The 461,373-nt window shown below is 42.7% G+C and carries 414 protein-coding genes, 38 tRNA genes, 21 rRNA genes, 1 other RNA gene, 3 pseudogenes, 5 riboswitches and 6 other annotated features (1 of these 488 only partly in view); of the genes and pseudogenes, 408 read left to right on the forward strand and 69 right to left on the reverse strand.

Going from position 1 to position 461,373, the window contains the following annotated elements; genetic code table 11:
* The 14 genes from dnaA (at position 1) to ACYH0O_RS00070 (ending at position 17,296) form a co-directional block, all read left to right on the forward strand.
* Positions 1-1,347 (forward strand): chromosomal replication initiator protein DnaA, encoded by a 1,347-nt coding sequence (gene dnaA, locus ACYH0O_RS00005; protein WP_149154954.1) that lies wholly within the window; start codon positions 1-3, stop codon positions 1,345-1,347.
* Positions 1,348-1,553: 206 nt separating this feature from the next.
* Positions 1,554-2,690, forward strand: coding sequence for a DNA polymerase III subunit beta (gene dnaN, locus ACYH0O_RS00010; RefSeq protein ID WP_482630724.1), 1,137 nt, complete (start codon positions 1,554-1,556; stop codon positions 2,688-2,690).
* Positions 2,691-3,100: 410 nt separating this feature from the next.
* The gene (gene yaaA / locus ACYH0O_RS00015) at positions 3,101-3,319 is read left to right on the forward strand and encodes a S4 domain-containing protein YaaA (RefSeq protein ID WP_149154956.1); all 219 of its coding nucleotides are present in this window, start codon (positions 3,101-3,103) and stop codon (positions 3,317-3,319) included.
* A 17-nt stretch (positions 3,320-3,336) separates the two neighbouring features.
* On the forward strand, positions 3,337-4,455 hold the full coding sequence (gene recF, locus ACYH0O_RS00020) for a DNA replication/repair protein RecF (RefSeq protein ID WP_149154957.1): 1,119 nt from the start codon (positions 3,337-3,339) through the stop codon (positions 4,453-4,455).
* Between the two features lie 9 nt (positions 4,456-4,464).
* Positions 4,465-4,719, forward strand: coding sequence for an extracellular matrix regulator RemB (gene remB, locus ACYH0O_RS00025; RefSeq protein WP_113969423.1), 255 nt, complete (start codon positions 4,465-4,467; stop codon positions 4,717-4,719).
* A gap of 48 nt (positions 4,720-4,767) precedes the next feature.
* A complete protein-coding gene (gene gyrB / locus ACYH0O_RS00030; protein WP_148970677.1) occupies positions 4,768-6,684 on the forward strand; it encodes a DNA topoisomerase (ATP-hydrolyzing) subunit B in 1,917 nt (638 codons plus the stop codon).
* A gap of 108 nt (positions 6,685-6,792) precedes the next feature.
* Positions 6,793-9,327 carry a DNA gyrase subunit A gene (gyrA, locus tag ACYH0O_RS00035; RefSeq protein ID WP_482630725.1) on the forward strand — a complete coding sequence of 845 codons (2,535 nt, stop codon included), beginning with the start codon at positions 6,793-6,795 and terminating at the stop codon, positions 9,325-9,327.
* A 135-nt stretch (positions 9,328-9,462) separates the two neighbouring features.
* Entirely contained in the window at positions 9,463-10,548 is a 1,086-nt protein-coding gene (locus tag ACYH0O_RS00040) for an HD-GYP domain-containing protein (RefSeq protein WP_482630726.1), read from the forward strand.
* A gap of 352 nt (positions 10,549-10,900) precedes the next feature.
* Positions 10,901-12,452 (forward strand): 16S ribosomal RNA (locus ACYH0O_RS00045).
* Between the two features lie 142 nt (positions 12,453-12,594).
* Positions 12,595-12,671: transfer RNA gene (locus ACYH0O_RS00050), tRNA-Ile, on the forward strand.
* Between the two features lie 14 nt (positions 12,672-12,685).
* Positions 12,686-12,761 (forward strand) — tRNA-Ala (locus tag ACYH0O_RS00055).
* Between the two features lie 159 nt (positions 12,762-12,920).
* Positions 12,921-15,856: ribosomal RNA gene (locus ACYH0O_RS00060) — 23S ribosomal RNA — on the forward strand.
* 103 nt (positions 15,857-15,959) lie between these two features.
* A 5S ribosomal RNA gene (rrf, locus tag ACYH0O_RS00065) occupies positions 15,960-16,076 on the forward strand.
* The 16S, 23S and 5S rRNA genes sit together here with 2 tRNA genes alongside, the layout of an rRNA operon.
* A gap of 734 nt (positions 16,077-16,810) precedes the next feature.
* A complete protein-coding gene (locus ACYH0O_RS00070) occupies positions 16,811-17,296 on the forward strand; it encodes a glutathione peroxidase (protein WP_482630727.1) in 486 nt (161 codons plus the stop codon).
* Between the two features lie 39 nt (positions 17,297-17,335).
* Here the strand turns inward: ACYH0O_RS00070 and ACYH0O_RS00075 are convergent, their stop codons facing one another.
* A complete protein-coding gene (locus ACYH0O_RS00075; RefSeq protein ID WP_482630728.1) occupies positions 17,336-18,271 on the reverse strand; it encodes a YaaC family protein in 936 nt (311 codons plus the stop codon).
* 112 nt (positions 18,272-18,383) lie between these two features.
* Here ACYH0O_RS00075 and guaB point away from each other — a divergent pair, with 112 nt between their 5' ends.
* The 6 genes from guaB to ACYH0O_RS00105 all read left to right on the forward strand — a co-directional run bounded on the left by guaB (position 18,384) and on the right by ACYH0O_RS00105 (position 24,990).
* On the forward strand, positions 18,384-19,847 hold the full coding sequence (gene guaB, locus ACYH0O_RS00080) for an IMP dehydrogenase (RefSeq protein ID WP_149158244.1): 1,464 nt from the start codon (positions 18,384-18,386) through the stop codon (positions 19,845-19,847).
* 196 nt (positions 19,848-20,043) lie between these two features.
* Entirely contained in the window at positions 20,044-21,399 is a 1,356-nt protein-coding gene (locus tag ACYH0O_RS00085) for a serine hydrolase (protein ID WP_482630729.1), read from the forward strand.
* A 300-nt stretch (positions 21,400-21,699) separates the two neighbouring features.
* Positions 21,700-22,581 (forward strand): pyridoxal 5'-phosphate synthase lyase subunit PdxS, encoded by an 882-nt coding sequence (gene pdxS, locus ACYH0O_RS00090; protein WP_149158246.1) that lies wholly within the window; start codon positions 21,700-21,702, stop codon positions 22,579-22,581.
* Between the two features lie 11 nt (positions 22,582-22,592).
* Positions 22,593-23,183 carry a pyridoxal 5'-phosphate synthase glutaminase subunit PdxT gene (gene pdxT / locus ACYH0O_RS00095; protein ID WP_149158247.1) on the forward strand — a complete coding sequence of 197 codons (591 nt, stop codon included), beginning with the start codon at positions 22,593-22,595 and terminating at the stop codon, positions 23,181-23,183.
* Positions 23,184-23,235: 52 nt separating this feature from the next.
* Positions 23,236-23,444, forward strand: a binding site (T-box leader).
* A 48-nt stretch (positions 23,445-23,492) separates the two neighbouring features.
* Positions 23,493-24,767 carry a serine--tRNA ligase gene (gene serS, locus ACYH0O_RS00100; protein ID WP_149158248.1) on the forward strand — a complete coding sequence of 425 codons (1,275 nt, stop codon included), beginning with the start codon at positions 23,493-23,495 and terminating at the stop codon, positions 24,765-24,767.
* Between the two features lie 130 nt (positions 24,768-24,897).
* Positions 24,898-24,990, forward strand: a tRNA-Ser gene (locus ACYH0O_RS00105).
* Positions 24,991-25,096: 106 nt separating this feature from the next.
* Here ACYH0O_RS00105 and ACYH0O_RS00110 read toward each other — a convergent pair.
* From ACYH0O_RS00110 to ACYH0O_RS00130, 5 genes are all read right to left on the reverse strand, one after another.
* Positions 25,097-25,456, reverse strand: coding sequence for a hydrolase (locus ACYH0O_RS00110; RefSeq protein ID WP_149158249.1), 360 nt, complete (start codon positions 25,454-25,456; stop codon positions 25,097-25,099).
* 277 nt (positions 25,457-25,733) lie between these two features.
* Entirely contained in the window at positions 25,734-26,402 is a 669-nt protein-coding gene (locus ACYH0O_RS00115) for a deoxynucleoside kinase (RefSeq protein WP_482630730.1), read from the reverse strand.
* Entirely contained in the window at positions 26,386-27,042 is a 657-nt protein-coding gene (locus ACYH0O_RS00120) for a deoxynucleoside kinase (protein WP_482630731.1), read from the reverse strand. The genes ACYH0O_RS00115 and ACYH0O_RS00120 overlap by 17 nt, the downstream gene beginning before the upstream one ends.
* A gap of 236 nt (positions 27,043-27,278) precedes the next feature.
* Entirely contained in the window at positions 27,279-28,565 is a 1,287-nt protein-coding gene (locus ACYH0O_RS00125) for a glycoside hydrolase family 18 protein (protein ID WP_426893094.1), read from the reverse strand.
* Between the two features lie 78 nt (positions 28,566-28,643).
* Positions 28,644-29,183 (reverse strand): cysteine hydrolase family protein, encoded by a 540-nt coding sequence (locus ACYH0O_RS00130; protein ID WP_149158252.1) that lies wholly within the window; start codon positions 29,181-29,183, stop codon positions 28,644-28,646.
* A gap of 83 nt (positions 29,184-29,266) precedes the next feature.
* Between ACYH0O_RS00130 and tadA the strand changes: the two genes are divergently transcribed.
* The 7 genes from tadA to ACYH0O_RS00165 all read left to right on the forward strand — a co-directional run bounded on the left by tadA (position 29,267) and on the right by ACYH0O_RS00165 (position 33,498).
* Complete coding sequence (gene tadA, locus ACYH0O_RS00135; RefSeq protein ID WP_482630732.1) at positions 29,267-29,761, forward strand: tRNA adenosine(34) deaminase TadA; 495 nt, start codon at positions 29,267-29,269, stop codon at positions 29,759-29,761.
* A gap of 98 nt (positions 29,762-29,859) precedes the next feature.
* Positions 29,860-30,123, forward strand: an RNA gene (gene ffs / locus ACYH0O_RS00140) — signal recognition particle sRNA large type.
* Positions 30,124-30,286: 163 nt separating this feature from the next.
* Positions 30,287-31,975 (forward strand): DNA polymerase III subunit gamma/tau, encoded by a 1,689-nt coding sequence (gene dnaX / locus ACYH0O_RS00145; RefSeq protein ID WP_149158254.1) that lies wholly within the window; start codon positions 30,287-30,289, stop codon positions 31,973-31,975.
* Between the two features lie 29 nt (positions 31,976-32,004).
* Positions 32,005-32,328 carry a YbaB/EbfC family nucleoid-associated protein gene (locus tag ACYH0O_RS00150; protein ID WP_172655813.1) on the forward strand — a complete coding sequence of 108 codons (324 nt, stop codon included), beginning with the start codon at positions 32,005-32,007 and terminating at the stop codon, positions 32,326-32,328.
* Between the two features lie 11 nt (positions 32,329-32,339).
* On the forward strand, positions 32,340-32,936 hold the full coding sequence (recR, locus tag ACYH0O_RS00155; protein ID WP_044340678.1) for a recombination mediator RecR: 597 nt from the start codon (positions 32,340-32,342) through the stop codon (positions 32,934-32,936).
* Positions 32,937-32,953: 17 nt separating this feature from the next.
* Positions 32,954-33,172: a YaaL family protein gene (locus ACYH0O_RS00160; protein WP_044340677.1), complete on the forward strand. Its 219-nt coding sequence runs from the start codon at positions 32,954-32,956 to the stop codon at positions 33,170-33,172.
* 62 nt (positions 33,173-33,234) lie between these two features.
* Complete coding sequence (locus ACYH0O_RS00165; protein WP_044340676.1) at positions 33,235-33,498, forward strand: pro-sigmaK processing inhibitor BofA family protein; 264 nt, start codon at positions 33,235-33,237, stop codon at positions 33,496-33,498.
* 298 nt (positions 33,499-33,796) lie between these two features.
* Here ACYH0O_RS00165 and ACYH0O_RS00170 read toward each other — a convergent pair whose 3' ends face one another.
* Positions 33,797-34,276, reverse strand: coding sequence for a PaaI family thioesterase (locus tag ACYH0O_RS00170; protein ID WP_149158255.1), 480 nt, complete (start codon positions 34,274-34,276; stop codon positions 33,797-33,799).
* Between the two features lie 561 nt (positions 34,277-34,837).
* Between ACYH0O_RS00170 and ACYH0O_RS00175 the strand changes: the two genes are divergently transcribed.
* The 15 genes from ACYH0O_RS00175 (at position 34,838) to rsmI (ending at position 47,944) form a co-directional block, all read left to right on the forward strand.
* Positions 34,838-36,389 (forward strand): 16S ribosomal RNA (locus ACYH0O_RS00175).
* A gap of 142 nt (positions 36,390-36,531) precedes the next feature.
* Positions 36,532-36,608: transfer RNA gene (locus ACYH0O_RS00180), tRNA-Ile, on the forward strand.
* A 14-nt stretch (positions 36,609-36,622) separates the two neighbouring features.
* Positions 36,623-36,698: transfer RNA gene (locus ACYH0O_RS00185), tRNA-Ala, on the forward strand.
* A 159-nt stretch (positions 36,699-36,857) separates the two neighbouring features.
* Positions 36,858-39,793, forward strand: a 23S ribosomal RNA gene (locus tag ACYH0O_RS00190).
* Positions 39,794-39,896: 103 nt separating this feature from the next.
* A 5S ribosomal RNA gene (gene rrf, locus ACYH0O_RS00195) occupies positions 39,897-40,013 on the forward strand.
* Between the two features lie 580 nt (positions 40,014-40,593).
* Positions 40,594-40,794 carry a sigma factor G inhibitor Gin gene (locus ACYH0O_RS00200; RefSeq protein ID WP_262481870.1) on the forward strand — a complete coding sequence of 67 codons (201 nt, stop codon included), beginning with the start codon at positions 40,594-40,596 and terminating at the stop codon, positions 40,792-40,794.
* A gap of 130 nt (positions 40,795-40,924) precedes the next feature.
* Positions 40,925-42,340, forward strand: a complete 1,416-nt coding sequence (locus tag ACYH0O_RS00205; RefSeq protein ID WP_482630733.1) for an aminotransferase class I/II-fold pyridoxal phosphate-dependent enzyme — start codon at positions 40,925-40,927, stop codon at positions 42,338-42,340.
* An 18-nt stretch (positions 42,341-42,358) separates the two neighbouring features.
* Positions 42,359-42,991: a dTMP kinase gene (tmk, locus tag ACYH0O_RS00210; RefSeq protein ID WP_482630734.1), complete on the forward strand. Its 633-nt coding sequence runs from the start codon at positions 42,359-42,361 to the stop codon at positions 42,989-42,991.
* 144 nt (positions 42,992-43,135) lie between these two features.
* Positions 43,136-43,465, forward strand: a complete 330-nt coding sequence (locus tag ACYH0O_RS00215; protein ID WP_044340646.1) for a cyclic-di-AMP receptor — start codon at positions 43,136-43,138, stop codon at positions 43,463-43,465.
* Positions 43,466-43,480: 15 nt separating this feature from the next.
* Complete coding sequence (locus ACYH0O_RS00220) at positions 43,481-43,921, forward strand: YaaR family protein (RefSeq protein ID WP_482630735.1); 441 nt, start codon at positions 43,481-43,483, stop codon at positions 43,919-43,921.
* Between the two features lie 17 nt (positions 43,922-43,938).
* Positions 43,939-44,922, forward strand: a complete 984-nt coding sequence (holB, locus tag ACYH0O_RS00225; protein WP_482630736.1) for a DNA polymerase III subunit delta' — start codon at positions 43,939-43,941, stop codon at positions 44,920-44,922.
* A gap of 7 nt (positions 44,923-44,929) precedes the next feature.
* Positions 44,930-45,757: a PSP1 domain-containing protein gene (locus ACYH0O_RS00230; protein WP_149158170.1), complete on the forward strand. Its 828-nt coding sequence runs from the start codon at positions 44,930-44,932 to the stop codon at positions 45,755-45,757.
* Positions 45,758-45,771: 14 nt separating this feature from the next.
* The gene (gene yabA / locus ACYH0O_RS00235; protein ID WP_149158171.1) at positions 45,772-46,146 is read left to right on the forward strand and encodes a DNA replication initiation control protein YabA; all 375 of its coding nucleotides are present in this window, start codon (positions 45,772-45,774) and stop codon (positions 46,144-46,146) included.
* 145 nt (positions 46,147-46,291) lie between these two features.
* Complete coding sequence (locus ACYH0O_RS00240) at positions 46,292-47,047, forward strand: tRNA1(Val) (adenine(37)-N6)-methyltransferase (RefSeq protein ID WP_427601172.1); 756 nt, start codon at positions 46,292-46,294, stop codon at positions 47,045-47,047.
* A gap of 24 nt (positions 47,048-47,071) precedes the next feature.
* Positions 47,072-47,944, forward strand: coding sequence for a 16S rRNA (cytidine(1402)-2'-O)-methyltransferase (rsmI, locus tag ACYH0O_RS00245; RefSeq protein ID WP_482630737.1), 873 nt, complete (start codon positions 47,072-47,074; stop codon positions 47,942-47,944).
* Positions 47,945-48,023: 79 nt separating this feature from the next.
* On the opposite strand, the gene ACYH0O_RS00250 is transcribed toward rsmI, so the two are convergent.
* Positions 48,024-48,305, reverse strand: coding sequence for an AbrB/MazE/SpoVT family DNA-binding domain-containing protein (locus tag ACYH0O_RS00250; protein WP_044340639.1), 282 nt, complete (start codon positions 48,303-48,305; stop codon positions 48,024-48,026).
* A gap of 489 nt (positions 48,306-48,794) precedes the next feature.
* On the opposite strand from ACYH0O_RS00250, the gene metG reads away from it, so the two are divergent.
* The 27 genes from metG (at position 48,795) to ACYH0O_RS00385 (ending at position 75,498) form a co-directional block, all read left to right on the forward strand.
* On the forward strand, positions 48,795-50,753 hold the full coding sequence (metG, locus tag ACYH0O_RS00255) for a methionine--tRNA ligase (protein WP_482630738.1): 1,959 nt from the start codon (positions 48,795-48,797) through the stop codon (positions 50,751-50,753).
* Positions 50,754-51,078: 325 nt separating this feature from the next.
* On the forward strand, positions 51,079-51,846 hold the full coding sequence (locus tag ACYH0O_RS00260) for a TatD family hydrolase (protein ID WP_482630739.1): 768 nt from the start codon (positions 51,079-51,081) through the stop codon (positions 51,844-51,846).
* Between the two features lie 250 nt (positions 51,847-52,096).
* Positions 52,097-53,329, forward strand: coding sequence for a ubiquitin-like domain-containing protein (locus ACYH0O_RS00265; RefSeq protein WP_482630740.1), 1,233 nt, complete (start codon positions 52,097-52,099; stop codon positions 53,327-53,329).
* 118 nt (positions 53,330-53,447) lie between these two features.
* A complete protein-coding gene (rnmV, locus tag ACYH0O_RS00270; protein WP_149158176.1) occupies positions 53,448-54,008 on the forward strand; it encodes a ribonuclease M5 in 561 nt (186 codons plus the stop codon).
* Positions 54,001-54,879: a 16S rRNA (adenine(1518)-N(6)/adenine(1519)-N(6))-dimethyltransferase RsmA gene (gene rsmA, locus ACYH0O_RS00275; RefSeq protein WP_482630741.1), complete on the forward strand. Its 879-nt coding sequence runs from the start codon at positions 54,001-54,003 to the stop codon at positions 54,877-54,879. Before rnmV ends, rsmA begins: the two co-directional genes overlap by 8 nt.
* 243 nt (positions 54,880-55,122) lie before the next feature.
* On the forward strand, positions 55,123-56,001 hold the full coding sequence (yabG, locus tag ACYH0O_RS00280; RefSeq protein ID WP_482630742.1) for a sporulation peptidase YabG: 879 nt from the start codon (positions 55,123-55,125) through the stop codon (positions 55,999-56,001).
* A 566-nt stretch (positions 56,002-56,567) separates the two neighbouring features.
* Positions 56,568-56,837, forward strand: coding sequence for a biofilm formation stimulator Veg (gene veg / locus ACYH0O_RS00285; protein ID WP_032085220.1), 270 nt, complete (start codon positions 56,568-56,570; stop codon positions 56,835-56,837).
* A gap of 125 nt (positions 56,838-56,962) precedes the next feature.
* Positions 56,963-57,145, forward strand: a complete 183-nt coding sequence (locus tag ACYH0O_RS00290; protein ID WP_149158179.1) for an alpha/beta-type small acid-soluble spore protein — start codon at positions 56,963-56,965, stop codon at positions 57,143-57,145.
* Between the two features lie 230 nt (positions 57,146-57,375).
* Positions 57,376-58,230: a 4-(cytidine 5'-diphospho)-2-C-methyl-D-erythritol kinase gene (ispE, locus tag ACYH0O_RS00295; protein WP_482630743.1), complete on the forward strand. Its 855-nt coding sequence runs from the start codon at positions 57,376-57,378 to the stop codon at positions 58,228-58,230.
* A gap of 71 nt (positions 58,231-58,301) precedes the next feature.
* The gene (gene purR, locus ACYH0O_RS00300) at positions 58,302-59,138 is read left to right on the forward strand and encodes a pur operon repressor (RefSeq protein ID WP_149158181.1); all 837 of its coding nucleotides are present in this window, start codon (positions 58,302-58,304) and stop codon (positions 59,136-59,138) included.
* A gap of 15 nt (positions 59,139-59,153) precedes the next feature.
* Complete coding sequence (locus tag ACYH0O_RS00305; RefSeq protein ID WP_426893052.1) at positions 59,154-59,528, forward strand: RidA family protein; 375 nt, start codon at positions 59,154-59,156, stop codon at positions 59,526-59,528.
* A 170-nt stretch (positions 59,529-59,698) separates the two neighbouring features.
* Positions 59,699-59,992 carry a septation regulator SpoVG gene (spoVG, locus tag ACYH0O_RS00310; RefSeq protein ID WP_032085215.1) on the forward strand — a complete coding sequence of 98 codons (294 nt, stop codon included), beginning with the start codon at positions 59,699-59,701 and terminating at the stop codon, positions 59,990-59,992.
* Between the two features lie 347 nt (positions 59,993-60,339).
* On the forward strand, positions 60,340-61,713 hold the full coding sequence (gene glmU / locus ACYH0O_RS00315; protein WP_482630744.1) for a bifunctional UDP-N-acetylglucosamine diphosphorylase/glucosamine-1-phosphate N-acetyltransferase GlmU: 1,374 nt from the start codon (positions 60,340-60,342) through the stop codon (positions 61,711-61,713).
* 13 nt (positions 61,714-61,726) lie between these two features.
* Positions 61,727-62,686 (forward strand): ribose-phosphate diphosphokinase, encoded by a 960-nt coding sequence (locus tag ACYH0O_RS00320; protein ID WP_149158184.1) that lies wholly within the window; start codon positions 61,727-61,729, stop codon positions 62,684-62,686.
* Positions 62,687-63,208: 522 nt separating this feature from the next.
* Positions 63,209-63,862, forward strand: coding sequence for a 50S ribosomal protein L25/general stress protein Ctc (locus tag ACYH0O_RS00325; RefSeq protein ID WP_482630745.1), 654 nt, complete (start codon positions 63,209-63,211; stop codon positions 63,860-63,862).
* 84 nt (positions 63,863-63,946) lie between these two features.
* Positions 63,947-64,504 carry an aminoacyl-tRNA hydrolase gene (gene pth, locus ACYH0O_RS00330; protein WP_148971312.1) on the forward strand — a complete coding sequence of 186 codons (558 nt, stop codon included), beginning with the start codon at positions 63,947-63,949 and terminating at the stop codon, positions 64,502-64,504.
* Between the two features lie 128 nt (positions 64,505-64,632).
* Complete coding sequence (gene fin, locus ACYH0O_RS00335) at positions 64,633-64,863, forward strand: anti-sigma-F factor Fin (RefSeq protein ID WP_148971311.1); 231 nt, start codon at positions 64,633-64,635, stop codon at positions 64,861-64,863.
* An 82-nt stretch (positions 64,864-64,945) separates the two neighbouring features.
* On the forward strand, positions 64,946-68,476 hold the full coding sequence (gene mfd, locus ACYH0O_RS00340; RefSeq protein ID WP_482630746.1) for a transcription-repair coupling factor: 3,531 nt from the start codon (positions 64,946-64,948) through the stop codon (positions 68,474-68,476).
* A 310-nt stretch (positions 68,477-68,786) separates the two neighbouring features.
* Positions 68,787-69,323 (forward strand): stage V sporulation protein T, encoded by a 537-nt coding sequence (spoVT, locus tag ACYH0O_RS00345; protein ID WP_149158188.1) that lies wholly within the window; start codon positions 68,787-68,789, stop codon positions 69,321-69,323.
* A gap of 179 nt (positions 69,324-69,502) precedes the next feature.
* Positions 69,503-71,122, forward strand: a complete 1,620-nt coding sequence (locus ACYH0O_RS00350; RefSeq protein ID WP_482630747.1) for a putative polysaccharide biosynthesis protein — start codon at positions 69,503-69,505, stop codon at positions 71,120-71,122.
* Positions 71,123-71,135: 13 nt separating this feature from the next.
* A complete protein-coding gene (gene yabN / locus ACYH0O_RS00355) occupies positions 71,136-72,596 on the forward strand; it encodes a bifunctional methyltransferase/pyrophosphohydrolase YabN (RefSeq protein WP_482630748.1) in 1,461 nt (486 codons plus the stop codon).
* Between the two features lie 22 nt (positions 72,597-72,618).
* A complete protein-coding gene (locus ACYH0O_RS00360; RefSeq protein ID WP_044340650.1) occupies positions 72,619-72,888 on the forward strand; it encodes an RNA-binding S4 domain-containing protein in 270 nt (89 codons plus the stop codon).
* Between the two features lie 97 nt (positions 72,889-72,985).
* Positions 72,986-73,288, forward strand: a complete 303-nt coding sequence (yabP, locus tag ACYH0O_RS00365) for a sporulation protein YabP (protein ID WP_482630749.1) — start codon at positions 72,986-72,988, stop codon at positions 73,286-73,288.
* Positions 73,285-73,938 (forward strand): spore cortex biosynthesis protein YabQ, encoded by a 654-nt coding sequence (gene yabQ / locus ACYH0O_RS00370; RefSeq protein ID WP_482630750.1) that lies wholly within the window; start codon positions 73,285-73,287, stop codon positions 73,936-73,938. Before yabP ends, yabQ begins: the two co-directional genes overlap by 4 nt.
* 43 nt (positions 73,939-73,981) lie before the next feature.
* Complete coding sequence (locus ACYH0O_RS00375) at positions 73,982-74,371, forward strand: FtsB family cell division protein (RefSeq protein WP_482630751.1); 390 nt, start codon at positions 73,982-73,984, stop codon at positions 74,369-74,371.
* Between the two features lie 74 nt (positions 74,372-74,445).
* Entirely contained in the window at positions 74,446-74,874 is a 429-nt protein-coding gene (locus ACYH0O_RS00380) for a S1 domain-containing RNA-binding protein (protein ID WP_149158191.1), read from the forward strand.
* Between the two features lie 153 nt (positions 74,875-75,027).
* Positions 75,028-75,498: a DinB family protein gene (locus ACYH0O_RS00385; protein WP_482630752.1), complete on the forward strand. Its 471-nt coding sequence runs from the start codon at positions 75,028-75,030 to the stop codon at positions 75,496-75,498.
* A 71-nt stretch (positions 75,499-75,569) separates the two neighbouring features.
* Here the strand turns inward: ACYH0O_RS00385 and ACYH0O_RS00390 are convergent.
* Positions 75,570-75,641, reverse strand: a tRNA-Glu gene (locus ACYH0O_RS00390).
* 8 nt (positions 75,642-75,649) lie between these two features.
* Positions 75,650-75,726 (reverse strand) — tRNA-Met (locus ACYH0O_RS00395).
* A 287-nt stretch (positions 75,727-76,013) separates the two neighbouring features.
* Between ACYH0O_RS00395 and spoIIE the strand changes: the two genes are divergently transcribed.
* The 6 genes from spoIIE to ftsH all read left to right on the forward strand — a co-directional run bounded on the left by spoIIE (position 76,014) and on the right by ftsH (position 84,410).
* Positions 76,014-78,506 (forward strand): stage II sporulation protein E, encoded by a 2,493-nt coding sequence (gene spoIIE / locus ACYH0O_RS00400; RefSeq protein WP_149158193.1) that lies wholly within the window; start codon positions 76,014-76,016, stop codon positions 78,504-78,506.
* 96 nt (positions 78,507-78,602) lie between these two features.
* Positions 78,603-79,343: a VWA domain-containing protein gene (locus ACYH0O_RS00405; protein ID WP_482630753.1), complete on the forward strand. Its 741-nt coding sequence runs from the start codon at positions 78,603-78,605 to the stop codon at positions 79,341-79,343.
* Entirely contained in the window at positions 79,312-80,319 is a 1,008-nt protein-coding gene (locus ACYH0O_RS00410) for a protein kinase domain-containing protein (protein ID WP_482632469.1), read from the forward strand. The genes ACYH0O_RS00405 and ACYH0O_RS00410 overlap by 32 nt, the downstream gene beginning before the upstream one ends.
* Positions 80,320-80,387: 68 nt before the next feature.
* Positions 80,388-81,794, forward strand: a complete 1,407-nt coding sequence (tilS, locus tag ACYH0O_RS00415; RefSeq protein ID WP_482630754.1) for a tRNA lysidine(34) synthetase TilS — start codon at positions 80,388-80,390, stop codon at positions 81,792-81,794.
* Between the two features lie 3 nt (positions 81,795-81,797).
* Positions 81,798-82,346 carry a hypoxanthine phosphoribosyltransferase gene (gene hpt, locus ACYH0O_RS00420; RefSeq protein WP_482630755.1) on the forward strand — a complete coding sequence of 183 codons (549 nt, stop codon included), beginning with the start codon at positions 81,798-81,800 and terminating at the stop codon, positions 82,344-82,346.
* A 102-nt stretch (positions 82,347-82,448) separates the two neighbouring features.
* Positions 82,449-84,410 (forward strand): ATP-dependent zinc metalloprotease FtsH, encoded by a 1,962-nt coding sequence (gene ftsH, locus ACYH0O_RS00425; protein ID WP_149158196.1) that lies wholly within the window; start codon positions 82,449-82,451, stop codon positions 84,408-84,410.
* A gap of 703 nt (positions 84,411-85,113) precedes the next feature.
* Here ftsH and ACYH0O_RS00430 read toward each other — a convergent pair.
* The gene (locus ACYH0O_RS00430) at positions 85,114-86,394 is read right to left on the reverse strand and encodes an IS110 family RNA-guided transposase (protein ID WP_482629260.1); all 1,281 of its coding nucleotides are present in this window, start codon (positions 86,392-86,394) and stop codon (positions 85,114-85,116) included.
* A gap of 364 nt (positions 86,395-86,758) precedes the next feature.
* Here ACYH0O_RS00430 and ACYH0O_RS00435 point away from each other — a divergent pair, with 364 nt between their 5' ends.
* From ACYH0O_RS00435 to ACYH0O_RS00920, 98 genes are all read left to right on the forward strand, one after another.
* A complete protein-coding gene (locus ACYH0O_RS00435; protein WP_172655809.1) occupies positions 86,759-87,526 on the forward strand; it encodes a type III pantothenate kinase in 768 nt (255 codons plus the stop codon).
* Between the two features lie 19 nt (positions 87,527-87,545).
* On the forward strand, positions 87,546-88,427 hold the full coding sequence (gene hslO / locus ACYH0O_RS00440; protein ID WP_482630756.1) for an Hsp33 family molecular chaperone HslO: 882 nt from the start codon (positions 87,546-87,548) through the stop codon (positions 88,425-88,427).
* Positions 88,428-88,452: 25 nt separating this feature from the next.
* Complete coding sequence (locus ACYH0O_RS00445) at positions 88,453-89,334, forward strand: peptidyl-prolyl cis-trans isomerase (protein WP_482630757.1); 882 nt, start codon at positions 88,453-88,455, stop codon at positions 89,332-89,334.
* A 274-nt stretch (positions 89,335-89,608) separates the two neighbouring features.
* Positions 89,609-90,538, forward strand: coding sequence for a cysteine synthase A (gene cysK / locus ACYH0O_RS00450; protein ID WP_149158199.1), 930 nt, complete (start codon positions 89,609-89,611; stop codon positions 90,536-90,538).
* A gap of 204 nt (positions 90,539-90,742) precedes the next feature.
* On the forward strand, positions 90,743-92,146 hold the full coding sequence (gene pabB, locus ACYH0O_RS00455; RefSeq protein WP_482630758.1) for an aminodeoxychorismate synthase, component I: 1,404 nt from the start codon (positions 90,743-90,745) through the stop codon (positions 92,144-92,146).
* Positions 92,143-92,730 (forward strand): aminodeoxychorismate/anthranilate synthase component II, encoded by a 588-nt coding sequence (pabA, locus tag ACYH0O_RS00460; RefSeq protein ID WP_426893086.1) that lies wholly within the window; start codon positions 92,143-92,145, stop codon positions 92,728-92,730. Before pabB ends, pabA begins: the two co-directional genes overlap by 4 nt.
* Entirely contained in the window at positions 92,731-93,618 is an 888-nt protein-coding gene (gene pabC / locus ACYH0O_RS00465; RefSeq protein WP_482630759.1) for an aminodeoxychorismate lyase, read from the forward strand.
* On the forward strand, positions 93,605-94,426 hold the full coding sequence (gene folP / locus ACYH0O_RS00470) for a dihydropteroate synthase (protein WP_482630760.1): 822 nt from the start codon (positions 93,605-93,607) through the stop codon (positions 94,424-94,426). The genes pabC and folP overlap by 14 nt, the downstream gene beginning before the upstream one ends.
* The gene (folB, locus tag ACYH0O_RS00475; protein ID WP_149158204.1) at positions 94,419-94,778 is read left to right on the forward strand and encodes a dihydroneopterin aldolase; all 360 of its coding nucleotides are present in this window, start codon (positions 94,419-94,421) and stop codon (positions 94,776-94,778) included. Before folP ends, folB begins: the two co-directional genes overlap by 8 nt.
* A 1-nt stretch (position 94,779) precedes the next feature.
* Complete coding sequence (gene folK / locus ACYH0O_RS00480) at positions 94,780-95,304, forward strand: 2-amino-4-hydroxy-6-hydroxymethyldihydropteridine diphosphokinase (protein WP_482630761.1); 525 nt, start codon at positions 94,780-94,782, stop codon at positions 95,302-95,304.
* On the forward strand, positions 95,256-95,480 hold the full coding sequence (locus ACYH0O_RS00485; RefSeq protein ID WP_149158206.1) for a helix-turn-helix domain-containing protein: 225 nt from the start codon (positions 95,256-95,258) through the stop codon (positions 95,478-95,480). Before folK ends, ACYH0O_RS00485 begins: the two co-directional genes overlap by 49 nt.
* A gap of 238 nt (positions 95,481-95,718) precedes the next feature.
* Complete coding sequence (gene lysS / locus ACYH0O_RS00490; protein WP_482630762.1) at positions 95,719-97,215, forward strand: lysine--tRNA ligase; 1,497 nt, start codon at positions 95,719-95,721, stop codon at positions 97,213-97,215.
* 449 nt (positions 97,216-97,664) lie between these two features.
* A 16S ribosomal RNA gene (locus ACYH0O_RS00495) occupies positions 97,665-99,216 on the forward strand.
* Between the two features lie 198 nt (positions 99,217-99,414).
* Positions 99,415-102,350 (forward strand): 23S ribosomal RNA (locus tag ACYH0O_RS00500).
* A gap of 103 nt (positions 102,351-102,453) precedes the next feature.
* Positions 102,454-102,570 (forward strand): 5S ribosomal RNA (gene rrf, locus ACYH0O_RS00505).
* A gap of 14 nt (positions 102,571-102,584) precedes the next feature.
* Positions 102,585-102,660 (forward strand) — tRNA-Val (locus ACYH0O_RS00510).
* 116 nt (positions 102,661-102,776) lie between these two features.
* Positions 102,777-102,852 (forward strand) — tRNA-Thr (locus tag ACYH0O_RS00515).
* A gap of 31 nt (positions 102,853-102,883) precedes the next feature.
* Positions 102,884-102,959: transfer RNA gene (locus ACYH0O_RS00520), tRNA-Lys, on the forward strand.
* Positions 102,960-103,013: 54 nt separating this feature from the next.
* Positions 103,014-103,098, forward strand: a tRNA-Leu gene (locus tag ACYH0O_RS00525).
* 8 nt (positions 103,099-103,106) lie between these two features.
* Positions 103,107-103,181, forward strand: a tRNA-Gly gene (locus ACYH0O_RS00530).
* Between the two features lie 5 nt (positions 103,182-103,186).
* Positions 103,187-103,275, forward strand: a tRNA-Leu gene (locus tag ACYH0O_RS00535).
* A 24-nt stretch (positions 103,276-103,299) separates the two neighbouring features.
* A tRNA-Arg gene (locus ACYH0O_RS00540) sits at positions 103,300-103,376 on the forward strand.
* 7 nt (positions 103,377-103,383) lie between these two features.
* A tRNA-Pro gene (locus ACYH0O_RS00545) sits at positions 103,384-103,460 on the forward strand.
* Positions 103,461-103,468: 8 nt separating this feature from the next.
* Positions 103,469-103,544, forward strand: a tRNA-Ala gene (locus ACYH0O_RS00550).
* A gap of 163 nt (positions 103,545-103,707) precedes the next feature.
* Positions 103,708-105,259 (forward strand): 16S ribosomal RNA (locus tag ACYH0O_RS00555).
* 224 nt (positions 105,260-105,483) lie between these two features.
* Positions 105,484-108,419: ribosomal RNA gene (locus ACYH0O_RS00560) — 23S ribosomal RNA — on the forward strand.
* A gap of 103 nt (positions 108,420-108,522) precedes the next feature.
* A 5S ribosomal RNA gene (gene rrf, locus ACYH0O_RS00565) occupies positions 108,523-108,639 on the forward strand.
* A gap of 640 nt (positions 108,640-109,279) precedes the next feature.
* Positions 109,280-109,741 carry a CtsR family transcriptional regulator gene (locus ACYH0O_RS00570; RefSeq protein WP_149158163.1) on the forward strand — a complete coding sequence of 154 codons (462 nt, stop codon included), beginning with the start codon at positions 109,280-109,282 and terminating at the stop codon, positions 109,739-109,741.
* A 19-nt stretch (positions 109,742-109,760) separates the two neighbouring features.
* Complete coding sequence (gene mcsA / locus ACYH0O_RS00575; RefSeq protein WP_482630763.1) at positions 109,761-110,309, forward strand: protein-arginine kinase activator protein McsA; 549 nt, start codon at positions 109,761-109,763, stop codon at positions 110,307-110,309.
* Positions 110,306-111,388 carry a protein-arginine kinase McsB gene (gene mcsB / locus ACYH0O_RS00580; RefSeq protein ID WP_482630764.1) on the forward strand — a complete coding sequence of 361 codons (1,083 nt, stop codon included), beginning with the start codon at positions 110,306-110,308 and terminating at the stop codon, positions 111,386-111,388. Before mcsA ends, mcsB begins: the two co-directional genes overlap by 4 nt.
* Before the next feature lies 1 nt (position 111,389).
* The gene (gene clpC / locus ACYH0O_RS00585) at positions 111,390-113,849 is read left to right on the forward strand and encodes an ATP-dependent protease ATP-binding subunit ClpC (protein WP_482630765.1); all 2,460 of its coding nucleotides are present in this window, start codon (positions 111,390-111,392) and stop codon (positions 113,847-113,849) included.
* 326 nt (positions 113,850-114,175) lie between these two features.
* Complete coding sequence (radA, locus tag ACYH0O_RS00590) at positions 114,176-115,552, forward strand: DNA repair protein RadA (protein WP_482630766.1); 1,377 nt, start codon at positions 114,176-114,178, stop codon at positions 115,550-115,552.
* 3 nt (positions 115,553-115,555) lie between these two features.
* Positions 115,556-116,629 (forward strand): DNA integrity scanning diadenylate cyclase DisA, encoded by a 1,074-nt coding sequence (disA, locus tag ACYH0O_RS00595; RefSeq protein WP_149158159.1) that lies wholly within the window; start codon positions 115,556-115,558, stop codon positions 116,627-116,629.
* Between the two features lie 215 nt (positions 116,630-116,844).
* Positions 116,845-117,936: a PIN/TRAM domain-containing protein gene (locus ACYH0O_RS00600; RefSeq protein WP_482630767.1), complete on the forward strand. Its 1,092-nt coding sequence runs from the start codon at positions 116,845-116,847 to the stop codon at positions 117,934-117,936.
* A 73-nt stretch (positions 117,937-118,009) separates the two neighbouring features.
* On the forward strand, positions 118,010-118,714 hold the full coding sequence (gene ispD, locus ACYH0O_RS00605; RefSeq protein WP_482630768.1) for a 2-C-methyl-D-erythritol 4-phosphate cytidylyltransferase: 705 nt from the start codon (positions 118,010-118,012) through the stop codon (positions 118,712-118,714).
* The gene (gene ispF / locus ACYH0O_RS00610; protein WP_482630769.1) at positions 118,707-119,183 is read left to right on the forward strand and encodes a 2-C-methyl-D-erythritol 2,4-cyclodiphosphate synthase; all 477 of its coding nucleotides are present in this window, start codon (positions 118,707-118,709) and stop codon (positions 119,181-119,183) included. The genes ispD and ispF overlap by 8 nt, the downstream gene beginning before the upstream one ends.
* A gap of 87 nt (positions 119,184-119,270) precedes the next feature.
* The gene (gltX, locus tag ACYH0O_RS00615) at positions 119,271-120,728 is read left to right on the forward strand and encodes a glutamate--tRNA ligase (RefSeq protein ID WP_482630770.1); all 1,458 of its coding nucleotides are present in this window, start codon (positions 119,271-119,273) and stop codon (positions 120,726-120,728) included.
* Positions 120,729-120,771: 43 nt separating this feature from the next.
* Positions 120,772-120,993, forward strand: a binding site (T-box leader).
* An 80-nt stretch (positions 120,994-121,073) separates the two neighbouring features.
* Positions 121,074-121,733: a serine O-acetyltransferase gene (gene cysE, locus ACYH0O_RS00620; protein ID WP_482630771.1), complete on the forward strand. Its 660-nt coding sequence runs from the start codon at positions 121,074-121,076 to the stop codon at positions 121,731-121,733.
* Positions 121,730-123,130, forward strand: coding sequence for a cysteine--tRNA ligase (cysS, locus tag ACYH0O_RS00625; RefSeq protein ID WP_482630772.1), 1,401 nt, complete (start codon positions 121,730-121,732; stop codon positions 123,128-123,130). The genes cysE and cysS overlap by 4 nt, the downstream gene beginning before the upstream one ends.
* The gene (locus tag ACYH0O_RS00630; RefSeq protein WP_482630773.1) at positions 123,130-123,549 is read left to right on the forward strand and encodes a Mini-ribonuclease 3; all 420 of its coding nucleotides are present in this window, start codon (positions 123,130-123,132) and stop codon (positions 123,547-123,549) included. Before cysS ends, ACYH0O_RS00630 begins: the two co-directional genes overlap by 1 nt.
* Before the next feature lie 2 nt (positions 123,550-123,551).
* Positions 123,552-124,295, forward strand: coding sequence for a 23S rRNA (guanosine(2251)-2'-O)-methyltransferase RlmB (rlmB, locus tag ACYH0O_RS00635; protein WP_482630774.1), 744 nt, complete (start codon positions 123,552-123,554; stop codon positions 124,293-124,295).
* 6 nt (positions 124,296-124,301) lie between these two features.
* The gene (locus ACYH0O_RS00640; RefSeq protein WP_482630775.1) at positions 124,302-124,811 is read left to right on the forward strand and encodes an NYN domain-containing protein; all 510 of its coding nucleotides are present in this window, start codon (positions 124,302-124,304) and stop codon (positions 124,809-124,811) included.
* Between the two features lie 77 nt (positions 124,812-124,888).
* Complete coding sequence (sigH, locus tag ACYH0O_RS00645) at positions 124,889-125,533, forward strand: RNA polymerase sporulation sigma factor SigH (protein WP_374056919.1); 645 nt, start codon at positions 124,889-124,891, stop codon at positions 125,531-125,533.
* 72 nt (positions 125,534-125,605) lie between these two features.
* Positions 125,606-125,752: a 50S ribosomal protein L33 gene (gene rpmG, locus ACYH0O_RS00650; protein WP_079534455.1), complete on the forward strand. Its 147-nt coding sequence runs from the start codon at positions 125,606-125,608 to the stop codon at positions 125,750-125,752.
* A 48-nt stretch (positions 125,753-125,800) separates the two neighbouring features.
* The gene (secE, locus tag ACYH0O_RS00655) at positions 125,801-125,980 is read left to right on the forward strand and encodes a preprotein translocase subunit SecE (RefSeq protein ID WP_044340513.1); all 180 of its coding nucleotides are present in this window, start codon (positions 125,801-125,803) and stop codon (positions 125,978-125,980) included.
* A gap of 169 nt (positions 125,981-126,149) precedes the next feature.
* A complete protein-coding gene (gene nusG / locus ACYH0O_RS00660) occupies positions 126,150-126,683 on the forward strand; it encodes a transcription termination/antitermination protein NusG (protein ID WP_098353402.1) in 534 nt (177 codons plus the stop codon).
* A 175-nt stretch (positions 126,684-126,858) separates the two neighbouring features.
* A complete protein-coding gene (rplK, locus tag ACYH0O_RS00665; RefSeq protein WP_032085258.1) occupies positions 126,859-127,284 on the forward strand; it encodes a 50S ribosomal protein L11 in 426 nt (141 codons plus the stop codon).
* Between the two features lie 74 nt (positions 127,285-127,358).
* Positions 127,359-128,105, forward strand: a complete 747-nt coding sequence (gene rplA / locus ACYH0O_RS00670) for a 50S ribosomal protein L1 (RefSeq protein ID WP_282139298.1) — start codon at positions 127,359-127,361, stop codon at positions 128,103-128,105.
* Between the two features lie 51 nt (positions 128,106-128,156).
* Positions 128,157-128,301, forward strand: a sequence feature (ribosomal protein L10 leader region).
* 42 nt (positions 128,302-128,343) lie between these two features.
* Positions 128,344-128,844 carry a 50S ribosomal protein L10 gene (gene rplJ, locus ACYH0O_RS00675; RefSeq protein ID WP_148971232.1) on the forward strand — a complete coding sequence of 167 codons (501 nt, stop codon included), beginning with the start codon at positions 128,344-128,346 and terminating at the stop codon, positions 128,842-128,844.
* A gap of 57 nt (positions 128,845-128,901) precedes the next feature.
* Positions 128,902-129,261: a 50S ribosomal protein L7/L12 gene (gene rplL, locus ACYH0O_RS00680; protein ID WP_148971233.1), complete on the forward strand. Its 360-nt coding sequence runs from the start codon at positions 128,902-128,904 to the stop codon at positions 129,259-129,261.
* Between the two features lie 156 nt (positions 129,262-129,417).
* Complete coding sequence (locus tag ACYH0O_RS00685; RefSeq protein WP_482630776.1) at positions 129,418-130,026, forward strand: class I SAM-dependent methyltransferase; 609 nt, start codon at positions 129,418-129,420, stop codon at positions 130,024-130,026.
* A gap of 232 nt (positions 130,027-130,258) precedes the next feature.
* Entirely contained in the window at positions 130,259-133,816 is a 3,558-nt protein-coding gene (rpoB, locus tag ACYH0O_RS00690; protein WP_148971235.1) for a DNA-directed RNA polymerase subunit beta, read from the forward strand.
* Between the two features lie 51 nt (positions 133,817-133,867).
* Positions 133,868-137,467, forward strand: a complete 3,600-nt coding sequence (rpoC, locus tag ACYH0O_RS00695; protein WP_148971236.1) for a DNA-directed RNA polymerase subunit beta' — start codon at positions 133,868-133,870, stop codon at positions 137,465-137,467.
* A gap of 160 nt (positions 137,468-137,627) precedes the next feature.
* Entirely contained in the window at positions 137,628-137,876 is a 249-nt protein-coding gene (locus ACYH0O_RS00700; protein ID WP_044340520.1) for a 50S ribosomal protein L7ae-like protein, read from the forward strand.
* A 99-nt stretch (positions 137,877-137,975) separates the two neighbouring features.
* Positions 137,976-138,398, forward strand: a complete 423-nt coding sequence (gene rpsL, locus ACYH0O_RS00705) for a 30S ribosomal protein S12 (protein WP_032085266.1) — start codon at positions 137,976-137,978, stop codon at positions 138,396-138,398.
* 44 nt (positions 138,399-138,442) lie between these two features.
* Positions 138,443-138,913 (forward strand): 30S ribosomal protein S7, encoded by a 471-nt coding sequence (gene rpsG, locus ACYH0O_RS00710; protein ID WP_034765993.1) that lies wholly within the window; start codon positions 138,443-138,445, stop codon positions 138,911-138,913.
* Positions 138,914-138,964: 51 nt separating this feature from the next.
* Positions 138,965-141,043 carry an elongation factor G gene (fusA, locus tag ACYH0O_RS00715; RefSeq protein ID WP_148971238.1) on the forward strand — a complete coding sequence of 693 codons (2,079 nt, stop codon included), beginning with the start codon at positions 138,965-138,967 and terminating at the stop codon, positions 141,041-141,043.
* A 129-nt stretch (positions 141,044-141,172) separates the two neighbouring features.
* The gene (gene tuf, locus ACYH0O_RS00720; RefSeq protein WP_113970887.1) at positions 141,173-142,363 is read left to right on the forward strand and encodes an elongation factor Tu; all 1,191 of its coding nucleotides are present in this window, start codon (positions 141,173-141,175) and stop codon (positions 142,361-142,363) included.
* A gap of 698 nt (positions 142,364-143,061) precedes the next feature.
* Entirely contained in the window at positions 143,062-143,370 is a 309-nt protein-coding gene (rpsJ, locus tag ACYH0O_RS00725) for a 30S ribosomal protein S10 (RefSeq protein WP_007085291.1), read from the forward strand.
* A gap of 35 nt (positions 143,371-143,405) precedes the next feature.
* Complete coding sequence (gene rplC / locus ACYH0O_RS00730) at positions 143,406-144,035, forward strand: 50S ribosomal protein L3 (RefSeq protein ID WP_148971239.1); 630 nt, start codon at positions 143,406-143,408, stop codon at positions 144,033-144,035.
* A gap of 30 nt (positions 144,036-144,065) precedes the next feature.
* Entirely contained in the window at positions 144,066-144,689 is a 624-nt protein-coding gene (gene rplD, locus ACYH0O_RS00735) for a 50S ribosomal protein L4 (protein ID WP_149158146.1), read from the forward strand.
* Complete coding sequence (gene rplW, locus ACYH0O_RS00740; protein WP_482630777.1) at positions 144,689-144,973, forward strand: 50S ribosomal protein L23; 285 nt, start codon at positions 144,689-144,691, stop codon at positions 144,971-144,973. The genes rplD and rplW overlap by 1 nt, the downstream gene beginning before the upstream one ends.
* Before the next feature lie 31 nt (positions 144,974-145,004).
* A complete protein-coding gene (gene rplB, locus ACYH0O_RS00745; protein WP_044340525.1) occupies positions 145,005-145,835 on the forward strand; it encodes a 50S ribosomal protein L2 in 831 nt (276 codons plus the stop codon).
* Positions 145,836-145,895: 60 nt separating this feature from the next.
* Positions 145,896-146,174, forward strand: a complete 279-nt coding sequence (gene rpsS / locus ACYH0O_RS00750; protein WP_148971241.1) for a 30S ribosomal protein S19 — start codon at positions 145,896-145,898, stop codon at positions 146,172-146,174.
* Between the two features lie 19 nt (positions 146,175-146,193).
* Positions 146,194-146,535, forward strand: a complete 342-nt coding sequence (rplV, locus tag ACYH0O_RS00755; RefSeq protein ID WP_034765976.1) for a 50S ribosomal protein L22 — start codon at positions 146,194-146,196, stop codon at positions 146,533-146,535.
* A 3-nt stretch (positions 146,536-146,538) separates the two neighbouring features.
* A complete protein-coding gene (gene rpsC / locus ACYH0O_RS00760) occupies positions 146,539-147,195 on the forward strand; it encodes a 30S ribosomal protein S3 (RefSeq protein ID WP_034765973.1) in 657 nt (218 codons plus the stop codon).
* Positions 147,196-147,197: 2 nt separating this feature from the next.
* On the forward strand, positions 147,198-147,632 hold the full coding sequence (gene rplP, locus ACYH0O_RS00765) for a 50S ribosomal protein L16 (RefSeq protein ID WP_044340527.1): 435 nt from the start codon (positions 147,198-147,200) through the stop codon (positions 147,630-147,632).
* Positions 147,622-147,825 carry a 50S ribosomal protein L29 gene (rpmC, locus tag ACYH0O_RS00770; RefSeq protein WP_032085278.1) on the forward strand — a complete coding sequence of 68 codons (204 nt, stop codon included), beginning with the start codon at positions 147,622-147,624 and terminating at the stop codon, positions 147,823-147,825. The genes rplP and rpmC overlap by 11 nt, the downstream gene beginning before the upstream one ends.
* A 20-nt stretch (positions 147,826-147,845) precedes the next feature.
* Complete coding sequence (gene rpsQ, locus ACYH0O_RS00775; protein ID WP_032085279.1) at positions 147,846-148,109, forward strand: 30S ribosomal protein S17; 264 nt, start codon at positions 147,846-147,848, stop codon at positions 148,107-148,109.
* Positions 148,110-148,153: 44 nt separating this feature from the next.
* Positions 148,154-148,522, forward strand: a complete 369-nt coding sequence (gene rplN, locus ACYH0O_RS00780; RefSeq protein WP_032085280.1) for a 50S ribosomal protein L14 — start codon at positions 148,154-148,156, stop codon at positions 148,520-148,522.
* 40 nt (positions 148,523-148,562) lie between these two features.
* Positions 148,563-148,874, forward strand: coding sequence for a 50S ribosomal protein L24 (gene rplX, locus ACYH0O_RS00785; protein ID WP_034765969.1), 312 nt, complete (start codon positions 148,563-148,565; stop codon positions 148,872-148,874).
* Positions 148,875-148,900: 26 nt separating this feature from the next.
* On the forward strand, positions 148,901-149,440 hold the full coding sequence (rplE, locus tag ACYH0O_RS00790) for a 50S ribosomal protein L5 (protein ID WP_148971242.1): 540 nt from the start codon (positions 148,901-148,903) through the stop codon (positions 149,438-149,440).
* A gap of 24 nt (positions 149,441-149,464) precedes the next feature.
* Positions 149,465-149,650, forward strand: a complete 186-nt coding sequence (locus ACYH0O_RS00795) for a type Z 30S ribosomal protein S14 (RefSeq protein WP_010191505.1) — start codon at positions 149,465-149,467, stop codon at positions 149,648-149,650.
* 30 nt (positions 149,651-149,680) lie between these two features.
* Positions 149,681-150,079: a 30S ribosomal protein S8 gene (rpsH, locus tag ACYH0O_RS00800; RefSeq protein ID WP_060674108.1), complete on the forward strand. Its 399-nt coding sequence runs from the start codon at positions 149,681-149,683 to the stop codon at positions 150,077-150,079.
* A gap of 30 nt (positions 150,080-150,109) precedes the next feature.
* On the forward strand, positions 150,110-150,649 hold the full coding sequence (gene rplF / locus ACYH0O_RS00805; protein WP_148971243.1) for a 50S ribosomal protein L6: 540 nt from the start codon (positions 150,110-150,112) through the stop codon (positions 150,647-150,649).
* 33 nt (positions 150,650-150,682) lie between these two features.
* Complete coding sequence (gene rplR / locus ACYH0O_RS00810; RefSeq protein ID WP_149158145.1) at positions 150,683-151,045, forward strand: 50S ribosomal protein L18; 363 nt, start codon at positions 150,683-150,685, stop codon at positions 151,043-151,045.
* 23 nt (positions 151,046-151,068) lie between these two features.
* Positions 151,069-151,569 carry a 30S ribosomal protein S5 gene (gene rpsE, locus ACYH0O_RS00815; protein WP_113970896.1) on the forward strand — a complete coding sequence of 167 codons (501 nt, stop codon included), beginning with the start codon at positions 151,069-151,071 and terminating at the stop codon, positions 151,567-151,569.
* Positions 151,570-151,582: 13 nt separating this feature from the next.
* On the forward strand, positions 151,583-151,765 hold the full coding sequence (rpmD, locus tag ACYH0O_RS00820) for a 50S ribosomal protein L30 (RefSeq protein ID WP_044340532.1): 183 nt from the start codon (positions 151,583-151,585) through the stop codon (positions 151,763-151,765).
* Positions 151,766-151,797: 32 nt separating this feature from the next.
* Positions 151,798-152,238: a 50S ribosomal protein L15 gene (rplO, locus tag ACYH0O_RS00825; RefSeq protein WP_113970897.1), complete on the forward strand. Its 441-nt coding sequence runs from the start codon at positions 151,798-151,800 to the stop codon at positions 152,236-152,238.
* Complete coding sequence (gene secY / locus ACYH0O_RS00830; RefSeq protein WP_482630778.1) at positions 152,238-153,530, forward strand: preprotein translocase subunit SecY; 1,293 nt, start codon at positions 152,238-152,240, stop codon at positions 153,528-153,530. Before rplO ends, secY begins: the two co-directional genes overlap by 1 nt.
* Positions 153,531-153,593: 63 nt before the next feature.
* The gene (locus ACYH0O_RS00835) at positions 153,594-154,244 is read left to right on the forward strand and encodes an adenylate kinase (RefSeq protein ID WP_034765951.1); all 651 of its coding nucleotides are present in this window, start codon (positions 153,594-153,596) and stop codon (positions 154,242-154,244) included.
* A complete protein-coding gene (gene map, locus ACYH0O_RS00840) occupies positions 154,244-154,990 on the forward strand; it encodes a type I methionyl aminopeptidase (RefSeq protein WP_148971245.1) in 747 nt (248 codons plus the stop codon). The genes ACYH0O_RS00835 and map overlap by 1 nt, the downstream gene beginning before the upstream one ends.
* Before the next feature lie 15 nt (positions 154,991-155,005).
* On the forward strand, positions 155,006-155,329 hold the full coding sequence (locus ACYH0O_RS00845) for a KOW domain-containing RNA-binding protein (RefSeq protein WP_148971246.1): 324 nt from the start codon (positions 155,006-155,008) through the stop codon (positions 155,327-155,329).
* Positions 155,322-155,540 carry a translation initiation factor IF-1 gene (infA, locus tag ACYH0O_RS00850; protein WP_034765945.1) on the forward strand — a complete coding sequence of 73 codons (219 nt, stop codon included), beginning with the start codon at positions 155,322-155,324 and terminating at the stop codon, positions 155,538-155,540. Before ACYH0O_RS00845 ends, infA begins: the two co-directional genes overlap by 8 nt.
* 38 nt (positions 155,541-155,578) lie before the next feature.
* On the forward strand, positions 155,579-155,692 hold the full coding sequence (gene rpmJ / locus ACYH0O_RS00855; protein ID WP_003156543.1) for a 50S ribosomal protein L36: 114 nt from the start codon (positions 155,579-155,581) through the stop codon (positions 155,690-155,692).
* Positions 155,693-155,716: 24 nt separating this feature from the next.
* Positions 155,717-156,082 carry a 30S ribosomal protein S13 gene (gene rpsM, locus ACYH0O_RS00860; RefSeq protein WP_034765943.1) on the forward strand — a complete coding sequence of 122 codons (366 nt, stop codon included), beginning with the start codon at positions 155,717-155,719 and terminating at the stop codon, positions 156,080-156,082.
* A gap of 25 nt (positions 156,083-156,107) precedes the next feature.
* Positions 156,108-156,497, forward strand: a complete 390-nt coding sequence (gene rpsK, locus ACYH0O_RS00865) for a 30S ribosomal protein S11 (RefSeq protein WP_032085294.1) — start codon at positions 156,108-156,110, stop codon at positions 156,495-156,497.
* Positions 156,498-156,668: 171 nt separating this feature from the next.
* Positions 156,669-157,613 (forward strand): DNA-directed RNA polymerase subunit alpha, encoded by a 945-nt coding sequence (locus ACYH0O_RS00870; protein WP_034765941.1) that lies wholly within the window; start codon positions 156,669-156,671, stop codon positions 157,611-157,613.
* A 46-nt stretch (positions 157,614-157,659) separates the two neighbouring features.
* A complete protein-coding gene (gene rplQ, locus ACYH0O_RS00875; protein ID WP_034765940.1) occupies positions 157,660-158,022 on the forward strand; it encodes a 50S ribosomal protein L17 in 363 nt (120 codons plus the stop codon).
* Positions 158,023-158,305: 283 nt separating this feature from the next.
* On the forward strand, positions 158,306-159,142 hold the full coding sequence (locus ACYH0O_RS00880) for an energy-coupling factor ABC transporter ATP-binding protein (protein ID WP_482630779.1): 837 nt from the start codon (positions 158,306-158,308) through the stop codon (positions 159,140-159,142).
* Positions 159,118-159,987: an energy-coupling factor ABC transporter ATP-binding protein gene (locus tag ACYH0O_RS00885; RefSeq protein ID WP_482630780.1), complete on the forward strand. Its 870-nt coding sequence runs from the start codon at positions 159,118-159,120 to the stop codon at positions 159,985-159,987. The genes ACYH0O_RS00880 and ACYH0O_RS00885 overlap by 25 nt, the downstream gene beginning before the upstream one ends.
* The gene (locus ACYH0O_RS00890; RefSeq protein ID WP_482630781.1) at positions 159,984-160,781 is read left to right on the forward strand and encodes an energy-coupling factor transporter transmembrane component T family protein; all 798 of its coding nucleotides are present in this window, start codon (positions 159,984-159,986) and stop codon (positions 160,779-160,781) included. The genes ACYH0O_RS00885 and ACYH0O_RS00890 overlap by 4 nt, the downstream gene beginning before the upstream one ends.
* 13 nt (positions 160,782-160,794) lie before the next feature.
* On the forward strand, positions 160,795-161,547 hold the full coding sequence (gene truA, locus ACYH0O_RS00895; protein WP_482630782.1) for a tRNA pseudouridine(38-40) synthase TruA: 753 nt from the start codon (positions 160,795-160,797) through the stop codon (positions 161,545-161,547).
* A gap of 413 nt (positions 161,548-161,960) precedes the next feature.
* Entirely contained in the window at positions 161,961-162,398 is a 438-nt protein-coding gene (gene rplM, locus ACYH0O_RS00900) for a 50S ribosomal protein L13 (RefSeq protein WP_044340542.1), read from the forward strand.
* 22 nt (positions 162,399-162,420) lie between these two features.
* Positions 162,421-162,813, forward strand: a complete 393-nt coding sequence (rpsI, locus tag ACYH0O_RS00905; RefSeq protein ID WP_482630783.1) for a 30S ribosomal protein S9 — start codon at positions 162,421-162,423, stop codon at positions 162,811-162,813.
* A gap of 127 nt (positions 162,814-162,940) precedes the next feature.
* On the forward strand, positions 162,941-163,387 hold the full coding sequence (locus ACYH0O_RS00910) for a DUF2521 family protein (protein WP_149158140.1): 447 nt from the start codon (positions 162,941-162,943) through the stop codon (positions 163,385-163,387).
* A gap of 105 nt (positions 163,388-163,492) precedes the next feature.
* Complete coding sequence (gene cwlD / locus ACYH0O_RS00915) at positions 163,493-164,221, forward strand: N-acetylmuramoyl-L-alanine amidase CwlD (protein WP_482630784.1); 729 nt, start codon at positions 163,493-163,495, stop codon at positions 164,219-164,221.
* A gap of 145 nt (positions 164,222-164,366) precedes the next feature.
* Positions 164,367-165,416: a P-loop NTPase gene (locus ACYH0O_RS00920; RefSeq protein ID WP_482630785.1), complete on the forward strand. Its 1,050-nt coding sequence runs from the start codon at positions 164,367-164,369 to the stop codon at positions 165,414-165,416.
* A 57-nt stretch (positions 165,417-165,473) separates the two neighbouring features.
* Here ACYH0O_RS00920 and gerD read toward each other — a convergent pair whose 3' ends face one another.
* On the reverse strand, positions 165,474-166,115 hold the full coding sequence (gene gerD, locus ACYH0O_RS00925) for a spore germination lipoprotein GerD (RefSeq protein WP_482630786.1): 642 nt from the start codon (positions 166,113-166,115) through the stop codon (positions 165,474-165,476).
* Positions 166,116-166,264: 149 nt separating this feature from the next.
* Here gerD and ACYH0O_RS00930 point away from each other — a divergent pair, with 149 nt between their 5' ends.
* Entirely contained in the window at positions 166,265-166,900 is a 636-nt protein-coding gene (locus tag ACYH0O_RS00930; protein WP_482630787.1) for a KinB-signaling pathway activation protein, read from the forward strand.
* A gap of 46 nt (positions 166,901-166,946) precedes the next feature.
* Here the strand turns inward: ACYH0O_RS00930 and pdaB are convergent, their stop codons facing one another.
* Positions 166,947-167,696, reverse strand: coding sequence for a polysaccharide deacetylase family sporulation protein PdaB (gene pdaB / locus ACYH0O_RS00935; protein ID WP_482630788.1), 750 nt, complete (start codon positions 167,694-167,696; stop codon positions 166,947-166,949).
* A 140-nt stretch (positions 167,697-167,836) separates the two neighbouring features.
* Between pdaB and ACYH0O_RS00940 the strand changes: the two genes are divergently transcribed.
* From ACYH0O_RS00940 to rocF, 14 genes are all read left to right on the forward strand, one after another.
* Positions 167,837-168,064 (forward strand): hypothetical protein, encoded by a 228-nt coding sequence (locus ACYH0O_RS00940; protein WP_113970914.1) that lies wholly within the window; start codon positions 167,837-167,839, stop codon positions 168,062-168,064.
* Between the two features lie 376 nt (positions 168,065-168,440).
* Positions 168,441-169,992: ribosomal RNA gene (locus tag ACYH0O_RS00945) — 16S ribosomal RNA — on the forward strand.
* A gap of 224 nt (positions 169,993-170,216) precedes the next feature.
* Positions 170,217-173,152 (forward strand): 23S ribosomal RNA (locus ACYH0O_RS00950).
* Between the two features lie 151 nt (positions 173,153-173,303).
* Positions 173,304-173,420, forward strand: a 5S ribosomal RNA gene (rrf, locus tag ACYH0O_RS00955).
* Positions 173,421-173,428: 8 nt separating this feature from the next.
* A tRNA-Asn gene (locus ACYH0O_RS00960) sits at positions 173,429-173,503 on the forward strand.
* A gap of 2 nt (positions 173,504-173,505) precedes the next feature.
* Positions 173,506-173,578: transfer RNA gene (locus ACYH0O_RS00965), tRNA-Thr, on the forward strand.
* A gap of 20 nt (positions 173,579-173,598) precedes the next feature.
* Positions 173,599-173,673, forward strand: a tRNA-Glu gene (locus ACYH0O_RS00970).
* 41 nt (positions 173,674-173,714) lie between these two features.
* Positions 173,715-173,790 (forward strand) — tRNA-Val (locus ACYH0O_RS00975).
* Between the two features lie 98 nt (positions 173,791-173,888).
* Positions 173,889-173,964, forward strand: a tRNA-Thr gene (locus ACYH0O_RS00980).
* Between the two features lie 11 nt (positions 173,965-173,975).
* A tRNA-Tyr gene (locus tag ACYH0O_RS00985) sits at positions 173,976-174,059 on the forward strand.
* Positions 174,060-174,127: 68 nt separating this feature from the next.
* A tRNA-Gln gene (locus ACYH0O_RS00990) sits at positions 174,128-174,202 on the forward strand.
* A gap of 5 nt (positions 174,203-174,207) precedes the next feature.
* Positions 174,208-174,280: transfer RNA gene (locus ACYH0O_RS00995), tRNA-Lys, on the forward strand.
* Between the two features lie 60 nt (positions 174,281-174,340).
* Positions 174,341-174,416, forward strand: a tRNA-Ala gene (locus tag ACYH0O_RS01000).
* 448 nt (positions 174,417-174,864) lie between these two features.
* Positions 174,865-175,767: an arginase gene (gene rocF, locus ACYH0O_RS01005; protein ID WP_149157934.1), complete on the forward strand. Its 903-nt coding sequence runs from the start codon at positions 174,865-174,867 to the stop codon at positions 175,765-175,767.
* A 61-nt stretch (positions 175,768-175,828) separates the two neighbouring features.
* Here rocF and ACYH0O_RS01010 read toward each other — a convergent pair whose 3' ends face one another.
* On the reverse strand, positions 175,829-175,990 hold the full coding sequence (locus ACYH0O_RS01010) for an aspartyl-phosphate phosphatase Spo0E family protein (RefSeq protein WP_098351124.1): 162 nt from the start codon (positions 175,988-175,990) through the stop codon (positions 175,829-175,831).
* Between the two features lie 166 nt (positions 175,991-176,156).
* Here ACYH0O_RS01010 and sigW point away from each other — a divergent pair, with 166 nt between their 5' ends.
* From sigW to glmS, 6 genes are all read left to right on the forward strand, one after another.
* Positions 176,157-176,720, forward strand: a complete 564-nt coding sequence (gene sigW / locus ACYH0O_RS01015; protein ID WP_113970158.1) for an RNA polymerase sigma factor SigW — start codon at positions 176,157-176,159, stop codon at positions 176,718-176,720.
* 15 nt (positions 176,721-176,735) lie between these two features.
* Positions 176,736-177,389 (forward strand): zf-HC2 domain-containing protein, encoded by a 654-nt coding sequence (locus tag ACYH0O_RS01020; protein ID WP_482630789.1) that lies wholly within the window; start codon positions 176,736-176,738, stop codon positions 177,387-177,389.
* A 235-nt stretch (positions 177,390-177,624) separates the two neighbouring features.
* The gene (gene cdaA, locus ACYH0O_RS01025; RefSeq protein WP_148971376.1) at positions 177,625-178,461 is read left to right on the forward strand and encodes a diadenylate cyclase CdaA; all 837 of its coding nucleotides are present in this window, start codon (positions 177,625-177,627) and stop codon (positions 178,459-178,461) included.
* Positions 178,454-179,698, forward strand: coding sequence for a CdaR family protein (locus ACYH0O_RS01030; RefSeq protein WP_482630790.1), 1,245 nt, complete (start codon positions 178,454-178,456; stop codon positions 179,696-179,698). Before cdaA ends, ACYH0O_RS01030 begins: the two co-directional genes overlap by 8 nt.
* A gap of 25 nt (positions 179,699-179,723) precedes the next feature.
* Positions 179,724-181,073: a phosphoglucosamine mutase gene (gene glmM / locus ACYH0O_RS01035; protein WP_482630791.1), complete on the forward strand. Its 1,350-nt coding sequence runs from the start codon at positions 179,724-179,726 to the stop codon at positions 181,071-181,073.
* 548 nt (positions 181,074-181,621) lie between these two features.
* The gene (glmS, locus tag ACYH0O_RS01040; protein WP_482630792.1) at positions 181,622-183,424 is read left to right on the forward strand and encodes a glutamine--fructose-6-phosphate transaminase (isomerizing); all 1,803 of its coding nucleotides are present in this window, start codon (positions 181,622-181,624) and stop codon (positions 183,422-183,424) included.
* Positions 183,425-183,752: 328 nt separating this feature from the next.
* Here glmS and ACYH0O_RS01045 read toward each other — a convergent pair whose 3' ends face one another.
* The 3 genes from ACYH0O_RS01045 to ACYH0O_RS01055 are packed head-to-tail and all read right to left on the reverse strand — an operon-like array spanning position 183,753 to position 187,409.
* Positions 183,753-184,865 (reverse strand): Ger(x)C family spore germination protein, encoded by a 1,113-nt coding sequence (locus ACYH0O_RS01045; RefSeq protein ID WP_482630793.1) that lies wholly within the window; start codon positions 184,863-184,865, stop codon positions 183,753-183,755.
* Positions 184,862-186,337: a spore germination protein gene (locus ACYH0O_RS01050; RefSeq protein WP_482630794.1), complete on the reverse strand. Its 1,476-nt coding sequence runs from the start codon at positions 186,335-186,337 to the stop codon at positions 184,862-184,864. Before ACYH0O_RS01050 ends, ACYH0O_RS01045 begins: the two co-directional genes overlap by 4 nt.
* Positions 186,318-187,409, reverse strand: a complete 1,092-nt coding sequence (locus tag ACYH0O_RS01055) for a GerAB/ArcD/ProY family transporter (RefSeq protein ID WP_482630795.1) — start codon at positions 187,407-187,409, stop codon at positions 186,318-186,320. Before ACYH0O_RS01055 ends, ACYH0O_RS01050 begins: the two co-directional genes overlap by 20 nt.
* A 570-nt stretch (positions 187,410-187,979) precedes the next feature.
* Here ACYH0O_RS01055 and ACYH0O_RS01060 point away from each other — a divergent pair.
* Positions 187,980-190,178: an FUSC family protein gene (locus ACYH0O_RS01060; RefSeq protein ID WP_482630796.1), complete on the forward strand. Its 2,199-nt coding sequence runs from the start codon at positions 187,980-187,982 to the stop codon at positions 190,176-190,178.
* 163 nt (positions 190,179-190,341) lie between these two features.
* Positions 190,342-191,073 carry a YqcI/YcgG family protein gene (locus tag ACYH0O_RS01065; protein ID WP_482630797.1) on the forward strand — a complete coding sequence of 244 codons (732 nt, stop codon included), beginning with the start codon at positions 190,342-190,344 and terminating at the stop codon, positions 191,071-191,073.
* 37 nt (positions 191,074-191,110) lie between these two features.
* Here ACYH0O_RS01065 and liaG read toward each other — a convergent pair whose 3' ends face one another.
* Both liaG and ACYH0O_RS01075 read right to left on the reverse strand, forming a co-directional pair.
* A complete protein-coding gene (liaG, locus tag ACYH0O_RS01070; RefSeq protein WP_482630798.1) occupies positions 191,111-191,974 on the reverse strand; it encodes a LiaG family protein in 864 nt (287 codons plus the stop codon).
* Between the two features lie 165 nt (positions 191,975-192,139).
* Positions 192,140-192,901 (reverse strand): CAP domain-containing protein, encoded by a 762-nt coding sequence (locus ACYH0O_RS01075; protein WP_482630799.1) that lies wholly within the window; start codon positions 192,899-192,901, stop codon positions 192,140-192,142.
* A 175-nt stretch (positions 192,902-193,076) separates the two neighbouring features.
* Here ACYH0O_RS01075 and ACYH0O_RS01080 point away from each other — a divergent pair, with 175 nt between their 5' ends.
* From ACYH0O_RS01080 to ACYH0O_RS01110, 7 genes are all read left to right on the forward strand, one after another.
* Positions 193,077-194,129: a DmpA family aminopeptidase gene (locus ACYH0O_RS01080; protein WP_482630800.1), complete on the forward strand. Its 1,053-nt coding sequence runs from the start codon at positions 193,077-193,079 to the stop codon at positions 194,127-194,129.
* A 123-nt stretch (positions 194,130-194,252) separates the two neighbouring features.
* Entirely contained in the window at positions 194,253-194,837 is a 585-nt protein-coding gene (locus ACYH0O_RS01085) for a DNA-3-methyladenine glycosylase (protein ID WP_482630801.1), read from the forward strand.
* A gap of 99 nt (positions 194,838-194,936) precedes the next feature.
* Positions 194,937-195,017: riboswitch (cyclic di-GMP riboswitch) on the forward strand.
* A gap of 57 nt (positions 195,018-195,074) precedes the next feature.
* Positions 195,075-195,785, forward strand: coding sequence for an EAL domain-containing protein (locus ACYH0O_RS01090; RefSeq protein ID WP_482630802.1), 711 nt, complete (start codon positions 195,075-195,077; stop codon positions 195,783-195,785).
* 139 nt (positions 195,786-195,924) lie between these two features.
* A complete protein-coding gene (locus tag ACYH0O_RS01095; protein WP_482630803.1) occupies positions 195,925-197,904 on the forward strand; it encodes an ABC transporter permease subunit in 1,980 nt (659 codons plus the stop codon).
* Positions 197,905-197,918: 14 nt separating this feature from the next.
* Positions 197,919-198,392, forward strand: a complete 474-nt coding sequence (locus ACYH0O_RS01100; RefSeq protein ID WP_482630804.1) for a helix-hairpin-helix domain-containing protein — start codon at positions 197,919-197,921, stop codon at positions 198,390-198,392.
* A 112-nt stretch (positions 198,393-198,504) separates the two neighbouring features.
* Positions 198,505-199,296: a divergent polysaccharide deacetylase family protein gene (locus ACYH0O_RS01105; RefSeq protein WP_482630805.1), complete on the forward strand. Its 792-nt coding sequence runs from the start codon at positions 198,505-198,507 to the stop codon at positions 199,294-199,296.
* Between the two features lie 104 nt (positions 199,297-199,400).
* Entirely contained in the window at positions 199,401-200,156 is a 756-nt protein-coding gene (locus ACYH0O_RS01110; RefSeq protein ID WP_482630806.1) for a (S)-benzoin forming benzil reductase, read from the forward strand.
* 84 nt (positions 200,157-200,240) lie between these two features.
* Here the strand turns inward: ACYH0O_RS01110 and ACYH0O_RS01115 are convergent, their stop codons facing one another.
* A complete protein-coding gene (locus ACYH0O_RS01115) occupies positions 200,241-201,557 on the reverse strand; it encodes a Na+/H+ antiporter NhaC family protein (protein WP_482630807.1) in 1,317 nt (438 codons plus the stop codon).
* Between the two features lie 86 nt (positions 201,558-201,643).
* Positions 201,644-201,747, reverse strand: a riboswitch (SAM riboswitch).
* Between the two features lie 227 nt (positions 201,748-201,974).
* Between ACYH0O_RS01115 and ACYH0O_RS01120 the strand changes: the two genes are divergently transcribed.
* Entirely contained in the window at positions 201,975-203,147 is a 1,173-nt protein-coding gene (locus ACYH0O_RS01120; protein ID WP_482630808.1) for an MFS transporter, read from the forward strand.
* A 284-nt stretch (positions 203,148-203,431) separates the two neighbouring features.
* Positions 203,432-203,704 carry a DUF2187 family protein gene (locus ACYH0O_RS01125; RefSeq protein WP_149157951.1) on the forward strand — a complete coding sequence of 91 codons (273 nt, stop codon included), beginning with the start codon at positions 203,432-203,434 and terminating at the stop codon, positions 203,702-203,704.
* A gap of 105 nt (positions 203,705-203,809) precedes the next feature.
* Here ACYH0O_RS01125 and ACYH0O_RS01130 read toward each other — a convergent pair whose 3' ends face one another.
* From ACYH0O_RS01130 to ACYH0O_RS01150, 5 genes are all read right to left on the reverse strand, one after another.
* Positions 203,810-204,067, reverse strand: coding sequence for a YpbS family protein (locus tag ACYH0O_RS01130; RefSeq protein WP_149157952.1), 258 nt, complete (start codon positions 204,065-204,067; stop codon positions 203,810-203,812).
* Positions 204,068-204,154: 87 nt separating this feature from the next.
* The gene (gene cls, locus ACYH0O_RS01135; RefSeq protein WP_482630809.1) at positions 204,155-205,603 is read right to left on the reverse strand and encodes a cardiolipin synthase; all 1,449 of its coding nucleotides are present in this window, start codon (positions 205,601-205,603) and stop codon (positions 204,155-204,157) included.
* 196 nt (positions 205,604-205,799) lie between these two features.
* A complete protein-coding gene (locus ACYH0O_RS01140) occupies positions 205,800-207,002 on the reverse strand; it encodes a DUF819 family protein (protein ID WP_482630810.1) in 1,203 nt (400 codons plus the stop codon).
* 254 nt (positions 207,003-207,256) lie between these two features.
* Positions 207,257-207,424, reverse strand: a complete 168-nt coding sequence (locus ACYH0O_RS01145; RefSeq protein ID WP_188048662.1) for a hypothetical protein — start codon at positions 207,422-207,424, stop codon at positions 207,257-207,259.
* Between the two features lie 217 nt (positions 207,425-207,641).
* Positions 207,642-208,055 (reverse strand): CBS domain-containing protein, encoded by a 414-nt coding sequence (locus tag ACYH0O_RS01150; protein WP_113970217.1) that lies wholly within the window; start codon positions 208,053-208,055, stop codon positions 207,642-207,644.
* A gap of 384 nt (positions 208,056-208,439) precedes the next feature.
* Between ACYH0O_RS01150 and ACYH0O_RS01155 the strand changes: the two genes are divergently transcribed.
* From ACYH0O_RS01155 to ACYH0O_RS01165, 3 genes are all read left to right on the forward strand, one after another.
* Positions 208,440-208,589 (forward strand): Lmo0850 family protein, encoded by a 150-nt coding sequence (locus tag ACYH0O_RS01155; RefSeq protein ID WP_181778163.1) that lies wholly within the window; start codon positions 208,440-208,442, stop codon positions 208,587-208,589.
* A gap of 83 nt (positions 208,590-208,672) precedes the next feature.
* Entirely contained in the window at positions 208,673-208,954 is a 282-nt protein-coding gene (locus ACYH0O_RS01160) for a hypothetical protein (protein ID WP_426892691.1), read from the forward strand.
* Between the two features lie 168 nt (positions 208,955-209,122).
* Positions 209,123-210,022: a diacylglycerol/lipid kinase family protein gene (locus tag ACYH0O_RS01165; RefSeq protein ID WP_482630811.1), complete on the forward strand. Its 900-nt coding sequence runs from the start codon at positions 209,123-209,125 to the stop codon at positions 210,020-210,022.
* A 48-nt stretch (positions 210,023-210,070) separates the two neighbouring features.
* Here the strand turns inward: ACYH0O_RS01165 and ACYH0O_RS01170 are convergent, their stop codons facing one another.
* From ACYH0O_RS01170 to ACYH0O_RS01180, 3 genes are all read right to left on the reverse strand, one after another.
* Positions 210,071-210,652 (reverse strand): YqaA family protein, encoded by a 582-nt coding sequence (locus ACYH0O_RS01170; protein ID WP_482630812.1) that lies wholly within the window; start codon positions 210,650-210,652, stop codon positions 210,071-210,073.
* A 220-nt stretch (positions 210,653-210,872) separates the two neighbouring features.
* Positions 210,873-212,555 carry an arginine--tRNA ligase gene (gene argS / locus ACYH0O_RS01175; RefSeq protein WP_482632470.1) on the reverse strand — a complete coding sequence of 561 codons (1,683 nt, stop codon included), beginning with the start codon at positions 212,553-212,555 and terminating at the stop codon, positions 210,873-210,875.
* A gap of 51 nt (positions 212,556-212,606) precedes the next feature.
* Positions 212,607-212,811, reverse strand: a binding site (T-box leader).
* 50 nt (positions 212,812-212,861) lie between these two features.
* Positions 212,862-214,037 carry an FtsW/RodA/SpoVE family cell cycle protein gene (locus ACYH0O_RS01180; RefSeq protein ID WP_149157959.1) on the reverse strand — a complete coding sequence of 392 codons (1,176 nt, stop codon included), beginning with the start codon at positions 214,035-214,037 and terminating at the stop codon, positions 212,862-212,864.
* 458 nt (positions 214,038-214,495) lie between these two features.
* Between ACYH0O_RS01180 and ACYH0O_RS01185 the strand changes: the two genes are divergently transcribed.
* Together ACYH0O_RS01185 and sfsA are read left to right on the forward strand one after the other, a co-directional pair.
* On the forward strand, positions 214,496-215,275 hold the full coding sequence (locus tag ACYH0O_RS01185) for a hypothetical protein (RefSeq protein WP_148996520.1): 780 nt from the start codon (positions 214,496-214,498) through the stop codon (positions 215,273-215,275).
* Between the two features lie 24 nt (positions 215,276-215,299).
* Positions 215,300-216,025: a DNA/RNA nuclease SfsA gene (gene sfsA, locus ACYH0O_RS01190; protein ID WP_482630813.1), complete on the forward strand. Its 726-nt coding sequence runs from the start codon at positions 215,300-215,302 to the stop codon at positions 216,023-216,025.
* Positions 216,026-216,073: 48 nt separating this feature from the next.
* Here the strand turns inward: sfsA and ACYH0O_RS01195 are convergent, their stop codons facing one another.
* Positions 216,074-216,562, reverse strand: a complete 489-nt coding sequence (locus ACYH0O_RS01195; protein ID WP_482630814.1) for a BsuPI-related putative proteinase inhibitor — start codon at positions 216,560-216,562, stop codon at positions 216,074-216,076.
* 214 nt (positions 216,563-216,776) lie between these two features.
* Between ACYH0O_RS01195 and ACYH0O_RS01200 the strand changes: the two genes are divergently transcribed.
* From ACYH0O_RS01200 to ACYH0O_RS01235, 8 genes are all read left to right on the forward strand, one after another.
* Positions 216,777-218,009 (forward strand): ABC transporter substrate-binding protein, encoded by a 1,233-nt coding sequence (locus ACYH0O_RS01200; protein ID WP_482630815.1) that lies wholly within the window; start codon positions 216,777-216,779, stop codon positions 218,007-218,009.
* The gene (locus ACYH0O_RS01205) at positions 217,987-218,850 is read left to right on the forward strand and encodes an ABC transporter permease (RefSeq protein WP_482630816.1); all 864 of its coding nucleotides are present in this window, start codon (positions 217,987-217,989) and stop codon (positions 218,848-218,850) included. The genes ACYH0O_RS01200 and ACYH0O_RS01205 overlap by 23 nt, the downstream gene beginning before the upstream one ends.
* A gap of 172 nt (positions 218,851-219,022) precedes the next feature.
* Positions 219,023-219,658, forward strand: a complete 636-nt coding sequence (locus tag ACYH0O_RS01210; RefSeq protein ID WP_482630817.1) for an ABC transporter permease — start codon at positions 219,023-219,025, stop codon at positions 219,656-219,658.
* Entirely contained in the window at positions 219,655-220,623 is a 969-nt protein-coding gene (locus ACYH0O_RS01215; RefSeq protein ID WP_482630818.1) for an ABC transporter ATP-binding protein, read from the forward strand. Before ACYH0O_RS01210 ends, ACYH0O_RS01215 begins: the two co-directional genes overlap by 4 nt.
* Before the next feature lie 12 nt (positions 220,624-220,635).
* Entirely contained in the window at positions 220,636-221,295 is a 660-nt protein-coding gene (locus tag ACYH0O_RS01220) for a TVP38/TMEM64 family protein (protein WP_482630819.1), read from the forward strand.
* Between the two features lie 14 nt (positions 221,296-221,309).
* A complete protein-coding gene (locus ACYH0O_RS01225; RefSeq protein WP_482630820.1) occupies positions 221,310-221,891 on the forward strand; it encodes a CDP-alcohol phosphatidyltransferase family protein in 582 nt (193 codons plus the stop codon).
* A 12-nt stretch (positions 221,892-221,903) separates the two neighbouring features.
* Positions 221,904-223,328 (forward strand): dihydrolipoyl dehydrogenase family protein, encoded by a 1,425-nt coding sequence (locus ACYH0O_RS01230; RefSeq protein WP_482630821.1) that lies wholly within the window; start codon positions 221,904-221,906, stop codon positions 223,326-223,328.
* A gap of 263 nt (positions 223,329-223,591) precedes the next feature.
* Positions 223,592-224,617, forward strand: coding sequence for a nuclease-related domain-containing protein (locus ACYH0O_RS01235; protein WP_482630822.1), 1,026 nt, complete (start codon positions 223,592-223,594; stop codon positions 224,615-224,617).
* Here ACYH0O_RS01235 and ACYH0O_RS01240 read toward each other — a convergent pair.
* The 3 genes from ACYH0O_RS01240 to ACYH0O_RS01250 all read right to left on the reverse strand — a co-directional run bounded on the left by ACYH0O_RS01240 (position 224,543) and on the right by ACYH0O_RS01250 (position 227,885).
* Positions 224,543-225,631, reverse strand: a complete 1,089-nt coding sequence (locus ACYH0O_RS01240) for an FAD-dependent oxidoreductase (RefSeq protein ID WP_482630823.1) — start codon at positions 225,629-225,631, stop codon at positions 224,543-224,545. The genes ACYH0O_RS01235 and ACYH0O_RS01240 overlap by 75 nt on opposite strands.
* Before the next feature lie 12 nt (positions 225,632-225,643).
* Positions 225,644-226,195 carry a GNAT family N-acetyltransferase gene (locus ACYH0O_RS01245; RefSeq protein ID WP_482630824.1) on the reverse strand — a complete coding sequence of 184 codons (552 nt, stop codon included), beginning with the start codon at positions 226,193-226,195 and terminating at the stop codon, positions 225,644-225,646.
* Positions 226,196-226,697: 502 nt separating this feature from the next.
* Complete coding sequence (locus ACYH0O_RS01250; RefSeq protein WP_482630825.1) at positions 226,698-227,885, reverse strand: dicarboxylate/amino acid:cation symporter; 1,188 nt, start codon at positions 227,883-227,885, stop codon at positions 226,698-226,700.
* A 299-nt stretch (positions 227,886-228,184) separates the two neighbouring features.
* Between ACYH0O_RS01250 and ACYH0O_RS01255 the strand changes: the two genes are divergently transcribed.
* From ACYH0O_RS01255 to ACYH0O_RS01290, 8 genes are all read left to right on the forward strand, one after another.
* Complete coding sequence (locus ACYH0O_RS01255; RefSeq protein ID WP_482630826.1) at positions 228,185-229,255, forward strand: D-alanine--D-alanine ligase; 1,071 nt, start codon at positions 228,185-228,187, stop codon at positions 229,253-229,255.
* Positions 229,256-229,344: 89 nt separating this feature from the next.
* Positions 229,345-230,721, forward strand: a complete 1,377-nt coding sequence (locus tag ACYH0O_RS01260; protein WP_482630827.1) for a UDP-N-acetylmuramoyl-tripeptide--D-alanyl-D-alanine ligase — start codon at positions 229,345-229,347, stop codon at positions 230,719-230,721.
* A 109-nt stretch (positions 230,722-230,830) separates the two neighbouring features.
* On the forward strand, positions 230,831-231,520 hold the full coding sequence (locus ACYH0O_RS01265) for an alpha/beta hydrolase (RefSeq protein WP_482630828.1): 690 nt from the start codon (positions 230,831-230,833) through the stop codon (positions 231,518-231,520).
* Positions 231,521-231,780: 260 nt separating this feature from the next.
* Positions 231,781-233,307 (forward strand): degradosome RNA helicase CshA, encoded by a 1,527-nt coding sequence (gene cshA, locus ACYH0O_RS01270; protein WP_148971285.1) that lies wholly within the window; start codon positions 231,781-231,783, stop codon positions 233,305-233,307.
* Between the two features lie 322 nt (positions 233,308-233,629).
* Positions 233,630-234,601, forward strand: coding sequence for a nuclease-related domain-containing protein (locus tag ACYH0O_RS01275; protein ID WP_482630829.1), 972 nt, complete (start codon positions 233,630-233,632; stop codon positions 234,599-234,601).
* Positions 234,602-234,648: 47 nt separating this feature from the next.
* Complete coding sequence (gene uvsE, locus ACYH0O_RS01280) at positions 234,649-235,611, forward strand: UV DNA damage repair endonuclease UvsE (RefSeq protein ID WP_482630830.1); 963 nt, start codon at positions 234,649-234,651, stop codon at positions 235,609-235,611.
* Positions 235,612-235,711: 100 nt separating this feature from the next.
* Positions 235,712-236,191 carry a PH domain-containing protein gene (locus ACYH0O_RS01285; protein ID WP_482630831.1) on the forward strand — a complete coding sequence of 160 codons (480 nt, stop codon included), beginning with the start codon at positions 235,712-235,714 and terminating at the stop codon, positions 236,189-236,191.
* A complete protein-coding gene (locus ACYH0O_RS01290; RefSeq protein ID WP_482630832.1) occupies positions 236,181-237,641 on the forward strand; it encodes a PH domain-containing protein in 1,461 nt (486 codons plus the stop codon). The genes ACYH0O_RS01285 and ACYH0O_RS01290 overlap by 11 nt, the downstream gene beginning before the upstream one ends.
* A gap of 44 nt (positions 237,642-237,685) precedes the next feature.
* On the opposite strand, the gene ACYH0O_RS01295 is transcribed toward ACYH0O_RS01290, so the two are convergent.
* Complete coding sequence (locus ACYH0O_RS01295) at positions 237,686-238,270, reverse strand: rhomboid family intramembrane serine protease (RefSeq protein ID WP_482630833.1); 585 nt, start codon at positions 238,268-238,270, stop codon at positions 237,686-237,688.
* Between the two features lie 157 nt (positions 238,271-238,427).
* On the opposite strand from ACYH0O_RS01295, the gene acpS reads away from it, so the two are divergent.
* From acpS to ACYH0O_RS01365, 14 genes are all read left to right on the forward strand, one after another.
* Complete coding sequence (gene acpS / locus ACYH0O_RS01300; RefSeq protein ID WP_482630834.1) at positions 238,428-238,778, forward strand: holo-ACP synthase; 351 nt, start codon at positions 238,428-238,430, stop codon at positions 238,776-238,778.
* Positions 238,779-239,003: 225 nt separating this feature from the next.
* The gene (locus ACYH0O_RS01305) at positions 239,004-240,017 is read left to right on the forward strand and encodes a LolA family protein (RefSeq protein ID WP_482630835.1); all 1,014 of its coding nucleotides are present in this window, start codon (positions 239,004-239,006) and stop codon (positions 240,015-240,017) included.
* 308 nt (positions 240,018-240,325) lie between these two features.
* Positions 240,326-241,531, forward strand: a complete 1,206-nt coding sequence (gene alr, locus ACYH0O_RS01310; protein WP_482630836.1) for an alanine racemase — start codon at positions 240,326-240,328, stop codon at positions 241,529-241,531.
* A gap of 126 nt (positions 241,532-241,657) precedes the next feature.
* Positions 241,658-241,939 carry a CopG family ribbon-helix-helix protein gene (locus ACYH0O_RS01315; protein WP_032085355.1) on the forward strand — a complete coding sequence of 94 codons (282 nt, stop codon included), beginning with the start codon at positions 241,658-241,660 and terminating at the stop codon, positions 241,937-241,939.
* A 4-nt stretch (positions 241,940-241,943) separates the two neighbouring features.
* Positions 241,944-242,294 (forward strand): type II toxin-antitoxin system endoribonuclease NdoA, encoded by a 351-nt coding sequence (ndoA, locus tag ACYH0O_RS01320; protein ID WP_034763063.1) that lies wholly within the window; start codon positions 241,944-241,946, stop codon positions 242,292-242,294.
* Between the two features lie 414 nt (positions 242,295-242,708).
* Positions 242,709-243,539 (forward strand): RsbT co-antagonist protein RsbRA, encoded by an 831-nt coding sequence (locus tag ACYH0O_RS01325; protein ID WP_482630837.1) that lies wholly within the window; start codon positions 242,709-242,711, stop codon positions 243,537-243,539.
* Positions 243,536-243,892, forward strand: a complete 357-nt coding sequence (locus tag ACYH0O_RS01330; protein WP_044340427.1) for an STAS domain-containing protein — start codon at positions 243,536-243,538, stop codon at positions 243,890-243,892. The genes ACYH0O_RS01325 and ACYH0O_RS01330 overlap by 4 nt, the downstream gene beginning before the upstream one ends.
* A gap of 2 nt (positions 243,893-243,894) precedes the next feature.
* A complete protein-coding gene (locus ACYH0O_RS01335; protein WP_149157987.1) occupies positions 243,895-244,296 on the forward strand; it encodes an anti-sigma regulatory factor in 402 nt (133 codons plus the stop codon).
* A gap of 10 nt (positions 244,297-244,306) precedes the next feature.
* Complete coding sequence (locus ACYH0O_RS01340) at positions 244,307-245,317, forward strand: SpoIIE family protein phosphatase (protein ID WP_482630838.1); 1,011 nt, start codon at positions 244,307-244,309, stop codon at positions 245,315-245,317.
* 77 nt (positions 245,318-245,394) lie between these two features.
* Entirely contained in the window at positions 245,395-245,727 is a 333-nt protein-coding gene (locus ACYH0O_RS01345; protein ID WP_148996541.1) for an anti-sigma factor antagonist, read from the forward strand.
* Positions 245,727-246,194 (forward strand): anti-sigma B factor RsbW, encoded by a 468-nt coding sequence (gene rsbW, locus ACYH0O_RS01350; protein WP_482632471.1) that lies wholly within the window; start codon positions 245,727-245,729, stop codon positions 246,192-246,194. The genes ACYH0O_RS01345 and rsbW overlap by 1 nt, the downstream gene beginning before the upstream one ends.
* A complete protein-coding gene (gene sigB, locus ACYH0O_RS01355) occupies positions 246,172-246,969 on the forward strand; it encodes an RNA polymerase sigma factor SigB (protein WP_426892708.1) in 798 nt (265 codons plus the stop codon). The genes rsbW and sigB overlap by 23 nt, the downstream gene beginning before the upstream one ends.
* Positions 246,969-247,565, forward strand: coding sequence for a PP2C family serine/threonine-protein phosphatase (locus ACYH0O_RS01360; RefSeq protein WP_482630839.1), 597 nt, complete (start codon positions 246,969-246,971; stop codon positions 247,563-247,565). Before sigB ends, ACYH0O_RS01360 begins: the two co-directional genes overlap by 1 nt.
* Before the next feature lie 412 nt (positions 247,566-247,977).
* Complete coding sequence (locus ACYH0O_RS01365; RefSeq protein WP_482630840.1) at positions 247,978-250,146, forward strand: Tex family protein; 2,169 nt, start codon at positions 247,978-247,980, stop codon at positions 250,144-250,146.
* Between the two features lie 88 nt (positions 250,147-250,234).
* Here the strand turns inward: ACYH0O_RS01365 and cmpA are convergent, their stop codons facing one another.
* Positions 250,235-250,348 carry a cortex morphogenetic protein CmpA gene (gene cmpA / locus ACYH0O_RS01370; RefSeq protein WP_113970254.1) on the reverse strand — a complete coding sequence of 38 codons (114 nt, stop codon included), beginning with the start codon at positions 250,346-250,348 and terminating at the stop codon, positions 250,235-250,237.
* Between the two features lie 149 nt (positions 250,349-250,497).
* Between cmpA and ACYH0O_RS01375 the strand changes: the two genes are divergently transcribed.
* The 21 genes from ACYH0O_RS01375 to tsaD all read left to right on the forward strand — a co-directional run bounded on the left by ACYH0O_RS01375 (position 250,498) and on the right by tsaD (position 260,539).
* Positions 250,498-250,974: a SprT family protein gene (locus ACYH0O_RS01375; protein ID WP_482630841.1), complete on the forward strand. Its 477-nt coding sequence runs from the start codon at positions 250,498-250,500 to the stop codon at positions 250,972-250,974.
* Between the two features lie 128 nt (positions 250,975-251,102).
* Positions 251,103-251,177, forward strand: a tRNA-Asn gene (locus tag ACYH0O_RS01380).
* Between the two features lie 7 nt (positions 251,178-251,184).
* Positions 251,185-251,275 (forward strand) — tRNA-Ser (locus tag ACYH0O_RS01385).
* A gap of 14 nt (positions 251,276-251,289) precedes the next feature.
* Positions 251,290-251,361, forward strand: a tRNA-Glu gene (locus ACYH0O_RS01390).
* Positions 251,362-251,492: 131 nt separating this feature from the next.
* A tRNA-Asp gene (locus ACYH0O_RS01395) sits at positions 251,493-251,569 on the forward strand.
* A gap of 81 nt (positions 251,570-251,650) precedes the next feature.
* Positions 251,651-251,725: transfer RNA gene (locus ACYH0O_RS01400), tRNA-Gln, on the forward strand.
* 5 nt (positions 251,726-251,730) lie between these two features.
* Positions 251,731-251,806 (forward strand) — tRNA-Lys (locus ACYH0O_RS01405).
* A 29-nt stretch (positions 251,807-251,835) separates the two neighbouring features.
* Positions 251,836-251,917: transfer RNA gene (locus tag ACYH0O_RS01410), tRNA-Leu, on the forward strand.
* Between the two features lie 83 nt (positions 251,918-252,000).
* Positions 252,001-252,086: transfer RNA gene (locus tag ACYH0O_RS01415), tRNA-Leu, on the forward strand.
* Positions 252,087-252,104: 18 nt separating this feature from the next.
* A tRNA-Arg gene (locus ACYH0O_RS01420) sits at positions 252,105-252,181 on the forward strand.
* Positions 252,182-252,236: 55 nt separating this feature from the next.
* Positions 252,237-252,313: transfer RNA gene (locus tag ACYH0O_RS01425), tRNA-Pro, on the forward strand.
* Positions 252,314-252,327: 14 nt separating this feature from the next.
* A tRNA-Gly gene (locus ACYH0O_RS01430) sits at positions 252,328-252,401 on the forward strand.
* A 95-nt stretch (positions 252,402-252,496) separates the two neighbouring features.
* Positions 252,497-254,048 (forward strand): 16S ribosomal RNA (locus tag ACYH0O_RS01435).
* Positions 254,049-254,272: 224 nt separating this feature from the next.
* Positions 254,273-257,208 (forward strand): 23S ribosomal RNA (locus ACYH0O_RS01440).
* 103 nt (positions 257,209-257,311) lie between these two features.
* Positions 257,312-257,428, forward strand: a 5S ribosomal RNA gene (gene rrf, locus ACYH0O_RS01445).
* Positions 257,429-257,520: 92 nt separating this feature from the next.
* Positions 257,521-257,594: transfer RNA gene (locus ACYH0O_RS01450), tRNA-Met, on the forward strand.
* A gap of 78 nt (positions 257,595-257,672) precedes the next feature.
* Positions 257,673-257,749 (forward strand) — tRNA-Asp (locus tag ACYH0O_RS01455).
* Positions 257,750-257,916: 167 nt separating this feature from the next.
* A complete protein-coding gene (gene tsaE / locus ACYH0O_RS01460) occupies positions 257,917-258,372 on the forward strand; it encodes a tRNA (adenosine(37)-N6)-threonylcarbamoyltransferase complex ATPase subunit type 1 TsaE (RefSeq protein ID WP_482630842.1) in 456 nt (151 codons plus the stop codon).
* Entirely contained in the window at positions 258,369-259,067 is a 699-nt protein-coding gene (gene tsaB / locus ACYH0O_RS01465) for a tRNA (adenosine(37)-N6)-threonylcarbamoyltransferase complex dimerization subunit type 1 TsaB (protein WP_482630843.1), read from the forward strand. Before tsaE ends, tsaB begins: the two co-directional genes overlap by 4 nt.
* A gap of 21 nt (positions 259,068-259,088) precedes the next feature.
* On the forward strand, positions 259,089-259,526 hold the full coding sequence (gene rimI, locus ACYH0O_RS01470) for a ribosomal protein S18-alanine N-acetyltransferase (protein WP_149157839.1): 438 nt from the start codon (positions 259,089-259,091) through the stop codon (positions 259,524-259,526).
* Positions 259,523-260,539, forward strand: a complete 1,017-nt coding sequence (gene tsaD, locus ACYH0O_RS01475; protein WP_482630844.1) for a tRNA (adenosine(37)-N6)-threonylcarbamoyltransferase complex transferase subunit TsaD — start codon at positions 259,523-259,525, stop codon at positions 260,537-260,539. The genes rimI and tsaD overlap by 4 nt, the downstream gene beginning before the upstream one ends.
* A 348-nt stretch (positions 260,540-260,887) precedes the next feature.
* On the opposite strand, the gene ACYH0O_RS01480 is transcribed toward tsaD, so the two are convergent.
* On the reverse strand, positions 260,888-262,834 hold the full coding sequence (locus tag ACYH0O_RS01480) for an ABC-F family ATP-binding cassette domain-containing protein (protein WP_482630845.1): 1,947 nt from the start codon (positions 262,832-262,834) through the stop codon (positions 260,888-260,890).
* Positions 262,835-263,023: 189 nt separating this feature from the next.
* Between ACYH0O_RS01480 and ACYH0O_RS01485 the strand changes: the two genes are divergently transcribed.
* From ACYH0O_RS01485 to tatC, 3 genes are read left to right on the forward strand one after another with little or no spacing between them, the layout of a single operon-like run.
* The gene (locus ACYH0O_RS01485) at positions 263,024-263,701 is read left to right on the forward strand and encodes a redox-sensing transcriptional repressor Rex (protein WP_426892678.1); all 678 of its coding nucleotides are present in this window, start codon (positions 263,024-263,026) and stop codon (positions 263,699-263,701) included.
* 54 nt (positions 263,702-263,755) lie between these two features.
* Entirely contained in the window at positions 263,756-263,926 is a 171-nt protein-coding gene (locus ACYH0O_RS01490; RefSeq protein ID WP_149157835.1) for a twin-arginine translocase TatA/TatE family subunit, read from the forward strand.
* Positions 263,927-263,941: 15 nt separating this feature from the next.
* On the forward strand, positions 263,942-264,715 hold the full coding sequence (gene tatC / locus ACYH0O_RS01495) for a twin-arginine translocase subunit TatC (RefSeq protein WP_482630846.1): 774 nt from the start codon (positions 263,942-263,944) through the stop codon (positions 264,713-264,715).
* Positions 264,716-264,730: 15 nt separating this feature from the next.
* On the opposite strand, the gene ACYH0O_RS01500 is transcribed toward tatC, so the two are convergent.
* Both ACYH0O_RS01500 and ACYH0O_RS01505 read right to left on the reverse strand, forming a co-directional pair.
* Positions 264,731-264,937, reverse strand: coding sequence for a YdiK family protein (locus tag ACYH0O_RS01500; RefSeq protein WP_113971435.1), 207 nt, complete (start codon positions 264,935-264,937; stop codon positions 264,731-264,733).
* A complete protein-coding gene (locus tag ACYH0O_RS01505) occupies positions 264,934-265,677 on the reverse strand; it encodes a CPBP family intramembrane glutamic endopeptidase (RefSeq protein WP_482630847.1) in 744 nt (247 codons plus the stop codon). The genes ACYH0O_RS01500 and ACYH0O_RS01505 overlap by 4 nt, the downstream gene beginning before the upstream one ends.
* A 325-nt stretch (positions 265,678-266,002) precedes the next feature.
* On the opposite strand from ACYH0O_RS01505, the gene groES reads away from it, so the two are divergent.
* On the forward strand, positions 266,003-266,290 hold the full coding sequence (gene groES, locus ACYH0O_RS01510; protein WP_034766060.1) for a co-chaperone GroES: 288 nt from the start codon (positions 266,003-266,005) through the stop codon (positions 266,288-266,290).
* A 59-nt stretch (positions 266,291-266,349) separates the two neighbouring features.
* Positions 266,350-267,987: a chaperonin GroEL gene (gene groL / locus ACYH0O_RS01515; RefSeq protein WP_149157832.1), complete on the forward strand. Its 1,638-nt coding sequence runs from the start codon at positions 266,350-266,352 to the stop codon at positions 267,985-267,987.
* A gap of 562 nt (positions 267,988-268,549) precedes the next feature.
* On the opposite strand, the pseudogene ACYH0O_RS01520 reads toward groL, so the two are convergent.
* The 3 genes and pseudogenes from ACYH0O_RS01520 to ACYH0O_RS01530 form a co-directional block, all read right to left on the reverse strand.
* A pseudogene (locus ACYH0O_RS01520) lies at positions 268,550-268,693 on the reverse strand (cytoplasmic protein); the annotation flags it as partial.
* 281 nt (positions 268,694-268,974) lie between these two features.
* Complete coding sequence (locus ACYH0O_RS01525) at positions 268,975-269,907, reverse strand: response regulator (protein WP_482630848.1); 933 nt, start codon at positions 269,905-269,907, stop codon at positions 268,975-268,977.
* Positions 269,907-271,223, reverse strand: a complete 1,317-nt coding sequence (locus ACYH0O_RS01530) for an ATP-binding protein (RefSeq protein WP_482630849.1) — start codon at positions 271,221-271,223, stop codon at positions 269,907-269,909. Before ACYH0O_RS01530 ends, ACYH0O_RS01525 begins: the two co-directional genes overlap by 1 nt.
* 345 nt (positions 271,224-271,568) lie before the next feature.
* Here ACYH0O_RS01530 and ACYH0O_RS01535 point away from each other — a divergent pair, with 345 nt between their 5' ends.
* From ACYH0O_RS01535 to purD, 37 genes are all read left to right on the forward strand, one after another.
* Positions 271,569-272,546: a glutaminase gene (locus tag ACYH0O_RS01535; protein ID WP_482632472.1), complete on the forward strand. Its 978-nt coding sequence runs from the start codon at positions 271,569-271,571 to the stop codon at positions 272,544-272,546.
* Between the two features lie 237 nt (positions 272,547-272,783).
* Positions 272,784-273,827, forward strand: coding sequence for an asparaginase (locus ACYH0O_RS01540; protein ID WP_482630850.1), 1,044 nt, complete (start codon positions 272,784-272,786; stop codon positions 273,825-273,827).
* Positions 273,799-275,226: an aspartate ammonia-lyase gene (gene aspA, locus ACYH0O_RS01545; RefSeq protein ID WP_482630851.1), complete on the forward strand. Its 1,428-nt coding sequence runs from the start codon at positions 273,799-273,801 to the stop codon at positions 275,224-275,226. The genes ACYH0O_RS01540 and aspA overlap by 29 nt, the downstream gene beginning before the upstream one ends.
* 202 nt (positions 275,227-275,428) lie before the next feature.
* Positions 275,429-276,838 carry a Na+/H+ antiporter NhaC gene (nhaC, locus tag ACYH0O_RS01550; protein WP_482630852.1) on the forward strand — a complete coding sequence of 470 codons (1,410 nt, stop codon included), beginning with the start codon at positions 275,429-275,431 and terminating at the stop codon, positions 276,836-276,838.
* 663 nt (positions 276,839-277,501) lie between these two features.
* Entirely contained in the window at positions 277,502-277,693 is a 192-nt protein-coding gene (locus tag ACYH0O_RS01555; RefSeq protein WP_482630853.1) for a CAT RNA binding domain-containing protein, read from the forward strand.
* A gap of 890 nt (positions 277,694-278,583) precedes the next feature.
* Complete coding sequence (locus ACYH0O_RS01560; RefSeq protein ID WP_482630854.1) at positions 278,584-278,988, forward strand: hypothetical protein; 405 nt, start codon at positions 278,584-278,586, stop codon at positions 278,986-278,988.
* A gap of 282 nt (positions 278,989-279,270) precedes the next feature.
* Positions 279,271-279,462: a hypothetical protein gene (locus ACYH0O_RS01565; RefSeq protein WP_482630855.1), complete on the forward strand. Its 192-nt coding sequence runs from the start codon at positions 279,271-279,273 to the stop codon at positions 279,460-279,462.
* 24 nt (positions 279,463-279,486) lie between these two features.
* Complete coding sequence (locus ACYH0O_RS01570) at positions 279,487-280,680, forward strand: alanyl-tRNA editing protein (RefSeq protein ID WP_482630856.1); 1,194 nt, start codon at positions 279,487-279,489, stop codon at positions 280,678-280,680.
* Positions 280,681-281,002: 322 nt separating this feature from the next.
* On the forward strand, positions 281,003-281,221 hold the full coding sequence (locus ACYH0O_RS01575) for a hypothetical protein (protein ID WP_482630857.1): 219 nt from the start codon (positions 281,003-281,005) through the stop codon (positions 281,219-281,221).
* A 620-nt stretch (positions 281,222-281,841) separates the two neighbouring features.
* Positions 281,842-283,311: a nicotinate phosphoribosyltransferase gene (locus ACYH0O_RS01580; RefSeq protein WP_482630858.1), complete on the forward strand. Its 1,470-nt coding sequence runs from the start codon at positions 281,842-281,844 to the stop codon at positions 283,309-283,311.
* A 70-nt stretch (positions 283,312-283,381) separates the two neighbouring features.
* A complete protein-coding gene (gene nadE, locus ACYH0O_RS01585) occupies positions 283,382-284,209 on the forward strand; it encodes an ammonia-dependent NAD(+) synthetase (protein WP_482630859.1) in 828 nt (275 codons plus the stop codon).
* A gap of 225 nt (positions 284,210-284,434) precedes the next feature.
* Positions 284,435-285,391, forward strand: coding sequence for an AAA family ATPase (locus ACYH0O_RS01590; RefSeq protein ID WP_482630860.1), 957 nt, complete (start codon positions 284,435-284,437; stop codon positions 285,389-285,391).
* A 1-nt stretch (position 285,392) separates the two neighbouring features.
* The gene (locus ACYH0O_RS01595; RefSeq protein ID WP_482630861.1) at positions 285,393-286,610 is read left to right on the forward strand and encodes a DUF58 domain-containing protein; all 1,218 of its coding nucleotides are present in this window, start codon (positions 285,393-285,395) and stop codon (positions 286,608-286,610) included.
* Entirely contained in the window at positions 286,607-288,817 is a 2,211-nt protein-coding gene (locus ACYH0O_RS01600; protein ID WP_482630862.1) for a transglutaminase TgpA family protein, read from the forward strand. The genes ACYH0O_RS01595 and ACYH0O_RS01600 overlap by 4 nt, the downstream gene beginning before the upstream one ends.
* Before the next feature lie 40 nt (positions 288,818-288,857).
* Positions 288,858-288,959: riboswitch (purine riboswitch) on the forward strand.
* 147 nt (positions 288,960-289,106) lie between these two features.
* Positions 289,107-290,660: a glutamine-hydrolyzing GMP synthase gene (guaA, locus tag ACYH0O_RS01605; RefSeq protein WP_482630863.1), complete on the forward strand. Its 1,554-nt coding sequence runs from the start codon at positions 289,107-289,109 to the stop codon at positions 290,658-290,660.
* 196 nt (positions 290,661-290,856) lie between these two features.
* A riboswitch (purine riboswitch) is annotated at positions 290,857-290,958 on the forward strand.
* A gap of 127 nt (positions 290,959-291,085) precedes the next feature.
* On the forward strand, positions 291,086-292,420 hold the full coding sequence (locus ACYH0O_RS01610) for an NCS2 family permease (protein ID WP_482630864.1): 1,335 nt from the start codon (positions 291,086-291,088) through the stop codon (positions 292,418-292,420).
* 207 nt (positions 292,421-292,627) lie between these two features.
* A complete protein-coding gene (gene glcT / locus ACYH0O_RS01615) occupies positions 292,628-293,470 on the forward strand; it encodes a glucose PTS transporter transcription antiterminator GlcT (RefSeq protein ID WP_482630865.1) in 843 nt (280 codons plus the stop codon).
* Positions 293,471-293,651: 181 nt separating this feature from the next.
* A complete protein-coding gene (gene ptsG, locus ACYH0O_RS01620; RefSeq protein WP_482630866.1) occupies positions 293,652-295,727 on the forward strand; it encodes a glucose-specific PTS transporter subunit IIBC in 2,076 nt (691 codons plus the stop codon).
* A 473-nt stretch (positions 295,728-296,200) separates the two neighbouring features.
* A 16S ribosomal RNA gene (locus ACYH0O_RS01625) occupies positions 296,201-297,752 on the forward strand.
* A gap of 224 nt (positions 297,753-297,976) precedes the next feature.
* A 23S ribosomal RNA gene (locus ACYH0O_RS01630) occupies positions 297,977-300,912 on the forward strand.
* A gap of 104 nt (positions 300,913-301,016) precedes the next feature.
* Positions 301,017-301,133: ribosomal RNA gene (rrf, locus tag ACYH0O_RS01635) — 5S ribosomal RNA — on the forward strand.
* A 529-nt stretch (positions 301,134-301,662) separates the two neighbouring features.
* Complete coding sequence (locus ACYH0O_RS01640) at positions 301,663-301,797, forward strand: hypothetical protein (protein ID WP_482630867.1); 135 nt, start codon at positions 301,663-301,665, stop codon at positions 301,795-301,797.
* A gap of 53 nt (positions 301,798-301,850) precedes the next feature.
* A complete protein-coding gene (locus tag ACYH0O_RS01645; RefSeq protein ID WP_482630868.1) occupies positions 301,851-302,306 on the forward strand; it encodes a peroxiredoxin-like family protein in 456 nt (151 codons plus the stop codon).
* Positions 302,307-302,544: 238 nt separating this feature from the next.
* A complete protein-coding gene (locus ACYH0O_RS01650; protein ID WP_098438401.1) occupies positions 302,545-303,096 on the forward strand; it encodes a DUF2179 domain-containing protein in 552 nt (183 codons plus the stop codon).
* On the forward strand, positions 303,093-303,293 hold the full coding sequence (locus ACYH0O_RS01655; RefSeq protein ID WP_482630869.1) for an NETI motif-containing protein: 201 nt from the start codon (positions 303,093-303,095) through the stop codon (positions 303,291-303,293). Before ACYH0O_RS01650 ends, ACYH0O_RS01655 begins: the two co-directional genes overlap by 4 nt.
* Positions 303,294-303,379: 86 nt before the next feature.
* Positions 303,380-303,481: riboswitch (purine riboswitch) on the forward strand.
* Between the two features lie 159 nt (positions 303,482-303,640).
* Positions 303,641-304,120 carry a 5-(carboxyamino)imidazole ribonucleotide mutase gene (gene purE, locus ACYH0O_RS01660; RefSeq protein WP_149154569.1) on the forward strand — a complete coding sequence of 160 codons (480 nt, stop codon included), beginning with the start codon at positions 303,641-303,643 and terminating at the stop codon, positions 304,118-304,120.
* Positions 304,107-305,267, forward strand: coding sequence for a 5-(carboxyamino)imidazole ribonucleotide synthase (purK, locus tag ACYH0O_RS01665; RefSeq protein ID WP_482632473.1), 1,161 nt, complete (start codon positions 304,107-304,109; stop codon positions 305,265-305,267). The genes purE and purK overlap by 14 nt, the downstream gene beginning before the upstream one ends.
* The gene (purB, locus tag ACYH0O_RS01670) at positions 305,264-306,562 is read left to right on the forward strand and encodes an adenylosuccinate lyase (protein WP_482630870.1); all 1,299 of its coding nucleotides are present in this window, start codon (positions 305,264-305,266) and stop codon (positions 306,560-306,562) included. Before purK ends, purB begins: the two co-directional genes overlap by 4 nt.
* A gap of 107 nt (positions 306,563-306,669) precedes the next feature.
* Positions 306,670-307,395 carry a phosphoribosylaminoimidazolesuccinocarboxamide synthase gene (gene purC / locus ACYH0O_RS01675; RefSeq protein WP_482630871.1) on the forward strand — a complete coding sequence of 242 codons (726 nt, stop codon included), beginning with the start codon at positions 306,670-306,672 and terminating at the stop codon, positions 307,393-307,395.
* On the forward strand, positions 307,383-307,637 hold the full coding sequence (gene purS / locus ACYH0O_RS01680; protein ID WP_482630872.1) for a phosphoribosylformylglycinamidine synthase subunit PurS: 255 nt from the start codon (positions 307,383-307,385) through the stop codon (positions 307,635-307,637). Before purC ends, purS begins: the two co-directional genes overlap by 13 nt.
* On the forward strand, positions 307,634-308,320 hold the full coding sequence (purQ, locus tag ACYH0O_RS01685; protein WP_482630873.1) for a phosphoribosylformylglycinamidine synthase subunit PurQ: 687 nt from the start codon (positions 307,634-307,636) through the stop codon (positions 308,318-308,320). Before purS ends, purQ begins: the two co-directional genes overlap by 4 nt.
* A complete protein-coding gene (gene purL, locus ACYH0O_RS01690) occupies positions 308,304-310,538 on the forward strand; it encodes a phosphoribosylformylglycinamidine synthase subunit PurL (protein ID WP_482630874.1) in 2,235 nt (744 codons plus the stop codon). Before purQ ends, purL begins: the two co-directional genes overlap by 17 nt.
* The gene (gene purF, locus ACYH0O_RS01695) at positions 310,514-311,935 is read left to right on the forward strand and encodes an amidophosphoribosyltransferase (protein ID WP_149154563.1); all 1,422 of its coding nucleotides are present in this window, start codon (positions 310,514-310,516) and stop codon (positions 311,933-311,935) included. Before purL ends, purF begins: the two co-directional genes overlap by 25 nt.
* 11 nt (positions 311,936-311,946) lie before the next feature.
* Positions 311,947-312,975 carry a phosphoribosylformylglycinamidine cyclo-ligase gene (purM, locus tag ACYH0O_RS01700; RefSeq protein ID WP_482632474.1) on the forward strand — a complete coding sequence of 343 codons (1,029 nt, stop codon included), beginning with the start codon at positions 311,947-311,949 and terminating at the stop codon, positions 312,973-312,975.
* 36 nt (positions 312,976-313,011) lie between these two features.
* Positions 313,012-313,587, forward strand: coding sequence for a phosphoribosylglycinamide formyltransferase (gene purN / locus ACYH0O_RS01705; protein WP_149154561.1), 576 nt, complete (start codon positions 313,012-313,014; stop codon positions 313,585-313,587).
* 359 nt (positions 313,588-313,946) lie between these two features.
* Entirely contained in the window at positions 313,947-315,482 is a 1,536-nt protein-coding gene (gene purH / locus ACYH0O_RS01710; protein WP_482630875.1) for a bifunctional phosphoribosylaminoimidazolecarboxamide formyltransferase/IMP cyclohydrolase, read from the forward strand.
* A gap of 245 nt (positions 315,483-315,727) precedes the next feature.
* Positions 315,728-317,002 (forward strand): phosphoribosylamine--glycine ligase, encoded by a 1,275-nt coding sequence (gene purD, locus ACYH0O_RS01715; protein WP_482630876.1) that lies wholly within the window; start codon positions 315,728-315,730, stop codon positions 317,000-317,002.
* On the opposite strand, the gene ACYH0O_RS01720 is transcribed toward purD, so the two are convergent.
* On the reverse strand, positions 316,980-317,093 hold the full coding sequence (locus ACYH0O_RS01720; protein ID WP_324746437.1) for an EYxxD motif small membrane protein: 114 nt from the start codon (positions 317,091-317,093) through the stop codon (positions 316,980-316,982). The genes purD and ACYH0O_RS01720 overlap by 23 nt on opposite strands.
* Positions 317,094-317,264: 171 nt before the next feature.
* Positions 317,265-317,714: a YgaP family membrane protein gene (locus tag ACYH0O_RS01725; protein ID WP_482630877.1), complete on the reverse strand. Its 450-nt coding sequence runs from the start codon at positions 317,712-317,714 to the stop codon at positions 317,265-317,267.
* Positions 317,715-317,839: 125 nt separating this feature from the next.
* On the opposite strand from ACYH0O_RS01725, the gene ACYH0O_RS01730 reads away from it, so the two are divergent.
* The 18 genes from ACYH0O_RS01730 to ACYH0O_RS01815 all read left to right on the forward strand — a co-directional run bounded on the left by ACYH0O_RS01730 (position 317,840) and on the right by ACYH0O_RS01815 (position 343,410).
* The gene (locus tag ACYH0O_RS01730; protein ID WP_482630878.1) at positions 317,840-319,579 is read left to right on the forward strand and encodes an adenine deaminase C-terminal domain-containing protein; all 1,740 of its coding nucleotides are present in this window, start codon (positions 317,840-317,842) and stop codon (positions 319,577-319,579) included.
* A 52-nt stretch (positions 319,580-319,631) separates the two neighbouring features.
* Positions 319,632-320,672 carry a DUF3048 domain-containing protein gene (locus ACYH0O_RS01735; protein WP_482630879.1) on the forward strand — a complete coding sequence of 347 codons (1,041 nt, stop codon included), beginning with the start codon at positions 319,632-319,634 and terminating at the stop codon, positions 320,670-320,672.
* A 20-nt stretch (positions 320,673-320,692) separates the two neighbouring features.
* Entirely contained in the window at positions 320,693-320,992 is a 300-nt protein-coding gene (locus ACYH0O_RS01740; protein WP_113968493.1) for a YerC/YecD family TrpR-related protein, read from the forward strand.
* A 167-nt stretch (positions 320,993-321,159) separates the two neighbouring features.
* Positions 321,160-321,846 (forward strand): heptaprenylglyceryl phosphate synthase, encoded by a 687-nt coding sequence (gene pcrB, locus ACYH0O_RS01745; RefSeq protein ID WP_482630880.1) that lies wholly within the window; start codon positions 321,160-321,162, stop codon positions 321,844-321,846.
* 83 nt (positions 321,847-321,929) lie between these two features.
* Positions 321,930-324,155, forward strand: coding sequence for a DNA helicase PcrA (gene pcrA / locus ACYH0O_RS01750; protein ID WP_482630881.1), 2,226 nt, complete (start codon positions 321,930-321,932; stop codon positions 324,153-324,155).
* Between the two features lie 80 nt (positions 324,156-324,235).
* The gene (gene ligA, locus ACYH0O_RS01755; protein ID WP_482630882.1) at positions 324,236-326,242 is read left to right on the forward strand and encodes an NAD-dependent DNA ligase LigA; all 2,007 of its coding nucleotides are present in this window, start codon (positions 324,236-324,238) and stop codon (positions 326,240-326,242) included.
* Positions 326,243-326,257: 15 nt separating this feature from the next.
* Positions 326,258-327,409: a CamS family sex pheromone protein gene (locus tag ACYH0O_RS01760; RefSeq protein ID WP_482630883.1), complete on the forward strand. Its 1,152-nt coding sequence runs from the start codon at positions 326,258-326,260 to the stop codon at positions 327,407-327,409.
* Positions 327,410-328,372: 963 nt separating this feature from the next.
* Positions 328,373-329,881, forward strand: a complete 1,509-nt coding sequence (gene putP / locus ACYH0O_RS01765) for a sodium/proline symporter PutP (RefSeq protein ID WP_426891091.1) — start codon at positions 328,373-328,375, stop codon at positions 329,879-329,881.
* Positions 329,882-330,147: 266 nt separating this feature from the next.
* Positions 330,148-331,740, forward strand: a complete 1,593-nt coding sequence (aceB, locus tag ACYH0O_RS01770) for a malate synthase A (protein WP_482630884.1) — start codon at positions 330,148-330,150, stop codon at positions 331,738-331,740.
* A 201-nt stretch (positions 331,741-331,941) separates the two neighbouring features.
* Positions 331,942-333,222 (forward strand): isocitrate lyase, encoded by a 1,281-nt coding sequence (aceA, locus tag ACYH0O_RS01775; RefSeq protein WP_482630885.1) that lies wholly within the window; start codon positions 331,942-331,944, stop codon positions 333,220-333,222.
* Between the two features lie 223 nt (positions 333,223-333,445).
* Positions 333,446-334,480, forward strand: coding sequence for an N-acetyl-gamma-glutamyl-phosphate reductase (argC, locus tag ACYH0O_RS01780; RefSeq protein ID WP_482630886.1), 1,035 nt, complete (start codon positions 333,446-333,448; stop codon positions 334,478-334,480).
* 14 nt (positions 334,481-334,494) lie between these two features.
* Positions 334,495-335,724: a bifunctional ornithine acetyltransferase/N-acetylglutamate synthase gene (argJ, locus tag ACYH0O_RS01785; protein ID WP_482630887.1), complete on the forward strand. Its 1,230-nt coding sequence runs from the start codon at positions 334,495-334,497 to the stop codon at positions 335,722-335,724.
* Positions 335,687-336,496, forward strand: a complete 810-nt coding sequence (gene argB, locus ACYH0O_RS01790; RefSeq protein ID WP_482630888.1) for an acetylglutamate kinase — start codon at positions 335,687-335,689, stop codon at positions 336,494-336,496. Before argJ ends, argB begins: the two co-directional genes overlap by 38 nt.
* Positions 336,493-337,653 (forward strand): acetylornithine transaminase, encoded by a 1,161-nt coding sequence (locus ACYH0O_RS01795; protein WP_482630889.1) that lies wholly within the window; start codon positions 336,493-336,495, stop codon positions 337,651-337,653. Before argB ends, ACYH0O_RS01795 begins: the two co-directional genes overlap by 4 nt.
* A 72-nt stretch (positions 337,654-337,725) precedes the next feature.
* Positions 337,726-338,790: a carbamoyl phosphate synthase small subunit gene (locus ACYH0O_RS01800; protein ID WP_482630890.1), complete on the forward strand. Its 1,065-nt coding sequence runs from the start codon at positions 337,726-337,728 to the stop codon at positions 338,788-338,790.
* Positions 338,783-341,860 (forward strand): carbamoyl phosphate synthase large subunit, encoded by a 3,078-nt coding sequence (locus ACYH0O_RS01805; protein ID WP_482630891.1) that lies wholly within the window; start codon positions 338,783-338,785, stop codon positions 341,858-341,860. Before ACYH0O_RS01800 ends, ACYH0O_RS01805 begins: the two co-directional genes overlap by 8 nt.
* The gene (argF, locus tag ACYH0O_RS01810) at positions 341,860-342,810 is read left to right on the forward strand and encodes an ornithine carbamoyltransferase (RefSeq protein WP_482632475.1); all 951 of its coding nucleotides are present in this window, start codon (positions 341,860-341,862) and stop codon (positions 342,808-342,810) included. The genes ACYH0O_RS01805 and argF overlap by 1 nt, the downstream gene beginning before the upstream one ends.
* A gap of 150 nt (positions 342,811-342,960) precedes the next feature.
* The gene (locus ACYH0O_RS01815) at positions 342,961-343,410 is read left to right on the forward strand and encodes a YueI family protein (protein WP_482630892.1); all 450 of its coding nucleotides are present in this window, start codon (positions 342,961-342,963) and stop codon (positions 343,408-343,410) included.
* Here ACYH0O_RS01815 and ACYH0O_RS01820 read toward each other — a convergent pair.
* The gene (locus tag ACYH0O_RS01820; protein ID WP_482630893.1) at positions 343,407-344,474 is read right to left on the reverse strand and encodes an AbrB family transcriptional regulator; all 1,068 of its coding nucleotides are present in this window, start codon (positions 344,472-344,474) and stop codon (positions 343,407-343,409) included. The genes ACYH0O_RS01815 and ACYH0O_RS01820 overlap by 4 nt on opposite strands.
* A 289-nt stretch (positions 344,475-344,763) precedes the next feature.
* Here ACYH0O_RS01820 and gatC point away from each other — a divergent pair, with 289 nt between their 5' ends.
* The 4 genes from gatC to ACYH0O_RS01840 all read left to right on the forward strand — a co-directional run bounded on the left by gatC (position 344,764) and on the right by ACYH0O_RS01840 (position 349,920).
* A complete protein-coding gene (gene gatC / locus ACYH0O_RS01825) occupies positions 344,764-345,054 on the forward strand; it encodes an Asp-tRNA(Asn)/Glu-tRNA(Gln) amidotransferase subunit GatC (protein ID WP_475141409.1) in 291 nt (96 codons plus the stop codon).
* A 12-nt stretch (positions 345,055-345,066) separates the two neighbouring features.
* Positions 345,067-346,527 carry an Asp-tRNA(Asn)/Glu-tRNA(Gln) amidotransferase subunit GatA gene (gene gatA, locus ACYH0O_RS01830; protein WP_482630894.1) on the forward strand — a complete coding sequence of 487 codons (1,461 nt, stop codon included), beginning with the start codon at positions 345,067-345,069 and terminating at the stop codon, positions 346,525-346,527.
* Positions 346,528-346,539: 12 nt separating this feature from the next.
* A complete protein-coding gene (gene gatB / locus ACYH0O_RS01835) occupies positions 346,540-347,970 on the forward strand; it encodes an Asp-tRNA(Asn)/Glu-tRNA(Gln) amidotransferase subunit GatB (protein ID WP_482630895.1) in 1,431 nt (476 codons plus the stop codon).
* A 318-nt stretch (positions 347,971-348,288) separates the two neighbouring features.
* Positions 348,289-349,920: a M4 family metallopeptidase gene (locus ACYH0O_RS01840; RefSeq protein WP_482632476.1), complete on the forward strand. Its 1,632-nt coding sequence runs from the start codon at positions 348,289-348,291 to the stop codon at positions 349,918-349,920.
* 132 nt (positions 349,921-350,052) lie between these two features.
* Here ACYH0O_RS01840 and ACYH0O_RS01845 read toward each other — a convergent pair whose 3' ends face one another.
* Positions 350,053-350,208 carry a hypothetical protein gene (locus ACYH0O_RS01845; protein WP_482630896.1) on the reverse strand — a complete coding sequence of 52 codons (156 nt, stop codon included), beginning with the start codon at positions 350,206-350,208 and terminating at the stop codon, positions 350,053-350,055.
* 101 nt (positions 350,209-350,309) lie between these two features.
* Between ACYH0O_RS01845 and ACYH0O_RS01850 the strand changes: the two genes are divergently transcribed.
* The 6 genes from ACYH0O_RS01850 (at position 350,310) to ACYH0O_RS01875 (ending at position 354,373) form a co-directional block, all read left to right on the forward strand.
* Positions 350,310-350,738, forward strand: coding sequence for a DUF4257 domain-containing protein (locus ACYH0O_RS01850; protein ID WP_148967220.1), 429 nt, complete (start codon positions 350,310-350,312; stop codon positions 350,736-350,738).
* On the forward strand, positions 350,704-350,868 hold the full coding sequence (locus ACYH0O_RS01855) for a hypothetical protein (protein ID WP_188048373.1): 165 nt from the start codon (positions 350,704-350,706) through the stop codon (positions 350,866-350,868). The genes ACYH0O_RS01850 and ACYH0O_RS01855 overlap by 35 nt, the downstream gene beginning before the upstream one ends.
* A 422-nt stretch (positions 350,869-351,290) precedes the next feature.
* The gene (locus ACYH0O_RS01860; RefSeq protein WP_482630897.1) at positions 351,291-351,857 is read left to right on the forward strand and encodes a thioredoxin family protein; all 567 of its coding nucleotides are present in this window, start codon (positions 351,291-351,293) and stop codon (positions 351,855-351,857) included.
* A gap of 183 nt (positions 351,858-352,040) precedes the next feature.
* Positions 352,041-352,421, forward strand: a complete 381-nt coding sequence (locus ACYH0O_RS01865) for a helix-turn-helix domain-containing protein (RefSeq protein WP_148967222.1) — start codon at positions 352,041-352,043, stop codon at positions 352,419-352,421.
* A gap of 360 nt (positions 352,422-352,781) precedes the next feature.
* The gene (locus tag ACYH0O_RS01870; protein WP_482630898.1) at positions 352,782-353,561 is read left to right on the forward strand and encodes a class I SAM-dependent methyltransferase; all 780 of its coding nucleotides are present in this window, start codon (positions 352,782-352,784) and stop codon (positions 353,559-353,561) included.
* 14 nt (positions 353,562-353,575) lie between these two features.
* Positions 353,576-354,373: an arylamine N-acetyltransferase gene (locus ACYH0O_RS01875; RefSeq protein WP_482630899.1), complete on the forward strand. Its 798-nt coding sequence runs from the start codon at positions 353,576-353,578 to the stop codon at positions 354,371-354,373.
* A 78-nt stretch (positions 354,374-354,451) separates the two neighbouring features.
* Here the strand turns inward: ACYH0O_RS01875 and ACYH0O_RS01880 are convergent, their stop codons facing one another.
* Positions 354,452-354,907, reverse strand: a complete 456-nt coding sequence (locus ACYH0O_RS01880; RefSeq protein ID WP_482630900.1) for a DUF2269 family protein — start codon at positions 354,905-354,907, stop codon at positions 354,452-354,454.
* A gap of 275 nt (positions 354,908-355,182) precedes the next feature.
* Between ACYH0O_RS01880 and ACYH0O_RS01885 the strand changes: the two genes are divergently transcribed.
* Complete coding sequence (locus tag ACYH0O_RS01885; protein WP_482630901.1) at positions 355,183-356,097, forward strand: diacylglycerol kinase; 915 nt, start codon at positions 355,183-355,185, stop codon at positions 356,095-356,097.
* Between the two features lie 189 nt (positions 356,098-356,286).
* Here the strand turns inward: ACYH0O_RS01885 and ACYH0O_RS01890 are convergent, their stop codons facing one another.
* A complete protein-coding gene (locus ACYH0O_RS01890; protein ID WP_149154534.1) occupies positions 356,287-356,637 on the reverse strand; it encodes a hypothetical protein in 351 nt (116 codons plus the stop codon).
* A 220-nt stretch (positions 356,638-356,857) separates the two neighbouring features.
* Here ACYH0O_RS01890 and ACYH0O_RS01895 point away from each other — a divergent pair.
* The 5 genes and pseudogenes from ACYH0O_RS01895 to ACYH0O_RS01915 all read left to right on the forward strand — a co-directional run bounded on the left by ACYH0O_RS01895 (position 356,858) and on the right by ACYH0O_RS01915 (position 359,522).
* Positions 356,858-357,161 (forward strand): annotated as a pseudogene (locus ACYH0O_RS01895) (antibiotic biosynthesis monooxygenase family protein).
* Positions 357,161-357,436, forward strand: a complete 276-nt coding sequence (locus ACYH0O_RS01900; protein ID WP_482630902.1) for a globin family protein — start codon at positions 357,161-357,163, stop codon at positions 357,434-357,436. Before ACYH0O_RS01895 ends, ACYH0O_RS01900 begins: the two are co-directional and overlap by 1 nt.
* A gap of 231 nt (positions 357,437-357,667) precedes the next feature.
* Positions 357,668-359,044, forward strand: a complete 1,377-nt coding sequence (rlmD, locus tag ACYH0O_RS01905; RefSeq protein WP_482630903.1) for a 23S rRNA (uracil(1939)-C(5))-methyltransferase RlmD — start codon at positions 357,668-357,670, stop codon at positions 359,042-359,044.
* Between the two features lie 16 nt (positions 359,045-359,060).
* On the forward strand, positions 359,061-359,291 hold the full coding sequence (locus tag ACYH0O_RS01910; RefSeq protein WP_482630904.1) for an excisionase family DNA-binding protein: 231 nt from the start codon (positions 359,061-359,063) through the stop codon (positions 359,289-359,291).
* Between the two features lie 36 nt (positions 359,292-359,327).
* Positions 359,328-359,522 carry a YwbE family protein gene (locus ACYH0O_RS01915; protein ID WP_482630905.1) on the forward strand — a complete coding sequence of 65 codons (195 nt, stop codon included), beginning with the start codon at positions 359,328-359,330 and terminating at the stop codon, positions 359,520-359,522.
* A gap of 135 nt (positions 359,523-359,657) precedes the next feature.
* Here ACYH0O_RS01915 and ACYH0O_RS01920 read toward each other — a convergent pair whose 3' ends face one another.
* The 3 genes from ACYH0O_RS01920 to pxpB are packed head-to-tail and all read right to left on the reverse strand — an operon-like array spanning position 359,658 to position 362,601.
* Positions 359,658-360,848: an NRAMP family divalent metal transporter gene (locus tag ACYH0O_RS01920; protein WP_482630906.1), complete on the reverse strand. Its 1,191-nt coding sequence runs from the start codon at positions 360,846-360,848 to the stop codon at positions 359,658-359,660.
* A 35-nt stretch (positions 360,849-360,883) separates the two neighbouring features.
* Positions 360,884-361,885: a 5-oxoprolinase subunit C family protein gene (locus ACYH0O_RS01925; RefSeq protein WP_482630907.1), complete on the reverse strand. Its 1,002-nt coding sequence runs from the start codon at positions 361,883-361,885 to the stop codon at positions 360,884-360,886.
* Positions 361,882-362,601, reverse strand: a complete 720-nt coding sequence (gene pxpB / locus ACYH0O_RS01930; RefSeq protein WP_482630908.1) for a 5-oxoprolinase subunit PxpB — start codon at positions 362,599-362,601, stop codon at positions 361,882-361,884. Before pxpB ends, ACYH0O_RS01925 begins: the two co-directional genes overlap by 4 nt.
* Positions 362,602-363,095: 494 nt before the next feature.
* Here pxpB and ACYH0O_RS01935 point away from each other — a divergent pair, with 494 nt between their 5' ends.
* The gene (locus ACYH0O_RS01935) at positions 363,096-364,289 is read left to right on the forward strand and encodes an MFS transporter (protein WP_262481609.1); all 1,194 of its coding nucleotides are present in this window, start codon (positions 363,096-363,098) and stop codon (positions 364,287-364,289) included.
* 247 nt (positions 364,290-364,536) lie between these two features.
* Complete coding sequence (locus ACYH0O_RS01940; RefSeq protein WP_482630909.1) at positions 364,537-367,281, forward strand: GTP-binding protein; 2,745 nt, start codon at positions 364,537-364,539, stop codon at positions 367,279-367,281.
* 73 nt (positions 367,282-367,354) lie between these two features.
* Here the strand turns inward: ACYH0O_RS01940 and ACYH0O_RS01945 are convergent, their stop codons facing one another.
* Positions 367,355-368,218, reverse strand: a complete 864-nt coding sequence (locus ACYH0O_RS01945) for an STAS domain-containing protein (RefSeq protein WP_482630910.1) — start codon at positions 368,216-368,218, stop codon at positions 367,355-367,357.
* A 258-nt stretch (positions 368,219-368,476) separates the two neighbouring features.
* Here ACYH0O_RS01945 and ACYH0O_RS01950 point away from each other — a divergent pair, with 258 nt between their 5' ends.
* The 3 genes from ACYH0O_RS01950 (at position 368,477) to ACYH0O_RS01960 (ending at position 370,817) form a co-directional block, all read left to right on the forward strand.
* A complete protein-coding gene (locus ACYH0O_RS01950; protein WP_482632477.1) occupies positions 368,477-369,286 on the forward strand; it encodes a basic amino acid ABC transporter substrate-binding protein in 810 nt (269 codons plus the stop codon).
* 155 nt (positions 369,287-369,441) lie between these two features.
* A complete protein-coding gene (locus ACYH0O_RS01955) occupies positions 369,442-370,098 on the forward strand; it encodes an amino acid ABC transporter permease (RefSeq protein WP_188048384.1) in 657 nt (218 codons plus the stop codon).
* Entirely contained in the window at positions 370,095-370,817 is a 723-nt protein-coding gene (locus ACYH0O_RS01960) for an amino acid ABC transporter ATP-binding protein (RefSeq protein ID WP_149154520.1), read from the forward strand. Before ACYH0O_RS01955 ends, ACYH0O_RS01960 begins: the two co-directional genes overlap by 4 nt.
* A 108-nt stretch (positions 370,818-370,925) precedes the next feature.
* Here ACYH0O_RS01960 and ACYH0O_RS01965 read toward each other — a convergent pair whose 3' ends face one another.
* From ACYH0O_RS01965 to ACYH0O_RS01980, 4 genes are read right to left on the reverse strand one after another with little or no spacing between them, the layout of a single operon-like run.
* Positions 370,926-371,456 (reverse strand): RNA polymerase sigma factor, encoded by a 531-nt coding sequence (locus ACYH0O_RS01965; protein WP_482630911.1) that lies wholly within the window; start codon positions 371,454-371,456, stop codon positions 370,926-370,928.
* Positions 371,457-371,480: 24 nt separating this feature from the next.
* Complete coding sequence (locus ACYH0O_RS01970) at positions 371,481-373,448, reverse strand: DUF6449 domain-containing protein (protein WP_482630912.1); 1,968 nt, start codon at positions 373,446-373,448, stop codon at positions 371,481-371,483.
* Positions 373,420-374,322: an ABC transporter ATP-binding protein gene (locus tag ACYH0O_RS01975; protein WP_482630913.1), complete on the reverse strand. Its 903-nt coding sequence runs from the start codon at positions 374,320-374,322 to the stop codon at positions 373,420-373,422. Before ACYH0O_RS01975 ends, ACYH0O_RS01970 begins: the two co-directional genes overlap by 29 nt.
* Positions 374,309-374,704, reverse strand: a complete 396-nt coding sequence (locus ACYH0O_RS01980) for a GntR family transcriptional regulator (protein WP_149154517.1) — start codon at positions 374,702-374,704, stop codon at positions 374,309-374,311. Before ACYH0O_RS01980 ends, ACYH0O_RS01975 begins: the two co-directional genes overlap by 14 nt.
* Positions 374,705-374,924: 220 nt before the next feature.
* Between ACYH0O_RS01980 and ACYH0O_RS01985 the strand changes: the two genes are divergently transcribed.
* The 4 genes from ACYH0O_RS01985 to ACYH0O_RS02000 all read left to right on the forward strand — a co-directional run bounded on the left by ACYH0O_RS01985 (position 374,925) and on the right by ACYH0O_RS02000 (position 379,428).
* A complete protein-coding gene (locus ACYH0O_RS01985; protein WP_482630914.1) occupies positions 374,925-375,710 on the forward strand; it encodes an ABC transporter ATP-binding protein in 786 nt (261 codons plus the stop codon).
* Positions 375,711-375,712: 2 nt separating this feature from the next.
* Positions 375,713-377,335, forward strand: a complete 1,623-nt coding sequence (locus ACYH0O_RS01990) for a hypothetical protein (RefSeq protein WP_482630915.1) — start codon at positions 375,713-375,715, stop codon at positions 377,333-377,335.
* A gap of 655 nt (positions 377,336-377,990) precedes the next feature.
* Positions 377,991-378,806, forward strand: coding sequence for a ZIP family metal transporter (locus tag ACYH0O_RS01995; RefSeq protein WP_149154515.1), 816 nt, complete (start codon positions 377,991-377,993; stop codon positions 378,804-378,806).
* A 79-nt stretch (positions 378,807-378,885) separates the two neighbouring features.
* The gene (locus ACYH0O_RS02000; RefSeq protein WP_482630916.1) at positions 378,886-379,428 is read left to right on the forward strand and encodes a histidine phosphatase family protein; all 543 of its coding nucleotides are present in this window, start codon (positions 378,886-378,888) and stop codon (positions 379,426-379,428) included.
* 36 nt (positions 379,429-379,464) lie between these two features.
* Here ACYH0O_RS02000 and ACYH0O_RS02005 read toward each other — a convergent pair whose 3' ends face one another.
* Entirely contained in the window at positions 379,465-379,788 is a 324-nt protein-coding gene (locus ACYH0O_RS02005) for a YflT domain-containing protein (protein ID WP_482630917.1), read from the reverse strand.
* 127 nt (positions 379,789-379,915) lie between these two features.
* Between ACYH0O_RS02005 and ACYH0O_RS02010 the strand changes: the two genes are divergently transcribed.
* The 8 genes from ACYH0O_RS02010 to ACYH0O_RS02045 all read left to right on the forward strand — a co-directional run bounded on the left by ACYH0O_RS02010 (position 379,916) and on the right by ACYH0O_RS02045 (position 389,307).
* On the forward strand, positions 379,916-380,242 hold the full coding sequence (locus ACYH0O_RS02010) for a thioredoxin family protein (protein ID WP_482630918.1): 327 nt from the start codon (positions 379,916-379,918) through the stop codon (positions 380,240-380,242).
* 318 nt (positions 380,243-380,560) lie between these two features.
* Complete coding sequence (locus ACYH0O_RS02015) at positions 380,561-380,860, forward strand: hypothetical protein (protein WP_149154511.1); 300 nt, start codon at positions 380,561-380,563, stop codon at positions 380,858-380,860.
* 257 nt (positions 380,861-381,117) lie between these two features.
* Positions 381,118-381,708 (forward strand): DedA family protein, encoded by a 591-nt coding sequence (locus ACYH0O_RS02020; RefSeq protein ID WP_482630919.1) that lies wholly within the window; start codon positions 381,118-381,120, stop codon positions 381,706-381,708.
* A gap of 169 nt (positions 381,709-381,877) precedes the next feature.
* Positions 381,878-382,639: a threonine/serine exporter family protein gene (locus ACYH0O_RS02025; protein WP_482630920.1), complete on the forward strand. Its 762-nt coding sequence runs from the start codon at positions 381,878-381,880 to the stop codon at positions 382,637-382,639.
* Positions 382,640-382,685: 46 nt separating this feature from the next.
* Positions 382,686-383,141 (forward strand): threonine/serine exporter family protein, encoded by a 456-nt coding sequence (locus ACYH0O_RS02030; RefSeq protein WP_044339076.1) that lies wholly within the window; start codon positions 382,686-382,688, stop codon positions 383,139-383,141.
* 161 nt (positions 383,142-383,302) lie between these two features.
* On the forward strand, positions 383,303-385,492 hold the full coding sequence (locus ACYH0O_RS02035) for a beta-propeller domain-containing protein (protein ID WP_482630921.1): 2,190 nt from the start codon (positions 383,303-383,305) through the stop codon (positions 385,490-385,492).
* 352 nt (positions 385,493-385,844) lie between these two features.
* The gene (locus ACYH0O_RS02040) at positions 385,845-387,533 is read left to right on the forward strand and encodes an ABC transporter ATP-binding protein (protein WP_482632478.1); all 1,689 of its coding nucleotides are present in this window, start codon (positions 385,845-385,847) and stop codon (positions 387,531-387,533) included.
* On the forward strand, positions 387,526-389,307 hold the full coding sequence (locus tag ACYH0O_RS02045; RefSeq protein ID WP_482630922.1) for an ABC transporter ATP-binding protein: 1,782 nt from the start codon (positions 387,526-387,528) through the stop codon (positions 389,305-389,307). The genes ACYH0O_RS02040 and ACYH0O_RS02045 overlap by 8 nt, the downstream gene beginning before the upstream one ends.
* Positions 389,308-389,813: 506 nt before the next feature.
* Here ACYH0O_RS02045 and ACYH0O_RS02050 read toward each other — a convergent pair.
* Positions 389,814-390,236 (reverse strand): pyridoxamine 5'-phosphate oxidase family protein, encoded by a 423-nt coding sequence (locus ACYH0O_RS02050; protein ID WP_482630923.1) that lies wholly within the window; start codon positions 390,234-390,236, stop codon positions 389,814-389,816.
* Between the two features lie 126 nt (positions 390,237-390,362).
* Here ACYH0O_RS02050 and ACYH0O_RS02055 point away from each other — a divergent pair, with 126 nt between their 5' ends.
* The gene (locus ACYH0O_RS02055; protein ID WP_482632479.1) at positions 390,363-391,007 is read left to right on the forward strand and encodes a uracil-DNA glycosylase; all 645 of its coding nucleotides are present in this window, start codon (positions 390,363-390,365) and stop codon (positions 391,005-391,007) included.
* Positions 391,008-391,050: 43 nt separating this feature from the next.
* Here ACYH0O_RS02055 and ACYH0O_RS02060 read toward each other — a convergent pair.
* A pseudogene (locus ACYH0O_RS02060) lies at positions 391,051-391,288 on the reverse strand (alpha/beta-type small acid-soluble spore protein).
* 227 nt (positions 391,289-391,515) lie between these two features.
* Between ACYH0O_RS02060 and ACYH0O_RS02065 the strand changes: the two are divergent.
* A complete protein-coding gene (locus ACYH0O_RS02065; protein WP_482632480.1) occupies positions 391,516-392,925 on the forward strand; it encodes an alanine/glycine:cation symporter family protein in 1,410 nt (469 codons plus the stop codon).
* A gap of 1,438 nt (positions 392,926-394,363) precedes the next feature.
* Positions 394,364-395,530, forward strand: coding sequence for an acyl-CoA dehydrogenase family protein (locus ACYH0O_RS02070; RefSeq protein ID WP_482630924.1), 1,167 nt, complete (start codon positions 394,364-394,366; stop codon positions 395,528-395,530).
* A 338-nt stretch (positions 395,531-395,868) separates the two neighbouring features.
* Here ACYH0O_RS02070 and ACYH0O_RS02075 read toward each other — a convergent pair whose 3' ends face one another.
* Together ACYH0O_RS02075 and ACYH0O_RS02080 are read right to left on the reverse strand one after the other, a co-directional pair.
* Positions 395,869-396,939, reverse strand: coding sequence for an aromatic acid exporter family protein (locus ACYH0O_RS02075; protein WP_482630925.1), 1,071 nt, complete (start codon positions 396,937-396,939; stop codon positions 395,869-395,871).
* Positions 396,940-397,056: 117 nt separating this feature from the next.
* Positions 397,057-397,383 carry a cyclic-phosphate processing receiver domain-containing protein gene (locus ACYH0O_RS02080; protein WP_148995071.1) on the reverse strand — a complete coding sequence of 109 codons (327 nt, stop codon included), beginning with the start codon at positions 397,381-397,383 and terminating at the stop codon, positions 397,057-397,059.
* A 265-nt stretch (positions 397,384-397,648) separates the two neighbouring features.
* On the opposite strand from ACYH0O_RS02080, the gene ACYH0O_RS02085 reads away from it, so the two are divergent.
* The gene (locus ACYH0O_RS02085) at positions 397,649-398,698 is read left to right on the forward strand and encodes an ATP synthase beta subunit C-terminal domain-containing protein (RefSeq protein WP_482630926.1); all 1,050 of its coding nucleotides are present in this window, start codon (positions 397,649-397,651) and stop codon (positions 398,696-398,698) included.
* Between the two features lie 207 nt (positions 398,699-398,905).
* A complete protein-coding gene (locus ACYH0O_RS02090) occupies positions 398,906-400,162 on the forward strand; it encodes an ATP-binding protein (RefSeq protein WP_482632481.1) in 1,257 nt (418 codons plus the stop codon).
* 49 nt (positions 400,163-400,211) lie between these two features.
* On the opposite strand, the gene ACYH0O_RS02095 is transcribed toward ACYH0O_RS02090, so the two are convergent.
* On the reverse strand, positions 400,212-400,811 hold the full coding sequence (locus ACYH0O_RS02095; RefSeq protein WP_482630927.1) for a YczE/YyaS/YitT family protein: 600 nt from the start codon (positions 400,809-400,811) through the stop codon (positions 400,212-400,214).
* A 100-nt stretch (positions 400,812-400,911) separates the two neighbouring features.
* Between ACYH0O_RS02095 and ACYH0O_RS02100 the strand changes: the two genes are divergently transcribed.
* On the forward strand, positions 400,912-403,173 hold the full coding sequence (locus tag ACYH0O_RS02100) for a helicase C-terminal domain-containing protein (RefSeq protein ID WP_482630928.1): 2,262 nt from the start codon (positions 400,912-400,914) through the stop codon (positions 403,171-403,173).
* Positions 403,174-403,208: 35 nt separating this feature from the next.
* Here the strand turns inward: ACYH0O_RS02100 and ACYH0O_RS02105 are convergent, their stop codons facing one another.
* The gene (locus tag ACYH0O_RS02105; RefSeq protein ID WP_149154496.1) at positions 403,209-403,646 is read right to left on the reverse strand and encodes a ferritin-like domain-containing protein; all 438 of its coding nucleotides are present in this window, start codon (positions 403,644-403,646) and stop codon (positions 403,209-403,211) included.
* Between the two features lie 147 nt (positions 403,647-403,793).
* Between ACYH0O_RS02105 and ACYH0O_RS02110 the strand changes: the two genes are divergently transcribed.
* On the forward strand, positions 403,794-403,949 hold the full coding sequence (locus ACYH0O_RS02110) for a hypothetical protein (RefSeq protein ID WP_187443187.1): 156 nt from the start codon (positions 403,794-403,796) through the stop codon (positions 403,947-403,949).
* A gap of 61 nt (positions 403,950-404,010) precedes the next feature.
* A complete protein-coding gene (locus ACYH0O_RS02115; RefSeq protein WP_113968558.1) occupies positions 404,011-404,250 on the forward strand; it encodes a YkuS family protein in 240 nt (79 codons plus the stop codon).
* Between the two features lie 225 nt (positions 404,251-404,475).
* Here the strand turns inward: ACYH0O_RS02115 and ACYH0O_RS02120 are convergent, their stop codons facing one another.
* The gene (locus tag ACYH0O_RS02120; protein WP_482630929.1) at positions 404,476-405,438 is read right to left on the reverse strand and encodes a S8 family peptidase; all 963 of its coding nucleotides are present in this window, start codon (positions 405,436-405,438) and stop codon (positions 404,476-404,478) included.
* A gap of 375 nt (positions 405,439-405,813) precedes the next feature.
* Between ACYH0O_RS02120 and ACYH0O_RS02125 the strand changes: the two genes are divergently transcribed.
* A complete protein-coding gene (locus ACYH0O_RS02125) occupies positions 405,814-406,335 on the forward strand; it encodes a superoxide dismutase family protein (RefSeq protein ID WP_482630930.1) in 522 nt (173 codons plus the stop codon).
* A gap of 47 nt (positions 406,336-406,382) precedes the next feature.
* Here the strand turns inward: ACYH0O_RS02125 and ACYH0O_RS02130 are convergent, their stop codons facing one another.
* Positions 406,383-407,726, reverse strand: a complete 1,344-nt coding sequence (locus ACYH0O_RS02130; RefSeq protein WP_482630931.1) for a sodium-dependent transporter — start codon at positions 407,724-407,726, stop codon at positions 406,383-406,385.
* 84 nt (positions 407,727-407,810) lie between these two features.
* Positions 407,811-408,021, reverse strand: a binding site (T-box leader).
* Between the two features lie 246 nt (positions 408,022-408,267).
* Here ACYH0O_RS02130 and ACYH0O_RS02135 point away from each other — a divergent pair.
* Both ACYH0O_RS02135 and ACYH0O_RS02140 read left to right on the forward strand, forming a co-directional pair.
* Positions 408,268-409,383 carry an NAD(P)/FAD-dependent oxidoreductase gene (locus ACYH0O_RS02135; protein ID WP_482630932.1) on the forward strand — a complete coding sequence of 372 codons (1,116 nt, stop codon included), beginning with the start codon at positions 408,268-408,270 and terminating at the stop codon, positions 409,381-409,383.
* Positions 409,384-409,486: 103 nt separating this feature from the next.
* Positions 409,487-411,043: an ABC-F family ATP-binding cassette domain-containing protein gene (locus tag ACYH0O_RS02140; RefSeq protein ID WP_482630933.1), complete on the forward strand. Its 1,557-nt coding sequence runs from the start codon at positions 409,487-409,489 to the stop codon at positions 411,041-411,043.
* A gap of 54 nt (positions 411,044-411,097) precedes the next feature.
* Here the strand turns inward: ACYH0O_RS02140 and ACYH0O_RS02145 are convergent, their stop codons facing one another.
* Together ACYH0O_RS02145 and ACYH0O_RS02150 are read right to left on the reverse strand one after the other, a co-directional pair.
* Positions 411,098-411,781, reverse strand: coding sequence for a GntR family transcriptional regulator (locus ACYH0O_RS02145; RefSeq protein ID WP_482630934.1), 684 nt, complete (start codon positions 411,779-411,781; stop codon positions 411,098-411,100).
* A 114-nt stretch (positions 411,782-411,895) separates the two neighbouring features.
* Entirely contained in the window at positions 411,896-412,738 is an 843-nt protein-coding gene (locus tag ACYH0O_RS02150; RefSeq protein WP_482630935.1) for a YitT family protein, read from the reverse strand.
* A 247-nt stretch (positions 412,739-412,985) separates the two neighbouring features.
* Here ACYH0O_RS02150 and ACYH0O_RS02155 point away from each other — a divergent pair, with 247 nt between their 5' ends.
* Both ACYH0O_RS02155 and ACYH0O_RS02160 read left to right on the forward strand, forming a co-directional pair.
* Positions 412,986-413,444, forward strand: coding sequence for a MarR family winged helix-turn-helix transcriptional regulator (locus ACYH0O_RS02155; RefSeq protein WP_482630936.1), 459 nt, complete (start codon positions 412,986-412,988; stop codon positions 413,442-413,444).
* 15 nt (positions 413,445-413,459) lie between these two features.
* Positions 413,460-415,058: an MDR family MFS transporter gene (locus ACYH0O_RS02160; protein WP_482630937.1), complete on the forward strand. Its 1,599-nt coding sequence runs from the start codon at positions 413,460-413,462 to the stop codon at positions 415,056-415,058.
* Positions 415,059-415,097: 39 nt separating this feature from the next.
* On the opposite strand, the gene ACYH0O_RS02165 is transcribed toward ACYH0O_RS02160, so the two are convergent.
* Positions 415,098-415,757 (reverse strand): VOC family protein, encoded by a 660-nt coding sequence (locus ACYH0O_RS02165; RefSeq protein WP_482630938.1) that lies wholly within the window; start codon positions 415,755-415,757, stop codon positions 415,098-415,100.
* Complete coding sequence (locus ACYH0O_RS02170) at positions 415,739-415,957, reverse strand: hypothetical protein (RefSeq protein WP_482630939.1); 219 nt, start codon at positions 415,955-415,957, stop codon at positions 415,739-415,741. The genes ACYH0O_RS02165 and ACYH0O_RS02170 overlap by 19 nt, the downstream gene beginning before the upstream one ends.
* 657 nt (positions 415,958-416,614) lie before the next feature.
* On the opposite strand from ACYH0O_RS02170, the gene ACYH0O_RS02175 reads away from it, so the two are divergent.
* The 13 genes from ACYH0O_RS02175 (at position 416,615) to paaX (ending at position 427,861) form a co-directional block, all read left to right on the forward strand.
* Positions 416,615-417,940, forward strand: a complete 1,326-nt coding sequence (locus tag ACYH0O_RS02175) for a phenylacetate--CoA ligase family protein (protein WP_482630940.1) — start codon at positions 416,615-416,617, stop codon at positions 417,938-417,940.
* Positions 417,941-418,058: 118 nt separating this feature from the next.
* Positions 418,059-418,982, forward strand: coding sequence for a 1,2-phenylacetyl-CoA epoxidase subunit PaaA (paaA, locus tag ACYH0O_RS02180; protein ID WP_482632482.1), 924 nt, complete (start codon positions 418,059-418,061; stop codon positions 418,980-418,982).
* Positions 418,983-418,997: 15 nt separating this feature from the next.
* Positions 418,998-419,354 (forward strand): 1,2-phenylacetyl-CoA epoxidase subunit PaaB, encoded by a 357-nt coding sequence (gene paaB, locus ACYH0O_RS02185; protein ID WP_113968566.1) that lies wholly within the window; start codon positions 418,998-419,000, stop codon positions 419,352-419,354.
* Positions 419,327-420,169: a 1,2-phenylacetyl-CoA epoxidase subunit PaaC gene (gene paaC, locus ACYH0O_RS02190; RefSeq protein WP_482630941.1), complete on the forward strand. Its 843-nt coding sequence runs from the start codon at positions 419,327-419,329 to the stop codon at positions 420,167-420,169. The genes paaB and paaC overlap by 28 nt, the downstream gene beginning before the upstream one ends.
* A 13-nt stretch (positions 420,170-420,182) precedes the next feature.
* Entirely contained in the window at positions 420,183-420,662 is a 480-nt protein-coding gene (gene paaD / locus ACYH0O_RS02195; RefSeq protein WP_482630942.1) for a 1,2-phenylacetyl-CoA epoxidase subunit PaaD, read from the forward strand.
* Positions 420,663-420,958: 296 nt separating this feature from the next.
* Entirely contained in the window at positions 420,959-421,267 is a 309-nt protein-coding gene (locus tag ACYH0O_RS02200) for an EthD family reductase (protein WP_149154481.1), read from the forward strand.
* Positions 421,260-422,039, forward strand: a complete 780-nt coding sequence (locus ACYH0O_RS02205) for an enoyl-CoA hydratase/isomerase family protein (RefSeq protein ID WP_482630943.1) — start codon at positions 421,260-421,262, stop codon at positions 422,037-422,039. Before ACYH0O_RS02200 ends, ACYH0O_RS02205 begins: the two co-directional genes overlap by 8 nt.
* Before the next feature lie 12 nt (positions 422,040-422,051).
* A complete protein-coding gene (locus tag ACYH0O_RS02210; RefSeq protein ID WP_482630944.1) occupies positions 422,052-422,825 on the forward strand; it encodes an enoyl-CoA hydratase-related protein in 774 nt (257 codons plus the stop codon).
* Positions 422,826-422,849: 24 nt separating this feature from the next.
* On the forward strand, positions 422,850-424,367 hold the full coding sequence (locus ACYH0O_RS02215) for an aldehyde dehydrogenase family protein (protein WP_482630945.1): 1,518 nt from the start codon (positions 422,850-422,852) through the stop codon (positions 424,365-424,367).
* A 70-nt stretch (positions 424,368-424,437) separates the two neighbouring features.
* Positions 424,438-425,313, forward strand: a complete 876-nt coding sequence (locus ACYH0O_RS02220; protein WP_482630946.1) for a 3-hydroxyacyl-CoA dehydrogenase — start codon at positions 424,438-424,440, stop codon at positions 425,311-425,313.
* A complete protein-coding gene (locus ACYH0O_RS02225) occupies positions 425,310-426,515 on the forward strand; it encodes a thiolase family protein (RefSeq protein WP_482630947.1) in 1,206 nt (401 codons plus the stop codon). The genes ACYH0O_RS02220 and ACYH0O_RS02225 overlap by 4 nt, the downstream gene beginning before the upstream one ends.
* Positions 426,516-426,597: 82 nt before the next feature.
* Positions 426,598-426,819, forward strand: coding sequence for a hypothetical protein (locus ACYH0O_RS02230; RefSeq protein ID WP_482630948.1), 222 nt, complete (start codon positions 426,598-426,600; stop codon positions 426,817-426,819).
* A 166-nt stretch (positions 426,820-426,985) separates the two neighbouring features.
* Complete coding sequence (gene paaX, locus ACYH0O_RS02235) at positions 426,986-427,861, forward strand: phenylacetic acid degradation operon negative regulatory protein PaaX (RefSeq protein WP_482630949.1); 876 nt, start codon at positions 426,986-426,988, stop codon at positions 427,859-427,861.
* Positions 427,862-427,909: 48 nt separating this feature from the next.
* On the opposite strand, the gene ACYH0O_RS02240 is transcribed toward paaX, so the two are convergent.
* Positions 427,910-428,578: a DUF1129 family protein gene (locus tag ACYH0O_RS02240; protein WP_482630950.1), complete on the reverse strand. Its 669-nt coding sequence runs from the start codon at positions 428,576-428,578 to the stop codon at positions 427,910-427,912.
* Complete coding sequence (locus tag ACYH0O_RS02245; RefSeq protein ID WP_482630951.1) at positions 428,568-428,903, reverse strand: PadR family transcriptional regulator; 336 nt, start codon at positions 428,901-428,903, stop codon at positions 428,568-428,570. Before ACYH0O_RS02245 ends, ACYH0O_RS02240 begins: the two co-directional genes overlap by 11 nt.
* A 200-nt stretch (positions 428,904-429,103) precedes the next feature.
* Here ACYH0O_RS02245 and ACYH0O_RS02250 point away from each other — a divergent pair, with 200 nt between their 5' ends.
* The 28 genes from ACYH0O_RS02250 to thrB all read left to right on the forward strand — a co-directional run.
* Positions 429,104-430,060 carry an NAD(P)H-dependent flavin oxidoreductase gene (locus tag ACYH0O_RS02250; protein WP_482630952.1) on the forward strand — a complete coding sequence of 319 codons (957 nt, stop codon included), beginning with the start codon at positions 429,104-429,106 and terminating at the stop codon, positions 430,058-430,060.
* Between the two features lie 600 nt (positions 430,061-430,660).
* Positions 430,661-431,632: an ABC transporter substrate-binding protein gene (locus ACYH0O_RS02255; protein ID WP_482632483.1), complete on the forward strand. Its 972-nt coding sequence runs from the start codon at positions 430,661-430,663 to the stop codon at positions 431,630-431,632.
* 16 nt (positions 431,633-431,648) lie between these two features.
* Positions 431,649-432,668: an ABC transporter permease gene (locus tag ACYH0O_RS02260; RefSeq protein WP_482630953.1), complete on the forward strand. Its 1,020-nt coding sequence runs from the start codon at positions 431,649-431,651 to the stop codon at positions 432,666-432,668.
* Positions 432,652-433,446 carry an ABC transporter ATP-binding protein gene (locus ACYH0O_RS02265; RefSeq protein ID WP_482630954.1) on the forward strand — a complete coding sequence of 265 codons (795 nt, stop codon included), beginning with the start codon at positions 432,652-432,654 and terminating at the stop codon, positions 433,444-433,446. The genes ACYH0O_RS02260 and ACYH0O_RS02265 overlap by 17 nt, the downstream gene beginning before the upstream one ends.
* A gap of 525 nt (positions 433,447-433,971) precedes the next feature.
* Entirely contained in the window at positions 433,972-434,367 is a 396-nt protein-coding gene (locus ACYH0O_RS02270; protein ID WP_482630955.1) for a thioesterase family protein, read from the forward strand.
* A gap of 108 nt (positions 434,368-434,475) precedes the next feature.
* The gene (locus tag ACYH0O_RS02275; RefSeq protein WP_426891193.1) at positions 434,476-435,582 is read left to right on the forward strand and encodes a Leu/Phe/Val dehydrogenase; all 1,107 of its coding nucleotides are present in this window, start codon (positions 434,476-434,478) and stop codon (positions 435,580-435,582) included.
* A gap of 55 nt (positions 435,583-435,637) precedes the next feature.
* The gene (pdhA, locus tag ACYH0O_RS02280) at positions 435,638-436,702 is read left to right on the forward strand and encodes a pyruvate dehydrogenase (acetyl-transferring) E1 component subunit alpha (RefSeq protein ID WP_482630956.1); all 1,065 of its coding nucleotides are present in this window, start codon (positions 435,638-435,640) and stop codon (positions 436,700-436,702) included.
* A 1-nt stretch (position 436,703) separates the two neighbouring features.
* Entirely contained in the window at positions 436,704-437,699 is a 996-nt protein-coding gene (locus ACYH0O_RS02285; protein ID WP_149154467.1) for an alpha-ketoacid dehydrogenase subunit beta, read from the forward strand.
* 15 nt (positions 437,700-437,714) lie between these two features.
* Positions 437,715-438,899, forward strand: coding sequence for a dihydrolipoamide acetyltransferase family protein (locus ACYH0O_RS02290; protein ID WP_482630957.1), 1,185 nt, complete (start codon positions 437,715-437,717; stop codon positions 438,897-438,899).
* Entirely contained in the window at positions 438,900-440,327 is a 1,428-nt protein-coding gene (gene lpdA, locus ACYH0O_RS02295; protein WP_482630958.1) for a dihydrolipoyl dehydrogenase, read from the forward strand.
* Between the two features lie 120 nt (positions 440,328-440,447).
* Positions 440,448-441,563, forward strand: coding sequence for a 4-hydroxyphenylpyruvate dioxygenase (hppD, locus tag ACYH0O_RS02300; protein ID WP_482630959.1), 1,116 nt, complete (start codon positions 440,448-440,450; stop codon positions 441,561-441,563).
* A 65-nt stretch (positions 441,564-441,628) separates the two neighbouring features.
* Positions 441,629-442,861: a histidinol-phosphate transaminase gene (gene hisC / locus ACYH0O_RS02305; RefSeq protein WP_482630960.1), complete on the forward strand. Its 1,233-nt coding sequence runs from the start codon at positions 441,629-441,631 to the stop codon at positions 442,859-442,861.
* The gene (locus tag ACYH0O_RS02310) at positions 442,862-443,473 is read left to right on the forward strand and encodes a flavin reductase family protein (RefSeq protein ID WP_482630961.1); all 612 of its coding nucleotides are present in this window, start codon (positions 442,862-442,864) and stop codon (positions 443,471-443,473) included. It abuts the gene before it with no gap.
* Between the two features lie 6 nt (positions 443,474-443,479).
* A complete protein-coding gene (locus tag ACYH0O_RS02315; protein WP_482630962.1) occupies positions 443,480-444,463 on the forward strand; it encodes a fumarylacetoacetate hydrolase family protein in 984 nt (327 codons plus the stop codon).
* Positions 444,411-445,556 (forward strand): homogentisate 1,2-dioxygenase, encoded by a 1,146-nt coding sequence (locus ACYH0O_RS02320; RefSeq protein ID WP_482630963.1) that lies wholly within the window; start codon positions 444,411-444,413, stop codon positions 445,554-445,556. Before ACYH0O_RS02315 ends, ACYH0O_RS02320 begins: the two co-directional genes overlap by 53 nt.
* Before the next feature lie 706 nt (positions 445,557-446,262).
* Positions 446,263-447,162 carry a branched-chain-amino-acid transaminase gene (ilvE, locus tag ACYH0O_RS02325; RefSeq protein ID WP_482630964.1) on the forward strand — a complete coding sequence of 300 codons (900 nt, stop codon included), beginning with the start codon at positions 446,263-446,265 and terminating at the stop codon, positions 447,160-447,162.
* 15 nt (positions 447,163-447,177) lie between these two features.
* Positions 447,178-448,845: a dihydroxy-acid dehydratase gene (ilvD, locus tag ACYH0O_RS02330; RefSeq protein ID WP_482630965.1), complete on the forward strand. Its 1,668-nt coding sequence runs from the start codon at positions 447,178-447,180 to the stop codon at positions 448,843-448,845.
* Positions 448,846-449,105, forward strand: a binding site (T-box leader). It abuts the gene before it with no gap.
* 238 nt (positions 449,106-449,343) lie between these two features.
* A complete protein-coding gene (gene ilvB / locus ACYH0O_RS02335) occupies positions 449,344-451,065 on the forward strand; it encodes an acetolactate synthase large subunit (protein WP_482630966.1) in 1,722 nt (573 codons plus the stop codon).
* Positions 451,062-451,586, forward strand: coding sequence for an acetolactate synthase small subunit (ilvN, locus tag ACYH0O_RS02340; protein ID WP_044339131.1), 525 nt, complete (start codon positions 451,062-451,064; stop codon positions 451,584-451,586). The genes ilvB and ilvN overlap by 4 nt, the downstream gene beginning before the upstream one ends.
* 49 nt (positions 451,587-451,635) lie before the next feature.
* Positions 451,636-452,685 (forward strand): ketol-acid reductoisomerase, encoded by a 1,050-nt coding sequence (gene ilvC / locus ACYH0O_RS02345; RefSeq protein ID WP_482630967.1) that lies wholly within the window; start codon positions 451,636-451,638, stop codon positions 452,683-452,685.
* Positions 452,672-454,225 carry a 2-isopropylmalate synthase gene (locus ACYH0O_RS02350; protein ID WP_426891147.1) on the forward strand — a complete coding sequence of 518 codons (1,554 nt, stop codon included), beginning with the start codon at positions 452,672-452,674 and terminating at the stop codon, positions 454,223-454,225. Before ilvC ends, ACYH0O_RS02350 begins: the two co-directional genes overlap by 14 nt.
* 62 nt (positions 454,226-454,287) lie before the next feature.
* Positions 454,288-455,400 carry a 3-isopropylmalate dehydrogenase gene (leuB, locus tag ACYH0O_RS02355; protein ID WP_482630968.1) on the forward strand — a complete coding sequence of 371 codons (1,113 nt, stop codon included), beginning with the start codon at positions 454,288-454,290 and terminating at the stop codon, positions 455,398-455,400.
* 111 nt (positions 455,401-455,511) lie between these two features.
* Positions 455,512-456,927, forward strand: a complete 1,416-nt coding sequence (gene leuC, locus ACYH0O_RS02360; protein ID WP_482630969.1) for a 3-isopropylmalate dehydratase large subunit — start codon at positions 455,512-455,514, stop codon at positions 456,925-456,927.
* An 11-nt stretch (positions 456,928-456,938) separates the two neighbouring features.
* Entirely contained in the window at positions 456,939-457,544 is a 606-nt protein-coding gene (leuD, locus tag ACYH0O_RS02365; RefSeq protein WP_482630970.1) for a 3-isopropylmalate dehydratase small subunit, read from the forward strand.
* Positions 457,544-458,527: a threonine ammonia-lyase gene (ilvA, locus tag ACYH0O_RS02370; protein WP_482630971.1), complete on the forward strand. Its 984-nt coding sequence runs from the start codon at positions 457,544-457,546 to the stop codon at positions 458,525-458,527. Before leuD ends, ilvA begins: the two co-directional genes overlap by 1 nt.
* A 432-nt stretch (positions 458,528-458,959) precedes the next feature.
* Positions 458,960-460,258 carry a homoserine dehydrogenase gene (locus tag ACYH0O_RS02375; RefSeq protein WP_482630972.1) on the forward strand — a complete coding sequence of 433 codons (1,299 nt, stop codon included), beginning with the start codon at positions 458,960-458,962 and terminating at the stop codon, positions 460,256-460,258.
* Complete coding sequence (gene thrC, locus ACYH0O_RS02380; protein WP_482630973.1) at positions 460,255-461,316, forward strand: threonine synthase; 1,062 nt, start codon at positions 460,255-460,257, stop codon at positions 461,314-461,316. The genes ACYH0O_RS02375 and thrC overlap by 4 nt, the downstream gene beginning before the upstream one ends.
* Positions 461,313-461,373, forward strand: the 5' portion of a protein-coding gene (gene thrB / locus ACYH0O_RS02385; RefSeq protein ID WP_482630974.1) for a homoserine kinase. The gene runs 875 nt beyond the window's last position; 61 of the gene's 936 nt are visible here — the first part of the coding sequence; it begins with the start codon at positions 461,313-461,315; the stop codon falls past the right edge of the window. The genes thrC and thrB overlap by 4 nt, the downstream gene beginning before the upstream one ends.

Here is a 461,373-nt window from a genome sequence, read left to right on the forward strand (position 1 = left end):
TTGGAGAATATCGGGGATCTTTGGAGCAAAGCCTTAGAAAGCATCGAAAAAAAGATAAGTAAACCGAGCTTTGATACTTGGTTAAAATCGACTAAGGCGCATTCCATTCAAGGTGACACACTTGTCATTACAGCTCCAAATGAATTTGCACGAGATTGGCTGGAAGGACGCTACTCTCAATTAATCTCCGGGGTTTTGTATGATATTACGGGCGAAGAATTGGTCGTGAAATTTATCATTCCACAAAATCAGGAGCCGGAAGAATTTGATATTCAATTACCGCCAAAGAAGTCGATGAAAAACGACGAGCAACAGGATATCAATCAAAATATGCTGAATGCAAAATACACATTCGACACCTTTGTTATCGGTTCGGGCAACCGTTTCGCCCATGCCGCATCTTTAGCTGTGGCTGAAGCACCTGCAAAAGCCTATAATCCCTTGTTTATTTATGGTGGAGTAGGACTTGGAAAAACTCACTTAATGCATGCTATCGGACATTATGTACTGGAGCATAATCCTGCTGCTAAAGTAGTTTATCTATCCTCTGAGAAATTCACAAACGAATTCATTAACTCCATTCGTGACAATAAAGCAGTCGATTTCCGCAATAAGTATCGAAATGTTGATGTTTTATTAATAGATGACATTCAATTTTTAGCAGGAAAAGAACAAACGCAAGAGGAATTTTTCCATACTTTTAATACCTTACATGAAGAAAGTAAGCAGATTGTCATTTCCAGTGATCGGCCTCCGAAAGAAATTCCGACACTCGAAGACAGACTTCGCTCTCGATTTGAATGGGGTCTTATTACAGACATAACACCGCCAGATCTCGAGACGAGAATTGCCATTTTAAGAAAAAAAGCCAAGGCTGAAGGATTGGACATTCCAAATGAAGCCATGCTTTATATAGCTAATCAAATCGATTCAAACATTCGTGAGTTAGAGGGCGCTTTAATCCGTGTTGTTGCGTACTCTTCTCTTATAAATAAAGATATTAATGCTGATCTGGCGGCAGAAGCTTTGAAAGATATCATTCCAAGCTCAAAACCACGGGTTATTACCATCCAGGAAATTCAACGTGTCGTTGGTGAGCACTTCAATGTGAAGCTGGAAGACTTTAAAGCGAAGAAACGAACAAAGTCCATCGCGTTTCCTCGACAGATCGCTATGTATCTATCCAGGGAAATGACGGATTCTTCACTCCCGAAGATCGGGGAAGAGTTCGGCGGCCGCGATCACACCACCGTCATTCATGCTCATGAGAAGATCAGTACATTACTGGGAGCAGATGCTCTTCTTCAGCAGCAATTGAAAGAAATTCGTGAGTCTTTAAAGAGTTAATCTTACACACAAAAAAACTGGATAATGTGAATAACTAAGACAAACTAGCACACAGTCTGTCCACATGTGGATAGGCTGTGTTTACGTTGAGTTCACACACTTATCCACATATCAACAGGCCCTACTACTTCTATTACTATTTTTTAAATAAATTATTAGTATATGATTCAGTCCATAAAATTATGTGCAAATTGGAGGAATAAATCATGAAATTTGTTATTCAAAGGGACTATCTTGTCCAAAGTGTCCAGGATGTCATGAAAGCTGTAACGTCAAGAACAACGATTCCCATTCTTACAGGGATAAAGATCATCGCTACGGAAGATGGCGTAACATTAACAGGAAGTGATTCTGATATTTCAATTGAGTCCTTTATTCCGAATGAAGAAGAAGGTTCAGAAATTGTTGACATCATGGAAACTGGAGGGATTGTTCTTCAGGCTAAGTTCTTCAGTGAAATCGTTAAGAAATTACCTAAAGATACGGTGGAAATTGAAGTGCAAAATCATTTCCAAACCGTTATTCGTTCAGGACAGGCAGAATTTAATTTAAACGGATTAGATCCAGAAGAGTACCCGCATCTTCCTCAGATTGAAGAAGGGAATGGGATCAAAGTTTCGACTGATCTCCTGAAAACAATGATCAGACAAACCGTATTCGCAGTGTCCACCTCAGAAACACGCCCCATCTTGACAGGTGTAAACTGTCAGATTGAAAACGGGGAGCTAAGCTGTATTGCAACAGATAGTCACAGACTTGCGATGAGAAAGGCACCGATTGAAACCAATCATGATGCTTCTTACAATATTGTGATTCCAGGGAAAAGCTTAAACGAACTGAATAAAATCCTTGATGATACAGAAGAACCTGTTGAAATCGTGATCACTGAAAATCAAGTGCTGTTCAAAGCGAAACACCTATTATTCTTCTCAAGATTATTAGAAGGGAATTATCCTGATACCAGTCGATTGATACCTTCTGATACAAAGACAGAACTAACGCTGAATACAAAAGAATTTTTACAAGCGATAGACCGTGCGTCACTACTTGCCAGAGAAGGAAGAAACAACGTAGTGAAACTATCAACTCTGGATGGCGGCATGATTGAGATTTCGTCTAATACACCGGAGATCGGAAAAGTAATCGAACAGGTGCAAAGTCAATCCATTGAAGGAGAAGAACTTAAGATTTCCTTTAGTGCAAAATATATGATGGACGCATTAAAAGCCATTGAAGGAACAGAAATTTATGTGAACTTCACCGGGGCCATGAGACCGTTCGTATTGAAACCACTTCACGATGATTCCATTCTTCAATTGATTCTTCCAGTAAGAACGTACTAATAAACCAAAAAGCCAACACCTTGGAAATCAGGTGTTGGCTTTTTTGATTGGTTGTTTTCACTTTAGATTTTATTAGAAGGCTATTTCTGCAAAGATTATTGATTTTTAACATATGCTCTGCTTAGACTCTGTCAATAAGTGTGTGCTGGATGGTGAGGTGGAAAGCGAGCATCTGTAGCGGAAATCAACTACTGCTCACTCGTAGAAAATAGCCCCAATAGTGATTTGGTAATTATAGGGATATCCATGATTGTAACCTGCCTGAAAATTAGGTCACCACAATAAAAATTTTAGTAATTAATACTTTTGGATGCCCTTGAAGAACTTGTCCATTTTTCATGAGTTGTGACTTAACTCCATTTAGAGTAAAATAAGATATTAGAGACTTTATACGGAAAGTAGTGATTTTAGTGGCGAAAGAGATCACCATTGAAACGGAAATCATCACATTGGGACAATTCCTGAAGTTAGCTGAAGTAATTCAGTCCGGCGGGATGGCGAAGTGGTTCTTAAGTGAATATGAAGTATATATAAACGGCGAACAAGACCAAAGAAGAGGCAGAAAACTCACAATTGGTGACACAATTGAAATTCCCGAAATAGGAGTATTTGTGGTTGCTGGAGAATAATAAAGGGTGTTATTTCCATGTACATTGAACAATTAGAATTAAGAAACTATCGAAATTACGAGTCAATCGACGTGAGTTTCGAAAATAAGGTGAACGTAATTCTTGGAGAGAATGCTCAAGGAAAGACGAATATTATGGAGTCTATCTATGTACTGGCAATGGCTAAATCCCACCGGACCTCAAATGATAAAGATTTAATCCGTTGGGACGAGGAATATGCTAAAATAAAAGGTAGGATTCAGAAATATAACGGTGCGTTACCATTAGAGCTTATCCTCTCGAAAAAGGGAAAAAAAGCGAAAAGTAATCACCTTGAGCAATCTAAATTAAGTCAATATGTCGGCAATATGAATGTTGTCATGTTTGCGCCTGAAGATCTCCATTTAGTAAAAGGGAGCCCTCAAGTAAGGCGTCGTTTTATTGATATGGAAATCGGTCAGGTTTCTCCTGTTTATTTACATGATATCAGCCTTTATCAAAAAATATTACAGCAACGTAACCATTATCTGAAACAATTACAAACGAGAAAACAAAAAGACCAGACCATGCTGGATGTCTTGACGGAACAGTTCATAGAGATGGCTGTGAAAATCACGAAGAAGCGGTTTGAGTTCGTTCAGCTGTTAGAAAGTTGGGCAAAACCAATTCATTCCGGGATTTCAAGGAACTTAGAAACCTTAGAAATCGTATATAAACCGTCTTTGGATGTATCAGATAATCAAGAATGGTCAAAAATGGTAGATATATATGAGCAGAAATTTGATGGTATCCGCGAGCGGGAAATTGATCGTGGTGTGACCCTGGTCGGGCCACATCGGGACGATCTTCAATTTATTGTGAATGGACGAGATGTTCAAACATTCGGATCGCAGGGGCAGCAACGGACAACAGCCCTCTCTGTGAAGCTCGCAGAAATTGAGCTGATTCATTCTGAAATTAAAGAATATCCCATCTTACTTCTTGATGATGTCTTGTCAGAATTAGATGATTATCGACAGTCACATTTATTAAATACCATCCAGGGAAAAGTTCAAACCTTTGTCACGACGACAAACGTGGATGGGATTGATCATCAAACTTTAAACGAAGCGACTACTTTTGAAGTGGAAGCCGGATCAATGAAAAGATTGAAATGAGGTGTTACCTTGTACATACATGTTGGAGAAGATGTCATGGTACGTACAGATGAAATCATCGCTATTATTGATCGAGACACCGTTCAATTTTCAGAAGAAATTCAACACTTTTTAAAAACGAAAGATAAAAACCTTTGTAATCTTGCAAAGGGTTCATATAAATCTCTTGTAATCACGTCTAATCAGTTGTATCTTTCACCACTTGCATCAAGTACGTTAAAGAAACGATCAAAGAAATACTCAAACTATGAGAATTTATTATAGAAATATAAAGCCCTGAAGGTTAGAAAGTGTAGGTGAATCAGTATGGCTATGGAACAAAAGCAAGGTCAATCCTATGATGAAAATCAGATTCAGGTTTTAGAAGGATTAGAGGCCGTTCGTAAAAGACCTGGTATGTATATTGGATCAACAAGCGGAAGAGGTTTGCATCATTTGGTGTGGGAAATTGTTGATAACAGTATCGATGAAGCGTTAGCCGGTTACTGTAATGAAATCGAAGTCATCATCGAAGAGGATAACAGTATTACTGTTACAGATAATGGACGTGGTATCCCTGTAGGTATTCATGAGAAAATGGGTCGTCCTGCCGTTGAGGTAATCATGACGGTCCTTCACGCCGGCGGTAAGTTCGGCGGCGGTGGATATAAAGTATCCGGAGGTCTCCACGGAGTTGGGGCATCAGTAGTAAATGCTCTTTCCACAGAACTTGAAGTCCATGTTCATCGTGATGGAAACATCTATTATCAAAAATTCGAAAAAGGTGTTCCAAGCTTCGATCTTAAGGTGATCGGAGAAACGGATAAAACGGGAACGATCATTCACTTCACTCCAGATCCTGAAATCTTTACTGAAACGACGGAATACGAATATGACACACTTGCAAATCGTATTCGCGAACTGGCTTTCTTAAACAGAGGAATCCAAATCAGCATTGAAGATAAGCGTGGAGAAGGGAAACGAAGAGACTACCATTATGAAGGTGGAATTAAGTCCTACGTTGAACATCTTAATCGTTCAAAAGAAGTCATCCATGAAGAACCGATTTACATTGAAGGCGAGAAAGACGAGATTACGATTGAAATCGCCCTACAATATAATGATGGCTTCGCAAGCAATCTTTATTCCTTCGCCAATAACATCCATACTCATGAAGGTGGAACCCATGAGTCCGGATTTAAAACGGCTTTAACGAGGGTCATTAACGACTATGCCCGAAAAAATAATGTGTTTAAAGAGAGCGATGCGAATCTTTCAGGGGAAGATGTTCGTGAAGGCTTAACAGCCATCATCTCGATCAAACATCCTGATCCTCAGTTCGAAGGTCAGACAAAAACAAAACTAGGGAACTCAGAAGCAAGAACCATCACCGATTCTCTTTTCTCCGAGCATCTGGAAACGTTCTTACTTGAAAACCCGGTTGTCGCTCGAAAAGTGGTAGAAAAAGGACTAATGGCTGCACGGGCCCGACTGGCTGCGAAAAAGGCAAGAGAGCTTACCCGTCGTAAGAGTGCCCTTGAAATCTCCAGTTTACCTGGTAAATTAGCAGACTGTTCTTCTAAAGACCCAAGCATCAGTGAGATCTATGTGGTTGAGGGTGACTCAGCCGGCGGATCTGCTAAACAAGGCCGTGATCGTCACTTCCAAGCCATCCTTCCCCTACGTGGTAAAATCATTAACGTAGAGAAGGCACGTCTGGATAAAATCCTTTCAAATAACGAGGTTCGTGCGATTATTACAGCTCTTGGGACAGGGATTGGTGAAGACTTCAACCTGGCTAAAGCGAGATACCATAAAATCGTGATCATGACCGATGCCGACGTCGATGGCGCCCATATTCGTACGCTATTGTTGACGTTCTTCTATCGCTACATGAGAAACATCATTGAAGCAGGCTACATCTACATCGCTCAACCACCTTTGTACAAAATACAACAAGGGAAGAAAATCGAGTATGCCTACAATGATAAAGAACTGGATCGCATACTTGCAGAAATCTCACCGACGCCTAAACCTGGAATCCAGCGTTACAAAGGTCTTGGAGAGATGAACCCTGAGCAACTTTGGGAAACAACAATGGATCCGGAATCAAGAACCCTGCTGCAAGTAAGTCTCCAAGATGCGATCGAGGCAGACGAAACCTTTGATATCCTGATGGGTGACAAAGTAGAGCCAAGACGTAACTTCATCGAAGAAAATGCAGCTTACGTTAAGAATTTGGATATCTAAAATAAAATAGTACAGGATAGACCATGTGCTATCCTGTCTTTTACATAGCGGACAAGGTAAAGAATGAGAAAGGTATAAATCTTTCTTTAAAAGGAGGTCCCTTTTACTATGGCAGAAACACCAAGATCGAATGTTAAAGAGATTAATATTAGTAGTGAAATGCGCTCGTCTTTCCTGGATTATGCGATGAGTGTTATCGTTTCCCGTGCACTACCGGATGCCCGTGATGGCCTGAAACCTGTCCATCGCCGTATTTTATATGCGATGAATGACCTGGGGATGACAGCTGACAAAGCATATAAGAAATCAGCACGTATCGTCGGTGAAGTAATCGGTAAGTATCATCCCCACGGTGACTCAGCTGTTTATGACACAATGGTACGTATGGCACAGGATTTCAACTATCGTTATATGCTTGTGGACGGCCATGGTAACTTCGGTTCCGTTGATGGAGACGCAGCGGCGGCCATGCGTTACACAGAAGCACGTATGTCCAAAATCTCTATGGAACTTATTCGTGATATTAATAAAGATACAATTGATTATAAAGATAACTATGATGGTACTGAGAGAGAGCCGGAAGTGTTACCTGCCCGTTTCCCTAACCTGTTAGTAAACGGTTCTTCAGGTATAGCTGTAGGGATGGCAACGAACATTCCACCTCATAATCTTGGAGAAGTCATCGATGGAATCCTTGCGTTAAGTAAAGATCCCGACATTACGATTCAAGAGCTGATGGAATTCATCTTTGGACCTGATTTCCCTACTGCCGGACTAATTGTAGGAAGAAGCGGCATCCGTCGTGCCTATGAAACAGGTAAAGGTTCCATCACGATGCGTGCCCGTGTGGAAATTGAACAAAAAAGCAACGGAAAAGAAACGATTATCGTTCATCAAATTCCTTATCAAGTAAATAAAGCGAGACTGATCGAGAAAATTGCCGATCTTGTTCGTGATAAGAAGATTGATGGCATCACAGATTTACGTGATGAATCGGACCGTAATGGTATGCGAATCGTGATTGAAGTAAGAAAAGATGCGAATGCGAACGTCTTGCTTAATAATCTCTACAAGCAAACGGCTCTTCAAACAAGCTTCGGTATCAACCTATTGGCGCTTGTTGATGGCCAGCCAAAGGTATTGAATTTAAAAGAGTGCCTGTATCATTACTTACAACATCAACGCGTCGTCATTCGTCGTAGAACGGAATTCGAATTACGAAAAGCTGAAGCAAGAGCTCATATTTTAGAAGGTCTGCGTATCGCTTTAGATCATATTGATGAAATTATTAAACTTATCCGTGGCTCTCAAACTACGGAACTTGCGAAACAAGGCTTGATGGAGAACTTCTCCCTTTCTGACAAACAAGCCCAAGCGATCCTGGATATGCGTCTTCAACGTTTAACAGGTTTAGAACGAGAGAAAATTGAAGATGAGTATCAAGAATTATTGAAGCAGATTGCAGAATTGAAAGCGATCTTGGCAGATGATGAAAAAGTTCTCGAAATCATTCGTGAAGAGCTTATCGAAATCAAAGAACGCTTCAATGATGAAAGAAGATCAGAAATCGTAGCGGGTGGAATTGAGAATATTGAAGATGAAGACTTAATTCCAAGAGAAAACATTGTCGTATCTCTTACTCATAACGGATACATCAAGCGTCTGCCTGTCTCAACCTACCGCAGTCAAAAGCGTGGAGGAAGAGGAATCCAGGGAATGGGTACCAATGATGAAGACTTTGTTGAACACTTACTGACAACGTCAACTCATGATACGATTCTATTCTTTACAAACAAAGGAAAAGCATACCGTGCGAAAGGATATGAAATTCCTGAGTTCAGCCGTACTGCTAAAGGACTTCCGATCATCAACCTGCTTGGTGTAGAAAAAGATGAGTGGATCAATGCCATGATTCGAGTGGAAGAATTCGTGGACGACTGGTACTTATTCTTTACTACGAAGCAAGGAATCTCAAAACGTACGCCAGTATCAGATTTCGCCAACATCCGTACGAACGGTCTGATCGCCATTAACCTTCGAGAAAACGATGAGCTCATTTCCGTCAAACTGACCGATGGAGAGAAAGATATGATCATCGGAACGAAGAAAGGTATGCTCATTCGTTTCCCTGAAACGGATGTTCGTTCCATGGGGAGAACAGCTACCGGGGTAAAAGGAATTAACCTGAGTGATGATGACATTGTTGTAGGAATGGAAATTCTGGAAGAGAAGAGCGATGTCTTAGTTGTAACGGTAAATGGTTACGGTAAACGTACTCCTGCCAGTGAATATAGAGTGCAAACACGTGGCGGTAAAGGCTTAAAAACATGTAATGTAACAGAACGTAACGGAGAGCTGGTCTCTGTTAAAGCCGTTACAGGTGAGGAAGACTTAATGATCATCACGGCACATGGTGTCCTAATCCGTATGGATGTGAATGATATTTCCACTACAGGCCGTAACACTCAAGGAGTTAAACTGATCCGTCTTCAAGAAAGCGAATTTGTTTCAACCGTTGCCAAGGTTGAAAAAGAAGATGAAGAAGAAACGGAAGCACCAGTTGAAACTTCTGAAGGAATGGAACAACCAGATAGCGAAGATCAAACTTCTTCTGAAGATGTAAGTGAAGATACAGAAGAATAAATGAACGGCTAAGCTGTTTTCAGTAATGAAACTCTCATACTGGAAACAGCTTATTTTTTTGTGAAAAAATAACTATAACCTGTTAAATTTGGTAAAATAAACTAGAAGAAAAGGTGATAAGTGAGGTGTTCATAGTTGAAGGTACATCGTGGAGAGATACAATTGGGATGCATCGTAGCAGAAGATATAATGGGAATGACAGCCAATCCCATTATTCCAAAGAATACAGTAATAGAAGAAGAACATTTAACTATACTTCAAGCATTCAATATAACAGAGCTAATAATAGAGAAAACAAAAGCGGATGGACGTCCCTTTAGATCACCCGTCTCTATTGATAAGGGAATGGTAGAGGAAGAAATAATCAATGAGCAGGTGGGATTCATCGATCTCTATTTAATGACGATCAAGGAATTTAAGAAAGAATTCATAAACTGGCAATCAGGAACGTCTGTAAATGTGGCAAGGGTGAGGGAGTTAATGCTACCAATGATCCAAACGGTTCAAGAGAACCATACATATGTGTATTCCCTTCATCAATATTGCACGAAAGAAGATTATGTTTTTCACCATGCGATTTCAGTGGGTATCATAAGTGCCATGATAGGAAAGAAGTTAGGCTTGAACCCTGGTCAGGTGAACCAGCTGGCTTTAGCGGGTATCCTGGCAGACTGTGGAATGGCCAAGGTCAGTCCACACATATTAACGAAAGAACAGCCTTTAACAGACAGTGAATTTAAAGAAGTAAAGCTCCATACAGCCAACGGATATAAAATGGTTAAAGACACTCCATTGTTAAAAACGGAAACAAAACTGGCAATCTTTCAACATCATGAACGATTTGATGGTACCGGCTACCCGTCATCCGAGAAAAATAATCGTATTCATCTTTACTCTCAGATAGTTGGAATCGCCGATGTCTTTCATGCCATGACATCAGAAAGAATATATAGAAGCAAGCAGCCTTTTTTTAAGGTACTGGAAATGATCAGTGAAGATTTATTTGGTAAATTCGATATTAAAGTCGTTAATGGTCTTCTTCAATTATTGGGAGATCTAAGGACAGGAACTTCAGTAAGGCTATCAACCGGCCAGTACGGAGAAGTCCTGTATACCAAGCCAAACGCATATACAAAGCCCATCGTAAAAATAAACAAAACGGAAGAACTCGTAGACCTATCTCAGGAAAAAGAGATTTATATATCAGAAGTTTTTGCTTAGAAATCAAGTATGGTTTATTATGAATGAAACTTCTTAAGATCAGTTATAGCAGCGTATTAAGTAAACCTCAGGTTAGATAACTAATCTTTGGTTTATTTAATTAGATTTACCTCTTGCCAACTTGTCTAATAGTATGTATAATATTATTTGTTGTCCGAAAGGCATTACATAACTTTTTCAGAAAAAACTTTTCTAAAATAATAAAAATACCTTGACGGTAACGACAGCAAATGATATATTATAAAGGTCGCTTCAAACGAAGCACTCACACATTGAACCTTGAAAACTGAACAAAACAAGACAATACGTCAACGTTAATTCTAGATTTATTTTTAAAGAGCTATTCAAACTTTTATCGGAGAGTTTGATCCTGGCTCAGGACGAACGCTGGCGGCGTGCCTAATACATGCAAGTCGAGCGGATTGATGGGAGCTTGCTCCCATCAGTCAGCGGCGGACGGGTGAGTAACACGTGGGTAACCTGCCTGTAAGACTGGGATAACTCCGGGAAACCGGGGCTAATACCGGATAACTCATTTCCTCGCATGAGGAAATGTTGAAAGGTGGCTTTTAGCTATCACTTACAGATGGACCCGCGGCGCATTAGCTAGTTGGTGAGGTAACGGCTCACCAAGGCGACGATGCGTAGCCGACCTGAGAGGGTGATCGGCCACACTGGGACTGAGACACGGCCCAGACTCCTACGGGAGGCAGCAGTAGGGAATCTTCCGCAATGGACGAAAGTCTGACGGAGCAACGCCGCGTGAGTGATGAAGGTTTTCGGATCGTAAAACTCTGTTGTTAGGGAAGAACAAGTACCGTTCGAATAGGGCGGTACCTTGACGGTACCTAACCAGAAAGCCACGGCTAACTACGTGCCAGCAGCCGCGGTAATACGTAGGTGGCAAGCGTTGTCCGGAATTATTGGGCGTAAAGCGCGCGCAGGTGGTTTCTTAAGTCTGATGTGAAAGCCCACGGCTCAACCGTGGAGGGTCATTGGAAACTGGGGAACTTGAGTGCAGAAGAGGAAAGTGGAATTCCAAGTGTAGCGGTGAAATGCGTAGATATTTGGAGGAACACCAGTGGCGAAGGCGACTTTCTGGTCTGTAACTGACACTGAGGCGCGAAAGCGTGGGGAGCAAACAGGATTAGATACCCTGGTAGTCCACGCCGTAAACGATGAGTGCTAAGTGTTAGGGGGTTTCCGCCCCTTAGTGCTGCAGCTAACGCATTAAGCACTCCGCCTGGGGAGTACGGTCGCAAGACTGAAACTCAAAGGAATTGACGGGGGCCCGCACAAGCGGTGGAGCATGTGGTTTAATTCGAAGCAACGCGAAGAACCTTACCAGGTCTTGACATCCTCTGACAACCCTAGAGATAGGGCTTTCCCCTTCGGGGGACAGAGTGACAGGTGGTGCATGGTTGTCGTCAGCTCGTGTCGTGAGATGTTGGGTTAAGTCCCGCAACGAGCGCAACCCTTGATCTTAGTTGCCAGCATTCAGTTGGGCACTCTAAGATGACTGCCGGTGACAAACCGGAGGAAGGTGGGGATGACGTCAAATCATCATGCCCCTTATGACCTGGGCTACACACGTGCTACAATGGACGGTACAAAGGGCAGCAAGACCGCGAGGTTTAGCCAATCCCATAAAACCGTTCTCAGTTCGGATTGTAGGCTGCAACTCGCCTACATGAAGCTGGAATCGCTAGTAATCGCGGATCAGCATGCCGCGGTGAATACGTTCCCGGGCCTTGTACACACCGCCCGTCACACCACGAGAGTTTGTAACACCCGAAGTCGGTGAGGTAACCTTTTGGAGCCAGCCGCCTAAGGTGGGACAGATGATTGGGGTGAAGTCGTAACAAGGTAGCCGTATCGGAAGGTGCGGCTGGATCACCTCCTTTCTAAGGAAGATTTAACTAAACGTTTGACACGTCGAAGTTTTGTTCAGTTTTGATGGTTTAACAAAGTTTTTTGCGAAAGCAAAGTAACTCTCCATCTACAAACAATGGTAAGCATTGCTTATCATTCATTTTTATGGAATATGGGCCTATAGCTCAGCTGGTTAGAGCGCACGCCTGATAAGCGTGAGGTCGGTGGTTCGAGTCCACTTAGGCCCACCATATCCTCATATTCCGGGGCCTTAGCTCAGCTGGGAGAGCGCCTGCTTTGCACGCAGGAGGTCAGCGGTTCGATCCCGCTAGGCTCCACCAAGGTTTTTTACGAAGCGTCAGCGGAGTGAAATAACCATCCATATTGTCTCTTACGAGATGATAGATTGTTCTTTGAAAACTAGATAAAGATAAATTGATAGTCAAGAAATTACCGAGTATCGCCATTTTAGGTTTTAAACCTGATGTAACAACCAATTCGGTTAAGTTATGAAGGGCGCACGGTGGATGCCTTGGCACTAGGAGCCGACGAAGGACGGGACTAACACCGATATGCTTTGGGGAGCTGTAAGTGAGCTTTGATCCAGAGATTTCCGAATGGGGGAACCCATTGTTCGTAATGGAACAATATCCTTACTTGAATACATAGAGTATGGAAGGCAGACCCAGGGAACTGAAACATCTAAGTACCTGGAGGAAGAGAAAGCAATTGCGATTCCCTGAGTAGCGGCGAGCGAAACGGGATGTAGCCCAAACCAAGAGGCTTGCCTCTTGGGGTTGTAGGACACTCTATACGGAGTTACAAAGGAATGAAGTAGACGAAGAAGTCTGGAAAGGCTCGTCAAAGAAGGTAACAACCCTGTAGTTGAAACTTCATTCTCTCTTGAGTGGATCCTGAGTACGGCGGGACACGTGAAATCCCGTCGGAAGCTGGGAGGACCATCTCCCAAGGCTAAATACTCCCTAGTGACCGATAGTGAACCAGTACCGTGAGGGAAAGGTGAAAAGCACCCCGGAAGGGGAGTGAAATAGAACCTGAAACCGTGTGCCTACAAGTAGTCAGAGCCCGTTAACGGGTGATGGCGTGCCTTTTGTAGAATGAACCGGCGAGTTACGATCCCATGCAAGGTTAAGTCGATGAGACGGAGCCGCAGCGAAAGCGAGTCTGAATAGGGCGAATTGAGTATGTGGTCGTAGACCCGAAACCAGGTGATCTACCCATGTCCAGGATGAAGTTCAGGTAACACTGAATGGAGGTCCGAACCCACGCACGTTGAAAAGTGCGGGGATGAGGTGTGGGTAGCGGAGAAATTCCAATCGAACTTGGAGATAGCTGGTTCTCTCCGAAATAGCTTTAGGGCTAGCCTCATGTGTAAGAGTCTTGGAGGTAGAGCACTGTTTGGACTAGGGGCCCTCATCGGGTTACCGAATTCAGACAAACTCCGAATGCCAAAGACTTATCCATGGGAGTCAGACTGCGAGTGATAAGATCCGTAGTCGAAAGGGAAACAGCCCAGACCACCAGCTAAGGTCCCAAAGTATACGTTAAGTGGAAAAGGATGTGGAGTTGCTTAGACAACCAGGATGTTGGCTTAGAAGCAGCCACCATTTAAAGAGTGCGTAATAGCTCACTGGTCGAGTGACTCTGCGCCGAAAATGTACCGGGGCTAAACGTATCACCGAAGCTGTGGATTGACACCTTTAGGTGTCAGTGGTAGGAGAGCGTTCTAAGGACTGCGAAGCTAGACCGTAAGGACTGGTGGAGTGCTTAGAAGTGAGAATGCCGGTATGAGTAGCGAAAGATGGGTGAGAATCCCATCCACCGAATGCCTAAGGTTTCCTGAGGAAGGCTCGTCCGCTCAGGGTTAGTCGGGACCTAAGTCGAGGCCGATAGGCGTAGACGATGGACAACAGGTTGATATTCCTGTACCACCTCTTTTCCGTTTGAGCAATGGGGGGACGCAGGAGGATAGGGTAAGCGCACTGCTGGATATGTGCGTCTAAGCAGTTAGGCTGATGATGAGGCAAATCCCATCATCGTGAAGGCTGAGCTGTGATAGCGAGCGAATTATAGTAGCGAAGTTCCTGATTCCACACTGCCAAGAAAAGCCTCTAGCGAGGAAAAAGGTGCCCGTACCGCAAACCGACACAGGTAGGCGAGGAGAGAATCCTAAGGTGAGCGAGAGAACTCTCGTTAAGGAACTCGGCAAAATGACCCCGTAACTTCGGGAGAAGGGGTGCTCTGGTAGGGTGCAAGCCCGAGAGAGCCGCAGTGAATAGGCCCAGGCGACTGTTTAGCAAAAACACAGGTCTCTGCGAAGCCGTAAGGCGAAGTATAGGGGCTGACGCCTGCCCGGTGCTGGAAGGTTAAGAGGAGTGCTTAGCGCAAGCGAAGGTGCGAATCGAAGCCCCAGTAAACGGCGGCCGTAACTATAACGGTCCTAAGGTAGCGAAATTCCTTGTCGGGTAAGTTCCGACCCGCACGAAAGGCGTAACGATCTGGGCACTGTCTCAACGAGAGACTCGGTGAAATTATAGTACCTGTGAAGATGCAGGTTACCCGCGACAGGACGGAAAGACCCCGTGGAGCTTTACTGTAGCCTGATATTGAATTTTGGTACAGCTTGTACAGGATAGGTAGGAGCCTTGGAAGCCGGAGCGCCAGCTTCGGTGGAGGCATCGGTGGGATACTACCCTGGCTGTATTGAAATTCTAACCCGCGCCCCTTATCGGGGTGGGAGACAGTGTCAGGTGGGCAGTTTGACTGGGGCGGTCGCCTCCTAAAGAGTAACGGAGGCGCCCAAAGGTTCCCTCAGAATGGTTGGAAATCATTCGCAGAGTGTAAAGGCACAAGGGAGCTTGACTGCGAGACCTACAAGTCGAGCAGGGACGAAAGTCGGGCTTAGTGATCCGGTGGTTCCGCATGGAAGGGCCATCGCTCAACGGATAAAAGCTACCCCGGGGATAACAGGCTTATCTCCCCCAAGAGTCCACATCGACGGGGAGGTTTGGCACCTCGATGTCGGCTCATCGCATCCTGGGGCTGTAGTCGGTCCCAAGGGTTGGGCTGTTCGCCCATTAAAGCGGTACGCGAGCTGGGTTCAGAACGTCGTGAGACAGTTCGGTCCCTATCCGTCGTGGGCGCAGGAAATTTGAGAGGAGCTGTCCTTAGTACGAGAGGACCGGGATGGACGCACCGCTGGTGTACCAGTTGTCTTGCCAAAGGCATCGCTGGGTAGCTATGTGCGGAAGGGATAAGTGCTGAAAGCATCTAAGCATGAAGCCCCCCTCGAGATGAGATTTCCCATCACGTATGTGAGTAAGATCCCTAGAAGATGACTAGGTAGATAGGTCAGAGATGGAAGCATGGCGACATGTGGAGTTGACTGATACTAATCGATCGAGGACTTAACCACAAAGAGTCATTTTTAAATGAACAACAATGGGTCGATATTCGGCTTTCTTGACATCAATTCTTTATCTAGTTTTGAAGGAACAATCCTTCAATTGAATAATTCGTCTGGTGACAATGGCGAAGAGGTCACACCCGTTCCCATGCCGAACACGGAAGTTAAGCTCTTCAGCGCCGATGGTAGTTGGGGGATCTCCCCCTGTGAGAGTAGGACGTCGCCAGGCAAATGTGAAAAGAGTAGCTCTTAGGGGCTGCTTTTTTTGTGGTTATATTTTTGAGAAGAATTGTGGAAGAGGAATTCACTTCAATCATAAAAACATTATCTTGGTGAAAAGTTAATCTGAGTCAATTGGAAATCGTTATGTGATTTTAGGTAATAATTGGTAATAGACGTATAAACAGTTAAAAATGACGCATAAAATGAAAAATCGACGCAATAACGGGTCAAAATAACGCAATAAAGATAAAAACGACGCAATTAGCATACATCTTCAAGCTTGACCGCCTCTATATCTATGAAAATATTGATATCTACCTCCCTAAAATAGTCTTCGTTAACACAAAGAAAAATTTTGAGAGAGACAGGAACATTTATTAGTGCTTATTACATATAAATCTTCATTCTGAGGGACACAATATCCTCGAAATCTTCCCTGTTGGCCAGCAAATGTAATGTTACTCTTAAAATCATCCTGAACTATTTGTATCTAAATCCTATTTTCTATCAACTAATCAATTATATATGTCTATATGATATCCGACGTCCAACAACTCATCCTATTCACCCACTGCACCTCAAGCAACCACAAACACCACTCCTCAACTCAACTCATCTCTTCTCATCTCAGTTCCTTCCACAAACACGCCTGCAAACTGCCATCATCACATGCTCAAAATTGCTATCCACCGACTCTCTAAAGTATTATTTTAATAAAAGTATATACAAGGAGAGAAGAACATGACGACAATATATGATTTCACCGTAAAAAGAGCGAATGGATCTGTAACGTCTCTAGAAGGGTACCAGGGGAAAGTGATGCTTATCGTGAACACAGCCAGTAAGTGTGGCTTTACACCTCAATTTGAGGAGCTGCAGGGCCTGTATGAAGAGTATAAGGATGAAGGGCTTGTTGTACTAGGATTTCCATGTGATCAGTTCATGAACCAGGAATTTGATGATCAGAATGAAATCATGGAGTTTTGTCAGGTGAACTATGGGGTATCTTTTCCGATGTTTGCGAAAGTCGATGTGAAGGGAAAGAAAGCTCATCCACTGTTCACGTTTTTAACGAAAGAGAAAAAGGGTGTCCTTCTTTCGAATATTAAGTGGAACTTCACTAAATTTTTAGTTGGGAAAAATGGAGAGGTATTTGATCGTTATTCTCCGCAAACAAATCCCCGAAAAATTGAGGACGATATTAAAAGGTTACTTCAAGCAGAATAGGGAGGGATGAGAGGGAGTCCGTCATCCTTCCTCTTTCTCCTACATTTTATCCTGAAGTAATTTTAGTAAAAGATATGGTGCTTTTGCTGTTGTTACATTGATGAACGTATGGATGATGGGATAGTCTTCATTGGTTCGGTTTTTTAATAGTTCCACCCACCATTCAGTTTCGTACCGGGCAATCATGCTCAGGTTATATAATATTGCATAATGGATGAGTACCTCAGGTATTGTGGTGGCTTCATTCCGAATGCCGGGAAGGGCTAATCTGTTTTTGTCCAAGTGCCATCTAACGGGAAGTTGCTCCCGAACATGTAGTGATTGTAACGTATTGTCCGAAATCCAAATGAAATTCTCTGTTACCTTTTCATTCAGATATTGTTTGAACAAACTTTCTGACATATGAAAATGGGAAAGTATTGACTCATCAATGATCAGCTCATGTTGATGGTTAAACCAGAACATTGTTTTCTTATTGAGCAAAATTTGAAATGCATCTTCAAGCTCAGGTATTTGTATGAGTAAATCTTCCATCTTGTATTTTTCCCCCACGATATGTTTCACGTGAAACACAAGGTTGGAGAAATGTGAAAATAGACCATTTTTCTGTACCTTTACTTCATCTTGTAAAAAGCGGTACTGCTGCTTTTTTCTTTTCCTGGAGGTAATCCCATGTGCCAGGACCGTAGTTGTTTCTGGATATAGGGGGTCCACCGTTAACACAATGGCTTTGATAAAGTGAATAAATCCATAGAAAAGCAAAATGGGCTTGAGTGATATAGGAGATTGCATGGCTTGTCTGTAATAAAGCTCTCCTTGCTCCAAGTAGTACATGAATGGATAACAGTTATCATAGCTTTTCATTTCTGCCTGAGAAAATCCCAATTTTTCATAGCATTTTTTTAGAAACTTCTGGGAGTATTCTGCAGACTGAAAATAGTGGATGAAGTCCCATTGTTGATGTATTTCGCTCAAATGATCACCTTCTAATTATTCTGAAAAATTAAATTAATCCTATTCTTCTTGACAGTATTTTAACCAATTGATAACCTACTAATAATATTTTGGGACTAGGGAGGCCGAAAACATGTGGGATTCTAAATTTGCTAAAGAAGGTTTAACGTTTGATGATGTACTATTATTACCAGCCAAATCAGAGGTATTACCAAAGGATGTAAATATCTCTGTTGAATTAACAGATTCAATTAAATTGAATGTTCCTGTGATCAGTGCAGGAATGGATACTGTAACAGAAGCTGAAATGGCAATTTCAATGGCTCGACAAGGTGGGCTGGGTATCATCCACAAGAATATGAGTATCGAACAGCAGGCTGAGCAGGTTGATAAAGTAAAACGTTCCGAAAGTGGAGTTATCTCTGATCCATTCTTTTTAACTCCGGATCATCAAGTCTTTTCTGCAGAACACTTGATGGGCAAATATAGAATTTCCGGTGTTCCGATTGTGAACAACGAACAAGAGCAAAAGCTGGTAGGGATTTTAACGAACCGTGACCTTCGTTTCATCCAAGACTACTCCATTCAGATCTCGGATGTCATGACGAAGGAAAACCTCGTGACAGCTCCTGTTGGCACTACCCTAGAAGAAGCGGAAAAAATTCTTCAGCAGTACAAAATTGAGAAGCTTCCTCTGATTGATCAAGAAGGAACGCTTAAGGGACTTATTACGATTAAAGATATCGAAAAAGTCATTGAGTTTCCTAACTCTGCCAAAGACGATCAAGGACGTTTATTGGTTGGAGCAGCTGTTGGTATCTCGAAAGATACATTGACTCGTGTTGAACATTTAGTGAAATCACAGGTGGATGTGATTGTAATTGATACAGCTCACGGCCATTCAGCTGGAGTTCTTTCTATTGTTCGTGAAATCCGTGAAGCTTATCCAACGTTAAATATTGTAGCAGGAAATGTGGCAACGGCAGATGCGACAAGAGAATTGATTGAAGCGGGTGCTGATGTAGTCAAAGTGGGGATTGGACCTGGTTCAATCTGTACGACTCGTGTTGTTGCAGGTGTCGGCGTTCCACAAATTACCGCTGTGTATGATTGTGCGACAGAAGCAAGAAAGCACGGAAAGAGCATCATTGCTGATGGCGGCATCAAGTATTCTGGTGATATCGTAAAAGCATTAGCAGCTGGTGGACATGCTGTTATGTTAGGAAGTTTACTTGCCGGTACATCTGAAAGCCCTGGAGAAACGGAAATCTTCCAGGGACGCCGTTTCAAAGTATATAGAGGAATGGGATCCGTCAGCTCCATGGAAAAAGGATCGAAGGACCGCTATTTCCAAGAAGAGAATAAAAAGTTTGTTCCAGAAGGAATCGAAGGCCGTATTCCTTACAAAGGTCCTTTAGCCGATACATTGTATCAGCTAATCGGAGGCTTACGTTCAGGCATGGGATACTGCGGAACGAAGGATCTATACGCATTAAGAGAGCAGGCTCAGTTTATTAAAATGACTGGTGCCGGACTTCGTGAAAGTCATCCTCATGATGTGCAAATCACGAAAGAAGCTCCAAACTATTCATTATAAGAAAATAATTCCAAATGCTGATCAGATACTACTGATCAGCATTTTTTTATTTGAATTTAAGTCATATTTACCGCCTTTTATCAGAGGTCGCAAGTCCCTTGACCCATGCCAAAACTAGTCATATTCTCTGTCTATTCTTACCTTTCGAACTATGATAAAATAACGAAGGTGTACATAAAATCTTGGAGGGCTAACAGTGAAAAGAAGTTGGATTCAAAAATCTTTTGTTTGTATGATGGTTTTTATGATGGCAATGGGTATCGTAGGGAGACCTGCAAATGCTCAGGGAGACTTGGACGTTAACGCAAAAGCTGCGATTCTAGTAGAAGCAAGCACGGGTAAAATTCTTTATGAAAAGAACTCAGAAAATGCTCAAGGCATTGCAAGTATGACGAAAATGATGACAGAGTACCTGTTATTGGAAGCAGTTGAAGAAGGTAAAGTGAAATGGGACCAGAAGTTTACGGTACCTACTAATCTTTCTCAAATGTCACATAATGGTGAACTGAGTAATGTTGACCTTCGAGAAGAAGGTACCTACACGATCAAAGAATTGTATGAAGCAATGGCGATTTATTCTGCTAATGCAGCGACAATAGCTATTTCAGAAACAATTGCCGGTTCAGAAGCAAATTTCGTTAAAATGATGAATGCAAAAGCTAAAGAACTTGGCTTGGAAAAATATAAATTTGTTAATTCTACAGGTTTAAATAACCGGGACCTGCAACCATATGTAGATAGTGTTGTTGGGGGTCCAGAAGAAGAAAATGTCATGTCTGCAAAGGACGTTGCCACACTGGCGTACCGTTTGCTTCATGATTATCCTGAAGTACTCGAGACTTCCAGTATTGCGAAAAAGGTATTTGCTGAAGGAACAGAAGATGCGACTCAAATGGACAACTGGAACTGGATGTTACCTGGATTGATCCGTGAGTACGAGGGAATGGACGGTTTAAAAACCGGTACTACAGATTTTGCAGGAGCTAACTTCACTGGCACAGCAGAAAGAGACGGAATGAGATTCATTACCGTGGTAATGGACGTTGATGTACCAGCTGGTGAAAACTCCTACGATGCCCGCTTTAGTGAAACAAGAAAAATGATGGATTATGCATTCAACAATTTTACAATAGAGGAAGTACTCCCTGCTGACTATCAAGTGAAAGGTCAAAAGACACTTCCAGTTGAAAAAGGTAAGGAAAAAGAAGTTCAAATCAAAACCGATGCCGCGTTAAGCATGGTGATTAAGAACGGTGAAGAAGATCAATACAAACCTAAATTTGTGTTAGATAAGAAAAAGCTGAACGATGACAGTGAACTGACAGCACCTGTTAAAAAAGGAGAAAAAGTTGGGTACGTCACATTGGAATCAAAGGATAAGAAAGATTTAGGTTACCTTACAGACAAAGGGACAAATGCCTCGAAAGCATCTGTTGTAGCTGTGGATGGTGTTGAAAAAGCAAACTGGTTTGTGCTTTCTATGAGAGCTGTAGGAGGTTTCTTCGGGGACATCTGGAACTCGGTTACATCAACGGTTAAAGGCTGGTTCTAATAAGCCCGTAGGTTTAATGATTAAATCAACACCAAGACTTTAATTTTAGGACAAGTCTTGGTGTTTTTTTATAGCCAGGGCGAAAAAGAGGTATCATACTAGGAGCACCTTGAGAAATTCCCAAGAAATACATGTCGTGCCCAACCAAGTCGCTTCCGCTTTTCGTCTTGACATAAGTCTTTTTTTATTGTTTATTTAGCAGTAGGGTTACATAATCATTCCGATTGTTTTAGTCGCGTTTTCTTCCTTTTTTGGATGGAAATGGGACGGGCATGGGATAAATATAAGGGGGATATAGATATGAATACTGGTACAGATCGTGTTAAAAGAGGTATGGCTGAAATGCAAAAAGGCGGCGTTATCATGGACGTTGTCAATGCAGAGCAGGCAAAAGTTGCTGAAGCTGCGGGCGCAGTGGCAGTAATGGCTTTAGAACGAGTTCCAGCAGACATCCGTGCTGCAGGTGGGGTAGCAAGAATGGCAGATCCCCGTATTATTGAAGAAGTTATGGGGGCTGTGTCGATTCCTGTCATGGCAAAAGCTCGTATCGGTCATATTGTAGAGGCAAGAGTCCTTGAATCAATGGGTGTTGATTACCTTGATGAGAGTGAAGTATTAACGCCTGCTGATGAAGAGTACCATTTAAATAAAAGAGATTTCACTGTACCATTCGTATGTGGTTGCCGTGATTTAGGTGAAGCTGCCCGCCGTATTGGTGAAGGTGCATCCATGTTACGTACAAAAGGTGAGCCGGGAACAGGTAACATCGTTGAAGCGGTTCGTCATATGCGTAAGGTAAATGCCCAGGTTCGCAAGCTTGTGAGCATGAACGAAGATGAAATCATGACAGAAGCTAAACTTTTGGGAGCTCCATATGAATTATTGTTGGAAATTAAAGAAAACGGACGTTTACCTGTTGTAAACTTTGCTGCAGGCGGAATTGCAACACCAGCTGATGCGGCTCTTATGATGGAATTAGGGGCTGACGGAGTATTCGTAGGTTCTGGTATCTTCAAATCAGAAAACCCTGAGAAATTTGCAAGAGCTATCGTAGAAGCGACAACTCACTATCAGGATTACAAGTTGATCGCAGAGCTATCTAAAGAGCTTGGTGTAGCAATGAAGGGAGTAGAGATTTCTTCTATCTTACCTGAAAACCGTATGCAAGATCGTGGATGGTAAGGTGTGATTCTATGTTGAACATCGGTGTATTAGGACTTCAAGGTGCCGTCAGGGAGCATGTGCGTTCAATCGAAGCCTCTGGTGCCAAGGCCATCGTCATTAAGCGTGTGGAGCAGCTGGAAGAGATTCAAGGCCTGATCATGCCAGGTGGGGAAAGTACCACCATGAGAAGGCTGATCGATCGATATGGCTTTATGGAGCCGTTAAGACAATTCGCGGCAGCCGGGAAGCCGATCTTTGGAACATGTGCAGGATTGATTCTCTTAGCGAAGCACATTGTCGGATACGACGAACCTCATCTTGGTGTGATGGACGTAACAGTTGAACGTAATTCCTTTGGGCGTCAGAAAGAAAGTTTTGAAGCGGATCTTTCGATTGCTCATATTGGAGAAGGGTTCAATGCCGTCTTCATCCGTGCTCCCCACATCGTGGAAGCTGGAGAAGATGTTGAAATCCTGGCTAAGCATAATGAACGGATTGTTCTTGCACGCCACGGACAATTCCTCGGTTGCTCTTTCCATCCTGAGTTAACGGATGATCACCGCTTGACTTCATTCTTCGTTGAGATGGTGAAAGAAAGCATGGAAAAAACAATCGCATAATTCTATTGCAAAATGGAAAACATTGTAGTAGATTATGAAATAACCAATAAAAACAAAATCGTTGACAGGAAATAGTAGTAAAGAAGGCTTGCTTAAGAGAGTCGATGGCTGGTGAGAATCGACGCAAGAGCTTTATGAATCCATCCTTGAGTGAAGTACTGAATGAAGTAGGTATTTTCGGTGATTCCGTTACCATCTCTTAAGAGGAAGATGCATAGTGTCTTCAATTAGGGTGGCAACGCGGAAACCTCCGTCCCTTTTACCAGGGATGGGGGTTTTTTATTTTTTTATAAAAAAGGAGAGAATCCCATGTTAGACATTAAGTATTTACGTAATAATCTTGAAGATGTGAAGGCGCGTCTACAGCACCGTGGTGAGAATCTTGAGGATTTCGGCAAATTTGAAGAGCTTGATAAGAGAAGAAGAGAGCTGCTTGTGGAAAGTGAAGAATTAAAGAGCAAGCGTAATGACGTATCCCAGCAGATAGCAGAGCTGAAGAAAGAGAAAAAGGATGCACAGGACCTGATCGTTGAAATGCGTGAAGTTGGGGCCATGGTGAAAAAACTAGATGATGAATTACGAGGGATTGAAGAGGAGTTAGAGCGCATCCTGCTTTCCATTCCTAACATTCCACATGAAACGGTACCGGTTGGTGAAACGGAGGATGATAATATAGAAGCACGCAAATGGGGGGAGATTCGTGAGTTTGATTTCGAGGCTCAGCCTCACTGGGACATTGCAACAGGCCTTGGGATCCTGGATTTCGAACGTGCCGGCAAAGTAACCGGAAGCCGTTTTGTTTTCTATAAAGGGTTAGGAGCAAGACTAGAAAGAGCCCTGATTAACTTCATGATGGATCTGCACATGGATGAGCATGGGTATACAGAAATGATCCCTCCATTCCTGGTGAATAGAGCGAGTATGACGGGAACAGGTCAACTTCCTAAGTTTGAGGAAGATGCGTTCAGAATCGAAAGCGAGGATTATTTCCTGGTTCCTACAGCAGAGGTACCTGTAACGAACTATCACCGTGATGAGATCATGAAGGGTGAAGAATTACCTGTAAGTTATGTGGCGTACAGTGCTAACTTCCGTTCTGAAGCTGGATCTGCCGGCCGTGATACACGTGGTCTGATCCGTCAGCATCAATTTAACAAAGTAGAGCTTGTTCGCTTTGTGAAACCTGAAGATTCTTATGATGAGCTTGAGAAACTGACTGGCCATGCTGAGAAAGTCCTTCAGTTACTGGGCTTACCATACCGTGTGTTATCTATGTGTACAGCGGATTTAGGCTTCACAGCTGCCAAGAAATATGACATCGAAGTCTGGATTCCAAGCTACGGAACATACCGTGAGATTTCTTCTTGCAGTAACTTTGAAGGCTTCCAGGCAAGACGTGCGAACATTCGTTTCAGAAGGGAAGCTAAGGGAAAACCTGAACATGTGCATACGCTGAATGGATCTGGTTTAGCAATCGGACGTACTGTTGCCGCCATCTTGGAAAACTACCAGCAAGAAGATGGATCTGTCATCGTTCCGGAAGCTCTTCGTCCGTATATGGGTGGAGCGGAAGTCATTAAATAATATCAGCAAACGATTCCGTTGGACGACAATAAAAGGTGCCTCACGAATTTAACGAGTGGCACCTTTTATTTTTTTTAGAAATATGCTTGACTCCATTTATACACCATGTTATTATAATTCTTGTCGATACGGAGGAATACCCAAGTCCGGCTGAAGGGATCGGTCTTGAAAACCGACAGGGGTGTAACAGCCCGCGGGGGTTCGAATCCCCCTTCCTCCTCCATTGATTTTTTTATAACCATAGCGCATAAACATTGGAGATAGAATTCGTTACATTTTATGTAACGAATTTTTTTATTTTATGGATATACCGATCGACTCAGTCCAATTTACTTAAGGTTTTTGATGTCTTCTCTTAAATGGTCGTCTGATGTATGTTCCAGTACACCTATCTTAGTGATATGAAGGCGTGCTTCTTCATCTCCGAGCAAATAAATCTTCGAATAGATATTCCTCATGGATTGATCATATTGATCGTCTTCCGGTGAATTGTGATATTGACGGAAAGGTACCTGAGCCCGTCTCATAGTCGACATGTCATCATCGTAGTTATCATTGAACAACATTTTCAGTTCGTTTACTTCTGTTGGAGTAGCAAATATGCGAAAGCTTGGACTGGCATTTTGATTAGGGTCTTGCAGAATGTCCCCGCTGCTTATATCTACAAAATACGTTTGTTTCGATTCCATGTTTAATCCAACTCCTTATATTTCTGTTTTTTTGTACATATACCTCTTTTAGGTTGGAAATAAACGGATGGATGTTTTCCGACAACCTTTATATATAAAAAAAGACTCCTCCTGCCGCAAAGCACAGAGTAGTCTTTTTCATCTATTATACTGATCTAGCTCCGGCGCCTAGTCCCTCGAGGTCATAAGACAAGCCATCCAAAAAGGCAAAAAGCCGCCTTTCCGGATGGCTCGTCTTATGCTTGTCGGGCCTGACCAAGGCGCCTCCGCTTTTCGTTTAGCTTTTCAACATTCTCGTCTGTTCAATGAAATACCCGATTCTTTCAACGATTGGTTCGATTGAGTTTTGATCGTTCACCAAGTCGTATTCACTGATGTCGAGTCTCAGTACGGGACAAGCGTTAAAGGAGTTGATCCAGTTTTCATAACGCTCGTGCATTTCTTCCCAGTAGGCAACAGGTGTTTGTTGTTCCATTGGGCGGCCGCGCTCACGGATGCGATCAACGACATTATCAATGGTTCCTTCAAGGTAAATCAGAAGATCAGGGTGTGGAAAGTATGGTGTCATAACCATAGCATCGAAAAGACTTGTATACGTTTCATAATCGATTTCGCTCATATTCCCTTTCTCATAATGCATGCGGGCGAAGATGCCTGTATCTTCATAGATAGAACGGTCTTGAATGAAGCCGCCGCCGTATTCAAAGATTTTCTTTTGTTCTTTGAAGCGTTCCGCCAAGAAGTATACTTGAAGATGGAAGCTCCAGCTCTTAAAGTCCTGATAAAATTTATCGAGATACGGATTGGTATCAACTTTTTCAAATGACGTTCGGAAGCCGAGTGCCGTCGCTAAGCCGTTTGTCATAGTGGATTTCCCGACACCGACTGTTCCGGCAATGGTGATCACGGCATTGTTCGGGATCCCGTATTTAGTGCGAAGATTCATGATGGTGAACTCCTTTTTTAAGTGTAGTCTCTAACTGTGTAAGAATGTATTTCAGGTCTTCTTTATTTTGAACGAAGTCTACGTGGTCGCCATTGTAGCGAAGAACAGGGATGTCAGGGTGAGTTTTTTCAAATGTGTTCATATATTCTTCATAGTCAAGTGATAGCTGCTTAAGGTAAAGAGGGCTGATTTTCTTTTCGAAGTCTCTTCCTCTTTTTTCAATGCGCTTTAATAGCGTATCGAGGCTTGCGTTCAAGTAAATCACGACATTAGGCCTCGGCATGTCCGAAGTGAGGATGTCATAGATATTAAGATACTTTTTGAACTGTTGTTCATCTTTCAATGTACGTTTAGCGAAGATGATGTTTTTAAGAATATGATAATCTGCTACAACAGATTTATTTTGAGATAGATAGTGCTTTTCAATATCCTCTAGCTGTTTATAACGATTGCATAAGAAAAACATCTCTGTTTGAAAGCTCCACTCTTCAATGTCATCATAAAATTTGTCTAAGAACGGGTTTTCATCCACGATTTCTTTCAGTAAGTGAAAATGGAAATGCTCTGAAATCGCTTTTGCCAGAGAGGTTTTTCCTATTCCAATCGGGCCTTCAACGGTAATGAAAGGAATGCGCCCCATTAATTGTCCTCCTCATATTACGGCAATCTTTTTCTCTTATAAAAATGTAAAACTAAAAAATTACGACAGGAATTATTGTAACACAATATATGGATGGTTGTTCAGGTTATTTCCCAGGTTCAGAAAATACGCTACGTTCACTATATCGACTTTAAACGATCGACTCTTAAGGGGAAGCAAATAAAAAGCTGATGGATAGGTGTTTATCGATTTACCTATCCATCAGCTTCTATTTATTATCTTTTTACGACAGTGAAATTGTCAGAAAGTAACAGCCAATTTTGTGGGAAGGGAAGACCCAGTTTCCAGTAGCTCATCCCTCTTAGTTTCAGCTCTTTCATTAGGTCGAATTTTGCCTGGATGCTTCGGGCGTCTTCGAACCACACTTCATGATCCTTACCTGTACTAGCATCACGGTATTTGAAGAATGGGGCCTGTGCTTTTTGATCATACTGAATCGATACGTTGTTATCCGCGGCTATCTTGATTGCCTGTTGAGGACTGATGGCTTTTGCTGTACTCCCTTGGACAAATGGGAGCGTCCAGTCATATCCATATAAATTTTGCCCCATGAGAATCTTGGATGGAGGCATTTCTGAAATGGCGTATTCAAGGACTTCACGAACAGGTCCGATAGGGGAAACGGCCATGGCGGGACCTCCACTATATCCCCACTCATAGGTCATGATCACGACAAAGTCGACAATTTCTCCGTGAGCCTTATAATCATGGGCCTCATACCATTTGCCTTTTTGGTCGGCACTTGTCTTAGGAGCAAGGGCGGTTGAAAGTAGCCATCCTTCTTGATTAAAACGCTGTTTTGCTTTTCGTAAAAATTGGTTGTAGGCTTCTTTGTCCTGTGGACGTAAATATTCAAAGTCGAAGTGAATGTCTCTGAACCCGTATTTTTTCGCTGTTTGGACAACGTTATTGAGGAATTTATCCTGGATCACCTGGTCGGTCAGCAGGATTCGTCCTAGTTCATCGCTGAATGTTCCTTCCTCTTGATTGGTGATGGCCATCATCATGACATTATTATTGTCTTTCCCAGTTTGAATCAGATTTCCGAGAGGTGGTTCTTGCAGGGTGCCATCACGTTTTGCTTGAAAGCTGAATGGAGCCAGATAGGTAAGATAAGGAGCTGCTTCCTTGGCACTATCTTCAAGGTTTTGGGCCACTTCATTTCCGTAAGGCTCTACATATGCGTTAAACTCCGCATTTCCTTTTGGCTTCTGTGGAACGTATAAACGAAACCCCACCTGTAAAGGCTGATTGGGAGATATTCCGTTCACCCTTGCCAATTCCTGATAGGGGACTCCTGTTTTCTGACTGATCGCCCAAAGGCTATCTCCAGGTTGAACAAAATAAAAGCTTCCTATAATAGGGATGACCAATGATTGGCCAACCACCAGGTTATCAGGGTTTGGCAGTTCATTGGCATCTACTATATCCTTAACTGTTGATCCATACGCTTGTGCGATACCAAATAACGATTGGTTCGGTTGGACCACATGAATTTGCATACACAGACCCTCCTAAATTTCATTCACTATAATCAACTTATGAAATGGAAGGCCTCGATATGTTTTGCAGAACAAATTTTATACTATCTCACCAGTGGATTCTATCTTCGCTTTTAATACATTTTTCATCATCGTCAACGCATAGTGATTATCTTCGTCACTGACAGATGCAATGGCGTTATTGGGCACAATAAGGTTAAATTCTCTCATATAAGCATCGTTTGCTGTAAAAAGTACACAGATGTTGCCGGCGATACCCGTGATGATAAGATTTTTTACAGACAAATGGTGTAAGAGTGTATTTAACGCGGTGCCGTAAAAAGCGGAATGCTTTGGTTTAATAAGAAAAAAATCTTTATCCGTCGGTTGGAGCGGAGTCATGATACTATCACTCACATCATTATGACATTTCTGGTAAATCTCTTTGTAATCTGCTTTCCATAACTCATAATGGTCATTAATATAAATGACAGGATGCTGATGTTTGGTACAATAGTGACGTAATGTGTTTATAGGTTCAACAATTTGGCGGGTATGGCGAGCTAATGTATTTCCATGCTCAAAGTCGAACGGATTCATAATGTCAATAATAAGAAGAGCTGTTTCGTTAGGTATCATATTGTATGCCCCTTTCTCTTATAGTTTGGAGTCAATGGGGATATTTTATAAAGAAAAGAGAAATAAATTTGTGGGAGTACATAATGGGTATAAGAGAAGAACGATTTATGATGGAAGCATTAAAGGAAGCAAAAAAAGCGGCAGCGATTCAAGAAGTTCCGATCGGAGCGGTCATTGTAGTAGGGGATGAAATCATTGCCCGTGCTCATAATCTGAGAGAAACGAGTCAAAATGCCATCACCCATGCCGAGACATTAGCCATTCAAGAGGCATGTGAGAAGCTTGGCACATGGCGGCTTGAGGGGGCGGAGCTTTATGTCACACTTGAACCATGTCCGATGTGCAGTGGAGCGATTATCCTTTCGAGAATAGAGAAAGTTATATATGGAGCAAAGGATCCTAAAGCGGGTTGTGCGGGAACGTTAATGAATCTACTGGAAGATGATCGATTTAATCACCAATGTGAAGTAGTGCCTGGAGTACTTTCAGAAGAGTGTGGTGGAATCCTTTCCCGTTTTTTTAAAGACTTGCGAGAGCGGAAGAAGTTCGAGAAGAAAAACAGGACTTTCGGTCTGTAAATAAATTACAGTATTCCATCATTGCTTTTTACCGTAAATCCTAGTATACTTAATCTTGCGTCGCACTTATGACGCAACTAAATATGGTATCAATTTTGCCGTGCTAGGTGGGGAGGTAGCGGTGCCCTGTACTCGCAATCCGCTCTAGCGAGACCGAATTCCTTTCCGAGGCTGGCACTCTGTAGGGCTGCCTCAAGTAAGTGGTGTTGACGCCTGGGTCCTGCGCAATGGGAATCCATGAACCATGTCAGGTCCGGAAGGAAGCAGCATTAAGTGGAAGCTCCCATGTGCCGCAGGGTTGCCTGGGCCGAGCTAACTGCTTGAGTAACGCCTATGGATGCTTGTCGACGAAAGGTGCACGGCAGTTTAATTTAAATACAACAACTCATCCTTCATTGGGTGAGTTTTTTGTTTATATAAAGGTTTGAGGTTTAACCTAAATTGATCTCCGGTTTTCTTTGTAAAAGGGATTTAGATTACGTTATAATAGACACTATAGTACATAAACAAGAGGGGGGGAGTATTTTGGCATATCAAGCTTTATATCGTGTGTGGCGTCCTCAGTCATTTATTGATGTAGTTGGACAGCAGCATGTAACGAAAACGTTGCAAAATGCCCTCCTTCATCAGAAGATTTCACATGCCTATTTATTCTCGGGACCAAGGGGAACAGGGAAAACGAGCGCAGCGAAGATCTTGGCGAAAGCGGTTAACTGTGAGCGGTCTCCGATAGCGGAACCCTGTAATGAGTGTGATGCATGCATAGGGATTACTGATGGTTCGATTCCAGATGTCATCGAAATCGATGCTGCTTCCAATAACGGAGTGGAAGAGATCCGGGACATCCGGGATAAAGTCAAATATTCTCCAAACGTAGTCGAGTATAAAGTCTACATCATAGATGAAGTTCATATGCTGTCTATCGGAGCCTTTAATGCTTTACTGAAAACGTTAGAAGAACCACCTAAGCACGTCATCTTTATCCTTGCGACTACAGAGCCTCACAAGATCCCCCTTACGATCATCTCACGCTGTCAGCGATTTGACTTCAAACGGATTACAGCAAGGGATATTGTGGGACGGATGAGTCATATTGCCACAGAATCAGGTGTGAACTTTGAAGAAAATGCCCTTACGATAATTGCACGGGCTGCTGAAGGCGGGATGCGTGATGCCCTTAGCCTTCTTGATCAGGCCATCTCTTTTAGTCAGGACCGGGTAACCGTAGACGATGCTTTGACTGTAACAGGGGCTGTTTCTCAAGGATATTTAAATACACTGGCGAAAGCGATTTTGGAAAGAGATGTCACAAGTGGATTAGGTGCCCTGGAAGAATTGCTATTCCAAGGGAAGGACCCGGCGAGGTTCGCAGAGGACTTTATTCTTTATTTCAGGGATATGCTGTTATACCAGACGGCTCCAAATCTTGAAGAATCACTGGAACGCGTCATGCTCGACGATGATTTTAAAGAACTGGCGGGTCAAACTCAGCCTCAGCAGATTTACCAATATATCGATGTCTTGAATCAGGCCGGTCAGGAAATGAAGTTCACGAATCATGCCCGGATCTACCTGGAGGTTTCCATTGTGAAGCTTTGTCAAATGGAAGCACCTGCATCTGCTTCTTCTCCGGAAGTGAGCGAGATGATGAAAAAGATCAAATTTCTTGAAAAAGAGATCGAACAGCTGAAGGCGAATGGAGTCAAGGTTCAAGCAGAGCCGGCTTCACAACCGGCGAAAAAACCGATCAGGGCAAAGAAAGGCTTCCGGGCTCCTACCGGAAAAATTCAGGAAGTACTCCGGACGGCGACGAAAGAAGATCTTAATCTGATCAAGAGCCGATGGGGAGATATGGTCGAAACATTGAACCAGCGTCAAATGCGCTCACAATCAGCATTGTTAAATGATGCTGAACCTGTAGCAGCTACAAACGGCTCATTTGTGTTAAAATTTAAATACGATATTCATTGTCAGATGGCAATGGAGAATCAAGCTTTCACTTCAGCGATTGCTTCCATACTGGAAGAGCTTACAGGAAACAGCTATGCAGCGATTGGAATTCCTGAAGATCAGTGGGTGTCCATAAGAGAAGACTTTATCCGAAACTCGAAAACAGAAGATGGAGAAGCATCAGGCGAGGATCAAGGTGAAGACTCACTCTTGAAGGAAGCTGAAAAGCTTGTCGGTATGGATTTAATAGAATTAAACGATTAATCTAGAAAAAATTAACTGGAGGTAATAATATGATGCGTGGAAATGGTAATATGCAAAATATGATGAAGCAAATGCAAAAGATGCAAAAGAAAATGGCGGAAGCTCAAGAAGAATTAGGAGAAAAGCAAATCGAAGGAACAGCTGGCGGCGGAATGGTGACTGTTATCGTTTCCGGTCACAAACAAGTTATTGATGTAAAGATCAACGAAGAAGCTGTTGATCCGGATGATGTAGAAATGCTCCAAGATTTAGTCCTTGCAGCGACAAACGATGCACTGAAGAAAGCAGACGAATTAACGAACTCAACTATGGGTCAATTCACTAAAGGAATGAACCTACCGGGAATGTTCTAGGAGGCAATACGATGCATTATCCTGAGCCTATATCGAAGCTGATCGACAGCTTTATGAAACTGCCGGGGATAGGGCCGAAAACTGCGGCCCGACTGGCTTTTTTTGTTCTTAGCATGAAAGAAGATACTGTATTGGATTTTGCGAAAGCATTGGTCAATGCAAAACGTAATTTAAGTTACTGTTCTGTCTGCGGCCATATTACAGATCAGGATCCATGCTATATTTGTGAGGATCAAAGACGGGACCGCAGCATCATCTGTGTAGTTCAAGACCCCAAAGATGTCATTGCCATGGAGAAGATGAAAGAATATAACGGACAATACCATGTGCTCCACGGTGCCATCTCTCCTATGGACGGGATTGGACCCGAGGACATCAATGTTCCGGATCTGATAAAGCGTCTTCACGGTGACGAGGTCCAGGAAGTCATCCTCGCGACCAACCCGAACATAGAAGGGGAAGCGACAGCGATGTACATCTCACGGCTAGTCAAACCATCAGGGATCCGAATCACAAGGATTGCTCATGGGCTTCCTGTCGGTGGAGATCTTGAGTATGCAGATGAAGTAACGTTATCGAAAGCCCTTGAGGGAAGAAGAGACGTTTAACGAAGGAGAGGATACCTATGTTTTTCCGGAAAAAAGGAAAGCTGAAAAAAGAGTATGACCAATCCTTACTTCACGTTTTAGACGAAACCAAGGATCATTGGAATCAGCAACGTTCCATCGATGAGATGAGTGTGGATTATAATCTGAACATCCACTGTCACTCGAAAATAGCAGAAGCTAAATATTTTTTTCTCTTTAGAGAAGCAAAACATAGAAAGATCGTCATAAAAAGGTAGACAACCCTCATATCCTTTCAATAAGAGACTATTTATGTTCTATGTTGAGAGGAGAGAAGGATATGAGCCCAGTTATCGTCATTGCTGTGATCAGCGGACTGATTGTACTTCTATTGGCCACCGGCACACCCATAAAGCCACTTCGGTTTGTGGGACAAGTTGCCATGAAGGTCATGATCGGAGCACTCTTTTTATTTTTCCTGAACGCCTTTGGCAGTCAGTACGGAATCCACGTTCCTATTAATCTGGCAACCTCATCTATTTCTGGAATATTAGGTATTCCGGGAGTGGTGGGTTTGACCGTCATCCAGATGTGGATCCTATAACCATACTTTAGCAAGAAAAAGGCAGTCTAAGCATCAGGTGGGATTTTTTCTTACTTGGATCTTGGCTGCTTTTTTACATAGAAAGAGAACAGGGGAAGAACAATGGAATCGTCATTGCACACGGTTCTTTTAAAAGTTCCATGACAAACGGAAATGCTTTGTTGGAAGAGGCGGCTTCGAGGATAATGAGGACATATGAGTTATTTGGCGAGGTGAGAAATAAACCAGTTTAATTTTGTATCATCGTAGTGACCTTCCTTCCGGGATGCAGGGAGGAAGGTCACTTTCTGATCGTCTACTATTCACTTATAAACGTTTTTGGCATTACCACCGCTATTACTTCACCCCGTGCACACAGTTTTCCTTCTGCAAACACTTCTGTTTCCACTCTGAATTTCTTAGGATGAACTTCATGAACTGTGCCCACCGCTTTTAACGGAACATGGTGAGGTGTAGGTTTCATAAAGTCCACTTGTAAGGAAGCAGTGACAAAACGTGGAGGCTCTTGACCACCACCAATTACTCCCCCGTTCTTTCTATGAAGAGCAATTGCAGCTGAACCAGTGCCGTGGCAATCGATTAAGGAAGCAATTAACCCGCCATACACGAAGCCTGGCAAAGCAGTGTGTTCCGGTTTAGGTGTGTAAATCGTGACCATGTGACCGCCTTCCACTCCGGTACGAAAATGATGCCCATCCTTATTGAGTCGGCCGCAGCCATAACACCACGCAAAATCATCTGGGTAATCATCCTGAATGGCGCGAGTGACTTTGTTCATTTAATATTCTCCCTTCATCACAAACTCTTTCTCTAGTACACTTCTATTAACGTTCTGAAATTCCTTTAGTGGTTTGATTTATGTACTATATTTTCACAAATATTAAGTTAAACTTATGGAAACTGGCTTTCATTGACGGCATTTATCCTAAAAGAGCGTTCAACTATATACAATTTACAATTGTCAGAGTAACATCTGTGTAGACAGTACCTGTTTCATAAGTATGCGAAAGGTACTGTTTCTTTCTATTCTATGTGTATTATAGTAAGCACCTTTCAAAAACAGAAAAATGGATGAAGCAGAAAATCCTTCTGAAATTAAATTGTAAAAGATGAAAAATAGTATTGACTCTTAATAGTAGAAGGTGCTATTATATTCCTTGTCGCCAAAACGACGCGAAAAACAAATTTCAAAAAAAGCTTGACGCTTTATGACGAAAAATGTTATATTTAAGAGGTGCTCAAGAGAGCCCAACGTTATATTGAACCTTGAAAACTGAACAAAACAAGACAATACGTCAACGTTAATTCTAGATTTATTTTTTAAGAGCTATTCAAACTTTTATCGGAGAGTTTGATCCTGGCTCAGGACGAACGCTGGCGGCGTGCCTAATACATGCAAGTCGAGCGGACTGATGGGAGCTTGCTCCCATCAGTCAGCGGCGGACGGGTGAGTAACACGTGGGTAACCTGCCTGTAAGACTGGGATAACTCCGGGAAACCGGGGCTAATACCGGATAACTCATTTCCTCGCATGAGGAAATGTTGAAAGGTGGCTTTTAGCTATCACTTACAGATGGACCCGCGGCGCATTAGCTAGTTGGTGAGGTAACGGCTCACCAAGGCGACGATGCGTAGCCGACCTGAGAGGGTGATCGGCCACACTGGGACTGAGACACGGCCCAGACTCCTACGGGAGGCAGCAGTAGGGAATCTTCCGCAATGGACGAAAGTCTGACGGAGCAACGCCGCGTGAGTGATGAAGGTTTTCGGATCGTAAAACTCTGTTGTTAGGGAAGAACAAGTACCGTTCGAATAGGGCGGTACCTTGACGGTACCTAACCAGAAAGCCACGGCTAACTACGTGCCAGCAGCCGCGGTAATACGTAGGTGGCAAGCGTTGTCCGGAATTATTGGGCGTAAAGCGCGCGCAGGTGGTTTCTTAAGTCTGATGTGAAAGCCCACGGCTCAACCGTGGAGGGTCATTGGAAACTGGGGAACTTGAGTGCAGAAGAGGAAAGTGGAATTCCAAGTGTAGCGGTGAAATGCGTAGATATTTGGAGGAACACCAGTGGCGAAGGCGACTTTCTGGTCTGTAACTGACACTGAGGCGCGAAAGCGTGGGGAGCAAACAGGATTAGATACCCTGGTAGTCCACGCCGTAAACGATGAGTGCTAAGTGTTAGGGGGTTTCCGCCCCTTAGTGCTGCAGCTAACGCATTAAGCACTCCGCCTGGGGAGTACGGTCGCAAGACTGAAACTCAAAGGAATTGACGGGGGCCCGCACAAGCGGTGGAGCATGTGGTTTAATTCGAAGCAACGCGAAGAACCTTACCAGGTCTTGACATCCTCTGACAACCCTAGAGATAGGGCTTTCCCCTTCGGGGGACAGAGTGACAGGTGGTGCATGGTTGTCGTCAGCTCGTGTCGTGAGATGTTGGGTTAAGTCCCGCAACGAGCGCAACCCTTGATCTTAGTTGCCAGCATTCAGTTGGGCACTCTAAGATGACTGCCGGTGACAAACCGGAGGAAGGTGGGGATGACGTCAAATCATCATGCCCCTTATGACCTGGGCTACACACGTGCTACAATGGACGGTACAAAGGGCAGCAAGACCGCGAGGTTTAGCCAATCCCATAAAACCGTTCTCAGTTCGGATTGTAGGCTGCAACTCGCCTACATGAAGCTGGAATCGCTAGTAATCGCGGATCAGCATGCCGCGGTGAATACGTTCCCGGGCCTTGTACACACCGCCCGTCACACCACGAGAGTTTGTAACACCCGAAGTCGGTGAGGTAACCTTTTGGAGCCAGCCGCCTAAGGTGGGACAGATGATTGGGGTGAAGTCGTAACAAGGTAGCCGTATCGGAAGGTGCGGCTGGATCACCTCCTTTCTAAGGAAGATTTAACTAAACGTTTGACACGTCGAAGTTTTGTTCAGTTTTGATGGTTTAACAAAGTTTTTTGCGAAAGCAAAGTAACTCTCCATCTACAAACAATGGTAAGCATTGCTTATCATTCATTTTTATGGAATATGGGCCTATAGCTCAGCTGGTTAGAGCGCACGCCTGATAAGCGTGAGGTCGGTGGTTCGAGTCCACTTAGGCCCACCATATCCTCATATTCCGGGGCCTTAGCTCAGCTGGGAGAGCGCCTGCTTTGCACGCAGGAGGTCAGCGGTTCGATCCCGCTAGGCTCCACCAAGGTTTTTTACGAAGCGTCAGCGGAGTGAAATAACCATCCATATTGTCTCTTACGAGATGATAGATTGTTCTTTGAAAACTAGATAAAGATAAATTGATAGTCAAGAAATTACCGAGTATCGCCATTTTAGGTTTTAAACCTGATGTAACAACCAATTCGGTTAAGTTATGAAGGGCGCACGGTGGATGCCTTGGCACTAGGAGCCGACGAAGGACGGGACTAACACCGATATGCTTTGGGGAGCTGTAAGTGAGCTTTGATCCAGAGATTTCCGAATGGGGGAACCCATTGTTCGTAATGGAACAATATCCTTACTTGAATACATAGAGTATGGAAGGCAGACCCAGGGAACTGAAACATCTAAGTACCTGGAGGAAGAGAAAGCAATTGCGATTCCCTGAGTAGCGGCGAGCGAAACGGGATGTAGCCCAAACCAAGAGGCTTGCCTCTTGGGGTTGTAGGACACTCTATACGGAGTTACAAAGGAATGAAGTAGACGAAGAAGTCTGGAAAGGCTCGTCAAAGAAGGTAACAACCCTGTAGTTGAAACTTCATTCTCTCTTGAGTGGATCCTGAGTACGGCGGGACACGTGAAATCCCGTCGGAAGCTGGGAGGACCATCTCCCAAGGCTAAATACTCCCTAGTGACCGATAGTGAACCAGTACCGTGAGGGAAAGGTGAAAAGCACCCCGGAAGGGGAGTGAAATAGAACCTGAAACCGTGTGCCTACAAGTAGTCAGAGCCCGTTAACGGGTGATGGCGTGCCTTTTGTAGAATGAACCGGCGAGTTACGATCCCATGCAAGGTTAAGTCGATGAGACGGAGCCGCAGCGAAAGCGAGTCTGAATAGGGCGAATTGAGTATGTGGTCGTAGACCCGAAACCAGGTGATCTACCCATGTCCAGGATGAAGTTCAGGTAACACTGAATGGAGGTCCGAACCCACGCACGTTGAAAAGTGCGGGGATGAGGTGTGGGTAGCGGAGAAATTCCAATCGAACTTGGAGATAGCTGGTTCTCTCCGAAATAGCTTTAGGGCTAGCCTCATGTGTAAGAGTCTTGGAGGTAGAGCACTGTTTGGACTAGGGGCCCTCATCGGGTTACCGAATTCAGACAAACTCCGAATGCCAAAGACTTATCCATGGGAGTCAGACTGCGAGTGATAAGATCCGTAGTCGAAAGGGAAACAGCCCAGACCACCAGCTAAGGTCCCAAAGTATACGTTAAGTGGAAAAGGATGTGGAGTTGCTTAGACAACCAGGATGTTGGCTTAGAAGCAGCCACCATTTAAAGAGTGCGTAATAGCTCACTGGTCGAGTGACTCTGCGCCGAAAATGTACCGGGGCTAAACGTATCACCGAAGCTGTGGATTGACACCTTTAGGTGTCAGTGGTAGGAGAGCGTTCTAAGGACTGCGAAGCTAGACCGTAAGGACTGGTGGAGTGCTTAGAAGTGAGAATGCCGGTATGAGTAGCGAAAGATGGGTGAGAATCCCATCCACCGAATGCCTAAGGTTTCCTGAGGAAGGCTCGTCCGCTCAGGGTTAGTCGGGACCTAAGTCGAGGCCGATAGGCGTAGACGATGGACAACAGGTTGATATTCCTGTACCACCTCTTTTCCGTTTGAGCAATGGGGGGACGCAGGAGGATAGGGTAAGCGCACTGCTGGATATGTGCGTCTAAGCAGTTAGGCTGATGATGAGGCAAATCCCATCATCGTGAAGGCTGAGCTGTGATAGCGAGCGAATTATAGTAGCGAAGTTCCTGATTCCACACTGCCAAGAAAAGCCTCTAGCGAGGAAAAAGGTGCCCGTACCGCAAACCGACACAGGTAGGCGAGGAGAGAATCCTAAGGTGAGCGAGAGAACTCTCGTTAAGGAACTCGGCAAAATGACCCCGTAACTTCGGGAGAAGGGGTGCTCTGGTAGGGTGCAAGCCCGAGAGAGCCGCAGTGAATAGGCCCAGGCGACTGTTTAGCAAAAACACAGGTCTCTGCGAAGCCGTAAGGCGAAGTATAGGGGCTGACGCCTGCCCGGTGCTGGAAGGTTAAGAGGAGTGCTTAGCGCAAGCGAAGGTGCGAATCGAAGCCCCAGTAAACGGCGGCCGTAACTATAACGGTCCTAAGGTAGCGAAATTCCTTGTCGGGTAAGTTCCGACCCGCACGAAAGGCGTAACGATCTGGGCACTGTCTCAACGAGAGACTCGGTGAAATTATAGTACCTGTGAAGATGCAGGTTACCCGCGACAGGACGGAAAGACCCCGTGGAGCTTTACTGTAGCCTGATATTGAATTTTGGTACAGCTTGTACAGGATAGGTAGGAGCCTTGGAAGCCGGAGCGCCAGCTTCGGTGGAGGCATCGGTGGGATACTACCCTGGCTGTATTGAAATTCTAACCCGCGCCCCTTATCGGGGTGGGAGACAGTGTCAGGTGGGCAGTTTGACTGGGGCGGTCGCCTCCTAAAGAGTAACGGAGGCGCCCAAAGGTTCCCTCAGAATGGTTGGAAATCATTCGCAGAGTGTAAAGGCACAAGGGAGCTTGACTGCGAGACCTACAAGTCGAGCAGGGACGAAAGTCGGGCTTAGTGATCCGGTGGTTCCGCATGGAAGGGCCATCGCTCAACGGATAAAAGCTACCCCGGGGATAACAGGCTTATCTCCCCCAAGAGTCCACATCGACGGGGAGGTTTGGCACCTCGATGTCGGCTCATCGCATCCTGGGGCTGTAGTCGGTCCCAAGGGTTGGGCTGTTCGCCCATTAAAGCGGTACGCGAGCTGGGTTCAGAACGTCGTGAGACAGTTCGGTCCCTATCCGTCGTGGGCGCAGGAAATTTGAGAGGAGCTGTCCTTAGTACGAGAGGACCGGGATGGACGCACCGCTGGTGTACCAGTTGTCTTGCCAAAGGCATCGCTGGGTAGCTATGTGCGGAAGGGATAAGTGCTGAAAGCATCTAAGCATGAAGCCCCCCTCGAGATGAGATTTCCCATCACGTATGTGAGTAAGATCCCTAGAAGATGACTAGGTAGATAGGTCAGAGATGGAAGCATGGCGACATGTGGAGTTGACTGATACTAATCGATCGAGGACTTAACCACAAAGAGTCATTTTTAAATGAACAACAATTGGTCGATATTCGGCTTTCTTGACATCAATTCTTTATCTAGTTTTGAAGGAACAATCCTTCAATTGAATAATTCGTCTGGTGACAATGGCGAAGAGGTCACACCCGTTCCCATGCCGAACACGGAAGTTAAGCTCTTCAGCGCCGATGGTAGTTGGGGGATCTCCCCCTGTGAGAGTAGGACGTCGCCAGGCAAATGTGAAAAGAGTAGCTCATTGAGTTACTCTTTTGGTTTTTTCATCAGAAATGAAGTTCCGTTTTTGTATGCAATCCTGACAGAGTCTAATGTGATAATATGCCAAAAGACGCATAAAATAAAAAATGACACAATAATCACCTATCAAGACAAATCAATACCCAAACAAACGGTACCTAGCCCCGATAAAACAGGTAAACATTCATGTTTGGTCACATTTTCACACAAAAACAACCTATTTTGTACGATTTTTCAAGCTTCATAGTTTTCTATCCGCACATACCACATCCATTACCTAACCACATATAATGATTAACTTTCCATATCCCCAAAATGATCATTACTCGTCCATAGCCCAACAATATTTACTCTTCCTTTAAATGAACTCAGACCCACTTCCCCCTAAATCTTAACCATTATCTTTTTTCCATAATCTTTTTTATAGAGACATACACAGACGGGGCGATTGTAACATAAGATAAATTACACTTGATTATTCTGTCAGTTTAAAAGTTTGAAATAATGTATACAATTGTTGGTTTTGAGGCAGAATAGGTTGTATGGAGGTGGAGAGCCCTATGTTAAATCCGGAGCGTAAGGCGGCTTTAGAAGAGTGTATCGTTTGTCACGTTGAAAAGAAGGTTGGAATCCATCTATACACATCGTTTATCTGCACAGAATGTGAGAAAGAAATGGTTCAGACAGAAACAAATGATCCTTTGTATAAAACATTCGTTCAACGATTAAAAAAAGTGAATACTCCTCAAATCTATTCATAACCAGGAAGTACAATTGGTTATGATTTTTTTTGATATTAGTAGGTAAAAAGTTTTCATTGTTCCCTGGAGCATCGAACAGCTTGGTTATGATACGATATGAGTGGATATTTATTTTGAGGAGATTTAGAGTATGAAACGAGATCAGAGGAGAACCCCTCTTATTGAGGCGATAGAGAATCATCGGTCGGCCAAGCCTATCTCTTTTCATGTGCCGGGTCATAAAAACGGGTTATTGATGGATGATCAATCTTTTTATCAATCCGATGTTACAGAATTAAGCGGATTGGATGACTTACATGATCCCCATGAGGCGATTCGTGAAGCGGAGGACTTGCTGACGGATGTATATGGGTCGATGAAGAGTTATTTTTTAGTGAACGGAAGTACAGTAGGGAACATTGCTGCCATTCTTGCTGCATGCTCACCGGGAGATCCCATTTTCGTTCAAAGGAATTGTCATAAGTCTGTTTTAAATGGAATCAAGCTTGCTATGGCTGTTCCTATATTAATAGAAACAGAGTGGAACGACGGGGGGACGGCCGTTGGTATGCGCCTCGATGCTATAAAGGAAGCATTGAAGGTATTTCCCCAGGTGAAGGCGTGTGTCCTGACTTATCCGACTTATTATGGGTTCACGTACAATATCGAACAAATTATAGAAGAATTACATACACATGATGTAACGTGTATCGTCGATGAGGCACATGGAGCTCATTTTACATTGGGCAGCCCTTTTCCGGAGTCTGCAATTGAATGGGGAGCGGATATTGTCGTCCATTCGGCTCACAAGATGCTCCCGGCCATGACGATGGGGTCGTATTTACACATCACAAGCTCCAGAGTGAGTGAGCGTAAGGTGAAAGAGTATTTAACTATGCTACAATCAAGTAGTCCATCGTATCCTATTATGGCATCCCTTGACTATGCCAGATCTTATATTGGGACTTTTACACAAGAAGAAAAGGATCAAAACCTGAAAGAGATCAATACGTTTGTACAAGCATTAGAGGGGGTTCATCCTCAACTCATTGTAAAGCGGACGAATGATCCACTAAAGCTTGTCATTAAGCTTGCGGGAAGGTCAGGGTATACTCTTCAACAGTTATTGGAGTCAGAGGGAATTTACCCGGAGCTTGCTGACCCCGATTATGTACTACTGATCCTCCCATTACTGAAGAAAGATCATTCTTTTCCTTATAATGAAGCGATCAGCCGAATATATAAGGCTTTAGGGAATGAACCGATAATAGAAAATATAAAGAATCATGAAACAAATCGATCAAATAGCCAAGAGTTTTTTACTACTTTGGCATTAAGCTTTGAGGAGATGGAAGAGAAAGAGGAAGCACTCATTTCCATTGATGAAGCAGAAGGAGAAATTTCAGCGGGAATGGTCACACCTTATCCTCCGGGAATTCCTCTTTTGATTCCAGGAGAACGAATTACCTCTCACGCCATTGAGCGTTTAACAGAGTATGTAAAGAATAAGGCAAATATTCAAGGTCATCACCATTTAGATGAAAATCGTGTGTTTGTGTACCGATAAGCAAGTGGAGGGAAAGAGATGTCAAAAGGATTGTTTATTACAGTTGAAGGTCCTGAGGGAGCCGGAAAATCAACGATACTAACGAAAATTTTTAACCGATTATTACAAGAAGGCTTCGATGTCATTCAGACGAGGGAGCCTGGAGGCATTTCGATTGCTGAACAGATTAGAGAAGTGATATTAAATACAAAGAACACGGAAATGGATAAACGGACGGAAGCCCTCTTATATGCTGCAGCGAGACGACAGCATTTGGTGGAAAAAGTAATTCCCGCTCTTGCAGAAGGGAAGATTGTAATTTGTGATCGTTTTATTGACAGTTCCCTTGCTTATCAAGGGAATGCCCGTGGAATCGGTATGGAAGAGGTCATGAATATCAATCAATTTGCGATTGAGGATAAGATGCCGGATCTAACGCTATATTTTGATATCGACCCCGAAGAAGGGTTAAAGAGAATTGCGAAACATAATGGAAGAGAAGTGAACCGGTTAGATCTGGAGTCGGTTGATTTCCATACGCGCGTCAGGGAAGGGTATCAGAAGTTAATGAAACAATATCCTGATCGTATTCAAGTCATCGATGCCAGCCGTAGCAAAGAAGCTGTATTTGCTGACGCATATGGTGTCGTGAACGATTACTTAAACAAGTAAGTTTAGTGAAAATAAAAAGGCGGACTTCTGAGCAAAAATTGGTGCTAAGAAGTCCGTCTCTTTTTTAGATGAAACATGTATGTAGATCCTGTTCAATGATATAATAGAAGGAAGTAAATGGCTTTAAAACGGAGGAATTGATTAATGAAGGTAATTATGGCAGTTGTACAGGATAAAGATAGTAATCGTTTGTCTAATGCCCTGATGGAACATAATTTTCGTTCAACAAAATTAGCGAGTACAGGCGGGTTTTTGAAGTCCGGGAATACCACGTTCATTATTGGTACAGAAGATATTCGTGTAGATAAAGCCTTACAGGTTATTAAAGAAAACTGTCAGTCACGGGATCAGATGGTGGCTCCTGTTTCGCCCATGGGTGGGAATGCCGATTCATATGTGCCTTACCCTGTTGAAGTAGCCGTTGGCGGAGCGACCGTATTCGTTCTTCCTGTAGAGCAATTCCATCAGTTTTAAAGTGAGGTTTAACCTATGAAAATTAACCAGGAGCATCGGGTTTCCTTAGATAAAGTAACGAAAGACCAGAAATCTATTGGAACAGGTCAAGTTAAATTCGGACAGCTTGTTCATAAGCACGATCAGAAAATGCAGATGGAACAGCTCAGTAAACTGCTCGTTACAATAGAGGATGCTGGTAGTCGTTTAGCCAAATCAAGATCATTTAAAGATCTTGCAAAATATAAAACATTGGTCAAAAAATTTGTGCGTGAGGCCGTAGATTTCGGGATGGATTTGAAGCAATCCCATACGTGGAATCAGTATGGTGAAGGCAAAAAGCTCAATATAGTAGAAACTATCGATCGACAGCTTATTGAACTGGCGGAAGATGTATTGGATAAAGAAAAGAAGTCCATTGATATATTAGGAAAAATTGGAGAAATAAAAGGATTGCTTATTAATCTTTATATGTAAGAGAGTGATGTTAAGACATGTTGTTTGAAGAGATACAACCATTTCAGCCCGTCGTCCTTCAGATGCTTCAGAATAGTATTGTGAAGGATCGTGTCGCTCATGCTTATTTATTCGAGGGTGAAAAAGGGACACGAAAGAAAGAAATGAGCATCCTGTTTGCAAAAGCATTGCTCTGTGTAAACCGTGTAGATGGAAAGGCATGTGAAAGCTGCTCCAACTGCAAAAGGATCAATCATGGAAATCACCCGGACCTGCATTTGGTAGAGCCGGATGGTCTTTCGATCAAGAAGGATCAGATTAAAAGTTTGCAAGAAGAATTTTCGAAAACAGGTGTAGAATCCAAGAAGAAGATTTACATTATCGTTCATGGAGATAAGATGACAGCGAATGCGGCTAATAGCCTGCTTAAGTTTCTTGAAGAACCGTTAGCTGATACAACAGCGATTCTGATTACAGAAAATATTCATCGCATATTGCCTACTATTCTTTCACGGTGCCAGACGATTTCCTTTAAGCCGTTACCGAAAGAACAGCTGACAAAACAGTTATTGGATGAGGGGATCCCACCCCATTTTGCAACGCTGGCAGCCAATTTGACGAACCATTATGAGGAAGCTGTAGAAATATGTCAAAATGAGTGGTTTGCACAAGCAAGAATAATAGTGTTAAAATTGTATGAAGTCCTCCAGAAAAGTCCCTTCCAAGCAATGGTCAAAATACAAGAGGATTTTGTACAGCACTTCAAAGAAAAAGATCAAGTCGATCGAGCATTAGATCTTTTACTTCTAATATATAAAGACTTACTTCATATCCAGTTAGGAAAAGAAGAACAGCTCGTGTACCCGGACCAAAAGGAAAACTGGAAATCAAACGCACTTCAAGTATCTACCAATCGTCTTTCTACTAATATGACGGCGATACTTGAAGCAAAACGCAAGTTAAACGCCAATATGAATTCGCAGCTGCTAGTAGAACAGCTTATGCTAAAACTGCAGGGGTGATGGTCCTTTGTACGATGTTGTAGGTGTACGCTTTAAAAAAGCGGGTAAAATCTATTATTTCGATCCGGGTGAATTGGATATTCAGAAAGATTGTTATGTAATCGTTGAAACCGTTCGCGGAGTCGAATTTGGAAAAGTAGTCGTAGAGAGAAAGCAAGTCGGAGAAAATGATGTAGTGCTTCCATTGAAAAAAGTGATTCGTATCGCTGATCAAAAAGATCGGTTAATCGTAGATGAGAACAAATCATCTGCGACGGAAGCCTACAATGTATGTTGTGATAAAATTAATCAGCATCAATTAGATATGAAACTGGTAGATGTAGAGTATACATTTGATCGTAACAAAGTCATATTCTATTTTACGGCTGATGGACGAGTTGATTTCCGAGAGCTAGTAAAAGATCTAGCTTCCATTTTCCGTACGCGCATAGAACTTCGTCAGATTGGCGTTCGAGACGAAGCGAAAATGCTGGGTGGTATTGGTCCTTGTGGCCGCATGCTATGTTGTTCTACCTTTTTAGGTGATTTTGAGCCTGTATCCATCAAGATGGCGAAGGATCAAAATCTATCCCTTAATCCAACGAAGATTTCAGGTTTATGCGGACGTTTAATGTGCTGTCTGAAATACGAGAACGACGAGTATGAAACAGCGAAAGCAGAATTACCTGATATTGGAGAAGTGATTAAGACACCTCATGGAAAAGGTAAAGTGGTAGGTCTTAATATTCTGGAACGTATTCTTCAAGTGGAAATTAAAGAAGAAGAGCGAGTTCTGGAATTTACATTAGATGAAATCATGAACGTGGGTGCCGTATCATTCCAAGCCACAGAGTAACGGGGTGTAGTGTCGTGGATAAAAAAGAGTTCTTTGATTCAGTCAGTAATATGGAACAACAAATTGGTCATTTATATCATCAATTAGGTGAGCTCAAACAATGTCTAGCTGAAATGTTAGAAGAGAATAATTCTCTAAAGCTTGAAAATGAGCATTTGCGCCGCAGACTGGAACAAACAGAGAACTCACCAAAAAAGGTAAAAACAAACAGCGATGCGGGTACAACGGGTGAGTCAGACTTAGAAGATAAAACACTGGATATAGGAGAAGGGTATGACAACCTTGCTCGATTATACCAGGAAGGATTTCATATTTGTAATATACATTTTGGAAGTCCACGGAAGGATGAAGATTGTTTATTCTGCCTTTCTTTCTTAAACAAGAAATAAGGAAAGAATAAATATCCCTGGTTATCCTACACTCTATAGAATAGAATACAGATTAAAAAGGGCTGATCCATACATAATGGGATTGGTCCTTTTTAGTGATTAATATCGAAACAATATATAATAGAAGGAAAAGTGGAGGAAAGGCATGGTCGAGTTAAAAGAAGATGAACGTTTAGATTATTTATTGGCTGAGAATATGAGGATCATTCAAAGTCCATCTGTTTTCTCCTTTTCAACAGATGCTGTCCTATTGGCTCATTTCAGCTATTTACCGATTCACAAAGGGAAAGTGGTTGATCTGTGTTCTGGTAACGGCATCATCCCCTTATTACTAAGTGCGAGAACCAACGTAGAAATTACGGGGGTGGAGATTCAAGAAAGATTATTTGATATGGCACAGAGAAGTGTCCAGTATAATGGTCGTCAAAATCAAATATCCATGAAGCTTGGGGATGTAAAGGAAATCGATCAGCTCCTTCATCATTCACACTATGATGTCGTAACCTGTAATCCTCCATACTTTAATACACCACCCGGGGATAAAAGAAACGTAAACGAGCACTATGCAATCGCCCGTCATGAAATCCTTTGTTCCCTTGAGGATACCATCAAAGCTTCAAGCTATCTCCTGAAGCAAGGAGGAAAGGCTTCCTTCGTCCATCGTCCAGGTCGTTTGATGGATATCCTCTCATTGATGAGGAAGCATCGTCTCGAGCCGAAACGATTGCGCTTTGTATATCCGAAGCCAGGAAGAGAAGCCAACACTATCTTAATAGAAGGAATAAAAGATGGGAAACCTGACCTAAAAATTCTTCCACCCCTTTATGTGTACGATGAACAGAACAAATATTCAAAGGAAGTATATGATATGCTGTTTGGAAAGAATGAAGATAAGGACTAAAGAAATGAGGAGGTGAGCTATTCAATGAACCAGCAGAAAAGCTTTCACGATAGTGAAAAAGGAAGCTTGTATCTTGTCCCTACACCGATCGGGAATTTAGAGGATATGACGTTTCGCGCAATCCGCATGATGAAGGAAGCGGCAGTGATTGCTGCCGAAGATACAAGAAATACAAAAAAATTATGTAATTACTTTGAAATTGATACGCCGATCATCAGCTATCATGAGCACAATAAAGAAACGAGCGGACAGAAGCTGATTGAACGTATGGAAAGAGGCGAGCTCGTGGCCCTTGTTAGTGATGCAGGAATGCCTTCCATTTCGGATCCGGGTTACGAACTGGTGAAAGAAGCAATCAATCACGAAATTGCTGTCATTCCACTACCGGGAGCTAATGCAGCTCTTACTGCTTTGATCGCTTCAGGATTGGCTCCGCAGCCATTTTATTTCTATGGGTTTTTACATAGAGGGAAGAAAGACAAAAGAGCGGAACTGGATACACTAAAAACGCTGGAAGATACATTTATCCTGTATGAATCTCCACACAGACTAAAAGAAACATTAAAAGAGCTATATGGAGCTCTGGGAAATAGACAAATCGTTGTTTGTCGTGAGCTCACAAAGAAGTTCGAGGAATTCATCCGTGGATCCCTGGAAGAAATAATGGAGTGGGCAAACGATGGGGAAGTACGAGGCGAATTCTGCTTATTAATTGAAGGAGCGGGTCCGCTGGAAAAAGAAGAGGAAGACGTCTGGTGGAGCAACTACTCCCTTTTGGACCATGTGCAGCATTACATGAACGAAAAAAACATGACCTCCAAAGAAGCCATCAAACAAGTCTCAAAAGAACGCTCCCTTCCAAAACGGGAAGTTTATCAAGCTTATCATGTTGAATAGAAAGTGCAGAGATGCAAAATCGATAAATAAAAAAAGACCTGAGTCTAGTCACTCAGGCCTTTGATATATTAACAACAAATTATTTTGTTTGTAGTGAATCCTGGATTTCTTTTAGTAATTGATCTGCACCTTCACGGCTAAGAACCAATTTTCCGTTAGCAAGCTTGATGTTATCATCAGAAACTTCTCCAGTGATTTGGCAAGTCATGCTTGGCTTATATTTCTTCAAGATGATTCTTTCGTCATCTACATAGATTTCTAAAGCATCTTTCTCAGCGATACCTAATGTACGACGTAATTCGATTGGGATTACGACACGACCTAATTCATCAACTTTTCTTACAATACCTGTAGACTTCATTTGAAAATCTCCTCCAAATAAATATTATTTATATCTCTCTAGTTCGTCAATATTCGACAAATTTCTTTTGTTGTTTCTATCATACCAACGATTAGGAATATCGTCAATAATTATATCTGTAAATTTTTAAGAAAAAATGGATGAGAAAGTGTTGTTTTAATAAGCTTTACGCTTTATTGTAAAAAAATGTATTACCAATTAAATATTATTGTAATGAAAGTAATAAGTAAAAGTTATGTCGAATTATCTTTATGAAATACACTTATTCGACAAAATTAGACAAAAATCCTCACTTGTTTCGACAATTTAAAGATTCAACATTGTTTAGTTGCAGAAACCCTATATTTTAGGTATATTTTGATGAGATAAGAGGTTAAGATGATAGGTAAGGCGCAGATAATGGATGTACGTAACATTTATGCCACTATAAACCATACGGAGGCCCATATGGCTTTATGGGGGTAGATAAAAAAAGAGGAGGAACGGAAAGTGGAAGAAAAGTTGAACACCTTCTATATTACAACACCGATTTATTATCCAAGTGGAAATTTACATATTGGACATGCTTACACCACGGTTGCTGGTGATGCAATGGCCCGTTATAAGAGAATGCGTGGATTTGATGTCATGTACCTGACTGGAACGGACGAACATGGACAGAAAATTCAACGGAAAGCTCAGGAAGAGGGAATTACTCCTCAAGCATATGTAGACGAAATTGTTAGTGGAATTAAAGATTTATGGGGAAAACTGGACATTTCATATGATGACTTTATCCGGACGACAGAGAAGCGTCATAAGGATATCGTGGAAAAGATTTTCCATCAGCTTGTTGAACAAGGTGATATTTACTTGGACCAGTATGAAGGCTGGTATTGTACACCATGTGAATCCTTCTTTACTGAGCGTCAATTAGAAAACGGAAACTGTCCTGATTGCGGCAGACCTGTTGAAAAAGTAAAGGAAGAGTCGTACTTCTTCAAAATGAGCAAATACGCTGACCGCCTTCTTGCTTACTATGAAGAAAACCCTGATTTCATTCAGCCTGAGTCCCGAAAGAATGAAATGGTGAATAACTTCATCAAGCCTGGTTTAGAAGACTTGGCTGTTTCAAGAACAACCTTTGACTGGGGAGTGAAAGTACCGGGAGATCCCAAGCATGTCATTTACGTGTGGATCGATGCTCTTTCCAACTATATTACAGCTCTGGGCTACGGCAGTGAAAAAGATACAAATTACTTAAAGTACTGGCCCGCGGATGTTCACTTGGTCGGGAAAGAAATTGTTCGTTTCCATACGATTTATTGGCCAATCATGTTAATGGCTTTAGATCTTCCGCTTCCTAAGAAGGTTTTTGCTCATGGATGGCTTCTGATGAAAGACGGGAAAATGTCAAAATCAAAAGGGAATGTAGTCGATCCTGTTACCCTTATTGATCGTTACGGCCTTGATTCTCTTCGATACTATCTATTAAGAGAAGTGCCATTCGGTTCTGATGGAGTCTTTACGCCGGAAGGCTTTGTTGAGCGCATCAACTTCGACTTAGCGAATGACCTAGGAAACCTGTTAAATCGTACAGTGGCCATGATCAATAAGTATTTTGATGGAGTCATTCCAACCTATGTTGATTCTAACGGAGAATTTGATCAAGCCCTCCTGGATATGAACAAAGAAACAGTGAATAAATATGAAGAAGCAATGGAAAACATGGAGTTTTCTGTAGCCTTGTCCAGTATTTGGCAGTTAATCAGCCGCACGAATAAATATATTGATGAAACTCAGCCTTGGGCCCTTGCTAAAGACGAAGGCAAAAAAGAAGAGCTGGGCAGTGTGATGAGTCATTTGGCTGAATCATTACGAAGAGTCGCTGTTCTTTTACAACCGTTCTTAACAAGGACTCCTAAGAAGATTTTTGAACAATTGAACCTTCATGATGAAAAAATGCACACATGGGAAAGCTTGGAGAGTTTCGGAGCAATTCCGGCAGGAACGGAAGTGGTGAAAAAAGGAGAACCGATTTTCCCACGACTTGAACTTCAGGAAGAGGTAAACTTCATCAAAGAGAAAATGCGAGGGTCTGCTCCTGCTGTTGAAGAAAAGCAAGAGCCTGCTAAAGAAGAATCAGAGGAAATCGGAATCGATGATTTCATGAAAGTTGAGCTTCGCGTAGCGGAGGTCATTGGAGCTGAGCCGGTTAAAAAAGCAGACAAACTTCTAAAGCTGCAATTGGATCTAGGCTTTGAAAAACGACAAGTGGTATCAGGAATTGCTAAATTCTATCAGCCGGACGAACTGGTTGGGAAAAAAGTGATCTGTGTGACAAACTTGAAACCGGTAAAACTTCGTGGAGAACTTTCACAAGGAATGATTCTGGCTGGTGAAGATAATGGAACGCTATCTCTTGCTTCTATCGACCAGTCTTTACCAAATGGAACAAAAGTGAAATAAGTAAGGTTTTTGCTTTTGTCGATAAAGGGATGTTCCACGTGGAACATCCCTTTATTATATTAAAATAATGAATATATAGGATAAACTTTATGATGTTAGGGGTTTCTTAAACTCATTATTATATTTAGAAAACAGTAATATAGAAAGAAACAGATTGTTTTTGTTCTGTGACTAAAGTAGATAGAATGAAGAGTAACTGCGAATGAAACAGAATTAATAAAAAATACCCACAGGAACCATAATATGTAATATTAATGTTACATGAATGTGATGCTTGTCATGTTTTTTTATATTAAACTTATCTTTATTACAAGGAGTGTCTTAGATGCTATTTGATACACATGTTCATTTGAATGCTGAACAATTTGACGAAGATCTGGAGGAGGTAATTTCAAGAGCAAGAGAAGCTGGAGTTGAAAAGATGGTGGTCGTCGGCTTTGATCGTCCAACGATTAACCGGGCGATGGAGCTCATTGAGCAATATGAATTTTTATATGCCAGCATCGGTTGGCACCCAGTGGATGCAATTGATATGAAGGATGAAGATTTAGCTTGGATAGAAGAGCTCTCAAACCACCCTAAAGTAGTTGCCATAGGGGAAATGGGACTCGATTATCACTGGGATAAATCACCGAAAGATGTTCAAAAAGAAGTGTTTCGAAAACAAATTCATTTAGCTAAAAAGGTAAAACTCCCAATTATTATACACAACCGTGATGCTACACAAGATATAGTGAATATCCTCAGGGAAGAAGGAGCAGAGGAAGTTGGAGGGATCATGCATTGCTTTAGCGGAAGTCCTGAAATTGCTCAAGAATGTGTGGATATGAATTTCTACATTTCTCTGGGAGGACCCGTAACTTTTAAAAATGCGAAAAAGCCAAAGGAAGTAGCAAAAGAAATTCCATTGGAAAAGCTTCTGATCGAAACAGACTGTCCTTATTTAGCACCTCACCCGAACAGAGGGAAGCGAAATGAACCTGCATACGTGAAGCTGGTAGCAGAACAGATTGCGGAGCTTAAGGAAGTATCTTTAGAGGAAGTAGAGAACATAACAACCGAAAATGCAAAAAAGTTATTCAACATAAACTGACATCAGATATTGTCGAAAATTGAGAGAGCTTGTCCAAATAGTTAATAAAAACAAAAAGTTCTACATAGGATTCTTGTTTCATACGATAATCATGTCGATAACTCTCTCTTTTCTTTTTCTCTTCTTTTATGCATAATATGTTTTATGTTCCCTGGGTTTCAATATTTTGCTAGATTAAGTTAAAAGAAGTAAGGGTTGACAGTCACTGGATTACTCTATATAATCACTCCGAGAAAAGGAGGCGTTTTTCATGAAGTTTAAAACCATGAAAAGCCTGTTTTCCAAGTCTTTGAGTCGAAGGAAATGGATTGTTACAATCGGAACATTAGTAACATCTGCAGCTGTATTTGGAATTCTTTTTTATGAAGGATCTAAAAACACTGTGGCATTGACCTTGGACGGCGAGCAAAAAGAGATTAGGACGCATGCGAATACAATTCAAGATATATTAAAAGAATTAGAGATTTCAACCCGCTCACAAGACTATTTGTACCCTTCGGGGAATACGAAGGTCTCAAATAACATGAACATTGTTTGGGAACCGGCAAAACAGGTAGAAGTAGTAGTAGGGGGTCAGACGAAAAAGGTCTGGACGACTGCTGATACTGTAGAAGAGTTACTCTCTGAAAATGAAATTAAAGTAGGAGAACATGATAAGGTGAAACCCGGCTTGTCAGAAAAAGTAACAGGGGACATGAACGTAAAGATTGATACCGCATTTTCACTTAAGCTTGTGAACGGCGGAAAAGAGCAAAAGGTATGGTCTACTTCGACTACGGTCGCTGACTTTTTAAAGCAGCAAGGAATTACACTAAAGAAATCAGATCGTGTTGAACCAAGTTTAGACAAAGTTGTTAAAGCAAATGATGTCGTAAATGTCGTTCGAGTTGAAAAAGTCACCGATGTAGTGGAAGAGACAAAGGATTTCACCGTTATTTCCAAGAAGGATTCCGACCTCTCAAAAGGGAATGAGAAGGTCGTTCAAGAAGGTAAAAACGGCTTGGTTGAAAAGAAATTTGAAGTTGTGAAAGAAAACGGCAAAGAGGTTTCCAGAAAATTAGTTAGTGAAAAAGTAGTGAAAGAAAGCCAGGATAAAATCATTAATGTCGGAACAAAGGTTTTAGTGGCTCAAGTTTCACGTGGTAGTTCATCATCTAATTCATCTGCAACAGCCTCAGCTGCTCCAAGTGGAGGAAGAGAGTTTTATGTGAGCTCTACAGCTTACACTGCATCATGTAATGGGTGCTCAGGCTATACAGCTACAGGAATCAACCTGAAATCAAATCCGAATGTTAAAGTGATTGCAGTAGACCCTTCTGTCATTCCTTTAGGAACAAAGGTATATGTAGAAGGCTATGGCTATGCAGTAGCTGCAGATACGGGTGGAGCAATCAAAGGGAACAAAATTGATGTATTCTTCCCGTCTAAATCAGATGCCTATCGTTGGGGTAGAAAAACAATAAAAGTAAAAATATTAAACTAAGAGCAGGGGTGTTCTCCTGCTTTTTTTATTTATCGGTGAAAACCGTTATAATAGCTTTAGGTCTTCAATGATTAGACGAAAATGAAAGCAGAAAAGTTTCAATTCTTTTGGAGGAATTATGAAAATTAAAGAAATCATCGTAGTGGAAGGCAAGGATGATACGGTAGCCATTCAACGTGCTGTCAATGCAGATACGATTGAAACGAATGGTTCTGCTGTGTCTTCGTCTACTTTAGAAAAAATAAAACACGCCCAAGAAAAAAGAGGTGTAATCATCTTTACCGACCCGGACTACCCGGGTGAACGTATCCGGAAGATTGTAAGTGAAGCGGTACCGGGTTGTAAGCACGCCTTTGTACATAAGAAGGATGCACTGCCAAAGTCAGGTAGAGGGATAGGTGTAGAGCATGCTTCGCCAGATATCATAAGAGAGTCTTTAAGAGAGGCTCATGTGCTGGATGTTGAGCAGGAAGAAGTCATTTCGAAAGAAGATCTAATTGATGCTGGATTAATTGGCAGTTCCCAAGCGAAAGATCGAAGAATTGCTCTTGGTGAGAAGCTTAGAATCGGATACACTAATGGAAAACAGCTGCACAAACGATTAAGGATGTTCAATATTCAAAAAGAAGAGTTTAAAAAAGCTTTAATGGAAATTATTCAGGAGGAAGAAAATGCATAAAGATATTGCCACCCCGATACGCACAAAAGAGATATTAAGCAAGTATGGTTTCTCGTTTAAAAAGAGCCTAGGTCAAAACTTTTTGATCGACCCCAATATCCTCAGGAACATAACAGAATACGCAGGTTTATCTGAGAAAACTGCAGCCATCGAGATCGGTCCTGGAATCGGTGCATTAACAGAACATCTGGCGCGTACATCAGGAAAGGTCGTCGCATTTGAAATCGATCAGCGACTGATTCCTATTCTTGACGATACATTATCCCCTTACAAAAACGTTAAAATAATCAATGAAGATATATTAGAGGCGGATGTAGAAGCCATTATTAATAAAGAATTTGAAGGGTTCGAAGACATTATGGTAGTGGCCAATCTCCCTTATTACGTCACTACACCTATCATTCTTAAGCTGTTGATGGAGCGTCTTCCAATCCGAGGTATCTGTGTCATGCTTCAAAAAGAAGTAGGGGACCGTATTTCAGCTCAACCCGGAACAAAAGCGTACGGATCTCTTTCGATTGCCATACAGTACTATACAGAGGCCGAGATGGTCATGACTGTCCCGAAAACGGTCTTTATGCCGCAGCCGAATGTGGACTCAGCCGTCATCCGTTTAACGAAGCGTGAGAAGCCTCCTGTCGAGGTGATCAGTGAAGATTTCTTCTTTACCGTTACACGCTCGTCTTTTGCTCAAAGAAGAAAGACCATCCTGAACAATTTAAGCAGTCAGCTGCCTCAAGGAAAGGAAAAGAAAGACATGATCCTTGAGGCTTTATCTGCAGCCGGGATTGAACCCACACGCCGTGGAGAGACACTGTCGATACAGGAATTCGGCCGGTTGAGTGATGCGTTATACCCGGACTTTAATTAAAGCTTGGATAGATGGCTAAACGTGAAAGTGCGTTTAGCCATTTTTTTGTTACCGTGTATTGAGCAGGGGACACCCACTTTATTGACACCGAATATTAGAGGGTTGCATAGGTTATCACAAGGAATATTTACTTAATTAAGGATAAGGAACGTGTTGAGAAGGATATGACAAAAGTTGATCCTCCTCGGCTTATTTATTTCCTTTTTTGATTTAACGAATGTTTAGCCCACGGGAGTGACTGATGTGAATATCGAGATCAATGATGTCGTAGGTCGCCTTTCCTATAAATGTGATATTTTATTCAGGGTGATAGATATACGCATGATAGATGGCCAAAAAACGGCAGTACTGTATGGTGAAGATTTTCGATTAATAGCGGATGCTCCTTTTCATGATTTGAAGAAGATGGACCCTAGAGAGCAGGAACGTATTACGCAGGAGTTTCGTTCAAAGGAGGAACAATCTCTTGACCTATTTCGTCAGGATATAGAGCTTCTGAAGTATAAGCAGGAATATAAGGTAACAAATGCTTATCGAGACGATTATAACTATTTCCAGGTTCCAGGGAAAGTGCTTCATCTTGATGGAGATCCCAGCTATTTAAGAAAGTGTCTAGATCTTTATGAAAAAATTGGTGTCCCGGTAAAAGGAGTTCACTGTAGTGAGACAGAGATGCCTGAACAGATTGGGGCGCTTATCGATAAATATAGACCGAATATTATTGTTTTGACCGGTCACGATGCGTATTCCAAGGCGAAAGGGACCAAAGCTGATATTAACGCTTATCGACATTCTAAATATTTTGTTCAGGCCGTGCGGGAAGCACGCAGCAAATCTCCACATCTGGATCAGTTAGTGATCTTTGCTGGTGCTTGTCAATCCCACTTTGAATCATTGATCCACGCTGGAGCCAATTTTGCCAGCTCCCCGTCCAGAGTCAATATTCATGCATTGGATCCCGTGTATATCGTTGCAAAGATTTGTTTTACGGGGTTTAAGGATTCGGTAAATGTGTGGGACGTCATCCGCAATACATTAACAGGGGACAAAGGGCTTGGCGGAATCGAGACGAAGGGTGTCCTTCGTACAGGGATGCCATATAAAATTATAGACGAAAATTAGGGAGTGTTCGACAAAAATCAAATAGACCTCACAATTTACTGCGTGAATTGTAAGGTCTATTTGGTGTTTAGATGTATAGATTAGTAAGGTGGGTTTTTTAGCGGGTTTTATGTTTTTCGTCTTTGGGCAAGGCCTCTCGCTTTTCTATGTGTCCAGCTCCAGGGGCTTGAGGCTCGAGGTCATGAGCCAAGTAACCCCAAAATGCAAAGAACGCCTTTCCGGGTTACTCGTCTTATGCTTGTCGCCCCAGGGTGATCCCCTTCCGCTTTTCTACTTATCCAGCTCCGGCGGCTAGTCCCTCGAGGTCATAAGCCAAGTTCATCAAAAAGGAAAAAACGCCTTTCAGATGAACTCGTCATATGCTTGTCGGGCCTGACCAAGCCGCCTCCGCTTTTAGTGTTTACATAATTTTTCAAGGGTTGGGGAATGTTAGGTGTGTAGAAAAAACGTAATTTTTGTTGAATAAAATATATTGACAGGTGTTCCTTATTCTTGTTAAAATAATAAATTTATTTGACTGAAATTACATAATGTGTTATATTTGATTATAGTGAGGTGGAAGCGAAATGCCAAAAACATTAGCCGACATTAAAAGATCCCTTGATTCTAATCTTGGGAAACGTTTAATGCTTAAAGCAAACGGTGGACGTCGAAAAACAATTGAGCGTTCAGGTGTTCTAGCCGAAACGTATCCTTCTGTATTCGTGGTTCAACTGGATCAAGAAGAGAATGCGTTCGAACGGGTTTCTTACAGCTATGCAGATGTTCTCACTGAGACAGTTCAATTAACATTTTATGATGAAGCAACAGGAAATATCATCTTTAGCCAGCAGTAGACAATAGTTTGCTGCTTTTTTATTTGTCCAATTTCCAGGAAGTGCATAGATTAGGCTTCTCCTTTGTTATGTTTTATCCTTTTGTACACATACTAAACGTGTGGTACATCTAAAGGAGGTAGACGATGAGCAGAAGAAGAGGAATCATGTCTGATCAATTAAAAGAAGAAATCGCGCAGGAATTGGGGTTCTATGATGTTGTTCAGAAGGATGGTTGGGGTGGAATCACGTCACGGGACGCAGGTAACATGGTGAAGCGCGCAGTTGAGCGCGCAAGTCAGCAATTATCTGAAAATCGTCCTCACTAACTCTCTTCACGCATACAGGATTACATCTTTTAGTACCATATACAGAGGGTCGCCTTAAAAGTGTAGTGCTTTTCAGGTGGCCCTTGTTTTAATAAAGTCAAGACAATCTTTCCTATCAGTACTTTACGTGATAAAATAACATACTTGTATGAGTATGTTTAGAAGTTAACACTCTCAATAATAAGTGTATGATACAATATAACAAAGAGTATTGGTAAGAAGGTGATGATATGAGGTTATTAGTGAAGGCGCCGGCAAAAATTAACCTATCACTTGATGTTTTACATAAACGTTCAGATGGTTACCATGAAGTTGAGATGGTTATGACTACAATTGATTTAGCGGATAGAATTGAGCTTACGAATCTTTCTGATGATACGATTAGGATTCTCTCGCATAATCGATTTGTGCCGGATGATGGAAGAAATCTTGCCTATCAGGCTGCACAGCTTTTAAAGACGAGGTTGAATATCAAAAAAGGGGTAGCAATCTCCATTGATAAAGTGATACCTGTAGCAGCAGGGTTAGCAGGCGGGAGCAGTGACGCAGCAGCAACCTTAAAAGGGTTAAATCGGTTATGGGATTTAGGCCTTAGTATGGATGAACTGGCAGAGCTTGGTTCCGAAATTGGTTCAGATGTATCTTTCTGTGTTTACGGGGGTACAGCTTTAGCATCAGGGAGAGGCGAGAAGATCAAACACCTTCCAGCCCCACCTAATTGTTGGGTCATATTAGCAAAACCAACAATAGGGGTTTCGACAGCAGATGTTTATAAAAATTTGGATTTGAAAAACATTACACATCCGAATACAAACGCCATGGTTTCGGCTTTAGAACATGGTAATTATCATAATATATGCTCCAATCTTGGGAATGTACTTGAATCGGTCACATTGAATATGCACCCTGAAGTGGCTCAAATCAAGGACCAAATGGAGCGTTTTGGTGCCGATGCTGTTCTAATGAGCGGAAGCGGACCGACGGTATATGGATTAGTGCAATATGAATCAAGACTTCATCGAATCTATAATGGTTTAAGAGGTTTTTGTGATCAAGTGTTCGCTGTGCGCATGCTGGGAGATTAAGAGCTCTTGCCGAAATCCGTATATTAATGATATATTTACAATATAATATTCGGATTTAGGAGGTTTCTTTCGTGAAGTTTAAGCGTAGTGAACGATTAATTGATATGACGCATTATTTATTGGAACGCCCCCACCAACTTGTCCCTTTAACTTTTTTCTCTGAACGGTATGGTTCTGCAAAGTCTTCCATCAGTGAGGACTTGACAATAGTAAAGGAAACATTTGAAGGACGGGGCGTGGGGACTGTTCAAACAGTTCCCGGGGCAGCCGGTGGAGTGAAATATGTTCCAAAGGTGAACAGTCAGGAAGCGAAAGAAATGATAGATGAGCTTTGTGTTCATCTGGAAAGCTCAGATCGTTTATTACCAGGCGGATACCTTTACATGACTGACCTGCTGGGTAACCCTCAGCTTATGAAGAGTGTCGGGAAGTTACTGGCGTCTGCTTTTGCTGAGAAAGATATCGATGTCATCATGACAGTAGCGACAAAAGGAATACCGATTGCAAATGCTATTGCCTCATACTTAAATGTTCCAGTGGTCATTGTTAGACGGGATAGCCGTGTAACAGAGGGATCGACTGTGAGCATTAATTATGTCTCCGGCTCATCGAAGAGAATCCAATCCATGGTTCTTTCCAAGAGAAGTTTGAAGGAAGGGTCTAAGGTATTGGTTGTCGATGACTTCATGAAGGCAGGAGGAACCATCAACGGCATGAAGAACTTACTGGAAGAGTTCTCGGCTACTTTATCCGGAATAGGTGTTTTAGTTGAATCCAATAGTCTCGATGGTCGACTAGTGGATGATTATGTTTCATTGTTAAAATTGTCTGATGTAAATGAAAAAGATAAACAGATTTCATTGACGGAAGGAAATTATTTTCAATCAAATTTAACATTTCTACCATAAGGGGAGGCATTTAATATGCGTGTAGTTTCTACTAAGCAAGCACCAGCAGCAATTGGTCCATACTCTCAGGGGATTGTCGTAAATAATTTATTTTACAGTTCAGGTCAAATCCCTCTGACGGCAGAAGGTACTATGGTGGAAGGGGATGTAGCGGAACAGACGCATCAGGTGTTCCGTAATCTTCAAGCCGTACTATCGGAAGCAGGAGCATCTTTAGAAACAGTGGTAAAAGCTACTGTATTCATTAAGGATATGAATGACTTTGGTACGATTAATGAAGTGTATGGGGAATATTTTAATAACCACAAGCCGGCTCGTTCTTGCGTAGAGGTAGCCCGCTTACCTAAAGATGCCTTAGTTGAGATCGAAGTAATCGCACTCGTGAAGTAAAATTCACGGGTGTTTTTTTGTGTCAAAAAAGAAGTGTAGTTCAAATGAAATAGATGACAAATATAAAAAATAAAACTTTTCAAAAAATTTTACAATTTAAGAAGGAATATCTAAATAATTCGTTGAATACATAGAGTAGATTTCATCTAGGGAAAAAGGTGGTGAACAGAATGGAAGTAACAGACGTAAGATTACGCCGAGTAAACACCGATGGTCGCATGAGAGCTATCGCATCTATTACGCTGGATAATGAATTTGTTGTTCATGACATTCGCGTTATTGATGGGAACAATGGCTTATTTGTAGCGATGCCAAGCAAGCGAACTCCAGATGGGGAATTTCGTGATATTGCTCACCCAATTAATTCAGGTACTCGCGGCAAGATCCAAGATGCCGTCTTAGCTGAGTATCACCGTCTAGGTGAGCTGGAAGAAGTTGAGTTAGAAGAAGCCGGGGCTTCCTAATTAGATCTATAGCATCAAGAGCCTACTTTTGTAAGGCTCTTTTTTTTGTCTTCAGAGCCCTTCATTAAAAAGTGGTAGTTCTTACATTGTTTGTATACCCCGATGTTTAAAGGGATGAAACCTATAGTTTATATTTTTTTGCATTCTAAGGTAAAGAAAATTGGGCAGAGATGTTTGACTAAGGCTAAGAGCGCCTTTTGTGCGGATTCGCCTTATGCTTGTCGCCTCTAAACAAGCCGCCTCCGCTTTTCTAATGACAAATATATGTACTTTTATTTGAATCCTTGAAATGATAACGTTTTTAGGATATATTCGTTATGGATAAAAAGGTTATTGGAGGACCAAAAATGACAAATCGATATGCCGTTATATTAGCTGCCGGGCAAGGTACGAGAATGAAGTCGAAGCTTTACAAAGTTCTTCATCCTGTGTGTGGCAAGCCGATGGTGGAACATGTGGTCGACCAAATTTCAACTCTTCATATAGAAAAGACTGTCACAATCATCGGTCACGGTGCTGAGCTTGTGAAGTCGCATTTAGAAGGCAAGAGTGATTTTGCCCTTCAGGCTGAGCAATTAGGTACCGCACATGCTGTTATGCAGTCTGAAGATGTATTAGGTGATTTAGAAGGTACTACTTTAGTTGTATGTGGCGATACACCGCTCATTAAAGGAGAAACGATGGAAGCGTTAGTGAGGCATCATGAAGGACAGGGTGCTAAAGCGACTATCTTGACTGGTCACACTGAATCTCCTGATGGATACGGACGCATTATCCGTAACCAAGAAGGCTTAGTGAAACGCATTGTTGAACATAAGGATGCAACTGATGAAGAGCTAAGCGTGAAAGAAATCAATACCGGAACATATTGTTTCGATAATAAAGCGTTATTCGATGCCCTGAAAAAGGTTTCGAATGATAACGTACAAGGCGAGTATTATTTACCGGATGTGATTGAGATTCTTCAGTCTGAAGGTGAAATCGTAAGTGCGTACCAAACAAGTGACTTTGCTGAGACCTTGGGTGTGAACGACCGTGTCGCACTTTCTCAAGCAGAGATCACGATGAAAAAGCGCATCAATGAATACCATATGCGCAATGGTGTAACGATAAAGGATCCAAACAATACGTATATTGATGCTGAGGTAACGATTGGCAGAGATACGGTTATCCTTCCAGGTACGGTTCTTAAAGGCGACACTTCGATTGGTGAAGATGCTATGATCGGGCCAAATTCTGAGGTGAAGGATTGTGAAATCGGTGACCGAACAGTGGTGAAGCAATCTGTTGCTCATGACAGCTCGATCGGTTCGGATGTTCATATCGGGCCATTTGCTCACATTCGTCCAGCTTCTACTATTGAAGATGAAGTGAAGATTGGTAACTTCGTTGAAATTAAGAAGGCTTCGTTCGGTAAAGCAAGTAAAGCATCCCATTTAAGCTACATTGGAGACGCAGAGGTTGGAAGTGACGTCAACATTGGATGTGGATCGATCACGGTGAACTATGATGGAAAGAATAAGCACCTGACAAAGATTGAAGATGGTGTATTTGTAGGCTGTAATTCAAATCTCGTCGCACCTGTTAAAGTTGGAAAGGGTGCATACATTGCTGCTGGTTCTACGATTACTGAGGATGTTCCAGGAGAGTCTCTTTCGATTGCAAGAGCTCGCCAGGTAAATAAAGAAAACTACGTTCAAAATCTAAATCATAAGAAATAATTGGAGGTCCACAATGCCAAACTCTTATATTAATTCCAAATTAAAAATTTTCTCCCTTAATTCAAACTACCATCTTGCAAAGGAAATTGCAGATGAAGTCGGAGTTGAATTAGGGAAATCTTCTGTTAAGCGTTTTAGTGACGGTGAAATCCAGATTAACATTGAAGAAAGTATCCGTGGTTGTGATGTATTCGTCATTCAGTCTACTTGTCAGCCTGTAAACGAAAACCTGATGGAGCTACTTATTATGGTAGATGCGTTGAAACGTGCATCTGCTAAAACGATTAACATTGTAATGCCTTATTATGGTTATGCCCGTCAGGACCGTAAAGCTAGAGCACGTGAGCCTATCACGGCTAAATTAGTGGCAAACCTGTTGGAAACAGCCGGTGCTACCCGCGTAATCACACTGGACCTGCATGCTCCTCAAATTCAAGGCTTCTTTGATATCCTGATCGATCACCTGATGGGTGTTCCTATCTTAGCGGATTACTTTGAAGATAGAGGATTCAATAACGAAGACCTTGTAATTGTATCTCCAGACCACGGAGGAGTGACAAGAGCCCGTAAGCTTGCGGAACGCCTGAAAGCGCCGATTGCCATCATTGATAAACGTCGTCCGAAACCGAATGTTGCAGAGGTCATGAATATCGTTGGTAATATTGATGGCAAAATCGCCATCTTAATCGATGATATCATTGATACTGCTGGTACGATCACGCTGGCTGCCAATGCGTTGGTGGAAAACGGTGCGAAAGAAGTATTCGCTTGCTGTACGCATCCTGTTCTTTCAGGTCCGGCCATTGAGCGAATCGAGAATTCAAATATTAAAGAGCTTGTTGTGACGAACTCTATTCCATTAGGCGAAGAGAAAATGATCGGTAAAGTGAAGTCGCTGTCAGTGGCTCCACTAATTAGTGAAGCCATCATCCGTGTCTACGAACAACAATCTGTCAGCACGCTTTTTGATTAAGAATTAATATTTGTAGTTTGTGCATATGAAGAAGAGCCTGTCCTTGTTTAGGACAGGCTCTTCTTTTTGTTTGTTTTTTAACATATGCTCTGTCAATGCTCGACTCCTGCGGGAATTGCTGGACAGTACGAAAAGCGGAGGGACTTTGCCCAGGGGCGAAAAGCATAAGACGAGTCTGCTGGAAAGACGGACTTTGCCTTTTTGGCAGACTTGGCTTATGACCTCGAGCCCCTTAGCCCCGTAGCTGGACAGGTGAGACCCCGGAGACGTATCCGATGAGGCTCACCGCCAGCCCCGCGGAAAGCGAGCATCCTGGAGCGGAAATCAACTACTGCTTTCTTTTCTAAATCAACAAACTTTACGAAAATAGCTTTTCTTAAAACGCCGATCTGACAACATTCCTTTAGCACCCTCCCTATCATAAATTGATTTTTCTATGTTTATTTCAAATCACATTAGGGTAATTACTATATATAGAACTTTAACTAACATAAAAGATTAGGGAAAGGTGTTGGATTAGACATGGCAACTGAATTAAAAGCAAATACGAGAAAAGATTTTAAACGTTCTTCATTAACAAAGCTGAGACACGAGGGGAATATCCCTGGAGTCGTGTACGGCTACAAAGCAGATAATACACCGATTATGGTAGATGCCATTACGTTTATCAAAACGATTCGTGATGTAGGAAGAAACGGTATTATTTCCTTAAATGTAGATGGTAATAAACAAAATGTCATTTTAAGTGACTATCAGCAGGACCACTTGAAGGATACCGTTACCCACGTTGATTTCCTTGCCGTTAATATGTCACAGGAAATCGATGCAGATGTTCGTATCGAGCTTGTAGGAGAAGCGGCAGGAGTGAAGGACGGCGGCGTACTACAGCAGCCGCTTCATGAGGTCTCTGTAACAGCCAAACCTAACGATATACCGGAATCAATTGAAGTCGATATTGCAGATCTTCAAGTAGGGGAAACGGTAACGATCGGTGATATTCGAGACAAATACAGTGTCGCTCTTAATGAAGAAGACGACCGTACAATTGCTTCCATTCTTGCTCCACGACAAGAAGAAGAAATTGACAGCGGTGAAGAGCAGGAAGCTGGTACTCCTGAGAATGAAGAAGGAAGAGAATCAGAGGCCAGTGAAGAAAGTGAATCCAAGAAAGAATAAAAATCAATATTTTTTGGCGTAACCTTTTGCAGGTTGCGCTTTTTACGTTATTCTAGAAGTATAAGGTCAGAAGAGGTGTTAGACATGAAATTAATCGTTGGATTAGGAAACCCGGGATCACAATATGAGAAAACACGTCATAATATCGGGTTTGTTATTATAGATGCTTTAGCAGATCGACTGGGGGTTTCATTGAATCAGTCAAAGTTCAAAGGGGTATATGGGACCTACCATTATAAAGGGGAAAAAATCGTTTTATTAAAGCCGCTTACCTATATGAATTTGTCTGGGGAAAGCATTGTTCCGCTAATGGATTATTTTAATATTGAAGACGAAGATTTGCTGGTCATTTATGATGATTTGGATTTACCTGTAGGAAAGATAAGGTTGAGACAGAAGGGGAGTGCCGGCGGACATAATGGCATAAAATCAACCATCGCTCATTTGGGCTCTCAAAACTTCAATCGCCTTAGAATAGGAATTGATCGCCCTGTAAACGGTATGAGTGTCCCGGATTATGTTCTTGGAAGGTTCAGTAAGGAAGATCAAGGAGAGTTGGATAAAGTCATCTCTGCTAGTGTGGAAGCATGTGAAACATGGTTTGATAAACCTTTCCTCGAAGTGATGAATAAATTCAACTAACGAATTCATCTATTGCATTTCCAGGACTAAAAAGTTTGGATAACCTTCCTTCATTCCTGTGGAGAGTTGAATAACTCCCCCCTAACAGGTTCATACTAATTGTATAAATGTGTATGGAGGGAAATGGTATGGCGATCCATTATCAGTGTCGACATTGTGGTACGAATGTTGGAACACTTTCAAACGTATCTGTCCATTCAGAGCAGCTCGGGATTCATACGCTGTCAGATGAAGAGCGGTTACACATGGTTCAGTATCAGGACAACGGAGATATCCAAGTGAAGACCATCTGTGAAGATTGTCAGGAGAGTCTGGAGAGAAACCCTGACTATCATCAATTAGATCATATCATTCAGTAAGAACGCTTTGGTGGAGAACCAAAGCATTTTTCTGTTTACAGTTGAGATTATATAGAAAGATCCAAAGGGGAGGAGCGTACACTTGAAAGGTATTTTAAAACAGGTTCACCAAAGTGAAGAAATTCAGTCCATCATCGCTGGAGTGGAGGATCAATTATCAGAACAACTTGTCGCAGGATTGTCTGGCTCATCCCGAACAGCCTATATAGCGGATGTATACTTACAAACGAATAAATCCACCATAGTGGTTACCCATAATTTGTTTCAAGCCCAGAAAGTCTATGACGATCTCATTCAGTTTCTATCTGAGGATGAAGTATATTTATATTCTGCTAATGAGTTAATCGCAGCGGAATTAAGTGTGGCTAGTCCGGAACTGAGAGCTCAACGGATCGAAGTGTTGAATAAGATTTCTCAGAATCAATCGGGTGTATATATTGTTCCTGTCGCAGGATTAAGAAAGATCCTTCCTCCTAAATCCATGTGGGAAATGAATCAAATCCGTTTTAAAACGGGTGAAGATATCGATTTGGACGAAGTATTGAATCAATTGGTTCAAATGGGCTATCAGAGGACGGGAATGGTCAACACACCTGGTGAATTCAGCCTTCGCGGGGGAATCGTTGATGTATTTCCATTAACGTCCCAGAATCCTGTCCGAATCGAATTATTTGATACCGAAATTGATTCGATTCGTATCTTTTCTGTTGAGGACCAGCGTTCGATTGATAAACTTAACTCTATGGAAATAGGTCCTGCCACAGAAGTCTTATTGAATTATGAGAACATCGAAAGGCTCATCCGCGAAATGGAAGCTGGACTTTCCGCCAGCTTAAAGAAGGTGAAAGCGGCAGCGGTAAAGGAAAAGATGACAGAGTACATAGGGCATGAAGTGGATCAGCTTGAAAATGGACAAGTTCCCGAGCAAATATTCAAGTACTTGTCCCTGGCGTATGATCACCCTAGTAGTTTGCTAGATTATTTACCTGACGACGGGGTCATTTTCTTTGACGAATTCAGTCGTGTACAGGAGATGAGTGAGTCCCTTGAGAAAGAGGAAGCAGAGTGGTATACCTCGTTGTTGCAAGATGGACAGATCATCCATGACGTACCTGTATCCCATGCGTTTTCCAAGTTGATTAGTGAAACGAAGCTGCCAAAGGTTTATTTTTCACTTTTCCTACGTCATATTCCCAATACAAGCCCGCAGAATATCTTTAATGTTTCCACAAAGCCCATGCAGAATTTCCATGGGCAGATGAATGTTTTAAAGGCAGAATTGGATCGCTGGAAAAAAGGGAAATATACGGTTATCTTACTGGGACCGGATGAAGAACGGGTCAAGAAACTTCAAAGGGTACTGGACGACTATAAAATTGAAATCGCCTTTGTAGAAGATGGAGATAAGCTGCTACCGGGCACGATCCAAATGATCAACGGCAGCCTTACGAACGGATTTGAGCTTCCCCTTCAGAAACTGGCCGTTATTACAGAAGAGGAACTATTCAATAAGAAAACCCAAAAGAAACCCAGAAGGCAAAAGCTTTCAAATGCTGAGAGAATCAAAAGCTATTCTGAGCTAAAAGTGGGGGACCATGTGGTTCATGTGAATCACGGGATCGGAAAATTCCTTGGGATTGAGACCTTGGAGATCAATGGTGTTCACAAAGACTATCTCCATGTGAAATATCAGGGAAATGACAAGCTCTATGTTCCAGTAGATCAAATTGAACTTGTCCAAAAATACGTTGCTTCAGAAAACAAGGATCCAAAGCTTTACAAGCTGGGCGGAAGTGAATGGAAGAAGGTCAAGTCGAAGGTTCAGTCTTCTGTTCAGGATATAGCAGATGATCTTATTAAGCTCTATGCTGAACGGGAAGCGGCAAAAGGCTATGCATTTTCCCCCGATGGTGACATGCAAAGAGAATTTGAAATGGTGTTTCCATACGAAGAAACCGATGACCAGCTGCGATCTGTAAGTGAAATTAAGCACGATATGGAAAGAGAACGGCCGATGGACCGCTTATTATGTGGAGACGTAGGTTATGGAAAAACAGAAGTGGCCATTCGGGCAGCCTTTAAAGCCATTGCCGATGGAAAGCAGGTCGCTATTCTCGTACCAACCACCATCCTTGCTCAGCAACATTATGAAACGATAAAGGAACGTTTTCAGGACTTCCCGGTTGAAATCGGATTATTAAGTCGTTTCAGAACACGAAAGCAGCAGCAGGAAACGACAAAGGGTCTTAAGAACGGAACAGTGGATATCGTAGTGGGTACTCACCGTCTTCTTTCTAAAGACATTCAATACAGGGATATAGGATTATTGATCATCGATGAAGAACAACGATTTGGAGTTACTCACAAAGAAAAAATCAAACAATTAAAAACGAATATTGATGTGTTGACCCTAACGGCTACACCGATTCCACGAACTCTCCATATGTCGATGCTTGGAGTAAGGGATCTATCTGTCATTGAAACACCGCCGGAGAATCGGTTCCCTGTTCAGACATATGTAATGGAATACAATGGTGCTTTGATCAAGGAAGCTATTGAAAGAGAAATGGCCAGAAACGGTCAGGTGTATTTCCTATACAACCGAGTAGAGGATATTGAAAGAAAAGCAGACGAAATTTCCATGCTTGTGCCAGATGCGAGAATAGCCTACGCACACGGACAAATGAGTGAAAATGAGCTCGAAGCCGTGATTTTAAGCTTCCTTGCTGGTGAGTATGATGTACTGGTCACTACGACGATTATTGAAACAGGTGTGGATATCCCGAATGTGAACACATTGATTGTCTTTGATGCCGATCGGATGGGCTTATCTCAACTCTATCAATTAAGAGGAAGGGTAGGACGTTCGAACAGGGTGGCCTATGCCTATTTCACCTACCGTAAAGATAAGGTGTTGACGGAAGTCGCCGAAAAACGATTGCAAGCGATAAAAGAATTTACTGAGCTCGGTTCAGGATTCAAGATTGCCATGCGTGACCTGACGATCCGTGGAGCAGGAAATCTTCTGGGGGCACAGCAGCACGGCTTTATTGATTCTGTAGGATTTGACTTGTACTCTCAAATGCTGAAAGAAGCCATCGAAGAGCGAAAAGGAGATCTTCCGAAACAGCCGGAGTCGAGCTTTGAAGTGGATATCGAAATCGATGCCTATATTCCGGATGATTATATTAAAGATGGTCATCAAAAGATCGAAATGTATAAACGATTCCGCTCCCTCTCTTCGCTTCCTGAAATCGAAGAACTGGAAGAAGAAATCCTTGACCGTTTCGGGGAGTATCCAGAGGAAGTCGGCTATCTATTCTTAATCTCTGAAATGAAAATATACGCCAAAAATACAAAGCTAGAGTCCATTAAGCAGGATAAGAAATCAGTGAACATCTTTATGTCGCCAGACGGAACGGCGCAGATTGATGGATCCAAGGTCTTTACCTTATGCAATAAACACGGCCGGGCTGTAGGCCTCGGAATGGAAGGATCTAAGCTTAAAATATCCATCAATACCTCACGTTTGGAATCATCGAAGTGGTTTAATATGGCTTATGACATCATTAAGCATTTAGATGAAGCGTTAAAAGTAGAAGAAAACGCTTAATATCGATAAGAACTCCAACACTTTCATCAGATGAAATACGGAAATTCTTACCTTCGTTATAATACTGTAACCAAAATGTAAACGCGCTGATTGTTTTACTTTACTATGATAAGGGTATTAGTATTTATGCAGCTGCCAACAATGGAAAAAGATACCTGCATTAGAATTTTAGTGAAATTACAGAAAAAATAACTGAATGTGTATAGAACTTCTAAGTTGTAAGATACTAAACTCAACAATGGTAAAGTATTCAATAACAAGTTGGTACATTGCCAAATAAAATCATCTGATGAAAGTGAGGCAACTATAGATGAAAGCAACTGGTATTGTTCGTCGTATTGATGATTTAGGGCGTGTCGTCATTCCGAAAGAAATTCGTAGAACATTAAGGATTCGCGAGGGAGATCCCCTTGAAATCTTCGTCGATCGTGACGGAGAAGTCATCTTAAAGAAATACTCCCCAATCAGTGAACTTGGTGACTTTGCTAAGGAATACGGCGAAGCATTATACGACAGCCTTGGAAGCGCAGTGTTAATTTGTGATCGAGATGCTGTAATCGCCATCTCAGGCGCTTCAAAGAAAGAATATTTAAATAAGAACATCAGTGAACTGGTTGAGAAAGTCATGGATGACCGTACGTCTCTGTTACACACTCAACAAGGACAAGCTGAGCTTGTCGATGGACACGGTGAAGATCTGGCTTCCTATACGATCGCCCCGATAGTCGCAAATGGTGACCCGATTGGTGCCGTTGCGATCTTCTCGAAGGAGCGTACAGTAGGCGAAGTGGAACAAAAGGCAGTAGAAACGGCAGCTGGCTTTTTAGCAAGACAAATGGAGCAATAATCTAAAAGAGCGGCATTTAGCCGCTCTTCTTTTTTTATCTTTGGCCTGATAAACGATGCCGTTCAGAGAAAACAGAAAGCTCTTTATGGTAAAATGACCAGTACATAAACGATTTTTTCTCTGCCTGAGCAGATTGAAAGAGTATTGAAAAAAGTGGTACAGAAAGGCAGGGAAACTGGTTGAGTAAGAAGTACTCTTCCAATCAATTTTTGAAAGGGGCAATGGTATTAACGGTTGCTGCACTAGTGACGAAGATATTAAGTGCAGTTTATCGGGTGCCGTTTCAAAATATTGTTGGGGATATTGGTTTTTATATCTATCAGCAGGTGTATCCTTTTTATGGAATTGCTATTGCGTTATCCACCTATGGATTCCCTGTGATCATCTCGAAGTTAGTAGCCGAGAAAATAGAAAATGAAGATGTAGAAGGAGCGAAGAATGTAGTCGTCACCTCTTTCATGTTCCTATGTATCGTTGGATTAAGCTGGTTTCTTATCGTGTACTTTGGAGCAGGGGTGATTGCCGGTTGGATGGGGGATCCACTCCTAAAACCGTTGATTCAAGTCATTTCATTATCCTTCCTGTTGTTAGCTCCCCTTTCTGTTCTGAGAGGTTACTATCAAGGAAAGGAAGATATGGTGCCCACCGCTGTTTCACAGGTGACAGAGCAAACGATAAGAGTGGCGACGATTCTTGTATTTTCAACTATTTTGGTGTCTCAGGGATATTCCCTGTATATTGCGGGGAACGGAGCGCTATTCGGTTCGATAACCGGTGGACTGGGAGGTTTGTTGGTTTTACTTTTCATAGTGACTGCACGCAGGGAAAGGCTGTTTTCACGCAAGTCCCTGAGGTTGTCCCCAGATTATTTACACATTTGGTCACGGTTATTAATGAACGGAACAGCCATTTGTGTAAGTGCCATGCTGCTGGTCCTTCTTCAGTTTGTTGATTCCTTAAATGTATATTCTCTCCTGGCCACATCAGGTATGGACAAGGAGTCAGGGAAAACGTGGAAGGGGATTTATGACCGGGGTCAGCCCTTTGTCCAGCTCGGGACAGTAGTGGCCACCTCCATTTCCCTCACTATCGTACCGTTGGTGACAAGTGCCTACTTGAAAAAGAAAGAGAATTTGATAAGGGAGTACAGTCAGTTATCCCTTAAAATCAGTATTACCATCGGATTTGCAGCTACATTGGGAATCATCAATATCATGGTTCCTACCAATACGATGTTTTTCGAAAATGCATTGGGCTCTAAGGTGATCGCCGTTTTCTGTCTTTCCATATTCTTTAGCTGTCTTATTCTTACGTTTGCAGGTATTTTCCAAGGGATCGGTAAGATTTATTACCCGGCATTCTGTATTTTGATAGGTATTCTCTTAAAATATATCGGCAACGCCTATCTTATCCCCGTCATGGGCATTATGGGAGCGTCCATCGCGACGGTCGTTTCTTTAGCCGTTATTACCTGCATGATGATCTTGAAGCTAAGGAGATTATTCCCTATCCGGTTTTTCCCACTTTCATTCTATAAAACCTTATTGCTGAGCGGCGCAGCCATGACCATCGTGTTACAGGTTTTCCTGCAGATTTATGATACACTTTTAGACAAAGGAATACCTGAACGAGAGCTTTCTGTCCTTTTTTCTTTAGGAGGAGCGTGTATTGGTGCTATCATTTTTCTGATTGTATTTTTAAGAGGAAATGTCCTCTCCAGAGAAGAAATGGGTTTCTTGCCGTTTGGTAGTAAATGGGTAAGGCTGATGAATATCATGCAACCAATGAATAAAAAGTAGCGAGGAGATCAATATGCATACAATAACAATTGTGGGTTTAGGTGCAGGAGACATCGAACAGCTCCCATTAGGAGTGTATCGATTAATTAAGAATAGCTCACATCTATACTTACGTACGAAGGAGCATCCAGTCGTAAAGGATTTAATTGCAGAAGATATAGAGTTTCAATCCTTTGATGCTGTATATGAAAAGTATGATCAGTTCGACCGTGTATATGAAGAAATTGTATATGAACTGGTTAGGGAATCTGAAAAGCATTCAATCGTCTACGCAGTTCCAGGTCATCCACTAGTGGCTGAAAAGGCTGTTCAAATGCTTTTGGAACTTCATGAAGCAGGAAAGATACAAGTGTCGATAGGCGGGGGTCAAAGCTTCATTGATGCTCTGTTTGCTTCTGTCGGAGCGGACCCGATCGATGGCTTTCAGCTGCTGGATGGTACGAGCTTAAAGCTTCACGACATTCATATGAATCAGCAGCTCATCATCGGTCAGGTGTATGATGCTTTTATCGCTTCTGAGGTGAAGATTACCCTGATGGAACTCTATCCATATGATTATGAAGTCATGCTTGTCACAGCGGCTGGCAGCAAGGAAGAGAAGGTGGATAGAATCCCCCTGGTAGAACTTGATCGTGTGGCCAACCTCAGCAATTTAACGAGCTTGTACGTCCCGGCTGTGAAAGAAAGGGCATCCACGTATAAACAATATGCAACATTGAGAGAGATCATCTCGACATTGAGGGGACCAAATGGGTGTCCATGGGATAAAGAGCAAACGCATCACTCCCTAAAGAAATATTTACTCGAAGAAACGTACGAATTATTGGAAGCCATTGAGGAAGATGATATTGATCATGTGATTGAAGAATTGGGGGATGTCCTGCTCCAGGTCATGCTTCATGCCCAAATTGGGGAGGATGAAGGAATGTTCACCATGGAGGAAGTGATTGAAAGTCTTGCTTCCAAAATGGTCCGAAGACACCCTCATGTATTCGGTTCGGTTCAAGTAGAAAATACGGTACAAGTGAAAGCGAACTGGGATGAAATCAAGAAGCAAGAAAAGCCGGATGATCATGAACCGATGCTTAAGAACGTTGCCAAAGGAATGCCGGCTCTCATGAAGGCATACGAATACCAGAAGAAAGCCGCAAAAGTAGGATTTGATTGGCCAGACCCACTAGGTGCCTGGGAAAAAGTATGGGAAGAATTAAAGGAGTTTGAAAACGAGGTCGAGAATAATAGTGAAAACCATATCAAAAAAGAATTTGGAGATATTTTATTCGCGCTTATCAATGTGGCCAGATTCTATAAGATATATCCAGAAGAAGCCCTGTCTATGACCAATACAAAATTTTACCACCGCTTTTCTTATGTGGAGGAACAGGTTTTGAAAACGGGGAAGAGCTTTGAGGATTTCACTTTAGAAGAATTAGACCAATTTTGGAACGAAGCCAAGAAGATGAATATCGAATAAGGGGAAATGAATAATGGTATCCATGAGATTAGATAAATTTTTAAAAGTATCAAGACTGATTAAAAGAAGAACGATGGCTAAAGAAATTGCCGACCAGGGCCGTATTACAGTGAATGGACTGCAAGCAAAAGCGAGCTCTAACGTGAAGGTTGGAGACGAATTAAGCGTGAGGTTTGGTCAAAAGATTATGAGGGTAAAGATAGAAAGGCTTCTTGAAACAACCAAAAAAGAAGAAGCGAGTGGGCTTTATTCCGTACTTTCAGAAGAAAGAGTTCAAGAAGAAACGGAATAAGGATTACATAGTAAGAGGCTCTATTTTGGTTCTATTTTTCTCCCGAAAACATAAACATAGTTACAAAGCTTGTACTATTGGAATGTGAGGGATGGGTATGAATCAATATTATGATGGAAACAAAGATAAAACGACTTTTCAAGAACATGACGTCATGATGAGGGGCCGCAAGCTTCTTGATATCACGGGTGTCAAACAGGTTGAAAGCTTCGATAATGAAGAGTTTCTACTCGAAACCGTTATGGGCTTCTTGTCTGTCAGAGGTCAAAATCTACAAATGAAAAATCTGGACGTGGACAAAGGCGTCGTCTCCATTAAAGGAAAGGTGTTTGATCTCGTTTACCTGGATGAACAAAATGGGGAGAAGGCTAAAGGCTTCTTTAGCAAGCTATTTCGATGACACTCTCAACCCAGTTCTACACCATGCTCTCCATGATCGGAATGGGAGCTTTATTTGGTGCGACACTAGACACGTACAATCGGTTCTTAAACCGGTCTGAAAGAAAACGGTGGCTTGTATTCTTAAACGATATTATGTTTTGGGTATTACAAGCCCTATCGATTTTTTATATTTTATTTGTCGTCAATTTTGGTGAGATCCGTATTTATATTTTCGTTGCTTTGCTGTGTGGCTTTGCTGGTTATCAGGCCCTCATCAAGCAGCTTTATCTTGCCTTTTTGGAACGGGTGATCTTATTTTTTATCTCCCTTTATAAATTTGGTGTAAAAATGGTGAAAAAATTAATTTATTCACCGATAAAATGGATAATTGTGCTTCTCGTTACCATGGTTTTATCTGTAGGAAAAGGGCTCATATCCGTCATAATCTTCCTTTTAAAGGTGATTTTGAAGGTGTTACAGTGGGCGATTAAGCTCGTAACGGCTCCAATATGGTGGATATTAAAGGGTATTTGGAATTTATTGCCGAAAAATCTTACAAAAAGAGTCGAGAAGTTATATAATAAAGTGGCAGGAATTTTTAAAGAATATATCAAAAAAGTATATAGAGTGGTAGAAAAGTTCAAAAAGAAACCTAAAGACAAGAAATAGGGCTTAAGGCTTTGCCACTCCATATTGTAAAGGAGGTTTGGGAATGAGAAAAAACGTGACACCAATGGAAAATGAATATGTTCGTCATCAGGAGCATATGCATCATTCGTCTTCTAAGAGAAAAAAGCGTTTGGTCCGTCGATTAGCAGTATTTTTAGTTTTAGTATTGGCAATTAGTGGATTTTTAATTTCGACTCTCATTTCCAGAGCCCATGTTTTAGAAGATAAACGTACTGAAAAAGCACAATTAGAAAAAAAGTTAGAACATCTAAAAGATAAGCAAACCGCGTTGGAAGAAGAGATTGTGAAGCTTAACGACGACGAATATATAGCCAAACTGGCGCGCCGGGATTACTTTTTATCAGATGAAGGTGAGATTATTTTCAACATACCTGAACCAGATAAAGAGAAAGAAGAAGAGGTGTCTTATTGACACTCTTTTTTTTAATTGGCTATAATATATAGTAAGGTTTATCTTTTATCATTTTAAGGAGGAGCATTTCTTTTATGTCAATCGAAGTAGGCAGCAAGTTACAGGGTAAGGTAACAGGTATTACAAATTTTGGAGCGTTCGTGGAATTATCGGAAGGTTCAACAGGTTTAGTTCACATTAGTGAAGTTGCAGACAACTATGTTAAGGATATTAACGAACACCTTAAAGTTGGCGACGAAGTAACAGTTAAGGTTATTAATGTTGAGAAAGATGGAAAGATCGGTTTGTCCATCCGAAAAGCGAAAGAGCAACCACAACGCCCGCAGCGCCCTCAGCGTCCTCAACGCCCGCGTAATAATAATAACAAACAGAACGACACACGTACTAAAGAGAGTTTCGAACAAAAGATGGCACGTTTCTTGAAAGACAGTGAGGATCGTTTATCATCTTTAAAGAAAAATACTGAGTCTCGTCGTGGTGGAAGAGGGGCGAAAAAAGGTTAACTTGCTGTCTATTAACTCATATAGCAGGTTGTGAACGGAAAACAGGCATACTCATAAGGATGAGTGTGCCTGTTTTTTTTATAGTGTAGAGAGGAAAACGACCTGCCCCCATCGAATAAAATAGTCTTAACTAATTTTATGGAGGCCGCCATTATGAAAAAAGAACAGATAATCGATCATTATGAATCGTTTAAGTTGTGGCTTAATGAATTGAAAAGGATCAATGATAAAGTGTGGTTTCAGCCAATGGAGGAAAGCAAGTGGTCGATTGCTGCAAATGTTTCTCACATGATCAAATGGGACCAATATTCATTAGTAGAGATTCTTCCAAATGTTTCAGAAGGAGCGCAGTTGTCTCCTTTTCCAGATTTTCAACGTTTTAATGGAGAAGCTGCAGAATATGCGCATGACGTGGTTAATAAGGAAGCTTTGATTGAAGAGGGTATCAAAACACGCGAATCGATTATAGCTTATGTAAGTAGCTTATCTGATGATGATTTACAACATTCGTTCTTAGTAGGAGATCAAAGCTTTACTCTTGAAGAGTTTTTTGAAGACTTTATCGGTCATGATAAACATCACCAGGAGCAAATTGAAGAAGTTGTGTCTGCAGAAATAACGTGATGTTCCTCTCTTCATTCGAAAAGATCTGAATACAAAAAAAGACTATCATAAATGATAGTCTTTTTTTACTATGACCCGTACGGGATTCGAACCCGTGTTACCGCCGTGAAAGGGCGGTGTCTTAACCGCTTGACCAACGGGCCATGAAATATGGTAGCGGCGGAGGGGATCGAACCCCCGACCTCACGGGTATGAACCGTACGCTCTAGCCAGCTGAGCTACACCGCCATATTTATACACCTTTTAGGCACAAAAACTATGATACATAGAAAGAATTATCTTGTCAATATAATCTAGTAAAGAATTTGTCAAAATTCCCTTAAGCATAGTCGCATAAGCGTTTAAGAGGGAAAAAGAAGAAAAGAAGAATAGGTATAACGAGAATATTCTGAATATTTTACCGGAATCTATAGAAAGTCGTCGAAACTTTCTTGGTATGTATTCCCTCATTTTGACAAAGTTTTAATCTTGTACCATTTATACTTAACAAAAAAGAAATGGGGAGTGTTTCATACATGGGGAAAGCCGATCAGTCAATCATAGAACCTGTTCAGAACGTGGACATTGAACACACTAGGGTGGAACTATCCAAAAGAGTCAAGTCTATTTATTCGAAACTGGAGTGGCTGTTCGTAGAAAAGGGGATCGCTTTATTCGTCATCGGATTTTTATTGGGTAGAGCGTTAATCCTTTCACATTTAACGCCGTTTGCACTGCCGTTCTTTGCCTCTGTTTACATTATTCGAAGAGAGAAATCTCCCATTGCACTAATCGGTTTGCTTGCAGGAGCTCTCACCTTATCTCTTCCTAGTATCAGTTATACGTTTGTCAGTGCGGTAATATTCCTATTAGCATTTCGATTGACTCAGAAATATCACAAGAATAATTTGAAAGTCGTCGCTTTTTATGTCTTCTTCACAGTAATAGTAGCAAAGCTTTCATTCGATTATATCCAGCAAGGACAAGCACTGACGGTGTACAACGGAGTAATGGCGTTAATAGAAGCATGCCTTGCCTTTCTTTTAACGTATATCTTCATTCAAAGTGTACCCCTTGTAACCGTACAGCGTAGAAGGAAATCGTTGAAAACAGAAGAAGTGGTCAGTCTGATCATTCTTTTAGCATCCATCCTGACAGGTACAATCGGATGGTCTGTATACAACCTGTCTGTAGAACATGTGTTATCAAGATACTTAGTGCTGCTGTTTTCCTTCATAGCAGGGGCTACCGTGGGCTCCACAGTAGGGGTTGTTACCGGGCTTGTTTTCAGTTTAGCCAATGTTTCCAGCTTTTATCAAATGAGCTTGCTTGCTTTCTCGGGGCTTCTGGGCGGCCTTATGAAAGAAGGAAAGAAATTCGGAGCAGCAATCGGTTTGTTAATCGCTACTTTATTAATGGGGATGTACGGAGAAACAGATACGGTCATAACGAAAACCTTATATGAATCGGGAGTTGCGATTTTACTCCTATTTTTAACCCCTCAAAGTTTAACATCTAAAATTGCCAAACATATTCCGGGAACAACAGAATATCAACAGGAACAACAGGGATATATGCGGAGAGTGAGAGATGTGACCGCTAATAGGGTCACACAGTTTTCCTCGGTGTTTCAAGCTTTGTCCAATAGTTTTCAACAAATAGAAGACCGATTTGAAGAGGAGGAAGATAAAGAGTTCGATTATTTCTTAAGCAATGTGACAGAGAAAACGTGTCAAACCTGTTTTAAGAAAGATCAGTGCTGGGCCCGAAATTTTGATAAAACCTATAATCTAATGAAAGATGTCATGACCGAGTATGATCAGGGCCGTGTTCCCCTGTCTCCAAAAATTGCTAGAGAGGTAGAGAAGCATTGTACGAGAGAGAAAAAACTGAAAGAAACAATATATCAGGAGTTGACCTTCTATCAAGCGAATCTGAAATTAAAGAAGCAGGTCCAGGAAAGCAGGAAGCTGGTCGCCGACCAATTACTTGGAGTATCAGAGGTGATGGGGAACTTCGCGAAAGAAATTCAAAGAGAAAGGGAGAATCATCATATTCAGGAAGAACAAATCTTATCGAGTATCGGAGAGTTTGGAATCGAGATTGAAAACATTGAAATCTATAACCTGGAACAGGGGAATGTTGATATAGATATGACCATGCCTTATTGCGGGGGACATGGACAGGGTGAAAAGCTGATTGCCCCGATGCTATCGGATATATTAGGTGAAAATATCATTGTTCAAAAGGAGGAGTGTGCTCAATTTCCGAACGGTCAATGTCATGTGACCTTCCAATCTGCCAAGAAATTTGTAGTGGATACCGGAGCTTCTCATGCAGCGAAAGGGGGAGGGCTGGTATCAGGAGACAGCTACTCGATGATTGAATTAGGAAGGGGAAAATATGCTGTTGCGATCAGTGACGGAATGGGGAACGGAGAACGTGCTCACTACGAAAGCAATGAAACACTGAGGCTTTTGAAAAAGATACTGGAATCCGGGATTGAAGAACAGGTAGCGATCAAATCCATCAACTCGATTTTATCTCTCAGAACGAATGATGAAATTTTCTCCACATTGGATTTAGCCATGATCGATCTGCAGAATGCGTCATCGAGATTCTTGAAAATTGGTTCAACCCCGAGTTTCATTAAGCGGGGAGATAAAATCATAAAGGTAGAGGCAAGCAATTTACCCATGGGCATGCTTCAGCAGGATTTCGATGTGGACGTCGTGTCTGAGCAATTAAAAGCAGGAGACCTTCTCATTATGATGAGTGATGGCGCTTTTGAAGGCCCGAAACATGTAGAAAATTATGACCTCTGGATGAAGAGGAAAATAAAGGAGCTGGAAACGGAAGAACCACAAGAAGTGGCCGATATTCTAATGGAGGAAGTGATCAGGTCGAGCTCCGGCTTAATAGAAGATGATATGACCATTGTGGTTTCAAAAATCAAACATAATATACCGAAATGGTCGTCTATCCCTGTGCAAAAATCGAAAGCGAAGGATAAAAAGAAAATTTCCTAGGACGAATATTCACCCTATAAAAATAGTTAACTAGAGTATAAATCCCTCCTTATTCGGCGAAGATGGTAACAACTTTAGAATGAGGAGGGGAGTCTGATGAAGCCAGGTACACTTCGTCAAATTCTATTAATTACGGATGGTTGCTCAAATCAAGGTGAAGACCCAATTGCGATGGCGGCTCTTGCGAAGGAGCAGGGAATCTCAGTGAACGTTATTGGGGTCATGGATAATGATGTGATAGATGATAATGGAATGAAGGAAATTGAAGGAATTGCTCTATCGGGGGGTGGAGTAAGTCAGATTGTATATGCTCAACAGCTTTCTCAAACTGTACAAATGGTCACGCGTAAAGCGATGACACAAACCTTACAGGGGGTTGTAAATAAAGAGCTGAAGCAAATCCTTGGTAAATCCGCATCTATGGAGGAGCTTCCTCCCGAAGAACGCGGGGAGGTCATGGAGGTTGTCGATGAACTGGGAGAATCCGTTGATATGGAAGTGTTGATTCTTGTTGATACGTCTGCGAGCATGAAGCATAAGCTTCCCACAGTTAAGGAAGCCTTATTAGACCTGTCATTGAGTCTGAATGCCAGAATGGGAGACAATAAATTTTCCGTCTTTGTATTTCCCGGGAAACGACAAGATGTCGAAAAATTGCTGGATTGGACACCGAAACTCGAAACATTAACGAGTATATTCTCTAAATTGTCTCCGGGTGGCATTACACCAACAGGTCCTGCGATCTCAGAAGCTATCACTCACTTTAAGAAAAAACGTTCATTAAGGGGATTGCTCTCTCGTGGCGATGATGAACAATACTTCGAAGAAACCATTTAATTTCCCACCTGGAACAGTTATAAGAGGAAAATGGTATAAGCAAATCTACACCATTGTAAAAGAATTAGGATATGGTGCGAACGGCATCGTTTACCTGGTACAAGGTTCGTCTGGATATCAGGCGTTAAAGATGGGTGAAAGCAATGTATCCATTACCTCGGAAGTGAATGTATTAAAATCTTTTTCTAAGGTCCAAGGTGCTCCCCTTGGGCCAAAGCTTCTTGATGTGGATGATTGGGAGTATCGGGGACAGAAAATACATTTTTACGTGATGGAATATATTCAAGGTACTGACTTGCTGTCATTTGTTCAATCAAAAGGATTTTCGTGGACAGGAGTACTCATTGCTCAGCTCCTGACAGACCTGGAGCGAATTCATAAGGAAGGATGGGTCTTTGGGGATTTAAAACCTGAAAACTTGATCGTCACCGGACCTCCTTACCGAATTCGCTGTATTGATGTTGGGGGAACCACCATCAATGGCCGTGCAATCAAAGAGTTTACGGAGTTTTTTGATAGAGGATACTGGGTGGGGGGGTCGCGAAGAGCCGAACCTTCTTATGATCTTTTCTCTGTGGGGATGATCCTCATTAATTTAGCCTATCCAGGGCGTTTCACTAAGGCAGGAAACGGGAATATGCAACAATTAAAGCAGGCGATCGGTTCCAAGGACCAACTGAAGAAGTTTGAAGGATCAATCCTTGATGCCCTGGAAGGGAAATTTCAATCTGCCAGTGATATGAGGGTCAGCCTCCTGAATGGACTTTCTCACTCTCAGCCAGTAAAGCAGCCAAAATCGAAACCTAAAGTCAGTAGACCTGTTTCAATGAGCTCTCATGTAAATTCATCCGCTTCACATACAAGTAGATATCAAAATCACCGAAATAAAAAATCAAGTCACTTTCTTGAGACTGTGCTCGTGGTGATGATTGTGTCGTTATTATATGTTTTGTATATCTATGGAGAATTGATGTAGTGTAAGAGTGTGAGAATTCAGCAGGTATTGGTACAATGGGGAAAATGGTTTTAGGAAGAGGAAGCGTTATGTTAGAGCAAACGATTAAAAGATTTATTCAAGACCATAGTTTGATTGAAAAAGGAGATCGTATTATGGTGGCAGTGTCGGGAGGCCCCGATTCCTTAGCGCTTCTCCATTTTCTTGATTCGAACAAAGCTGAGTGGGAAGTAGAAGTCATGGCGGCTCATCTTGATCATATGTTCAGAGGAGACGAATCCTATCAGGAACTCTTGTTCGTCAAAGAATACTGTAATAAGCGAAACGTCCCCTTTTACGGTGAAAGTGTGGATGTATCAATGGAGATCGAGCGGACGAATGGAAGTTTGCAGGAAACGGCCCGTCAAATTCGCTATGCATTTTTGATGGAGGTCATGGAAGAGGCATCTGCTACGAAATTAGCTCTTGGCCATCACGGGGATGATCAAGTAGAAACTATCCTGATGAAGATGACAAGAGGAGCATCCGGGGTTAGCAGGGCCGGGATTCCCTTGAAACGATCCATTGATGCAGGTGAGATCATACGGCCGTTTCTTTCTGTTACAAAAGAGCATATAGAGAAGTATTGTGAAAGGCACGATCTAAACCCGAGGAGAGACCCCAGTAATCTGAAGGAAGATTATACTAGGAACCGGTTCAGAAAAAAGGTTCTTCCTTTTTTGAAAAAAGAGAATCCTCATGTTCATCTCCAATTTCAACGATTTAGTGAAGAATTGGCAGAAGATGAGGTATATTTAGAGGAATTAACAAGGGATAGGTTGAATAAGGTATGGAATAACACTGAGGATTTCTCCTCTTTACATATCGATGGTTTTCTTGAAATGCCTCAGCCTTTACAAAGAAGAGGTATTAATCTAATATTAAACTATCTTTACAAACTTAGACCATCTTCCTTATCGTCTATACATATTTACGATGTATTGGGTATATTAAAAGGAAAAACGCCTAATGCCAGCTTGGATTTACCAAATGGGCTTAAGGTAACAAGGGCGTATCATACATGTTATTTTCATTTTGGGGAATTAGCGTTAACCGAAGCTCCTTATTGTCACGAGATACAGGTTAATGAAACGCTTGAACTTCAAGGTGGATATCAGTTCCTTCTTTATTTTTCTTCCTCGTTAGCAGAGGATTGTACCGGTGATAGGATCTACATTGATCCGGACAAGGTTACCCTGCCTTTATATGTGCGTACGAGAAAGAGCGGAGATCGAATGAAAGTGAAGGGGTTGAAAGGCTCAAAGAAGCTTAAGACACTCTTTATTGACGAAAAAGTTCCTGTTCACCTCCGTGACGAGTGGCCGATTGTAGTGGACGCAGATAACCACATCCTTTGGGTTCCGGGAATGAAAAAGTCTAATTACGATTTGGGAGAAGAGCAAGAAAATAGTTTAGTACTACAATTTAAGAGCAATCATCTTCTAGGAGGCAGTTGAACATTGTTAAACCAAGATATTGAAAAAGTGTTAATTTCAGAAGAAGAACTTCAAGAAAAGATTAAAGCATTAGGTGCACAATTAACAGAGGAATATCAAGACCGTTTTCCTTTGGCAATTGGAGTTTTAAAGGGCGCGATGCCATTCATGGCCGACCTTTGTAAACGTATGGATACGCATATGGAAATGGATTTCATGGATGTATCCAGCTACGGGAACTCTACTGTCTCTTCAGGAGAAGTAAAGATTGTGAAAGATTTAGATACGAAAGTGGAAGGTCGGGATATCCTGATCATTGAAGATATCATCGACAGTGGCTTAACATTAAGCTACCTGGTGGAGCTATTCCGTTATCGTAAAGCGAAATCCATCAGCATTGTCACGCTGCTTGACAAGCCGACTGGACGTAAAGCTGATATCAAAGCGGACTATGTGGGCTTTATTGTCCCTGACGAGTTCGTCGTCGGCTATGGTCTTGATTTCGCTGAAAGATACCGTAATTTGCCGTATATCGGAGTTTTAAAACCAAGAGTGTATACAACAGGAGAATAAGTATAATCTAAAGAGGAATCTTGTAAGTGCAATTTGTTGTAATGCCATGATTTTCTATGATACTATTTTACTTAGTTTGTTTACCGTGGGAGGAGGTAAGGGATGAACCGGATCTTTCGAAACACCATATTCTATTTACTGGTCTTTTTAGTGATTATAGGTGTGGTGAGTTATTTCAGTAACAACAACGAGCCAACCAAAAATATCGAGTACAGTACGTTTATTAATAACCTTGAAGACGGAGACGTTTCTTCTTTTTCAATTCAGCCTGGCAGGGGCGTTTATGAAGTAAAAGGACAGATGGAAGGGGCTAAAGAAGGAGAGTACTTCTTAACCTATGTCCTTACTACAGATGGAAAGTTAATGGAGAAGATCAATACGGCAGCATCAGAGCAAGGAATTGATGTGGAAGTATTACAAGCCAAAGAAACAAGCGGCTGGGTATCTTTCTTTACAACGATCATTCCATTTGTCATTATCTTTATTCTGTTCTTCTTCTTACTTAACCAAGCTCAAGGCGGCGGAAGCCGTGTCATGAACTTTGGGAAAAGTAAAGCAAAGCTATATAGTGAAGAGAAGAAGAAAGTTCGCTTTAAAGATGTAGCGGGAGCAGATGAAGAGAAACAAGAACTTGTAGAGGTAGTGGAATTCTTAAAGGATCCACGCAAATTCTCTGAAGTGGGTGCCCGTATTCCAAAGGGTGTCCTTTTAGTAGGACCTCCAGGTACAGGTAAAACCTTACTTGCACGAGCAGTGGCTGGAGAAGCAGGAGTTCCTTTCTTCTCAATCAGTGGTTCCGACTTCGTTGAAATGTTTGTCGGTGTCGGTGCATCTCGTGTACGTGATTTATTCGAAAATGCGAAGAAGAATGCACCTTGTATCATTTTCATTGATGAAATTGATGCAGTCGGTCGTCAACGTGGAGCAGGTCTGGGTGGAGGTCACGATGAGCGTGAACAAACCCTTAACCAGTTACTAGTCGAAATGGACGGTTTTGGTGCTAACGAAGGTATTATCATCGTCGCCGCAACAAACCGACCAGATATTCTGGATCCCGCATTGTTACGTCCAGGACGTTTCGACCGTCAAATTACAGTGGATCGTCCTGACCTTAGAGGACGTGAAGCGGTTCTTAAAGTTCATTCGCATAATAAACCGCTTGATGATTCAGTGGATTTAAAAGCGATTGCGATGAGAACACCAGGATTCTCTGGAGCCGACTTAGAAAACCTTCTGAACGAAGCAGCTCTTGTAGCAGCCCGTGAGGATAAGAAGAAAATCGATATGCGCGATATTGATGAAGCAACAGACCGTGTCATTGCAGGTCCTGCTAAGAAGAGCCGCGTCATATCTGAAAAAGAACGTAAAATCGTGGCTTTCCATGAAGCGGGTCACACCGTTATCGGATTAGTCCTTGATGAAGCAGATATGGTACATAAGGTGACCATCGTCCCTCGTGGGCAAGCAGGCGGATATGCCGTTATGCTTCCGAAAGAAGATCGTTACTTTATGACGAAGCCTGAGCTTCTTGATAAGATTACCGGTTTACTTGGTGGTCGTGTAGCAGAGGAAATCATCTTCGGTGATGTATCAACCGGTGCTCACAATGACTTCCAACGTGCAACTGGAATCGCACGTAAAATGGTCACTGAATATGGTATGAGTGATAAGCTTGGACCACTTCAGTTCGGTCAATCACAAGGTGGTCAAGTGTTCTTGGGACGCGACATCAATAGTGAGCAAAACTATTCAGATGCCATCGCATATGAAATTGACCTAGAAATGCAGCGTCTAATCAAAGAAAGTTATGAGAGAGCGAAGCGAATTCTTACTGAGAATCGAGACAAGCTTGAACTCATTGCGAAAACATTATTAGACATCGAAACATTAGATGCGGCGCAAATCAAGCATTTAATGGATCACGGTAAACTACCTGAGCGTATCTATGAATCCGACCAGGAAAATAGTGACGTGAAAGTAAATATCCAAAAGAAAAATGAAGAAAACGTGATCGAAGAAGATACGGCTTCAAAAGAAGACGACTCTAACTCAGATCGCACCTAATATTGAGGGATGCATCCATTTATGGGTGCATCCTTTTTTTGATTACTGAATCTTATGCTTGTCACCTCTGGGCAAAGCCCTTGCGCTTTTATTCTCGTCCAGCTCTGGCATGATAAAAATTAAAGTCATATGCAAAATAGTCCCAAAAGGTAAGTGAATGAGATAAGCTGAATCAGTCCTTATTAACTTTAAACATTGACAACAAATTGATTTTTGAGAATAAACGCCCACCATATTTAAAATAGGGGCTTCTTTTGTTTATCTATAATTAGGAAGTCATAATGACAAGCACAGAGTGGATTGTAGCGGAAGGCACTTGACTCCCTCGGGAAAAGTTATTATGTCAGGGCTTTGAACCGTATTATTCTCTTTATAAAATTTTTTTTGCGTGACGTTAACCAGTTTTATTCCCTTCATTTTTCATTTGTTCAAAATAAAGGGAAATATACTTACGCGTTGCGTTAAGAGACTGGAAGGATCTCCCTTAAATTCATTATGGGCACTTTTGATCTCTGCTTATTAGGTGGACTCACCCTCCCATATCTCCTGGCATCTTGTGCCTACATTCCTTCGTTGGGTCTTTCCCTAACGCAGAGGCCGGCGTATGCTCCTGCATGGACTGATCAATAGATCGTCGAAAGTCGTGTATGGGCCGGCTTCTCAGTGTCTGGGTTGTAGAAGAACTACGTTTTATATCAGTAGTTTATGCTGCTTTATAAGGAGCGAGAAAAGGCATATCTTGTATCATTCGTTCGGCATCAAATTTCGTTTCATACTGGCTAAGACCGTGACAGATTTGAAGGAGTTTGCGACAAAGAATCACAAGTGCTTCTTTTTTCGTTACCGGCTTCTCTCGGTTTTCACTGTAATACTCATAAAGTGTCTTAAAGGCCGGATTGGCGTGAAGTAATGGCAACATCGCTTTGTATAATAGGGACCGAAGCCTTCTCCTCCCTCGCTTAGAGATTCTTTTTCTGCCTTTTGATTCACCGGATGAGTTGGTTACGAGTGTAAGTCCCGCGAGTTTGAATAGTTGGCGTGGATCTTTATAACGTTTCAATGAACCGGTTTCGGAAAGTAGCTCTAAAACGGTCGATTCGCTGATACCAGGAATGGACAAAAGGTAATCAAAATCAGTCAGCTCACGGGCAAGAGCGATAAGATTTTCAGTTAACGAGTTTATCTGTGATTCATACATGGACATTTGATCAAGTAACATCCTGATTTCCATGCGCGCCATCTCCGGACTGTCTTGAAGTCCAATTGAATACTCCGCTACTTGGAGTAGTCGTTCTACTTTCCTTTTCGACAGATAGCGAATCCCCTTTTCCTGAAGAAAACCAATCAGTTCTTCGGGAGAGAAAATCAAGAGATCTTCCGGTAAAGGCGCATATTTCAAGATAGCCTGAGCCTGTTTACCAAGCCCTTTGATTGCGGAGGTAAACTCAGGGAAGTAAAGATCGAGCCAGCGTCGGATGCGGTTTTGAATGGAGGCCGATTGGTCTTTTAAACGGGCTCGAAAGGCCGTCCCCCGGCGGAGTTCTGAATCGATTTTCGTCATTTCCCTTGGCAAACTATAATACCCTTGAGGCATCATCTTAGCGATGACACGGGCATCCTTTAAATCATTTTTACTCTGCAGGTTATCGTCCAACTCTTTGGATTGTTTTACGTGCAGAGGATTAACAAGGACGAATGGGATGCCTTGATTCGTTAGAAAAGCTGCGAGGTTCATCCAGTAATGACCGGTAGGTTCAAAGCCTATGATGACCTCTTTCTTACCATGTGTCTCCATTAACTTCATGAGAGTCGCGTAAAAGGTTTCAAAGCCGTTAAGCGATTGACGAATGACAAAGCTTTTCCTAAGTTCACGTCCGCGTTCATCTACGGCGCACGCATAGTGGTTGCGCTTGGCGATGTCGATGCCAATAACTAGTGTCGTTTCAGAAATTTGATTAATACGTCGATTTCGATTATCATGCATGTGAAGATCCTCCTTAGTTATGAGCGATTGGTTAGCACCTGCATCATAACGGAGGGTCTTTTTTTATGCAATAGTGACATTCTTATCTCACAGGAATAGCTCCTGCGGGAAATAGAGGAAAGGTCGAGACCCCGCAGGGCGAAGCTCGAGGAGGCTCGACTTCCTCCCCGCGGAAAGAAAGTGCCTGGAGCGGAAAGGAACGGTCAAAGTTTTCGCGTTATCACTTATGGTAAATGAATTTTTTGGAAGTTACGCAAAACAAATGGACCTCCTAACCAAGCCGGTTCCGCTTTTGTACCTATTCTAAATAAATTATGGTATGATGTTGGCAGTGTGAAAACAATTGGCTTAGTAGGTGAGGATATTGATTTTTGTAATGGATGTAGGGAATACCAATATTGTGTTTGGTGTATATGAAAATGACCATTTAAAATATCATTGGAGAGCTGAAACGAATCGACATAAAACGGAAGATGAGTTCGGAATGCTTGTGAAGAATCTGTTCGAGCATGTGAAGCTGACGTTTGACGAGATTGACGGAATCATCATTTCCTCCGTTGTCCCTCCAATTATGTTTAGTTTGGAACGTATGTGTGAGAAGTATTTTAATATTACTCCGCTCGTCGTTGGCCCTGGTATAAAGACCGGCTTAAATATCAAGTATGAAAACCCAAGGGAAGTCGGAGCGGATCGAATCGTTAATGCTGTTGCTGGTATTCACGAATACGGTGGTCCTCTCATTATTGTCGACTTCGGTACAGCGACGACCTATTGCTATATCAATGAGGAAAGACAATATATGGGTGGAGCGATCGCACCTGGAATCGGCATTTCAACAGAAGCCCTGTACTCGAAGGCTGCTAAATTGCCAAGGATTGAAATTGCCCGTCCTGAGCACATCATTGGCAAGAATACCGTAACGGCTATGCAAGCGGGTATTCTCTATGGATATGTTGGACAAGTAGAAGGTATCGTTCAAAGAATGAAAGCACAAAGTAAGAAGGAACCAACTGTCATTGCAACGGGAGGATTAGCGACATTGATTTCGAAAGAATCCAACAGCATCGACGTCGTAGATCCTTTCCTGACATTAAAAGGATTAAAATTAATCTACAAGAGAAACATGAACTAAAGTGAAAGGAGCTTCAACCATGAGCGACTATTTAGTAAAAGCGTTGGCCTATAATGGCCAGGTACGTGCTTATGCAGTGAAAAGCACGGATACAGTAGGAGAAGCACAAAGAAGACACGGAACATGGCCGACTGCATCAGCAGCATTAGGTAGAAGCATTAGTGCCGGAGTGATGATGGGGGCAATGCTAAAAGGGGAAAATAAATTAACGATCAAAGTAGAGGGTGGTGGCCCGATCGGTGCCATTCTTGTAGATAGTAATGCAAAAGGAGAGGTCAGGGGTTATGTGACCAACCCACATGTACACTTCGATTTAAACGAGCAAGGGAAGCTTGATGTCCGTCGTGCAGTTGGTACAACCGGAACGTTATCCATTGTAAAAGATATCGGAATGAGGGATCATTTCTCCGGTCAGGTTCCGATTGTTTCAGGAGAACTTGGAGAAGACTTTACGTATTATTTCGTCACTTCAGAACAAGTGCCCTCTTCTGTAGGTGTAGGTGTACTGGTGAACCCTGACAATTCAATTCTTGCAGCAGGCGGATTTATCCTGCAGCTAATGCCGGGAACGGATGATGAAACGATTACGAAGATTGAGGAACGCCTGGCTAAAATCCCTCCGATCTCAAAACTAATCGAAAAGGGACTCACGCCTGAAGAGGTATTAGAAGAAGTACTTGGAAAAGGGGAAGTCAAAGTACTTGAAACGCTTCCGGTGGCATTTAAGTGTCAGTGTAATAAAGAACGTTTTTCAAATGCCATCATCAGCCTAGGTGAGCAGGAAATTCAAGAAATGATTGATGAAGATGGAAGTGCAGAAGCAAGCTGTCACTTCTGTAATGAAACGTATGTGTTTTCTAAAGAAGAATTGGAAGAACTGAAAGCAAACGCGAAGCAGTAAATCAGATTCAGGGAGAATGGGAGAAATGAGAATTAAACGGTCTGTACTCATGGTTATGGTTGGGGTACTTCTTGTCACTAACATCATTACACTCTTGTGGAATCGCTCTTCGGGGGTAAGTGGAACTCCCGAAGTAGTGGCAACGGTGGGCGGAGAGTCAATTACCCGGGAGGACTGGTTGTATTCCCTTGAGCAAAAACATGGCAAAGAAGAGTTGAAGGCATTGATCAATCAACAAGTGATCGACCATTTAGCGAAGAAATATGATATCTCCGTTTCAGATAAAGAAGTAGAGCAGGAATATTATTTCATCCAATCTGTTTTTAATGAGCACGATAAAGAAAATCTTGAAGATGAAGATTCACTAAAGACTCGAATCAGATCTGAATTGTTATTAGAGGAGCTCCTCACGAAGGATGTCCAAGTACCTGAAAAAGAGTTGAAAAGCTTCTATAATCAAAACGAGCATCTCTACTCTATTTCTAAAATGTATAAGCTGAAGCAGTTGAAGGTGGATGATCAATCAGAAGCAGCTCAAGCATTGGAAGAACTTGAAGATGGATCTGACTTTGAAGCATTGGCAATGGAGCGTTCAAGTGATGAGCAAAGTGCTAATTTAGGGGGAGACATTGGATATGTTACTCTGGATGGAGATTTCCTATCTTCAGAAGCGTCAGAAGAAATAGAGTCTCTCTCCCCTGGTGAATGGACAAAACCGATCCGAGAGGATTCAGAGTACGTTATTTATTATGTAGACGATGTTTTGAAAGAAAGACATTTTTCATTCAAAGATGTAAAATCTCAAATTCGCAGACAAATTGCTTTAGAGCAAGTAGAGACGTCTCTTCAGCCCGAGTCCTTTTGGAAAGAGGTTGAAGTGGAATGGTTTTACGGAAAACAGAACTAGAAGGGGCTGACCTATTAAAGGTCAGCTTCTTTTACATAGAGAGACACTTTTTAACGAAACATAGGATAAATGAAATATGCATACATATAACCTAGAGGAGAGACAACTTGGTTTCATAAACAAGCATAAAGTGAGCATGAAAGAAGGATGATACACCTCCAACCAAGATGGTCGGGGTGAACATTGTTTATGCTTTTTAATTGACAAATTTATTGAATATTGTTACATTTTTATAAAACCAACAAATTTACTTGGAATTAGGAGTGATGAATGAATGGTGAGAGTAGCCAATTCAATTTCGGAATTAATAGGTCAGACTCCAGTGGTAAAACTGAATCGATTAGTAGATGAAAATAGTGCAGATGTTTACTTGAAATTAGAATATATGAACCCGGGAAGCTCTGTAAAAGATCGTATCGCATTAGCTATGATTGAAGCTGGGGAAGAAGAAGGTACGATTAATCCCGGAGATACGATTGTTGAGCCAACGAGTGGAAATACGGGTATCGGTTTAGCGATGGTAGCTGCCGCAAAAGGATACCGTGCGTTACTGGTCATGCCTGACACAATGAGTATGGAGAGACGCAACCTGTTACGTGCATACGGCGCAGAATTAGTATTAACACCAGGAGCAGAAGGTATGGGAGGGGCCATTCGCAAAGCAGAAGAGTTAGCGAAAGAAAAAGGCTACTTCATGCCTCAGCAATTCAAAAATGAAGCCAACCCTAAAGTTCATCGAGAAACAACCGGACCTGAGATCGTCGAGCAAATGGGCGATCAACTGGATGCCTTCATTGCAGGGATCGGAACAGGCGGTACGATTACTGGTGCGGGAGAAGTGCTGAAGAAGCATTACCCATCAATCGAGCTGTATGCCGTGGAACCGTCAGATTCACCAGTATTATCAGGAGGAAAGCCTGGTCCTCATAAAATCCAAGGAATCGGTGCCGGGTTTATCCCTGATATTTTAGATACAGAGGTATATAACCATGTCATTCAAGTTGAAAAAGATTCGGCCTTCGACTATGCAAGAAGAGCAGCTAAAGAAGAGGGGATACTGGGCGGGATTTCTTCAGGAGCGGCCATTTATGCAGCTATAGAAGTAGCGAAGAAGTTAGGGAAGGGTAAGAAAGTTCTTGCTATCATCCCTAGTAACGGAGAACGCTATTTAAGTACTCCTCTTTACCAATTTGATGAAGAATAATAATAAGTGGCGGATCCTGCAGAATGAACTCTTCAGGATCCTTTTTTTTGTGTTCATCTGTTGAAACTTTTATTGTAAAAGTCCCCTTCAATACCGATCCATTCTCCACCATCCCCCTCACATAATTTCAAGTTTTTAACGATGAAACCTTCCCGAAGTTCATGTATCATGAAAGTAGATAAAGAATAGGAGTGTGAAGGGTCAGTGCAGCACCTATATTTTCATAAAAACCATTCAACTAAAGAACAATTTTTTGCAGCTTACGAACAACTAAGTCAACATCAATCACATCATATATTGTTAGAAAGTGGACGGGGTGGACGATATAGCGTTGCTGGACTACAACCTGACGTCATTTTACAAAGTGCTTCGGAAGGGTTGCGCATACAAAACTCTTCCGGGGTTGAAACGATAAATGGAGACCCGTTGATTCAAATGGAGAAATGGATGATGCCGCTTCGTAAGGAAAGAAGAGAGGATCTCCCTGATTTCCAAGGGGGGGTAATCGGGTTTCTTAGTTATGATTATGCGAGAAAGATTGAGAAACTTCCCGCTTTGGGGCGAGATGATCTGGAGATTCCGGACCTTTATTTCTATTACCTGGAGGAATGGGTGGTCTTCGATCATCAGGAAAACACCTTATGGACGATGATTCTTTCTGATGGAGAAACGGAGTCAGCCGAGAATAAGCTATCAATATGGACTTCCTCTTGGACAAATGCCTTGTCTTCAATAAAAAAATGTGAAGAGGATCCTGTGAAACACGAGACAGAAGACATCGAAGTATCGATGGATGAAGAAGAATTCTCAGTGGCCGTAAAACAAATCCAATCCTATATCTCTCAGGGTGATGTGTTTCAGGTGAATTTATCTGTCCGACAATCTCAAGAATTGAAGGCTGAGCCATACGCGGTTTATAAAAAGCTTCGAGAATTAAATCCCTCACCTTACATGAGCTATATTCATAGCCCGGATTTTCAAATTGTTTCCGGGTCACCGGAATTACTGGTGAAGAAAAAAGGAACCGAAGTAAGTACAAGACCGATCGCAGGTACACGCTCCCGGGGGAAAGATGCTGAAGAGGATGAGAAACTTGCTCTTGAGCTGATCAATAATGAAAAAGAAAGAGCAGAGCACGTGATGCTTGTGGATTTGGAACGAAATGACCTGGGCAGGGTTTGTCAATACGGGACAGTTGACGTGAATGAGTTTATGGTCATTGAAAAATACTCCCACGTCATGCACATTGTTTCGAATGTAAGAGGAACACTAGATGAAACCAAAACGGGAGCGGATCTAATTCGATCTGTCTTTCCTGGTGGAACCATTACGGGAGCCCCTAAGGTGAGAACGATGGAAATCATTGAAGAACTCGAGCCGGTTAGAAGAGGGATTTACACAGGGTCCATTGGCTGGATTGGCGTCAATGGAGATATGGAATTGAATATCGTCATTCGGACGATGCTTGTGAAAGAAGGAAAAGCCCATATTCAAGCGGGAGCGGGAGTGGTGATTGATTCCAATCCTAAGTACGAATACAAAGAATCCTTGAAGAAAGCGAAAGCCCTTTGGGTAGCAAAAGCCAGGGCGGAAGGAGAAACCCTATGATTCTCATGATTGATAACTACGATTCATTCACCTATAATCTTGTGCAATTTTTAGGAGAGCTTGGAGAAGAGCTGGTCGTGAAACGAAATGACGAGATTACTATAGATGAAATTGAGACATTGTCTCCCGATTACCTGATGATCTCCCCGGGACCTTGCAGCCCCAACGAAGCGGGTGTAAGCCTCGAGGCGATCCGAACCTTTGCCGGAAAGATTCCGATTTTCGGCGTTTGCCTGGGTCACCAATCGATTGCCCAGGTTTTCGGAGGGGAAGTTGTTCGTGCTGAACGGTTAATGCACGGAAAAGTCTCACCCATGATCCATGATGATAAAACGGTTTTCAAAGACATGCCCAATCCTTTCAAGGCAACAAGGTACCACTCCCTGATCGTCAAAAGAGAAACCCTTCCTGAATGCTTTGACATTACAGCCGAAACGAAAGAAGGGGAGATCATGGCGATCCGACATAAACAGCTGCCGATCGAAGGGGTGCAGTTCCATCCTGAATCAATCATGACCGAACAAGGGAAACAACTGCTCCTTAACTTTTTAACGATTTATAAAAAAATCGAGATGGTTTTATAAATGTACCTATATCTTAACGGAGAAATCGTTCATTCAGCAGAGGCGGTCATTTCCCCATTCGATCACGGATATTTATATGGATTGGGCGTGTTTGAAACCTTTCGAACGTATGATGGTCATCCGTTTTTGCTAAAAGATCACTTGAAGAGGCTTTCTCATGGATTAAAGGAATTGAATATTGCAGCAGACCTGGATGAAGAAAAGATTAGGAACGCTATAACAACACTTTTAGATAAAAATGGCTTAAAGGATGCATATTGCCGGTTCAATGTCTCGGGTGGGGCAGGGGAGATAGGTTTACAAACGACCCCCTATGAGGATGCGACGGTGATACTTTTTCAAAAAGAATTGCCTCCTTCTCTGCCATTAAAAGAAAAAGAAGGTGTGCTGCTTCAATTAAGAAGAAACACACCGGAGACCGGGGAACGATTGAAATCCCATCATTACCTGAACAATATGGCGGCTAAACGGGAAATTGGCCCATCTCCCCGCCGGGAAGGAATATTCCTTACAAAGGAAGGCCATCTCTGTGAAGGAATAACGTCCAATCTATTCTGGATAAAAGACGCAGAATTGTATACACCAGCTATAGAGACGGGGCTCTTAAACGGGATAACCCGTCAGTTCATCCTTGCCCTGGCAGAACGAATGCAAATGCAGGTTTGGGTAGGGTTGTTCGAGCAGGAGCGATTACTAGGAGCGGATGAAGTGTTTTTTACAAACTCGGTGCAAGAAATCATACCGGTAAACAGAATTGACTCTATGAGTTTTCCGGGTCGCAACGGAGAGTATACCGGGCTGTTACATGAAAAATACAGCAAATATACAAGACAGTTGAATTCAATAGATGAATTACAGCAGGGGGAGTCGTGCAATGAAGTGCGGTAAATACGAACTAGATTTTTCAACTAAAACCCTTATTATGGGGATTTTAAATATCACACCTGATTCATTCTCGGACGGTGGTTCGTTCAATGAGTTGGACCGGGCTGTAGAGCGTGCGAAAGAAATGGTTGAGATGGGGGCGGACATCATTGATATCGGCGGAGAGTCTACCAGACCTGGACACGAGGTTGTGCCTGCTGATGAAGAAATTTCACGAGTCGTGCCCATCATAAAAGCGATATCACAGGAAGTGAACGTTCCGATCTCCATCGACACGTATAAGGCAGAGACGGCACGAAAAGCCCTGGAGGCAGGAGCTAGCATCATTAATGATGTATGGGGTGCGAAAAAAGATCATGAGATGGCACAAGTAGCAGCGGAAACGGGTGCCCCAATTATTCTCATGCATAACCGGGACAAGCAGGAATACAGCCAATTCGTACGGGATTCGATACAAGACCTGCAGGAAAGTATCTTCCTAGTAAAAGAAGCTGGCGTGCAAGATGAACAAATCATCCTCGATCCTGGAATCGGGTTTGCCAAAACAGTACAATTAAACATAGACATGATGAGACACCTGGATGTCATTGTTTCTCTCGGATATCCGGTACTCCTGGGAACGTCCCGGAAGTCTATCATTGGACATGTACTCGATCTTCCCGTAGAGGAACGAATGGAAGGAACGGGTGCCACGGTATGCTACGGGATTCAAAAAGGGTGTCACATCGTACGTGTTCATGATGTAAAGGAAATGGCACGTATGGCAAAAATGATGGATGTCTTAGTTGGAAAGGAGAAATTGTATGGATAAGATTCTATTGAACGAAATGGAGTTTTACGGGTATCATGGTGTATTTCAGGAAGAAAACAAACTTGGACAACGTTTTCGTGTTAGTGTAGAGTTGCATTTAGATTTAAAGAAGTCCGGCCAGAGTGATCAGCTTGAGGACTCCGTAAACTATGCGGAGATCTATTCCATCACCAAATCTGTTGTCTGTGGAGAATCGAAGAATTTAGTGGAAGCAGTCGCTGAAGACATCTCTTCCCGGATCTTAGAAACATTCCAAGTCGTAGAGAGCTGTAAAATTACACTAATCAAGCCTGATCCACCTATTCCTGGACATTACCAATCGGTGGCGGTGGAGATTAATAGGAGTCGATAGGATGAATACTGCATACATTTCCCTTGGTTCCAATATGGGAGACAGGGCGGGTTATTTAGAAAAAGCCATAAACATCTTAGGCAGTCATGGTAAGATAGAGGTAACGAAACGATCCTCTATGTATGAAACAGATCCAGTAGGATTTACAGAACAAGGTAAATTTTTGAATATGGTCATCGAAATTCGTACCAGTCTAAGTCCAGAAATTCTATTACATCAGTGCTTGCAGGTGGAAATCGACCTTGGAAGAGAAAGGGAGTTCAAATGGGGTCCGAGAATTATAGACCTTGACATCTTACTCTATAATCACAAAAATATTGAATCAGAGAATCTTCTCATTCCTCACCCAAGGATGCAAGAGAGAGCATTTGTGTTAATCCCATTATTAGAGGTTGCTCCACATATAGAGCATCCGTCGTTTAATGCCCCGTTCGTTGAATTTCTGGATGAAATACCTGACAAAGAAGGAGTTCGGTTATGGAAACAGATAAATGGGGAAGACGCATTCGTGCATTCAGAAAGCTAAAAGGATATACTCAGGAAGGTTTGGCCAAGGAACTTTCCATCTCTGTTTCGGTCCTTGGAGAAGTGGAAAGAGGAAGTCGGATACCGAAAGAAGATTTCTTAGTGAACGTTGCAGAAGTGCTGAACATACCACTGCATGATCTGATCCCTCATGAAGAATCTGAACGTAGTGAGTGAATGCCGGTTAATTCACCTGTATATCCTTTTATGTTATCCTAGAAAAGGCTGGAACCAATACGTGACATTGTCACCATGTTGGATCGGCCTTTTTTAGATTTTTTTCAATATCTTTTCACGCACCAAAGTACGTTTCTGAAATAACTCATACTTTAGGGGTGTTACAAACATAGATATTGTGTAAAATAGTATGGTATATAATCGTATTAGTCTAGTAAAGCAAGAAGATAGAATAGGAGTGAAACACATGAGTCACGAAGAAATCAATGACCAGCTTCGAGTCAGACGCGAAAAAATGGAGGCTATCCGTGATAAAGGACTGGATCCATTCGGCAAACGCTATGATCGTACACACAGTTCATCCGAGATCAAATCTCAATTCGATGAATTTTCTAAAGAAGAACTAGAAGAGAAAGACATCGCTGTAACCATCGCAGGTCGTATCATGACAAAGCGTGGAAAAGGGAAAGCAGGATTCGCACACCTGCAGGACCTGGCTGGACAAGTCCAAATCTATGTTCGTAAAGATGCGATCGGTGAAGAAGCATACGAACTATTCAATACAGCAGACCTCGGAGATATCGTAGGGGTTACAGGTACAATATTCAAAACAAAGGTAGGAGAGCTTTCAGTAAAAGCGAAAGAATTCCACCTTCTAACGAAAGCATTGCGCCCATTGCCTGAGAAGTTCCATGGTTTAAAAGATGTTGAGCAACGCTACCGTCAACGTTACCTGGATTTAATCACGAGCCAGGAAAGCAAAGAGACGTTCATCGCCCGCAGCCGTATCATCCAATCCATGAGAAGATACCTGGATAACAACGGTTACTTAGAAGTAGAAACACCAATGATGCATGCCATCGCAGGGGGAGCATCTGCCCGTCCATTCAATACACATCACAACGCTCTCGATATGCCATTATTCATGCGTATCGCAATCGAGTTACACTTAAAGCGCCTGATTGTTGGTGGACTTGAAAAAGTATACGAAATTGGCCGTGTATTCCGTAATGAAGGTGTGTCTACAAGACATAACCCTGAGTTCACGATGATCGAGCTTTACGAAGCATACGCAGATTACCGAGATATCATGGCTCTTACTGAAAATCTTGTAGCTCATATTGCGAAGGAAGTATTCGGCTCTACTATCGTTCAGTATGCAGACTACGAAATTAACCTGGAGCCACAGTGGACCCGCCTTCACATGGTGGACGCGGTTAAAGAACAAACTGGTGTGGATTTCTGGAGAGAAATGTCTGATGAAGAAGCACGTGCCCTTGCAAAAGAGCACGGCATTGAAATCAAAGACAATATGCAATACGGCCATGTGGTAAATGAATTCTTCGAACAAAAAGTGGAAGACAAGCTTATCCAGCCTACATTCATCTATGGGCACCCGGTGGAAATTTCTCCACTTGCGAAGAAAAACGATGAAGACCCACGATTCACAGATCGCTTTGAGTTATTCATCGTAGGTCGTGAACACGCGAATGCCTTCACGGAGCTTAATGATCCAATCGATCAAAGAGAACGTTTTGAAGCGCAATTGAAAGAAAGAGAAGAAGGAAACGACGAAGCCCATATGATGGATAATGATTTCATCGAGGCTCTTGAATATGGTATGCCGCCAACAGGGGGTCTTGGTATCGGTATCGACAGACTTGTTATGCTGTTAACCAACTCACCATCCATTCGAGACGTATTACTATTCCCATTAATGCGTCATCGTGATTAATCAATCGTGTGCTAAAGAACAGCAGGACCTTATGCTCCTGCTGTTCTTTTTTGAATTTAAATTAAATAATAGTAGATAATAATTTGGAGAAATAATGATGTGAATTCGCCAATTAGGGCTAAAGGCATCTTATTCAAACTATAAAATTACGGTAAAAAGAATGAAATGAATGTCTTTTGTCTTATAATTAAAAGCTGGTGAAAAAAGATTTAAAAAATCTATTGCGCCCATATTTAGAAGGTGGTATAGTATTATCTGTTGCCGCAAAAACGCGACAAACTTAATGAAAACTTTTTAAAAAAAGTTATTGACTTTAGTGGGTCGGTAATGTAATATTTAAAGGGTCGCTTCAAACGAAGCGCTTGCACATTGAACCTTGAAAACTGAACAAAACAAGACAATACGTCAACGTTAATTCTAGATTTATTTTTAAAGAGCTATTCAAACTTTTATCGGAGAGTTTGATCCTGGCTCAGGACGAACGCTGGCGGCGTGCCTAATACATGCAAGTCGAGCGGATTGATGGGAGCTTGCTCCCATCAATCAGCGGCGGACGGGTGAGTAACACGTGGGTAACCTGCCTGTAAGACTGGGATAACTCCGGGAAACCGGGGCTAATACCGGATAACTCATTTCCTCGCATGAGGAAATGTTGAAAGGTGGCTTTTAGCTATCACTTACAGATGGACCCGCGGCGCATTAGCTAGTTGGTGAGGTAACGGCTCACCAAGGCGACGATGCGTAGCCGACCTGAGAGGGTGATCGGCCACACTGGGACTGAGACACGGCCCAGACTCCTACGGGAGGCAGCAGTAGGGAATCTTCCGCAATGGACGAAAGTCTGACGGAGCAACGCCGCGTGAGTGATGAAGGTTTTCGGATCGTAAAACTCTGTTGTTAGGGAAGAACAAGTACCGTTCGAATAGGGCGGTACCTTGACGGTACCTAACCAGAAAGCCACGGCTAACTACGTGCCAGCAGCCGCGGTAATACGTAGGTGGCAAGCGTTGTCCGGAATTATTGGGCGTAAAGCGCGCGCAGGTGGTTTCTTAAGTCTGATGTGAAAGCCCACGGCTCAACCGTGGAGGGTCATTGGAAACTGGGGAACTTGAGTGCAGAAGAGGAAAGTGGAATTCCAAGTGTAGCGGTGAAATGCGTAGATATTTGGAGGAACACCAGTGGCGAAGGCGACTTTCTGGTCTGTAACTGACACTGAGGCGCGAAAGCGTGGGGAGCAAACAGGATTAGATACCCTGGTAGTCCACGCCGTAAACGATGAGTGCTAAGTGTTAGGGGGTTTCCGCCCCTTAGTGCTGCAGCTAACGCATTAAGCACTCCGCCTGGGGAGTACGGTCGCAAGACTGAAACTCAAAGGAATTGACGGGGGCCCGCACAAGCGGTGGAGCATGTGGTTTAATTCGAAGCAACGCGAAGAACCTTACCAGGTCTTGACATCCTCTGACAACCCTAGAGATAGGGCTTTCCCCTTCGGGGGACAGAGTGACAGGTGGTGCATGGTTGTCGTCAGCTCGTGTCGTGAGATGTTGGGTTAAGTCCCGCAACGAGCGCAACCCTTGATCTTAGTTGCCAGCATTCAGTTGGGCACTCTAAGATGACTGCCGGTGACAAACCGGAGGAAGGTGGGGATGACGTCAAATCATCATGCCCCTTATGACCTGGGCTACACACGTGCTACAATGGACGGTACAAAGGGCAGCAAGACCGCGAGGTTTAGCCAATCCCATAAAACCGTTCTCAGTTCGGATTGTAGGCTGCAACTCGCCTACATGAAGCTGGAATCGCTAGTAATCGCGGATCAGCATGCCGCGGTGAATACGTTCCCGGGCCTTGTACACACCGCCCGTCACACCACGAGAGTTTGTAACACCCGAAGTCGGTGAGGTAACCTTTTGGAGCCAGCCGCCTAAGGTGGGACAGATGATTGGGGTGAAGTCGTAACAAGGTAGCCGTATCGGAAGGTGCGGCTGGATCACCTCCTTTCTAAGGAAGATTTACTAAAACGTTTGACACGTCGAAGTTTTGTTCAGTTTTGATGGTTTGATATCCATCAAAACTTTTTGTCTCTTACGAGATCAAAAAGTGTTTGTTCTTTGAAAACTAGATAAAGATAAAATTGATAGTCAAGAAATTACCGAGTATCGCCATTTTAGGTTTTAAACCTGATGTAACAACCAATTCGGTTAAGTTATGAAGGGCGCACGGTGGATGCCTTGGCACTAGGAGCCGACGAAGGACGGGACTAACACCGATATGCTTTGGGGAGCTGTAAGTGAGCTTTGATCCAGAGATTTCCGAATGGGGGAACCCATTGTTCGTAATGGAACAATATCCTTACTTGAATACATAGAGTATGGAAGGCAGACCCAGGGAACTGAAACATCTAAGTACCTGGAGGAAGAGAAAGCAATTGCGATTCCCTGAGTAGCGGCGAGCGAAACGGGATGTAGCCCAAACCAAGAGGCTTGCCTCTTGGGGTTGTAGGACACTCTATACGGAGTTACAAAGGAATGAAGTAGACGAAGAAGTCTGGAAAGGCTCGTCAAAGAAGGTAACAACCCTGTAGTTGAAACTTCATTCTCTCTTGAGTGGATCCTGAGTACGGCGGGACACGTGAAATCCCGTCGGAAGCTGGGAGGACCATCTCCCAAGGCTAAATACTCCCTAGTGACCGATAGTGAACCAGTACCGTGAGGGAAAGGTGAAAAGCACCCCGGAAGGGGAGTGAAATAGAACCTGAAACCGTGTGCCTACAAGTAGTCAGAGCCCGTTAACGGGTGATGGCGTGCCTTTTGTAGAATGAACCGGCGAGTTACGATCCCATGCAAGGTTAAGTCGATGAGACGGAGCCGCAGCGAAAGCGAGTCTGAATAGGGCGAATTGAGTATGTGGTCGTAGACCCGAAACCAGGTGATCTACCCATGTCCAGGATGAAGTTCAGGTAACACTGAATGGAGGTCCGAACCCACGCACGTTGAAAAGTGCGGGGATGAGGTGTGGGTAGCGGAGAAATTCCAATCGAACTTGGAGATAGCTGGTTCTCTCCGAAATAGCTTTAGGGCTAGCCTCATGTGTAAGAGTCTTGGAGGTAGAGCACTGTTTGGACTAGGGGCCCTCATCGGGTTACCGAATTCAGACAAACTCCGAATGCCAAAGACTTATCCATGGGAGTCAGACTGCGAGTGATAAGATCCGTAGTCGAAAGGGAAACAGCCCAGACCACCAGCTAAGGTCCCAAAGTATACGTTAAGTGGAAAAGGATGTGGAGTTGCTTAGACAACCAGGATGTTGGCTTAGAAGCAGCCACCATTTAAAGAGTGCGTAATAGCTCACTGGTCGAGTGACTCTGCGCCGAAAATGTACCGGGGCTAAACGTATCACCGAAGCTGTGGATTGACACCTTTAGGTGTCAGTGGTAGGAGAGCGTTCTAAGGACTGCGAAGCTAGACCGTAAGGACTGGTGGAGTGCTTAGAAGTGAGAATGCCGGTATGAGTAGCGAAAGATGGGTGAGAATCCCATCCACCGAATGCCTAAGGTTTCCTGAGGAAGGCTCGTCCGCTCAGGGTTAGTCGGGACCTAAGTCGAGGCCGATAGGCGTAGACGATGGACAACAGGTTGATATTCCTGTACCACCTCTTTTCCGTTTGAGCAATGGGGGGACGCAGGAGGATAGGGTAAGCGCACTGCTGGATATGTGCGTCTAAGCAGTTAGGCTGATGATGAGGCAAATCCCATCATCGTGAAGGCTGAGCTGTGATAGCGAGCGAATTATAGTAGCGAAGTTCCTGATTCCACACTGCCAAGAAAAGCCTCTAGCGAGGAAAAAGGTGCCCGTACCGCAAACCGACACAGGTAGGCGAGGAGAGAATCCTAAGGTGAGCGAGAGAACTCTCGTTAAGGAACTCGGCAAAATGACCCCGTAACTTCGGGAGAAGGGGTGCTCTGGTAGGGTGCAAGCCCGAGAGAGCCGCAGTGAATAGGCCCAGGCGACTGTTTAGCAAAAACACAGGTCTCTGCGAAGCCGTAAGGCGAAGTATAGGGGCTGACGCCTGCCCGGTGCTGGAAGGTTAAGAGGAGTGCTTAGCGCAAGCGAAGGTGCGAATCGAAGCCCCAGTAAACGGCGGCCGTAACTATAACGGTCCTAAGGTAGCGAAATTCCTTGTCGGGTAAGTTCCGACCCGCACGAAAGGCGTAACGATCTGGGCACTGTCTCAACGAGAGACTCGGTGAAATTATAGTACCTGTGAAGATGCAGGTTACCCGCGACAGGACGGAAAGACCCCGTGGAGCTTTACTGTAGCCTGATATTGAATTTTGGTACAGCTTGTACAGGATAGGTAGGAGCCTTGGAAGCCGGAGCGCCAGCTTCGGTGGAGGCATCGGTGGGATACTACCCTGGCTGTATTGAAATTCTAACCCGCGCCCCTTATCGGGGTGGGAGACAGTGTCAGGTGGGCAGTTTGACTGGGGCGGTCGCCTCCTAAAGAGTAACGGAGGCGCCCAAAGGTTCCCTCAGAATGGTTGGAAATCATTCGCAGAGTGTAAAGGCACAAGGGAGCTTGACTGCGAGACCTACAAGTCGAGCAGGGACGAAAGTCGGGCTTAGTGATCCGGTGGTTCCGCATGGAAGGGCCATCGCTCAACGGATAAAAGCTACCCCGGGGATAACAGGCTTATCTCCCCCAAGAGTCCACATCGACGGGGAGGTTTGGCACCTCGATGTCGGCTCATCGCATCCTGGGGCTGTAGTCGGTCCCAAGGGTTGGGCTGTTCGCCCATTAAAGCGGTACGCGAGCTGGGTTCAGAACGTCGTGAGACAGTTCGGTCCCTATCCGTCGTGGGCGCAGGAAATTTGAGAGGAGCTGTCCTTAGTACGAGAGGACCGGGATGGACGCACCGCTGGTGTACCAGTTGTCTTGCCAAAGGCATCGCTGGGTAGCTATGTGCGGAAGGGATAAGTGCTGAAAGCATCTAAGCATGAAGCCCCCCTCGAGATGAGATTTCCCATCACGTATGTGAGTAAGATCCCTAGAAGATGACTAGGTAGATAGGTCAGAGATGGAAGCATGGCGACATGTGGAGTTGACTGATACTAATCGATCGAGGACTTAACCACAAAGAGTCATTTTTAAATGAACAACAATGGGTCGATATTCGGCTTTCTTGACATCAATTCTTTATCTAGTTTTGAAGGAACAATCCTTCAATTGAATAATTCGTCTGGTGACAATGGCGAAGAGGTCACACCCGTTCCCATGCCGAACACGGAAGTTAAGCTCTTCAGCGCCGATGGTAGTTGGGGGATCTCCCCCTGTGAGAGTAGGACGTCGCCAGGCGATATATATATTACGGAGGATTAGCTCAGCTGGGAGAGCATCTGCCTTACAAGCAGAGGGTCGGCGGTTCGATCCCGTCATCCTCCACCAAGTTTTTTTACGAAAGTAAAATAAACTTCATTTTATTTTTGCGCCAGCAAAATATCTTTCCTTGAACTGCTTCTGTGAAGTAACTTTCCATTAAGACTTCATATGAAAGTGAATATGCCGGTGTAGCTCAACTGGTAGAGCAACTGACTTGTAATCAGTAGGTTGGGGGTTCAAGTCCTCTTGCCGGCACCATTGGTTTTTTTATTTTGTCTCATTTTATTGAGAGCCATTAGCTCAGTTGGTAGAGCATCTGACTTTTAATCAGAGGGTCGAAGGTTCGAATCCTTCATGGCTCACCATAAATTTTTGTTTACGCAAAGTATTTTATCGTTTTTGCGACAGCAAAACACCATGCGGGTGTGGCGGAATTGGCAGACGCACCAGACTTAGGATCTGGCGCCGCAAGGCGTGGGGGTTCAAGTCCCTTCACCCGCACCATTTATTTCGCGGAAGTAGTTCAGTGGTAGAACACCACCTTGCCAAGGTGGGGGTCGCGGGTTCGAATCCCGTCTTCCGCTCCAGACTTGCCGGGGTGGCGGAACTGGCAGACGCACAGGACTTAAAATCCTGCGGTAGGTGACTACCGTACCGGTTCGATTCCGGTCCTCGGCACCATTGTTTCTTATAAAAAATCATTTAGCGCCCGTAGCTCAATTGGATAGAGCGTTTGACTACGGATCAAAAGGTTAGGGGTTCGACTCCTCTCGGGCGCGCCATATAGATCGGGAAGTAGCTCAGCTTGGTAGAGCACTTGGTTTGGGACCAAGGGGTCGCAGGTTCGAATCCTGTCTTCCCGACCACCTTATTTGGGGCCTTAGCTCAGCTGGGAGAGCGCCTGCTTTGCACGCAGGAGGTCAGCGGTTCGATCCCGCTAGGCTCCACCAAAAAGTTTTTTAAAAAAACATTGACACTCACTGGGTGAAAATGATATGATAATCAAGTCGCTTCAAACAGAAGCACTTACACATTGAACCTTGAAAACTGAACAAAACAAGACAATACGTCAACGTTAATTCTAGATTTATTTTTAAAGAGCTATTCAAACTTTTATCGGAGAGTTTGATCCTGGCTCAGGACGAACGCTGGCGGCGTGCCTAATACATGCAAGTCGAGCGGATTGATGGGAGCTTGCTCCCATCAATCAGCGGCGGACGGGTGAGTAACACGTGGGTAACCTGCCTGTAAGACTGGGATAACTCCGGGAAACCGGGGCTAATACCGGATAACTCATTTCCTCGCATGAGGAAATGTTGAAAGGTGGCTTTTAGCTATCACTTACAGATGGACCCGCGGCGCATTAGCTAGTTGGTGAGGTAACGGCTCACCAAGGCGACGATGCGTAGCCGACCTGAGAGGGTGATCGGCCACACTGGGACTGAGACACGGCCCAGACTCCTACGGGAGGCAGCAGTAGGGAATCTTCCGCAATGGACGAAAGTCTGACGGAGCAACGCCGCGTGAGTGATGAAGGTTTTCGGATCGTAAAACTCTGTTGTTAGGGAAGAACAAGTACCGTTCGAATAGGGCGGTACCTTGACGGTACCTAACCAGAAAGCCACGGCTAACTACGTGCCAGCAGCCGCGGTAATACGTAGGTGGCAAGCGTTGTCCGGAATTATTGGGCGTAAAGCGCGCGCAGGTGGTTTCTTAAGTCTGATGTGAAAGCCCACGGCTCAACCGTGGAGGGTCATTGGAAACTGGGGAACTTGAGTGCAGAAGAGGAAAGTGGAATTCCAAGTGTAGCGGTGAAATGCGTAGATATTTGGAGGAACACCAGTGGCGAAGGCGACTTTCTGGTCTGTAACTGACACTGAGGCGCGAAAGCGTGGGGAGCAAACAGGATTAGATACCCTGGTAGTCCACGCCGTAAACGATGAGTGCTAAGTGTTAGGGGGTTTCCGCCCCTTAGTGCTGCAGCTAACGCATTAAGCACTCCGCCTGGGGAGTACGGTCGCAAGACTGAAACTCAAAGGAATTGACGGGGGCCCGCACAAGCGGTGGAGCATGTGGTTTAATTCGAAGCAACGCGAAGAACCTTACCAGGTCTTGACATCCTCTGACAACCCTAGAGATAGGGCTTTCCCCTTCGGGGGACAGAGTGACAGGTGGTGCATGGTTGTCGTCAGCTCGTGTCGTGAGATGTTGGGTTAAGTCCCGCAACGAGCGCAACCCTTGATCTTAGTTGCCAGCATTCAGTTGGGCACTCTAAGATGACTGCCGGTGACAAACCGGAGGAAGGTGGGGATGACGTCAAATCATCATGCCCCTTATGACCTGGGCTACACACGTGCTACAATGGACGGTACAAAGGGCAGCAAGACCGCGAGGTTTAGCCAATCCCATAAAACCGTTCTCAGTTCGGATTGTAGGCTGCAACTCGCCTACATGAAGCTGGAATCGCTAGTAATCGCGGATCAGCATGCCGCGGTGAATACGTTCCCGGGCCTTGTACACACCGCCCGTCACACCACGAGAGTTTGTAACACCCGAAGTCGGTGAGGTAACCTTTTGGAGCCAGCCGCCTAAGGTGGGACAGATGATTGGGGTGAAGTCGTAACAAGGTAGCCGTATCGGAAGGTGCGGCTGGATCACCTCCTTTCTAAGGAAGATTTACTAAAACGTTTGACACGTCGAAGTTTTGTTCAGTTTTGATGGTTTAATAAGGTTTTTTGCGAAAGCAAAATAACCATCCATCAAAACTTTTTGTCTCTTACGAGATCAAAATGTGTTTGTTCTTTGAAAACTAGATAAAGATAAATTGATAGTCAAGAAATTACCGAGTATCGCCATTTTAGGTTTTAAACCTGATGTAACAACCAATTCGGTTAAGTTATGAAGGGCGCACGGTGGATGCCTTGGCACTAGGAGCCGACGAAGGACGGGACTAACACCGATATGCTTTGGGGAGCTGTAAGTGAGCTTTGATCCAGAGATTTCCGAATGGGGGAACCCATTGTTCGTAATGGAACAATATCCTTACTTGAATACATAGAGTATGGAAGGCAGACCCAGGGAACTGAAACATCTAAGTACCTGGAGGAAGAGAAAGCAATTGCGATTCCCTGAGTAGCGGCGAGCGAAACGGGATGTAGCCCAAACCAAGAGGCTTGCCTCTTGGGGTTGTAGGACACTCTATACGGAGTTACAAAGGAATGAAGTAGACGAAGAAGTCTGGAAAGGCTCGTCAAAGAAGGTAACAACCCTGTAGTTGAAACTTCATTCTCTCTTGAGTGGATCCTGAGTACGGCGGGACACGTGAAATCCCGTCGGAAGCTGGGAGGACCATCTCCCAAGGCTAAATACTCCCTAGTGACCGATAGTGAACCAGTACCGTGAGGGAAAGGTGAAAAGCACCCCGGAAGGGGAGTGAAATAGAACCTGAAACCGTGTGCCTACAAGTAGTCAGAGCCCGTTAACGGGTGATGGCGTGCCTTTTGTAGAATGAACCGGCGAGTTACGATCCCATGCAAGGTTAAGTCGATGAGACGGAGCCGCAGCGAAAGCGAGTCTGAATAGGGCGAATTGAGTATGTGGTCGTAGACCCGAAACCAGGTGATCTACCCATGTCCAGGATGAAGTTCAGGTAACACTGAATGGAGGTCCGAACCCACGCACGTTGAAAAGTGCGGGGATGAGGTGTGGGTAGCGGAGAAATTCCAATCGAACTTGGAGATAGCTGGTTCTCTCCGAAATAGCTTTAGGGCTAGCCTCATGTGTAAGAGTCTTGGAGGTAGAGCACTGTTTGGACTAGGGGCCCTCATCGGGTTACCGAATTCAGACAAACTCCGAATGCCAAAGACTTATCCATGGGAGTCAGACTGCGAGTGATAAGATCCGTAGTCGAAAGGGAAACAGCCCAGACCACCAGCTAAGGTCCCAAAGTATACGTTAAGTGGAAAAGGATGTGGAGTTGCTTAGACAACCAGGATGTTGGCTTAGAAGCAGCCACCATTTAAAGAGTGCGTAATAGCTCACTGGTCGAGTGACTCTGCGCCGAAAATGTACCGGGGCTAAACGTATCACCGAAGCTGTGGATTGACACCTTTAGGTGTCAGTGGTAGGAGAGCGTTCTAAGGACTGCGAAGCTAGACCGTAAGGACTGGTGGAGTGCTTAGAAGTGAGAATGCCGGTATGAGTAGCGAAAGATGGGTGAGAATCCCATCCACCGAATGCCTAAGGTTTCCTGAGGAAGGCTCGTCCGCTCAGGGTTAGTCGGGACCTAAGTCGAGGCCGATAGGCGTAGACGATGGACAACAGGTTGATATTCCTGTACCACCTCTTTTCCGTTTGAGCAATGGGGGGACGCAGGAGGATAGGGTAAGCGCACTGCTGGATATGTGCGTCTAAGCAGTTAGGCTGATGATGAGGCAAATCCCATCATCGTGAAGGCTGAGCTGTGATAGCGAGCGAATTATAGTAGCGAAGTTCCTGATTCCACACTGCCAAGAAAAGCCTCTAGCGAGGAAAAAGGTGCCCGTACCGCAAACCGACACAGGTAGGCGAGGAGAGAATCCTAAGGTGAGCGAGAGAACTCTCGTTAAGGAACTCGGCAAAATGACCCCGTAACTTCGGGAGAAGGGGTGCTCTGGTAGGGTGCAAGCCCGAGAGAGCCGCAGTGAATAGGCCCAGGCGACTGTTTAGCAAAAACACAGGTCTCTGCGAAGCCGTAAGGCGAAGTATAGGGGCTGACGCCTGCCCGGTGCTGGAAGGTTAAGAGGAGTGCTTAGCGCAAGCGAAGGTGCGAATCGAAGCCCCAGTAAACGGCGGCCGTAACTATAACGGTCCTAAGGTAGCGAAATTCCTTGTCGGGTAAGTTCCGACCCGCACGAAAGGCGTAACGATCTGGGCACTGTCTCAACGAGAGACTCGGTGAAATTATAGTACCTGTGAAGATGCAGGTTACCCGCGACAGGACGGAAAGACCCCGTGGAGCTTTACTGTAGCCTGATATTGAATTTTGGTACAGCTTGTACAGGATAGGTAGGAGCCTTGGAAGCCGGAGCGCCAGCTTCGGTGGAGGCATCGGTGGGATACTACCCTGGCTGTATTGAAATTCTAACCCGCGCCCCTTATCGGGGTGGGAGACAGTGTCAGGTGGGCAGTTTGACTGGGGCGGTCGCCTCCTAAAGAGTAACGGAGGCGCCCAAAGGTTCCCTCAGAATGGTTGGAAATCATTCGCAGAGTGTAAAGGCACAAGGGAGCTTGACTGCGAGACCTACAAGTCGAGCAGGGACGAAAGTCGGGCTTAGTGATCCGGTGGTTCCGCATGGAAGGGCCATCGCTCAACGGATAAAAGCTACCCCGGGGATAACAGGCTTATCTCCCCCAAGAGTCCACATCGACGGGGAGGTTTGGCACCTCGATGTCGGCTCATCGCATCCTGGGGCTGTAGTCGGTCCCAAGGGTTGGGCTGTTCGCCCATTAAAGCGGTACGCGAGCTGGGTTCAGAACGTCGTGAGACAGTTCGGTCCCTATCCGTCGTGGGCGCAGGAAATTTGAGAGGAGCTGTCCTTAGTACGAGAGGACCGGGATGGACGCACCGCTGGTGTACCAGTTGTCTTGCCAAAGGCATCGCTGGGTAGCTATGTGCGGAAGGGATAAGTGCTGAAAGCATCTAAGCATGAAGCCCCCCTCGAGATGAGATTTCCCATCACGTATGTGAGTAAGATCCCTAGAAGATGACTAGGTAGATAGGTCAGAGATGGAAGCATGGCGACATGTGGAGTTGACTGATACTAATCGATCGAGGACTTAACCACAAAGAGTCATTTTTAAATGAACAACAATTGGTCGATATTCGGCTTTCTTGACATCAATTCTTTATCTAGTTTTGAAGGAACAATCCTTCAATTGAATAATTCGTCTGGTGACAATGGCGAAGAGGTCACACCCGTTCCCATGCCGAACACGGAAGTTAAGCTCTTCAGCGCCGATGGTAGTTGGGGGATCTCCCCCTGTGAGAGTAGGACGTCGCCAGGCAAATGTGAAAAGAGTAGCTCATTGAGTTACTCTTTTTTGTGGTTTGAATTTATAAGATTGTAGATTGAACATCAATCCCCTATTCAGCTAAGCTTTGGAAAAGATAATTTAATTAGTTGATAATCATACTAGAGGTTAGGTGATGATTGGTAAAAGACGCATAACACGAAAAACTGACGCAATAATATCCGAAAACGACGCAATTACCACGAATCCACGACTATAAACACTCAGTTCACCTCTGAAAAAAACCAGCTTTGATACAAAAAAAGCATTTTCTATATTCCCCACAGACTAGCCACAACTTTTAAGAAAAGATCCATCCAAATTAATATATTTTTACTCTTTCTTTATCATACACCACCACAATATCCTCTACACTCATCCATCACACTTCAAATCGGCACTCCCTCCAAACATCCCATCCCTAAAAACAACCCCCAGCCCTTACCACCACACTTCCCAACAAAATCTCAATGCCCCATTTCCCTATTTCTATCCAACAATCTCACATTTTCACGTTTAAAACCTTCCTAAAACAGGAAAACTTCTAAGGTCATACTTCATAATTGCAAAGTTTAAAACACGGTTGTATAATTATAGTCAAATATAGTCAAAGTCAAAATGAGGAGGAGGTTTGATGAGGAACATATCCGACATCATTGAACGTTATTTAAAGAATGTTTTAGAACTGAATGAAAGTGAGATAGTCGAGATTAAAAGAAGTGAGATCGCTGATAAGTTTCAATGTGTTCCTTCTCAAATTAATTATGTGATCAATACCCGGTTTACGATAGAACGAGGGTATGTAGTAGAAAGTAAACGAGGTGGCGGAGGCTACATCCGAATCATGAAGGTGAAGGCCCACGATCAAGTTCATCTTATTGACCAGCTAGTAGCTTTAATAACACAGACCATCAGTCAGAATACGGCGGCAGATATTGTGTTTCGATTGGTGGAAGAGGATATTATTTCTGAACGGGAAGCGAAGATTATGCTGAGCGTAATGGACCGTTCGGTGATCATGGTGGATTTACCTGAACGGGATGTATTGAGGGGAAGAATGCTCAGAGCCATGCTGGATACATTGAAGTATGAGTAAGTTTTGAGAGGTGAGTAGGATGGTTTGTCAAGAGTGTAATGAAAGACCTGCAACCCTTCATTTTACCAAGGTGATAAATGGGGAAAAGACAGAGGTTCATTTATGTGAACAATGCGCTCAGGATAAGGGTGAAATGTTTATGTTTGATTCTTCTTCCGGGTTCTCTGTGAACAACCTATTGGCAGGTCTTCTTAATATAGCCCCTGCATTTAAGCAGGCAAAAGAAACAGAAATTCCAAAGACAGAGGTATTACAATGTGAAAAGTGTAAAATGACTTTTCAGCAATTCATTAATGTAGGACGCTTTGGCTGTGCTCATTGCTATGAAACGTTTAAAGATGAACTTACTCCTCTTTTAAAGCGTGTTCATAGTGGCAATGTGGAGCACCACGGAAAGGTTCCGGAACGCATGGGTGGAGCCATTCACATCAAGAAAAAGATTCAGCAGTTGAAATCGGATCTGCAAAGGATGATTGCGGATGAAGAGTTCGAAAAAGCAGCAGAGATACGAGACGAAATTCGCTCCCTGGAGAAAGATGTTCATAAAGAGGGAGGAGATAAAGGATGAGTCTGGAGAAATTTTTACAAAATGCTGTTAGCTCCTGGATGAATGAAGAAGGTCCGAATTCAGATATTGTCCTTAGTTCACGGGTCCGGCTCGCAAGAAACATGACGGCCTTTCGTTTTTCCACTTTATATTCTTCTGAAGAAGCTGAAGAGATCGTGGATCGCGTGAAGGATAAGCTCTCTTTATACCCAAAGAATTTAGGAGAATTAGAATTTTTAGCTACAAGTGAGATTCAGCCTCTCCAAAAGAGGGTATTGATGGAGAAACACCTTATTAGTCCTAACTTAGCTGAAGACACGAATTATGGGGCCGTCCTTCTATCCAGTGAAGAAGATATTAGCATAATGGTAAACGAAGAGGACCATATTCGAATACAGTGTTTATATCCAGGGTTGCAATTGAAGGAAGCTTTACAGAGAGCGAATCAGATTGATGATTGGTTTGAAAGTGAATTTGATTTTGCTTTTGATGAGAAACATGGGTATTTAACGACTTGTCCCACTAATGTGGGGACAGGACTTAGAGCTTCTGTGATGATGCATTTGCCTGGTCTGGTTCTGACCCAGCAATTAAATCGTATCATTCCTGCCATTAACCAATTAGGTCTGGTGGTAAGAGGGATATATGGAGAAGGCAGCGAGGCGTTAGGGAATATCTTTCAGATTTCGAATCAAACGACACTTGGTAAATCAGAGGAAGATATTGTGGAAGATTTATTGAGTGTTGTGAAGCAGATCATTGACAAAGAACACTCTGCACGGGACGCATTAGTTAAAACGTCTAACATACAATTAGAAGATAGGATCTTTCGTTCACTTGGCGTGCTGGAGTACAGTAGAATTATCGAGTCCAAGGAAGCAGCGAAGTGTTTATCGGATGTCAGACTTGGTATAGATTTAGGATACATCAAAGCCATATCTAAGAATATATTGAATGAACTAATGATTTTAACCCAACCTGGATTTTTACAACAATATTCTGGAGGTCCATTGAGACCAAATGAAAGAGATATAAGAAGGTCTTCTTTGATTCGAGAGCGAATTAAGTTAGATAAGGATACATGTGAGGAGGAAAAATAATATGATGTTTGGTCGATTTACAGAAAGAGCACAAAAGGTATTAGCGTTAGCTCAGGAAGAAGCTATTCGTCTGTCGCACAGTAATATTGGTACTGAACATATTTTATTGGGACTTGTCCGCGAAGGTGAAGGGATTGCCGCTAAAGCACTTACGGCGTTGGGACTGAGCCCTGAAAAGATTCAGAAAGAAGTGGAAGGATTGATCGGAAAAGGTACCGAGAAATCTCAAACGATCCATTATACACCCCGAGCGAAGAAAGTGATTGAGCTTTCTATGGATGAGGCTCGTAAACTGGGTCACTCATATGTAGGAACGGAACATATTTTATTAGGGTTGATTCGTGAAGGTGAAGGAGTAGCCGCTCGTGTACTTGGTAATCTTGGAGTCAGCTTAAATAAAGCAAGACAGCAGGTATTGCAGTTACTTGGCAGCAATGATTCAAGTAACCACCAGGGTGGAGGCAATGCAAATGCCAATACGCCTACCCTTGATAGCTTAGCCCGTGACTTGACGTCGATTGCCCGTGAAGGCAGTTTGGATCCGGTAATAGGACGAAGCAAAGAAATTCAGCGTGTCATTGAAGTGCTAAGTCGACGTACGAAGAATAACCCGGTGCTGATCGGTGAGCCTGGTGTAGGTAAGACCGCAATTGCTGAGGGTCTTGCACAGCAGATCATTGCCAATGAGGTTCCTGAGATTCTTCGGGACAAACGCGTCATGACCCTGGATATGGGTACAGTAGTAGCCGGTACGAAATATCGTGGGGAATTCGAGGATCGATTAAAGAAAGTAATGGATGAAATCCGTCAAGCAGGAAACATCATCCTGTTTATCGATGAGCTTCACACATTAATCGGAGCAGGTGGGGCTGAAGGTGCGATTGATGCGTCAAACATCTTAAAACCATCTCTTGCTCGGGGTGAATTACAGTGTATCGGTGCAACGACATTAGATGAGTACCGTAAATATATTGAAAAGGATGCTGCGTTAGAGCGCCGTTTCCAACCAATCCAAGTCAATGAGCCAACGGCAGAAGAGTCCGTTCAGATTCTTAAAGGATTACGCGATCGTTATGAAGCTCATCACCGCGTGTCGATTACAGATGAAGCGATTGATGCGGCAGTGAAACTTTCTGATCGTTACATTTCAGACCGCTTCTTACCGGATAAGGCGATTGATTTAATTGATGAGGCTGGTTCTAAGGTGCGTTTACGTTCTTATACAACGCCGCCAAACTTGAAAGAACTTGAAGCCAAGCTGGAAGAAATCCGCAAAGAGAAGGATGCAGCGGTTCAAAGCCAGGAGTTTGAAAAAGCAGCTTCTCTAAGAGATTCAGAACAAAAGCTTCGTGAAGAGCTGGATGAAACGAAGAACACATGGAAAGAAAAACAAGGCCAGGAAAATACAGAAGTGACCGTTGAAGATATTGCAAAAGTTGTATCGAACTGGACGGGAGTACCGGTATCTAAGCTTGCTCAAACGGAAACGGATCGCTTACTTAAATTAGAGGAAATCCTCCATTCCAGAGTCATCGGTCAATCTGAAGCAGTCGTAGCGGTGTCGAAAGCAGTCCGTCGTGCAAGAGCGGGGCTGAAAGATCCGAAGCGTCCGATTGGTTCCTTTATCTTCTTAGGACCGACAGGAGTGGGGAAAACAGAGCTTGCCCGTGCATTGGCGGAATCTATGTTCGGTGACGAGGATGCCATGATTCGTATTGATATGTCCGAGTACATGGAGAAACATTCGACTTCCCGTTTAGTAGGGTCTCCTCCAGGGTATGTAGGGTATGAAGAAGGCGGCCAGTTAACGGAGAAAGTTCGTCGTAAACCGTATTCCGTCGTTCTATTGGATGAAATTGAAAAAGCACACCCGGATGTATTTAACATTCTTCTGCAAGTCTTGGAAGATGGTCGATTGACGGATTCTAAAGGAAGAACGGTAGACTTTAGAAACACGGTGTTAATTATGACATCTAACGTTGGTGCCCAGTCCCTTAAGAGCAATAAATATGTTGGGTTCAATATTCAAGATGGAAAACAGGATTATAAGGATATGAAAGGCAAGGTAATGGAGGAGCTGAAACGAGCGTTCCGACCAGAGTTCCTTAACCGTATCGATGAAATCATTGTGTTCCATTCCCTTGAAAAAGACCATTTAAAAGAGATTGTGACCTTGATGTCCAACCAATTGACAAACCGCTTGAAAGAGCAGGATATTCATTTAGAGCTTTCAGTTGCTGCTAAAGAAAAAATTGCAGATGAAGGATTCGATCCTGAATACGGTGCGCGTCCACTGCGTCGTGCCATTCAAAAACATGTAGAAGATAGACTGTCTGAAGAGCTATTAAGAGGCAAGGTACTGACAGGACAGAATATATTAATCGATGTAGAAGATAGTGAGTTTGTTGTGAAGGTAAAAGAAGCAGAAGCAGAAGCAGAAGCAGCTAATACTACTACTTAATACAAGAGGTAGAAAAGAGGTACACGTATATGTTTTTCGTGTACCTCTTTTATAATAATAGAGCTTTTCCTGGGCAAATTGTCGGGCCTGAGCGCTGCGCTTTTCTGATTGTCTAGCTCCGGTGGCTAGTCCCTCGAGGTCATAAGTCAATCTCACCAAAAAGGCAAAGACCGCCTTTTCAGCGAGCTCGCCTTATGCTTGTCGGGCCTGAGCAAGCCACCTGCGCTTTTCTTGTAACCATTACATAAAACCGTTACAATCATTCCGAAAGGGTATTTATATGGAATGGTTAGAGTACAAATAGAGTAAAAGAGGAGAAGAATAGATTGGCAAAGAAAAAGACAAAGTTTGTATGTTCATCATGTGGATATGAGTCTGCTAAATGGATGGGGAAATGTCCAGGATGTAACGAGTGGAACACGATGGTGGAAGAGGTTGAGATGACTGGAAAGAAGCCTCGTGGGTCGTTTATGCATTCTGAAAATAGCGGGCCAACTAAAGCAGAGAAGCTTATCTCAATCGAAACAAAGCAAGAACCAAGAGTATTGACCGAGTCAAAAGAGCTGAATCGGGTGTTGGGTGGAGGAGTCGTTCCGGGATCACTTGTGTTGATCGGTGGAGATCCGGGAATCGGTAAATCTACTTTATTGCTCCAGGTTTCTGCCCAGCTGGCTGATCAAAAGCAGAAGGTTTTATATATATCCGGAGAAGAATCCATCAAGCAAACAAAACTTCGGGCAGATCGATTACATGTGAAATCCGATGATCTATATATATATGCAGAAACAAATCTTGAGTTGATTCATCAGACGATTGAACAGATTTCACCTGATTTTGTCATCATCGACTCGATTCAAACGATTTTTCACCCTGAAGTGACGTCTGCTCCAGGCAGTGTTTCTCAGGTAAGGGAATGTACAGCGGAATTAATGAGAATAGGGAAAACAAAAGGCATCGCCATCTTTATTGTAGGGCATGTTACAAAAGAAGGATCAATTGCAGGGCCACGTTTATTGGAGCATATGGTTGATACCGTGCTTTATTTTGAAGGGGAGCGTCATCATTCGTATCGTATTTTAAGGGCAGTAAAGAATCGCTTTGGATCGACGAACGAGATGGGGATTTTTGAAATGAAAGAGCTTGGCTTGGAGGAAGTCGCAAATCCTTCTGAGATATTCCTGGAGGAGCGCTCCCAAGGCGCGGCAGGCTCAACGGTCGTTGCTTCCATGGAAGGTACAAGACCTGTTCTTGTGGAGATACAAGCCCTTGTCACTCCAACCAGTTTCAACAACCCGCGACGGATGGCAACAGGGATTGATCATAGTCGTGTTTCACTCATTATGGCCGTATTGGAGAAACGGGCAGGAATGCTATTGCAGCAGCAGGATGCCTATCTGAAAGTGGCAGGTGGAGTTAAATTGGATGAACCGGCGATTGATTTGGCGGTAGCAGCGAGTATTGCGTCGAGTTTTCGTGATAAAGCGTCAAGTGCCCACGATTGTATCATTGGAGAAGTCGGTTTGACAGGTGAAATAAGAAGGGTTTCGAGGATTGAGCAACGTGTTCAAGAGGCGGCTAAACTAGGTTTTAAACGTGTGATTATTCCCCAAAATAACTTAAGTGGGTGGCAGCCGACTTCTGATATAGAGGTCACAGGAGTATCAAATATAAATGAAGCGCTGGCTATTATTTTAGGAGGATAGGAAATGGAAGATAAGAAGGCAAGAGAGAAGTCCATGTCGGATATTTTACAATTCGTTGCTCCTGGTGCCCCGATCAGGGATGGCATTGATAATGTGCTGAGAGCCAATACAGGGGGACTCATTGTTGTTGGCTACAATGATAAGGTGAAATCTGTACTGGACGGCGGATTTCATATCAATTGCGCTTTTTCTCCTAGCTATCTATATGAGCTGGCCAAGATGGATGGGGCCATCATCCTGAATGAAGCGGGTACGAAGATTATTTTGGCCAATGCACAGCTGGCTCCCGATGTGTACGTTCCTTCCACTGAAACCGGAATGAGACACCGTACGGCTGAGCGGGTTGCAAGACAGACCAATGCCCTTGTTATCGCCATCTCTCAACGGAGGAACGTCATCACCCTGTATCAAGGTAACTTTCGATATGCATTAAAGGACATCTCTGTCATCTTGACGAAGGCCAACCAGGCGATTCAAACATTGGAGAAGTATAAGGTGGTTTTGGATCAGAGCATTTCTAATTTATCAGTGCTGGAGTTTGAGGAGCTTGTGACACAAAGCGACTTGCTGCAAGTTCTTCATCGATTCGAGATGGTTTTAAGGATTAAAAACGAGTTATTGACCTATTTAAGCGAGTTGGGTGTTGAAGGCAGGTTGATCCGCCTTCAGATGAATGAGCTATTGGCGGATATTGAAGATGAGGCGATGCTCATTATAAGGGATTATTCCCAGGAAAGAAATATAAAGCCGTTCGAACTCCTCTATAAATTTCAGGAGCTTGTTCATTCAGAGGTATTAGAGGATAACGTCCTATTAAAACTATTAGGCTATCATGGGTATGTTCATCACGATGATGCCATCTACCCAAGAGGATATCGCGTGTTGAATAAAATTCCCCGGTTACCGATTGTGATCATAGAAAATCTAATAACAAGGTTCGAAACCCTCCCTCATGTAGTGAGTGCTTCAGTGGATGATTTGGATGACGTGGAAGGAATCGGAGAGGTCAGGGCACGGAAAATCAAAGAGGGATTAAAACTGATCAAAGAACAAACGTTTGCCGATCGACAGTTATAGGTATGTGGTCCTGTATGTGCCATATATGGTATAATTGAAGCATTTTCAAAAAATTGACAGTCTCTATAAGACATGTTAGCCTTCACTTAAGGAAGCTAGTTAAGATGGGATAAGTATATCAAAATGGTTTCCATTTTATTAAATTTGAAATTTTCAAGGGCTAAGACGTTTCAAAAATAGTAAATTGTTTATAATGAATAGGAGGAGGTGAGGGAATGTTAAAAAGAATCGTTCAAGCGTGCTTCCTTATCGTCGGGGGAACACTAGGGATTTTTCTTCTTCCCGAATTATTTACCGTCATAAATTTATCAGACATTCCTTTAATAAATAACCCTTATATGACTGCTATATTTGGTGCCATAATCTTTTATATTCTTACGTTTTGGGCAGTCGAGTATGTCGTCAATTTCGTCAAGTGGTTTGAAGATAGTTTAGTAAAAGCTCCAGTAACGGATCTGTTATTTGGCAGTTTAGGACTTATTATAGGTCTTTTTGTTGCGTATCTGTTTGGGATCCCTTTCAATCAAATGGAGATTCCGATTGTCAACACAGTAGTTCCGATTCTATTAACATTGCTTCTTGGATATTTAGGATTTCAAGTTGGCTTTAAGAAAAGGGATGAGCTGGTCGGTTTGTTTGGTACTTCAAATAGGGGTAAGAAAAAAGGGACTGACGAAGATTCTGATGAATCGGGTGTGAAAACCCTGAAGATACTGGATACGAGTGTGATTATCGATGGGCGTATCGCAGATATCTGTCAAACTGGATTCTTAGAAGGAATTGTTGTGATTCCACAGTTCGTGCTGGAAGAACTTCAGCATATTGCGGATTCTTCAGACGTGTTAAAACGAAACCGTGGACGACGCGGGCTTGATATCCTGAATCGAATTCAAAAGGAGCTTCCTGTAGAGGTTCAGATTTATGAAGGTGACTTTGAGGAAATTCAGGAAGTTGATTCGAAGCTGGTGAAATTAGCGAAGCTTACGAATGGGATCGTTGTAACGAATGATTTCAACTTGAACAAAGTATGCGATCTTCAAGGTGTACAAGTATTGAATATCAATGATTTAGCTAACGCCGTTAAACCTGTTGTATTACCTGGAGAAGAATTGAAGGTTCAGGTAATCAAAGACGGGAAAGAACATAACCAAGGGATCGCCTATCTCGATGATGGAACGATGATCGTTGTTGAAGAAGGACGCAATTATATCGGTAAGTACATCGATGTACTCGTAACATCTGTTCTTCAAACCTCTGCAGGCCGGATGATCTTTGCCAAGCCCAAACAATTAGAAAAAGCTTTATAAGTAATCATTGCCCTGACTCTATTTGGGTAAGGTATAATAAATAGTATTACTCGAGTGTTAAAGGAGTTATCGTATGGAATATGAAGTTGTCATTCCGGCTGCAGGGCAAGGGAAACGAATGAAAGCGGGCAAGAACAAACTGCTCCTCGAGCTGAATAGCTGTCCAGTCATTATTCATACACTGCGCGTTTTTGAACATGACTCCCATTGTCAGGGAATCTATTTAGCGATTCATCCATCTGAGCGGAATGCGTTCAAGAGTTTATTAGACCGTTTTGGTATTACAAAGGTCGTTAAGCTTGTAGATGGTGGGGAAGAAAGACAGCATAGTGTATACAATGCATTGCTTGAGGTTGATCATGAAATTGTTCTTGTACATGACGGAGCAAGACCGTTTATTAAAGAATCCACGATTCACCAATTAGTAGAAAAAACTCAATCAACAGGAGCCGCCATTGCTGCTGTTCCTGTTAAAGATACGATTAAAAAAGTACTGGATGGGGAAGTCGAGGAAACGATTGAACGCTCAAGCTTGTGGATGGTTCAAACTCCACAAGCTTTTCGTGTTTCATTGTTGAAAAGAGCGCATGGGGAAGCGGAGCAAGATGGTTTTCTTGGAACAGACGATGCTTCTCTAGTGGAACGAATGGATGTTGAGGTTGCTGTTGTTGAGAGTGATTATGACAATATTAAACTGACGACACCTGAGGACTTATATTTCGCTGAGGCTATTTTGAAGAAGCAAGAGGAAATGAGTGGAGGAGACAACCATGTTTAGGATCGGACAAGGTTTTGATGTTCATCAATTAGTAGAAGAGAGACCCCTTATTATGGGAGGTATAACGATACCATATGAAAAGGGATTATTAGGTCATTCAGACGCAGATGTATTATTACATGCTGTAGCGGATGCATGTTTGGGGGCTGTTGCTGCAGGGGATATCGGCAAGCATTTCCCAGACACAGATCCTGAGTTCAAGGATGCAGATTCAGCAAAGCTTCTTGAGCATGTATGGGCTCTTGTGAAAGAGGAAGGGTATGAATTAGGGAATATTGATTGCACGATCATTGCGCAGAAACCGAAGATGGCTCCTTATATTGATGCAATGAGACAAAGCATCGCAACGTTATTAGAAGCAGATATAGCTCAAGTGAACGTAAAAGCCACCACCTCTGAGCAGCTTGGTTTTACCGGGAGAGGCGAAGGGATCGCAGCGCAAACAACAGTGTTGATCAAAAAGAAGTAAGGGGACAAATTTGCTTTATTCCCTTTCATAACGGTGTTAAAATAGGTCAGAGACTTTAATGCAGGAATACAAAGAGGAGGAAACCAAATGACAAAAGAAGTACGCGTCCGTTATGCTCCAAGTCCAACGGGTCATTTACATATTGGTAATGCAAGAACAGCTTTATTTAACTATCTATACGCTCGAAGTGTAGGTGGAAAGTTCATCATCCGTATTGAAGACACGGATAAGAAACGTAATATCGAAGGCGGAGAAGAAAGTCAGCTTAAATATCTTCAATGGCTTGGAATCGATTGGGACGAAAGCGTAGATAAGCCTGGTGACTATGGCCCTTATCGCCAATCAGAGCGTAACCATATTTATGAGCAGTATCTAAACGAGCTTCTGGAAACAGGACAAGCGTATAAGTGCTACTGTACGGAAGAAGAGCTTGAAGCGGAACGAGAAGCGCAATCAGCATCAGGTCAAATGCCCCGCTACTCCGGGAAATGTCGCAACCTGACGAAAGAAGAGCAAGAACGATTAGCAGCAGAGGGCCGTCAACCGAGCATTCGTTTCCGTGTTCCTGCAGGAAAGATCTATTCTTTCAATGATATCGTGAAAGAAGATGTAGCCTTCGAGTCAGACGGGATCGGTGATTTTGTCATTGCAAAAAAAGACGGAACGCCAACGTATAACTTTGCCGTTGCAGTAGATGATTATCTAATGAAAATTTCACACGTTCTACGTGGGGAAGATCATATTTCCAATACGCCAAAACAATTAATGATTTTTGAAGCTCTTGGATGGGAAGCCCCCGTCTATGGACATATGACATTAATCGTTAATGAAAGCCGTAAAAAGCTAAGTAAGCGTGATGAAAGTATCATTCAGTTCATCGAGCAATACGAAGCATTAGGTTATTTACCGGAAGCTTTATTCAACTTCATTGCGTTACTAGGCTGGTCTCCAAAAGGAGAAGAAGAGCTATTTTCTAAAGATGAGTTTATAGAAATCTTTGACCCTGAGCGTCTATCGACTTCTTCTGCTCTGTTTGATAATCAGAAGCTTACATGGATGAACAATCAGTACATGAAGAATCTTGACTTAAGTCAAGTTGTGGAGCTATCTCTTCCCCACTTAATCAGTGCGGGTAAACTGGATGAGAATATGTCAGACGATCAGCGTGAATGGGCGAGTCGTGTCATCTCTTTATACCAGGAACAAATGAGCTTCGGTGCTGAAATCGTAGAGCTGTCTGAAATGTTCTTCAAGGTAGATCTTGAATATGATGAGGATGCCAAAGCGGTCTTGGAAGAAGAGCAGGTTCCTGAAGTTCTTCAAGCCTTCTTGAATGAAATTGAAGCACTTGAAAGTTATGAAGCAGCAGAAATTAAATCGTCTATCAAGGCGGTGCAAAAATCGACTGGTCATAAAGGGAAAAAGCTGTTTATGCCGATTCGTGTAGCCGTAACAGGTCAGACTCACGGTCCTGAATTGCCGAATGCGATTGAGCTTTTAGGGAAAGATACCGTTAAACATCGTCTGCAAATTCTTTTAGGTTAACATTTTGGATGTTATGTAATATAGTAAGAGTATCACAATAAATGATATCGCGTTGATGAGGAGAAGTAAGAATAGGATGCTTAATAGAGAGAACCATCACCGGCTGAAAGTGGTTTAAGCCCCTCCGATTCTGAAATGCACCTCTGAGCCCGTTACTGAAATATAGTAGGTAAAGGCGGTTTCCTACCGTTAACAGGATTTGAGTTGGAGAAGGTTGTTTTTCTTTTCAATCAGAGTGGAACCGCGCTACCTAAGCGTCTCTGTCATTTTATTGACAGGGGCGTTTTTTTAAATTTTCTGACCAACCCGCCAGCGCTTTTATTTTTTCGAAGAGAGGGGATCCGAATGTTTAAGTCATTTAAGGAAGATATAGAAGTAGTGTTTGATCAGGATCCGGCTGCGAGGAATTATCTCGAGGTCATCCTTACGTATTCGGGTCTTCATGCCATTTGGGCCCACCGCATTGCCCATGCTTTTTTCAAAAGGAAATTCTTTTTTATCGCTCGCGTTATTTCACAGGTAAGCCGCTTTTTCACCGGTGTTGAGATTCACCCAGGGGCAAAGATCGGCCGCCGATTCTTTATTGATCATGGGATGGGAGTCGTGATTGGTGAAACGTGTGACATCGGAGATAATGTTACGCTCTTTCAAGGGGTGACCCTTGGTGGAACAGGCAAAGAAAAAGGGAAGCGGCATCCTACGATTCAGGATAACGCCCTTATCGCCACGGGAGCGAAAGTATTAGGATCGATTGTAGTTGGGGAAAATTCTAAGGTAGGGGCTGGATCGGTCGTGCTAAAAGATGTTCCTCCCAACTCAACCGTCGTCGGTATTCCGGGGAAGGTCGTCATTCAGGATGGCGTAAAAATACAGAAGGATCTGAATCACTGTGATCTCCCGGATCCGATAAATGATCGTATGAAACAACTGGAAAGGGAATTGAACGAGGTAAAATCATTATTAAGGGAATATGAAGGATATGAAGGAAGGAGTCGATCATATTGACGATTCGTTTATATAACACATTGACAAGAAAAAAAGAGGAATTCAAACCCCTGGAAGAGGGTAAAGTCAAAATGTATGTGTGTGGGCCGACGGTTTATAACTATATTCATATAGGAAATGCACGCCCTGCCATTGTCTTCGATACGGTGAGACGCTATTTGGAATACAGAGGCTATGATGTTCAATTTGTCTCTAACTTCACTGATGTGGATGATAAATTGATTCGGGCGGCAAAGGAGCTGGGAGTGGATGTTCCGACGGTTGCCCAGCGCTTTATCCAGGCGTACTTTGAAGATACCGGAGCACTTGGATGCAAGAAAGCGGATGTTCATCCGACTGTAACAGACAATATTGATACCATCATCGATTTTATCTCTGCTCTTGTTGAAAAAGGTTTTGCTTACGAATCACAAGGCGACGTTTATTATCGTACAAGAAAGTTTGATGGCTACGGTAAGCTTTCTCATCAGCCGATCGATGAGCTTAAAGCAGGTGCCCGCATAGACGTAGGGGATAAAAAAGAAGATGCTCTTGATTTCGTATTATGGAAAGCAGCGAAAGAAGGGGAAATTTCTTGGGAAAGCCCTTGGGGTGAAGGCCGTCCCGGCTGGCATATTGAGTGCTCTGCCATGGCAAAGCGCTACTTGGGGGATACCATCGATATTCACGCCGGGGGCCAGGATTTAACCTTCCCTCATCACGAGAATGAAATCGCACAATCAGAAGCACTTACAGGTAAGCCATTTGCAAAGTACTGGATGCACAATGGATATATAAATATTGATAATGAGAAAATGTCTAAATCACTTGGGAATTTTGTATTGGTTCATGACATCATTAAAGAACAGGATCCACAAGTCCTTCGTTTCTTTATGCTATCTGTTCATTACCGTCACCCTATTAACTACAATTTAGAGCTTCTTCAAAATGCAGAGTCCGCTTTAGATAGAATTAAGACTGCTTATGAGAACTTGAAGCACCGTAAGGAATCAAGTACAGACTTAACGGATGACAACCGGGAATGGCTGGACAAAATCACTGGGTTGAAAGTGCAGTTCATCTCTGAGATGGATGATGATTTTAACACAGCTAACGGAATTTCCGTATTATTCGAATTATCCAGGCAAGCCAATTATTATTTGATGGAGAAGAATACAGCTACAGAAGTCATTGATGCGTTCTTGAGCCAATTCGAAGATTTCTTCTCTGTCCTGGGACTAAGCCTTCAGGAAGCAGAACTGTTGGATGAAGAAGTGGAAGAACTGATCGAAAAACGCATTCAGGCACGTAAAGATCGTAACTTCCAATTAGCAGATGAAATTCGTGACACGTTAAAAGAGATGAATATCATCCTGGAAGATACTCCTCAAGGCATTCGCTGGAAAAGGGGATCTTAATGCTTCACGAGATAAATGAACAAATCGATACGAAACAAATCAATGCACTTGCGCTGGCTTATATGGGGGATGCTGTATATGAAACGTATGTACGACAGCTCCTATTAACAAAAGGAAAGATCAAACCGAATCAGCTTCACAGAGCGGCGACGAAGTATGTGTCTGCTAAAGCTCAAGCGGCTATTCTCAGAACGTTGTTCGATCAGGACGTCTTAACGGAAGAAGAGATTTTGATTGTCAAGCGTGGCCGGAATGCAAAATCCGGGACAACGCCAAAAAACACAGATGTACAAACGTATAAACACAGCACTGCTTTTGAGGCGCTTATTGGATATTTGTTTTTACTTAATCGGACAGAACGATTAGAGGAACTGTTGAAGATGATATTTGAACAAGCCCAGGCAGGAAAGGAGGAGTAGAAATGAGTAAAGATTTTATCGGAGGAAGAAATCCGGTTATAGAAGCATTGAAGTCCGGAAGGGATATCAATAAGATTTGGATTGCAGAAGGTTCTCAGAAAGGCTCCATCCAGCAAATTGTTGGACTTGCTAAAGAATCGAATGTGATGGTTCAATACGTACCTAAGAAGAAGATTGAACAAATGGTATCGGAAAACCATCAAGGGGTCGTGGCCTCTGTAGCTGCTTATCAGTATGCGGAAATCGATGATTTGTTTCATAGAGCCGAACAAAAAGGGGAAGATCCATTCATACTGATCCTGGATGAATTAGAGGATCCTCATAATCTGGGTTCGATCATGAGAACAGCGGATGCTGCAGGTGTCCATGGAATCATCATCCCGAAGAGGAGAGCGGTAGGGCTTACGTCAACGGTAGCGAAAGCATCCACGGGCGCCATTGAGCACATTCCGGTTGCACGTGTAACCAACCTGTCGAGAGCGGTTGATGAACTGAAAGAACGTGGTGTATGGGTGGCAGGAACGGATGCGCAAGGAAAGCAGGATTTCCGCCAGTTGGATGGTACGCTGCCTATCGGCTTAATTATCGGAAGCGAAGGTAAGGGGATGAGCCGAATACTCAGAGATAAATGTGATTTCCTTGTTCAGTTGCCAATGATCGGTCATGTAACATCATTAAACGCTTCGGTGGCAGCTAGTATTTTAATGTATGAGGTCTATCGTAAACGCCACCCGTTGGGAGAATAGAGAGAGATGGATATTCTCCTAGTGGATGGCTATAACATAATCGGTGCCTGGTCAGAGCTGAATGAGTTGAAACATAAAGATTTGGCCGCAGCAAGAGATCGCCTTGTAGAACTAATGGCAGAATATCAAGGATATACGGGCTACCGGGTCATTGTCGTGTTTGATGCTTATTACGTTCAGGGGATTGCCCGTAAATATAGAAATTATAAGGTGGAAGTCATTTTCACGAAAGAAAATGAAACAGCGGATGAACGCATTGAAAAATTAGCCATAGAGTTAAGTAATATCAAAACTCAAATTCATGTAGCAACTTCTGATTTCACGGAGCAATGGGCGATCTTTGGTCAGGGAGCCCTCCGTAAATCAGCAAGGGAGCTTCATACGGAAGTAAAAGTCATCGAAAAAAAGATCGAAAGAAAAGTACGGAATTCAAGTGATAAAAGGCCCGCTTCCAAGATCCAATTATCAGATGAAATTGCTGAAATTTTCGAAAAATGGCGCCGCGGGGAACAATGAGAGGTTGACGATTGAATTTTCTGTAATGTATAATATTTCTATCTATTGTTTTGCGCGGGGGGATGTGTGTGAGCAATATCACCAGGACAGAAGCATTTGATAATCGATTAGAAGGCATGGATGATGAAGAGATAATAGAAGCCGTCCATCAGGGTCACAGCGAAGCGTTAGATTTTTTAATCAGGAAATATCGTAATTTTGTAAGAGCGAAAGCCCGCTCGTATTTTTTAATTGGGGCAGATAAGGAAGATATCGTCCAAGAGGGTATGATTGGATTATACAAAGCAATCCGTGATTATAAAGAGGACAAGCTGACTTCTTTTAAAGCGTTTGCGGAACTTTGTATCACAAGACAAATCATTACAGCCATTAAGACAGCCACGCGACAGAAGCATATACCGTTGAATTCTTATGTTTCATTGGATAAGCCCATTTATGATGACGAGTCAGACCGAACGCTCTTAGATGTTATTTCAGGTGCGAAAGTAATGGATCCGGAAGCGCTAATTATCAACCGTGAAGAATTCGATAATATGGAAGACAAGATGGCTCAGTTATTAAGTGACCTTGAGAGGAAAGTCCTAGCTCTTTATTTAGACGGGCAATCCTATCAGGAGATTTCTGAAGAACTGAACCGCCATGTAAAATCCATTGACAATGCCTTGCAGCGAGTGAAGAGAAAGCTTGAACGATACTTGGAAGTTCGCGAAATAACGATGTAAAGTCATATTGACACAAATTGGTGGTCGTGTTATTTTTGATAGGACTTACTATGGATAGTATAGGTGGAATATATGACTACTAAATTAATACTTGCTTGTACGGTGTGTGGTTCAAGGAATTATAGTGTACCGGGTAATCGTAATCAAGCAGTTCGATTAGAATTAAAGAAATTCTGTAATACATGTAATGCTCACACCCTACACAAAGAAACAAAATAGTGGAGCACCAAGTCTTGCGTATTGATATTAGTTGGAGGTTACAAACGGATGTTTAAATTCTTTCGCAATGTTGCATCAGAAATGAGAAAGGTCAGCTGGCCTAAACGTAAAGAGTTAACACGCTATACGATTACCGTTATTACAACAGTTGTATTTGTTGCCCTTTTCTTTGCTGTCATTGACCTGGGCATCTCAGAACTTATGCGATTGATCATTGGTTCTAAGTAAGAGAAACATAGAATTAGTTGTATATATACCGTGAAAGCATGGTATAATGAATGTTAATAGAGTACATGACCTTAGAGCCCGTTATCTTTTTACGGGTTTTTTCATTTGGAGAAAAAGGCAAAAGAGTATTCTTAAATAGCGAGGAGGGACGGACGTTTAGTCCTATTAAATGGAGAAGAATTGGTATGTAGTTCATACTTATTCAGGATACGAGAATAAGGTTAAAGCAAACCTTGAGAAACGTGTAGAAACGATGGGGATGCAAGACAAAATCTTCCGCGTGATCGTACCTGAAGAAGAAGAAACAGATTTTAAGAACGGTAAGAAGAAAGTCGTTAAGAAGAAGGTATTCCCTGGTTACGTGATTGTTGAAATCGTCATGACGGATGATTCCTGGTATGTTGTACGTAATACACCTGGAGTTACCGGATTTGTCGGTTCATCGGGATCCGGATCAAAGCCTACTCCGTTACTGCCGGAAGAAGTAACAAACCTTCTGAAGCAAATGGGCATGACAGAGAAAAAGGTAGAGATCGACTTCGAATTAGGAGAAACAGTAAAAGTAAACGAAGGTCCGTTTGCAAACTTCACTGGCTCAATCGAAGAGATAGATAATGCGAAAGCAAAAGTGAAAGTCCATGTTAATATGTTTGGCAGAGATACACCGGTAGAACTGGATTTCTCCCAAATAGATAAATTATAATGGAAAAGAACTTGAAATCATTCTGAAAAAATGGTACTATTTCATAAGTCAGTGCGTCTCCACAAAGAGATACTGAAACTAATAGACGTTCTTTATGTTGATAAAGACATTTTTTACATGAGTGGGAGGGTGAAAAACCCAATAACCACATCACGGACTTAAGGAGGTGTGTCTCGTGGCTAAAAAAGTTATCAAAATGGTTAAATTGCAGATTCCTGCCGGTAAAGCTAATCCAGCTCCACCAGTTGGTCCTGCACTAGGTCAAGCAGGTGTTAACATCATGGGATTCTGTAAGGAATTCAATGCTCGTACAGCAGATCAAGCTGGCTTAATCATTCCTGTTGAAATTACGGTATTTGAAGACCGTTCATTTACATTCATCACAAAAACTCCACCCGCTGCAGTTTTACTTAAAAAAGCAGCTGGTATTGAGTCTGGTTCAGGCGAACCAAACAGCAAGAAAGTGGCAACACTTAAACGCGACAAAGTACGTGAAATTGCTGAAACAAAAATGCCTGACTTAAATGCAGCTAGTGTTGAATCAGCTATGCGCATGGTAGAAGGAACTGCGCGCAGCATGGGTATCGTCATCGAAGACTAATCCCTGCTTCGTTAAAGGTCCTGTTGAACGAGGTTGCGATGATGAAATGTACGTTTCACTCGCAACCTTATTTCGTGGGAGGTTATTCCGCTAAAACCACATATAGGAGGAAATATAAAATGGCAAAAAAAGGTAAAAAGTTTCTTGAAGCTCAAAAGCTTGTAGATCGTACTACAGCTTACTCAGTTGAAGAAGCAATCGAACTAGTTAAGAAAACAAATTTCGCTAAGTTTGACGCGACGATCGAAGTAGCGTTCCGCTTAGGTGTAGATACTCGTAAAAACGACCAGCAAATCCGTGGAGCAGTTGTGCTTCCGCACGGAACTGGTAAAACTCAAAAAGTTCTTGTATTCGCTAAAGGCGATAAAGCAAAAGAAGCAGAAGCTGCTGGCGCTGATTTCGTAGGTGACGCAGAACTTATCAACAAAATCAACCAAGGTTGGTTCGAGTTCGACGTAATCGTAGCAACTCCGGACATGATGGGTGAAGTTGGTAAACTTGGTCGTGTATTAGGACCTAAAGGATTAATGCCAAACCCTAAAACTGGAACAGTTACTTTCGATGTAACAAAAGCTGTAAATGAAATCAAAGCAGGTAAAGTTGAATACCGTGCTGACAAATCAGGTAACGTTCACGTTCCTGTTGGGAAGATCTCATTCGACAACGACAAGCTTGTTGAAAACTTTGCTACAATGTATGAAACAATGCTTAAAGTTAAACCTGCTGCTGCAAAAGGAACTTACATGAAAAACGTTTCTGTAACTTCCACTATGGGACCTGGCGTTAAAGTCGATCCTTCATCTTTCGCAGTTAAGGCATAATTTGGTATTGACTTACTAGGGGCTAGTGATTATAATTAGTTCTGTTGTTAAAAAACGAATACATTTGTACCGTAGACAGTAGGTGCTCGTTAAGAGCTTAATGCCCTGCCGAGGTAATTGCGATAAAATAACCGCTTATAGCGTGTTTGCAATGCCCTTATGTCTACCTTGATATAAGGGCATTTTTTATTGGATGACGGTATAAATGTTCATCAGTCAATCTACAGGAGGTGTAATGATGAGCAGCATTCTAGAACAAAAGAAACATATCGTTGGAGAAATCTCTGACAAGCTAAAAAACAGCGTATCTACAATCGTTGTAGATTACCGTGGTCTTGATGTTTCCGAAGTAACTGAGCTTCGTAAACAACTTCGTGAAGCTGGCATCGACTTCAAAGTGTACAAAAACACTATGGTGCGTCGTGCGGCAGAAGAAGCTGGTCTTGAAGGGTTAAACGAATTCTTAACTGGTCCTAACGCAATCGCGTTCAGCAGTGAAGAAGTAGTTGCACCTGCAAAGATTCTTAACAGCTTTGCTAAAGAACACGAAGCGCTTGAAATCAAAGCGGGTGTCATCGAAGGAACAATCACTTCAGTTGAGGATGTTAAAGCAATCGCTGAACTTCCAAGTCGCGAAGGACTTCTTTCTATGCTACTCAGCGTGCTTCAAGCACCAATGCGCAACTTTGCATTGGCAACAAAAGCCGTTGCAGATCAAAAAGAAGAGCAAGGCGCGTAAGTTAAAGCAAGTCGTTTAAATAAAAATTAAGCACACATTACAAGGAGGAAATTTAAAATGAGTAAAGAGCAAATCATTGACGCGATTAAAGAAATGTCAGTTCTTGAATTAAATGATCTAGTTAAAGCAATCGAAGAAGAATTCGGAGTAACTGCTGCTGCACCTGTAGCTGTAGCTGCTGGTGGCGGAGAAGCTGCTGCAGAAAAAACTGAATTCGACGTAATCCTTGAGAGCGCTGGATCTCAAAAAATCAAAGTTATCAAAGTTGTTCGTGAAATCACAGGTCTTGGCCTTAAAGAAGCGAAAGAAGTTGTTGATAACACTCCAAAAGCTCTTAAAGAAGGTATTTCTAAAGAGGAAGCTGAAGAACTTAAAGCTAAACTTGAAGAAGTTGGAGCTGGCGTAGAAGTTAAGTAATGATTGTATAGATGAAAAGCTCGCTATATTTGGCGGGCTTTTTTCTTGTCTGGCTTCTAACGGAATTTAAACATGGATGTTTATCGTCTGTTATCTTCAGTCCATTTGGGCATGATGGTTAATAGACGTGATGTAAGAATGGATGGAGATGATATAATGACCAATCACTATTATTCTCATAACCCTGATGTAGAGAGTAACCCCCAAACGATCACCTTTGAGTTGAGAGGAAATGCGTTCCGTTTCAAAACGGATCAAGGTGTTTTCTCGAAGAAGGAAGTTGACTTTGGTTCTAGAGCTTTGATTGAAACGTTTGAATTAACTGGCGTAACGGGTCCGTTACTGGATGTCGGTTGTGGGTATGGTCCGATCGGTTTGTCTTTAGCAAAAGAAAACGATGATCGTATGGTTCATATGATTGATGTAAATGAGAGAGCGTTATCTTTAGCGAAGGAAAATGCTAGAGGGAATAAAGTGCAAAACGTGTGCATCTATCATAGTGACCGATATACGAATGTCGTTGAAACGGAATTTGCGGCCATTTTAACGAACCCGCCGATAAGAGCAGGGAAAGAAACGGTTCATTCGATTCTTGAAACTAGTTATGACTACCTGAAGGAGAATGGTGAATTGTGGGTCGTTATTCAGAAGAAACAAGGTGCTCCGTCTGCCATGGATAAAATGGAAGAATTGTTTTCAAATGTAGAAATAATCGCTAGAAAAAAGGGATACTACATCTTGAAATCGGTAAAAGAAATCCGTTGACGTAGCATTACTGCTATGATAACATTATAAAATGCAAAAATATTATTTTCCGGTATTATGTCCATATGTATATATATTGGATGAATTGGAAAAGATTATAAAATAATAGTTCGTCATTTGAAAATGAGGTTTTATCATTAAAACCCTTTTTCTTTTTGTCTTGTGTAGAGTAGCATTCCTACTTGAAGGCATATAGACACAACCAAAACGCTTGATTTGAGGGGTGAATCAGTTGACAGGTCAACTAGTTCAGTATGGACGACACCGCCAACGCAGAAGTTTTGCGCGTATCAGTGAAGTTTTAGAATTACCGAATTTAATCGAAATTCAAACTTCCTCGTATCAATGGTTTCTTGATGAGGGGTTAAGAGAAATGTTCCGTGACATTTCTCCGATTGAGGACTTCACTGGTAATCTCTCTTTGGAATTCATTGACTATAGTCTGGGAGAGCCAAAGTACTCGGTGGAAGAATCAAAGGAAAGAGATGTTACTTACTCTGCACCGCTTAGAGTGAAAGTCCGTCTTGTGAACAAGGAAACAGGAGAAGTTAAAGATCAAGACGTATTTATGGGTGACTTCCCATTAATGACAGACACAGGTACTTTTGTCATTAATGGTGCTGAGCGCGTTATCGTATCTCAGCTAGTACGTTCACCTAGTGTTTACTTTAGCGGAAAAGTAGATAAGAACGGAAAGAAAGGGTTTACTGCTACCGTTATACCAAACCGCGGAGCTTGGCTTGAGTATGAAACAGATGCGAAAGATGTTGTATATGTGCGAATTGATCGAACTCGCAAACTACCGGTAACGGTTCTTTTACGTGCCCTTGGGTTTGGCTCTGATCAAGAAATCATCGATTTGATCGGTGATAATGAGTACATTCGTAACACGCTCGAGAAAGACAACACGGAAGGTATCGACAAGGCATTGCTCGAGATTTACGAGCGTCTGCGTCCAGGAGAGCCTCCTACAGTAGAAAATGCTAAAAGTTTACTCGTTTCTCGTTTCTTTGATCCTAAGCGTTATGACTTAGCAAACGTTGGACGTTACAAAATGAACAAAAAGCTTCACATTAAGAACCGTTTATTCGGTCAAACTCTAGCAGAAACTCTAGCAGATCCGGAAACGGGTGAGATTCTGGCGGAGAAAGGCACGGTTCTTGATCGTCGCGCTCTAGATAAGGTTATTCCTTATTTAGAAAATGGCATCGGGTTTAAAAACTACCAACAGTCTGGTGGCGTGTTAGAAGAAGACGTTGTTCTTCAATCTATCAAAATCTATTCTCCTAACGAAGAGGGAGAATTTGAGATTAATGTCATCAGCAATGCGTATGTTGAAGAAGAGGTTAAGTACATTACACCTGCAGATATCATCTCTTCTATTTCTTATTTCTTTAACTTATTACATGGAGTAGGACTAACGGATGATATTGACCATTTAGGTAACCGTCGTTTACGTTCTGTAGGTGAATTGCTTCAAAACCAATTCCGTATCGGTTTATCACGTATGGAGCGTGTAGTTCGTGAAAGAATGTCCATTCAGGACACGAACACGATCACACCTCAGCAACTGATCAACATCCGTCCGGTAATCGCATCAATTAAAGAGTTCTTTGGAAGCTCTCAATTGTCTCAATTCATGGATCAAACGAATCCTCTTGCAGAATTAACGCACAAACGTCGTCTTTCTGCTTTAGGACCTGGTGGATTAACGCGTGAACGTGCAGGATTCGAAGTACGTGACGTACATTACTCCCACTATGGTCGTATGTGTCCGATTGAAACGCCTGAGGGACCAAACATCGGACTGATCAACTCACTTTCTTCATTTGCGAAAGTGAATAAATTCGGCTTTATCGAAACGCCGTATCGTCGTGTTGACCCTGATTCAGGGAAAGTAACCGATCGTATCGATTACTTGACGGCAGACGAAGAAGATAACTATGTAGTGGCACAAGCAAACGCGCGTCTTGGTGATGACGGAGCATTCCTTGATGAAGAAGTCATCGCTCGCTTCCGTGGTGAAAACACGGTTATCAAACGTGAACGTCTGGACTACATGGATGTATCTCCTAAACAAGTAGTATCAGCTGCGACAGCATGTATTCCTTTCTTGGAGAACGATGACTCTAACCGTGCTCTTATGGGAGCGAACATGCAGCGTCAAGCAGTACCTTTAATGAATCCGGAATCACCGATTGTCGGAACGGGTATGGAACACGTATCTGCGAAAGACTCTGGTGCAGCTGTGATTTGTAAATATGAAGGTATTGTAGAAAAGGTTGAAGCGAAACAAGTTTGGGTACGTCGTGTGAAAGAAATCGACGGTCAAGAAGTAAAAGGTGACCTCGATAAATATCGTATGCAAAAATTCATCCGTTCTAACCAGGGTACATGTTACAACCAGCGTCCGATCGTAAGTGAAGGTGACCGGGTAGTTAAAGGAGAAATCCTTGCTGATGGTCCTTCAATGGAAAAAGGAGAACTCGCCTTAGGACGTAACGTTATGGTTGGATTCATGACTTGGGACGGTTACAACTATGAAGATGCGATCATCATGAGTGAACGTCTTGTAAAAGACGATGTATATACTTCAATTCATATTGAAGAATATGAGTCTGAATCTCGTGATACGAAATTAGGACCTGAAGAAATCACTCGTGATATTCCAAACGTTGGTGAAGATGCACTTCGCAATCTTGATGAGCGTGGAATCATCCGCATCGGTGCTGAAGTAAAAGATGGCGACTTACTTGTCGGTAAAGTAACGCCTAAGGGTGTAACGGAGTTGACTGCTGAAGAACGCCTGTTACATGCAATCTTCGGTGAGAAAGCTCGTGAAGTCCGGGATACATCACTTCGTGTACCACATGGTGGGGGAGGAATCATCCTCGATGTCAAAGTCTTCAATCGTGAAGACGGCGATGAATTACCACCAGGTGTAAACCAGCTTGTACGTGTATACATCGTTCAGAAGCGTAAGATTTCTGAAGGTGACAAAATGGCTGGTCGTCACGGTAACAAAGGTGTTATCTCAAGGATCCTTCCTGAAGAAGACATGCCGTTCTTACCGGACGGTACACCGATCGATATCATGTTGAACCCATTAGGGGTACCATCACGTATGAATATCGGACAGGTGCTTGAACTTCACTTAGGTATGGCAGCAAGATATCTCGGTGTACATGTCGCTTCACCAGTATTTGATGGAGCGCGTGAAGAAGACGTATGGGCAACCATCGAAGAAGCCGGTATGGCACGTGATGCGAAAACCGTTCTTTATGATGGTAGAACAGGTGAACCGTTTGATAACCGTGTATCAGTGGGAATCATGTATATGATCAAGCTTGCTCACATGGTCGATGACAAACTTCACGCACGTTCAACAGGTCCTTATTCACTTGTTACGCAGCAACCGTTGGGTGGTAAAGCTCAATTCGGTGGACAGCGTTTCGGTGAGATGGAGGTATGGGCACTTGAAGCTTATGGTGCTGCTTACACTCTGCAAGAAATTCTGACGGTTAAGTCTGATGATGTTGTGGGTCGTGTGAAAACATACGAAGCCATTGTCAAAGGTGAAAACGTTCCTGAACCGGGAGTTCCGGAATCATTCAAGGTTCTGATCAAAGAGCTTCAAAGTTTAGGTATGGATGTTAAGATCCTCTCTAGTAACGAAGAAGAAATTGAAATGCGTGACTTAGAGGATGAAGAAGAAGTACAACAAGCAGACACGCTAAATATCTCTGAATCTAATGCACAAGAATCCGAGACAGTAGGGTCAAAAGAATAAATTTAGAGCAATTAGGGTTAGAGCCTGTAGATTAAAAGGGAGGTAGGCCCCTTGCTAGATGTAAATAATTTTGAGTATATGAAAATTGGTTTAGCTTCCCCCGATAAGATCCGTTCGTGGTCTTTCGGGGAGGTTAAAAAACCTGAAACGATTAACTATCGTACATTAAAACCTGAAAAAGACGGTTTGTTCTGTGAACGTATCTTCGGTCCTACGAAGGACTGGGAATGTCACTGTGGAAAATATAAACGCGTCCGTTATAAAGGCGTCGTTTGTGACCGCTGTGGTGTTGAAGTAACAAAGGCTAAAGTTCGTCGTGAACGTATGGGTCACATTGAGCTGGCTGCCCCTGTATCCCACATCTGGTACTTCAAAGGAATTCCAAGCCGTATGGGACTTGTTTTAGACATGTCTCCCCGCGCTTTGGAAGAAGTTATCTACTTTGCTTCCTATGTTGTAACAGAACCGGGTGACACGGCTCTGGAAAGAAAGCAACTTCTTTCTGAGAAAGAGTACCGTGCGTATCGTGAGAAATACGGAGTTAAATTCCAAGCTGCAATGGGAGCTGAAGCGATTAAAAAGCTTCTTCAAGACATTGACCTGGATAAAGAAGCTGATTTCCTTAAAGAAGAACTGAAAACAGCTCAAGGTCAACGCCGTACCCGTGCAATCAAACGTTTAGAAGTAGTGGAATCTTTCAGAAACTCAGGAAATGATCCGGATTGGATGATTCTTGATGTACTACCTGTCATTCCTCCAGAGCTTCGCCCGATGGTTCAGCTTGACGGTGGACGCTTTGCAACTTCTGACTTAAATGATTTATATCGTCGTGTTATTAACCGTAATAACCGTTTGAAACGTTTATTGGACCTTGGTGCTCCAAGTATCATCGTTCAAAACGAGAAGCGTATGCTTCAAGAAGCGGTCGACGCTTTAATTGATAATGGCCGTCGCGGACGTCCAGTTACTGGACCAGGTAACCGTCCATTAAAATCTCTTTCACACATGCTTAAAGGGAAGCAAGGTCGTTTCCGTCAGAACCTTCTTGGTAAACGTGTTGACTATTCAGGTCGTTCTGTAATCGTCGTTGGACCTAACCTTAAAATGTATCAATGTGGTCTTCCTAAAGAAATGGCTCTTGAGTTATTCAAACCATTTGTTATGAAAGAACTTGTTGAAAAAGGATTGGCTCACAACATTAAGAGTGCAAAACGCAAGATCGAACGCGTACAACCGGAAGTATGGGATGTATTAGAAGGGGTTATTAAAGAACATCCAGTTCTCTTAAACCGTGCACCTACTCTTCACAGACTTGGTATTCAAGCATTCGAACCAACTCTTGTCGAAGGTAGAGCGATCCGTCTTCACCCACTTGTATGTACTGCATACAACGCGGATTTTGATGGTGACCAAATGGCGGTTCACGTACCTCTATCTTCTGAAGCACAAGCTGAAGCACGCATGCTGATGCTTGCTGCCCAAAACATTCTTAATCCGAAAGACGGTAAGCCAGTTGTTACTCCGTCCCAGGATATGGTATTAGGTAACTATTACCTTACACTTGAGCGTGAAAATGCTGTTGGTGAAGGTATGATCTTCAATGATGCAAATGAAGTAATCCTTGCTTATCAAAATGGTTATGTACACTTGCATACCCGTATTGCGATCCATGCCAGCACAATCAACAACAAAACGTTCACTGAGAAGCAAAATAAACAATTATTATTAACAACGGTAGGTAAAGTAATCTTTAACGAGATCTTGCCTGATACATTCCCGTTCATTAACGAACCAACAAGAACGAACTTGGAAGTAGCTACTCCTGAGAACTACTTTGTTGATCCGTCAACGGACGTTAAAGAAGTATTCCAAAACCGTGAGTTAATCAACCCGTTCAAAAAAGGATTCTTAGGGAATATCATTGCGGAAGTATTCAAGAAGTTTGCTATCACTGAAACGTCTCGTATGCTTGATAAGATGAAAGACTTAGGATTCAAATACTCTACCAAAGCCGGTATTACGGTTGGTATCGCAGATATCGTCGTACTAGCGGAAAAAGAAGAAATCTTAATCGAAGCACAAAGTAAAGTAGACAACGTATTAAAACAATTTAAACGTGGTCTTATTACAGAAGATGAAAGATACGATCGTGTTATCTCAATCTGGAGTGCTGCAAAAGATACGATTCAAGGTAAATTAATGGCGACTCTTGATAAACGCAACCCGATCTTCATGATGAGTGATTCAGGTGCCCGTGGTAACGCATCTAACTTTACTCAGCTTGCTGGTATGCGTGGACTGATGGCCAACCCGGCTGGACGTATCATTGAGTTACCGATCAAATCAAGTTTCCGTGAAGGTTTAACGGTTCTTGAGTACTTTATCTCTACACATGGTGCCCGTAAAGGTCTTGCCGATACAGCACTGAAAACAGCTGACTCAGGTTACCTGACACGTCGTCTTGTTGATGTGGCCCAGGATGTAATCGTTCGTGAAGAAGACTGTGGGACGGACAGAGGCCTACTTGTAGGATCCATTAAAGAGGGTACAGAAATCATCGAGCCTCTTGAAGAACGTTTGCTTGGTCGTTACTCACGTAAAACATTACGTCACCCTGAGACAGATGAAATCATCATCACAGAAAATCAGCTGATCACAGAAGACTTAGCTAAGACGATCATTGATGCTGGTGTCGAACATGTTTCGATCCGTTCTGCTTTCACATGTAACACTAGACATGGTGTTTGTGAGAAATGTTATGGAACGAACTTGGCAACAGGACAAAAAGTCGAAGTAGGGGAAGCTGTTGGGATCATCGCTGCTCAATCCATCGGGGAACCGGGTACACAGTTAACGATGCGTACGTTCCATACTGGTGGGGTTGCAGGAGACGATATCACTCAAGGTTTACCGCGTATCCAAGAGATCTTCGAAGCGCGTAATCCTAAAGGTCAAGCCGTTATTTCTGAAATTGATGGTGTAATTACTTCCATCAGTGAAGGAAAAGATCGTCAGTACGAAATTACCGTTCAAGGTGATGTGGAAACGAGAAGTTACACAGCACCTTACACAGCCCGATTGAAATTCGCTGTGAATGATAAAGTAGTACGCGGTCAGGAAATCACTGAAGGTTCAATCGATCCAAAAGAACTTCTTAAAGTGCGTGATGTGTCAGCTGTACAAGAATACTTGCTGCGTGAGGTACAAAAAGTATACCGTATGCAAGGGGTTGAAATCGGCGACAAACACGTTGAGGTTATGGTTCGTCAAATGTTACGCAAGGTTCGTGTTATTGATGCGGGTGAATCTGAGGTACTACCAGGTACTCTTATGGACATCCATCAATTCAGAGATGCGAACGAAAAAGCTCTATTTGGCGGAAAGCTTCCAGCAACAGGACGTCCTGTACTGCTCGGAATCACCAAAGCTTCACTTGAAACGGACTCCTTCTTATCAGCAGCATCGTTCCAGGAAACAACTCGTGTGTTAACGGACGCTGCCATTAAAGGAAAACGTGATGAGTTACTTGGATTGAAAGAAAATGTTATCATCGGTAAATTGGTTCCTGCCGGTACAGGTATGCAACGTTACCGCAAGGCAGAGCCGGTATTAGCAGAAGATACTAGTGAAGAAACAGTAACAGTCGAGTAATCTATTTAGGCTAACTCTTAGGCGCGTTTGATTGCTCAAACGTAAGCTCTAAGAGTTAGCTTTTATAAATCTTTTAAATCTATGTTGACACAGAGATTTTAAGATGATAATATATTCAAGGTTGCTCCTATTAATAACCTGTTACTTTGGAGGATATGGAATGTCTTATGAAAAAGTAGCGCAGGCTAAAGAAATTATTGTAGGAACAAAGCAAGCAGTGAAAGCTCTAAAAATAGGTCATGTACTAGAAGTTGTTATTGCGGAGGATGCTGATCCCAAAGTTACAGCGAAAGTAGTTCAGGCCGCTATTGATCTTAAAGTACCGGTTAACAAAGTCGATTCTATGAAGAAACTTGGTAAATCGTGCGGAATAGATGTTGGAGCAGCAGCTGTTGCGATTATACAGTAAAATAGTTTTTGTAGAAGCTATCTGCAAAAACTTTACTTTTACCCAAAAAAGAACCACCTGGATGTGTGGGCTTACCAAATAAGAAGGGAGGAAAACAAAATGCCAACTATTAACCAATTAGTTCGCAAGCCTCGTCAGTCTAAATCAACTAAATCAAAGTCACCTGCACTTAACAAAGGTTATAACAGCTTTAAGAAAGTGCACACGAACTTGTCTTCTCCACAAAAACGTGGTGTATGTACTCGTGTTGGTACAATGACTCCAAAGAAACCGAACTCGGCGTTACGTAAATATGCTCGTGTTCGTTTAACAAATGGAATCGAGGTTACTGCTTACATTCCTGGTATCGGACATAACCTTCAAGAGCACAGTGTTGTTCTTATCCGTGGAGGACGTGTAAAGGATTTACCGGGGGTACGTTATCACATCGTACGTGGTGCGCTTGATACAGCTGGAGTTGAAGGCCGTATGCAAGGACGTTCTAAATACGGAACTAAGCGCCCTAAAGCAGCTAAAAAATAATAAAAAAATCATAAATTCATTTCTCGTTGAAAGGAGGAAATCACATGCCACGTAAAGGTCCTGTAGCAAAAAGAGACGTTTTACCTGATCCAATGTACAATTCAAAATTAGTTACTCGTTTAATCAACAAAATCATGATTGACGGTAAAAGAGGTAAAGCTCAAAAGAAACTATACGCTGCGTTTGATATCATTAGCGAGCGTTCAGGTAAAGATGCAATGGAAGTATTCGATGCAGCTCTTAAAAATATCATGCCGGTATTAGAAGTTAAAGCTCGTCGTGTTGGTGGTTCAAACTATCAAGTACCTGTAGAGGTGCGTCCAGAGCGTCGTACTACACTAGGTCTTCGTTGGTTAGTAAACTACTCTCGTCTTCGCGGTGAGAAGACAATGGAAGAGCGTTTAGCTAACGAAATCCTTGATGCAGCTAATAACACTGGAGCTTCTGTTAAGAAGCGTGAAGATACACACAAGATGGCTGAAGCGAACAAAGCGTTTGCTCACTATCGTTGGTAATCTGATCTTAAACAAACAAATCATTCTCATATAAGGAAGGAGAAAGACCGCATGCCTAGAGAGTTCTCCTTAGAAAACACTCGTAATATCGGTATCATGGCTCACATCGATGCTGGTAAAACAACTGCAACTGAGCGTATCCTATTTTATACAGGTCGTATCCATAAAATTGGAGAAACTCACGAAGGTGCTTCTCAAATGGACTGGATGGAGCAAGAGCAAGAACGTGGTATCACAATCACTTCTGCTGCGACAACAGCTCAATGGAAAGGCCATCGTATTAACATCATCGATACACCGGGACACGTAGACTTCACTGTTGAAGTTGAGCGTTCATTGCGTGTACTTGATGGTGCAGTTGCAGTACTTGATGCTCAATCTGGTGTTGAGCCTCAAACTGAAACTGTTTGGCGCCAAGCAACAACTTACGGGGTTCCCCGTGTTGTGTTCGTTAACAAAATGGACAAAATCGGTGCTGACTTCCTTTACTCTGTTGGGACACTTCATGAACGTTTACAAGCGAATGCGCATCCTATTCAGCTTCCAATCGGTGCTGAGGATGATTTCGAAGGTATCATCGACTTAGTAGAAATGAAAGCTTACTTCTATGAAGATGACCTTGGAACGCGTGCAGAAGCTCGTGACATTCCTGAAGAGTACAAAGATCAAGCTGATGAATACCGCGGAAAGTTAATTGAAGCAGTTTCTGAACTTGATGAAGAGCTTATGATGAAGTACTTAGAAGGTGAAGAGCTTTCTAACGAAGAAATCAAAGCTGCTATCCGTGCGGCTACACTGACTGTTGAGTTCTACCCGGTAGTTTGTGGATCTGCATTTAAAAACAAAGGGGTTCAATTATTAATTGACTCAGTTATTGACTATCTTCCAGCGCCAACAGATGTTGAAGATATCAAAGGTTTTGTTCCTGATACAGAAGAAGAAGTAACTCGTCCATCAGCTGACGATGCGCCATTCTCTGCTTTAGCGTTCAAAGTTGCAACTGACCCTTATGTTGGTAAATTAACATTCTTCCGTGTGTACTCAGGAACATTAGATTCTGGTTCATACGTAAGAAACTCTTCTAAAGGTAAACGTGAGCGCGTAGGACGTATCCTGCAAATGCACGCTAACTCCCGTGAAGAAATCTCTACTGTTTACGCTGGAGACATTGCAGCAGCAGTTGGTCTGAAAGATACAAGTACTGGAGATACACTATGTGATGAAAAGAGTCTTGTGATTCTAGAATCAATGGTATTCCCAGAGCCGGTTATCTCTCTATCTGTTGAGCCTAAATCAAAGGCTGACCAAGATAAAATGACTACAGCTCTACAAAAACTTCAAGAGGAAGATCCAACATTCCGTGCGCATACTGACCAGGAAACTGGACAGGTTATCATCGCAGGTATGGGTGAGCTTCACTTAGATATCATCGTTGACCGTATGAAACGTGAATTCAAAGTAGAAGCAAACGTAGGTGCTCCTCAAGTATCTTACCGTGAGACTTTCCGTGATACGGCTAAAGTTGAAGGTAAGTTCGCCCGTCAATCTGGTGGACGTGGACAATTCGGACACGTTTGGATCGAATTCTCACCTAACGAAGAAGGTAAAGGATTCGAATTCGAGAACGGTATCGTCGGTGGTGTAGTTCCTCGTGAATACATCCCTGCAGTACAAGCCGGTCTATCTGACGCTTTAGAAAATGGTGTCTTAGCTGGTTTCCCACTTGTTGATGTTAAAGCAAGATTATTCGATGGTTCATACCATGACGTTGACTCCTCTGAGATGGCGTTCAAAATCGCTGCTTCAATGGCACTTAAGAATGCTGCTTCTAAATGTAAACCGGTAATCTTAGAGCCAATGATGAAGGTTGAGGTTGTTATCCCTGAGGAATACCTTGGAGATATCATGGGTGATGTAACTTCTCGTCGTGGACGTGTAGAAGGTATGGAAGCACGCGGTAACGCACAAGTCGTTAAAGCGTTCGTACCTCTATCAGAAATGTTTGGATATGCAACATCCCTTCGTTCTAACACACAAGGACGTGGAACATACTCCATGCACTTCGATCACTATGAAGAAGTACCTAAATCGATTTCTGAAGAAATCATCAAAAAAAATAAAGGTGAATAATTGATTTATTCCCTTTTATAAAGTATAAATACTAATGTAAGCAATTGTTGTGTCAGAGATGGTAATTTAGCTATCTCTGAGGCATCCAAAATATACTTATTTTCTTTAAAATCAAAGGAGGATTTTCAAATGGGTAAGGAAAAATTTGATCGTTCCAAGCAACATGCGAATATCGGTACAATCGGTCACGTTGACCATGGTAAAACAACTCTAACAGCTGCAATCACAACTACACTTCACAAGAAGTATGGTCGTGGAACTGCAATGGCATATGACCAAATTGACGGTGCTCCAGAAGAAAGAGAGCGTGGAATCACAATCTCTACTGCGCACGTTGAGTATGAAACTGATACTCGTCACTATGCACACGTTGACTGCCCAGGACATGCTGACTATGTTAAAAACATGATCACTGGTGCAGCACAAATGGATGGTGGGATCCTAGTAGTTTCTGCTGCTGATGGCCCAATGCCACAAACTCGTGAGCACATCCTTCTTTCTCGTCAAGTAGGTGTTCCATACCTAGTTGTATTCATGAACAAATGTGACATGGTAGACGACGAAGAGCTACTTGAATTAGTAGAAATGGAAGTACGTGACCTTCTTTCTGAGTACGATTTCCCTGGCGATGACGTACCAGTAATCAAAGGTTCTGCTCTTAAAGCTCTTGAAGGAGAAGCTGAGTGGGAAGAAAAAATCTACGAACTTATGGAAGCTGTAGATAGCTACATCCCAACTCCAGAGCGTGACACTGAAAAGCCATTCATGATGCCTGTTGAGGATGTATTCTCAATCACAGGTCGTGGTACAGTTGCTACTGGTCGTGTTGAGCGTGGACAAGTTAAAGTTGGAGACACTATCGACATCATCGGTCTTTCTGAAGAGCCAAAATCTACAACTGTAACAGGTGTAGAAATGTTCCGTAAGCTTCTTGACTATGCTGAAGCTGGAGACAACATCGGTGCACTACTTCGTGGTGTAGCTCGTGAAGATATCCAACGTGGACAAGTACTTGCTAAGCCAGGTACAATCACTCCACACACAAAGTTCAAAGCAGAAGTTTATGTTCTTTCTAAAGAAGAAGGTGGACGTCATACTCCATTCTTCACTAACTACCGCCCACAGTTCTACTTCCGTACAACTGACGTAACTGGTATCTGTAACCTTCCTGAAGGTGTAGAAATGGTTATGCCTGGCGATAACATCGAAATGACTGTTGAGCTTATCGCTCCAATCGCTATCGAAGAAGGTACTAAGTTCTCTATCCGTGAGGGTGGACGTACTGTAGGTGCTGGAGTAGTAGCTACAATCACTGAGTAATCATTGATATCAAAAACAGATGGACATCATGTCCATCTGTTTTTTTGTGTTTAAATCGCTATATACTGGTAGAGTGTTTTAACTAACAAGATAGAAGTTTGACGAGTTTCTTCTATAGAGTATATATTCTGCGATAATGAAATATCACTTATATTAATGGTACTAACTTGTGTAATATGTTCAGGATCGAAGAGCAATTGTAAAAACTAAGTTGATTGGAGCGCAGGGATGCTCGACTCCTGCGGGAATAGCGGGAAAGTTGAGACCCCACAGGGAAAGGCCCGAGGAGGCTCAACTCACGCCCCGTGGAAAGCGAGCATCCTGGAGCGGAAATCAGCAAGCACTCACTCTTGAGGAAATAGAATATCAAAGAGCTATTTAAGAATGATTAATATTTTTCTCTGGATTAAAAAGTACTTTGATCCATTAATACTGTTATATTAAATATTGTGAAAATACCACATAACCTTGAAAATACCACGGTTCGTTTGTATAATAGAGAAAGTGTGCAAAACATAAAGAATTTGCAAGAAACAGTTGCATCTTCTAGGTGTTTTAGTTATAATAGACAATGTTGGTCTTTGACTGCGATGAAACAGAAGGTTGCTGACACACACGGCCGCTTTGCCATGGCGAGTGTGTGGGAAATTTCTGTGGAGAATGTCTATTCAAAAATAGGCGATAAAGGAGGGAAAATAATGGCAAAACAAAAGATTCGTATCCGTTTAAAGGCTTATGATCACAGAATTCTTGATCAATCAGCTGAGAAAATTGTTGAAACAGCAAAACGTTCTGGTGCGGCGGTTTCTGGACCGATCCCACTACCGACTGAAAAGTCTGTTTACACAATCTTACGTGCTGTGCACAAATACAAAGATTCTCGTGAGCAATTCGAAATGCGTACTCATAAACGCTTAATCGACATTGTAAACCCAACACCTCAAACTGTTGATGCGCTTATGCGTTTAGACTTACCATCAGGTGTAGATATCGAAATCAAACTTTAATTCATAAAAACCATAATTATTAGGAGGTGTGACTTATGACCAAAGGAATCTTAGGAAGAAAGATTGGTATGACTCAAGTTTTTGCTGAAAACGGTGATCTTATCCCTGTAACTGTTATCGAAGCTGCTCAAAACGTGGTACTTCAAAAGAAATCTATCGATGTTGATGGCTACGAAGCTATCCAAGTAGGTTTTGAAGACAAACGTGAAAAGCTTTCTAACAAACCAGAGAGAGGCCACGTTGCTAAAGCTGAAACTGCTCCTAAGCGCTTCATCCGTGAAATCCGCGGTGTAAACGTAGAAGAGTACGAAGTTGGTCAAGAAGTCAAAGTTGATATTTTCGCGGCAGGCGAAATCGTAGATGTAACAGGAGTTTCAAAAGGTAAAGGATTCCAAGGTGCTATCAAGCGTCATAACCAATCTCGCGGACCTATGTCCCATGGTTCTCGTTATCACCGTCGTCCTGGTTCAATGGGTCCTGTTGATCCAAACCGTGTATTCAAAGGTAAATTACTACCTGGACGTATGGGCGGAGAGCAAATTACAATTCAAAACCTTGAAATTGTAAAAGTTGATGCTGATCGTAACCTTATCTTAGTTAAAGGTAATGTACCTGGACCTAAGAAACAACTGATCAAAGTAAAGTCAGCTATTAAAGCAAACTAATAGAACTTTTCAAGAAAGGAGGAAACAAGAATGCCGAAAGTAGCATTATTTAACCAAAGCGGTTCTAAAGTTGGTGATATCGAACTTAATGACACTGTTTTTGGTATCGAACCAAACAAACATGTAATGTTTGAAGCAGTATTGATGCAAAGAGCTTCTTTACGTCAAGGGAATCACAAAGTAAAAAATCGTTCTGAAGTACGTGGCGGTGGGCGTAAGCCTTGGCGTCAAAAAGGAACTGGCCGTGCTCGTCAAGGGTCAATCCGTTCTCCACAATGGCGCGGTGGTGGTACTGTATTTGGACCAGTTCCACGCAGCTACAGCTACAAACTTCCTAAGAAAGTTCGTCGCTTAGCGATCAAATCTGCACTTTCTTCTAAAGTAGTAGAAGAAAACATCCTAGTATTAGAAGCATTATCATTCGATGCTCCTAAAACAAAAGAATTTGCTAGCGTTCTTAAAGGTCTTTCTGTTGATTCTAAAACATTAGTAATCACTGATGGCATCGACGAAAACGTAGCACTTTCAGCTCGTAACATCCCTGGTGTAACTGTTGTTCCTGCTGATGGAATTAGCGTTCTGGATGTATTAGGACACGACAAACTAGTGATCACTAAATCAGCTGTTGAAAAAGTAGAGGAGGTGCTTGCATAATGGATGTACGTGAAATCATTAAGCGCCCCGTAATTACAGAGGCTTCAACTGATCTTATGTCTGAGAAAAAGTATACTTTCGAAGTTGATACTAGAGCTAACAAAACTCAAGTAAAAGACGCTGTTGAAGAAATCTTTGACGTGAAAGTAGATAAAGTTAACATCATGAACTACAAAGGTAAGTTCAAACGTATGGGTAAACACGCTGGTTACACTAACAAGCGTCGTAAAGCAATCGTTAAGCTTACTGCTGATAGTAATGAAATCGAATTCTTTGAAGTATAAAATTCTTTAATTAAGAAGAGGAGGGAAAAACATGGCGATTAAAAAGTATAAACCTACCTCTAATGGTCGTCGCGGCATGACTAGTTCTGATTTCGCTGAAATCACTACAGATTCTCCGGAAAAGTCACTTTTAGCACCCCTGCACAAAAAGGGTGGCCGTAACAACCAAGGTAAGTTAACAGTTCGTCATCAAGGTGGCGGTCATAAGCGCCAATACCGTATCATCGATTTCAAACGTGAAAAAGATGGTATACCTGGACGCGTTGCTACGATCGAATACGATCCAAACCGCTCAGCAAACATTGCACTAATTAACTACGCTGATGGGGAAAAACGTTACATTCTTGCACCGAAAACAATCGAAGTAGGTATGGAAGTAATGTCTGGACCTGAAGCAGATATTAAAGTGGGTAACGCATTACCACTTATCAACATCCCAGTTGGTACAATTGTACACAATATCGAACTTAAACCAGGTAAGGGTGGCCAGTTAGTACGTTCTGCTGGAACATCTGCTCAAGTACTTGGTAAAGAAGGTAAATATGTACTTGTACGTCTTAACTCTGGTGAAACTCGTATGATTCTTTCTGCTTGTCGTGCTACTGTAGGTCAAGTTGGAAATGAACAACACGAACTTATCAACATTGGTAAAGCCGGACGTTCTCGTTGGTTAGGTAAACGCCCAACAGTTCGTGGTTCTGTAATGAACCCTAACGATCACCCACACGGTGGTGGTGAAGGACGTGCTCCAATCGGACGTAAATCACCAATGTCTCCATGGGGTAAACCTACTCTTGGATACAAGACACGTAAGAAAAACAACAAATCTGATAAATTTATTGTGCGTCGTCGCAAAAAATAACGGGATTGTACTACGGTTCCTGAAAAGAGCCGTAGATCAATCACGAAGGGAGGTTCAAACATGGGTCGTAGCTTAAAAAAAGGACCTTTTGTTGATGATCATTTAATGAGTAAGGTTGAGAAATTGAACGAAACTGAAGGCAAACAAGTTGTTAAAACTTGGTCTCGTCGCTCAACGATCTTCCCAGCATTCATCGGTCACACTATCGCAGTTTACGATGGTCGTAAACATGTACCTGTATACGTCACTGAAGACATGGTAGGACACAAGCTTGGTGAATTCGCACCATCTCGTACTTACAAAGGTCATGCAAGTGATGATAAGAAAACAAGACGCTAATTGAGAGGAGGGTATCCTAATGCAAGCAAAAGCTGTTGCAAGAACAGTACGTATTGCTCCTCGTAAAGTACGTTTAGTCGTTGATCTAATCCGAGGTAAGCAAGTTGGAGAAGCGGTTGCTATCTTAAAGCATACACCTAAAGCTGCTTCACCAGTAATCGAAAAAGTACTTAAGTCTGCTATTGCGAACGCAGAGCACAACTTTGACATGGATATTAATAGCCTAGTGGTAACTGAGGCTTATGTAAATGAAGGACCAACACTTAAACGTTTCCGTCCTCGTGCGATGGGACGTGCAAGTCAAATTAACAAACGTACAAGTCACATTACACTTGTCGTATCAGAAAAGAAGGAGGGATAAGCTGTGGGTCAAAAAGTACATCCGGTCGGACTTCGTGTCGGTATAATCCGTGATTGGGAATCTAAATGGTACGCAGATAAAGATTACGCTAATCTATTACACGAAGACATTAAAGTACGTGAATATATTGCAAAACGTTTAGTAGACGCTTCTGTTTCTAAAGTAGAAATCGAGCGCGCTGCAAATCGTATTAACATTACTGTTCATACAGCTAAGCCTGGTATGGTTATCGGTAAAGGTGGTACAGAAGTTGAAGCTCTTCGTAAAGCACTTAACGAACTTACTTCAAAACGTGTACACATCAACATCGTTGAAATTAAAAGAGCTGACGTTGATGCTAAATTAGTAGCAGAAAACATTGCTCGTCAATTAGAAAACCGTGTTTCTTTCCGTCGTGCTCAAAAGCAATCAATCCAACGTGCTATGCGTGCTGGAGCAAAAGGAATCAAAACACAAGTATCTGGTCGTTTAGGCGGAGCAGATATCGCTCGTGCAGAACATTACAGTGAAGGTACTGTTCCACTCCATACACTACGCGCTGACATTGACTATGCTCATGCAGAAGCTGACACAACTTATGGTAAGCTTGGCGTTAAAGTATGGATCTACCGTGGAGAAGTTCTTCCTACAAGAAAGAAATCTGAGGAAGGAGGCAAATAATTATGTTATTACCTAAACGCGTTAAACATCGTCGCGAACACCGCGGAAAAATGCGTGGACGTGCTAAAGGCGGTCAAGAGGTAGCGTTCGGTGAATACGGTTTACAAGCAGTTGAAGCTTCTTGGATCACAAACCGTCAAATCGAGGCAGCTCGTATCGCTATGACTCGTTACATGAAACGTGGCGGTAAAGTATGGATTAAAATCTTCCCTCATAAACCTTACACTGCAAAACCTTTAGAAGTACGTATGGGTTCAGGTAAAGGTGCTCCAGAAGGTTGGGTAGCAGTAGTTAAGCCTGGAAAAATCATGTTTGAAATCGCTGGTGTGTCTGAAGAGGTAGCTCGTGAAGCACTTCGACTAGCATCACACAAACTTCCAATTAAAACGAAGTTTGTAAAACGTGAGGAAATTGGTGGTGAATCAAATGAAAACTAATGAAATTCGTGACCTAACCACTGCTGAAATTGAACAAAAAGTAAAAACTTTAAAAGAAGAGTTATTTAACCTTCGCTTCCAACTTGCGACTGGGCAATTAGAAAATACAGCTCGCATCCGTGAAGTCCGCAAAGGGATCGCTCGTATGAAAACTGTAATCCGTGAAAGAGAGATCGGGGTTAACAATCGATAAATGAGAGGAGGTTTGCTTAAATGAGTGACCGCAACCAACGTAAGGTATACACTGGCCGTGTTGTTTCCGACAAAATGGATAAAACAGTAACGGTTATGGTAGAAACTTATAAAAAGCATTCTCTATACGGCAAGCGCGTTAAGTACTCTAAGAAGTTTAAAACTCATGATGAGAACAACGAAGCAAAAGTAGGCGATATCGTACGTATCATGGAGACTCGTCCACTATCTGCTACAAAACGTTTCCGTTTAGTAGAAGTTGTTGAAAAAGCAGTTATTATCTAATATATTTGTTCGGATATTTTATATTCCGAAGGGAGGTTACCTACATGATTCAACAAGAATCACGTTTAAAAGTTGCTGACAACTCTGGTGCTCGTGAAGTATTAACTATCAAAGTGCTTGGTGGTTCTGGACGCAAAACAGCTAACATCGGTGATGTTATCGTGTGTACAGTAAAACAAGCAACACCAGGTGGCGTTGTTAAAAAAGGTGACGTAGTAAAAGCGGTTGTTGTACGTACTAAATCTGGTGTACGTCGTCAAGACGGTACTTACATTAAGTTCGACGAGAACGCTTGTGTAATTATCCGTGACGATAAGGGACCACGTGGAACTCGTATCTTCGGACCTGTTGCTCGCGAACTACGTGACAGCAACTTTATGAAAATTGTATCTTTAGCTCCAGAAGTTCTTTAATAGATATTTAGCATTGGGCCATTCAAGGAGGTGCGATGAAATGCATGTAAAAAAAGGCGATAAAGTAATGGTCATTACTGGGAAAGATAAAGGCAAAACAGGTGTTGTTCTTGCTTCATTCCCTAAGAAAGACCGAGTGCTAGTTGAAGGAATCAACGTTGTGAAAAAACACGCTAAGCCTTCACAGATGAACCCGCAAGGCGGAATCATCAGCCAAGAAGCATCTATCCATGTATCAAATGTTATGCTTCTAGATCCGAAATCTAACGAGCCAACTCGTGTAGGTTATAAGACAGAAGACGGCAAAAAAGTACGTGTAGCAAAAAAATCAGGTGAAGTTCTAGATAAATAGTACGATTAAGAAGGGAGGTATTCTGAATGAACCGCCTAAAAGAAAAATTTCAACAAGAAATCAGTCCAGCTCTAGTGAGCAAATTCAATTACAAATCAGTAATGGAAGTACCTAAAGTTGAAAAGATCGTTGTCAACATGGGTATCGGTGAAGCTGTTCAAAACTCAAAAGCTCTTGATGTAGCTGTTGATGAGTTGACTCAAATCACTGGTCAAAAGCCAGTTGTAACGAAAGCTAAAAAATCTATCGCAGGCTTCCGTCTTCGTGAAGGCATGCCTATCGGTGCAAAAGTTACTCTTCGCGGAGAGCGTATGTACCAATTCTTAGATAAATTAATTTCTGTTTCACTTCCACGTGTACGTGACTTCCGCGGTGTTTCTAAAAAAGCATTCGACGGTCGCGGTAACTACACATTAGGAGTTAAAGAGCAATTGATTTTCCCTGAGATTGACTATGATAAAGTGTCTAAAGTACGTGGTATGGATATCGTAATCGTAACAACTGCGAACACAGACGAAGAGGCTCGTGAATTATTGACACAAATCGGAATGCCATTCCAAAAGTAATCGCTATATAAGGGAGGCGAAAATGTGGCTAAAAAATCTATGATTGCGAAACAAAAACGCACGCCAAAGCATAATGTTCAAGCGTACACACGTTGCGAACGTTGCGGACGTCCTCATTCAGTTATCCGTAAATTCAAGCTTTGCCGTATTTGTTTCCGTGAACTTGCATACAAGGGTCAGATTCCTGGCGTTAAGAAAGCTAGTTGGTAATACCCTATATTGGGAAGGAGGTAAATTATTATGACAATGACAGATCCAATTGCAGATTTGCTTACTCGCATCCGTAATGCGAACATGGTTCGTCACGAAAGATTAGAAGTTCCTGCTTCTAACATCAAGAAAGAAATTGCAGAAATCCTTAAACGTGAAGGTTTCGTACGTGACGTAGAATATGTAGAAGATAACAAGCAAGGTGTTATCCGCATTTTCTTAAAATATGGAGCAAACAACGAACGTGTAATTACTGGATTAAAGCGTATCTCTAAACCTGGTTTACGTGTATATGCGAAATCTACAGAAGTACCTAGAGTATTAAACGGTTTAGGTATCGCACTTGTTTCTACTTCTACAGGTGTTTTAACTGATAAAGAAGCTCGTGCTCAACAAGTAGGCGGAGAAGTACTAGCTTACGTTTGGTAATATTTTTTATATGAATGGAGGTGCAACAGGATGTCACGTGTAGGAAAACTACCAATCGAAATTCCATCTGACGTTACTCTAACAGTAGGTGAAGATAACACTGTAACTGTAAAAGGACCTAAAGGGGAACTTTCTCGTACATTCAATTCTGATATTAAAGTAGAATTAGAAGGAAACGTAGCAACAGTTACTCGCCCTTCTGATGCAAAAGAACACCGCGCGTTACACGGTACAACTCGTGCCCTAATCGCGAACATGGTTGAAGGTGTATCTAAAGGATTCCAAAGAAATCTTGAGCTTGTCGGTGTAGGTTACCGTGCTCAAAAACAAGGTACTAAGCTTGTCCTTAACGTTGGTTACTCTCACCCAGTTGAGATCGAACCAGAACAAGGTATCGAGATCGAAGTACCGGCAAACACAAAGATATCTATCAAAGGTATCGATAAAGAACGTGTTGGAGCATTAGCTGCAAACATTCGTGCTGTACGCTCTCCTGAGCCTTACAAAGGAAAAGGTATTCGCTACGAAGGTGAATATGTTCGTCGTAAAGAAGGTAAAACAGGTAAATAATGCCGCCTAGGCAAAAGAAAGGAGTGACCGTAGGTGATTACTAAGCCAGATAAGAACAAAACACGTAAGAAGAGACATGCTCGTGTCCGTTCAAAAATTACTGGAACTGAAACTCGTCCTCGTTTGAACGTTTTCCGTTCTAACAAAAATATCTACGCTCAACTTATCGATGACGTGAACGGTGTTACTCTAGCAAGTGCATCTTCTCAAGATAAAGATTTCGATCTAGACTCAGCTGCTACTATCGATGCAGCAGCAAAAGTTGGAGAACTAGTAGCGAAACGTGCAGTAGATAAAGGAATGAAATCCGTGGTATTTGACCGTGGAGGATATTTATATCATGGCCGTATCAAAGCTTTAGCTGAAGCAGCTCGTGAAAACGGCTTAGAATTTTAATAAAAAAAGGAGGGACAATCCAGATGCGTCGTATTGATCCAAGTAAACTAGAATTTGAAGAACGCGTAGTTACAATCAATCGTGTTGCGAAAGTTGTTAAAGGTGGACGTCGTTTCCGTTTCGCTGCTCTTGTAGTAGTAGGCGACAAAAACGGTCACGTTGGTTTCGGAACTGGTAAAGCTCAGGAAGTACCTGATGCAATCCGTAAAGCGATTGAAGATGCGAAGAAAAATCTAATTGAAGTTCCTATGGTTGATGGTACAACACCTCACCTAGTAACTGGACGATTTGGTGCTGGTCAAATTCTGATCAAACCTGCTTCTGCGGGTACAGGAATTATTGCCGGTGGACCTGTTCGTGCCGTACTTGAATTAGCTGGTGTTCAAGATATCCTATCTAAATCTTTAGGATCTAACACTCCAATTAACATGGTTCGCGCTACTATCGAAGGTTTAAAACAATTAAAGCGTGCTGAAGACGTTGCAAAATTACGTGGTAAATCAGTAGAAGAGATATTAGGATAAGGGAGGGATAACGATGGCTAACAAACTAGAAATTACCCTCACTCGCAGTACAATTGGTCGTCCACAAGATCAACGTAAAACTGTTGAAGCTTTAGGACTTCGCAAAATGCATCAAACAGTTGAACAACAAGATAATGCTGCTATCCGCGGTATGATCAACAAAGTTGCTCACCTTGTAACGGTTACAGAAAAATAATCGATTTCTTTCGAAAAAAAGGAGGTGCCGACATGAAATTACATGAGTTAAAACCTACAGAAGGTTCACGTAAGGTCCGCAATCGTGTAGGACGTGGTATTGGTTCAGGTAATGGAAAGACTTCTGGTAAAGGTCATAAAGGACAAAACGCTCGTTCAGGTGGCGGAACTCGTCCTGGCTTTGAGGGTGGTCAAACACCATTATTCCAACGTCTACCTAAACGTGGATTCACGAACATCAATCGTAAAGAATATGCAATCGTCAACCTTGACGCATTGAATCGCTTCGAAGATGGTACAGAAGTTACTCCAGCTCTACTTGTAGAAACTGGCGTAGTGAGTAACGAAAAAGCGGGAATTAAGATTCTTGGTAAAGGTTCAATCGAGAAAAAGCTTACAGTAAAAGCACAAAAATTCTCAACCACTGCTAAAGAAGCTATCGAAGCTGCTGGCGGTACATCCGAGGTGATCTAATGTTTCGAACTATCTCCAATTTTATGCGCGTGGGTGATATAAGAAATAAAATTATTTTCACCCTTCTAATGTTAATAGTCTTCCGTCTTGGTACCTTCATTCCGGTGCCAAACGTAGACGCTAATGTATTGAAAATGCAAGACCAGGCAGGGATTCTCGGATTCCTGAATACATTTGGTGGCGGTGCACTGCAAAACTTCTCCATCTTTGCGATGGGAATTATGCCTTACATTACCGCTTCTATCATCGTACAACTCCTGCAAATGGATGTTGTTCCGAAGTTTACAGAGTGGTCTAAGCAAGGTGAAGTCGGACGCCGAAAATTAGCTCAGTTCACACGTTATTTCACCATCGTTCTCGGATTTATCCAAGCTTTAGGTATGTCCTATGGTTTCAATAGAATATATGGTGGAATGCTTATCCAAAGCCCAGGAGTTAGTACGTACCTACTAATAGCGTTAGTTCTAACAGCTGGTACGGCTTTTCTTATGTGGTTAGGTGAACAAATCACAGCTAAAGGTGTAGGGAATGGTATTTCGATCCTGATCTTTGCAGGTATCGTTGCTGCTATCCCTAACACAGTAAACCAAATCTATGCTCAACAAATTGAAGGGGCAGGCGAACAGCTCTTCCTTCGAATTGTGGTTCTTGCACTTCTTGTTTTAGCAGTTATTGCAATCGTTGTTGGTGTCGTGTTTATTCAACAAGCACTTCGTAAAATTCCGATTCAATATGCAAAACGTTTAGTGGGGCGTAGTCCGGTTGGTGGACAATCAACACATCTACCGTTAAAGGTAAATGCTGCAGGTGTTATTCCAGTTATCTTTGCGATATCTTTCATAATCACACCACAGACCATTTCATCTTTCTTCGGAGAAAATGATGTGACAAGTACTATTCAGTACATCTTTGATTACACTAAACCAGTTGGTATGATCATCTATGTAGCTCTGATCGTTGCCTTTACGTATTTCTATGCTTTCATTCAAGTGAATCCAGAACAAATGGCTGAAAACTTGAAGAAGCAAGGTGGATATATCCCTGGTATTCGTCCAGGTAAAACCACACAAGAGTATCTCACTCGCGTTCTGTATCGTCTAACATTTGTTGGGGCAATCTTCTTAGCTGTCATCTCTATTCTTCCTGTTTTCTTCATTAACTTTGCGGGATTACCTCCTGCAGCTCAAATCGGTGGAACAAGCTTACTCATCGTAGTAGGGGTTGCACTTGAGACAATGAAGCAACTGGAAGCGCAGTTAGTGAAACGTCACTACAAAGGATTTATTAAATAAGAGGGTTTTCGGGAACGTTTTGTTCCTGAAGCCATTTTATAGACAATTAGGGGGAGTTCGAGAGTGAATATAGTTCTTATGGGCTTACCAGGCGCAGGAAAAGGCACTCAAGCTGAAAAGATCGTAGATAAATATGGTATCCCCCATATATCTACTGGCGATATGTTCCGTGCAGCTATTAAAGAGGGTACCGAACTAGGCTTGAAGGCTAAATCATTCATGGATAATGGCGACCTTGTTCCTGATGAAGTAACAATCGGTATCGTTCGTGAACGTTTAAGCAAAGAGGACTGTGAAAAAGGCTTCTTACTGGATGGGTTTCCAAGAACGGTTGCTCAGGCAGAAGCACTTGAAAACATCCTGGCTGATCTTGGTAAAAAAATGAATTACGTCATTAATATAAATGTAGATAAGGACATCCTGATGGAGCGCTTGACAGGTCGCAGGATCTGTAAAGAGTGCGGCGCTACTTATCATCTTGTCTTTAATCCGCCAACAGAAGAGGGCGTTTGTGATCGCTGCGGCGGCGAGTTATATCAACGCGCAGATGATAACGAAGAAACGGTTCAAAACCGTTTAGACGTAAACATCAAACAAACCCAACCACTATTGGCTTACTACGAAGATAAAGGCTATCTGAAAAACATTGACGGTCAACAAGACATCCATAGAGTGTTTGATGACATTGATGAACTACTTGGAGGCCTTTCATAATGATCATTTCTAAAACTCCGAGAGAGATTGAGATTATGCGGCAAGCTGGAAAGATTGTGGCATTAACTCATGCGGAATTGCAAAAGCATATTTCTCCGGGAATATCGACGAAGGAATTGGATGCAATTGCTGAAAAATTCATTCGTAAACATGATGCAATTCCATCTTTTAAAGGGTATAATGGGTTTCGTGGCAGCATCTGTGCTTCCGTCAACAATGAGTTGGTTCATGGAATTCCGGGCGATCGGGTTTTAAAGGATGGCGATATAATCAGCATCGATATCGGTGCTAAGTATAACGGTTATCACGGTGACTCAGCTTGGACATATCCAGTTGGAACAATAGATGATGAAACCCAGAAGCTTCTGGATGTTACGGAAGAATCGTTATTTCTGGGACTTAAGGAAGCTAAACCAGGCGAGCGTCTGTCGAATATCTCTCATAGTATACAAACATTTGTTGAGGCTAATGGCTTTTCTATCGTTCGAGAGTATGTGGGGCACGGAGTTGGTCAAGACTTACATGAGGATCCGCAAATCCCTCATTATGGACCACCCAACAAAGGTCCTCGTTTAAAGCCTGGCATGGTACTGGCTATTGAACCAATGGTTAATGCAGGAAGTCGATATGTTAGAACGTTATCAGATAACTGGACAGTCGTCACAGTAGATGATAAAATGTGTGCTCACTTTGAACACACCATTGCAATTACTGAAGACGGCTATGAGATATTGACGAAAGCCTAAGTGAAGGTGATTGGATTGATCGAGTCAGATTCGACGATTCCGAGGATAGGCCAGATTGTTCAAACCCTTAAAGGGAGAGAAACAGGAAGCTACTCGGTCGTTGTTCAGCAATTGGATGAACGTTTTGTACTCATAGCAGATGGAGATCGAAGAAAGTTTGATCGCGCCAAGCGAAAGAACATCGCTCATCTTCACTTGTGTGACTATGTTTCTCCAGAAGTTCAAAACAGTATTATAGAAACAGGAAGAGTTACGAACGGTAAACTGCGTTATGCTGTTTCAAAGTTTGTTAACGAAGTTTTAAATGATGAGAAGAAGGGAGACATGTTCGATGGCTAAGGATGATGTAATTGAAGTTGAAGGTAAGGTCGCGGAGACTTTGCCCAATGCGATGTTTAAGGTAGAATTAGAAAATGGTCATACAGTACTGGCACATGTTTCAGGAAAGATCCGTATGCATTTCATTCGTATCCTACCTGGTGACAAGGTAACAGTAGAATTATCACCGTATGACTTAACTCGTGGTAGAATCACTTATCGTTATAAATAATCTATTGCACTCCGTACTATTAAGGAGGTTAGAATAAGATGAAAGTTAGACCATCTGTTAAACCAATCTGCGAAAAATGTAAAGTTATTCGTAGAAAAGGTAAAGTCATGGTTATCTGTGAAAACCCTAAACACAAACAAAAACAAGGCTAATCTTAAAGGAGGTGCGCTATCACTATGGCACGTATTGCTGGTGTAGACATTCCACGTGACAAACGTGTTGTCATTTCATTAACATACATCTACGGTATTGGTAAAAATACTGCAGCGAAAATCTTATCTGAAGCTGGTGTATCTGAGGATACTCGCGTTCGCGATCTAACTGACGACGAACTAGGAAAGATTCGTGATATCGTTGATAAATTAAAAGTAGAAGGTGATCTTCGTCGTGAAGTATCACTAAACATCAAACGTCTTATGGAAATCGGTTCATACCGCGGTCTTCGTCACCGTCGTGGACTACCTGTTCGTGGACAACATACGAAGAACAATGCTCGTACACGTAAAGGTCCTCGTAAGACTGTAGCTAACAAGAAAAAATAATAGGTAAAGGAGGTTACTTCTTAGTATGGCACGTAAAACAAACACTCGTAAACGTCGTGTGAAAAAGAATATCGAAGCTGGTATTGCACACATTCGTTCTACATTCAATAACACAATCGTAACTATTACTGATGTTCACGGAAATGCTGTTGCTTGGTCAAGTGCAGGTTCACTAGGATTCAGAGGTTCTCGTAAATCCACTCCATTCGCAGCGCAAATGGCAGCTGAAACTGCAGCGAAAGCTTCTCAAGAACATGGTTTAAAAACTCTTGAAGTAACAGTTAAAGGTCCTGGTGCTGGTCGTGAAGCAGCTATCCGTGCTCTTCAAGCAGCAGGTCTAGAAGTTACTGCAATCAGAGACGTTACTCCAGTTCCTCATAATGGATGCCGTCCACCAAAACGTCGCCGCGTTTAATTTTTCTGTATAAATTTTGTATCGTTGTCTATAATGGGATATGATACAAGATACGTTCATTCAGAAAAGTAACCAGTTGTTGGTGCACAATAGGGAACGTAAACATGGGGAATTTCGGACTTTAACTTATTTAGCCCGGAGTTTCGACGTTTTGAAGGAGGGTAAATATTAATGATCGAAATTGAAAAGCCAAAAATTGAAACGGTTGAGATCAGCGATGATGCCACATATGGAAAGTTCGTCGTAGAACCACTTGAGCGTGGATATGGTACAACTTTGGGTAACTCCTTACGTCGTATCCTACTATCGTCACTCCCAGGTGCTGCTGTCACATCTATTCAAATAGATGGAGTACTGCATGAGTTTTCAACAATTGAAGGCGTCGTAGAGGATGTCACATCCATCATTTTGAATATCAAGAAGTTAGCGTTAAAGATCTACTCTGATGAAGAAAAAACGCTAGAAATTGATGTACAGGGCGAAGGAGTTGTAACGGCTGCTGATATTACTCATGATAGTGATGTAGAAGTGTTAAATCCTGATTTACACATTGCAACATTATCTAAGAGTGGACACTTCCGTGTGCGTTTAAGCGCATCACGTGGACGTGGATACAGACCAGCAGACCAGAACAAACGTGAGGATCTTCCTATTGGCGTGATCCCAATCGATTCTATTTACACTCCAGTTTCACGCGTTAACTATCAAATAGAAAATACTCGTGTTGGTCAAATGACTAACTACGATAAACTTTCTCTTGATGTATGGACTGATGGAAGTATTGGACCAAAAGAAGCGATTTCTTTAGGTGCTAAGATTCTAACAGAACACTTAAATATTTTCGTTGGCCTTACAGATGAAGCGCAGAATGCTGAAATCATGGTAGAAAAAGAAGAAGACCAAAAAGAGAAAGTTCTTGAGATGACGATCGAAGAATTGGATCTTTCTGTTCGTTCTTATAACTGCCTGAAGCGTGCTGGAATCAATACTGTTCAAGAGCTTGCTAACAAGACAGAAGAAGATATGATGAAAGTGCGTAACTTAGGACGTAAATCACTTGAAGAGGTTAAAGTTAAACTTGAAGACCTTGGACTTGGTTTACGTAAAGACGACTGATAACATCTTCTTTCATATATAGATTCAACAAAGGAGGGAACCCTTAATGGCTTACAGAAAGTTAGGACGTACCAGTGCTCAACGTAAAGCGATGCTACGTGATTTAGCTACAGACCTAATCATTAACGAGCGCATCGAAACAACTGAAACTCGTGCGAAAGAGCTTCGTTCAGTTGTGGAAAAAATGATCACTTTAGGTAAACGTGGTGACATTCACGCGCGTCGTCAAGCTGGTGCATTCATTCGTAAAGAAGTTGCAAACGCTGAAAACAACCAAGATGCTCTACAAAAGTTATTCTCTGACATCGCTCCTCGTTACACAGAGCGTCAAGGCGGATATACTCGCATTATGAAGGTTGGTCCTCGCCGTGGTGACGGTGCTCCAATGGCAATCATCGAATTAGTTTAATAATTCGTGACTTCTAACATTAAGGGCAGGACAGTTAATCCTTAACTGCTTCTTTGCCCTTTTTGTATAAGTGCATGTTGATGAAAAGCAGAGCGTTACGATGAGCAGCTCCGGCTGACTCGTCTAGCTCGTGCACCCCTTCCAACTTCTATTTTCATAGAAGCTGTTCAATGGTTGAACAAGAAAAGTTCTCTTTTCTTTGGTCGGGGTGCAGGCTTTTTTTTATATGCAGAGAATTTTTTAGCAGAGCTGAGTATGAAGAGCGTAGAGGAGGTTGCAAAAATTGAAAGAAATCATTCAAGTAGACGGTGTACATTTCAGATACCCTGATCAGAATACCTACGCCCTCAAAGGCATTAGCCTGACTGTCAATCAAGGTGAATGGTTAGCGATTGTCGGTCATAACGGGTCCGGTAAGTCGACTCTTGCCAAAATGTTGAATGGGCTTCATTTTCCTGAAAAGGGGAAGGTAACGGTGGACGGTATCGTTCTTGAGGAGAGCTCTATTTGGGACATCCGTTCAAAGCTGGGTATGGTCTTTCAGAATCCCGATAATCAATTTGTTGGTGCTACAGTAGAAGATGATGTGGCTTTTGGGTTAGAAAACCATGGGGTACCTTATGAATCAATGGTACAGCGAGTCAATGATGCTTTAAAAAGTGTCCATATGGAGAATTTTCTTAATCAAGAGCCGCACCATTTATCAGGTGGTCAAAAGCAGCGTGTAGCAATTGCCGGGGTCGTAGCTCTTCAGCCATCGATCATCATCTTAGATGAAGCGACATCGATGCTTGATCCCAAAGGAAGAATAGAAGTTCTTGAAACAGTACGCAAGTTGAAAGAGGAAGAAAACCTGACAGTGATCTCCATTACCCATGATTTGGAAGAAGCAACAAGAGCAGATCGAATTATTGTATTAAATCAAGGAATGGTCTTTAAGGAAGGTACCCCGGAAGAAATCTTCTTATTAGAGGACGAGTTAATCAAGCTGGGCCTGGATTCTCCTTTTACAATAAAGCTAACTGGGGCCCTTAAAGAAGCAGGTATACCCTTGTCAAAAACATATTTTACAGAAGAAGAGTTGGTGGATGAATTATGCAAATCACATTTCAACAGGTAGAATACCGATATTCATTCAACACTCCATTCGAAAAACTCGCCATTCAAGATATCAATCTTTCCATCCCAACAGGTCAATTTCTCGCGGTGATCGGTCACACCGGTTCAGGGAAATCAACACTCCTGCAGCATTTAAACGGACTGTTAAAGCCTACAGAGGGCCTTGTCCAAGTAGGAGAGCATCAAATAAAAGCCAAACAAAAGGCAAAAAGCTTAAAGCCGGTCAGACAGAAGGTAGGCATCGTCTTTCAATTTCCTGAGCATCAGTTGTTTGAAGAAACCGTACTTAAAGATATCTGTTACGGACCAATGAACTTTGGCGTATCAGAAGAAGAAGCGATAAGAAGAGCGAAGAATCTGATCGTAAAGGTTGGACTATCAGAGGAAGTACTTAATAAATCCCCTTTTGATTTATCAGGAGGGCAAATGAGACGTGTAGCCATTGCAGGTGTACTTGCTATGAACCCTGATGTCATTGTACTCGATGAACCTACTGCTGGACTCGATCCAAGGGGTCAGCGTGAAATCATGGACATGTTCTATGAGCTTCATAAAGAAAAAGGACTGACGACCATTCTCGTCACCCATAGCATGGAAGACGCTGCTCATTATGCAGAAGAGATTGTGATCATGCAGAATGGCCGTCTTAAGAGAAAAGGAAGTCCTGAAGAGATATTCTCTTCGGCGGATGAACTGTTTGAGATGGGTTTGGACGTGCCCGACGTCGTTCGGTTTCAATATCAATTTGAACACAAATCAGGGAAGAAGCTACCGAAGACCTGTTTAACGATAGAGGAATTAGCTTCAGCCATCCGTAGAGTCAGGGACGGAGGTGAAGCCCTATGATGGAGAAGATGATCTTTGGTCGCTACGTACCCGCTAAATCCATCCTTCATCAGATGGATCCGAGGGCAAAACTATTATTTATCTTCGGATTTATATGTGTCGTCTTTCTGGCAAATAATTTTGTTACGTATGCATTGCTCGGTCTTTTTACGTTTAGCGCACTCATTCTTTCTAATCTTTCCTTGCGTTTTATTATCGGTGGATTGAAGCCTATCCTATGGTTAATTCTGTTTACGTTCTTTTTACACGTGTTTTTCACCAAGGAAGGCCCCGTCATTCTGGACTTAGGCTTATTATCTGTTCATGAAGAGGGGTTAAGGCAGGGAATATTTATTTCTTTACGATTCTTTTATCTGATTCTCGTCACGTCTTTATTAACGCTGACGACCTCCCCCATCACAATTACGGATGGCCTCGAGACGCTTTTGAACCCATTGAAAAAAGTGAAATTTCCCGTTCATGAGCTGGCCCTTATGATGTCGATCTCCTTAAGGTTCATTCCGACTCTGATGGAGGAAACGGATAAAATCATGAAGGCCCAAATTGCTAGGGGGGCTGAGTTTTCTTCCGGTCCCATTAAAGATCGGATCAAAGCCATCATCCCTTTACTGATCCCTCTTTTCGTCAGTGCTTTTAAACGTGCAGAGGACTTGGCAACAGCCATGGAAGCAAGAGGGTATCAAGGTGGAGAGGGCAGGACGAAATACCGGCTGTTATCCTGGCATAAGAAGGATACGGGAGCGTTAATCTTACTTGCCCTCCTGACAGCGGTATTAATTATTTTCAGAGGATAACGGAGTGTCGTGTATGCAGAGAGTGAAGTGTACCATCGCATATGATGGAACGTATTTTCATGGTTATCAAGTACAACCCAATCAACGTACCGTCCAGGGCGTCATAGAGGACATCTTGTCCACTATCCATAAAGGCGAGCGGATTCGGATCAGCGGGTCTGGCCGGACCGACGCTGGTGTTCATGCGAACGGTCAGGTTTTTCATTTTGATACACCCTTATCTATCCCTGAAGAGAAATGGCCGGTTGTGCTGAACACACGCTTACCGGATGAAGTAACCGTTAATGAAGCTGAGTTTGTTCCAACTGAATTTCACTCAAGGTTCTCTGTCGTACAGAAGGAATATCGTTACCGTGTTTATAAGGGAAAGTCGAGAAGTCCGTTTAACCGTCACTTCGCCCTTCATTATCCGTATGATCTTTCCGTGACGGATATGGAGCTTGGTGCAAGGCATCTCATCGGGAAGCATGACTTCACGAGTTTTTGTTCAGCTAAGACGGAAGTAGAAGACAAAGTAAGAACCATTCACCATATTGACATTCAAGAGCATGAAGAAGAAATTAATTTTTCTTTTGTGGGAAATGGATTTTTATACAATATGGTCAGGATATTGGTTGGTACCTTATTAGAAGTAGGCTCCGGGGATTTACCGGTAGAGGAGATCCCTGAAATACTGGAAGCACGGGATCGCAATAGAGCTGGAAAGACAGCACCTCCTCATGGGTTATATCTGTGGAAGGTTGATTATGATTGTAATCAGAATTAGTGGGTGTTTAACATCCTGAAGGATAGTCTATATCAGCACCCATGAAGTTGATTGGAGCGTAAAGTGCTCGACTCCTGCGGGAATAGCGGGACAGGTGAGACCTCGCAGGCGAAGCCAAGGAGGCTCACCGCCCGCCCCCGCGGAAAGCGAGCACCTGGAGCGGAAATCAACCACTACTATCTGGGTATAGACATACCTTATCGCAACTATAAAATGAATTGGTTAATTAAAGATGATAATCAAGTTTCAAAAAAAATTCTAAAACAACTAATCCTGGTGTAACATTCTCTTGACAATAGACTGGGAACAAGATAATATAGCATATGGTATGTTATTAACCCCACGATAAGCCCCGGAAACTTATTGTGATTAGAAAATAAATACTACGGATTCATTAAATAGGAGGTTAAATCATGCGTACAACGTATATGGCAAAAGCCAACGAAATCGATCGTAAATGGTTCGTTGTAGATGCTGAAGGCAAAACTCTAGGACGTTTAGCTAGTGAAGTTGCTTCTATTCTACGCGGAAAACACAAACCAACATTCACACCACATGTAGACACTGGTGATCATGTTATCATTCTTAATGCTTCAAAAATCGAACTAACTGGTAAAAAGTTAACGGACAAGATTTACTACCGTCACACTAATCACCCAGGTGGTTTAAAGCAACGTACAGCATTAGAAATGCGTACAAACTACTCAGAGAAAATGTTAGAGCTTACTATTAAAGGTATGCTTCCAAAAGGTTCTCTAGGTCGTCAAATGTTCAAGAAATTACATGTATATGCTGGAGCAGAGCATCCGCATCAAGCACAACAACCTGAAGTTTACGAACTTCGTGGATAATTAATAAGAGGAGGTTATTATCTTGGCTCAAGTTCAATATTACGGAACTGGTCGTCGTAAGAGCTCAGTAGCTCGTGTACGTTTAGTACCAGGTAACGGAAACATTGTTATCAATGATCGTGAAGTAGAAGTATATATCCCATTCGCAGCACTAAGAGAAGTAATTAAGCAACCATTAGTTGCAACAGAAACTCTTGGTAACTATGACGTTTTAGTAAACGTTCATGGTGGAGGCTATTCTGGTCAAGCTGGTGCGATCCGTCACGGAATCGCTCGTGCTTTACTACAAGCAGACCCTGAGTACCGTGGAACTCTAAAACGCGCTGGATTATTAACTCGTGACTCTCGTATGAAAGAGCGTAAAAAATACGGTCTTAAAGGTGCACGTCGCGCGCCACAATTCTCTAAGCGTTAATTATTATTTCAAACAAAAGCTCAACCGATTCTTATCGGTTGGGCTTTTTTGTTGTAAAATTGGTAACAGTTACTCGAATGAAGTGTTGTGTTAAGTAGGAAAATACGTTCAAAGGGGTGGATGATCTTTGAACGTTATTACAACTTTCAATACAAAGAGAAGAGAAAAGCAAATTAAGACGGAAAGAACATTGTTGAAAGAAATTTCGATTAAAATGCTTCAGGAGAGTGTCCGAAAGCATTTTGGATATATAAAGGTTCAAGGCGGTGTATTTATGCAGCAAGGTTTTGATGAGGCATGCTTTGATGTGGCCATTGAAGCCTATCTGCTCGGTGGAAAGGTCAGCAAGTTTGGTTATACTGGTGAACCTACAGACCTCGTGAAAAAGCGGTGCGAGGAAGAATTAAAACACTTTATTGATACACTTTATAATTTCTGGTTGTATTGGTCAGAGATGGGCGTCTCGAATCAAGTGGATGAATCCTTTTATTTCTGCTGCGAGCATTTTGTGGAAACATGGTGGTCAGAAGGGTATGAAAAGGGGATCAAGCGTCATAAACTGCGTTTGAATTAATCATTTCAGTTCTAAAAATCACTCTCGTCCCATATTTTTTAGTAAGGACAGCGGAGCTATAAAGAGGTTATACTCCGGGTTGAAACTGGAAATGGGAGGACTGGAATGATTCAGAAACTTAAGGTTATCGGGATGATTACTGCACTGGCGATATTATTATTCATTATTCAATATAAGATTCTGGACAAGGATACGTGGGATTCCTGGAATCTCCCCTTATCAGGTAAAATCATCTATATAGATCCCGGACATGGCGGGCCGGACGGTGGAGCTGGTGATCAGGATGCCCTGGAAAAGGACATCGCTTTAAATGTGTCTCTGATGATAAGGGATTATCTCCAGGAACAAGGGGCTCTTGTAATCCTGACCCGTGAAAAAGACGAAGACCTTGCCGATGAAGGAACTAAAGGATACAGCCGCCGGAAAGTGGAGGATTTAAAGAAGAGGCTAAGCCTAATCAATGAATCTGAAGCAGACTTATTTTTAAGTATCCATCTGAACTCCATTCCATCTGCTAAGTGGAGCGGAGCCCAAACATTCTATAATCCAAAGTATAAAGAAAATAAAGCCCTTGCAAAAGCCATTCAGGGAGAGCTTATACGCAATTTAGAAAACACCAAACGTGAAGCGAAGGGCATTCAAAATGTGTATATCTTAAAGCACGCCAAAAAGTCAGGAGCCTTAGTGGAAATCGGATTCTTATCCAATCCGGGAGAGCGGGCTAACTTACTTAAAGAAGACTACCAGCAAAAAATTGCTGCCTCTGTATACCAGGGGGTTCTCAATTATTTAACGATGGAAGATGAAGATAAAGAAAAAGCTGATGAGGAATAACCTCTCAGCTTTTATTATTTATCAATAAATCATTTCATTATTCAACAAAAGCATTCAAAACCTTTTGATCATTCATTCAACTAAGAATATGTTATACTGAAAGCAGATTGATTGAAAACGAATACATAGAAAAGGGTGGTTATTCATGTTAACTGAACAACAGACACGCGAACTTTTATTTGGATTAAAAGATCCTTTTTTAAATAAAACGTTAGAAGAAACAAACGGTATCGCTGAAATTTCAATTAAGGAAGAAAAGAAGCATGTAAGCGTGAAGATCGCCATTGCCAAGACAGGTACTGGTGAACAAATGCAATTCCAGCAAAAGATCGTGCAAGTCTTAAAGGATAATGGGGCTGAATCTGTCGGGATCCGCTTCACCGAGCTTTCACAGGAAGAGCTTGAAAAGCATAGAGGATCCGGTGGACAAGGAACGGATTTATTATCACCTGCAAGTAATACAACGTTTATTGCGATTGCCAGTGGAAAAGGCGGAGTAGGGAAGTCGACAGTTTCTGTTAACTTAGCTGTGTCCTTGGCCCGTCAAGGCAAAAAAGTAGGGCTCGTGGATGCTGATATTTACGGGTTCAGTGTGCCGGATATGATGGGAATCGTGAAACGACCAGTGGTTCGTGGAGAAAGAATTATTCCAGTTGAACGTTTTGGTGTAAAAGTCATTTCAATGGGCTTCTTTGTTGAAGACAATGCTCCCGTTATTTGGAGAGGTCCTATGCTCGGGAAAATGCTGAATAATTTCTTCTCGGAAGTGGAGTGGGGAGAACTGGACTATTTACTGCTGGACCTGCCGCCGGGAACAGGAGACGTTGCCCTTGATTTGCATACAATGCTTCCACATTGTAAGGAAATCATCGTCACGACACCGCATCCAACAGCAGCGTTTGTAGCGGCTCGAGCAGGCGCAATGGCCCTGCAAACCGACCATGACATTCTGGGTGTGGTTGAGAACATGTCCTATTTCGAAAGTAAACTAACAGGCGAAAAAGAATTCGTATTCGGTCAAGGCGGAGGAGAGAAGCTTACGGAAGAACTCCGTACTGACTTATTAGGTAAGCTTCCACTTCAACAACCTGACTGGAACGAAGAGGATTTTGCTCCTTCCATTTACGCAGAGGACCACCGTTTAGGGCAGATCTATGGTGACATTGCTCATAAAGTGATTGAAAAACTATCTTAATGAAACTTAAAAAGGACAAATGCTGAGGCTTACCTCGCATTTGTCCTTTATTAAAATTTATTGGCCACCGCTACCGGAACCTCCAGAATCTCCAGATTCTCCGCCACCGCCGGATTCTCCGCCGCCTTGTTCACCACCGCCAGTTTTGCCGCCTTCTTTCATTTCACCGGCAGCCTTCAATAATACATCCTGAATCTTAGCCTTAAATAGAGGGCTTTCAAATGTTTCCGTAATGACTTTTTGCAGATGTTCCCTATATTCTTGGCTTTTTAATGTCTCGGTTAGTTCTTTTTGGAATTCTGGATCCTTAAAGAGGTCCATCATCATTTTTTGATACTCAGGATCCTTCATGAGGTCTTTGAGTAATTTTTCATTTCCATCCTTCATGCTTTTAGCCATAGCCTCGGCAAATTTAGGGTCTTCGAATGACTTTTTCCAGAATTCAGTTCCTTTTTCTGACGTTAACGTCTTCGTGATTGTCTCAGTGACAACCCCTTGGTCCATAATAAGTTCTGATTTCATTTTTTCATCAGACATGATTTCTTGAATCGCTTTTTTACCATCATCGGTCTTTAATATATCGACAACCATTTTCTTGGTTTCTTCATAATCCGTTTTCCCACCGCCTGTTTCTCCACCACCGCCGCAAGCGGACAGGAGAAGAATCGACAGTAGAAAAAGAAAGGAATATCTTTTCATGGGTAGGCTCCTTCCATACAAATTCCTTTACACTTAATATGAGAAATAACGAAAAAAATATGCACAATAAAAACTGGAACCTGGATTTTTTATAGTAGCGTTGGTACAATCAAATGAGTGTATATTTTTATATTTGGAGGAAAATAGAAGTGACCATCCGCAATTGGATTCGTTTTTTTATTCATACGTTAGTGATCGGTGGAACTGTAACTGCCATCGCCGCACTTCTCATTAGATGGGATCAGTTCGGACCATACATTCAAGACGGTAACGTGATTGGCATATTATCCAGTCTACTTTGGTTTATATTTGTAGGTTTCACCTTTAGTGTAATCAGTCAGATGGGCTATTTCGCATATTTAACCATCCATCAATTCGGGATGGGAATGTTTAAGAGCTTATGGAATCCTGTTCAAGTGGTGCTGATTGCCCTCGTCCTGTTTGATTTAATCTACTTCCGATTCAGAGCTTTCGCTGAGGAAGGCGAGTCGTATACGCCTTATATTTTTCTTGGGATCGGAATATTGGTCGTTGGCTTAGTCGTAGCTTATATGAAGAATCAGCAATCAGAAGCCAAGACGAACACATTTGTGTCTGCCCTATTCTTTATGATTGTTGTAACGACATTGGAGTGGCTGCCGGTTTTACTGGTGAATTCCGTTAAATGGCTGTACCTTATGCTGCTGGCTTTATTGGCATGTAATGCATTTCAGCTTCTGCGCCTTCCTAAATATATCGAGAAGTCCCAAATGGAAAGGCAACGCAAGCAGCCAACTAAGAGTTAAACATATAAAAGCCCGCTGGTGAATTCCCTTCATCAGCGGGCTTTTATTACTGTATGAGGGAGGACTCGGCATCCCCGTTTGAAATCATGTCGGAAACTGTAATGAAGTTACCTTTTCCTTTCAACTCTATCACGATGGTCGGCAAAGCGGATTTCGTTTGTTTGGCTGAATCCGATGCGTGAAGGAGAATGATGTCCCCTTTTTTGGCTTTCTTCACATTATTGATAATTTCATCTACACCAGGATTCGTCCAATCTTTAGAGTCTACACTCCAGTGAACCACAGTAAGTCCAAGAGAGTCAGCTACCTTTAATGTTTCTTTATTAAAGTGTCCCGTTGGTACGCGTAATAATTTCACATCTTTTACATTCAGCTTCTTAAAAACGGTGTCGGCTTTCAAAATGTCCTGCTTGATCTTATTTGGTTCCATATCCGTATAATCGGAATAGGCATAGCCAAGATTTCCGATTTCATGTCCCTGCTTCACAATTTGCTCCACTAAATCAGGGTGTCTCTCAGCCCAGGCTCCGGAAAGAAAGAAGGTAGCTGACTGGACATTCATCTTCTTTAATTCTTCAAGGATCGGCCCCGCTTTTTCATCTCCCCAACCAATATTGAATGTAATCGCGACTCCCTTTTCCCCTCTGTAGATTGCTTTCGGTCCATCCTTCGTACTAAAAACAGAAAGAGTCGAAAGGTTACTGCTATATACAAACAAGGCAGTAAAAAATGAAATCACGATAATCAGACTGATTTGCTTTAACTTCTTAGCATTAACTGTGTGAAACGTATTCAATATTTCATCCCTCCGTTCAACCGTCTATCTCTACTAAAGATATGCATGTCCCCGGAAAAAATATCTAACTTATAAAAAAATGATTATAAATTTCTTTTAATGGAAAAAACTACAAATACAAACATTAAGGGGTGACATACTTGCTGGGGTTAATGATTAATGACAGAGAGAAACAAGAAATAGAGTATTTGTTAAAAAGAGAGATGGATGAAATACTGTTCGACCTAAAAGATTCTCGAATTGATCATATCGTTAAGAGAGCAATGGATGAACGGTACAAAATCTTATTTTCACTCTTTAAAAGGTTTGCCAGTCATAAGGAATGTCTTAAGTATATGAAGACGGCAGCGAAGAAAGAAACATATTGATGAAAATCAGCTTCCGTAAGTATCCGAACGGGAGCTTTATTATTTGTGAATGATGGGAGCGGCTAGCTGAATTAAGAGGCGGGAGTGTAAAAGCGGTAATGTGTTTAAAATATTTTTTGAAAAAATTCATGAAATGTATTGACCCCTCCCGATAAACTTGGTATATTAATAAACGTCGCTGAAACGCAATGAATTATTTAGAAGAAACACCAATAAATAATCTTTAAAAAACAGTTGACATCACATGAGGATATGTGATAAATTAATAAAGTCGCTTCAAACAGAAACGGCAAGCATTGAACTTTGAAAACTGAACAAAACAAGACAATACGTCAACGTTAATTCTAGATTTATTTTTAAAGAGCTATTCAAACTTTTATCGGAGAGTTTGATCCTGGCTCAGGACGAACGCTGGCGGCGTGCCTAATACATGCAAGTCGAGCGGATTGATGGGAGCTTGCTCCCATCAATCAGCGGCGGACGGGTGAGTAACACGTGGGTAACCTGCCTGTAAGACTGGGATAACTCCGGGAAACCGGGGCTAATACCGGATAACTCATTTCCTCGCATGAGGAAATGTTGAAAGGTGGCTTTTAGCTATCACTTACAGATGGACCCGCGGCGCATTAGCTAGTTGGTGAGGTAACGGCTCACCAAGGCGACGATGCGTAGCCGACCTGAGAGGGTGATCGGCCACACTGGGACTGAGACACGGCCCAGACTCCTACGGGAGGCAGCAGTAGGGAATCTTCCGCAATGGACGAAAGTCTGACGGAGCAACGCCGCGTGAGTGATGAAGGTTTTCGGATCGTAAAACTCTGTTGTTAGGGAAGAACAAGTACCGTTCGAATAGGGCGGTACCTTGACGGTACCTAACCAGAAAGCCACGGCTAACTACGTGCCAGCAGCCGCGGTAATACGTAGGTGGCAAGCGTTGTCCGGAATTATTGGGCGTAAAGCGCGCGCAGGTGGTTTCTTAAGTCTGATGTGAAAGCCCACGGCTCAACCGTGGAGGGTCATTGGAAACTGGGGAACTTGAGTGCAGAAGAGGAAAGTGGAATTCCAAGTGTAGCGGTGAAATGCGTAGATATTTGGAGGAACACCAGTGGCGAAGGCGACTTTCTGGTCTGTAACTGACACTGAGGCGCGAAAGCGTGGGGAGCAAACAGGATTAGATACCCTGGTAGTCCACGCCGTAAACGATGAGTGCTAAGTGTTAGGGGGTTTCCGCCCCTTAGTGCTGCAGCTAACGCATTAAGCACTCCGCCTGGGGAGTACGGTCGCAAGACTGAAACTCAAAGGAATTGACGGGGGCCCGCACAAGCGGTGGAGCATGTGGTTTAATTCGAAGCAACGCGAAGAACCTTACCAGGTCTTGACATCCTCTGACAACCCTAGAGATAGGGCTTTCCCCTTCGGGGGACAGAGTGACAGGTGGTGCATGGTTGTCGTCAGCTCGTGTCGTGAGATGTTGGGTTAAGTCCCGCAACGAGCGCAACCCTTGATCTTAGTTGCCAGCATTCAGTTGGGCACTCTAAGATGACTGCCGGTGACAAACCGGAGGAAGGTGGGGATGACGTCAAATCATCATGCCCCTTATGACCTGGGCTACACACGTGCTACAATGGACGGTACAAAGGGCAGCAAGACCGCGAGGTTTAGCCAATCCCATAAAACCGTTCTCAGTTCGGATTGTAGGCTGCAACTCGCCTACATGAAGCTGGAATCGCTAGTAATCGCGGATCAGCATGCCGCGGTGAATACGTTCCCGGGCCTTGTACACACCGCCCGTCACACCACGAGAGTTTGTAACACCCGAAGTCGGTGAGGTAACCTTTTGGAGCCAGCCGCCTAAGGTGGGACAGATGATTGGGGTGAAGTCGTAACAAGGTAGCCGTATCGGAAGGTGCGGCTGGATCACCTCCTTTCTAAGGAAGATTTAACTAAACGTTTGACACGTCGAAGTTTTGTTCAGTTTTGATGGTTTAATAAGGTTTTTTGCGAAAGCAAAATAACCATCCATCAAAACTTTTTGTCTCTTACGAGATCAAAATGTGTTTGTTCTTTGAAAACTAGATAAAGATAAATTGATAGTCAAGAAATTACCGAGTATCGCCATTTTAGGTTTTAAACCTGATGTAACAACCAATTCGGTTAAGTTATGAAGGGCGCACGGTGGATGCCTTGGCACTAGGAGCCGACGAAGGACGGGACTAACACCGATATGCTTTGGGGAGCTGTAAGTGAGCTTTGATCCAGAGATTTCCGAATGGGGGAACCCATTGTTCGTAATGGAACAATATCCTTACTTGAATACATAGAGTATGGAAGGCAGACCCAGGGAACTGAAACATCTAAGTACCTGGAGGAAGAGAAAGCAATTGCGATTCCCTGAGTAGCGGCGAGCGAAACGGGATGTAGCCCAAACCAAGAGGCTTGCCTCTTGGGGTTGTAGGACACTCTATACGGAGTTACAAAGGAATGAAGTAGACGAAGAAGTCTGGAAAGGCTCGTCAAAGAAGGTAACAACCCTGTAGTTGAAACTTCATTCTCTCTTGAGTGGATCCTGAGTACGGCGGGACACGTGAAATCCCGTCGGAAGCTGGGAGGACCATCTCCCAAGGCTAAATACTCCCTAGTGACCGATAGTGAACCAGTACCGTGAGGGAAAGGTGAAAAGCACCCCGGAAGGGGAGTGAAATAGAACCTGAAACCGTGTGCCTACAAGTAGTCAGAGCCCGTTAACGGGTGATGGCGTGCCTTTTGTAGAATGAACCGGCGAGTTACGATCCCATGCAAGGTTAAGTCGATGAGACGGAGCCGCAGCGAAAGCGAGTCTGAATAGGGCGAATTGAGTATGTGGTCGTAGACCCGAAACCAGGTGATCTACCCATGTCCAGGATGAAGTTCAGGTAACACTGAATGGAGGTCCGAACCCACGCACGTTGAAAAGTGCGGGGATGAGGTGTGGGTAGCGGAGAAATTCCAATCGAACTTGGAGATAGCTGGTTCTCTCCGAAATAGCTTTAGGGCTAGCCTCATGTGTAAGAGTCTTGGAGGTAGAGCACTGTTTGGACTAGGGGCCCTCATCGGGTTACCGAATTCAGACAAACTCCGAATGCCAAAGACTTATCCATGGGAGTCAGACTGCGAGTGATAAGATCCGTAGTCGAAAGGGAAACAGCCCAGACCACCAGCTAAGGTCCCAAAGTATACGTTAAGTGGAAAAGGATGTGGAGTTGCTTAGACAACCAGGATGTTGGCTTAGAAGCAGCCACCATTTAAAGAGTGCGTAATAGCTCACTGGTCGAGTGACTCTGCGCCGAAAATGTACCGGGGCTAAACGTATCACCGAAGCTGTGGATTGACACCTTTAGGTGTCAGTGGTAGGAGAGCGTTCTAAGGACTGCGAAGCTAGACCGTAAGGACTGGTGGAGTGCTTAGAAGTGAGAATGCCGGTATGAGTAGCGAAAGATGGGTGAGAATCCCATCCACCGAATGCCTAAGGTTTCCTGAGGAAGGCTCGTCCGCTCAGGGTTAGTCGGGACCTAAGTCGAGGCCGATAGGCGTAGACGATGGACAACAGGTTGATATTCCTGTACCACCTCTTTTCCGTTTGAGCAATGGGGGGACGCAGGAGGATAGGGTAAGCGCACTGCTGGATATGTGCGTCTAAGCAGTTAGGCTGATGATGAGGCAAATCCCATCATCGTGAAGGCTGAGCTGTGATAGCGAGCGAATTATAGTAGCGAAGTTCCTGATTCCACACTGCCAAGAAAAGCCTCTAGCGAGGAAAAAGGTGCCCGTACCGCAAACCGACACAGGTAGGCGAGGAGAGAATCCTAAGGTGAGCGAGAGAACTCTCGTTAAGGAACTCGGCAAAATGACCCCGTAACTTCGGGAGAAGGGGTGCTCTGGTAGGGTGCAAGCCCGAGAGAGCCGCAGTGAATAGGCCCAGGCGACTGTTTAGCAAAAACACAGGTCTCTGCGAAGCCGTAAGGCGAAGTATAGGGGCTGACGCCTGCCCGGTGCTGGAAGGTTAAGAGGAGTGCTTAGCGCAAGCGAAGGTGCGAATCGAAGCCCCAGTAAACGGCGGCCGTAACTATAACGGTCCTAAGGTAGCGAAATTCCTTGTCGGGTAAGTTCCGACCCGCACGAAAGGCGTAACGATCTGGGCACTGTCTCAACGAGAGACTCGGTGAAATTATAGTACCTGTGAAGATGCAGGTTACCCGCGACAGGACGGAAAGACCCCGTGGAGCTTTACTGTAGCCTGATATTGAATTTTGGTACAGCTTGTACAGGATAGGTAGGAGCCTTGGAAGCCGGAGCGCCAGCTTCGGTGGAGGCATCGGTGGGATACTACCCTGGCTGTATTGAAATTCTAACCCGCGCCCCTTATCGGGGTGGGAGACAGTGTCAGGTGGGCAGTTTGACTGGGGCGGTCGCCTCCTAAAGAGTAACGGAGGCGCCCAAAGGTTCCCTCAGAATGGTTGGAAATCATTCGCAGAGTGTAAAGGCACAAGGGAGCTTGACTGCGAGACCTACAAGTCGAGCAGGGACGAAAGTCGGGCTTAGTGATCCGGTGGTTCCGCATGGAAGGGCCATCGCTCAACGGATAAAAGCTACCCCGGGGATAACAGGCTTATCTCCCCCAAGAGTCCACATCGACGGGGAGGTTTGGCACCTCGATGTCGGCTCATCGCATCCTGGGGCTGTAGTCGGTCCCAAGGGTTGGGCTGTTCGCCCATTAAAGCGGTACGCGAGCTGGGTTCAGAACGTCGTGAGACAGTTCGGTCCCTATCCGTCGTGGGCGCAGGAAATTTGAGAGGAGCTGTCCTTAGTACGAGAGGACCGGGATGGACGCACCGCTGGTGTACCAGTTGTCTTGCCAAAGGCATCGCTGGGTAGCTATGTGCGGAAGGGATAAGTGCTGAAAGCATCTAAGCATGAAGCCCCCCTCGAGATGAGATTTCCCATCACGTATGTGAGTAAGATCCCTAGAAGATGACTAGGTAGATAGGTCAGAGATGGAAGCATGGCGACATGTGGAGTTGACTGATACTAATCGATCGAGGACTTAACCACAAAGAGTCATTTTTAAATGAACAACAATTGGTCGGTATTCGGCTTTCTTGACATCAATTCTTTATCTAGTTTTCAGGGAATAAATTTTAATTTACCCCTTGAAAAATCTCGAAAATATTATATAATAATATTTGTCATTGTAAGCAATATGTCTGGTGATAATGGCGAAGAGGTCACACCCGTTCCCATGCCGAACACGGAAGTTAAGCTCTTCAGCGCCGATGGTAGTTGGGGGATCTCCCCCTGTGAGAGTAGGACATCGCCAGGCTATATCATTCCGCAGTAGCTCAGTGGTAGAGCTATCGGCTGTTAACCGATCGGTCGCAAGTTCGAATCTTGCCTGCGGAGCCATTGCTTCCATAGCTCAGCAGGTAGAGTGCTTCCATGGTAAGGAAGAGGTCACCGGTTCGAGCCCGGTTGGAAGCTTTTATATTTTTATTCAGAATGGCCCATTGGTCAAGCGGTTAAGACACCGCCCTTTCACGGCGGTAACACGGGTTCGAATCCCGTATGGGTCACCAAAGTTTTTTGCGTAAGCAAAATAACCCACCAATTACATAGTGGAGGATTAGCTCAGCTGGGAGAGCATCTGCCTTACAAGCAGAGGGTCGGCGGTTCGATCCCGTCATCCTCCACCAAAGATTTTTGCGTCAGCAAAATATCTATCCTTAAAATACCTATATGAAAACTATTTTTCATTAATTAGTCTTCATATGAAAGTAAACCAATCATATATGCCGGTGTAGCTCAACTGGTAGAGCAACTGACTTGTAATCAGTAGGTTGGGGGTTCAAGTCCTCTTGCCGGCACCATTTATTTAGCTGGAGGGGTAGCGAAGTGGCTAAACGCGGCGGACTGTAAATCCGCTCCTTCGGGTTCGGCAGTTCGAATCTGCCCCCCTCCACCATTTTGTATATTTAAGTGTAAAATGGACATCCTATAAATGTCCCTTTTTTATGCCATTAAAGTAATTATTGGGCTATAGCCAAGCGGTAAGGCATCGCACTTTGACTGCGACATGCGTTGGTTCGAATCCAGCTAGCCCAGCCAATTAAGAGCCATTAGCTCAGTTGGTAGAGCATCTGACTTTTAATCAGAGGGTCGAAGGTTCGAGTCCTTCATGGCTCATCACACATTTTCTCACATGCTACGTAAGGTGTGAGAATTTCTCTATAATCCATAACATATGGGGCCTTAGCTCAGCTGGGAGAGCGCCTGCTTTGCACGCAGGAGGTCAGCGGTTCGATCCCGCTAGGCTCCACCAAAGATTTTTGCTAGAAGCAAAATTTCTATCCGCTTACGAAGCATTAGCGGAGTAAAATAACCATACATACGACATGATTGAACCTTGAATCTTTTAGGAGATTCGAGGTTTTTTTGTATTGGACAAGTATACGAAAATCATTCAATCCCCTTAAAAAATATTTCAATTAAAAGGATATTTTTAACTTTCCAACATTTATTTTCAATTCTGGACCAGTTATTTTCAAATTCTGGATATTATGCCAAAATGATCATTACCACGCTCCTCAAACCAAAATCGATCCCACACTTGCATCTTCGCCTAAAAACCCGTCTACATAATCTTACATCAATCTACCTTATATCCCTCTACACACGCATATATATACACAATCCTGTCCAGTTGAACCATGGCTCATAATATGGATAGAATAGAGGTGTAAATAAATTTCGAATTGGGGGAATTTTTCATGAAGAAAAATATTTCTATTATTGGTGTACCAATGGATTTAGGTCAAATGCGCAGAGGCGTGGATATGGGACCGAGTGCGATTCGTTACGCCGGTATTGTTGAGCGTCTTGAGAACCTTGGATATGACATTAAAGACTTGGGTGATATTGAGATTGGCCAGGCTGAGCGTGTACATAATAATCCTGATACGAACCTGCGTAATTTGAAAGCGGTTGCTGAAGCTAGCGAGACGTTGGCTGGTAAGGTGAATGATGTAATCGGGAGTGGAGATTTCCCATTAATCTTTGGTGGAGACCACAGTATTGCCATAGGAACATTGGCTGGTGTTTCGTCTCACTATGAAAACTTAGGTGTGATTTGGTATGACGCTCACGGTGATTTGAATACGGGGGATACGTCTCCGTCAGGTAACATCCATGGAATGCCTCTTGCGGTAAGCCTGGGCATCGGCCATGAAGATTTGACGGGTATCGGGCAGAGCTCACCAAAGATCAAGCCTGAGAATATAGTCATTATTGGAGCACGTTCATTAGATGAAGGTGAAAGAGAGTTAATTAAAGAAAAAGGCATTAAAGTTTACACGATGCACGAAATCGATCGCCTTGGCATGACAAAGGTAATGGAAGAGTCCATTGACTATTTGAAGGGTAGAACGGATGGTGTCCATTTATCACTTGATTTAGACGGATTAGACCCGAGCGACGCACCTGGTGTAGGTACTCCTGTTCTTGGAGGAATCAGCTACCGAGAAAGTCACTTAGCGATGGAGATGCTGGAAGAGTCAGGAATGATTACTTCTGCAGAATTTGTAGAGGTAAATCCTATCCTGGATGAGAAGAATAAAACCGCTACTGTTGCTGTTGCGTTGATGGGGTCACTATTTGGAGAGAAATTACTATAATCAAAAGGAAAAAAATAAGGCTGAGAACCCTTCGAGGTTCTCAGCCTTCATCTATTTCGCTTCAATGGTGCTTGACCACTTGATATTGATTTAACAGATCATCAAGACGAGTACTCAAATCAACTACTTGCTCGTCGGCAAAGGATGACTTTAATGCTAGTTCAACCATTTGGCGACGGCAGTCTTCAATTTGAAATAATAAATCATTCATTCTTCCCCTCATTTCGAGATCCTCCCACAAAGAAATAATTAGTTCCTTTATACCCTTTTTCTAATAATTGTAAACATTTTTCCCGGAAAATTTGTTAGGATAGTAATATAAAAAAATTGAAACCTTATGATAGGAAGTTACGTATATAAATATAGCCGCATAGAGCGGAGGTTGTGAAATGGAAGCGTTAGTGAAAAAGCGGATTAAGCAAGTATTGAAAGGTGATCAGAACGCCTTTGCCGAATTAGTCGAGCTTTATAAGGATAAAGTGTTCCAAATCTGCTACCGGATGCTTGGAAATCGTCATGAAGCAGAGGATATTGCCCAAGAAGCTTTTATCAGGGCATATGTCAATATTGAAACCTTTAATCAGAAGAGAAAGTTTTCGACCTGGCTATTTAGGATAGCGACAAATCTTTGTATCGACAGGATCCGTAAGAAGAAACCGGATTATTTCTTAGATGCAGAGGTAGCAGGGACTGAGGGCTTGACGATGTACTCACAAGTGGCTGCGGATGTTCAGCTCCCAGAAGAAGAAGTAGAGAATATGGAGCTTCAGGAAACTATTCAGAAGGAAATTTCCAAGTTGCCTGAGAAGTATCGATCGGTGATTGTTTTAAAATATATCGAGGAGCTTCCTCTTCAAGAAATCAGCGAGATATTGGATTTACCCCTGGGAACGGTTAAAACGAGAGTACATAGGGGGCGTGAAGCTCTCCGTAAACAATTAAGATCACTGTAGAGAGGGTGAGTGAATATGAAACCTTGTCCTGAAGAAATCATCGAGTATATGCACGATTATTTAGATGGAGATTTAAATAGAGAAAAAGAAGAAATGCTGAAGCATCATTTACAGGAATGCAGTGAGTGTCAGCATCACTTTCATGAGCTGAAAAAAGCGATTGCGTTTGTACAGAGTACCTCTCATATTAGTGCTTCTGCAGACTTTACAGATAAAGTTATGTCAAGATTGCCGAAAGAGAAGAAGAAAGTGGGGGTCGAGAGGTGGTTCCGCCACCATCCGCTACTCACGGCTGCTGCCCTATTCCTTTTCTTTATGACCGGCAGCTTCTTAACTTCATGGAATGACGATCAGGATTTTTCATTTACGAAGAATGCGAAGTTAGTGGTTCAGGATCATACGGTCGTGGTGCCTGAGGGTGAAGTCGTGAATGGAGATCTGACGGTCCGGAATGGTGATGTGAAAATTGAAGGAAAAGTAACGGGGAATGTGACGGTCATTAATGGAAATGTGACGGTCAATAACGGAAAGCAGTACTTGGCTTCTGCAGGGAGCGTGACAGGAGAAATCCATGAAATCGATGCAGCATTTGAGTGGCTTTGGTACCAGATCAAAAAAGGGGCTAAAGACACGATGGATTGGGGAAATTCGCAACTTGAAGAAAAGTAGGATAAAATAGAGGGGATGGAAGTAAGGTCCGTCCCTAAAAAGGACTGACATATATGAATCTATGTCAGTTTTTTTATGCAAAAACGTGAGTTCATGAATAGAAAAGAAAGAATCATGAAGCCGTGGGTGTCTTTCATTTGACAGTGATAAAATATGCTATAATAGGAACGTTACGAAAATGGAGAAGCCACACATGGCGGCTTACGCTTTCGATTAAGCTATTGGAGGATGTAATATGCCGTTTATCGATATTTTTTCGGATTACTCCGCGCTGGATTATGTCTCGGATATAGTAGATATACTCGTAGTATGGTTTGTAATCTATAAACTGATCATGCTGATAAAAGGAACGAAAGCAGTACAATTATTAAAAGGTATTTTTGTCATTATCATTGTGAGAGGTCTTAGTAGTATCTTTGGATTGGATACACTGGGATGGATGATGGAGCAAGCCCTCACATGGGGGTTCCTGGCGATTATTATCATTTTCCAGCCTGAACTCCGCAGAGCCCTTGAACAATTGGGAAGGGGCCGTTTATTCTCAAGGACTGGACTTCAGGAAGAAGAAGAGCAGGAGCAGATGATTGAATCAATGACGAAAGCCGTAAGCTACATGGCAAAACGTCGAATTGGTGCCCTCCTTACTCTTGAACGGGAAACAGGGATGAGTGATTATATTGAAACAGGTATACCACTCAATGCCAAGATTACTTCCCAATTGCTGATTAATATCTTTATTCCCAATACACCTCTTCATGATGGAGCTGTTATCATTCAAAAAAATCAAATTGCTGCAGCGGCTTGTTATCTTCCATTATCGGAAAGCCCATTCATTTCGAAAGAACTTGGAACAAGACACCGGGCAGCACTTGGCGTCAGTGAGGTAACAGATAGTATTACGATTGTTGTATCAGAAGAAACGGGAGCTATCTCCATTACGAAAAATGGAGAGTTACATCGCGACCTCTCTTTGGAGCGCTTCACAGAAATTCTTATGGTAGAGCTCATAGGCGATAAGACAAATGCTTCCTCGACGAAATGGAGTTTTAGGGGGAAGAAAGAAAATGGATAAATTCATGGAAAGTCGTTGGTTCATGCGTATTGTGGGATTGATGTTAGCATTCATTCTCTATCTCTCCGTCAACTTTGATGATATTCAGAAGACGGCTAACAACAACAACAACGGTAACTCTCAAAATGCGATTGAAACGATCCAGGACGTCCCGCTTGAAGTTTTCTATGATCGTGAGAATTTAGAAGTAAGCGGCTTGCCAGATACGGTGAATGTGACTGTAGAAGGATCTAAGGCAATTGTTCAACAAGCCAAACAAGTGAAGGATTTCCGGGTTTATGTAGACTTAAATGATATCGGTATCGGAGAGCATCAGGTTGATATTAATATAGATAATATTTCTGAAAAACTCAAAGTGAAACTCGATCCGGAATTCGTCAATATATCGGTTCAAGAAAAGGTAACCGAAGAATTTACGATTGAACCTCAATTCAATGAGAGTATTTTATCCAATGGATATGAAGCAGAAGGACTGGCTGTTGATCCGAAATCGGTGAAAGTGACAGGCTCGAAGGATGAAGTGGAGAGAATTGCATATGTCATTGCGACACTTGATCTTGATGAGGAAATCAATGAAAATGTCACAAGGGAAGCCAGGGTGCAAGTGCTTGACCGTGAGTATAATAAATTAGATGTTCAAATTGATCCGGAAGTGGTCGATGTGACCGTATCGGTTGTAAACAAAAGTAAGAGTGTACCGGTCACGATTAAACAAAAAGGTAGTCTTCCAGAAGGGACGACGCTGGAGTCGATTTCAGTTGAGCCTAAAGAGGCAACCATCTTCGGCAGACAGGATGTACTTGATACAGTGGAAGAGCTGCTTGCAGAAATAGACCTTTCTAAGATTACGAAGGATTCAACCATTACGGTACCGCTCGCCCTGCAAGATGGCTTAAATAAAGTGGCTCCTGAAGAAGTTAAGGTGAAGGTTGATGTCAACACAACCGAGGAAAAGAGCCTATCAGGACTTGAAATCACCCCACAAGGATTAGCTGAAGAATATGAATATACAATCATGTCACCTGAAAAAGGTGTCGTCAATGTAGCGCTGAAAGGTCAGAATGCACAGGTGAGCAAAGTGACGAAAGAAGACTTCTCGCTTGCTCTGGATCTTTCAGGGCTCGAGCCCGGTGAACATGAGGTGGAAATAGAGGCAGAAGGACCGGAGGATGTTGAATGGACCTTGTCTCAGCGAACAGTAAAAGTAGAAATTAAAGAAAAGAACACATCAGCATAAGAGCTGTAAAAAGGAGAGAATGACAATGGGTAAGTATTTTGGAACTGATGGAGTAAGAGGTGTAGCGAACACAGAATTAACACCGGAATTAGCATTTAAGCTTGGACGTTTCGGTGGATATGTTCTAACAAAGGATGCTACGCGTCCCAAAATATTGATTGGAAGAGATACTCGAATTTCCGGACATATGCTGGAAGGAGCTCTTGTAGCCGGACTTCTATCAATTGGTGCTGAAGTGATGCGCTTAGGTGTCATTTCAACTCCAGGGGTAGCTTACTTAACAAGAGCGTTAGGAGCTCAAGCTGGTGTCATGATCTCAGCTTCTCATAATCCTGTAGGGGATAACGGAATTAAATTCTTCGGACCGGATGGTTTCAAGTTATCGGATGACCAGGAAAATGAAATTGAAGATCTATTAGATCAAACAGTTGATCAGCTTCCTCGTCCAATCGGTGCTGATTTAGGACAAGTAAGTGACTATTTCGAAGGCGGTCAAAAATATCTGCAGTATTTAAAACAGTCAGTAGACGAAGATTTCGATGGTTTACATATTGCGTTAGATTGTGCACACGGTGCAACATCCGCTCTTGCTACTCATCTGTTTGCTGATTTGGATGCTGACATCTCGACGATGGGAGCATCACCAAACGGGTTGAATATCAATGAGGGTGTAGGATCTACCCACCCTGAAGCACTTGCTGAGATGGTGAAAGAAAAAGGTGCAGACCTGGGGCTTGCCTTTGATGGGGATGGGGACCGTATTATCGCAATCGATGAGCATGGACAAATCGTGGATGGTGACCAGATCATGTACATCTGCGGTAAATACTTAAAGTCACAAGGTCAGTTAAAACAGTCTACTGTCGTATCTACAGTCATGAGTAATCTTGGATTCCATAAAGGTCTTGAAGAGAATGGGATCCAAAGCATTCAAACCGCGGTTGGAGATCGTTATGTAGTGGAAGAAATGAAGAAACATGGCTATACTCTTGGCGGTGAGCAATCAGGCCACATCATCTTCCTGGATTACAATACAACAGGAGACGGTCTGTTAACGGGTATCCAACTTGTAAACATTATGAAAGTGACTGGCAAATCATTATCTGAACTAGCGGGAGAAATGCAAAAGTTCCCACAAAAACTTGTGAATGTACGAGTGACAGACAAGCACCATGTAACGGATAATGACATAGTTAAAAAAGTGATTCAAAAGGTTGAAGAAGAAATGAACGGAAATGGCCGTATCCTTGTTCGTCCTTCTGGAACGGAGCCGTTAGTGCGTGTCATGGCAGAAGCTCCTACCGAAGAACTTTGTGATCGTTATGTAAATGAAATCGTACAAGTCGTTGATGAAGAAATGGGTCTGAACGAATAGTGGAATTTATATGCATAAGGGGTCAATATGTGCCCCTTATGCATATTTAATAAGTAGAGTACTTTTGAATGTCATCGAACTAATGATCTGAAAAAGGAAGTTTTTTTCTAAGGGTTTATCACTGCTCTATTTCGGGAACATGACAATGGGATAACAACTTCTTGTTCTTGTAAGATTTTTATTGACTAAGGGAAACATGCTAGTGTATGATGATTTTGTTTTCGTTTTTCAAATTAAATGGAAATGATTCAAGAAGGAAAGGTGGATAGTGAGTAATCATCCTTATAAAGCGCCAGGGCTAAACGATGGATACGAAAAGGATCGTTTAGTTGACGAGGTGGAGGTTTATCGAGCATTCGGCGGATGCCTCCCGGTTCGCATGTTTCACCGAACCGAAAGTTTCTTCCTTAAATCGTTGAGGCAACTTAATGGACAAAGGGAAGAAAAAAGTGACCAATGAAAATACTAATGACAAACAGAGATAAGGGGGCAAGTTGTCCCCAAAAGAGTTCTTGCCCCCTTGCATGTTCAGGGAGGATATATTAATTATGTGTGGAATTGTTGGATATATTGGAAATTCAGATACAAAGGAAATTCTTTTAAAAGGTCTTGAAAAGCTTGAGTACCGCGGTTATGACTCTGCAGGTATTGCCATTCAAAACGATGAAGGCATCCATGTGTTTAAAGAGAAGGGTCGTATTGCCGACCTTCGCGGTATCGTTGATGAGAGTGTCTCAAGCAACACAGGAATCGGTCACACGCGCTGGGCTACCCACGGTGTACCAAGCAAGGTGAATGCTCACCCTCATCAAAGTAATTCAGGCCGTTTTACAATCGTTCATAACGGAGTAATCGAAAATTACTCTCAACTTAAGCGTGAATATTTAACGGATGTATCGTTCAAGAGTGACACGGATACAGAAGTAATCGTTCAGTTGATTGAAAAGATTGTAGAAGATGGAAACACGGTAGAGGAAGCTTTCCGTCAAACGTTAATGCTTCTTAAAGGCTCTTATGCCATCGCCCTTTTAGATTCTGAAAATGATGAAACAATCTATGTAGCGAAAAATAAAAGTCCACTGCTCGTAGGTCTTGGAAAAGACTTCAACGTTGTAGCAAGTGATGCTATGGCGATGATTCAAGTAACAGACCAATACGTTGAGCTTATGGATAAAGAAATGGTCATCGTAACGAAAGAAAAGGTTGAAATTCAAAATCTGATCGGTGAAGTAATGGAACGTGCTCCTTACACCGCTGAAATCGATGCGAGTGATATCGAAAAAGGAACATACCCTCACTATATGCTTAAAGAAATCGATGAACAGCCACTAGTGATGCGTAAAATCATTCAAGCTTACCAAAATGAGAACAACGAGCTTCACATCGATGAGCCAATCGTCGGCGCGATGAAAGAAGCGGACCGTGTCTACATCATTGCATGTGGAACGAGCTACCACGCTGGTCTTGTTGGAAAGCAATTCATCGAGAAGAGTGCAGGAATTCCTGTAGAAGTTCATGTAGCAAGCGAATTCAGTTACAATATGCCTTTACTTTCTAAGAAACCACTATTTATCTTTATTTCGCAAAGTGGTGAAACGGCAGATAGTCGTGCTGTACTGGTTCAAGTCAAAGAGCTTGGTCATAAATCATTAACGATTACAAACGTAGCGGGTTCTACGCTGTCTCGAGAAGCGGATTACACATTGCTTCTTCATGCAGGACCGGAAATCGCCGTTGCTTCAACAAAAGCGTACACAGCTCAGTTGGCTGTACTTGCTATCCTTGCACACGTTGCTGGGCAGGCATGTGGAAACAACCAGGACTTTGATCTTGTTCAAGAGCTTGGTATTGTTGCTACTGCGATGGAAGCACTTTGCGATACGAAAGAAGAGTTTGAAGATATCGCACGCGAATATCTGTCAACGACTCGCAACTGTTTCTTCATCGGCCGCTCACTGGACTTCTATGTAGGTCTGGAAGGCGCTTTGAAGCTGAAAGAAATCTCTTACATCCAGGCAGAAGGATTTGCCGGAGGAGAGCTTAAACACGGTACGATCGCTCTGATCGAAGAAGGTACTCCGATCGTTGCACTTGCAACTCAAGAAGAAGTAAACTTAGGCATCAGAGGAAATGTGAAAGAGGTAGTCGCTCGTGGAGCAAACCCTTGTATCATTTCCATGAAAGGCTTAGAAGACGAAGAAGATCGCTTCGTCATCCCGGAGGTTAACCCATTGTTAACACCTCTTATCTCTGTCATCCCATTACAATTAATTTCTTACTATGCTGCTCTGCACCGCGATTGTGATGTAGATAAGCCGCGTAACCTGGCAAAGTCGGTTACGGTTGAGTAAGAATTGAATAGACGAAAACCTGTGTGTGAGTAATATCTAATACTGTCATAAAATATATTTGATTTTGTCATATGTTATAAGATAGTATGCCAAAAATTATCACCTTGATATAGTTGTAATTCAACTATATCAAGGTTTTTTAGCTTTCTCCATCGTTGACGAAAAGTTTAATTCAAACTAAAAACAAGAAAATTACTTAGCCAAAAATATAATAAAAAATAGCATAAATCGTTGAGCTATATAATCGGGTAGAGATGTAGTTTTTTAATGAATGATTATTTTTTAAAACATTTGTAGTATAGGTGGAGATATAGTGTAAGGAGATGTGCTATTTCACATCCCCTTCATAATCAATTCGTACTTTAACCTCTACGTTTTGTAGCGAATCGTCTTTCAGCGATTTCAATTGATTAATGGACCATTTTTTAGGATCAAATCGATAGGGGATTTCAGCCAGACCGAAAATATCATGGTTTTCTCTAAATCCTTCCGTATAAGTCTTCTTGATCTCTTTTTTTACTTCTTCTTCCAATATGGATTTTAATTGTGGAGTCTTAAAGTGACCATCATTTTGAACTATATTTGCGGTGAGTTCCAGATTAATTTGAAAGGTTGGCTGAGGACCTGATAACGTTTTAATATTGAATTTAGCATTGGTGATATCAAATGCAACGACATGATCATCCTTATTGGTTTGAACGTGAAATTTCTTGAAATCTTTATTCGTCCATCGGATGCCGCGAAGACTCTCCTTATTCAAAAAAACAGTTTCTTTATCCTGTTCTACCACAAATCCTCCATCAATTACAACAATCTTTTTAGGTTTCTTTTCAATCCAGTCGGATTCATTTATGGAAACAGAAGGAATGATAATTGAACTAACCTTTTCGGTATAACTTGATAAAAATTCATGATATCTAACAACTGGAAAATAACTATTTGCCTCAATTAACGTTTCAGGATAGTAGATTAAGCTATAGACAGGGGGTAAATTAAAAAAGCTTTCTCCCTCCAAAATCGACATTATATCTTCTTTTGTTGCAAATACCCATGTATTATACCGGAAAAATGTACTTCGTGATATTAAGTCTTTGAAATTAGACAGTTTTTGTTTCATAACTGAATCGCTTAAAATAATATTTTTAACTTGGCCGTAGTGGAGTGGTAAAGTAGTTGTTTCTTCCAGGTTTCTAAGCGCTTGTTCAAACGAATTTCCTTTACCTATTCCTATGAGAGACGGAGGTGCTTCCTGCAGAGCTCCTCCTTCTTGTTTAGCGATATTAGCAAAACTTAAGGATTGAGTATAGACATAATATTCATCGTCTTTAAAATCAAAAGCTAATACAACAATATAATTCTGACTATGTGGTTCAACAGTTCCCCAGCATCCTTGAAGGGTAAGAACCATCATCGAAAGTAATAAAAAGCGAGTTTTTTTCATGATTCATCCTCTTTACGGTCCTCGTCTATAGGTTGATAGGCATTATTTCTTTTTTTGTTCCATTTATCAGGAATTCTAATATATGTTTTCAATAAGTCACTTGTGATTGGTTTGGCCAAAATGGGTACATAAGGCTGCTCAAAGCTTTTTAATGAAACCATATAGGTCGCTAAAAACAGAAGACACAAGAAAAAGCCGTAGAGACCCAGCATAATAGAAATAATTAAAATGAGATACCTCAGGATCAGGATATTTCCTGACAAACTCTGATTAACAAGGGTGTAGCTGGAAATGGCCGTAATCGCTGTGACAACCAACATGGTAGGAGAAGTAAGCCCAGCACGAATGGCAGCATCACCGACTATTAATCCTCCTAATACGGCGACCGTCTGACCTACAGCTTTTGGCAGCCGGATACCAGCTTCTTTAAATAGCTCAAATAAAATAAGCATGATAACCATTTCAATACCTGTAGATAAGGGAAGCCCCAATCGAGAGGTTGAAACGGTTGCCAGCAATGGATATGGGAGCTGATCCAAATGGTGAGTATTAAGGGCAACCCAATAACCTGGTAAAAAGATTGTGGTCAAAAGTGCTACAATACGAAATATTTTTTCAACACTAACATAAAAAAAACTAAGATGAGAGTCTTCGGGTGAATTTAATAAAGCATTTATACTGGTAGGGCCAATAATACAGCTTGGGTTTCCATCAACTAAAATGGCAAATCTCCCCTGATTCATTGCGTCCACAACATAATCGGGACGTCCCATATAATCTGTCAATGGAAACATTGACCATGTTTTATCATATAAGTGTTCTTCAAGTTGATTACTGGATGATAAAATATCGACCTCAATATTTTTTAATCTTGTTTGTATGAGGGAAAGAATATTTTTATTTAGAACATCTTCTAAATAAATGAGACAGACTTTAGTGTGACTTCGTTTACCCAGGGTAAACTGAATGCTTTTTAATGAGGTTGTTTTTAATCTCTGCCTGATCAGCGCGAGATTATCACCGATGCTTTCAACAAACCCGTCCCGCGGTCCTCGAATCGAAACTTCCGTATTTGATTCCTCAGGATTTCTTTTGGGTATGTTAGCTGCATCTATATAATGGAATGCTTGATCGTTCGATTTTATAAAAATAACGACCGATCCGGCAAACAGCCTTTCTTCGAACTCCTTTTTAAAATTTGCGGAATCCTGTGCCGGAAATGTAAATGCATTATAATCTAATGTAATGCTATCAGCTGTTTCATATAAAATCAGTTCTTTCCGAATACGTGGTATCACTGTTTCATTTAAATATTTTATATCTGTTAAGGACTGATGATAGATAAAGGTAATGTCTAAAGTTTCATTGTTGTTTGTTTCAAATTTCATTTCTTTTTTTTGAATTTCAGAGATGTTGTTTATCCACAAATCTAGCTGACAATAGGGATCGGTTTTATATTTTCTCGCTAGCATGTTGATTCCCCCCTTGCTTTTTCCATAGAATCATGACTAAAAAAAGCAAAATAAAGACTATCAGAAATCCAAGACTATATGGGTAGTACACATCTTTTAAGAGATGAACAAAAAGGACTGGTTTTATAGGTATATAGGCAGCGGCGAATAAAAGAAAATATATGACGAATATGGGCCACTTTTTGTTCAATCCAAATAAAATGTAATTAGCTAAGAATATACTTAAGCTTATCCGAATAAAGGCACCTGATAACCACTGGAATATGGAGAGGGAATCTAATCGAGTAATATACCTTCCGAATGATAATAATCTCCATTGTTCATAGGTTGGGCTCAGCATATGGCTGGCTTCACTGACATTGAATTCAGCAATTGCACCTGTTAATGGGCCCAACAACAGCATAATTAAAACTAACATTATAAAAAATAACCCTTTTAGATTCATCTTTTTATTGCTAAAAGGAATTAAGAATAAGATTAGAATGGTTTCAAAGCAGCCTATGGAAGCATACAAGCCGCCCGTCATAATTGGGCTAAGTCCCTCCTGAAAGGCCGGGAACAATAATGAATACTGCTTTTTTCCATGATTTCCAATACCGACAATAAACCCAAATAACGAAACGAATGGCAAAATTAAAAGTGCCAGCATACTGATAGTATGAATACCCTTCATTGAACAATACATACAGACTATTACCAGACATGAAGATATCACGGTCAATGGGACATCAAATGTATAATTGTTTTGCGCCCATCCGATCGTTGACCGTAAAGTAACGAATGCATTTAGAATGAAATAAATTGAAAACAGTATAGCTGTGAAATATCCAAAATAAGGGTGGATTTTCCTCTTCAAAAACGTTAAAATATCCATCCCTTTTAATCTTTTTATAATAAAAAAAACTAAAAATATCCAAATAATAGAAGGGATGAGACTGAAAAGGATACTGATCCATGCGTCTCTTTTTGCTACTGATAATAATGTTGGAATCAGCAAAACATGAACCATAAAACCAGTTGACATGATTATTAAAGCAAAAAAATGAATATTATAAAGGCTTCTACTGCTCATAAGTTCTCCTATGAAATGTTTTAAGTTGTTACTTATTATGAATAGGAATTCCAATATTATACGGGTTTTATATTATTAAAGAACTTTTTATTAATCAGCTAACTAAAGAAACAGGGTTAGTACAAAGCTCTTCTTTATTCAATTTATCCGGCGCGATAGCTGAAGACCGGGCAGTTGATCTCCAGCTTTTTCTTTGTTCAATTATTGGTCAGTAAAATTAAATAAAGTGGTTTCCGTCTAACTCTTAAAGAGGAGTGGATAATGTCAATAGAGTTTAAGATGGATTTCTGCTTACGAGGTCTAGACGATTTTTAAAACAATTTTGCTCATTGTTAAAATGAAGGTAAAGACCCTAGAATTGATAAATAATAGATAAATGTGGAATCCGAAGCACTTTCCTTTACCCAACCACGTAAAACCCTTATAATCATACAAATAGATTCATGTTCTCTTCGTGCACCAGCGAATATAGAGTAACCTGCTGCTTCCGCAGTCCAGGTTACTTTTTTATTGGAACGGGTACGATAATAGAGAATGAAAAACGGTGTGAAAGTAAGGGTATGATGATAAATGAAACAGTTATATAGACAGCATATATGGCTCGGAAGGTTCCTCGCGTCAGACCCGGGCCGCAAGAGATTTCAGCAGGCTGGTAAGGCAACGATCAGTTTAATATCGGCTGTGTTTACGATGCTGTTTTTATTAAAACTATTCGATCACACAGCGATTACGCCGGCCATTGTGTCAGGTATGGTGGGGATGCTTGGGATCTTCGTTGTCATGGATGACACAACGGCTAAAAAGAAGGTTACGACCCCGTTGATCGGTGTGGCGGTAGCGGTTGGAATCACATTGGGCTCTGCCTTCGCCCATTATAGTTTAGTTGTAAATATTCTACTGGTAGGAGCGATATTCAGCGCTTTTTACTTCTCCCGATTTGCCATCCGGTATTTTTCCATGGGAATGGCAGGATTCTTGTCGATTTATATTTCGTCGATTCTGCAGCTTGATGTGGCTCACCTTTCATGGTTCTACATCGGGATAGTGATTGGTGTCTTGTACGCTTTTCTTTATAACTTCATTATCTTTAAAGGTTCGGTTCATGTGTTAAGAAGGAGCATGCGTTCATTTCATATTCAATCCAACTTGACATTTACGATTTTAATGAAGATGATCGAGGATCCGGACACGAGTAGTAAACGGAGGAAGCTTCTCAATCGAAATGTTCGAAGGCTGAATGAGTATGCAAGAATCGTAGCCAGTGATATCAATGAGAATGATTTGAAGAAGCTTTGGCCTGGTATCGAGCCTTCGCAATTGCGTCTCTATGTTTTTGATACAGAGATGTTGATTCAGACGTTAACCGATTCTTTGAAGCGGCTCAAAGAGTTGGATGCCTTAGAGGTTACAGAGCTTAGACGCTTGTTGGTCTGGGTTCTCCGCTCGCTCCGTGATGCAGAGGTACTTGCCCAGGATTATGATCCCCGTTCCCTTGAAGAAGCGGAAATGGCCATTCAGGCCCTTCGTCTTCTTTTGTCAGAGGTGTTGAATCAAGAAGAAAAGCCTAAGGGCTGGGTGTACCTTCTAAGGCGTATCGAGTCCATTGCCAATCATGTACTGGAAGCAGCCATCACCATCCAAGAATCACTGAAGGTTTCAGAAATCAAGGATACGAACGTAAAGAATAAGGACGAGTCTCTTGATGAGGAAAAAGAGGATAAGCCTGAAGAAGAGCCCAAGAGTTTAAAACCTTCTACTCGTAAGGCGATTCAAGCGCTTGTAGCCGGTACGTTAGCGATTATTGTAGGGGAGTTGATTGCTCCAGCACAACCCTACTGGGTACTGTTAACCACTTTCATAATTCAAATTGGTACAGAGTCAGTAGGAAGAACCTATATGAAGGCCTTTCAGCGTTCAGTCGGAACGGTGATCGGGGCCATACTTGGATTCGGGGCTGCAAAGCTCGTTTCAGGAAATTCTGAGCTTGAAGTTTTCCTCTTGTTTGTCGTTCTGTTTCTGGCCTTCTATCTTTTCACGGTTTCGTATACACTCATGAGCTTGTTCATTACGATGCTCATCGCGTTTATGTATGACCTGCTCCTGGGCGGAATCAGTATGCAGCTGATGGGGGCACGGGTCATTGATACAATTGCTGGAGCGGTGATTGCCCTCACTGTCTCGGCATTTGTATTTCCAAAGAAAACGAAGGACAAGGTGGCAGATGCCTTTGATGATTTTCTTGAAGAGCTTGGAGGATATGTTTCTTCCTATATAAAAACCTTTACGAATATTGAAGACAAACCATTAACAGATCAAGCTTTCGATTTGGATCAGTTGCTTCAGGGAATTAAGGATGAGGCGCAATCGCTTTTACAAAGACCTGGTGCCGTGACAAGGTCGGGAATCGGTCGTTGGATCACAGTGGTGACAGCCATAAACTATTATGCGAAGCATCTGCTGGCTTCGTCTAATAGAAAAGTACCTACAAAGGTTTCGGATGAACTATCAAGTGTTTTTCACCAGACAGAGGAAAAAATTACTCATAACATAGAAACACTTCGACAATTATTAAAAGAAAATGAGGGCAGCCGTGTGTTGTGGAGCTTAGGTCAGGAGAGGGAGAAAATCGAAACCCTGGCACCGAGCTGGAAGAAATCACAGGTGGATCTGATTCATCACCTCTACTATGTGTGGAGAATCAATCAATCGATTGTAGCACTTGGTGAGGAATTGGGTGCTGAGGTGAAGGAAACTCAAACAAAAGGGTAAAGTGAAATTCACTTTACCCTTTTATTTATTGCGCTAATTCCACCTGGTTTATGAATATAATTATGTTGCAGATAGTCATTTTAGATAACTTCTTGTCAGAAATTGTTTTAACCCATCATTCTTCGGGAAAAGCATACCATCTGAATATCGTGAGGTGGAGGAAATGGCAGCCGAAAGCTTATTGCTAACAAAAGAAGATATGAAAAACCCTGAACTTGTTCCTCAATGGGTGATCGAAGAATATGAGAATTTTCATGAAGTTGTTACAGATCGAACGTTCCCTTGTTACTTCGGTATGACCGGAGAGAAAAAAGGAGAGCTTCGATATTCGTATATAAGTCACGATAATTGGGAGCATCTTCCCGAGACGATTCAAGAGTTTATCGACTTGTTCGATGTTCCACCAGGTGAGCGATTGATACGCCACGGATTCTTTTTGTTTGTTGAACCGGAGGATGAGGAGAGGTCCGTCCCTCATTATCGTGAGTATTTCTGGAAGATTCTGCAGTTTCTTCATAATGAAGATGAGGAGTCTTGGCCAGAGGATTATCCGGAGGATCCGGATCATCATTTGTGGGCGTTTTCGTTTGCCGGGGAGCCGTTTTTCGTGTTTGGGAATGCTCCTGCTTATAAGCAGCGAAAGACGAGAGACCTTGGGAATAGCTTGGTATTAGGCTTTCAGCCGAGAAGAATCTTTAAAGGGTTGGAAGGGACGTCAAAGGGTGGCATTATGTCTCGTGAGAAAGTAAGGGAGCGGGTCGAGAAGTGGGACAGATTACCGAAGCATCCGAATATCAGTCATTACGGAGATCCTGAACACCGTGAATGGAAGCAATACTTCATTGGAGACGACGTGGAACCGATCGAGGGCAAATGCCCCTTTCACCATAAATAAGAGAAAGAGTGTCAGGCCAAGCCTGACACTCTTTTCCTTAATAAATATCCACATTCCCACTGGAAACCGAAACATCGATGTTGTATTTACCAGACCCTGCCACACCTGAAAGATCCCCATCTTCTATCTTCTGATTCTTTAATGGAAGATTGCAGGAAATGTCTCCGCTGCTTGCTTTTCCGTTCAGCTTAAAGCTAGCATCTTCCGGCAGATCCAGGTTGACACCTCCAGAGCTTACATCAAAATTCAGGTCTCCCTTTAGAGTGTCCATCGAGACAGTTAATTCACCAGATGATAAGTCACCTTCCAGAGGACCTTCGTAGTTCGACAATTCTACATCCCCGGAGCTGATGTCTACATTACCTTCTTTTGTGGAGAGAGCATTCACGACCAAGTCTCCGGAAGAACCATCATGCTCGAATACATTCGTCTCAAGGTTTTCAAGGGTCATGTTTCCAGAACCCATTTCCACGGTTAACTCATCTAGCATCATTCGATTAACATCGGATTCTCCTGCAAATTGCAGGTTACCGGAACCAATCTCGATTTCCATGCTTCGATCATATTCTTTTGGAATGTACACGGTTACGTTTGATTTGCGGTTGAATCCTATCCATTCATACCATTTATGCTTTACAGCCACTTCAATGGTGTCTCCCTTTTTAGCTAAAGTCAGCGCCCCTTTTCCTTCAATGTCCACCTTTACTTCATTCTGATCCGCAGGGATGACTTCTGTGTCGCTGCCTTCCATTTTAAGATCGATGTGATCGATTTTGTCCGTTACCCCGATACGTTCTCCTGACTGACTTTCTTTAGCGAATAACGATGTATTGTCATTCAGGATGACGTATAGCGTTCCAAGTGCAAGCAGTGCAATGATCACGGCAAAAGCATTTTTCATAACTATCCCTCGCTTTGATTTGTTTTTCCATTTTATAGTATTATTTTAATGCAGCTGCCGGTTTATCACAATGAGCCATAGGATTATTTTTGAATCAGACCAGAGGCCGAGTTCGTGCGGGTTATGTAATTGAAAAGACCGGCCTTTGATGACCGGTCCGAACCTTTATTTTGCGATAAACATTTGCGTCCAATAAATTCCCTGGCTGGGATCCTTCGCCGTTCCAACACCAATATGAGTGACTTGCTTGTTTAAAATGTTTTTACGGTGACCGGGACTGTTCATCCATGCATTAACGACAGATTCAGGTGTTTTTTGTCCAACAGCAATGTTTTCAGCTGCCGTGGAGTAATCCACCCCGAAGTTCTCCATCATTTCAAAAGGGGATCCATACGTTGGAGACGTATGAGAGAAATAGTCATTTTCCTTCATGTCCTCTGATTTCATCTCCGCCACATTCGCTAACTCTCCATCCATCTTCAAGGCACCAAGTCCATTTTTCTTACGTTCCTGGTTGGTTAAATCAACGACCTGCTTCATAAAACCACTAGCATCGGATGCCTGTGCATCCTGTTTGGGTTGACCCTCTGCAGGTGGTTCTGGTTGTGCCGTATTCGGTTCTTGTGCAGGCTGATTCGGCTGACGTGCTTCTTCATTACCTGGCGCAGTTTCCTCACCGGGGTCTAAGTGGGTAAATTCGCGTAAGTCACCATTTGGGTCTATAGGAGCCATGAAACGGTGAAGGGGAGTTTGGTTTCCTTGCATTCCATCCATCCGATCTCTGCCATCGTTATCATAGGCAACAGGATCGTAATTCACGTTTTGTGTATCCATCAGGTTATCGTTTGCATCATTATTGTTACAGGCAGTCATCAGCATAAACGGGATGACGGCACAGGCTGTTATGGAAAAAAATCGTTTTTTCATGTCAGATCCTCCAATATTTTTAATTGCCTTTTATAAGTAGGCATTTAACAGTCTTTAATATGTACTTTCTACGTGTTCTTTACACTGTTAATAATAGGGTTTGCTTCTTTGTTAAAGAGGGTTTTGTGATTTGAACCCGAATAGTATGGATAAGAAAAAAGGAGGTTTTCCATCAATGGAACGAAAGCGATTACGGGAAATGGGAGTCGGTATCGGTTCTTTTTCAAGTGGGAAGTATAACAGCATTACCGATATTGAGGGAGTGAAGGTCGGGCATAAAACCCTTCACTATGAGCATGAAGGTAACGTGGTACGAACGGGTGTAACGGCGATTTTACCTCATGATGGCAATCTGTTTCGTGATAAGCTATGCGCGGGTTGTCATGTGATCAATGGCTTTGGAAAAACAGTCGGGACGATTCAAATCGAGGAGCTGGGTGTCCTTGAAAGTCCGATTCTCTTGACGAATACTCTTTCAGTTGGGGATGTGTTAAAAGGGACGGTTCAATATATGCTGGACGAAACACCTGAAATCGGAGACACAACGGGGACAGTAAATGTCATTGTGGGAGAATGCAATGATGGGTTTCTTAATGATATCCGCGGTCTTCATGTAAAGCCTGAAGATGCCAGGGAAGCAATTCTTCATGCACAATCCGGAACTGTAGAAGAAGGTTGTGTAGGAGCGGGAACGGGAATGCTTTGTTTAGGGTATAAAGGTGGTATAGGGACGAGCTCCAGGGAGTGTGCCTTTGGAGATGAGAAGTATACGGTGGGAGCCCTGGTGTTAACGAATTTTGGTCAGAGGAAAGATTTAAGGTTACCTATCCAAAACGCTTTGGAGGATCATAATACACCGGATGGATCAATCATGATCATCCTTGCGACGGACGCACCTCTAAATGAAAGACAGCTTAAACGACTGGCGAAACGTGCTTCATTCGGGCTTTCAAGAACGGGTTCGTATGCAGCCCATGGGAGTGGTGATGTTGTACTTGCGTTTTCTACAGCTCACCGCATTCCACATCAGCCTTCCAGTGATAATACAATTCCTTACGGTTTCATTAAAGAAGACGGACCGATCATCTCTACTCTATTTGAAATGGCAGTGGATAGCGTAGAAGAAGCCATATGGAACTCTCTCTGTAAAGCGGAAACCACAACGGGCAGGAATGGACGGAAGGTGGAAGCGATACCTTTAGATTTGGTTTATGGACTGACGAAATAAGACCTGAACCTTTATTCGTTACCTCTTTAGTATTATTTCTTTAATGGAAATTTATTTAACCATCCATTAAATGGGGTATACCATACATATGCGTGAATTATTTGGTTGAAGGAAGTGACAGTCATGAATTATACCCCTATGCCTCTTTCGTTTTTCCAACAGCCCACTTTGGAACTTGCAAAGTCTTTGTTGGGATGTGTGTTAGTGAAAGAGACGGAGGAGGGAACAGCTTCAGGTTATATTGTGGAAACGGAAGCGTATTTAGGGCCAAAGGATCGGGCGGCTCACAGCTATGGGAATAGACGGACGAAGCGGACGGAAATCATGTTTCATGAAGCCGGCAGAATCTATACATATGTTATGCATACTCACTGCCTGGTCAATGTAGTGAGTGGGGAAAAAGAAAAACCCGAAGCGATTCTCATTAGAGCGGTCGAACCCCTTGATGGCTTGGAGCTAATGGAAAGAAGACGATCAGGTCATGTGAAAAAAAATTGGACAAATGGCCCGGGAAAACTGACAAAAGCGTTAGGCATTTCCATGGAGGATTACGGAGGCAGCTTTCTGGAACCCCCTCTCATCATTTCAAAGGGATACCATCCTGAAGACATTGTGGAAGGAAAACGAATTGGGATCGATAACACAGGGGAAGCCAAAGATTATCCGTGGAGGTTCTGGGTAGAGGACAATCCTTATGTATCAAGATGATCATTTTTGGGAATTTTCTAATAATCAATTAAAAAAATAACCCATAAGTACTATGTTTGTGGTATATTTTTCTTGTAAGGAAAAATCATATACTGACAATTCGAATGGGAGCTTTGAACCTAAATGATAGATGGGCGCTTACATTTAGGGGAGCTAGTAGCGCAACCGACCACATACGAACGTAGGAATACGTTTTTGTGTGGTTTTTTTATAATCTATAGAGAGTATAGGGGTCCTATGAACATCTTTACTATTTTTCAAAACGACTATATTTATCATGATTTTCAGCCCTTATATGAAATGGGCAAGCATCAAACCCTCTATGCATATGAGGGCCTGTTACGAAACAAGTATAACGAAAATCCCGAAAATGTTTTTCAGTCTGCGATAAAAGCGAATATCTTGTATAAGCTTGATACCTTATCCATTTCAAAAGCTCTTGAAAGTTTTTCAGAGAATGGACTGAAGAACTGTAAGTTATTTCTTAATATTTATATCACAACGATTCTTCACCCAAGCTTTCATACCTATTTTTATGATCTCATGAAGAAACATCCTGACATATTGGGGCGTCTCGTTCTGGAGATTAATGAGTCGAGTGCTGAGGAGCTGTGGCAGAATCCAATATTAAAAGAGTCTCTCAAAGAACTTAAGCAATATGGTGTTTGGTATGCGATTGATGACTTCGGGCAAGGCACTTCCTCCATCAAGAAATCTATTGAATATGAACCTGAAATCATTAAGATGGATCGCTATTTTGCTTTGAACCTAGCTCGAGACGATAAGAAACAACGATTCCTTTCCTTTTTCAATCAATTCTACGGTAAGGATACGTTAATTGTGTTAGAAGGCATTGAAACCAAACAGGATATGCAAGTGGCAAAGGACATTGGGATTACAATAGGGCAAGGCTTTTATCTGGGAAGGCCGAGTCGGTTATTGGCTTAAATGAGAATGGTGACTCTGAAATACAGGAGTCACCTTTTTTCGAGGATATCTGACGTATTATTATCCGAATTAAAATAAAATTGAAAATATTTAACATTTCCATTAAACTGAGGAAAAAGAGAAAAAAGGGGATCAGGGTATGAGGCTTCTCACATTTCCGCTGAAATTTATGTTCTATTATATTCTCGGGTTAATTGGTATTTTGGCCGTGAGTATTGCTCCTGAAGTATTTAAGGAGAGGGGTCTGTACAACTTTGTCGGTTTCTTGGAAGAGTTTTATAAGTTTGTTTTTGTTTTTTTAGACGGTGAAAATTGGAGCTATTCATATAAAGGGATAACCGTCGATTTTCTGGACATGCTTTGGGGTCCTTATCTGTATTCTTTACAGATTATCGGTGGAGCTTTAGGCTTGGGTCTGGGAATAGCATTCATCCTTACCATCTTCACAGTGTTTTTGCCCCGGTGGGTTACGTCTTCTCTAAAGAAAGTATTAAACCTCTTTGAGACGGTGCCTGACTTAATGTTTGCGTTTATGCTCCAGCTTCTCATTGTCTATGTTATTAAATATTTTGGCTTTGAGTTGATGAATTTCACGGAGTATGGGGATGAAAAGATCTTCCTTGCACCAATCATTACATTATCGATTATTCCCATGATCTCTTTCTTTCGTATTCTCCTTTTTATTACGGAAGAAGAAATGCTAAAGCCACATATAGAGTTTGCCCAAAGTAAAGGCATGTCGAAAGGGAGGATCCTTTTTGCTCACATATTGAAAAATATTTCTCCCAGCCTGTTTTATCATGGAAAGCTGATCATATGGGGGATGCTGTCGAGCTTATTCATCATTGAAACGATTTTCAATATGAGAGGAATCACGTATTATATCGTTCAAGACTTCAGACCAATGGTCATAGCCATCTCACTGATTATGATATACACGCCTTTTTTTGTAGTGTATCAAGGTGTATATCTATGGATTAATCGGGAGGGAAGCGTCGACCACACCAAATATAAAAAGGAAAAAATGAAGTGGAAAGAATGGAAGATATGGAGCTGGCTTTCTACTATAAGACGGCTTTGGTGGCAGCATATGCATAATGGGAAGTTTGCCATCGGGTTTAGTGTCATCTTTCTCTTGATTGCTGTCAGCTTCCTGTATCCAATGATGAAAGAAGATCCGATTAAACAAATTCAGTTTATGAAGAACGATGAGGGACGAATCATCAGTGCACCTCCACATAAGCCATTTGGAGAGATGATCTTAGGATCGGATTTCTTCGGGTATAGCATCCTCGATCAACTGATCGTCGGGGCAAAGTATACCCTCTTATTTGCATTGGTTGTCGCTTCTTTAAGGGTGATAGGTGGATTCTATCTTGGAATAGCCTATCATTTTCACTTAAAAGAAAACAGGAAAAATTGGCTTGATCGTATGGTGGATTCCATTCATTTTCTTCCTTTAAGTCTCATTGCGTATCTTCTATTAAGGCCAGTGCTTTGGGGATTGCCCGTTTTAGGGTGGGATCACTCCATCTTTGAAAGACTCGTTTTTGAAGCTGTCGTGTTAACGATTCTTGTCCTCCCGTTAACAACGGTTTTAATAGGGAATGAACTGAAGTTATTAGGAAAACAGGATTTTGTTCTTTCGGCCAAGCTCTTAGGGGGAAGCAATAAGCATTTGCTATGGACGCATCTATTCCCTCATCTGGCACCAAGATTATTCATTATATGGGGGCAGCAGTTTATCCAAACGCTTCTCATTCTTGTCCATCTGGGATTGTTTCATCTGTTCTTAGGAGGAACGATCATCACAGGAGGTCTTGTTCCCGACCCTCCGAAATCAGGAACATTTGAATGGTCAGGTCTGATCAGTTCCACTAAAGATTCCTTAATGACAGGAAAGTACTGGATTGTCATCGCTCCATTAGCAGCCTTTATGATTGCTATCATTGCCATGCAGTTGATTGTGCAAGGTGTGAAGGAAATCCAGCAAACAAAGGTAGGGGTCCTGGTGAACAACACCCCGATTAAGACCAACCATAGGCTGGTCAAGAAGAAAACCTACCGTCCAGTGACGGAAGACTTCCATTTGGTTCGACAACAATCCTTGAAGGGATAAAGGGGAGATAGAAAGTGAGTAGAAAGAGTCCTAAATTACCACTAACCGATGAGGAAAGATCGGCACTTCGTAAAGAAAAGATCAGACTGGGAGACATCTTCGAACTGTCTCCCGATGTTTTAAGTGAAAAACTAAACATTTCTATGGCTAGAGCCCGGTACTTAGTCGGCATGTCCATTTTCCAACGAATTCCGTCGATCGGACCAAATATGGCGCATAATGTGGTTGAAGATCTTGGTTTTCATTCTTACGAAGACATAAAGAATGAAAAAGGGGAAGACCTCATTATAGACTTAGAAAAGAAGCACGGCGTCTGGATGGACCCATGCGTGGAAGACTCCCTCAGGTGCGTCGTCCACCACGCAAACAATCCAACTTCCACCAAAAACTGGTGGGACTTCACCACCCAAAGAAAAAACTACCGCCAAACCCACGGTTACCCCAGCGACCGACCCACCAAAGGCTGGGATGAGGGACGGACCTCATAAACCAAAAGGCAGGAAGCGAGAATCAGCTTCCTGCCTTTATTTACGCTCTCTTCAGGGACGGACCTCTTTCGTATATACTCCTCAAAATGGACATGATAAAGGAAAAGGAGTGATGAAAGTGAGAAGCCTGTTCATCTGTTTACTATTGCCGATCTTTTTTCATGCTTCATCTTCTGCAAGAAACATCCTGCCCCTTCCAGCTCATCATAATGAACTCGCAATCGTTATTGATGATTTAGGAAACGACATGAAGGGAACAGAAGAAATCCTGAAATTACCCGTCACCTTGACGATTGCAGTTATGCCCTTTCTGCCAACAACAAGGAAAGATGCTGAAAAGGCACATGGGCTGGGCCATGAGGTCATCGTCCATCTACCAATGGAACCGATGTACGGGAAAGCAAGCTGGCTTGGACCAGGGGCAATCACCACTTCGCTTTCAAATGACGAAATCCGGAAAAGAGTAGAAAAGGCAATCGAAGAGGTTCCCTATGCTGTAGGAGTCAATCACCATATGGGATCAAGGGCAACAGCCAATGAGAGGGTCATGAGGATCGTATTAGCAGTATGCAAGGAAAAGGGATTATTTTATTTGGATAGTAAAACAACGGGGAAGAGTGTCATTCCAAAGCTTGCAAAAGAATTGGACGTCCCCTATCTTGAAAACGAATTATTCTTTGATGATGTCTATACCATCCAGCATATCGGAAAGCAAGCCAAGCTTCTGTCTAAAGAATTAGACAGTGACACTTCCACCATTGCCATAGGTCATGTCGGGGTCACAGGAATCAAGGTCGCCACCATGCTTCAAGAGTTTCTTCCTCTTTATGAGAAAAAAGCTTCCATTGTCCCATTGTCAGATTTAATACCTGAATATCATTTGATTGATGAGAGCATGCCTTGATGGTGTGCTTTTTATTTGTAAATCTTCTGTTAAACCAATGCTTATTTTTTTGATATAAGAAGACCCTCCCTTATAATCAGAAGGTAGGAAGGAGATGATTCCAAATGGATTATGCAATTGTGACGGGAGCAACAAGAGGGCTGGGTGAATCGATCGCCAAGCTATTTATCGAAAAGGGCATAGGTTTAATCAATATTTCCAGATCAGATAATGAAAGACTGCAAAAGCTTGCCGGGGAAAAAGGGGTATCGTATGACTTCATTCCATGCGATCTTGCACAATCAGGAGAAACAGAAGCGGTCTTCCATGAAATGGGGACAAAAGTATTTGGATATCAACCCGAAAGAGTCTATGTTGTTCAAAATGCCGGAGTGGTGACACCAATCAACCCGTCTGGTGAGGTAGAAACCCAAGCCCTTGAAACGAGTGTGCATGTGAATTTACTATCACCGATGATTGCTACCAATGAAATGTTAAGAGCAGCCCGGGATTCTGACACAAAGATGATCATGATCAATATCAGCTCAGGAGCAGGAAGTCGCCCTGTTCACGGATGGAGTACGTACTGCGCAACCAAAGCAGGCGTGAACATGTTGACGGAAACCGTAAGCTTAGAGCTTTCTAAAAAGCATAGCCGACATCAAGTGATTGCCTTCAGTCCGGGGGTCATGGATACGGACATGCAAGGGGAGATCCGTTCCTCCTCTAAAGAAGCCTTTGCTGATGTCGAATCCTTTCAGCGCTACAAAGTGGAAGGAATGCTTCGCGAAACGGATACGGTCGCAAATGCACTGGTTAAACTTGTAACAGAAAGCGAAATCGAAAGTGGTAAGCTGTATCATGTAAATGATTTGTTATAAAAAGAAAGCAGATTCCTGGGAGGGGATTTGCTTTTTTCTTGTATCAAAAAAGAGACAAACCCCATAGGATTTGTCTCTCAAAATTTAAGATCGAACCGGGTCCGCTTCAGGTGCTGATTTACGTGTGAATTTCGGTAGTGCAAATCGAATGGCAATCAGACCGCAAACAGCAATCAAGATCGGGTAGAAGGCATATGGGATGATGCTGATCGGTGAAATGCCTGCGACTTCAGCCACTAACAGGGCCTGTGCTCCATAAGGGATCAACCCTTGAATGGAACAAGAAAAAATATCAAGGATGCTGGCTGATTTACGGGCGTCCACTCCATAATTTTCACTAATCGACTTAGCAAGTGGACCGGCAATTATAATCGAAATCGTGTTGTTTGCTGTGCAAAGGTTAGTAGAACTCACTAATCCTGCAGTAGCAAGCTGTGCTCCCTGAGGAGACTTGATTTTACGTGTTGCGTGATAAAGTAAAGCCTGAATCCCGCCGTTATGACGGATGAGTTCGACAACCCCGCCTATCAGTACGGAAAGTATCACAATCTCTGCCATTCCTGTCATTCCATCGGCCACACTGCCGAAATAACTGGATGGAGTAAAGCTTCCATCTATGAATCCAAGGATTCCAGCTAAAACAATTCCTCCGAACAAAACGACAAACACATTTAATCCGGCAAGAGCACCGACGATAACTCCTAGGTAAGGCAGAATTTTAATCCAATTAAAGCTTTCTGCCCCGACAGTTGCTTGATTCCCCATAGTAAGAACAAGGAGAATTACCATTGTCACGATCGCGGCAGGTAATACAATGAAGAAGTTGACTTTAAATTTATCTTTCATTTCCGTTTTCTGTGTACGAACAGCTGCAATGGTTGTATCTGAAATGAATGATAAGTTATCTCCGAACATCGCTCCTCCAATAACTGTCGCCATGGCAAGGGGCATAGATATATCTGTACCTGAACTAATCCCTACACCAATTGGCGCAAGTGCTGCGATCGTTCCCATGGATGTACCCATTGATAACGAAATGAAAGCCGCGATAATAAATAATCCAACGATGATCAAGTTACCGGGCAGCACGGAAAGGGCAAAGTTTACGGTTGAATCAACGGCCCCCATCTTTTCAGCCACTCCGGAAAATGCTCCTGCTAACAGGAAGATAAAGACCATGATCATGATATCAGGGTGACCGGCTCCTTTAGCGAAACGCTCAACCTTAGCCGTTAAAGTCTCTTTTCGGTTCATCAACAAACCTACAACGGATGCAATGATAATTGATACTAATACAGGAAAGGCATAAAAGTCTCCTGAAATGATGCCTGCTCCAAGGAACAGAGAAACAAATATGATCAAAGGCAGTAACGCCAATAGATTTCCTCTTTCTTGATTCATTCCTAATTCTCCTTTGTCGTCCAATTTACTAAATTACAAAAAACCTCTTCCGGAATAAGAAGAGGTTTCAAAAGAAAGAAACACTCTTCTTATCTTTCAAGCATTCGCTTGCTGGATGTGGCACAGCACTCAATATGAGTCCGCTGCCGAGACATCGCAGGGCCAGTCCCTCCGTCTCTCTGGATAAGAAGAATATCGTATTTAGTTGATTTAAAATGTACTTCCATACTTTAAAGGGTTTACTCGAAAAAGTCAAACGGGAAATATTTCTGTTTGCTTGATACGGACACCGATCAAATTCCTCCCTTATCAGCAACAAAAGCATGACTTTATCCATAATAAGGCATAAACTCATAGACAATTGAACGTTCAAGGTCTACTATAAGGAAGACAAAAAACATCTTGGGGGATACGGTAGTGGAAAGAACTGTACGAAATCAAATTTTCACATTACAAGGATTTTATTTATTAACGTTCTTCGGTGTTGGGAGTTTATATCCCTTACTCAGTGTGTATTTGAGCGAAAGCGTGGGGTTAAATGGTTATCAGATTGGAACGATCATGTCTGTAGGTCCCATCATGATGATTTTCTTCCAGCCTATTTGGGGAATGGTCAGTGACACGACCAATCGTCCCACCGTGGTTCTTGGTTTAACCTCTTTAGTAGCGGGAATCTTTGCACTCGGTTACTTGTTTATGGAATTTTACTATGGCCTGCTTATCGTGGCCATTCTAGTTGCCATTTTCCAAAGTGCGATCATTCCCGTTTCCGATAGTATCAGCTTGAAGTATACAAGTAAGGTCCGGTATAACTATGGAAATATCCGTCTGTTCGGATCATTGGGCTTTGGTATAGCAGTCTTTATGATGGGAAGACTTTCAGAGGGATTTATCGGGCCAACCATCATTTTTTACTCTTTCTTTATCTGTTTAGTCCTATCCGGATTCCTTTCTTTCCGGTTTCCGAAAGAGAGAGCGGCTGCAAAGCTTGATTTAAAGGCAGGGATGAAGGAATTATTCACGATGAAAAAGTTCCTTATCTTTTTAGCGGTCACATTCTTAGTGTTCGGGCCGAATTTAGCAAACAATGTGTATTTCGGATTATTTGTTGAAGATTCAGGCGGCACATATGCGGGGATTGGTCTTGCGTTCCTGATTGCAGTGTTATCGGAGGTTCCCTTTATGAGAATCGCCGGTGGATGGATTGATAAGTTCGGACTCTTGACAGTCGCTGCCTTGGCAGGTGCTACATCCATGCTCCGCTGGCTCTTTTACTTTACAGAACCAAGTTTATGGCTTGTCTATTCATCGGCTGTCATGCAAGGACTTGCCATTGGCTTGTTCATTCCAGCCGGATTGCGATACATTAAAGAAATCACGCCTTCCCACATTACAGCAACGGCCGTTACGGTATATTCAGCAATCGGAAACGGTCTGGGGAATTGGTTCAGTACCTTTGTTGGCGGCTTTATCTATGAAACGTACTCCATTTACACAGTGTACTTATTTTTCGCAGTCCTATCCCTATTAGGTATTTTCCTTTGCTTCGTTCTCATGAAGGAAGAAAAGAAGAATGCACTCGCTTATTAATACATCAAGGCGCCTGTAGAGAACAAATTCTCTACAGGCGTTTTTTGTAAATAAATGCAGAAAGGAGGGATTTGCCTTTAATGGTAGACAATGGATATAATGATGGAGAAAGAAGAAGCAAATAAAAAAGTTTTTTTAAAAGGTTTTGGCAAACATGAATTGTGGTAGAAGAAGGATAAGTATTCATTGATTATTATATAAATACCAGTTAGAATTATATTATTAGAAAATTCTTTCAATTATATAAACTAGAAAATTACATTATTTAAAAAGGGGATATTAAAATGGAAAATACATTTGTGTACTCAAAAGATAATGCAAACCTTGGAGATACCGTTCAGTTCCAAAGAAAGAAACACGTAATCAATGGAGTGGTTACTACCCTTAGAGAAAATACAGTCATTGTCAAAATGGACAGGGATGTTGCGAAGAAGCTGGATTTACCTGACGATCAAACCGTTGTGTCACATAAAAACTATGTCGTCATAGAACGCACAGAAAATGGCACACAACCTGTATTTGTATATGATGGGTGGAATAGCGCATTAAAAGCTTAAGTTCCAACATAAAAAGTAAAAGACCCTGAAACGCCTACCATTAATATGGATTAGTCGTATCAAGGTCTTTTTATGTGGAGTCTGACGCTCTCAGCTACAATCTGATTAATTTAATTTAGCTGCATATTCCTTCACCATTTCAATTGTGACAAGCTTTCTCTGTGGAACGACACCTTGACGGGCAAGGATATTGATTTCATTTGTAACATGATTAATGGCATCCGTTGTAAACAGCTGATCATTCAAACAAAGCTGAACGGCTTCATCGATTGCTCTTTCTCTACGCTCATCCAATATCATAAATTGTTGTACCAGTTGATTTTGCTTACTTGAATGCTTTGTAATATCTTTATGTACACTCATGATTTCATCCCTCTCTATCAATTACGCATTATATCATCTATTATGCCTTCTTCCAGGCACTCATGGCAATGTCTTAGAATATCATTTCTACAAGATAGGGGACAGTAGCCTTGAAATTGATTCTTTCACTTTGATCTTCATAGGTCTTTCATTATACTCTTCCATGGATAATTCCCTACTCTGCTTCATATCTTTCCTGAATACAGCGCTCAGACTTTCAGAGATGGTTTGATCATATAAAAAGGCATTTACCTCAAAGTTAAGGCGAAAGCTTCGTACATCAATATTTGCCGTTCCGACAGAAGAAATGGTTTCATCCACTACAATGGTTTTGGCATGAATAAAGCCGTTATCATAAATATAAATTTTCACGCCTGCCTTCAGTAACTCACCAATGTATGAATAGGTCGCCCAATACACAAATAAATGGTCCGGTTTGTTCGGAATCATAATCCGGACATCGACTCCTGTAAGAGCAGCAATTCTCAACGAATCCAGCAGACTGACGTCGGGTATGAAATAAGGAGTTTGAATATAGATGGATCGTTTGGCAGTTGAAATCATTTTAATATAACCGTTTTTAATTTGCTCCCATTCAGAGTCGGGGCCACATGTCACAATCTGTACTCCGGCATGACCAGTAAAGGAAGGCTGTGGGAAATATCGTGAATCGTAAGCAATCTTTTTCGAGCGGCTGGCTTGATTCCAATCCAGAGTAAACCGGGTTTGCATCGCAAGTGTTGAGCTCCCTACGATCCTCAAGTGAGTATCACGCCAATAACCGAACTTAGGATTCAAGCCCAGGTATTCATCTCCAATATTAAATCCGCCTACATAACCGACTTTCCCGTCAATAATCACGAGCTTTCGGTGGTTACGGTAGTTTAGGCGGAGGTTGATAAAGGGAATTTTCGAAGGGAAAAACACGTCCACTTCCCCTCCGGCTGCAAGAAGTTCTTTAAAGAAGCTTCTTCTTGTCCGCCGAGAGCCCATTTCATCATACAGAACCCTGACCTTTACGCCTTGTTTTGCTTTCTCAGTAAGCTTCTCCAGAATCCGCTTGCCTAAGTGATCTCTCTTAAAGATATAATATTGAATATGAATATGATCCTGTGCTGCGTCCATGTCTGTCAATAAGGACTCGAATTTGTCCTCCCCATGGGTGAACAATTGTACTTCGTTATCCTGGGTCAAAAGAGCTTCATTATTCATGAGGTGCATATAAATAAGGTCCTGATAGCGGGAGGACGTTTCATTTTTAAAAGGGAATCGGTGTTCTTTCAGGGAGTGGATCTGCCTTTGAATCAAATCTTCAATGCCGACTTTCTTCTTATCTTCCCAGTCGAATAACCGCTTTCTGCTTAAGTTCTGACCGAAGATTAAATAAAGAATAAATCCGAGAAGGGGAATGAAAAACAGAACCATAAGCCATGCCCAGGTCGCACTGGCATCTTTTCGTTCAAGGAAAATGATGACACCAGCGAGGACTAAGTTAAGAACAAATAAAACCCCTAAAAGAGTAGATAGGATACTCATAGTATGTAATGCTCCTTTAATTAGCTTTCTATAAGTAGTATACCTGAGAATGGAATAGAAAAAAATGACAAAGAAAAACAGAGCAGGCTGAAAGCTATCCGAACAATTATTTTTTATTAATGATACACGGACCGGAATTTAGGGTTCACAAAAAAACGGATCACTGACTTATGGTCAGTGATCCGTTTTACATAAATTATAATGCCCTGCTTACCCATTCGGCAATCCAGGCACAGGCAACGGCGGCATAAGTCCCAACCACGTTACCTAATATCCCCATCAATAAACCTACAGGGGCAAGAGAAGGTTGGAATACAGAGGCTACAACAGGAGCCGAGCTTGTTCCGCCGATGTTTCCTTGAGATCCTACAGCTACGAAGAACAGGGGAGCTCGTAGTAAGCGTGCCACTAAGAAAATGATGATCACATGAATGGCTAACCATACAATCCCCATTGCTACGTATTGGGGGGAATCCCATACATAAGCAAGATCGGCTTTTGCTCCGATCGTTGCAAGCAGGAGATAGATTCCTGCGTATCCGATTTTACTTGCACCGTAGTTCTCAAGGGTGCGAATCTTAGTAAAGGAGAAGATGATCCCGACTGCAGAAATGATCATAATTGTCCACGTTCCAGCAGAAAGAACATTTGAGACCGGTAACGTTTCTGAGAACTTTCGTACAACGTAAGCTACACCGAATCCTAAGCCAATGATGGCAGCCAGGTAAGGAACCTCGATAGGCTTGGCATTTTTACGTTGAATTTCTCCCATATCCTCATTTACCTTACGAATGATCGAGTTATCCGCTTTGTTCCATTTATCGAATTTATGTTGGAATCCTGCCAGGGCAATCATGATCCCCATCCAGCTATATCCGACAACGGTATCGACGACAATAATAGGCGAAAGGATTTCTTTCGGTGTACCTGTTGCTTCAATCATGGCTGCCATATTGGCACTTCCGCCAATCCAGCTTCCGGCAAGTGCCGCAACGCCAGTCCATGCGTCTTCAGGAAGAAACGGTTGGAATATGGCTAAAGCGATGGGTCCTCCAATCACGACACCAAGAGTCCCGGCAAGGAACATCGTAATCGCTTTCGGACCAAGCTTTAATGTTGCGGGAACATTCGCAGAAAGAAGCAGCAATAATAATCCCACTGGTAATATGTAAGCTGATGTAAAGTCATATAAAGCCGACTGATCCGGGATGATTCCAAACGTTGTAGATAACATTGGAAGGAAATAAGTCCAGATTAATGGGGGAGCATAGTGAAAGAACTTCTGTAAGAAAGGATTCTTCGACTCTCCAAGAATGAACACAAGACCTACTAAGGCAGCTAAGTAAGAAAAGATTGCCATAGGTTCTTGAATTAAGATAGTGTCAAAACGCCACCACATAGTAAAACCTCCTTAAAAAATCAATAACAAGGTTTACTATAACATTGAAAACGATTACTATTTTGAATTTTAATAAGTGCTAATCTTTGACCAATACTGAATAATAGAAGGGTCATACAAGAAACAGGGAGAAGTTACAGAGCCGTTTTCTCCATAAAAAAAGCCATAGGAGTCCATGGCAACATGTTGATTCTTCATATTAAGTAAAGAATGCTTGTGATGAGGATGTTTAATATAGATGGATCGGATAAGGATTAATAATAATTCCAGAATCCTAAAGCGAATAATAAAATACCCGTAATCATTGTAATACCAAATAACATAAATAAAAAATCAAGAATGCTGTCGGCGAAGACTCTTCTACGGTTTTCACTTTTAAAATGACGTACTTCCTTGCGATATGATCGTGCAGCACGACTCATAAAAACATCCTCCTCCATAAACATCATTTGTTTAACACATATTCGTCACAATACAAGAAAATCCTTCCTTAAAGTGAAAAATATGCCGACTGGCCTATAACCAAGTCGAATGGAGGGACGGACCTTCTTTATATCTACAATACAAAATAAGAGGCTATGCAAAGATAGCCTCTTATTCGGATAAAGAAAGCTTAGAAGTGAGTACCTGTAGCCTTAGTTAGCGGAGGTGATTTTGTGAAATTCCGCTAAGGGCGCTTCCGGCACTTTGATCCGACTGCTGTTGTACTGCCAAATCTCCCAGAGCCAGCATCCCGACAAGCTGTCCGTTTTCCACGACAGGCAAACGACGGACTTGGTGTTGGGACATCAAAGCTGATGCTTCTTCAACCGAGGCATCCGGAGAGATTGTCACGACCTGCTGTGACATAACTTGAGAGACATTTCCCTGTGCACCCTGAGTCAGTCCACGAGTAGCAATATCACGGTCTGTTACCATACCGACAACTTGTCCGTTTTCAACAACGGGAACGGAACCAACATTTTTGGAACTCATTTTAGATGCGACGCTCTGAAGTGAGTCCTGATTTGAAGCGGCTTCCACATTTGTCGACATAATATCACGTACTTGCATGTAAATTCCCCCTTAATCAAATTGGCAGTACACCATTATTATTCGACAAATCCACTCGACTATTCTAAATGCGTTCAACCATTATTTTCAAATGATAGGGACGGACCTTCATAGAGTGCTTTTTGGATATCATTTAGTAATAAATACTTGAGTCCAATACGTCCTGTAAGATCCTCCTTTGGCATATCACACTCCGATATGAGTAGGATGCGAAAATAGCCTTTTAAAATGTGTAAGTAGGGCAAAATAATCTAAGAAAAAGTGCGGAAATAGGATTATAGTTTCATTTTTAGGGAAAAGGAAAACCATTAACCATAAAGTGAAACTTTTCTTTAGAATAAACGTACAAATAGGTAACGACATTTTATAAAAGAGGTGAATAACGTGGTAAAGGAGAACGATCGCTTAAAAAAAGTGATAACGAAATTGTCGAACGTTGGTGTTAATATTTCAAAAACGAAATCAAGACGTGAAATTCTTCATTCACTGAAGCAGTATCAGCCATTACCTAAGACGTTAACCCAAGACTATTAAACTGATTGCTCGAGAAACATTGGACAGACATATTCCCCCTTTTTTCACGATATACTAAGTAGTAGTAAAGAGGAGGGGTAGGTATGGAGAGAATGATGTTTGATTTACAAACATTAAAGGAAATCAGAAAGAAGGCAGATGAAATTTCATACTACTGTATGAGCCGAGATCAGCCAGATCCTCATCGTGTAAGCATGGCGTTAGATCAGGTGTGTCGTGCACTTGCTATGTTTGCAGAAACGGAAATTCATCGAATGGAGAATCACCATATTCCTTATGACCCCGAAAGTTATATTAAAGGTCGTCTTGGGATTGCCTATCGATCTGTTCTCCAAGTCCCGCAAGAAGATTCCAATACAGCATAGTAAAAGAGGTTGACCCAAGAATTCAAGGGCATCTAAGTCACGAACACATTATAGAAATAAATCAGAGACTCTGAAAGAATTAGGACTGGTCCTTTAAGGATGACATCACTCATCGTTTTGGGTCAGCCTCTTTTTATTTACTAATCTAAAAGTTAGGTGACGATATTCATGACGATGTTTTCGGATGTATTGTTGGTCTGTAATGGGAAGGCAGGTCAAGGAACGTTAGAAGTTCTGTTAAAGGATGCTGTGCCCCCTTTATTAGATATCTGTACGAACTTAATTATTCATAAAACGAAAGAGAAAGGCGATGCCGAAAGAATTTGTAAGGAAAGGGGTAATCAATATGAGCTGGTGGTCATTATGGGTGGTGACGGAACGATTCATGAGGCCATCAACGGATTGGCAGCCTTAGAAAAACGACCATTGGTAGGCATCCTCCCTGGAGGAACGTGTAATGATTTTGCACGCTCGTTACATATTCCCATGAATATTGGACAAGCTGTCCGACTCATCACCGATCGTCCTTTTAAAAAGGATATAGATATCGTCAAAGCGGACGAGCGGTATTTCAGCAATTTCTGGGGAACGGGGCTGGTCGCAGAGACGAGCGATAATATCGATGGGGGGTCAAAGAGTGTCCTTGGAAAACTGAGCTATTATATTAGTGCGTTTCAATCCATTCAGGAAGCCCCAATCTTAAATGTAAAGGTAACAACGGAAAATGAGGTGATTGAAGAGGAAGTGGTGATGCTATTGGCCGCTAATGGACGTTCGATAGGCTCTAACCCACTGCCGAACTGCATTGATATGGAAGACGGGTTGATGGATATTTACGTCGTCAGGAAAAGCGGGTTACCGTTATTAAAGGAATTTCTCGTTATCAAAAGTACAGGCAATATCAGCGAACAATATGACGATATTATTCATATTCAAGCAAGGGAAGCCCATATCGAACTTGGACAGAATGAAAAGCTTGATATGGATGGGGAATTATATGAAGGAACCAGGCAATCTCTTCAAGTGTTAAATAAGCATCTGCGATTTCTGGTTGGAATATCAGAATAAAAAGCGAGCAAGGGTGATTATTTGTCACCTTGCTCGCTTTTTCTATGATTATACAGTTTTCTTTCTCTTCTTTATAACCAAGTATACAAGATAAACGGCGATTAAGACGCCACAAGCACCAAGCGTAAGAAGTGTAAAGTTCTCTTCAATGAAAGGTTTTGCTTTAGCTCCGAGCGCTAAAATAATTGCACCTTCAAGGAAGAAACGAATTCCTCTTCCGATAATCGACCAGATCACAAGTACTCTGATCTTAACACCGGAAACCCCTGCGAAAATCGTGAAGATCTTATAAGGTACAGGTGTAAGTCCTGCGATTAAAAGAGCCATTGCTCCATATTTATTAAAGTATTCCTCTACCTTTTGAATCCTTTTTTCAGAGAAGAAATACACAAGGATCGGTCGTCCAAGTTTCTTACCAATCCACCAGCCAAGTAGGGCTCCGATAACGGAAGCAACAGTCGTATAAAGTGCATACAGCAATGCGCTATCCGGATTGGCAATCGCTAATGGAATCAGTAGTACATCAGGTGGTATAGGGAAAAATGATGAATCGGCGAATGAAACTAGAATCAGTCCCCATACACCATAATCCATTAACCATGCTTCGAAAGCGTGAAGTAGTTCAGACATAAATTGAGTAATCTCCTTTATTGATCAAGCGTTATTTTCGATTTTAATGGAACATAAGAAAGTATATCACTTTTCACAAAAGGAGTCATGAATTATCCTGTATGGATGAAACGAATTCACGGAAGTTTTCTATTTATAACATTTAGCAAAGTTTGAATGAAAAAAGCTTTAAGCGAAATAATCTATTTCTCGGGAAATAGTGACAGAAATCATATTGATTCTACATTTCTGAAGGAGACTTCATTCCTAATAAACGTAATCCTTCCGCGAGGACAGTCGAAACAGCATGAACCAATGCTAAACGGGAGGCCTGCTGGGAGTCTTCTGAAATGATTTTAGTTTTTCCGTAATAACGATTAAAGCTTTGTGCGGTATCGACTAAATATTTGGCAATGGTTGAAGGCGCATAGTGTTTCCACGCTTTCTCGACCATCTCCGGCAATAATCGTAACTGTTTAATCACTTCCCAGCTTTCAGCATCGTCAAGCCCCTCAAACGTCAATGGAAGGGATCCACCCGCTTTTCTCAGAATGGATTGAGCTCTGGCGTACGTGTATTGAATGTATGGACCTGTTTCACCTTCGAAGGTCAGCATATGTTCCAGGGAGAATTCAATATCGTTCACACGATCATTTTTCAAATCATGAAAGATAATGGCTCCAACCCCAACATCTTTCGCCACCTCTGAAGCATTTATTAAGTGAGGATTTTTTTGCTTAATATTTTCTTCAGCCATATGAATCGCTTCTTTGAGAACCTCTTGGAGTAAAATGACTCTGCCCTTTCTGGTGGACATCTTCTTTCCATCTTTCAGATAAAGTCCAAAGGGGATATGTTTCATATCATCCGCCCAGTTAAACCCGAGTTTCTTTAGTACTTCCATCACTTGTTTGAAATGAATGGTCTGTTCCTGACCAACAACATACAAAGCTTCATCAAAGTGATGCTGACGATGGCGATACAGTGCTGCAGCCAGGTCTCTCGTAGCATAAAGGGTAGCTCCGTCTGACTTCTTGATGAGGCAGGGCGGGAGATTTCCTTCTAAACGAACGACTTTCGCACCTTCAGAGGTTTCGAGAAGGTCATGATCCTGAAGCAATGTCACGACTTCATCCATTTTGTCATTGAAGAACGCTTCGCCATTATAGGAATCAAATTCCACTCCGAGCAACGAGTAAATCGTTTTAAAGGCATGAAGTGATTCCTCTTTAAACCATCTCCAAAGCTCCGTTACTTCCGGATCTCCATCTTCTAATAGCTTAAAGGCTCTTCTTCCCTCTTTCTCAAGTGAAGGGTCCTTTTCTGCTTCCTCATGAAATTTTTTATATAAAATAAACAATTCAGCAATCGGGTTATCCTTCACTTTTTGTTGGTTTCCCCATTTATTGAATGCGACGATCAATTTCCCGAATTGTGTACCCCAATCACCGATATAATTGATTTTTTCTGTTGTATAGCCGCATTTTTCGGCAATGGTGGCGATGGAATTTCCGATGACTGTGGAGCGTAAATGTCCCATCGAAAATGGTTTCGCAATATTAGGGGAGGACATATCCAATACGATGGTCTTTTGATTTCCAAATTCATGACTTCCGTAATCCGCGCCATTCTCTAATATGGCTGAAACAATTTCCTTACCTGCTTTCACTCCATCAAATCGGATATTAACATAGGGACCAACTGCTTCCACTTTACTGAAAAAGGGAGAGGAGAGGGCATCGGCAATCTCACCTGCAATGACGTGTGGTGCTTTCTTCCATGATTTCGACAGCTGGAAGCACGGAAACGCCAGGTCTCCCAAATGAGAATGTTTTGGCGTTTCAATCAACTCGTAAAGATCATTCTTGTTCCAATCGGACAACACATTTGTGAGCGCATCGGCTACTATTAATTTTAAATCCATCATCAACACCTCCTGATAAAATCAAACACAAAAAAACCCGTCTCTATTCAACATAGAGACGAGTTTAGCTCGCGGTACCACTCTTATTCCCCAAAAAGGGCGCTCATTGTATAACGGGAGATCCCGGTTTTTCCCTACTAACTTCAAGAAAAACTTCTCAGAAGTGCGGTTCATCCCAGGCTTCACACCAGGCTTCCACCATCCCCGGTTCGCTTCCGATCCACGTCAGAATTACTCTCTTCATCTTCGAATATTCGTATATAATTACTATCATTTTACACATTCTGGAGATGAATGCAACTGTAATTAAGAATCTTCTGATGAGAACATATACGTTTTATGATGGAACCTCATACTGAATACAAGTCCCAGGGCCAGCATATTCCCCATAAGAGAGCTTCCCCCATAGCTGATAAAAGGAAGGGGTATCCCGGTAATCGGAAGTAATTGAATCGTCATTCCGATGTTCTGGAACACATGGAATGTAATCATACTGATAATCCCTGCGCATACATAGGCGTTGAACGGTTCTTTCGTGTCTAGAGCCGTTTTCGTCAGATGGTAAATCAACAAGAAGTATAAGCTGATCACGACACTTGCGCCAATAAATCCGTATTCCTCCCCGATCACACTGAAAATAAAGTCGGTATGATTTTCAGGGATATATACTTCTCCATCACTGTAGCCTTTCCCGAAGATCTGGCCGGAGCCAATGGCGTTAAGGGAGTTAATTAAGTGAAAACCTTCTAATTTTGCGTAGTTATAAGGATCTAACCAAGCATAAATACGTCCAAATTGATAAGGCTTTACATTTAAATATTTTTCAAGCAGCTCAGGAGCCCAAATCACAAGTGAAAGGATGATTCCCCCAAGCACTCCGATAGAAGCATATATCGGAACGATCAGCTTCCACGTAATACCTGAAACTAAGATGATTCCGGTCATGATGGCTAAAATGACAAGGGAGGTCCCTAAATCCGGCTGCTTCATAATAAAAGCAAGGGGAAGGAAAGTCGTCGCCCCGATTTTCACTAACAATTGAAAATCTGTCTGTAATGTTTTACTTGGATTTAGCTCATGATGATTTGTAATGATTCGTGCAAGAACAAGAATTAAGAACGTCTTCATAAATTCTGAAGGCTGTATCGAACCAAGCGGTCCCAGCATGAACCAGCTTTTGGCTCCGTTTCTGTAAGGGGCGATGCTTTCCGGTGAGATGAGTAATACAAGTAGCAGGAAAATCCCTGCACCGTATATGTACCAGGCAAGTCGCTTATACTGATCGGAATCAAGGAATAAGGCTCCACCAATAATAATTCCACCTACGACATACCAAAAAGCCTGTCTTATCACAAAGTTTGTCCCATATTGACCTGAGGTCTGGGCACTGCTTATTCCCATAGCACTAACGATAAAAAACAACATTAATAAAAAGAGAAGACCCCAATCGATCTTGTCAGCAAATCGCTGGCGAGTTTCCATAATCAATTCACCTGAATTTCTAAAGATTTCACATTCCTAGTCTAATAGAAATGAAGGGAAATTTCTACTCATGACCTGATAAAATACGGAAGTTCTGTTGGGGTGTGACAGGCATTAAACGACATTTGTCGAAATGAATTCAATGGTAAAGCCCATAGGAGTGGGATTCGAAAGAGGAAGAGTGAAAATTAATTCCATTTTTTACATAATTGTGATCATTATTTGTCTTCAGAATATGAGAAGAAAGTGCCGTGCCCTTAAACGCAACTGCGATTCCTTCCATTCCTATAAACCTAAATAGAAATAATTAAAGCCAACGGTCCTGCAATATGTCTATTTTCGACAATTACCTGCGACTTTTGTCATCATTTTGAAATGAAATAGAAAAGAACAAGTACCCTACATATTTGCTAAAATAGAAACTACGAGATGTGCATCGTGTCAATCAGATGGAGGGAATGTTCTTGAAGGCTAATAATCAGGTTAAAGATATCATCTATGTTCACAAGAATACGGATCGTCAGTATGTCGTTTCCTACGGGATCAATTTCAACGAGTTTGCTTCAAATGCCCGAAAACCATTGAAGAATCTACTTCTAATTAAACATCAGTACGAGCATGGCGCCTTTAATATACATACGCATATGGAGTATGTGGAACAGGATGAAATGAAGAAGATCATGAATGATGGAGTACAGAGCTATGGTGATTTCTGTTGGATTGACTTTGAAGAAGAAGTGGGAGTCGACGAATTGAACGGTCAGGAAATCGCGGAGCTTCTTTATATGGGACACGTCAAGCAACCCCTGAACCCTCCTTTTTATTCAAAGTTGAACAATCGTTACGCGTACCTTTCCCATGATGATGGGTGGTTTAATAAGATTTATTATCGGGAATTTGAGGACTTCTATCATATGTTAGGAGCGACGGTTTCTTCGAAATTGAGTACAGTCAAAGGCGGAAAAGGCTTATTTGGTATGAAGAAAGAGAAAGACTATCCTATCATCGGTCAAGAAGTGATTCATTCCTTTAGAGACAAATTAAAAGAAGGCATGGTCATTTCGTTGGAAAAAGCCATACTAACGAGAGGCAAGATAGAAATTCCTATATGGGTGATCGGTGATTATTACGATATGGACGAGATGGCGGAAGATTATAAGCAAATCCGTAAATCACCAGCAAACGGATTATTATCCTATGATCGCAAAACGAAAAGCTGGAGTGCTTTACTTCGGTAACGAGGAATGAAGGAGCGTGAGGGCTTGATAGAAATTCAGTTTCATGACAAATTGGTTCGAGGAGTGTTTCTCGAGCGTCTCAATCGTTTTGTGCTCGAGTGTCAACTTCCTTCAGGTTCAATAGATAAAGCCCACTTACCAGATCCAGGCAGATTAAAAGAACTATTGGTGCGTGGAAACCCGATCTGGCTTCAGGCATCAACCGATCCTAAAAGGAAAACAAAATGGTCAGCCGTCATGACGTATGATGCTCCTAATGATATGTATGTGTCTTTGAATACCCAATACCCGAATCGGTTAGTGCTCGAAGCCTTACAAATGGAAGTGCTGGAAGAGCTAAAGGACTGGCGGTTAGAAAAAGCCGAATTTAAAGTAGGAAGCTCACGCTTTGACTTCTTGCTCACCCACAAACAAAATGAACAAAAATTACTGCTTGAAGTAAAAAGTGTCACCATGGTAGAAGAAGGGATAGGGAAATTTCCTGATGCCGTCACGTCAAGAGGTGCAAGGCATGTAGAGGAGCTTACACATCTGCAGGCGAAAGGAAGCTATCAATCAGCTGTCCTGTTTATTGCTCAGCGAACGGATTTGCGCGGGATCACTTCCGCTCCTGAAATCGATCCCCATTTTTCCCGGGTCATGGAAGAGGCCGCAGATCAGGGTGTCCGATTTTTCGGAAGAAGCTGTATCGTGACACCAGAGCGTATTTCCTTAAATGGACCTTTACCTGTATATACAAAAAAAGATTGATCTTCACATCCATCATAGCGTGTGAAGATCAATCTTTTTTTGTTGCATCTAATCCACCTGTACTTCTGTTTTAGCTTTATAGTCCCTGTCTCCTTTAGCCGTTAACCAAACGGTCAATGTATAGGTACCGCTCCCGACATTGGGGAGAACAACTTTCTGGGAAAATTCTTCACCCTGTCTCACGGTGATCTCCTGGATCGCCTGGGTATACATCTTATTTTTTGAGTCCTTATACACTACTTCACCTTTATCGTTTCTAAGTTCAAAGTCAATGGTTTGTCCTGATGAAAAAACGAAGGTTTTCTCTTGCTCTGTTTGGTTCTTAATCGAATAGACATAGACAGCCTGACCGTTTCCATCTTGTTTCGTTAATGAAGGTTCCATTTCGCCTGCAACAATCCCTTTCTGTACAGAAATATCTTCACCAGCTCCTGAGTTTTTGTCCTCTTTGGTTTGACTGCCGTTTTCTTCACCAGCCGTTCCACAACCAGCTATTCCTGCCACAAGTATTATAAGTAACATGAGCATTCGCTTCATGCCAGATCCACCTCCTTACCGTATTAGACAGGGTATATCCCAAAAGGTTACAAGTGTTCCCGAATATGGGCACGATGACACATAGGGATGTGCTGAACTTGTTTCTTTCTTCCTCTACAAGGGCATAGATTTACATATGTAAGGCAGATTACTTTTTTATATCACGAGGTTCAGTACAATAGAATTATAGATAAAGAACAGAGGAGCAAAGTGTATGAAAAAATGGTTAGCTATTATTAGTGTTATTTCCTTACTCATAGTATCTGCTTGTGGTCCTTCAAATGCAACCGACAGTGGGGAACTTCCCGATGAAGATTGGGAAACCATCACGTCGGAAGCAGAAGGAACGAAAGTGAATCTCTTCATGTGGGGCGGTGACGATGGGATTAACCGTTATATTGATGACTTAGTTGCTCCGATGCTGAAAGATAAAAATAATATCGAGTTAAATCGAGTACCTTTGGACACACAGGAAATTCTGCAAAAACTTCAAACGGAGAAACGGGCAGGAAAGGATAAAGGAACGATTGATATTGTATGGATTAATGGAGAAAACTTTAAAAATGCAAAGGAAAATGACTTACTTGCAGGGCCGTTTACAGATAAGCTGCCAAACTTCACGAAATATTACGATACAGAAAGTCAAGCGTTTCAATATGACTTCGGAACGGAAACAGAAGGATATGAAGCACCGTGGGGAAAGGTTCAATTTGTCTTCTTTTATAACAGCGAAAAGGTAAAAAACCCCCCCTCCAGCTTCGATGATTTAAAAGCATTCATGAAAGAGCATCCGGGGAAATTCACCTACCCTAATCCGGCTGATTTTACCGGTAATGCATTTCTTCGACACCTTCTTTATGCTAAATCTGACTCGGATTTAGCTCAGTCTTCATTCGACGAAGGATCAGCAGAGAAGTTGGGGGAAGAGGTATGGAAAGAACTGAATGCAATGAAGCCATTCTTGTGGAGAGGAGGAGAAACGTACCCCGCGACATTAACAGACCTTGATAAGTTATATAGCCAGGAAGAGGTTTGGATGACGATGGGATACAACGAAGCGAGAGCGGAGCATCTGGTCAAGGATGGAGTGTTCCCGGAAAACACAAAGTCATTTGTTTTAAACGATGTAGGATCGATCGGGAATACTCATTTTCTGGCAATTCCATTCAACAGCGCTAACAAAGAAGGAGCGCTGGTGGCCATCAATGAACTACTCTCTCCTGAAGCTCAGTATGAGAAAGTAAAGCCTGACTACTGGGGTGAGAGTTCACCTATTTCTAATGAAAAGCTGGATGAAAAATGGAGAATTAAATTTATGAGCATAGATCGGGGGGGAAGTGTACTGGAGGCGTCTGTACTCGAAGAGACCTATAGGGGTGAACTGGATGCTGAGTACGTGGAATGGTTAAAGGAGAACTGGATCCGTGAAGTGGCAGAGAGTCAATAACACGTTACTCCTCATTCCCGCCCTACTCTTTTTTATCTTTATTCCTGGACTTGGGATCGTTCTTGCTCTACTGGAAAGCGTAAGGAGAGAAGGGAATATCACATTCGGGCACTACGTTGATTTATTCGAAGAGAAGCGGTTTATGACATCCTTACTCTTCAGTTTGACTGTGACTTCCATTTCGACCATTCTATCTCTTTGCATTGGACTTGGAATTGTGAAGGCATTCTCATCTTTGCTAAAGGAAAATAAACATAAACTACTTGTATGGATTCCGATGCTGGTTCCCCATTTTGTATGGGCTTATCTCGTCTATTTGCTCTTTAATCAAAGTGGTTTTTTCTCCAATGTGTTCGAAATGGGCGGTTGGATCGACGACCGAAGTCAGTTCCCGACCCTGGTCCAGGATCGGAATGGGATCGGAATCATTCTGACGTATGTCTGGAAGGAGATTCCCTTTGTTACTCTGATGCTGTTACCCGTTTACGCGACGCTTTCTAAAAGCTATAAAGAGATCGCTTCTTTACTGGGTGCGGGTCCTTATAAAGCGTTTTGGGTGGCGGAATGGCCATTTATACTTCCCGTTCTCGTGGAAACCGGAGCGATTCTGTTCGCATTCATTTTTACAGCATATGAAGTGCCCCAGCTTCTGGGAGTGACGTCACCGCAATTGCTGGCTATCCTTGCTTACGACTGGTTTTACAGTGGCAGCTGGAGTGACCGCCCCTTGGCTTTCGCCTCACTCGTATTAGTCGGGCTTAGCATTGGGGGCTTGATGTGGCTCCTTATTTACTTCACAAACAAGAAACGATTGCATATTACAAAAGGGATTCGAAATTAGAGGTGTTCACTTGAGAAAATCGTTATTTTACATCATATCCTTTCTTCTTTTTGTGTTTCCCCTCTTATTTTTAGTTTATAAAAGTTTTTTCGGTGTTTGGAGATGGGGGAGTCCCGTTCCTGTTGAACCTGGTTTAAGGGCGTGGCAAGTGTTAATACATGAGGGGGAATTCGTGGATTCGATTGGTGCCTCTATCTGGATCGCCATTGTTGTACTGGCGATAAATCTTCTGATTGGTGTTACTTCAGGAAGAGTGTTTTCATTATCGTCGTTCAGAGGAAAATCCATCGTTGAAGCACTTCTAATGTTGCCTCTATTCCTACCCGTATTGGTGGTGGCAATCGGACTCCATATTACGTTCATTCGATATGGACTTGCTGATCACTGGACCGGAGTGGCTCTCGTTCACTTAGTACCCACTATTCCGTATAGTATCAAAATGTTCAAAGCAGGCTATGAGAGGATCGGTACGAAATTAATCGAGCAATCAGCTATGCTTGGAGGCAAAAATTTTCAACGTTTTTACCATATTGAATTGCCCTTGCTTCTTCCAAGCATTCGAAGTGTCTTATTCCTGACGATTGTAATCAGCCTGAGCCAGTATGTTCTTACAGCGGTTATAGGGGGAGGGAATGTCGTGACGCTCTCGATGGTCTATTATCCTTTTACCGATACGGCAGATGAAGCGGTAATGGCAGCCTTCTCCATCGTGTTCGCCCTCATTCCCATCATACTGTACATCATTCTAGAAGGGTGTTTGAAATTCCTACTCCCTTACCAACATCCAAGAGGGAGGAAGAACCTTTGAGTTCATTCATAGAAATTAATCAAATAACCAAATCGTTTAAAGATAAAGAGATTTTAACCAACGTTACGTTCTCATTAAAAAAAGGGGAGATCCTCACATTGGTTGGAGCGTCCGGGTCTGGTAAATCAACATTCCTTCGCATTCTCTCCGGGTTAGAGTCTGCGACAGAAGGGAATACGTACATTGATGGAAAAGATATCACCTCTTTAAAGCCTCAAAAACGCCCTATTGGGATGGTCTTTCAACAGCCATTATTATTCCCTCATATGAATGTCCTTGAAAATGTCATATACGGGTTGGAAATGAAGTTACGAAACAAAGGGGAAAACAAGAAAAAAGCCATGAACTATATTGAACGAGTCGGCCTCGGAGAAGTGATGCATCATTATCCTTCTGAGTTATCCGGCGGTCAGCAGCAACGTGTATCCCTGATACGTTCTTTGATTTTGAAGCCGAAGCTTTTGCTTTTAGACGAACCTTTCAGCAATCTGGATTTGCAGCTCAGGAAGGAACTGAGGCAATGGGTACGGCAGATTTTTAAAGAAGAAGAAACAACCGTCATCTTCGTCACGCATGATCGTGATGAAGCGTATGAACTTGGAGATCGAGTGGCTGTTTTACAGAGTGGCAGGTTCTTGCAGATAGGAACACCGGAGGATATCTATTATCGGCCACACACCCCATTTGTGGCATCTTTCATGAGTGACGGACTCATCCTGAATCAGCAACAATTCATTCATGCTTCCCACATAAAGGTAAGCTCCATCTTTGCTGAGGCTTCCTGGCCAAGATGGAAAGCAACTGTGCTACAAAAGTTATTTGTAGCAGGGACCAACCTCTATGAAGTATGGGTGGATGAACTGGAGCAAAAGCTAAATCTACCAATTGAATTACAGACTTCTACTGAAGATATCTGGCTTTATGCAGAGGAAGTGAGCATCCAAACGTTTCAGAAAGAGGAATAGGAGGGAAGAAGAATGAAAAAGAAGGAAGTCGGTAAGATCTTGTTGTTCATTACCATATTACTGCTCCTCATGTGGCTGAGCCGGAATTTCTTTAACGTAAAGCCACATGACATCAGAGATTGGATAGTGTCCTTCGGTATTTGGGCTCCTATTGTTTTTGTTGTCGTCTATACGATTCGCCCGCTGATTCTTTTTCCAGCTTCCATCCTCTCATTGGCTGCAGGTCTTGCTTTCGGTGCATTTGAAGGCTTCACCTACATTTTGATCGGAGCTTTAGGTGGTGCAACGGTAGCCTATTATACTGCAAGATTCCTTGGGGCAAAACTATTAAAAAGACCATCTCCACGCATGATTAAGATCCGCGAGAAGATGGAGGAGAACGGTTTTGTTTATGTATTACTATTACGGCTCGTTCCTTTTTTAAACTTCGATCTCATCAGTTACCTTGCCGGCATGGGAAAGGTGAGATACATCCCATTCATCTTCGCTACAGCCATCGGGATATTACCTGGTGCGTTTGGGTATGTATTTCTGGGGTCAAGCTTGGTAGGAGAAGATCGAACGAATGTGTATATTGCTATCGGCTTTTTCTTGATGATGATCATCGTGCCTTTAATCTTTAAGAAAAAAATGAAAGACTGGCTGGGATTATCGAGTAAAGATGACAAGTAAAGGATGGGAAACACATGTTAGATACGCATGCCCGTAAGTTGGTGCAGCCAAGTATAGAAGGAACAGCACGTTTGCTTTTAAAAAGGGGATTATCAGCCAATCAAGTAACGTTGGTTGCTTTTATAGTAGGCTCTGCTACAGGTCTGGTTTATTATTTTGGATTCCCGATCTTAGCCGTTATCATATTATGGGTATCCGGCTTTTTGGACGCAGTCGATGGTACCATGGCCCGATTAACCAAGCCATCCCCCTTTGGAACAGTCATGGATGTCACCTTTGATCGAATCGTCGAGATCAGTGTCATTCTGGGCGTTGCTTTCATACACCCAGAGATTATGTGGGCGCTTCTTTTACTAAGTGTATCCATCATTATTTCCATGACCATTTTCTTGACAGTCGGAGCCGTATCGGAGAAACAGGGAATGAAATCCTTTTATTATCAGGCAGGACTTGCTGAAAGGACGGAAGGATTCATTCTGTTCAGCGTCATGATACTATTTCCGTCCATCGTCCTGTGGACCACCTTACTTTTTTTTGCAGTGGAATTGTACACGGGCTTACAGCGATTTTTAGAAGCGAAACGATTACTTTCATAAGGAGAGATCAAGATGGATCAATACGATTTGATAGTAATAGGAGGAGGGGCAGGTGGACTAACCGTCGCATCAGGAGCCGCGTCTCTTGGAGCAAAAGTGGCCCTCATCGAAAAGAGCGGTCTTCTCGGCGGAGACTGCCTGCACTTTGGGTGCGTTCCATCCAAGGCATTCATCCAATCTGCGAGAGAAGTGGCTGTGATCCGGGCAAGCAATGATTATGGTTTCGAAACAAAGGGTTCAGTCGATATGAAAAAGGTAAAGGAGAGAGTCAAAGAAGCCATTGCCCATATTCAACATCATGACGATCCCGCTCGATTCCTGCAATTAGGGGTCGATATTTACTTCGGCGGAGCAGAGTTTATTGATCCTCACACGATTTTAGTGGAAAAAGAGGACCGGATATCCGGGAAGAGAATAGTCGTTGCAACAGGGTCAAGTCCGCTCATTCCTGGGATTGAAGGCTTGGAAGACGTTGAGTATCATACGAATGAAACGGTTTTTGAAGTAGATGAACTGCCCCGCCGAGTCGTGTTTATCGGAGGAGGTCCGATTGGTTTAGAGCTGGCACAAGCATTCTCTCATTTGGGATCAGAAACCGTTGTCATTGAGAAGCACGATGAGATTCTGGGGAAGGAAGATAAGGAAATTCGTGAAGCAGCAACAGGTATATTGGAAAAGGATATTCGGTTTATTTTTGGAGCGGATGTTAAACATGTTTCGGAGCGGGATGGACAGAAAGTGGTTCGATATGTGAAAGACGGAGTAGAGCAATCTGTGGATGGAGACTTATTATTCCTGGCAACGGGCCGCAAACCTGGGACAGAATCTTTGAATCTTCCCGCTGCGGGAGTTGAGGTAGATGCCCGGGGCTTCATCAAAGTAAATGACGAACTAAGAACGAACCATTCTCATATCTTCGCCATCGGGGACGTCAATGGTCAATACCCATTCACCCATGGGGCAGGAATGGAGGGGAAGCTTGTCGTCCAAAATGCCGTATTCGGGTTGAAACGTAAAGTTTCCTACAACAAACTTCCATGGACAACCTATACCACACCTGAGATCTTTCATATCGGGCTAACAGAGGAAGAGGCTGTGGAACAAGGTTTAGAGTACAAAGTTTATAAAAAAACATTAGACGAAGTTGATCGGTTCGTAGCAGACCATAACACAGATGGCCTCGTCAAAATCATCACAGACGGAAGCGGGAAGATCCTCGGTGCCCACGCAGTCGGTTCCGGCGCAGGAGACTGGATGCAACCCGTCGTGTTCGCCATGCAAAAAGGAAGCAAAATCGGTGCACTGTCCAATATGGTCTATCCCTACCCGAATCACGCTGCAGCCGTACAGCAGGTAGCGGATCTGTATTGGAGAGAGAAGCTGTTCGATGGTGTGCTGCCTGTGATTAGTAAGAAGTTTGTTGAAATTTTTAGATGAGAGATATCGGAGGCGCGACTGCTGAGGCGGATGCGTATTTTTGTTGATATGGAGTGTGTTCACAATTTGGCACAATAAATCCCGCAAGAGGCACAACAAACTTCAAAAGTGGCACAAGTTTGTGGGAAAGTGGCACAAGTTTGGGCAAAAGTGGCACAACACAAAACAGCACAGTCTAAAATACATATTATATTTGGATTTTTAAAGGGTTTTTCATGCCGGTGTCGAATAGGTTAAGGTAAGAAAAAGAAGGAGTTGATAAATTGATCGCTAAAAACAGGGAAATCCCACGTAGAATCTTGATGAATGAAGCATTAATAGAGAGGCTGACGCCAATCCATTATCTCTTGCAGGTCATTAAAAAAGATCTGGCCAAACGAAAGGCAGGTTACCGAGGAGAGTTGCAGTTAGATTACCATTTGCAGTTTATTTCTAAAGATAAGAATATAATGATCTTGCATGATCTCCGTTTAGAAATAGATGGCCGTTACTTCCAAATCGATACCCTCCTCCTGACTTCATATCTCGTCATTGTATTAGAAGTGAAACATATATCTGGAACCTACACGTTAGATTCAAGGTTCGACCAGGCTATTCGCAAGCTTGCAGATAAAGAGGAGGCTTTCAGCCATCCTGTCACCCAGGTTGAGCGTCAGAAAAAGCAGTTGATTCGATGGTTCACAAAAATGAAGGTCCCCTCAATCCCGATCGCCACGCTTGTAGTTATGACAAATCGATCCACTGTCTTGAATACCACTTCACAAAATGAAAAATATCATAATGTTGTCAGAGTGGAAAATGTAGAAGAGCGAATCCTCTCGCTTCTCACCTACTACCATAAAGAACATTTTCCCATTAAACAAGTAAGAAAATTATCCAACTTATTAGTGAAAAAGCATGCACCTCTAATAGCCTTTCCTGATGAAATATATGGCATATCCACAGGGGAAATAATAACAGGGGTACAATGTCCGGAGTGTCGACATTTGCCCATGTTAAGAAAATATGGACATTGGCATTGCCTAATGTGCAGTGGAAAATCCAAAGACGCACACATTTCGGCACTACGGGACTATTCCTTGTTACTATCTCAACAAATAACAAACAAACAAGTAAGAAATTTTCTTCACCTGGAATCGAGAAAGACCGCACTTAATATACTTCATTCCTTGAACTCCACTCAACAGGGGGGACAAACAACAAAACCTATCATTTCACCCTCCATACCGCCTCACAAACCGCACATCAATCCAATTCTTCAACCGCCAGGCCCAGCCGCTGACCAATGAAAATGATCCGTACGTTAAAAAGCCTCGCCTATCTCCTACCGACATAATCGCAAGATAGCGTTTTTGAGGCTCAAAGGGAATGATTTTGCCGTTCACCGCTGCCCCGTTCAGGTTCTTCCACAGGACAGGTCCTTGGCGTACCGCTGTCACCCCATTTTTCTGAATATTGGGAGAGTCATTTAAAGTGGCGCAGTCGCCCGTAGCAAATACGTTCGGGTATTCGACGGATTGAAGATAGCTGTTCACCATTAGAAAGCCTTTTTCATCTGTCGGTAAAATGCTGCTCCCAAATAGTGGCGGAGCTTTTGGCCCACCTAAGAAGATGACTTCATCGTAGTCGATACTTGTTCCGTCAACTGTAAACACGTGAGTTTCATCTACTTTATTTACGCGTCCCTGATATAGCTCAACCCCTTTTGAAAGGGTAACATCGGTTATTTTTTTTGAAGAATAAGATCCGGTTTTTTCTAAGAGGGGGGAGGAATGAACAACCGTTACCAAATGATCCTTAAAGCCGTTGTCTATTTTCCATGCCTTCAATGACAACGCCATTTCAATACTCGCTGCCCCGCCACCGATAATGACGGTTTTCCTGCTGCTATGCAACTTCTCTATTTGCTCAGGGAAACGATAGTTTGGTTTGATTGGAAGATTGTGTTCATGTAAGCCCTCGATTTCCAATGAGTCATTACGGGATCCGATGTCGAAGGAAACAAAGTCGTAGGTGAAGATGTCCCCTTTGTCCGTCAGGAGATGCTGCTGATCAGGGTCTATCGAAAGGACGGTTCTCTCGACGAATTCACACTCGGTCTCCTCACATAATCTCTCTAAATCGATTCGCGTTTCCTCTAATGAGTAGATTCCTTCCGTGTAACCTGAGAACATTCCTGAATAATATTGATAACGTGAGGGGGAAATGAGGACCCACTTCACGTTATCATCCTGATTTTCTATCCGTTTTTTTAAACAATGCAGGTGACTGTGTCCGCCACCGACTAAGATGATTGTTTTCATAATGAATCTCCTTTATAGAGGACGTTGTTCTTCCCATTCCTCTCGAATCATGCCCATACGGATGGAGTCGTAGTAGACACCATTGTAATAACGGCATTTGCGCATTCTTCCCTCGAGATTCATCCCGATTTTTTCTGCCGCCTTTATCATCCGTTCATTTCCTGACCATGTGGTGATACCAACACGGCCAATTTCCTTTGTTTGAAACAGGTGATCCACCCAGAGGGATAACGCCTCTGTTCCGTAGCCGCCGTTCCAATATGAAGGGTCATAAATGACGATCCCCGCTTCAAGCCATCTGGTAGGCTCGTACTCCCAATAATATCCGATGGTTCCAATGATGGCTCCGTCTACTTCAATGATCCGCTGGAATTCATCGCTGCGACTTTTATTTTTTATGGATGATTCTATGTATTCTTCACGTGTTAAGTGTTTATGTTCAAAATAAGGGGCGTCCCATTTTTTCCATTCGGGAGAAGGATCACTGTAAATATAGTCCCATAGAACAGGAAGATCTCTTTCTTCTATTTTTCTAAGTGTTACACGCTGACTGGTTATTTTCAATTCATGAGCACTCCTTTAATATGTTAATATTTCCATTATACAGAAAATAGGGCTCTCATGAGGAAAGCTCGTTTATCGAATAAAAAGAAAGGAAGAGAAAGAGGCAATTCAAGCATAACCCGATAAACTGTTCATCCTTGAGGGAAAGGGACAAGAAGCAGAAGAAGCCCTTCAACAAGAAAATAGAGAGGCTGGGACAAAACTAAAAAACCACGATATAAAGACGAACAATAGAAGTGTAGGTTCTTAATACCGCTAATGATTTCCGTGCAAGACTACGCTTTCCGCGGGTAGCCCGTGAGCCTCCTCGGCAAGCCTGCGGGGTCTCACATAAGCTACTTTTCCCGCAGGAGTCTTCGTCTTGCACTCCAATCAACCGCTGGAAACAGCTAAAATCAAATTTCGAAAATAAATAATAAACCCGAACAAATCTGCACACTAAGAAGCAGGTTTGTTCGGGTTTGACTTAGGCTAAAAATCTTTTGTTCCAGCCTCCTATATATCAGCTTGCTTTTATTTTAGAAAGAGGTACTTTTTTTTTCTGTGTAAGCTTGTCCACAATCGACGTAATCGCACCATCACCTGTTACGTTACACGCTGTACCGAAGCTGTCTTGTGCAAGGTAAAGGGCGATCATGAGGGATGTCATCGTTGGGCCAAAGCCTAACATCGTCTCAAGTAAACCCAGGGCAGCCATGACAGCTCCACCCGGAACACCAGGTGCCGCAATCATCGTGATTCCAAGCATCAGAATGAATGGAAACAGCTGAATGAACTGTAACGCTTCTCCTTGAATGAACATAACCGCCATGGCACAGCTGACAAGGGTAATCGTGCTACCTGATAAATGGATCGTTGCAAGCAGTGGCACAGAGAAGTCCGCAATGCTTTCTCTTGAACCGATTTTTTTTGAGCGCTCAAGCGTCACGGGAATCGTAGAAGCCGATGATTGAGTACCGAGTGCGGTAAAGTAAGCTGGGAGCATGCTTTTCATCATAGAAAGCGGGTTTTGTTTTCTTAAAGTTCCAGCAGTTGTATATTGTAAAATTAAAAAGACTACATGTAAAAGAATGATCATAACAAATACTTTAGCGAATACAGACATGATGGCACTAACTTGTCCACCTTGAGTCATGTTCGCGAAAATTCCAAGAATATGAACCGGTAAGAGCGGAATAATGATTTTTTCAATCACAAGTTCAATGATGTTTCTGAATTCATTCATGCCCTTTTGAAGAGCGTCTCCCTTAATGGCTGCCATTCCAAGACCAATGGTGAAGGCGATGAGTAGAGCCGTCATTACGCCCATTACTGGTGGCATCTCCACTGTGAAGAACCCTTTTAGAAGAGCTTCTTCGGGATTTTCAAATGATTGAGACGTTTGATTTGCTAACAAAGTTGGGTAAATAGACTTCGCAACCGTAAAGGCAAGTAAACCGGCTAACACCGTGGAACCATATGCGAGAGCTGTGGTTAAACCGAGAAGCTTACCAGCTCCTTTACCCATGGATCCAATTCCTGGAGCAATAAATCCAATAATGATTAATGGAATAGCGAATCCTAGGAAATTACCGAATAATCCATTAAACGTAACGAAGATTTTAACGAACCACTCTGGTGCAAACGCTCCAATGACAATACCTAAAGCAATACCTAATAGGATCTTAGGCAGTAAACCTAGCTTTCTCATCCTGGTGTCCTCCTTGAAAATACAAATGTTTTTAATAGAAAGATTGTACACTTTATAGGGGGATATTTTAATAGCTTTTAAAATAGGCGAAATCTTAAATGTATTCAGAATAATGTTATCAACTCCCTGTCGCAGGACTAGTTTTCCTTTGCATACATATATAAAGGGCTTTGACTTAAATGTCTTTCGAATCAAGACAAATGTGGTAATTTTTATTTTCCATAGGAATCATTCTTTCCCTTTCCGATGAAAGTGATAAAATAGAAACATCTATTGTGAATATTGGAGGTAACTCATACATGAAAACGAAGTTATGCTTACTGTACGGCGGTAAATCTGCTGAACATAATGTATCCTTGCAAACAGCCAAGGCCGTGATCGGAGCCCTGGACTTAAATAAATATGAAATTCACCCTATTTTCATCTCGACGGAAGGCGGGTGGATCAAAGGTCCACAACTGAATGCTCCCGTTGAAGATGTGAAAGCATTACAGTTTAAGGATGGGGAAGAAATTGCCCCTAATGCCTTAAGTACATCCATCACTCCTTCTGGGTCTGTTGGGTACGACATGATCTTCCCATTGCTTCACGGACCGAATGGGGAAGACGGAACGGTTCAGGGGATGCTTGAACTGTTAAATCTTCCGTATGTAGGAAATGGCGTTCTTGCCTCATCTGCTGGAATGGATAAAGTCATCATGAAGAATTTATTTGCTCAAGCAGGCATTCCGCAAGTCAATTACACATGGTTCATCCGCAGTACATGGAAAGGGAACCCTGAGTCTACTTACAAACAAGTGGAAGATGAGATTGGCTATCCATGTTTTGTAAAACCTGCTAACTTAGGTTCATCAGTAGGAATCAGCAAATGTACGTCCCGTGAAGAACTGCAGACTGCCTTTGAGGAAGCGTTCCAGTTTGACCGTAAAATCATCATCGAAGAAGGTGTGAAAGCACGTGAAATTGAGCTTGGTGTATTAGGGAATGACCAACCGGAGTGCTCAGTTGCGGGCGAAATCGTACCGAAAAAAGACTTCTATGATTACAAAGCGAAATATGAAGACGGAGATACTGCCCTCATCATTCCTGCAGAAGTAGAAGGAAGCATTTACAATGAAATGAAGAATATCGCGATTCAATCTTATAAAGCCCTGGATTGTTCAGGACTTGTGCGTGCGGACTTCTTCTTAACAGAAGATGGTCAGATTTATATGAATGAAGTCAACACGATGCCCGGCTTCACACCATTCAGTATGTTCCCGCTTCTATGGAAGCACACTGGGGTAGACTATCCTACCCTGATCGGAAAATTAGTGGAGCTTGGCTTAGAACGTTATCAAGACAAACAAACAATTAAACATACGATGTAACACACGATACTTGGGACTGACCAGAAGATTCACCGTCTAAAGGCAGTCCCTGCTCTGTTTTTATTAAAAAGAGTAAAAGGAGAAAGCGAATGTTTGAGAAAAAAATAAAAGATATATGCAACATGCTTGATGTAAAAAACGATCTTTCCAAGTTTGAGTCGGTTGTGGTGAAAGGTGTTTCCATCGATACGAGAAAGATTGAGGATGCTAATCTGTTTGTTCCTTTTAAAGGAGAAAACGTGGACGGTCATCAATTTGTTCGCAATGCAATTGAAAATGGTGCGTCTGCCGCTCTTTGGGATGTCAATGTCCCTAATCCACCTGAAGATATTCCCGTATTAGTGGTGGAAGATCCCCTGCTGGCCATTCAGTCATTGGCGAATCAATATCGCCATGAGCTGGATTTAAAGGTAGTCGGAATTACAGGCAGTAATGGAAAAACAACAACGAAAGATATTGTGGCAAACCTTTTGTCATTGAAATATCGAGTTCATAAAACACAAGGGAACAATAATAACCACATTGGTCTTCCTTTAACGATCCTTTCTCTGCCCCAGGATTCAGAAGTGGCTGTACTTGAAATGGGAATGAGTGGATTCGGAGAGATTGAACTTCTATCAGAGATTTCTCAGCCCGACGCTGCCATCATCACCAACATTGGAGAATCACATCTTCAGGATCTGGGATCGCGGGAAGGAATCGCCAAAGCCAAATTGGAGATTGTAAAGGGCCTGAAGTCTGATGGGTTATTTGCATACTACGGAGATGAACCGCTGCTACAGGATGGCGTTCAGGAACTCAATCTGAAGCATGTGGAGACTTTCGGAAGAAGCGAATTCAACACTATCTATCCAACAAAAATCAGTATGGATAATAAAGGGAGTTATTTTGAGACTTCTTTCGCTGAAGGAGAAACATTCTTTCTTCCCGTATTAGGGATTCATAATATCCACAACGCTCTAGCCGGGATTATCATCGCCCGTAAATTTGGTCTCAGTGTCGATGACATGAAAGAAGGCTTACAGTCGTTAAAGCTGACCCAGATGAGAATGGAAATGGTGGAAGGAAAGAAAGGCGAGAGCCTCATTAACGATGCCTATAATGCCAGCCCTACTTCCATGAAAGCTGCAATTCAGCTTGTATCAGAGCTTGAGGGGTTCCATACAAAAATCCTGGTGCTTGGTGATATGCTGGAGCTTGGCGACCAGGAAGAAGAATTCCATCAGGAAATTGGACAATTGATCAATCCGGAAAAAATTCAGCATGTGTTTACATTTGGCCCTTTAGGTGACTTTATAGGTAAGGGTGCACTTGAGAATTTCTCTCCTGATCGTGTTCACTCTTATACAGATAAAGGAAGCCTGGCAAAAGAGTTGTCCTCCTTCATTACAGGGGAAGAGTTGGTTTTATTCAAGGCATCGAGGGGAATGAAGCTTGAAGAAGTCATCGATGGATTAAAGGCATAAATTTCTACTGACGTCCAAGTTTAAACCTTAATAGAAATGAACAAAATGAGCTTGTAGATGATGGGAGATGGGCTCGCTCCCTACCTTTTGAAAAGTAAGAGGGGATAACATGATCGGTTGTTTACTAATCCATGGATTCACTGGGAGCCCTTTTGAAGTAGAGCCTCTGGCAGATTTCCTTCAAGAGAGAACCAACTGGGATATCGTTGTACCGACTCTGCCTGGTCATGGTGAAACCCTTGAACTGAAAGGGGTCAAACATATTGAATGGATCGAGCATGCTGAGGAAGAACTTCAAGATCTTATAGAGAAATGTGATGAGGTTTACGTAATAGGCTTCTCCATGGGCGGTTTGATCGCTTCGTATCTTTCAGTGAAATATGAAGTCAATAAGCTCGTGCTTTTAAGCGCTGCAGCTTATTATATAAATGTGAAACAATTATTGAGAGATATTGGAAATATGATCAAAGAAGGAATGCAAGGAAATCTGATTGAAAATGAGCTATACAAACGGTACAAATGGAAGGTGACAAAAACCCCAGTTCTGTCCACATACGAATTTAGAAAAGTCGTTCGTATTGCTCGTCCACTCCTGAAAAAGGTTAACGTTCCTACCTTTATTGCCCAAGGAGAGATTGATGGAATAGTCCCCCCTAAAGCTGCAAAATATATATATGAGACTATTTCTTCCCAAGAAAAAAACCTTTTTTATTCCCCTAAAGCAAAACACTTGATCTGTCATAGTGAAGATAAGCACGAACTTTTTGAAGAGATCTACCAATTCCTTCTAAATGAATAGATTGACTATTTGACATTAGATTGAAATTCAATTCTAGAAGTGGTAACATAGCTACAACATAGTTCTTAATTTGTTGGACGTGCTAGCTCTTCTATTTTGAAGAGTGTATTTTTTTGTACCAAACATAAACTAAACATCTCATATAGACGGTTTTAGATTAGATACCGAAGTCTTTCGGTGGGTAAGATTTCGTTCCGACCTAAAAATATAATCAGATAATGATTAGTTATAAAAGATGTAAATTAAAGGAGAATGTAACATTGACAAAGTTTGCAGATTTAAACTTAAGCGCATCTACGTTGAAATCAATTAAACGTATGGGCTTTGAAGAAGCGACACCAATTCAGGCGAGTACGATTCCAGTCGGTTTAGAAGGTAAGGATATTATCGGTCAGGCACAAACTGGAACGGGTAAAACAACAGCATTTGGAATCCCGATGATCGAGAAAATCGATGTGAAAAATCCAAACGTTCAAGCTCTTATCATTGCACCAACTCGTGAACTTGCCATCCAAGTTTCTGAAGAGTTATATCGTATCGGAGCTGACAAGCGTGCACGCGTGTTATCTGTCTACGGAGGACAGGACATCCAACGTCAAATCCGCGCGATGAAAAAGAACCCTCATATCATCGTTGGTACACCGGGTCGTCTTCTTGACCATATCAAACGTAAAACACTCAACCTTGAAAATGTTGAAACATTAGTACTTGACGAAGCAGACGAAATGCTGAACATGGGCTTCATCGAAGACATCGAAAGCATTCTTGAGACTGTTCCAAGCACAAGACAAACACTTCTATTCTCTGCAACAATGCCGGATCCGATCCGACGCATTGCTAATCGCTTTATGACAGAGCCGGAAGTAATCAAAGTGAAATCAAAAGAAGTAACGGTTTCGAACATTGAACAATACTTCACTAAAGTAAGCGAAAAAGAAAAATTCGATACTCTTTCCCGTTTAATCGACGTTCAATCACCGGAACTTGCGATTGTATTCGGTCGTACAAAACGCAGAGTAGATGAATTAGCCCGTGCTCTTAGCATTCGCGGCTACCTGGCAGAAGGTATTCACGGAGATCTTTCTCAAGCTCGTCGTATGACGGTTCTTAAGAAGTTCAAAGAGGGGCGCATCGATATCCTGATCGCTACAGACGTTGCCGCTCGTGGATTAGATATCTCCGGCGTAACGCATGTTTACAACTTTGATATTCCTCAAGATCCTGAAAGCTACGTTCACCGTATCGGACGTACAGGTCGTGCAGGTAAGAAGGGTATGTCCATCACTTTTGTAACACCAAGAGAAATGGGTTACCTGAAGATCGTTGAACAAACAACGAAGAAGAAAATGACGGCTCTTAAGCCACCTAGCTTAAACGAAGCCCTTGAAGGTCAACAACGCTTAGCTCTTGAAAAATTAGCTGAAGCGGCAAAAGAAAGTGATCTTAAAGATTACTATCCATTAGCAGAAGAATTCCTTGGAGGCCATGATTCTGTTCAAGCAGTTGCAGCAGCGATCCGTGTCCTGACGAAAGAGCCGGATACAACACCAGTTGAAATCACTGAAGAGCGTCCATTACCATCAAGAGGTGGTGGAAATCGTGGCGGCGGAAATCGCGGCGGTGGATACAAAGGTGGAGCACGCAGCGGTAAAGGCGGAAGCCGTGGTGGATCATCACGCAGCGGCGGTGGAAATCGCGGAGGCGGAAGCCGTGGCGGAGATCGCAACCGTACGGGCGGCGGCAGACCACAATCTTCAACCAAACGTAAATCTTATAACAATTCTTGATCAATAGATTTGATGACACGATGACCTTTGGGTTGTCGTGTTTTTTTGTTTTGTTGGTGGTTTGATTGCGTATAGGAATGGAGCAAGGACCATTAACCGTTTCCGATTTTTACAAAAATACGCAATTGTCATGTGAAGCGACGCAATAAACATAATAATGACGCAATTAAGGTGAAAACGAAGCAATTATTCAGACATCCACGCAATTAAACCTCAAAACGACGCAATTAGTGATATTCTGTGTATTATTGAAATTAAAAAGAAGGGTTTTTTAAGCCTGTGGCGAACTAAAGTAGGCAGAACCTTAAAGGAGAGTGATCAATTGATCTGTAAAGAACTCAAAATCCCAATCAATATTGGTAAAAGCCAAGCGTTATTATGGCGCCTGCCTCTCAATCATCAAAAGTTTCCCATTGTAGATAAGGATTTAAAGAAAAGAAAAGCAGGTTTCAACGGTGAAGCAACCGTCTACTACCACCTCAGTTTCTTGAACGACAAGAAATATAAAATTTTTTATGATGTAAGGCTTCCTCTATTCTCAAACTATTTCCAAATCGATTTCCTCATCCTCACCCCAGTCTATATTTTAGTTATCGAAGTAAAGAACATTTCAGGAATAGTTACCATTGACCCATTCATAAGACAGCTCACCCGGACTTATAAAGGAATTACAGAAGGATTCTCTGACCCGATCTCTCAGGTTCAAAGACAAAAATTATTACTGCAAAAATGGTTCAGTGTCCAAAAGCTGAAGCACCCTCCAATCAAACACCTCGTTGTATTCAGCAACCCATCAACCATCATAAAATATACCGAACCCCCATCAGTGGACTCACCTTACAGAAATATTATTCATGCCCAAAATATAATTGATAATATCAAGGGTTTAAATGAGATATACGTAAAAGAGGACATGACTGATAAAGAAATGACCAAAATGAAGAAAACCATTTTAAAAAATCATGAAGAATCTGAATTAGACTTTATGGAGAAATATTCTCTTACCCAAAGCGATATTGTGACTGGAGTCCGTTGTGAAAACTGCCATCACATACCAATGATTAGAGTAAGTGGAGCGTGGTCTTGCGTTAAATGTGGTAGTTCATCTAAATATGCTCATCTAGAAGCGATTCGAGATTATTTCTTACTATTAAGTGATCACATAACCAATCGCGAACTGAGGAGATTTTTGCATCTGAACTCACGTAACACCGCCTATAAAATATTGAAAACCCTCCAATTAGAAACAAAAGGAAGAACAAAGTCTGTCACCTATTCAAAACCAACGATATAAATCCCCCCATTCCGCACATACTAACCCCAAAAAGGAGTCCACCCCACATGACACTCGTAAAGTTAGGCTATGTTGCCATGAGCATGAACCTCCAGAATGCATCCCCTTCCCAAACCATTACCTATAAGCAGTTTTCAGGGATTAAGGATGGTGAGGCTGCTATTCTTAAGCTCGAACGGATCGCAAAATCAAATCTTGAAAACTGCCTGCGGCTATTAAAGCATAATGTGCTTAATGAGATTCATTTTTTCCGGTTCAGTTCAAAGTTGATTCCTCTTGCGAATCATCCTGAGTTGAAAGGATGGGATTTCATTTCCCCCTTGAAACCTGAACTCGATGCGATTAAAGAGTATTTAACGCTTCACCCAATGCGTGTGGATTTTCATCCCGATCATTTTGTACTGTTGAATTCAAGTGACGTTGATGTGTTGAAGAACACGTTCAAAGCACTTAAGATGCATGAGGCATTATTAAAAGGGATGGGAATCGATCCAACTCACCGCTGTGTTCTCCATGTTGGTGGAGCATATGAAGACAAAGAAAAGGCACTTGAGCAGTTCATACATAATTGGGGTCTGACTCCCGCTTCCCTTCAACAAATGATCATTCTTGAAAACGATGATACGGTGTTCAGTGCAGCGGATGCCCTTTATCTATGTGAAAAGCTCGGGATCCCCCATGTATTTGATTACCATCATCATCTTGCTTATAACGAAAGGGATTGGTTGTTGGATTGGGAGAGGATCGTTGGAACTTGGAGCCAGTCATCTTTACCTGTGAAGATGCATATTTCAAGTCCTCGTTCTCAGGAGGATTACAAAGCCCATGCCGATTTCATCGACCCTAAGATGTTTCTTGATTTTCTTCAAGGGATAAAGGGATCGGTGGATGAAATTGATTGTATGATAGAAGCGAAAAAGAAGGATGACGCATTGTTCCGGTTAGTGGAGGAACTGCAAGGGATGGATGGGGTTGAGTGGGTGGATAAAAGTTCGTTTAATCTAAAATAGGCAAATCTCCCGAAGCTTTCTCCTTAATCTGAAACCATCTCTGTTCCAAATCGTAAATATACTGTAAGATTTAGTAAAAGAGAGAAGTGAGGGGATAGGTATGATCGGAGAGCCTCAAAAACGAATTTCACCAAAGGCTTTAAAGGTGTGGAAGATATATGGTGTGTTTGAAACGTTAATCGTGGCAGCTTTAGCCGCAGGAACGATTACTCTAACTGTGATGTTTGAGTGGCCACAATGGATCATTGCAGCAACAGTTGCCGTGTTGATTCTATGTACATATTTGTTTATTTTCTTTATTCCGACAATCAAATGGAAGAGATGGCGTTATGAAGTGAGGGAGCAGGAGATTGAGCTTCAAAGAGGAATTTTTATTGTGAAGCGCACGTTGGTACCGATGGTGAGAGTTCAACATGTTGATACGGTTCAGGGCCCTATTTTAAAAAAGTACCAGTTGGCAACCATTACGATTTCGACTGCGGCCACAGTTCATGAGATTCCGGCATTGGATGTGGTGGAGGCAGATGAATTGAGAAACTCCATTTCACAACTAGCGAGGGTGGCGGAAGATGATGTCTGAGCACAAGAGACTGCACCCTATTTCAGCTGTAGCGAATTTTGTAAAGCAGTTAAAGGACTTGATCGTTCCATTTGTCTTTTTATTTGTATTGAATAACCGGGGGGAGAAGACGGGGTTTTGGGATTATATGCCTGTTATTTCTATGGCGGCAGTTCTTGTGTTCGTTCTGGTCACAGGGATTGTAAAGTGGCTTCGGTTTACATATCGATTGGAAGAAGGGGAGTTGCGGATCGAGTACGGATTATTCGTTAAAAAGAAGAGATATATTCCCATTGACCGGATACAGAGTTTGAATTTCTCTGAGGGCATTCTGCATCGGCCATTTGGATTGGTTAAGATCAAGGTCGAAACGGCAGGGTCTTCGAATCCACGGGAATCAGAAGCAGAATTGACAGCTATTTTAAAAGAAGAAGCCATAGAGTTGGAGGAAATGATATATCGGGAGAAAAAGGGTCATACTGTGACCGAAGATCTTTCTGGCGAAACTACGGAGACTTTGAAAGATGAATCTCCCTTTTTCAACCTCAGCTCGAAGGACATTTGGGTTCTTGCTACGACTTCAGGCGGGGTCGGGGTCATTATTTCCGGGGTGTTTGTTTTCTTATCCCAATTTAATGAGTTCATTCCGTACGAAGCTGTGTATGATGAGCTGGCTGTTTTTGTGAAAAGCGGCGTGTTTTTGGTTTCGGTGATGGCATTCTTGGGGTTGCTTGTTGCCTGGTTATTATCAATTGCCTGGACATTTATTATTTATGGTGATTTCAGGATTAAAATTGTAGATGATCACATTGTCATGACAAGAGGGCTTCTGGAGAAGAAGCAGGTGACGGTTCCTTTAAATCGTGTTCAAGGCATCCGGGTAGTGGAAAATCCAATCAGGCAGCTATTGGGGTATTGTACGGTCCACATTGAAAATGCAGGCGGATCTGTCTTAGAGAAAGACAGCACGAGTATAAAATTATTCCCGATTGTGAAAAAGAAGCGCATTCCGGGATTATTAAACGACTTATTTCCGGATTATGTCATTCACGATGATTTTAAAAGGCTTCCGGAACGTTCCTTAAGAAGGTATGTGTTCAGACAGGCAATCTGGGTGGTGGTACCGACCGCGGCTGTTTGTTTTATGTACTGGCCATATGGTCTTTGGGTCGGCTTGTTGATAATTCCTTTCGGGATTCTCGGATACTACCAATATCGTGCAGGTGGCTGGAAGATTGTTGATGGACAATTATCTTTACAGTATAGGGGCGTATTGAAAAATACGATGCATATAAAGAAAAGTCGCATTCAATCTTTGGACACCCATGAAAGTTGGTTTCAAACGAGAAAAGACTTGGGCAGTCTCAGAACAACGATAAAATCCGGAGAGACTGGTTATGCCAGTCCGATCCGGGATCTTGAAAAGAAGGACCTCCAAACCATTGCTTCTTGGTTTTCTCATAGTGTGTAAAGATAAAAGTGACCCGCGATTCGTTAGCGGGTCACTTTTGATTCTTATTTTTTACCTGATATCCACCCAATCACAAAGCCGCCGATTAATCCGAAGATATGGGCGGTTATGTTGATTCCTGATTGCATGAAGGTCATGACTACACCAATGACGACAATCGGTATGATGATTTGCCGGCTTTCTCTCGTGATGAAATGATTTTTTAAGACAATCATAGCGATGTAAAAGCCGAATAAACCAAAAATCGCTCCCGATGCTCCCACATGACTATACGTAAGGGGCTTGATAACATAAGTAATGATATTGGCAAACACGCCGCTTGCTAAATATAGAACGATAAACCTAGCTTTTCCCAGATGCTTTTCCAGGGGTGGGCCAAACAGGACAAGGGAAAACGAATTAAATAGCATATGAGCGAATCCCAAATGAACAAAGATAGGGGTGACGAGTCTCCACCATTCTCCCTCTTTGATAAATAAATTCACACCGGCCAGCTGCTCGTACACCCACAGTTGTGGAAAAATAGGAAGTGCACTGACAAGGTATAAGGCGATATGAATGAATACAATCAGAGAAATAATAGGATAGAGCCGTAAAAATTGTGAAAAACTTTCAGTCCGGACAAACATATTGTATCCTCCTAAGTAGGTTGTTTCTTTTTATATCATCACTATTCATTTATAAAAAACGCAGTCAATACTATAGTATAAGAAAACGTCGAAAATAACGAGTGTAGTTCATTATACAAATATGCATGATAGGACAAGAGTAGAAGGGGAATCGCATATGATAAAAGGAATAGGATTGGACATCGTTGAAACAGGGCGCATTCAGAGGATGATTGAACGGCAGCCGAAGTTCGTTAAGAGAATTTTAACAGCTAAGGAGGAGGATGCTTTCTATACATTAAACGAGCAGCGCAAGGTTGAGTTCGCAGCAGGACGATTTGCAGCCAAAGAAGCTTTTGCCAAGGCGAATGGGACGGGCATCGGAACAGCGCTCTCCTTTCAGGATATTGAAATCAGTAAGGACCCGAATGGAAAGCCTTATTTTTCAAAGCCGGAGGGGGCGAATGCCCATCTATCCATCACCCATAGCCGGGAATTTGCGGCTGCTCAGGTGATCATCGAGAAGTAAAATTATTTAGAAGCTTGTCATCTTCACTAGCATAATCCTTCAGGTTGTCTCATATATTCAGTAGTGCAATAAGAGAGACAAGGCCAGGTGTTTAACAATCGCGGTTCTTTGGCGAATTGCAATTGGACTAAGGATCGGGGAATTCTATAAGAATCGTCCATTCTTAGATGTCTGGCTTTCCCCTCTCTCAATTACGTTTATCCTGGGACAAAAGGGGTTGAAAAAATGAAGAAAAAGCTAGTGATACTAGTGATGGCCATGTTAGCGGTGCTTATGCTGGCTGCTTGTGGAGAGCAATCGAAAGAAGATGTAACCAAGGATCTTAAGGCTAAAGTAGAGGATATGAAGGGGTACAAAGCAGATGCAAAAATGACCCTGCAGGTGGGCGACGAGCCTCAAACCTATGATGTGGAAGTGTGGCATAATGACCCTAATTATTATCGAGTGGCATTAAAGAACGCTGCGAAAGATCAGAGTCAAATGATCTTACGTAATGATGAGGGAGTATTCGTCCTTACGCCGGCACTGAACAAAAGCTTCCGATTCCAAAGCAACTGGCCTGAAAATAGCAGTCAGGCGTACTTGTATGAATCGCTTGTTCAAGATGTGCTAGAGGATAAAGAGGCTACTTTCAAAGAAACAAAAGATCACTATATCTTTAACACGAAGACACGTTATCAAAACAGTCAGATGCTTCCGACTCAAGAGATTGCCTTTAACAAGAAAGACCTGACTCCGGCATCCGTAAATGTATTGGATTCAGATAAAAATCCACTTGTAAAAGTAGAGTTCTCCAAGATGGATATGAAAGCTGCATTTGATAAAAAAGACTTCGACATGAAGAAAAACATGACAGGAGCCCAGCTGGAAGTACCGGTTACGGCAAATGTAGAGGACGCAGAATTCACTGTTCTTTACCCAATGTCAGAAATCACCGGCACCGAATTAATTGAAGAAAAAGAAGTCGCCACCGATACGGGTAAACGCGTAATCTTAACGTATGATGGTGAAAAGTCCTTCACAATCGTACAAGAAAAAACAACTGTCGTTCCAACGATGACGGTTTCTACTTCTCTTAAAGGTGAATTAGTGGACCTTGGATTCACAGTAGCGGCCATGACAGAGCAATCAATTAGATGGACCAATAACGGAGTGGACTATATGCTTGCCTCCAATGACCTGACTCCTTCTGAGATGGTGATGGTAGCTCAATCCGTACAAGGTTCAATGGTTAAATAAAATAACTGAACTAGGCGGACCTATCAGGTTCGCCTCTTTCCTTGGTGTGCGTGAAGGAGAGGTGCTGGAAGAAGAATAAAAGTATTATCTACCCAACGCAAGTAAAAAAATTCAATATCGTTCTGAATCCAAAGGTCTTCCTGGAGCGGCCTCAAAAACACTCCGTCCACCACTTACTACCTAAAAACAACCTTCCCGCCCCCTCTCTAAAAATTCCATTTGACACAATGAATGATAATATGAATAATCAATGGTATTCTTGAATAGAATGACAATGTTTTGTGTAAAGATATGAGGAAGTGAACAGAGTGGAAACCCAGACGCAATTTTTTCGTGATACATGGGCAGAAATCAACCTAGATCATTTATATGAAAACGTAAAGAATATTAGAGACCATATCCCTGGAGATGTGAAAGTGTTTGCGGTTGTGAAAGCGAATGCTTATGGGCATGGGGATGTGCAAACCGCTTTTACGGCTCTTTCCGCCGGGGCCCACGGCTTAGCTGTTGCATTCTTAGACGAAGCGATTTCCTTAAGAAGAGCAGGCGTAACCGCTCCTATTCTCGTATTAGGAGCTACGAGACCGAAAGATGTGAAGATTGCTGCCGATTTGGATATTTCGTTAACGACATTTCACCAAGAGTGGCTTGTGGAAGCCGAAAATCAGCTGTCAGAAGGAGATCGATTAAACCTTCATATCAAGTGTGATACCGGGATGGGGCGGATAGGCGTTCGTTCCACTGAGGAATTAAAGGGTATCGAAAAGTATGTTCAAGCTCATTCCCAATTTAAGCTTGAAGGGATCTTTACCCATTTTGCCACGGCTGATGAGTTGAACGATGACTATCTTGACCGGCAGTTAGCTCGATTTGAATACATGCTAAATCAATTGGAGTCATTACCAGCGTATATCCATTCTTCAAATAGTGCCGCTACATTAAGGAAAACCAACACCCTCTTTAACGCAGTGCGGGTGGGAATTGCCATGTACGGACTGACTCCATCTCAAGAGATGAAGCCCGAGCTGCCTTTTCCTTTAAAAGAAGTGTTTTCTCTTCATTCAAGACTTATTCATACAAAAGAACTTTCAGCTGGAGAGAAAGTGAGCTATGGGGCTACTTATGAAACGGGTGAGTCAGAATGGATTGGGACCATTCCTATCGGATACGCTGATGGGTGGCTGCGTAAATTACAGGGTCAGGACGTCATTGTAAACGGTAAAAGAGTTCCAATTGTTGGAAGGATCTGCATGGATCAATGTATGATTCGGCTGTCTGGATTTCTTGATATAGGTACCCGTGTAACGTTAATAGGCAAACAGGATGAAGAAGCGATTACAATGGATGAAATCGCTGATAAGCTTGATACCATTAACTATGAGATCCCTTGTACGATCTCCACGAGAGTGCCGCGTATCTATATGCGAAACGGGGAGGCGACGGAAGTATCGAATAAACTCTTATCGACAGGTATTCACAGTCAACAGGAAAATAACCGCCAACTTGATGAATAATTAGTATTTTATATGGTGGATAATAGAAGAGATTGATAAATTAACTTTTCATTCCCCTTAATTGATGGTATGATAAATATGTTAATGAACAGAAACGGTATGTAGTGATTGGTGGAGGTGTAGTTTGTGTCTGAATCCAGCGCAACAACAGAAATCTTAATTCGTCTACCGCAACAGCTCGTTACAGAATTAGACGGCTTTGCAGATCAAGAAAATGTGAATCGCAATGAGTTTATTTATCGTGCAACCAAAATGTATTTAAGAGAGCGTAAGAAAAGACAATTACGTGAATCTATGAGACGCGGCTATATGGAAATGGCTAAGATTAATCTCGCAATTGCTTCAGAGGCGATTCAAGCAGAATATGAGGCAGAACATACAGTCGAACGCTTAGTAAGCGGGGGTTAATCCTTTGATTGTAAAGCGTGGTGACGTATATTTTGCAGACCTTTCTCCTGTTGTAGGATCAGAACAAGGCGGAGTTCGGCCGGTACTTGTTATTCAAAATGATATAGGGAACAGGTTTAGTCCCACAATTATTGTAGCTGCCATTACCGCTCAAATTCAAAAAGCGAAACTGCCTACTCATGTTGAAATTGATGCAAAACGTTATGGCTTTGAACGTGATTCCGTTATCTTGCTTGAACAGATTCGAACGATTGATAAACAACGTCTTACCGATAAGATTACGCACTTGGATGATGAGATGATGGAAAAAGTGGATGACGCCCTGCAAATCAGCGTGGGTTTAATCCAATTCTAACCATGAGCTTTTCATCGTGTTGATAACTTTATCATGTTATACAATAGGAACAATATAACTTCAAACCAGAAGGCTTGCTGATAAACAATATGTTTGATCATTAAGCCTTTTTGTTTTGTCATTTTTTATTTTTAGAAGGGAAGTCTAGTCCCAATTAAACCCAAAAGAAGAATATGGATAATGCGAATATAGTCAATTTTATGACAAAACACCGTAAACAATTTATAATGGGAAAAGCAGGAACTAAAAATACCCGAAAAGGCATAGTTTTTTTCTTTTTTTTTGTTTATTTGTTACTATTAAAGTAATTACGTCATTTTTTAGTACACTGTTGTAAACTACTTTAAAATTAAGTTACATCATTCGGCATAAATACGAAGTGCAAATTACATATGATAGAATGGAGAGAACTAAATGTTTAGTGAAGTCACGGGTTATATCCAGAATAATAAACCAGATATCACTAGTATTTGGATGGAACGAATGAGGAACGAAGCGGATGAGAAGTTTCTTCAAGTTGTTTCAGATCAAGTTTTTACTAAGACAAGCCATGAGTTTGTAGAAATGATTGCTTCTAACTTAAGGGATTCCAACGAGTTTAATAGCCGGTTGGGAGATTTCGCTGAAAAGGTTGTCAGGTTAGGATGGCCACTGACTTTTGTGACGTCGGCTCTAAGTACTTTTGGTAAAGTGGTTTACGAAGGCATGATGAAAGAAGGTATTATTACAGATCAAAACTATGCGGCACAAGTTGAGAAGTTCGATAAATGGTTAACCCCGATGAATAATAAAGTAATCAGTGCTTATACAGAATCATGGGAAAGAACCGTTTCGCTTCAAAAAATAGCGTTGCAGGAATTGTCTGCACCACTGATACCTGTTTTTGGAAAAATTTCTGTGATGCCGCTTGTGGGAACGATTGATACAGAACGAGCGCGATTAATTATGGAAAATCTATTAAACGGTGTAGTTAAGCATAGAGCGGAAGTGGTGTTAATCGATATCACCGGGGTACCTGTAGTCGATACGATGGTAGCTCATCATATCATCCAGGCAGCTGAAGCTGTTCGATTAGTAGGTGCGAAGTGCATGTTGGTAGGGATCCGACCTGAAATCGCGCAAACGATTGTAAACTTAGGAATTGATTTAAATCAGTTCAGTACAAATAGCACGTTACGAAAAGGAATTGAAAAGGCTCTTGAAATGACAAATCGAAAAATAGTTTCGGCGGAGGGATTAGAGTGAGAATACCAATTTTAAAGCTGCATGATTGTTTGCTGATTTCCATTCAGTGGGAGCTTGATGATCAAACAGCCCTTCAATTTCAAGAAGATCTTCTGCATAAGATCCATGAAACGAGTGCCAGAGGAGTAGTAATCGACATAACTTCCATTGATTTTATAGATTCATTCATTGCTAAGGTACTTGGGGATGTCATTAACATGTCAAGGTTGATGGGGGCGAAGGTAGTCATCACCGGCATCCAGCCTGCTGTAGCGATAACGTTGATTGAGCTTGGAATCAGGTTAGAGGACGTTCTGACCGCTCTGGATCTGGAAAAAGGTCTGGAGAAATTACAATTGGAACTGGGGGACTAGGTATGGATAGCCAATCCTGCGTGAAGATCACGAATGAATGGGACATCGTTGCTGCCCGCCAGTTAGGGAGGAATGTAGCGAAAGAGCTCGGATTCGGTACCGTTGACCAAGCTCGTATCACTACGGCTATCAGCGAATTAGCAAGGAACATCTATTTATATGCTGGCTATGGTCAGATTTGCATTGAAAAATTATTCGATGCCGGGAAAAAGGGTGTGCGAATTATCGCCTTGGATGAAGGACCCGGAATTACAGATATAAGAAAAGTAATGGAAGATGGATATTCCACATCAGGTGGATTAGGAGCAGGTTTGCCTGGAGTAAAGCGTTTAATGGACGAGTTCAACGTTGAGTCTGTGCCAGGTGAAGGAACAGACATTAGGGCGACTAAGTGGCTCCGCTAGGGGGAGTTATATGAATTTCAGAGATTTAATGGACTCTAAATATAGAGAAATTATTGAGCATTACCTAAATGAACAAGATGAAAAAGCTCTCTATTTAGGACAGAAATTTAGTCGTAAATCAATTGAGCATCATGTTTCACCAGAGGAGATCATAAGTCTTCATAAGAGTGTAATATTGGAAATGGAGCCCAATATACCACATCAAGTAATGCACTCTTTCGATATTTTACTTGAAGTCATGATAGGCTACGGTTTTGCTTATCGGGAGCATCAAAGTCTACGTACAAAACAACAAGAATTAAATAACGAAATAGATGTGGCATCCAATATGCAACAAACCCTGCTAGGGACCGTCATTCCTTCAGTAGAAGGCTTGGAAATTGGAGCTGTAAGTGTACCTGCCAAAAAGATGAATGGAGATTACTATCACTTTGTTCAGGATGAGAATGATAGCGTCAGTGTTGCCATTGCTGATGTAATAGGTAAGGGTATACCTGCAGCTCTTTGTATGTCCATGATCAAGTATGCGATGGATAGTTTACCTGAGTACCGGAATGAACCTAATGCTGTTTTGGAAAGCTTAAACAGAGTAGTGGAACAAAATGTGGATGCAAGTATGTTCATAACCATGTTTTACGGTGTATACAATTCGGAGGAACATCTATTTTCATACTCATCAGCTGGGCATGAACCTGGCTTTTTTTATAGAGCTTCAGCCAATGAATTTGAAGATCTTGATGCAAAAGGTCTTCTATTAGGTGTAGATAAAAAAGCGAAGTACCGTCAATACGAAAGACGGGTTGAGACAGGGGACATGATCATCCTTCTCTCTGATGGAGTAACAGAGTGTCGTTCAGAAGAGGGCTTCATTGAAAGGGAAGATTTGGTGCAATTAATAAGCGAGTACAATCACCTTCCTCCTCAAGAGATTGTCAATCATGTGTACAAACAACTCGAGAAGATGCAGCACTTTGAGCTTAGAGACGATTTCACTCTAATCATCATAAAAAGAAATTCATAAATAAAGTTTATTCTTGTCATCTATAGGGTAAATGTATAGAGATTTATTATAAATGTTGCCAAAAAGGTGGTCTTTTTATGAACTTATCAATAGATATGAAAGAAAAAGAGAACGAGCTACTCGTTAAAGTAGCCGGTGAAATCGATGCATATACAGCTCCGAAGCTTAAAGAAACGCTTCAACCCTCTGCTGAAGCTGATAATAAAGATATAACAGTGGATCTTTCAGACGTATCGTATATGGATAGTACTGGATTAGGTGTATTTGTTGGTCTTTTCAAAACGGTTAAAGCTCGCGGTGGGCAATTATATCTAATCGGTTTATCCGATCGTCTGCAGAGACTGTTTGATATTACAGGTTTAGGGGATATTATGAATATTAATTCCAAGGTAGAAGGTGGCGTGGAATGATGAAAGCTTTTGATTACATCGAGATGAAGATCCCCGCAAAGCCGGAATATGTCGGGGTCATTCGTTTGACGCTTTCAGGAATTGCAAGTCGTATGGGATTTGACTACGATGCAATTGAGGACTTGAAGATTGCTACTAGTGAAGCTATCACAAATGCGGTTCAGCATGCGTATAAAGAAAACGATGGAGAAGTGGTCGTTGGATTCGCGTTATATGAGGATCGTCTTGAGGTTATGGTAGCGGATCACGGTGAAAGTTTTGATTTCAAAGAAATTCGCAGTGCTGTTGGTCCTTATCATGCCGATCATTCAGTGGAGTTCTTAAGAGAAGGTGGGTTAGGCCTTTACCTTATTGAGAGCTTGATGGATGATGTAAAAGTGCATCACAAGGAGGGAGTGACAGTCTTTATGACTAAATTCCTATCAGGGGAGCAGGTGGAGAAGGATGAAAAAACTATCTCAACCTAACCAGCAGGCCCAAAAAGAAAAAGTACTACAATGGATCAAAGACTATCAGGAAAGACAAGATGACGATGCACAAAGTCAATTGATCCTACATTACCAAAATCTTGTTGAGTCCATTGCGAGAAAATATTCAAAGGGAAGATCTTTCCATGAAGACATTATCCAAGTAGGGATGATTGGATTGCTTGGTGCAATCAGAAGGTACGATGAATCTTTTGGTAGATCATTCGAGGCCTTTGCGATTCCGACAATCATTGGAGAGATAAAAAGGTTCCTGCGAGATAAAACGTGGAGCGTACATGTTCCACGAAGAATAAAAGAGCTTGGTCCGAAAATAAAATCTACGGTTGAAGAGTTAACAAACAGATTAGAGCGTTCTCCTCAAGTCCATGAAATTGCTGAGTATCTGGAAGTTAGTGAAGAGGAAGTTCTGGAAGCAATGGAAATGGGTAGAAGTTATCAAGCGTTATCGGTGGATCACTCGATTGAAGCGGATTCAGAGGGAAGCACAGTTACAATATTGGATATTGTGGGAGATCAGGATGAGGGCTATGAAAAAGTCAATCAGCGACTCGTTCTTGAGAAAGTGCTTCATGTTCTTTCCGACAGAGAAAAGGCTATAATACAACACACCTATTTAGAAAATTTAAGCCAAAAAGAAGCTGGCGAGAAGCTCGGTATTTCCCAAATGCATGTTTCGCGTTTACAAAGAAGAGCGATTAAAAAGCTTAGGGAAGCCATTCAGGAAGAGATGTACGATTCGGAGAGTCATTATTAATGGCTTATCTTCAACAAAATGAAATAGAGCTTTATGCAGGGCAAGTATCGAAAAACGGAAATCCTTATTGTGGAGACAGTTATTTCTATACCTCTACAAGTGATTACTTTATCTGTGTTTTGGCCGATGGTTTAGGTAGCGGTAAGTTTGCTTATGAATCGTCTCATGTAGTCGCCGAAATAGTTGAAGAGCATCACCACGAAGATGTTGAAACCCTCATGAGCCTGTGTAACGAAGCTCTTCAGAAAAAACGTGGCGCTGCAGTAGCGATTATTAAAGCGTATTACCATTCCAAAGAGTTTGTGTATAGCTGTGTAGGAAATATACGTTTTTATATGTATGCACCTGAAGGAAAGATGACGTATCCATTACCGGTTACCGGGTATTTATCCGGACGGCCGCAAACATATAAGACACAACGTTTTCATTACGATTCCAACTCAAGATTCCTTATTCACTCAGATGGACTGAGTATATCTGGAGTAAAGAATATCCTTCAAAGGTATCCAACGCTTCATGGCGCTTTAGGTGATATTCAATCTCTAGTCGACGGTACATCAGATGATACAACATATATTATTGGAAACTTACTCTAACAGTCTTAGGGTAAGTTTTTTTTGGCTCTTTTACAAAAACAGTTGGATTATAACTAACCCTGTAATTCATGTGTATAACTAATAACGATTTTTGAAAATCGTAATAATGTTAATTTTCTTCTTTGAGATTAGTGTGGATATTTATGGTGATGTAGTAGGCGAAGAGTGGATGGTAGCGGAAGGCACTTAACTCCTGCGGGGAATAGAGGAAAGGTCGAGACCCCACAGGGCAAGCCCGAGGAGGGTCAACTTCCTCACCCGCGGAAAGGAACGTTAACAGTGAGAATTGCAGTGGCAAAGCTTTCGTTTCAATACAACAGATATATGCTTCCTTTAAGTTAAGCCAACTTTTCAATCCTCAAAGACAGTTATGGTAAAATAAACAAGAATCCTATCAATGGAGGTAATACAATTGGCAGCAACATTAACAAATCAAGAACCATTACTTAACAAAGTATCCAAAGAATTGAACCTATCAATAAAAAATGTGAAAAACGTCATCTCACTACTGGAGGAAGGAAATACAGTTCCTTTCATCGCGCGTTATCGGAAAGAACAGACTGGAGCACTAGACGAAGTTCAGATCCGTAATATTATGGATAAATGGAATTACTTGCAAAATTTAGAGCAAAGAAAAGAAGAAGTTATTCGATTAATCGAAGAACAAGGGAAGCTGACTGAAGAGTTAACCCAGGCCATTAAAAAGGCGGATAAGCTGCAAACGGTAGAAGATTTGTACCGACCATATAAGCAAAAACGAAGAACAAAAGCGACCGTAGCGAAAGAAAAAGGACTGGAACCCCTGGCAGAATGGATTCTAAGCTTCCCTGCATCAGGAGATCTTGCAGAAAAGGCTTCTCACTACGTGTCTGAAGATAAGGAAGTAATGACAACCGATGAAGCTTTAAATGGAGCAAAAGACATTATTGCAGAGTACATTTCCGATGAAGCTTCATACCGAGAATACATAAGAAGTTATACATTCCGAAAAGGGTTAATTGAATCAAAGGTGAAAAAGGAAGAGGAAGACGAGAAAAAAGTTTTCGAAATGTACTACTCATATCAAGAACCGATCCACAAAGTAGTTCCTCACCGGATTTTAGCAATGAACCGAGGGGAAAAGGAAGATGTATTAAAGGTGAATATACAGCCTGATTCAGAAGGTATTCTGCACTATTTACAAAGACAGGTCATTAAAAATGTTCACTCCATTTCCGTTCCTCTTGTAAAAGAAGCAGTGGAGGATAGCTATAAAAGACTGATCCAACCATCGGTAGAGAGAGAAATTCGTAATGAATTAACAGAGAAAGCAGAGGATCAAGCCATTCATATCTTCTCTGAAAACTTGAGAAAGTTATTGCTTCAGCCGCCGATGAAAGGAAAAATGGTCTTGGGTGTCGACCCTGCTTTCCGAACAGGCTGCAAATTAGCAGTCATTGATGAAACAGGAAAAACTCTTGATATTAATGTGATTTATCCACATTCATCCCAATCTCAACTCTCAAAGGCGGAAGCTGCGATCAAAGCGATAATGACAAAATATTCGATTGAGGTTGTCGCTATTGGAAATGGCACGGCATCCAGGGAAACAGAGCAATTTGTTGTGAATGTGTTAAAAGATATAGATCAACCGATCTTCTATTTAATTGTCAACGAAGCTGGAGCAAGTGTATATTCAGCATCAGATGTGGCGAGAGAAGAGTTCCCGGACCTCCAGGTTGAAGAAAGAAGTGCCGTCTCCATCGCAAGAAGATTGCAGGATCCGTTAGCTGAATTAGTGAAAATCGATCCTAAATCTGTTGGAGTTGGGCAATACCAGCATGATGTTTCACAAAAGAAGCTAAATGAATCACTAACCTTTGTGGTAGAAACGGCTGTAAACCAAGTTGGTGTAAATGTGAATACTGCCTCCTCATCCCTATTGCAATATGTTGCGGGGCTATCAAAAACAGTGGCTACTAATATTGTGAAAAAGAGAGAGGAAGAGGGCAAATTTGTTTCCAGGGCACAATTAAAGAAAATTCCAAGACTTGGCGCAAAAACATACGAACAATGTATTGGCTTCCTAAGAATAATGGATGGGAAAGAGATTCTCGATCGAACATCTATTCATCCGGACAATTATAACGATGTGAAGAAACTTCTTGCGAAGGTTGGGTTGAGTGTAAATGACATCGGGTCAGAAGAATTGAAACAGTCTTTGAACCAATTGAATTTAGAAAAGGTTTCTGAGGAGTTGGAAATAGGGAGATTAACTCTGAAAGATATTGTAGATTCGTTAATTAGACCTGGGCGTGATCCACGGGATGAATTTCCTAAACCTCTTCTTAAGAAGGATGTCTTGAAACTTGAAGATTTAACACAAGGTATGGAGTTGCAAGGGACAGTAAGAAATGTAGTGGATTTCGGTGCGTTTATTGATGTAGGGGTGAAACAGGATGGACTTGTCCATATTTCAAAGCTGAAAAATGGTTTCGTTAAGCATCCATTAGATGTGGTGTCTGTTGGGGATGTTGTGACCGTTTGGGTTGACAGCGTGGATGTTCAAAAAGGCAGAGTCGCATTGACGATGATTCAATAATCATGTAAGAGCTGACTGCGGGGTAGTGAATGCTATCTCAGGTCAGCTCTTTTGGCCATTTGGGATGGGGTAGGATAGATGTCCATACTTAAGAGCTGTTCTTCTTACGGTAAAAATACCAGCATTGATTAAGGAGTTTGATTTGATATCGATCCTTCTCAAAATAGGCTCTCCTCAATTGATTCACAAGCCAGTTAGGCATGGGGTAACCTCCTTATCTCTAAGAAAGTGCCAGCTGAATCCATGTAATGACATTCCTCGGAGTATTATGTCATGCTGAAACAGTAAGGGTGATATCTAGTTTATGCTATAATAGGTTGTCATGTTCTAATTAAGAAAGAAGGATTCCATATGACGGACACTGAGCTGCAATTTCTTATTGAAAAAATTTCTATTCAATCTTTTCATAAGCCTTTTCTTCATAAGGCATATTTCAACCCAAGGCTAAGAACCACTGGGGGAAGGTATATGTTAGGTAGTCATAATATCGAGATTAATCGTAAATATTTTGACGAGCATGGTATGGATGAATTAATAGGAATCATTAAACATGAGTTGTGTCATTATCATTTGCATATTGAAGGTAAAGGATATAAGCATGGAGATGAAGATTTTAAGAGACTTCTAAATGAAGTTGGGGGTCCAAGACATTGTTCAATATTAACGAGTGTGAATAATAGAAAAAGGTATTTGATTTATGTGTGCTCGAAGTGCGGGTTGGAGTTTAAAAGAAGAAGGAAGATCAATATAAGAAAATACGTATGTGGACGTTGTAAAGGCAGGCTTAAATTAGTGAAGGAAGTTATTATGAAGAAAGACAAATCCTGAGTGGTTAATCCTCTGATTATGATCAACTATTTGTGATAAAAAGTGTTTGAAAGTAGTTGACAATAAATAGATGAGTCATTATAATCTAAAGAGTCGATAAGACGAGTTAAGCGAAAAATTCTTTACGTTCCGCAGTAGCTCAGTGGTAGAGCTATCGGCTGTTAACCGATCGGTCGCAAGTTCGAATCTTGCCTGCGGAGCCATTTTTATGGGGAAGTACTCAAGTGGCTGAAGAGGCGCCCCTGCTAAGGGTGTAGGTCGGGCAACTGGCGCGAGGGTTCAAATCCCTCCTTCTCCGCCATTACTTTTAAACATGGCCCATTGGTCAAGCGGTTAAGACACCGCCCTTTCACGGCGGTAACACGGGTTCGAATCCCGTATGGGTCATTTTTTTATTATTTGTAACTCGTTTTGCTTACGCAAGGCAATGAAAGTTATTTTGACTATCGTCAAGGTAATGATAGTTATTTTCGCTGTCGCGAGGTAATGAAAGTTATTTTGCTGGCGCAAAAAACTCTGGTCCGGTAGTTCAGTTGGTTAGAATGCCTGCCTGTCACGCAGGAGGTCGCGGGTTCGAGTCCCGTCCGGACCGCCAGATTATTTCTTTTAAAAAGTTATTGACTTTAATGTTTTGGACATGTTAATATATAAACCTCGTCACTTTTTGACGGAACATTGGGCTATAGCCAAGCGGTAAGGCATCGCACTTTGACTGCGACATGCGTTGGTTCGAATCCAGCTAGCCCAGCCATTTAAGAGCCATTAGCTCAGTTGGTAGAGCATCTGACTTTTAATCAGAGGGTCGAAGGTTCGAGTCCTTCATGGCTCACCAAAGATTTTTGCAATAGCAAAATCATTTATGCGGGTGTGGCGGAATTGGCAGACGCACCAGACTTAGGATCTGGCGCCGCAAGGCGTGGGGGTTCAAGTCCCTTCACCCGCACTTTGAAAGTCTTTGAAATAACTATTAAAAAGTTATTGACATAGCAGATTATCCTCGTTATAATAGTGTTTGTCGCTTGAAACGCGGTCGTGGCGGAATGGCAGACGCGCTAGGTTGAGGGCCTAGTGGGGGCGACCCCGTGGAGGTTCAAGTCCTCTCGGCCGCACCAAAGATTTTAAAACATATTGCGCCCGTAGCTCAATTGGATAGAGCGTTTGACTACGGATCAAAAGGTTAGGGGTTCGACTCCTCTCGGGCGCGCCATCTTGTTTCTACAAGCGAGTGTTTCATACTCAATGTAATACATATGCTTTTCTAGCGGGAAGTAGCTCAGCTTGGTAGAGCACTTGGTTTGGGACCAAGGGGTCGCAGGTTCGAATCCTGTCTTCCCGACCATCACAATATTATATGCGGGTGTAGTTTAGTGGTAAAACCTCAGCCTTCCAAGCTGATGATGAGGGTTCGATTCCCTTCACCCGCTCCAATTTAAACCTTATTATTGAACCTTGAAAACTGAACAAAACAAGACAATACGTCAACGTTAATTCTAGATTTATTTTTAAAGAGCTATTCAAACTTTTATCGGAGAGTTTGATCCTGGCTCAGGACGAACGCTGGCGGCGTGCCTAATACATGCAAGTCGAGCGGATTGATGGGAGCTTGCTCCCATCAGTCAGCGGCGGACGGGTGAGTAACACGTGGGTAACCTGCCTGTAAGACTGGGATAACTCCGGGAAACCGGGGCTAATACCGGATAACTCATTTCCTCGCATGAGGAAATGTTGAAAGGTGGCTTTTAGCTATCACTTACAGATGGACCCGCGGCGCATTAGCTAGTTGGTGAGGTAACGGCTCACCAAGGCGACGATGCGTAGCCGACCTGAGAGGGTGATCGGCCACACTGGGACTGAGACACGGCCCAGACTCCTACGGGAGGCAGCAGTAGGGAATCTTCCGCAATGGACGAAAGTCTGACGGAGCAACGCCGCGTGAGTGATGAAGGTTTTCGGATCGTAAAACTCTGTTGTTAGGGAAGAACAAGTACCGTTCGAATAGGGCGGTACCTTGACGGTACCTAACCAGAAAGCCACGGCTAACTACGTGCCAGCAGCCGCGGTAATACGTAGGTGGCAAGCGTTGTCCGGAATTATTGGGCGTAAAGCGCGCGCAGGTGGTTTCTTAAGTCTGATGTGAAAGCCCACGGCTCAACCGTGGAGGGTCATTGGAAACTGGGGAACTTGAGTGCAGAAGAGGAAAGTGGAATTCCAAGTGTAGCGGTGAAATGCGTAGATATTTGGAGGAACACCAGTGGCGAAGGCGACTTTCTGGTCTGTAACTGACACTGAGGCGCGAAAGCGTGGGGAGCAAACAGGATTAGATACCCTGGTAGTCCACGCCGTAAACGATGAGTGCTAAGTGTTAGGGGGTTTCCGCCCCTTAGTGCTGCAGCTAACGCATTAAGCACTCCGCCTGGGGAGTACGGTCGCAAGACTGAAACTCAAAGGAATTGACGGGGGCCCGCACAAGCGGTGGAGCATGTGGTTTAATTCGAAGCAACGCGAAGAACCTTACCAGGTCTTGACATCCTCTGACAACCCTAGAGATAGGGCTTTCCCCTTCGGGGGACAGAGTGACAGGTGGTGCATGGTTGTCGTCAGCTCGTGTCGTGAGATGTTGGGTTAAGTCCCGCAACGAGCGCAACCCTTGATCTTAGTTGCCAGCATTCAGTTGGGCACTCTAAGATGACTGCCGGTGACAAACCGGAGGAAGGTGGGGATGACGTCAAATCATCATGCCCCTTATGACCTGGGCTACACACGTGCTACAATGGACGGTACAAAGGGCAGCAAGACCGCGAGGTTTAGCCAATCCCATAAAACCGTTCTCAGTTCGGATTGTAGGCTGCAACTCGCCTACATGAAGCTGGAATCGCTAGTAATCGCGGATCAGCATGCCGCGGTGAATACGTTCCCGGGCCTTGTACACACCGCCCGTCACACCACGAGAGTTTGTAACACCCGAAGTCGGTGAGGTAACCTTTTGGAGCCAGCCGCCTAAGGTGGGACAGATGATTGGGGTGAAGTCGTAACAAGGTAGCCGTATCGGAAGGTGCGGCTGGATCACCTCCTTTCTAAGGAAGATTTACTAAAACGTTTGACACGTCGAAGTTTTGTTCAGTTTTGATGGTTTAATAAGGTTTTTTGCGAAAGCAAAATAACCATCCATCAAAACTTTTTGTCTCTTACGAGATCAAAATGTGTTTGTTCTTTGAAAACTAGATAAAGATAAATTGATAGTCAAGAAATTACCGAGTATCGCCATTTTAGGTTTTAAACCTGATGTAACAACCAATTCGGTTAAGTTATGAAGGGCGCACGGTGGATGCCTTGGCACTAGGAGCCGACGAAGGACGGGACTAACACCGATATGCTTTGGGGAGCTGTAAGTGAGCTTTGATCCAGAGATTTCCGAATGGGGGAACCCATTGTTCGTAATGGAACAATATCCTTACTTGAATACATAGAGTATGGAAGGCAGACCCAGGGAACTGAAACATCTAAGTACCTGGAGGAAGAGAAAGCAATTGCGATTCCCTGAGTAGCGGCGAGCGAAACGGGATGTAGCCCAAACCAAGAGGCTTGCCTCTTGGGGTTGTAGGACACTCTATACGGAGTTACAAAGGAATGAAGTAGACGAAGAAGTCTGGAAAGGCTCGTCAAAGAAGGTAACAACCCTGTAGTTGAAACTTCATTCTCTCTTGAGTGGATCCTGAGTACGGCGGGACACGTGAAATCCCGTCGGAAGCTGGGAGGACCATCTCCCAAGGCTAAATACTCCCTAGTGACCGATAGTGAACCAGTACCGTGAGGGAAAGGTGAAAAGCACCCCGGAAGGGGAGTGAAATAGAACCTGAAACCGTGTGCCTACAAGTAGTCAGAGCCCGTTAACGGGTGATGGCGTGCCTTTTGTAGAATGAACCGGCGAGTTACGATCCCATGCAAGGTTAAGTCGATGAGACGGAGCCGCAGCGAAAGCGAGTCTGAATAGGGCGAATTGAGTATGTGGTCGTAGACCCGAAACCAGGTGATCTACCCATGTCCAGGATGAAGTTCAGGTAACACTGAATGGAGGTCCGAACCCACGCACGTTGAAAAGTGCGGGGATGAGGTGTGGGTAGCGGAGAAATTCCAATCGAACTTGGAGATAGCTGGTTCTCTCCGAAATAGCTTTAGGGCTAGCCTCATGTGTAAGAGTCTTGGAGGTAGAGCACTGTTTGGACTAGGGGCCCTCATCGGGTTACCGAATTCAGACAAACTCCGAATGCCAAAGACTTATCCATGGGAGTCAGACTGCGAGTGATAAGATCCGTAGTCGAAAGGGAAACAGCCCAGACCACCAGCTAAGGTCCCAAAGTATACGTTAAGTGGAAAAGGATGTGGAGTTGCTTAGACAACCAGGATGTTGGCTTAGAAGCAGCCACCATTTAAAGAGTGCGTAATAGCTCACTGGTCGAGTGACTCTGCGCCGAAAATGTACCGGGGCTAAACGTATCACCGAAGCTGTGGATTGACACCTTTAGGTGTCAGTGGTAGGAGAGCGTTCTAAGGACTGCGAAGCTAGACCGTAAGGACTGGTGGAGTGCTTAGAAGTGAGAATGCCGGTATGAGTAGCGAAAGATGGGTGAGAATCCCATCCACCGAATGCCTAAGGTTTCCTGAGGAAGGCTCGTCCGCTCAGGGTTAGTCGGGACCTAAGTCGAGGCCGATAGGCGTAGACGATGGACAACAGGTTGATATTCCTGTACCACCTCTTTTCCGTTTGAGCAATGGGGGGACGCAGGAGGATAGGGTAAGCGCACTGCTGGATATGTGCGTCTAAGCAGTTAGGCTGATGATGAGGCAAATCCCATCATCGTGAAGGCTGAGCTGTGATAGCGAGCGAATTATAGTAGCGAAGTTCCTGATTCCACACTGCCAAGAAAAGCCTCTAGCGAGGAAAAAGGTGCCCGTACCGCAAACCGACACAGGTAGGCGAGGAGAGAATCCTAAGGTGAGCGAGAGAACTCTCGTTAAGGAACTCGGCAAAATGACCCCGTAACTTCGGGAGAAGGGGTGCTCTGGTAGGGTGCAAGCCCGAGAGAGCCGCAGTGAATAGGCCCAGGCGACTGTTTAGCAAAAACACAGGTCTCTGCGAAGCCGTAAGGCGAAGTATAGGGGCTGACGCCTGCCCGGTGCTGGAAGGTTAAGAGGAGTGCTTAGCGCAAGCGAAGGTGCGAATCGAAGCCCCAGTAAACGGCGGCCGTAACTATAACGGTCCTAAGGTAGCGAAATTCCTTGTCGGGTAAGTTCCGACCCGCACGAAAGGCGTAACGATCTGGGCACTGTCTCAACGAGAGACTCGGTGAAATTATAGTACCTGTGAAGATGCAGGTTACCCGCGACAGGACGGAAAGACCCCGTGGAGCTTTACTGTAGCCTGATATTGAATTTTGGTACAGCTTGTACAGGATAGGTAGGAGCCTTGGAAGCCGGAGCGCCAGCTTCGGTGGAGGCATCGGTGGGATACTACCCTGGCTGTATTGAAATTCTAACCCGCGCCCCTTATCGGGGTGGGAGACAGTGTCAGGTGGGCAGTTTGACTGGGGCGGTCGCCTCCTAAAGAGTAACGGAGGCGCCCAAAGGTTCCCTCAGAATGGTTGGAAATCATTCGCAGAGTGTAAAGGCACAAGGGAGCTTGACTGCGAGACCTACAAGTCGAGCAGGGACGAAAGTCGGGCTTAGTGATCCGGTGGTTCCGCATGGAAGGGCCATCGCTCAACGGATAAAAGCTACCCCGGGGATAACAGGCTTATCTCCCCCAAGAGTCCACATCGACGGGGAGGTTTGGCACCTCGATGTCGGCTCATCGCATCCTGGGGCTGTAGTCGGTCCCAAGGGTTGGGCTGTTCGCCCATTAAAGCGGTACGCGAGCTGGGTTCAGAACGTCGTGAGACAGTTCGGTCCCTATCCGTCGTGGGCGCAGGAAATTTGAGAGGAGCTGTCCTTAGTACGAGAGGACCGGGATGGACGCACCGCTGGTGTACCAGTTGTCTTGCCAAAGGCATCGCTGGGTAGCTATGTGCGGAAGGGATAAGTGCTGAAAGCATCTAAGCATGAAGCCCCCCTCGAGATGAGATTTCCCATCACGTATGTGAGTAAGATCCCTAGAAGATGACTAGGTAGATAGGTCAGAGATGGAAGCATGGCGACATGTGGAGTTGACTGATACTAATCGATCGAGGACTTAACCACAAAGAGTCATTTTTAAATGAACAACAATTGGTCGATATTCGGCTTTCTTGACATCAATTCTTTATCTAGTTTTGAAGGAACAATCCTTCAATTGAATAATTCGTCTGGTGACAATGGCGAAGAGGTCACACCCGTTCCCATGCCGAACACGGAAGTTAAGCTCTTCAGCGCCGATGGTAGTTGGGGGATCTCCCCCTGTGAGAGTAGGACGTCGCCAGGCGAAATTTTATTTTTTTGCATAATCACTTTATTAGTGAAGCTGCATATAGTAGAATAGATAGTAGTTATCATCTTAAGTAACATTTATATCGTCGCGGGGTGGAGCAGTTCGGTAGCTCGTCGGGCTCATAACCCGAAGGTCGCAGGTTCAAATCCTGTCCCCGCAATACCATTTTTGACTAGGGATAGCATAATCCTTAATGAGTCACGCATGGATAGTTATTTTGCTAGAGCAAAAAAACTTTGGTCCGGTAGTTCAGTTGGTTAGAATGCCTGCCTGTCACGCAGGAGGTCGCGGGTTCGAGTCCCGTCCGGACCGCCATTTTTGTTAATTCAAACGAAACTTTGTTTCGTTTTTTTTATTGTCTGTGACCACAACCTTTACTCTCATACCCGAAAAAGGGTAAACTACATATATACATTCTCCCTTAGGGTAACAAATGATCCTAAGGTTTTTTTATACTCTAAATGACAATTGAGGAGATTAACATGAATCAGTTTGAGATCATAACGACCAGTCCGGAGGAAACAGGTCAGTTTGCAGAGAAATTGGCAGGTCATTTGAATCCTGGAGCTGTGTTAACATTAGAAGGTGATCTTGGGGCAGGAAAAACGACATTTACCAAAGGTCTTGCCAAGGGCCTTGGTGTCACGAAAACGGTTAACAGTCCCACCTTTACCATCATTAAAGAATATAGGGGTCGTTTGCCTCTATATCATATGGATGTATATAGGTTGGATGATTCCTTTGAAGATTTGGGATTCGATGAATACTTTGAAGGGGAAGGTGTGACCGTCGTTGAGTGGGCTCACTTAATTCAAGATCAACTTCCGGAAGAATTATTAAGTCTATCGATTTACCGGGAAGGCGATTCCACGAGAAGAATCGTATTGAAGCCCTATGGTGATCGATATAGTGAATTGTGTAAGGAGATTGTGTCATGACGATATTATCGATTGATACCTCCAATTATCCGTTAGGCGTTGCGCTTATCGAGGAGGACAAGGTAGTTGGGGAGTACATTACCTATATTAAGAAGAATCATTCAGTAAGAGCCATGCCGGCTATCGAACAATTGTTGAAGGATTGCGGGATTGAGGCGAAACACTTAACGAAGGTTGTCGTTGCAAATGGTCCTGGTTCCTATACAGGTGTCCGGATAGGAGTCACCTTAGCAAAGACCCTTGCATGGTCTCTGGGCATCCCGCTCATTCCAGTATCAAGTCTTGCAGCACTTGCTTCATCTGGACGATATTTTACAGGATATATTGTTCCTTTGTTCGATGCAAGAAGGGGACAGGTGTACACTGGAATCTATGAGTTTCAGGGAGATCAATTAACTAGTGTGGAAGATGATTGCAACATACTGCTGGAAGAATGGATGAAGAAGTTAAAAGATTTTAATAAAGATATACTCTTTGTCGGCAATGATGTTGCCCTTCACGAGAGCATGATTAAGGAAGTCCTGGGAGAGCAAGCAAAAATCGCTCCTTTTGTCAGTCATAATCCACGTCCGTCTGAGCTTGCTTTTATTGGTAGTGGTCTGAAAGAGACATCGGCGCATGAAGTGCTCCCTAATTATATACGGATGGCTGAAGCAGAAGTGAAATGGCTGGAATCTCAAAAAAAATCTGAATAGAAAATAAAGGATCGTTAGAATATGGATATACGATTTATGACGGTTGATGATTTAGATGCTGTAATGGAAATTGAAGATCAATCTTTTAGCATTCCTTGGAGTCGGGAAGCTTTCCTGAATGAGATCGAACATAACCACCTGTCTACATATCTCGTTGCAGAGGATGAAGACAAGCTTGCAGGATACTGTGGGGTGTGGCTTGTAGTGGATGAGGCACATATCACAAATGTGGCTGTGCTCCCGGATTATCGGGGGCGGGGTTTGGGAGAAGGCCTCATGCGCAAGATCATGGGTATTGCGATTGAATTTGGAGCTCGTGTGATGACCCTCGAAGTCAGGGTATCGAATACACCGGCACAACATTTATATCGGAAGCTCGGGTTTCAAGATGGAGGAATCCGTAAGCGGTATTATTCTGATAATCAAGAGGATGCTTTAGTAATGTGGGTGAATTTATGAAAAAAGATACGTTTGTATTGGGAATCGAGACAAGCTGTGATGAAACAGCTGTGGCGATTGTAAAAAATGGAACAGAGATTGTGGCGAATATTGTTTCGTCTCAGATTGAAAGTCATAAGCGGTTCGGCGGGGTCGTCCCTGAAATTGCTTCACGTCATCATGTGGAGCAGGTTACATTTGTGCTGGAGGAAGCGCTTGAACAAGCTGGTATGACGATGGACGAAATTGATTGTGTCGCCGTGACGGAAGGCCCCGGTTTGGTGGGAGCCCTTCTGATTGGTGTCAATTCTGCCAAGGCACTGGCTTTTGCTCATAACAAACCTTTGGTGGGTGTCCATCACATTGCAGGACATATTTATGCCAATCGATTAGTGAAAGAGATGAGGTTTCCTCTGCTTTCATTAGTTGTTTCCGGAGGTCATACAGAGCTTGTGTTCATGGAAGACCACGGTTCGTTTCAAGTGATCGGGGAGACCCGGGACGATGCAGCGGGAGAAGCTTATGATAAAGTGGCCCGGACCTTGAGTCTTCCGTATCCGGGGGGACCCCATATCGATCGGTTAGCTCATGAAGGGGAACCTAATATTGATTTGCCCCGTGCATGGCTTGAAGAGGGTTCCTATGATTTTAGCTTCAGTGGATTGAAGTCGGCGGTTATTAACACGCTACACAATGCGAAGCAAAAAGGAGTAACCATTCATCCACAGGATTTGGCAGCGAGCTTTCAAGCCAGTGTGATTGATGTGTTAGTGACCAAAACTGTTAAAGCTTTAAAGGAATATGGAGTGGAACAAGTATTACTGGCTGGTGGAGTTGCCGCCAATAAAGGCTTGCGTGCTGCCCTTCAAGAAGCATTTGAAGAGGTGGAAGTGGAGTTAATCATCCCTCCGATATCCCTTTGTACGGACAATGCAGCTATGATTGCAGCTGCTGGAACGATTTTATTTGAACGAGGAAAAAGAGGAAGCATGGATATGAATGCTCATCCTGGACTTGATATAGAGAATTTCTAAAAGGGAAAGCTTAGGCGAAACTTCGTTTAAGCTTTTTTATTGGTTCTAGTTATTGTTCTCGGTTTTGTTGATATCTTGTGAGTGAATGAGAGGAGAAAGTAACGAACATACGTTTTATCAACAGACTGTGGATAAAATGTTAGTAACCACATAAATGATGTGTACACTATGTGAAAAAGCTCTAGTATGAATGACCTATTTTTTGGAAAAGTTTGTGGATAACTTGCGTTGGAATTGTGGATTATGTGGAAAACCTCTGCTTTTAGAGGATGAAAGGGATTTGAATTGTGGATAATGATGTGGAATAAGAAAGGATCGGGGGTCGCTAGTTATCCCCAATCCTGTGGATTATTGTTCTTCTTGAAGAATCTCCTCGATTTCTGTCCATTCTTCCAATAGAGAATCAAGCTCTTCTTTTGCTTTTGTGAGGGAGTCATTGATGTCCTGAACCTTTTCGTGATCTTGAAAAATCTCAGGGTCACAGAGGAGATCCTCTTTTAACTGGATGTCTTCTTCAAGACCTTCCATGAGACCTTCTATTTCTTCTACTCTGCGTTTTCGTTGACGCTCAAGCTTCTTCGCCTCTTTATCGATCTTGTGGGACTGTTTTTGAGTGGTCACCTGTGATGACACTTGTACTCCTTGTTCCATCCGCTCGAGTGCAGCCAATTCTTCCTGCTGTTGTAATTTCTCTACATAATAATCGTAATCGCCAAGGTATTCGGTCGATCCCCTTTTGGAGAGTTCTACAACCTTTGTAGCAATACGATTGATGAAATAACGGTCGTGTGATACAAAGAGAATCGTCCCAGGGTAGTCAATCAAGGCATTCTCCAGCACTTCTTTGCTGTCTAGATCCAGATGATTCGTCGGTTCATCCAGGATCAAGACATTCCCTTTTTCCATCATGAGCTTGGAAAGTGCCAGACGTGCCTTCTCTCCACCACTCAGTGTGGAAACAGGCTTTAAGACATCTTCCCCTGAGAATAAGAAGTTTCCAAGTACTGTACGGATTTCTTTTTCCATTTTCATTGGGTATTCGTCCCACAGTTCATTTAAGACAGTCTTATTGGAAGATAGTTCGGCTTGTTCTTGATCATAATAACTAATCGAAACATTTGATCCGAATTTATATGCTCCTTCAAGAGGTTGCAGTTTATTGACCAATGTTTTCAAAAGGGTCGATTTCCCGATTCCGTTTGGACCTACAAGAGCGATACTGTCTCCCTTTTTAACAGAGAAGTCGATGTGAGATGAAATCTGTTCGTCTTTTCCATATCCGATGGTAAGGTCTTGGACGTGAAGAACATCATTTCCACTTGGACGATCAATTTGAAAAGCAAAGTTGGCAGATTTCTCATCACCCAAAGGCCTATCCATCTTGTCCATTCGTTCCAGCTTTTTTCTGCGGCTTTGGGCCATCTTGGTCGTCGAGGCACGGGCGATATTCCGTTGAATGAAGTCTTCGAGTTTCGCGACCTCCTGTTGCTGGCGCTCGAACATCTTAAGATCCTTTTCGTAGTCTTCCGCTTTCTGTTCAAGGTATTTACTGTAATTCCCCAGGTATTTCTTGCTTCGGTTCCGGGAAATCTCATACACTTGATTGACGACGCTATCCAGGAAGTACCGGTCATGGGAAACGATCAGGACGGCTCCTTCATAGCTTTGAAGGTACGTCTCAAGCCATGACAAAGTCTCAATATCAAGATGGTTGGTCGGCTCATCAAGAATGAGAATGTCAGGTTTGGTTAAAAGAAGTTTCCCAAGAGCGAGACGGGTTTTCTGGCCACCGCTCAATGTGGATATCTTTGTATCGTAATCAAAATCTGCGAAATTCAATCCGTGAAGAACAGAGCGGATATCTGCTTCATATTGGTAACCACCGGAATCCTTGAACCTGACTTGAAGCTCATCGTATTCTTTTAATACGCGTTGATAGAGCTCTTCTTTTTCATACACCGAAGGATCAGCCATCTGCTGCTCCAATGTTCTTAATTGCTTTTCCTGTCTCTGCAATTCCTCGAAGACGGTCAACATTTCCGACCAAATGGATAAATCAGATTCCAAGCCGGTATTCTGAGCCAGGTATCCAATGGAAACCCCTTTTGGTTTCGTGATGTCTCCGGAATCATAGGAGAGATGACCTGCAATTATTTTTAAAAGAGTCGACTTTCCTGCCCCGTTGCGTCCGACGAGAGCCACCCGATCTCTTGTCTGTATTTCAAGCTTGATATTTGATAGGATATTATCTGCACCAAAGTTTTTCGTTAGTTGATTCACTTGTAGTAGAATCATGACGTTTCACCTCTATTTCATAGTGCTAGTGTACCGTATTTGGGAGGGGGACGGCAATAAATCGACTATTAATCTTCGTACACTTAGGATAAAATATAGTGTATGATGGTTAGTAGAGTATTAAATTCTGTATGCTTTCAATTTTGGAAGCGGTATCAGAGGTTTTGAATAGATGTGGGGGAATACAATATGAACCAGGATACAACGAAAATTCCACAGGCAACGGCTAAGCGCCTTCCGCTATATTATCGCTTTATCAAGAATCTGTACTCGTCGGGAAAGCAGAGAGTTTCATCGAAAGAATTGAGTGAAGCGGTGAAGGTTGATTCTGCCACGATACGCAGAGATTTTTCTTATTTTGGAGCGTTAGGTAAAAAGGGTTATGGATATAATGTCAATTACCTACTATCCTTTTTTCGTAAGACATTAGATCAAGATGCCATTACGAAGGTTGTGCTGATAGGTGTAGGGAATCTCGGTACAGCGTTTCTTCATTATAATTTCATAAAAAATAATAATACTAAGATTGAAATGGCTTTTGAAGTGGATGAAAAGAAGGTTGGGACACAAATCAGCGATGTACCCGTTTTTCATTTAAATGATTTAGAAGAGGGTCTTGAAGGGCATGATATTGAAGTGGCCATTCTGACAGTTCCGGCATCTTCTGCTCAAAATATCACAGACCGATTGGTATCTTCAAATATTAAAGGAATCCTGAATTTCACTCCTGCAAGATTAACGGTGCCGGACCATATCCGCGTCCATCATATTGATCTGGCAGTTGAGCTTCAATCACTGGTATACTTCTTAAAGCATTATTCAGAGGATGACACGGAAATGTCACAAGATGGAATCATATCCGAATAGAAAATAATTCGTAAATACGTTATGATAGAATGGTAAAAGAGGAGGTGTCTCATTATGTTAGGTGCAGGTAGTATCGTATTAATATCGGTTGTTGCTTTACTGATCTTTGGGCCAAAGAAATTGCCTGAGTTAGGGAAAGCAGCTGGTAATACATTACGTGAATTTAAGAATGCAACAAAGGGCTTAGCAGATGATGAGGACGATAATAGTAAAAAAGCTAAGTAGGGTAGGATGAACGCCATGAGTCAAAGTCAAAGAGACATGACAGTCTATGAACATATAGGAGAATTGCAAAAACGACTCATGTTTGTAGTCGTTTTCTTCTTGTTAGCGGTAATTGGGAGCTTTTTTCTTGCGGAACCGTTGATTCGATATTTGCAGCACGCAGATGAAGCGAAAGAATTGACGATGAACGCCTTTCGGATTACAGACCCTCTCAAAATCTATATGGAAATGATCATGTTTATTGCGATCATCATGACATCACCCATCATTCTATTTCAAGTATGGTCGTTCGTAAGTCCAGGCTTATATGAGAAAGAGAGGAAGGTAACGCTTAGTTACATACCGATTTCTGTCATTCTTTTCTTAGGTGGATTGTCATTTTCATATTTTATTTTGTTTCCATATGTTGTGAAATTCATGATGGGTTTATCAACCAATTTGAATATCCAGCAAGTGATTGGAATTAATGAATACTTTCATTTCTTGTTTCAAATAACCATTCCATTTGGATTTCTATTTCAACTGCCGGTTATTATGCTGTTTCTGACACGCCTGGGGATTATTACCCCGATGCTGCTGGCGCAAATGAGAAAAGTGGCGTACTTCGTATTGTTGGTCATCGCGGCCTTCATTACACCGCCGGACATCGTCTCGCATTTAATGGTAACCGTTCCTTTGCTGCTTCTTTATGAAATCAGTATTTGGATTTCTAAAATCGGATATAAAAAGGTTTTAGAAGCAGAACAAAAGCTTGAAATGGAACAGTTCGAGGATATAAATAAGGATTGATCAAATGATCAATCCTTATTTTTTATTCTCTATTTTCTTTTTGATTTTGAAATGCAACAACACCATCCGCAACCCTGAACCAAAATCAAGGGTTGCCAGAAAGACGAGCATATAAGCGAAAAATCCCCAACCATCATCCTGTACATTTTGCACAGCAAAGTATGTGAAGAGCACACCGAGAAGGAGATAGATCACGCCTGAGAATAATGGTGATCTCCTCATAGAAATAATCCTCCAATAAATCCTTGTATTTGTTCAGCTTCGTTGATCATTTTTTCAATTTCATCCTTATAGATAGATTGCATTAGAACGACCGTTGTATTCATGGCAACATGGGCAAATATTGGAACCAGTATCCGCTTCGTTTTGACATAAAGAAACGCAAAGGTAAAGCCCATAGCAGAGTACAAGATCACATGCTCAGGCTCAAAATGAGCAAGGGCAAAGATAACAGAGCTGATTAACGCGGCGAAGAAGAAATTCATCTTTTCATAAAGAACACCGAAGATAATCTTTCTGAATACAATCTCTTCCAGTATAGGTCCGATGATTGCAGCGACCATCATGGATAGAGGTACCTTTTCAATAATGCTGATAATCATCTGAGTGTTTTCAGATCCCATCTCGATTCCAAGCGCATACTCGAGTTGTATGGCGACGGATTGAGCAATGAACGCCATAAAGATCCCGACCACTGCCCATACAATGGACCCCCCTGCATTCATGGGAGCGGTTCGTTCAAGTCCTGTGCTTGTTTCACTCTTCCTTAGAATGGCCCACACAACGAGCAGGGTTAACGTAAAGCTGATGACGAGCCAGTATCCCGGAACAACACTCCTAACTGTATCTTCGGGCTGACCAAGCACATCTACACCAATCTTAAATAATAAGGGGATGCCTACAACACTTGAAAGCTGCATAACAATATAGGTAATTAAGATATATCCGAAATGTTTTTTCAACGTATGATCTCCTTTAGCACCTGTTCGATGAGGATAACCTCATTTCATCTTGAACTCACTCTTGTACAATTCTACTAAGAAAAGAGGAACTGTTCAAATCTAAGGTTTTTGTTAGAATTGTCACACTTCAATCAACTTAAGAATAAAGGCATATGGTGAGGCATAGTATAGGAAGGTGTGAAAAAAAGAGAAATATGACGAAAAAAATTTTAAGCAGGACTCTTGCAAAATGAAAACGAATTAATTAATATAATAGTTGTGTTAGCACTCACAACGATCGAGTGCTAATAAATATCATTTACATAATTCAAGGAGGTTGTTTCACTTGTTAAAACCACTAGGTGATCGCGTCGTTATCGAGCTAGTTGAGTCAGAAGAAAAAACAGCAAGCGGTATTGTGCTACCGGATTCCGCAAAGGAAAAGCCACAAGAAGGTAAAGTGATGGCTGTAGGTACTGGTCGCATTCTTGACAACGGTGAGCGCGTTGCTCTTGAGGTAGCTGTCGGCGATCGAATCATTTTCTCTAAATACGCTGGTACAGAAGTGAAATACCAAGGCACAGAATACCTGATCCTTCGTGATAGCGATATTCTGGCTGTAGTTGGCGAATAATCAAACTTCGTATATAAACAAAACCAATACTTTATTTAAATAAGAGGAGGACTTTATCAATGGCTAAAGATATTAAATTCAGCGAAGAAGCACGCCGTTCCATGCTTCGCGGTGTAGATCAATTAGCAAATGCAGTAAAAGTAACTCTTGGACCAAAAGGACGTAACGTGGTACTTGAGAAAAAATTCGGTTCACCACTTATTACAAATGATGGTGTTACGATTGCTAAAGAAATCGAACTGGAAGACGCATTCGAAAACATGGGTGCAAAACTGGTTGCTGAAGTAGCAAGCAAAACAAATGAAATTGCCGGTGACGGTACAACGACTGCAACGGTCCTTGCTCAAGCGATGATCCGTGAAGGTCTTAAAAACGTTACAGCTGGTGCTAACCCTGTTGGCGTTCGTAAAGGTATCGAAAAAGCGGTTCAAGCGGCTATCGAAGAATTAAAAGTGATCTCAAAGCCAATCGAAGGCAAAGATTCCATCGCTCAAGTTGCGGCAATCTCAGCTGCTGACGAAGAAGTGGGTCAACTGATTGCAGAAGCAATGGAGCGGGTTGGTAATGACGGTGTTATCACAATCGAAGAATCTAAAGGTTTCACAACAGAACTTGACGTGGTAGAAGGAATGCAATTCGACCGTGGATATGCATCTCCATACATGGTGACTGACTCTGACAAAATGGAAGCTGTTCTTGAAAATCCATACATCTTAATCACTGACAAGAAAATCGGTAACATCCAGGAAGTACTCCCTGTTCTTGAGCAAGTTGTACAACAAGGTAAGCCACTATTAATGGTAGCAGAAGATGTTGAAGGTGAAGCACTTGCAACGCTTGTTGTGAACAAACTTCGCGGAACATTCAACGCCGTTGCTGTTAAAGCTCCTGGCTTCGGTGACCGTCGTAAAGCAATGCTTGAAGACTTAGCGGTTCTTACAGGTGGAGAAGTGATCACAGAGGATCTTGGACTGGATCTTAAATCTGCAAACATCACTCAACTTGGCCGTGCTGCGAAAGTAGTCGTAACGAAAGAAAACACTACTGTAGTAGAAGGCTCTGGAGATCCGGAAAAAATCGCAGCTCGCGTAAACCAAATCCGTGCTCAATTAGAAGAATCCACTTCTGAATTCGACAAGGAAAAATTACAAGAGCGTCTTGCTAAGCTTGCAGGTGGAGTAGCAGTCGTGAAAGTCGGAGCTGCAACTGAAACTGAGCTTAAAGAGCGTAAACTTCGTATTGAAGACGCATTGAACTCTACTCGTGCAGCAGTAGAAGAAGGTATCGTTTCCGGTGGTGGTACTGCCCTGGTGAACGTATACAATAAAGTAGCATCAATCGAAGCGGATGCAGATGTGGCAACTGGTATCAACATCGTGCTGCGTGCTCTTGAAGAGCCAATCCGTCAGATCGCTCACAACGCTGGATTAGAAGGTTCAATCATCGTAGAACGTCTGAAGAAAGAAGAAGTAGGTGTCGGTTTCAACGCAGCTACTGGTGAGTGGGTAAACATGATCGAAAAAGGTATCGTTGATCCTACAAAAGTAACTCGTTCTGCACTTCAAAACGCAGCGTCTGTAGCAGCAATGTTCCTGACTACTGAAGCAGTAGTAGCGGACATTCCTGAAGAAGGCGGCGGCGGCATGCCAGACATGAGTGGCATGGGCGGTATGGGTGGAATGGGCGGCATGATGTAATTCCGTTTCACTAAATTGTGAAGCTGCCTGATGTTTAAATAGTTTGTAAGTAAAGGACTACTTCCTATGAAAAGGAGGTAGTCCTTTTTTGCTTCGAGCATTTATAACGTTATGTTTATGTAGTATTTTTTAAACAAACGTTTGATTAAAGGAAAACTTTGTATTGTTCTGAAGGGCCTAAATTTAAAGTGATAAATATCGACTAATTCTGCACGCTATAGTGAAATAGTCTTATAGAACAAAAAGGAGGATATGGTGATGGCGACAAAAAAGAATTCGCAAGCCTGAGCAGAGGCAAAAAAAACGATGCCGGTAGAATGAGAGGGATATACAAATGGCTAAGGAGTTGGGGATGGCACCAAAGGGTTTAATTAAAAATATCCTGCACCTAATCAGAAATGGAAAGCAGATTTGAAAGCACTTTATCAATTCGATGTTTTCCTATCACATCATCTAGTGCAATGTGTATCACCTTTATTCCTTGTTCTGCTTAGCTGGTTACCGGAATGGCTGACTTAATTGAGGATTCTTCTTTCTGCTCCTCTATTTCAGCAACATGCTATGAGAACGTTTTATAAATAGCTAACTTTCGGTTCCACGTATGATTGTCTTCGCATTTATAAATCGCAAATTGGTATATGTTTTTTCCGTTTGCGTTATGCCTTCGCACATTCGTATCCGTAAAAACAGATAATTTGCCACACATTTTGCAGTGCTTCTTTCAGCTTGTTCTGGAGTTTGAGAAAGTTTCCAATGGAATGTTATATTTGACATTAATCCTTCACCTCTTAATTAAGATAAAGGAACCCAGGCATCTATTTGGATATCTTGCAGCGCAGTATAAAATTATTTTAAATAAATAAAAAAGGAGATCCTACACAAGGATCTCCTTTCGCATCGAGACTACAGGGGTGCTTGGTTCCTTTGTAATGAGAAAAAAGGGCATTACAAAGGAAAGTTTGGCATACGTATTCTCCTGTATCCTTTCTACCCTTCTAACATCATTCGTTTTGCTTCGAAATATAATACTTGAATAAATTTTTTTATATTTATTCGTGTAGTAGTGAAGGATGGCTTTGATTCATTTGTTAACTCTGTCATCTTTTTGCGAACGATCGTAAAGTCAAAAAACAGGGAAGAGTACTTTTCGAATTTTGCATTTGAAAAGTCTGTAAGTCCCAGAGATGCCATGTGAGTCAGTGCCTGATAAATAGTTCTGCGAACACGTTGCTTAGCAGCTTTTGCCTCTCTTCTAAGATTCCCTTCGTCTGCGGCAGCTCCCAGCTTATTATTTGCTAAATGCTCATAAATTTCATTAAGAGATGGTAATCCGTGTTCAAATGTATCCTTTTTCTCATAATTAAATAAAATAGCCAATATCTCTAATAAATCTTTACTACCACTCTCGCCTGAAATACCTAATTCCGCCAAAAGGAACTCACCATAATGTTTAATATTATATTCCTTAAAAGCCGTCTCCTTTTGATTTAGGATAGAACCTATTTGAAGTACAGAATTTAATGATTTTTGAATATCGTGAATGGATTGTTGCAGACGAGTATGCTCCATTACTTTTCGGATGACAGCTATCACTTCTATTTTATTAATTGGCTTGATAATATAGTTTTCAATTCCAAGTGTATATGCTTTACCAATCAGATCCTTGGACTCCATTTGCGAAATCATAATGATTTTCCCCTTAAATACCGGTTTGATAGATTGAATAGTTTCAAAACCATCACGGGTGGGCATCAATAAATCAATCAATAAAATATCAACCTTTTTCAAGTTTAATGTTTCTCCATTTAATAATGCTCCATCATCGGATTCGCCAACAACTTGTCCCAAATCCCCATCTTCGATAATTTGAGCAAGCATGGAACGAACGATGATATCATCATCTGTTATAAAAAAATTCATCAAGATTTCTCCTTTTCAACTAAATTATCAACTGGCAAGCTAATAATGAAGACGGTTCCTATGTTGTTTGAGCCACTTTTAAAGGTAATCTTTCCATTAAACTTTTTGACCATATCTTCTAAAAAAGTTAGCCCGATACCCGTTGAAGGATTGCCCATACTGTCAAACTTAGAAGTGAAGCCAGGTTTAAATATTAAGTCCCTATTCCTTTCCGGAATACCAGGTCCGTCATCTTCAATCCGAAAATGAACAGAATTCTCCTGAAAACTAACCTCTATTTCGATGGTTCCCATTTCTTTAATGGCTTCTACCGCGTTGGCAACTAAATTATTTATTATCGATAGAATGGTATAAATATGGTAACGGGGGTGATTCCCTTTTATGTGATAATGAAAAAGGATATCTTTTTCTAATAAATATGCATACTTTTCATTGGATCGTACAATTATTTTTATTAAATCCGTAATATGGACATAGTCTGTAAAGCCTTCGTTTGAGATAAGCTTGGATAAGCCCGCATAAATTCTCTGATTGTCTTTTTTAACATCATGTATTTTACCAGCTATTTCCAGTAATTGTTGACGGGTTTTTTTAAGGAGTTTATTGTCTACATCATGATTTCCATTTAATTCTCTATATAATTCGTAAGCTTTCATTGTAATCGTTTCAGAATTTTGAAATGTCTTTTTTAAATGAATAGATTCTTCATATAAGTTCGATACATGCAATAACATATGTTCATTTTGCTTCCGTATTTCTATCTCTCGGGACTGTGCCTCATATAATTTCATCATACTAAATACTCCTAATACCATAAAACTATGAGCAAGAGCCATAAGGAACATTTCCAACAATGACCCTGAAGTAATGATACCTCTAAACATTATATATTGTAAGAATATTTCTACAAGATTCGATAATATTTCAATGGTAATTCCATAGAAACCAATGATCAAAGGTTGCCGATGAAAACGATTAACCTTAAATAAATAGAAAAGGGAAGTATAAGTGAAGTAAAAGAAAAAACTTGGATAATGAGATTCAAAAGAAATAAACCAGTTAAAGTTTACTCCCATTAATGAATCTAGCAGCATACGAAAAAACACAACAAGAATAGCTGTTAAAAAGCCTGGTATAATGCCGGTTTTTCTTAAAAAAAGTAGAAAAAGAAAAAGAGTTGGTGGCCCTAAGCTGACACGAAATGTTTCATTAATGGGATAAAAGTGTATTTCTCCAGCTAATGGAACAAAAAACATCATCAATATAATAATGGTACGTTCTTTTCTAAATAAAGGATTTATACCCAAAACTATCACTTCCGATTTTAATATTCTTACTAGTTAGGTTAGTTTATATAATGATTTTTTAAAAGATTTATTTGTAGTATTAGGTTTCTTTGTGTAACTCTGATTCTAAAATGAATGAGAATGTCCAGGAATTATATCTGGTTTACCTTAAGCTCTGTTATAGCATCATGTTGATTTTGAAGAAGTCCCAGCTGGTATTGAAGCTTGGGTGGAGACCCGCAGGCGCAGCCGCTGAGGCATTATCAGCACCCCGCGGAAAGCGAAGCCTTGCGCGGAAATCAACAGCGGTGTTTACAAGAGCCTTACTTTAAAAAGAAAACGTTTACAGGGGGTGGGTTAGTGCATCAGCAAATAATAAAAGAAATAAATCCAACTAGTATCCCCAAGGAAGAAGGAAATCTTTGTGGATGGGTCATGAAATACCGTTCCCTTGGTTTGAAAGGCCGATGTGCCGACTATATCCCAGCATTGGGGGAGTCTAACCAATCGGATTTGGGAGTTTACATGATTAGTTCTGATGGTGTAGAGATGAAGGCAGGAGATTGGGAGGTTCCCTTTACTTTACAAAGTATTTCAAAAGTAATCAGTTTTATTGCAGCCTGTTTAGACCGTGGAATTCCTTATGTATTAAATCGTGTGGATGTAGAACCAACAGGGGATGCATTTAACTCTATTGTTCGATTGGAAATTCATAAGCCGGGCAAACCGTTTAACCCAATGATTAATGCGGGAGCGCTTACAGTAGCATCTCTTCTCAATGGGGAAGCCCCGGAGCAAAAGCTGGAATCGATATACGCGTTAATAGAAAAAATGATTGGGAAACGACCAACAATTAATGAAAAAGTATATCAGTCCGAGTTGAAAACAGCCAATCGAAATAGAGCCTTAGCCTATTATTTGAAAGAGAGTGGATTTTTGGAATTAGAGGTAGAGGATGCATTAGAGGTTTACTTAAGACAATGTTCAATCGAAGTAGATACAAAGGATATTGCTCAAATTGGATTAATACTATCACAAAATGGATACGACCCAATTCATAAGAGGCAAGTCTTTCCTAAACAAATAGCACAGCTGACGAAAGGCTTAATGCTGACTTGCGGGATGTATAATGCTTCTGGTAAATTCGCCGCATTTGTCGGTGTACCAGCGAAAAGTGGGGTATCAGGAGGCATCATGGCATCAGTACCTGCCAGATATCCACAAGAATCCCCTTTCCAAACCGGCTGTGGTATCGGTATTTTTGGACCAGCTATAGATGAATATGGTAATAGCCTTGCAGGTGTCGAGTTATTAAAACATATTGCTGAGGAGTATAACTTTAGTATTTTTTAATTCGTTAATTAAATCATTTTAATGGAGGAATTATCTCGTGTGGATCATCACTTCTCATTCAAAAAAAAACATTATTAAAATATTTGAATTTAGCATGGGAAAGAGGCAATAGAAACTTTTAAGAGAATGGAAGGTTATAAAATACTAACCGAAGTGAATTATTTTAATGAATTTAATTAGCTGAAACATGATCGAATTTGAATTTGCGTAAAACGCAGCATTTAAGGAGGTATCCTTTTGAAGAAATTGATGTTACTTACTACTGGTGGAACAATTGCTTCATTAGCAGGGGAAAATGGACTGGCACCTGAGCTGAAAGCAGATGAAATCTTAAGCTATCTTCCAGATATAAATTTGCTTTGTCAAATGGATAGTAAGCCTTTGATGAATATAGATAGTACAAATATGCAGCCAGAAAATTGGGTTGAAATAGCAAAATCCATTTATGAGCATTACCATGATTACGATGGCTTTGTAATTACTCATGGCACAGATACAATGGCTTACACTTCTGCTGCACTCTCCTATATGTTGCAAAATGTAGGAAAACCAATTGTCTTTACAGGATCTCAAATCCCGATTGCTTTTCAGAAAACGGATGCTAAAAGGAATATCTCTGATGCTATCCGCTTTGCTTGTGAAGAAATCGGGGGAGTATATGTAGTGTTTGATGGCAGAGTTATTCAGGGAACAAGAGCCATTAAATTGAGAACGAAAAGCTATGACGCGTTTGAAAGTATAAATTCCCCTTACATCGCTTTTATAAATAATGAAGGTATTTATTATGATAAACCGGTAAGTACACCAAAGAATAAAGAGATTAAATTGGAAACCTCCCTATGTACAGATGTTTTATTAGTCAAGTTGTACCCTGGAATAAAGCCTGAAATTTTTGACTCTCTGAAAGATCAATGTAAAGGGATTGTAATTGAGAGCTATGGAAGTGGTGGTATTCCATTTGAAAGAAGAAATATTGTGGAAAAATTAATCGATTTGGCGAAATGCGGGATATCTATTGTCGTTACTACGCAATGTCTAGAAGAGGGAGAGGATATAGATATTTATGAAGTAGGGAGAAAAGTAGGTCGTGATAGTATTATTCGTTCAAGGAATATGAATACAGAAGCCATCGTTCCTAAATTGATGTGGGTACTGGGCAAGACTCAGGAACCGCAAGAGGTGAAGGAAATGATGGAAACGCCAATTGCTGAGGACTTATATTATAGAAGTTATAAAGGGAGAGAAGGAAATAATGAGAGACAAGAACGTATACCGAATTGAGAAAGATTTTCTCGGTGAAAAGGAGATACCAGCAGATGTTTATTATGGAATTCAAACGTTACGGGCTGTGGAAAATTTCCCGATAACTGGATATACCATTCATAAAGAATTGATTAAAGCGCTGGCGATGGTTAAAAAAGCGGCAGCACTTGCCAATATGGATACGAAACGTCTATATGAAGGGATCGGTAAGGCAATCATCCAATCCTCGGATGAAATTATAGAAGGAGAATGGCACGAGTATTTTATCGTCGATCCGATTCAGGGAGGAGCCGGTACTTCAATGAATATGAATGCGAATGAAGTCATTGCAAACCGTGCGCTTGAACTCCTCGGCCATCATAAAGGCGACTATTGGAAAATAAGCCCGAACAGACATGTGAATATGTCGCAATCAACGAATGATGTATTTCCGACAGCGATTCATATCTCCACCCTTAATATGCTGAAAAACCTTCTGGATACTATGAGAGACATGTTACATATCTTCAAGGAAAAAGCTCAGCAATTTGATCCGATCATAAAAATGGGTCGCACCCATCTTCAAGATGCAGTACCAATTCGCCTTGGTCAAGAATTTGAAGCATACAGCCGTGTTTTGGAACGTGACATAAAAAGGATTGGACAAGCTCGCCAGCATCTTTATGAAGTGAATATGGGTGCTACAGCTGTAGGGACAGGATTAAATGCTGACCAATTGTATATAAAAAATGTCGTAAAGCACCTTTCAGACATAAGCGGATTACCGCTTGTAGGAGCCGAGCACCTTGTTGATGCTACACAAAATACCGATGCATACACAGAAGTGTCAGCAGCATTGAAGGTCTGCATGATGAATATGTCCAAAATAGCGAATGATTTACGATTGATGACATCCGGCCCTCGTGCTGGACTTGGGGAGATTACTCTACCATCACGCCAGCCCGGTTCCTCCATTATGCCAGGAAAAGTCAACCCGGTAATGCCTGAGCTCATTAACCAAGTGGCCTTTCAGGTGATCGGAAACGACCATACGATTTGCTTGGCCTCTGAAGCCGGACAACTGGAATTAAACGTAATGGAACCCGTGTTGGTTTTTAACCTGCTTCAATCCATCAGCATCATGAACAATGCATTCCGAAGCTTTACAGATTTCTGCTTAAAAGGAATTGAGGCAAACGAAGACCGGTTGAAGGAATATGTTGAAAAAAGTGTGGGATTGCTTACAGCCGTAAATCCACACATAGGGTATGAAGTTGCATCGCGAATTGCTCGGGAGGCAATCTTAAAAGGTAAATCGATTCGAGAGCTTTGTTTACAATATGATGTTTTGACAGAGGAAGAACTCGATTTGATTTTAAACCCTTACGAAATGACCAATCCTGGCATATCAGGCGGTGCTTTAACCGAGCGAGTGTAACATGATAAATCTATGGATCAATTGATTTTCTTTAAAAAGCCCTTATCATTGGGGGCCATAGTTTTATAGGGAAAGGTACTGAGCTATTATTATAATTTTATCTTTTTTCATATTAAACCTTTTAATTGACGGTTGATATATAGATAAAGGATGAACTTTTATAATAGGATGGTGAAAGCGCATTATTTCAGGGGGTGGAAAGGTGAAGCAAGTTCGATTACCATCTATATTAGAAATTACTATTACATTTGGATTGTTTTTAGCCATTGTTTTTTCTTTTACCGTTATGTTTGATTTACCTATACAGCTGGCACTACTTATATCGTGGTTTATTGTTATATTACTTGGGTTACGGTTAGGACACCGATATCAGCAACTGCAAGAAGCTATTACAAATGGGATTTCGAATGGGCTTGAGGCCATATTAATACTAGTTGTCGTTGGTGCACTTATCGGGACCTGGATTGCAGGAGGAATTGTACCGACCCTTATATATTACGGTTTGGAGTTTATCCATCCCAGCATTTTTTTATTGGCAACTCTAGTCATTTGCTCGATAACATCTTTGGCTACAGGTACGTCATGGGGAACTGTTGGGACTGCTGGAATAGCGATGATGGCAATTGGGGAAGGGATGGGTATCCCACTTCCACTGGTGGCTGGTGCCGTTCTATCAGGTGCATACTTTGGAGATAAGCTTTCTCCGTTATCTGACAGTACTGTACTTGCGGCGTCTATGTCGAAAGTGGATGTAATTGCACACGTACGTGCAATGCTATATTTAGATATACCTGCATACCTTATTACGGCTATCCTTTTTACGATAGCAGGATTTATATATGGCGGCAAAAATACTGATTTAGAAAAAGTGGAATTTCTTAAGACTGCATTACTGGAAAACTTTAATATTCAAATTTGGATGCTCATTCCGGCTATGTTTGTCCTTCTAATGCTGGCACTGAAGAAACCTTCTGTACCGACAATTGCTGCAGGGGCTCTCTTGGGGACTATTTGGGCTTCTGCATTCCAAGGGATAGATTATTCCATAGCCCTTGGTATGGCTTACAATGGTTTTTCCATAGACACAGGCATTGAATTCATGGATGATCTTTTGAATCGCGGGGGGATCCAAGGAATGCTGGGCTCCATCGTCGTTATTATTTTCGGATTAGGTTTTGGCGGTCTATTGGAACATTTAGGAGTACTAAAAGTAATTGTGTCCAAATTCCAGAAGAAGTTGACTTCAGCAGGTAATGTAACCCTATCAACCATAATTGTGGCCTTTTTAGCGAATGTATTTGGCTGCGCAATGTACGTTTCATTAATATTAACACCAAAAATCATGGAAAAAAACTATGATAAACTATACATTGATCGAAGAGTTTTATCTCGAAATTCTGAAGTCGGCGGTACGATGACATCAGGGATGATTCCTTGGACCGATAACGGGATATTCATGGCAGGTATTCTAGGTATATCTACCTTTTCCTATGTCCCATTTATGTGGCTAAGTTTTGTTTCCATTGCCCTTGCGATTATTTACGGATATACAGGAAAATACATTTGGTACACTAAAAATGACGTTCAGGAACTTCGCCAGCAGGCTAACTAAGCAATTTGTTTAAGCACAATTCTATTAAAACTTAGCTCTGTTAAAGCATCATGTTGATTTATTAGGAGTGCAGGCATCCGGAACACCCGCGGAAAGCGAACGCCTGTAACGGAGATCGACAGGTGTTATACAGATACATAGTTATTTTAAGGGTAGCTTTTAATAAAAAAGGGCGGTTTCCGCGTGGTTTTCCTTAAAGATACTACAGACGAAATTTGGAAAAACCTCGATATACCGCCTTAACGCGCACAGTATGTAAGATATTACACACTCTCACCTTAGTGGGCGGCATGATGTAATAGTTGCTCGAACCCTTGAAATATAAGAATTTGTTATTGAAAAGCTAACATTGAGGATATTAAAAAGGCTTCTCAGAAGTTCGCTGAACTTTTGAGAAGCCTTTTTTCCATTTATTGAGTACTGCAGAGAACCTTTCTTATGACGAAGACTATGATTCGCTCAACAGCTCAATTAGGATAATACTTTCAAAAAAATGAGGGGTTAGTTATTCTTTTACTGCTAAAAAAGGTTGCGTATTCAATGAGTATTTAGTATTTTTAAAGAAAGCGCATACAGAACGGATTGTTACTGTTAAATCAGGCAAAACCGATTCCTTTAAAAAAAGGGAAGGTTTTGCCTTTTTTGTTATCGGAGGTGGACAAAGTGAAGATTAATAAGATACTGAACAACAATGTGATTGTCACCATGAAAGGCAAGCAGGAAGTAATTGTGATGGGGCGTGGACTCGCCTTTAATAAGCGTGTTGGAGAAGAAATCGATGAAGGTAAATTAAAAAAAATCTTCACTTTGGAAGACCAGGATATTACAAAGAAGTTCAAGGCCTTAATTGCATGAAGGTAATCTGGACACAATCAAAGAAGAAACGGTAGATTTTATTTCATTCAGTTATTATATGTCAATAACAGATAAAAAACATAAAACACCAGAAGAGGTTGGCGAAGGAAATCTCATTGGTGGAGTTAACTTGGGTTATTTTAAGAGAGAATAGATCAATAGATCTTCTATTCTCTCTTTTTTGGTGTGCCCAGCATGTGCACACGCTTTAGAGGTAAAGTCCCGAACGGTGAAGGTCGTTGTAGCCGTTAGCTGAAAGCAAGGGTGTTTAGGGCGACGTAGAACCTGAAGGAAGCTGAATAATATACTGTAAATATTTTTCATAATTGATTGTGAGTCCTTTTATTTTTATTTTAGGTATTAATCACTAGTATCTTCTGAAAAATCCACCACAATGTCATTAAATCTCTCACTATGCTTCAGAGCATAAAGTTGCCGCCGATTGCCTTCACTATTGCCTTTGGAGTCAGCTAATTAATTTAATGTTAGCAAATAAGTTTTTTGCCAATACAAAAAAAGCTCATTTTCTATTTGACAATGATAATCATTATCACTTATACTGTAAATGATAATAGTTCTCATTTTGTCCTGCGTACTTGACCTTGCTATACCCCTCTTTATCAAGTTCAATTACTTCTTTTATGAACTAAAAAGATACATATTTTGAGAAGTTAGATATTAGGAAGGCAGGAGAAGAATAATCGACTTTATTATTTGCCAATGGTGTTTTTATATCAATACGCATGAATTTGGTGAAGATGAATATGTCATTGATGGGGACCACTGTCCTTGCTGTGGGTTAGGGAATATCGCAGTGCCCGTTTTAAATGAACAAGAAGTTTAATGAATGGACCATACGATAAATTTCACGTCGAAAGGGAGGAATATGGATGGTTAACCATTTTATTGCAGTTCAATCATTCCTGCATCAAATTGACTGTTTTTGTCCTGACAAGCAACATTCAGATTTCGTAAAAATCAATCAGACCGATATCATTAGAATTCTGAATGAGCGTACATATAACGAGGTAAATGGATGGTATGTCTTAGTTGAGATTAACTATGACTGTTTTTATATAGCAGTAGAAGACTTAGATCATTACAATTTACAAGGCTTACTATATTCAGAATTAGACCTGGAACTTCAGTTGAATTATTTGAATTTCCATATAGATGAGTCACTCGATCAAGCGGATGAAGGTAAATTCAAAGAGGTCTCTAGTAGATGGCTAGAATTAAAAATGTTAAATGAGAAATTGGGAACAGCGGTGAAAAGTATTCAGTTCTCTCTATAATCATAAGCTAGTCTTCCCCCCTTGGACTTTGATAAAAATAAACAAATAAAAAGTAAAAAATGTGCAATAGTCGTTCACCAAAGTCGGGGAACGGTTTTTCTGTTAAAGCTAAAAAAGGCTATAGTGGTCATTCCTCATGGATTGACCACTTTTTTTGCGTTCCAAGAGAGTTGAAGCATTTGTAAATTCATCTGGTAGGTAAAAAGTATGATAAAAAGACATCCGTACTATGTAAACTCCATGTGACTTCTACTTTCTTACTAAACCAAAGCAGGTGATTACGTGGATTACTCAACCATGAAGCTAAGAACGCTGGTAGAACGGGTCATTGAAGGAGGCGAAAGGGCAAAGGAAGAATTCGAAAAGCGATGTGAAATTCCTTGGGCACAAGTAGGACGGTACCGATATCCATTGAGAAGAATCAAAGGGACTGAAATGGTTCTATCCATTCTGAATATGATAAAGTATGGGTAGAATAGTTCAGAAAGAGGGATACCGATGACAGTCAAACAATACTATCAAGACGCCTATATGAAAGCCTTTCAAACATCCATACAGGATCAACAGCAGGATGATACAGGCTGGTACGTCGTATTAGAACAAACACTTTTCTATCCAACAGGCGGTGGCCAGCCCCATGATACGGGAACATTAAAGGACAAGCGGGTTATCAATGTAGAAGAAGTGAACGGAGAAATCCGTCATTACATAGAAGAACCGTTCGAGGATATCTCAGGGGTCTTTGAGGGACAAATCGATTGGGAGCGCCGCTTTGATCATATGCAGCAGCACGCCGGTCAGCATATCCTGTCTGCCGCATTTGCAGAAGCGTTCCAATATGAGACGATCAGCTTTCACCTCGGGAAAGAGATTTTGACCATCGACTTACATGTAAGTGAAATCAAGGAGTCAGACGCTGTGAAAGCAGAGGCGCTGGCCAATCAGATTATTCGGGAAAGCAGGCAGATCGAGACGAAATGGATTAAGGAAGCGGAACTTTCGAACTATCCACTGAGAAAACTTCCCTCCGTCACCGACGATATCCGATTAGTGATCATACCGGATTTTGATTACAACGGATGTGGAGGTACACATCCGCGTTCTACGAGTGAAGTCGGGGCAATCAAGATTTTGGATTGGGAGAAGCATAAAGGTCATATCCGTTTGCAGTTTGTATGCGGGGACCGGGTACTGAATCAATTACACCGTAAGCATGGACTACTGAAAGAGCTCACCGGTGTGCTGCAGGCGCCGGAAGAAAATATGGTACCGGCCGTCGAAAGACTGCTGGCAAAGCAAAAAGAACAAGAGAGGGCATTGGAAGGGTTGAAAGAGGTTCTATTAGCGTATGAAGCAGAAGGATTAATTGGTGAGGGAACTCCAAAAGAAGGCTATACATTAATCAAAAAAGCTTACTCTGACCGCTCCATCCAAGAACTTCAAAAAATCGCACAGCATATCGTCACTAAGAGAGAAGAAACGATTGTGTTATTGGTTGTACAAAATGATCAAAAGCTTCAGCTCGTAGCGGCGAAGGGCTCCTCACCGAAGGTTAACTTAAGAGAGTTCGCCCAAAAGGTCTTTCCGATGATCAATGGGAAAGGCGGGGGAAAGGAATCGTTCGTTCAAGGTGGGGGAGAAGCTGTTATGAGTAGGGAAGAGCTTCTGGAAATTTTGGTAAATCAACTATAGCAACGGAGAATAGAGCCATCCGGTATGAACGGGTGGCTCTTTCAATTATATGGATACCTATAATTGAATTCGGAAAAATTCAATCAAAATCAATACGAGGAAACTTTCACACTTCACACACAAATGAATCTAATTACCTACCAATTTTAATACTTGTAATAAAAAACCTAAAAAATACCACTGAAAGATTTGAATACCTAGTTGTAAAATCAAATGTAAAACTTTGTAATTATTCAAAATACCTATTTTCAACTATGGAAAATTTTATAAAATAGTCCATTTATAACAGACAAAATTCGACAAAACGCTTGTCGGATTGACGTTGACTGCTACCAGTGATAATTATTATATAGAAAAAAGTATCAAGATTCTCGCCACTACCTTTAAGGTTCAAGCAGAAGACATGAGGCAGTTTAGAGAAGAACAACTAAAAGAACTTGCGGAAAAAGCCTCCCCGAAAGTAACACTTGCCACCACATGTATGGTGGCGCCTGTATCCATACTCATGATTGCCTGCCTGATGTTACTGAACTTAATTTAAGGGGAGAACAGTATTATTAAACTATTTGACAACAAAGTTTAATGTAATATTTTTATGTTCCTGCAAATGAATTTAACAAACAGAGTAATGTTTCGTTAGAAGGGGCACAACTTCTTAAAGAGATTGGAGAATTACAAGAAGAATTTGTTGAAAACGCTAATAGCTATACTCATTATTATGATAATCATATTTTAAAGACTAATACAATTGATGATAACGACCTTCTAAAAATAATGGAAGTATTATCTCATGTTAATAGACTCCAGTACTCAATAGACAAAAAAATTTATTATTTCATTTAACAAACTTAAAGAATTAGAAAAAAACATGAAGAAAATCGGTGTTTTTTCTAATCTCCCTAAAGATAGTCAAAAATTGCTCACAGAATTATTATCAAGTAAAGTTACAGAAAATACATTAAGATCACTAGATGAATTGAATTTAATCAAACCTTTGTTTAAATCAAACTTAAATCTAAGATCATGTATACGAAAGAACTGACATGCACCCCATGTCAGTTCTTTTCAACCCTAAACATTCGATATCCCACTCAAAATTGGTTAAAATAGAAAAGACACATACTGTTCGACAAATGGCTACAGCTTAAAGGAGAGAAATACATGACGCACTATGCGGATGATAGTTTAGCTTTACATACAGATTTGTATCAGATTAATATGACGAAGGCGTATTGGGATGATGATTTCCATAATCGAAAGGCTGTTTTTGAAGTGTTCTTTCGAAAGCTGCCTTTTGGGAATGGATATGCGGTTTTTGCCGGGCTTGAACGGATCATTGAATATGTGAAAAAGTTTCATTTCTCTGAGAGTGATATTGAGTATTTAAGAGAATTGGGTTATGAAGAGGAGTTCCTTCAGTACTTAGCGGACCTTCGATTTACGGGGACGATACGTTCGATGCAGGAAGGGGAGATTGCGTTCGGGAATGTTCCTCTTATCCGTGTCGAGGCTCCCTTGGCTCAAGCTCAGATACTTGAGACGGCGATCTTAAATATCGTGAACTATCAAACCCTGATTGCGACGAAGGCGAATCGAATTAAGCAAGTGGTCCAGGATGAAGTCGTGATGGAGTTTGGGACGAGAAGGGCCCATGAGCTGGATGCAGCCATTTGGGGGACGCGTGCGGCTTATATTGGCGGCTTTGATGCGACAAGTAATGTCCGGGCGGGTAAGTTATTTGGGATGCCGGTATCAGGTACCCATGCCCATTCAATGGTACAGGCATATCAGGATGATTATCAGGCATTCCATAAATATGCTGAGAGCCATAAGGACTGTGTGTTTTTAGTGGATACCTACGACACATTGAAATCGGGTGTACCCACGGCCATCCAGGTAGCAAAAGAGCTTGGAGACCGGATTAATTTCAAGGGTATTCGTTTGGACAGCGGTGATATGGCTTACTTATCCAAGAAAGCCCGTAAAATGCTTGATGAAGCAGGTTTTACAGATACAAAGATCATTGCTTCAAATGATCTGGATGAATATACGATTCTGAATTTAAAAGCCCAAGGAGCCCGGATTGATGTGTGGGGTGTGGGGACGAAGCTAATAACTGCCTATGATCAACCAGCTTTAGGTGCTGTATATAAACTCGCTTCCATTGAAAACGAATCGGGGGAAATGGAAGATACAATTAAAATATCCAGTAATGCTGAGAAAGTTTCCACTCCTGGACTTAAAAAGGTTTATCGTATCATCAATACGGTTAATCATAAATCAGAAGGGGAATATATTGCCTTAGAGCATGAAAATCCTCAAAATGAAAGCCGATTGAAAATGTTTCATCCAGTGCACACCTATATCAGTAAATTCATTACTAACTTCGAAGCGAGAGAGCTCCACGAGGATATTTTTAAAGATGGGGAGCTCGTTTACCAATCTCCTTCACTTGAATCAATGAGATCCTTTGTGAATGAAAACCTCGACCTGTTGTGGGACGAGTATAAACGTTCCATGAACCCAGAGGGATATCCCGTGGATTTAAGCGAAGAATGCTGGACAAACAAAATGAATCTGATTCAAAAGGTTAAGGCAAAGGTAAAAGAGAAATTCAACGAAACTATGTAATCGCGATAAAAGATGGGTAAATTAATTAGATCCAATAATAATGACAAAACTTAACATGGAGTGTGAAAACATGGATTCTCTTCAAAAACAAATTGTAGAAGAAATGATGGTATCCCCGGAAATCGATCCGCAGGAAGAAATACGTCGAAGTGTTGATTTTATGAAATCGTATTTGAAAAAGCATTCATTTTTGAAAAGCTTGGTCCTTGGCATTTCAGGTGGTCAGGATTCCACTTTATTAGGAAAACTTGCACAGATGGCAATCAACGAGATGAACGAGGAAACAAGTTCATCGGATTATGCTTTTTACGCAGTGAGGCTGCCCTACGGTGAGCAGGGAGATGCCGAGGACGCCATTGATGCAGTGGAATTCATTAACCCGACCGTTTCTTTGACGGTTAATGTCCAGCCGGCAGTCGATGCCAGCGTTGAAACTCTGAAGAAAAACGGCATCGAGCTTTCCGACTTTGTCAAAGGAAACGAAAAGGCTCGTGAACGGATGAAGGTTCAATTTGCTATTGCGGCCATGAAGAATGGAGTTGTACTGGGTACCGACCATTCTGCTGAAGCAGTTACCGGCTTTTATACGAAATACGGTGATGGAGCGGCAGACATCGTTCCCCTTTTCCGTCTGAATAAACGACAAGGGAAGAAACTCTTAATGGAACTTGGTTGTCCGGAACATTTATACAATAAGAAACCAACGGCAGACCTTGAGGAAGACCGTCCGCAACTTCCAGATGAGGAAGCACTTGGTGTCACATACGATCAGCTGGACGATTATTTGGAAGGAAAAGAAGTGCCTCTTGAAGCAAAGAAAGCTATCGAAGGTCATTACTTAAAAACACAGCATAAACGTCATTTGCCCGTTACGGTGTTTGATGATTTTTGGAAATAAGAATGGACTAAGCCAACTCTCGGCATGTGTGGGGTTGGCTTTTTAATTTGTTTGCGTTCTTTGACATTCGACAAAAATACAACTGTGACAGACCGGCGAGGTACTTATATCCTACCAAATCCCTAAAATTTCTATATGAATTTGCCATTTTATAGAGGATTTTCGACTTTTTAAACGAAAGTAATAATAGTTAAGGACGAAATTGATGTATCCAGGAGGGGTAAGATGTCACATGAAATGGTAAACCCGAAGCTGCAAAGTATCATTGATAATATAGAAAAAGTCATGATTGGAAAGAGGAAGGTAGCGGAACTGAGTGTCGTTTCACTTCTGGCCGGTGGGCATGTGTTGCTTGAGGACGTGCCCGGTGTGGGGAAAACGATGATGGTTCGTGCATTGGCGAAGTCGGTGGGGGCGAGCTTTAAACGCATTCAGTTCACACCGGATTTATTGCCTTCAGATGTAATAGGTGTGTCGATTTATAACCCGAAGGAAATGGAATTCACATTCAGGCCGGGTCCGATCATGGGGAACATTATTCTTGCGGATGAAATTAACCGGACGTCACCGAAGACCCAGTCCGCACTACTTGAGGGCATGGAAGAGAGCAGCGTGACGATCGATGGGATGACACGGAAGCTTGATAAACCTTTCTTCGTAATGGCGACCCAGAATCCGATTGAGTATGAAGGGACATATCCTCTACCGGAAGCGCAGCTTGACCGCTTCTTATTAAAGATGAAAATGGGGTATCCTGAACCGGAAGAAGAGATGGAGGTTCTTCATCGCGCTCAGAAAAACCCGCCGATCGATGAGTTGGAGTCTGTAATGACTTTGGAGGAACTGAGATATATTCAAGGGGAAGTGAAAGAAGTAGTAGTCGATGACACGATCAAGAAATACATTGTAGAAATTGCGAATCGTACAAGGATTCATGCCAATGTTTACTTGGGAGCAAGTCCACGTGGGTCCATTGCGTTAATGAAGGCATGTCAGGCATATGCCTTTTTAAGAGGCAGGGATTATGTGGTTCCCGATGACGTTCAATACTTGGCACCCTTTGTTTTATCCCACCGAATCATCATGAAATCTGAAGCGAGATATGAGGGGATCACTCCGGAAGAAGTGGTGGAAAGAGTGATGGCGCGTATCCCGGTTCCCGTACAAAGGCTTGTAAGATAAGATGAAGACGAAACTTCAATTTCTTAAACCATTTGGGAAGTTTCTGCTGCTGCTCATTTTAGTGGGGATCTCGTTTTCTTTCGCGATGTTCCAGGGGGGATTTGTCAGCTGGTTTTTATTCTATAGCTTTCTGCCATTCGCCCTTTATGCTGCTTCTGTATTCTTATATCCTCTTTCTGAGTTTTATGTAGAGAGGAGCTTCGAATCAAATGAGTACAAAGCGGGGGATGAGTTAAAGGTGACGATTACCCTTTCACGAAGAATTCCATTTCCTTTATTTTATATGGTGTTAGAGGATGTGGTAACAGATTCCGTTTTTCACCGTTCCAGTTTTCAAAAGGCGAAAGCGATGATTCACCCTGGATTCAGAAAACGAATCAAGCTCACGTATTACATAGAAGAACTGCCCCGTGGAGAGCATGTTTTCTCTGCTGTACTGCTCCGTTCCGGTGATTTCTTTGGCATATTTGAAAAGGAAGCAGTTGTCGATTGTACCAATAAACTTCTTGTATATCCGGGGTTCGTGGATGTTCCATACAGACCCCTGGAAAATCGCTATGATCAAGGGATGACCACTTCAAATGTGAAGATTCAGAAGGACACGACGATGGCAACGGGTATACGTGATTATCAACCGGGGGATCGCTTCTCGTGGATCCATTGGAAGACCTTTGCCAGAACCAATGAGTTGATGACGAAGGAGTTTGAGGAACGTCAATCCCATGATGTGCTGATTGTATTGGATCGGGAGGACTCTCCTGCCTTTGAATCGATGGTGACATTGTCGGCTTCGATGATTCGTTCCATCTTGAAAAAAGGGGCGCAAGTTGGACTTGTCTCGATTGGGGAAGATCATGTATCCTTTCCGATTCGGGGCGGTGAAGAACATCAAAGTCAGCTATTCTATCATCTGGCAAAGGTCAGACAAGATAGCCCTTACGCTTTAGGAAAAGTACTGCAGGGGGAAGGGTTGAATTACTCCCAATCCGCAGCTGTACTGTTAGTCACTTCGTCTGTTTCAAAAAAGATGATCATGAGTGTGAATCAGTATGCAAAGCGGAACAGTTCGGTTGTGATTTTTTTGGTGAAGCATACAGGGGAAGCCTATACGGCCGAGGAGAAATCGTTGAAAGCTTACGCCTCGTCCCGTGGTATTCGACTGAAGGTATGCTTTGAAGGTGACTTCTCTTCTGTCTTTATGGAGGTGAAACGAGCATGAGTCGTGAAACACCTAAACACCGATTCTTTGCGATTATGATCTACTTGTTTGGGTTTCTGCTGTTATGGGAATGGCTGAAGCCCCTTCAGGTGGTGACAGATACAGGGAGTTTGACGTATTTTGTGGTATTTATTGCTTTATCACTTGTCCTGTCCTATTTCAGGATTCACTATTTCCTGACAGCGGCAGTTAAGCTATTCTTTATTTTGTTTGCGTTACATGGATTGTATTATTCAGGTTCTTTTCTTACCTTTGCATGGTTAGAGAATTTTGGGAAAGACTTATGGCTGAATATTGGTTTGACAGTTGGCCGTGAATGGCCAAGTCTTTCGTTCGAGTACAGAAGCTTATTGTTCTTTGTTTTACTATGGCTGATGACGTATTTGCTTTATTACTGGTTATCCGTCAGAAAGAGGATTCTTCTCTTTTATGTGATGACCGTGACCTATATTTGTCTGATAGATACGTTCACGATTTATGAAGGGGATCTGGCGATTATCCGGGTCGTCATTTTCGGCTTCCTGTTAATGGGATTGTTGGCTCTCGAACGTTTGATTCAAAGGGAAAATCTTCTTGGATCCAAGATGAGCAGGCACCGTTGGATTGTGCCGCTTACGGTTATGCTTGGGGTGAGTTCAGTTGTTGCTTTTGCAGCCCCTAAGGCAGATCCCATCTGGCCGGATCCGGTGCCTTATATTCAATCCTTTGCGGAAGGAGCCGGTGGTAGTGGCGTGAACAAAGTAGGTTATGATGCAGATGATTCTCAGCTTGGTGGACCCTTTGTCGGTGATCCCACTGTCATTTTTAATGCTGAAGTAACGAGAGAACACTACTGGAGAATTGAAACGAAGGATCTATATACAGGGAAGGGCTGGGAGCAATCCATTCCTGATGACCAGCAGGCTGCAACCCCTTTTGACTCAGAGGAAGTGGTTCCCTTCACAACCAACGAACCGGATGGAGAGCGGGAAGTGGAAACAGAGAGGGTAATGGTGGAACGAACCTATTCCCATGTTGTCTATCCGTATGGGATAGAAAGAATAATCGGAAATGAAGAAGGCTATTTCTCCTTTGATCCCGTAAACGAAAAGGTTACAAGTTATGAAGGGGAAGACGAAACCATTAAATTAGAGGATTATGAACTTTCCTACCGCTCACCTTCCTATTCTCAGAAGAAGATGAAAGCAGCGAACGAAAGTCAGGAAATCATGCAGACACCTGAATTTGTGGACCGTTATACACAACTTCCTGAAACGACTCCCCAGCGTGTGAAGGACCTAGCTTTAGAGATTACATCGGAAGAAGATAATTGGTATGACAAAGTTAGGGCGATCGAAAACTATTTTTCGAAAGAAGCTTATGTGTACGACCAATTTGACGTGCCGGTTCCTGAAGAAGGGCAGGATTACGTCGACCAGTTCCTATTTGAAACCCAGAGAGGGTACTGTGATAACTTCTCCACTTCTATGGTCGTGTTAGTCCGGGCACTTGGAATCCCGGCAAGATGGGCAAAGGGATATACAGAAGGGGAATACAGTAGACAAGTGGATACGACGTATAAGCTGTATGAAGTTTCCAATAATAATGCTCACTCCTGGGTGGAGGTATTCTTCCCGGAAGTAGGATGGGTGCCGTTCGAGCCTACTGTTGGATTCAGTAATAACGTATCGTATCAATATGACCTGGATGTACCTGAGCCGGATAACAGCGAAGTCCCTGTTCCAGAGAAAGAGGAAACACCGAAACAGCCGATTCAACCTGAAGAAGATGATTCACTAGCAAATGGAAGTGGTTTTTCTCTGTCGAAGCTTTGGGATGATATTCAAACATTCTTTGTGGAAAACTGGGGCAAGCTTGTCATGGGACTCATGCTCTTTCTTATCATGGGAATTGCTTTGTACATCGTAAGAAGACGGTGGATGCCGTATGTCCTGATTTTCTATTATCGCAGAAAATCATCAGATGGCGTGTTTTCAGAAGCCTATCTTTCCTTAATCAAACAGCTTGAGAGATACGGACTGAAAATGGATGACGGGCAAACGTTAAGGGGCTATTCGCGATATATTGACTCATTCTTTGGCACCCATGAAATGACAAGCCTGACCAATAATTATGAACGTATTTTATATGGTCAGAGGCAAACGGAAGAAGATTGGTCGAAGATGAGGGAATTATGGGAAAATTTAATTAAAAGGACAACTGGTTGACCCTTTTGAAAACAAGGTATAAAATGATGTCAAATTCATAATAACGTTCGTTAGCATCCTTCGTATATCCTCGATAATACGGTTCGAAAGTATCTACCCGGTCACCTTAAATGACTGGACTATGAAGGCAGTGTTCTAATTTGACATCCCTGTATGCAAAAAAACTAGAATTCTGCCTTTTTTTAAGGCGAAGTCTGGTTTTTTTTATTTTTTAAGGAATGCTAACAACAACAAGTACTATAAGGATGGAGTACGTCCTGACCCATAAAAAACTGATGAGGTGAACTGAATGCTTGGTAAAGAAGAATTGCACAATCAAGAAATGATCGTCGTTTTGGACTTTGGTAGTCAATACAATCAATTAATCACGCGAAGAATTCGTGAGTTCGGTGTTTATAGTGAGCTCCATCCGCATACAGTTACCCTTGAAGAAATTCAGGAAATTAATCCTACAGGGATAATATTCTCCGGGGGACCGAACAGTGTCTACGGTGAAGACTCATTCCGTTGCGACGAGCGCATCTTTGATCTGGACATTCCGATTTTGGGAATCTGCTACGGTATGCAGCTTATGACCATGCACTTCGGCGGGAAGGTGGAACGCGCGAAGCACCGTGAATACGGAAAAGCGGCTATCAATGTAGAAAAACAATCTAAGTTATTCTCCAATCTGCCTGAAGAGCAAGTTGTATGGATGAGTCATGGAGATCTTGTCGTGGAAGCTCCCGCAGGCTTTGAGGTGAACGCAACGAATCCTTCTTGTCCGATTGCTTCCATGAGTAACGAAGAAAAAGGATTATATGCAGTTCAATTCCATCCCGAGGTACGTCACTCTGTGCACGGAAATGAAATGCTGAAAAACTTCGTATTCGAAGTGTGTGGGTGTGCAGGTGACTGGTCCATGGAGAATTTCATTGAAATGGAAATGGAGAAGATCCGTCAAACAGTTGGAGACAAAAAAGTCCTTTGCGCATTAAGCGGAGGAGTGGATTCTTCTGTTGTTGCTGTGTTGATCCATAAAGCAATCGGCGATCAATTAACTTGTATTTTCGTCGATCATGGCCTTCTTCGAAAAGGTGAAGCAGACAGCGTAATGAAAACTTTCGCTGACGGTTTTAACATGAACGTCATTAAAGTGGATGCGCAAGACCGTTTCTTAAATAAATTAAAAGGTGTCTCTGACCCTGAACAAAAACGTAAAATCATCGGGAATGAATTTATTTACGTGTTTGATGATGAAGCGACTAAGCTTAAAGGTATCGAGTATCTTGCACAAGGTACTTTATATACAGACATCATTGAAAGTGGAACAGCCACTGCTCAGACGATCAAATCTCACCACAATGTTGGTGGACTGCCTGAAGACATGCAGTTCACACTTATTGAGCCATTGAACACATTATTCAAAGATGAAGTGCGTGCATTAGGATCTGAACTGGGTATTCCTGATGAAATCGTATGGCGTCAACCATTCCCGGGACCGGGTCTTGGAATTCGTGTACTTGGTGAAATTTCTGAGCAGAAGCTTGAGATCGTTCGTGAATCTGATTACATCCTGCGTGATGAAATCAAGAAAGCGGGACTTGATCGTGACATTTGGCAATACTTCACTGTTTTGCCTGACATCCGAAGTGTCGGAGTGATGGGGGATGCCAGAACGTATGACTATACGATCGGAATCCGTGCCGTGACATCCATTGACGGTATGACTTCCGACTGGGCCCGTATTCCTTGGGATGTACTAGAGAAAATCTCAACACGTATCGTAAACGAAGTCGATCATATCAACCGCGTTGTGTATGATGTGACGAGTAAGCCACCTGCAACGATTGAGTGGGAATAGAAATTTATAGATTCTTGTACAGATAGGTGACAGGCATTTCCCGTCGAGGGTCGATTCTTAGAATTCGACAAAAAACGGGAGTGCCTGTCATTTTGTGTATAAAACGAACATTAATATAAATTTTAATAAATAATGTTCGTATTTTGTGTTGACGGTCATGTTTTGAGTTGGTACAATAGTACTGTAATCATATCAAAACATTATAAAAGTATTACGTCGTATAATTTCGGGAATAAGGCCCGAGCGTTTCTACCAAGCTACCGTAAATGGCTTGACTACGAGGTGATTGAGAATAGGACTGTTGAACAATTCACCATTTACCTATTCATCATGATCTTAACAGTCAAAGCCTTGAACTCTGGTAGTTCGAGGCTTTTTTATTGAAATGCTGGATTCTGCGACGACTCTATAGGAGGAGTACAAGAATGAAAAATTTCTTTCAGTTTGACCAGTTAGGAACGACGTATAGAAGGGAAATCATCGGGGGATTAACGACGTTTCTTTCAATGGCTTATATCCTGATCGTCAACCCATTGACGTTAACCCTTCAATCGGTACCGGATCTTCCGGATAGCATGAGAATGGATTACGGTGCAGTATTCGTCGCTACGGCTTTAGCGGCTGCCATTGGTTCCTTGATTATGGGGCTCATTGCAAAATATCCAATAGCCTTAGCTCCAGGTATGGGATTAAACGCATTCTTCGCATACACAGTAGTATTGACAATGGGTGTACCGTGGCAATCGGCATTAACTGGTGTGTTAATTTCAGGATTGATTTTCATCGTACTCACACTGTCGGGTATTCGGGAAAAAATTATTAACTCAATCCCTGCGGAGTTGAAATATGCCGTGGGAGCGGGTATTGGACTTTTCATTACCTTTATCGGATTTCAAAATGCAGGGATCATTGTGAACAACGATGCAGTATTAGTGGGTCTTGGAGATTTAACAAATGGCTCCACTCTTCTCGCCATTTTCGGAATCATCATCACCGTCATTCTGATGACAAGAGGCGTTAAAGGCGGTATTTTCATTGGGATGGTTATAACGGCAATCGTCGGAATGATCGTTGGGTTAATCGACACGCCTGAAAAAGTAGTAGACGCAGCACCAAGTCTTGCTCCTACGTTTGGAGCAGCATTAGATCCACTGTTTAATGATGCAGGCAGTATATTTACAATACAGATGCTTGTTGTGATTCTAACATTCTTATTCGTTGATTTTTTCGATACAGCAGGTACCCTTGTAGCGGTAGCCAATCAGGCAGGATTAATGAAGGAAAATAAATTACCGCGAGCTGGTAAAGCACTATTCGCTGACTCTTGTGCAACAGTGGTAGGAGCAATCTTAGGGACTTCAACGACCACGTCTTATATCGAATCTTCAGCAGGGGTAGCAGCAGGAGCGAGAACAGGATTTGCGTCAGTGGTAACGGCAGTCTTATTCTTACTCTCGATTTTCTTCTTCCCGCTGCTTGCCGTCATTACATCGGCAGTGACAGCACCGGCATTGATCATTGTAGGGGTGCTCATGGTTTCATCTTTGGGAGAAATTGATTGGAAGAAGTTTGAAGTAGCTGTGCCAGCATTCTTAACGATCGTAGCCATGCCATTAACGTACAGCATCGCTACGGGTATCGCCATCGGATTTATCTTTTACCCTATTACGATGATCATGAAAGGTCGCGTAAAGGAAATCCATCCGATCATGTATTTCTTGTTTGTTATCTTCGTTCTGTATTTTATTTTCTTAGTTTAAAACATAAAATTCTTAAGCTGGTCTCCCGCAGATCAGCTTTTTCTTATTTTATAAGGGAAAAGAGTGAAACATAAATAGAGGAAACGGGGGGAGCTCTAGAGAAGATACATGTATATGGGAAATATGAATTGAAAAAAGGATAGGTTTTCGTTAAAATCATGGAATCGGATAGTGTCGAAATCGGTCGAAATTATAGGGAGAATGACGATGTCTACTTTAAATGTGAAGAAAGCGTTGAATAACAATGTATTAATTGCAGATCACGAGAGCTACGGTGAAGTTGTGCTGATCGGGAAAGGGATAGGGTTCAACCGTAAAAAAGGAGATCCCATTCAGAATGATATTGCAGAAAAAATGTTTGTATTAAAAGGAGAGAAAGAACAGGAGCAGTATAAAAATCTTCTTCCTTTCTTAAATGATGATATGTCAAACGTCATCATTTCTGCCATCGAGTTAATTAGAAAAAGAACCAACTCTTTTCTAAATGAGCATATTCACATCGCCCTGACCGACCACATCCTTTTTGCGATTAACCGATTGATGAGAGGGATGGAAATCCGCAATCCGTTTCTGGTAGAAACGAGGACGCTATATCCATTCGAATACGAAATTGCCAGAGAAGTGGTTGGCATGATCAATGAAATGACCGATGTTCATTTACCTGAGGGGGAAATTGGGTTTATTGCCCTTCATATCCATAGCGCCATGATGAACAAGGATCTGTCTGAAGTGAATCAACACTCCCAGTTGATTGGTCGCCTAACCGGGATGATCGAACAACAGCTGGATGTGAAAATTAATAAGGAAAGCGTCGATTATATGAGGCTTGTGCGCCACATTCGATATACGATAGAGCGGGTACTTAGGGAAGAACGCGTAGAAGAACCAGAAAAAATTGCAAAACTGTTGAAAGAGGAATACCCTCTCTGCTATAATTTATCTTGGAAGCTGATCAAGATGATGCAGCAAACATTACAAAAACCTGTCTACGATGCTGAGGCTGTATATTTAACCATGCATTTGCAGCGTATTCAGAATAAGGTTAAATAAAGCACTTATCTTTCTTACGTGTTACTGATACGATCAGGCATGAGTGAAGAAGATGATTGAAACGTATATTTTGGGGTAGTCTATCCTTATACGTTCATTATCCTCTTTTCTCATGCCTTTTTTGTTTGCAATCATCATCTAATTAGTTGAAAAAAAGAACGAAATATAAGGAGGAAACTTCATGTTTAAAAAGGCTTTTGGTGTTTTACAAAAAGTCGGTAAAGCCCTCATGCTGCCTGTAGCTATCTTGCCAGCAGCCGGACTTCTGCTTGCATTCGGTAATGCACTGCAAAATCCGACGTTATTAGAAATTGCCCCATTCCTTTCAAACGGCGGCGTTGAAATGGTCGCCAGTGTCATGGAGCAAGCAGGTGGAATTATTTTCGGAAACTTAGCCCTGTTATTCGCAGTGGGTGTAGCCATCGGATTAGCTGGTGGTGAAGGGGTAGCTGGTTTAGCGGCTATCGTTGGTTTCTTGATTATGAACGTAACTATGGGAACAGTTGAAGGACTGGGAATCGGGGATGTAACAGGTGATGGTGTAGACCCTGCATACGCACTTGTTCTCGGAATTCCTACACTTCAAACAGGGGTATTCGGCGGTATTATCGTCGGAATACTTGCTGCGTCTATGTATAATCGTTTCTTCCAGATCGAACTTCCTTCATATCTGGGATTCTTTGCAGGGAAACGATTTGTACCAATTGCAACGGCAGCTTCTGCTGTTGTATTAGGACTATTGATGTTATTAATTTGGCCACCGATCCAAAATGGCCTTAATTCATTCTCTAACTTTATGCTTGGTGAAAACAGAGCATTTGCTGCATTCATATTTGGTGTCATCGAACGTGCACTCATACCATTTGGACTTCACCATATTTTCTACTCACCATTCTGGTTTGAGTTTGGTTCGTATACTTCAGAAGCAGGAAATATTATTCGTGGGGACCAGGCAATCTTTATGAAACAGATTCAAGATGGTGTACAAGATCTGACTGCAGGTACCTTCATGACTGGTAAATTCCCATTCATGATGTTCGGTCTTCCGGCAGCGGCATTAGCGATCTACCATGAGGCAAAACCTGAAAGAAAAGCAGTTGTAGCAGGTATCATGGGCTCGGCAGCTTTAACATCATTCTTAACAGGTATCACAGAACCAATCGAATTCTCATTCTTATTCGTAGCACCAGTTCTTTTCGGTATCCATACAATCTTTGCAGGGTTATCTTTCTTAACCATGCATCTATTAGATGTTAAAATCGGTATGACATTCTCAGGTGGTTTGATCGACTACATCTTATTCGGATTGATCAACCCACAAACAAATGCCTGGATCGTTATTCCGGTAGGGGCAGTATTTGCTGTCATTTACTACTTCGGGTTCCGTTTCGCTATTCGTAAGTTCAATCTCATGACTCCTGGTCGTGAAGATGTAGACGAAGATGACGATGGATCACCGGCAAGTTCAGCTGGAGACCTTCCATACAACATCCTTGAAGCAATGGGTGGACAAGAGAACATCGCTCACTTAGACGCATGTATCACTCGTCTTCGTGTTTCTGTTAATGATGTGAAGAGTGTCGACAAAAATCGTTTGAAAAAATTAGGTGCTTCAGGAGTACTTGAAGTTGGAGACAACATACAAGCGATCTTCGGACCTAAGTCAGACACGATCAAATCACAAATGCAAGACATCATCCGTGGAAAGGCTCCACGTAGAGTAGAAACAAGCCCTAATGAAGAAGTTGAGCAGCAAATTGAAGAAGTGAACCCGGATGCACTTCGAACAACTGAAGAAGAAAAGAACGAAAAATTTGTAGCTCCTATCACTGGAGAATTGAAAGATATCACGGAAGTCCCTGACCAAGTATTCTCAGGAAAAATGATGGGTGACGGATTTGCGATCGTACCTACAGAAGGAACAATCGTTTCTCCTATCACAGGTAAAGTCGTAAACGTATTCCCGACGAAGCATGCCATCGGACTTGAATCTAAAGCAGGCCGTGAAGTTCTGATCCATGTTGGGATCGATACGGTTAAATTAGAAGGTAAAGGATTCGAAGCGCTAGTAAAAGAGGGCGACCAGGTAGAAGCGGGTCAACCATTACTGGAAGTGGATCTTGACTACATCAAAGAAAACGCACCATCTATTATGACACCGATTGTCTTTACGAACCTTAAAGAAGGTCAACAAGTAACAATCGAGAAATCAGGTAAAGTAAACCGTAACGACGAAAACATCATCAAGATCGATTAAAGAATAATTAAAACCCATTTTCATTCTCTGTAGAGAAGAATGAAAATGGGTTTTTTTGTTAGTTTGGAAAAATTAATAGAGGGAATGAAATAGGTATAGTTGCTACTATATAGAAGAAAGATACTAGATGGCATCAGTGGAAAGGCTAAGTTTTGGATGTTTGGTCATAAAGAAGAGTAGAATATAATAGAAAGACTAGAAGTTTTTCAAAAAACTCTCTCGAAAGTATTGACGTATATCTAATAGATTGATATACTTTAAAAACCGTCGCAAGAGAGCAGCGAGCACATAACAACTTGAAATAGCGATTGAAAACATCATGAAAAAAGTTGTTGACAAAACATTGTAATCTTGATATGATGGTCAAGTCGCTTCAAACGAAGCACTTACACATTGAACCTTGAAAACTGAACAAAACAAGACAATACGTCAACGTTAATTCTAGATTTATTTTTAAAGAGCTATTCAAACTTTTATCGGAGAGTTTGATCCTGGCTCAGGACGAACGCTGGCGGCGTGCCTAATACATGCAAGTCGAGCGGACTGATGGGAGCTTGCTCCCATCAGTCAGCGGCGGACGGGTGAGTAACACGTGGGTAACCTGCCTGTAAGACTGGGATAACTCCGGGAAACCGGGGCTAATACCGGATAACTCATTTCCTCGCATGAGGAAATGTTGAAAGGTGGCTTTTAGCTATCACTTACAGATGGACCCGCGGCGCATTAGCTAGTTGGTGAGGTAACGGCTCACCAAGGCGACGATGCGTAGCCGACCTGAGAGGGTGATCGGCCACACTGGGACTGAGACACGGCCCAGACTCCTACGGGAGGCAGCAGTAGGGAATCTTCCGCAATGGACGAAAGTCTGACGGAGCAACGCCGCGTGAGTGATGAAGGTTTTCGGATCGTAAAACTCTGTTGTTAGGGAAGAACAAGTACCGTTCGAATAGGGCGGTACCTTGACGGTACCTAACCAGAAAGCCACGGCTAACTACGTGCCAGCAGCCGCGGTAATACGTAGGTGGCAAGCGTTGTCCGGAATTATTGGGCGTAAAGCGCGCGCAGGTGGTTTCTTAAGTCTGATGTGAAAGCCCACGGCTCAACCGTGGAGGGTCATTGGAAACTGGGGAACTTGAGTGCAGAAGAGGAAAGTGGAATTCCAAGTGTAGCGGTGAAATGCGTAGATATTTGGAGGAACACCAGTGGCGAAGGCGACTTTCTGGTCTGTAACTGACACTGAGGCGCGAAAGCGTGGGGAGCAAACAGGATTAGATACCCTGGTAGTCCACGCCGTAAACGATGAGTGCTAAGTGTTAGGGGGTTTCCGCCCCTTAGTGCTGCAGCTAACGCATTAAGCACTCCGCCTGGGGAGTACGGTCGCAAGACTGAAACTCAAAGGAATTGACGGGGGCCCGCACAAGCGGTGGAGCATGTGGTTTAATTCGAAGCAACGCGAAGAACCTTACCAGGTCTTGACATCCTCTGACAACCCTAGAGATAGGGCTTTCCCCTTCGGGGGACAGAGTGACAGGTGGTGCATGGTTGTCGTCAGCTCGTGTCGTGAGATGTTGGGTTAAGTCCCGCAACGAGCGCAACCCTTGATCTTAGTTGCCAGCATTCAGTTGGGCACTCTAAGATGACTGCCGGTGACAAACCGGAGGAAGGTGGGGATGACGTCAAATCATCATGCCCCTTATGACCTGGGCTACACACGTGCTACAATGGACGGTACAAAGGGCAGCAAGACCGCGAGGTTTAGCCAATCCCATAAAACCGTTCTCAGTTCGGATTGTAGGCTGCAACTCGCCTACATGAAGCTGGAATCGCTAGTAATCGCGGATCAGCATGCCGCGGTGAATACGTTCCCGGGCCTTGTACACACCGCCCGTCACACCACGAGAGTTTGTAACACCCGAAGTCGGTGAGGTAACCTTTTGGAGCCAGCCGCCTAAGGTGGGACAGATGATTGGGGTGAAGTCGTAACAAGGTAGCCGTATCGGAAGGTGCGGCTGGATCACCTCCTTTCTAAGGAAGATTTAACTAAACGTTTGACACGTCGAAGTTTTGTTCAGTTTTGATGGTTTAATAAGGTTTTTTGCGAAAGCAAAATAACCATCCATCAAAACTTTTTGTCTCTTACGAGATCAAAATGTGTTTGTTCTTTGAAAACTAGATAAAGATAAATTGATAGTCAAGAAATTACCGAGTATCGCCATTTTAGGTTTTAAACCTGATGTAACAACCAATTCGGTTAAGTTATGAAGGGCGCACGGTGGATGCCTTGGCACTAGGAGCCGACGAAGGACGGGACTAACACCGATATGCTTTGGGGAGCTGTAAGTGAGCTTTGATCCAGAGATTTCCGAATGGGGGAACCCATTGTTCGTAATGGAACAATATCCTTACTTGAATACATAGAGTATGGAAGGCAGACCCAGGGAACTGAAACATCTAAGTACCTGGAGGAAGAGAAAGCAATTGCGATTCCCTGAGTAGCGGCGAGCGAAACGGGATGTAGCCCAAACCAAGAGGCTTGCCTCTTGGGGTTGTAGGACACTCTATACGGAGTTACAAAGGAATGAAGTAGACGAAGAAGTCTGGAAAGGCTCGTCAAAGAAGGTAACAACCCTGTAGTTGAAACTTCATTCTCTCTTGAGTGGATCCTGAGTACGGCGGGACACGTGAAATCCCGTCGGAAGCTGGGAGGACCATCTCCCAAGGCTAAATACTCCCTAGTGACCGATAGTGAACCAGTACCGTGAGGGAAAGGTGAAAAGCACCCCGGAAGGGGAGTGAAATAGAACCTGAAACCGTGTGCCTACAAGTAGTCAGAGCCCGTTAACGGGTGATGGCGTGCCTTTTGTAGAATGAACCGGCGAGTTACGATCCCATGCAAGGTTAAGTCGATGAGACGGAGCCGCAGCGAAAGCGAGTCTGAATAGGGCGAATTGAGTATGTGGTCGTAGACCCGAAACCAGGTGATCTACCCATGTCCAGGATGAAGTTCAGGTAACACTGAATGGAGGTCCGAACCCACGCACGTTGAAAAGTGCGGGGATGAGGTGTGGGTAGCGGAGAAATTCCAATCGAACTTGGAGATAGCTGGTTCTCTCCGAAATAGCTTTAGGGCTAGCCTCATGTGTAAGAGTCTTGGAGGTAGAGCACTGTTTGGACTAGGGGCCCTCATCGGGTTACCGAATTCAGACAAACTCCGAATGCCAAAGACTTATCCATGGGAGTCAGACTGCGAGTGATAAGATCCGTAGTCGAAAGGGAAACAGCCCAGACCACCAGCTAAGGTCCCAAAGTATACGTTAAGTGGAAAAGGATGTGGAGTTGCTTAGACAACCAGGATGTTGGCTTAGAAGCAGCCACCATTTAAAGAGTGCGTAATAGCTCACTGGTCGAGTGACTCTGCGCCGAAAATGTACCGGGGCTAAACGTATCACCGAAGCTGTGGATTGACACCTTTAGGTGTCAGTGGTAGGAGAGCGTTCTAAGGACTGCGAAGCTAGACCGTAAGGACTGGTGGAGTGCTTAGAAGTGAGAATGCCGGTATGAGTAGCGAAAGATGGGTGAGAATCCCATCCACCGAATGCCTAAGGTTTCCTGAGGAAGGCTCGTCCGCTCAGGGTTAGTCGGGACCTAAGTCGAGGCCGATAGGCGTAGACGATGGACAACAGGTTGATATTCCTGTACCACCTCTTTTCCGTTTGAGCAATGGGGGGACGCAGGAGGATAGGGTAAGCGCACTGCTGGATATGTGCGTCTAAGCAGTTAGGCTGATGATGAGGCAAATCCCATCATCGTGAAGGCTGAGCTGTGATAGCGAGCGAATTATAGTAGCGAAGTTCCTGATTCCACACTGCCAAGAAAAGCCTCTAGCGAGGAAAAAGGTGCCCGTACCGCAAACCGACACAGGTAGGCGAGGAGAGAATCCTAAGGTGAGCGAGAGAACTCTCGTTAAGGAACTCGGCAAAATGACCCCGTAACTTCGGGAGAAGGGGTGCTCTGGTAGGGTGCAAGCCCGAGAGAGCCGCAGTGAATAGGCCCAGGCGACTGTTTAGCAAAAACACAGGTCTCTGCGAAGCCGTAAGGCGAAGTATAGGGGCTGACGCCTGCCCGGTGCTGGAAGGTTAAGAGGAGTGCTTAGCGCAAGCGAAGGTGCGAATCGAAGCCCCAGTAAACGGCGGCCGTAACTATAACGGTCCTAAGGTAGCGAAATTCCTTGTCGGGTAAGTTCCGACCCGCACGAAAGGCGTAACGATCTGGGCACTGTCTCAACGAGAGACTCGGTGAAATTATAGTACCTGTGAAGATGCAGGTTACCCGCGACAGGACGGAAAGACCCCGTGGAGCTTTACTGTAGCCTGATATTGAATTTTGGTACAGCTTGTACAGGATAGGTAGGAGCCTTGGAAGCCGGAGCGCCAGCTTCGGTGGAGGCATCGGTGGGATACTACCCTGGCTGTATTGAAATTCTAACCCGCGCCCCTTATCGGGGTGGGAGACAGTGTCAGGTGGGCAGTTTGACTGGGGCGGTCGCCTCCTAAAGAGTAACGGAGGCGCCCAAAGGTTCCCTCAGAATGGTTGGAAATCATTCGCAGAGTGTAAAGGCACAAGGGAGCTTGACTGCGAGACCTACAAGTCGAGCAGGGACGAAAGTCGGGCTTAGTGATCCGGTGGTTCCGCATGGAAGGGCCATCGCTCAACGGATAAAAGCTACCCCGGGGATAACAGGCTTATCTCCCCCAAGAGTCCACATCGACGGGGAGGTTTGGCACCTCGATGTCGGCTCATCGCATCCTGGGGCTGTAGTCGGTCCCAAGGGTTGGGCTGTTCGCCCATTAAAGCGGTACGCGAGCTGGGTTCAGAACGTCGTGAGACAGTTCGGTCCCTATCCGTCGTGGGCGCAGGAAATTTGAGAGGAGCTGTCCTTAGTACGAGAGGACCGGGATGGACGCACCGCTGGTGTACCAGTTGTCTTGCCAAAGGCATCGCTGGGTAGCTATGTGCGGAAGGGATAAGTGCTGAAAGCATCTAAGCATGAAGCCCCCCTCGAGATGAGATTTCCCATCACGTATGTGAGTAAGATCCCTAGAAGATGACTAGGTAGATAGGTCAGAGATGGAAGCATGGCGACATGTGGAGTTGACTGATACTAATCGATCGAGGACTTAACCACAAAGAGTCATTTATTAAATGAACAACAATGGGTCGATATTCGGCTTTCTTGACATCAATTCTTTATCTAGTTTTGAAGGAACAATCCTTCAATTGAATAATTCGTCTGGTGACAATGGCGAAGAGGTCACACCCGTTCCCATGCCGAACACGGAAGTTAAGCTCTTCAGCGCCGATGGTAGTTGGGGGATCTCCCCCTGTGAGAGTAGGACGTCGCCAGGCAAATGTGAAGAAAGAGTAGCTCTTAGGGGCTGCTCTTTTTTTGTGTGTGGATAGATAAGTGATTTGCATTATCCTCTACACCCCTGGATGGAATTAGGAGGTGGTTGGAAAAAGACGCATAAATGACGCATAAAATGAACAATAGACGCAAAAACCGTCGGAAACGACGCAATCACTATCGATTCAGACGCAATTATTAAAGTCAAAACCAAAGAATCAACGAAATAAAGGGCACTATCAACAAGTTTGAACCTAGAAGTACTAAATTTTCATAGAGTCTAACTATATTCCATTCATTCTCAATTAAAACTTGTAAGAGAAAGCAATTCTATCATTCTTTTAACTGCCAATATCACAACTATCTTTCACAACTTGCCAAGTAACCCCAAACTCCAAAACAAACTAAAAAAACAAATTCGTCACAACATCACCCATCCCGATTCACCAAGAAATCCAACCAAGCACATCGTTTTTCATTTGAATAAACTGCACTTATACTATAAATAAGTTCTAAAGGGAGGTTTTTTAAATGACAGAAACCAACATGCGTGAACAGTACAATGAATATATTTCTAAATTTAAGCAGAATGCATCTCAGGAAGTACAAGATAAAATGCGGAAAGCAATCAATGAACTGGAGCTCTCTAATGATGGTAAAGGATAGGAGAGAAAGCTCCGAACTTTACATTACCTGATGCGACAGGCAAGGAAGTCACATTGGAAGATATGCTGAAGAAAGGTCCAGTCATCCTTACGTTTTATCGTGGCGGATGGTGCCCATATTGCAATATGGAGCTGCGTGCATACCAACAGCTAATGGAAGACATTGAATCAGCTGGTGGCGAGCTGATTGCGGTCAGTCCGCAAACACCGGATGCATCCTTTTCTACAAAAGAGAAGAATGAATTGGGATATTTCGTGTTAAGTGATAAAGGAAATGAAGTGGCAGATGAGTATAAGTTGGTTTACAAGCTGCCTCCTTACTTAGTGGATATCTACAAAGACAAAGGTCTGGATCTGGAGAAAGCGAATGACAGTGATTCATGGACGCTCCCTGTTTCAGCAACATATATTATCAAGCAGGACGGAACGATTGCTTACGAATATACGAAAGCCGATTACAAAGATCGTGTGGAACCTTCTGGAGTGGTTGAGAAGTTGAAATCGTTATAATATAGCAAAGCACAAGACGGCTTTATGGCTGCGATGACACGCTGCCATAAAGCCGTTTTATGTTTTAATCAGGTCAAAATAGGAAAGACACAAAGTAGGAGTTCAGATTTTCTAGAAATTGTCATCGGAAAAACATTCGCAATTTTTCTTGAAGTGGTTCATATTATGGAATTTTTCTAGTAAAATAGGAACTTAATTTGAGCATACTACAAGTAGTAGTGGAGAGAGGAGCATCACGGTGTTAGACAATAGTTTTGTGATGGTAGCGATTATTTTGATCATCAATGTCGTATACGTATCCTTTTTTACGATTAGAATGATTTTGACGTTAAAGGGTTATCGATATATTGCAGCTTTTGTGAGTACATTTGAAGTAGTGATTTATGTTGTGGGTCTTGGGCTGGTACTGGACAACCTGAATGAGATTCAGAATCTGATCGCTTATGCGGTCGGTTATGGTCTCGGTGTGATTGTCGGGATGAAAATCGAGGAGAAGCTGGCTCTTGGGTATATTACAGTGAATGTGATCACGAAGGAGTATGATAAGGCCCTTCCGAATGAACTACGTGCAAGGGGCTACGGGGTGACGAACTGGGAAGCGAATGGACTGGAAGGAAACCGGATGGCCCTGCAGATCCTGACTCCGCGAAAGTATGAGATGAAGCTTTATGATACAATTAAAGAGCTTGACCCAAAGGCATTTATCATTGCGTATGAACCAAAGGCGATTCATGGCGGGTTCTGGGTGAAGGCAGTACGAAATATTCGCAAAGGAAAATTAAAAGAATGAGTAAAAAGAAATTATTATTTGAAGTGCAGGAGAATGAGACGATTACGGAGTGTTTAGACCGTATGAAGGAAATGGGTTATATGCCGGTAAGACGGATGGAAAAACCTGTGTTTGAGGAACAAAAAGATGGAACGAAAACAGAATATGTCCCTATTAAACAGACAATTGTCTTCGAGGGGAAGAAAATCGAAGAGTAAACGCTTCAAATCCGAACATTAATTTTCAGACTTTTATTATCGTTCGATTATTCGTTGACAGAGCCTCTATATCACGTTATGATGGAGACAAATAAACCGAATACCCTCATATAATAATGGGAATATGGCCCATGAGTTTCTACCTGACTACCGTAAATGGTCGGACTATGAGGGAAAGTAGCTGTCTGGATACGAGCTCGTTTGTGGACCCTATCGGATAAAACGGGACCATTCTCTGTAAAATACCCAGATCAATTGCTTTCTCTCAAAAAAGTAGAGAACAATTGATCTGGGTATTTTTTGTTAAAAGGGATTAAGGTAAATTACGGGAGGTGCCTGTTACCATTATGATATCAGTAATCATGGGAAGTACATCGGACTGGGAAACAATGAAGCATGCGTGTGAGGTATTGCAAGAGTTAGAGATTCCATTTGAAAAACGAGTTGTATCGGCTCACAGGACGCCAGATTTTATGTTTGAGTTTGCTGAAGGTGCCAGAAATCGAGGAGTGAAAGTCATTATTGCAGGTGCAGGAGGTGCTGCTCACTTACCTGGAATGGTGGCAGCGAAGACGACATTACCTGTGATAGGGGTTCCGGTACAATCGAAAGCCCTGAATGGGATGGATTCGTTGTTGTCGATCGTGCAGATGCCAGGGGGCGTTCCGGTCGCGACGGTTGCGATTGGGAAGGCTGGAGCTACAAACGCCGGGCTTTTAGCAGCACAAATCCTTTCTATAGAAAATACAGAGTTAGCCGCTACTTTAGAAAATAGAAGAGACGCGTTACGGGAAAAGGTGTTGGAAAGCAGTGATGACCTTGAATAAGAAGACGATTTTACCGGGACAGATGATTGGGATCATTGGCGGAGGACAGCTTGGACGAATGATGGCCCTTGCTGCAAAACAAAATGGCTTTCGAGTGGCAGTTTTAGACCCGGCACCTCAATCACCATGCGCCCAAGTGGCAGATCTTGTGATCACGGCCGGCTTTGACCAGTATGATGCCCTTTATAGATTGGCAGAAGAGTGTGACGTGATCACATATGAATTTGAAAACATCGATTATGAAGCACTTAAATGGTTGTCGGAGCGTGCCTTTTTACCTCAAGGAGCAGAGCTGATCCGCATTACACAGGATCGCATCATGGAAAAGGAAGCCCTAACACTTGCAGGGGTGAAAGTAGCTCCTTATGCTGTGATTAAACAACAACAGGATATCTATGATAATATAGAAAAGCTTGGCTATCCAGTGGTTCTGAAAACATCCAGAGGTGGTTATGACGGAAAAGGGCAATATGTGATTCGTGAAGAGAGCGGGGTAGAAGAAGCCTCTGCTTTATTGGAGAACGGTCCTTGTGTGTTAGAGAAATGGATACCTTTTGAAAAAGAGTTATCCGTGATCGTGACACGAAATCCCGATGGACATCAAACCAACTTTCCGGTAGTGGAAAATATTCATGTGGATAATATTTTACATGAAACGATTGCTCCGGCAAGAGTGAGCAAAGAAGTGTCAGATAAAGCGATCGAGATGGCGAAGAGAATAAGTGAGACCCTTGACCTTGTGGGAACGCTCGCGATTGAAATGTTCCTGACGGAGGATGGAGACATCTTCATTAATGAACTGGCTCCCAGACCTCATAATTCAGGTCATTATTCAATTGAAGCGTGTGACTACTCACAATTCGCCCAACATATCAAAGCTGTTTGTAACTGGCCGCTTGTTCAACCCACCTTATTAAAGAACGCTGTGATGGTTAACCTATTAGGAGAGCATATCGAGCCTATTATGAAGGCTGTTCCAAAGCATCCAGACTGGTTTATTCATCTATACGGTAAGGATGTACCGAAGCCGAAACGTAAGATGGGACATGTCACTCTTTTAACAAATGATATTGAAGAGACATTGACAACTATAAACGAAGCTGGTATTTGGAAGGTGCAAGAAAAGATCGGAGGACGACTGGTATGATAGAACGTTATACACGCCCTGAAATGGGAGCAATTTGGACAGAGGAAAATCGTTTTCAAGCATGGCTTGAAGTAGAAATTTTGGCATGTGAAGCTTGGGCTGAAATCGGGGACATTCCGAAAGAGGATGTTGCGAAGATTCGTGAGAATGCCGGATTCAATGTAGATCGTATTAAAGAAATCGAAGAAGAAACGCGACACGATGTTGTAGCTTTTACCAGAGCGGTTTCTGAAACCCTCGGAGAAGAAAGAAAATGGGTTCATTACGGACTGACTTCTACTGACGTCGTGGATACAGCTCTCTCTTATCAATTAAAGCAGGCCAACGACATCATTCTAAAAGACTTAGAGCGATTCGTAGAAATTTTAAAGAACAAAGCAATTGAGCACAAACATACGGTCATGATGGGGCGTACGCATGGAGTTCATGCTGAACCGACTACTTTCGGTTTAAAGCTTGCACTTTGGTATGAAGAGATGAAGCGTAATGTAGAGCGATTCAAAGCAGCGGCAGATGGAGTGGAATTCGGGAAGATTTCCGGTGCCGTTGGAACGTATGCCAATATCGATCCATTTGTAGAGTCATACGTGTGTGAAAAGCTGGGGATCAAACCGGCGCCCGTTTCTACACAAACCTTGCAGCGTGATCGTCATGCTCATTACATGGGGACACTTGCATTGATTGCCACTTCCATCGAGAAGTTTTCTGTTGAGGTTCGCGGTCTTCAGAAGAGTGAAACACGTGAAGTGGAAGAGTTCTTCGCTAAGGGTCAAAAAGGATCATCGGCTATGCCTCATAAGCGTAACCCGATCGGTTCCGAGAATATGACGGGAATGGCGCGTGTAATCAGAGGATACATGCTGACAGCTTATGAGAACGTACCTCTATGGCATGAGCGTGATATCTCTCACTCATCAGCAGAGCGTGTAATCCTTCCGGATGCGACGATTGCTTTAAATTATATGCTGAACCGTTTCGGAAATATCATCAAGAACTTAACGGTATTCCCGGAGAATATGCAGCGCAATATGGATCGTACGCTTGGTTTGATTTACTCACAACGTGTCCTTTTAGCCCTTATCGATAAAGGGATGACGCGTGAAGAAGCTTATGATACGGTTCAGCCGAAAGCAATGGAAGCGTGGGAGAAGCAAGTGGCCTTCCGTTCTCTTATTGAAGAGGATGCAACCATCACGTCCAAGCTTTCGCCGGATGACATCGATGATTGCTTCGATTATAACTATCACTTGAAGCATGTAGATACGATTTTTGAACGTTGCGGCTTAGTGGAATAAGTCCTTCTGACAAATGAATAAGGCGGGGGTTTTAGCAGAATCCCTTCCTTTTTTTATGAAAATATAGACTGAAGATTGGCAATATTCAGCGATTAGGGGGATTTCATATGGAAAAAGGAACGCTTTTATATGAAGGCAAAGCGAAGCAGATTTTCGCCACACAAGATGAGGAAGTCGTTTGGATTCAGTATAAGAATTCTGCTACTGCTTTTAACGGGGAGAAGAAAGCGGATATCGATGGCAAAGGGGTATTAAATAATAAGATTTCTAGCTTGCTATTTTCAAAGCTTGCTGAAAAAGGTATACAGAGTCACTTTATTAAACAGTTATCGGATGATGAGCAGCTAGTCAAACGTGTACGAATCATCCCACTTGAAGTCGTGGTTCGCAATGTGATTGCGGGAAGTCTGTCAAAACGGCTTGGAAAAGAAGAAGGGACGCCACTTCAAAAGCCGATCATCGAATTCTACTATAAGGATGATGATCTGGGGGATCCGCTTATTACGGATGATCATATTGATTACCTTGAGATTGCTTCTCGGGAAGAACGGGCTGAGATCAGAACAATGGCGCTTGGTGTCAATGAGGTTCTTCAAGGGATTTTCAAAGAAGCAGGAGTCACCCTTGTAGATTTCAAATTAGAGTTTGGGAAAGACCGTGACGGAGCAATTATATTAGGGGATGAAATCTCACCAGACACATGCCGTTTGTGGGACGCAGAAACAAACCAAAAGCTTGATAAAGATGTTTTCAGAAGAGATATAGGCAGTTTAACGGAAGTATACTCAATCATTTTAGAACGCTTAGGAGGAAACAAGCTATGTACAAAGTAAAAGTTTATATCACATTAAGAGAAAGTGTATTAGATCCTCAAGGAAGTGTTGTGAAACAAGCGCTGCATTCAATGGAATTTATACATGTTGAAGATGTGCGCGTCGGGAAGTATATGGAGTTGACTCTTCCATCAAGTGTTGAAAACATCGAAGCGACAGTTGAAGAAATGTGTCATCGACTACTTGCCAACCCTGTTATCGAGGATTACCGATATGAAATCGAGGAGAGTGTCGCTCAATGAAGTTTGCAGTAATTGTATTCCCAGGCTCTAACTGTGACATTGATATGTACCATGCGATCAAAGACGAAATCGGTGAAGAAGTTGAATATGTTTGGCACGATGCTGACAATCTGGAAAACTATGATGCGATTCTATTACCAGGGGGATTCTCATACGGGGATTACCTTCGTTCAGGAGCGATTGCCCGTTTCTCGAACGTCATGAAAGAGGTCGTGAAAGCGGCAGAGCAAGGTAAGCCGGTTCTGGGTGTATGCAACGGATTTCAGGTTTTACTGGAAACAGGGTTGTTACCTGGGGCCATGCGCCGGAATGATAGCTTGAAGTTCATTTGTAAAACGGTACCGTTAACCGTTGAAAATAATGAAACGATGTTTACGAATGGATATGAAAAAAATGATGTGATCCAAATTCCGATCGCTCACGGTGAAGGTAATTACTTCTGTGATGAAGAGACCATGATTACACTTAAGGAAAATAATCAAATTGTATTCACATATACGGATGAAAATCCGAACGGAAGCGTTGAAAATATTGCGGGGATCACAAATAAAGCCGGAAATGTGCTTGGGATGATGCCTCACCCTGAGCGCGCCATGGACACTTTATTAGGTAGTGAAGACGGGAAGAAACTATTTCAATCGATTGTGAAACACTGGAGGGAAAAACATGTCGTTAATGCTTGAACCAACTTCAACAAAAGTGAAAGAAGAGCAGCTTTATCGTGAGATGGGTTTAACAGACGAAGAATTTTCAATGGTGGAAAACATCCTGGGAAGAACACCGAACTACACAGAGACCGGTCTTTTCTCTGTTATGTGGTCAGAGCATTGCAGCTATAAAAATTCGAAGCCTGTACTGATGAAGTTTCCAACGACAGGTGAACGGGTTCTTCAAGGACCTGGAGAAGGAGCTGGAATTGTTGATATTGGCGATGATCAAGCAGTGGTGTTCAAAATCGAGAGTCACAATCATCCGTCAGCCATTGAGCCTTTCCAAGGAGCGGCAACGGGTGTCGGGGGTATTATACGAGACGTATTCTCGATGGGGGCAAGACCTATCGCACTCCTCAACTCTTTACGCTTTGGAGAGCTGGATTCTCCTCGTGTTCAGTATCTATTTAAAGAAGTCGTAGCAGGTATTGCCGGGTATGGAAACTGTATCGGGATCCCAACGGTCGGAGGGGAAGTTCAATTCGATGCCTCTTACGAAGGAAACCCTCTTGTAAACGCTATGTGTGTCGGCTTGATCGATCATAAAGATATTAAAAAAGGTCAGGCACATGGTGTCGGCAATACAGTTATGTATGTTGGAGCGAAAACAGGTCGTGACGGAATTCACGGAGCCACCTTCGCTTCCGAGGAATTAAATGAAGGATCAGAAGAGAAGCGTCCAGCGGTTCAAGTGGGAGATCCATTCATGGAAAAATTACTTCTTGAAGCGTGTTTGGAACTTGTTCAGAATGATGCTCTTGTGGGAATTCAGGATATGGGAGCAGCTGGTCTTACAAGTTCATCCGCTGAAATGGCAAGTAAAGCAGGATCCGGTATCGAAATGAATCTTGACCTTGTCCCGCAGCGTGAAAGGGGCATGACGGCATATGAAATGATGCTTTCAGAATCCCAGGAGCGTATGCTGATCGTCGTTGAAAAAGGCCGCGAGCAAGAAATCGTTGATCTTTTTTCGAAATATGACTTAGAGGCAGTTTCGATCGGAAAAGTAACAGATGATAAGCGTCTTCGTCTTCTTCATAAAGGAGAAGTCGTGGCAGATGTGCCGGTTGATGCACTTGCTGAGGAAGCACCTGTTTATCATAAGCCATCTCAAGAGGCGGCTTACTATAAAGAGTTTCAAGCAATGGAAACAGGGGCTCCAAAAGTAGACGATTGTAAAGAAACTCTTAAGGCGCTCTTGCAGCAGCCGACGATTGCGAGTAAAGAATGGGTATACGATCAATATGATCATCAAGTAAGAACGAGTACGGTTGTGAGCCCGGGTTCTGATGCAGCGGTTGTACGGGTACGTGGCACTAGAAAAGCCCTTGCCATGACAACTGATTGTAATTCCCGTTACCTTTACCTGGATCCAGAGGTCGGAGGAAAGATCGCTGTAGCGGAAGCGGCACGTAATATCGTTTGTTCAGGAGCGATTCCACTGGCGATTACGGACTGCTTAAACTTCGGGAGTCCAGAGAAACCGGAAATCTTCTGGCAGATCGAGAAGTCTGTTGACGGAATGAGTGAAGCTTGTCGTGAGCTGTCCACTCCAGTCATCGGTGGGAATGTTTCTCTTTATAACGAATCGATGGGTACTGCCGTTTATCCAACACCGGTCGTAGGAATGGTTGGGTTGATCGAGGACGTTGATCATATTACAACTCAAAGCTTCAAGGAAGCTGGAGATTATATCTTTGTGGTTGGTGAAACCCATGAAGAGTTTGGCGGAAGTGAGCTTCAAAAGCTGACTGAAGGAAAGATCTTCGGTCAGGCACCGAAAATTGACTTGAAAACAGAGCTTCGCCGTCAAATGCAGTTGTTAGAAGCGATCCAAAAAGGGCTTGTGGCATCTGCACATGATATCGCTGAAGGTGGTTTCGCTGTTGCTCTTGCGGAATCTACTTTCGGAACAAAAGGCCTAGGTGCAAACGTTCAGGTTTCTGGAGAAAACAAAGTAGCAGATCTGTTCAGTGAAACACAATCACGTTTCATCATTTCAGTCAAACCTGAAAACAAAGAGGAGTTTGAGAAACTTGTTCCAGATGCGAAGGCAATTGGAAACGTAGCAGATCATGGAGCAATCAACGTGTCATCAGAAAATGGAGACGTCATCTTACAAGCATCTGTAGAGGAATTAGAGTCAGCTTGGAAAGGAGCCATCCCATGCCTGCTGAAATCAAAGGTTTAAACGAAGAATGTGGAGTGTTTGGTATTTGGGGACACCCCAATGCCGCACAAATTACGTATTACGGACTTCATAGTTTACAACATAGAGGACAAGAAGGCACTGGAATTGTCGTTTCAGATGGTGAGAAGTTACGTTGCTTAAAAGGGGAAGGTCTCGTAACGGAAGTATTCCAGGAAGGCACCATCGAGAAACTTGAAGGGGATTCAGCCATCGGTCATGTACGATATGCTACAGCCGGGGGTGGAGGCTATGAAAATGTTCAGCCTCTCCTTTTCAACTCACAGAACGGCAGCCTTGCTCTTGCTCATAATGGAAATCTGGTCAATGCGAACGCCTTGAAGCATCAGCTTGAAGGACAGGGGAGTATTTTTCAAACAAGTTCAGATACAGAAGTGTTAGCTCACTTGATTAAAAGAAGCGGCTATTTCAACTTGAAGGACCGCGTGAAAAATGCGCTGACCATGTTGAAGGGCGCCTATGCATTTGTGGTGATGACGGAAACAGAAATGATGGTGGCTCTGGATCCGCACGGTCTTCGTCCATTATCACTTGGTAAGCTTGGGGATGCTTACTGCGTAGCTTCTGAAACTTGTGCCTTTGATATCGTAGGGGCTGAATTTGTACGGGATATCGAGCCGGGAGAGCTTGTGATCATCAATGATGAGGGATTGACCTCAGAACGGTTTAGTTTTTCAGGTGGGAATGCGATGTGTACGATGGAATACGTATACTTCTCAAGACCAGACAGCAATATTCAAGGGATCAACGTCCATTCCGCCAGAAAAAGAATGGGAATTGAACTCGCAAAAGAAGCACCGATTGAAGCGGATGTTGTAACGGGTGTACCTGACTCCAGTATTTCAAGTGCGATCGGCTATGCAGAAGCGTCAGGAATTCCATACGAATTGGGTCTTATTAAGAACCGTTATGTAGGGCGCACATTTATACAGCCTTCTCAATCTCTGCGTGAGCAAGGGGTGAAGATGAAGCTTTCACCGGTCAGAGGAGTGGTAGAAGGAAAGCGCGTGGTAATGGTAGACGATTCGATCGTTCGTGGAACAACAAGTAGACGAATTGTCAGCATGTTGAAAGAAGCAGGAGCCAAGGAAGTTCATGTGTGCATCAGTTCGCCGCCCATCAAGAACCCATGTTTCTACGGCATTGATACATCGACTCATGAAGAGCTGATCGCTTCTTCCAATTCAGTGGAGGAAATGCGTCAGATCATCGGAGCCGACTCCCTGACCTTCTTGAGTACAGACGGTGTGTTAAAAGCAATCGACCGAAATGATTCGTCAGAAAATCGAGGTCAATGCTTGGCTTGCTTTACAGGAAAGTATCCAACGGAAATCTACCCGGATACACTTCATCCACATGAAAAAGAGTTAGTGAAATAGGGGGAATCATGATGGCAAATGCGTATCGTCAAGCAGGAGTAGATATTGAAGCGGGATACGAGTCAGTCGACCGCATTAAAAAGCATGTGAAAAGAACCGCTCGAGAAGGGGTTCTTGGTCAATTAGGCAGTTTTGGCGGAATGTTTGATTTATCTTCTTTGAATTTAAAAGAGCCTGTTCTTGTATCAGGTACAGATGGAGTCGGAACGAAGCTGAAGCTTGCCTTCATGGCAGACAAACACGATACAATCGGGATCGATTGTGTTGCCATGTGTGTGAATGACATTGTTGTTCAGGGAGCGGAACCACTGTATTTCTTAGATTATATAGCGACTGGAAAAGCACTTCCAGAGAAGATAGAAGGTATTGTAAAGGGTATTGCGGACGGATGTGAAATGGCTGGCTGTGCGCTGATCGGTGGGGAAACCGCCGAGATGCCTGGTATGTATTCTGATGAAGAATATGATATCGCCGGCTTTGCAGTAGGAGCTTGTGAAAAAAAAGAGATCATCACAGGCGAAAAAATTTCTGAAGGAAATGTGTTAGTCGGACTGGGTTCCAGTGGTATACACAGTAATGGGTACTCTTTAGTACGAAAAGTATTCTTCGAAGATCAGTCGTTCTCTTTGGAAGAATCATTACCGGAAGTCGGGACCACACTAAAAGAAGCGTTACTTACACCAACCAAGATCTACGTGAAACCAGTATTAGCGGCACTGAAAAAATTCTCCATCAAGGGTATGTCCCATATTACAGGCGGTGGCTTCATTGAAAATATCCCGCGGATGCTGCCGGATCATTTGCAAGCGGACATTACGGAAGGCAGCTGGGATATCCCAAGCATTTTCACGGCCCTTGAACACTATGGGGGAATTCCCCGCAGCGAAATGTACAACATTTTTAACATGGGAATTGGATTTGTATTAGCGGTTGAGGAAAAGGAAGCAGAAGACATTCTTCAATTCTTCAACGGACAAGGAGAAGAAGCCTTTATCATCGGACGTGTGACCACTGGAAATGGAGTACGTTTCGTTCGTTGAAATGAAGGATGAGTAAGTCAATATCGGGGGCGAGTCATGAGACAAATTGCCATTTTTGCATCAGGAAGCGGAAGTAATTTTCAAGCATTGGTAGATGCTGTTCAAGGTGGAACACTGAAAGCGAATATTAAACTTCTTGTCTGTGACCAGCCGGGAGCGTTCGTGATTCACCGTGCTCAATCAGCAGGGATTCCGACTTTCGTCTTCCGTGCAAAAGATTACGAAAACAAGCAGGCATTTGAACAGGAAATCCTAAATGAACTGGCTCATTTGGGTGTTGATTTTATTGTATTAGCAGGATATATGAGGTTGATCGGACCCACTTTATTGGAAAGCTTCGGAGGACGGATCGTGAATATTCATCCTTCCCTTCTTCCTTCCTTTCCAGGAAAAGATGCTATCGGTCAAGCCATAGAGGGTGGAGTGAAGATCACCGGTGTCACCATTCACTATGTAGATGCCGGGATGGATACAGGAGAGATCATCGCACAGGAAATCGTCCGGGTCACAACAGGCGAAACCAAACAATCACTCCAGGACAAAATCCAGCACGTCGAACACCACCTGTATCCAACCACCCTCAACCACCTCTTTCTTACCACAGGCCACTAGGCAACGGAAGACCACTTTATTGTGGTAGTGTGGTAAAGTAATGAGGGACGGACCTTGGGTTTGGATTCGAATTTTAAGTAATGGGTGGAGCAGTGAAGCTTGGGCATACGGTAAAAGCTGGGTTCGGTATTCACAATTTGGCACAACAAAAGCCGAAAGTGGCACAACAAAAGCGGAAAGTGGCACAACATTCACCTAAACGGGTGCAATGAGTAAACAAAACAGCCCAGATACACGTTTCATAAACCACACTCCTGCCTTTCCACCCATAAATTTTATGAAAAAACGTAAATCCATTTCAAATTCAACCAAATAATGAAATAAAATCAGCATTACAGCAGGCAGAGGAGGATCAGACATTGAAAAAGAGAGCATTAATCAGTGTTTCAGATAAAAGCGGAGTAATCGAATTTGCTAAAGAATTAAAGTCACTTGGGTACGAAATCATTTCGACAGGTGGAACAAAGAAGCTTCTTCTGGAAAGTGACGTTGAAGTGATGGGAGTAGAAGAAGTAACAGGTTTCCCGGAAATATTAGAGGGACGCGTTAAAACACTTCACCCCAATATCCACGGTGGACTCCTCGCGAAACGTGATGAAGAAAGCCATCGCCAGCAGCTTCAGGAACAAGGAATTGAAGGAATCGACCTGGTATGTGTCAACCTTTATCCTTTTCAACAAACCATCGCTAAACCGAATGTCGGCGTAGAAGAAGCGATTGAGAATATCGATATCGGCGGTCCGACGATGCTGAGGGCAGCAGCGAAAAATCATCAGTATGTTACTGTGGTAGTCGATGCGCTTGACTACGATGAAGTCATTGCGGAGTTAAAGCTCCAAGGGGAATTATCGTTAGAAAAACGCCGTAAGCTGGCGGCTAAGGTGTTCCGTCATACGGCAGCCTATGATGCATTTATCGCTGAGTACATGACAGACATTTCGGGTGAAGAAAACCCAGAGCGTTTTACAAGAACGTACGAGTTAAAACAAACACTGCGCTATGGGGAAAACCCTCATCAACAAGCTTCTTTCTACCGTGCACCACTCGGGTCTGAATTCTCTGTAGCCATGGCAAGACAGCTTCACGGAAAAGAGCTCTCTTATAATAATATCAATGACGCAAATGCGGCTCTTCAAATTGTGAAAGAGTTTACTGAACCAGCTGCTGTAGCAGTCAAGCATATGAATCCATGTGGTGTTGGAGTAGGTACTACGATTAATGAAGCTTTTTCTAAAGCCTATGAAGCCGATTCTACATCTATTTTTGGTGGAATCGTGGCTCTGAACCGTATTGTGGATGAAGAGACAGCCAAGCAGCTTCATGAAATCTTCTTGGAGATCGTCATCGCTCCTGCTTTTAGCGATGAAGCATTTGAGATTCTTACAAGCAAGAAGAATATCCGTTTATTGACTGTTCCATTTGAATCAACAAACAAAATTGAACGTAAATTAACAACCGTTGAAGGTGGATTGCTTGTTCAGGCAGATGATACATTTACCCTCGATGATGCAGATCTGAGAGTGGTAACCAAACGTGAGCCGACAGAAGAAGAGTGGGCAAGTATGAAACTGGGTTGGAAAGTTGTGAAGCATGTGAAATCCAATGCCATCGTTGTAACGGATGCTCATATGACGGTTGGAGTAGGGGCAGGACAAATGAACCGAGTAGGTGCTGCAAACATAGCCCTCGAGCAGGCCGGGGAAAAAGCAAAAGGGGCAGCGATGGCTTCCGATGCATTCTTCCCAATGGATGACACCGTAGAGGCAGCAGCCAAAGCAGGCGTTACAGCCATCATCCAGCCAGGAGGCTCCATCCGGGACGAAGACTCCATCAAAAAAGCCGAACAACACGGCATCACCATGGTCTTCACCGGAATCCGCCACTTCAAACATTAATGTGAGGGACGGACCTCCAATCATAGAAAGAAGTTTTTGTTAAACTACCGTATAAACCATGTGGGGGAACGATATGTTGGGAACTGAGTGATTAGTCAGATTGTGGGTTGAGGGACGGACCTCAGCTAAGCTCATCTCCATTACCAATCTCTAACCTCACCTAACCATAGATCCATTCCAAATATAACCTCTCCTCATCTTCAACTCAGGTAGGAGAGGTTTTCTTAAAAAGGGGGCTTTTCAAGATGAAAGTACTTGTTATCGGTCGCGGTGGTCGCGAGCATGCGATATGTAAGAAGTTAGCGGAAAGTGAAAGTGTAACAGAGGTGTTCTGTGCACCCGGAAATGCAGGTATTGCAAGTGTTGCGACGAATCTTCCTTACAGTGAATCCGATGTGAATGATCTCATTGCTTTTGCCAAAAAAGAGCACATCGCTTATACCTTTGTAGGTCCTGAAAACCCATTATTGGATGGGATCGTAAATCGCTTCCAGAAAGAGGACCTGCACATATTTGGACCGACCAAAGAAGCGGCCATCATAGAAGGAAGCAAATCGTTCTCTAAAGAATTAATGAAAAAGTATAATATTCCAACGGCCAAATATGAAGTGTTCACTAGGGTTGAGAAAGCAATCGAATATGTAAAAGAGGTAGGCGCTCCGATTGTCGTGAAGGCGGATGGATTGGCAGCCGGCAAGGGTGTGGTGGTTGCTGAAACGGAAACAGAAGCGATCAGCGCATTGGAAGAAATGCTTCTTGATGAAAAGTTTGGTGATGCTTCTTCTAAAGTAGTAGTGGAAGAGTGTCTGTTTGGGGAAGAGTTTTCTTTGATGGCCTTTGTACATGGTGAATCCGTTTATCCAATGGTGATTGCACAGGATCATAAGCGTGCCTTTGATGGTGATCAAGGACCGAATACTGGCGGAATGGGTGCCTATTCCCCGGTTCCACATATTTCGGACGATGTCGTACAAGAAGCGATTTCAACTGTTCTGTATCCGACGGCTCAAGCGATGGTAAAGGAAAATCGCTCGTTTACCGGCATTCTTTACGCAGGTCTGATGCTCACAAATGAAGGTCCAAAGGTCATCGAATTCAATGCGCGATTTGGCGATCCGGAAACCCAGGTCGTACTGCCGCGTTTGACTTCTGACTTTGGTCTTGTTGTGAAGAATATGATCGAAGGCAAGCCTGTGCAATTAGAATGGTCACAAGATGCTGTTCTGGGTGTTGTATTAGCGGCTGATGGCTATCCGGGCGATTATGCAAAAGGAATAGCCCTTCCGAACCTTGATGAGTCAATGGATGAAGAAACCCTTGTATACCATGCTGGAACCGAGCAGAATCCTGAATCAGCCCTTGTTTCAAATGGTGGGAGAGTGTTACTTGTAGCTTCCTCTGCAGCTTCTGTGGAAAAAGCGCAGGCTAAAGTGTATAAAGAATTAGATAAGGTGGATTGGAATGGGTTGTTCTACAGAAGAGATATCGGGAAGAAAGCTATCGAACACGTCTCTTCCTAGTTCTGCGAACATAAACAAAAGCAATGGCAATAATGCCGCCAATCAGGGAAAACAACACATAAGACATATCCGTTAAATATTCCCAAAACATAATTGAGCAACTCCTTATTCATTAATATATTAATCATGAGTGCCAGGTCTCACCCTTTTTTTGAGGGACGGACCTCGGCACTCTTGCTATTAGCAGAATATAAATCAGGTGAAAATGCCTTAAAATAGGGAAGCGGAAGGGGATTTCTGCACCCTTATATTTTTAATATTCCTAAGAAAGAGGGTCCGTCCCTTCCTTGTTGTCACCATTTAACGCTACCTGGACTTCTTTGTTGGTGAGTTCTTCGGGATTGAAGTTGGATTCTTTTTTGGTATTGTCCAGGGGGTCTTGTTTGGGTGCGTTTGTTGGGTGGTTATCTTTGTGCTCTGTTGATTTGTCGGATTTCAGCATGTCTTTAAAGTTCATCATATCCTTCGCTTTGAATCCGCCGAATCCACCGCTTCCACCATTTCCCTCTGCGCCTTTTTCAAATAGGGCTGTAACAGGGCAGTAGCGAAGAATCCCTTCCCCTACTTTCATGGCACCAATCACAGACATCACGAGATAAGAGTCTCTCCAAGGACGTCTCGCAAGCTTTGATGTGCTCCAGGCAAGAATCGTGAAACCAACGGTGATGCGGATAAGGGCATTGATAATCCCGATGTTTGATGATACTTTCATTTGTAAACTCCTCCTTAATAGAAAATTCACATAATTGTTGTAAACCGTTAATGCGTTAAATAGTAAAATATGTTAACATAAAATGAAACTTAAACTAATACCATTCCACTAGAGGAGTGTTCACATTGGAACAGCGCTACAGATGGAAGAACAAACAACTACGAGAACATGTACAAGTACTGAACGGAGAAATATCTCCGAGCATTCTTTTAAAGAATGCAACGTACCTTCACTCGACTCTAAAGAAATGGGTGCAGGGACACATTTGGGTTTACCGTGATCGAATTGTTTATACAGGCGATCAGCTTCCGGAAAACCTTGAGAAATGCGAAATAGTGGACTGTGATTCACAGTACCTCGTTCCCGGATATATCGAACCGCATGTACATCCGTTTCAGCTTTATAATCCCCAATCTTTTTCCAAGTATGCATCCCAAACTGGTACAACGACATTCGTAAATGATAACCTGATGATGTTTTTGCAATTGGAAAAAAAGAAAGCGTTTTCTTTATTGGGAGAGTTTAATAAAATGCCCGTCACTATGTATTGGTGGACAAGATTCGATTCTCAAACGGAGATGGCGAATGAAGAGGTAACCTTTTCAAATGGAGAAGTGAAATCATGGCTGGAACATGATTCCGTGCTTCAAGGAGGAGAACTGACCGCCTGGCCGAGACTGCTCCAGGGAGATGATCTGATTCTCCACTGGATGCAGGAAGCAAAAAGAATGGGCAAGATCGTTGAAGGACATCTGCCCGGAGCATCTGACAAAACCATTGCCAAGCTGCGTTTATTGGGAATTGATGGTGATCATGAAGCCATGACGGGTGAAGACGTCTATAAGAGGCTTATTCAAGGGCTGACCGTCACATTGCGCCACTCCTCCATCCGACCGGATTTGCCGGTCCTTTTAGACGGGTTAAAAGAAAAAGGCATCGATTCATATGATTCCTTACTGTTTACAACGGATGGATCGACACCAGGCTTTTATGAACAGGGTGTATTGGATTTCATGATTAAAATGGCGATCAATAAGGGCATACCCCCAATCGAAGCATATAATATGGCTAGTTACAACGTCGCCAATTACTATCACATCCCTCATTTGCATGGGATGATCGCTACTGGAAGAGTGGCTAATATTAACTTCCTTTCGGCAATTGATGACCCAACTCCGATTTCCGTTCTCTCAAAAGGGGAGTGGGTACGCAGAGATGGCGAACAAATAGAAGATTCCACAGAAATAAACTGGGAAACAAACGGATTTAAACCATTATCCCTGAATTGGGAAGTGGGATATGATGACCTCCAGTTTTCCATGCCTTTTGGAATTGAAATGGTGAACGATGTCATTACCAAGCCTTATTCCATATCCATCAATCCATCTACGGAAGAGTTGGATCTTGATCATGATCAATCGTTCCTCATGCTTCTGGATCGAAAGGGAGAATGGAGAATCAGCACAATGATCAAAGGATTCTCAACGGGTGTCATGGGCTTTGCTTCCTCCTATTCAAATACAGGGGACATCATTTTAATTGGTAAAAACAAGTCAGATATGATTGCTGCCTTTAAACGAATGAAGGAAATCGGAGGCGGAATTGTTTTGACAGAGAAGGGTGAAGTCCTTCACGAAATACCACTTCCATTAAGCGGCCTGCTCTCTCATAAAGAGATGCCGGACCTTATCGAGGAAGAAAAAATGCTTAAAGGGTTATTAAAAGAAAGAGGATATCGCTTCTCGGATCCCATTTATACACTACTATTCCTTCAGTCTACCCATCTACCTTATATACGGATGACACAAAAGGGAATCTATGATGTAATGAAGAAAACGGTACTCTTTCCAACGATAATGCGTTAAAATAGTAAAGTGTAGGGAAAAGAATTTCTAAAAAATAGGGGTGTCTAAAAACATGCTGAAAAGAGCTTTGATTATTGCTTTAAGCTCGTTTACACTTGTCGCATGTAGTTCAGATAAAGAGATAAAGAAAGAATCTGATAAAGAAGAAACTGCAACTCCAGTTGTGACAGAGGAGACAGGCGTAGAAACGGAAGAGAAAAATCAATCACCGTTAACAGGTGAGGTACAAGAGAAAGAATTCACGACGCGAGCAGTTGCTGTCATGGTGAATAATCACCCGAAGGCGCGTCCCCAATCAGGCCTTTCAAAAGCAGACATTGTGTATGAAGTCCTGGCAGAAGGGGATGTCACTCGATTCCTGGCCATATATCAAAGCCAAAAGCCTGAAGAAATCGGTCCTGTACGAAGTGCCAGAGATTACTATGTGGAACTTGCCAAAGGATATGATAGTCTATATGTTGCTCATGGATACAGTCCCGATGCACAGGAAATGCTGACCAGCGGTTTCATTGACAATTTAAACGGCATGAAATATGATGGAACGCTGTTCAAGCGTGCAAGCTTCCGTAAGGCTCCTCATAATTCCTATATCTCCTTCGAGCATATCCAAGAGGGAGCGGAGCAGAATGACTTTGATATGGAACGTCCGCCGGAAGCATTAAACTTTAGTGATAAAGGGCCGGTAAGCGGAGAAGCATCCCAATCTGTCATGATTTCATATAACAATAATCCGCTGTTTAACGTAGTGTATGATTTCAACGAAGAAGAGGGCAAATACGAGCGTTACTCAAATGGTGAACAGACCATCGATTACGATTCCAAAGATCCTGTTTTAGTAGAAAATCTTTTTATAGTGGAAGCATCTCATAAAATAGTCGACGATGCTGGCAGACGAAACATTGATTTTGAATCCGGCGGGAATGCGTACCTGATTCAAGAAGGAAAACTCCGGGAAGTTCAGTGGAGGAACGTAGATGGTAGAATTCTACCTTTTGAAAATAATGAACCTGTCAGTTTACGAAAAGGATCTACGTGGATCAATATCATTCCAAGTTCTGAAGGCTTGGCGGGGGCGGTATCATATCAAGAATAGATGGAAAAAGGAGTCTTTTTATGCAAATAAATAAACTAAGAGGCAAGGAGCTAGATCAGTTATTCAACGCCGTTCTATCTCTACAAGATCTTGAAGAGTGTTATCGTTTCTTCGATGACCTTTGCACAATCAATGAAATTCAATCTCTTGCTCAGCGCCTTGAAGTAGCACGTATGCTGCAGGATGGGAAAACATATCATAAGATTGAAACAGAAACTGGTGCAAGCACCGCAACCATTTCACGTGTGAAGCGTTGCTTAAACTACGGAAATGATGCCTACGAATTAGTGTTGGATCGTGTGCATCAGGAAGAAAAATAATAGAAGGGACCGCTATCGTCATGATGAGCGGTCTTTGTTTTTTGTGTGGGGATTTCATTGGCTTGCCCCCTCGACTCATACAAACTTTAACAATAGACGAGGTGATGCGGCTCCTTCTTACAAATGATATAATACGTAAGATGGATGTATGAATGGAGGAACAAAGCATGTATGATGTCCAAAAGTGGAGCCATGTATTTAAACTAGATCCGAATAAGACAATCGATGATGGAGATTTAGAAGCTGTATGTGAATCAGGGACTGATGCCATTATTGTAGGGGGAACGGACGGTGTAACCCTTGAAAAGGTTCTTGATTTGATGGCACGGGTGAGACGATATACTGTTCCTTGTATTCTGGAGGTATCTAATTTAGAGTCGATTACTCCGGGCTTCGATTTATATTTCATTCCGATGGTGATGAACAGCTCGAACATGAATTGGGTGACAGGATTGCATCACCAGGCTGTAAAGGAATATGGGGAAATCATGAATTGGGATGAAATCCTTGTAGAAGGATATTGTATATTAAACAAAAACTGTAAGGCGGCACAGGTTACGGAGGCCGATACAGATATTTCAAGTGAAGACGCGGCAGCATATGCCATGATGGCAGAAAGAATGTTCAACCTGCCAATCTTTTACCTGGAGTACAGTGGTACATATGGGAATGTTGAAACAGTGAAAGAGGTAAGAGATTCACTGGAAAACACAACATTATTCTACGGTGGCGGCATTAAAACCGTCCAGCAGGCGAAGGAAATGGCTGCAGTGTCAGATGTTGTCGTAGTAGGAAATGCTGTATATGACAATTTGAAAGAAGCGTTAAAAACAGTAAAAGCAGTGAAGGGATAAGGATTAAACTGGAGGTCCGTCCCTAAGTAGGATATAATGGAATACAAATATAGAACGTACGTTCGTTATGGTGGTGTGAGAGTATGCAATTTTTGACTGATCGATTGTTGAATGGAATGAATCCTGAGCAGGCAGAAGCTGTGAAGGCGACTGAAGGGCCGTTACTGATCATGGCAGGGGCAGGCTCCGGTAAGACAAGAGTATTGACGCATCGAATTGCGTATCTGATGGTGGAAAAAGGAGTCAATCCTTATAACATTTTAGCGATTACCTTTACAAATAAAGCAGCGAGAGAGATGAAGGATCGTATTCATAACATACTTGGAGGGGCTTCTGAGAACATCTGGATCTCAACCTTCCACAGCATGTGTGTGCGAATCCTGCGACGTGATATTGATCGCATAGGGATGAACCGGAATTTTACGATCCTTGATTCTACCGATCAGCAGTCGGTGATTAAAGCGATTTTAAAAGAAAAAAATATTGATCCGAAAAAGTTTGATCCCCGTTCGCTTTTGGGATCCATCAGCTCTGCGAAGAATGAACTGACGACTCCCGAAGAATTATCGAAACAGGTAGGGGGATATTACGATCAAGTTGTCTCTGATGTGTACACAGAATATCAGAAGCGTTTACGTAAGAATCAAGCGTTGGATTTTGATGATCTCATCATGACGACGATTCAACTGTTTCAGCGTGTACCAGAAGTCCTGGAATTCTATCAAAGAAAGTTCCAATACATCCATGTGGATGAGTATCAGGATACGAACAGAGCTCAATATATGCTTGTAAAATTGTTGGCTTCCCGCTTTCAGAACTTGTGTGTAGTCGGGGATTCCGATCAATCGATATATCGCTGGCGCGGGGCGGACATTGCCAATATCCTTTCCTTTGAAAAGGATTATCCAAGAGCAACCGTTATTTTCCTTGAACAAAACTATCGTTCAACGAAGAGGATCCTGCAAGCGGCGAATGAAGTAATCCAGAAGAACTCGAATCGTAAACCGAAAAATCTTTGGACCGAAAATCATGACGGTGAAAAGATTTCGTATTTCAGAGCGGATACCGAGCAGACCGAAGCTCAATTTGTGACTGGTAAAATCAAAGAGATGACGGAAAGCGGTAAGAGGAAATATTCCGATTTCGCCATCCTTTATCGAACAAACGCCCAGTCCCGTGTGATGGAGGAAGTGCTTTTAAAATCGAATATTGAATACTCCATCGTCGGTGGCATCAAGTTCTATGACCGTAAAGAGATCAAGGACATTTTGGCTTACCTGAGACTCATCTCCAACCCGGATGATGACATCAGCCTTATACGTGTCATTAACGTTCCGAAGCGGGGCGTAGGAGCAACCTCTATAGATAAAATTGCCCGTTATGCACAGGATCACGATATCTCCATGTTCAGAGCGTTAGAAGAAGCAGATTTTATCGGCCTAAGTCCGAAAATCACGAAAGCCGTCATTGAATTCAAAGAAATGGTGAAAGGCTATACGGCCATGCAGGAATATTTGTCCGTAACCGAGCTCGTAGAAGAAATACTGGAGAAATCCGGTTACATCGATATGTTAAAAGCAGAAAAATCGATTGAGTCTCAAAGTCGCTTGGAGAACTTGGACGAGTTCCTGTCTGTAACGAAAAGCTTCGAGCAAACAAACGATGACAAGAGTCTTGTTGCATTTTTAACGGATCTGGCACTAGTGGCGGATATCGATAAGCTTGATGATGATGATCAGCCAAAAGACTCGGTCATTCTGATGACCCTTCATGCTGCAAAAGGTCTTGAGTTCCCTATCGTATTTCTGATGGGGATGGAGGAAGGGGTTTTCCCACACAGTCGTTCCCTCATGGAAGAAGATGAGATGGAAGAAGAACGCCGTCTGGCTTATGTGGGGATCACCCGTGCAGAAGAACAGCTCTATTTAACAAATGCTCAAATGAGAACACTCTTCGGGCAGACGAAAATGAACCCTGTGTCCCGATTCATTAATGAAATTCCAGCTGAACTGTTGGATGACGTGATGGCAGAGAAGAAGAGTGCCTTCACACCTTTCGGGAAATCAGCGGCGAAAGCACCAACGCGTCCTGCCCCGCGTAAGCCTGTTTCACGACCGGTTCAAACGACAACCGGTGGTGAGTCTGTTGCATGGCAAGTAGGAGACAAAGCCCAGCATAAGAAATGGGGTACAGGGACGGTTGTTAGTGTGAAAGGATCCGGAGACAGCGTAGAGCTCGACATTGCGTTCCCGAGTCCGATGGGAATCAAGCGTCTTCTTGCCAAATTCGCTCCTATAGAAAAAGCGTAACAATCTAAAGTCGGGAGGGAAGTTCACTCCCGGCTTAAACTCAATCATTCTGAACACTTTAGCAAGAAAGGGTTGTGGAAATGGATCGACAATCAGCCGGAAAACGAATAAACGAACTACATGAATTGTTAAATCAGTATAACTATGAATATCATGTTCTTGATAAACCATCTGTTCCTGATTCTGAGTATGATCAGCTGTTGAGAGAACTCATCGAACTGGAAGATCAATTTCCTGATTTGAAAACAGCCGATTCACCTTCTCAGCGTGTAGGAGGAGCGATATTGGACGCCTTTGAAAAAGTGGAACATCGGACACCGATGCTCAGCTTGGGGAATGCCTTCAATGAAGAGGATTTGAGAGACTTTGATCGTCGTGTCCGTCAAGCCGTTGGAGATGACTTTTCCTATGTATGTGAGCTGAAAATTGATGGGTTGGCTGTTTCTCTTCGCTATGAAGACGGTGTCTTTGCTCAAGGGGCCACAAGGGGGGACGGATCGATAGGAGAAGATATTACATCGAACCTTAAGACCATCCGTTCCATTCCTTTGAAGATTTCTGAAAAGATTTCCTTTGAAGTTCGTGGAGAAGCCTTTATGCCTAAAGGTTCCTTCGAAGCGTTAAATAAAATCAAAGAGGAAAAAGGGGAAGAGCCTTTTGCCAACCCCCGCAATGCAGCGGCAGGTTCCCTCCGTCAGCTCGATCCTAAAATCGCAGCATCACGAAATCTTGATCTCTTCTTATATGCATTAGCGGATATTGGAGATACAGGGGTCGACTCTCACAGTGAAGGGTTAGATAAATTAGAAAGTCTCGGATTTAAAACGAATCCTGAACGGAAGCAATGTGCGACAATTGAAGAAGTCATTGATTTTGTCGGCAAATGGACCGATAAACGTCCGAATCTGTCATATGACATTGACGGGATCGTGATTAAAGTCAATTCACTGGAGCAGCAGAAACAACTCGGAACGACAGCAAAAAGTCCACGCTGGGCGATTGCATTCAAGTTCCCTGCTGAAGAAGTGGTAACTATATTAAGAGAGATTGAACTGAGTGTTGGCCGTACCGGCGTTGTGACACCTACGGCGATACTTGCGCCTGTACGTGTCGCTGGTACAACCGTTCAACGCGCGTCCCTTCATAATGAAGATCTTATTAGAGAAAAAGATATTAAAATCGGCGATCATGTCGTCATTAAAAAAGCCGGTGATATCATCCCTGAAGTGGTCAACGTATTAGAAGACAAGAGGACGGGTGACGAACAGGAATTTCATATGCCCACTCATTGTCCTGAATGCGAAAGTGACCTGGTCAGACTTGAAGGGGAAGTCGCCCTTCGCTGTATCAACCCTAAATGCCCTGCACAGATTCGGGAAGGTCTGATTCACTTTGTGTCCCGAAATGCCATGAACATCGATGGTCTGGGGGAAAAAGTGATTAGCCAGTTATTCAGGGAGAAGTTGATAGAAGATGTGGCAGACTTATACCGATTAGAGCGTGAGCAGCTACTTCAACTGGAGCGCATGGGTGAAAAATCCGCAGATAACCTATTGGATGCCATTCAAGCATCAAAAAACAATTCCCTGGAAAAATTGCTCTTTGGACTTGGAATCCGTCATGTTGGAGCAAAAGCAGCGAAAACATTGGCTCAAGAGTTCGGATCGATGGATAAGTTAATGAACTTGGGCAAAGAAGAGCTAACCAATGTAAACGAAATCGGCGATAAAATGGCTGATGCCATTGTGGCCTATTTTGAAAATGATGAAGTAAAAGAACTGATCCAGGAACTGAAGGATGCAGGTGTAAATCTTGAGTACAAAGGACCGAAGCCGGTAGCTGCAAGTGAAGTCGACTCTTATTTTGCAGGGAAAACCATTGTATTAACCGGAAAAATTGAACGATTAAGCAGAAATGAGGCAAAAGAAAAAATAGAAATGCTCGGTGGAAAAGTTACAGGCAGTGTCAGTAAGAAAACCGATCTTGTCATCGCCGGGGAAGAAGCAGGATCAAAGCTTACCAAAGCCAATGAGTTGAACATCGAAGTATGGGATGAGGACAAGCTGATGGAAGAACTTAACCGATAAGAGGTGTAACAAGTAATGAAAAAAGGGATTTCGGTCGCTCTCTCCGCACTATTGTTACTAGGGGGCTGTGCTCCGACATTTGAAAAGCAGGATCAGGTCGTTCAGGAAAATCAAGATAGCGAAGCAAAAAAAGCGATCATTCCAAGCTTCCAGATATCCAAGGAATACTATAAGACGATGCTTCCGTATGAAACGAGTAAAACCCGTGGAGTCGTCGTCAATGATTTAGGATCAAGATACGATATCAATGAAATCGAAACGGGCTTGCTGAGGGTAGCCCAAAATCGTTTCTCAACGGATGAATATTTTTTCAAAGAGGGCCAATTCCTCACAAAGAAAACAGTTGATAGCTGGCTTCAAAGAAAATATACAAGTGAACAGCTGAAAGAAAAAGGACTTCAAGAATCTGAGAATGTGGGGCTTAACCCTGTCCAGACACAAGATGAGAACGCACCCATTTACTTAGCCCATGTGATTGAACATAATTACTTAATGAAAAAAGAAGATAACAAGGTTCATCTGGGTGGAGTAGCAATCGCGCTATCGTTGAATTCTGTTCAGTACGAAACCAATCTCTCATCTGGAACAAGAACAGTAAAAAACATTAGCAATGAAGTCTTAAAGGAACAAGGAGCGAGAATTGCCGACGAAGTCCTCAATCGTCTTCGTCAGAAAAAAGAACTTCAAAACGTTCCGATCACGATCTCACTTTATAAACAAGCTCCAAAAGAACAGGTCGTCCCTGGTCATTTCTTCGCCTACACAACCGTTGAAGCAAACGAAAGCAATATCCAAAACTGGGAAGGAATTAATGAAGAATTTTACTTATTCCCTTCTCCGGAAGCCCAGGAAAATCATCCAAACGATTACAAAGTATTTAACGAACTGAAAACGGATATCGAAAAATACTTTCCTGTTTACACGGGTCTGACGGGACAAGCACTTTACCAAAACCAGAAACTGTCCAATATGAAATTCGAGGTAGCCCTGTCCTTCCAAGGAAAAGCTGAAACCATCGGATTTGCCCAGCATCTTTCCGGCATGATCAGCAAGCAGACGCCGGACACCTGGGACGTGGAACTCCTCGTGTCATCGTCCTATGGACCAGAAGCTCTGATCGTGAAGAAGCCTGGCAGTAAAGAAACGTATTTGCACATTTATGAATAGAAGAGGAGAAGGACTAATCTTATAGGTTAGTTCTTTTTTTATTGAGGAATAGGACTGTAGAGGTGTCCCGGAAATTAGTCGAATCCTGTGAACGGGCGATATCCTGAATGTTCGGTTTATAAAATGAAAATTAGGTTGATAAAATTTTTTAAAGGTTAATAAATTTGACCTCCCATCATCATGTAATTCAAGATATTTTCAAAAAATGAAACCGGACGTGACGGATATACGTAATCCATATGTAGATAAAAAATAAGGGAAGGGGGGAAAGAATGATGGAAATCATCGCACTTATTATAGCTGGAGGGGCCTTCTCAATCGTTATGATCCTTCTTGAACAAAACAAAAAATTAGAAAAGAGAGTGAAGAAATTAGAGAACAAAATGTAATTGGTAAAAAGCTTGGGGGATCTCAGGCTTTTTGTTTAGTTATTACAGAGAAATGCATAATCTGCATCCGCGACAATTAACTGGTTTCAAGAAGCCATTCAGGAAATTTTCTATTCCCCACCGCTCTCTTCATGTATATGAACGTATCATTAGTTGCAAAATAAAGGTGCTAACGTTAGTGAAAAACTGTAATAGCAACAGATTTGTGAACAAAAAGAAACTTAATTTTATAAATTTTTATGAATAGATATTGCTAAAAAAGCGTTTTTTTTATAATATATGCACTTTTTATGAATATTTATTCATATGAGTAAAAGAATTCGGAAAATTCAGTCTCTTAAGAGTGTGAATGTATGTTAGTATTAATAACGTTGTGAACTTGTTACGGAACGTCGCTTCGCAGAATAAACTTTTTCAAACATTATTGAGTGAATAAGTTTACAACCCGTATGCATGGGGTAAAGAACTGTTGGACTTGCAAATCGAAAGGTCTTTTGGCACGGTTCTAAAGTTAGATTAAGCACCTAACGAAAAGCAATACAAAATTTATTGGAAGGAGAATGCTAACTACACAATGGATATAGCTACTTTAGTCACCTTTATCGTATATTTAGTTGGAATGCTCGCAATCGGTATTATTTCTTACAAATTAACAAGCAATTTATCGGATTACGTTCTTGGAGGACGTAGTTTAGGACCGGGGGTAGCAGCATTAAGTGCTGGTGCTTCAGATATGAGTTCCTGGTTGTTACTGGGACTGCCCGGCCTTGCTTATGCAATTGGCTTAGGTTCGATCTGGTTAAGTATTGGGTTAATAATTGGTGCTTATTTAAACTGGAGATTCGTCGCTTCAAGACTACGCGCTTACACGGAGGTAGCAAACGATTCTATAACGGTTCCGGACTTCTTTGAAAATCGTTTTAGAGATGGTTCCCGTCTCCTTCGTGTCATTTCAGCAGTGATCATCTTGGTATTCTTTACCTTCTACACATCTTCAGGTCTTGTAGGCGGAGCGCTATTATTCCAGGAAACGTTCGGAATGTCTTACAATCAATCACTTTGGATTGGTGCTGCAGTAATCATTTCTTACACATTCCTTGGAGGATTCTTAGCAGTAAGTTGGACTGACTTCGTACAAGGTATTCTAATGTTCCTTGCGTTAGTCATTACACCAATCGTTGCGATCGCAGAGTTGGGTGGATGGAATGCTACAGTTGATGCTGTTCGTTCTGTAGACCCGGCGAATCTGGACACAATGAATACGATGACGGTTATGGGAGTTGTCTCACTCCTTGCCTGGGGACTTGGTTACTTCGGTCAGCCGCATATCATCACCCGTTTTATGGCACTTAAATCCACCAAAGATGTACCAAAGGCACGCTGGATTGGTATGAGCTGGATGACAATATCAATGATTGGTGCTGTACTGGTCGGTTTCTCCGGTATCGCCTATTTCGCTGATATGCCGTTGATCACAGGTGATGTTGATAATTCTGAGAAAGTATTTATCTTCTTTACAGATGTCTTATTTAACCCATGGGTATCCGGTATTCTGTTAGCGGCGATTCTATCTGCTATCATGAGTACAATTGATTCCCAATTACTCGTTTCTTCCAGTGCATTAGCGGAGGATTTCTATAAAGCGATCATCCGTAAGAATGCTTCTGACAACGAACTTGTATGGGTAGGTCGTATCGGAGTGCTTCTAATCGCATTCATCGCGATCATGCTTGCCATTCAAGGTAATCCTGCCAATGGCGGCGGTACGAAGATTCTAGATCTGGTAAGTTACGCTTGGGGTGGATTCGGTGCAGCATTCGGACCAATCATCCTATTGTCTCTATATTGGAAAGGTATGACACGAAACGGTGCTTTAGCTGGTATGATCACTGGTGCTGTAACAGTCGTCGTTTGGAAACAGCTGACTGCAGCTGGAGTTATTCCATTCGAACTGTATGAAATTGTTCCAGGATTCTTCCTTGCTATGCTGGCAATCGTAATCTTCAGTAAGGTTGGACCACAACCAAGTGCTGAAATCCAAGCTGAATTCGATGAAGCTGTTGCCAAAGACATCGTAAAATAATTACAATATCGATAAGAGGTCCGTCCCTCGTCACTTAAAAGTGGCTGAGGGACGGACCTCTTTTTTTGTCGTGCTTAATCTTTCTTTTATTATTAGAGGGAAATTTGTGATACATGTCCTCCTTGAGAGTGTTGCGAAATTTGTCGAAAGAAAATTAACAGAAAGTTGTTCCAAATTAAAATACTCTGTTATATAATACAAACATGATAAATATTCTGTATTATAACAATATAGATTTGTTTAATACTAAGGAGTGATGGTGTTCAATGTCTACAAAAATGGTTGGTATCAAGGTAAATGGGAAACTTCAACCAGGCTTTGATGAAATTTTATCCCAGAAAGCATTGCAGTTTTTAGAACAACTGGAGCGCCGATTCGGAGAAAAACGGAAAGAGCTGTTACACAACAGAGAGAAACAGCAGGAACGGATCAATGGAGGAGAGCTTCCTCGCTTCTTACCTGAAACAGAGTCGATTCGACAAAGTGAATGGAAAGTGAGTTCTATTCCTCAAGCCTTACAGGATAGAAGGGTAGAGATCACGGGACCGGTTGACCGGAAAATGGTCATCAACGCATTGAACTCTGGTGCAAAATGTTTTATGGCATGTTTTGAAGATGCCACTTCACCTACATGGACGAACCTCATAGAAGGACAGATTAACCTCAGAGATGCAGTACATCAAACAATAGACTTCACGAATCCAAATGGGAAGCGTTATGAATTAAACAAAGAACATGCCGTTTTAATTGTTCGGCCCAGAGGATTACATCTGGAAGAGAAACATATCGAACTGGATGGGAAATCAATATCAGCAAGCCTTGTCGACTTTGGATTATTCTTTTTTCATAATGCGACTCATTTGACCTCAATGAACAAAGGCCCTTATTTTTACTTACCTAAATTAGAAAGTCACGAGGAAGCACGCTTCTGGAACGATGTGTTTATATTTGCCCAGGAATATATCGGGATTCCTCAAGGAACAATCAAAGCAACGGTCCTGATTGAAACCATCACTGCCGCATTTGAAATGGATGAAATCCTCTATGAACTAAAGGAGCATTCAGCAGGGTTGAACTGTGGAAGATGGGACTATATTTTCAGCTATATTAAAAAACTTCGGGAGCAAAAAGATGTGATCCTGCCAGACCGTTCAACGGTGACGATGACAGCACCATTTATGAGATCTTACTCTTTGCTCACGATTAAGACCTGTCACAGAAGAGGGGCTCCTGCAATCGGAGGGATGGCGGCACAGATCCCTGTTAAAAACGATCCTGTTAAAAACGAAGAAGCATATAACAAGGTGAGAGCAGATAAAGAAAGAGAAGCTCGGGATGGTCATGATGGCACCTGGGTAGCTCATCCCGGGCTTGTACGCGTTGCCATGGACGTTTTCAATCAGGAAATGAAAAATGATAATCAAATTGCAGAGAAAACATTAGATGATCTTGAAGTGTCAGAGCAGGAGCTTCTTGAAGTACCTCATGGGAGGATAACAGAAGAAGGTCTCCGCCTAAATATTAACGTCGGAATTCAATATATATCTTCCTGGCTGAGCGGCCAAGGAGCAGCACCGATCCACAACTTAATGGAAGACGTGGCAACGGCTGAAATTTCCCGGGCTCAGCTATGGCAATGGATCCGTCATCCTAAAGGAGTTCTTGACGATGGCCGAAACATCACCATCGATCTCTATGAACAACTGAAGCAAGAAGAACTGACTAAACTCAAAAGCCAATTGGGAGAAGAACAGTACAAAAATCGCCGGTTCTCAGAAGCCGTCCAACTATTCGACCAACTCATCCAGAACGAACAATTCACAGACTTCCTCACCATCCCGGGCTACAGAATCCTCTAGAGGGACGGACCTGCAAAAAGCATCAACAAAGCAAAAAAAGGTTGAATACACAAGCCTGAATACTTTAATGAATTACCGCTGCATCGAGTAGAGGGACGGACCTCATAAACGATTGCATGCCGGATAAATATAACTTCACCCAAGTACTTGCTTAATGCTTAGAATCAAAGCCAAATAACAAACAAAAGGGAGAGATTTTCAATGGTAAAAGCAAATAACGAACGCGTAACAGCACTACAAGAGAATTGGGAAATGGATCAAAGATGGAAAGGGGTATCCCGTCCTTATTCAGCTGAAGATGTCATCCGTTTAAGAGGATCAATAGATATCGAGCATACTCTTGCGCGACACGGATCTGAAAAATTGTGGAATCTGCTTCACGAAGAAGACTATATCAATGCACTTGGTGCCTTGACTGGAAACCAGGCGGTCCAACAAGTTAGAGCCGGTCTGAAAGCTATCTACTTAAGCGGATGGCAGGTAGCGGCCGATGCTAACCTTGCCGGGCAAATGTATCCTGATCAAAGCTTGTATCCTGCGAACTCTGTACCATCCGTGGTAAAGAGAATCAATCAAGCCCTGCAGCGTGCAGACCAGGTTCATTATGTTGAAGGTGATGAATCGATCGATTGGTTTGTCCCGATTGTAGCCGATGCAGAAGCTGGCTTTGGAGGACAGCTTAATGTATTCGAACTCATGAAGGGTATGATCGAAGCGGGGGCTTCAGCTGTCCACTTTGAAGATCAACTTTCATCTGAGAAAAAATGCGGACATTTAGGAGGTAAAGTATTACTGCCGACCCAAACGTCCGTGAAGAATTTAATTTCAGCACGTCTGGCGGCAGATGTAATGGGGGTACCTACATTAATCGTAGCCCGTACAGATGCGAATGCCGCAGATTTAATCACGAGCGATGTGGATCCATACGATGCACAGTTCATTACAGGGGAACGCACTCCTGAAGGGTTCTTCCGTACAAGAGCCGGTCTGGATCAGGCGATTGCAAGAGGCTTGGCTTATGCTCCTTATGCAGATCTTGTGTGGTGTGAAACATCGGAACCGAGTCTTGAAGAAGCTCGCCAATTTGCTGAGGCGATTCATGCTGAGCATCCAGGGAAATTATTGGCGTATAACTGCTCACCATCCTTTAACTGGAAGAAGAAATTGGACGATGAAACGATCGCTAAGTTCCAAAAGGAGCTTGGGAAAATGGGCTATAAGTTCCAGTTCGTAACGCTAGCAGGATTCCACGCACTGAACCATAGCATGTTCGAGCTTGCGAGAGGATATAAAGAGCGCGGAATGGCTGCGTATTCCAAGCTTCAAGAAGCGGAATTTTCCAGCGAGAAATATGGCTATTCAGCTACGAGACATCAGCGCGAGGTAGGAACAGGCTACTTTGATGAAGTATCGATGGTGATCTCAGGTGGAACATCCTCTACAACAGCCCTTAAAGGTTCGACAGAGGCTGCTCAATTCTAAAAAATTCAATTGCATAAAAACATAAAGGAAGGTCCGTCCCTCGGGGGTTGCAATACCCCTAGGGACGGACCTTTCTTTAGGCGATCCGCAATGTAGTACTATCGATGCAAATTTGTGAATAGTTTAACTTTATAGAATAAATTTATAAATATACTATTGATTTTATTAATATACATACATATAATTAGAGCTAATTTAAATTTAATCTGTGTGGTGATTAGTTATGAATGTTGGTATTGTTGGTAGTACTGGTTATGGTGGAGTGGAGTTGCATCGATTGTTGGCAAACCATCCAAGTGTAGTTAATTGTATTTTATATTCATCCTCGTTGGAAGGGACACCTTATGCAAATCAATATCCACACCTCTTTAACCTGTCACATGAAGTAGTGAATGCTATTAATATCGAGGAAATGAAGCAGCTTGATTTCGTTTTTTTGGCTGTTCCTTCCGGTGTATCGAAGGAATTATCCCAGAAGCTCCTCGGTGAAAAGGCGAAAGTGATCGATCTTTCAGGGGACTTACGTTTGAAGAATCCTCAAGAATACAAAAAGTGGTACAAAGGAGAGTCAGCATCTACAGATATTTTACAGAAAGCGGTGTATGGTCTCACAGAATGCAATCGACAATCCATTCAAGAAGCGGAACTGATTGCGAACCCAGGCTGCTTTCCCACAGCCACACTTCTAGGATTGGCTCCGCTTTTCCACCATGAGCTTGTCGATCCCCATTCCATCATTATCGATGCCAAAACGGGATTATCGGGAGCCGGGAGAAAAGCAACTCAATCCAGTCACTTTTCAGAGACTCAAGAAAATCTACGAATCTATAAGGTTCATCAACACCAGCACACCCCTGAAATTGAACAGCAACTGAAGAAGTGGAACAGCGAAACGGGACCGATTACCTTTACGACTCATCTTATTCCTATGACCCGTGGGATTATGGCTACAATGTATACGGAATTAAAAAGCACATACACCACTGCGCAGTTGCACAACATCTACCAGGACTATTACGAGAAGCATCCTTTCATCAGGATTCGTCCTGTTGGCCAGTTCCCAAGTACAAAAGAAGTGTTCGGCACGAATTTTTGCGATATCGCGATAAAAGTAGATTCGCGGACGAATCGGGTCACGATTGTGTCCGTGATCGATAACTTGCTAAAAGGAGCTGCCGGCCAGGCGGTTCAAAATATGAATGTAATGCTGGGGTTGGAAGAAACGACAGGACTCTATCACTATCCAATCTATCCATAAGAGGGGGAGAATCAATGAAACTAGTAAAAGAAAAGGCTATTCAACACATTCCTGGGGGAACGATTCTTTCACCTCTAGGGTACAAGGCAGGGGGGATGCACACCGGCCTTCGATACGCAAAGAAAGACTTCGGGGTCATTTACAGCGAGAAGCCTGCACAAGTCGGAGCGGTTTATACGCAAAGTCACTTTCAAGCTGCTCCCCTAAAGGTCACACAAGAAAGCATCTTGAAATCTCACACTCTGCAAGCGATTGTGGTGAACAGCGCGATCGCAAATGCCTGTACGGGTGAACAAGGATTAAAGGATGCTTATCAAACAAGGGAGTGGACGGCAAAACGATTTCAAATTCCGGAAGAGTATGTAGCCGTTGCTTCGACAGGAGTCATTGGTGAGTGGCTTCCTATGGAGAAGATTGAAAAGGGCTGTAACGAAATCAAGGTTGATTCGACAGAGCAGAGTGCCCAATCATTTCAGCAGGCCATCCTAACGACGGATCTTATCGAAAAGACTTCATGCTATGGAGTGATAATAGATGGAGAAACGGTCACCATCGGAGGATGTGCGAAGGGATCAGGCATGATTCATCCGAATATGGCAACGATGCTCGGCTTCATTACAACGGATGCATCGATTCCATCCACTGTCCTGCAAAAAGCACTTAAAACAGCGATCGATCAATCCTTTAATCAAATCACTGTAGATGGAGAAACGTCTACGAATGATATGGTCATTGCGATGGCAAACGGGATGGTTGAGCACGACACATTGCATGAAAGCCATCCTGATTGGCATCACTTTCAAGAGGGGTTAGTGCACGTATGTCAAGATCTGGCCAAACAGATTGCCCGGGATGGTGAAGGAGCAACCAAACTCGTGGAAGTGAACGTAAAAGGAGCTCATTCCCATCAAGACGCCAATATTTTGGCAAAGAAAATCGTCGGTTCCAATTTAGTCAAAACGGCACTCTTTGGCAGGGATCCAAACTGGGGAAGAATCATCGGTGCTATGGGACACAGTGAGGTGAAAATTGAGCCCCATCAATGTGATATTTATATTGGAGAGACACTTGTGTTTTCGAATGGTACTCCACAGCCATTCAATGAAGAGAGTGTAAGTCAGTATATGCAAGCTGAACATGTGATCATATCTGTCGGGTTGCAAGGTGGAGTAGGAAAAGGAAAAGCCTGGGGGTGCGATCTTACGTATGATTACGTCAAAATCAATGCAAGTTATCGAACATAAGCCAGTGATTGCAATCAAACTGGGAGGAAGTGTCCTTTCTAAGCTCTCATCCCTTTTCTATGAAAGTATAAAAGATCTTCAGAAGTACTACCATGTGGTCCTTGTTCACGGGGGGGGCCCTGAGATTACGGCTATGCTGAACAAACTGGCCATTGAATCCACCTTTATTAACGGCCATCGAAAAACCACAAAGAAGGTATTTGGAGTCGTAGAACAGGTGTTAAAGGGAAAAGTGAATAGCGAGTTAACCCATCAACTCAATCTGGCAGGGATTAACGCGATCGGATTAAGCGGGTACGATGCCCATTTGTTAAAGGCCAGCATCATGGATGAAGGGTCTTTAGGTTATGTTGGTAAGATTGAAGAGGTAAACCTTACCCTATTAAACAATTTGCTTTCGCTGAACTATGTGCCGGTTATCGCTCCCCTTGCCACTACAAACAAGGGGGAAAAGCTGAATGTGAATGCAGACCTGGCCGCATCAGCCATAGCCGAAGCCCTGGAAGTAGAGAAACTGGTCTTTGTCACAGACGTTCCCGGCATTTTAAAAGAAGGGAAAATTGTTTCACGTGTAACAAAGGAAGAGATCCTTCGTTATATAGAAACCGGAATCATCCACGGTGGAATGATTCCAAAGGTGCAGGCAGCCCTATCGGTTTTGCAGCTTAACATTAAAGAAGTAATGATCGTCGGGTGTCAGGACACGATCATTCAAGACGGAGAAATGCAGGGTACACATATAACAGAAGGAGGAGGAGTCGAGGCGGTATGAGTCATTTATTTCCTACTTATAATCGGTTGGATTTTGAATTGGTTTCAGGAAACGGCACAATTGTTCAAGATCAAAACGGGCAATCTTATTTGGATTTCATATCAGGTATAGCAGTTTGTAATTTAGGTCACTCTCCTTATGTTGTGAAAAAGGCTCTTGAAAAACAGTTGGATAAACTTTGGCATGTATCAAACCTGTTTCCGATTACGCTGCAGGAAGAGGCGGCTTCACTCCTTACTTCCGCGAGCGGCTTAGATGCTGTTTTCTTCTGTAATAGTGGAGCTGAAGCGAATGAAGCAGCAATTAAGTTAGCCAAAAAGCATACGGGCAAAACGAAGATTCTGACCTTCAACCAATCGTTTCATGGCCGGACCTTTGCGACCATGAGTGCAACGGGGCAGGAGAAGATTCATAGCGGATTCGGTCCATTGGTTCCAACCTTTGACTATCTTCCTTATAACGATGAACAGGCTCTTTCGAACGTGGAAGGAAATGACGTTGCGGCCATCATGGTGGAAGTGATTCAAGGGGAAGGCGGGGTGAACCCTGGTACTCTTTCTTTTTTACAGGCAGTAGAAAGGTTGTGCAAGGAGATGGATGCTTTACTCATTGTCGATGAAGTCCAAACAGGGATCGGTCGTACAGGAGTTCCATTTGCTTATCAGCATTATTCCCTGCAACCGGATATCGTTACGACGGCTAAAGGACTGGGAAGCGGTTTTCCAGTAGGTGCGATGATGGGTAAAAAAGATCTTGTATCTTCCTTTTCGCCAGGAACTCACGGGTCGACATTCGGTGGTAATCCATTAGCGATGGCCGCAGTGAAAGCAACTCTTGAAACGATTTTTGATGAAGTGTTTCTGAAAGAAGTACAAAGTAAATCTGAGTACTTTATGCAGAAGCTGAAGAATCATCTACAGGAATGTCGGAGTGTAAAAGAGGTAAAAGGGATAGGCTTTATGATCGGTATCCAATTCGATATGGAAGTAAAAGAAATCATCAATAAGCTGCGGAAAAATGGATTATTGACGCTGCCGGCAGGTACTCATGTGATCCGTCTATTACCACCATTAACGGTCACCTATGACGAGCTCGATCAGGCACTTCACATACTTGTCGGCACGCTAAAACAGCATCAAGCGGCAAGTGTCTACTAATCTATTTTTTTAGATATGAATGTATAAAAATTCTTTTGTTTATATAAATATTCAAATATAGGAGGCGACCTCATGACAGGTTACTTATGTTTAGAAAACGGAAAGACCTTTAGTGGTGAAGTCACAATGGATGAAGAAGATCCCGTTCAGGGTGAGATTGTGTTTTTCACGGGAATGACGGGGTATCAGGAAGTACTGACCGATCCTTCCTACAAAGACCAAATCGTTGTTTTCACGTACCCGCTCATCGGTCAATATGGCGTGAACGAAGATGACTTTGAGAGCTCACAGCCGCAAGTGAAAGGGGTAATCATGCTTCAATCACCGGAGTTGTATTCCCATTATCATGCGACTTCTTCCCTTAAAGACTATCTCGGGAAGTGGAAGATTCCATTCATGACAGGTGTGGATACTAGGCAGGTGGTGAAGGCAATACGTGATGTTGGAACTCAAAATGCGTGTATATCTTATACAGAAGTGCTTCCTCTAAAAGAAAAGCTCACAGGTCAAATCGAAAAGGTAGCCCTTTCTCAGATCCGCAAGATGGGTAGTGGAAACAGGCATATAGCCGTTGTCGATTTCGGTGTAAAGAAATCGATTCTATCCAGTCTGGTAAAGATGGATTGTCATGTTACCGTCATTCCCTATCATCAGCTTGACCTTCTGGATCAAATGAATGTTGACGGACTGGTGTTGTCGAACGGTCCGGGAGATCCGAAAGAAATGATGAGTCTTTTACCTAAGCTGAAGGAAAAAATCATGGAGATTCCGACCCTCGGAATTTGCTTAGGGCATCAATTAATCGCACTGGCACTCGGAGGGGATACCGAACGATTATTATTCGGTCATAGAGGAGCGAATCATCCTGTCATCGATAACCAAACTGGAGAGGTGTATATCACATCACAAAATCATAATTACGTCGTGAACGGTGCCAGTTTAACAGGAACCGGGCTGGAACCGCGTTTTATGAATGTCAATGACGGTTCCCTTGAAGGGCTTCAACATATAAGCAAGCCTATCCTTTCGGTTCAATTTCATCCTGAAGCGCGTCCGGGTCCGGAAGATGCTTCGTGGATATTCCAACAATTCTATCAAACGATTAAACAACCAGGGAGAGAGAAGATGTATGCCTAAAGATTCCAGTATTCAAAAAATCCTCATAATCGGATCAGGACCCATCATAATCGGGCAAGCAGCAGAGTTTGATTATTCAGGTACACAAGGCTGCTTTGCCCTGAAGGATGAAGGGTATGAAGTGATTCTCGTGAATCATAATCCGGCTACGATCATGACGGATACGACCTACGCTGACAAAGTGTACTGCGAGCCCTTAACGGTAAAAACATTAACTGCGATTATCGCTAGTGAACGCCCCGACGGAATCGTCGCCAATCTTGGAGGTCAAACCGCTCTGAATCTTGTAGTGGAGTTGGATGAAAGAGGAGTTCTCGCGGAATATGGAGTGACACTGCTCGGGACATCTGTGGACTCGATTCAAAAAGGAGAAGACAGAGAGAAATTTCGAACATTGATGAACACATTGGGACATCCAACGGCAGAAAGTGATATCGTACACGACCTTCAAGAGGCTATCCTTTTTTCTGAAAAGATTTCCTTCCCGATCATTGTGCGCCCGGCTTATACATTGGGGGGAAGAGGCGGTGGGATCGCTACAAACAAGGAGGAATATAGTAAACTCGTTCAAACCGGATTAAAGGCGAGCCCAATTCATCAAGTACTGGTGGAAAAAAGCATTGCCGGATTCAAAGAGATTGAATATGAAGTCATGAGAGATTCGAAAGGAAATTGTATATCCGTCTGTAATATGGAAAATTTCGATCCTGTTGGTGTCCATACGGGTGACTCCATCGTCGTCGCTCCGTCCCAAACCCTGACAGATCAAGAGTTTCATATGCTCCGTACAGCGGCGTTTAATATTATCAGTGCGTTAGAAGTGGTGGGAGGATGCAATATACAATTTGCTTTAGACCCTAACAGTAACCAGTACTATGTGATTGAAGTGAACCCACGGGTGAGCAGGTCCTCTGCTTTGGCATCGAAGGCAACTGGCTATCCGATCGCCAAAATTGCGGTGAAGCTTGCTGTTGGCTATACGTTGAACGAAATCATCAATCCTCTGACAAGAACCACTTTTGCGAGCTTTGAACCAGCTCTTGATTACGTTGTCGTCAAGTTTCCGAGATGGCCATTCGATAAATTTCCTGAGGCGAATCGGGTGCTCGGAACGAAGATGAAAGCAACGGGTGAAGTGATGGCGATCGAGCGTTCGTTAGAGGCTGCTTTTCATAAAGCTCTTCAGTCGTTAGATCTGTCCTTAGAAAACATATATAGCGAACTGGCCGGCTTATCTCATGAAGAGCTGGAAGAGAGGATTGGAATACCCACGGATCTTCGCTTTTTTGAACTGTTGGAATTGTTGAGACGAGACCATTCAATTCACACTCTTCATGAAAAGACAGGAATCGATAAGCTGTTCTTGTCTATCCTGAGTAAATTAGTATTTATGGAAAATAAGCTAAGAACGTCCGACTTCACTTCTGATCTTTTGAAAGAAGTTAAGAAATTCCGTTTTGAAGATAAAACTATAGCGGGATTAATGGGGAAACCGGAAGCGTCCATTGAAAAAAAGAGAGTGGAGGCAGGAATTGTGCCCGCCTTTAAAATGGTGGATACATGTGCAGGTGAATTCGAAGCGATCACCAATTATGCCTACTCTACTTATTATGGAGACAATGAGATTCAACCTTTACATGGAGAGAAGAAGGTCCTGATTGTTGGAGCGGGACCGATTCGAATCGGTCAGGGGGTCGAGTTTGACTACAGTGCCGTTAAGGCGATCCATCGATTGAAAGAGCATGGATACACGACCATCATGGTGAACAATAACCCCGAAACCGTGAGCACGGATTATGAGACGGCAGATCGATTGTACTTTGAACCTATTACGAAAGAATCGGTCCTTTCTATTATCCAGCACGAGAAAGTCGATACCGTACTCGTACAATTCGGCGGACAAACGGCATTAAACCTGGCTTCTATTTTAGAGAAGAAGGGCGTCCAATTATTTGGGACATCTTCAGATACCATTGACCGTGTAGAGGATCGCGACCGTTTTTATCAACTGCTGGATGAACTGGAGATTCCTCGAGTGAAAGGAGATATCTGCCACAGTAAGGAGGAAGCATTACAAGTAGCACAACATTTAACTTTTCCTCTTCTTTGCCGTCCATCCTATGTGATTGGAGGGAAAGGGATGGTGAAGGTAACGACACTACACGAGATGCAGAGGTTCATACAGGAAGCGGATGAAGAGTACTTCCCTATTTTAATGGATGAATTCAAAGCGGGTCAGGAAATTGAAGTTGACCTGGTGGGGGATGGAGGCGGAGTGTACGTTCCCGGAGTCATGGAGCATATTGAACGGGCAGGTGTCCATTCAGGGGACAGCATGTCTATTTTTCCTTCTGAATCCCTGTCAGTTGAAATCAAGAGAACGATTGAAGGGTATGCTCAGAAGATTGTGTCTTCCCTTCATTACAAAGGGATCATGAATATTCAATTTTTGCTGCAGGGTGAAGAGGTATTCGTGTTGGAAGTGAACCCGAGAGCAAGCCGGACGGTTCCGGTGGTCAGCAAGGTCCTTGGATACTCATTAATCGATATGGCAACAGACATCATGTGCGATGAGACGTTGAAGATAGACGCCTTTAGCCCTCCTTCAGAAATAGACGTTGTAGGAGTAAAATATCCTGTATTTTCATCGCATGCCCTGCCGGAGATCGATCAAACACTCGGGGCCAATATGAAATCAACGGGAGAAGGGCTATGTCTTGGTAAGACGGTTGAAGAAGCCCTCTATAAAGTATTTGAAGGGTTGCATGAGGCTGTAGAAACTGGTGGTACGGTTTATATCGATAGTAACCAGAAAGAATTAAAACAGTACCAAACTTCTACGGAAGCTTCGTTTAGTGACTGGATTGAAACAAGCAATGCCTCTGTATATTTCAGTCATGAAGAAACAGACGAAATGAAGAAGAGAAGAATTGCAGCTTTAGAGGCAGGGGTTACCGTTTTAACCGAGGCAGAGACCCTGTTGGCTTTTATTCGAAGTATGAAAGTGAATAAAGTGAACCCTATTCCATTGGCACAATCAAAATCCATACAGGGAGTGAGCAGAGTATGATGAATTCAAGTGTTTCGACGTCGCCGGTAAAGGTTTCCTTGAAAGGGAGAGATCTTGTCACGTGGTTAGATTACACTACAGAAGAAGTACATGAGCTCTTATCACTTGCTCAGTACTTGAAGAAAAATCCTTATTCAAAGGTGTTGGAAGGGAAAACCCTTGGAATGATCTTTGAGAAGTCGTCCACAAGAACCCGTGTTTCATTTGAAGCGGGGATGCTCCAGATGGGAGGTCATGCCATCTACTTGAATGCCCGTGATATACAGCTGGGAAGAGGAGAGTCGATCGCAGATACGGCACGGGTCCTTTCTTCTTATGTGGATGGAATCATGATCCGTACGTTTGAAACTGAGAAGGTTACAGAATTGGCCCAGTACGCGAATGTTCCAGTCATCAACGGACTTTGCGATACGTACCATCCTTGTCAGGCATTGGCGGATGTTCTCACGATTTTGGAGCTTGCGGGAACGCTAAGAGGATTGAAGGTTGTGTATATAGGGGACGGGAATAATGTGGCACACTCCTTTATGATTCTTTGTGCGAAGCTTGGAATGGATGTCGTCGTTTCTTGTCCTGAAGGCTATGAACCCGTTAAAGAAATTATCGGTAAGACGGTGGAACTTGCCGGAATGAACGGCGGAAGCTTTACTCTTTCTTACGATCCGGTAGAAGCTGTTAAGAATGCGGATATCGTATACACCGATGTATGGGCAAGCATGGGGCAGGAGGAAGAAGCGATTAAGCGCCTTAAAGACTTCAAGCCTTATCAGGTGAATGAACAGCTGCTTCAGCATGCTGCACCTGAAGTGAAATTTCTCCATTGTCTCCCGGCACATCGTGAAGAAGAGGTGACAGCGGCTGTCATTGACGGACCATGTTCTGCCGTATTTCAGCAAGCGGAGAATCGATTGCATGTACAGAAGGCTATATTGCAATCACTATTTGTATAAAGCTGTTAGGTCCGCTTCTGAATGGAAGCGGACCTTTTTGTTGCCTGAAAGCATTTCCATAAGAGAAAATAAGACTGAACCAAACGAACACATGTAAACATATAGTGTAGGAGAAACTGTAATTAGACCGTTTTGGAGGTGCTAGTGGTTTTGAGTAAACCAACGATTGATGATTACCTGGATAATGGAATATATGGCCAGAAGCAAACGAAGCCTGATGAAAGAAGAAAGTTTCTCGGGAGCCTGCGGGAACGAATCGTCATTGCCTTGACTCAGAGTCAGGTAAGGGAAAAGGGATTGTACAAGGAAGTTCAGGAGAGTCTGAAGAAGCATCCTGATGCGAAGCTTTTATTAAATGGTAATATGAGCTACTCCTACTTATCTAAATACATCAAGCTTGCTGATACGTATCACGTCTCGTTTTCAATGGTGACAAATAAGGAGGTCGAAACCGATATTGGTCTCGTACTCGCTTATGATCATGCCATTGATAAAGAGGAAATCTACGTGAAGAAAAAAAATGAAAAGACCTCTGAAGCCAAAACGAAACAAAAGCCAAAGAAAAGCATCTTTTCATCAATTAAAAACAAGCTTTTTTAAAACTGTGTGCCTTTTTTGAAAAAGGAGAGTTTAAACAACCCTTTCAAAATCGCTGGGATGATAAACAGAATAAACAATATCCGAAATAAGTGATATCCGGTAATGATGGAAAGATCAGCGTTGACGGCTTGACCTACTAAGGCCATTTCTGCCATTCCCCCGGGAGCCAGGCTAATAAAGGCAGTAAGAAATGTAATGTCATGCCAGCGACTTAATACAAAGCTAAGGCACGCGCAACATAATAGCAGGCAGAAAGAAGTAAATAAAGACCAAAGGATGAACTTGGACAACTCTTTAGATGAAGAGAAATTCATCATGAAACTAAAGTAGATTCCCAGGGATAATTGAGCCAGAATAATTAACGGATCGGGCATTTGGGGTACAGAAAACCCAGACACCATGAAGCCACCAATGGCTAATATCGGTCCTAGCATTGCAGGGGTGGGTAAATGGATTCTTTTAGCCACAATCCCTGATAGAATGGCAATGATGAAGAATAGAATGAAGGCCCACTGGAATGAGGGTACTTCGAAGGGTGGTAAAGCATTCCCGGGACTCGTTCCACCACCGCCTTTTAAAAGGGGGCTGAACACCAGAAACGGTACAACAAAGATGACCGATAATAAACGGATCACCTGCAGGACTGTCACAACCGTTAAGTCTATATTCTTCATTTCCTCTCCAAGAGCCACCATCTGCGAAAGTCCTCCTGGTATACTTCCTGTAATGGTAGAGGAAAGACCGATCCCCGTCATTCTTGATGTGATATAGGCGAGGGCCATGCTAAAGATAATGATGGCAATCGTCATCGTCAGCATGGAAGGGAGCTGGGTAACAATCTCAATCATGGTTCCCTGACTAAAGGATTGTCCAATGGCATAGCCTACAATGATTAATCCAAGATCTCTGAAATAAGAGGGCCATGCTAAATCGAGCTTCATCCATTTATTGATGAAGAAGACTGATGTCATAGAACCGAGCAGCCAGGACAGAGGGAGGTGAAGCAGCGTAAATACCCCGCCGCCCGCAACTCCAACGACAAAGGCTAATAAAATAGGATGCATTTTGAAAATCCTCTCATTTTATGTCCTCCTTTTAAGGTAATCAATTGGAGGAGAGGAAGCAAATGGAATGCGTTAACTATAATTTCACCACACCATACCCCCACCAAGGTCCGTCCCTCACTAAATGGCACATACTATCCCCAATTCGTGGTAGAATGAATGGAGGTATGGACAAGAATCAGCCATGATCCTAACAATCGTTATCTATTATCATAGTTGCTTTAATGACGCGAATTTTGGTATTATCAATAGTATTGTGAGTGTTCGAACATATACGGAGGTGAAGAAGATGACTAGAATTTCTGAAGAGCAAGTAAAGCATGTTGCCCACCTTGCACGACTAGCCATCACAGAGGATGAAGCGAAAAAGTTTACAACTCAATTAGATGCGATCATCGGGTTTGCCGAGCAGCTGAATGAATTGGATACTTCAAATGTGGAAGCGACGAGTCATGTGTTGGATATGAAGAACGTTATGCGTGAAGATAAGCCTGTTGAAGGACTGCCACGTGAAGAAGTATTAAAGAACGCACCAGACAAACATGATGGACAAGTACGCGTACCATCGATCTTGGACTAAGGAGGGGACCTCATGTCATTATTTGACCATAAATTATCAGAGCTTCATGAGCTTTTACATAAGAAAGAAGTATCTGTCACAGATCTTGTAGACGAATCATACAAACGTATTGATGCCGTTGAAGATAAAGTAAAAGCATTTTTAACATTAGATGAAGAAAATGCCCGCAATAAAGCGAAAGAAATGGATGCAAAGCTTGGAACGGATGAAAGCAAAGGTCTGCTTTTCGGAATGCCGATCGGGATTAAAGATAATATCGTAACAAAAGGACTTCGTACAACATGTGCCAGTAAAATCCTTGAAAACTTCAATCCGATATATGATGCTACGGTTATCAATAAATTACATAGTGCCGATACGATTACGATCGGAAAACTGAATATGGATGAGTTCGCGATGGGTTCATCTACTGAGAACTCCGGTTTCCAGAAAACGAGTAATCCATGGAATCTTGAAACGGTTCCCGGTGGATCTTCAGGTGGTTCAGCAGCCTCCGTTGCAGCTGGAGAAGTACCTTTCTCACTGGGTTCAGATACAGGCGGATCGATTCGCCAGCCAGCAGCATTCACTGGTACTGTCGGTTTAAAACCAACGTACGGACGTGTATCTCGTTTCGGTCTTGTAGCATTCGCTTCTTCACTGGATCAAATCGGACCAATCACTCGTAGCGTAGAAGATAATGCATACTTACTGCAAGCGATCGCCGGTCTTGATCCGAATGATTCTACTTCAGCGAATGTTGAGGTTCCCAACTACGCGGCAGCTCTGACAGGTGATGTGAAAGGCTTAAAGATTGCTGTGCCAAAAGAATATTTAGGTGAAGGTGTCGGTGAGGAAGCCCGTCAAGCAGTGCTTGCTTCACTGAAAGTGTTGGAAGGCTTGGGAGCTACATGGGAAGAAGTATCTCTTCCTCACTCTAAATTTGGTGTTTCAACTTACTACCTATTAGCATCGTCTGAAGCATCTGCCAACCTTGCACGTTTCGATGGTGTTCGTTACGGCTACCGCACTCCTAACGCTGAGAACCTTCTTGATCTTTATAAGAAAACCCGTGCAGAAGGATTTGGGGACGAAGTGAAGCGTCGTATTATGCTTGGTACGTTTGCATTAAGTTCTGGATACTATGATGCTTATTACAAAAAAGCACAGCAGGCCCGTACACTCATCAAGAAAGACTTTGAAGATGTATTTGCGAAATATGATGTTATTATTGGACCAACAACGCCAACTCCAGCTTTCAAAATCGGAGAGAAAATTGATGATCCATTAACGATGTATGCAAACGATATTTTAACGATTCCAGTAAACCTTGCAGGTGTACCGGGAATCTCTGTACCTTGTGGCTTCTCTTCAACAGGATTGCCACTTGGATTGCAAATCATCGGTAAGCATTTTGACGAAAGCACGATTTATCGCGTAGCGCATGCGTATGAGCAAGCTACAGACTTCCATACAAAAAAACCACAACTGTAAGGGGTGAAATCAATGAACTTTGAACCAGTAATCGGACTAGAAGTCCACGTAGAATTAAAAACGGACAGTAAGATGTTCTCTCCGGCACCGAACCATTTCGGAGCAGAGCCAAATACAAACACGAACGTAATCGACCTTGGGTATCCTGGTGTACTTCCAGTGGTAAATAAGCGCGCCATTGAGTTCGGAATGAAAGCAGCGATTGCATTGAACTGTGAAATCGCAACGGATACGAAGTTTGACCGTAAAAACTATTTCTATCCGGATAACCCAAAAGCGTACCAGATTTCTCAATTTGACAAGCCGATCGGTGAAAACGGCTGGATCGAAATTGAAGTGAACGGTGAGAAGAAACGTATCGGAATCACTCGCCTTCACCTGGAAGAAGATGCTGGAAAGCTGACGCATTCAGGCGACGGTTATTCCCTTGTCGACTATAACCGCCAAGGTACTCCTCTTATTGAGATTGTATCTGAGCCGGACATCCGCACACCGGAAGAAGCGTATGCGTATCTTGAGAAACTGAAATCCATCATTCAATACACAGGTGTTTCAGATTGTAAGATGGAAGAAGGGTCGCTTCGTTGTGACGCCAACATTTCCCTCCGTCCAATCGGCCAGGAAAAGTTCGGAACAAAAGCTGAGCTTAAAAACCTCAACTCTTTTAACTTTGTTAAAAAGGGATTGGAGTATGAAATCGTCCGTCAGGAGAAGGTTCTGTTATCAGGAGGCTTGATCCAACAGGAAACGCTTCGTTTCGATGAATCAACAGGTAAAACGATTCTCATGCGTGTAAAAGAAGGCTCGGATGATTACCGTTACTTCCCTGAACCTGATTTATTAAATCTACACATCGATCAAGAGTGGATGGACCGCATCCGTGCAGAGATTCCTGAGCTTCCGGATGAGCGTAAAAAGCGCTATGTAGAAGATTTAGGCTTACCTGCGTACGATGCCATGGTTCTGACATTAACGAAAGAAATGTCTGATTTCTTCCAGGAAACCGTTGAGGCAGGAGCAGATGCGAAACTAGCGTCCAACTGGCTGATGGGAGAAGTTTCAGCTTACTTAAATGCACAGCAAAAAGAACTTGAAGAGGTTAAATTGACTCCTCAAGGACTGGCAGGCATGATTGATTTAATCGAAAAAGGAACGATTTCTTCGAAGATTGCGAAGAAAGTGTTCAAAGAACTAGTGGAAAACGGCGGAAATCCAGAACAAATCGTGAAAGATAAGGGTCTTGTTCAAATTTCTGACGAAGGTGCCTTACTCAAGATCGTGACGGAGACCCTGGATGCCAATCCACAATCCATCGAAGATTACAAGAACGGGAAAGACCGCGCCATCGGCTTCCTCGTTGGTCAAATTATGAAAGCAACAAAAGGGCAGGCCAACCCGCCGCTTGTTAACAAGCTGCTGCTTCAAGAAATTCAAAAACGCTAATAAACGTTCATCATAGCCCCTGGAAACGACTTGTTTCCAGGGGTGTTTTTTATGGAGGAGAGGGACGGACCTTGAAATAAATTCAAGGTCCGTCCCTCTTTTTAGTTCAAGTTTTCCTGAAAAGCATGATTTTCTTGCGTTTTGTGTAGGTATTTAAACCCGATGTTGAAAAAGGAAAGATGCAGGTCTTTTAACTCATTCGTTGAGGATAGTGCTTGTACTATAGTGAATCTAATGGTCTAATAGTTAGAAAATTCCAATAAAGAGGTGTTGTATTTGAAGAAACAAGTCGTTGCATTAGGGTTAACAGCAGGGTTAATGGTGAGTCCGGTATTTTCTCCGGAAGCATTGGGTGCTCCAAATGTGAGTGAAAAGGTAAACTTCAATGAGAAGACGGGGGCTCCTCAGTTTATATCGGGGAAATTATCCAAGGCATCCACCAATACCCCAGAAACGATTGTGTTTGATTACTTAATGGAGAAACAAAATGCATTCAAGTTCAAAGGAGACTCAAAGCTTTCCTTCAAAGTGAAAGAAAAACGTAAGGATGATTTAGGATTTACATATCTCCGTATCCAACAGATGTATAAAGGAACGCCTGTATACGGAGCTGTTCTAACAGCGCATGTGAATAAGGAGGGTGTCCTGACTGCACTATCTGGAGCACCGGCTACAAATCTGGATCAAAAACAAAATCTGAAACAAACAAAAAAATTATCTAAAAAAGAAGCAGTTTCGGCAGGGGAAAAAGACTTAGTAGCACATATAGGAAGTCAGCCTGACTATGAATATACCCCGAAATCCGATTCAGTGATCTATTTGAAAGACGGAGAAGCCCATTACGCTTATCTCGTAAACTATAATTTCCTTGCTCCGGAACCAGGGAACTGGAATTATTTCGTTGATGCTGTGACAGGTGACATACTGGGAAAAGTAAATGAGCTTCATGAAGCGAAAAGTGTAGGTGGTAAACCTGGTGGCGGTGGAGGTCCAGGAAGTGGTGGAACCGATGCAGTTGGTTCAGGAACAGGAGTACTGGGAGACACGAAATCGTTAAATACCTACCTCTCATCATCTACTTATTATTTACAAGACCGTACAAGAGGTGGTGGAATCTTCACCTATGACGCAGGGAATCGTACCCGTTTGCCAGGTTCACTATGGGCAGACAGCGACAATCTATTCAATGGAAGCTATGATGCAGCTGCTGTAGATGCTCACTATTACGCAGGTCAAACTTATGATTATTACGCTGATACACATAACCGAAACAGTTATGATGGGAATGGTGCAGCCCTTAATTCAACGGTCCATTATGGCCGAAACTACAATAATGCATTCTGGAATGGCCAGCAAATGGTATACGGTGATGGAGACGGTTCAACATTTGTTGCTCTTTCAGGAGGGTTGGACGTTGTAGCACATGAGCTTACACATGCCGTAACGGATACAACAGCTGATTTGATTTACCAAAATGAGTCCGGGGCTATCAACGAATCTATGTCTGATATCTTTGGAACATTGGTAGAATACGATACAAATAATAATCCGGATTGGGAGATCGGGGAAGACATCTACACACCTAATCAAGGTGGGGACGCTCTTCGCTCCATGTCAGATCCGGCAAAATACGGGGATCCGGATCACTATTCTGTAAGATACACAGGGACGCAGGACAACGGTGGGGTTCATATCAATAGTGGAATAGGAAATAAAGCGGCCTATCTGCTAAGTCAGGGTGGTACTCACTATGGTGTGAAGGTAACGGGAATCGGTACGGATAAAACCGGGGCGATCTATTACCGTGCGTTAACTCAATATTTGACACCATCTTCAAACTTTAGCCAGCTTCGTTCAGCAGCGGTTCAATCGGCTACAGATCTATATGGTGCAGGAAGTGCCGAGGTGGCGAGTGTAAACGCGGCGTATAATGCAGTAGGTGTTAATTAAATAGATTGATTGAATAGAAGGGCTGTAATGGCTCTTCTTTTCGTTGCTATTTAAAAGTGCCTTAGCCTTATTTAGATACAGGGGGACGTATAAGCACGGAAGGCATTTTTCTCGGCACTCCCACATTTAATGCTACATTTGTTTCTTCTTTGCTTTCTCCAGTATTTGTTTAGCCAAGCGGTAATACGTATCCGCTTCGACTTTTGTTTCAGCTCTCTTTAGCTGCATCATATAGTTTTGGAATCGAAGTTTGTCGACTGACGAGACTTTCATCACAATTTTCCTCATTTTGGCACTCCTTTAGTGGACAAAATTGCGTCCAATTATCTATTCTGAATTTTCTGTAAATAATGTATAATAATAGTAAATGATTCCAGAGGGTGGATAGAATGTCCTTATTCGAAGTGATCTTGTTGCCAATGTTAATGGGTGGTATTGGAGGCTTAGGACATATTCTGGTTTTCAAAAATGGTCATTTCACTTTTCCGAGAAAATTTATCGATGACCAAGGTGAGAAGCACTATCTATTTGGCTCAACAAAGGATATTATCATAGGCATTCTAGCAGGGTATCTGTCAGTATTACCGGTTGTTGAAACGGTCCCGATCTGGTATGTCATCTATATTAGTTTATTATCAGGTATCGGGGGAAGTTCCGTCATCACTCGAAAAATCGAACAAAATTTAGCAAGCACCAAAGCGTCTTATATCCAAGAGCTATCTCATTATCAGCTCGAACCGACCTCTAAGGGAGGATCTCCAAACCATAATGAGGTGAAACCTGTTGGCGAAGTGGAAGAAAAAAAGAATCAAGGTTGAGCTGCCACCAGAAGACTATGAAAAAGCAAATCACTATCTAAAAAGACTGAAGGAGGCAGATAGCCTAATCGAGCTGAACTACTACTATAATAAAGTGGCAAAAATAATAGAAAAATCACAAGATGTTTAAGGTGGTTCAATTTAAGAGTAGTCCTATACCTATCTAATTTAACCAAAAAATGTGAGGATGAAACTGACAATTGAGTCAGCTTTTTTTCTGTCAAGAAAAGATGTATGAAAGATACTTCTCTTCGCATACTTACTTATTCCATCCCCCTCTGGAAAAATAGTCTGGGAGTAGCAGTATGCTATTCCTTTTTTTAGATTGAAGGTAATATGAAAGAGAGTTCATAAGAACCTGTAAATCTGTCCATTACGGTGCTTTTCTTATATTATATTCCTACAGGCATAATCGTACAATTGAAATTTTGAATAGAATGAAAACTATATTTCCCTTGTGAAATTCGAGAAACATGAATATGCTATAAGGAGAATTTAAGAGAAAAGATGTTGGTGCTTCACTGGTATGTGTGGGGCTGGAGGAGGAAGAATATGAACTTAGAACAATGGTTCACTAAAGGGATGACACCTGAAGATTACTTGGAATATATGAGTGTACATAAAGAAAATACCGAAGTGATCAGGAAGAACTTTACGATTCCACAAGAAGACATAGAAGTTTTGAATAAACTCGGAGAACACTCCTTACGGGTGATTGCCATCACGGAAGATTGGTGTGGAGATGCCATGCTGAATATCCCGATTCTGTTAAAAGTGGCAAAATCCGCTGATATGGACGTTCGCATGATTTTACGGGATGAAAACCTGGAACTGATGGATCAATACTTAACGAATGGCATCTCGAGAGCGATCCCCATTTTCATTTTCATCGATCGTGATGGAAATGAAAAGCTGGTATGGGGACCTAGAGCCCCTATGGTAAAGAAGATCGTGGATGATGAACGGGCGAAGCTGCCACCGAAGGATCATGAGCTTTTCCCGGAAAAGCAGAAGGAAATGATTCAACGCTTAACTTCTCAATATTCGAAAGATGAAGAAGTATGGCAGGAAGTGTATGAAAGCTTGAAAACGAGTCTTGTCCAGAATGTGCTGATGTAAAAAGGATTCGAATATTATAAGAGATCCGTTCGTTTCTGGAGTCTTCTTTATTTAAAAGGCATGATGTCTTCATACTCACTCAAAATAGAATGGTAAAAAGTACCCGTCGTCATGGGATTTTTTGCCGGTTCACGAATGACGGAATTCGCGTTAATATGGTATAGGATGAGGAGTTGAAGCATCATGATTCACCAAAAGACAAATACAATTGTTATAGAAGCGCTAAATAAATTTCCCCATAAAATTCACATTAAATTGGGAGAAATCCTGCGTGAACGAGGATTGACACAAGGCGATCTCCATCGCTTAACTGGGCTTAGAGTGGCTACGATCAATGAGCTAGTGAATTTCAAGAAGAAATCCTTAACGGTGGCTCATCTTGTTTCCATTATGATCGCCCTTAGAATTACAGACATTCGTGATCTCATCGAAATAGAATTTGATCAAGAAGTTCAAGACTACTTCAATGAAGAAAATCAACGAATGAAAAATGGATTTACTCCAGACCTGACAAAAACCGCTGAAACAAACGTAAAACGAATCGCAGCTGGAGCAAACAACTAAACACCATTACACCTCAAACGGTCATTTCTGATGATCGTTTGTTTTTTTAGGTTAGGGACGGACCTCTATTTCTTATCCATGTTCCCCTCTCAAGTGATATAAATATAATATAAATTCAAGGTTTACAACCAGGCAAAACAGGATAATTCCTTAAAGTAAGAGTTTACTTAGAAGATTTATTAATATAACGATATAAAAATAGTCGAGGTCCGTCCCTGACAGGAGTCCCTGGCAGGAGTTTTGACACAGGTTACAGAATGTAGTAGGTATGGTGTTGTTAGCAGGGTTTTGTGATGGAGTTGACATGAAATCGTAATGCTCATTTGAGGGAAAATCAATTATGATAGGGGAAGAGAGTAAATGGAAGTTAATTTTGGTCATGTGACCTCTCGTTATGCTGCGTCTTGTGATGATATTCCGCATCAATTTTTTGATACTTTAAAGATTAGGGGAATTGTGTGGGAAGGAAGAAAAGTAGCTGAAATTGGTTCGGGTACCGGTGCTTTGACACGAAAGCTGCACAAGCGTGGAGCAGAAGTGATCGGGGTCGAGCCGTCCATTGAGCTTAGGAAAGCTGCCAAGGCATTAGAGAGTAAGCAATACTTGGACATCCCATATCTTACAGGTACAGCTGAATCTACGAATCTGCCAGATCAGTATTATGATATCACGATGATTCACAGAAGCTGGCATTTATTCGACCGTCCAAAGGCGATCAGCGAAATGAAGCGGATATTGAAGGGAAAAGGGACGTTCATTGTAAGTGATTCAAGCTTAATTCCGGATCATGAAGTGGTAAAGGATACAATGACGTTTTTAAATGAATATATAGATATCACCCCACCTGGATCAAAAGCTGAATCAGTGAATCAATTGAATGGAATTCCTGTGGAATGGCTGTTAGAATGGCAGGAAGCTGACTTTAACTTGAAAGATTTTTACACGTTTTATTACGCAGTCGATTTTACGTTACAGTCCTGGTGTGAGCGAGTAGGCTCCTTATCCTGGCTCACTCATATTGAAGATAGTGAGAAAGAGGGATTACTGCAATCATTACATACGTTCCTGTCCGGGCGTTACGATGCTCTTCATGAGTTTACTCTTCAGCACCAGTTTACAGTCTGCCTGATGAAAAAGTAGAAAGAGTGATCGGATTGGAAGCAGTAAAAAAATATGTAAACTATTTAAATATGGATATAGAGAAGCCTACATTAAACTATTTGCAACGACTTATCGGGCAGCACTTGATCAGGATCCCATATGAGACCTTTAGTAAATTCTATTACTTTTCTCAAGGCGAATCCTTTGTGCCTTCCTTGGACACTTTCGCAGATAATCTCCACTCTAAAGGGTGGGGAGGCACCTGTTTTACATTAAACATCAACTTTGGAAGACTGCTGAAAGAGCTAGGCTTTCATTGTCAGTTTGTCAGAGTGCAACCGGGTCACCTTGGATTAATTATTACCATTGATAATCGTAAGCTCTATGTGGATGTTGGATATGGATCCCCGATCATGAAGCCAGTTGAGCTTGAATCGAGGCAGAAGCATCTTCTTCACGGTTTCGGGGAAGAAATCATTTTTACCCAGAAAGACATACGTGAATTTGAAGTGGATCGACGTTCAAATGGCAAATCCTTTGTAAAAAAAACCATAGAGTGGATCCCGTTAGAGGAAGAAGAATTAGAGGCCGATATAGAAGCATCTTACTTGGATTCCGATGACAACATTACAATGAGAAGAATCACGGCAGTCCGCTTCCAGGGCAATCAATGCTACTTCCTTCGTAATCAGACCTTGAAAGTGATGACCTACCGAAACATCCGTGAATATCAAATGAAAGATTTTGATAAGTGGAAAGATATCGTCGGGGAGGTCTACCACTTTGATGCGACATCCCTGCAGGAGTCCATCCAGTTTTTACAACAAAGGAATATCAAGCTGTTCCCATAGGCCGTCTGGAATATCGTGTTGATATTCTGGATGGTTTTTTTGTATATACATGAAAATCATTCATTCGGACTACTTTATTTATGGCTTCATAATCATAAAAATGAACAGAAGTACACCAAAAGAGGATGCAAGATAAAAGTAACGGTCGATAGTCACCAGATGACGTTGAATTTCTTCTGGTGGTGCCCCTGTTAGGTGTTCATTTTCCGATAAGGCTATCCATTCGTGGATTTTTTTAGAGACAGGTGTGATGAAGCCTATCACGATGATTTGAATGAAAATATATAGTAGGACAGACCCCAGAATCCACAACTCTCCAAAGCTGCCATAGTCCCCTGTATAAAAAAGGATGAATCCACTCAACATGGCAATGCTTCCGCCAATTTTAGGGAAGTATTCCAATCGCTTATACAATTCCGTCGTAACCTTTAATTGTTCAATTGTTTTGTCTGGCCTGGTTAAAACATGAGCAAAGAAAGTAGGCCCAACCCCTATAATGGCAGACAACACATGTAAAAGAATCAACCATTCCATCTGAGCACCTCCATGATGAGTAATCTATAAAGATTACGAAAGAGAGTGCCGATTTATGTATTTTTAATAACAGCAATAGGAGGGGAGTGCTATACATTTTTTTTTTTATTAGATTTTTCCAGCGAAAAGAGTTATGATATTGACCGGTAGACGCTTTATAATAAATAACCTGCGGAATAAAAATTGCATGAATAAAAATAATAAGTATATGATGTTAAAAGATGGAATATAAAAGGACGAGTCTTTGGAATTAATACAGATTAGGATGATGGGGTATGAAACGAGCAAGAATTATTTATAATCCTACTTCTGGTCGAGAGCTATTCAAAAAGCACCTTGCAGAAGTATTAATCAGATTAGAACAAGCGGGATATGAAACCTCCGTTCACGCAACCATTTGCGAAGGGGATGCCACAAAAGCGGCACGGATTGCTGTAGAACGTAAATACGATATCGTTGTCGCTGCTGGTGGAGATGGCACGTTAAATGAGGTAGTCAACGGATTAGCCGAGCAGGATTACCGACCTAAGCTTGGAATCGTTCCAATGGGAACAACGAATGACTTCGCACGGGCTCTTCACATTCCAAAGGATATTGGTTCAGCCATTGATGTCATTACAAAGGGTGAATCCATTCCTGTCGATATCGGGCGCATGAATGAACGCTACTTCATTAACATTGCCGGTGGAGGAAGAATAACCGAATTAACCTATGAAGTGCCAAGCAAGCTAAAGACGATGATGGGGCAGCTTGCCTACTATTTAAAAGGAATTGAAATGCTTCCATCCATCAAGCCGACGGACGTTTCCATCGAGTATGATGGAAAGCTGTTTGAAGGGGAAGCAATGCTATTCCTGATCGGTTTAACCAACTCAGTTGGAGGATTTGAACGGCTGGCTCCGGATGCGTCAATCAATGATGGCTTATTCTCGCTTTTAATTTTAAAGAAAACAAATTTGGCCGAGTTTATCCGCATTGCGACATTGGCCGTTCGAGGTGAGCATGTAAATGATCCCAACGTCATTTACACACAGGCCAATCGAATCAAAATCAAGGCAAAAGAAAAGGTACAGCTGAATGTAGATGGGGAGCTGGGAGGAGTCCTTCCTGCAGAATTTGAAAACCTTTACCGCCATTTGCAGGTATTTGTCCCTCTTGATAAAATTCGCCCGGAAGATAAAGCTGAATGATAAAAAGGAATGCCATTTGTGGATAATGGCATTCCTTTTTTATATGTTTGCGAAGTTTTCATACCCTATGGGTATTATGAATCTGCAGAAACAACATTGTTACAGGACCAATCTGCTTTTTTAAGCGTCGTTTTTTAAACGTATGTGTCGAAACTATCATTTATGCGTCATTCCTCAAAACCGCCATCCTCAATTTACTAACAAAAACACACTAAATGACAATGGGAAACCAATCAGAAAGCCCCATCCAATCTGTTGCTTATGCCGGAATGGAATTTTTCTCACAATCCATGACAAAATGTGGGCGATGATCACAAACGCAAAGACCCATATCAATTGTCCGACCACAAATACAAATAGATAAGCTAGTATGGATTCTTTATTTAACAAAAGGGAAATCCCGAATCCAAAGGTCAAGGTTAAAAATGTGACAGCAATGAATATGTAGGGTAGCCACCATCTTCTTGACTTGAGAGCAAATAACACCCCAAGAAAAACATTTCCTACCAGGATAAGGTTTACTAAGAAGTCCGGGTTCATGTTTTATCTACCTTCTTTTTCTAGAATTGTTGCACATACCATTTTACCCTTTCTTCACCGCTTAAAACGAGGTAAGTTTTTACAACCTGACTAGGAAATGTATAAACATTAACCCCCATATCGCTTGAGAGTATCATTTGTATCCCCTCTCACTTATTGACTATGTTACAGTGGATTAAAAGTATGTCGGACAAATAGTGCCACTGGAAGGGTGAATCCAATGTATATCGTACATTCAACATTTGTAGTTCCTGATGAGAAGGCTGATGAAGTGATTTCAATCTACCATTCCCGTTCAGGAATAGTAGACAAGGCGGAAGTGTTTCAACGATTCCTCCTCTTACAAAATGAGAAAAAGCAGGGAGAAATCACTGTTCATATGGAATGGGATTCGAAGGAACACTTCATGACATGGGTGCAAAGTGAGGACTATAAACGAATTCACGAACTGGAGAAGAAATATCCGGCAGGAGCTCGCATCCATTATTCCATCAATTGATCGCTTTAAGGTAGTGGCGTACTGATGGAAAATAAGTACAAGAGTGTCATAGATGAAGCAGTTGATAGATTGTACGAACGATACCCCGAATTAGATGTAAATTACGGTGAGGTCGGACGGAAAAAATGTCATGAGGACAATGTACATCACTTTAACTATCTGGAATCGGCATCTGATGTCGGGGATTCAAAGGTTTTTTCTGATTATGCCCTTTGGTTGAACAGCGTGCTGGTGAGCAGGGGGATGAAATCAGATCTCTCATTGATAATTTCAAATGTATCATCGAATCTCTTGAAATGATCGGTGTTGAAAAGGGTGAAGACTTCAAGCTTCACCTCAATGAAGCAATTAAGTCCATTCAAAAGGCAGATCGCGAAAACATGCCGGCAAACTAAACGTCATAGCATCGATCCACATGGGGCGATGCTTTTTTTTATAGAGAGGGACGGACCTCCAGTCATTTCATTCTCCCCCTCCATTTATGGTACAATCAGTAGAGTCTTAAAAAGGAATTCGTAAAGGAAGATATACGTGAGTAAAAAAGCACCAGTTCAAAAAAATGATTATATAGATGAAGCAGTATTTGAAGACTTAACCCATGACGGGAATGGCGTGATGAAGGTTGATGGTTATCCGTTATTCGTCCCAAATGCCCTACCAGGTGAGGAAGGGAAAGTTAAAGTCGTGAAACCGGGGAAAGGCTATGGATTTGGTCGACTGACAGAGCGAACCAAGGAAAGTCCATTTCGCCAGGAGCCTCCATGTCCGATCTACAAAGAATGCGGTGGCTGCCAAATTCAGCACATGACCTATGAAGGACAGCTGCAGGCAAAAGAGAAAAATGTCCGCGATTGTTTGCAGCGCATCGGAAAGCTTCATGACGTAAGTGTTCACCCGGTTTTGGGAATGGAAGAACCATGGCGCTACCGCAACAAAGCCCAAGTGCCTGTAGGGGAAAAGAACGGACGCTTTGTAGCCGGCTTCTATCAAAAACGAAGCCATGATATCATCGATATGGACAAATGTATCATCCAGTACGAAAAAAATGATGAAGTGATTCAGCATGTGAAGGATATATGCGAGAAACTGGAGGTCCGTCCCTATGATGAGAAGAATCATAAGGGGACCCTCCGTCATATTATGACCCGGACGGCGTATACGACGGGAGAAGTGATGGTCGTATTGGTCACTCGTACGCCGGAGCTTCCTCATAAGAATGCAATAATCGAAGCGCTTGTCGATAATATTGAAGGATTAAAATCGATTATTCACAACGTGAATCCTAAAAAAACAAATGTGATCATGGGAGATTCTACACGCGTTCTGTGGGGGGAAGAAGTGATTCATGACTATATCGGGAACGTGAAGTTTGCGATCTCGGCTAGATCCTTCTACCAGGTAAACCCTGAACAAACGAAGGTGCTTTATGAAAAAGCTTTGGAGTATGCCGATTTACAAGGAGAAGAAACAGTCATTGATGCGTATTGCGGGATTGGAACGATATCCTTATTCCTTGCCCAAAAGGCTAAGAAGGTGTATGGAGTTGAAATCGTCCCACAGGCGATTGAAGATGCGAAGAAGAATGCAGAGTTGAATGACATGACCAATGTAGAATTTCAAGCAGGACCTGCAGAAGTCGTCATTCCCACATGGTATAAAGATGGAATCAGAGCCGACGTCCTGGTAGTGGATCCTCCACGAAAGGGCTGCGATGAAGCGCTTCTGAATACCATACTGGCCATGAAGCCAAAGTGCGTGGTCTATGTATCCTGTAATCCTGCCACACTTGCCCGTGATCTTAGGATTTTAGAGGATGGCGGGTATAAGACAACAGAGGTCCAGCCTGTTGATATGTTTCCGCAAACGATGCACTGTGAAGCCGTTGCGAAGATTGAGTTAGTAGAATAAGCGGGGAAGAAAGCCGATGTATCTCACAATTAAAGAAACAGCCGAATATCTGTCTCTGCCGGAATCGTATATTAAGAACCTCATTCAGCAAAATAAAATACGGGCGGTACACGACGGAGATCAATATTTAATATACCAGGACCAATTCAATCAGCATCTGGAGCAAATGGAAAAAATGAAGCGTCAGCTTGCTGAATACTTAAGTGAACCGATTCCGGAAGATATCGATGTGAAGGATGAAGACTAGCCTTTCGGAAATCATCTAATGAAACGGGGAAATACAATGAGTGGACAACAACGATCCAATATCAAACAGGGTCTTGAAGTGGACATCGTCTTGAAAAAAGACCAAAGAACAAACAAGCTTACACGAGGGATTGTAAAAGATATTTTAACCAAATCACCGAATCATCCCCACGGCATTAAAGTCCGGTTAGAAGATGGACAAGTTGGGCGAGTGAAGAATATTATTCAATAATGTAAGGAGAGAGGCCTTTAGTGGTCTCTTTTATTATTTAGTTTTCTATTGATGTGGAGGGACTAAGTGGTGTAACCACAATACGGGTTACAAAAAGACCTCGACTCAAAACGGATCGAGGCCCTTCTTTTACACTTAACTAAACAATTGAGGAATGCCTTTGATTAATGAGTATACACCCATGTAAGACATGGCCACGACAATCAATGCACCGAAAATGGTCATCCAAATCGGGTGCTTGTAATCACCGACGATTTTGGTTTTATGAGCAGCGATAAGCATAACTCCTAGTGCTATTGGCAAAATCAATCCATTAAGTGCACCAACGAGGACTAAAATCGCAACAGGCTTACCTACAATGACGAATACTAGTGTTGAAACGGTAATGAACCCCACAATTAGCCACTTATGATATTTCTCTAATAGTGGGCTGAACGTTCGAATAAAGGATACCGATGTATAGGCAGCCCCTACAACGGATGAAACAGCAGCGGACCACATAACGATTCCGAACATCTTGTAACCTATATCACCGGCAGCCAGTTGGAATACTGAGGCTGGTGGGTTGGAGGGATCCAATTGAAGACCTTGTGACACAATTCCTAAAGCAGCAAGGAAAAGGAAGATACGCATGATGGAAGCGATACCGATTGCGGATACTGAGCTTTTTGTGATTTCAGGAAGTGCTTGTCTCCCTGTTATACCGGCTTCTAATAACCGGTGACCACCGGCGAATGTGATATAGCCACCAACGGTTCCGCCTACGAGCGTAATGATAGCTAGAAAATCAATGGTGTCTGGTGCAAATGTTTTCGTAACAGCTTCTCCTACAGGAGGATTTGCTGTAAACATCACGTACACTGTAAGAATAATCATGAGTAACCCGAGGATCTGTGCGAACTTGTCCATTAATCTACCGGCTTCTTTTACCAGGAAGATTCCAACTGCGACTATTCCACTGAATAATGCGCCCATTTCAGGCGAAATACCAAACAGGACATTCGTACCTAATCCCGCTCCGGCAATATTTCCAATGTTAAAGGCCAATCCGCCCAGCACTATTAGGATGGCAAGGAAGTAGCCTAAACCTGGCAAGACATCGTTGGCAATATCCTGTGCCCTTTTTTCAGAAATGGCAATGATACGCCATATATTAAGCTGGGCACCAATATCAATGAGAATTGACACAAGGATGACGAAACCAAAGCTTGCCGCCAGGGTTTGAGTAAATACGGTTGTTTGAGTCAGGAAGCCTGGTCCGATGGCGGATGTGGCCATTAAGAACGCAGCTCCCAACAATACACTGAAATTTGATTTTTTCTTCAAGTAGTTCGCTCCTTTGCTGTCATGTATATTGCTACTTAGTTGAATTTCAAGGCGATACCTTGCTTTAAATGCCTTAATTGTCGTTCGCGATCTATGTAGAGTTCCTGGGCTTTTTCATGAGAAACCAACGTAAAGGTCAATTCCTCTCCAGGCTTTGCCTGTGCAATCAGAGGAAGATCCACTGACGCAATCTGACCGATTCTAGGATAGCCTCCGGTTGTTTGCCGATCAGCTAACAGGATAATAGGGTTCCCATTCGAGGGAACCTGAATCGTTCCAAAGGCAACCGCTTCTGAAATCATCTCAAATTCTTTTTCAAGATGGAGGGACGGACCTTCCAGCCGGTAGCCCATGCGATCTGATTGAGCAGACACTTTAAAGGATTTATTGAAAAAGTGCTCCCGGCTTTCTGCTGAAAATAGATCATACTCGTTTCCGGTCATAACTCGAATGGTTTTATTCTGTTGATACGCGGAGATAAATTCAGAAGAAATCGACCAATCAATTTCCGTGAAATCATTGTCCTCTAAATAGGGGAGTAAATAGTCAATCATATTTTCAGATTCCTTCGAAAGCGGTCCAGCTTTAAGGTTGTCACCTTCTTTTATGGAGCGACCATTCAATCCTCCAATTCCTGCTCTTACGTAAGTTGATTTGCTGTTCATGACCGTTGCTACATTAAATCCACCTGCAATCGCCAGGTAACTGCGGCAGCCACTCTTGCATGCCCCGAATTTAAGAACGCTTCCAGCTTTGATCAATAGTGATCTTCTTAAAGGAACCGGCTTCCCGTCTATGGTTGGAGATAAGTCTCCTCCACAAATCGAAATTAGGGTGGTTTCCTGGAACTCGAGCATTGGACCCATAAGTGTCATTTCAAGAGTTGCCTCGTTTTCATCATTCCCTACCAGCAGGTTAGAGATTTTATGAGCAAGAGGGTCCATACTCCCACTCACGATGACGCCATATTTTTGATATCCATACCTTCCCAGGTCTTGAATCGTTGAAAGGAGGCCAGGTTTCATTACATTAATCATTGTTCCTCCTCCAATGCTTTATATTCTTCAAATGAAATGGGAGTGAAACGAATTCGATCTCCTGCTTTTAGTAAGCTTGGTGAGTCGTCGTTATTTGGTTTGAATAATTTTAAGGGGGTACGGCCAATCAGCTGCCACCCTCCAGGTGTTTCAATTGGGTAAACGCCTGTTTGTTCCCCAGCAATTCCAACTGAGCCTGCCGGGATCTTGAGGCGGGGTGATTCTCTTCTCGGTGTCGCAATATCCGGGGGCATGCCTCCGATATAAGGGAACCCAGGGGCGAATCCAATCATGTATACGAGGTAGTCACCATTGGAATGTTTCGCGATGACTTCTTCAGTAGACATGTGATTGTGGTCCGCTACTTCTTCAATGTCTGGTCCAAATTCTCCACCGTAGCAGACGGGAATGTCGACGATTCGGGAATCTGATTGTTTACCGATTGTAAGTTGGGAAAGCAAATGTTCAATTTCTGAACAGACAATCTTGTAGGGTAATGTATTTTGAAAAGTCTTGTTAGATTCAATGATTCTGATTGGATCGTAATAAAGTGTAACGGTTGTAAATGCCGGGATGAATTCAACAAGCCAGTCGATTGTCCGGGTTTCGAAAAATGTGGTGACGGCTTTAACCATTTCGTGTTTTTCTTGCTGTATTGAGGTTCCTAATTGTATAACGACGGCATGATCGCCCAATGGTCGTAACGTATAATTCAAAGAACTACCCCCATTCGTAATTGTATGATTATAAAAAATAGAAAATAATTATGTATGAGTAGACGTGCAAATATGATTATTCAGAAATTTAAGCCATGTTGTTATTATAGTATAATTCTTTGTCTTTTCAATAAGAGGTTGGGAATTTGATGGTTCCACCAAAAATTATGGTGTGCCGTCTTGCCATTTGGTATTTGTTTTTTTGGCTCATTCGAGTGAAACGTTCGTTTCACTCGCCTTTCAGCGGGCGCTGAAAGGCCGGGGAGAGAAGGAGCCAAAAAATCAGGTAGTATTACTTTCCCTCTGGATATTGAATTCAATCATAAAAATTTCTCGAATTTCATTGTGCAATATTTGTAAAAAACTAGCATGTTTTCAGGGGTTGTAAATCGTATCGCATTTGTGTTTTATGTGCTATTATTTAGTAATCCGAAATATTATCCTCCTGAATGTATTGTGAGGAATAGTGATAGATGGAGATAGGAGGTTTTCTTATGGATAAGGTAAAGGATCCTTTATGGACGAGGTCTTTTATTATGCTGATGGTAGGAAACTTATTTGTGTTTATGTCGTTTCAAATGCTGATACCGACGCTTCCGCCTTATATAAAGTCGATCGGGGCTTCAGGTTTGGAAATTGGATTAGTGACAACATTATTTTCGATAGGTGCAGTGTTAAGTAGGCCGTTCATTGGGTTTATGTTGGAGTATAGGGATAGGAAACCTCTCGTTCTAATAGGGGGGGTCTCGTTATTATTGATTACGGTGATTTATCCATTGTCCAGTGTGGTCTTCATCTTTCTTTTATTCAGGTTTGTACACGGTTTGGCGTGGGGTTGGTCCACAACGGTAAATGGGACGGCAGCCGTAGATGTGGTACCGAAATCACGTTTAGGTGAAGGGATGGGGTATTACGGATTGTCGATTACGATTGGAATGATTATAGCTCCGAGTCTCGGGATTTATTTATTCCAGGTAACGACGTTCACAAACCTGATCATTACTTCCAGTGCACTGGGTGTTATCGCGGTTATCTTGTTAGGAATCGTTCATTACCGTACACCTCAAGTCGTCAAAGAAACGAAAAAGGAAGACTTGAAGTTTTCCTATCTGGGTTCATTAGTTGAAAAATCCAGCTGGTTTCCAGCGTTCATTACGATTATGGTGACCTTTGGTTACGGGTCGATCGTTACCTTTATCGTCATCTTTGGAGAAGAACGTGGAATCCAGCATATCTTCTTATTCTATTTATGTAATGCGATTATGGCATCCCTATCAAGACCGATTGCCGGGAAATGGTTTGATGAACGCGGACCTAAGGGTCTTGTTCTCTTTTGTATCGTGGTTACGTTTATAGGTATGTGGGTATTATCCTATGCTCATTCTGATATCCTCATCATCGTATCAGGTATTTTGTTTGGAGTTGGATTTGGATCTCTTATTCCAACACTCCAATCCTGGACTTTGTCATTAACTCCGGACAATAGAAGGGGAGTAGCCAATGGGATGTTTTTCTCTTCCATTGATCTTGGAATCGGTTTAAGCGGCTTAGTATTCGGAGTGCTTGCACAATATGTTGATACGGGTGTTTTATTCCAAATCTCAAGCTTATTCCTGCTCATTGCTTTAGTTGTAGCGATACTGGAAGGGCGCAAACAAAAAAAGTTTGTTCACCAGACATCCGCCTAGTTTGATGGCTGAACAATGGTGGTAAGTAAAAAGGACTATCTGTTTTTAAAGGCACATGCCGCCTTTAGTAACGGATAGTCCTTTCTTCTGTAATGGAAGTGATTCCTATGAATCACGGCAGAAAGTATCAATCGGAAATTGAAAAGGAAATGAAATTTTATCCCAACGAAATTCTGTTAGAATGATAGAAATAGACTAGTCTGTGAGGTTCCTTGAACAGGGGGATCCACATATAACGGAGGACATTATGACAGAAGAAAAATTACTAATGGAAAAGTCATTCTATGGAACTTTTTTAGTAGACTATGACACGAACCGTCATCCAATTGAAGTGCTTGGTCAAGCTTTTGTAGAAGAGCAGCAAAATGAGCCGTATGATTTAACGTTCATTCGCTATGCTCAGGGTGAGGTCTATTTTCATAGCAAGGACTATGAAGCGGCTATTTTTAAATGGGAAAGCATCCAGAACGAATTAGAACCTTGGGCAAAGAAGAATATCGCGGATTCTTACTATGAGCTTGGGTTGTTATCGTCAGCGGAGGATGTCTATACAGCTATTCAAACGGAAAGCACGATTTTAACGCTGGAAGTAGCCCTGCAGCTATTCTCTCTTTATACCGAACGAAATAAGATCCAGTCAGCTTATCGTACCATTGACAAAGCCTTGACGATCGATCCTGATTATCCCAACGTAACTGAACTCGCCCGGGCTTTTTATGAAGAACAAGAGGACTGGAATAAAGCCGTGGAACTCGCGGTTCAGGAATCGATCCGTACCCAGGATCCTGCTTGGTTCATGATTCTGAGGGAGTATGGGGATCAAGGTTTCACAACATCCTTTGCGCCTACCTATTTCTACGATTTATTGATTGCGGTTTATGAAAAGGACCGTCAACAATTTAAGGACCTCGTGTCTTCTCTTTGGACAAGTTACAGAAGCAATCCGGTCGCCCATATTGAATGGATGCTGACGGTCAATACAATCTTTGAATATGTAGAAATACTCCCGAACGAATCATGGGAGGACATCCTATCCCAATTCCAAGAAGCATACGTAGGGTTCCTTGAAGGCAACTACTTAGTGAAAGACCTTGAAGGCTTTATGCCAAGCATGCTGAGCAACTGGCTGAAAGTGAGCAGGGATCATCAACCACTTTTCCCGGCAGCTGCCGTATTAGCCTGGAATGATGTCTTTTCTTACAGCATAGAACAGATGGTGACGGATGAGGCGGAAATGATCCTGCTGGAAGGAGACTCCTATCAAGCCCGCTTCGAAGACATTATTCTGTTCTTAAATAAAATTATTGATTGGTCACAACGAAATGATGCTTCTGTAGGTTATAAAACAAAATGGATTGCAGAGCAGTTAATGGATTTGAGTGAACACCACTTATTAGTCGCAGGGAGTGGCTCAAGCGGAAAGTCTTCCTTCGTTCAATCTGTTTTAGGTGAGAGCGTCGGCGAGGCTGAAGACTCCACCATCATATATAGCTATCATGATCAGCAGGTAGAAGTGAAGGAAATTCACGATCATGGAGTTCATAAAGTAGAGAGCATCGCTGATTTTGAAGAGCTGATGCAAAGAGAAGCATTCGTAGAATATAAGCTCCCGTCTGAGTTTCTTAAGAAAAATGGAAGTGCCATTATTGATGTTCAAAACGGCCAAAGGCATCTGGATGATCTAACAGCCTTTTATCCTGTAGCTGATGGATTACTGTATGTCTTGAATGCCGATGCCCCGTTTAATGCAGAGGACAGACAAACCTTAAGAAAATTAACGGAAATCGGACAACCTGTGAACGTACATTTCTTATTAAATAAGATGGATAAAGTATCTCATTCCGACCGTACAGAAGAGATCATTGAATCAGCCCGAAACAAAGCCCGGGAATGGTTCCCGGAAGCAGAGGTGTTACCATATTCATCCTTGGAAGCCGTTCATCTGCAACGACAGGATGTTCAGTCCTTCCTAAAGAAACAGTACTTGGTGAATGGAAACGTGCTCAAAGCGGAACGTGGAGCCAAATTATTTTACCTGGTCAGAAAAACATTAAGAGATCTTTACTTAAAACGTAAGAATCGTGAAAATGAATTGAAAGAGACAATCGAGAAGAATGAAGATATCCTGACACGATTGAACGGGTTTGAAAACTACTTGAGTGACATGCAGAGCGATAAGGTATCAGTCATTAAGGATTCTTTCCATAAAAAGAAAGAAGCGATGAAGAAGGAAATCTCTGAGAAAATTCCTAGTATCCTTAGCGGCTGTTCTGATCTGATCAGTGAAGAAAGTGATTTCAAACAGATCCATACAGAGTTAAATGAAGCGATGAATACGCGAATTCAAGGGTATATCCAAGATGATCTCATGCCCCGTTATGTCAAATCTCTTGAGGAGTGGCTTGGCTTTTCAAAGCAAGAGCTTCAAGACAGCCAGAACTATTTAAATGAGATGAGTGAAACCTTCAACGAGTTATTCGGTAAGGATAAAGTCGTATTGCAATGTGATTTCCAAGTAATGGACGACTGGCGCCGGGATGTAAGCAGAATGGGCACGAGAGCCCAGATTGATAAAGAGAATATTCTATTGCGCTTTAATCCGGCTCAGTTCCTATTAAAGAGTGCCGGGAAGCTGTTAGGTGTATTACCTCAGAATAAGTCGTTACTCTACAATCAATACAAGCGCTATTTAGAGAACGAAGATTATCAGGATATCACGGCATCTGTCGTGAGTAAATTCTTCCTTCAGTTTGATTTGTTCGAAAAATCATTGCAACAGGATGTTCACTCTTTCTTCGCAGAGCCATTTAAACAATTGGACGTCACGATTAAAGATACAGAAACAGATATTGCAAGCGACAAAGAAACGCTAAAGAAAATGAAAGCAAATCCGGAGCGATATTTCGACCCGATCACTTTATTCGAAGTGAAACTGCTTCAGCATGAATATATGGTGAAAGCGAGTTATAAAGCTTCTCATCATTATTCTTAATAAAAAAAGACTGATTCTAGAGTAGGGGTGGTTGCCCCGCGAGAATCAGTCTTTTTATTTTGCGTCCATCTTCCTACACCTGCAAAAATTTGCTATTTTCCTGAATCACATCAGCGATGATCCGCTCAAGGGAATTTTCAGTATGGATATTGGAGAAATCCAATCCTAAATGGATGGCTGTCTGGGCTACTTCCGGACGAATCCCTGTGATGACACTCTTTACTCCAAGTAGTTTTAAGGCATCGATGAGATGGAAGATTTGCTGAGCGACCATGGTATCAACCAATACCACACCGGATAAGTCGATGATCAACATGGATAAATGGGCATCGGCACTTTGTTGAAGGGTTGCTTCTAATATCGTACGGGCACGTGTCGTATCGATTTCTCCAATGATGGGAAGGAGTCCAACCTCAGAAGTTAAAGAAATGACAGGCGTACTTAATTCCTTAATCAGGGTAGACTGTGCTTGGAGTCGATTCATTAATATGTTCAGGAACGTGGAAGTGAACGTTTCTAACACATAATCCAATGCGAAATTGATCTTTCGTTCCCACTCAAATACTTCTTTCAACTGGATGTTTACGTTCGATTCTTCCACAAACTTTTCGACATACGTCCAATACACTCTTCTGAACACACTTGAGTTACGAACAACCTCATCGAGAGTCGTATTGGATTTACTTCGATCTGCAGCTGTTTGTGAAGTCCAGTTATATATCAATTCCTTTGACTCTCCTTGAGAAAGTAACAGACATTTGGCGATGATCTTCACATAATTAGAATTTTGTTCTTTTATTTTGTTGTGTACCTCTGTCGGAGAATCAGGAGAATAGTGAGATCCGGATTTTATATTCTGGAACTTCAACCAGTCTTCAGTGAAATCTAAGGCATGATCAACTAAGTATTCATATAAATCAGACGAATGTGTATCCATAAACTCTCCCTTTAAACTTGGCTTATACTCTTATTCTGAAACCAATAGAAGGGACTGTCAATGTTAAAGGTTGAAATGACAAAAAAACAAATAAATTAAATACTTCTTTTGGTATGCAAAAAATACACAAAAAAATCCATACTAGTAGATAAGGATTAGTCTGAATACTAGTAATATTCTAAAATTTATTGGTTTTCTAGTAAAATATATGTATAATTATAATTATTAGAAAATACAAACAATTTAGGGGGGCCAATGATGAAGAAGAAAGTAAGAGGATTATTTCTAGTATTAATGATTGGAATGGCGGCAATCATGACTGCCTGTGGAAGTGAAGAAGCAAGCGGAGATAAAAAAGAAAAGCTTGTAGTGGGAACCGATGCAGCCTTTGCTCCATTTGAATATATGGATAAAGGGGAAATTGTCGGATTTGATATTGATTTTTTAGAGGCCGTTATGAAAGAAGCCGGTTATGAGTACGAAGTGAAGAACATTGGATGGGATCCGTTATTTGCAGCAGTTCAAGGCGGCAAGGAAGTCGATATGGGGATTTCCGGGATCACCATCAATGATGATCGTAAAGAAACGTTTGATTTTTCCAATCCTTACTTTGAATCCACTCACATGATCATGTTTGGCGAAGGTGTGGATATCAAAAGTGCCCAGGACCTGAAAGGCCTGAAGATCGGGGTTCAAAATGGAACGACAGGTCAGGCGGCAGCTGAGAAAATAGTTGGGCAGAACAGCCCTGATATCTCTAAATACGAAAACAATGTAGTAGCCATTACGGCATTAAAGCAAGGTCAAGTCGATGCTGTTGTAACAGATAATACGGTTGTAAATGAATATGTGAAAAACAATCCGGATGACAATTTCAATACAGTAGAAGATCCGGAAAACTTCGAATCTGAATTTTATGGCTTAATGTTTCCGAAAGACAGTGAGTTGAAGTCTGAATTTGATAAAGCGGTAAAAGAAGTGATTGAAAATGGAACATATGCTGATATTTATAAAGAATGGTTTGGTACAGAACCGAACACTGACGCTTTATTAGAACAAGCAGAATAAGGGAACAAGGGGCGTAGTGAAAGGGATGATTTTCTTTATTGATTTTAAAGAGGATTGTTCCTTCTTCACCTGCCCCTTTTATATGAATCTAATCACTACTATTGAAAAGGCAAGCGGGATAACGCCGTTACCGAGACAAAAGGAGTTATGATATGCTGGATTTCAGATGGGACATTATTGGGGAATACTTACCTTTTTTTCTAAAGGGAGCACTATTAACAATCGGTTTATCGGTGGGAGCAATCTTTTTAGGCTTAATCTTCGGACTGCTGATGGGGATATTCAGAATTTCCCCTTACCTCCTAGTTCGAACACCTTTCATTTGGTACATAAACTTTTTTAGAGGAACGCCATTATTCGTACAGATTCTACTCATTCACTTTGGTGTGATGCCAATGATCATGTCGGAAATTAATCCGGCAGTGTCTGCATTAGTGGCATTATCGTTGAATGCCACTGCGTATATCGCCGAAATCTTCCGTGGGGGCATTCAATCCATTGACCGGGGTCAGATGGAAGCGGCCAGATCTTTGGGAATGACCAATATCCAGGCGATGAGGCATATCATTATCCCTCAAGCATTCAAGCGGATGATTCCACCACTTGGAAATGAGTTTATCGTGTTACTGAAAGACTCTTCCCTGGCAGCGGTCATTGCTGCTCCAGAGCTTATGTACTGGGGCAGGGCCATGCAGGGGCAATATTATCGTGTATGGGAACCGTACCTGGCAGTCGCTATCATATATTTAATCCTTACTCTATCCCTTACGTATCTACTAAACTATATTGAGCGGAGGATGGCAACCGAATGATTAAAGCAGTGAATCTTAAGAAGTCCTTTGGAAAATTAGAAGTATTGAAAGATATTAACGTCAATATCGAACCACAAGAAGTAGTTGTAGTAATAGGGCCATCGGGTTCAGGAAAATCAACGTTTCTGCGTTGTTTGAACCTTTTAGAATCGATTACCGATGGTCATGTTTATATTAAAGACCGGGATATAACTGCCAAACAAACAGACATCAATAAGGTCCGAACCGATGTGGGAATGGTTTTTCAACAATTTAATCTGTTCCCTCATAAGACGGTGATTCAGAACATTATGCTCTCACCGATGAAGGTAAGGAAGTGGCAAAAGAATAAAGCGGAGCAGAAAGCATTGGAACTACTTGAAAAGGTGGGGCTATCTGAAAAGGCTTATGTGTACCCAGACTCCTTATCAGGAGGGCAGAAACAGCGGGTCGCCATTGCACGGGCACTTGCCATGGAGCCTGAAATCATGCTGTTCGACGAGCCTACTTCAGCCCTTGATCCTGAAATGGTAGGAGAGGTGCTGGAGGTAATGAAACAACTGGCGAAGGAAGGTATGACCATGGTGGTCGTAACCCATGAAATGGGATTCGCAAGAGAAGTCGGGGATCGTGTCATCTTTATGGACGGAGGGTATATCGTGGAAGAAAACCTGCCGTCTGAGCTTTTTGGTAATCCGAGACATGAAAGAACCCAGGCGTTTTTAAGTAAAGTGCTATAATGGAGGCATTGTAAGTTACATAGTCTTTCAAACGCAAATGATCTTGTTTTGTTTATATTCAACTATTACAAGAATGACAAAAGGAGCCCTTAAACAAGGCTCCTTTTCCTATGCAGTCTGTGCATAAACGATCGAATACAGCTGCTTCCTTGCCCGGTGAAAACGGGTTTTGACGGTGGAAGGAGAGAGGTTTAGCTTTAAAGCAATCTCCCCATCACTAAGATCCTGTGTCACTTTCAATGACATGACTTCCTGCTGAGACAGTGGCAGCCTCTTAATATTTTCCTGAATGCTGCTCTTAAGAAACCGTGCTTCAATTTCCATTTCCAGAGGGTTATAATCCTGTATTGATTGAACCTCTTCATCATCTTCCAAATAGACTTCATTGCGTTTCGATTCTTTTCGGATGAAATCGATTGCTGTACATCTTGCGATAGAAGTGAGCCAGGACTTTGTTTTCGTCACATCGAGTAAAGTATCCATCTTGATGTAGGCTTTGAGAAAGGTTTCTTGAACGATATCCTGTGATAGATGTGCATCCTTTGTAATAGTATAAGCGATATGGTAAATCAGTTTATGAAGTTGTTCAAACATCTCCTCTAACGTGAGAGGAGATGTTTGCATTTGTAATGTGTCCATGTGGTTCACCTCGACTTTCTATTGTCAATTGTCCGTTTTACTCTTCAGGAATGAAGGTGTATCTTTAGCCTTTAATCCTCGCACTTCGACATTTCCGTGGGTTTTATACTTGATGATCACCATATATTCATTGGTCATCTGGTTGTATACTAATTGATCCATGATGGCTTCTAAGTGTTTGGAATCCGTTATTTCGATCCCTTTGCTTTCTTTCTTTAACTCCAGGGCTGCGGCATCTGGATCCATGTCGTTGAACAGACGGTTACGGTAACGCTCTTGATCGATCACGTACATCCACTCAACGTCAGTAGTCACCCTTATATCTTCAAGGTATCCATTCTCCTGTAGCCAAGATTCGAATTTCTTATCGTTATTACGTACCCCTACATGGATCCACTGATTCTCTGAAAGAAGTAATTCAACGTTATAAAGGTTCACTCTGTCGCGATCTTCAAACGTATCATTATAGGTTTCTTCTGTTAAAATCCCGATGGCTTCATTGATTTGTACCGGATCGACAATACTTATACTCTGTCTATTCCCCAAATCAGAATAAATAGATAGTTTGTCTACTTTGCTTGAATCAACGGAGAAGATTTGCTCCGTCGTTTCTTTATAATTTTTCATTTCATAAAGTGAAGCATACTGGGATTTGAAATCGTCTATATTCACTTGGTAGTTCCTCACCAGCTTACTGCCATTTTTCATCTTGTAATAGAAAAAGATTTGCTCGCTACCGTCAGGGAGAAATTCATTCTGATCTTGGTTGTTAACGATTTCCTCATGAAGGTCCAGAACCGCTTCAATTGTTTTAGCTTCGCTTATAAATGGTTCTTCAATGAGTGATTCCGGATTGTCTGTCAAGGAATAGTAGCTTGGGCTTACATGCACTTTTTCTACATCTTCAAATTCAGGAATCTTCTTTTCATATTGGAATAAGTCGAACTGAATGAATAAACCGATAAGAGAGATGACCACGGCAAACCCGGCAAAGCCCTTCCAATGACGGAACACTCTCCAATGTTTTTGTAAAACCATTTCTGCAAGATAATAGCCAATGAATGAACCTATAAAATAGCCGAATAAGGTCCATCCCGACTCTTGATAGATTCCATTAAAGTACATACCGCCAACGAGCATGAAACAGAAAGCGACTCCATATTTGAACAGGGGTCGGAGGACAGGAAATACAATGGCAAGTGATGCTGCTTCTACTTTTCTCGTTTTATATAATACATACGATAAAACATAGAGTAGGAGAGTGATAGCTATGAATAATGTCACATCTAATCCGGAAAAGATTTTATTCTCAAGATATACGGCCTTGATGACTGGGGAATATTGTTCAATTTGGATATTGAAGAAATACTCCTCTGGAAATCCATATAATAGATTTTTTAAGCTAAAGCATACGAGCATAAACATTCCAGCCGGTAATAAGAGCAGGATGTAAGTCATTACTCCTTGTACAGCTGTTAGTCCCGTTATCATGGCCACAAAGGTAGCGGCTGTGAACAGAAGGGTGTTCATAATGATCGTGATGCCGCACCATATGAAAATGTCTTGAACACTAATAAATTGATGAAGATCCGTTAATGAATAAAGGGAAAGTAAAATCGCTGTATTCAGTACAATTGGTATGATGAGAATGACAAATCCTGTAACGGTAAAATGGTAAAACAATTTGCTTCGTTTCAGCGGAAGGCTATGCATAAAGTCTGCAGCCTGCTTTACATGTAAATAACGGAAAAGGAAAAGGGATAAGATGACTGGAACGAACAGCATCAAACCCATTTGGATCGGGTATTGCATTTTAAATAGGTTCTCGTAAATGGCAACTGGATAGGGCTGATTGTCGTTGGATAATTTACCGATAATGTCAACCGGCAAAGAAAAGAGAAGTCCGATAAAATAAACGATCCCTATCCACCCAACATTCCGAAGGCTTTGAATGATGACTTCCTTATTGATCCATGATGTTTTGGATGGCATATCCGACGTCCTCCATTTCATAAACAAATATTTCCTCAAGGGTCAGCGGTAACATATCAAAAATCACCGGATGATAAGGCTGGATCATGCTTCTCACATGTTGTTCGTCACCCCTTACGATGCAGAGGGATACGCTTCCCCTGGTCTCTTCGTGCAGAAGGTCAAGCTCGGTAAAGAGATTCTGAGGCGTCTCGCCTTTGAAGGCCAACTGAACCTTATGAATCCCGGATTTCAAATCATCAAGCTCTTTCTCCAGTAAAAATCTCCCTTGATGCAAAATTCCGATATGATCACACATATCTTCCACTTCACGCAGGTTATGAGAGGATATAAGTATAGTCATCTCCCGGTTGGCAACTTCTGTGATCAGTACGCTTTTTACCTTCTTACGAACGACAGGGTCTAATCCGTCAAGGGGTTCGTCCAGAATGAGCACTTCCGGTTGAGTGGATAATGCAAGAATGAAAGCTGCTTGACGTTGGACGCCTTTCGAAAACTTATGAAGCTTTTTGTGAGGATCTATCCCAAATAGGCCGGTAAGAGATTTATATTGATGCTCACCCCAACGGGTATAGGTGCTTTGATAAAATTTTGCCATTTGATTTAAGGTATAGTGAGCGAAGAAAAACGGTTGATCAGGAATGAATACCAGGGTTTCTTTCGTTTGGACATTTTCATAGACCGGTTGATCTTTTAAATAAATGTCACCGCTTTCGGGCTTCAGAACTCCAGAAATGGATTTGAGTAGTGTCGTCTTTCCTGCACCATTCGATCCGAGCAGTCCATAGATCGATCCTTTTTGAACAGAGAAGGAAACGTCATGAATGATTTTAGTACCTTCAAAGGATTTACTTAATGTTTTAATCTCTATCATCAGATTGATTCCCTCCTACAGATGCCTCGATGTCAGCAATCATCTGCTTTAAATCTTCAGGCGTGATCCCTAAATATAGAGCTTCAGACAAAAGTTTAGACAACTCTTCTTTTACTTTCATGATTTTCTCCGCGTTTTGAATGTGACTTGATGGATTAACAAAGCTACCCCGTCCTTTCACAGAATAAATGAACCTTTGAGTTTCAAGTTCCCTATAAGCTTTTTGGATTGTGTTTGGATTTATGGTTAGCTGCTGAGCCAAGGCACGAACGGAAGGCAATTGTTCGTCAGGCTTCAACACCTCATTAATGATTAACTCTTTTAATTTCTCGACTAATTGTTCATAAATGGGCTTTCGACTTCTTAAATCAAGTTCAAACATATCCACCCTCCCAACTGTATAAAGTGTACTATGTGTCTTAATACAGTTAAAGTATATAACAAGTTCTACCAGTTTGGGAAGTGGGGAAATGAAAATTATTTCGGAAGGGGATGCAGCGCAAAGAATAGGAAGGTAAAGCGGGTAAATTCCATTATCATCTGACCATATAATGGAATTTATGTTAGCATATAGGCATATCTAAAGAAAAAAGGGGATTCATATGGAAGTGCGAGAACCGATATTATCGATCAAGGATTTGAAGAAGAGATTTGGGAGCAAGGAAGTGTTAAAGGGTGTCCAGCTGGATGTGTATAAAGGACAGATCATCGGTTATATTGGTCCGAATGGTGCAGGGAAAAGTACGACCGTCAAGATCATCCTTGGCCTTGAAGAAGAATATTCGGGGCAGGTGACGCTATTTGGTGAAGATATATCTACCAGTTCCGTAGAATACAAGATACGGATCGGCTATGTGCCTGAGATGGCGGATCTTTATGATAACCTGACAGCAGAAGAATACCTCACTTTCATGGGGGAGTTATATGGAATGGAAAATGAAACAGCCAAGAAGAAAGCGGAGAAACTCATCGGATTGTTTGGACTTTCCGAAGTATATGAGTCGAGGATCGCGTCTTATTCAAAAGGGATGAAGCAGAAAATCCTGATCATCTCGAGTTTATTACATAATCCCGATGTATTATTTCTGGATGAGCCCATCAACGGGTTGGATGCCAATTCGGTTATGATTTTCAAAGAGCTGCTCGCCCAGCTTGCCGCGCAGGGGAAAACCATATTCTATTCCTCTCACATCATGGATGTTGTGGAAAAAATCAGCAACCGCATCGTTCTTCTGCATAACGGACAAATCGTGGCAGATGGAAGCTTTGAAGAATTAAAGAATCAGAATATGGAAGGATCCCTTGAGGAAATCTTCAATCAATTAACCGGATTTAATGAACATAAGGAAACGGCAGCGGAAATTGTTTCTGCTGTGCAAGAGATGTAAGCATGAAGGAATTTCGTACACTTCTGTTTCTGGACTGGTTTCAAGGGTTGTTTACAAGGCTTGGATTCGATTACCGGTTATTGAGAAAAATACTTCAAGTCAAACTTACGATGGATCAAAGGCGCGTGCCTACGATCTTTCAGCAGCAGGGAAGGAAGAAGGGGAAGGATGAGAATCGCTTTATTAAATCCCTTTGGGTGTATGCTTTGTTTGGATTATTCGTCATTCCCTTCATTCTGATGGGAGATCAATACATCTTTCAAATGAGTATCACCTTTACCGTGCTCATTTTCATCGTGATGACCTCCATGATTTCGGATTTCTCAGTCGTCATCCTGGACATCCGGGACCATACGATTCTCTTTACCAAGCCTGTCGAAAGAAAAACCATCAGCCTGGCTAAAACGCTTCACGTATTTATTTATCTGTTTTTCCTGACAGGTTCTTTGACAGCGATTCCTTTGGTTGTAGGGGTGATCAATCATGGTCTTTCATTCTTTTTACTATTCTTCTCAGGGATCATTCTGATGAACATACTCATTGTGGTGTTTACGGCCATGCTCTATTATTTCATTCTCCAATACTTCGATGGGGAAAAGCTGAAAGACATCATCAACTATGTTCAGATCGGATTATCCATCGGACTTGCAGTGGGATACCAGATTGTGGCACGATCTTTTGAATTTGTCGATTTAACGATTTCTTTTACACCCAAGTGGTGGAATATCTTTCTGCCTCCTATCTGGTTCGCAGCGCCGTTTGAATGGATGCTGAACGGTAACCACCACGTGATGATCCTGATTCTTTCATGTATCGCGGTCCTATTCCCAATCATTGCCCTTATCGTTTACGTGAAATCATTGCCGACCTTTGAGAAGAATCTTCAGAAATTATCTTCACATGGCGGTAAAAAGAAGAAAGCTTATTTCCGACTCGGGGATGGTATCATAAAGGTATTGTCCAAGTCGAACGAAGAACGGGCGTTTTATCGATTGGCCCATTATATGATGAAAAATGAAAGGGAATTTAAGTTAAAGGTGTATCCTGCCCTTGGATTTGCCATTATCATGCCGTTTATATTCATCTTCAGTGGGTTAATGGACGGATCGAGGGAAGAATTATTGACTTCAAGTATGTATCTATCCATTTATTCAAGCTTCATTGTCATTCCCACTGTAGTGATGATGCTCAGCTATTCAGGGAAATTCAAGGGATCGTGGGTTTACAAAGTAGCACCTGTTTCTAGCAGGGCTTCCATCTACAAAGGGACATTGAAAGCATTCCTTATGAAGCTGTTCCTTCCTTTGTATGCCTTGATAAGTATTGTCTTTATCATTCTATTTGGTTACCGGGTGATCCCTGAGATTGTTATCGTCTTTATTAGTGCCTGTATATTTACTGTTATCTGTCTCAGCTTAATGAGGGGAGCACTGCCTTTTTCCGAAAGCTTCGAAGGCGTCCAGCAAAGCGACAGCTGGAAGGTCCTGCCGTTCTATCTTATCGTGGGTGTGTTTTTGGGTCTGCACTACCTGGCTCTGCAGGTTCCGTTCGGTATCCCTGGCTATCTCGTCATATTATTAGTCGTCAATCTGATCTTATGGAAAACAGCCATTAGGGATCAATAAGAAGTACGTCTCTGTCTTTTTTTTAGGTAGGGACGTTTTTTGTCATGGTATGTTTGTCTTATGCTTTTCGGGGCTGAACGAGCCGCCTCCGCTTTAGGTTTCATCCAGCTCCGGCGGCTAGCCCCTCGAGGTCATAAGCTAAATGGTCCAAGAAGGCAAAGAGCGCGCCTTCTAGGCCCATTCATCTTATGCTTGTCGGGGCTGAACGAGCCGCCTCCGCTTTAGGTTCATCCAGCTCCGGCGGCTAGAGGCTCGAGGTCATAAGACAAACAGGCCAAAAAGGCCAAGAGCGCCTTTCTGGCCTGTTTGTCTTATGCTTGTCGCCTCTGAACGAGCCGCCTCCGCTTTAGGTTTCATCCAGCTCCGGCGGCTAGCCCCTCGAGGTCATAAGCTAAATGGTCCAAGAAGGCAATGGCCGTGCCTTCTAGGCCCATTCATCTTATGCTTGTCGGGGCTAAACGAGCCGCCTCCGCTTTAGGTATACCTTGTATGGGAGTTTGGAAGTATAAATGATGTACACAATTTGATATGAATGACATATATAGAAAGATGATGGGCTATTAAATAGGTAGTATGACATTTCCTTTGACAAAGAAAGTTTTCTTGATGCAAGATGGTAGTATTCAAAATTGTTGGTCGGAGGAGAGTGGTTCGTATGTTTATAGACTGGTTAAGTGGATTTAATCCAACTGTGCAGGCGCTATTCGGTGGTCTGGTCACTTGGGGACTGACTGCACTTGGAGCAGCCGCGGTTTTTTTCTTTACCAAAATTGAAAAACATACATTGAATATGATGCTCGGGTTTGCCGCTGGTGTCATGATAGCGGCATCGTTTTGGTCACTTCTTGCTCCGTCGATAGAGTTCAGTGAGCAAAATGGTCAGATTCCTTGGCTCGCCCCTGCTATTGGTTTTTTACTTGGCGGCCTTTTTATTAGATTATTGGATTTTGTTGTACCTCATTTGCATCTCGGGAACTCAGCGGAAAAAGCCGAGGGACCTCCTACTAAATTTAAAAAATCAACCTTACTATTTCTTGCGATCACCCTTCATAACATCCCTGAAGGTTTAGCCATAGGTGTGGCTTTTGGGGCTGCGTCAATGGGACTTGGTGACGCAACATTGGTAGGGGCAATTGGGCTTGCAATCGGAATTGGCATACAGAACATGCCTGAAGGTGCAGCCCTGTCCATTCCATTGCGCGGAGAAGGGATGTCACGTCTGAGATCCTTCAACTATGGTCAGCTTTCAGCCATCGTTGAACCCATTGCTGCCGTAATTGGTGCAGCTGCTGTCCTATTAGTACAGCCATTGCTTCCTTACGCACTTGCTTTTGCTGCAGGGGCAATGATTTTCGTGGTAGTAGAAGAACTGATCCCAGAGTCTCAATCCTCTGGAAGTACAGACTTGGCCACACTGGGGCTCATGCTTGGATTTGTAGTGATGATGATTCTAGACGTATCGTTAGGTTAATAAAAGTAAGCATGCGGCTTAGAGCGCATGCTTTTTTTATTTCTAAAGATAGTATAATGGTAGTAAAGGGGGCGAAAGTGTGAAGATTGGTCTAGTGAGGCATTTTAGAGTAACAAGAGGATATCCTGATAGATTTGTGACATCCGAAGAACTAATGAAATGGGTAGAAGAGTACGATGAGTCTGATGTAGAAGAGAATGAGGTTGATCTTCATGATATTGAATGGAAGAAGTGCTATGCAAGTGACTTAACCAGGGCAGAAGTAACTGCTCGAAAAGTCTATGCCGGGGATATCGTATCGTTGAAGGAACTGCGGGAAATCAGACTATCTCCCTTATTCAGTTACAAAAGAAAGCTTCCGCTGTTTTTACATTTGTTTATGATCAGGGTAGCCTGGTGGTTTAATCATCGTTCTCAGCCTGAAAGTAAGAAGGAGATCCTTAAAAGAATCAACGGGATTGTCGATGCGATCATACAAGAGGGTGAGGACGTTCTCATTGTAGGCCATGGCGGGATTATGATATTTATGAGAAAAGAGCTGATTAAACGAGGTTTTAGAGGCCCTAAGTTTAGAAGGCCGGCAAACGGGAAGCTATATGTTTTTAAAGACAAAAAAGGATGATTCCTGGGAATCATCCTAAGTCATTTTTCTATTAGGTCAGTTTTTAACAATCAATAATATCTTTCCTTCATCGAGCTTTTCTTCGTACTGATCCGCTTCTTCGTGAGAAAATCCAACTTCCATCAGCTTGTTCCGGAGTTCGTCGCCTTTTTTCAAAATCATGTTCCCTAATGCAGTCCCTATGCCTGTTTCCTTTACACCAATTTCATTGGCGTCAGCGCGATCAGCTACTCTGTCCGTCCGGTCATCATCATGGGATAATACATAAAGATTATGTTTGTCCACACCTTGAGAAGAAAGCTTTTTAACTTCTGTAATTAATTCCTTATCGTCATAAAATTCCTTCACAGTCGGTTTCATTTCAATCTCCTCCATCATTCAAATTGTTTTGTCGTTTATCTTTTCCCGCGGGTTCCCAGTGGTAAACCTATGGAGATGTGGGTATACCTATTAGTAATGTGAAATCAAAGAAAGGAGATCTCAAGATATGGAAGAGGTTCATTCTTTAGAATCCATCAATACTACACTTGCTGCAGAAAAGCTAAGTTTACTATACATTTCAAGACCCAATTGCTCTGTCTGTCACGCTCTATTGCCACAAGTGAAAGGGGTATTGGAAGAGTTTCAAGATGTGAGGTCCGTTCATGCGGATGCAGAAGAAATACCAGAAATAGCTGGTGAATTCTCCATCTTCACTGTCCCGGTCGTCATCGTTTTTGTAGATGGAAAAGAAATGTTCAGGAAGGCCCGGTTCGTTCCAATTGACGAATTACATAGCCAAATGACTCGTCTGGTGAAGATGTTAGACAACTAAACAAACGTTTGATTAAGAGTGAATGTTGTTGATTTGACAAGGTAGAAAGGAGTAAACGTTTGTTTAAGACTTGATTTTTCCTTCATAGGAAAAGAAATCTAAAATTATGAGCTGTTTTGAAACGGCTCTTTTTTATTGGGGAAAATTGAAACCTTTGGAGTTAGTGAAGCGACTAATATTTAAAGTTAAGGGGGGAAGGCATCATCGGGCCATCAAGCTGCTAAAAAAGTAGCTCTTTTGTCATGGTTCAGTGAATAGGTATATAATAGAGAGTATAGGAGTATAGTAGTCGTGAAGAAATAAAAGGGGGCTTGATGAATGATCAGATTGTCTGGAACAAAGAAAGTCATGTTACTTGGTTTAGCAATCATCCTCATAATAGTAGCCAACCGGATTTCCAGTGTGCAACACCTGACCGCAAGAATCGCCACCAATCTGTATGTGAGCCTTAAGTATAAAGATCTTGACCTCGAATACCAGAACGTCGAATTCTCACCCCAGTTTGGAGATTATTCTGTAGCATATAAGGACAAGGATGGAAAAATCTACGGATTCATGGTTACCCCAAAGTCAATGCCTGTCATCATACTTCACGATCCTCTTAATGAGTCACCTTAATCTAGTCTGAAAGAGTTACCTTCTTATCTATTAAAATCCTTTTTCGTTTATAAAACATAAAAAGGTTTGAACATAAAAAAACAGAATTTGATAGAAGGCATCATAGATCATCCGGACCCGCTCCTATAAAGAGACTGGTCTTTTTTATATGAAGAAAATACACCCCAGGTCTTAGAAGCAATTACTTCTACGGCTTCTGTTTGCATGATGGCGATTTTTTTATACTTAAGGTATTCGTTCATATAGGAGTGACCTTGATGGAAGAAATTATGGCAAATTATTCGGCAGAGTGGGGGATATGGGGTGTATTGCTTTCTCTATTTATTGAAGGAAGTGCTTTCCCTTTTGTGGGCACTTTTTTTATCGTAACAATGGGATTTATTCTACAATTAACGTGGATGGAGATAGGAGTCATTTCTCTGTTAGGAAGCTTTCTTTATACAGCGGGGAGCTATATTCCTTATTTTATCAGCTTTAAATTAGGTGCGAAGCTTGAGGCAAAGCTCAACCCTGAAAAACGGAAGAAGCTGAAAGAAGCGCAGGAAAAGTTCAGCCGATACGGAATCTGGAGCGTAGCGATCGCAAGCCCCCTTCATTTAGGAAACGTCATTCCCTTCATGGCTGGCATGGCAAAAATGAATCTGAAAGTGTATTCTCTCCTTACTATGCTGGGGATTGCTCCGTCTACCTTTTTATTCTTAAGTATAGGCAAGTTCTATGAGGGTGATAGAGAAGTGATTCTCGGGATGGTAGAAGAATATCAACTGCTGGTCCTGACAGGGTTTGTGCTGGTCACTGTTTTGTACATTCTCTTTAAAAGGAAGAGAGAAAAGGGAGTAGGAGGATGATCAGTAAAGATTCGGAGACTGGAGCTTATTCGACAGTTGCTCAAAAATTCCCCCATAAAACCTCTACACAGATTAAATCTACGTAAAATCAACCCGTTCCTCATTGCTTACACCCCTTCTTTCCTATAAACTAGACCTATTCAAAAAATAGCACGTGTGGAGAGATCGTATGGAAGCAAAAATGATAAGAAGATATGACATTATGGAGGTCAGCTTGCTGGCGGGGAAGATCATGTTGCAAAGTGGTGCAGAGACGTATCGCGTTGAGGATACGATGATGCGCATCGCTGCTTCTTATGGGATTTCAGAATCTCACAGTTATGTGACGCCTACCGGGATCATCTTCTCGATTGAAACGTCTGAACCAACGAAAACGAAGCTGATTCGAATAAACGAGCGATCGACTGATCTAGAAAAAGTAACCCTCGTGAATAGTATTTCAAGGCAAATCAGTAAGGGGCACCTAACCCTTGAAGAAGCCTACAATGCCCTGGAGAAACTGGATCAATCAGATCTATCATACTCCTTTGTGATTCAGGTATTGGCTGCTTCGATTGCCAGTGGCTGCTTTCTCATCATGTTCCAGGGAATGTGGAATGACTTCATTCCGGCACTGATCACGGGCGGAGTCGGATTTACGAGCCTGATTTATTTTCATCGCCTCGTTCCGATCAAATTCTTTGCCGAGTTTCTTGCTTCCTTTATTATCGGTATGCTTTCCTATGGATTCGTCCAGCTTGGAGTAGGACAGGAACTGGATAAGATTATTATTGGATCGGTGATGCCACTGGTTCCTGGGCTCCTTATCACAAATGCCGTCCGGGATTTGATGGCAGGGCATTTGGTGTCGGGTTTATCGAAGGGAGCGGAGGCCTTTTTAACGGCGTTTGCCATCGGGACGGGTATTGCCGTAGTATTCACTCTGACATAGGATGACTTTGTTTAGTATTAGGAAAAAAGATTGAGGTGAAAAGGGAATGCTCATCATCGAACAATTAGTGACCAGCTTCATATCCGCTGCTGCATTCGGGATTATCTTCAACGCTCCAAAGCAGTCCCTTTTCAAATGCGGAATTGTTGGAATGTTAGGCTGGATCATCTACATAGGAATGAGTTTAAATGACGCGGATGCGGTGCTTGCGACGTTACTTGCATCCTTTGTCGTTGCTGTGATCAGTCAGGTATTTGCAAAAATGTATAGAACCCCGGTCATCATCTTCTCTGTAGCAGGCATTATACCCCTTGTACCTGGAGGACTCGCGTACGATGCCATGAGAAACTTCGTTCAAAATGATTACAATGCTGCCATCAACCTGGCAGCAAAAGCCTTCATGATTTCAGGCTCTATCGCCATCGGACTCATCTTCTCGGAAGTCATCAACCAAGTCATCCGAAACGCACGCCTGAACGTAAGCGCAAGGCGAATGAGATAGAGGGACGGACCTTACTTTTGTGAGGTCTTTTTTTATTGGCTTCAGCAGAGCATAGAAACAAAGTTGGACGTAATGAATCCCCCTGCAAACTCCGCACCCCATGTAACATTTCCCCTTCCAGAACGTCTAATCAACAAATAAGAAATAGAGGAGGGTCATACATGAGTAAGAAATCGTTTTTGCTCATTATTACTGGTATTGTGCTGTTGGTGGCACTAGGAACGTTTGCGTATAGTCAAAGACCTGTAGTGAAGGCCGAGGGAAAGATGGATGGGGATCTTCTAGTGATGGAGAATAACTCATGGAATCTGCAATTTTCAACTGCACTGAACAAGGAAACGGTGACGGCTCAGAACATTTATGTAGAAGATTCCAATGGAGAGAGGATCAATGTCTCCTTCAAGTTGAATGAAAATCGAAAGACCCTGCAAATTCAAGCACCGCCAGAAGGGTATCCTTCTAATCCACACCAGTATACACTTCATATCTCTCCGAAAGTGAAAACCAAATGGGGTTTTTCTTATGACGGAGATACAGAAATACCCTTTTCTGTAACCTCTACACTACCCAGTATTCAATCTAAGGAAGAACTAACGAAATATATTAAACGAATTTTAAAGGAAAATAAGGAAGATACAGAGTTTTCTCTGTTCGGAAGAGAAGGAAATATGGAGTCCAAGTCATCGGAAGATAGTGCAGCTCGAGAGTCGTCTAAATCGGAATCCAATTTTTCTGAAACAAATAATCAGGTTCAAGGAGTTGACGAAGGGGATATAGTGAAGACTGATGGAAGTTATATTTACCAATTAACGGACCGCAGGCTGCTGATTACAGTGGCAAATCCCGTGAAGGAAATGAAAGTAGTATCTTCTACCAGCTTTAAAGAAAATATGCAGCCCCATCATCTGTTTTTACAGAAGGATAAGCTGCTCGTCATAGGGAATAGCTGGTCGCCTGCCCATTTTCAAGGGGATAAACAAGAATCAATTGCTTCCACTATGCCTGTAGACGGGACGACCGTTGCGCTTCTGTATGATATCTCGGACAAAGCAAAACCATCTCTTCTCAGGCATGTTGAGCTTGAAGGTCAATATGTAACGTCCAGGAAGATTGATTCCAATGTATATTTGATTTCGAATCTGTATCCAAACTACTGGATGCTTGAACAGGGGGGGGATCCTGATCTGAGACCCCGGGTGAAAGATAGTTTAACAGGTGATGAAACGACACCACTTCCAATAGAAAATATTAAGTATTTTCCACAGTCCCAGTCCCCCAACTATACCTTATTGACGGCAATGAATATGGATGATCCTAAGGCTTCTCTAAACGTTCAATCCTATCTTGGAAGCGGCGATAAAGTGTATATGTCCAAAAAAAATCTTTATGTGGCTGTAGAAAAATATAATGAAGATGCTATGAAAAGCTCGACCTCTTCAAACACGGAGATTTATAAATTTTCCGTAAGTGATGGAAAGATTGAATATGCTTCATCAGGCCACGTAGAAGGAAGAGCGTTAAATCAATTTTCCATGGATGAACATAAAGGTTACTTTCGGATTGCAACGACAAAAGGAGCGGTATGGAACAGTGATTCACCTTCATCCAATGCTCTCTATATTTTAGATGAAAACATGAAAAATGTTGGTGAAGTAACGAATTTAGCCCGGGGAGAACAAATCTATTCTGTCAGGTTTATGGGAGATAAGGCATATATGGTGACCTTTAAACAGGTCGATCCCCTTTTTGTCATCGATACGGCAGATCCGAAAGCTCCAAAGGTTTTAGGGGAGCTGAAAATTCCAGGTTTCAGCACCTATCTTCACCCTATAGACGAGCATCACCTCATCGGGTTTGGGTTTGATACGAAAGTGGTGGATGATGACAAAGCAGCCAATGAGGAACCCAGAATCGTTCGACAGGGAATGAAGGTTTCATTATTTGATATTACAGACTTTCAGCATCCAAAGGAAACGGACACTGAAATAATAGGGGGTGCGGGTACTCACTCTTATTTGCTGGACGATCACAAAGCATTGCTGCATGAACCTTCAAGAAATCTATATGGCTTTCCCATTTCTGTTTATCATGAAAAAGAGGATGGCAGGCATGAACTGGATTTTGACTATCAAGGTGCCCTCCTTTATGAAATCACACCTGAAAAAGGAATCGTTCTAAAGTCTCAGCTCAAAGAAGAAGAAAACAAAAGCAAAGAATATTACGAACAGTGGGAAGATCAGATTCAAAGACTCCTATATATTGATAATCAGCTTTATACGGTATCACATAAGAGAGTGACTGCTTACTCTTTAGACGATTTTAAAAAAGAAAACGCGATTGATCTCCCATGATGAAAACCCTTAAGGTGCTTTGCCTTAAGGGTTTTCTATTACTTAAGACTCCCTTTTTTTATAAGATTTTGAAAAAAATCTATTGGTAGATAAGTATTAGCATTATACAATTTCCATAATTGAAGGGAGAACATCGACGGTCCTTTTAGATCGTGTGTTTTTTTTTGTTAGGGATTATTGATATAGAATTGAAAATCCTACGAGAATGACCTTCAACTTCTGCATGAACACTTCCAACTACCACCCGGCATAAAAAAACGATATGATGATACATATATACATAATGGAAGCTTTTTGTCGGAGGGGTGTTCATTTGAAAGTCATACGTTTTTTAAAGCCTTACCGTATTGCCATGGCGGTTGCCTGGAGTTTAATGCTGGTAGAGCTTGCTGTTGAACTATTAAATCCGCTGTTTATGGCACGGATTATTGATGAAGGAATCATGAATGGAGACTTGGATGTGGTGATGAAATGGGGCTTCATTATGGTGGGGATGTCTCTCCTCGCGTTTATATCAGGCTTGACGAATTCATTTTTCGCCGCTCATACGAGTCAGGGCTTTGGCTATGATGTGCGGGAAAGCTTATATAAAAAGATTCAGTCGTTTTCCTTTGCAAGCTTTCATAAGCTCCCGACATCATCCTTGATCACCAGGATGACCAATGACGTAAGGCAGTTGCAGAATACGATCTTCATGAGTTTACGCATTATGCTAAGAGCCCCGCTGCTTGTTGTCGGATCAACGATCATGGCACTCATCGTCAATGTTCGACTTGCCCTTATATTATTAATCGTGATACCGGTTTTATGGATGTTCCTGTTATGGGTCCTGAAGCGGGGATGGAGCCTTTTTGAAAGAGTTCAATCCCGACTCGACAAAGTAAACGAGGTCATGAAGGAAAACCTCTCCGGGATGAGGTTAATTAAAGCTTTTACACGAAGCAAGTATGAAGAAAGCCGATTTCATGGTGCAAATGAAGATTTGAAGGATCGAACTGTGAGGGCTCTTCGTTTTATGGAAATCATCATGCCGCTTTTGATGCTCGTGATGAATCTGGCCCTCCTATCTGTTTTGTGGTTCGGAAGTATAGATGTGGCCTCAGGAGGAGCAAAGGTAGGAGAAGTCGTAGCGATCGTCACATATGTTACGAGAATCTCTTCTGTTTTTTCAATTTTCTCATTTATCATTACGAGCTTTTCAAGGGCAAGAGCTTCCGCCGGCAGGGTAGAAGAGGTTCTGCAAACCGAGATTGATTTGAAAGACGGAGAGGAAGTACGACAGGAAAACACAGTGGTGAATGGAGAGATTACATTTAGAAATGTGTCGTTTCAATACCCTTCAACCCGTGGGAAGGTGCTAGAAGGCGTATCGTTTAAAGTGGAGGCTTGCGAAACGGTTTCGATCCTGGGAGCAACCGGATCCGGTAAAACATCCATGTTCCAACTCATTCCACGGCTGTACGATGCGACTGAAGGGTCTGTGGAACTGGACGGTCAATCCATCCGCTCCATCTCTTTGGATCATCTAAGGAAAAATATTGGGTACGTGCCCCAGGAAGCAGTATTGTTTTCTGGAACCGTATCAGAAAACCTCCTTTGGGGAAAAGAAGATGCCACCAGGGAAGAGATGATCCAAGCTGCAAAGGATGCCCAAATCCATGAGACCATCCTGAATCTATCCCATGGATATGATACAGTACTCGGTCAAAAGGGGGTCAACCTTTCAGGAGGACAGAAACAGCGTCTGTCGATTGCGAGAGCACTCATTCGCAAACCAAAGATCCTATTGCTGGACGATAGTACGAGTGCTTTGGATTTGAAAACAGAATCCAAGCTGCTTCAAGCCCTCAAGCAATACGAATGTACGACGATGATCATTACCCAAAAAATAAGTACGGCCATGGAATCTGATACGATTCTGCTCTTGGAAGATGGAGTGTTAATCGGAGAGGGGACCCATACCTCCCTATTAGAAGACTCCTCTCTCTATAAGAGGATTTTTCAATCTCAATTCGGAGAGGAGGAAATACATCATGTCTAGGCATGTGCGAAAGAAATTGGGGAAAAACGATAAAGTGAAAAATGCAAGAGGGACGCTGCGTCGTCTTTGGAACTACCTTTCCGAAATGAAAGTGATCCTGTATCTCGTCATTCTAATGGTGTTCATCAGTTCGGCAGCTGCTTTACTGGGACCTTTTCTAGTGGGAAAAGCGATTGATGAATACATTGTAACGAAAGAAACTTCCGGATTGATTGGGCTTGTTTTAGGTTTAATAGCCGTGTACATCTTCCATTCCCTGTCCGTATGGTTCCAAAATTATTGGATGATCGGTGTGGCCCAGGATACAGTCTATCGCTTGCGGAAGGACCTTTTCCATCAATTGCATCAACTATCAATCCCTTTCTTTGATAAACGGAAGCATGGGGAGTTAATGAGCAGGGTGACAAATGATATTGATAATGTAAGTGCCACGTTGAATAGCTCGTTCATTCAAATCATATCCAGTGTCCTGACGTTAGTAGGGACCGTCACGATCATGCTCTGGCTCAGTCCATTGCTTACCTTGATCACATTAACCATCGTACCTCTGATGGCTCTCGGTATGAAGTGGATTACGAAAAGGACAGGACGTTTGTTTAAACAATATCAACAAAATATCGGAGAGCTAAACGGCTATATCGAAGAGACGATTTCGGGGCATAGCATCATTAAAACCTTCTCCCGTGAGGATGCTGCCATAAAGGATTTTGGAGAAAAAAATCAAAGATTGAGAACGGCTGCTTATTGGGCTGATACCTATTCCGGGTTCATCCCGAAGCTTATGAATGTGTTGAACAATTTGAGTTTTGCCGTCATTGCCGGAGTCGGAGGGATCTTCGCATTAAATGGTATGATAACCATTGGAGTGATTGTGATCTTTGCTGAATATGCCCGTCAATTCACCCGTCCGTTGAATGAGCTCGCAAACCAATATAACACGTTATTATCAGCCATTGCCGGTGCTGAGCGTGTCTTTCAAATTTTAGATGAAGAGGAAGAAGCGAAGGATGAGCAGGACGCCGTGGAAATCGATTCCGTTGAAGGGAAAGTGGAGTTTAGGCATGTATCCTTTTCCTATGAAAAAGGGGACCAAACTCTTCAGGATGTATCCTTCACTATTACACCGGGTGAGACCGTTGCTTTGGTCGGACCGACAGGAGCAGGTAAAACTACGATTACCAATCTGCTGTCTCGTTTCTATGAACTGAATGAAGGCACCATTGAGATTGACGATCAGAATATACAAACCATTAAACGAAAGAGCCTTCGTCAGCAAATGGGATTTGTCCTGCAGGATAGCTTCCTGTTTCAAGGGACGATTGCAGACAATATCCGTTACGGCAGACTCGATGCGGACGATGAAGAAGTAAGGGATGCGGCGAAATTGGCCAATGCCCATTCCTTCATAGAGAAAATGCCTGAGGGCTACGATACTTTATTAAGACATGATGGCAGTGGGATCAGCCAGGGACAGAAACAATTATTATCCATTGCAAGAGCGATCCTTTCAAATCCGTCCATCCTTATTCTTGATGAAGCCACGAGTAGCATCGATACGATTACAGAGCTAAAGATTCAGGAAGCCCTCAAACGATTGATGAAGGGGAGAACAAGTGTAGTGGTGGCCCACCGTCTTAACACCATCCGCCAGGCCGATCAAATACTGGTCCTCGATCAAGGAAGGATCATTGAACGGGGATCTCATGATGAGCTTCTCAAGCAGAAAGGGTTCTATCATGGATTGTATCATAGTCAGTTGAGGGAGAGCGGCTGATGGTTGAGTGAATCTGCGCGGGAATTCGGATTTTGAAAATAAAAGTAGTAGTTTTGAAAATAAATTGGGAATCGACTGCGAAACAGAGGGAAATACGAACGCCATTCATCCAGAACATAAAAAAACACCTCAAAAGTCAGTACTTTTGAGGTGTTTTTTTCTTTAAGGGGCTAATCATCCCGTTAGCAATCCCTTTGGTGCTGCCTTAATCGGATAAAGGCAACTCTGTAACTTGCAACATCACAAGTAATATATTTATATCTTGAACGTTGTTTGCAGATAATAAACAGCCGCGGGCAATTCCTTGAGTCGTTTGATATACCTAAACGACGTAAGCCCTACCTCTCTTACATCCTAACGGCTCCGAAGCCGATCCAGTGTGAATAAGTTGTTAAATCAAAACAGAATAGAATTACGAATTATCTTCTCTATCGTTTTAATGTATGTTACAAGATTACAATAATTAAATATAACATCAATATTAAAACGTGTCAAGGGGATTTTGATTAAAATTCAAGTGACTGCGGCGAATCCTCATCATCGTTCATTAAGCGGATGCTGACGGGTTGAATTTTTAAGACGATGTAATTCGAATCGTCCGGACCTTCAAACCATCTTTTCATATGGTCATTCCACAGTTTTTCCTTGTAGTGAGTGGACTCTTCAATAGAGGCGCGACCTTCGATTTCGACGAAGGTATCTCCATATCCCTCTCCTTCGTAACCAAGAAGGATATGTACATTAGGATTGTCCTCAATTTCATTTGTCTTATGGGTTTCCTTGTTTGTTGGCGTATATAGGGTCAACTCATCATGTGAAAACGTCATATAACGGGAATGAGGTTTATTATTTTTAACCGTTGCCAGTGTCCCTACTTTGCTTTCATCGAGCACTTTTAAGATTTGTTGTTTCAGTTCAGCTTGTGACACACAATCCATCTCCTTTAAAGATTCATTATATCCATACTATTCCTTTTATTAAGGTGAAATAAACATGGGAAGGTGTATTTGGGGTGCTGTCCGGGAATAACAGAAATAACAAAGAAACAAAGGATGATGAGCGTGATACCGGAAGAGTTAGTCGATATCTGTAAGAAAAGGATGGAGCCTTATCCCTGTGAGGGGTTTGTATACGGACGCGGCCCGGAGCAGCCGACGATCATGATTGTAGGAGAAGCTCCAGGTGAAACCGAGATTCATAATGGAATGCCGTTTAGTGGTCGGGCAGGAAAAGTGCTGGATGAGTACTTTCGGTATCTGGAGGTTCCAAGGGAAGACATTTATTTTACCTCAACGGTCAGAAGCAGACCTTATAAAATTGTCCCTAAGAAAGTAGGGGAGAATGAGATCGTGGAGAAGAAGTATAACAGGGCACCGAATCGTAAAGAACAGTTGGCCCATGCTCCGATCCTGGATTATGAGCTACAGCATATTAAGCCAAAACAGCTTGTAACCTTGGGGAATATCGGATTACAAAGACTATTGGGGAATCAGTACACGATATCACAAAAGCATGGCGGGCTGATTCACGCTAAAGTCAGGCGGTTAAAAGATCTCGATTCAAATGAATGGATCATGAGCGAGGAAAGCTACTCCATTTTTCCGACCTTTCATCCTGCATCGATTTTCTACAATCGCTCATTAGAAAAAGAAATCTATAAAGACCTGGAAAAGTTGAAAGATATCCTCCGGGGGAAATAACTAAAGAAGGCTGGCATTTATTTAAGTGTCAGCCTTCTTTAAACTATTTTTTGTTTAAATTTTCCTGAGCCATTCTCACAAGCTCCTTCACCATGTTACCGCCAATTCTTCCGCCAACTTTTCCAGCTTGCTCAGACGTTAATTTTCCATTATAAAGGAATACCTTGTTCCTTGGCGATCTCATACTTCGCTTCTTTAGGATCTTGTGTACCGGATATTCTTGCTTTCAATTGATCCATCGCAGCCCGGGATTCAGGTACAAGCAGTTTTCTTTTCGACATAATATCACCTCTTTTTTAGATTGCCCTGATTTTTTTTTTGTAGTACGAAGTCCTGTCTTATAAGGGTTTTTGTACCTTTTTAAAAGTAGAGGAATAAAAAAAAGATTGTCTAATTTGTGTCAAATAAAATATAATTCTTAATAGTTAGATAATTTTTGTGAAGAAAAGGGGGAAATGCCGTGGAAGAATTAGTTGGCAAATTGGTAGGAATACTTTGGTCTCCGGTCATGATTTACTTCTGTTTGGGTGTAGGCTTACTATTTTCTATTTTAACGAAGTTTTTACAAGTCCGGTTGATTAAAGATATGGTGGTTCAAATGTTTAAGGGTAATAGCTCCAAAGCAGGTGTATCTTCATTTCAGGCTTTGGCGTTGTCGTTATCAGGACGTGTCGGGACGGGGAACATCGCCGGTACTGCAACGGCTATCGCTTTCGGTGGTCCTGGGGCCGTTTTCTGGATGTGGACGATTGCATTCATCGGTGCGAGCAGTGCCTTCATTGAATCCACTCTGGCTCAAATTTACAAAGTAAAGCAGGATGGGGAATACCGTGGAGGGCCAGCCTATTATATTGAAAAAGGGATCGGTTGGAAATGGTATGCCGTTCTTTTCTCGCTGGCTACATTGCTTGCGATGAGTATTTTAATGCCTGGAATTCAATCGAACTCCATTGCATTAGGACTTGAAAATGCATTTGGTCTCAGTACAACAGTAACGGGAATCGGTCTTGTGGTGTTAATTGGGGTCATCATTTTTGGTGGAGTCAAACGTATCGCTGGAGTAGCTTCTTACGTAGTCCCATTTATGGCGATTGCCTATATTCTTCTATCTCTTATCATTGTAGGAATGAATATTACTGAAATCCCAGCAGTTTTTGCTCTTATCTTCAAGAGTGCATTCGGCTTTGATTCAGCATTTGGTGGAATCATCGGGATGGCTGTATCTTGGGGAGTGAAACGCGGAATTTATTCCAACGAAGCAGGTCAGGGTACCGGACCACATGCTGCAGCGGCTGCAGAGGTTTCCCACCCTGCTAAACAAGGATTGGTTCAAGCATTTTCCGTTTACATCGATACTCTTTTGGTTTGTTCGGCAACAGCGTTCATGATCTTATTTACGGGATCCTTCAATACAGAAGCTCCTGATGGAACAATGCTTGCGAACAATTTAGAAGGAATTGAAGCGGGACCTGGTTATACACAGGCAGCCATTGAATCAGTGATCCCTGGGTTCGGAGCATCATTTGTCGCGATCGCATTATTTTTCTTTGCATTTACAACTATTATGGCTTACTATTACATGGCCGAAACGAATGTTGCATACTTATTGAGAGGTAAGAATTCAAAAGTGGCGATGACCATCTTAAAGTTCGTCCTGCTTGGTGCCACATTCTATGGAGCAGTGAGAGAAGCCGCTTTAGCTTGGGCATTGGGTGATATCGGACTAGGAATCATGGTGTGGCTGAACTTGATCGCCATACTTATCCTTGCCAAGCCTGCTTTAAAAGCACTCAAGGATTATGAAGAGCAGAAGAAGCAAGGTCTTGATCCAGTCTTTAACTCTACAAAGCTCGGCATCAAAAATGCAGAATTTTGGGAGCAGGAGTATAAAGTAGAAGATAAAGAAAATGCGTCTTAATCCATAAAAGGAACCTGTTGCCTATCTGGGCAGCAGGTTTTTTCGGTTTCTCTAATACTCTTTTCGTACCATGGTTGTTTAATCGCTATTATTGAGTGCTTTCGCCCTGTTCAATTAGCATATCGGTAGATTGGAGGGGGATTCGTTCCCTTTCCGAGGACGAATGGTCAAGCCTCCTCAATACGTTCCGAGGTCTTGCCTCGCTCGTTTTTCCGCAGGAGTCTTGCAATCCCCCTCCAATCTTTATGGAAATGTGATGAACAGTGCTTTTAGGATAACGGTCAATTAGAGAACACCCATTATATAAAGCTTTATACTTTAAAAATTAGCTCTTGAAGAGTTGTGGTTTCTAATTCAAATTACAATTACATTTTATCCAATTGAGCCGTCACAATCACCTTTACTATAATATTAGTTTTTTTGTGTTTATCTTTCCGGAAAATTAGGCCGTAAGAATGTAGTAGCACAGAGTGGATTGTAGCGGAAGGCACTTAACTCCTGCGGGAAATAGAGGAAAGATACGAAAAGCGGAGGCGGCTCGCACAGCCCCGACAAGCATAAGATGAATGGGCCTAGAAGGCGTTCTTTGCCTTCTTGGTCCATTTAGCTTATGACCTCGAGGGGCTAGCCGCCGGAGCTAGACATTCGTCGAGACCCCGCAGGGCAAAAGCCCGAGGAGGCTTGACTTCCTCCCCGGGGAATCTTGTGCCTGGAGCGGGAAGAAACGGTCCCTGTTATCACACTATCACATCTAAAAAGCAACAAACCTTAAGAAAAGAGTCATATAAAATACCTCGAATAAAACCGATCACCGATATACTTCTGAAACGCATACATAAGTAATGATTTAACAAAAAACAGGAGTGATAGCTGATACTGCTTTAATCGGATTAGCTTCCACACACCGAGTTTTTTGAAAAGGGAGTAGAAAGGGTATGTAAAGAACGTATCGACAAGGAAATTGACCAATACATAAAGATAAAAATTTTTATAGGTGAATTTGAGGATCCAAACAGAACCGCTCAAAAAAACCCCAATCACAAAAGGCATAATGCCATTCAATTTTGGGAAAAGCCTGGTAGTGATGGTCCACCATTTTACTCTTTCTGCGAAAACATTTTCTGAATAAACGAGTAATGACATAAACATAGAGGCAGGTAAATATTTTTTTAAGCTCTCTTTTCCTGCTAGTAAGAGGAATACCCAAGAAATGAGCATCAGAATAAGTATGTAAAGTTTATTTCTTTTATGCACGGCGGTGATTCCCTCCTAAAAGGATGACGAGATATCTTACTATTAGATTGGTTATTGAAAATAGATTTATACGGATAAAAGTAAATATTTATTCCGATCAGTTTAGTAAACAATATCTTTGAGTTAGACATGTAAATTGATTATGATAAATAGAAGAATAGATTGGTAATCAGGAGGTGTTTTAATGGACTTATATGAACCTTATGTTCAGGATGACCGCCAAAGACAGCTGGTTGATCTAGCTGGTGAACTGGCTGATGCGTTCTCTGAACGAGGGGAAGCATATGACAGGGAAGATGAATTTCCTTATGAAAATTTCAACGACCTGAAGAAAAAGGGATATGGAACATTATCTCTTCCTAAAGAGTACGGCGGAGAAGAAATCAGCTTATATGAGCTAGTGATGATTCAAGAAAGGCTTGCTACAGGGGACGCGGCAACGGCTTTGTCCATTGGCTGGCATCTCGGGGGATTGATGGAACTGACTGAAAACCGGACGTGGGATGAAGGGGTGTTCAAGGAACTTTGTGAGGAAATTTTAGCAAACAGCGCTCTCATTAACCGGGCAGCATCCGAACCGGCAACGGGGAGCCCCACTCGTGGAGGACTTCCTGAAACCAAAGCAGTGAAAACGGAAGGGGGTTGGAATGTAAACGGGAGGAAATCCTTTACTTCTATGGCGAGAATTCTGGATTATTCTTTAGTATCAGCAACAATTGGGGACACCGAAGAGAAAGGATTCTTCTTGGTGAATCATGAGCTGGAAGGAGTAAGTATTGAAGAAACGTGGGATACGATTTCCATGAAAGGAACTGGCAGTGATGATCTCGTTCTCACCGATGTTCATCTCCCATCTTCTGCCCTGGTCGAACGTGATAGTGTAAATCCAAGAGGGAAGAATGATCTTCCTAAAGCATGGCTCCTGCATATACCCGCTTGCTATATAGGTGTTGCGATTGCCGCACGCAACTATGCCATCCAATTTGCGAAGGACTATTCACCAAACAGTCTGCCGGGCCCAATCAAGGATGCACCTGAAGTTCAACGGAAAATTGGTGAAATAGAATTGGAACTATTTAAGGCTAGACAAATTCTCTATTCAGTAGCTGATAAGTGGGTAAAGGAGCCAGAAAAACGGAAATACATGGCTTCAGAGCTTGCTTCTGTAAAACATGTTGTAACAAACAGCGCCTTTCACATTGTGGACATCGCTATGAGAATTGTTGGAGCAAAAAGTCTTTTCCGCTCGAACCCGATGCAGCGTTATTATCGTGATGTCAGGGCCGGTCTTCACAATCCGCCAATGGATGATATGGTGATAGCAATGTTAGCGAATAAAGCTTTGAAATAAGATTTCAATAGAAAGGTAAAGAGGCTGGGACAAAACTAAAAAACCACGATAAAAAGACGGACAATAGAAGTGTAGGTTCTTCATACCGCTAATGATTTCCGTGCAAGACTACGCTTTCCGCGGGTAGCCCGTGAGCCTCCTCGGCAAGCCTGCGGGGTCTCACATAAGCTACTTTCCCGCAGGAGTCTTCGTCTTGCACTCCAATCAACCGCTGGAAACAGCTGAAATCAAATGATTCGAAAATAAATAATAAACCCGAACAACTCTGCACACTAAGAAGCAGGTTTGTTCGGGTTTGACTTAGGATGAAAAACTTTTGTCCCAGCTCTTATTAGTGTCTATGGGTGTAACGTTTTCTCCAAGACGGTTTGATGCTGGGCTTCTAACACATGTATTTCACTGAGCTCCTCTAAAAGGTCATGAATGGATAGTAATTCGTACAGCATGACCGTTTCACAGGAAAAGTGATGCTTCATGGACTGAAAGGGTTTTGTATGTAGTCCTTCATGGTCGTCCCAGAATTCCTCGAGTAAATCTTTCATTAGAGTGAAATGTTGTTCAGTTATGTGAAACGATGGATGATGCATGATCCCTTTCAAAGATTGAGTCGCATGTAAGATACGACCTTTCTCTTCTTCACTGAATGAATACTGAACAGGTAAGTAAATTAAGTTCCCAATATGAAATAGGATCTGCCTTAAAAGGTTAAGTTTTTTGTATTCATAATGGAAATAGCGCAATTCTTCACGACTGGAGCGGTGAAGCTTCCATTCTTCCTTTTGATATTCGCAAAGGGTGTCCGCCGATTCTATGTCTCTTAAAATGTCATTGAAAATCAATTTTGTATCCCGGTGAAGAGAGTGATTCTGAAGAACTTCAGAGCCTCTCTTTTCTAATAAGTTGCCCGTTTTGAAATAGAGATTATGAATCTTGGTCGTAATCGTTTTCGAGTATTTTGGTGGAAGGATCCACAAGTTCACTAATGTGGACACAATCAGTCCGATGGTGGTCGTGCCCAGGCGAATGAAAAAGGTAGCTACATAGTGATCGTGTATGGTGGGAATCATGGCAATCCCTGTTAATGTAGCCACCAGGATGCCTGCCCCTAAATGGAGCTTGTGGCAGGTGATGATTGTGAGAAGTGCGACCAGCGCATATGTAATGGGGTGATCCCCGAATGTAGAAGCAATGATCACCGCAAATAGTGCTCCTATCGCCGAAGCGGGAAAACGAATGAATGCTTTCTTGATTGAATTGGCGGCTGTGGGCTCGATTGTGACTATGGCTGTAATGACGGCAAAAGTCGCTGGCCAATTTAAAAGCTCACACACAAGAGCCGTTAAAAAAACGGCGATACCTGTTTTGGCTATTCTGCCTCCGACAAATTGAAATTTTTTCAGAAACTCCATAATATAACCCTCTTTTTTAAATTGCTGTCGCCTTCATTATAAAGTAAGAAAAACCCAATTGAAATGAATGGACAAAAAAAGAACTGTTCCCGGAACAGTTCTTTTTTATATATTAACTTATCTTAGAGGTAAAGGTCGTAACATAATCTTGATTGATTTAGGCATCTTGTGTTCACTCTGAGCCTCTTTTAAATACTTGAACATTTGTTTGCCTGCAACAGAGTTGGCGGAATGAATCGTGATCCGTTCTGCAAATAGCTGCTTTTCTACCATATAATGTACGAGCATTAATCCATTACGGGTCTTGCTTTCTAAGTCATGATCCAATGAAAGATGAGCGATAGAAAAATTCAGAAGCAGGTCAATACATTCATCGATGTCTTTCGCGAGAATGTACCCTTGAGGACAGTGGCGGTAATCATCTAAAAATACATTTACTGTCATATTAATTCTTCTTTCGTCATTTGACTTAATTTAAGCCTAACAGAGATGGACAAATACTTATATAGGTCAATAGTATGTTTATTACAAATATAATTGTAATTTGTTTGTTATGTTATGGGGTTTAATCTTTATGGAATTGCTAACAGAAAGAGGGAAATGACTACAAATTACTTCTAAATGTAAAAAAATTACGTTTTAACGATAAAACTTGTTGCTTTTAGAAGTAAAATATATTACCTTATAAAGTAAGGAGGGGATATTTACCATGAAAGAGAATATAAGGTTGAATGTTTCATTGCTGCGGCGGCGTGTACCCAATCTAACATCAGCTGCCAAAACAGTAGGCTTAAGACCTGCAACGGTATCCAATCTATGTACCGGCAAAATTTCTGTAGGACGTGCCGAAGTGAAGACGATTGTCACATTAGCGAATTTGGCCAATTGCACGCTGGATGAATTAATTATTCAAGGAGGGAAATTAACCATGATTGAAACGGGAATCAAGCCTCTCGATTTGTTTGCCCCGATTGTCCAAGGTGGAACGAATGGGTTCGTGGCGAGATCACAGGTTGGTCAATTTGTTGTTTTAGCGGAAATGACGAAAGTGCTGAAAGAAAAAGGATATCAATCGATCTTATTGACGCCGGATAAAACTTATCCTGGTTTGAGTGACCTTGAAGGATTTGTTGATGCGAAATGCCACTCGATTGATGAAGCCTATGGAGAAGTCAGCCTAATTGAGGATAAAGACAGAATTCTCCTATATGTTGATCGTTCCTATATAGTTTCAGGGAAATTATATGAATTGAGGGAACGATTTGAAGGAGAGAGCTATCCAGAAATCACTACTGTATTATTTGATCCCACCGGTGAAGCAGTGGATGAAGAGGACCCGTTCGGTCCACTTGATACCTTATGTTACTTCGATATAGATCTCTCTACCCGGGGGATGTACCCAGCCATCCACCCAGTGCAGTCTACGTCGATTTTACTTGAAGATGACGCCCTGGACTCAAGCCACACGACAATTAATAAGAAAGCGAAGAAGCTGCTAAGACGCTACAAAGAAATTCGCGTCCTCATGAATACAATCGGTAAAGATAAAATACCAGAAGCAGATCTCAATCTATTTCAGATAGGTGAGCGACTGGAAGCCTACTTGAGCCAACCGTTCTACGTGGCAGAAGAATTCACCAAAACAAAAGGGCAAACCGTGCAAATCCAACAGACCATCCAAGACATTCAACAAATACTCCAAGGACAATACAACCACCTTGAACCAAAAGATCTCACCTACAAAGGTAAACTAAATTAGGATTTCACTTAGGAGACGGACTTCGACAGCAACGCTCAAGGTCCGTACCTTTTCTGTTACTTTTTTCTTGATTTTGTGGGAGATGAAAGAGGAATTACGAGAATTTTGTCGTATGTGTAAAGTAATGACTATATTTTAATGGGAGACAAATCGATGATTATCGAGAAATTATTATTACATGTATTGATTATATTGGCTCCTGTTCTCATTCAAACTTCCCTTCTTGAAAACCATAGGCTCGGGAAATCGCCTGTCTTCATCGGTGTATTACATGGGATTGCTGCGTTTATGTGTTTAATATTCGCTTATGAAAGTTTCGGATTGTATTGGGATTTCCGCTACATTCCATTGGTTCTTTCAATGCTATATGGAGGAAGAAAAGCCGGGGTCATTGTTCTTGTATTTATTTTAACCGCACGGATCATTAACGGCGGAGATGCCATCATTTTCGGGTTTGTAAGTGCGTTTCTTGCGGGTACACTTCCTTTCCTGATTTCAAATCGATTCTGGACATTTCCACCAAAGAAACGGGTAACGTTTGCCGTGTTACTTGGATTTTGGCCAGCACTCGTGATGCTTGGGATTCTTCTTTCATTCGCGTTCATTGCGGGTGTTCCTGTTTCGGGTAATAAAGAAATGGGTATCTACGTCCTTATATTCGGGGGCATCCAGGTGTTGGGGGTCGGTGTAGCTGCACAACTCAATGAGTGGATGATTGAAAAGCGATTGCTTCGTGAAGAGATCCTTAAATCTGAAAAACTTAATACACTGGGAGAGCTTGCTGCTTCCATTGCTCATGAAGTGCGAAATCCTCTAACCGTCGTCAAGGGATTCCTTCAATTAATGAAGAAGCAAGTAACAGGGACACATGAGGAATATTTGAAAATCGTTTTGAGTGAGTTAGGAAGGGCAGAGGAAATCATCAACGATTATTTGAATTTTGCCAAACCTGAGTTCGAAAAGATAGAGAAAATCAATGTGAAAGAGGTGCTCTCAGATGTCACGGTCCTCTTGAATGCGTATGCCCTTAAAGAGGGGGTATACCTTGAAGCGGTACTAAAAGAAGATGGATTTCTTTTGACAGACAGAAATAAGTTGAAGCAAGCATTTGTCAATATTATAAAAAACGCCATTGAAGCGACGCCGCCTCAAGGAAACGTAAGCGTAAATTTAGAAGTCACCCATACACAAGCTATCGTCACCGTAGAAGACACAGGCAAAGGGATGACCAAAGACCAAATCGCCCGAATAGGGACATTGTTTTTTACAACAAAAGTCCAAGGTACTGGATTGGGAACTTCGGTGTCCCTGCGTATCATCGAAGCCATGGGCGGTCATATCCATTATTCAAGCATTGTTAATAAAGGAACAGTCGTTACAATCGATCTTCCGTTGAAAAGTGATAAGGTTGCAAAATTTGATTCCAATCTCCCCAATACATATATGAACAACCAAAACGCTTAGGAATCACTAAGTGTTTTTTTATGGACAACAAGACAAAATAAAAAGTCAATCAACTCCATTTCCCGTACATACGTTCCATGATAGGATAGAAGATATGAATAATAAATCCAAGCGTACAGGCGACAATCACCGTTCCGATGCCGACCGCTCCATGAAACACCATGGCTAACGTAATAGCAATCGCCTCGTTCAATAAACGGGAATTTCGTAAATTTAAGCCGAACCGTCTATGAATCGCCACCATAAATGTATCCATCGGACTGGAAGGAAGCTTGGCTTGAAGGTAGATGGAGATTCCGATGCCTAGTAGCAATATACCTGTCAGCACAAGAGACAACTGTTGAACAAATCCGAGCGGTTCAAGCGTTTCAAGGCCGATTGTGATCCAATAATCAACCATCATCCCGATGACGAAGATGGAGAGGGCGGCTAACCATTGAATGGCCTCCTTTAATAACAGAGCGTTTATACAGATGAGAATACATCCATTGATGAAGATGCATGTCCCGATTGAAAGGTTGAACAAAGTAGATTCACCAACGGCCAGTGCATCCCAGGGTGCCGCCCCCAAATCACCTTTAATAATAAGTGAAACGCCTAATGATAATGCGAGTAATCCTATACAGTAAAAAATGAATCTTGCCTTCATTCCCCGAATCCTCCGTTCGAAAAAGCTTGTCTAATATATATGTTCACTGAAAAAAATTAGAATGATAATTTGTATGGGTAAGAAAGAGGTGAGACGTCACATGAAGAAGACTGTCAAGATTTCAATAAGGGAATTAGTGGAGTTCGTGTATAAAGAAGGAAGCATAGATGTCAGGTTTCAAGCCCGTTCTTCCATGACCATCGGAACAAGGCTTCATCAAAAACTACAGAAAGAATACAAAGAAGGTGATGAGAAAGAAGTCTTTTTAAAAGGAGAAAGAGTGGTGGAGGACATTGTCTATCAACTGGAAGGCCGCTGCGATGGGATCCATTATGAAAATGGGGAAGTAATCGTAGAAGAAATTAAATCAACGGCAAGACCTGTAGCGCAGATCGAAGAAGGTGCCCGTGTCCACTGGGCTCAAGGTGAGTGCTACGCTTACTTATTGGCAAAAGAAAGGCAGCTAAAGGGTATTGGCGTGCAGCTTACCTACATAGAGGTAGAATCTGAAAAAACGAAGTCTTTCACCCGTACTTATACAATGGAAGAGCTCCGACACATCGTTGACAAGACCCTGGTTGCGTATACTCCAATTGCTTCCCTTTTACTCACCAATCAGGAAAACCGAATAAAGAGTATCCCAGACCTTGGATTTCCTTATCCAACCTATCGAAAAGGGCAGAAAAAGCTTGCTGGTGCCGTTTATAAGACGGTCGCCGAATCCAGGTCTTTGTATGCGAATGCCCCAACGGGAACAGGGAAGACCATTTCAACCTTATTTCCTATGATCAAAGCGACGGATGGGAAGTGGTTTTATGTGACTGCCAAGACGATTACCCGTACTGTCGCAGAGGAGGCGTTGCTTCTTTTAGAACGGGAAGGATTGTCGCACAGGGCGATTACCATTACGGCGAAAGATAAAATCTGCTTTCAAGAAGAAACGATTTGTCAGAAGGAGTATTGTGAATTTGCGAATGGCTATTATGATCGAATAAACAGTGCGGTCATTGATATTTTAACGCACGAAACCATCATCACCCGTCCGATCGTTGAAACATACGCCAGGAAGCACCGTGTGTGCCCGTTTGAATTTTCAATCGACCTCGCCTACTTAGTCGATGGTGTCATCTGTGATTATAACTACATTTTCGACCCAAAAGTTTCATTAAAAAGAATAAGTGATGAAGGGAAGAAAAAGACGACTCTACTCATTGATGAAGCACATAATCTTGTTAGCAGGGGTCGGGAAATGTATTCAGCCACCCTGAGGAAATCCGATTTTTTAGAAATCAAAAGAATGTATCCGGAATATGTGGCCTTGAAGCAAAGCATTGTCGGGGTTAATAAGCAATTCCTCCGTTTGAAAAAAGAACAAGGAGGCGATGTGCGAAATGAGATGGATACAGAGTTAGTTGATAAGGTGCAAAGTTTTGTTGAGATAGCAGAAAAATTATTGGGAGAATCGGAAGGGAAATGGTCTGAGGATTTTCTTCAATTGTACTTTGGTGCATTAAATTTTATCAGGATTTCCAACCTCTTTTCTGATGAACATCGCTTTGTGATCGATCAAACGCCTGAAGATGTAGAAGTGAAACTATTTTGCATTGATCCTTCAAAGCTAATTAAACAAATAACGAGGTCGTTTCAATCAACAGTATTCTTCTCAGCTACGCTTCACCCCTTTTCGTACTATTTTCAGCAACTGGGTGGGTGTGAAGAGGATTATCGGTTTCTGATTCCTTCACCATTTGAAAAAGAACAATGGCAGGTTGGGATCCATCCGATTTCAACCCGGTTTAAGGACAGAGAAAGAACCCTTTCCTCGATTACATGTTCCATTACAGAAGCGTTCAATGAGAATAAAGGGAATTATCTGGTCTTCTTTTCGTCGTACGCCTATATGCAACAAGCCTTCGAGGAAATGAATCAGGATACAATGAATGCAGAATTCATCATCCAGGAGCCTAATATGAAAGAAGTAGACAGAGAGAAATTTTTAAACGAGTACCAAAGCGACAGAGACTGTCCGGTTATTGGATTTGCCGTATTGGGAGGCATCTTCTCAGAGGGTATCGATCTGAGAGGAGATCGATTAAAGGGTGTAATTGTTGTAGGAGTAGGGCTGCCTCAGCTAAGCAGGGATCATGAAATCATTAAGGACTATTTTAATGAACTGGGGTTAAATGGATTCAACCATGCCTATGTCTACCCGGGATTAAATAAAGTATATCAATCCGGGGGAAGACTCATCCGTTCAGAAGAGGATACGGGGGTCCTCAGACTGATCGACGATCGTTATCTGTCACCGAAATATCAGTCATTACTGCTTGAAGAATGGAAGGGTTATCGAATCATCACATGAAAAAAGACCGCTGACATAGCGGTCTTTTTCGTATATTAGTTAAAAGAAGGATCCTTTAATAAGCGATCGAATTCTTCTAGGTGATGGGTTTCATCTGCAATCATGTCATCTAGCTTGATGCTAAGTTCGACGAGACCCAATTCTTCTGCTTGCTCTTTACGTATCTTATAGCGTTCAATTGTATCAGCTTCAGCTTTACGGCCTTCCTCTAACATTTCCTTCACATTATCTGTTTGTTTCACGGCAGCCGGAGTGGTCGTCGGATCTCCGCCCAATGTTTTAATTTTTTCGGCTAAGTATAGAGCATGACCCTGTTCATCCGGAATTTCATCTTCGAAGAAAGGCTTTAAGATTTGACGATATAAGCCGCTCACGACAGCAGCGTAGTTTGTGTAAAGTATAACTGCAGCATATTCATTCGCTAAATCTTCATTTAATCCATCAATTAATTCTTTTAATTTCGCGTCATCCATTTGAATACCACCCTTTTATTTATTGTTATATAGAGTATTTACCCGGCATAGTGAAAAATAAACATTCTGGAAGTAATCGAATGCCCTTCAAATATTTTGCCTAGAAATGGGGATTCTAATTCTATAAAAGTCAGAGGAGGGATGAGGATGTCTAAACAGGGAAAGAAGAGTATGGACCAAACATCAGAACAATTGGCGAAGCAAAAGGCTAAGAATGATGTAGAATTCGGATCTGATATTCAGGTGGGGAATTCAAAAGGCCAAAGTCAGAAAAAAAGTGGCAAACAAGTAAATAAAAAATAAATGACGAATATCTTTTTCACCGAAAGAAAAACCTATATGTAGAACCAGGAGGTGTAAAGGCATGAGAATTGGTGTTGAACAATCCTTACAAAACGTCGTGCAAGCCTTACGTGAAAAGGGGCATGACGTCGTTGAATTAAAACAGGAAACAGACGCAAACGGCTGTGACTGCTGCGTAGTGACAGGGATGGATTCTAATGTAATGGGGATTCAAAACGTAGCTACTCAAGGATCCGTTATTGAAGCAAGTGGACTAAGTGCTGATGAAGTATGTCAGCAAGTTGAGAGCAGATTACAATAGTAGAAAAAAGAACAGTCATTGATGGCTGTTCTTTTTCAGTAGCATAGTAATTAGAATAGAGAGTGCACGATTTTTGGCTCATTCGAGTGAAGCGTCCGTATCACTCGCCTTTCAGCAAAGCTGAAAGGTCGCATGTGAAAAGAACCCCCGGCATATATACATTTATGCCGGGGGTTCTTTTCATTCAGGTGGAAATGAGCCAAAAATCAACTAGTTTAATGTCCGTCACCCAATCTGAGCAAGCGGCTGGTTTCTCAAGTGCTCCCTCAGTAGGTCAGGGGCTGATATAAACAACAGACCATTTCCTTCCAATGTTTTTGGGTATCCGAGTGGAACGGTGCGTTTAATGAGTTGTGCATACACTTCGGTTTCTGAAAGTCTACGGTCAAAAGATACTTGCTCGAATTCTTTGATGAGGGCTAATGCTCCGGACACGTGTGGAGCCGACATGGAGGTACCGCTGAGCTTAGCGTATTTTTCACCAGGAATGGTAGACAAAATTTGTTCACCCGGTGCCACCAAGTCAACTTCATTATTGGAATTCGTAAAGTAAGAAGATTTTCTTTGAAGGTCGATGGCTCCTACAGAAATCACTTCATTGTAACAAGCGGGAAAAGAAAACTCATCGGTGCTGCTGTTCGAGTCACCTTCGTTACCTGCTGCACAAACAACTGATATATTTGCATCCACCGCTTTTTGAATCGCTTCATGCAAAGGCTTGTGGTCAGTGGGGCCACCCAATGACATGGAGATGATGTCCACCTTTTGTTCGATCGCATACAGAATGCCGTTCACAATCCAATCGTATTTTCCACTCCCACGGCTGCCTGCCAGTACTTTAATAACCAATAAATCGGCCAGTGGCGCAACCCCGATAACCCCATCACCATTTTCACTTGCAGCAATCGTACCCGCCACATGGGTGCCGTGTCCGCTATAATCAGTAACGTTATCTTCAGCACCGTTATCATCGTCGGTGAAATTGCGGAATCCCTTCACTTTCCCTGCCAGATCAGGATGGTTCATATCGCAGCCTGTATCCAGGACAGCGATTGTCGTTCCTTTTCCTTTGTACCCATTCTTCCACATACTAGGAGCTTGGATTAAATCAACACCTTTAGGAATTTCATTTGCATCAACAATCATTTCGTCCATGAAATATGGAATTAACCTAATTTCACCTTGCATATCAATCCCTCCTAAAATGGTAATGTGTAGTAAAAACTCTGAAGTTTCTGAAAATATATCATTTTTTGGACAAAATGAAAAGTGATAATAGTAGTAGGGAAATAAAACCAATCATATTTTCACCTCTTTAAGCATAGGGGAGGGGATTTTTGAAAATTCCAAGGGAGTATTCAATGGAAGAATGGGTGAGAACCTCCAACGTAGCGATTAATGTGTCAGCGAAAATTTAAACATACGTTTGACTGAGAGGATGAACTATTGAGTAGACAAGGTTTTCAAAGGTTAAACAAACGTTTGGTTAAAAAGTGAAGTTCTGGTTTTTTCATCATGTCACCCAGACTTTCAACATAAAATGTCTTGAAGGAAGGTGAACCAATGATGAATTATTATCAATATGGCCATCCTGGTTATTCGTATTATCGAAACGCTCCAAGCATGGCCTTCGCTCAAATACAGGGAGGTCCATTAGCACCAGGATTGCAAGGGTATGTTTTTTTTCGGGAAGTGCAAAATGGGGTGGAAGTATATGCAGAGGTAACAGGTTTACCATCATATAAGGAAGGAAAAGGTGATCAAAATCCGATCGGTCCTCATGGATTTCACATACATGAAAAGGGAGTCTGTGAAGTAGGCGATCCAAAGGAACCTTTCTCTTCTGCCGGGGGACATTGGAATCCGACCAATCAGCCTCATGGTAATCACGCGGGTGATTTCCCTGTATTATTCTCAAATGACGGATACGCTAAAATTTCGTTTTTTACGAATAAATTCAAAGTGCAAGATGTCATAGGCAAAGGGGTCATCATCCACCAAAGCCCGGATGACTACAGGTCACAACCCTCAGGAGATGCAGGTAAACGGCTCGCATGCGGAATTGTTATGGGGTATGGGGTCTAATGAAAAAAGGGTCGACCTTATAGACAGGTCGACCCTTTTTTATCTTCTTAGAATAGACCCAATACATCAAGCATTACAATGACGATTAGCAACGGAGCCACATATCGGATCAGGAAGAACCAGGTTTCGAATAATCCCCGCTTCAATCCACTTCCTTGCTTCAACTCTTCGTAAAGTGCAGTTTTCTTCATTTTCATAGGTACGAACAATGCAATAAGCAGTGCTCCAATCGGAAGCAGCACATTGCTGACAGCGAAATCAGCCAAGTCGAAAATGGTCTTATCGAATAGAGTGATATCCCCAAGTATCCCAAATGATAATGCCGATGGAATACCGAAAACAAAGATGGCAAGCCCGATGATCCAAGACCATTTCTTGCGCTTTTCAGGTTCTCCTTTTGAAATGACCGAAACAATGATTTCGAGCATGGAGAATGCAGATGTTAATGCAGCGAACAAGAACAGGACAAGGAATGCAATAAAGAAGAACATCCCAAAAGGAAGTTGACTGAACACGGTTGGTAAAACATTAAACAGTAGTACCGGGCCGGCCCCGGGTTCTAAATCAAAGGCAAAGACTGCCGGGAAAATGGCCAAGCCTGCTAACAGTACGATGAAGATATTCATAGCTACAATGGATATTGCTGATCTTGGCAGGCTCTGTGTTTTCGGCAGGTAAGAACTATATGTCACCATCACCGATACACCCACACTTAGCGTGAAGAAAGACTGTCCCATCGCTTCTAATATCGTTTGTGATGTCACCTTTGAAAAATCAGGTTGCAACAGGAATGTGATTCCTTCCATGGCATTATCAAGGGTTACTGCTCGAACGACCAAAAGAAAAAATAAAATAAATAATGCCGGCATCATGATTTTACTTGCCAGTTCAATACCTTTTTGAACCCCTTTAGCAACCACGAAGATAGTCATCAAGATGAAAAGGAATTGAACGAACACGCTGGTTACAGGATTTGATATCGTTGCACCAAATACTTCTGCATATTGATCCGAGGAAAGATTGTTCAATTGACCCGTAATGGCTTTAAATAAATAAACAACAATCCATCCCCCGATCACGCTGTAGAAGGAAAGTAAGATAAAGGATGTAATCATCCCAAGAATCCCGACCCAGTGCCAGCGCGTACCGGGGGCGATTTTTCGATACGAATCAACGGCATTGCTCCCGGCTGTCCGTCCGATGGAGAATTCAGCCAGTAGTAATGGAAGTCCGAGTAATAAAGTAAATAGAATGAAGATCAGGAAGAATGCTCCACCTCCATTTTGACCAGCGATATAAGGGAATTTCCAAATTGCCCCCAATCCAATAGCAGACCCTGCTGCCGCTAATATAAAGCCAATCTTTGATGACCATTGTTCGCGTTGACTCATTCTCATTCTCCTTTCTATTTTTTGTTTATTATTGACGTGTGGGGGGCCGATGCCAAACAACATAAAAAAATCGCCCCTACATATCGTAGGGACGATTTGGATATCGCGGTACCACCCTAGTTATGAGAAACGTTTCTCATCACTCTTCACACATAACGGCCTTAACCGTCTTTTGATCTCGTCAAAAGAAGCTCCGGAATCGAAATTCACCAATCATCTTTGTACCGGTTCACACCAACCACCGGCTCTCTTTAACAGGGAAATGTTCGCTACTTGTTTCCATCAAAGCTTATTCAATATTAGGTTATACAATTTTTATCATGAATCAAAACAACTTGTCAATCTATTTCGAAAAAAGTAGTGAGAATTGTCTGGAATTTATGGTGGTATTTGGTGTTGTCATGATGTTAGTTTTACCAGGTACAAAGGTCAAATTGTACCTGGTAAAACAAGCTCACAGTCCTGGAAAACCGCACCTCCATTGAGTTCCCCTTTCTTCTCAAGTAAAATAAAGAAAAAACGAAATGAAAAGGTGTTTTAAATGAAATCATATATTGTTGTCGGGGCTGGAATCCTTGGTGCTTCTACGGCGTATCATCTTGCTAAGGCAGGAGCGCACGTGACAATAGTTGACCGTCGAGACTCTGGACAAGCAACCGATGCCGCAGCGGGGATTGTCTGTCCGTGGCTTTCACAACGTCGGAATAAAGTGTGGTATCGGCTTGCCAAAGGTGGGGCGAAGTATTATCCGGGCATCATTCAACAGCTGGAAGCAGACGGGGAAACAGAAACAGGGTATAAGCGTGTAGGGGCGATCAGCCTTCATACCGATGAAAATAAGCTTCGAAAAATGGTGGAGAGAGCGGAAAAACGCCGGGAGGATGCACCTGAAATCGGTGAACTCACTATTCTTTCGGCTAAGGAAACACGTCAACATTTCCCCCTTCTATCCGAGGAATATCAAGCTGTTCATGTAAGTGGGGCTGCACGAGTTGATGGAAGAGCGATGCGACAGGCACTTATTAATGGAGCCAAAAAGAACGGGGCGATATTCCGGCAAGGGGATGCCAATCTTCTGAAAAAACATAACAGGATCACAGGCATCACAATAGATGAAGAAAAGCTTGAAGCAGATGAAGTGATTGTCACGGCAGGTGTTTGGGCGAAGGAACTTTTTGAACCGTTGGGAATAACCTTTATGGTATCTTCCCAAAAAGCGCAAATTCTTCATTTAGAGGTAAAGGGAGAAGAAACGAGTGAGTGGCCTGTTGTCATGCCGCCGAATGACCAATACCTTCTTGCTTTTCCTGAGGGAAGAGTCGTAGCAGGAGCCACACATGAAAATGATATGGGGTTCGACTGTCGGGTGACAGCAGGTGGTTTGCATGAAGTCCTTCACAAAGCAATGGAAGTGGCACCTGGCATCCATGAATGTACAGTGATTGAAACGAGGGTGGGGTTTCGCCCATTCACTCCGGGTTTTCTCCCCGTGTTCGGAGAGATACCCGGACTTCCCGGGGTGCTAGTAGGGAATGGACTTGGAGCCTCCGGACTGACGGTCGGCCCATATCTTGGTTCTGAGCTTGCGAAGCTTGCACTCGGTGAACCTACTGAACTGGATCCTGCTGACTATGATGTAGCAGGGGCCATCGAGTAAAGGAAGAAAAAAACACCAGCTTATTTCCCTCTATCTTCTAAGCGTTATGACCCTTATAATAAAGGGAGCGAATTTTAGTATATAAAGAAAAGGTGTTTACAATATGAGTTTATTATCAGTTCAAAATTTGACTCACGGTTTCGGAGACCGTGCGATTTTTAATGACGTTTCTTTCCGTTTGTTAAAGGGTGAGCATATCGGCTTGATCGGTGCCAATGGAGAAGGAAAATCTACATTTATGAATATCATTACAGGAAAGCTTGAGCCTGATGAAGGAAAAGTGGAATGGGCGAAGCGGATCCGTATCGGTTACTTAGATCAGCATGCGCAGCTGAAGCAGGGAATGACGATTCGGGATGTGTTGAAAACAGCCTTTCAATACCTTTTTGACATGGAAACTGAAATGAATGAGTTATTTGCAAAAATGGGAGAGGCATCTTCAGAAGAGTTGGAAGGATTGCTGGAAGAAACCGGGACTCTTCAAGACGCCCTTACGAATAATGATTTTTATATTATTGACGCAAAGGTAGAAGAAATTGGGCGAGGTCTGGGATTAGATGATATTGGCTTGGATAAGGATGTTCACGATTTAAGTGGAGGACAAAGAACGAAAGTCTTACTGGCTAAGTTATTACTGGAAAAACCGGAAATTCTATTACTCGATGAGCCGACCAACTATCTCGATGAACAGCATATCAATTGGTTGAGACGCTACCTGCAGGAATATGAAAATGCGTTTATCCTGATCTCACATGATATTCCATTCTTAAATAGTGTCATTAACCTTATTTATCATATGGAAAATCAAGAGCTGAATCGTTATGCGGGAGATTACCATGAATTCAAACGCGTCCATGAAATGAAAAAGCAGCAACTTGAGTCAGCTTTCAAGAGACAGCAGCAAGAAATTTCCGAATTGAAGGATTTCGTTGCCCGTAACAAAGCGAGAGTATCAACTCGAAACATGGCGATGTCCCGTCAGAAGAAGCTAGATAAGATGGATATGATTGAACTGGCTGCCGAAAAGCCGAAGCCTGAGTTTCATTTCAAACAGGCAAGAACCGCAGGCAGGGTCATTTTTGAAACGGAGGATCTTGTGATCGGTTATGAGGAACCATTGTCCAAACCACTCAATCTCAAGATGGAACGCGGTCAGAAGATTGCTCTATCTGGAGCAAACGGTATCGGGAAGACGACTCTACTACGAAGTATATTGGGAGAAATCAAACCCATTTCAGGTTCAGTGGAGCTGGGAGACTATCTTCATATCGGTTATTTTGAACAGGAAATCAAGACAAGAAATAATAACACGTGTATTGAAGAGGTGTGGAATGAGTTCCCATCCTTCAATCAAGCAGAAGTGCGTGCTGCCCTGGCGAAATGCGGCCTGACGACAAAGCATATCGAAAGCAAGGTAGAAGTGCTGAGCGGTGGAGAAAAAGCGAAGGTCCGCCTATGTAAATTGATGAACAAAGAGTCGAACGTCCTTGTATTCGACGAACCTACCAATCACTTAGACGTTGAGGCAAAAGAAGAATTGAAACGGGCCCTTAAAGAATACAGAGGCACCGTTCTTCTAATCAGTCACGAACCTGAATTCTATCAGGATGTAGCGACAGAAGTATGGAACTGTGAAAACTGGACAACGAAATTATTCTAATTGTAAAAGCCGATTCCCTCGCAAAGACAAGTGGGAACCGGCTTTTTGCACGTATTAATCTACTAAAACAGATTCAAGAGAGGAATACCCATTATCCTCCAATCGTAAATCATCAAAACTATGCTTCATATGAAGGTCGATCAGTTCCAACAAAGTTTGCTGATCCTTGTTTTCAATCGCTTTTACCATTTCTTCATGTTCGCGAAAACGGACGTTCTCACCTGGTTCAACATGATAAAACACATCAAATAAAAACAGATAGACGTTAGACTGAGTAAGCATTTCATCCATATATCGTATCAGGAATTTATTCCCGCTGACCTCTGCGAGAAATAAATGAAACTGTTTATTGAGCTCGACGTATTTTAACAGATTCTTTTGTTTGTAGGTTTCCTGCTCATCTTCAAGAAACGCATAAAGCTTTGACATATGCGATTTTTTCACCTTTGGGAGGCCGTATTTGACAGTAAGGAATTCTAGTTCTTTCCTTAATTCAAAGAATGATATAATCTCTTCTTTTGTAGGGTGGACGACAAATGCGCCTCGATTCGGAATGATCTGAACAAGTCCTTCTGCTTCCAGTCGTTTCAACGCATGTCGGATGGGAGTTCTGCTTACATTCATCTTCAGAGAGATGATTTGTTCCACAAGCTGGGTTCCCGGAGCGATCTTTCTGGCAAGTAAGGCATCCTTCAGTTGCCCATAGACTCTAAACTCTGCGGTTTGTCTCTTCTTCACGTTCATCATCCATTCAATCTATTATTTCATAATGTCTATCATATACGAAAAAAAGGCTGATCCAAAATCAGGTGTCCCCAAATTCTTAAAATGACACCTGACCGGATCAGCCTTTTAAGCAAATGATTTAAAATTCTGTCCCCAAATTTCGTTCATGCTGTGTACGGTGATAAATGCTTTATCATCGGTTGATTGAATATATGATTTCAATTTCGAGAATTCTTTACGACCAAGAATGGTTGTGATGACTTCTTTTTGGTCATCTGAAAAAGCCCCTTTTGCTGAATGGAGAGTGGCCCCTTTTTTAAGGTCTCCAACGATAAATTGCTTAATTTGTTCACTGTGTTTGCTGATGATCACCACTTCTTTGTTTTCATTGAAAAATTGAAGGGTCCGGTCAATCATCATTCCTTTTAATAACAATCCAAAGAATGCATATAATCCGATCTGCAGTCCGAAGAACCAGGCAGATGAAATGACAATTAGAATATCCGAAGCGAGGACAGCCCGTCCGAGCTCAAGACCAGTGAACTTGTGAATAATCTTCGCAAGAACTCCAGTTCCACCAGCAGAGGCTTCTTGGTTAAAGATCATGGCGACACCAATGGCCCCAATGAGGGTGCCAATCACAATTTGGATGAGCACGTCATGGCCGATGGGATCGTAGAGGGGAAGAAAAACCTCTAAAGCCCATACCATTCCACTTAATGAGAGGCTTGCGAAAACCGACTTTAGGCCAAAACCCGGGCCAATCAAAAGTAAGCCGAGAATGAATAGAATCATATCAAGTGAAAACATAATAACACCAACAGGTAAGTCCATGAATGGTGATAGAACGATACCAGCCCCGCTCGTTCCGCCTGTACCGACCTTATTTGGTGATAAGAAAAAATGTATATTCAACGCAATCAAGAAAGCGCCAAGAGTTATGTTTAGTAGGGATTGAACTTGTTTCATCGTGGAGCAAGCTCCTTTCAGTAACAGTAGTTGAAAAACAATCAACCCGATTATAAAGAGTGAATACTAGGATGTAAATGGTAAATTCACATGTAAGCATTTACGTATAAAAGTTTTTATTATGAATTTTTTCTGACTTTTTTTTGAACGAATGTTGGGGAGAAAAAATCGTTGACTTTTTTACATAACCTAATTAATATTTAAATAGGTTAAATATTAATGTTATGAATAGAAGTGGAGGAGCAAGATGGACCCGAAGTATATCCAGCATTCTTATATAGATCGATTGTTCAATGCATTTCAAATCTCGAACAGACATATTCAACAAGATCTGACTTCTTCATTAAATGAAATGAATATAACAGGTCCTCAGTTTTATATTCTTTATCTCTTATCTGAATCAGAAGGTACAAAATCGACGGAGCTTGCAGATAGGCTGGACGTAAAGCCCAGTGCGATTACGGTCATGATCGACCGATTACTCAAAAATGACTTTGTCACCCGGGAAAGGGATGAAAAGGACCGACGCACCGTAAAATTGGATCTAACAGCAGCGGGGCGTGAGGTTTTTGAGAAGGCGAAAGCCAAAAGAAGAGAAATTTTTTCCCGTTATCTGGCTTTTCTTGATGAAGAAGACGTCAATCAACTTGTCATGATATATGAAAAGCTCGCTTCAGCCGTGGAAAATCAAACAACAGAAGAATAAGGAGAGAAACATATTATGTCCATACAACCAGGGATCAATAAACGCTTAGTTCTGACCGGCTTAATCATAGGGATGTTCTTTAGTGCCCTCGAACAAACCGTAGTAGGGACAGCGATGCCAACGATCATTGCTGAATTGAACGGTTTTTCCATTTTTGCGTGGGTGACCACGGCTTATCTGATTACTTCTACTACCGTTACTCCGATTGTCGGGAAATTATCGGATTTATATGGCAGGAGATTATTGTATTTAATCGGAGTCATCATTTTTATCATTGGATCGGGACTGTGTGCAACGGCCACTTCCATGGAACAGCTTGTGTTATATCGCGGTCTTCAAGGGATTGGTGGAGGAATGATCATGCCTCTATCCCAAACGATCATTGGAGATATCTTCACGGCTGAGCAGCGCGCCAAGTGGCAGGGGGTGTTTGGAGCGCTATTCGGTTTAAGCTCCGTTATCGGTCCATTTATTGGGGGCTTTATCGTTGATACAATCAGCTGGCACTGGATTTTCTTGATTAACGTACCATTTGGTTTATTATCTGCGCTTCTATTGTTCATCGGTTTGAAGTATGAAAACGTTGGACGCCCGACAGATAAGGTGAGCATAGATTATTTAGGGATCATTACCCTGATTCCGGCGTTAGTGCTTTTATTGATAGGCTTGAATTTCGGAGGAGACAAATTCGAGTGGACGTCAGGAACAAGCTTTCTGATTTTTGGTGGTTCCATCGTGTTACTGCTTCTGTTTGGTTTCATCGAAAACAAAGCAAAAGAACCAATCCTGGATCTAAGCCTGTTTAAGAATAGAGTGTTTGCGACGACGAATGCGTTAGGTTTCCTGCTGGGTCTAGGAATGTTCGGAGCGATTATGTTTGTACCGATGTTCATGCAGGGGATTCTCGGAGTTACACCAACCCAGGCAGGTTCTACCATGACTCCAATGATGATCGCGATGATTTTGGCAAGCATCATCGGAGGCAGATTATTACTGAAACTGAAATACCGCACCGTTCTTACGGCAGGTATGCTCACTACAGTAGTCGGCTTTTTCTTGATGAGTACGATGGGACCGGATTCTAAAGAATATACAGCATACTTTTTTATGGTGGTCATGGGATTTGGAATGGGTCTGGTGATGCCAACACTTATGATTGCTGTTCAAAATGAATTCCCTAAGTCCCGATTGGGGGCTGTCACATCATCGGCCACCTTCTTCCGTTCGATTGGTGGAACGATTGGGATTACAGTATTGAATGCCGTTATGAATCAATCACTTCAAGAGAATATGAAGGATGTGACGGCACAGCAGGATAATCCAGCTGCAAGTCAGATTCTTGCAGGGTTAAGTGAGAAAACAGATGCCCTGTTCGGACTGCTTGTAACACCTGGTTTACTGGATGTTCCAAAAGAGGTAGGCAGCATCGTGATTGCTTCCATTGAAACAGCATGGTCAGATGCCTTCACAACTGTATTCTTAACAGGTTTAATATTCATCGCTATTGGCGTAGGAGTAGCCCTATCAGTCGGCAATGGAAGAATTAAACGAGATAAAGAGTTGCAGGAAGAAGCGATCAAAGAGGAGACAACGCTTAAACCGGCTACTGAATAATAAGAAAAGCTTGCTTTGAATTTCAAAGCAAGCTTTTTATTAGTTGGTTTTTCGTACCTCATACAAATGAAACTTCAATCCAAACGGGTCAGATATCATTTCACTTTTCGCATGATAGACGTGATCTACCTTGCAGCCGCTGTCCAGAAGCTTTCGCTTACTTCTTTCAAAATCATCCACAGCAAATTCGAAATGCACGGTGTTATGATCACTATCTTCAATGAAGAAATTCCGACCATTCATCGAGAACTTTGTTTCATTTGAGCCCCGTTCTTCAACCTTCATTCCAATGATATTCGTGTAAAATTGAATCGCCTCATGATAATGATTCACTCCAACTGCAACATTATTAGTGAGCTGAAAGGATGAACGATGGTTATGCTTCAGCTGAGGGACAAAATCTTCTGATGGTGCCTGCAATAAATCCAGTAAGGAATAAATGACGCAATATTCATCTCCAGGCCCGAAATAAGCGGGGCTGCAATGATAAATCGTTCCTTCTTCACTTTTCTTGAAAGTGGATACCCCTGGCATGGAGGTTTTCACGTTTTTAAATCCGAGATCTTGTGAAAAAGTGTTTTCTTTCGATGATACAAGTGGAAAGGACCACCCTTTTGAAGCCGCAAAGTTTTCTTGAACGGCCGGGTCGTCTGGAGAGGATAGAACAAATTCACAACGGCTTAACAAATGATGATACACCCCATTAAAGCCACCCCCCCCCACATGGAACAATAGCGGCAATCCCTCCCCATGTTATGGATGATAATAAGTTCATCTTTGTCTTTAAAAAGTTCCTCTAGTGTAACGGTTTTTTGATCAGTTGTTAAAAAGAGGTAGTTTTTAACCTTTTGCGGCGTTTGTTCTTTGCGTAGCTGTGCAAGCTGCTTTTTCTTTTCCATGATTTCCAACTCTAAAACCTGGATCTACCTTGTTCCTTCGTATGTGGTCATTTTATAGCCTCCTTGTTATATGTAAGATTTCTCTATTGGTATGGGATGTCCTTCTTTTGGGGGGAACCTTTGGTGTATAAGAAAGGAGAATGGTTGGTAATCACGATTTGGAGCTACAAATCAACACCTTAAGACATGAAGAAAGTGACGTTTACTTAGGAAAAATGTAATATTTTTTAGAAAATAGAACCTATAAAGGGTGATTTGCATTTTTCTGTCCCTCAAGGTAAGCACCTGAGGTTAAATTTTACCCATGCTTTAGTTGGTTTATATCACTTGGGTACAAATAACGGCGAATTTTTGATTTTATCAGCGGAATTCTGATTATAACGGCGAAATCTCACTTTTATCGGCGAAATTCCAAATTTAACGGCGAAACGGATTTTCATACCCCTTTATGCCCACATCCAATAAAGATACCCTTCCACAAGCTCACTTCTCACCTATCCGTCCCCGAATTTGCTTTGATGAAATTTTCTGAAAATATATTGACAATGTTCAGCAGAAACGTTATCTTTTGAGTAGATGAATATAACACATATTTACATAAACGAATTAATAACGTTATATAAATATATTTTTATATTGTGACAGGAGGCCGATACGTTGATATTGCATGAGATTGAAACTGCCAGTCGATCGCAAATGGAACGCCTTCAACTAGAGAGATTACAACATATTGCTGCTTATGTGTATGAACGAGTCCCTTTTTACCGTGAACAATTTGACCTGAGAGGTCTGAAACCACAGGATATAAAGTCTTTGTCAAACCTCGAAATGTTACCGCTTACAAAAAAGGGGGATTTACGCGATCATTACCCTTTTGGCCTGTTCGCTGTCAAGCGTGAAGAAATGGTAAGGGTCCATGCATCTTCCGGAACAAGTGGAAAGCCAACGGTTGTAGGGTATACCCAGAACGATATCAACATGTGGGGAGAAATTGTGGCCCGGGCCATTGCCATGTCAGGTGGAAAACCGGGGGATGTCCTGCATAATGCATACGGATACGGACTGTTTACAGGAGGTTTGGGACTTCATTATGGAAGTGAGAAGCTTGGGATGATCACGGTGCCGGTATCAGGCGGAAACATGTCCAGGCAAATAACCTTGCTGGAAGACTTCCAGCCGACGGTCATATGCGGCACGCCATCCTACGTCCTCAATTTAGCAGAAACAATGGAGGCGCAAGGGAAGGATCCGGCTTCACTATCCTTAGGATATGGAATATTCGGGGCCGAGCCCTGGTCGAATGCAATGAGAGAAACGTTGGAGAGAAAGCTCGATATTAAAGCGTGTGACATTTATGGCTTAAGTGAAGTCATCGGCCCGGGAGTTGCCATGGAATGCCACGAAGCTCAGGATGGCCTTCATATTGCAGGGGATCATTTCCTGGTGGAGGTCATTAACCCTGATACGTTAGAGCCTTTACCAGAGGGGGAAGTCGGTGAGCTTGTATTTACAAGTTTAACGAAGGAAGCCTTTCCAATCATCCGTTATAGAACCGGTGATATTGCTTCGATTAAGCACGGGAGATGCTCGTGTGGAAGAACGACGGTGAAGATGTCACGTGTCAAGGGAAGAGTGGATGACATGCTCATCATCAGGGGAGTGAACGTGTTTCCATCAGAAATGGAACACTTCCTGCTTCAGATAAGTGAGCTTGCACCACATTATCAGGTTCACTTAAAGAAAAAAGGGGCACTCGATTTGGTGGAGTTGCAGGTTGAGGTAACGGATGAATGCTACCAAGGAATGTCTCAAGACATAAAGCATGAAGGATTCAATCAATTGGAAGCAAAAGTGAAAAGCCTCATGAAAGATCGTTGCTATGTTTCCATGGATGTGAAAATCAGGGAACCGAAAGAAATCCCCCGTTCAGATGGGAAAGCCATCCGGATTGTGGATCTTAGAGGAGAAGCCATGTTTCAATAAATTTTTTTGAGAAAAATAGTTATCACACAATATAGCACCCGCGTATTAACTGTGTGATAAAGGAGGAGCTACAGTGAGTGACGTATTATCAAACCAACATCTGACGGAAGAAGAGCGTATGACTCATTTTATGAGAAAGATTGAAAATGATGAAAAGATTGAAGCGGATGATTGGATGCCTGATGAGTATCGGAATGCACTGATCAAGCTGATATCCATGCATGGGATCAGTGAAATCATGGGGGCGCTTCCCGAGAAGGAGTGGGTACCGAAAGCACCTACACTAAGAAGGAAGCTTGGAATCATGGCGAAGGTTCAGGACGAGATGGGCCATGGACAGCTTTTGCTTCGCGTAGCGGAAGATTTAATGAAGCCTTACGGGAAAACACGTGAGCACATTATGAGAGATTTGTTTTCAGGAGATTTAAAGTTTCATAACGTCTTTCACATGGAAGCACCTACCTGGGGAGACGCTGGATTGATCGGCTGGCTTGTGGACGGGGCAGCGATCATCACACAGACGAATATGCTCCATGCTTCATACGGTCCATATGCCCGGGCGTTGAAGCGAATATGTGCAGAAGAAGTGTTCCACGCACAGCATGGTGAAGCCATCATCATGGCTCTGGCAGAAGGAACTCACGATCAAAGAGTATTAGTTCAGGATGCAGTTGACCGCTGGTGGGAATCGCTTCTTATGTTCTTTGGACCGGGTGATGCGAAAACGACAGGTTCCTCTAAACAGGACATCACCATTAAATACAACATCCGGACGAAAACAAATGAACAGCTGAGACAGGACTTTTTCACGAAATATGTTCCAAGGATGCTCTCGTTAGGACTGACTCTTCCAGATGAGACGATGTACTTCGATGAAGAAAAGGACTTATGGATCTATAAGCAGCCCGACTGGAACCGCTTCAAGGAAATCATTCGGAACAAAGGTCCGAAATCAAAGGATCGCCTTCGTTTAAGAGAATTATCCTACGACAATAATGCGTGGGTTCGCGAAGCATTAAGCCCTAGTGACCAAGTAAGCTAGAAAGGAATGAGGAGGATGTCTGACAAGGGGCAGAACTTTTATCAGGAATTTGAAGTGTTTAGTAAGAGGACGGACGGGGCGCAGATGCAGCATCAATTCAGTCTGTTAGCACCCAACCATGAGCTTGCCATGGTGATGGCTCAAGAGAATTTCATGAGAAGAGAGCCGGTCTCGGATATATGGGTTGTGAAGCGGTCGGACGTCCGGATGATGACACCCGAGGAAAGAGAGAGTGTCGGCCGTCTTGATAATAAAGATTACCGGAACGCCAAAGGCTACGGTTATCTGAAGAAGAAGTGGAGACAGTACGAACAGGAAATGCTCGATGAGAAAGAAATCATGTCATGGGGAGAGTTGGTGAAGAAGAAATGAAAGTGAATAGTCCAAATGACATCCCGAACGCAGATTATAAAGAAGCGCTTCTGAGCCTGCTCTATCAACTGGCCGACGATGATTTCATCCTTGCGTATCGTGGTTCTGAATGGCTGGGACTCGCTCCTCATATTGAAGAGGATGTCGCGTTTTCATCCATTAATCAAGACACGATGGGGCATGCCACAATGTTCTATCAGCTCCTTGAAGAGTTAGGGGAAGGGGATCAGGACCATCTGGCACATGGAAGGAAGACGTCAGAACGAAGAAATGCCATCTTACTGGAAGAAGTGAATGGACCCGGGCACTACCTACAAGAACCCCGCTACGACTGGGCCTTTGCTGTTGTAAGACATTATTTCTACAGCGTCGCCAAAAAGGTACGAATTGACTCATTAAAGAACTCCTCCTATGAACCACTTGCCGAAATGGCAATCAAAATCAACACAGAATTATATTATCACCTGCTGCACTGGAAAACCTGGTTCATTCAATTAATGAATGCCGGCGGTGAAGCAAGGGAGCGAATGAATAAAGCGATTGAACGAGTATTGGAAGAATTCCAGGGAGTACTCACCCTTGGGCCAAAGGGAAAAGAGATGTCAATTATGGCGCTGATCGAAGGAGAAGAGAATTTATCGAAACGATGGGAGCTTGCCCTTCAACCGGTTTTCCAATCCACTCAACTATCCTTTCCTCCGAATGTAAGCATGAAAAAGGGGAATGGACGTTTAGGTGAACACACTCCTGAACTGGATACGGCACTTTCCACATTAAGCGAAGTCTATAACACAAATCCCGCAGCAAGCTGGTAAAGGATGAAGGAATATGACTGCAACCGTTTTAGAAGTTCTTCAAACAGTGAAAGATCCTGAAATTGATTCCATCAGCATTGTAGATCTTGGAATGGTCAATCGCATACATCACCACGAAGGTGCTCTGATGATTGAGCTCCTACCAACCTTTGTAGGCTGCCCGGCATTGGAAATTATTAAAGGGAATGTGGAGAAGGCGTGTCGGGATCAGCTTGGAATTCAATCTATACAGGTTCAATTTGTTTATTCTCCTCCCTGGACATCAGACAGATTAACGGAAAATGGACGGGAGAGACTGAAAGAATTCGGTATCGCACCCCCGCCTGAACAATTCAACGGGGAAGAAGATTGGGAGATTCACTGCCCATATTGCGATTCCCCCTATACTTCAATGGAGAACCTGTTCGGTCCAACCGCCTGCAGAAGCATTCTATACTGCAAGCAATGCCGCAACCCGTTCGAAGCCATGAAGCCAATATCGACGATGATGTGAAGTGTTTAGTAAGTCTTTGCTTATAGCACCTTTATCTAAATCTATTAAAAAGCTCTAAAAGATTGTTGTTTTGTAAGGTTTTGTTAAAGTAAACCGAATTATCAGAAAGTTGCTTCTCGCTGCAGGCGCGCGACTCCTGCGGGAATAGCGGGACAGGTGAGACCCCGCAGGCGAAGCCGAGGAGGCTCACCGCCCGCCCCGCGGAAAGTGAGCGCCTGTAGCGGAAATCAACTACTACTGTCTTATTACAAATAGAACCAAAATAAACTATTGAAAATCAAAGGAGAGATTCCACTATGGTAAAACTAATCGCATTGTATAAGCACCCTGAAAACAAAGAGAAATTTGATGAGCATTACTTCAATACCCACGCTCCGATCACGGCAAAAATTCCAGGCCTTAAAAAGATGGATGTAACGAGAATCGTCGGTTCACCTATGGGTGGAGAAGGCAAATACTACTTAATGTGCGAAATGTATTATGACAATCATGAAGCGATGAAAGCAGCCATGAAATCCGATGAAGGCAAAGCCTCCGGGAAGGACCTTATGGGCTTCGCCGCAGAGTTAGTCACTCTTATGATCGGTGAAGAAGTGAATGAATAAAGAGTACGAATATATCGTAGTGAGCGAGAGGGACGGACTTGGTTTTATTGAATTAAATAGACCTAAAGTTCTGAACGCCATCAATCGTCCTATGGTATCGGAGTTAGTCAATGCTTTCGAGGCATTCGACCGGAACGACAGTGTGAAAGCAATTGTTTTATCAGGTAGGGGCAGAGCCTTTGCTGCAGGAGCAGACATTGATGAAATGGCGGAAGACGGGGCCATTGATTTAGAACTCTTGAATCAATTCACTGAATGGGACCGCCTTACCTGGATCAAGAAGCCGATCATCGGAGCGGTCCAGGGGTTTACATTAGGCGGCGGGTTTGAGTTAGCTCTTTGCTGCGACATTCTATTCGCTTCTGAGGATGCAAGCTTCGGATTTCCTGAAGTGAATCTTGGTGTCATGCCCGGAGCGGGTGGAACCCAAAGGCTCACCAAGCTAATAGGGAAATCAAGAGCGATGGAATGGTTGTTGTCCGGAGACATGTTTACAGCCACGCAAGCTCTTGAATGGGGAGTCGTCAACCGAACGATTGCGAAAGAATTATTAATAGAAGAAACCGAGAAGTTTGCGAAGAAATTAACTGCAAAGCCGCCGCTTTCCTTGAGATTGATCAAAGAATCTGTTCATAAAGCCGTTGATTCTTCGATTTATGAAGGGATGCAATATGAGCGGAAGAACTTCTATCTTCTCTTTGCCTCTGAAGATCAGAAAGAAGGCATGAAGGCTTTTGTGGAAAAACGGAAACCGAATTTTAAAGGGAAATAAGGAGGCTGCCGCATGTTTGAAACGATTAAGTACGAAGTGAAGAATAACGTAGCCTGGATTACCTTGAATCGTCCTGATAAGCTGAACGCTTTCATACGTCAACTTAATCTGGAGATCCAAAAGGCTATAAAAGATTCTTCGAGAAATGAAGAAGTGAGAGCCATCGTCATCACGGGGGAAGGCAGGGCGTTTTGCTCGGGACAGGATCTAAGTGAAGTGGATGAATCCATGGATCATGGTGAAGTGCTGCGCCATAACTACGGACCGATGGTAAAAGAAATCGAGCAGTGTGAAAAGCCGGTTATCGCCGCAGTCAATGGAGTGGCGGCAGGAGCGGGATTCAGTCTGGCCCTTGCCTGTGACTTCAGGCTGGTGTCTGAGAAAGCGAGCTTTGTGCAAGCATTTGTGCATGTCGGTTTAGTCCCGGATTCAGGGAATCTTTATTATTTATCAAAGATTGTTGGCTACGCAAAAGCGCTGGAACTGGCGGTGTTTGGAGAGAAGATAAAGGCGATCGATGCAGAAAAGCTAGGTCTTGTCACGAAAATCATATCACTTGAAGAGTGGCAGGAAGAGACGACTGCGTTTGCCGAAAGAATCGCCGTCATGCCAACGAAAGCAATCGGCTTGATGAAGCGTTTATTAAAGGTGAGTGCGGATCTATCCTTCAACGAATACTTAGAAAAAGAAGCCTGTGCCCAACGGATCGCAGGCCAGACAGAAGATCACCGCGAAGGTGTGACAGCATTTATGGAGAAAAGAAGGCCAGCCTTTCACGGAAAATAATTCAATCAAAAAGGAGATGGAGTTATGTCTACAGTAAAAGAGCAAAGCTTTGAAGTCCTTGAAATGAAAAGAGAACATTATTCATTGGTGATCAACGGCCAACGTATGGAAAGCGGTTCAGGTGAAACCTTTACGACGTACAATCCAGCGACAGGTGAGGCGATTGCCACCGTTTCACTGGCATCTGTAAAAGATGCTGAAAACGCGGTTGAAGCAGCGAGAAACGCGTTTGACTACGGTAAGTGGAAGAAGTTCCCGATCAATAAGCGTTCCCGCGTGCTCAATAAAATTGCAGGCATTATGAGATCACGTTTTAATGAACTTGTCTCTCTTGAGATCATGGATAGCGGGAAATCACTATCTGCCGCACAAGGTCAAGTGATGCAAGCGATCGAAGACTTTGAATTCTATGCAGGAGCGATTGTGGGCCATCGTGGAACGGTGAATAATGTACCAGGGCAATTCATGAATGTTGCGGAGAAAGAGCCGGTCGGTGTATGTGCTCAAATCATTCCGTGGAATTATCCATTGATGATGGCGGCGTGGAAAATTGCTCCTGCCATTGCGTCAGGCTGCTCGGTTGTGGTGAAACCAGCAACTCTTACACCATTGACAGCGATTGTCTTGGGTGAAATCTGTATCGAAGCCGGTGTGCCTGAAGGGGTTGTCAACATCATCCCGGGTGCAGGATCTTCTGTCGGTAATTACTTAGTTGAGCATGAAAAGGTTGATAAGGTAGCCTTCACAGGTTCCACTCCTATCGGTAAAAATATCATGGAAAAGGCGTCTCAAACCCTAAAGAGAGTCACTCTTGAATTAGGTGGGAAGTCACCAAACATCGTATTTGAAGATGCAGATGTCGATGCAGCGGTGGATGGTTCCCTGTTCGGAATCTTCTATAATACAGGCCAGTCCTGTGAAGCACGATCCAGACTGTATGTACATGAAGATATCTACGATGAGTTCATGGAGAAATTCGTTGAGAAGACGAAGAAGCTGAAACTGGCCGACCCTCACGATAAAGGTACTCATATCGGGGCGATCATCAATCAGGACCAGCTGGACACGATCGACGGTTATGTTCAATCAGCCAAAGAAGAAGGGGCAACGATCTTATTCGGGGGAAGCCCTGCGAAGGTTGAAGGCTTCGAAAAAGGCTATTGGTATGAGCCAACCATCATTACAGATGTGAATCACGACATGAAGGTTGTAAAAGAAGAAATCTTCGGACCCGTTGTGGTGGTAATGAAATTCAAAGATGAAAAAGAAGCGATTAAAATGGCCAACGATAGCGAATATGGTCTTGGTTCAGCGGTATGGACTCAAAACCATGGCCGTGCGACAAGAGTATCAAAAGCGATCCAAGCCGGAATCGTGATGGTGAACTGCCCGTTCTCCGCATTCCCGGGTACTCCATTCGGAGGCTACAAGCAGTCAGGATTCGGCCGTGAGCTTTGCGTTGAAACGCTCGATCTTTACACAGAAACAAAGAGTATCATTTCTTACTTCGGAAACCGTCCGTTAAATCCATTTGGCGTGTAAGAAGACATTAACAAGCAGGGGGTTGTCCTATCAGGGTCAACCCCTTATTGCAAGAAAGGGGAAAGCAAACATGACGCAGCATATCGTGGTAGTTGGTTCCGGAGTAATGGGAAGAGGGATCGCCTATGTAAGTGCGACAGGAGGCTTCAGGACCACACTGGTTGATATTAAACAAGAGCAGTTGGATCATGCCAGGAATGAGATTCAGCTCATTTTCCAAAAAGGAATAGAAAGGAATAAGCTCACTCAGCAGCAGTATGTAGAAGCGAAAGAGCTTATGAGCTATTCAACGAATCTTTCGATTGCCGTACGGGATGCCGATGTGGTCATCGAAGCCGTTCCGGAAAAGACAGATATCAAGCGTGGCGTATTTGAAGTGCTGGACGCGCATGCACCTGAGTATTGTTATTTGGCAACAAATACTTCCACCATGAGTCCGACGGAAATTGCCTCATTTACGAAACGACCTGACAAAGTCATTGCCATGCACTTTTTCAATCCCGTACATAAAATGCCACTCGTTGAAATCGTGAAGGGATTGGAAACAAGTGATGAAACGACGGAGGTCATCCAGCAAGTAGCCCGCCTGATGGGGAAAGAAACGGTGGTCATCAATGAGTTCCCTGGTTTTGTCACAAGCAGAATCTCTGCCCTCGTTGGGAATGAAGCCTTTTACATGCTCCAGGAAGGACTCGGTTCTCCTGAAGAAATCGATAAAGCAATCAAGCTCGGACTAAAATTTCCGATGGGTCCGTTTGAGCTGGGAGATTTAGTCGGACTGGATACACGATTGAATAATCTTAAGTACCTTCATGAAAAGCTTGGTGAAAAGTATCGTCCAGCGCCTCTTTTAGAGAAATATGTGAAAGCAGGACGTCTTGGCCGAAAAACGGGTAAGGGTGTTTATGATTACTCGGAAACAAAGGAAAAGGAGCATCAGTCATGAGAGAGGTTGTCATTGTCGATGCCGTCCGTACCCCGATTGGAAAATACAAAGGCTCTTTAAAAGGGGTGCGTCCTGATGATTTGGGTGCTCATGTTATTAAAGCGCTCGTCGAACGTAATCCCCTCGTCCCGGTGGATACGATTGAAGAGGTGGTACTTGGAAATGCAAACGGTGCCGGAGAGGACAACAGGAACGTAGCCCGAATGTCGACACTTCTGGCAGGTCTCCCTGTTGATGTCGGTGCAACCACCATCAACCGTTTATGCGGTTCTGGGCTGGACGCTGTTAACTATGCGGCGAGAGCCATTTTGGTTAATGAAGGGGATGTTTTCATTGCCGGCGGGACCGAAAGTATGACCCGTGCTCCTTACGTCATGGCAAAGCCTTCAAAGGATTTCCCAAGAGGCAATATGGAAATGTTCGATACGACGATCGGATGGCGCTTCGTTAATTCCCGTCTGAAAGAAAAATTCGGGACCGATTCCATGCCGGAAACAGCCGAAAACGTGGCGAAACAGTTCGGCATTTCGAGGGAAGAACAAGATCACTTTGCTTACTGGAGCCAAATGAAAGCGAAACGAGCCATGGATGAAGAACGGTTTAAAACGGAAATCGTGCCCGTCGAGTTACGTGACAGAAAAGGGAACCTTTCAACGTTTCAGTTCGATGAACACCCAAGACCCGATACCAATAGTGAAAAACTGCAGAAGCTTAAGCCGTTATTCCAAGGTGGAACGGTGACGGCAGGGAATGCATCAGGAGTCAATGATGGTGCATCTGCTCTGTTATTAATGAGCAGGGAGAAGGCAGAAGAATTAGGCGTTACTCCGCTGGCCCGCTACATGACATCGGCCACTTCAGGGCTTGAACCATCTGTGATGGGACTGGGACCGATCTATGCCACTCAGAAGGTACTGAAACGGTCGGGCCTTGCCCTTGACCAAATCGGCTTAGTGGAGCTCAATGAAGCATTCGCAGCACAATCCATTGCCTGCATCCGAGAGCTAGGGTTGAATGAAGAAATCGTCAATGTCAATGGAGGAGCGATCGCCTTCGGTCATCCACTTGGAGCAAGTGGAGCACGTATCCTTACCACCCTTCTGTATGAAATGAAAAAGAGAAAGGTACGGTACGGCTTATCTACCATGTGTATTGGTGTCGGCCAGGGGATTGCGACTTTAGTAGAGAATATTGAAACTTAATAGTTTGAGTCCTGTATGTGCAGGGCTCTTTTTGTGATTAGAATCGCCCCTTTTTAGAAAAGATAGAAGTGAGGTGAGTGAGATGGAATTTGAAATTATGACAAAAGAAAGCGAGATTCCTTGTCTCGTAGTCGCGGATGAGGATAACGGAAGGTATTTAATAAGGAAAGCCGATACGAGCGGGGAAGTGTTTAACAGCCAGGAAGAGCTTGTAACATGGATCGAGGGGAATTGGTCGAAGGAACAGGTTATCAATACATATGAATTTGTTAAGATGCTGGAGATGTTGAGGGTGTATCATTGAGGGTCAGGCTCTGTAAGTGAGCCTGATTTTTTTGTGCCTGAAATTCATTCAAACTTAAAAATCATGAATATTCATTTATTTTCATAGAAAGTTTATGATAATATATAAATCAAACGTAAATTAAACGTCATAAACAAACGGAATATTATCTAAAGGAGAGGCACCGATGAATACACGATCAATGATCTTTACACTATATGGGGATTACATACGACACTATGGCAATAAGATATGGATCGGCAGTTTGATACGTCTTCTGAATGAATTCGGTCACAACGATCAAGCAGTCCGGGCAGCCATTTCAAGAATGAATAAGCAAGGTTGGGTCCGGGCAGAGAAACAAGGGAACAAAAGCTACTACTCCCTCACAGAACGCGGCGTGATCCGAATGGAAGAAGCGGCAAACAGGATCTTCAAGCTGAAGCCTGAACAATGGGACGGTAAATGGAGAATCCTTATGTACTCAATCCCTGAAGAAATAAGGAGCATCCGGGACGAACTGAGGAAAGAACTTGTCTGGAGCGGCTTTGGAACCCTTTCGACGAGTACTTGGATCTCTCCTAACAATTTGGAAAAACAAGTACAATCCCTGATTGGAAAATACGATATTAAAGAGTACGTCGATTTCTTCATCGCCGAATACGAAGGTCCACATGAGAATCAACGGTTGATCGAAAAAAGCTGGGACCTGAATGAGATCAATGATCGCTACCAGGAATTCATTTCCCATTACAGTCAACAATACATGATTGATAAGAGTAAAATCGGGAAAGGACAAATGACCGATGCTGAATGCTTCGTGGAAAGAACGAAGCTCGTCCACGAATACCGTAAATTCCTCTTTGTGGATCCTGGTCTACCTGAAGAACTTCTGCCTAAAAAATGGCTCGGGGCGCACGCAGCCTCGCTCTTCGGAGAATACTACAAAGAACTTGCTGAACCGGCCTCACGATTCTTCGAAAGTGTATTCGAAGACGGCAACGAACTGAAAAACAAAGACCTGAGCTACAACGTCATGACGCATCCATTACTATTAGACTGATCAAAACCACTTGCCGGTTTGGCAAGTGGTTTTTTGAGGGACGGACCTCTATTTTTTCAGAAGATAAGAAATACCAAATAATGGTGCCCCGGTAATGAAAGAAGCATACCACGGAAAAAGGAAAGATGGACCAAGGTCAGGCAGGAGGTAAGTAGCGCAAATTATGATGCCCATCGATACCATACCCATTGTACCTGCTTTAATGGAATCTTTCACAGGGGTTTGTTTCTCCTTAAATAAAGAATGTTTAATGATCGAGAAAATGATTTTTACCCCAACCAAACTGGAAATGAAGGTGATAAGTGCCAATATGCCGGAAGTGAGTGGATATACTTCACTGCTTATTTCTTTAAACATCGGCCCAATCAATAATAAGAGTCCTCGAATTATCATGAAGTACCCCAATAAGTTAATGGCTAAAGATGATACGAATGCCACGATACTTCTCTTCTTTTCTGTAGGAAGCTGTTCGATGATATCATCAGCGTAAGCCTTAGGATCATCCCCTAAAATCATTCTGGCTGTTTTCCCTTCACGCTGCCCGTCAATAATATGATCCAGGATTTCCATTAATATTTCCTCGGTCTGCTGTTCCGATAATGAAAGTTGTAGGCGCATGTATATCAGAAAATCCGAATAATACTTTTCGTTCTCTTCCGACAATCCTGTTCGTTTTTGATTGTTCAATTCAATTAACTGCTTTGCTTCAATCATCATGGTTCCCCCTTTTTAATAGTGCTGTGACGGGTGATACGATTTGTTCCCATTCTCTTGATATATCAGAGAGTGCTGAATGTCCTTTTTCTGTTAAATAATAGTATTTTCGGTTAGGTCCGGAATCAGATGGCTGCATTTCCCCACGGATCAGGTTATTTTTCTGAAGTCGTAATAACACTGGATAAATGGTCCCTTCGCTCACATCCTGTAAACCGGAAGACTGCAATTTTTTAGAAAGTTCATATCCGTAGACCGGCTCTTTTTCAATCACAGATAGGACGCAACCATCTAATATACCCTTTAATAGCTGACTGCGGATAGACATATAGTGCCTCCTTTTTTAATACATTGCAATACAAGGTACTGATGTAAAACACAACTACCTTGTTTTACAAAGTAGCTGATTTTAGAATATGTGTTTTGGAATGAAATGTCAATAAATAATTCAAATTGATGGAAATTCTTTTCGGTACTTGTCGTACAATTCCAAAAAGTATAACATTAATTTAACGAAGGGGGATTATAATGAATAACCTAACGAACGTATTACATATAAAATATCCAATCATTCAAGGTGGCATGGGGAACATCAGCAACGCTCCCTTGACGGCGGCAATCTCGGAGGCCGGGGCGCTCGGTACAATCGGAGTCGGCACCATGGGCGTGGAGGAAGTGGAAAAGATCATCGTGGAAACGAAAAGGAGAACCAGTAAGCCTTTCGCTCTAAACATCCCAATCTCTATAACTCCTCACTTGGAAGAGATGATCCGCTTAGTGATGACACATGGAATACCGGTCGTTTCCTTATCAGCAGGAAATCCTGCCCCGCTCATTCCCTATTTTCATGAACACAACGTAAAAGTGATCTGTGTCGTCGCTTCTAAAAAGCAAGGAAAGAAAGCGGAAGACGCCGGTGCAGATGTGATCGTGGCAGAAGGATATGAGGCTGCAGGGATCAACTCCAATCTTGAAACAACAACGCTTGCCCTTATTCCACAACTCGTCGATACCGTGGGCATTCCAGTGGTCGCAGCAGGAGGAATCGGTGATGGCAGGGGACTCGCTTCCATGCTTGCCCTTGGTGCCAGTGGTGTGCAAATGGGTACCCGATTCATCGCTACCCAGGAAGCTCCTTTTCATGAAAACTATAAAACGACACTAGTGGAAGCAAAAGATGATAGCACCGTCATCGTCGGTCGTTCTGTCGGAAGGGTTAGAAGGGTTATGAAAACGCCTTATGCCGCACAATTGATCCAAAAAGAACAAGAGGGGGTCGCTCTTGAAGAGTTCAGTCAAATGACCTCAGAAGATTATCATCGTGTTGGAGCATTTGAAGGGAAGCTGGATCAAGGATTTATCAACGGTGGCCAGGTGTCCGGTCTAGTATCGGATGTCCCGACGGTGAAGGAATTGGTTGAGAGAATGATGAACGATGCCCAGGGGATTTTCAGGAAGCTATCAGGTAGCAGTGTGGGATCTTAATAGATTGTTGTGAAAAGGCGCATTTCCTTTATTGGGGAAGTGTCTTTTTTATGGTGGTGGTCACAATTTGGCACGAGTTTTGGTGAAAGTGGCACAAGTTTAGATAAAAGTGGCACAACCAAATGCTAAAGTGGCACAAGTTTACTAGATTCTGGCACAACAAGTAAAAAAGAGAGATTCGAAGGGGAATACTATAGTACGAAACCATTAACTAAGCTGGATTTTCATAGAAACCGTTATTTAAGTGACCATTTAACGGTTTGTTTCAGCATTCCCCACCAATCTCCAAGTCCCAATATCCATCAAATATTTTAAAATCTGTACTCCTCATCACGTTCACCAACCCCATAACAAAAATATTTTCCCGCAAATCCTCTAGAAATCATCAACAATACCGTCTATACTAGTATTAATTTTTAAATTTTCGGAATATTATTGACTATTTTGTGACAGGAGTGATAATATAACGTTGTATTTACGTTGGTGTTGATTTTTATCATACTTGGATTTGCTAGTCTACCAGACTACTGATCATATATCAGGAAGAGAAAAAGGGGGATTTCTGTGAAGAAGAAGAGTTTATTACTTGTTGTCATCTCTATGATGCTGGGAATGCTGTTTTTAGCGGGCTGTGGTAGTGATACAAGCTCAGGTGGAGAAGATGGTGAAAAGCAATATGTGATCGGGGTAACCCAGATTGTGGAACATCCGTCTTTAGATGCAGCATTTGAAGGTTTTAAGAAGGCTTTGGCTGAAAACGGTCTTGAAGAAGGCAAGAATGTAAAGTTTGATGTTCAAATTGCTCAAGGGGATCCTACAAATTCACAAACGATCGCCAAGAACTTCGTTGGTGATGGTGTCGACCTCATCTTTGCAAACTCAACCCCAAGTGCTCAGCACGCATTAAATGCTACAAAGGAAATTCCAATCGTCTTTACGTCAGTAACCGATCCAGTTGGTGCTGAATTAGTGAAATCTTTCGAAGAGCCAGGTGAAAATATTACTGGAACGACGGATACACACCCTGAAGCGATTTCTAAAACGATTTCATTTATTACGGATGAAATGAAAGCGAAAAATATTGGAGTTATCTATAATTCAGGTGAACAAAACTCCGTTGTACAGGCTGAGGAAGTGAAGAAGCTTGTTGAAGAAAAGGGAGCGAAGGTAGTTGAAGCTTCTGTATCTACGTCAGCAGATGTAAAACAAGCGGCAGAATCCCTGGTTGGTCGTGTGGATGCCATTTACATTCCTACTGATAATACCGTTGTATCTGCATTGGAATCTGTCATCAGTGTAGCAAATGATAAAGATATCCCTCTATTTGTGGGTGAACTGGATTCAATGAAAAAAGGTGCGATAGCAGCTAGTGGATTCAGCTATGAAGATCTTGGTTACGAAACAGGCCTAATGGCTGCAAAAATTTTAAAAGGTGAAAAGAAAACTTCTGAAATCAATGTTGAGTATCCAAAGAACTTTAAGTTAATGATCAATAAGCAAGCTGCAGAAGAGCAAGGTGTAGAAGTTCAGGATGCATGGTCTGATTTAGGAGAGTTTTACGAAGAGAAATAAGAGAGGATGATGATTCGTGCCAACAGCAATATTCGCATCCTTTGAATCTGGAATCATTTACGCTATTATGGCCCTCGGAGTCTACTTGTCCTTTCGGATATTGGATTTTCCTGATTTAACAGTCGACGGCAGTTTCGTTACGGGAGCCGCTGTCGCTGCCACCATGATTGTTAGTGGCGTAAATCCAGTCATCGCAACCATTACAGCGATTGTCATCGGATTTGTTGCAGGATGTATAACCGGACTACTTCACACGTTTGGAAAAATCAATGCCCTATTATCAGGGATTCTCATGATGATTGCCCTGTATTCTATCAATCTCCGGATAATGGGGCGGTCGAATGTACCATTATTAAGTCAGGATACTGCTTTTACAGGGGTGGAAGGATTTTGGTCGCCCCTCGGGATCGATGCCGCACTCAATAAATTGTGGATGGGAGTGGGGCTTGGGGAGCCTGTACCGGGAACGTGGAGCATTTTATTTATTATGATCATCATCACGCTTGTCATCAAGTTTTTAACTGACGGTTTCTTGAAAACGGAAATCGGGTTGGCATTACGGGCGACGGGAGATAATCAGCGAATGATCCGCAGTTTCTCTGCTAATACGAACCTGATGATTATTCTGGGTCTGGGAATATCGAATGGTATGGTAGCACTGTCGGGGGCACTGATTGCCCAGTATAGCAGATTTGCTGATGTCGGAATGGGGATCGGGATGATTATCATCGGACTTGCTTCGGTTATCATCGGTGAAGCATTGTTTGGAACTAAGACGATCGCCCGTACGACGCTCGCAGTCATTGGTGGGGCGATTATCTATCGATTAGTCGTATCCATGGCTCTTCGCGTCGATTTCCTGGAAACAGGGGATATGAAGCTTATCACAGCGACAATCGTGATTCTTGCCCTTGTCATGCCTAAAGTGATGGACCGTTACAAGGATAAGAAACGAAAGGCGCAGCGAATGGCAGAACGATTAGACAGATCTTCAATCGCAGATGGAAAGGGTGAGAGCGGTGTTACAATTAAATAGAATCCACAAAGTATTTAATGAAGGGACACCAGATGAAAAAATCGCCCTTGATGACATTCAGCTATCTTTAAAACCTGGGGATTTCGTCACTGTGATCGGAAGCAATGGAGCCGGGAAATCGACATTGATGAATATCGTTTCCGGTGTACTCCTGCCTGATGTGGGAAATGTTCTGATTGACGATCATGATGTTTCTAAGGTGTCCGAGTATAAAAGATCTAAGCTTATCGGTCGCGTGTTCCAGGATCCCATGGCAGGCACTGCACCTACTATGACCATCGAAGAGAACCTGGCCATGGCGTATTCCAGAAATCGAACACGCACCTTTAAAATGGGTGTGACCAAAAAACGGAAAGTGTTTTTTAAGGAAGTACTGGAAACACTTCACCTCGGGCTTGAGAATCGATTGAATGCGAAGGTCGGGTTACTATCAGGAGGGGAAAGACAGGCTCTTTCTTTATTGATGGCCACATTCACCGAACCGTCCATCTTATTGCTGGATGAACATACGGCAGCATTGGATCCTGCCAGAGCGGATCTGATTACGAACTTGACGAAAGAGATTGTAGAAAAGTATAATCTTACCACGTTGATGGTCACCCATAATATGCAGCAGGCGCTGGATCTTGGCAACCGATTGATCATGATGGATAATGGCCAGATTATATTAGAGGTTAATGAAGAAGAGAAAAAACACCTCACAGTCGAAGGACTTCTCCACGAATTTCAGCGAATCCGTGGAAGCAAACTCGCCAGCGACCGGGCACTTCTTTCATAAGTTAATAAAAACAATAAACAACCTTCTACCAAAAGCAACGAACCCTGTTTCGTTGCTTTTTTATTTTGAGAATATTTTGATTACCTCTCTGGAAAAAGGAATCGTCTAGCTCCGGCGACAAGAGGCTCGAGGTCATAAGTCAAGGTAACCAAAAAGGCAAAGAACGCCTTTCCGGTAGTCTCGCCTTATGCTTGTCGGGCCTGCCCAAGCCGCCTCCGCTTTTGATGTCGTCTAGCTCCGGCGGCTAGTCCCTCGAGGTCATAAGTCAAGACCACCAAAAAGGCAAAGAACGCCTTTCCGGTAGTCTCGCCTTATGCTTGTCGGGCCTGCCCAAGCCGCCTCCGCTTTTGAGGGAGGGACGGACCTTCGGCTGCGCCGATAGGTCCGTCCCTCTGCATAACTTATATTAATATAATATTTTAAATTTTAACAATTTATTGACTATTTATAAAACAAAATGTTATTATATCGTTGAATTAACGTTATATAAAAATATATAATTTGTTGGTTTAAAGGGGGAAAGCAATGAAGTCTGGATTAGGAGAAGGACATACGGCCGTCGTCAGAACAGAAGTAACCCCCAGCATGTATGCCCAGTTTGAAGGAGATGTGGTACACCCTGTGTATTCAACCGTCTCAATGGTTTACCACATGGAATGGGCATCAAGAAAGATCATTCTACCCTATTTGGAAGATCATGAAGAGGGAATGGGAGCCAAGGTTAACGTCGAGCATATAGCTCCGGCAAAAAACGGTTCCTCTCTTGAAATTAAAGCGAGCGTAATTAAATATGAACGAAACATCATCGTGACCAAAGTGACTGTCAGAGATAAAGAGAATGACAGACTCATTGGGAAAGGTGAGGTCAAACAAGTTGTACTTCTTAAAGAGAAAATTAATGAAAGAATAAAAGAGAACTAAGTTTTGACTACTTCATCAATAGCAGAGTAAAAGGAGGAAGCTTTAGTGTCTAACGTATTCACGAAAATGGAAGCGGTTACAAACAGAGAGCTTGTAGGGGGCGGAGAAATGGATATGTTCGAAAAAATACAAAATCATGAACAGGTCGTATTCTGTAATGATGAAGAAACAGGACTGAAAGCCATCATCGCCATACATAATACCACTCTTGGACCTGCACTTGGCGGCTGTCGAATGAGACCCTATACCTCAGTAGATGAAGCACTTGAGGATGTTTTACGTTTATCAAAAGGGATGACCTACAAATGTGCAGCGGCCGACGTGGACTTCGGTGGAGGAAAAGCCGTCATTATCGGAGATCCTGAAAAAGACAAACACCCTGAGTTGTTCCGTGCTTTCGGCCAATTTGTTGAATCCCTGAACGGAAGATTCTATACAGGGACAGACATGGGAACGACTCCTGATGACTTTGTTCATGCCTTAAAAGAAACGAATTGCATTGTAGGAGTCAATGAAGAATACGGGGGAAGTGGAGATTCATCCATCCCGACTGCCATGGGCGTGATCTATGGCTTACAGGCAACCAACCAAAACGTATGGGGCTCAAAAGACCTCCATGGAAAAAGCTATGCCATTCAAGGGTTAGGAAAAGTAGGCTTTAAAGTAGCCGAGCGTCTACTGGAAGAGGGAGCAGACCTCTATGTAACAGATATCAGTCAGAAATCCATCGATCAGTTAGTAGCTAAGGCAAACAGGATGGGAGCAGCCATTAAAGTCGTATCCGGAGATGAGATTTACTCGGTTGATGCAGATGTCTTCATTCCTTGTGCCATCGGTGGGATTATTAATGATCACACGGTAGATCAGCTGAGGGTAAAGGCGGTCGTCGGTTCTGCCAATAACCAATTATTAGATCTTTCACATGGAATGAAGCTTCACGAAAAAGGGATCTTATACGCACCTGATTACATCGTCAATGCAGGTGGATTGATTCAAGTAGCTGACGAATTATACGAACCAAATAAAGAACGTGTCCTGCAAAAGACAAGCGCCATCTATAACAGCCTTCAGGATATTTATCTGCAATCAGAAAACCAGCACATGACCACAGTCGAAGCAGCCAACCGGTTCTGTGAGGACAGAATCCACGCCCGCACAAGAAGGAACAGCTTCTTCTCCCATGCGAAGCGTCCGAAGTGGTCGGTTAGGACATAAAAAGCAAATCAGGAGTTTATCGGAACAATAAAAAAGCACCAGAAGAGGTGACGAAATGATCAAGGAATTTCAATTGGTCCAGGTCATGGATCAACAAGGAGAACTTGTCCAAGGTGAGTGTGAAAAGGACATTTCAGAAGATTTAGCCCGGACATTTTATCGGCATTTAATCAGGATCCGTACATTTGATAAGAAAGCAGTGAGCCTCCAACGACAGGGGCGAATCGGAACGTATGCACCATTTGAAGGACAGGAGGCATCCCAGGTGGGAAGCGCACTTGCCCTCCAGGACAAAGACTGGTTATTCCCGTCCTATCGGGATCATGGGGCTACCATGACATTCGGTCATTCCCTGCTTCATATCCTCCTATTCTGGAAGGGGAGAAATGAAGGATGCGTGCCTCCGGAAGGAAAGAATATTTTCACTCCTGGAATTCCAATCGCGACACAGCTTCCACATGCGGTAGGGGCTGCTTTCGCCGAGAAAAGAAAAGGGACCGGGAATGCTGCCATTGTATATTTTGGTGATGGCGCCACTTCTGAAGGCGACTTTCATGAAGGATTGAACCTGGCAAGCGTCTGGGAGGCACCGGTCGTCTTTTTCAATCAAAACAATCATTACGCCATCTCCGTTCCCATGCACAAGCAAATGAAAACAAAAACCATTGCCCAGAAATCACTTGCCTATGACATTCCAAGCGTACGCATCGACGGCAATGATATTTTTGCTGTTTATTTTGAAACGGTGAAGGCGTTGGAGAGAGCACGAAACGGGGACGGACCTACCTTGATCGAGTCCGTGACCTGGAGATACGGTGCCCATACAACCGCGGATGATCCAACGAAGTATCGTGATCAACAGGAAAGTGAGTCCCGACGAAAGGATAATGACCCCGTTGACCGGTTAACAAAATTCATGAGGCATCGAGGCTGGATTGACGAAGACTGGATGACCTCTGTACAAAAGGAATGTGCGAAGGAAGTAGACCTTGCTGTCGAGGAACTGGAAGCATATCCGGCAGCTGATCCCAGTGTGATCTTTGATTATGTGTTTGCGACACCGACCTGGACTATCCAGGAACAAAAAGAAAAGCTCCTTGAGCGATTGAGAGGTGAGTAGAATGAGCACCTTAACGAAAATGAAGACGTTGACGATGGTTCAAGCCATCACGGATGCTATGAGAGTTATGCTTCAGGAAAGCGAAGATGTTCTGTTGATGGGTGAGGATATCGGAACGAATGGAGGAGTATTCAGGGCGACGGACGGTCTTCAACAGGAATTCGGTGAAGACCGGGTTCTTGATACACCCTTAAGTGAAGCCGGCTTTATTGGAGCGGCAATCGGGATGGGGTTGAACGGATATCGTCCGGTAGCGGAGGTCCAATTTTTAGGATTCATCTACCCGGCATACGAGCAGATCATGACGCATGCATCCAGAATACGCGCTCGTACCCTTGGGCATTTTACTTGTCCTTTGGTCATCAGGGCTCCGTATGGGGCTGGTGTAAGAGCCCCAGAGATTCATTCCGATAGCACCGAAGCACTTTTCACTCATATGCCGGGAATCAAGGTTGTTTGTCCCGCAACACCATATGATGCAAAGGGACTTCTGATTGCAGCCATCGAGGACCCTGATCCCGTTCTATTCCTAGAGCCTATGCGATGTTACCGATCTTCCAGGGAAGAAGTTCCTGAAGAGAAGTACACCGTGGAAATCGGTAAAGGTAAGGTGGTCACAGAGGGTGAGGATGTCACGATCATTGCATGGGGAGCGATGGTGAAGGTTGCAGAGGATGCAGCCAAGGAAGCCGCTGATAAAGGTATTTCCTGTGAGGTACTCGATCTTAGAACACTTTATCCCCTGGATAAGGATCTCATTTCAAGCTCAGTTCAGAAAACGGGGAGAACCGTGGTTGTCCATGAAGCACATGCCACTGGTGGAGTTGGAAATGACGTGCTGGCCATCATCAATGACAAATCTTTTTTATATCAGAAAGCGCCGACTGAAAGGGTAACAGGATTCGATACACCTGTCCCATATTTTGGATTTGAAGATTTCTATTTGCCTGACAGTAAACGTGTGCTGGCTGCAGTGGAAAAGGTAGCCCGCTATTAGACAAGGAGGGAGTTCATGGAAGTTAAGCTTCATGATATTGGAGAAGGCATGACCGAAGCCAATATCAATCACTTTCTTGTAAAAGTGGGGGATGTCGTGCGAGCGGATCAACCACTGGTAGAGGTACAAACAGATAAAATGATGGCAGAGATCCCGGCACCATTTTCAGGTGTGATCAAGGAGTTTACCGTTAGTGAAGGGGAGACGATTCCAGTCGGGTCCACGGTTTTATTGATGGAAAAAGAACAAGGTAATCAGTCAGTGAGCCGGCGAGTTGTGCCGGAAACGACCCATGTATTGAAGAAGAGAAGGATCCTCGCATCCCCGTATACGAGGAAAATAGCAAGGGAGAATGGTATCAACATAGAAGAAGTGGTTGGTTCCGGAGCTGGTGGTAGAATCCACGATGAAGATATTTTCCTTTATATGAATGGAGGAAGTCAATCAGCACCCGTGAAGGTGGAAGAACCTGAACCTGTTACTCCTGCGGCACCGACAGAACCTGATGCTAAAACTATTCCTTTCCGTGGCAGGAGAAAACAGATCGCTTCCAAAATGTCACAGTCACTGAGAACCATCCCGCACTGTACCCATTTTGAAGAAATCGACGTTACGAATCTACTATCCTGGAAAGATACTATGAAAGCAAGCGGCGGGTCCATTTCTGTGGGAGCCTTTTTTATCAAAGTCATTTCTGTCTGTTTAAAAGAGTTTCCGATCTTCAATGCCCGTCTCAATGAACAGGAGGAGTGTGTCGAGCTTCAGTCCCATCACAATATTGGAATCGCTGTAGATACAGACGAAGGACTGATTGTCCCTGTCATCAAAGAGGTTGAACGGAAAAGCATGAAGGATATTAACGTCGAAATGAAGGAACTGACCGTTAAAGCACAGGAAGGCAAGTTAGCGATGAAGGATATCAAAGGAGGAACCTTCACGGTCAGTAACGTAGGACCGCTGAACGGATCGATCGGAGCCACCCCGATCATTAATGAACCGGAAGTAGCCCTCGTCGCCTTCCATAAAACGAAGAAGCGTCCGATGGTGAATGAAAAGGATGAAATAGTCGTCCGTTCCATGATGAATGTTTCAATGTCCTTTGATCATAGAGTGGCAGATGGCGGGACAGCCGTGAAATTTACGAACCGATTACGGGATCTGATTGAAGAACCTCAATCCATGCTAATGGAGTTGATATAAATGGTAGTGGGAGAGATAACAGAAGATAAAGACATTGTCGTCATCGGAGGAGGTCCTGGGGGCTACCACGCAGCCATCAGAGCCGCGGGTCTCGGTAGACAGGTGACGTTGATCGAACGGGAGGATATAGGCGGGACCTGTTTAAATAAAGGCTGCATCCCGTCGAAGGTATTCACCCATTTTGCCCAGGAATTTAAAAAGACGAAGCACCTGAAGGAAATGGGGATGGAGTTTGGGGAAGTGGTAGCGAACCTTTCTTCTCTTCAACACTTTAAAAAGAAAAAAATCACCCAGCTCCGATCAGGGGTAGAATCACTGTGCAAAGCAAATAAGGTTGAGATCGTTAGAGGATCGGCTTCTTTTCTATCAGAATCCCGCATTGGGGTTGAAGAAGGACATGAATTTTCCCTATTCAATTTCAAAGATGCGATAGTGGCAACAGGTGGAGATTTACACTATCCGGATGGAATCGATTATAACGCTAACCGTGTGCTGAAGGAAAGACAGATATTTGAGCTGGAGGAAATCCCTGAAGAACTGATTGTGTATGGTGCCGATTATATTTCACTGGAGATCGCGTCTGTTTTCTCCACCTTGGGAAGCCTTGTCACTCTAATCTTGAATGAAGAACTTCTATTTGACTCTTCGATCTCAAAAGAGTTGTTCAGGCAGTTAAAAAAGCTGAAAATCAATGTTATCAAGAGCTCTACCATAAAAACTGTGAGTGACACAGAAGAAAAGGTTATAGTAGGACTCAACAAAGCAAACGGTGAAATGGTCTCCATCGAAGGCTCTCACTTTGTCATGAGTGGAAAAGTTAAGCCGAACCTATCAGACCTCGGCCTCGACCGTCTCCGTGTTGAATTAACCGAGGATGATTATATCCAAACAGATCGGGAGGGACGGACCTCCATTCCGCATATATGGGCGATAGGGGATGTCACGGAAGGTCCGTCCCTCGCAGTCAAAGCGATTAAACAGGGGAAGGCGGCGGCCGAGGCGATGTCTGGGCTACAGGTGGAAGTAGATCTGCAGTTTATGCCGACGGTGGTGCAGATGAGTCCTCCGATTGCGTGTGCGGGCCTTACCGAAGAGGAAGCACGTGCGGAAGGTTATTCGGTTACAGTGAGTGAGAACCCTGTCAGAGGAAATGGGTACGCTCAGCTCACAGAGGGAAAGGATGGATTCGTGAAAGTCGTGTCAGACAGTGAAACGGATATGATCCTTGGTATTCATATGATGGGAATGGGAGCAGCCGAGCTAATCACATCAGGTGTGCTCGGCCTTGAGATGGCAGCGAGAGATGAGGACTTTCGCTTTTCACTTTATCACCACCCAAGTATGAGTGAAAGTTTACTTGAAGCAGTCGAAGGATTAAAGGGAGACGCCGTGCACATGCCTCCCCGAAAAGAGGAGCTAGCCAGGTAAAGTGAGGAACACGCTTTTACACAGAGAAGCGTTTAAGCTTTACCTGCCGCTCTTGAGAAGTTCTAAGAAACTATTTAGTATAATATTCAGAATATAATAACATTCAATGGAGGGATTAGGATGCAAGAAAATGTAGCAAAAAAGCAGGTTAAAGTAGAAGATGTCTTCCCGGTAAGAGATGTTGATTTTTTAGAGTACTATACGGGTAATGCGAAGCAGGCTGCCCACTTCTTCTGTACAGCATTCGGTTTTAAGACCGTAGCCTATTCAGGTCTCGAAACAGGAAATCGTGACACAGTATCCTATGTACTGCAACAAAACAAAGTCCGATTGGTTATAACGGGAAGCTTGCACGAAGGAAGCCGAGTGTCCCAATTCGTGAAGCATCACGGAGACGGCATTAAAGATATCGCCCTTGTGGTGGATGATGTTGAAAAGGCTTACACTGGAGCGGTATCCCGCGGTGCGATTGAAATCATGCCACCTTCGACGCTCGAGGATGATAATGGAAAATTAAAAAAAGCCATCATTGGTACATACGGGGATACGATCCATACCCTTGTGGAGCGTAAAGATTATAAAGGGATCTTCATGCCAGGTTTTGAGAAATATGATTCCGCTCTTAAACATGAAGATGCCGGTATCATCGCTGTGGATCACGTAGTTGGTAATGTGGAGAGCATGGAAGAGTGGGTAGAGTACTATGAAAAAGTGATGGGCTTCAAGGAAATGCGCCACTTCACAAATGAAGACATTACAACTGAATACTCAGCCCTTATGTCCAAGGTTATGCATAACGGCGGTCGTATTAAATTCCCGATCAATGAGCCTGCTGAAGGGAAACGCAAATCACAAATTCAGGAATATCTTGAGTTCTACGGTGGTCCAGGGGTGCAGCATATTGCCATCTTAACCGAGGATATCGTGAAGACAGTCGGCATCTTGAAAGAGAATGGTGTGGAATTCCTAAATACTCCGGACTCCTATTACGACATGCTTTCAGAGCGTGTAGGGGAAATCGATGAAGAGATCTCCAAGATCAAAGAGTTGAATATTCTAGTAGACCGTGATGACGAAGGCTACCTGCTTCAAATATTCACAAAGCCAATCGTTGATCGTCCTACCCTATTCATTGAAGTGATTCAACGCAAGGGTGCAAGAGGGTTCGGAGAAGGAAACTTCAAAGCATTATTCGAGTCCATCGAGCGCGAGCAAGAACGCAGAGGAAACCTATAAAATAAAAAATAGATAGAGATTAGCATATATAACGGGGGTCAAAGGACCGGTCAGGGGGTTAACTCATGAAGAGATTAGCTGCTTCTACTAATAATATCGTACAGTTTGCAGGTACCATATTTGAACGAGAAGATAAGCTAACACGTGAGTCGACCCCCTTCATCCATGAGGAAGGCGAGGATTCATGTATGACATTAAAGTTCAAGACAAGAGAAGCGGTCACACAAATCGCTCCATACGTGCTGGGGAAGACGCTTGGCGACTTACAGAAGGAGCATGGTCTCTCTTCAATCAGAAAGCTATCAGAAAATGAAAATATATATGGCTGCTCCCCGAAAGTGAAGCAGTGGTTTAAAGAAAATGGGAGCGACCTGTTTTTGTATCCGGACGGAGCTGCCGTCGATCTAAGTCATAAGGTTTCAGCGTTTTTAGGGGTACCGAAAGAACAGATCGTATTTGGGAATGGCTCGGATGAAGTGATCCGGCTGTTGACGAGGGCCTATTTGAGCGCTGGCGACGAAGCCATTATGGCCGATGTTACGTTTCCCAGGTACCAAACCAATGTATTTCTAGAGGGAGGCACACCGGTCATTGTCCCACTCGTAAACGGTACCCATGACTTGCAGGGGATGCATGACCACATCACTCCAAAAACGAAGCTGATCTTTGTCTGTAATCCCAATAACCCAACAGGAACCATTGTCGGAAAGAAAGAACTCCTGCACTTTATCGAGAGAGTTCCTTCACATATCCTGGTAGTGGTGGATGAAGCCTATATGGAATACGTTACAACTGATGATTATTTAGAAACCCTGCCTCTTCTTTCAGCATTCGAAAACCTGATCGTTCTGAGAACATTTTCGAAAATATATGGCCTGGCAGGACTAAGAGTCGGTTTCGGGGTCATGAATGAGGAGATTGCAGAACAGCTCCGTAAAGTGAAAGATGTCTTCAATGTGAATACCGTTGCCCAGAAGTCAGCGATCATTGCCCTGGAAGATCAAGTGTTCATTAGGGAGTGTACCCATAAGAACGAGCAGGGTCGTCTTTATTTGGAAAGTGAATTTGATCGTCTGGGGATATCCTATTTCCCGTCTCAATCGAACTTTATCATGGTGGACACGGGAATGAATGGTGACACGGTCTCATATGAACTTGTGAAACGGGGGCTCGTTGTCCGTTCAGGAACTCTTCTCGGATATCCGACCACGGTTCGTGTCACGATTGGAACACAGGACGATAACAAGAGATTCGTTGGAGCACTGGAAGACATTTTTCAAAACGAAGGGGTGAACTAAATGGATATCAAACCCCAGACGCTTGAGTGGCAGTCTGCTTATAAACTGATGATCGGCTCGATTTTGCCCCGGCCGATTGCCTTTGTTTCATCCCTTGATGAAGATGGGATTGCGAACCTTGCGCCTTACAGCTTCTTTACGGCGATTTCTGCAGAACCTATGCTCGTCTGCTTCTCCCCCATGAGAAGAGGAAAGGATGGCAGCAAAAAGGATACCCTCCGAAATATCGAGAAAACGAAGGAATTCGTCATCAATATCGTAAGTGAAGAGTTTGTGGAGGATATGAATAACTGTGCCATTGAATTTGAACCTGGCGTTGATGAATTTGAGCAGGTCGGGCTGACGAAGAAGGAGTCCATTACGGTAAAGCCTCCAGGAGTATCTGAAAGCAAGGTGCAATTGGAATGCGTTCTTCATGAAGTACTTCACTTCGGCGATCATCCTGGGGCAGGGAGTCTTGTCATCGGGAAGGTAGAATGTGTGAGGATCAATGATGAACTTTATTACGATGGAAAAATAGATTCAGAGAAACTCAAACCGGTGGGAAGACTTGCCGGTCAAATGTACACCAAACCATTATCCGATTCATTTGAATTGATTCGAAAAAGGTGATGACACGTGAAGCTGGTTAGTTTTTTAAAAGAAGGAGAAGTAAAGGCGGGGATCGTTCAGGATGAACTAGTCGTGGACATCCATGCTGTAAGTGGCGGCTCACTCCCTAAAGACATGTTATCCATCATCGATCTTGGAGAAGAAGGCACGAAAAGGATGAAGGAGCTCGGTACCTTCTCGGAAAAAGACAAGGGAGTGCATTCATTAGATGATGTCACCTTGAAGTCGCCGATTCCAAGGCCAGTCAGCATCCGGGATTTCTATGCATTTGAAGAGCACGTGAAAACGGCCCGTAAACGAAGGGGACTCGATGTGGTGCCGGAATGGTATGACATCCCCGTCTTTTATTTCACCAATCACTTAGCTGTGAAAGGTCCTCTCGATTACATCGCGAAACCTGCTGGATGCGAGTGGTTCGATTATGAATTGGAAATCGCCTGCGTGATCGGTACAGAAGGAACCAACATTTCAAAAGAAAACGCAGAAGACTATATTTACGGCTATTTCATCATGAATGACTGGAGTGCAAGAGACATCCAGAAGCATGAGATGAAAGTCGGACTTGGTCCCGCAAAAGGAAAAGATTTTGCAACTTCTTTCGGTCCTTATTTAGTGACGAAGGATGAACTGGAAACCTATCGCAAGGGAAACCGTTTTGATCTTCCTATGACGGCAAAAGTGAATGGGAAACTATTATCCGAGGGGAATTATCAGGATATTCATTATACATTTGCAGACATGATCGAGCGCGCCTCGAAAGATGTCACCCTGTATCCTGGCGAAGTGATTGGATCCGGAACTGTAGGAACGGGATGCATTTTAGAGCTGGGTGCTGAGACGCATCCATGGTTGAAGCCTGGGGACGTAGTGGAATTAGAGATTACAGGATTAGGGGTTCTGCGTAATACAATTGTAAGCAGAAGAGAGGAGGAAAACCATGTATTATCGTCAACTGGGGAAAATACCTCACAAACGTCACACCATGTTTAAGAAGGACGATGGCACGCTTTACAGAGAGCAGGTCATGGGGACGAAGGGGTTCTCGGGAACACAGTCGATCCTGTATCATCATCATTTGCCGACGGCTGTGGCGAAAACAGAGTATTTAGGGAGTTATATGCCGGAGTTTGAGGAAGAGGGTGCTCTTCGTCATCGACATTTCTTTACAGACAGAGTCGGGAAGAAAGGCTGTGCCTTAAAGAGCCGTGAGTATTTACTTGGTAATTCGGATCTATTGATTGGAACAGCCTATGTCACAGAAGAGATGAAAAGCTTTTACCGGAATGGTGACGGGGATGAAATGCTTTATATCCATTTCGGTAAAGGAAAGGTAGAGACGATGTTCGGAACGATCACCTATGGAAAAGGGGATTATGTGGTGATTCCGATTGGGACCATCTACCGTGTCGTTCCTGAAGAAGAGACGAAGATGCTGATCGTCGAGTCCTTCAGTCAGATTACCACACCTCGCCGTTATCGCAATGAGTACGGACAGTTACTGGAGCACAGTCCGTTTTGTGAACGGGATCTGCGGGGACCTGAGAAGCTTGCAACCATGGATGAAGAGGGCGAATTCGAAGTGATCACCAAATCAAGAGGAGCGCTTCATTCCCATGTTCTAAATCACCATCCATTGGACGTAGTCGGATGGGATGGTTACTTGTATCCTTGGGTCTTTAACATTGAGGATTTTGAGCCGATTACAGGACGCGTGCATCAGCCGCCTCCTGTTCATCAAACGTTTGAAGGGCATAACTTCGTTGTTTGCTCATTTGTTCCAAGATTATACGACTATCACCCGGAATCGATTCCGGCTCCTTATAATCACAGCAACGTGAACAGTGATGAGCTGCTGTACTATGTGGAAGGAAACTTCATGAGCAGAAAGGGAATCAAAGAAGGATCGATTACCCTCCATCCGAGCGGGATTCCACACGGTCCTCATCCAGGAACGACAGAAGCCAGTATCGGGAAAAAAGAAACACTGGAGCTCGCCGTAATGATCGATACTTTCAAACCGTTGAAGATCGTTAAAAAAGCAAAGGATGTCGAAGATCCGAATTATATGTTTACATGGGTGTAAAGGAAGAATCAATCCAAAGGCCGTTTGGTTACTTGGATTGATTCTTTTTTATTTATATAGAGTTTAAAAAAGTGGCGACTACTTTTTGGGAAAATATATTAATTTACGAAAGATTATTCATCATTGTAGAAAAAATGAAATTAAATTCTAGTTTGAAAGGCATTACGGATTATGGGGATAAAAGGTTTTGTGTTGAATTCATTACTTATTGATGATTGTCTTACCAGGTGAATAAAAATTCATTCCTACTATTTAACAGAAAAATGAATTCTCAATTATAAATAAACAGTGAGAATAAATCGGTCAGATACACACAGGTCTAAACTCCCCTCAACCCCCATTCCCATAAGACTTTGTCGAAAAATTTTTAAAAGGGCTCCTCATCGGATCTGAAGCGTCATTCACCCCACTAAATAAAAAAATCTAAAATTTTTTTTCTCACGACAAACTGTATAAGGACAAAGATGTAAGCGTTTACTTATAATCAGATTAATCTAAATAGTCAAATAATTTACAAAAAGCCTGTTGACCTTACCGGGAAACGGGAGTAATATTGTCCTCAATAAAAAAATCTGAGCCAGCAGAAAACAGCAGGGATACCGAATCAAGCAGGCTGTTCGAATGTGCTCCAAGTCAACGGACTTTCGTTGCAAAAATAAATTTCTGAATAATCAAATAAATTTTAACCAGGAAAGGAATGATTAACATGAACGAACAATGGATCTACTTAGACGGGCAATACGTGAAGAAGGAAGACGCAGTTGTATCTGTGTACGACCATGGTTTTCTATATGGAGATGGAGTGTTCGAAGGGATTCGAATGTATGATGGAAACGTGTTCCGTCTGGAAGAGCATGTTGATCGCCTTTATGACTCAGCAAAATCCATCATGTTGCATATCGAAGTGTCGAAACAAGAGATGTGTGACATTATCGTTGATACATTGAAAAAAAATCAACTCGAGAATGCCTACATACGAGTGGTCATTTCTAGAGGTGTTGGAAACCTGGGATTGGATCCATTTACTTGTAGGAAGCCACAAATCATTGTCATTGCAGAACAATTAGCCCTATTCCCTAAAAGCTTATACGAAACGGGCATCGATATCGTTACAGTGGCCAGCCGCCGAAATCGTGCAGATGTTCTTTCGCCAAAGGTTAAATCCTTAAACTACTTAAATAACATTCTCGTTAAAATCGAAGCGAACCTCGCTGGTGTAAGTGAAGCATTAATGTTGAACGATCAAGGATATGTAGCGGAAGGATCCGCAGACAATATCTTCATTGTCAAAAAAGGAAGGATCCTTACTCCTCCCGGATATGTAGGGGCCCTTGAAGGGATCACACGTAATGCCATCATCGAGATCGCCGGTAAATTAGGATTCGAGATAAAGGAAGAAGTCTTCACCCGTCATGATGTGTATACAGCGGATGAAGTGTTCTTAACAGGGACAGCCGCAGAAGTCATTGCCGTTGTAAAGGTTGATGGCCGTGTAATCGGTGAAGGAAAACCAGGAAAGTATACAACCAAATTATTGCAGGAGTTTAGAAACACTGTCACGCAGGATGGAAGAAAAGTTTACAAACAGAATGCTCAAGTTGGCTAAGTTGGAGGTGATGACGTGCGAAGTGACATGATCAAGAAAGGAATCGACCGGGCTCCCCACCGCAGTTTACTATATGCAACGGGAGTCAAGCTCGAAGACATGGAAAAACCATTTATCGGGGTGTGCAATTCTTACATCGACATCATTCCCGGTCATATGCATTTAAACGGATTTGCCCAAGTGGTGAAAGAAGCGATCCGGGAAGCCGGCGGGATTCCATTCGAATTCAACACAATCGGTGTGGATGATGGAATCGCCATGGGACATATCGGGATGAGGTACTCATTGCCAAGTCGGGAACTGATTGCCGACTCAGCAGAAACCGTCATCAACGCTCACTGGTTCGACGGAGTGTTCTACATTCCGAACTGTGACAAGATCACACCGGGAATGCTCATGTCGGCAGTCCGGACGAATGTCCCTTCCGTCTTTGTATCGGGAGGCCCGATGGAAGCGGGGGTTTCAAGCGAAGGGAAGCCTTTATCACTCGTATCCGTTTTCGAAGGGGTCGGTGCCCATCAGTCAGGAAGGATGACTGCGGAACAGCTTCTCGATATTGAAGCCAATGCATGTCCGACATGCGGATCATGCTCGGGGATGTTCACGGCTAACTCAATGAATTCTCTGATGGAAATGCTTGGGATGGCTCCTCCTGGAAATGGAACCATTGTAGCTACATCAGAAGAGCGGCATCAATTGATCAAGGACGCAGCGAAATATCTAGTAGAAATGGTGAAGAAGGACATTAAACCAAGAGACATCATAACGGAAGATACCATCGATGATGCATTCGCCTTAGATATGGCGATGGGGGGATCGACCAATACCGTCCTCCACACATTGGCGATTGCCAATGAGGCAGAAATCGATTACGACATCAACCGGATCAATAAAGTGGCAGAACGAGTGCCGTATTTATCCAAGATCAGTCCGGCATCTGATTACTCCATGCAGGATGTTCACAATGCAGGCGGGGTCAGCGCCATCATTAAAGAGCTATGTGAAATGGAAGCTGTACACAAAGATCGCATCACCATTACAGGAAAGTCACTATATGAAAATGTGAAGGATGCTCATATTCAAAATGACGATGTCATCCGTCGCAGGGAAAACGCCCACAGTCCAGTTGGGGGATTATCCGTCCTCTTCGGGAATATCGCTCCAAACGGTGGGGTCATCAAAGTGGGAGCAGTTGATCCGTCCATTCAAACCTTCATGGGTGAAGCGATTGTATACGAATCTCAGGACGACGCACTTGCCGGCATTGAAAGTGGAGAAGTGAAAGAAGGGCATGTAGTAGTGATCCGTTATGAAGGGCCAAAGGGTGGTCCGGGAATGCCGGAGATGTTGGCACCAACGGCAGCCATTGCAGGAAGGGGCCTTGAAAAGAAAGTCGCACTCATGACTGACGGTCGATTTTCAGGTGCATCCCGGGGCATTTCAATCGGTCATGTCTCACCGGAAGCGGCTGAAGGAGGACCGATCGGTGTGGTCGAAAATGGAGATCCCATCTTCATTGATCTCACGAATCGAACGATCTCCCTCATGGTTTCAGAAACAGAACTTCAGTTCAGGCAAAAGGAGTGGGTACAGCCACCTCCAAAGATCAGAAAAGGTTATTTAGCACGATATGCCAAACTTGTCACATCAGCGAGTACAGGTGGAATTTTGAAAACAGAATAGAGAAAAGCGTTGAAGAGGTAAAAGGATTGGAAATCGTATTTTCAGAGAGCTGGTGGTGCTGCAAACCAGTAATACATCCAATACCGACATCCCCTCTGAGTATCGTTCTGAACCTTTAAAAGTAGGAGCGATCGAGTAGATGATACTCGTTACAAAAACAAAGGCTGGTGAAACCGATCAGTCTGCAAAGGGAGATGATATCCGTTGTCTCTGAATTAGGGTGGTACCGTGGAAAGGATGAAGACCTTTTCGCCCCTGCGAAAGATGAACTCTGTCGTAGTGGGTGGAAAGGTCTTTTTTGTTTGGGAAAGTGGATGAATTAAGCTCAGGTGGTTCACCGCCTGCGCATTCAAATTTATCTAGCTCTGGCGGCTAAAGGCTCGAGGTCATAAGTCAATCTCGCCAAAAAGGCAAAGAACGCCTTTTCAGCGACCTTACCTTATGCTTGTCGGGCCTGACCAAGCCGCCTGCGCTTTTAAAAAAAGGAGGAGATAGGCAATGAGAGCGAAGGTAGAGGCAGAACCGGCTTCACAGACACTAACAGAAAACGTCAACGGTGCTGATATGCTCATGAAAGCTTTGAAGGAGGAAAAGGTTGAAATTCTGTTTGGGTACCCTGGAGGAGCGGTCTTGCCGATTTACGATGCTCTATACAAAGCCCCGATCAAGCACGTTCTGGCTCGTCATGAGCAAGGCGCAATCCATGCGGCAGAAGGGTATGCCCGTGTATCAGGTAGGCCTGGTGTGGTCATTGCCACGTCAGGACCGGGAGCAACGAATTTAGTGACAGGGATTGCCGATGCCATGATGGACTCACTGCCTCTAGTTATTTTTACCGGGCAGGTGGCTTCCGGGGTCATCGGAACCGATGCTTTTCAGGAAGCGGACGTTGTCGGGATTACGATGCCGATCACCAAGCATAATTATCAGGTGCGTGATATTAAAGACTTACCGAGGATTGTGAAGGAAGCCTTTCATATCGCATCAACCGGCAGGCCTGGACCAGTACTTGTCGACATTCCGAAAGACTTGACCTTGCAGCAAGCTTATCCGGTACTCGATGCGGAAATGGACTTACCGGGGTACCAGCCTAACTTCTATCCCAATCCACTTCAAATCAAGAAACTGGTGGAAGCCATCAAGGTATCCAGGCAGCCGGTCATCTTGGCCGGGGCAGGAGTCCTTCACGGAAAGGCAACGGAGGAACTGAAGATATTCGCAGAACAATATGACATCCCGGTGATTCATACTCTCTTAGGTTTAGGTGGATTTCCGGCAGATCACCCGTTGTTTCTCGGAATGGCAGGGATGCATGGATGTTATGCAAGCAATATGGCTCTCCACGAATGTGACTTGCTCATCAATATCGGTGCCCGATTTGACGACAGGTTGACAGGGAATCTCGCCACCTTTGCACCACGGGCCAAGGTGGTCCATATAGACATCGATCCGGCGGAAATCGGGAAGAACGTCAAAACGCAGATCCCGATCGTAGCCGATGCCAAACAGGCACTGGAAAAACTCCTTCGACATGAGGTAGAGAAACCTGATTTCGATGCCTGGCATCATCATCTCAAGTCATACAAAAGGGAATATCCTTTCTGGTATAACCAGGACCACGATGTTCTGTCACCTCAACGCCTCATCGAACAGGTGTATGAAATGACCAACGGGGAAGCGGTTGTCACAACAGACGTTGGGCAGCATCAAATGTGGGCGGCGCAGTATTATTCCTTTAAAAAGCCGAATAATTGGGTCACTTCCGGAGGGCTTGGCACGATGGGATTCGGATTTCCGGCTGCGATCGGAGCTCAGTTAGCGAATTCAGACAGTAAGGTGGTCGCCTTTGTAGGAGATGGGGGATTCCAGATGACTCTCCAAGAACTTGTTCTCCTTAAAGAGTTGAACCTTCCTGTGAAAGTGGTCCTTCTCAATAACGGTACCCTTGGAATGGTGAGACAGTGGCAGGAAACATTCTTTGAAGAAAGATACTCCCAATCGGTGTTCTCCACCCAGCCTGATTTTGTGAAGCTGGCTGAATCATACGGAATCAAAGGATATCGGGTGAAAACCCAGGAAGAAGTGGATTCTGTTTTAAAAGAAGCATTAATAAGTGATGAACCGGTACTCATTGATTGCTGGGTGAATCCGAAGGAAAATGTCTACCCGATGGTAGCTCCAGGGAAGGGATTACACGAAATGTTAGGAGTGAAACCATGAGGAAACGGATTGTAACGGCTCTCGTTCATAACCGGAGCGGTGTCTTGAATCGGGTGACCGGATTGTTTACAAAGCGTCAGTTCAACATTGAGAGCATTTCAGTAGGCTACACAGAAGTCGAAGGGATTTCGAGAATGACGTTTGTCGTCAATGTAGAAGACGATCGCAAAATTGAACAGCTCTTAAAACAGCTTCATAAACAAATTGATGTCCTCAAGGTCTCCGACATCACGGATCAAGGCGTAGTAGCAAGGGAACTGGCACTCATCAAGGTGTTAAGTACAGGGCAGACCCGATCTGAAATCAATGGAATCGTAGAGCCTTTCAGAGCCGCCATCATTGATGTGGCAAGGGACAGCGTAACCGTCCAGGTAACAGGCGAAACATCCAAAATTGAAGCCATCATCGATCTGTTAAGACCATACGGAATCAAAGAAATCGCACGAACAGGCATCACGGCATTTGCAAGGGGAAATGGTAAATCGGTGACGGATTTAAAACAATATTCAATCGTGAATTAGAAACTGTAACGATAAAATTCACGCTTCAAAAAAACGTATTATTCAAAAAATGGAGAGGATGAGGGAAATGGTAAAGGTATATTATAACGGAGATGTGAATGAAGAGGTTTTAAAAGGGAAAAAGGTAGCGGTTATCGGTTATGGATCACAGGGTCACGCACATGCTCAAAATCTGAAGGAAAGCGGATTTGATGTAGTAGTCGGATTACGAAAAGGGAAGTCCTGGGATCAGGCGGAAAAGGACGGATTCGATGTCTACTCCGTCCGCGAAGCAAGTGAACAGGCGGACCTCATCATGGTTCTCCTGCCGGATGAGCATCAGCCGAAAGTGTATGAGGCAGAAATCAAGCCTGCCCTTTCCGCAGGTAAAGCACTGGCATTTGCACACGGGTTTAATATCCATTTCCATCAAGTCGTTCCGCCTGAAGATGTAGATGTATTCCTGGTAGCTCCTAAAGGACCGGGACACCTGGTAAGAAGAACATTTGAAGAAGGTGCCGGAGTGCCAGCCCTCTATGGGGTTTATCAAGACGCTTCAGGTCATGCCGCAGAACTTGCCCTTGCGTATGCAAAAGGTGTTGGGGCAGGACGCGCAGGGATCCTGGAAACATCCTTCCAGGAGGAAACGGAAACCGATCTATTCGGTGAACAGGCAGTCCTGTGTGGAGGTGTGACATCCCTTGTAAAAGCAGGATTCGAAACGCTGGTGGAAGCAGGTTATCAAAAAGAAGTCGCCTATTTCGAGTGTTTACATGAATTGAAGCTGATCGTTGACCTGATGTATGAGCAAGGATTAGAAGGAATGCGCTTCTCAATCTCAGACACGGCTCAATGGGGAGACTTCGTTTCAGGTCCGCGGGTGGTGAACGAAGAAACGAAAGCCCGCATGAAGGAAGTATTAACGGATATCCAAACAGGAAAATTTGCGAAGGGGTGGATCCTGGAAAACCAGGCGAACCGTCCGGAATTCAACGCAATCAATCAACGTGAAAGTCAGCACCCGATCGAAGTCGTTGGAAGAGAGCTTCGTAAAATGATGCCATTTGTTCAGAAACCTTCAACTAAAGAAAAGGAAGTGGTTGCGAGTGCGAACCATTGAGATTTTTGACACAACCCTACGGGACGGTGAACAGTCAGCAGGAGTAAATCTTAACACGATTGAAAAGATTGAGGTGGCGAGACAACTGGAAAGGCTGGGGGTGGACGTCATTGAAGCCGGGTTTCCTGCAGCTTCAAAAGGAGACTTCGATGCCGTGCAGCGGATCGGTTCCACGATCAAGAACAGCTCGGTAACGGGTCTGGCGCGAGCTCAGCAGCGGGACATCGATGCGGTTTGGGGATCTCTTAAGGGTACGGCGGAACCAAGAGTGCATGTGTTCCTTGCAACCTCACCAATTCACATGACCCATAAGTTAAAGATGTCACCGGATCAGGTTATTGATACAGCCGTTCAGGCCGTTCAATACGCTAAGAAATTTTTCCCGGTTGTTCAGTGGTCGGCAGAGGATGCGTGTCGAACAGATTTGAATTTCTTGGTGAAGATCATGGAGAAAGTCATTGCAGCAGGGGCTTCGGTCATTAACCTTCCTGACACGGTAGGATATATCACCCCTCATAAATACGGTGAATTGTTTCGGTACGTAAGAGAAAATGTTCCGAATATCGACGGAGTAAAGCTATCGGCTCATTGTCATGATGATTTGGGAATGGCGACAGCCAATTCACTGGCTGCCATTGAAAACGGAGCCGATCAAATTGAAGGAACGATCAATGGGATCGGCGAACGTGCTGGAAATGCAGCTCTGGAAGAGATCGCTGTGGCTCTTAGAATCCGGGAAGATTTTTACGGCGCCACTACCCGCCTGAAACTGGATGAAATCAAGAAAACAAGCTCTCTTGTCAGTAAACTGACGGGGATGAGAGTACCGGCTAACAAGGCGGTTGTAGGTGATAATGCATTCGCTCATGAATCAGGTATTCATCAGGACGGAATGCTGAAGGAAAAAACAACATACGAAATCATTACCCCTGAACTGATTGGAGTGAATGCAACCCGCCTGGTTCTAGGAAAACACTCAGGACGTCATGCCTTTAAAAATAAAGTGGTTGAATTAGGATTTGAACTTTCAGACGAGAAGCTTAATGAAGCATTTTATGCTTTCAAGGATCTCGCGGATAAGAAGAAGGAAATCGTCGATGAAGATCTCTTCAGCATCCTGACGAATAAGCAAACGGAAATGGCCGATGGAGTCGGCTTTACATTAGAAAGAATGCAGGTTCAATATGGCATGGACAATATCCCGACGGCCACGATCGAATTGAAGTTCGAGGACGGAAGTGTAACCCAGCTCGCTTCAACGGGTTCAGGAAGTGTTGAAGCCATCTACAATACGATCGAAAAAATCCTGCCAAGTCCTTCTAGATTATTAGATTACAAGATCAACTCAGTCGGTGGGGGCCGAGATGCCCTTGCAGAAGTCTATGTCCGACTCGAATATAACGGAGAAAAGACAAGCGGACGCGGAACTGCCCAGGATGTATTAGAAGCATCAGCTCGGGCTTACCTTAATGCAGTGAATCGATCAGCACAACGGAAGTCACAATCCATGGAGAAGGAAGCAGTGGAAGCCAGCTTGTAAGACAGAGAGCCTTGTAATTCAAGGCTCTCACATAAAACTAACCAAAACAGGAGGTAATTCTAATGAAGAAAAAAATCGCTGTACTACCAGGAGACGGTATCGGTCAAGAGATCATGGACGGGGCATTAGAAGTACTGAAGGCAGTGGGTGATTGGTTCGGTCATGAATTCGAAGTCGAGAAAGGTCATATCGGCGGGTCTGCCGTCGATCGCTTCGGTACACCATTACCTCCTGAAACGATCAGGCTTTGTAAAGATAGTGACGCCGTGTTATTAGGAGCTGTAGGAGGTCCAAAGTGGGAGCATCTTCCGAAAGAGATTCGTCCTGAAAAAGGTCTCCTGGCGATCCGCAAAGAGTTCGGGCTATTCGCGAATCTGAGACCGGTGAAAGCATGTGAAAGTTTACTGGGTGCATCCCCGCTGAAACGGGAGATTGTAGAGGAAGTAGATTTGGTGATTGTCAGGGAACTGACAGGAGGATTGTACTTCGGTCAGCCGTCCGGTCGTCAAGGGAAGCGAGACGAAGTTGCAGTTGATACCCTTGTATATGAAAAAAGTGAAATCGAACGAATCGTTCATAAAGCATTCAAGCTGGCTCAGAAACGCAAGAAGAAATTAACGTCCGTCGACAAGGCAAATGTCTTAGAAACAAGTCGAATGTGGCGCGAGGTCGTGAATGAAGTGGCTCAGGAATACCCGGATGTGGAAGTGGAACATATGCTGGTCGATGTTGCTGCCATGAAGCTGATGTATCAGCCGAAGCAATTCGATGTGCTTGTGACTGAGAATATGTTCGGGGATATCCTGAGTGACGAAGCCTCCATGATCACAGGCTCATTGGGAATGCTTCCTTCCGCCAGTTTAAGAGGAGACTCCTTCGGGCTTTATGAACCTGTACACGGATCTGCACCCGATATCGCCGGAAAAGGAAAAGCCAATCCACTGGCTATGATTCTATCGGTTGCCATGATGCTTAGACATTCCTTCGGCTTAAAAGAAGAGGCTGAAATGATCGAAATGGCCGTTCAGGAAGTCCTGAACGCAGGCTACCGTACAGGAGACCTTTGGACCATGGGACGCGGAACCGTAGTTGGGACCGGTGCCATGAGCCAGCTGGTTGTAGAGCGCTTAGAAGCGGATCATGCGCTGTCTTCAATCTTGGCGGCTTATTTATAAGATGGATTTGATTGGAATGTATCAGTGGAAATCAACCACTACTCATTCAGCAACAATTTTACCAATACAGTCTTAACTGAATGAAAATCTTACCAAACCAGGAGGGAGTTCATGGCAGGGAAAAATATCGTCGAAAAGATATGGGAAAAACATATCGTGCACAGAGAAAAGGGAAAGCCGGATTTACTGTATATTGATTTGCACCTCGTACATGAAGTTACGTCTCCCCAAGCATTTGAAGGGCTGCGCTTAAAGAATCGCAAGGTGCGGAGACCGGATTTAACCTATGCTACGATGGATCACAATGTACCAACAAGAGAGCGCCACATCATCAGAGATGAAATCGCACGACTGCAAATGGATACGTTAAAGAAAAATTGCTCAGAATTTGGTGTCACTCTTGCCGATATTCACCACCCTGATCAAGGGATTGTCCACGTCATCGGTCCTGAGCTCGGCTTGACGCAGCCAGGGAAAACCATTGTTTGCGGAGATAGTCATACCTCAACCCACGGGGCCTTCGGAGCACTGGCCTTCGGGATCGGTACGAGTGAAGTGGAGCATGTTTTAGCAACTCAAACCCTCTGGCAATCGAAGCCGAAAACCCTTCAAGTAGAAGTATCGGGAGAGCTGGGATTTGGTGTCACAGCGAAAGATGTGATCTTAAACATCATTTCTACTTACGGGGTAGGATTTGGAACCGGATATGTCATCGAATTCACCGGTGACGTGATCCGCAATCTATCCATGGAAGAAAGAATGACCGTCTGTAATATGAGCATTGAAGCAGGAGCCAAAGCGGGATTAATCAGTCCCGACGAGACGACCTTCGCATATTTAGAAGGTCGGGAGCATCTGCCGAAGCATAAATCATATGAACAATGTAAAGAAGAGTGGAGATCGCTGACGAGTGATGAGGACGCCGCTTATGATCACAAAATTGAGGTGAAAGGTGAAGAAATTGAGCCTCATGTAACATGGGGAACCAATCCAGGGATGGGCGCATCTATTTCAAGGTCCGTCCCTCATCCGGAACAGTACGCAGATCCTTCTGAAAGAGAAGGGGTTGAAAGGGCGATCCATTATATGGGGCTCGAGGCGGGAATGAGAATTGAGGACATAGAGGTGGATTATGTGTTTATTGGCTCGTGTACGAATTCTCGTCTGAGTGACTTGAGGGCAGCTGCTGAGGTGGTGAAAGGTCATACTGTAAAGCAGGGCATAACCGCTTTGGTTGTTCCGGGCTCGTTTAAAGTGAAGAAAGAGGCTGAAGAGCAAGGCTTGGATACCATTTTTAAAGAAGCCGGATTCCAGTGGAGGGAAGCAGGTTGCAGCATGTGCCTAGCCATGAATGATGATATCGTGCCCCCAGGCAAACGTTGTGCATCCACTTCCAACAGAAACTTTGAAGGCCGGCAAGGAAACGGATCAAGAACCCATCTTCTCAGCCCATCCATGGCCGCTGCGGCTGCCGTGACCGGAAAACTGACAGATGTACGAAAACTTGAAAAAATGCCGGTTTCATAGGAGGTGAGAAGGTGGCAATCAATCATGTTAAAGGAAAAGTGTTTCCACTAAGAAGAGACAATGTGGACACGGATCAAATCATACCAAAACAGTTTTTAAAAAGAATTGAGCGTAAAGGCTTTGGTCAGTACTTGTTTTATCATTGGAGGTTTGAAGACGATGGGAAGTCGCTAAGAGACGATTTCTTATTAGACACACCTCAATATCAAGACGCCGAGGTTCTTCTCGGTGGAAAGAACTTTGGGTGTGGATCTTCGAGGGAGCACGCTCCGTGGGCCCTTCAAGATTATGGGTTTAAAGTAATCATCGCCAAAAGCTTTGCAGATATTTTTTATAACAACTGTTTGAAGAATGGGATCCTGCCCATTCAGCTGGAAGAAAAAAAAGTGGATGCTCTTTTAAGAAATGAGAGTCATGTAGATTTATATAAAATGGAAGTGTCCCTTGAGCATCAGACGATTTGCGACTCGGAAGGTCAACGCTTCTCCTTTGAAATTGATCCATACTGGAAAACGATGCTTTTGAAAGGGCTGGATGAGATCGATTTAACTTTGCATTACGGAAAAGATATTGAAGAATACGAAAAAAATTATGAGGTGAGTGGCTTGGGAATTTAATGGATAACACTGAAGTTGTAGAGGCAATGGAAAGAATCAGTCATCAGGTGCATCGAACACCGTTAAAGCAATCATCGACGCTGAATACGTTCACTGGTGGAGAGATCTATTTGAAAATGGAGAACCTGCAACGAACAGGTTCCTTCAAAGTAAGAGGCGCAATGAATAAAATCATGTCATTGTCTGAAGAAGAAGCAGGTAAAGGCATCATTGCCGCATCTGCAGGAAATCATGCCCAAGGTGTGGCACTGGCTTCATCCCTGCGCGGAGTTCCGTCGAAAATCTTCATGCCGAAACGAACACCTTCCACAAAAATAGCGGCAACGAAACATTACGGAGCTGAAATTGTCCTGACTGGAGACACCTATCAGGAAGCCTACGGGGCAGCACTTGAAGAGAAAATCAGAAATGGCTCAACGTATGTTCATGCATTTGATGATCATAAAGTGATGGCTGGGCAAGGGACAGTCGCACTGGAAATGCTTCAGCAACTCAGTGATTTAGACATGATCCTGGTACCTGTTGGCGGAGGCGGTCTGTTGGCCGGAATGGCACTGGCCGTAAAAGCCTTTAACCCCCGAGTGCAAATCGTCGGCGTACAGGCACTGGGAGCCCCGGCTACGTATAACTTTTTTACAGGTAGAAACAAAGGATCCCTGGAGCATGTGCACACCATTGCAGACGGGATTCTCGTCAAGAAGCCTGGAGAGCTCACGTTTCCGATCATCCGGGAGTATGTAGATGATATGGTCACGGTCACGGATGAAGAAATCTCCTATAGCATCATGTTTATGCTTCAACGGGAAAAAACGCTGGTTGAAGGAGCGGGAGCAGCATCCTTAGCGGCAGCCATGTGCCAAAAGGTCAAGGTGCAAGGAAAGAAAGTCGGCTGTGTCATCAGTGGCGGAAATGCCGATCCAAGCAAGATCTCCGTGTACCGCGATCTATCCAAAATGGCCAGACAGCTGCATCATATTGTGTAAAAGAAGGACGGCTCTTAACTGCGTGTTAGTTAGGAGCGGTCCTCTGTTATTAATAGGTGTTTTTATTTTGTTCACAATTTGGAGCAACAAAGTTGGAAAGTGGCACAAGTTTGGTGGGAAGTGGCACGACAACCCCCTAAAGTGGCACAAGTTTTCTCAAAAGTGGCACGACAACCGAGGGATAGTACTCTAAAGTGTGCAAAATCAGCACAAATTTTCCTGAAGTTCCCTACGAAAACACTGTTCATGTCACAAAAGAGTGAAAATAGAAAGATTTTTAAGAAAAACAAGCTAGTAATCTATCAGAATTGAAAGCTCATACATTTCGAAAATACGTAAATACCTATTGTAATAGGTAATTTTTTCTACTATAATGTCCACTATACAAGAACAAATGTACACAAGAAATATACAAATGGAGGTTTTCGGCTTATGGAATCAATTTCAATCGGACTTTTAGGACTCGGAACGGTGGGAGCAGGAGTGGTGAAGATTGTAGAGAATCATCAAGATAAACTGTCCCATCAAATCGGCTGCCCTGTGAAGGTGAAAAAAGCCCTTGTTCAGGATTTAGAGAAAGATAGAGGACTGGAAATGGAAAACAGCATACTGACCTTAAATCCTGAGGAAGTCCTGTTTGATCCTGAAATTGATATTGTGGTCGAGGTAATGGGAGGCATAGAAGCGACGAAGGAACATCTCCTCCATGCTCTGCACCAGAAGAAGCATGTCGTAACGGCAAACAAGGATCTTATGGCCCTTCACGGACCGGAGTTACTAAGGGTAGCATCAGAAAACGGCTGTGACCTATTCTACGAAGCAAGTGTTGCAGGGGGAATCCCGATTTTAAGAAGTTTAGTAGATGGCCTCGCCTCCGATCGCATCACGAAAATGATGGGAATCGTCAACGGAACGACGAATTTCATACTAACAAAGATGACGAAAGAGGGACGGACCTTCGATGATGTTCTCAAGGAAGCCCAGGAGTTAGGTTATGCTGAAGCGGATCCGACGGCAGATGTAGGCGGCTTGGATGCAGCGAGAAAGATGGCGATCCTTTCAACGTTAGGGTTTTCCATGAACGTAGATTTAGCCGATGTGAAGGTGAAAGGTATTACGGAAGTGACGGGTGATGACATCCAATATGCCGATCAATTCGGATATACAATGAAGCTCATCGGTTATGCTCACCGTGAAGGAGAGAAGGTTGAAGTGAGCGTGGAGCCGACACTGCTTCAAAATGAGCATCCACTCGCATCGGTTCATGATGAATATAACGCAGTGTATGTATACGGGGAAGCGGTTGGTGAAACGATGTTTTACGGTCCCGGAGCAGGAAGTCTTCCAACTGCTACAGCCGTCGTATCAGATATGGTAGGAATAATGAAGAATATGAGATTGGGAGTCACGGGTAAGAGTGCGGTGAACCCCCAATTCCCTAAAAAGTTAAAAGAACGAAATGAAATTCATTCAAAATATTTCTTGCGTCTGCACGTTCAGGATGAAGTAGGCGTTTTAGCAAAACTCACTTCCATCTTCTCGAATCACGGCGTCAGCTTCGAGAAGATTCTGCAGAATCCGTTAGAAAGTGATGAGTTTGCTGAAATTGTCCTTGTGACTCATAAAGCATCTCTTGATCATTACGTAGACATTTTGATGGAGCTGAAGGATTATGAAGCGGTTCATTCGATTGAAAGCTCATACCGTGTAGAAGGAGGAGACAAAGGATGAGATGGAAAGGGTTACTGGAGCAGTACGGGGAGCATCTTCCATTAAATGATGACACTCCTCTATTAACGTTAAATGAAGGAAATACTCCCTTGGTTGAATTAAAAACGCTGTCCCGTGAATGGGGCATCGAGTTGTATGCAAAGGTAGAGGGAGCAAACCCTACCGGCTCATTTAAAGATCGCGGAATGGTTCTCGCCGTTGCCAAAGCAGTGGAATCAGGGAGTTCGACGGTCATTTGCGCCTCTACCGGAAATACCTCTGCTTCAGCAGCAGCCTATGCAGCGAGGGCAGGAATCAAATGTATCGTGGTCATCCCCGAGGGGAAAATTGCTCAAGGGAAATTGGCTCAAGCTGTCATGTATGGTGCCGAAATCATTTCCATCGAAGGAAATTTTGATGAAGCCCTCGAAATCGTCCGTGAGTTGAGTAAAACCGAATCTGTCACTCTTGTGAATTCAGTGAATCCGTATCGTTTGGAAGGACAGAAAACAGCAGCTTTTGAAGTCATCGAAGGGTTGGGTGAGGCCCCTGATGTGCTTGCGATCCCTGTCGGTAATGCGGGAAATATTTCGGCATACTGGAAAGGATTCAAAGAATATCATGAGTTCAAAGCTTCAAATTTACCACGAATGTTTGGTTTTGAAGCGTCGGGAGCAGCAGCTCTGGTCCATGACAGGGTGTTTCCTCATCCTGAAACAATTGCCACTGCGATCCGAATCGGGAACCCGGCAAGCTGGACATTAGCAATCGACGCGTTGAAAGAATCAAACGGACATATTGACGAAGTAACCGATGACGAAATTCTTGAAGCCTATCAGCAGCTTGCAAGTAAAGAAGGAATTTTTGCCGAGCCCGCTTCATGTGCATCCATTGCAGGCATAAAGAAATCATTGGATAAAGGGTTGATTAAAGAAGGGTCAAAAGTAGTGGCGGTGCTGACAGGTAATGGCTTAAAGGATCCGGTTACGGCCATGGAATGCAGTCCGGTCACTCCGGTGAAATTGCCAAACAATCGTGAAATGGTGAAGGACTATATTAAAGGGACCATTGGCGTATGAAAAGACGTGCCCCCCGCTCCTGGAAAATCATTGTCCCTGGAAGCACAGCCAATTTAG

The sequence above is a fragment of the Rossellomorea sp. H136 genome (genome assembly GCF_056838065.1).

What these genes read in the sequence shown, in the direction of transcription:
- dnaN (WP_482630724.1), top strand. Translation starts at nt 1,554, where the DNA reads ATGAAATTTGTTATTCAAAGGGACTATCTTGTCCAAAGTGTCCAGGAT.
- recF (WP_149154957.1), top strand. Translation starts at nt 3,337, where the DNA reads ATGTACATTGAACAATTAGAATTAAGAAACTATCGAAATTACGAGTCA.
- gyrB (WP_148970677.1), top strand. Translation starts at nt 4,768, where the DNA reads ATGGAACAAAAGCAAGGTCAATCCTATGATGAAAATCAGATTCAGGTT.
- gyrA (WP_482630725.1), top strand. Translation starts at nt 6,793, where the DNA reads ATGGCAGAAACACCAAGATCGAATGTTAAAGAGATTAATATTAGTAGT.
- ACYH0O_RS00070 (WP_482630727.1), top strand. Translation starts at nt 16,811, where the DNA reads ATGACGACAATATATGATTTCACCGTAAAAAGAGCGAATGGATCTGTA.
- guaB (WP_149158244.1), top strand. Translation starts at nt 18,384, where the DNA reads ATGTGGGATTCTAAATTTGCTAAAGAAGGTTTAACGTTTGATGATGTA.
- pdxS (WP_149158246.1), top strand. Translation starts at nt 21,700, where the DNA reads ATGAATACTGGTACAGATCGTGTTAAAAGAGGTATGGCTGAAATGCAA.
- pdxT (WP_149158247.1), top strand. Translation starts at nt 22,593, where the DNA reads ATGTTGAACATCGGTGTATTAGGACTTCAAGGTGCCGTCAGGGAGCAT.
- serS (WP_149158248.1), top strand. Translation starts at nt 23,493, where the DNA reads ATGTTAGACATTAAGTATTTACGTAATAATCTTGAAGATGTGAAGGCG.
- ACYH0O_RS00110 (WP_149158249.1), bottom strand. Translation starts at nt 25,456, where the DNA reads ATGGAATCGAAACAAACGTATTTTGTAGATATAAGCAGCGGGGACATT.
- ACYH0O_RS00115 (WP_482630730.1), bottom strand. Translation starts at nt 26,402, where the DNA reads ATGAATCTTCGCACTAAATACGGGATCCCGAACAATGCCGTGATCACC.
- ACYH0O_RS00120 (WP_482630731.1), bottom strand. Translation starts at nt 27,042, where the DNA reads ATGGGGCGCATTCCTTTCATTACCGTTGAAGGCCCGATTGGAATAGGA.
- ACYH0O_RS00125 (WP_426893094.1), bottom strand. Translation starts at nt 28,565, where the DNA reads ATGCAAATTCATGTGGTCCAACCGAACCAATCGTTATTTGGTATCGCA.
- ACYH0O_RS00130 (WP_149158252.1), bottom strand. Translation starts at nt 29,183, where the DNA reads ATGATACCTAACGAAACAGCTCTTCTTATTATTGACATTATGAATCCG.
- tadA (WP_482630732.1), top strand. Translation starts at nt 29,267, where the DNA reads ATGGGTATAAGAGAAGAACGATTTATGATGGAAGCATTAAAGGAAGCA.
- ACYH0O_RS00150 (WP_172655813.1), top strand. Translation starts at nt 32,005, where the DNA reads ATGATGCGTGGAAATGGTAATATGCAAAATATGATGAAGCAAATGCAA.
- recR (WP_044340678.1), top strand. Translation starts at nt 32,340, where the DNA reads ATGCATTATCCTGAGCCTATATCGAAGCTGATCGACAGCTTTATGAAA.
- ACYH0O_RS00160 (WP_044340677.1), top strand. Translation starts at nt 32,954, where the DNA reads ATGTTTTTCCGGAAAAAAGGAAAGCTGAAAAAAGAGTATGACCAATCC.
- ACYH0O_RS00165 (WP_044340676.1), top strand. Translation starts at nt 33,235, where the DNA reads ATGAGCCCAGTTATCGTCATTGCTGTGATCAGCGGACTGATTGTACTT.
- ACYH0O_RS00170 (WP_149158255.1), bottom strand. Translation starts at nt 34,276, where the DNA reads ATGAACAAAGTCACTCGCGCCATTCAGGATGATTACCCAGATGATTTT.
- ACYH0O_RS00200 (WP_262481870.1), top strand. Translation starts at nt 40,594, where the DNA reads ATGTTAAATCCGGAGCGTAAGGCGGCTTTAGAAGAGTGTATCGTTTGT.
- ACYH0O_RS00205 (WP_482630733.1), top strand. Translation starts at nt 40,925, where the DNA reads ATGAAACGAGATCAGAGGAGAACCCCTCTTATTGAGGCGATAGAGAAT.
- tmk (WP_482630734.1), top strand. Translation starts at nt 42,359, where the DNA reads ATGTCAAAAGGATTGTTTATTACAGTTGAAGGTCCTGAGGGAGCCGGA.
- ACYH0O_RS00215 (WP_044340646.1), top strand. Translation starts at nt 43,136, where the DNA reads ATGAAGGTAATTATGGCAGTTGTACAGGATAAAGATAGTAATCGTTTG.
- ACYH0O_RS00220 (WP_482630735.1), top strand. Translation starts at nt 43,481, where the DNA reads ATGAAAATTAACCAGGAGCATCGGGTTTCCTTAGATAAAGTAACGAAA.
- holB (WP_482630736.1), top strand. Translation starts at nt 43,939, where the DNA reads ATGTTGTTTGAAGAGATACAACCATTTCAGCCCGTCGTCCTTCAGATG.
- ACYH0O_RS00240 (WP_427601172.1), top strand. Translation starts at nt 46,292, where the DNA reads ATGGTCGAGTTAAAAGAAGATGAACGTTTAGATTATTTATTGGCTGAG.
- rsmI (WP_482630737.1), top strand. Translation starts at nt 47,072, where the DNA reads ATGAACCAGCAGAAAAGCTTTCACGATAGTGAAAAAGGAAGCTTGTAT.
- ACYH0O_RS00250 (WP_044340639.1), bottom strand. Translation starts at nt 48,305, where the DNA reads ATGAAGTCTACAGGTATTGTAAGAAAAGTTGATGAATTAGGTCGTGTC.
- ACYH0O_RS00260 (WP_482630739.1), top strand. Translation starts at nt 51,079, where the DNA reads ATGCTATTTGATACACATGTTCATTTGAATGCTGAACAATTTGACGAA.
- ACYH0O_RS00265 (WP_482630740.1), top strand. Translation starts at nt 52,097, where the DNA reads ATGAAGTTTAAAACCATGAAAAGCCTGTTTTCCAAGTCTTTGAGTCGA.
- rnmV (WP_149158176.1), top strand. Translation starts at nt 53,448, where the DNA reads ATGAAAATTAAAGAAATCATCGTAGTGGAAGGCAAGGATGATACGGTA.
- rsmA (WP_482630741.1), top strand. Translation starts at nt 54,001, where the DNA reads ATGCATAAAGATATTGCCACCCCGATACGCACAAAAGAGATATTAAGC.
- veg (WP_032085220.1), top strand. Translation starts at nt 56,568, where the DNA reads ATGCCAAAAACATTAGCCGACATTAAAAGATCCCTTGATTCTAATCTT.
- ACYH0O_RS00290 (WP_149158179.1), top strand. Translation starts at nt 56,963, where the DNA reads ATGAGCAGAAGAAGAGGAATCATGTCTGATCAATTAAAAGAAGAAATC.
- ispE (WP_482630743.1), top strand. Translation starts at nt 57,376, where the DNA reads ATGAGGTTATTAGTGAAGGCGCCGGCAAAAATTAACCTATCACTTGAT.
- ACYH0O_RS00305 (WP_426893052.1), top strand. Translation starts at nt 59,154, where the DNA reads ATGCGTGTAGTTTCTACTAAGCAAGCACCAGCAGCAATTGGTCCATAC.
- spoVG (WP_032085215.1), top strand. Translation starts at nt 59,699, where the DNA reads ATGGAAGTAACAGACGTAAGATTACGCCGAGTAAACACCGATGGTCGC.
- glmU (WP_482630744.1), top strand. Translation starts at nt 60,340, where the DNA reads ATGACAAATCGATATGCCGTTATATTAGCTGCCGGGCAAGGTACGAGA.
- ACYH0O_RS00320 (WP_149158184.1), top strand. Translation starts at nt 61,727, where the DNA reads ATGCCAAACTCTTATATTAATTCCAAATTAAAAATTTTCTCCCTTAAT.
- ACYH0O_RS00325 (WP_482630745.1), top strand. Translation starts at nt 63,209, where the DNA reads ATGGCAACTGAATTAAAAGCAAATACGAGAAAAGATTTTAAACGTTCT.
- pth (WP_148971312.1), top strand. Translation starts at nt 63,947, where the DNA reads ATGAAATTAATCGTTGGATTAGGAAACCCGGGATCACAATATGAGAAA.
- fin (WP_148971311.1), top strand. Translation starts at nt 64,633, where the DNA reads ATGGCGATCCATTATCAGTGTCGACATTGTGGTACGAATGTTGGAACA.
- spoVT (WP_149158188.1), top strand. Translation starts at nt 68,787, where the DNA reads ATGAAAGCAACTGGTATTGTTCGTCGTATTGATGATTTAGGGCGTGTC.
- yabN (WP_482630748.1), top strand. Translation starts at nt 71,136, where the DNA reads ATGCATACAATAACAATTGTGGGTTTAGGTGCAGGAGACATCGAACAG.
- ACYH0O_RS00360 (WP_044340650.1), top strand. Translation starts at nt 72,619, where the DNA reads ATGAGATTAGATAAATTTTTAAAAGTATCAAGACTGATTAAAAGAAGA.
- yabP (WP_482630749.1), top strand. Translation starts at nt 72,986, where the DNA reads ATGAATCAATATTATGATGGAAACAAAGATAAAACGACTTTTCAAGAA.
- yabQ (WP_482630750.1), top strand. Translation starts at nt 73,285, where the DNA reads ATGACACTCTCAACCCAGTTCTACACCATGCTCTCCATGATCGGAATG.
- ACYH0O_RS00375 (WP_482630751.1), top strand. Translation starts at nt 73,982, where the DNA reads ATGAGAAAAAACGTGACACCAATGGAAAATGAATATGTTCGTCATCAG.
- ACYH0O_RS00380 (WP_149158191.1), top strand. Translation starts at nt 74,446, where the DNA reads ATGTCAATCGAAGTAGGCAGCAAGTTACAGGGTAAGGTAACAGGTATT.
- ACYH0O_RS00385 (WP_482630752.1), top strand. Translation starts at nt 75,028, where the DNA reads ATGAAAAAAGAACAGATAATCGATCATTATGAATCGTTTAAGTTGTGG.
- spoIIE (WP_149158193.1), top strand. Translation starts at nt 76,014, where the DNA reads ATGGGGAAAGCCGATCAGTCAATCATAGAACCTGTTCAGAACGTGGAC.
- ACYH0O_RS00405 (WP_482630753.1), top strand. Translation starts at nt 78,603, where the DNA reads ATGAAGCCAGGTACACTTCGTCAAATTCTATTAATTACGGATGGTTGC.
- ACYH0O_RS00410 (WP_482632469.1), top strand. Translation starts at nt 79,312, where the DNA reads ATGATGAACAATACTTCGAAGAAACCATTTAATTTCCCACCTGGAACA.
- tilS (WP_482630754.1), top strand. Translation starts at nt 80,388, where the DNA reads ATGTTAGAGCAAACGATTAAAAGATTTATTCAAGACCATAGTTTGATT.
- ftsH (WP_149158196.1), top strand. Translation starts at nt 82,449, where the DNA reads ATGAACCGGATCTTTCGAAACACCATATTCTATTTACTGGTCTTTTTA.
- ACYH0O_RS00430 (WP_482629260.1), bottom strand. Translation starts at nt 86,394, where the DNA reads ATGCATGATAATCGAAATCGACGTATTAATCAAATTTCTGAAACGACA.
- hslO (WP_482630756.1), top strand. Translation starts at nt 87,546, where the DNA reads ATGAGCGACTATTTAGTAAAAGCGTTGGCCTATAATGGCCAGGTACGT.
- ACYH0O_RS00445 (WP_482630757.1), top strand. Translation starts at nt 88,453, where the DNA reads ATGAGAATTAAACGGTCTGTACTCATGGTTATGGTTGGGGTACTTCTT.
- cysK (WP_149158199.1), top strand. Translation starts at nt 89,609, where the DNA reads ATGGTGAGAGTAGCCAATTCAATTTCGGAATTAATAGGTCAGACTCCA.
- pabA (WP_426893086.1), top strand. Translation starts at nt 92,143, where the DNA reads ATGATTCTCATGATTGATAACTACGATTCATTCACCTATAATCTTGTG.
- pabC (WP_482630759.1), top strand. Translation starts at nt 92,731, where the DNA reads ATGTACCTATATCTTAACGGAGAAATCGTTCATTCAGCAGAGGCGGTC.
- folP (WP_482630760.1), top strand. Translation starts at nt 93,605, where the DNA reads ATGAAGTGCGGTAAATACGAACTAGATTTTTCAACTAAAACCCTTATT.
- folB (WP_149158204.1), top strand. Translation starts at nt 94,419, where the DNA reads ATGGATAAGATTCTATTGAACGAAATGGAGTTTTACGGGTATCATGGT.
- folK (WP_482630761.1), top strand. Translation starts at nt 94,780, where the DNA reads ATGAATACTGCATACATTTCCCTTGGTTCCAATATGGGAGACAGGGCG.
- ACYH0O_RS00485 (WP_149158206.1), top strand. Translation starts at nt 95,256, where the DNA reads ATGGAAACAGATAAATGGGGAAGACGCATTCGTGCATTCAGAAAGCTA.
- ACYH0O_RS00570 (WP_149158163.1), top strand. Translation starts at nt 109,280, where the DNA reads ATGAGGAACATATCCGACATCATTGAACGTTATTTAAAGAATGTTTTA.
- mcsA (WP_482630763.1), top strand. Translation starts at nt 109,761, where the DNA reads ATGGTTTGTCAAGAGTGTAATGAAAGACCTGCAACCCTTCATTTTACC.
- mcsB (WP_482630764.1), top strand. Translation starts at nt 110,306, where the DNA reads ATGAGTCTGGAGAAATTTTTACAAAATGCTGTTAGCTCCTGGATGAAT.
- clpC (WP_482630765.1), top strand. Translation starts at nt 111,390, where the DNA reads ATGATGTTTGGTCGATTTACAGAAAGAGCACAAAAGGTATTAGCGTTA.
- disA (WP_149158159.1), top strand. Translation starts at nt 115,556, where the DNA reads ATGGAAGATAAGAAGGCAAGAGAGAAGTCCATGTCGGATATTTTACAA.
- ACYH0O_RS00600 (WP_482630767.1), top strand. Translation starts at nt 116,845, where the DNA reads ATGTTAAAAAGAATCGTTCAAGCGTGCTTCCTTATCGTCGGGGGAACA.
- ispD (WP_482630768.1), top strand. Translation starts at nt 118,010, where the DNA reads ATGGAATATGAAGTTGTCATTCCGGCTGCAGGGCAAGGGAAACGAATG.
- ispF (WP_482630769.1), top strand. Translation starts at nt 118,707, where the DNA reads ATGTTTAGGATCGGACAAGGTTTTGATGTTCATCAATTAGTAGAAGAG.
- gltX (WP_482630770.1), top strand. Translation starts at nt 119,271, where the DNA reads ATGACAAAAGAAGTACGCGTCCGTTATGCTCCAAGTCCAACGGGTCAT.
- cysE (WP_482630771.1), top strand. Translation starts at nt 121,074, where the DNA reads ATGTTTAAGTCATTTAAGGAAGATATAGAAGTAGTGTTTGATCAGGAT.
- ACYH0O_RS00630 (WP_482630773.1), top strand. Translation starts at nt 123,130, where the DNA reads ATGCTTCACGAGATAAATGAACAAATCGATACGAAACAAATCAATGCA.
- rlmB (WP_482630774.1), top strand. Translation starts at nt 123,552, where the DNA reads ATGAGTAAAGATTTTATCGGAGGAAGAAATCCGGTTATAGAAGCATTG.
- ACYH0O_RS00640 (WP_482630775.1), top strand. Translation starts at nt 124,302, where the DNA reads ATGGATATTCTCCTAGTGGATGGCTATAACATAATCGGTGCCTGGTCA.
- rpmG (WP_079534455.1), top strand. Translation starts at nt 125,606, where the DNA reads ATGACTACTAAATTAATACTTGCTTGTACGGTGTGTGGTTCAAGGAAT.
- secE (WP_044340513.1), top strand. Translation starts at nt 125,801, where the DNA reads ATGTTTAAATTCTTTCGCAATGTTGCATCAGAAATGAGAAAGGTCAGC.
- nusG (WP_098353402.1), top strand. Translation starts at nt 126,150, where the DNA reads ATGGAGAAGAATTGGTATGTAGTTCATACTTATTCAGGATACGAGAAT.
- rplJ (WP_148971232.1), top strand. Translation starts at nt 128,344, where the DNA reads ATGAGCAGCATTCTAGAACAAAAGAAACATATCGTTGGAGAAATCTCT.
- rplL (WP_148971233.1), top strand. Translation starts at nt 128,902, where the DNA reads ATGAGTAAAGAGCAAATCATTGACGCGATTAAAGAAATGTCAGTTCTT.
- ACYH0O_RS00685 (WP_482630776.1), top strand. Translation starts at nt 129,418, where the DNA reads ATGACCAATCACTATTATTCTCATAACCCTGATGTAGAGAGTAACCCC.
- ACYH0O_RS00700 (WP_044340520.1), top strand. Translation starts at nt 137,628, where the DNA reads ATGTCTTATGAAAAAGTAGCGCAGGCTAAAGAAATTATTGTAGGAACA.
- rpsL (WP_032085266.1), top strand. Translation starts at nt 137,976, where the DNA reads ATGCCAACTATTAACCAATTAGTTCGCAAGCCTCGTCAGTCTAAATCA.
- rpsG (WP_034765993.1), top strand. Translation starts at nt 138,443, where the DNA reads ATGCCACGTAAAGGTCCTGTAGCAAAAAGAGACGTTTTACCTGATCCA.
- fusA (WP_148971238.1), top strand. Translation starts at nt 138,965, where the DNA reads ATGCCTAGAGAGTTCTCCTTAGAAAACACTCGTAATATCGGTATCATG.
- tuf (WP_113970887.1), top strand. Translation starts at nt 141,173, where the DNA reads ATGGGTAAGGAAAAATTTGATCGTTCCAAGCAACATGCGAATATCGGT.
- rpsJ (WP_007085291.1), top strand. Translation starts at nt 143,062, where the DNA reads ATGGCAAAACAAAAGATTCGTATCCGTTTAAAGGCTTATGATCACAGA.
- rplC (WP_148971239.1), top strand. Translation starts at nt 143,406, where the DNA reads ATGACCAAAGGAATCTTAGGAAGAAAGATTGGTATGACTCAAGTTTTT.
- rplD (WP_149158146.1), top strand. Translation starts at nt 144,066, where the DNA reads ATGCCGAAAGTAGCATTATTTAACCAAAGCGGTTCTAAAGTTGGTGAT.
- rplW (WP_482630777.1), top strand. Translation starts at nt 144,689, where the DNA reads ATGGATGTACGTGAAATCATTAAGCGCCCCGTAATTACAGAGGCTTCA.
- rplB (WP_044340525.1), top strand. Translation starts at nt 145,005, where the DNA reads ATGGCGATTAAAAAGTATAAACCTACCTCTAATGGTCGTCGCGGCATG.
- rpsS (WP_148971241.1), top strand. Translation starts at nt 145,896, where the DNA reads ATGGGTCGTAGCTTAAAAAAAGGACCTTTTGTTGATGATCATTTAATG.
- rplV (WP_034765976.1), top strand. Translation starts at nt 146,194, where the DNA reads ATGCAAGCAAAAGCTGTTGCAAGAACAGTACGTATTGCTCCTCGTAAA.
- rplP (WP_044340527.1), top strand. Translation starts at nt 147,198, where the DNA reads ATGTTATTACCTAAACGCGTTAAACATCGTCGCGAACACCGCGGAAAA.
- rpmC (WP_032085278.1), top strand. Translation starts at nt 147,622, where the DNA reads ATGAAAACTAATGAAATTCGTGACCTAACCACTGCTGAAATTGAACAA.
- rpsQ (WP_032085279.1), top strand. Translation starts at nt 147,846, where the DNA reads ATGAGTGACCGCAACCAACGTAAGGTATACACTGGCCGTGTTGTTTCC.
- rplN (WP_032085280.1), top strand. Translation starts at nt 148,154, where the DNA reads ATGATTCAACAAGAATCACGTTTAAAAGTTGCTGACAACTCTGGTGCT.
- rplX (WP_034765969.1), top strand. Translation starts at nt 148,563, where the DNA reads ATGCATGTAAAAAAAGGCGATAAAGTAATGGTCATTACTGGGAAAGAT.
- rplE (WP_148971242.1), top strand. Translation starts at nt 148,901, where the DNA reads ATGAACCGCCTAAAAGAAAAATTTCAACAAGAAATCAGTCCAGCTCTA.
- rpsH (WP_060674108.1), top strand. Translation starts at nt 149,681, where the DNA reads ATGACAATGACAGATCCAATTGCAGATTTGCTTACTCGCATCCGTAAT.
- rplF (WP_148971243.1), top strand. Translation starts at nt 150,110, where the DNA reads ATGTCACGTGTAGGAAAACTACCAATCGAAATTCCATCTGACGTTACT.
- rpsE (WP_113970896.1), top strand. Translation starts at nt 151,069, where the DNA reads ATGCGTCGTATTGATCCAAGTAAACTAGAATTTGAAGAACGCGTAGTT.
- rpmD (WP_044340532.1), top strand. Translation starts at nt 151,583, where the DNA reads ATGGCTAACAAACTAGAAATTACCCTCACTCGCAGTACAATTGGTCGT.
- rplO (WP_113970897.1), top strand. Translation starts at nt 151,798, where the DNA reads ATGAAATTACATGAGTTAAAACCTACAGAAGGTTCACGTAAGGTCCGC.
- secY (WP_482630778.1), top strand. Translation starts at nt 152,238, where the DNA reads ATGTTTCGAACTATCTCCAATTTTATGCGCGTGGGTGATATAAGAAAT.
- map (WP_148971245.1), top strand. Translation starts at nt 154,244, where the DNA reads ATGATCATTTCTAAAACTCCGAGAGAGATTGAGATTATGCGGCAAGCT.
- infA (WP_034765945.1), top strand. Translation starts at nt 155,322, where the DNA reads ATGGCTAAGGATGATGTAATTGAAGTTGAAGGTAAGGTCGCGGAGACT.
- rpmJ (WP_003156543.1), top strand. Translation starts at nt 155,579, where the DNA reads ATGAAAGTTAGACCATCTGTTAAACCAATCTGCGAAAAATGTAAAGTT.
- rpsM (WP_034765943.1), top strand. Translation starts at nt 155,717, where the DNA reads ATGGCACGTATTGCTGGTGTAGACATTCCACGTGACAAACGTGTTGTC.
- rpsK (WP_032085294.1), top strand. Translation starts at nt 156,108, where the DNA reads ATGGCACGTAAAACAAACACTCGTAAACGTCGTGTGAAAAAGAATATC.
- ACYH0O_RS00870 (WP_034765941.1), top strand. Translation starts at nt 156,669, where the DNA reads ATGATCGAAATTGAAAAGCCAAAAATTGAAACGGTTGAGATCAGCGAT.
- rplQ (WP_034765940.1), top strand. Translation starts at nt 157,660, where the DNA reads ATGGCTTACAGAAAGTTAGGACGTACCAGTGCTCAACGTAAAGCGATG.
- ACYH0O_RS00885 (WP_482630780.1), top strand. Translation starts at nt 159,118, where the DNA reads ATGCAAATCACATTTCAACAGGTAGAATACCGATATTCATTCAACACT.
- ACYH0O_RS00890 (WP_482630781.1), top strand. Translation starts at nt 159,984, where the DNA reads ATGATGGAGAAGATGATCTTTGGTCGCTACGTACCCGCTAAATCCATC.
- truA (WP_482630782.1), top strand. Translation starts at nt 160,795, where the DNA reads ATGCAGAGAGTGAAGTGTACCATCGCATATGATGGAACGTATTTTCAT.
- rplM (WP_044340542.1), top strand. Translation starts at nt 161,961, where the DNA reads ATGCGTACAACGTATATGGCAAAAGCCAACGAAATCGATCGTAAATGG.
- cwlD (WP_482630784.1), top strand. Translation starts at nt 163,493, where the DNA reads ATGATTCAGAAACTTAAGGTTATCGGGATGATTACTGCACTGGCGATA.
- ACYH0O_RS00920 (WP_482630785.1), top strand. Translation starts at nt 164,367, where the DNA reads ATGTTAACTGAACAACAGACACGCGAACTTTTATTTGGATTAAAAGAT.
- gerD (WP_482630786.1), bottom strand. Translation starts at nt 166,115, where the DNA reads ATGAAAAGATATTCCTTTCTTTTTCTACTGTCGATTCTTCTCCTGTCC.
- rocF (WP_149157934.1), top strand. Translation starts at nt 174,865, where the DNA reads ATGAAGAAAAATATTTCTATTATTGGTGTACCAATGGATTTAGGTCAA.
- ACYH0O_RS01010 (WP_098351124.1), bottom strand. Translation starts at nt 175,990, where the DNA reads ATGAGGGGAAGAATGAATGATTTATTATTTCAAATTGAAGACTGCCGT.
- sigW (WP_113970158.1), top strand. Translation starts at nt 176,157, where the DNA reads ATGGAAGCGTTAGTGAAAAAGCGGATTAAGCAAGTATTGAAAGGTGAT.
- ACYH0O_RS01020 (WP_482630789.1), top strand. Translation starts at nt 176,736, where the DNA reads ATGAAACCTTGTCCTGAAGAAATCATCGAGTATATGCACGATTATTTA.
- cdaA (WP_148971376.1), top strand. Translation starts at nt 177,625, where the DNA reads ATGCCGTTTATCGATATTTTTTCGGATTACTCCGCGCTGGATTATGTC.
- ACYH0O_RS01030 (WP_482630790.1), top strand. Translation starts at nt 178,454, where the DNA reads ATGGATAAATTCATGGAAAGTCGTTGGTTCATGCGTATTGTGGGATTG.
- glmM (WP_482630791.1), top strand. Translation starts at nt 179,724, where the DNA reads ATGGGTAAGTATTTTGGAACTGATGGAGTAAGAGGTGTAGCGAACACA.
- glmS (WP_482630792.1), top strand. Translation starts at nt 181,622, where the DNA reads ATGTGTGGAATTGTTGGATATATTGGAAATTCAGATACAAAGGAAATT.
- ACYH0O_RS01045 (WP_482630793.1), bottom strand. Translation starts at nt 184,865, where the DNA reads ATGAAAAAAACTCGCTTTTTATTACTTTCGATGATGGTTCTTACCCTT.
- ACYH0O_RS01050 (WP_482630794.1), bottom strand. Translation starts at nt 186,337, where the DNA reads ATGCTAGCGAGAAAATATAAAACCGATCCCTATTGTCAGCTAGATTTG.
- ACYH0O_RS01055 (WP_482630795.1), bottom strand. Translation starts at nt 187,409, where the DNA reads ATGAGCAGTAGAAGCCTTTATAATATTCATTTTTTTGCTTTAATAATC.
- ACYH0O_RS01060 (WP_482630796.1), top strand. Translation starts at nt 187,980, where the DNA reads ATGAAACAGTTATATAGACAGCATATATGGCTCGGAAGGTTCCTCGCG.
- ACYH0O_RS01065 (WP_482630797.1), top strand. Translation starts at nt 190,342, where the DNA reads ATGGCAGCCGAAAGCTTATTGCTAACAAAAGAAGATATGAAAAACCCT.
- liaG (WP_482630798.1), bottom strand. Translation starts at nt 191,974, where the DNA reads ATGAAAAATGCTTTTGCCGTGATCATTGCACTGCTTGCACTTGGAACG.
- ACYH0O_RS01075 (WP_482630799.1), bottom strand. Translation starts at nt 192,901, where the DNA reads ATGAAAAAACGATTTTTTTCCATAACAGCCTGTGCCGTCATCCCGTTT.
- ACYH0O_RS01080 (WP_482630800.1), top strand. Translation starts at nt 193,077, where the DNA reads ATGGAACGAAAGCGATTACGGGAAATGGGAGTCGGTATCGGTTCTTTT.
- ACYH0O_RS01085 (WP_482630801.1), top strand. Translation starts at nt 194,253, where the DNA reads ATGAATTATACCCCTATGCCTCTTTCGTTTTTCCAACAGCCCACTTTG.
- ACYH0O_RS01090 (WP_482630802.1), top strand. Translation starts at nt 195,075, where the DNA reads ATGAACATCTTTACTATTTTTCAAAACGACTATATTTATCATGATTTT.
- ACYH0O_RS01095 (WP_482630803.1), top strand. Translation starts at nt 195,925, where the DNA reads ATGAGGCTTCTCACATTTCCGCTGAAATTTATGTTCTATTATATTCTC.
- ACYH0O_RS01105 (WP_482630805.1), top strand. Translation starts at nt 198,505, where the DNA reads ATGAAAGTGAGAAGCCTGTTCATCTGTTTACTATTGCCGATCTTTTTT.
- ACYH0O_RS01110 (WP_482630806.1), top strand. Translation starts at nt 199,401, where the DNA reads ATGGATTATGCAATTGTGACGGGAGCAACAAGAGGGCTGGGTGAATCG.
- ACYH0O_RS01115 (WP_482630807.1), bottom strand. Translation starts at nt 201,557, where the DNA reads ATGAATCAAGAAAGAGGAAATCTATTGGCGTTACTGCCTTTGATCATA.
- ACYH0O_RS01125 (WP_149157951.1), top strand. Translation starts at nt 203,432, where the DNA reads ATGGAAAATACATTTGTGTACTCAAAAGATAATGCAAACCTTGGAGAT.
- ACYH0O_RS01130 (WP_149157952.1), bottom strand. Translation starts at nt 204,067, where the DNA reads ATGAGTGTACATAAAGATATTACAAAGCATTCAAGTAAGCAAAATCAA.
- cls (WP_482630809.1), bottom strand. Translation starts at nt 205,603, where the DNA reads ATGAGTATCCTATCTACTCTTTTAGGGGTTTTATTTGTTCTTAACTTA.
- ACYH0O_RS01140 (WP_482630810.1), bottom strand. Translation starts at nt 207,002, where the DNA reads ATGTGGTGGCGTTTTGACACTATCTTAATTCAAGAACCTATGGCAATC.
- ACYH0O_RS01145 (WP_188048662.1), bottom strand. Translation starts at nt 207,424, where the DNA reads ATGAGTCGTGCTGCACGATCATATCGCAAGGAAGTACGTCATTTTAAA.
- ACYH0O_RS01150 (WP_113970217.1), bottom strand. Translation starts at nt 208,055, where the DNA reads ATGCAAGTACGTGATATTATGTCGACAAATGTGGAAGCCGCTTCAAAT.
- ACYH0O_RS01160 (WP_426892691.1), top strand. Translation starts at nt 208,673, where the DNA reads ATGGAGAGAATGATGTTTGATTTACAAACATTAAAGGAAATCAGAAAG.
- ACYH0O_RS01165 (WP_482630811.1), top strand. Translation starts at nt 209,123, where the DNA reads ATGACGATGTTTTCGGATGTATTGTTGGTCTGTAATGGGAAGGCAGGT.
- ACYH0O_RS01170 (WP_482630812.1), bottom strand. Translation starts at nt 210,652, where the DNA reads ATGTCTGAACTACTTCACGCTTTCGAAGCATGGTTAATGGATTATGGT.
- argS (WP_482632470.1), bottom strand. Translation starts at nt 212,555, where the DNA reads ATGGATTTAAAATTAATAGTAGCCGATGCGCTCACAAATGTGTTGTCC.
- ACYH0O_RS01180 (WP_149157959.1), bottom strand. Translation starts at nt 214,037, where the DNA reads ATGGAAACTCGCCAGCGATTTGCTGACAAGATCGATTGGGGTCTTCTC.
- ACYH0O_RS01185 (WP_148996520.1), top strand. Translation starts at nt 214,496, where the DNA reads ATGTTCTTGAAGGCTAATAATCAGGTTAAAGATATCATCTATGTTCAC.
- ACYH0O_RS01195 (WP_482630814.1), bottom strand. Translation starts at nt 216,562, where the DNA reads ATGAAGCGAATGCTCATGTTACTTATAATACTTGTGGCAGGAATAGCT.
- ACYH0O_RS01200 (WP_482630815.1), top strand. Translation starts at nt 216,777, where the DNA reads ATGAAAAAATGGTTAGCTATTATTAGTGTTATTTCCTTACTCATAGTA.
- ACYH0O_RS01220 (WP_482630819.1), top strand. Translation starts at nt 220,636, where the DNA reads ATGAAAAAGAAGGAAGTCGGTAAGATCTTGTTGTTCATTACCATATTA.
- ACYH0O_RS01225 (WP_482630820.1), top strand. Translation starts at nt 221,310, where the DNA reads ATGTTAGATACGCATGCCCGTAAGTTGGTGCAGCCAAGTATAGAAGGA.
- ACYH0O_RS01230 (WP_482630821.1), top strand. Translation starts at nt 221,904, where the DNA reads ATGGATCAATACGATTTGATAGTAATAGGAGGAGGGGCAGGTGGACTA.
- ACYH0O_RS01240 (WP_482630823.1), bottom strand. Translation starts at nt 225,631, where the DNA reads ATGAAAACAATCATCTTAGTCGGTGGCGGACACAGTCACCTGCATTGT.
- ACYH0O_RS01250 (WP_482630825.1), bottom strand. Translation starts at nt 227,885, where the DNA reads ATGAGAAAGCTAGGTTTACTGCCTAAGATCCTATTAGGTATTGCTTTA.
- ACYH0O_RS01255 (WP_482630826.1), top strand. Translation starts at nt 228,185, where the DNA reads ATGAAAACGAAGTTATGCTTACTGTACGGCGGTAAATCTGCTGAACAT.
- ACYH0O_RS01260 (WP_482630827.1), top strand. Translation starts at nt 229,345, where the DNA reads ATGTTTGAGAAAAAAATAAAAGATATATGCAACATGCTTGATGTAAAA.
- ACYH0O_RS01265 (WP_482630828.1), top strand. Translation starts at nt 230,831, where the DNA reads ATGATCGGTTGTTTACTAATCCATGGATTCACTGGGAGCCCTTTTGAA.
- uvsE (WP_482630830.1), top strand. Translation starts at nt 234,649, where the DNA reads ATGACACTCGTAAAGTTAGGCTATGTTGCCATGAGCATGAACCTCCAG.
- ACYH0O_RS01285 (WP_482630831.1), top strand. Translation starts at nt 235,712, where the DNA reads ATGATCGGAGAGCCTCAAAAACGAATTTCACCAAAGGCTTTAAAGGTG.
- ACYH0O_RS01290 (WP_482630832.1), top strand. Translation starts at nt 236,181, where the DNA reads ATGATGTCTGAGCACAAGAGACTGCACCCTATTTCAGCTGTAGCGAAT.
- ACYH0O_RS01295 (WP_482630833.1), bottom strand. Translation starts at nt 238,270, where the DNA reads ATGTTTGTCCGGACTGAAAGTTTTTCACAATTTTTACGGCTCTATCCT.
- acpS (WP_482630834.1), top strand. Translation starts at nt 238,428, where the DNA reads ATGATAAAAGGAATAGGATTGGACATCGTTGAAACAGGGCGCATTCAG.
- ACYH0O_RS01305 (WP_482630835.1), top strand. Translation starts at nt 239,004, where the DNA reads ATGAAGAAAAAGCTAGTGATACTAGTGATGGCCATGTTAGCGGTGCTT.
- ACYH0O_RS01325 (WP_482630837.1), top strand. Translation starts at nt 242,709, where the DNA reads ATGTTTAGTGAAGTCACGGGTTATATCCAGAATAATAAACCAGATATC.
- ACYH0O_RS01335 (WP_149157987.1), top strand. Translation starts at nt 243,895, where the DNA reads ATGGATAGCCAATCCTGCGTGAAGATCACGAATGAATGGGACATCGTT.
- ACYH0O_RS01340 (WP_482630838.1), top strand. Translation starts at nt 244,307, where the DNA reads ATGAATTTCAGAGATTTAATGGACTCTAAATATAGAGAAATTATTGAG.
- ACYH0O_RS01345 (WP_148996541.1), top strand. Translation starts at nt 245,395, where the DNA reads ATGAACTTATCAATAGATATGAAAGAAAAAGAGAACGAGCTACTCGTT.
- rsbW (WP_482632471.1), top strand. Translation starts at nt 245,727, where the DNA reads ATGAAAGCTTTTGATTACATCGAGATGAAGATCCCCGCAAAGCCGGAA.
- sigB (WP_426892708.1), top strand. Translation starts at nt 246,172, where the DNA reads ATGAAAAAACTATCTCAACCTAACCAGCAGGCCCAAAAAGAAAAAGTA.
- ACYH0O_RS01360 (WP_482630839.1), top strand. Translation starts at nt 246,969, where the DNA reads ATGGCTTATCTTCAACAAAATGAAATAGAGCTTTATGCAGGGCAAGTA.
- cmpA (WP_113970254.1), bottom strand. Translation starts at nt 250,348, where the DNA reads ATGCCTAACTGGCTTGTGAATCAATTGAGGAGAGCCTATTTTGAGAAG.
- ACYH0O_RS01375 (WP_482630841.1), top strand. Translation starts at nt 250,498, where the DNA reads ATGACGGACACTGAGCTGCAATTTCTTATTGAAAAAATTTCTATTCAA.
- tsaE (WP_482630842.1), top strand. Translation starts at nt 257,917, where the DNA reads ATGAATCAGTTTGAGATCATAACGACCAGTCCGGAGGAAACAGGTCAG.
- tsaB (WP_482630843.1), top strand. Translation starts at nt 258,369, where the DNA reads ATGACGATATTATCGATTGATACCTCCAATTATCCGTTAGGCGTTGCG.
- rimI (WP_149157839.1), top strand. Translation starts at nt 259,089, where the DNA reads ATGGATATACGATTTATGACGGTTGATGATTTAGATGCTGTAATGGAA.
- tsaD (WP_482630844.1), top strand. Translation starts at nt 259,523, where the DNA reads ATGAAAAAAGATACGTTTGTATTGGGAATCGAGACAAGCTGTGATGAA.
- ACYH0O_RS01480 (WP_482630845.1), bottom strand. Translation starts at nt 262,834, where the DNA reads ATGATTCTACTACAAGTGAATCAACTAACGAAAAACTTTGGTGCAGAT.
- ACYH0O_RS01485 (WP_426892678.1), top strand. Translation starts at nt 263,024, where the DNA reads ATGAACCAGGATACAACGAAAATTCCACAGGCAACGGCTAAGCGCCTT.
- ACYH0O_RS01490 (WP_149157835.1), top strand. Translation starts at nt 263,756, where the DNA reads ATGTTAGGTGCAGGTAGTATCGTATTAATATCGGTTGTTGCTTTACTG.
- tatC (WP_482630846.1), top strand. Translation starts at nt 263,942, where the DNA reads ATGAGTCAAAGTCAAAGAGACATGACAGTCTATGAACATATAGGAGAA.
- ACYH0O_RS01500 (WP_113971435.1), bottom strand. Translation starts at nt 264,937, where the DNA reads ATGAGGAGATCACCATTATTCTCAGGCGTGATCTATCTCCTTCTCGGT.
- groL (WP_149157832.1), top strand. Translation starts at nt 266,350, where the DNA reads ATGGCTAAAGATATTAAATTCAGCGAAGAAGCACGCCGTTCCATGCTT.
- ACYH0O_RS01525 (WP_482630848.1), bottom strand. Translation starts at nt 269,907, where the DNA reads ATGAATTTTTTTATAACAGATGATGATATCATCGTTCGTTCCATGCTT.
- aspA (WP_482630851.1), top strand. Translation starts at nt 273,799, where the DNA reads ATGAGAGACAAGAACGTATACCGAATTGAGAAAGATTTTCTCGGTGAA.
- ACYH0O_RS01560 (WP_482630854.1), top strand. Translation starts at nt 278,584, where the DNA reads ATGGTTAACCATTTTATTGCAGTTCAATCATTCCTGCATCAAATTGAC.
- ACYH0O_RS01570 (WP_482630856.1), top strand. Translation starts at nt 279,487, where the DNA reads ATGACAGTCAAACAATACTATCAAGACGCCTATATGAAAGCCTTTCAA.
- ACYH0O_RS01580 (WP_482630858.1), top strand. Translation starts at nt 281,842, where the DNA reads ATGACGCACTATGCGGATGATAGTTTAGCTTTACATACAGATTTGTAT.
- nadE (WP_482630859.1), top strand. Translation starts at nt 283,382, where the DNA reads ATGGATTCTCTTCAAAAACAAATTGTAGAAGAAATGATGGTATCCCCG.
- ACYH0O_RS01590 (WP_482630860.1), top strand. Translation starts at nt 284,435, where the DNA reads ATGTCACATGAAATGGTAAACCCGAAGCTGCAAAGTATCATTGATAAT.
- ACYH0O_RS01595 (WP_482630861.1), top strand. Translation starts at nt 285,393, where the DNA reads ATGAAGACGAAACTTCAATTTCTTAAACCATTTGGGAAGTTTCTGCTG.
- ACYH0O_RS01600 (WP_482630862.1), top strand. Translation starts at nt 286,607, where the DNA reads ATGAGTCGTGAAACACCTAAACACCGATTCTTTGCGATTATGATCTAC.
- guaA (WP_482630863.1), top strand. Translation starts at nt 289,107, where the DNA reads ATGCTTGGTAAAGAAGAATTGCACAATCAAGAAATGATCGTCGTTTTG.
- ACYH0O_RS01610 (WP_482630864.1), top strand. Translation starts at nt 291,086, where the DNA reads ATGAAAAATTTCTTTCAGTTTGACCAGTTAGGAACGACGTATAGAAGG.
- glcT (WP_482630865.1), top strand. Translation starts at nt 292,628, where the DNA reads ATGTCTACTTTAAATGTGAAGAAAGCGTTGAATAACAATGTATTAATT.
- ptsG (WP_482630866.1), top strand. Translation starts at nt 293,652, where the DNA reads ATGTTTAAAAAGGCTTTTGGTGTTTTACAAAAAGTCGGTAAAGCCCTC.
- ACYH0O_RS01640 (WP_482630867.1), top strand. Translation starts at nt 301,663, where the DNA reads ATGACAGAAACCAACATGCGTGAACAGTACAATGAATATATTTCTAAA.
- ACYH0O_RS01655 (WP_482630869.1), top strand. Translation starts at nt 303,093, where the DNA reads ATGAGTAAAAAGAAATTATTATTTGAAGTGCAGGAGAATGAGACGATT.
- purE (WP_149154569.1), top strand. Translation starts at nt 303,641, where the DNA reads ATGATATCAGTAATCATGGGAAGTACATCGGACTGGGAAACAATGAAG.
- purK (WP_482632473.1), top strand. Translation starts at nt 304,107, where the DNA reads ATGACCTTGAATAAGAAGACGATTTTACCGGGACAGATGATTGGGATC.
- purB (WP_482630870.1), top strand. Translation starts at nt 305,264, where the DNA reads ATGATAGAACGTTATACACGCCCTGAAATGGGAGCAATTTGGACAGAG.
- purC (WP_482630871.1), top strand. Translation starts at nt 306,670, where the DNA reads ATGGAAAAAGGAACGCTTTTATATGAAGGCAAAGCGAAGCAGATTTTC.
- purS (WP_482630872.1), top strand. Translation starts at nt 307,383, where the DNA reads ATGTACAAAGTAAAAGTTTATATCACATTAAGAGAAAGTGTATTAGAT.
- purQ (WP_482630873.1), top strand. Translation starts at nt 307,634, where the DNA reads ATGAAGTTTGCAGTAATTGTATTCCCAGGCTCTAACTGTGACATTGAT.
- purL (WP_482630874.1), top strand. Translation starts at nt 308,304, where the DNA reads ATGTCGTTAATGCTTGAACCAACTTCAACAAAAGTGAAAGAAGAGCAG.
- purF (WP_149154563.1), top strand. Translation starts at nt 310,514, where the DNA reads ATGCCTGCTGAAATCAAAGGTTTAAACGAAGAATGTGGAGTGTTTGGT.
- purM (WP_482632474.1), top strand. Translation starts at nt 311,947, where the DNA reads ATGGCAAATGCGTATCGTCAAGCAGGAGTAGATATTGAAGCGGGATAC.
- purN (WP_149154561.1), top strand. Translation starts at nt 313,012, where the DNA reads ATGAGACAAATTGCCATTTTTGCATCAGGAAGCGGAAGTAATTTTCAA.
- purD (WP_482630876.1), top strand. Translation starts at nt 315,728, where the DNA reads ATGAAAGTACTTGTTATCGGTCGCGGTGGTCGCGAGCATGCGATATGT.
- ACYH0O_RS01720 (WP_324746437.1), bottom strand. Translation starts at nt 317,093, where the DNA reads ATGTTTTGGGAATATTTAACGGATATGTCTTATGTGTTGTTTTCCCTG.
- ACYH0O_RS01725 (WP_482630877.1), bottom strand. Translation starts at nt 317,714, where the DNA reads ATGAAAGTATCATCAAACATCGGGATTATCAATGCCCTTATCCGCATC.
- ACYH0O_RS01735 (WP_482630879.1), top strand. Translation starts at nt 319,632, where the DNA reads ATGCTGAAAAGAGCTTTGATTATTGCTTTAAGCTCGTTTACACTTGTC.
- ACYH0O_RS01740 (WP_113968493.1), top strand. Translation starts at nt 320,693, where the DNA reads ATGCAAATAAATAAACTAAGAGGCAAGGAGCTAGATCAGTTATTCAAC.
- pcrB (WP_482630880.1), top strand. Translation starts at nt 321,160, where the DNA reads ATGTATGATGTCCAAAAGTGGAGCCATGTATTTAAACTAGATCCGAAT.
- pcrA (WP_482630881.1), top strand. Translation starts at nt 321,930, where the DNA reads ATGCAATTTTTGACTGATCGATTGTTGAATGGAATGAATCCTGAGCAG.
- ligA (WP_482630882.1), top strand. Translation starts at nt 324,236, where the DNA reads ATGGATCGACAATCAGCCGGAAAACGAATAAACGAACTACATGAATTG.
- ACYH0O_RS01760 (WP_482630883.1), top strand. Translation starts at nt 326,258, where the DNA reads ATGAAAAAAGGGATTTCGGTCGCTCTCTCCGCACTATTGTTACTAGGG.
- putP (WP_426891091.1), top strand. Translation starts at nt 328,373, where the DNA reads ATGGATATAGCTACTTTAGTCACCTTTATCGTATATTTAGTTGGAATG.
- aceB (WP_482630884.1), top strand. Translation starts at nt 330,148, where the DNA reads ATGTCTACAAAAATGGTTGGTATCAAGGTAAATGGGAAACTTCAACCA.
- aceA (WP_482630885.1), top strand. Translation starts at nt 331,942, where the DNA reads ATGGTAAAAGCAAATAACGAACGCGTAACAGCACTACAAGAGAATTGG.
- argC (WP_482630886.1), top strand. Translation starts at nt 333,446, where the DNA reads ATGAATGTTGGTATTGTTGGTAGTACTGGTTATGGTGGAGTGGAGTTG.
- argJ (WP_482630887.1), top strand. Translation starts at nt 334,495, where the DNA reads ATGAAACTAGTAAAAGAAAAGGCTATTCAACACATTCCTGGGGGAACG.
- argB (WP_482630888.1), top strand. Translation starts at nt 335,687, where the DNA reads ATGATTACGTCAAAATCAATGCAAGTTATCGAACATAAGCCAGTGATT.
- ACYH0O_RS01795 (WP_482630889.1), top strand. Translation starts at nt 336,493, where the DNA reads ATGAGTCATTTATTTCCTACTTATAATCGGTTGGATTTTGAATTGGTT.
- ACYH0O_RS01800 (WP_482630890.1), top strand. Translation starts at nt 337,726, where the DNA reads ATGACAGGTTACTTATGTTTAGAAAACGGAAAGACCTTTAGTGGTGAA.
- ACYH0O_RS01805 (WP_482630891.1), top strand. Translation starts at nt 338,783, where the DNA reads ATGCCTAAAGATTCCAGTATTCAAAAAATCCTCATAATCGGATCAGGA.
- argF (WP_482632475.1), top strand. Translation starts at nt 341,860, where the DNA reads ATGAATTCAAGTGTTTCGACGTCGCCGGTAAAGGTTTCCTTGAAAGGG.
- ACYH0O_RS01820 (WP_482630893.1), bottom strand. Translation starts at nt 344,474, where the DNA reads ATGCATCCTATTTTATTAGCCTTTGTCGTTGGAGTTGCGGGCGGCGGG.
- gatC (WP_475141409.1), top strand. Translation starts at nt 344,764, where the DNA reads ATGACTAGAATTTCTGAAGAGCAAGTAAAGCATGTTGCCCACCTTGCA.
- gatA (WP_482630894.1), top strand. Translation starts at nt 345,067, where the DNA reads ATGTCATTATTTGACCATAAATTATCAGAGCTTCATGAGCTTTTACAT.
- gatB (WP_482630895.1), top strand. Translation starts at nt 346,540, where the DNA reads ATGAACTTTGAACCAGTAATCGGACTAGAAGTCCACGTAGAATTAAAA.
- ACYH0O_RS01840 (WP_482632476.1), top strand. Translation starts at nt 348,289, where the DNA reads ATGGTGAGTCCGGTATTTTCTCCGGAAGCATTGGGTGCTCCAAATGTG.
- ACYH0O_RS01845 (WP_482630896.1), bottom strand. Translation starts at nt 350,208, where the DNA reads ATGAGGAAAATTGTGATGAAAGTCTCGTCAGTCGACAAACTTCGATTC.
- ACYH0O_RS01850 (WP_148967220.1), top strand. Translation starts at nt 350,310, where the DNA reads ATGTCCTTATTCGAAGTGATCTTGTTGCCAATGTTAATGGGTGGTATT.
- ACYH0O_RS01860 (WP_482630897.1), top strand. Translation starts at nt 351,291, where the DNA reads ATGAACTTAGAACAATGGTTCACTAAAGGGATGACACCTGAAGATTAC.
- ACYH0O_RS01865 (WP_148967222.1), top strand. Translation starts at nt 352,041, where the DNA reads ATGATTCACCAAAAGACAAATACAATTGTTATAGAAGCGCTAAATAAA.
- ACYH0O_RS01870 (WP_482630898.1), top strand. Translation starts at nt 352,782, where the DNA reads ATGGAAGTTAATTTTGGTCATGTGACCTCTCGTTATGCTGCGTCTTGT.
- ACYH0O_RS01880 (WP_482630900.1), bottom strand. Translation starts at nt 354,907, where the DNA reads ATGGAATGGTTGATTCTTTTACATGTGTTGTCTGCCATTATAGGGGTT.
- ACYH0O_RS01885 (WP_482630901.1), top strand. Translation starts at nt 355,183, where the DNA reads ATGAAACGAGCAAGAATTATTTATAATCCTACTTCTGGTCGAGAGCTA.
- ACYH0O_RS01890 (WP_149154534.1), bottom strand. Translation starts at nt 356,637, where the DNA reads ATGAACCCGGACTTCTTAGTAAACCTTATCCTGGTAGGAAATGTTTTT.
- ACYH0O_RS01900 (WP_482630902.1), top strand. Translation starts at nt 357,161, where the DNA reads ATGGAAAATAAGTACAAGAGTGTCATAGATGAAGCAGTTGATAGATTG.
- ACYH0O_RS01910 (WP_482630904.1), top strand. Translation starts at nt 359,061, where the DNA reads ATGTATCTCACAATTAAAGAAACAGCCGAATATCTGTCTCTGCCGGAA.
- ACYH0O_RS01915 (WP_482630905.1), top strand. Translation starts at nt 359,328, where the DNA reads ATGAGTGGACAACAACGATCCAATATCAAACAGGGTCTTGAAGTGGAC.
- ACYH0O_RS01925 (WP_482630907.1), bottom strand. Translation starts at nt 361,885, where the DNA reads ATGATTAATGTAATGAAACCTGGCCTCCTTTCAACGATTCAAGACCTG.
- ACYH0O_RS01935 (WP_262481609.1), top strand. Translation starts at nt 363,096, where the DNA reads ATGGATAAGGTAAAGGATCCTTTATGGACGAGGTCTTTTATTATGCTG.
- ACYH0O_RS01940 (WP_482630909.1), top strand. Translation starts at nt 364,537, where the DNA reads ATGACAGAAGAAAAATTACTAATGGAAAAGTCATTCTATGGAACTTTT.
- ACYH0O_RS01945 (WP_482630910.1), bottom strand. Translation starts at nt 368,218, where the DNA reads ATGGATACACATTCGTCTGATTTATATGAATACTTAGTTGATCATGCC.
- ACYH0O_RS01950 (WP_482632477.1), top strand. Translation starts at nt 368,477, where the DNA reads ATGAAGAAGAAAGTAAGAGGATTATTTCTAGTATTAATGATTGGAATG.
- ACYH0O_RS01960 (WP_149154520.1), top strand. Translation starts at nt 370,095, where the DNA reads ATGATTAAAGCAGTGAATCTTAAGAAGTCCTTTGGAAAATTAGAAGTA.
- ACYH0O_RS01965 (WP_482630911.1), bottom strand. Translation starts at nt 371,456, where the DNA reads ATGGACACATTACAAATGCAAACATCTCCTCTCACGTTAGAGGAGATG.
- ACYH0O_RS01970 (WP_482630912.1), bottom strand. Translation starts at nt 373,448, where the DNA reads ATGCCATCCAAAACATCATGGATCAATAAGGAAGTCATCATTCAAAGC.
- ACYH0O_RS01975 (WP_482630913.1), bottom strand. Translation starts at nt 374,322, where the DNA reads ATGATAGAGATTAAAACATTAAGTAAATCCTTTGAAGGTACTAAAATC.
- ACYH0O_RS01980 (WP_149154517.1), bottom strand. Translation starts at nt 374,704, where the DNA reads ATGTTTGAACTTGATTTAAGAAGTCGAAAGCCCATTTATGAACAATTA.
- ACYH0O_RS01985 (WP_482630914.1), top strand. Translation starts at nt 374,925, where the DNA reads ATGGAAGTGCGAGAACCGATATTATCGATCAAGGATTTGAAGAAGAGA.
- ACYH0O_RS01990 (WP_482630915.1), top strand. Translation starts at nt 375,713, where the DNA reads ATGAAGGAATTTCGTACACTTCTGTTTCTGGACTGGTTTCAAGGGTTG.
- ACYH0O_RS01995 (WP_149154515.1), top strand. Translation starts at nt 377,991, where the DNA reads ATGTTTATAGACTGGTTAAGTGGATTTAATCCAACTGTGCAGGCGCTA.
- ACYH0O_RS02005 (WP_482630917.1), bottom strand. Translation starts at nt 379,788, where the DNA reads ATGAAACCGACTGTGAAGGAATTTTATGACGATAAGGAATTAATTACA.
- ACYH0O_RS02010 (WP_482630918.1), top strand. Translation starts at nt 379,916, where the DNA reads ATGGAAGAGGTTCATTCTTTAGAATCCATCAATACTACACTTGCTGCA.
- ACYH0O_RS02015 (WP_149154511.1), top strand. Translation starts at nt 380,561, where the DNA reads ATGATCAGATTGTCTGGAACAAAGAAAGTCATGTTACTTGGTTTAGCA.
- ACYH0O_RS02020 (WP_482630919.1), top strand. Translation starts at nt 381,118, where the DNA reads ATGGAAGAAATTATGGCAAATTATTCGGCAGAGTGGGGGATATGGGGT.
- ACYH0O_RS02025 (WP_482630920.1), top strand. Translation starts at nt 381,878, where the DNA reads ATGGAAGCAAAAATGATAAGAAGATATGACATTATGGAGGTCAGCTTG.
- ACYH0O_RS02030 (WP_044339076.1), top strand. Translation starts at nt 382,686, where the DNA reads ATGCTCATCATCGAACAATTAGTGACCAGCTTCATATCCGCTGCTGCA.
- ACYH0O_RS02035 (WP_482630921.1), top strand. Translation starts at nt 383,303, where the DNA reads ATGAGTAAGAAATCGTTTTTGCTCATTATTACTGGTATTGTGCTGTTG.
- ACYH0O_RS02040 (WP_482632478.1), top strand. Translation starts at nt 385,845, where the DNA reads ATGGCGGTTGCCTGGAGTTTAATGCTGGTAGAGCTTGCTGTTGAACTA.
- ACYH0O_RS02045 (WP_482630922.1), top strand. Translation starts at nt 387,526, where the DNA reads ATGTCTAGGCATGTGCGAAAGAAATTGGGGAAAAACGATAAAGTGAAA.
- ACYH0O_RS02055 (WP_482632479.1), top strand. Translation starts at nt 390,363, where the DNA reads ATGAGCGTGATACCGGAAGAGTTAGTCGATATCTGTAAGAAAAGGATG.
- ACYH0O_RS02065 (WP_482632480.1), top strand. Translation starts at nt 391,516, where the DNA reads ATGATTTACTTCTGTTTGGGTGTAGGCTTACTATTTTCTATTTTAACG.
- ACYH0O_RS02070 (WP_482630924.1), top strand. Translation starts at nt 394,364, where the DNA reads ATGGACTTATATGAACCTTATGTTCAGGATGACCGCCAAAGACAGCTG.
- ACYH0O_RS02075 (WP_482630925.1), bottom strand. Translation starts at nt 396,939, where the DNA reads ATGGAGTTTCTGAAAAAATTTCAATTTGTCGGAGGCAGAATAGCCAAA.
- ACYH0O_RS02080 (WP_148995071.1), bottom strand. Translation starts at nt 397,383, where the DNA reads ATGACAGTAAATGTATTTTTAGATGATTACCGCCACTGTCCTCAAGGG.
- ACYH0O_RS02085 (WP_482630926.1), top strand. Translation starts at nt 397,649, where the DNA reads ATGAAAGAGAATATAAGGTTGAATGTTTCATTGCTGCGGCGGCGTGTA.
- ACYH0O_RS02095 (WP_482630927.1), bottom strand. Translation starts at nt 400,811, where the DNA reads ATGAAGGCAAGATTCATTTTTTACTGTATAGGATTACTCGCATTATCA.
- ACYH0O_RS02100 (WP_482630928.1), top strand. Translation starts at nt 400,912, where the DNA reads ATGAAGAAGACTGTCAAGATTTCAATAAGGGAATTAGTGGAGTTCGTG.
- ACYH0O_RS02105 (WP_149154496.1), bottom strand. Translation starts at nt 403,646, where the DNA reads ATGGATGACGCGAAATTAAAAGAATTAATTGATGGATTAAATGAAGAT.
- ACYH0O_RS02110 (WP_187443187.1), top strand. Translation starts at nt 403,794, where the DNA reads ATGTCTAAACAGGGAAAGAAGAGTATGGACCAAACATCAGAACAATTG.
- ACYH0O_RS02115 (WP_113968558.1), top strand. Translation starts at nt 404,011, where the DNA reads ATGAGAATTGGTGTTGAACAATCCTTACAAAACGTCGTGCAAGCCTTA.
- ACYH0O_RS02120 (WP_482630929.1), bottom strand. Translation starts at nt 405,438, where the DNA reads ATGCAAGGTGAAATTAGGTTAATTCCATATTTCATGGACGAAATGATT.
- ACYH0O_RS02125 (WP_482630930.1), top strand. Translation starts at nt 405,814, where the DNA reads ATGATGAATTATTATCAATATGGCCATCCTGGTTATTCGTATTATCGA.
- ACYH0O_RS02130 (WP_482630931.1), bottom strand. Translation starts at nt 407,726, where the DNA reads ATGAGTCAACGCGAACAATGGTCATCAAAGATTGGCTTTATATTAGCG.
- ACYH0O_RS02135 (WP_482630932.1), top strand. Translation starts at nt 408,268, where the DNA reads ATGAAATCATATATTGTTGTCGGGGCTGGAATCCTTGGTGCTTCTACG.
- ACYH0O_RS02140 (WP_482630933.1), top strand. Translation starts at nt 409,487, where the DNA reads ATGAGTTTATTATCAGTTCAAAATTTGACTCACGGTTTCGGAGACCGT.
- ACYH0O_RS02150 (WP_482630935.1), bottom strand. Translation starts at nt 412,738, where the DNA reads ATGAAACAAGTTCAATCCCTACTAAACATAACTCTTGGCGCTTTCTTG.
- ACYH0O_RS02155 (WP_482630936.1), top strand. Translation starts at nt 412,986, where the DNA reads ATGGACCCGAAGTATATCCAGCATTCTTATATAGATCGATTGTTCAAT.
- ACYH0O_RS02160 (WP_482630937.1), top strand. Translation starts at nt 413,460, where the DNA reads ATGTCCATACAACCAGGGATCAATAAACGCTTAGTTCTGACCGGCTTA.
- ACYH0O_RS02170 (WP_482630939.1), bottom strand. Translation starts at nt 415,957, where the DNA reads ATGGAAAAGAAAAAGCAGCTTGCACAGCTACGCAAAGAACAAACGCCG.
- paaA (WP_482632482.1), top strand. Translation starts at nt 418,059, where the DNA reads ATGACTCATTTTATGAGAAAGATTGAAAATGATGAAAAGATTGAAGCG.
- paaB (WP_113968566.1), top strand. Translation starts at nt 418,998, where the DNA reads ATGTCTGACAAGGGGCAGAACTTTTATCAGGAATTTGAAGTGTTTAGT.
- paaC (WP_482630941.1), top strand. Translation starts at nt 419,327, where the DNA reads ATGGGGAGAGTTGGTGAAGAAGAAATGAAAGTGAATAGTCCAAATGAC.
- paaD (WP_482630942.1), top strand. Translation starts at nt 420,183, where the DNA reads ATGACTGCAACCGTTTTAGAAGTTCTTCAAACAGTGAAAGATCCTGAA.
- ACYH0O_RS02200 (WP_149154481.1), top strand. Translation starts at nt 420,959, where the DNA reads ATGGTAAAACTAATCGCATTGTATAAGCACCCTGAAAACAAAGAGAAA.
- ACYH0O_RS02205 (WP_482630943.1), top strand. Translation starts at nt 421,260, where the DNA reads ATGAATAAAGAGTACGAATATATCGTAGTGAGCGAGAGGGACGGACTT.
- ACYH0O_RS02210 (WP_482630944.1), top strand. Translation starts at nt 422,052, where the DNA reads ATGTTTGAAACGATTAAGTACGAAGTGAAGAATAACGTAGCCTGGATT.
- ACYH0O_RS02215 (WP_482630945.1), top strand. Translation starts at nt 422,850, where the DNA reads ATGTCTACAGTAAAAGAGCAAAGCTTTGAAGTCCTTGAAATGAAAAGA.
- ACYH0O_RS02220 (WP_482630946.1), top strand. Translation starts at nt 424,438, where the DNA reads ATGACGCAGCATATCGTGGTAGTTGGTTCCGGAGTAATGGGAAGAGGG.
- ACYH0O_RS02225 (WP_482630947.1), top strand. Translation starts at nt 425,310, where the DNA reads ATGAGAGAGGTTGTCATTGTCGATGCCGTCCGTACCCCGATTGGAAAA.
- ACYH0O_RS02230 (WP_482630948.1), top strand. Translation starts at nt 426,598, where the DNA reads ATGGAATTTGAAATTATGACAAAAGAAAGCGAGATTCCTTGTCTCGTA.
- paaX (WP_482630949.1), top strand. Translation starts at nt 426,986, where the DNA reads ATGAATACACGATCAATGATCTTTACACTATATGGGGATTACATACGA.
- ACYH0O_RS02240 (WP_482630950.1), bottom strand. Translation starts at nt 428,578, where the DNA reads ATGATGATTGAAGCAAAGCAGTTAATTGAATTGAACAATCAAAAACGA.
- ACYH0O_RS02245 (WP_482630951.1), bottom strand. Translation starts at nt 428,903, where the DNA reads ATGTCTATCCGCAGTCAGCTATTAAAGGGTATATTAGATGGTTGCGTC.
- ACYH0O_RS02250 (WP_482630952.1), top strand. Translation starts at nt 429,104, where the DNA reads ATGAATAACCTAACGAACGTATTACATATAAAATATCCAATCATTCAA.
- ACYH0O_RS02255 (WP_482632483.1), top strand. Translation starts at nt 430,661, where the DNA reads ATGATGCTGGGAATGCTGTTTTTAGCGGGCTGTGGTAGTGATACAAGC.
- ACYH0O_RS02270 (WP_482630955.1), top strand. Translation starts at nt 433,972, where the DNA reads ATGAAGTCTGGATTAGGAGAAGGACATACGGCCGTCGTCAGAACAGAA.
- ACYH0O_RS02275 (WP_426891193.1), top strand. Translation starts at nt 434,476, where the DNA reads ATGGATATGTTCGAAAAAATACAAAATCATGAACAGGTCGTATTCTGT.
- pdhA (WP_482630956.1), top strand. Translation starts at nt 435,638, where the DNA reads ATGATCAAGGAATTTCAATTGGTCCAGGTCATGGATCAACAAGGAGAA.
- ACYH0O_RS02285 (WP_149154467.1), top strand. Translation starts at nt 436,704, where the DNA reads ATGAGCACCTTAACGAAAATGAAGACGTTGACGATGGTTCAAGCCATC.
- ACYH0O_RS02290 (WP_482630957.1), top strand. Translation starts at nt 437,715, where the DNA reads ATGGAAGTTAAGCTTCATGATATTGGAGAAGGCATGACCGAAGCCAAT.
- lpdA (WP_482630958.1), top strand. Translation starts at nt 438,900, where the DNA reads ATGGTAGTGGGAGAGATAACAGAAGATAAAGACATTGTCGTCATCGGA.
- hppD (WP_482630959.1), top strand. Translation starts at nt 440,448, where the DNA reads ATGCAAGAAAATGTAGCAAAAAAGCAGGTTAAAGTAGAAGATGTCTTC.
- hisC (WP_482630960.1), top strand. Translation starts at nt 441,629, where the DNA reads ATGAAGAGATTAGCTGCTTCTACTAATAATATCGTACAGTTTGCAGGT.
- ACYH0O_RS02310 (WP_482630961.1), top strand. Translation starts at nt 442,862, where the DNA reads ATGGATATCAAACCCCAGACGCTTGAGTGGCAGTCTGCTTATAAACTG.
- ACYH0O_RS02320 (WP_482630963.1), top strand. Translation starts at nt 444,411, where the DNA reads ATGTATTATCGTCAACTGGGGAAAATACCTCACAAACGTCACACCATG.
- ilvE (WP_482630964.1), top strand. Translation starts at nt 446,263, where the DNA reads ATGAACGAACAATGGATCTACTTAGACGGGCAATACGTGAAGAAGGAA.
- ilvB (WP_482630966.1), top strand. Translation starts at nt 449,344, where the DNA reads ATGAGAGCGAAGGTAGAGGCAGAACCGGCTTCACAGACACTAACAGAA.
- ilvN (WP_044339131.1), top strand. Translation starts at nt 451,062, where the DNA reads ATGAGGAAACGGATTGTAACGGCTCTCGTTCATAACCGGAGCGGTGTC.
- ilvC (WP_482630967.1), top strand. Translation starts at nt 451,636, where the DNA reads ATGGAGAGGATGAGGGAAATGGTAAAGGTATATTATAACGGAGATGTG.
- leuB (WP_482630968.1), top strand. Translation starts at nt 454,288, where the DNA reads ATGAAGAAAAAAATCGCTGTACTACCAGGAGACGGTATCGGTCAAGAG.
- leuC (WP_482630969.1), top strand. Translation starts at nt 455,512, where the DNA reads ATGGCAGGGAAAAATATCGTCGAAAAGATATGGGAAAAACATATCGTG.
- ilvA (WP_482630971.1), top strand. Translation starts at nt 457,544, where the DNA reads ATGGATAACACTGAAGTTGTAGAGGCAATGGAAAGAATCAGTCATCAG.
- ACYH0O_RS02375 (WP_482630972.1), top strand. Translation starts at nt 458,960, where the DNA reads ATGGAATCAATTTCAATCGGACTTTTAGGACTCGGAACGGTGGGAGCA.
- thrC (WP_482630973.1), top strand. Translation starts at nt 460,255, where the DNA reads ATGAGATGGAAAGGGTTACTGGAGCAGTACGGGGAGCATCTTCCATTA.